The organism is Larkinella sp. (assembly GCF_965227735.1).
Taxonomy (GTDB): domain Bacteria; phylum Bacteroidota; class Bacteroidia; order Cytophagales; family Spirosomataceae; genus Larkinella.
In genome coordinates, this window is the sequence record NZ_OZ245776.1 from 5066101 (window position 1) to 5527473 (window position 461373).

The window sequence follows — 461373 nt, forward strand, 5'->3', positions numbered from 1 at the left end:
GCGGAGCGGCCTGTCCGGCGGTAGCCACGGTTAGTGTGACGGTACAACCGTCGGAGAATTGCACCCTGGCGTTCGATGGCGAACCACGTGCGGATTGCGACTTTTCGGCGGCTGACACCACGCGCCGGGGCCGGATTACGGTGAAGACGAAAAACGCCTATGCCAGCGGGCAGCTACAGATTGCGCTGTACCAACCCGTGGCAAACGGGGGCTACCAGCTAACGTCGATTCTGCCCAACAGTCCGGCGGTTTTTACCGGTTTGAAAGAGGGCACGTACCGGATCGATGCGTACGAAGTAACGGGCAGCGACACCTGCCGGGCGGGAAGCCGACTGGTGACGGTGGCTTGCGACACGACGGTTTCGGGCTGCAACATCCGCATCAAGGCTGTCGACAGTCAGGAGACGGAAACCGATGTGTTACCGCGAGTGGGCGGGGTTTTGCAACCGCTGACACTGTCGGTGGAGCACCTGGACGGAGCTTCGCTGGTGGGGTATAGTTATCAGTGGACGCGCACGACGGGAACCGGAGCGGCTGTTAGCCTAGGCACCTCACCAACCTTGTCTGCGACGGCGATTGGGGAATACGCCGTAAAGCTGATGAGTGGGACGGACACGTGTGTGGCTTACCTGACGGTACGCAGCAAACCATGTACGCCCCGCACGCACACGTACGCCTGTGGGAATACTCCCGCCATTCCGCTGCCCGACACTGGCAGCCGGTTGAGCAACCTGGCACCGGGCGACACGATCCGGGCGGCTGATTTCGACATCATCGTGACGGAGGTGACGGGTGGCGGTTCGGAAGGTTGGCGCGGGGTGGGCTACACCGAGATTCCGTATTTGCAGGGTTCCCGGATTGCCATTGAGTTGACCGGGGTGGTGGTCAATGATTGCTATGAGTTGGTGGGCGGAACGGCAGTGTCGGTTTATGATCCGAGTTCGTTTGGCACTGTAGACGCTGGCAGCTTAGTAAACGTTTTTGATGCGCTTGAGCAAACGTACCAGGAAGTGCAGGAGTTTCTGAGGGTTTATAATGGCTCGTCGGAAGATAAAGCAAAGCTTTCAGCCTATATAGATCAATTAGAATCGCTAAAGCAAACGATCACACAAAGCGAGAACCTGCAATCCGATACGAAGTCGTTCTACGAAAATTTGATTGACAACGGTCGGGAATTGCTGCAATGCCCCCTGTCAGCCACTTCCTCGGCAGGAGGCAGACTTTCGGCTACCCAAATGACCAACACTTGTTCTTTTGATGATCTACAGGCCCAATTTGATCAACAAAAAGAACAGCTTGCCCAAAATGCCTGGGTTAATTTGCCAGATGGTGTGCCCGTCAATGAACTTTCGTTTGAAGAATGTATCTCGCGAATTAGTTACAAAGAACTGACCAATACACTACCTGGGGGAGATGAGAAAATCAAAATTCATGTACTGAGTCAAGATGGCTCAGAGGTTACAGCCATAATTGCGACGATCAGAGGAAGTTTTTATCGGTTTACCTACAACAATGTTGAATATTATTACGCTAAAACCTTACCCGAATGCACCAATAAAAAGATTGTCTTAGTCCATCAATATGGCGACAATAGTGTAATGGATGGTATTTTCTCCTACTATGACTATGCTGGTAAGAAATATGTTCCGTTCTTTCCCAAAGGGTATCCCGATCAGACCATTGGGCAAATGGTCCATCACTACAGCCGTGGATTTAATGCATTTGCGGATGTAACGGAGCAGGTTTTTGTCAACACCTTGATCTTCATTGGTGGTGGTGGACCGGTTGGAGGACGTATTGCACAGGCCGTCGAATGGCTGGCATTTTCCGCCGAGCAATATGCGGCCTTACAAGCACCAAATTGGAAAAACACACCGGAAGGTGAATATTACGAAAAAGCCAATGTCGCTTTATTATTCTTCCAGCTTGGAACGAGTATCAATGAGATTAGGGAGCTTAAAAACCTACCGGATGAAGTAAAAGAAGCCGCAGAAGAAGCTAAGAAGCTACTTGATGAAGGGGAAGTTGACCGGATACTCCAAGAATCGCTAGAATACTCCAATACCCTACCAGCCGATAATCAATTTCGGCTTTATATGGAGCGGTTGATGTTGCGGATTGAGTTTACTGGTGGGAAAATATTACGCGCAAACAATTGGTACTGGACAAATCGCACAGGTACCAAAATGTTCTGGCGAAAAATGAGCAATGGAGAGATCAATAGTAATATTGTACAAAAACTAAATGGTAGCAGTCCAGGCGCTAAATTTGAGGCTCAACTAGCAAATAAGATTAAGGAATTAGGATTCGAAGACCTTACTGATTTTGCAAATATTGTTAAGACGCAAGATAAGTCAAAAACACTAGGCGATATGGATGTCGCAACACCAAATAGGATATTTGAAGCCAAATCCAGCTTAACACATTATGACGATATAGTCGAATTGGGTGAACAGATGGATAAATATATTAACCCACTCAATGTCAACTATTTTAATCAAGGCCAAAAACAGCTTGTTGTTGTCATCGGAGATTTAGGAAATTATAATTTGTCTCACCCGACTTTGGTAGATCTTCAGAACAAGGGAGTGAAAATAGTGATCGGTTTAGACAACTTAATTAGTATTTATTAGATATGAAAGCAGCGTACATTTTCTCAAAAGAGTTTGTCCCTCCATCAAAATTAGCGCATATGCTAGAGTTGATTGCGGATAAAATTAATGCAAGGATAGTAGAGCCGAGTGGAACAGATGGATGGCAAATTCTTCGTGATGAACCCCGTTTACCAATACAATATGGAGAAGTACAGACTGAATACTTCTCGCTTAAATTTAAAATAGAGACTGGTTTTTGGCAGGCGCCTAAGATTACCTACAAAGATAATGTTTATCGAATTTTGATCGGTATAATCCGAGGAGTTGAGTGTGATTATTTACAATATGATTTTTTAAATGAATTCTTTGAAAGGTATCCTGATATGATCTTACAAGATTCAGACAGTAAGATGATATTTTCTCCGGATTTAACCCGGAAATTAAAAGAATCTGGAGATATTTATTGGCTTTACAAAGGAGGAGATATTTTTGTTGATCGATTTGATTGAGAAGATCGTCTTTAGATGACGTAGAATATCAACTGATTATTAAACAAGCAAAAATCCGATATTCGCTACGAAGATTTTGGTGAACGGTTTTATCTGGATGTGTTTTAAAGGCGTTATATCAACTCATAATCACAAGTAACCAGGAAGAAAAAAAGAAAATTTTAACTCATTTAATGTGTTTGCTCAAGCAATGAATTATACAAAGTCCATCACTTTACGCTTTCAATTTCTACCGGTTCTGTTCATTCTGTTGATCATTGGACTTGCCGGATGCAACAAGAACAGCGACGATCCCGAACCCATCACCACTTCCAGCATTGGCAAATACGCCGGGAAGATGGTTACGACGGGCGGCTTGACGAATCAGGGGTCTGCCATTGTCCAGACTATGGCCATCACCGTTGAAATGACGTCCGGAAGCAAAGAAAATGAAGTCAGGTGGAAAATTATCGGCCCTTTCGGCGATTACAATGATCCGCTGACGGCAACCATCGACGGCACCAAATTCACGACACAAAGCCAGAAACTTACGTATGGCCCGGGAGATGAGGTAGTTTTCGAAGGAACAGGCACCCTCATCGGACAGCAACTCACGGTTACGCTCCGGGAGGACGATGGCCAGGGACAATACACGCACGAGATTACAGCAACCCGAAAATAAGTCAATTTTATTCAATCCATACACCAATCAAATGCACATGAAAACGTCTGCACCATTTTTCCTCTTCTGCCTGAAAACAATTGTACCGGTTTTGATTCTGCTCAGTTTTTCGGCTTGTAAAAACGACAGCGATGAGCCCCAGACCAACACCGCAACTTTTGTCGGAACGTATAATGGTAAGATGGTTTCCAAAGGCCAGTTGGCCGGTTCGTCTTCCACCGTCGATTTTGAGTTTGACCCCATGAAGGTTCTTATCAAAGCTGGTAGCAAGTCCAATGAAGTCCAGATGCAGGTCGATACCGATCTGGGAGCTTTCGACTACTGGCCCGCTACCGTGAGCGGCAATACACTCACCCTGTCGAAGCAAACGATGAAAGATGACTTCGGAACGATGACTTTCGAGGGGAACGGCACCTTATCGGGCAAAGCCCTAACCTTCACGCTGAAACAGGTGGACGAAACCGGTACCTACACCCACCAGATTACGGCCACAAAGCAATAACCGTTGGGACGACGAACTGACCAGTCTGTTTTTTATTCTTCTTTCGTATGAAAAAATGTGTATCGGCTGCTTACAGGGCCGTTCCTGGGCTTCTTTTGCTGTTGGGAGCGCTCCTGAGTGTTCTGACCGCTCAGGCCAATACCAGTTCTGAGCGGACGGGGACTGACCCTGCTCAACCTACGAAGGCTTCGGTACCTCGTCTTCCGGTAGGAAATGGGGCACCGGCCGTTACGACAGCGGCTGGGCTGGAACATGCGTTACAGCGGGCACTGACCCACTCGCCGGAAAAAACGGGTATCCGGGTTTTATCGGACCAGAATGCCTTGATGGAACCGAAATTGGCAGCCGCCACCTCGGCAGAGCGCGATTCGGCGGCTTCGCTGTTTCGCTATTTAGACAGCCGCAATGGCTACGTGGAGGAGTTGAAAATGCAGGATTTAACGGTATTACCGGTCGGTCTTAAAAAACAGATCGGTAACCGCACCGTTGAACTGGGTATTCTGAAAGTAACGTTTTTCCCCCAACACGCGGAACTGACGGTTTTTGCCCGCATCAAAGCTTCGATGCCCGATCCGTATTCGGGTGTCAATGAGCGCGAATTGTTTTTCGGAGCCGATCAGGTGCATTTTACCCGCGACGGTGGATTGACGGGTGATTTTAAGCTGGTGCTGCTGGGTGATTACATTGTCCCGATGGGCAATATGACCTTACGGCTGCGCGGTGGATTGAACCGTTTCACGGGAGCTACGGAGGACTTGACGTATGCAACGTTTAATTGTGGCGGTTTGGTCGGTTTGGGCGTCGCCGGTGATGTCCTGTTTCCCCGCAGCATGCTCGTGCCGATTGAACCGGTTACCGGCGGGGTTATCGGTTCCGGGCAGGTGATGGGCACTTTCCAGGTCAGTGCGCCGGATTTCAGCGACCTGATCACGAAGGTCGACATTACGCCCTTTGCCGTGACGGGCTACGAACAATTCGGCTTCCAGTTGACGCAGGCCGTCCTGGATCTCAGTGAAAAACGAAACGACAATGCGGTTTTCTTCCCGCCCGATTATTTCAACGATCCGCAAAATAGCTTGCCGGATGGCTCAAATTCCAGCACCTGGAAGGGGGTTTATATCCAGCAGTTTCGGATCATCTTACCGCCTGAGTTTAAAACCCGGAGCGGTGGCTCGGAGCGTATTTCCATCGAAGCGACCAATCTGCTGTATGATCGGCAAGGTTTAACCGCCCGGGTCGCCGTCAATAACCCCCTGAATGGTGAGCCGCTGTCGGCTTCGGGCTGGGCCATGACGCTGGATCGGTTTGAACTGGCGTTTGAAAAACATAAACTCGTTGGCGGGGCTTTTCAAGGACAACTGACCTTGCCCATTGCACCCACCACACCCGTAGGCTACCGGGGTGAAATTACGAAGAATGCCAACTATAGGCTTGAAGTTTTTGCGGTCGAATCCCTCAAATTCCCACTCTGGCGGGCCACGGCGACCCTTCAGCCGTCATCACGGATTGAATTGAAAGTCGTCAACGGCACTTTTAAACCCCAGGCGACCCTCCACGGTCGCCTGGGGATTTATGCCATGAAGAATGGCTCCGAAGCCACCACAGAGGGCGCTGCAACGCTCCAGTTCAAGGGGATCACGTTCGAGAATCTGGTGCTGCAAACCGATGCACCCCGGCTGACAGTCGGTGCTTTGGGTTATCAAAATGAGCAAAAAATGGCCGGTTTTTCGATCACCGTCAGTGAATTGCGGGTGGCGGCTGCACCGGCCGACAGCGGAGACGCCACGCTCTATTTGCAAGTTCGGGTCAACCTGATGAAGGAATCCTTTGGTGCCACGGCGGGTGTGATGGCTTATGGCAAATTTGTGGAAAATAACGGCATCCACGAATGGAACAACAACGGAATCACCCTGTCAGATTTCTGTATCAACGGAACGGTCAGCAACCTTACCCTGGCGGGTTGCGTCAGTATTTTCGAGAACGATGCGGTGTATGGTAAGGGATTTCGGGGATCGGTTAGCCTGGGCGTGGGCAAACTCGCTCAGGATGGAAGCTCCAGCAAAACGAAATTCACCGCCGAAGCCCTGTTTGGAGCCAAAGACGACTACCGGTATTGGTATGCAATGGGGGGCGCAACATTCAGCCCCGCCATCCCGTTGGCGGGGCCGCTGGAAATGAACGCCATGTATGCCGGAGCGTATCACCACATGCGTCCACGGGTACTGGGGGCATTGGGTGGCGCACTCAGTTACGAACCGACCGAAAGTGTTCAACTGGGTTTTAAAGCCGTGATGGGCCTGGTGGCGGCCAAAAAAGCCTTTACCGGCCAGGCTGGCGTGGAGATGATCTTCAACCCAAATTGGGGGCTTAACTCGGTTGGGCTCTTTGGAGAAGGGGTCTTCACCGGAACCATATCCGCCAGTATTCCGGGCGTCAACAAACTGAAAACGATGGTGCTCAATACCGGAAAGGGATTAACTGGCGATGTATTTACCCAGGAAATGCTGGAAAAGAAAGCCAAACAGGAATTTGGCGTCACCGAGGGGAACGCTCTGGGCAGTGTTCAGGGCCGGGTCGCTTTGCTGATGGATTTCGAGCACCATACCTTCCACGGCGATGCGGAGGTCTTTGTCAATGCAGCCGGGGTATTGCGCGGAATGGGTGCGAACAACCGGGCGGGCTGGATGGTCATGCACTTTGATGAAAAAGAATGGTATTGCCACCTGGGTCATCCGGATAAAAGCCGGCGAATTGGACTTCTGATGCACCTGGGGCCGCAAATCCGGATCGATGGCTACCTGATGATCGGGCACCGGATTCCGAGGATGCCCCCTCCACCGGCGGAAGTGCTTCAGAAGCTCCGGTATGACCCAGCCCTCCAAACCGACCGACCGGCCAGTGTGGAAGCGGATGCGGTGCTGGGGAAAGGGTTTGTCTTTGGAGCCAGTCTATCGCTGGATTGGCGCATTCGCTTGTGGATACCGTATCTGAATCTCACCGCCCGAGCCGGATTTGATATGCTGTTGAAAGAGTTCACTGCGCCGTTCTGCGGGGGGCGAACCACCATCGGCAGCCACAACTGGTATGGCCGGGGACAAATCTATGCCTTTCTGCAGGGCGAAGCCGGGGTTTACATTTTCGGAAAACGTCCCTTGATCACCGTTTCGGCAGCAGCCCTGCTGGAAGCGGGCTTGCCGAATCCGGCCTGGCTGGACGGGCGACTGGCACTGGGGTTGAAACTGGGCCGGAAATTTAACCAAACCGTACGCTTTAATCTGGAAATGGGCAGTCAATGCCGCCAGTAAGTTCGCCATTGTAATCCTATGAAACGCATTCTATTTGGTTTTCTCCTAAGCTTTGGGCTGGGTTGTTTTTTTACCCCTGCTCAGAGTCAGGTAGTTAATGTGGTAGCACGGGCTAAACCGGCCGGACAAATTCTGCTGCGGTGGGTGCCGGGCGATGAAACCGTCTGGCAACAGGGGAATCAGTCGGGTTACCTCATCGAGCGGACGACGCTGAAACGCAATGGCGTTTTGCTGGCAACACCCGAGACGGTCAACCTGACACCCCAACCGCTGAAACCGGCGGTCACGGCCCAGTGGCAACCCTACCTGCTGCCCGATAGCCTCGCTCACCAGGCTTTGTACGAATCCCTGTATTCACCTGATCCCACAATTGTACCTGATACGACCAACAAACTGGAGATTACGCAGGATAGCACAACCGCTTCCGAACAACGCTATTTCTTCGCGATGGTCGCGGCCGATCAGAGCTATTCGGCTGCTCGTCTGGCTGCGCTGGGTTTTACCGATCAAACCGCCCAGACGGGGGAGCAATACCGCTACCGGATTCGGGTGGCGGCTCAGCCGGGAATTACGCCGGGTGACGTGATCATAGGTCTGTCGGATGCCTTGCCTTTGCTGCCGATTGCCAGACCCATCCTACGTTTTGACCCGCAACAGGCTGTACTGCAATGGCCCGCGGATACGACCGTACGGGGTTTTAACAGTTACTGGGTCGAACGGTCGACCGACGGCCAGACCTTTGCGGGGCGCAATGCCTTGCCGCTGTTGAGCGACGGAGCGGAACAGGACACCATCAGCTACCAGGATAGTTTGCCTAAAAAACGACAAGTCTTCTATTACCGGCTCCGCGGGAAAACCATCTTCGATGAGTGGGGCTATTCGCCCGTGGTCTTTGGGCAATCGAAGTCGCCGGTTTCGTTCAGTCCCCGAATCACGCAGGCCACCATTCCGTCGGCGGGAACCCTGGAAGTCCACTGGCAGTTTCCGGCGGATACGGTATTGCTGCGCATCGACACCCTGATTCAGAACTTTTGGATTGGAGCGTCTCCGACGGCCGATGGTGCCCCTGTGCGGCTGAAAGTCAATCTAGCCCCGACGGATACCAGCACAATCATCAGCCAGTATGGTCAAAAAATAGCGGTCAATGGTCCGCAATATATTACGGTGGTTGCGATGAGTCTGGATGGCGATACCTTGCGGTCGTATCCGGTTTTGGTCCAACCCGCCGATTCGTTACCCCCCGCCATTCCGACCGGTTTGCGGGGTACCATCGATCTGACGGGCCGGGTCCAGATCCAATGGGATCCCAATACGGAGTCTGATTTACTCGGTTATAAAATCTTTAGCTCCGAGCGGGAAGGTGATGAGCCGTCCTCCCGCAACGGCGAACCGGTTCCGATGGCAACCTGGGCCGACACCGTCGCGCTGAATCAATTAAACCGGGACTTGCTTTATTATGTGCAGGCCGTCGATCAGCAATTCAACCAGTCGGCCTTGTCACTCCCGCTCAAGCTGGCCCGGCCCGACACCTTGCGACCGGCTTCTCCCTGGATAAAAAGCTACAAACGAACCGATGCCGGGGTCGATCTTCGCTGGGCCAATAGCGCCAGTACCGATGTGGTCCGCCATACCTTATACCGAAAGGCCCTGACGGGTGCCGACACCACCTGGCAGGTCGTCCGTGTTTTCACGGCGGGCGATACGACCTATCGGGATGAACCGCTGGTCGCACCGGGCGATTACGCCTACAATATCGTAGCGGAAGATGCCGGGAAATTGCAATCCCTTCCACTGGAACCGCTGCTGGTGAGTCTGGCGGTCCGTAGCTCCGTTCACCCACCGATGACGGTCTTGAACGCAACCGGCGAAGCGAGCCGGAACGCTGTTCGGCTGGACTGGCGTTATACCGATCCAACCGTGGTAAAATATGAACTGTATCGCGCCGAAGGAACATCCGCTCTGGCTCCCTGGCAATTTATCTCAGCCCCCCAAACCACCACCTGGGACGAGCGGGTAAAAGCGGATTCGACCTATCGGTATGCCATTCGGGCAATTTTTCGGGATGGTTCGGTCACCGGCTGGCAATCCCAAACCTTGGTTTACCATGCTACCGATACGCTGGCCAATGAAGCCCCTATCGTGGCGTCGTCGCTGCCGGATCAACGGGTGAATCAGGGCGAAACGGTAAGCTGGAGCGTTCCGTCCGGCACCTTTACCGATCCGGACGGGACGATTGTCCAGGTTCGGATTGTTGCCGCTGGATTGCCAAGCGGATTGATCGCCAGCGGCACGACACTCAGCGGACAGCCGACCCAAAGCGGAACGTATACCATTACGGTTCGAGCCGAAGACAACGCTGGTCTGGCAACCTCAACGACCTTTCAACTCCGGGTCAATGCCCGGCCTCTTCTGCGCCTGGATTCATTGGTTCAGGTGGTGACGGTAGGAAAACCGTTCTCCTATTCGTTAGCAACGGATGTTATGACAGACACCGATGGACAGGTTACCGAATTAGGTTGGGAGTCGGGTAATTTTCCGGCCGGTGTGCAAGGGAATGGATTAACATTGACCGGTACGCTGGCATCCTCCGGCCGGTTTCCGATCCGAATCCGGGCGTTGGATAATGATGGAGCGCTAACGATCGATACCCTGGTATTGGTGGCTAATCACCCCCCCAGTGTGGTAACGACTCCGGCCAGTCAAACGGCACTTTGGAAAGAACCGTATCGCTACGTCGTTCCCGGTACCGTATTCCGGGATGACGATGGATCGATTGTATCGGTCGTTGTGCTCGCTGATAGCCTGCCCCCCGGACTGGCCGCTTCGGGGCCACGGCTGGAGGGCGTTCCTACACAACCGGGTCAGTATCCGATTCGTTTGGTGGCCACGGACAATCGGGGTGCCAGCACGGAAGTGCAGTGGACACTGACCATCGGTGACGCTCCGAATCAGCCTCCGGTGGTGGACACACCGCTGCAAGTTTTGTTGGTAGCTGCTGGCGAAACCCTGAACTACACCGTTCCGGCTACAACCTTCTACGATCCCGACGGCCCGATTGCCTCCATCACGATCACCGGTACATTGCCAGCCGGTCTTTCGGCATTGGGCGGTCAACTCAGCGGTATTCCAACGGTTTCCGGCAGTACGACACTGACCGTGACGGCTACGGACGCGGCTGGCAGTGTTGTCTCTACGAGTTGGGTTATTACGGTCATTAACACGACGCAAACGCCCATCATTACCGGCAATACAACCATTTGTTCAGGCCAATCAACGGTTCTGACGGCCACGAACTGCGGAGGCACCATCAACTGGTCGACGGGAGCCGCTGGTACTTCTATTCCGGTTAGCCCGGCCGTTACCACTACCTATACGGCAACCTGCACGGCAGGTGGCGTGGCCGGATCGTCTTCTGGTCCGGTGGTGGTTACGGTACAGGCTGCATTCACGGTCACGACGGCCAGCAACAGCCCGGTCACGGTGGGGCAACCGCTGAATTTATCCGCGATAGCCCCAGCCGGAGCCCTTCTGCAATGGAGTGGTCCCAACGGCTTTACGGCTACCGGCGCATCCGTAAGCATTCCGGTTGCCGGTACGATTCACGGGGGAAACTATAGCGTGACAGCCACCACCGGCGTTTGTTCAACCACCGCGATGGCAACGGTTGTTGTTTCTGGCAGTACCTCATTCAGCGTATGCATTGAAGCAGAGGATGCTATCCTGACCACCGGCACAGGAACTATGACAACGGACGCAGCGGCATCGCAGAGCAAGTTTATCGGGAATTACAGCAACAGCAGCACCAACCGGCGGTTTACCTTTTCGAACCTTCCGCTGGCGGGCTCTTACCAGCTTCAAATCCGGTACCTGACACCGGAAGCCGCCCCGCAAGCCACCTTATTGATTAACGAAGGAATCGCCACCATTACGTTACCACAGAGTAGTACAACCTGGTCCGGGAGTTTCCGAACGCATACTTCAGCGAGAACATTCAAACTGGGTGACAACAGCATTCGTATTCAGGGGAATGGCACCGGTAGTTTTGCGCTGGATCAGGTCTGTCTGGTGCGTTGCAACACACCGTCGGCACCAACGCTGACCAGCGCCACGGTTTGTGCAGGCCAATCGGCTACCCTGGTCGCGAGTGGTTGTGAGGGTTCGGTGGTCTGGAATACCGGTGCAACCACAACTTCTTTCGTGATCAGTCCCGCAGCTACGACTTCCTACACTGCGACTTGTCAGGTTGGTGGTGGATGCGTTAGTTTACCCGCAATCGCAACGGTTACTGTCAATCCAGCGGTTCTGTTGAATGCCGGAAGCAACAGTCCCGTTGTGACAGGGCAGACGTTGTCACTGACGGCAACGGCTTCTGCGGGAGCTACGTATGGCTGGACTGGCCCCGGCGGTTTTACGTCTGCTGCTCAGAACCCTACCATTCCAGTGGCAACTTCAGTCCATTCCGGTACGTATCAGGTAACGGCTTCCGTCGGTAACTGTACCGCGGGAGTAAGTGTATCGGTGATGATTTCAGCCAGCAGTTCATACAGTGTGTGCATGGAAGCCGAAGACGCAACGTTGACGACCGGAACAGGCACCGTCACGACTGATGCGGCTGCGTCGGGAGGTCAGCGGATTGGTAATTATAGTAACTCAAGCACGAACCGACGGTTTACACTCAATACCGTTCCGCTGGCCGGAAGCTATCAGATTCAGATTCGGTATTATACAACGGCAACAGGAGCCCAGGCGGCTGTGCTGGTCAATGAACAGGCCGCCAGCGTCACCACCCTCAGCAATGCAGGAGCGAACGGGTATTCTTCGTATACCTTGACGAAGAATTTGAATCAGGGAACCAATTCGATCCGGATTCAGGGCAACGGAACCGGTTCATTTGCTTTGGATCGGGTCTGTGTGGTCAAACTTTAGGCGGGTGTTTGAGTTAACCGGGGAGAGCCCTGGAAGGGCGGTCTGTTAGTAGTCAATAGGATCCATCAGCTCGTGGTAGCTCCGGAGGAGCGGCCTGAAGATGTTTTTAGACCGCTCCTCCGGAGCTACCACGAGCTGATGGATCCTATTGACTATTGACAGGGCAGGCCTCCGGCCTTAATTCAAACAGCTTCTTAACGGTTTTCCGAATGACATTATTCCGGTCCTTAGTCTGGGCGGGTGTTTGTAGCCTATCCATTCATTCCTAAAACAAAAGTCACGGTGCCGGTGTGTGCCGTGATTTTTGTTTACTTCAGATCAAACTGTCTGTTTTTGAGTCTTTTAGGATGTGAATTTAATTAAATTTCACTCAAAAGTTGACAATCCTGCGCTTTTTACTTTGATTTACAAAGTACTTTTAAAAATAAAATAATGGACACACCTATAACGCCCGTTACGAGCGAACCGGCCCAAACCGCCCCCGCATTCCAGCCAACGGAACAACCCGAAGTGGTTCCTCCTTTAACCGATCAAACGCCCTGGTGGTGGCTGGTTTTCCGGCAGCCGACCTTCCGCTGGGGACTCGGGTTTGTGGCGGTTTCGGCCACCCTGTTTGCATTGTACGAATATTATGTGGCTCGAAACGGATCACCCGCCCACATGACGGTTTTCGTGTTTCATTACGGGCTTGCCATTGCCTATACCGCCTGGCTGCTGATGAAGAAGGAGTTGAGCGTGTATACGCAGCCACCCAAGGGTCACCCGGCCCGTCTGCTTGTGCTGGTATTGTGGCTGATTAGTGCCTATGCGCTGAACCGGGACATACCGGTTTTTCAGGAATCGGTTCCGTGGCTGAAAGTGATGGTGGTTTTTGCAGGTTTTCTGATGATAGGGGCCGCCTGGCTGGATGGCCTTTCGGTTCGGGGGCAGCAGGCGTTGGTGTTTGGCCTGGCCGTGGTCTGGTGCCTGTTTCTTTACCAGACGCTTTATGTCGCTCCGTATTACCACCTAGGACTTTTCGGAATCATCCTGCTGGGCATCGGCGGGCATATTCTCGTCCCCTTATTCATCACCATCGCGTTGAGCCGGGTTCTTCAACGAAGCTGGAACGAGCACGAACACCGGCGTCCGGCCATCATCGCCGGTTTTTTCGTGCCGCTCGTCGTTATCGCCTGGTTTTTATACCGATGGACACAAGTCGATACCCAAATTCGGTATGCCTCGAACGCCATTACGGCCCGCAAAGACGACGAACTGCCGTCCTGGGTGTTGCTGGCGCAGCACCTTCCGAACGATTGGATTACGGAGCGGTATCTGAAAACCGGGTCGATCTACAGCCAGCAGGGGAGCCGGATGAACAGCGTGTTCGGTCGGCAGGACGAACTGAGACGGCACGACCCTCTGGTGTTGATCGCGTCGGCGTACCGAAAACCGGCCAAAGCCTGGAATCAGGACGTGCAGAAACTCATCGGAACGTTGTATACTTCCCGGCACCAAACCGAAGAGCGGCTCTGGTCGGGCACCCACCTGCGAACGACCAATGTGCTGACCCAGGCCCGGATCTACCCGGAATACCGGCTGGCGTATACCGAGAAAATCCTGCATGTTCACAACGGTGGCCCGATGCAGCAGGAAGCGGTTTATACCTTTCATTTGCCCGAAGGCTCGGTCGTCACCTCGCTGTCGTTGTGGATCAACGGCCGGGAGGAAAAAGGCATTCTAACCACCAAAGCAAAAGCCGACACCGCCTACCGGACCATCGTGGGCGTGGAACGGCGCGATCCGTCGGTGGTTCACTGGCGCGAGGGAAACCGGATCAGCGTACGGGTTTTTCCCTGTCTGCCCCACGACGCGCGACAGGTTAAAATCGGCATCACCTCGCCCCTGCGGCTGGAAAACCGGCTGACCGGGCCACCCCAACTGGTGTATGAAAACGCCTGGTTTGAAGGGCCTGATGAACAGGGCGCGACCGAAACCGTAAAACTGGAGTTTTCGCAGCAACCGCAGCATCCGGCGTGGCCGGACTTTCTCGAACCCGGCTTTTTTGAAAAACCGGTCGAAAAACAACGGATCAGCGAGTCAGATTACCAGCGGTATTGGGAATTTCGCTTTGATGCGCCCAAGCTGGCAACGGACGGTTTTCGGTTCGATGGGCATACGTATCACCTGCAATCCGCGCGGACGATCACCGAACGATTCAACCCGCAGGCCGTTTTTCTGGATCTGAATCAGGACTGGACGGAAACCGACCTCGATGAAGTCCTGAAAATCGCCGAAAACCGCCCGGTCTGGGTGTATGACGAAGGCCTGATTCAACTGACCACTGCCAACCGTGACGAACTGGTCGAACGGCTTCTGCGACAGCGGTTTAGTGTCTTTCCGATCCATCAAATTCCCAATCCGTCTACGGCCTTGCTGGTGACGAAAGGCGCTGAAATCGGGCCACAACTGAGCGATCTGGCCGGGAGTCACTACGCCGAAACGCTGAAGACGCAGGCCAGAAACCGCCCGGCCTTGCGAACGTTTTGTCTCTCAAAACCGTCGGATCTGGTGAAAACGCTGAGCGAACTGGGTGTTCTTCAAACGGATTACGGTACGGTTTCGGAGCTACAAACGCTGGTGAAAAACAGGCAGTTTATCCGGCAAATGACGTCTGATCAGTCAGTTTCGTTGCCGCAGTCGGGTGTCCGAATTGCCCGAACAACTGAGGTAACTGCAAAACCGTCAGCCGCTCAGGCACCCGATCATTTGTTCCGTTTGTATGCCTATAACCACCTGCTGAACCAGTTGGGGACGCGGTATTTCGAGCCGGATTACGCGACGGACTCGCTCGTTACCGAAGCGCAGCAAGCCAACATCGTTTCCCCGGTTTCGAGCCTGATTGTGCTGGAAACGCAGCAGGATTACGACCGGTTTGGAATCAAAAAATCAAAAGCCGGGCTGGACAATGCCACCCTGAAAAATACCGGCGCGGTTCCCGAACCGCACGAATGGGTTTTGCTAATCCTGGCCGTGGTGTGGGTTTTCTATCTCTGGCAAAAAGGCAGTTATGTGGGTCTTTGATCTGACTTTCCTCATCGGGCTGGCGTTGGCGGTTTATGTACTGTTGACGCCAGCCCGTCGCCGGTGGATGGCGGTGCTGGGCGGTCTGGCACTGGCGTCGCCCGGTCTGCGCTGGCTGACGACGGTTTTTGGTTTTCCGATCCGTCTGCAACTGAGTGCGTGGGTCGTCGCGATTTTGCAGACGCTGGGTGCCGATGCCACCGTCAGCGGCAATCTGATCCGGCTGAACGGCGTCGATTTTGCCGTCGATCCGGCCTGCATGGGGCTACAAATGACGGGTTTGTCGATGCTGGCGGGCTTATTTCTGGTCATTCACCTGGAAAACCGCACGCGCACGCAGCTTTCGTTCGGATGGCTGGTTCTGGTGGCGGGAGGAACGGTTTCGCTACTGATTCTGACCAACCTGCTGCGGATTCTGACCCTGGTCGTTTTCCGGATTGCGCCCGAAGACCCGTTGCACGATCTGGTCGGTCTGGCGTGTCTGGCTCTGTATCTGCTCGTTCCGCTGACCTGGGGCTTGCAGCGTTTTTATGAGCGGGTCGGAAAACCGTTGCCCACAAATTCGAGTCTGGTCTGGGTGCGGTTGGCAGCGGTTTACGGCGTCGTGGGGCTGGCTGGTTTTGGGGTCATTCAGCGGGGTCAGCCTGTTGCACCGGTGGCGATTTCCGTTCCATCGGGTTATGTTTCCCGCCAACTCGATCATGGCTTTACTCAATACAGCAAAACCGGGGTACTGGTGTACATCAAACCGGTTCGGACGGCCTACAGTGCTGAACACAGCCCGGTGGTGTGCTGGAAAGGAAGCGGGTATGCGTTCGGGGCCGTCGCGGAAAAAGTGATCGACGGCCACCGGGTTTACGTTGGGTCGTTGCAGCGGGGGCGCGAACGGCTGTATACCGCCTGGTGGTTCACAAACGGCGTTCAGCAAACCATCGGTCAGTTTGATTTTCGCTGGCGGATGCTTCGGGGCGAACCGGCTTTTGCATTGGTAAATGTCACCGTAGCCCGGCCCGACGACCTGGCGAAAACCGTCCGGGAGTGGTATTGAATGATCTTTATCAGGAGTGGAATTTGATTCAGCGAAGTATGGTGCGAAAACAGGATAACAGGCATATAATTGAATGTTTCTATGTTATAATTATTAGTAACTTTCTGATTTTAAGATAAAAAGCTGTAGCAGAATTTTTAAATTTTTGCATTATTACACCAAATAATAAGGACGTTTATCGAACCATTTTATTGCAAAGACGTTAATGAGAAAGTAATTTAGAGTAGGTTAGGGTTTAGAAGATGAGGAGTTTTGAGATTCCTGGGTCTGTTAGCGTATGAAACTTTTTAAATGCACACACTGCGGAGAACCGATTTATTTTGAGAACAGCCGGTGTACGCAGTGTGAATATCCGCTTGGTTTTGTCGCCGGGCAACTGGAACTGTTGCCGTTGGAGGCAGCAGGCACCGATACGTTTCGGATTTATAACCAGGGCCAAACGCTTTACCGGTACTGTGCTAATCATCAATACGGTGTTTGCAATTGGTTGGTAGAAGATGGGCATTCGCGCTATTGCGAAGCCTGCACGCTGAACCGAACCATTCCCAACCTGAGTAAACCAGAGTATCTGCAACGCTGGAAAGTGATCGAAACCGCCAAACACCGGCTGATTTATTCGCTCCGGCGCATGAAACTTCCCATAATTGGCCGGTCGGCTGATCCGGAACGGGGGCTCTCCTTCGATTTTCTGGCCGACGGCACCCAGAAACGCATCCGAACCGGCCACATGCGGGGCCTGATTACCATCAACATTGTGGAAGCCGATGACATCGAGCGGGAGATGACCCGCCAGAAAATGGACGAACCCTACCGCACGGTTTTGGGTCATTTTCGACACGAAATCGGGCATTATTACTGGGATCGTCTGATCCGCAACACCGACCGGATCGACCAGTTCCGGGAGCTGTTTGGCGACGAACGGGAGAGCTACAAAGATGCCTTGCGAAACCATTACCAGCAGGGGCCTCCGGCGGGCTGGAACCTGAACTACATCAGCGCTTACGCCAGTTCTCATCCCTGGGAAGACTGGGCCGAAACCTGGGCGCATTACCTGCACATTCTGAATACGCTCGAAACGGCTTATGCTTTCGGGCTAAGCGTTCAATTTCAGCCAGTTATAGATTCGGTGAACATGGCGCAGAAAGAAAAAATCGATCCTTATGACCCGGAAGACTTCAAGACGCTGATGGATCTTTGGGGGCCATTGTCGTTTGCCATGAACAATCTCAACCGCAGCATGGGCCACCAGGATCTTTATCCGTTTATCATTCCGCCGGGTGTTTTGGAAAAACTGCGTTTTATCCATCAGATTTGTTACCAGGCCCGCCAGTAAGATTGCCCCCGGCCTTTAGGGGGTTGGGGGCAGAAACCCTAAACCGTGAGCCGCCGGTAAAATCCTTCTTCCAGTGCCAGCAAATCCTGGTGTGTGCCGCGTTCGACAATTTCCCCGTTTTGCACCACCAGAATCTCGTCCGCGTGCTGAATCGTGCTGAGCCGGTGGGCAATCACCAGCGTCGTGCGGTTGGCCATCAGGCGCGTGAGGGCTTCCTGAACCAGTTTTTCCGATTCGGTATCCAGCGCCGAGGTTGCTTCATCCAAGATCAGAATCGGCGGATTTTTCAACACCGCCCGGGCAATGCTGATGCGCTGCCGCTGTCCGCCCGACAACCGACCACCCCGGTCGCCGATCACCGTTTGGTAGCCATCAGGTTGGGCCATGATGAAATCGTGGGCATTGGCAATTTCGGCCGCCCGCATCACGTCGGTTTCCGTGGCCTCGCTGCCAAACGCAATGTTATTGAAAATGGTGTCATTGAACAAAATGCTCTCCTGAGTTACAATGCCCATCAGGTTGCGCAGGGAGTGCATCGTGCAATCGCGCAGGTCCACGCCGTCGATCAGAATCCGGCCTTCGGTGGGGTCGTAGAAACGCGGAATGAGGTCGGCGATGGTCGATTTTCCGCCCCCCGACGACCCGACGAGGGCGATGGTTTTGCCTTTTTCGAGCGTAAAACTGATTTCTTTCAAAACCGGCCGGTCGGGCTGATAGGCAAAAGATACGTTCCGGACTTCGATGTTCTGCCGAAAACCGGGCAGCGCCATCGCGTTGGGTTTGTCCTGGATAAGCGGCACGGTATCAATGAGTTCCAGCACCCGTTCGCCCGACGCAATCCCGCGTTGCGAACCGCTGAACGCGTTGGAAATCTCCTTGGCCGGGCGCGTTACCTGCGAAAAAATCAGGATGAACGTGATAAAATCCGAAGCCGACAATTCCGACTGCTGGGTCAGAATCAGCGAACCGCCGTAGAGCAGAATGATGGCGACGACCAGAATGCCCATGAATTCGGAGAAGGGCGACGCCAGCTCGCGCCGGTTGGCCAGCGAGCGGACGGCCCGGCGGTAGCCATCGTTTTCGGTTTGAAATTTCTCCGTCACGAAGCCCTCGGCGTTGAACCCTTTCACGACGCGCATCCCGCCGAAGGTTTCATCGAGCAAACTCAGAATACCGCTCAGCCGTTGTTGCCCGGCCTGGGCATCCTGCTTCATCCGCCGGACGAGCATGGCGATAAAACCGCCCGAAACCGGGATGACCAGCAACGCAAAAAACGTTAGATTGGCCGAAATGTTGAACAGGGCGATGATGTAGGCGATGAGCAGAAAAAACTCTTTGGAAGCCGCCGAAAGGCTGTTGGCGATGGAGTTTTCGACTTCCTGAACGTCGGTGATGGTGCGGGCGATGAGGTTGCCCTTGCGTTCGTTGGAGAAGAAACCGAGGTGCAACTGAATGGCTTTGGTAAAAACCGTCTCGCGTAGCCGGGCCACCATCCGGGCTTTGAAGCTCTCCAGTTGCCGGACCGACAGATACTTGAATAAATTATTGAGCAGGACCGTCGTCACCACAATGCCGCAGACGAACTGCAAGGCCCCGAGTTTGCCGTATTGCCGGAAAAAAAGCGCGAAATAATACTGGAAAACGTCAGTCGGCGAGGTTTCGAACGACAGCCTCGGAGCGGGTTGGCTCAGCAGGGCCTGCAACTTGGCCGGGTCGACTTTATCGAAAAGAACATCCAGCAGCGGAATCAGCAGCGTAAAGTTCAGCACACCGAATACGCTGGCTAACATGGAGGTTAGCAAAAAGGGCATCAGAAAACGCCCCAGCGGTCTGGCGTAAGAAAGTAAGCGAAAATAGGTTTTCATTGTCTGCAAAGATAGCGGCTGAAACCGGGATTACCCAGTTTGAAAAAAGATACCTAAGATTTGTAGGTATGTCGAAAATTTTTGTATACTTGCCGCTATGAACAGCAATCAGCAGTTACTTAAAGGCAGTTTGTCCGTCATAATCCTGAAACTACTGGAAGAGCAGGAACGCATGTACGGTTATGAAATTACGCAGAAGGTGAAAGCGTTGACGGCGGGTCAGATGGCGATTACGGAGGGCGCACTCTACCCGGCTTTGCACAAACTCGAAGCCGAGGGCTTGCTGACGACCGAAACGCAGGTGGTGGAAGGGCGCGCGCGAAAATACTATTCACTGACGAAAGACGGCCACACCGAAGCCGTCAGCCGCATTTCGGAACTGGGCATCATGCTGGAGAACCTGCAACGGCTTTTGACATTAAAACCGGCTATTTGATATGGCATTATCTGAAAAGCAACTCACTATTCTCCGCCACGATCTCCGCACGCTGGCCCACATCGAGTACGAAGAGGTCGAAAATGAGCTTCTGGATCACTATGCGACACTGACGGAGCAGAAAATGGAGGTAGGGCAAGTTTTCGAGTATGCCAGCGCGAATGCCTGGGCAGAGCTGGGAGCCGGACCCAGTTTGAATGCCATTCAGCGGAATTATGAAAAGAATATTCGTAAACAGATTTCAAGTCGGCATCTGGAAATTCTGAAGAGTTATTTCCGCTGGCCAACGGTTTTGACGACCTTGTTGATTGCACTTTTAATTTACAAAATAACTCCTACGATATCGACACGGTCTATTTTTGTTGGTATCCACATTACAGTCTTGATTCCATTTGGTATCATGGGAGTTTGTTATCTGAAAAGCCGCAAATTAGGTAGCGATAGCCGGAAGATTACCTGGACACATTTGAACGCACGGGTGGCTTTTTTTGTGAATATTCTTCAATCTTCGCTTAGCCTTCCATTCCAGGGTGAAGGCTCATTAAAGATTCATTTTTTTCAAACCCATACAGCCGTTTTAAGTATAGTAGAATGTATTGTAATTATTTATTTGCTAAGCTTCATTCAACTTTACCGCGAAAACTTTAGTTACAAAACCGCTCACTAACGTACTCTCCAGCATAATTGACTTGCAAGAATGAAGCATTTGGGCATTTGATCGTTCATCCCTTCGGGATTTGGCCGCCTTCGATGTTTCCTTGATTCGGCGGGTTAAAACCCCTGCTACCAAATGATTCATCCCTCCGGGAACCCGGTTTTGCCATCCGTCCCGTAGGGATGGTCCATTTTGTAGAAACCGCAGGCATTGATAGGGGTATGAATCCCGTAGGGATGGTTCATTTTGTCCCTGCCCGATCGTCATCCCTCCGGAATTTTTGGGTTTTCTTCGGCGGGGTCGTTCTACAGAATGGATCCTCCCCACGGGATTATTTTCCGTTTTTGGTGGGGTTATTCTACAAAATGGATCATCCCTACGGGATTATTTTTCGTTTCTGGCGGGGTCGTTCTACAAAATGAATCATCCCTACGGGATTGTTTTTTCGTTTTGATGGGGTTATTCTACAAAATGAATCATCCCTACGGGATTGTTTTTTCGGTTTTGGTGGGGTTATTCTACAAAATGAATCATCCCTACGGGATTGTTTTTTCGTTTTGATGGGGTTATTCTACAAAATGAATCATCCCTACGGGATTGTTTTTTCGCTTTCCAAGTGGGAATCCGGTTTTGCCATCCGTCCCGTAGGGATGGTTCATTTTGTAGAAAGCACGGGATGGATAAGAGTATGAGTCCCGTAGGGATGATTCATTTTGTACCTGCCCAATCATTTACCTATGTGATTTTTGGTTTTCTGCGGACGTGGTTGCTACAAAATGGATCATCCCTGCGGGATTGGTTGGGAATGATTGATCAAAGGCAAATGAACGCTTCTGGATTGATTTTTAATTATTCCGGCGACACGCTTACTCAAAATTCTCGGGGTTCTACAACTATATGCGTCCGATTTCGCGTTATTTGTGGCATACAACCTTGTAAAAAACGCATGTACCTTCGTTATCTGGCCGTTAGCCTGCTTTTGACTCTTTGCTCCTGCGGGATTATTTCGCCCAACTCGTCCAGTTCCGACCGGTTTTCGACCAGTCCGGAGAAATTTGCCGTTCAGCCGGGGCAGGTCGACGAAGCATCGGGTATGGTTGCCAGTCGTTCGATGGACGGTCGGTTGTGGGTGCAGGAAGACAGCGGCAATCCCGCCGAAATCAATTTGTTGACCACCGATGGAAAGCTGGAAAAGCGGTTCCCGATACCGGGAGCCTCCAACCGTGACTGGGAAGACCTGGCCATCGGACCGGGGCCGCAGGACGGCGTTTCGTATCTTTATCTGGCCGACATCGGCGATAACCTCAAGCAAAACGACCTCAATTACATCTATCGGTTTCCGGAACCGAAAAACACCAATGAATCCGTTAACGGCGTCGAACGAATCAGCTTTCGGTATGCCGACGGTGCCCGCGATGCCGAAGCCATCCTGCTCGACCCCCAAACCCGCGACCTCTGGATTGTGAGCAAAGCCGAAGAAAAAGTGCGCATCTACCGGCTGCCATATCCCCAAAGCACGAGCGTTGAAATGCGGGCGGACTATTACGGCGAACTGCCCCTGACGCTGATTACGGGCGGCAGCGTGTCGGCGGATGGCAACGAAATCGCGTTGATCTCCTATCTGGGCGCCTATCACTGGCGTCGCAAAAGCGGCCAGTCTCTGGCGGATGCGATGCAAAAAAACAGCTTTAAAACCCTGGCGACCGATCCGCTTGGTATCCAGAGCGAAACCATCTGTTTCGATAAAAACAGCAACGGCTATTACACCCTGCCCGAAAAAGGAAACCAGGCGTCTGTAACCTTAAACTACTACAAACGGTTGTAAGACGTTGAAGCAGGGAAGGATAGTCGCCCCGTTCGAAACGCTTAAAATTCATCGTCTTGTCTAAAACCGCTGCCATCGTTGGAGCCGGTATTGCCGGTATTGCTGCTGCGATTCGGCTGGCCGTCAAAGGCTACCGCGTCGATGCATTCGAAGCCAATGCCTATCCCGGCGGTAAATTGTCCGGTTTTTCGCTCGACGGTTTTCGGTTCGATGCCGGGCCGTCGCTCTTCACCATGCCGCAGTTGGTCGAGGATTTGTTCCGGCTGGCGGACCGAAATCCCAACGATTATTTTGAATACCGTCGGCTGAACGAGACCTGCCGGTATTTCTGGGACGACCACACATACCTGACCGCCTGGGCTGATCGCGACGCTTTTGCCCGCGAAGTAGAAAGCCAACTGGGCGAACCCGCCGATCACCTGCTGGCCCATCTGGCCGACAGTGCCGCCAAATACCACATCACCGAAAAATTGTTTCTGCACCGCTCGCTGCACAAACTAGCGACCTGGTTCAACCGCGACGCGCTGTATGGCTACCTGAATTTGCCGAAGCTGGAGGTGTTCAAAACCATGAACCGCGCCAACGAGCAGCGGTTTCAGAACCCGAAACTGGTGCAACTTTTCAACCGCTACGCGACCTATAACGGCTCCGACCCGTATCAGACGCCGGCCACGATGAACATCATTCCGCACCTGGAATACAACATCGGGGCCTTTTTCCCGAAAGAAGGCATGATCGGCATCACCAACAACCTGGTCCGGCTGGCCGAAGAACTGGGCGTCCGGTTTCATTTCAACACGCGGGTGACGGAGTTGGTGACGGAGGGCGAACGGATCGTGGGCGTCAGAACGGAGAATGAAAGCAAACCGAAACCCTACGATGTCGTCATTTCGAACATGGACGTCGTCAACACGTTCCGGCGGCTGTTGCCAAACGCCCGGCAGCCGGAGCGAATATTACGCCAGCCGAAGTCCAGCTCCGGGTTGATTTTTTACTGGGGAATCAGGCGGGAATTTCCAGAACTGGGTTTGCATAACATCTTTTTCAGTTCTGATTACCGCGCCGAGTTCGACCACATTTTCAATCGGAAAACACTGTCGGACGACCCCACGGTTTACCTCAACATCACGTCCAAACACAAACCGGACGATGCGCCACCGGGTTGCGAAAACTGGTTTATTCTGATCAATGCACCGAATAATACGGGGCAGGATTGGGACGCTCTGATTGCCAAAACCCGGCAGAATGTCATTCAAAAATTGAGTCAAAACCTCGGCGTCGACATCGCGCCCCTGATTGCCTGCGAAGCCATTCTGGACCCCATTCAGATCGAAAACCGCACCTCAAGTTCCCAGGGTGCGTTGTACGGCAACAGTTCCAACAACCGATTTGCGGCTTTTCTGCGCCACGCCAACTTCTCGCACCAGTTTCGGAATCTGTATTTTGTCGGCGGTAGTGTGCATCCGGGGGGCGGTATTCCGCTCTGTTTGCTGTCGGCTAAAATTGCGACGGACCTGCTATAAGTTGTCTGGTAACTCCTCGGACTATCCTCCGAAAGGCTGAAAGCCGTATATTGCAAGCTTTGCACTGAAACTCGACGGCATGGATACCTCGTACCTGATTATCATTTTCAGTTTATCGGTTCTCCTTTCGTACGTGTTCGATTTGCTCAGCAGCCGTTACAAAACGCCGTCGGTGATTTTGCTGCTGGCGTCGGGCATGCTGATGCGGCAGGTGACGAATTATTTTGCGTTTCAACTGCCATATGTCGACACCATTTTGCCGACTTTGGGCACGCTGGGGCTGATTCTAATCGTATTGGAAGGCGCACTGGAACTGGAGTTGACGGGGGAGAAGCTGGGCATGATCCGCCGGGCGTTCTGGGCGTCGCTGTCGTCCATCCTGGTCACGTCGCTGCTCATGGCTTCGCTGTTTTACGTGCTGATGGAAGCGTCGTTTTTCAAGTGTCTGGTTGCCGCCACGCCGTTTGCTGTCATCAGCAGTGCCGTGGCCGTTCCGGGCAGCAACAACCTGAACCCAACGAGCCGGGAATTTATCGTCTACGAATCGTCGCTGTCCGATATTCTGGGCGTCATGATTTTTAACTTTCTGGTATACAACGCTTCCGGTGGTATTCTGTCAATTTTGTCGTTTGCCAAAGACACCCTCATCATGGTGATCATCTCCCTGATCTGCTGCTTTTTTCTGCTGTATTTGATCAGTAAAATCAGCCACCGGATCAAATTCCTGCCGATTATTTCCGTTCTGTTTCTCGTCTACGCCGTCAGCCGGATTTACCAGCTTTCCCCGCTTTTGCTGATTCTGGTTTTCGGGTTATTCCTGAACAATACCGAACTGTTTATCCGGGGTCGGCTCGACCGGATCTTTAAAAACGAGCTGTTCGAAAAAGAACTGGATCAGTTCAAAAACCTGACGGCCGAAGGAGCTTTTATTGTCCGGACATTTTTTTTCCTGCTGTTTGGCTATGCCTCCGATTTCTACACTCTGATCGAGCCTGACGCGCTGATTGTGAGTTTTTTACTCCTCCTGATTCTCTATTCCGTTCGGGCGGGCGTGTTGCGGTTGTCCTTGCCGGGCAGCATCAATCCGGTGGTTTTTATCGCCCCACGCGGGCTGATTACGGTTTTACTATACCTCAGCATTCCGGATAACCTTAAACTGGTGGGATTCCGCGACGGTATTCTGATGGCCGTGGTGTTGTTGACGGCATTGGTGATGATGGTGGGCGTCATCAGTTACCGGGACAACACACCGGCGGACTAAATGGCACCACCCGGCGGTTTATCAGTCCGATAGGCCAGAAAACCGTACCACTTTCGCGTTTTCCAGTACGTCAGATCGTGCTCATTGTCAAACGCTTCGCGCTCGAAGCTGATGTTGCGGTACGCGTCATAATGCTCGCGGTATTGCCAGCGCCGGATCAGGTATTCCAGCAAATACCAGACATAAAAGGGGAGGATGCCGAGTTCAAGTTGCTGGCGAAGGTGTATGCGTTCGTGGTGGAGCAAGACCGCATCCGGGCGTTTCGTCCGTACCAACACAAACGGGAATAACGCCATTCCGCTGACCCACAAAAACGGTACGCGAACAATGATCATAAGGCGATTTTAAAAAGGAAGCAGAAAGGTTTTCTTTACGGCCCATTCGCTGTCTGCTAATGGGCAAGGTAAGTCGTTCAGGTAACAAAATAAAACCGCTCACCATTCTTTTTCAGCCTTTTGACAAACTTTATTCCCCGGCTATTTCCGATCTGTTTACCTCCGAAAAAAACATTGTATATTTGAGAAAGCCCGGGTTGCCGGCGTTGTCATAACCTACATTTTAGTGTTCTTACTCTATGAAAAAAACCGTGCTTTACGTTGCGTTAAGCCAGTGTCTGCTCTGGTCGGCGGTGGCGCAAACGCCTAAAAAATCGACCCCAAACCGGCCTGCTCCCAAACCAGCCGCCACGGTTTCGACCGCTCCGAAAAGTTCATCGACCGAGTCGGCGGCACGCATCAAATTTACTGAATACGATTTGCCGAACGGGTTGCATGTCATTCTGCATCAGGACAATACAACGCCCTTGGTGGCCGTCACGATGATGTATCATGTCGGCTCGAAAAACGAGCAGCCGGGTCGTTCAGGGTTTGCCCACTTTTTCGAACACCTGATGTTTGAAGGCTCCGATAACATCAAGCGCGGTGAATACATGAAAATCGTGAAAGGCGCGGGGGGCCAGTTGAACGCCAACACCTCTACCGACCGGACTTTCTACTACGAAATCCTGCCTTCCAACAAACTGGAACTGGGCTTGTACATGGAGTCGGAGCGGCTTTTGCACGCTAAAGTCGACGAAAAAGGCGTGGAAACCCAGCGCGAAGTGGTGAAGGAAGAACGGCGGCAGCGGTATGAAAACCAGCCCTACGGCACGTTCTTTCCGCAGGTTTTGAGCCATGCGTTCAAAGTTCACCCCTACAAATGGGCGCCCATCGGGTCGATGGAAGACCTGAACGCGGCCAAAATCGATGAGTTCCGGGATTTCTACAAGGAGTTTTACATCCCGGGCAATGCCATTCTGTCCATCGCCGGTGACATCAATCCCGAGGATACGAAAAAGCTGATTGAAAAGTATTTCGCCGAAATTCCGAAAGGTACAAAAACGCCGTATCGCCCAACCGTAAAAGAGCCGGTTCAAAAAGCCGAGGTGCGCGACATCGTATACGACAACGTATCGCTGCCCGGCGTCTTCCAGGCCTATCACATGCCCGCCCAGGGTGATCCGGATTATTACGCACTGGACGTGTTGCAGACCCTGCTTGCCGCCGGTGAAAGCTCGCGGATGAATAAAGAACTCGTTGACAAACAACAGAAAGCCGTTCAAACCGGTGTGTTTCCACTTTCGACCGAGGATCCCGGTTTGTTTATTTCCATCGGGATTGCCAACATGGGCGTCAAAGCCGAAGACCTGGAAGTCGGCATGAACGCCGAGATCGAGAAATTGAAGAAAACCCTGGTTTCCGATGCCGAATTTCAGAAAGTGAAAAACCAGATCGAAACCAATTTCGTGAACCAGAACGCGGGTGTCGCCGGTATTGCCGAAAGCCTGGCGAACTACAAAATGTATCTGGGTGATGCCAACCTGATCAACACGGAACTGGAACGGTATAACAAGGTGACGAAGGAAGACCTGCGCCGGGTGGCCAACAAATACCTCACGAAAGAAAACCGCGTGGTGTTGTATTATCTGCCCAAGGCAATGGAGCCGAAAAAGGAAAGTAAAGGGGAATAAGTAGATAACGAATATTGAACACTGAATATCGAATTTTGAATATCGATGATGAAAGCAAACTATATGCTGGCTGCGGGCTTGATGGCTCTCGGTCTGTCGGTTCAGGCGCAAACGCTTGACCGGTCAAAACTGCCCGCCGATGCCCCGGCACCGGTTATTAAAGTGGGCAAACCCGTGTCGTTTACGCTCGCCAACGGCCTGAAAGTGTTCGTGGTACAAAATAATAAACTGCCGCGCGTCGGTTTCAGCCTGCTGTTCGACTACCTGCCCATCCGCGAAGGCGATAAGGCGGGCTACGTCAGCATTGCGAGCCAGTTGATCAAAACCGGGACAAAAACCCGCACCAAAGACCAGATCGACGAAGCCGTTGATTTCATCGGCGGCAGTCTGAACACTTCGCCAACCGGCGTTTATGCGATGTCGCTGAAAAAGCACACGCCCAAAATGCTGGAGGTGATGTCGGATGTGGTGCTGAATCCGAAGTTTACGCAGGAAGAACTGGACAAACTGAAAAAGCAGACCAAATCGGGGCTGGCGTCGCAGAAAGACAATCCGGCGGCCATTGCCACGCGGGTAAGCAGCATGTTGGTTTACGGCAAAGACCACCCGTACGGTGAGCCGGATTCGGAAGAAACCGTCGACCGGATTACGCTCGACGATTGCCGCAAATTCTACGAAACGTACTACCGGCCTAACATCGGGTATCTGGCGGTTGTAGGGGATATTACGCCCGAAGAAGCGCGTCCGATGGTGGAGAAATACTTTGGCAAATGGCAGCCGGGCGAGGTTCCGAAACCGAGCTATGAAACGCCAAAACCGCCCGCCAAAACGACCATCGCGCTCATCGACCGGCCGAGCTCGGTGCAATCGGTGGTTTACATCACGCATCCGGTTCTGTTGAAACCGTATACGCCCGAGTCGATTCAGGCCAGCCTGACCAACGACATACTGGGCGGTGGCGGTGGCAACGCCCGTTTGTATAACAACCTGCGCGAAAAACACGGGTATACCTACGGCGCGTATTCGTCGCTGACGAGCGACCGGCTGGTGGGTCGTTTCCGGGCCAACGCCAACGTGCGGAATGCGGTGACAGACAGTGCCGTAGCGGAATTTATGACGGAATTGAAAGCAATCCGGAGTTCGAAGCCGACGGCTGAAGAACTGAAAAGTACGAAAAACACGTTTGCCGGGAATTTCATTTTTACGCTGGAAGACCCCGAGACGATTGCCAATTTTGCGATCAATACCGCCCGATATAATCTGCCGGAAGACTTTTTTGCCAACTACCTGAAAAACGTTGATGCGGTCACGGAAGACCAGGTTGAAGCCTCTGCCGCTAAATTGATCGATCCGGAACACGCCTATGTGGTAGTGGTGGGAAAAGCCTCCGAAGTGGCCGATAAACTGAAACGGTTTGGCGACATTGTTTACTACGATGTCAACGGCACGAAAGTGGAAGCGCCCGCGCCCGGCAAACTGACGACCACGCCGGTGGGTGTGACGGCGGATCAGGTGATCGAAAAATATGTGACTGCGATCGGCGGGAAAGACGCCATTGCAAAAATTAAGGATGTCACCCAAAAGCTGACGACCGAGATTCAAGGCACGAAAATAGACATTGAAAGCAAGCAGAAAGGGATGAACAAGTTCTCGCTGGCCGTAACGGCACAGGGGCAGGTGGTGCAGAAAGTGACTTCCGACGGCACGAAAGTGAAAATGGAAGGCGGTGGTCAGTCGAAAAACGTGACGGACGAAGAAGCCAAGATGGAAATTCTGAAGAATGCCGCTTTCGCTGAATTGCTGTATCCAACGTTGGGAGCCAAAACCGCCCTCGTCGGCACGGAGAAAATCAATGGAAAAGATGCCTTCAAAATTGACGTGACGCTGGGTAAAAAGACCATTTCGGAGTTTTATGATACCGAAACCGGCCTGAAAGTGCAGCACACGGCCATTGAGCAGACCCCGCAGGGTGAAATGGCCATCAATACCGGCCTGAGCAATTACAAGGAAGTAAATGGTGTGAAGTTCCCGCACACCCTGACCCAGAATCTGGGCCCAATGACGATGAAAATGGAAACCCAGTCGCTGGTGGTAAACACCGGGCTGGATGACAAGGAGTTTGCGGTGCAGTAAGTACGGTTTACGGTTTTCGGTGGCTGGCGCGTGCTTTTTGGGCGTTAGTCACCGAAAATTTTTACAATACACTTCCCTTTCTTGACTGGTAAGAGGAAGTAGCACGCTTCTATTGGTTGACAATAAACGCGGCATTCCCGACGCAGAACCGTACCGTAGCGATGGGTAACCGAAAACCCTATTCCTGTTCGCAGAAAATTAGGTTTTTCGAGCAGGTAAGCGGATTCATTTATGGGTAAAAGGAAAGTGTATTTATTTGTACAATATAATACAAATAAAATGGCCACTTTAAATACTATTTCAATAGGACCGGAAAAAGAAATAATCCTGCTTGATTTTAACTATGACACCGATTCTATACTGGAAATAAATGAACGTTTGGGCCCATTTTCTAGTGACATTACTTTTAAATATAGCAATGTTAGAGATCCTTTGAGTGAATTCTGGAATAAGACAGAAATAGATTGTATAGCTGGCTGCTGTGGCATCAATGCTTTTGTACTTTGGCCGGAGGAGATTGTTGAGGTAGTGAAAAGCCTTGATATAGAGACGCTTGTCAACCAGCTAGAAAGAGTAAAAGAGCAGGTACTGGTTAGTGACGCCCAAATCATTAGCTATCGTCGGCTCAATTATAATTTCGCAAGAAGTTCTTTTTTAGAGTTGATGGATTATCTAATTACAGAAATCAAACAGTGGGTTTAGAATTAAATAATAATAAGGTTTCTCCTCACCAGACCATTAATTCGGCTACAACAATCCCAAATTCGGCTACGTTTGCTCATTGGAAATGGCGGACCTTTGCCCTACGCAAAACAAACGAACGCCATGATCTTAGTAACCGGAGCCACGGGCCAACTTGGCACTGCCGTCATCGACCAACTCCTTCAAAAAATACCAGCCAGTCAGATTGCCGCTTTCGTGCGGGACGATACCAAAGCCGCCCATATGCTTAAACAGGGCGTGACGATACGCGTTGGCACCTATGACGACACCAACGCGCTCGACAGCGCCATGCAGGGTGTCGAAACGGTGTTGTTGATTGCGGGTACGGATGAGGAAAACCGGGTTCGCCAACACCAGAACGTCGTGGATGCGGCCCGAAAAGCGGGTGTTCGACGGATGGCCTACACCAGTCGGGCAATGAAAAACCCGGCGACGCTGGTCAACCGGTTGATGGCAGGCCACTTTCAGACCGAGGAGTATATTAAAGCCAGTGAAATGCCCTACACGCTGTTTCAGAACATCCTGTATCTGGATGCGATCCCGCAGTTTGTGGGTGGCGACGCCGTTTTCGAGCGTGGTATCAATGTAGCGGCCGGTCAGGGCCGGGTGGCCTTTGCTCTCCGCAGCGAGATGGGCGAAGCGATCGCGAATGAGCTGGTCGGCAACGAGGAGGGCAACCGAACGTACCAGCTGACGGGCCGTGAGTCGTACTCGTTTTATGACGTAGCCGCAGCCCTGACCGATCTCTCAGGCAAGTCTGTCACCTACACGCCAGCGGAGCCAGCCACCTTTGAAGCCCAACTGATCGGACGCGGTTTGCCTCAAGTCGTGGCCCGGCGAATCACCGGGTTTATCACCGACATCGCCAATGGCCAGGAAGACATCATCAGTTCTGACCTGGAAAAGTTGCTGGGTCGAAAACCGACTGGACTCAAAGAAGGATTAATGGTGTTGTATAAGCTGAAACAGGCGTAATCTAACTTTTACCCGGTGCAAACCAGGCCATAAACTCATCGAACGATGTCAACCGAACCGCTTCACCGAATCGATACGATCTCCGCGTATCACCAGTTTGCCGGTCTTCCCAAACCGGGCCATCCGCTCATTAGTGTAGTCCGGTTTGACGACATTAGACCACAGAAGATTGACCGACCGAAAAGCTTTGTGAACAACTTCTATTCGATTGCGCTCAAACGGAATTTCAACGGCCGGATGAAATACGGGCAACAGCCGTATGATTTCGACGATGGGCTGATGGTTTTTTTAGCGCCCGGTCAGGTGCTGGCGGTTACGGCTGAAGAAACCCTTGAACACAGTGGCTGGCTGTTGATGATCCACCCTGATTTTTTGTGGCATACACCCCTGGCCAAAACGATTCGGCAGTATGCCTATTTCGACTATTCCATTCGGGAGGCCCTGTTTTTGTCCGAAAAGGAGGAGTCTGTGATCGTCGGCATCATCCGGCAGATTCAGCAGGAATACCAGGCTCCCATCGACAAATTCAGCCAGAACATCATCGTGGCTCAGCTCGACGTATTGCTCAATTATGCCGACCGGTTTTACCAGCGACAGTTCATCACCCGGAAAATCACCAACCACGAACTACTGGACCGGTTTGAAACCGTACTTGCGGCTTATTTTGCCAGCGATGAGCGACTGAAAACCGGCCTGCCAACGGTCGGGTATATGGCCGAACAACTTCATCTGTCGCCTACGTATCTGAGCAGTCTGCTGAAAACGCTGACCGGGCAAAACGCCCAGCAGCATATTCACGGCAAACTCATTGAAAAGGCCAAAGAAAGGCTGTCGACAACGACTTTGTCGGTTGGTGAGATCGCTTATGGGCTCGGTTTCGAGCACCCCCAGTCGTTCAGTAAGTTATTCAGGAGCAAGACGAATGTCTCTCCACAGGAGTTTCGCCATTCGTTCCAGTAAAGCGGTGGAGATTACCGCCCAATCGGCCGGATGCCTGATTTCCGAACATCGGCGACGACGATAAACCGGTAACGGGGGTCTTTATCGAACGCGTCTTTGGAGGATCGGTAATGCCGCTGGGCGCGTTGACGGGCTTCGGTGAAGAGTTTTCGGGAGGCTTTCCGACGGCGGACCGACATGATTTTCCGTAAATCGACATCGCCGATCATCGAGGTTTCCAGACAGGCCAGATCCTTGTGTTCGGCGTCGCGGTAGTAACCCAGCACGCAGTGGTCGGCCAGCAACACCAGAACCGGGTCGATGTGAATGGAACGCAGCACCGACGCCATCAACACCATGCCATCGACGCAGTTGGCCTGGCGGTTGTTCCAGGTCTGGTCGATTGTCCGAATGCGCTGGCTGTAGAGGTTTTGCGAAATGCCGGTACTTGAATTGGTTGAGATCGAACTGTAGCGAATGCCCCGTTTCTGTAGCGCATACCAGATGGAAAAAACCTGATCGTCGACCCGCTTTTTATCGCCGGTCTGGTAGCCATCGAAGCCATCCACAATGTCGGTTTGCAAGGCCTGACTCAACACTTCGTCCACCACCGGATCATCTTCGTTGATGTAAGCCACGTACATGTAGTTCAGATCCAGATCGCCCGTACCGGTTTCGTCGTCTTCCCAGTAATACGGGCAATCGTTGACGGAACGCATCGTGGCCACCACCGTCCGATGGCCAACTTTTTCGTTGTTGATGTAGGTCGTAACCGTAAAATTAACCGGCGTAGGTTGCAGCAATCCGCGCAGTTTTTCAAAATTCCAGGGGATGCGGGGCGTTATTTCGTAGTTTTTGTCGGGTTCCTGCAAAATGCCTTCATAAACAGCCGCTTCGCTAAAGGGCGTTGCGCCGACTTCCACCCGCACAGAGGTGTTCAGGCCGGGGTTATGAAACGAAACCGACACATTGCCGTCGCCATCGCCCAATCGGTAATTCTTGCTTTTTTCGGAAAGGGTCGCCCGCGCCAGCAGATAGGAGGGAAAAAGCTGGTGCTCCATGCCCACCACCACCGCGATACGCTGCCGGTTTTCTCGAACCGTGCTGGTCGAAGCAGAAACATGCGCCAATGCGTCTCCGCTGGTTTCAACAGGTGCCAACTGCGAATAACCAGGAAACAATGACAAATAAAATACACTAAAAATTAGTGCATTGCACAATAATCTCATTTCGGTTAAAACAGTTACGATAGAATCTACGGGTGGCTATGCGAATTAACAAAATAGTATCAATTTAGTCAAGAGGTAACCCCGGGGTAGATTCAACATTTTTTCGTACTATTGTGCGGATATTAAAACCGTATGCGCGCTGCACTGGCTTACATCCTGCTGATTGCGATTCTGCTGCCTCTGTTCAGCCAGTGGGGTACTATTGCGTATTACCATGCCAACAAAGCGTATATTGCCAAAGTCCTGTGTGAAAATCGTGCCAAACCGGAGCTGCATTGCGACGGGCAATGTTTCCTCGCCAAAAAACTGACCGCTCAACAGGAGCAGCAGGATAAAGCAACCACGGAACAGGTGCAGAAAACGCCTGATTTCCAATTGTTCTACCAGTCGAATTTGCCGTTTTTATTTCAGCCGGTTGTCATTGCTCAGACGACGGTTTTGCCGGCTTATCTGCCGGGATCGTATTCTTCCCCACGGTATTCGTTGTTTCAGCCACCGCAGGTTTGATGGTTTATTGTCAGACCTGTCAGGTTTCAAAAACCTGACAGGTTCCCGGTTTAACCACTGGAAAGTTTCCAGCGGTTTGCTCGTCAATTCCATCAAATCGAACTCGCTTCATGACTTTTTTATACCGGCTCGTGGTCACGGTTTTCGTGATCCTGGCGCCATTCGGGCTATACGCCCAATCCCTGATTCAGGGAACCATTTTCGATGCCCAAACCAAAGAACCGCTGGCAGGCGTCGCCATTGCGTCGGAAGACCGCAAATCCGGCACGCTGACGAATGCCAACGGTCAGTTTTCGTTGAATTCTGCCACCGAAAAACTGCTTATTTCGGCGGTGGGTTTTCAATCGCAGGAGGTAACGCCCTCCGAAAAACCGCTGCGCATCGCCCTGGCAGCAGCCGTCGAAAACCTGCAAACGATTGTGGTGACGGCCAACCGCGAAGCGCAAAAACGGACCGAAGCGCCCGTCGCCATTTCCCGGCTTTCGCCCACGCTGATCGATGAAACCAAGCCGACTTTGCTGGCCGAACTCATCAACAAAACGCCGGGTGTGGTGATGCTCAATTACAACAACGAGCAACATGGTATGGGCATTCGCCAGCCATTTGGCACCAATGGCTACTTTTTGTACCTCGAAGACGGGGTGCCGATTCGGCCGATGGGCGTTTTCAACCACAATGCGTTGATTGAAATGAACGTCTTCACCGTCAGCTCGGTAGAAATTGTGAAAGGCCCGGCGTCGTCGCTTTACGGACCGGAAGCCGTGGGGGGTGCCATCAATTTTATCACGCAGCGACCCACCGCCGTCCCGACGTTTCGGGTGGGTATTCAGGGCGATCAGTGGGGCTATGGCCGGGTGCAATACGGCGGGGGCGGAATGCTCACCAAAAAGCTGGGTGTCTACGCGGGCGGTTTTGTTGCCCGGCAGCGCAATAGCTGGCAATCCCGGTCCGACTACGACAAAGTTTCGTTCAATGGCCGCGCCGAATACGCATTCACGGGCCGTACCAAACTGACCGGCACGTTTTCGTACAACGACTACAATTCGCAAACCGGCGGCAGCGTCGACAGCATCGCGTTTTACAACCGGCAGTATACCTCGACCTCGGATTTTACATACCGGAAAGTGAAAGCAATCCGCGCGCGGCTGACGCTCGATCACCAGTGGAAAAACGGTTCCGACAGCTACCTGACGGCTTTTTACCGCGACAATTCGATTGGCCAAAACCCTAGTTACGGCATTCGCTGGACGAGCGGAGCCACCAAAGCAACGGGCCAGATCAACGTCAACGCTTTCAGCAGTTACGGTTTCATTGCCCAGCACAGCCAGAAGTTGCCCTTCTGGAATGGGCGGATGATGGCCGGGTTGACCTATGACGCGTCGCCAACGACCTACAATGCCTACCAGATTGAACTGGAAGCGCAGCTTCGGCCTGATAAAAAATCGGTGGAACAGTACAAACTGGTGAAAGAACGGCCCGATTTGCTGCTGGCCGATTACGCAGCCGACATTCACAACTCGGCCGTTTACGCTCAACTCGACCTGAATCCTTTGCCAGCCCTGCGGATTTCGCTCGGTGGACGGTTTGATCAGATGGCGTTCGATTACGACAATTACCTGGACAAGAGTACCGGACGAAAAGCGTACCGCCAGTTTACGCCCAAAGTGGGGCTGACCTACGATCTGGGCCGCGACCGGGGTTTGTATGCCAACTACAGCAAAGGCTTTTCTCCGCCGGGGCTGACGTCGATTTTTACCAAACGCGTCAACGCCCAAACGGGGGAATCACCCTTTTATTACAATCTGCAACCGGCGTATTTTAATAACTACGAAGTCGGCGGCTGGGCGTCGCTGCTGAACCGGAAAATGTACATCGATGTGGCGGTTTACCAGATGGAGGGCCGCAACGAATTGCTCAACATTCGCCAGCCCGACAACAGCACCGATTACCAGTCGGCGGGAAAAACGCTGCACCGGGGCATCGAATACAGCCTTACCTACCGACCGTCGGGCGAGTGGTTTTTCCGGTTTGGCGGCACCAATGCCGTCCACCGGTTTGTCGATTTTGCGCTGAGTACGAGGGCTTCTGATGCCGTAAAAAACGTGAACGGTTTCGATATGCCACAGGCTCCGCGCTGGGTAGCCAATACCGAAGTGACGTATAAGCCACGCTGGGCCAAAGGATTACGGATGTCGGCGGAATGGCAACGCATCAGTTCCTGGTACCAGAATCAGATCAACACGGTTTCGTACGACGACCGGGGCGCGTTTGGCGGGCGGGGTGTCAGCGTCATCAACCTGCGGGCGGGGTATGCCTTCCGGCGGTTTGAGGTATTTGCCAACCTGATGAATGCCACCGATGAACTCTACGCGACCTCGGCCACGCGTGGCAACAACGCCACCGACCGAACCACGTATACGCCCGCAGCGCCCCGGACGCTGGTGGGCGGGATTCAGTATAATTTTTCAAAATAATACCCAAACGAAGCGTCGGCCCGGCCCCCACCCCCCTGAAGAGGGCTTAAAAATTCCGAATGCCTAAAAGCCCCCTTCAGGGGGGTGGGGGCTAAACCGAAAACCGTTTTACTATGAAAAATACCATCTTAATTGCCGCAATTCTGTTGTTTGGCTTCGCCGAGCGACCCGCCAGAGAAATCCAGCTTTCGAATCCGCAGTTTGTGGGCGCGACGCCCCGGCTGACCACCGACCACCGGAATCACCCGGTGTTGAGCTGGACGGAAAAAGAAGGCGAAAAAGTCGCTTTTTACTATGCCGTGTCGGAAGACGGCGGGCGGACGTTCGGTGAAAAAATCCGGATCAAGTCACCAACGGTTTTCTCGACCCACGCCGAAGGCATGCCGAAAGTGGCTTTTAAAAAAGACGGAACCGTGCTGGCGACCTTCGAAGTGTCCCGACCAACGGCGGAGGCTCCGCGTGCCGGTGATGTGTTGTACGTCACTTCGGCCGACGGCGGGCAAACTTGGACCGAACCCAAAGCCGTTCACCGCGACATCACACCGGGCAAGGGCCACTCGTTCAGCAACCTGAACCGCCTGCCCAACGGCGAAATCGGGATTGCCTGGCTCGACGAAAAAACCGCCAATAAGGAAGGCCGAACCGTGAAATTTGCCCAAACGATGCCGGGGGGCGGTTTTTCCAACGAAGTGCTGGTGGATGATAACGCCTGTCAGTGCTGCCGCACCAACGTCTTTGTCGACGCGAAAAACCATGTTCATATTGCGTACCGGGATTTGCTGGACAACGGCGCGCGCGACATCAGCCACGCGGTTTCGACCGATGGCGGCCGCACATTTACCAGTCCGAAAGTGGTGTATGATGATCAGTGGAAAGTCAACGCCTGCCCGCATACCGGCCCCGACGTGGCGCAGGTTGGCAACGACCTTTTTGTGACCTGGTTTTCGGGAGGGGAGAAAACGCCGGGGATCAAACTGGCCCGGCTGGGAGCAGCGCAACTGGTTGCGGGCATCACATCCGAGCGAATGAAACATCCGCAGATCGCGTCGCTCAACGGGCAACTGGTCTGGGTGTGGGACGAATCGATGGAGGTGAAAAATGCCGCTGGCGAAAGCCGGTTTATCTCCCGAATCGGGATGCGGAAGGTGTCTGGCGGCACGGTTTCGTCCGTTACGTACCTCACACCAACCGATGTCAATGCGGCTTTTCCGGTGGTTCTGGCTACGAAAAAAGGACTTTTAGTGGCTTATGAACAGAAGAAAGACCAGCAAAACAGCGTTATCGTAAGTAGATGGATTGAATCAATGTAATGCAACGTTCGGTATGAAAAACACCTTCTTCTCTTCCGGTATGAGTCTTTTTTTCTTTTTGATCGTTCTGGTCGCCTGCCACAACGACCCCCTGGAACCCGACTTCGGAACGGTTCAACTAAGGTTTGATAACGTGGTCGGCACGCAGGAATTGAAACTGGATTCAACGACCTACACCAACGGCAGCGGAGAACCGTTTACCGTCTCCCGGTTTACGTATTTTATCAGCAACATCAAGCTGAAAAAAGCCGATGGGTCGGAATACGTCGTTCCGCAGGACAGCAGTTATTTTCTGACGTCGCAGAGCAACCCGGCCTCCCGGACGGTTTTGCTCCGCAACGTTCCGGTGGGCGACTACACGAGCATCAACTTTATGGTGGGCGTGGATAGTCTGCGAAATACGATGGATATCGGAAAACGAACCGGCGCACTCGACCCCGGTGGTGCGGCTGCCGGGATGTATTGGGACTGGAATTCGGGCTATATTTTCCTGAAACTGGAAGGAACCTCAGCCAAAGCGCCGGTCGATGCGACGGGAAAACGGAATTTCGTCTACCACGTCGGTCTGTTTGGCGGGTATCAAACTAAAACCATCAATAATTTGAGAACCATTCAATTGGCACTGGGGACGCAGCCCGCCCACGTGATTTTGAATGGAAAAACCGGTATTCAGGTGAAGGCCGATGTGTTGAAGGTGTTCGACGGCGTCAAACCGCTCAGCATTGCGGCAGCACCGACGATTATGGTATCGGATTCTTCGAAAAACGTTGCCAACAATTACGCGACGATGTTTAGCATCGGTACGGTTCAGGTTGATTGAACGTACCTGAAGGCTTAAATAACGGATCTGTTTGCCCCGTAAGGGGCTCCACAGCGTAGCGTCGGTAGCCGTAAATGAGTTGCCTTCCACAGCGTGCCGATAGGTACGCAACGATTATTTAATGAAAGTCAATTAGTCCGTGTAATTATACACCAACTCAAACATACGGACTTTAGTCCGTGGGTATGGAATGATCCGAAAACTCCTTCTCTATAGCTGGTTATGCGCCGTTCTGCTACCGACATTCAGTCAGTGGGGGACGATTGCGTATTTCCAGCTCAATAAGGAGTATATCGCCCGGGTGCTGTGTGAAAACCGCGATCGGCCGGAACTTCATTGCGACGGACACTGCTACCTGGCCCGTCGGTTGAAAGCACAACAGGAAAAGCAGGATCAGCAAACCACCGAACGGGTGCAGAATACCCCTGTTCTCCAGTTATATACACCCCCTGTCCTCCGGTTCGATTTCCTGCCGGAATTGGTGGTTTTGCCCACAAAAGCTACGTTTCGTTATCAATTATCCGCCTATTCGGCTCCCCTCGCTGATTTACTACAGCCGCCCCGTCTGTAACGCTCCGAAGCAAACCGGCCTGTTTCCATAAACCGGGTAATCGTTTTTTTCGATTACTCAGGACAAGTCTGTCTGGTCTTTCAGCAACATTTTTCCGTTGCCGTGAAGGTGATGGCCAGCCGGTTTTGCTTCAATTCCTTCCATTTACTCCAAATCAGCACTTTTTACTCCTTATTCGAATTTCGTATGAACTTCCGTTTTTTATCTCTGCTAGTCAGTGTGGCGCTATTTTTTATGGCCTGCACCAATGATTCGTCCACCACGACCCCGGAACCGGCTGGCTCCGGAGCTGTCGATTTGAAAATCGAAGCCCTGTATGGCACCGCTGCGTTTGAATTGGGCAAAGCCTACACCACGGCCGGAAACGAAAAAGTAACCTTCGATCAGCTCCGGTTCTGGGTTAGCAAAGTGGAACTGACCAAAAAAGACGGTTCCGTGTATGAAGTCCCGAATTCCTATTACCTCATGCAGTATCTGGGGAAGGATGAAGCCATTCAGGATGGTACGTTTACCCTGACAGCAGGCAAACGCGAGGTGGTGAACCTGGCGGGCGTTCCGGCGGGGGAATATACCGGTGTCAAATTTGGCATCGGCGTCGATGCCAAATACAACGACAACCTGACCCTGGCGGCTGGCGAACTGAATATCCTGCAAAACATGACGAATGTGAGCTGGATGTGGCACACCAGCTACATCTTCACCAAACTGGGTGGAACCGTTGACGTGGCCGGAGCCGCCAGCCCTTTTCTGTTGGAAACCGGTACGAACGCCAATTACAAAACCATCTCGCAGACGTTTGCCACGCCCCTGGTTGTCGATGGCAGCATGAAAGGGCAGATGACGTTACAGGCGGATGTCGCCAAGATTCTGGACGGTATTGTGATTGCGCGGGATGCCAAACTGAACACGACCGACAAAACGTACCACATCAATGCCGGAACCGCCAGCATGATGAGCAAACTCGCCGGAAATTACCCGGTTTCGTTCGTGAACGCCAAAACCGCCCGCATCAGTCAGTAATGAATCGACGGGGAATTTTTGCGGGATTGATAACGCTGGGAATGGTCGCCTGTTCTCCGCCGGACGATCCTGTGCCGACACCCGAGGCTCCATTGCTGGTGCGGGAACCCGCCAATTTTCCACCCTTGCCGTTGTCGTCGGATAATCCAGCGACGACGGCGGGGGTGAAACTGGGTCGGCAACTGTTCTACGATCCGCAGCTTTCCGGCAACGGAAAAGTGTCCTGTGCTTCCTGCCATGATCCGGCCAAAGCCTTTTCCGACGGCGTTCGGGTTTCGGCGCTGGGCGTATCGGGTCGGGCTTTGCTGCGGCACAGCCCGGTTTTGATGAATCTGGCCTGGGCAACCAATGGCCTGTTCTGGGATGGCGGTTCTAAAAACCTGGAGTCGCAGGTGTTGGGGCCGCTGACCAACCGGGACGAAATGGGCCACGATCTGGTCGTTTTAGCCAATTACCTGAAAACCGTCCCGGTCTATAGAACCCAGTTCGGGCAGGCTTTTCCCGGCGAAGTCATCCATTACGCGACGATTGCGAAGGCACTGGCGCAGTTTCAACGGTCGCTGGTTTCGGCCGATTCCCGGTATGATCAATGGGTACGCAAGGAGGGCGGTGTCCTCAGCGACGAGGAACAACGGGGGCATCGGCTGTATCAGCAACACTGCGCGGGCTGTCATGCGACGGACTTGTTTACGGATAATCAGTACCATAACAACGGTTTGGATATTGTTTTTTCGGACGAGGGCGACGGTGAAGGACTGGGCCGGGAGCGGGTGACGTTTGATCCGGCTGACCGGGGAAAATACCGCACGCCCACGCTGCGCAATGTGGTCCTGACGGCTCCGTATATGCACGACGGGCGCATGGACACGCTGGAGGATGTGCTGAATCATTATTCAGACCGAATTAAAACATCGCCGACCCTCGATGCCCGCTTACCGGCGGGCGGTTTCAGGTTGGCAGCCACTGATAAAAAAGCGCTTCTGGCGTTTCTGAACACGTTGACAGACCCGCAATTTGTCACCAACCGGGCTTACCGGCCGTAACGGAAACGCAGCGGATTTGCTTTCGCAAGATGATAGAAAACCGATATTTTGGAATAGTCAGCAGTGTACTTTTTTTGGGAATCGTCATGGCTTGTCAATCGGGCAAAGATCCCGGGCCGGAAGCCACCGGCGTGTATGACCCAAGCCCGTATGTCTGGAAAAAACCGGCGAATTTTCCGGAACCGGTTTACGATTTCTCGAAAAATCCGATGACGCAAAAAGGCGTGGCATTGGGGAAGATGCTGTTTTTCGATGGAGCGCTCTCGCGCGATGGCCGGATTGCCTGCGGTTTTTGCCACCAGCAGTATTCGGCTTTTGCCCATGCCGACCATTCGCTCAGCCACGGCATCGACGACAAAATTGGCACCCGCAACGTGCGGAATCTGCAGAACGTGGCCTGGAGCACGGCTTTTTTCTGGGATGGGAGCATCACGGATCTGGATACGTTACCCATCAGCCCGATTCAGAACCCGTTGGAAATGGGCGAGCATCTGGGCAATGTGCTGGACAAGGTGCGCCGGAGTCCGGGCTATCCGGCGCGTTTTAAAGAAGCGTTCGGTACGGATCAGGTTACGCAGGAAAACTTTCTCAAAGCCTTGTCGCAGTTTATGCTGACGATGGTTTCGGCCAATTCGCGCTACGACAAATACGTCCGGAATGAACCCGGCGGGGATTTGTCGGCAGATGAACGGGCGGGGCTTTCTCTGTTCAAACAGAAGTGCGCGGGTTGTCATCAGGGCGAGTTGTTCACGGATCAGAATTACCACAACAACGGTTTGCCGGTCAGTGAAATTAACGATCAGGGGCGGTTTGAGGTGACTAATAAAGAAACCGACCGGCTGAAGTTTCTGGTACCGAGTCTGCGCAACATCGAACGCTCCCTGCCCTACATGCACGACGGACGGTTCTGGTCGCTGGAACAGGTGCTGGATCACTACAGCCAGGGTGTGAAAGATAGCCCAACGCTCGACTCGCGCCTGAAAACCGGTGGAGTCCTGGGAATTGCCCTCACCGAACCGGAGAAAAAGCAGATCATTGCTTTCCTCAAAACGCTTACCGATCCGCAGTTTATCACCGACCGACAGTTTATTCCGAATTGATTACTAATCAGGGTTTTGATTCTAACAATCCACTTTATGAAAAAGCTTTTTTTACTGGTTTTCCTGCTCAGTCCGGTTCTGGCTTCGGCCTGTGAAGTGTGCGGGTGTTCCGGCTCCAGCTTTTACCTGGGCGTATTGCCCCAGTTTCAAAAGCACTTCGTGGGTCTGCGCTACCGGACCCAAAGTTACGACACCCGGCTGACGCTTCACCACGCCGGAACGATCTACGATTCGCGGGAGGAATTCCGGGCCATCGACCTCTGGGGGCGGTTTTATCCCCATCCGCGGATTCAGGTGCTGGCGATGTTGCCCTACCAGATCAATAAGCAAACCCAGGGGCCGGACGTTCGGCGACACCAGGGAATCGGCGACGCGACGGTTTTGGTCAATTACAAACTGCTGGACAGAACCCGGATGAGCGACAGTGGCCGGGTGGTCAAGCAAACGCTGCTGGTGGGGGGCGGCACGAAGCTCGCGACGGGCGAATACCGCTACAACCAGTACGATGGCGCACAGGTGGCGAACCCGAATTTTCAGGCAGGTACGGGTGCTTACGACGCGGTTCTCAACGCCATCTACACCCTGCGCATCGACAAATGGGGGATGAATGCGGATGCAACGGGCCGTTTGACCGGCACGAATGCCAACGACTACCGGTTTGGCAACCGCCTGAATAGCTCCCTCACCAGTTTTTACGTGCAGCAATGGGAAAAGCTGAATGTCGCGGTGATGCCGAGCGCGGGCTTCTACGGTGAGCTGGCGCACAAAGACCGGGATTACGCCGGCATCGTAGCCGAAACGGGCGGGTATATGCTGGCCGGAACCGTTGGCTTGGACATTTATCGTGGTAGCTGGATGCTGGGGGCGAATGCCCAGATTCCCATTCGCCAGCGAATTTCTGAGGGATTGGTGCAGGCCCACAGCCGGGTTGGGATTCACCTGGCCCGGACGTTTTAATGATGGTTCTATTATCTAAAATCTGATCACCAATGACTTGTAAAATCAAACTTTCAATTGTGTGTTTTCTGCTCGGGCTGTTCTGGTCCTGTCAATCCAAAAAGCAACCCGACGATCATCACCACCATGCGGTTTCAGATTCAGGACAGACGACAGGCCCCGTTGCGGAACTGGAGAAAGAGGTTCTGGCCGTACACGACAGCCTGATGCTCCAAATGACTGATTTAATGCGTATGCAGGAAGACGTATCCGTTAAAGTGGAAAAGAGCGATAGGCCATCCCGGGAAAAAGGGGAGCAGGTGCTCCGGCAGCTTAAAGAGGCTGATGAGGTGATGATGGACTGGATGCATCAGTACAAGGGCGATACGCTCAAACAACTGGATCAGGAAAAGGCGCTCGACTACCTGAAAATCCAGCAGGGGAAAGTAAACGCCCTGAGCCGCCTGATGCGCCAGCGTCTCACCGATGCCCAAAACTACCTGAAAGAATGAAAAAAATCCGAAAAATCACGCTGACAGCCGTTAGCTGGCTAGGTCTGTTTACCGGCATTTTCTGGTCCTGCCGTCACGACAACCCGGACCCTCAGCCGGGACCGACGGGATCGCTCGAAATCGCCTTCGACAATGTGGTGGGAAACGCTGATTTACAACTCAATACGGGAAACTACACCAACGCCGGTGGCGAATCGTTCAAGGTAACAACCCTGAATTATTACGTTACGAACATCCGGCTGAAACGGGCGGATGGGTCGGCGTATGTGGTTCCGCAGGACAGTAGTTATTTTCTGGTGAAAGAGGCCGAACCGGCTTCGCAGCGCATTATCCTCAAAAACATTCCGGTGGGCGAGTATACGGAAGTGTCATATCTGATTGGGGTGGATAGCCTTCGCAACACGATGGACGTCAGCAAACGAACGGGGGTTCTGGACCCCTCCGGCGGCATGACCGGCGGCATGTACTGGGACTGGAATTCCGGGTATATTCATTTCAAAATGGAAGGGACTTCGCCACAGGCGCCGGTGACGGCCAGTGGCAAGGTTTTCCTGTATCACATCGGTCTTTTCGGCGGTTATCGGACTAAAACCATCAATAATTTAAGGACAATCACTTTACCTTTTGGAACAACGACCGTCCGGGTGACCGAAAACGGTGTCGTTCCGCAGGTAACGATTCAGGCGGATGTGCTTAAGGTGTTCGATGGGCCGATGAAGCTGAGTATTGCCGTGAATGCGGATATTATGGTGTCTTCGCTGTCGTCCGGTGTGGCCGACAACTACGCCCGGATGTTCCGGATTGTGACCATAAAAACCAATTAGGACTGCCGGTTTCCGATCGTAAATGGATGGCGGGTTAATCATCGCCCGCCATACGTTTACATTCTTCCGTACGTTTTATTGTAGTAAATTTGTATTCAGATTAGCAAGTAAAGCTGAAGTAGATAGAAATGACGCGTTGGCAACATGTTGCAATCCTGGCGGCAATCGTTTTTTACGGTTTCGCGGTGGGCTGTCAGAACGACTCGGGGAAGGATGGCCCGGTTGAGCCGGAACCCAAACCCGTTGAGTTCAAGGCGACGCCGTACAACTGGAAAAAACCGGCCAATTTCGACGATCCGCACTACGATTTCACCAAAAATCCGCTGACGGTTGAAGGCGTTGCGTTAGGGAAAACGCTGTTCTACGACGGTATTCTGTCGCGCGACGGGGCCATTACCTGTGCGTTTTGTCACCAGTCATTTTCGGGTTTCGCGCACAATGACCACGCCCTGAGCCACGGCATCGGCGATAAAATTGGCACCCGGAACGTGCCCGGTATTCAGAACGTGGCCTGGACGCGGGCTTTTTTCTGGGATGGCGGGATTGTCGATCTGGATTTGTTACCCATTGCCCCCATTCAGAACCCGGTCGAAATGGGGGATTCACTCGCCAATGTGCTGAAGAAAATCCGGACCAGCGGGCAGTATCCGGCCCTGTTCAAGGCGGCTTTTGGAACGGAGGAGGTAACGACGGAGCGGTTTTTGAAAGCCCTGTCGCAGTTTATGCTGACGATGGTTTCGGCCAACTCTAAATACGATAAATATTCCCGCAAAGAAACCGGTGCTTCACTGACCGAATCGGAGTTGCGTGGCTTGACCTTGTTCAAAGCCAATTGCTCGGGTTGCCACACCGGCGAATTGTTTACCGACCAGAGTTTCCGCAACAACGGTTTGCGGATGCAACTTGCCAACAGCAAAGACTTCGATCTGGGCCGCTACCAGATTACACTAAATCTGGACGACTACAACAAATTTCGGGTGCCGAGCCTGCGGAATGTCGAGCGAACTTCGCCCTACATGCACGATGGCCGTTTTCAGACGCTGGAGCAAGTTATGGAACACTACATCAACGATGTGCAGGATACGCCCCAGCTCGATCCGTTGCTGAAGAAAACCGGTAAACCAGGGATTGCCCTGACCACCACCGACAAAGCGGATCTGCTGGCGTTCCTGCGAACGCTGACCGATGACGAATACATCCGCGACCGCCGTTTTCAGCCGGACTGAAAGAATAGTCAGTTTCGGTAAAACGCCTGATTTTCCCGCATCACAATGTCGATCGGCATGTATTGCTCCTTTTCGATGGACTTTGAAAAAATCAGAAGCTGATACAGCGTCATGATGCTCCGGTAGCCCTGGTCTTCGGGTTGGTGGCAGATCAGGAAATCGATCAGGCCGTTGTCGAGGTATTTGGCGTTTTCTTTGATCAGGTCGTAGCCGATCAGCAGCGGTTTTTGCGCCAGCTTTACTTTTTCCAGAAAACGGGCCACCAGAAACGACCGGGAGTTGGTCACGAACAGGACGTCGATGGCCGGATTGGCCTCAAACAGCGGCTGGAGGTTCCGGAAAACGGATTGCTCGTCGGTCTGGTGACTATCGACCCGCAGGATGGGATACGACTTGTGGTGTTCGGCAAAATACGCCCTGAACCCTTCTTCCGTCTCTTTGTAGGTGTAACTATCGATGGCCGTAGCAATGTTGACCACCAGCAACTGACTGTTTTCCCGAAGCGCGTACGTGCTTAATTTGCCGGCCAGATAACCGCTCTGAAAAAGCGGGGGGCCAATGTACGAAAGGTTTTTCTGGTCAGGAATGGTGGAGTCGATAAAGACGTACGGAATGCTTTTTGCATCGCAGGCCGCCGTAAACTCCCGGGCTTCGTTGATAAACATCGGTGCCAGCACAATGCCGTCGGCCGAAGATTCCAGAATGGCACTGGCCTGTTTGACGAACGATTGCTGGTCGCTGAGGTCAAAAAAGAACAAATCGACTTGCAGCCCGTACTGGTTGATTTCGGTATTGGCCCGCTGAATGCCCCGCAAAGGCGCATCCCAGAATTCGGTTTCTTCGGTGGCCGAAGGAATCAAAACCGCCAGCTTGATGATTTTGCCGGACGCCAGACGGCGGGCCAGCATGTTGGGCTGGTAGTTGAGTTCTTCGATGATTTTGTTGATTTTCTCGCGTGTTTTGTCCGAAACACCGGTTCGGTTGTGAATCACGCGGTCTACCGTAGCAATGGTGACGTTGGCCCGGCGGGCAATTTCCTTAACACCCTGAAGTTCTTTCTTTTTCATGTATTGGCTCTCCGAACAGGCAAAAAGTCGCAAACCGCCAGCGGGCCGGGATGCGTTTCTCTTTCCTTTCTCTCACTCTTTCACCGAAAGATACTTTTTTTGCTGTATGCCACAACCAATAGGATCATAAGTCAGGGGAAATAAGCGGTTTTTTCTGGCAAGCAGAAAGAGCATTCGCGTAGATGTTGTCGCCCGCATCCCGTGAGACAGGGGCGACAACGATCAAATTCATTGCGGTAAGCGGGAGGCACTGTCGGTGTCGACAAACAAAATCGCGTCTTCGTGCAGCCGCAGAATGGTAGAAGGGTATTGCTCGCTGACCGGCGAATGCAGCGTGTGGTAAATGGCCTGCGCCTTGTTGATCCCGGGAACCATGCAAAAAACGTGGGGGGCCTGCATCAGGGCTGGAACCGTCAGCGTCAGCGCGTGTGTTGGCACGTCTTCAAAAACCGTAAAGCAGTCATCATTCACCTGTTGCTGGCGGCAGGCCTGGTCCAGATCGACAACTTTGACCAAAACCGGGTCGTTGAAATCGGCGACGTGGGGGTCGTTGAACGCGATGTGGCAGTTTTCGCCAATGCCCATGCAAACCACATCGACGGCCTGCTGTTTCAGGAGATCGCTGTACCGCTGGCATTCGGCCGCCAGATCCGGGGCGTTGCCATTCAGGTAGTTGACGGTTTGGAAAGGCACCCGGTCGAAAATGCGTTCTTTCAGAAAGTTGCCAAACCGCTGCGGAGCCTCATCGGCCAACTGAACGTATTCGTCCATGTGAAAAGCATGAATCCGGCTCCAGTCGATGGCTTCCTCCTGGCACAAAGCCGCCAGAAATTCTTCCTGCGACGGGGCTGCGGCAAAAATCACGGAAACCGTAGCCTGTTCGGCCAGCAGGGTTCGCAGGCAGTTGCCCACGGCTTGTGCGGCATTGTTGCCCAATACATTACGGTTCTCGAACCGGCGAAAATCAAGTTGGTTGGTATTCGATTGACTAATCATTCGGATGGTGGTATTTTCTTCGTATAGGTTTTAAAAGACGGGGATGCTTTCACGCTGGTAGACAATCCGTCCTTCAACCATCGTCAGTTGCACAGAAATATCGGCATCAAAAAACACCAGATCCGCGTCTTTGCCCGGTGCCAGAATGCCTTTCCGGTCGGCGACGCCCATAATCCGGGCCGGGGTGCTGCTGATCATGCGGATGGTATCGAGCAGCGGAATGTCGGCCAGGTTGATCATCGTGCGCACCAGCCGGTCGGCCGTGGCGACGCTTCCCGCAAAGGCCTGACGATCCGGCATTTTGGCAACGCCGTCTTCTACAAGTACTTCGATGCCGTTGTGCAGGCTGCCCAGAATGCTGTTGCCCGGTGGCATTCCGGCGGCCCGCATGGCGTCCGTGATCAGGGTGGTTCGTTCGGCCCCTTTGATTTTGTAGGCCAGTTTGAGCAGCGGTGCCGGTAAATGCACGCCATCGGCAATGAGTTCCACGTCCATCTGATCGAGCAAATACGCACTTTCGATCACCCCGGCATACCGAAAACTGTTCCGTCGGGTAACGCCTGACATCGCGCTGTACAGGTGTGTGGCTAAGGAATAACCGTTTTCGACAGCCGCCAGCACTTCTTCATACACCGCGTCGGTGTGCGCCACAGCCGCCAGCACGCCCTTTGAACGCAGAAACTGCCCGAACTTGAGCGCCCCCTTCAGTTCGGGCGCGGCACTCCAGCGGGCGACGGACGACGAACGCGCCAGCACTTCCTGGTATTCATCCGGGTCGGGATCACGAATGTAGCGCGGGTCCTGAGCACCCCGCTGGCTCATGGCAAAATAGGGGCCTTCGAGGTGCATCCCCAGAAACCGGGCACCCGACGTGTTGCGGGCGTTCGCTTTTTCGTAAATTTCCAGCGTGTTGAACAACTCCTGGCGCGTACTGGTCAGGGTCGTCGGCACCATTGCGGTGGTGCCGTATTGGGCGTGGAGTTCGGCGATGCGCAGAAAGGCTTCCTCGCTGCCGTCCATAAAGTCGTGCCCGCCCCCGCCGTGGACGTGCAGGTCGATAAAACCGGGCGACACATATGCTCCCCCGGCGTCCAGTTCCAGCGCGTCGGGGACGTCGATGTCACGCTCGCTGACTTCCGTGATCGTTTTTCCCGTAATCAGGATCGTTCCGTGGGGAATGATCCGGTAGGGGGTCAGAATCCGGGCGTTGGTAACTTTAATCCGTTGTGGTGCGTTGCCAGTGTTGTTCATGAACAGGTGTTTTAGCCGCCCCCGAAATCCGCCACCGGCGAATGCGGTGACCGTAAAAGGCATAATAAGCCAAATATAAGTAGCAGGGAAACAGAACCCAATAGGCTTCCCGAAGTCCGTATTGATCAGCGAGATACCCGTAAACCAACGGCAGGATGGCGTTGCCGCTCAGGCCCATGATGAGCAACGCGGCTCCCACTTTCGTAAACCGCCCCAAACCATCGAGGGCAAGGGGCCAGATGCTGGCCCAGACCAGCGAGTTAGCCAACCCCAGCAACACGATAAACCAGATGGAAATGTCGGCCTGATGACCCAGAAAAACGACGCTGCTTTTCGCGAAAATAATCAGTAACGTGAACGCTAATCCCAGCAACGTACAGATTCTGAACACGTTGACCTGACTAATGCGTTTGGGGATTAGAATGATGCCCAGCAGATACCCGCAGATGGCGGCAAAGAGCGTATACGACGGAAACGTTTTGGCTTCCAGCAGCGAAATGCCCATCGAACTGGCATAACCAATGATGGTGTCGATGGAAATGACCTGCGTGCCGACGTGCAGAAAAATGGCGATGGCTCCCAGCACCAGGTGCGGAAACTGAAGCACCGACGTTTTCCCGGAATTAGCAGCCGCCACTTCGGTGGTTTCCTGTTCGGTATTGATTTCGGGCAAGGGCGAATAGCGAACCAGAATGCCCAGCCCGATCAGCACGAAGCCCATCACCGTATACGGAACAATGACGCGCCGAACCAGCTCGTCCAACGCCTGGGCTTTTTCGATGGGCGACATGCCTGGCAACTGGCTGAACAGGTCGGTATCGGTGGCCCGCAGAATCACGGCGGCAAACAGAATCGGGGCCAGAATACCGGCACCCTTGTTGCCGATTCCCATGATGCTGATGCGCTGGGCGGCCCGTTCTTTCGGTCCCAAAACCGTGATGTAGGGATTGGCCGCCGTTTGCAAAACCGCCAGCCCAACGCCGATCATGAACAGTCCCAGCAGAAAAATCTCGTAAGTTCGCGTCAGGGCGGCCGGGACGAAAATGAACGCGCCCACCGCCATGATCCAGAAACCGATCATCATGCCCTTCTTAAAACCGGTGGCTTTCAGCAGATACGACGACGGCACCGACATCACGAAATACGAAATGTAAAACGCGAAGGTGACCAGATACGACTGGAAATTAGTCAGTTCGCAGGCAATCTTGAAATACGGAATCAGGATGGCGTTGACCCAGGTCACAAACCCGAAAACAAAAAAAAGCAACCCGATCAGGGCGATGGAAATCCGCGTATCCCGCTGGCTCAGCGATCCTACGTCAACCGTCTTGGTTTGGTTTTTCATGCGATTGTGGTCTAAACGGTGGGTTCCCAGCCCCGCTGGTAGTCGCGTTTCCAGTACTGCTGCGCCTGGCGGTTGTTTTTGATGTGGCCGTTGGTCGGGTCAATTTCCAGCGTCCCGCCCGACCGCAGGGCAATGTTGCCCAACTGACAAAGCAGCGTACTCTGGTGACCACTCAGAATGTCAGCGTTCAGGGCCGTTCCTTTTTTGATACCGTCGAAGAAATTCTGGATGTGAATCGCATCCAGCACCTGCGAGGGGTTCATGCGGTCGCGGGCGTTGATGACGACGTCGTTCTTGACCTCCTTCACCAGCTTGTTTTCCAGGTCGTAAATCCGGTAGGCATTGCCCCCGTCGATCTGCAACGAACCGGTATCGCCGTAGAAAATAACACCGACGCTGCTGCCTTCGATGGTGCGTCCGTTGCAACTCCGGCCTTCCCACGTCATGCCGGTATTGTTGGCAAATTCGAGGTTGATTACCTGCGTGTCTGGCGTTTCCCAGTCGTCTTTGTAGCGATAGCGTCCGCCCGACGAGGTCACCCGGTTGGGGTACTCCACGTTCAGTCCCCAGCGCATCAGGTCCAGCATGTGCGTGCCGTTGTTGAGGGCTTCGCCCGTTCCCCAGTGCCAGAACCAGTGCCAGTTGTAGTGCAACAGATTGTCTTTGAACGCCATGCGGGGCGCGGGTCCCTGCCACAGATCGTAGTTCAGCCACGACGGAACGGCGGTTTCTTTCCCGACGCCGATGGACGGGCGGTTGTTGGTATACCAGCCTTTGGCAAAATACGCCCGGCCGATCACGCCATCCCGAACCGCCCGGACTCCGGCGGCCACATTGGGCCACGACCGGCGCTGGTTGCCCATCTGGATTACGTTCTTGTATTTTTTGGCAGCCGCTACCAGAATTTCGCCTTCGTTCGGGTTATGGCTACACGGTTTTTCCAGGTACACGTGTTTCCCGGCTTTCGACGCCAGAATGGCGGCTGGCGCGTGCCAGTGATCCGGAGCGGCCACCACCAGCGCATCCAGGTCTTTGTCTTCCAGCGCTTTCCGGAAATCGGGGACGGCTTTGGGCTTGGATTTCTGAATGCCTTCCACGGTGGTGATGCACTTGTCGGCCGCGCGGGTGTCGACGTCCGAAACCGACCGGATTTCGCAGTTGGGTTGCAGGGCAAAATTGCTCGCCAGCGCCAGTCCGCGGCTGTTGACGCCCATCATGCCTACCTGAATGCGTTCGTTGGCCCCCAGAATCCGGGCGTAACTTTTGGGACTAAAACCGGGGAGCATACCGCCCAGCGATAAGGCCGCTGTTCCCGCCAGCGTCTGGCCCAGAAAGGACCTCCGCGACTGCGAACCGGCTGCGTCTTCTGTTTTTTGTTTCGATTGGGTCATCGTACTGACTGTTAAATTAAAAAAGGGTTGCCTGTGTTGATTTTAATGCTTGTTGGATTGTACCAGAAACCGCGTCAGGTCTGCCCGCATGGGCGTGGTGATCCGGTTGATTTCTGGCGGGGCTTGAAACTGCAAGTCACTGGTTTTCTGGTATATACCGTAGACGGTTTTGACCTGCTCCAGCGTCGACTGCACCGCCAGCGGGTCGGCATGACGGTTCAGGCTGGGCGCAATCACCAGCAACGGACGCGGAGCAATGCAGGCTATGATTTCGTCAAAATCGACCGGCACCTGTTGCGGGTTTTCGGCAAATAGACCCAGTCGGGGTAAAAAACCGTGTTGGTAAGCGTCATTTTTCAGGCTTTCATATTGCTTCGTACTCGTCCGCCAGGGCGAAAAAGCAGCCACCACGGCGACGCCCGCGATCCGTTGATCGAGCGCAGCCGCCATCAGGGCGACGCTACCGCCGATGGTTTCGCCCACTACATAAATCTGCTGGTTGTCAAGGCCTGCATAGGTTTCGAGCGCATCAACACACGCCCGAACATCGCTCACCATTTTGCCCATTTTGGACCAGGCCGGGAAACGCTCGTAAAAGTAGGTGCCTTCTTCCAGACGGTTTCCGAATCCCAGCAGGTCGATGGCCAAAACCGCAAAGCCCTGATCCAGAACTTCCTGAAACAGCACTTCGTTGCCCCGTCCGCCCTCGGGTTTGTAGCCAACGGCGTAGCCGGTATTGTAAGTGTAGGAATGCAGGTAGATGACAACGGGTCTCTTTTTGCCCGGATTCAATGGGCCATCCGGCTGGTACAGGGTGCCACTCAGGTGATCGCCCATGGCGGTATACGGCCCCAGGTAGGTGATGGTTGCCCGTTTGGGTTTGGGTCGGCCCGTGATGCCGTCGATCCAGTCGACGCGGTCGATGGTGGTGGGCACTACAGGATTGGGTTTCACTCCGGCGGGCTCATCGCCCAGCAACCAATTGAGACGCGCCCGGATGGCCTGCTTCCGGCGACCCAGCGCAAGGGTATCTTTGGCTTCGTTCAGGCGAAGGACGGGCCAGGAGGGAAGTACGGTTTTAGTGGTCCGAAGCCAGTTTGCATAAGAAAAGTCGCAATAACGGACGTTTTCCCAGCGGGCGGTTTTCCGTTTAAACTGGATGTCCAGAAAATCCAGGCACCGTTCCACATCCCGGGTCGTCACGGCATGTTCGCCCATGCGGGGAAGCAGGCCAATTTTGTCGGGCGATTTCAGAAAATCATAGACGGTTTTGGCCGACTGGTAACATTGCTCGTTCGCCCAGGGATTCAACTGCCGTTCCACCGTCGAGTAGGTCAGTAGCAAACTGCGCGGAGCAATCAGGGCCAGAAGCTGGTTCTGGTCGATAGGCAGCCGGTCTTCCCGCCCGAAGAAAAACCGCAGACGCGGGTGAAACCAGTGGGCCGCGTTGGCGCAAATGTCGTCGATGGTCTGGTTGCCGTATTGCGGGTCGCTGAACCGCCAGGGCGTGATGCCGCCCGTTCCACAACTGCTGGAAATGACGGCGGCAAACCGCTCGTCGAACGCAGCCGCCCACAACGCCTGCTTGCCATTGCGCGAATGGCCCGTAATGGCGATCTGGGCCGGATTGACTTCGTTTCGCGTAACCAGATAATCCACTACCCGCGAAGCGCCCCAGGCCCGGCGCATCAAACCGGTGAAATCATAGTCGGGATAAATTGCCTGATAGGCTTGCGTATCATCCTGTGTATCCGCCCCGGCATACACGCAACCGATGTAGCCGCGCTTGACGGCCAGTTGGGCCCAACCCCGGTGCGTCACGGGCGTCATGTAAACCGGTAAGGTTCCTTTTCCCGGTGGAATCATCAGTTCCAGCGTCATCCGGGCGCGGTTTTCGGGACCAAACGACAGTTCGATCCGTTGAATCCGGACGGCCCCCTCGTAACGGTCGGAAAGAATCCGGGGGGTGACGGAGGCTGGTGCCGGGGGAACGGTTCCGCTGATCCAGTGTTGAAATTCCCGTTTGATCCGGTTTCGTTCCTGCGACCAGTCGGCTGTGCTTTGGATGCGTTTGCCGGTCGTGCCCGACATCAGCGGGTCGGGCAGAAACGGCACCGATGGGAGTGTTGAAAAATCGGGGGGTAATTCGCCCGTTCGCCGTTGCCAATCCCGCCAGGTGCTGTCCTGAAGCGTCACCCGCCGACTGATCGGATGCCGGTGATCCTGCTGCACATTCAGCCGCAGGGATTCTTCCAGATACTGTTTCCGTCGGGCCAGATCAGCCTGCGCCCGGAGCGAGGTTACCAGCGAGCCGGTTAACAGAAAGGTCAAAATCAGGCGAAGCAAATACCGCATGGTTGAGAAAGGGTTTGACGAACGGGCTTTACCCAATTAAAACGTATAATGTGGATTTTGCTCCAGGGCCTTGTTCCGGTTCCAGGCATCGCGCGGGATCGGGAACCGAATGGGGACGGTGCTTAGCCACGGTTTTTTGTCAATTTCCAGGTCCTTGATGTTGGGGCGGTTGGCCTTGATGAAATCAATGAAGCGCCCGCGTCGGTTGAGGTCCGAGAACGCACCCGCCGGTTCCCAAATGAATTCCATCCGGCGTTCGTAGAAAATGGCATCCAGCACTTCCGCTTTGTTCAGCGTAGCCGGTTTGGCCGCCAGACCGGCCCGCACCCGGATGCGGTTGATCTGCTGCATGGCGTCCTGCGAGCGACCCACTTCGTTGAGGGCTTCGGCGTAATTGAGCAGGGCTTCGGCAAATCGCAGGATGGGCGGGTTGATGCCTCCGTTGTTCAAAACCGGGCCTTCCCAGTATTTGGTGACGATGTAGCCCGTTCGGGACCAGCCCGCCGGTACGTCTTTCGGCATCACAAACGCGGGCATGTCCTGGTGCGCTTCGCCCGGTCCGATGATGACGCTCCAGTAGCGTTTGTCTTTGATTTTGCCACTGGCTTCTTTTTCAAAGGCATTCACCCATTGCGGTTGCGGAACGAAGTTACTCCAGGCGGCACTTCCGCTGTATTGCGACGGTGATCCGCGCGGGGCCGTCCGCTTCACGAGGTTGTTGCCTTCCGCATCCGGGGAAACCCGAAACTGGGTCGAGAACAGAATCTCCTTGTTGTTTTCGTTGCTTTCGCGAAATACATCCCGGAAGTTGGGAATCAGGTCGTAAGCGCCGGTCGCGATCAGGTCTTCGCTGTATTTGACGGCGTCGGCCCACTTTTGCTGCCACAGGCTGGCTTTCACCAGATAGCCCAGAGCGGCTCCTTTGGTGGCCCGGCCCACATCGGCGGTTCCGGTCCAGACCGTTGGCAGCACTTTGGCGGCTTCCTGCAAATCGGTTTCAATCTGTTTCCAGGTTTCGGCCGCCGTGGCCCGTGGAATGGCGAGGTTGGAGGAAGCATCCAGTTTTTCGGTAATCAGCGGTACCCCGCCGAAGTAATTGGCGAGCCGGTAATAGAACAACGCCCGCAGAAACCGCGCCTGACCCAGAATGAGGGCCTGATTGGCCGGGTTGATACTGCTCATTTTGGTCGCTCCGTCGATCACCAGGTTGGCCCGGCCAATGCCTTGATAAGCTGCCTGATAAACGTCCCGGATGATGGTGTTGCTCGACGGCAGGTTCAGCGAATGCAGTTCGATTCGGTTGGCACTGCCGTCCATCTCGTACATATCACCCGACATCGCCCATTCAATATCGGCGGCATCGCGGACGTTCGTAAACGTTTCCTCGCGTTGCAAAACCGCATAGGTACCGATCAGAGCCGCCTGGGCATCCGATTCGGTCAGGAAGAAATTGGCATCGGTCAAAACATCCTTGGGCGTCAGTGTCAGAAACGAATCACTGCACGCGGTGGCCGTCAGCAGAAAACCAGTAAGAGCCAGGTAGTTGATATACTTGCGCATGAGTTCGGTTGGATTAAAAGTTCAGATTGATACCCGCCATGAACGTCCGTGGTTGCGGATAAACGCCATCGTCGATCCCGGCCTGCAACGGATTCAGGCTGCCGATTTCAGGATCAAAACCCGAATATTTCGTGAACGTGAACAGGTTCTGGGCCGATACGTACACGCGCACACCCTGGAATGCCCGGGTTCTGGACAGCAGCGATGCCGGAATCCGGTAGCCCAGCGTGACGTTCCGAATCCGGAGGTAATCGCCATCTTCGACGTAAAAAGTCGAGCTGTTTCCGAAGTTTCCGTTGGCATCGGTATACTGCAACCGGGGTACATCGTTGCGGCCACTGCCGGGTGTCCAGCGGTTTAGCACATCCTTCACGCCGTTGATGACGCCCGATCCCCCAAAATACTTCAGCGGATAAACCGACCGGCGGTTGGCGTTGTAAATCTGGCTGCCGCCGATGCCCTGCACGATGATGTTCAGGTCAAATCCTTTGTACGACAGATCGGCATTGGCGCCATACATCAGCGTTGGCCACGGGCTTCCGATCCGCACCTGATCCTGATCCGTCAACTGGTTGTCGCCGTTGATATCCCGAAACCGGAAGTCACCCGCTTTGGCATTGGGTTGCAGCACTTTGTTGACCTCCTCATTGGTTTGATAAATGCCATCGACCTGATAGCCACGGTAATACCCGATTGGTTGCCCCACTTCGGTGTAGGTTGCCCGCATGTCGAAGTAGCTGGATACCGTAGCTCCCGTGATCGGCTGGCCGACGCCCAGGCTTTTGACTTCGTTTTTGAGCGTCGAAATGTTCGTGTTGACGTCATAGCGGAACTGGCCGACCTTGCCCCGGTAGCCGAGTAAAAACTCCCAGCCCCGGTTTTGAACCTTGCCGCCGTTGACGGAGGGCGCGTTCTGGAAACCGGCTTCCACCGAAACCGGCAGACTTACCAGCATGTCTTTGGTGTTTTTGACGTAGTAATCCGTCGTCAGATACAGCCGGTCGTTGAAGAACGACGCGTCGATCCCGAAGTTGGTTTGTTCGCTGATTTCCCACTTCAGGTTGGGGTTGCCGGGCCGCGACATGCTCGCTCCGATGACCAGTCCCTGGTTGGTACCCAGCACGTAGTTGTCGTTGACGGTTCCGATCTGAATCGTACTTAAGTAGCCGAAAGAGCCGATGGCGTCGTTGCCCAACTGCCCCCAGCTTCCGCGCAGTTTCAGCGAGTTAATGGCCGGAATGCCTTTCATGAAGGCTTCGTCCGACAGGTTCCAGCCCGCTGAAACCGACGGGAAATTGCCCCATTTGTGCTTCGGCCCGAAGTTGGATGAACCGTCGCGTCGCATGCTGACCGAGAGCAAATACCGCTCTTTGTACGAATAATTGACCCGGCCCAGATAAGACGCCAGCGAATAGAGCGACCCGGTGCCACTCGCCCGGCGCTGGGTGTCGTTGCTGCCGTTGATGACCTGTAATTGCTCATTCTGGAAATCCAGCGCCGTTACGGAAACCCAGTCCGAAACGTTTTTCTGGGCGGTTTGCCCCACGACGGCGCTGATGCGGTGTGCCCCCACATCCGTGGAATAGGAGAGCGTGTTTTCAACCAGCCAGTTGAGTCCCTGCGTAAACGTGTTGCCCAACCGGGCCTGCAGGTTGCGGTAATGGCCGCGTTCGGCTTTCGGTTCCCAGGTCGTCGACCGGTTGTTGCTGGCGTCGATGCCCACGCTGGTGCGCCATTTAAGTCCCTTAATGACCTCGTATTCACCGAACATGTTGCCGTAGATGCGCAGGTTGTAGAGGTAGTTTTCGATGGAATTGGCCCGGAGCAGCGGGTTATCGCCCTGGGTCGTGTAATAGGCAGAAGATCCGTTGACCACGGCGCTGGGGCCGAGGGTCGGGTAAAACTGTTGAGCGAGGTTGAAAATGCCGATCCGCAGATCCTGGTTCTGCTGTCCTTTGGCCTGCGAGTAGGTGAGGGCCATCGTTCCGCCAAATTTCAGTTTGTTCGTCACGATCAGGTCGGCGGTGGCGCGGGCGGTGTAGCGTTTGTACCAGGTTTCGATGAGCGTTCCCTGCTGATCCCGGTAACCGAGGGTCAGGGCGCCTTTCAGTTTCTGACTGCCGCCCGAAATGCTGAGATCCACGTTTTGCACCGGCGCGCTGCTGAAAACTTCGCCGATCCAGTCGGTTCCCTGACCGAAGGAAGCCGGGTTGGCCCATTCGGGGTTGGGCGCCATGCCAGAGTTGGTGTATAGTTCGTTGGCTAAGGTCGCAAATTCCTGTCCGTTCAAAAATTCGGGTTTTTTCCACAGTTGCTGAATCCCGGTATAGGCGTTCAGGCTCACTTTGGCCTGGCCTTCTTTTCCGCGTTTGGTCGTGATCAGAATAACGCCGTTGGCGGCCCGCGCTCCGTAAATGGCCGCAGCCGCAGCATCTTTCAGGATTTCAACGGATTCGATGTCGTTCGGGTTGATGATCGATAAACCGTCGACCTGATCCGAACTGCCGCTGATGCCCATATTACCACCACCGAGCGGAAAACCGTCGACCACATACAGCGGCTGGTTGCCGCCCGTTGTTCCGACACCCCGAATCCGAACGGACGCGCCACCGCCGGGCGCACCGCTGGTTTGGCTGATGAAAACGCCCGGAACGCGCCCTTGCAGCGACGAGGTAACGCTGTTCGTCGCTACTTTTTGCAATTCTTCTGCTTTGACGGACGAAACCGATCCGGTCAGTTCGCGCTTGAGCTGGGTTCCGTAACCCACCACCACCACTTCGTTAAGTGAAGAAGCTGCCTGTTGCAGCAGCACGTCGATGGTGGTCTGCCCTTCGATTTTCACTTCCTGCGTGGTGTAGCCGATGTAGGAAAATACCAGTACGTCGTTCGGTTTGGCATCGATGCTGTACTTGCCGTCACCGTCGGTCGAAACACCCCGGGTTGTGCCTTTGATGGCCACGTTGGCTCCCGGCAGCGGTGATTGAGCGAGGTTATCCCGGATAACGCCTTTAATCGGGGTAGTGGGTTGGGCCATTGCCGACCGGTTGGCCAGCAGAACCAGCAACCAGAGGCAGGTTACCTGCCAGACGAGCCGTCGCAGGCGTTGGAGAGCAGTTGTCATAGTGTAAAGGATTTGAGCATGAGAAAAACTTGAAATAAACCAATTCATGGAGGGGTTAATTGAGCAGAAAATGCGTTCCGGGTACGTACCCGGAACCGGAAATAAAAAAGGTTACTATGCTTTTTGCGCTTTTTTTAGCACGCTGGCGAGGTTCACGGCGACGCCACCCTGGCGTTTGCTTTCGTCGGCGGCTTCCATAAAGGCGAAAATTTCGATGGTTTCTTCGGGCTTAACGGGTGTTTCACCGGTTTCGAAAAAGTGGATGATGTCTTTCAGCAGCGGGTTGTAACCGGCGTAGGGCCCCAGCGTTACGTTGCCATTTTTGGTATATACCGTGCCGCCGTATTCGTGCTTGCCGGTGCGGGTGCCGCGGAAGGTTCCCACGCGTCCGTCGCTCCAGGTGCCGATCACGATGTCGGTGTCGGGCGTATGGACCCGCGTCACGCTCTGACAGCCCGTTCCCATGGCCGTAAACAGCGTTTCGACGCCGTGAATGCCGTACCAGAACAGATCAGGGTGTGTTTTTTCCAGAACCGCCGGGCTGTAGGTGTCGGCACCCACGACCAGGCTTTTGTCGATGCCGTCCATGCCCTTGATGTAGCGGAGCGACGATGCCGAGAAAACCGGGATGTTTTTCTTCTTCGCCAGGTCAAAAATGGCGATGGTGTCGGTGAGCGATGCGGCAATGGGTTTGTCGATGAAAACGCGTTTTCCGGCGGCAAAAACCTTGGCAACCTGTTCCCGGTGCAACCGGCCGTCGTTGGTTTCCAGCATTACGACGTCCACTTTACGCAGCAGATCATCGATCGAATCCGCGATTTCAACCCCAAGTTTTTTGACTTCCTCAATGTAGCCCGGAATTCGTTTGACACTGGTTTCGATGTCGTTGCTGCCTTTGGGGTAAGCCACCACCACCCGATACCCGGCCCAGTCGGGGTTGGGAGTTGGGTTATTGAGTTCTTTGGTGAAGGCAATGCTGTGGGAGGTGTCCAGCCCGATGATGCCCACTTTTTTCCCCTGGAGTGGCCGGGCGGATGCCGATCCGGCGGCTCCGAACGGCAGCAGGTAGGACCCCAAACCAGCGGATGCTGCCAGCATTGAGAATTTTCTACGATTGAGTGTATTTGCCATATAATATTTTACAAGGATATGGGTTTGTAAAAACGTGTACGTACCCGAAAGGTGGTATTCAAAATTTAATAAAACAAATAAATTTTGCTTTTATTGGTTAAATACCATTTATGGTATAAATAATTGTATTAAAATCAGGTTTTGAGAGGGGCCGTTCACCGAATTTCAAGTCATCCGGATTGTTATCAGGCGTATGAGAAAGTATGGAATCCGTTTCCGTGTGGGTACAGGCATTCATGAACCCGGGCGTTTATCCCGTAGGGATGGAACAGCGCAGCGTCGGTAGTAAATCAGATTCGTTCTATCCGCCCGCGTGCCGTGAGGTACGCGACAATTTGATTTGTAGCACCCGGAAGGTCGCGTACCTCACGGCACGCGGAGAGAACGGTTGGTCTTTGGGGCTACCGACGCTGCGCTGTTCAATCCCTACGGGATAAACGCCTGGGTCAACGAATGGAAATCCGCTAATTTTGGGTCAAAAGACCATTAACCGTATGTCAAAAAGGACTCGTTTGCTTAATGCGCGTGGCGCAGGCGGTGAAGCCGGATGTTGGTGAGGTGGGTCAGAACGAGGCCCAAAGAAGCTACATAGCCGAGGTATTCGAAGGTTTCGCTGACATCTTCCAGCACGATGGCCACGGCAAAAACACTGAGGAAAAACCACAGACAGGCTTTGATGGCGGGTGTGGTGAAATGCCGGGTGGCAAAATAAACCGCCACGATGTTGACACCAATGAAGACATAATCGAGACTGAGGTAGCCGACCCGAACCGTGTCGTTGGCCAGGAAAGACGACGATACGAGCAGAATCGGCGTGATCAGGCAGTGAATGATGCACAATACCGATCCGCTAATGCCGATGTAATCCGCCTTGCTGCCTAGCTCTCCTAATTTCATAGTCGTCCGTTTTCTCAGTAATCATTGCAAAATAAACAGATGGTTTTGTACCGATCAAGATTATTTGCAATAAAGTTGCATTTATTTTTGCAACCTTGTTGCGAATGAATACTTTTGCTGCCGGATTGCTGACCGACCGTCGGCTGAAACAAACGAAAGAACATTGAAGAATGAAGGCAAAACGAACACGTCAATGGGGATGGATGCTGTCACTGGCAGCGTCGATGGTGTTATTAGCGGGTTGTAATGACAAAGCCGATGAGCCCGAACCGGCCGATGAGAACGAGTTAATTACAACTGTCAACCTGAAATTTACGGAGTCAGGGACAACAACGACCCAGACGTTTACATACCGGGATACCGACGGCGATGGGGGACAGGCGGCCACGCAATTTGACAAAATCGTGCTGAAACCCAGCAAAACCTACGAACTGGCGGTGGAATTACTGGACGAGAGCAAAACGCCCACGGATGATATTTCAAAAGAAGTAGCCGAAGAAAGCGACGAGCATTTGTTTGTGTTTACGGTTTCGCCGGCGACCCTGGCAACCTACACCTACGGCGACAAGGACGCCAATAACCTGCCCATCGGTTTGAAAGGCACGTTTAAAACGAATGCCGCCGGGGTCGGAAAACTAAAAATACAGCTCCGTCACCAGCCCAATGCGAAGGATGGCACGCCAACACCGGGCAGCGACGATGTGAATCTGGACTTCGATCTGACGGTGCAGTGAAAATGACGATGGACCATTGACCATCGTCCGTCGTTTGTCAATGGTCCATCGTCAATGGTCAACTTTACTCAATACCGTATACCCTTTCAGTTTGCCATTCTTGTTATAGGTCTCGGTTTTGATATCAAACAGCACATCGGCTGCCCGGTAGCTGACGGAGCGGAACGAAACCCGGACGGGAATGCCCATCATCCGATTGACCAGATTAAGGTCGGAACCGATTTTATAAACCTCGAACGTTCCGGCGGGTGTTGTCAGGCTTTCTTTGCTTTCTACTTTCCGGTTGACAACCTTGATGGACATGTCCATCATTTTGGTGTCTTTGCTGTAGGTCTCGGCTTCCAGTTCACCGTCGGCCAGAGTGCTGCCCGCGCTCAATTGTTTGGGATAAACCAGTTTGTTGGTTTTGATCCGCACTTCCATGTCTTTCATTGCGTCGTTGGTGGCCAGCACCACACCCGACAGATCGGCGATGAGTTCATCCCCCGTACAGGTATACTTCACCGCCATTTCGGGGGCCGGTTTGTCTTTGTCGTCAAACGACTGCATGACGATGCTGATCAAGGTGGAACTGCCTTCACTTTTGACATCCTTGATGGTGTATATCATCCGGCCGGTTGGCTTGTCTTTGGCGCTGTAGGACTGCATTTCGTAGCTGGTTCCCGGTTTGAATTTGATTCCCAGGCATTCCTGAGCGTTAGAAAGAGTGGCGATTAAACTGAAGGCGAAAAAGAAGAGCAAAGTTTTCATAGAAAATAGGGTTCGTTACGAAACCGGTAAACTACGGAAAATTTGCCAGACCGGAACAAAGGATTGAGTGAACGGATGTTAGACCCAGGCCATGCTGACGACCCCAATGAGCATGATCAGTTTACAGTGCGAACTGAGGTAGGCGAAATCCCGCTTGGTGTCGGCCCGAACCAGCCGGTAGACGAGCCACGCAATGGGCACCAGCAGAATGACGAACATCCAGAACAATTGCTCGTTTTGCAGTGAATGGGCGATGGTAAACAGCGAAAGAATGAAGGCGGCAATGATACTGTACAGCAACTGCTTGGTTCGGCGAAGACCCCAGACGATCGGCAGCGTCCGGCAACCGAAGCGGGCGTCGCCTTTGACATCTTCCATGTCTTTGATAATTTCCCGAACCAGCGTGATGACGAAGGAGAAGAGCGCGTAAATGAGCAGCAAATCGACCTGTTGCCGGTAAAAAACCGCCAGCACAATCAGCGATAACGCGGTCAGCAGAGCCACGATAAAATTCCCGATAAACGGCTGGCGTTTAAAGTTTGACGAGTAAAACCACAGCAGTGTGACCGACAGGACGTTGACGACGAAAACCCATTTGCTGAGGTAAAAACCGATCACGACCCCCAGAAAATTCATCCCCTGGTGTAATCCCATCGCAATCTGCCGTTTCAAATACCGCCCGATGATGACCCGATCCGGTTTGTTGATCAGATCGATCTTGATGTCGAAATAATCGTTGATGATGTAACCCGCTGCGGCAATCAAAACCGTTGAGAGTGAAAGCAGAAAGAGCTTCGGCTCCAGGAGCAGACCGGTCCAGTCGTCGCGCGGGCCAATGAGGGTGATTCGGGCAAAATACTGCGTACCGACGATGATGAGCAGGTTTTGCACCCGGATCAACCGCAGGAACCCCAGGATGTATACGTAAAATGGCGGAGTACCCGCGCGGGGCGAATGGCTCCGGACTTTTGGGGTCATAACCGAAAGGGAAAATCAGTGAATCAAAGATACGGTTTCCGGGCCGAATCACCGGCTCCGCTAAAATCTTTCTCTGTCCAACCAAATTTGTGAACACAAACGACCGGAATTGATGTTATGGGAACTGATTGGAAGAGCGAAGGTGTGAACGGGTGTCTGTTACTCGGTTACTCCCTCCCTCAGTCCTTCCATCATCTTACGACTATATGAAAATTGGCATAGTGTGTTACCCGACGTTCGGGGGAAGCGGTGTGGTGGCAACGGAACTGGGCAAGGCCCTGGCCAAAGCCGGTCACAAAGTTCACTTCATTACCTACCAGCAACCGCCCCGGTTGGACTTTTTTAACGAAAACGTTTTCTATCACGAAGTAAATATACCGACGTATCCGCTCTTTCAGTTTCCTCCCTACGAAACGGCGCTGGCGAGCGCGATGGTGAACGTCGTCCAATACGAAAAACTGGATTTACTGCACGTTCATTACGCCATTCCGCATGCATCGGCGGCATACATGGCCAAAATGATTCTGCGGGCGCAGGGGCGGCACATTCCTTTCGTCACCACGCTGCACGGAACCGACATCACGCTGGTGGGCAAAGATGCGTCGTACGAACCGGTGGTAACGTTCAGCATCAACGAATCAGATGGCGTAACGGCGGTTTCGGAGCATCTGCGGCAGGAAACGCTCGATCAGTTTGCCATTCGCCGGGACATCGAAGTGATTCCGAATTTCATCGACCTCGACCGGTTTAAGCGGCAGAAGAAAGACCATTTCAAAATGGCGATCTGTCCGAATGGCGAGAAACTGATTGTTCACACCTCGAATTTCCGGCGGGTGAAGCGCATCGACGACGTGGTCGAGATCTTTACTAAAATCAATCAGGAGATACCCAGCAAACTGCTGCTGTCCGGCGATGGTCCGGAGCGGGCGCGGATCGAAAAACTGTGTCGCGACATGGGCATTTACCAGGACGTGCGGTTTTTGGGCAAGCTGGATGCCGTCGAGGAAGTTTTGTCGGTGGCCGATTTGTTTCTGATGCCGTCCGAAAACGAAAGTTTTGGTCTGGCGGCTTTGGAAGCGCTGGCCTGCGAAGTGCCGCTCATTACGTCGAACGCCGGTGGGCTGCCCGAACTGAACGTTCACGGTGTGACCGGTTTTTTAAGCAACGTCGGCGATGTGGACGATATGGTGAAAAATGCGCTGTACATCCTGGATGACAACAACTTGCCGACCTTCAAACACAACGCGCTGGAGCGGGCGAAGGAGTTTGAAATTTCGCGCATTCTGCCGCACTACGAAGCGTATTACGAAAAGGTGGTGATGGAAAGCCGGGCGCTGATCTAATGGCTAAAGGTCAATTTGGGGCAATAAAATCCAAATAATTACCTTGGTGGAGAACTGTGAAAGTTGCGTCAGGGTAGTTTTTTTCGAAAGCTCCGGGGATTTTCACGGTTCGATTGAGTTGCCATTTAAACTCAAAAGCTGCGAGTTGACCGTTTTGCTGTTCGAGCAGATTGATTTCCTGTCCATCATAGGTACGCCAGAAGTAAGATTCTACCGCCCGACGGAAGTAGCTGTTGGCTTTCCGACGTTCGGCGGTCAGGTAGTTTTCCCAAAGCGCCCCGATATCCTGGCGCTGCGGCAACAGTCCAAAATTTGAAATCAAAGCGTTACGAATACCGTTGTCGAAAAAATACCACTTTGAGCTTTTGGTAACCTCTTTTCGCAGGTTGTTGCTGTAACCGCCCAGTCGAAAAATGATAAATACCTTGGCCAGAAGGTCTAAATAGCGTTCAACGGTATTTTTGTTGATGCCCAATTGCCGGGCCAGTTCATCGTAAGATACCTCGCTACCAGCCTGTAAGGCAATGAGTTGCAACAATTGCAGGAGTTTTGCGGAGTTTTTGACCTGCTCATACATTAGAATGTCTTTCAACAGATACGAGTTCACCAACTCCCGTAGATAATCGGTTTTCTGAGCCGATGTGTTCAGGTTGACGACCTCCGGGTAGGAACCAAACACCAGCCGGTCTTCTAACTGCTGGCGGGTTTGGAGACTATTTTCTTTGGCAGCCAGTTCGAGTTGAGCCAGTGGAAACAAATCAAAGTGCAGTCGTCGGCCCGTCAGAGGCTCCCCCGTCTGATTGGTTAAATCGAAAGCGGATGAGCCTGTAACCATAATCGTCAGACTGGTGAAGGCATCAATCATCAATTTCAAAATCCGCCCAATTTCCGGAACAGCTTGAGCTTCGTCGATCAGTAATAACTCGGTATCTCCCAGCAGCCGACCGTAAGCAGCTACACTCCGTTGCGCCAGGAGCGCTTGTACGTCAAAGTCTTCGCCATTGAGCCACAGCGTTCGGAGGGAAGTTTGCTCCTGAATCTGACGCAGCAACACCGTTTTGCCAACCCGGCGGGTACCCGTAATAACAAGAACCTTGTTGCTCCTAAGCTGCTCGAGCAAGGCCGGAAATATCGTACGATGGTAAATCAAAATGATAATTCAGTTAGTTAAAAGACTAAATTAGTAATAATTCAGATAGTTGACAAAATTAGTTTGATAAAATTAGGCTTTAATTCTGCGTATATTGACAAAAACCAGGGACGTGGATTTGTGGTACAATGTGATTATGTATTCAGAAGTAGCGGTTATTGACAACTTTTTGCCCGACAAGTGTTAACTTTGCCCCAAACCAAGAACGTATGAAATTCGGTGTAGTAGTATTCCCCGGCTCCAATTGCGACGACGACGCCGTCGACGCGCTGCGTGATCAACTGAAACAGGATGTCGTCAAACTCTGGCACAAAGACCACGATTTGCAGGGCTGTGATTTCATCATTCTGCCCGGCGGTTTTTCCTACGGCGACTACCTCCGCACGGGGGCTGTCGCCCGGTTTTCGCCCATCATGAACGAGGTGATCAAACACGCCGAGCGGGGTGGTTACCTGATGGGCATCTGCAACGGTTTCCAGATTCTGGCCGAAGCACGGCTTGTTCCGGGCGTTCTGTTGCGGAATACCAACCAGAAATACGTTTGCAAAAATATCTACCTCCGTCCGCAGTCGAAAAGTGTTCTGCTGACCGCCGGTCTGGACGATCGGGCCTATAAAATTCCCATTGCCCACGGTGAAGGCCGGTATTTCATCGATGCCGATTCGTTGAATGAACTGAACGACAACGATCAGATCATTTTCCGGTATTGCGACGAAGCGGGAAACATCACCGACGAAGCCAATCCGAACGGCAGTCTGGACAACATCGCGGGCGTCGCCAACGAACGCAAAAACGTGTTCGGCCTGATGCCCCACCCCGAACGGGCGGCCGATTCGCTGTTGGGCAATACCGACGGGCGGCTGATTCTGGAGCAGTTGCTGAATACGGTTCTGGTGTAACGATCCGGAAGTTTATAAACGCGAAAAGTCGGCCACAGGAGCCGACTTTTCGCGTTTATAAACTTCCGGATACCGGTTTTTGAATTCGGGTTACTAAATCGACCGTTTACTTAAGCGGTTGGTAAGCGAGGGTCGATTGGATAGGATTCAATCCGAATAATCTGACATTCAGCACGCAAGGGGTGAAGTGGATCGATCAATACATTCCGCGAAGGGGACAGCGGTACTACGTCCGATGGCAAAGCCAGACACAATGTACCATGTTGCCGGAATTGAGCGTCGGTAAATTGCGCTAAACCCGCTGGTGTAACCTCCGGATCGTTCCAGCCGACCGGTAGCTGATCTGTTCTCAGAAATGTAATCGCATTGTCCGGAATTTTGATTTCGCACAGGATTAGGGGTGGCAAATCGGCTAAAGGTGTCCCCTCGAGGTGTACGATGTATTCCAGAAAACAGAGTTCGGGTGTTGTGGCCGTATAAATCATCGGTCGGCCTTTCCGGTTCCAACGGCCTCCCCGCAGTTGAGCGCCAATCCCGTCCAGAATGGTGTCACGATGCGAATCCGACTGGATGCGGTATAACCGGTTTACGGATGGTTGCATTAGCTGAAAACGCCGTATTCGATTCTTCCCAAGATATCTTCAACCAACTGAACGCCGGTTGTGCTGTCGAGTAAATCTAAAGGGGAGCGTTCAGCCAGGAGTCGCAGCGGTCGTCGCAGCCAGCGTGTAAACTTTCCCTGATCTTGAAAAACGGTTGCTCCGTAGGTGGCTAATTGAGTCAATAACAACAGTCGTTCTGACGTAGCCGCATCGAGTCGGCTGATTTTAGCCTGTCTGTGAAAGGTTGCCACGGATTGATTCAGGAGCCGGGCCATTTCTTTGTCCGAAACCCCCAATAAACCAGCAACCCGCCCGGCTTCAGTGCCCGACAGCCCTTGGCGTGAGCGATCAATGAGTTGAAGTGCCGTGAGTGAAGTGTTTACCGGCGTTTCTATCAATGGGTTTGGCTCTGTCGACGTTGGCATGTCAATGTAGAATCATTTGATTGCAATATAAGAATCATTTGAGATTGCTCGTAAATTGATCCCGTATTTTATTTTGCATTAAGCCGTCCGGTTATTGACTGCAATAAGTCGGCTCATGTGGCTGGTTTTTCGCGTTTATAACTTTCTGGATACCGGTCCGTGGGTTGGAGTTACTTTATTAACTATTTGCTCAAACGGTTATCAAATTAAAGGGAATGAGATGTGACTTTTTTGGACAAAATACGTCTGATAACTAAGCCCAACTTTGTCAAACCCCGCCGTTGACCCACACAACTACTTTCTTTCACGATGGAACTGGTCATTAAAGAACTCCGTAAATCCTATTCGGGAAAAACCGTGCTCGACGCTCTCAATCTGACCTTTCGGGGTGGCGATGTGATTGGGTTGCTGGGCAAAAACGGATCGGGAAAAACCACCTTTCTGAATTGCCTGATCGACCTGATTGCGCCCGATAGCGGACAGTTTTACTTCAATCAGGAAGAGTTAACGGGCGACCGCTTGCCGTTGAAACGGGTGCTGGGCATTGTGTCCGACGTCATTCCGCCCGTGCCTGAATTTACCGGTGCGGACTACCTGCGATTCATGGGGTTGATCCACAAGCTCGATGACGCGACGTTTCAAAAACGCTCGACCGACTTGACCAATTTCTTTTTTGACGAACCCGGCGTCCTTAAAAAGAAGATTAGCCAGTATTCGACGGGGATGATCAAAAAGATTAGTTTCTGTGGAGCGATTCTTCACATCCCATCGGTGGTGATCCTGGACGAACCGTTTGCCGGTCTCGACCCCATAGCCGTCCGGCAGTTGATTTCCTTCCTGCAAACCTACCGGCGGGCCGACCGCATCATCCTGGTTGCGTCCCACGACCTGAGTTACCTGGAAGAAATCGCCACGCGCATCCTGGTGCTGGATGAGACCCGTATCAAATTTGACGGCGAGCTGGCAAACTTTACCGAACAAGGTACCAAAGTCATCAGTGAAGCTCTGTTCGACATTTTAGTACCGAAGACCAAGCAAACCACTTTCGACTGGCTCTAACCTCCCCGAATGATGCTTCCCATCCTCTTTTTCGCCTTGCGTCGGCGGTTCGTTGGCTCCTTCCGGAATGCCGGGTCGATTACCGGACTGATTTTGCAAATTGTTTTCATGGCTGCTCTGGCGTTGAGCGCGGGTGCGACGGGCTGGTTGATTGATTGGGCCGCCACTTCTGACAAAATGGGCGCTAATCCCAACAATCTCATTCTGATCAGTAACGGTGTCGTCTGTGGACAGTGGATGTGGGTGGAATTTTTTCCGACCTACACACAACGGTCAACACTGTTTTCAAAAACCTTTCCGATTCCATATCGCTCTCAGTGGATCGCAACGCTGTTTTATGATGCGTTTACGGTTTCGGTGGTTGGTTCGGGCCTGCTTTTCTTTATCCTGAACGCGTTTTCGAAAACGTATACCAACGCGCATCTGGTGTCTTCACTTTTGCTGCTGGGCAACGCCGTGGTTTTTGTTCAACAGTTAAAAGCGTTCCTTGAAGTGACGCACCGTCGGCAAGCGGTATTCCTTTTGAGTTGGGGACTACTGAGTGTACTGATCGGTTTTTCGGCCTGGCATTGGCGATTCGATCCGACCGGATTGCTTCTTATTTTGAGTGTTGCTTTAGCCAGCCAAAGTATACTCTTGTATGTAGTGGATCGGGCTGCTTTGGCAAGAACGGAGTCGGCGGTATTAAACATCAAGACAAACTATCTGTCGCCGGTTTACACGGCCTTCATCAACAATGCCCAGGCGCGGAAAGCCTTCGCGTTTGGAATCTTGATGAAAGCCCTATTTCTGTTGTTTTCATCAAAGATGTCGGCGAGTGATTTTTCAATGGCCAACTTTGTGCTTCTCTTATACGTTTCTCCAATCATCGTATTCAATTATGTGGCCAATAATAGCTGGGGTTTCTTCCCCGCTTTGTGGATCAACGGTTCGTTAGGGAGTCGCTCGGAGGTGTATTTGATTTATTTTCAGCTTTTTATCGTTCCTGTTCTGATCGATCTGATCGTAACCGTCAGTGTTCTTGCTTTCTTAAACCTGCTCAGTGGGGAGCTACTCTCTTTTTACCTCATCAGTACGGCTTGTTTCAGCTTGAATGGCCTTCTTTTTTCGCAGTATAAAGCGTTCCGGGTGCACAACAGCCTGAGTTTTGGTCAGACAAAAAGTAATGTAAGCGGGTGGAGTATTTTTATCAATTTTCTTTTACTAATCGCAACCGGTCTGGCGCTGAAAACCGCAGTGACGACCTTCGTCCTCTGCCTGGGTCTGGTGCTTGCTGTTGGGTATGTATTCCGTTCTATTTTGCCCCGGGATCGCAATGCGATTCACAGAATTTACAAAAGTGTGTTCGTAGACCGGGAATAAAGATAAAGAAGAAATATATAAGCCATTCATTCGGATTTATTAAGTGTACAAATTGCGCATATTAGTAACTTGGCCTGGAAAATGCTGTTAATTACGGTAATTTTATACACTGCCATTGTACGCATTGAATGCCATGCCAATTCCAATTAATGAGCCTGAAAGAGTAAAAGCCTTGCACCGTTACCAGATTCTGGACACGGTTCCCGAGAAGGAATTTGACCGGCTGACCGAACTGGCATCCCTGATCTGCCAGGTTCCGATTTCGTTGGTATCACTCATCGACGACCACCGGCAATGGTTTAAATCGAGGGTTGGCCTTGACCTGAAAGAAACCAGCCGGGATATTGCTTTTTGCCGGTATGCCATTCTGAATAGTGAAATCTTCGAAGTGGAAGATGCCACGCGTGATACGCGCTTTAAAGAAAATCCGCTGGTCACTTCGGATCCCCACATCCGGTTTTACGCCGGTTACCCGTTGACTGATTCCGATGGCTATGCGCTGGGGACGCTCTGTGTACTGGATCGAATTCCCCGACAACTCACCGAAAGCCAGCAAAAATCGTTGCGGTTGTTGGGTGACGCGGTTATTGAACTGATTATTAAACATCGCCAGAACCAGGAACTGAAATACCTGGGCAACCTCTTTGCGCTGTCAAATGACCTGATCTGTGTGGCGGGTACCGACGGTTATTTTAAAAAACTCAACCCGGCTTTTCATGATGTGTTGGGATGGGATGAATCCTATCTGCTGCAGACTTCTTTTTTTGATTTGGTTCACCCGGATGACTTGCAGGCTACGCAGAAAGAAATCGCCCAACTGGCATCGGGCAAGTCGACCATTAATTTTGCCCACCGGTTTCTTTGCCAAAACGGCACCTACCGGAACCTGCAATGGGTGGCCACGCCCGAACCCGACACCGGGTATCTGTTTGCCATTGCCCGCGACATTACCGAAGAGAAGGAGAAAGAGCGTCTGTTATTTCAGTCGGAAAGCAAATTCCGCTCGTTTTTTGAAAACTCCCAGGGCCTCATGTGTATTCATGACCTGGAGGGAAAACTGCTCACCGTCAACAGTGCCGGTGCTCACGCTCTGGGGTACGAACCGGCCGAGTTAGTTGGCCTGCGCTTGTCCGATATTGTTCCCGAAGTTCACCAGGCGGCACTTTCCGCGTACCTGCAAACCATCAGCAAAACCGGTCGGGCCAGCGGGCTGATGCACACGCTCACCAAAGACGGGTCGTTGCTGATCTGGTTGTTCAACAATATCCTGGAAAAAGAGCTGAACGGCCATACGTATGTGATCGGTAATGCCATCGACATTACCCGCAGACACCAGTTGGAAGCGGATTTGAACCGGACCAAAAAAATACTGGAACAAACGAATGAGGTGGCCCGGATCGGAACCTGGGAAGTGAATGTTGTTCAGGAAACTGTATACTGGTCAGCGGTAACCAAAGCCATTCATGAGGTGCCAAAAGACTATGTCCCGGATTTTCATGCGGCCGTATCTTTCTTCAAAGGGAAAAATTACGAGCAGATTATGGAAGCCGTAAACCGTTCTGTTCAGGAAGGGATAGCCTATGATGTAGAATTACAGATCGTTACAGCGAAAGGACGGACCGTATGGATTCGGGCGCTGGGTACGCCCGAATACCGGGACGGAAAGTGCGTACGCTTATATGGCACGTTTCAGGACATTGATGAACGAAAGAAAGCGGAACAGGCACTGCTCAACGAAAAGCTACGACTGGCGGCTTTTGTCGAACATGCCCCGGCGGCTGTGGCGATGCTTGACCGGGAAATTCGGTACATCGCCGTCAGCAACCGCTGGATGGAGGAATATCATTTATCAGGCAGTGTCCTCGGCCGATCCCATTATGACGTTTTCCCTAATTTATCGGCCGAATGGAAGGCAATCCATTCCCGCTGTGTCAACGGTGCTATTGAAAAAAATGAGGAGGATATCTGGCGCCCCGAGGGATGGGATCACGACCAGTATCTGCGCTGGGAAGTCCGGCCGTGGTACCAGTTCGATGGCTCCATTGGGGGAATCATGATGTTTACCCAGGACATTACCGAAATTTGTCTGCAGCGCGATGAACTGAAAAAAGCGAAGGGTATGGCCGAACAGGCCAGCCTGGCAAAGTCAGAATTTCTGGCCAACATGAGTCATGAAATCAGAACCCCGCTCAACGGAGTCATCGGTTTTACGGATCTGGTGCTGAAAACCGCCCTGAATACCACGCAGCAGCAGTATTTGTCCATCGTCAACCAATCGGCCAATACCTTGTTGAGCATCATCAACGACATCCTGGATTTCTCGAAAATCGAAGCCGGAAAACTGGAACTGGCGATTGAAAAAACGGATGTTTACGAGATCAGCAGCCAGGTGGCCGACACCATCACCTATCAGGCCCAGAACAAAGGATTGGAAGTATTATTAAATCTTTCCGTTGACCTCCCCCGGTTTGTCTTTGTCGATTCGGTGCGGTTGAAACAGGTGCTGGTCAATTTGCTGGGGAATGCTGTGAAATTTACTGAGAAGGGTGAAATTGAACTGAAAATCACGGCCTTAAGCGATGTTGCAGAAGACCACGTTACATTTCGGTTTGAAGTACGGGATACCGGTATTGGCATCAAACCGGAAATGCAGGAGCGGATATTTGATGCCTTTTCCCAGGAAGACCCTTCCACGACGAAAAAATACGGTGGAACCGGCCTGGGGCTGACCATCTCCAATAAACTGCTGGGCCTGATGGGAAGCCAGCTTCAGTTGACAAGTAAACCCGGCGAAGGAAGTTGCTTTTTCTTCGAAATCAGGCTTAAGGCGGAACCGGGGGAGGCAATCGTCTGGCGCGATAACCTCCCGATCAATTCTGTGCTGATCGTGGATGACAATGCGCACAACCGCCTTATTTTGCGGCAAATGTTTCTATTGAAAGACATTGAAGTAGAGGAAGTTAGTAACGGTTTCGAAGCGCTTCAATTGCTGGGCCGTCATAAAAAATACGATGTCATTCTGATGGATTACCACATGCCTTACATGGATGGGCTGGAAACGATTCAGAAAATACGGACTACCTTTTCGCCGTCGCCCGGCGAGCAGCCCATTATCTTTCTGCATAGTTCGTCGGATGACGAAAAAATCATCAAAGCCTGTGAGTCGCTGGATGTGAACCAACGGCTGGTGAAACCCATCAAAATGCAGGAACTGTACCAGGCACTGTACCGGCTGGTTCAGCAGGAAGAAAAGCCCGTGCCGACATCGCCCGCCCGCTCGACCGAGGTTGATAGCCAAGCTGTGAAGGTGTTGATCGTGGAGGATAATAAGATTAACCTGTTGCTGGCGAAAGTCATCATTGGGCGAATTGCCCCGAACGCGCGCATTTTCGAAGCGGCTAACGGCGTGGAAGCGGTTCAGTCCTACATCCAGGAAGCGCCCGACCTGATTCTGATGGATGTTCAGATGCCGTTGATGAACGGGTACGAAGCCACGCAGCGGATTCGGGAACTGGAGAAAGACCGGCGCATTCCGATTATTGCCCTTACGGCTGGAACCGTGAAAGGGGAGCGGGAGAAGTGTCTGGTGGCCGGGATGGACGATTTCCTTACCAAACCCATCGTGGAAGAATCCCTGGCTTCTCTGTTTAGGGTATGGCTTGCAGCCGAATCGAAGACCGCGAACGCACCTGAGCATCCCGGTGAGCGTAATCCGGATGCTGACCCGGAACCGTAAACCAACTGCCCGCCCAGGCCGGTGGAGTCGTCCTTACCGCAAATCCACCACTTCAACGCCGGGATACTTAGACTTGTCAAAAACGAAGTACGTATCGGCTACGGCCACGTTCGGGGTGAATTTATCAATTGTATAACTGGTGACTTTACCGGTTTTGTCGGTTAGTTTCCAGCCTTTCACCTGCTTGTCTTTCTTGTTGACGGAGATTTGTACTTTAACAATCTGGGTGCTTTTCTTTTCGGGGGTCAGTTCCACCACTTCAACGGGTTGGCCGCCCTGTTTCTGCTCGCCGATGTATTTGTAGTTGTACCCCTGCTTGTAGATGGAATAGATCTTCGTCGGATTGAAGTCTCCGGCAGCACCGGCGTCGTAATCCTGGACGTTCACTTCGTTGGTTTCCTTGATGTAGGTAGACATCGTTTTGCCGTCGGTGAAGACTTCCTGGCCCGCCAGTTTCAACCGAAACGCGTTCTTTTTTACCGTTAAATCACCTTTGTAATTACTTCCTTCACCCGTGTAGGTAAAGGCGGCTTTGTAAGAATTCAGTGCTTTGTATTTGGCACTCATGGCATCCAAAACGTCCGATGCTTTTTTATCTTTTTGCGCCACCGAAGGCAGCGAAAATCCAATAACCAATGCCCACAACAAGGCTAATTTTTTCATGTGTATCGTCTTTTACGTAATTTCGGGTAATTCTTCAAAACCGCCCGCAAAGTTGCTGACCGTTTTGTAGGTAGACAAGATTTATGGGAAAAAGTTTAATAAATAGAAGAAAGACCCAACAGAAAGGCGGAGAAGTAAATAGAAAGAAATGACCTCGTCACGACCTCTCCATTCACTTATCCGCCTGCATGACTGCCTAATTCATATTTTTCAGAACTTCCTCCAGCGTATGGATATCCTGAATCAGCACCTCGCGGGCTTTGCTGCCTTCAAAGGCTCCCACAATACCGGCGGCTTCCAACTGATCGATGAGCCGACCGGCCCGGTTGTAGCCCAACTTTAACCGGCGTTGAATAAGCGACGTGCTGCCTTGCTGGTGATTGACCACCAGACGGGCCGCTTCGTCGAACATCGGATCGCGGTTTTCGAGGTCAATTTCTTTTTCTTCGCTGCTTCCCGAATCATCACCGGCAAATTCGGGCAAGTTATACGCCGAATCATACCCGCGCTGGCTGCCCACAAATTCGCAGATGTCTTCAATTTCGTTGGTATCGACAAACGGACATTGCAGCCGGACAATGTCGGAATTGGAGGAGAACAGCATGTCACCCATGCCGACCAGTTGCTCGGCACCGCCCGTATCCAGAATGGTCCGGGAGTCGATTTTAGACGTCACCTTGAACGACAGACGTGCCGGGAAGTTGGCCTTGATCAAGCCCGTAATGACGTTTACGGAAGGCCGTTGGGTGGCCACCACCAGGTGAATCCCGATGGCCCGCGCCAACTGCGCCAGCCGGGCAATGGGCTGTTCGACCTCCTTGCCCGCCGTCATCATCAGGTCGGCCAACTCGTCAATCACCAGCACGATGTACGGCAGGAACTTGTGTCCTTTTTCCGGGTTCAACCGGCGCTGGATGAACTTGGCATTGTATTCTTTCAAGTTCCGGCACTGCGCGTCTTTGAGCAGGTTATACCGGTTGTCCATCTCGATACAAAGCGAGTTGAGCGTATTGACCACCTTTTTCGTATCGGTAATAATCGGCTCGTCGCTGTCGGGCAACTGGGCCAGAAAATGCCGTTCGAGCTTATTGAACAGCGTCAATTCCACCTTTTTCGGATCAACCAGAATGAGTTTGAGCTGCGACGGGTGTTTCTTGTAAATCAGCGACGTCAGCAACACATTCAACCCGACGGATTTTCCCTGTCCCGTGGCACCGGCCATGAGCAGGTGGGGCATTTTGGCCAGATCGGCCACGTAAATCTCGTTGGAAATGGTTTTACCCATCACAACCGGCAGCTCGAAATTGCTTTTCGTAAACTTTTCGGTGGTCATCACAGACCGCATCGCCACCATTTCCCGGTTTTTGTTCGGCACCTCGATCCCGATCGTTCCCTGGCCGGGCATCGGCGCAATGATCCGAATACCGAGTGCCGCCAAACTCAGGGCGATGTCATCCTCCAGGCTTTTAATCTTCGAGATCCGTACCCCGGCCGCCGGAATGATCTCGTACAGCGTAACGGTTGGTCCGATGGTCGCCTTGATGCTGTCGATCGTGATGCCATAATTCTGGAGGGTATCCACAATCCGGTCTTTGTTGGCTTCCAGTTCTTCCGCCGAAACCTGGGCCTTTTTATTTTCCGGATATTCGGTCAGTAATTCGATGGTCGGAAACTGATACCGGGGCAGATCGAGCGTCGGGTCATACAGACCGTGCAGTTTTAACGCATCCTCGTCCACCTCGTCTGTTGGTCCGGCAAATGCTTCCGCAACGGGTTGGGGCGACTCGGAAGCCGGTTCGACCGGCGTTGTATCGGCAATGGTAAACGTCAGCGGTTTTTTAGCGGGTGGTCCCGATCCATTCACCTTTTCGGGTTTCAGTTCGGTCGCGTGTCCATTCAGAAGCTCGGGTTGGGGTTCCGCCGGAACTTCGGCAATCGGGGCTGGCATTGGGGTGGCTACCGGTTTCGGAACGCCGTTGGTAGCCGGTTTGACGTCGATAAAGTCCTTTACATCATCTTCGTCCTCCTCTTCCGGATCGTCGTCATCGCTATCATAAGCTGATTTGGCGGCCGAAACCGGTCTTTGGGGCAGCGAGATCGACGGTAATTTGGTGATTCCGTAGAAAAAAACGAGAAAGACGAATAACGCAAACCCGATGATGGCAAGACCGCCCCAGCCAATGAGGTTATAGAGCCAGACGTTTACTTCGTAGCCAATGCCGCCACACCAGACGCTGCCCTGCCCGACGGAGTCGGTGGCCAGAACGATGTAACCAGCCAGCGCGCTGATCCAGGTCATGTAAAACAGCACGGCTTTGGTTGTGCGGCTCAATGGCAGCAGTTCGAAATTGAAAGCCAGCTTACACCCCGCTAGAAACAGGATGATGGGAATGCCGAGGGCGGCAATTCCGAACCAGCGGAAAATGAACACGTGGGCGATGTAGGCCCCCAGAATTCCCAGAAAATTCCGCATTTCGGTGCCCGATTCCCGCAGGGGCGCATCAGACACTTTGCTCAGCACGCTCTGGTCGGCCTGACCGGTGAGCAAGTAGGAGCAGAAGGCTACGGTTAGCCCAAGGGCCAGCAGCATCAGCAACCCGCCAAAGGCTAATTGCGACCGGCGGTCGGCTTGCCAGGCCGGCCATTTCATCGAAACCGACGATGGCCGCGGTTTCGGCCGCTCGTTCCGAACGGAGTTTTGTCGGTTAATGGGTTGACTCATCTTTTTGTAAATGGCTATAATCTACCTCTTCTGCCAATACTTTGCAAATCTCTTTAGCCAACGTAGGTCCCTCGTAAATGAACCCCGTGTATACCTGCACCAAACTGGCCCCAGCCCGCAGTTTTTCGAGCGCGTCTTCCGCCGTGGCAATACCGCCTACCCCGATAACCGGAAAGGCATGACCCGATTGTTGACAAAGATAACGAATCACCTCCGTCGAACGTTGTTTTAACGGCGCTCCGCTGACGCCACCCATGCCTATTTTTTCAACGGTCTGGGCATCGGTTTGTAAACCGTCGCGGCTGATGGTGGTGTTGGTTGCAATAATACCGGCAATGCGGGTGGTGGTAACAATTTCGATAATATCATCCAACTGACTGTCGGTCAGGTCGGGGGCAATTTTAAGCAGAATGGGCTTCGCAACCGGTTTCCGGCGGTTTTCGTCCTGCAGGCGCTGCAGCAGGGCCATGAGCGGTTCTTTTTCCTGCAAGGCCCGCAGCCCCGGCGTGTTGGGCGAACTGACGTTGACAACGAAATAATCGACGGTATCGAACAGGTCGTGGAAGCAGGCCAGGTAATCGTCCAGCGCGTTTTCGTTCGGCGTCATTTTATTCTTGCCGATGTTTCCGCCGATGATCAGTTGCTGGCCCGAACGCCGTTTGCGTAGCCGACTGGCAGCCGCTTTGGCACCTTCGTTGTTGAAACCCATGCGGTTGATCAGCCCTTTGTCAGCTTTCAGACGAAAAAGCCGGGGGCGGTCGTTGCCGGCCTGGGGGCGGGGCGTTACGGTACCGATTTCAATAAAGCCAAAACCCAGACAGGCGAGTTCATCGACCCATTCCGCATTTTTGTCGAAACCAGCCGCCAGACCAACGGGATTGGTAAACCGAATGCCGAAAACTTCCCGTTTCAGACGCGGATCGTCGACGGTAAACAACTGACGGGCCAGCCAGCGAAAACCGGGGATGGCCAGCGAGAATTTCAGGAAAGAAGTAACAAAATGGTGAATTTGTTCAGCATCAAAACGAAAGAGGAGAGGCAGGACGACGCGCTTGTACATAACACAAATGTACAGAACTGTCGGGATGTGGTGCAAGCCGCCAGATGGATAATTGACTGCCGGAAAAATTTATTTCCCGGCAGTCAATTCCCGGCCGCTGCTTGTCCGGTGCGTTGTTCGGTTAACTGCCAAACAGATCGGACGACAAATAGCGGTCGCCCCGGTCGCAGATGATGCAGACCACGACGCCTTCTTCCAGTTCCTCGATGAGCTTGAGAGCGGCAAAAACGGCCCCTCCGCTGCTCATCCCGGCAAAGATTCCCTCTTCGCGGGCCAACCGGCGGGTCATCCGGGTGGCGTCGTCCTGCGACATTTCTATGACACGATCGACGCGGCTGGGTTCAAAAATTTTAGGCAGGTATTCCTCAGGCCATTTCCGGATTCCCGGAATCTGTGATCCTTCGGAAGGCTGGCAGCCCACCACCTGAACCGCCGGATTCTGTTCCTTCAGGTACCGGGACGTTCCCATGATGGTGCCGGTGGTGCCCATGGCTGAAACAAAATGAGTAATTTTACTCTGAGTATCTTTCCAGATTTCGGGGCCGGTGGTGCGGTAATGGGCTAAGTAGTTGTCAGGATTGGCAAATTGGTTGAGGAGAAAATAATGGCCTTTGGTGGCCTGTTCCTCGGCATAATCGCGGGCACTCTCCATCGTTTCCAGCAATGTCACTTTTGCGCCGAATGCCTGCATGGTCAGAATCCGTTCACGGGTCGAATTCTGGGGCAAAACCAGCTCGATCTCAACGTTGTAGAGCCGGGCAATCATAGCCAGTGCAATGCCGGTGTTCCCGCTCGTGGCTTCGATCAGTTTCATACCCGGCTTAAGATCACCGCGATCAATGGCTCCTTTAATCATGCTGTAGGCCGGACGATCCTTGACGCTGCCGCCCGGATTGTGTCCTTCCATCTTTCCGTACAGCTTAACGCCTGACTTTGAGTTAATATGCTTTAATTCAACCAATGGGGTGTTCCCAACAAAATCTAATAAAGTAGCCATGAAGAGTTTACGAAGAATGAAATTCTATCTGAAACAAACACGAAGCCGGTTTTCAAAGTTGCAAACTGCCCAAAGGTTACTAAAAAAGGCGTTGGCGTGCAGCAAAAGGGCATTCCGGTAAATAAGTTGAAAATATTTTTGCTGTTTGGGGTGAAATGTTGAAAAAAGATTGCATTTATCAAATAATAAGAGCCATTTTTGTAGAAGATCAATATACAACGGCTACGTATATGAAATTACAAATCCATTCCACCCCCAGAAATAGTTACTCCGAGTACCAGTTGCAAGCCGTCACCCGTCATCTGAACCTATCAGACATTGTCCTGCCTTTCTGGGGTCAGCGCCGGAAAATCCCGGCGTACCGAATCACCTGGCTTGAAGGACAGGGCAACTACACGGTGGTGCATTTTAACGACGGTTCCGAGATGATCGTATCGCTTACGCTGAAAAAACTGGAAGGCCGTTTGCCGACGGAAATCTTTGTGAGACCCCACAAAAAAAGCATCATCAACCTGTTGTACCTACAGGAAATTCGGCCAGGAAAAAGTACAACTATCTGTCTGACAAATGGCTGCGAAATTGAAGTTTCGCGTCGGAAAACTACGCATTTCATGCGGCTGGTGGTTGCCTTTCAGCAGGAGTTTCTTCCGCTTACGACGCAGTATGCCAGGGCCTGAAGCACAAAAAAAGCGGTTTTTCAACCGCCTGTCTTTTACTTTTTGGGGAGTTTAGCGAGTTCTTCGTCGCGCAGTGGCCGTCGCAGGATCTTGCCGACATTGCTTTTCGGTAACTCGGCCCGGAACTCGATGTGACGCGGTCGTTTATAATTGGTCAGTTGGTCTTTGCTGTACTTGAGAATGTCTTCCGCCGTGAGGTTGGGGTCTTTTTTGACCACAAAAATTTTGACGGCTTCCGTCGATTTGTCGTCAGGCACACCGATGCAGGCCACTTCCAGAACGCCCGGACACTGGGCAATCACATCCTCGATTTCGTTGGGGTATACGTTAAAGCCCGAAACCAGAATCATATCTTTCTTGCGGTCGACAATCCGGAAAAAACCGTCTTCGTCCATCACCCCGATGTCGCCGGTTTTGAACCAGTCTCCCGCCATCACTTTGGCGGTTTCGTCGGGGCGGTTGTAATAACCCGGAAAAACCTGCGGTCCTTTCGCCCACACTTCTCCCGGCATTCCCATCGGCGCTTCGGTGCCGTCTTCCTGCATGATTTTCAGCTCCGTACTTGGCAGTGGCAGACCGATCGTTCCCAGCCGGGCGGTGCCGTCGCAGGGGTTTGACGATAGAATCGGCGAGGTTTCCGATAAACCGTATCCTTCCGAAATCACATTCCCGCTCAGGCTTTTCCAGCGTTCGGCCACGGCTGTTTGCAGCGCCATGCCGCCCGCCGACGAAATCTTAAGGTGGCTGAAATCGACTTCATTGATCCGGGGGTGATTGACCAATCCGTTGTAGAGCGTATTCAATCCGACAAACATGTTGAATTTGTATTTCTTCATCTCATCGATGAACGCATTCATGTCGCGCGGATTGGTAATGAGCACATTCAGACAACCGCTCTTGAGCGCCAGCATGGCGTTCACGGTGAGGGCATAAATGTGGTAGAGGGGCAAGGGCGTAATGATCACGCACTGGTCCGTTTTCATGCGGTCGATCTGCATCCAGTAACAACCGGCTTCTGTGTTGGCAATGATGTTGCGGTGCGTCAAGATGGCGCCTTTAGAAACCCCCGTGGTGCCACCCGTATATTGGACAAAGGCCATGTCGGAACCCACTACCTGAACTTTCTGCAACGGCTGACGGCTCCCGCGGCTCAGCGCATCGGCCAGCGAAACCGCCTGGGGCAGGTGATAGGGCGGAATCAGTTTCTTGACGTATTTCACGACGGCATTGACAATGAGCTTCTTCGGAAAGCCGAGCAAATCACCCACATTGGTAATGATGACGTGTTTGATGTCCGTTTGGTCGATGATTTTCTCCAGATTCGCGGCAAAATTGGCCAGGATAACGATGGCCTTTGCACCCGAATCCTTGAACTGATGCTGCATTTCCCGGGGCGTATACAGCGGGTTTGTGTTGACAACCACCAGACCGGCCCGCAAAATGCCGAAAATAGCTACCGGATACTGCAGCAGGTTCGGCATTTGAATGGCAACACGATCTCCTTTTTGCAGCTTCAGGTTGTTTTGCAGATACGAAGCAAAGTGTCCGGAAAGCGTATAAATTTCCCGGAACGTCAGTTGCTTATCCATGTTCGCGTAAGCCGGTAGACTGGCAAACCGCTGGCAGCCTTCATCGATCAGGTCGATCAGGGATGAGTAGGCATCGGGATTTATGTCGGCAGGAATACCCTCCGGATAATGCTTTAGCCAGGGGTACGGTTTCGCCGTTAACGGTTTTTCCATGGGATTAGAATGTTTTTTGTAAAAATAAGACAAAACTTCAAACCACCTACGTACCCACGGACTTTCGTCCGCGTTTAAATGAAGATCAACGACGGTCAGGGTTCTTTGTTGCGTCGGCTACGTATGAACACAAAGATACGGACTTCGAAACCGTCGGCCAGCGGGAGTCGATAACTGGCGGTGTAGAGCCGATAACTCACAAAAAAGGGCCGGATTTTTGTGGTCCGGCCCCCTGAGAATGTTAAAAGGCAACGGCTTTCAGTCGCAGTCCCGTATCTTCCGGCAACCCGAACAGGAGATTCATATTCTGTACAGCGTGGCCCGATGCGCCTTTGGTCAGGTTATCGATCACGCTGCTGATGAGCAACTGACCGTCGTGTTTTTCCAGGTGAATCAGGCATTTATTGGTATTGACAACCTGCTTCACATCCACCGGCGTGTTGCTGATGTGCGTAAACGGATGGGCGTGGTAGTAGGTGTCGAAAAGCTGACGGGCTTCGTCGAGGCTCCCGGCAAAGGGCGTATAGACGTTGGCCATGATGCCGCGGGTGAAGTCGCCCCGGTACGGAACAAAATGGATCGGTTGATCAAAACCGGGTTGCAACGCATTCAGACTCTGGCGGATTTCTGTCAGGTGCTGGTGCGTAAAGGCTTTATAGATCGAAACATTGTTGTTCCGCCAGGTGAAATGGGTGGTTGGGCTTAGCGATTGCCCCGCGCCGGTTGAGCCGGTAATGGCACTCACCTGAACGGCTTCCGTGAGCAGCCCGGCCTGCGCCAGGGGGAGCAAAGCGAGTTGAATGCTGGTGGCAAAACAACCGGGGTTGGCGATTTTGGTTGCGGATTGGATGCGTTCGCGCTGCAGTTCAGGCAAACCGTATACAAAACCGTTCGACTGATCCCGGAAATCGGTGCTCAAATCAATTACTTTCAGCGTTTCCGGGATCGGATTTTCCGCCAGAAACTTTGCGGATTCCCCGTGGCCGGAGCAGAGAAAAATCACCGAGAGGCCATCCTGTTTGACCAGGTCGCGGGTGTCGTCTCCGGAAAAAGTCAAATCCGTGTCGCCCAGCAAATCCGTGTGCGTATTGTAAACCGGTTTTCCTGCCTGGCTTTTGCTGTGGACGAAAGCAATTTCTGCATTGGGGTGGTTGATGAGAATACGCAGCAATTCGCCACCCGTGTAGCCCGCTCCGCCGATGATCCCGATTCGTAGTTTAGTCATAATGTTTGATAGAGCCTGATGTGCTCACTGGTGAAACGTTCCCACGAGAACAATTGTGCCCGCCGGAGCGCTTTGGTTGCTAATTCGTTGCGTAAATCTGCCGATCGGACGACCGTCAGCATGGCCTGGGCGAGGGCGTCGGCGTCGGTGGGTGACACCTGAATGGCTGCATCGCCCACCACTTCAGGCAAGGACGAAACGTTCGAGGTAATGACTGGTAAACCGCATTGCAGGGCTTCTAAAGGCGGTAACCCAAAGCCTTCGAACAGGGATGGATACACGAACGCCAGCGCACCGGAATACATAGCGGCCAGGTCTTCGTCTGGCACAAAACCGGTGAAAACCAGCCGCGACCGAATGCTTTCGTTTTTCGCGATTTCGCTCAAAACCTGATCCATTTTCCAGCCTTTCGTGCCGACTAAGACCAGTTTTACTTCCGTCGGCAGTTCCCCGCTTTCGGCCAGTTGAACGAAACATCGGATGAGGTGATCGAGGTTTTTGCGCGGTTCGAGGGTGGCCAGGCTGAGCAGATAAGGTTCGTCGCCCAGGCCAAAGCGTTGCTGTGTGGCTTTGATTCGCGCAGCATCCGTTACCGGATAAAACAAGGCCGGTGAAGCCGCCAGGTGAATGGCGGTTACGCGGACCGGATCGAAACCGGTAAACTGGCAAAAATCCACTTTCGTCGCTTCCGAAACCGTGATGACGTGCGCGTCTTTGGGCAGGGTTTGGATGGCTTCTTTGACCGCCCTCTCACCCGCCGGAAACCATTCAGGGTGGTGAATGGGAATCAAATCATGCACCGTCAGCACCTTGCGAACGTGCGGCATTTGCCCAATGTCGTCTGGAATGGCAAAAAACGGCGAGTGATAAATGGCACCGCTCGGCAGCCGTTCCGCCGAAAACCAGGCCTGTTCGCCCTTCAACGCTTTTCGGGACCGGTAAAAAACCTGCCGAATCACCTTCGAGGGCAGGCTTTGGGGGGCAAAAGGACCGAGCAGGGCGTTTTCCAGCTTCGCCCACCGTTGTTCGGCTGGGCGGTTGATCAAGGGCGGAGCCTGTGTTCCGAAGGTTTCCCGCGCATACCGCAACGTTTCGGCCTGGTTGGTCGGTGCAGCCAGTGAAAGCTGCACCTGCTCCGAGGCAAGCAGTCCCTTCACCAATTGCTCGGCGACGCGACTCACACCCGTTTTGGCCTGACGGTGGTAAAAGCCAATACCCGGAAGGCTGGCGTCGATGATTACGTTCAATCGCAGAGTGAATATCGAATAATGAATACTGAATAACGAATAACGAAAGGGTAAGATGATGCTTTCGTTATTCAATATTCATTATTCATTATTAAGAATTGCTTTCCTTCACTTTCCCATAAATCATCAACTGATTCGACATCACTTTCGAGAAGCCGCGGACATCCTCGCCGGTCCAGGCGTTGTTCATTTCGCCGTAGCTGCCGAACGCGGATGACATCAGATCGAAGGGCGATTCGATACCCAGCACCTGGAAGCGATACGGAGCCAGCAGAACGTGAACTTTGCCCGTTACATGGGTTTGGGTGTCGGTCAGGAAAGTCTCGATGTTTCGCATCACCGGGTCCAGAAACTGGCCTTCGTGCAGCATCGTGCCATACCAGTTTGCCAGTTGATCTTTCCAGTATTGCTGCCATTTGGTCAGCACGTGCTTTTCGATGGCGTGGTGCGCTTTCAGGATAATCAGCGGAGCCGGAGCTTCAAAACCGACCCGGCCTTTGATGCCGATGATGGTATCGCCCACGTGAATATCGCGGCCAATGCCAAACGGCCCGGCCAATGCGGTCAGTTGCTGAATGGCCTGAACGGGATCACCGACCGGTTCGTCACCGATGCCTTTCAGTTCACCCGCTTCAAAATGCAGCGTGATTTGCTCCGGTTCGGTTTTGGTCACCTGCGTTGGCCAGGCCGATTCGGGTAGAAAACCGTTGGATGTCAGCGTTTCGCGGCCGCCCACCGACGTTCCCCACAAGCCTTTGTTGATGGAGTAAGCGGCTTTGTGCCATTCCTGCTCCACGCCTTTCGCTTTCAGGTAGTCGATTTCTGCTTCGCGCGACAACCGCAGGTCGCGGATGGGCGTGATGATTTCGGCGTCGGGCGCAATGATCCGGAACGCCATATCGAACCGTACCTGATCATTGCCTGCGCCCGTGCTGCCGTGTGCAATGGCGTTGGCACCAATCGATTTGGCGTATTCGGCGACGGCGATGGCCTGAAAAATCCGCTCGGCACTGACACTCAGAGGATAAGTGTTGTTTTTCAGTACGTTACCATACACCAGATACTTTAAACATTGCTGGTAGTAATCGTCAGTTTTGGCAATGGCAGTATGGTGCTTTACGCCTAGCGAATAGGCCCGGTCTTCGATGGTTTTCAAATCGGCCTCCGAAAAACCGCCGGTATCGACCAGCACGGAGTAGATTTCATACCCCAGATCTTCGGATAAGTATTTAACACAAAACGAGGTGTCGAGACCTCCGCTAAACGCAAGAACTACTTTTTTCTGTTGAGACATCACGGTGAACTGTGGGACGTATGGAACGAAAAGAATTGATCTGACCGGATTGGGGGCAGCTCAGATTGTATTTAAGACACAAAACTAAAAAATCCCTTCCAGCCAACCGCCGAAAGGGACTTAAAATCACTTGAATACCTTTACAATGACTTTATTATCCGACGGTTTCCAACTCACGTTCGGGTTTCCTCGCCCGGGGGCGATCCTGAAAACGCATCAGAATGCGTTGCTTGATGCGCATCCAGCGTTCATACAGCTTCGATTCCTTCAGAAAATTCCACTTCTCGGTTTTCTCTTCCGTCTTTTTGTGCTGCTCGGGATCATATAACATGCCCGTGCAAAGGCAGTGTTTCCGGTTGGTTCGGGTCAGAATATCGTAGTTAACGCAACTGGAACAGCCTTTCCAGAACGCATCGTCCGCCGGTAATTCGCTGAACGTCACGGGTTCGTAGCCCAGGTCTGAATTGATTTTCATCACCGCCAGACTCGTCGTTAAGCCGATGATTTTGGCGTCGGGATATTTTTTGCGCGAAAGCTTGAAGGCTTCGTTTTTGATGCGGGTGGCAATGCCGCTCTTTCGAAAAGCGGAATGGACGATCAGACCCGAGTTGGCGACAAACTTGCCGTGTTGCCAGGTCTCGATGTAGCAAAAACCCACCCATTCGCCGGTTTTCGTTGTCGCCACAATTGCCTTGCCCTCCAGCATTTTCTCCATCAGGTACAAAGGCGAACGTTTGGCAATGCCCGTTCCCCGTGCCTTGGCGCTCTCCTCCATTTCCAGGCAGATTGCTTCGGCTAGTTGAAGGTGGTTTTCATCGGCCACCTGCACTACATACGTATCGTTGTTTACTTCTGAAATCATCGTCGTTTGATCGAATGAATGCACCCTCGTCCGGTGGATAACCGGTTGGATCGTGTGATCAAAAAGTTGGTTGATAAATGAAAATAAGAAAGGGCTGAACCGCAGGAGCGGATGCTCACCGCATAGGCAAGCAATTAGGTCGGGTCCTTTCGGACCTGAACCGAAATGGCGTTGTGTGGTAGAATGTCGGTAGATAAACGCGTGTTGCCATTTTTGTGTTTGCCAAAAAGCGGGACAATGATAAAGGAATTGTTCCGCTTGTGCAATAAAATAACGATAATTTTGAGGAAACGTTCAGTAATCGTGCCATTTTTTACAAACCAATATTTTTATATATTTGTTGGAGAACCTTAGCGAATCTCCATGTATCGTCTGTCTTCTGATGACCTGATTTATGGCTACATCAATGGTATCTTTCCGATGGCCGACACGGACAATACGCTGTATTGGTACTCCCCCGACCCCCGTGCCATCATTCCCCTGGACACGTATCAACCCGCCAAATCACTGCGGCCTATCCTGAATAAAAAGGTGTTTGAGATTCGTATTAATGCTGATTTCGAACAGGTTATGCGAAAATGTGCATTGCCGCGCTCCGAGAATGACGGCACCTGGATTTCCGAAGAAATTATCGAAGCTTACATGGATTTGCACCAGATGGGAATGGCCCACAGTGTGGAAACGTATATCGATAACTGTCTGGTCGGCGGGCTCTACGGTGTTGCGCTGGGAGCGGTTTTTTTTGGTGAATCGATGTTTTATCAGGTGCCCAATGCCTCAAAAGTAGCGTTCCATTACCTGATTGAAATCTTGAGAAAACAACAATTTGAGCTACTGGACACGCAATTTATCAATGATAATGTCCGGCGGTTTGGTGCCATTGAAATTCCGCGCCCGGAATACATGAAACGACTAAAGCAAACGCTGCAAAAAAAAGCCACTTTTACGGAGCCGGTGTTGGCACATCTTTTCAACAATCAGCCGGATTAATTCGACCCTCTTCCAACCCTGCGGTTTTCTGATGCTGGATTTCCGCCGATTCGCGCGGTCTGGCAGAATCTTTCGTATTTTTGCACCTTCTTTCGCTTCATAGCCCGTAACGTCACTTTAGTTTAGTCTTTTAATCCAGTTCAAGCGTGTCAGTTTTAGTTATTAAATTCGGTACGGCATCGATCACCCAGCCGGACGGTTCGCTCCATGAAGCCGTGATTGCCGACATTGCCCGGCAGGTGGCCGAATTGCGGCAGTCGTATTCCATTGTTCTGGTATCGTCGGGCGCGGTGGGTGCCGGAAAAGGGTTGATCGAAGGCTACCGGGGCGAGATGGCCCAGCGGAAAGCCGCTGCCGCCGTGGGTAATCTGCTGTTGCTCAATGTATATAACCGCTATTTTTCCGAATACAACATTCCCATCGCCCAAACCCTTTGCGAACGCCATCATTTTGCCGACCGCCAGCAGTTTCTGCAACTGAAAGAAACCGTGCAGGAATTGTGGAAAAACGGCATCATTCCCATTGCGAACGAAAACGACGTCGTCAGCGACCGCGAACTGAAGTTTTCGGACAACGACGAACTGGCCACGCTCATGGCCGTCGGGTTTGGCGCTTCCACGCTCATGCTCTGCACCTCGGTCGGCGGTTTGCTGGACAACGACAACCACATCATTCAGGCGGTCGATCGGGTCGATGAATCCGTTTTTGGAATTGTCCGGGATGAGAAATCGGCGCTGGGCCTGGGCGGAATGGCGTCCAAGCTGACGTTTGCCAAGCTGGCGACCCGCATGGGCATCCGGGTTACGATTTTTGGTCTGAAACAACCCGACGGTATTCTGCGCGCGTTGCGGGGCGAAACCGGTACGACGTTTAAACCACAGGTGAGCACGCCCTCGGCGCGGCAACGCTGGCTCGGCAGTGGCAGCCTGACGGCGGGCATTCTGCGGGTCGATGCTGGCGCGGTGGCGGCTTTGGGTCGGCGGAACAGTTTGCTGGCCGTCGGTGTTCGAACGGTAGAAGGTGAATTTGCAGCCGGCGAAGTCGTTGAGATTTGCGACGAAGCAGGCACCACGGTGGCCGTAGCGCGCGCCCGTTTGTCGTCGGCGGACTTACTGCCGCAGTTGAACCAGCAAAATGTGGAGGTGGCAAATGCCAATGATATTGTACTTTTGTGAAAATACCGGATTGTATGAATACAGTAACTCCCCTGCTTCAGGAAACGAAGTTTGCTTCGGCTGCGGTTCGGCGCCTGTCCGACGAGCAGAAAACCGCCTTGCTCAACCGGCTGGCGGACGTGGTTTTTGAAAACAAAGCGGTCATTCTGGCTGAAAATCAGAAAGATCTGGACGCCATGCCGGATTCTGATCCGAAGAAAGACCGGTTGTTGCTGAACGAAAAGCGCATCTGCGATCTGGCCGAGAGTCTTCGGGTGGTGGCGGTTTTGCCCGATCCGAGCGGCAAGGTTTTGCTGGAAAAAACCATTGAACAGGGGCTTCAGCTCCGGAAGCTGGCCGTTCCGCTGGGCGTGGTGGGCGTTATTTATGAGTCGCGGCCCAACGTAACGCTGGATGTGGCTTCGCTCTGCCTGCGGTCGGGCAATGCCTGCGTTTTGAAAGGCGGGAAGGAAGCGCATCATTCCAACCTGTGCATTGTAGGGTTGATTCACCAGGTGCTGACGGAATTTGGCGTGCCGGAAGCCGCCGTTTCGCTGATGCCCCCCGACCGGGCGGTGGTGAACGAATTGCTGACGGCCACGCGGTACGTCGACATTATTATTCCGCGCGGTTCGGATTCGCTGATTCAGTACGTCCGGCAAAATTCGCTGGTGCCCACCATCGAAACCGGCGCGGGGGTTTGTCATACCTACGTGGAAGGGACGGCTGATCTGGAAAAAGCGCGTGATATGGTCGTGAATGCCAAGGTGTCGCGTCCGTCGGTTTGCAACTCACTGGATTGCGTGCTGGTCGATCAGGCCATTGCCGGGGCATTTTTGCCGATGCTGGTGGCGGATTTTACGAAATGGAACGTGGAGATTTTTGCGGATGAGGAGGCTTATCGGATCTTAGCGTCAGCCGGTTATCCACAGCTTCAGCCAGCTCAACTGACCGATTTTGGACGGGAGTTTCTGGATTATAAGTGCGCCATTAAAGTGGTCGGCGGTTTGGAAGAGGCTTTGTCGCACATTCAGACCTATTCGTCGCGCCATTCCGAAGCGATTGTGTCCCGCGATCCGGCGGCTGTCGACCGGTTTCTGAATGAAGTGGACGCGGCTGCCGTATATGCCAATGCATCGACTCGTTTCACTGACGGTGGTGTGTTTGGTCTGGGAGCCGAAATTGGCATTTCGACGCAGAAACTGCACGCCCGGGGGCCGTTCGCCCTCGAAAAACTCGTGACGGAAAAGTGGGTGGTGGTTGGCGATGGTCAGGTGCGCTGGTAGAAAAAAACGCCTTTTTAGTTCGAAATGAGGAGGTTCATTTTTAATGAATTTCTAATCAGAGTACAATTATAAATGTAGTTCAATGCCGTAACTTGCGACGTATTCGTCGTAACGCTGAAAAATGATTGGATTTCGGGAGTCGTTGCTATTCATGCTCTCCACACCACTGTATGTGCTCATCATTGGCGCAGAGATGGTGTTGAGCTATTGCCAGCATCGGCCTTATTATTCCATCAAGGGTGTCCTGCAGAATTGCTATCTGACCCTGCTCAATATGGGCCTCGATTTGCTGGTTCGGGGTTTCTATGTGGGCGTTCTGGTTTGGGTGTATCAATACCGCATCACCGAGATAACGACGCCCTGGCTGTATTGGCTAACACTCCTGATTCTGGAAGATTTTGCCTTCTATTGGCTGCATCGCGTCGATCATTTCTGCCGCCTGTTTTGGGCCATTCATGTCACACACCACTCTTCGGAGGAGTTTAACCTCACCGTTGGTTTCCGGTCTTCCGTGCTGCAACCGCTTTACCGGTTCGTCTATTTTGTTCCGATTGCGTTGCTGGGGTTCCGGGCCGAGGACATTGTGTTTATGTATTCTGCAACGCAGATTTACGGCATTGTTGTTCATACTCAGTACGTTGGCCGTCTCGGTTTTCTGGAATGGTTTCTGGTTACGCCCGCACACCACCGCGTTCACCACGCTTCGAATGTCCGCTACCTGGATCGGAACATGGGCATGATGCTCATCATCTGGGATCGCCTGTTTGGCACCTTTGCCGAAGAAGCCCCGGAAGATCCCGTTCGGTATGGCCTCACGACCAACCTCACCGATCATTCACCGGGAAATCTGGTTTTTCACGAGTGGAAGAAGTTGATTTCGGATCTTCGTATACCGGGGCCGTTCGGCCAGAAGATCAGATATTTGCTGGCTCCTCCCGGCTGGAGCCACGATGGCCGGAGCCAAACCGCCGACGAGATGCGTCAGGAATTGGGCATCGGGACGGAGTCGGAAATGGAACTACAGATGATCGGCGAGTTGCCGGAACGGCCGGGTGTTGGGAATCACCCTTCAGTTTCTGCGGAATCGCCAATGAAGTGACAAAATAGCTTGGTTGTCGTCTACGTATTGAACGATAACCTCTATCTCCGCGATGTCACATTCCAAAACCAAGATCTGGATTCACGCCGTTTTCTCGACTAAAAACTGCCAGCCGCTCATTCGGAAAACCGTCCGGGATTTCTTATACCGTCATATTCGTCAGGAATTAACCAACGCCGGTTGCATAGCCGACAGCATCAACGGCATCGAAGACCATGTTCACATCCTGTTTCTATTACAACCGCAACTAGCGGTTTCGGATGTTATGAAGCAGATCAAGGGCAGCAGTTCGCATTACATCAACGGACTGGATGTCATTCCGGACAAATTTGCCTGGCAAACGGGATATGGTGCTTTTTCGGTGATTGAATCCCAGGTTGAACGGGTTCGGCAGTACATTGCCAATCAGGAGCAGCATCACCAGAAAATGACGTTTGCCGAAGAATACCGGCGGTTTACGAAACAATATGGGTTTTTGATTGACGAAGAGGGGAGGGTTTGAAACCGTTAAAACGGTTTTTAGAATCGAGGGAAACCGGTTCGTGGACCCACGGTTGAAACCGTGGGCTGGTGTTAACGTGCTATTCAATCAGCCTGCGTTTTTATTCAGGGTTTGAATACTTTTGACATTCCAACAAACTGGTTTGCTGCACTGATATTTTTACCAGCCCACGGTTTTAACCGTGGGTCCACGAACCGGTTTCTCTCAATTCCAAAAACCGTTTCAACGGTTTGAAAACGCAGCCAACTCTATGGCCAAAAACTTCCCGGTATAGCTCCCTTTCGTTTTGGCAACTTTCTCCGGCGTTCCTTCGGCGATGATGTAACCGCCTTTGTTGCCCCCTTCCGGCCCCAAATCGATGACGTGGTCGGAGACTTTGATCACGTCCAGGTTGTGTTCAATGATCAAAACCGTATTGCCTTTGTCGGCCAGCTTGTTCAGCACGTCGAGCAGGTGGGAAATGTCCTGAAAATGAAGGCCGGTGGTGGGTTCATCCAGAATATACATGGTTTTGCCGGTATCCTTCTTGGAGAGTTCTTCCGCCAGTTTCACCCGTTGCGCTTCCCCGCCCGAGAGCGTCGTGGCGTGTTGGCCGAGGGTGATATAACCCAATCCGACATCGTTCAATGTTTGTACTTTTCGCAGAATCTTCGGTTGGCTGGCAAAAAACTCCAGCGACTGCTCTACGGTCATGTCGAGCACGTCGGCGATGGATTTGCCCTTGAACCGTACCTCCAGCGTTTCGCGGTTGAAGCGTTTGCCCTTGCAGGTTTCGCACATGACGTGGACATCCGGCAAAAACTCCATTTCGATTTTCTTCATCCCGGCTCCTTCACACTCTTCACACCGACCGCCTTTGACGTTGAACGAAAACCGCCCCGGTTTATAGCCCCGGATTTTGGCTTCGGGCAGTTCGGCAAACAGACTGCGGATGTCGGAAAACATGCCGGTATACGTCGCCGGGTTCGAACGGGGTGTCCGTCCAATCGGGGACTGGTCCACCTCGATTACCTTATCCAACTGCTCCAGTCCTTCGACCGATTTGAACGGCAGAGCCTCGCGTTTCGACTTGTAAAAATGCTTGTTCAAGACTGGAAACAGCGTTTCGTGAATCAGCGACGATTTGCCACTGCCCGACACGCCCGTGATGCAAACCATCTGGCCCAAAGGCAGCTTCATGGTCACATTCTTCAGGTTATGGCCCGTGGCTCCTTTAATCACCAATTGATTCCCATTGCCTTTCCGACGCTCCTTCGGCACATCAATGGCCCGGCGACCGCTCAGATAAGCCGCCGTTGTGCTGCCGTTTTGCAGGAACTGTTCCGGTGTTCCGGCACCGACGACCTGACCGCCGTGCCGACCGGCTCCCGGACCAATGTCCAGAATGAAGTCCGACTCCAGCATCATGTCCTTGTCGTGTTCCACCACCAAAACCGTATTGCCCAAATCGCGCAGGTTTTTCAGCGAGTCGATCAATTTAACGTTATCACGCTGGTGCAAACCGATGCTCGGTTCGTCCATAATATACAGAACACCAACCAATTGAGTGCCAATCTGCGTGGCCAGCCGGATTCGCTGGGCTTCACCGCCGGAGAGCGTGCGCAGCGGCCGGTCGAGCATTAGGTAATCCAGACCGATGTCCAGCAAAAAGCCGATCCGTTTGCGGATTTCTTTCAGAATCTCTTTGGCAATCACATTCTGGCGATTCGACAGGCGGCTTTCCACATCCGTCATCCAGACGGCCAGTTCCGAAATATCCATCCGGGCCAGTTCGGAAATGTTTTTGGTATCCAGCCGAAAATACAGCGATTCTTTTTTCAAGCGCGCGCCCTCGCATTCCGGGCAGGTTTTGATCACCGTAAAATCCTTCAGCCACTCCTGAATTTTGTCGGAACGACCCGCCGAATCAGCGGTTTCCTGCTGGCGTTTCAGGAAGGTAATGACGCCCTCAAATTTAAAATTATAGTAGTCTTCCCCCGGATGTTTTTTCGACGGCATGGTCGATTCGTCCTCCGTTCCGTAGAGCAGCGCATGCAGCAAGTCGGCCGGGTATTTTTCAACCGGTGTCGTCAGACTGAGTTTGTATTTTTTCAGGATCACCTCAATCTCCCGGAAAAACCAGAGTTCGCGGTATTCGCCCAGGGGAGCAATGGCGCCCCGGCTGATGCTGAGCGATTTATTCGGAATCACCGACTCTTCCGTAATTTCTTCGATAATCCCCAATCCGTTACAAACCGGGCAGGCTCCGTAGGGCGAATTGAACGAAAACGTATTGGGCGATGGCTCATCATAGCTAATGCCCGATTCGGGGTCCATCAGGTTTTGCGAAAAATACGTCAGCTGGTTTTTCTCATCCAGAATCTGCATGGCCCCCTTGCCCTGTTTCAAAGCCGTTTGCACCGACTGGCTGAGCCGATAGCGGTCTTCCGGCTTCGGAACAATCCGGTCGATCACAATTTCGACATCGTGAACTTTATACCGGTCGAGCTGCATTTTCGGAACGATGTCCTGCACCTCGCCATCGACGCGCACTTTGGCGTAACCCAGCTTGGCAATCTGCACGAACAGTTCGCGGTAATGCCCTTTCCGGCCCCGAACGATGGGAGCCAACAGGGTCAGTTTTTTATTGGCGTAATGGGTCAGAATGGTGTCGATGATCTGATCCTGCGATTGGCGCTCCATTTTCCGGCCCGTTACGTACGAAAAGGCTTCACCGGCGCGGGCATACAGCAGCCGCAGAAAGTCGTAGATTTCGGTGGTCGTGCCGACGGTGGAACGGGGGTTTTTGGAGGTCGTTTTCTGCTCGATGGAAATAACCGGGCTCAAACCGTTGATTTTGTCAACGTCGGGCCGTTCCATATTGCCGATAAACGAGCGGGCGTAGGCCGAGAAACTCTCCATGTACCGGCGCTGTCCCTCGGCATAAATGGTGTCAAACGCCAGCGATGATTTGCCGCTGCCGCTGATGCCGGTTACCACCACCAGTTTGTTGCGGGGAATGGTAACATCAATGTTCTTCAGGTTGTGTTCGCGGGCGCCTAATACCTCAATCTGTTCGTAGCCCGTCAGGTCAATGTCTGTAAGCCCGGTGTTGGGGGCGGAAGCGTTGTTTTCTGTCACGTTGTGATAGCCTTATTCTTAAATCTAACAGAAAATTCAGGGATGAAGTTTCTAACCGGTAAAAGTAAAAGGAGTGGGTTAGGCATCCAGCACCAAACCTTCCGACGCCGGATAACCCGTGCAGGTCAGCACCCAGCCGTTGGCCAGATCGCGTTCCGTCAGCACATCGTTGATGGTCATGTGAACTTCACCCGCTTTCAGCCGGGCCGCGCAACTCGAACACCGCCCACCTTTGCAGCTATACGGTAACGGAATGCCATGATCCAGAGCGGCTTGCAGAATGGATTTGTAAGCCGGTACGTCGATGTCGTATTCCGTTCCGCGATACCGCAGCAACATCCGGTGGTCGCGCGCCAGTTCGGGCGGGGGCGTTCTCGTGACAGGTTCGATCACGAAATTTTCTTTCTTGATATGATCGAGCCGAATGCCCGCATACACCAGCGTAAACTGCACCATCCGCATGAACGCAAACGGGCCACAAACGTACCAGTGCGCCTTGTCGCGCTGAAAACGAACCAAATCGGGTAGCATGGTTTCCAGCAGCCAGTTGTTCAACCGACCCCGCCGGATGTTGCCCGCTTTCCGCCAGTCGCCCTCCGGCTGGCTGAGCAGGTGAAGCAACTGAAACCGGTCCGGGTGCTGTTTCCGCAACGCTTCCAGTTGGTGGTAGAAAATGATACTCCGTTCGCTGGTGTTGCAATACAGCAGCGTAATGTGGCTTTTCGGTTCATCACGCAGGGCTTGTTTCAAAATACCGTACAGGGGCGAAATGCCGCTTCCGGCCCCAATCAGCACGATGTCCCGTTGCTGATTGGGATCGGTTTCGAGCGTAAACCGGCCCGTTGGCGGCAAACTGGTGAGTATATCGCCTACGCGCAAATGATCGAGCAGATACCGGGATATTTCGCCGTTTTCTACCCTTTTGATCGTCAGGCTCAGTGGTTCTGCCGGATCACCGCCCGGCGTCGAACTCAGCGAATACGACCGCCGGACTTCGTGGCCGGGCGACGCTTCGCCGAGGTGGTTGAAGAGAAGCGTCAGAAACTGCCCCGCCCGATACGGAACGGGTTGCCCGTCGGTGGGGTGTAAAAGAAGCGTTTTCGTGTCGGGCGTTTCCGGAATTATTTCGGATACCTGAAGATGAATCAATTCCTCGTTCATGCGAGCGTGTTAACTTTGTACCAGGGTCTGCAAACTTTCCGTTATAGTTAGCGAACTTTGCATTTCAAAAACGGTTAACGTTTTACCTTTAAGATTACTTTCAAAAAATGGCGTAACCATGCAAAGTTCGTCAACCCAATCGGAAAGAACACCAAGTTTTGAAGCTGAACCACACATGCATGAATAAATTTACGTTGCTGAGTACCGTTTTGGGGGTCGTTGGGTTTTTGACCCTTGGCGCGTCGGGAGTGGAACAACGAACCCGTCAATCCCGTGCCGTTGCCGATACCCTGATTGAAATCCGGAAGGACACGCTGATTGAAAAATACCTGAAAGACAGTCTCTACAAAGCCATTTTCCAGCGCGATACCACCATGCGCATCGACTCGGCGGCTATGCGCGCCCAGGCCGACAGCCATAAAGTGGCGCTGCCGGAGGTGATGACGGGTGACCTGAACGGCCTGGCGGTTTGCGCCGGATCGCCGGTTTCGGTGCCGTATACCTCGTCGGGCGGTCGGTTTTCGCCGGATAATCAATTTGTTCTCCAACTGGTCGATGCAACCGGAAAAGTGACCAACCTGAGCGAACCCGCCAAAGCCGGGCCGTTTGGCAACGGAACGCTGGCGGGTGTGATTCCGGTCACGACGGAGGCCGGAAGCCGGTATACGCTGCGGGTCGCTTCCACCAATCCAGTCGTTAATGGCACGGCGCAGGCACTCCGGGTGCTGCCCGCGCCGGGTGCGCGCATTGAACTCGCCGATGGCAGCAACGCTGTGACGGTTTTGCCGGGCCAAGCCGCCACGTTCCGCATCGCGCTGAGCGGCCATGGGCCGTGGTCGTTTATGCTGTCGGACGGAACCAAAGTGCAAAATACCACCACGACGCCTTACGAAGTGACGGTAACACCAGATAAACCAACGATTTATAAAGTGGTGAACGTCAGCGGACCTTGCGGGAGCGGAACGGTTTCGGGGGAAATTATCGTCAATGTAAATGAGAATCCGAACCCGGAAATTGCAATCAAAGCACCAAACGGCGGTTTTCGGATTTGTACCGGAACACCTTTTCAGGTTGCTTTTACGGCCACCGGGAAATACCAAGCCGGGAACGGTTTTGTAGCCCAACTCGCCGATTCCACCAACAACTGGACAACGATTTCCGCTTCCGGTACCGCCAGTCCGCTGATGGCGCGGCTACCCTACGGTATTTCGCCCCGGGGAGCCTACAAAATTCGGGTGATGGCCACACAACCCGCCATCAGCAGTAATGCCGAAAATCTGATCGTGGCGGCTCAGGCCGTGGCGGTTTTGCGGAATGATACCGTGAAGATCGAAGAAGGAAAAACCGCTGAACTGACCGTGGATTTTGGCGGGGGTGGGCCGTGGTTCGTTCTGTTGACAGATGGCACCTACGAAAACAACATTGCCAAAAGCCCGCATACCATCCGGGTAACGCCCAATAATCCGACGCCCTACGCCATTACGTCGGCGGGGGGCGCCTGCGGGGTGGGTGAGTACAGCGGACGGGCGTTCGTGAAAGTCAATATCCCGCCCTCGACTATTACCACCGGCAACCTGTCGGCCCGGACGATCTGCCACGGTGCTGAAATTACGGTGCCGTTCACGACGGCGGGGCGGTTTTACGCCAACAACAAGTACATCGTGCAGGTGGCCGACACCAGCGGGCGGTTTGTCAATCTGGCGACCACCTATAAAGACGGGGTATTGAAAGCGGCCATCAGTCCGGCTTATCTGAAAGATACGCTCAACACCGTTCGGCTGCGGGTGGCGTCGACGAGCCCGGCGGTGGCGGGTTCCGAAACCACTATAAAAGTACTGGCACCAAACGTCAGTCAGGCTATGGTAGCGGGCGAGGGAACGATCCGCCCCGGCCAGACGTCCAAAGTTCGCGTGGCCTTCAAAAACGGATTGCCGCCCTGGTCCTTCGTGCTTTCCGATGGCACGCAGGTGAATGGTACGTTTCTCAATCCTTATGTGCTGACGGTGGCTCCCACAGCTTCGACGGAGTACACCATCACCTCCTTGAAAAGCTCCTGCGGGGCGGGGATTCCGGCGGGAAGCGCCCGGGTAACGGTGGAGCGGAATTAATAAAACAGCCGGATTCATATTTGGCTTATCAGCCCACAGCTAAAGCAGTGGGCTGATAAACATTTACTTCGGCGGTTAGTTGATTTAAACCAATGAACCCGGGGCTATTTTTATTTTTCAAATTCACTTGCACGTAATTACGAAATATTCGTAGATTTACGAAAAAATCGTAGAGATGACTAAGCTGACCGTACAGGAAGAAGAAGCTATGCTGGTAATCTGGAAAAGCCAGGGCGGTTTTGTCAAAGATTTTCTGGAACAACTGCCCGAACCCCGCCCGCCCTACACCACCCTGGCGTCCACGATTCGGAATCTGGAGCGAAAGGGATTTCTGGAGAGTAAAAAATGGGGCAATACGTATCGCTACGAACCGCTGATCAGCGAAGAAGAGTACAAGAAACGCTTCATGAGCGGTTTTGTGAGTGATTATTTCAGGAATTCCTTCAAAGAACTGGTGGCGTTTTTTGCTGAAGATCAGAAAATCAGTGCCGATGAGCTGAAGGAGGTTATCGAGATGATTGAAAAACGTAAATCCGACTGACATGCCCCCGGTTTTGACCTACCTGCTGCAGGCCAACACGGCTTTACTGCTGTTCGTTCTGGCCTATTTCCTGGGACTTCGTCGGCTGACCTTTTATGGTCTGAATCGTCTGTTTCTGCTGTTCGGGATGGTTTTTTCCGTTGTCTATCCATTGATCGACTTTGCCGAACTCGCCCGGAGAAATGAGACGCTTTTTAGACCGATTCAGCGGACGATTGATTGGGAAATACTGGAAGCCATTCCGCAACAAACCGACGGCGGAAGTATCTGGATCTGGCTGGTGGCCGTGTTCTGGTCCGGCGTTGGCATAATGACAGTCCGGCTGGTGGTTCAGTTGCTGTCGCTCTACCGCATTCAACGGCGTTCACACCCGGCAACGTACAAGGGTTTCCGTTTTCGGGCGGTTCATGAAAATTTCAATCCGTTTTCGTTCGGGCAAACCATTTACCTGAATCCATCCAGACATCCGGTGGACGAACTCGGGCCGATTCTGCAACACGAGCGGCTTCACGTTCGGGAATGGCACACGTTGGATGTCCTGCTGGCGGAATTGAGTACAATATTTTTCTGGTTTAACCCCGTAAGCTGGTTGCTAAAACGGGCCGTCAGAGAAAATCTGGAATTCAGGGTCGATCAGCACATGTTGCAAAGCGGTCTGGACGCTAAAAACTATCAATACATGCTGGTGCGCATTGGTGGTTTGAGGGTGACGTTAGCCACCAATTTCACCGAACTGACCATCAAAAAACGTATCGGGATGATGAACCGTAAACCGTCTTCGCGACGATTGATGGCCAGTTATAGCCTTTTGTTGATGATTTTGATCACGCTGATTCTGCCAAAAATGCCGGTAGCATCAGCGAACCGGAAGCGAGGAATACTATCGGTTGCCGGAAACTTCTCAATCGATCCGAAAAACGCATTTGCGGTGATTGATACGCCCAATGGAACGCTGAATCTGATCAGAACCATCCAGCTTAAACACCGAAAAGCCGGGACGAAACCGCCAACTGAACTGATTCTTTTTTCGAAAAACAGCGAAGGCCGAGGCATGGATGTCTACGTGAAAATAAAGGACGATCAGATTGAACAGATAAAAATTCTGGCGCTGGCTTCTCCCCATTTTTCCGCAAACAACTCCTCCAAAAAACCGCTGGCTAGCTTGAAGTAACCTTTTCCATCATTTCTACATTTCTCCACAATCTTCCTCTCTACTCCGATGAAATCATTGATTTTCACTGGCATTCTTATGCCCTTTTTTCTGGCAATGGCAACCCAAACGCCCGGTTTTGCACAGTCCGAAACCGTTTCGGCGGAGGATGTACTTCGTAAAACTTCACAAGAGCTGAACAGCCGCAAAACGTTTCATTACCAATATCAGCGGGAGTTGAATTACGTTTCGGAGGGCATTCATCACGAATTGAGCGGGGCGTGTTACCTGGATTTCAGCAACGCAGACCCGGTTTTGGGGTTTCGCTACCAGTTCAGCAACCCGGATATGCTGGCGGTTTTTAATGGCACCGAGAAGTTCGAATGCGACCGAAAAAGCAAGACGTTGCGGGTTGCCGATCAACCGGCCCGCCGGAATTTTGAATCACTTTCCTTCTTTTACAACGCTCCAATTACGTTCAGAACCGCATTGCCGATGCTTCTTTCGGATGCGTCGGTACCTAAAACTGTGTTGGATACTGTGGTCGGTACGACGCCATTTTATGCAGTAACGTTCACCCTGAAACAAAAAGTGTTGGATTATTTGGGAACGTACCGCCCGATCACGGCGGACCGATCGATCCGGTACCGTTTGCTGATCGACAAGGCGACGCATTTACCCATTCAGGTGATTGAATCCAATAACCGCAATCAGGATTTTACGAAGGTTAGCTTTGAGTACCTCGACGCACCGGCTCCACCGGCTGATTCCTCCTGGTATTATTCCAGCTACCAGAACGATTACAAGCTGGTAAACCCGGAAGACGCAAAGCTCCGGCTGATTTCAAGTGGTCAAACCGCCCCGGATTGGACATTGCCGGTTTTTGATCGCACGACCGGAATTACGTTGAATCAGATGAAAGGGAAGGTCGTCTTGCTGGAATTCTGGATCCGGAACTGTGGCTATTGTGTGGCGTCTGTCCCCGAATTAAATGCCCTTTATAACCAGTACAAAGCCAAGGGTTTCGAACTTTTGGGCATCAATCCGCACGATTCGAAAGGTGTGATAGCGGTTTTTAAACAGAAAATTCAGCCGGCGTACCCGCTGCTATACGATGCGCAGGAGGTGGCAAAACGCTACGGCATTGGCCTGTTTCCGATGGTCGTCTTGCTCGATAAAACCGGAAAAGTGCTCTATTCCGGCGAGTTCAAGCGGGAAAACGTGGCGAAACTGATTGAGGAGAATTTATAATGGGTTGATTTCTTCGTAATTTTATTTGGCATGTTATTCGCCAACACTCTTCAAAACTTGTTGAATCAGAGAGTCTGACAAACGAAATTTAAGACGCCCTCGCAAGTGTTCAATAGCTGGTTTTAATTCAGAGATCAAACCTTTCAATTTAGCCTGTCTTAAAATACCCAAAGTGCCAATGGCTTCAATTTCCATTTCTTTAGCGACTAATCTACCCGCCCGCTCATCGATTAGCAGTAAATCGGCATTTACTTGTCGATATAAAATAATGGCTTCTGCTTCACCGGCATCAATGGATTCGCATAACCGCTCAACCTGATTTTTATCAATTACCGGAATAATGCGGAGCCATGTAGCTTCTGTAATTGGGGCTAACGTTTCATAATACGGAGCAAGTGTTAACAACTCCTGGTAAACTGCCTCGGGTACGGTTACTTCCTTAAATAAAGTAGGAAGTAACTCCAGTAATTGCAATTCAAAGAAAGCCACAATCGGTGAAGCATCACTAACGACAATCATGATTGAGGAAAAAGCCGATTCATGGTTTCGATGTCTTTAGCAAACTCGGTCTCATCGTACCCATAATCAACCACAATGTCCCGCGAGCGGAGTATGAGCGCAAATTCTGTCAGTGAAACACCTGCCACTTTCGTTGCCTGCAAAAGCGTCACTTTTTGTTGCTGATACAGTCCAATTGCCAATTCCGTGCGGAGTTCCTGTTCCGTAAATCCCTGAACCAGATTGTCTTCGATCGCTAGCAGCATAATTTTGCTTTTTTACGAAGATAACAATTTCTACCCATATTACTTCCCAGCCGCGTCCCGATCCACCCAAACATACCCCTTCGGATGCGTTTGCATGATGCTGGCCGGAAATTCTTCCGTTACAGGGCCTTCCAGGGCGGTTTTGATCACCGGCGCTTTTTTGCTGCCGCTGGCAATCAGAATGGCTTCCCGGGCGTCCATCAATTGTTGCAGGCCGGTGGTGACGCCCAGCGTCAGGGGTGTGGGAGTAGAGAAGTATTTTTGCCCGACGCTAATGGTCGTTTCGGCCAGTTCGGAGACGTGGGCTTTCAGCGTAAAGGGTGTTCCGGGTTCGTTCAGCGCAATGTGACCGTTCAGACCAACGCCTACCAGAATCAGGTCAAAACCGCCCCGATCATCGACAAATTGCGTCATCGACGCACACTCGGCTTCCAGATCTGCGGCTTTGGCGTCGAACAGGCGGTATTGATTAGAAGGAATGTTGAGCGGGCCGAAGAGTTCGCGCTGGAGGTAATTCGCGCAACTTCCTTCACTTTCCGGTCCTAAACCAACCCATTCATCCAGGCCTACAAACGTGCAGCGGTCGACGCTGGTTTTTCCTTCTTTCACCAGTTGAACCAGCGCCCGGTAGGTGCCCACGGGCGTGTCGCCGGAAGCGGCACAAATCAGGGCATCGGGTTTGCGGTTCAGTAAGTCGGCAATGTGTTGGGCAGTATGACGGGAAAGCGTTTCGTAGTCGGCGAAAATCTGGAAGTTCATGAGCGGGGTTTAGCAGTTTGGCCGCTAAAATACGGCGAAGCGGTCTATTTCCCTGCAAAGGACTCAAAATCTATTTCCGAAAAGCATCCATTCTGGCACCCAACCCGCCTTTTTTCATTCACTAAACCGCCAGCATCGTCCGCAAATCGGCCACCTGATTCCGGTGCCGGTCGATATGAAACCGCAGAAATTCAAACCGCTGCCCGATATCCAGCGGTCCTGAAATCGGGTGCGGGTGAATAATCGCTTCAAAATCTTCGTTGGCCAACTCCTGACTCAGCTTCGTTAACGGCAGTTGCAGACTTTCCAGTGCCGCCAGCCAGAAGGCCACGGAACCACCCATGCGGGGCGCAGCAATGGGCGGCACTTTCTCTTTCGGCTGCCAGGTTCGCGCGATGATCTCTTCGATCGACAGCCCCCGGTGGATGAGTTCTCCTGCGTAAACGGGCGGTTTTCCATCTCGTTTGGCCTGCAAAATTTTCCACATGCCCCAGATGCCGCCGTGCTCGGCCCAATACAAATGCTCGGTGTTTTCCACCACGCTCCACGTTTCCGGGTCGGGTTTCCACTGCGTCTGTTCCTCCGTCAGTTGCTGTACATACTGGATGTAGCGGTTTCGGGCGGTTCCGACCGACTGGAGAAGTTCTTCGAGAGCCATGCGGTTTCGGGTTTACGATTAAGGGTCAGTGAAAGGAACAAAAACGCCGTGGTTCTCGACCGTTACTTCAGGTCGTGCAGGTACAAATAAATCGCCTTCAGTTCGTCGTCGGTATACACGGTGGCGAAATACTTCCAGGGCATAAAATCGTTGAGCACGCGCCCATCCGGTGTTTTACCCGTCCGGATGGCGGTAACAAAATTGTCCGATGTCCATTTTCCGACTTTGCCCGTTTGGGTCAGGTCGGCGATATGCGGTTCGCCGGGACCGTGGCCGGGGCCACCTTTGAAACCGGGGCCGTGGCATCCGGAGCAGGTAGCGGCCAGGTATTTTCCGTAGACGGCATCCACCGCGGCCGGTACATTTTCGGCTGGTTGGGCCGCGTGGTCAATCACTTCAGCCGGAAAAAGCGGCAGATCGCCGGTAAAAGCTAAAAACCTCCCCAATGGTTTCACTTCTTTGGCCGGATGGGTTTTATCGACGGGTGGCTGGCTTTTCAGGAAATAAATCAACGCCCCCATATCCCGGTTCGACAGCGGGGCACTGACTTCCGGTGCCGGCATAAACCACAACGTTTTGTTGTCTTTTCCCAACCCATGCCGCAAGGCACGAACCCAATCCTGATCGGTGTAAGAAATTCCGCCCTTGCCGCTGGTTAGGTTAGACGAATACAAAATAGCGATGGGCGTGCTGGCATCGAAAAAAGCCTGGCCACTAAAATCGGCACCATGGCATTCCGCGCAACCCCGAATACCGGCAATGTGCTTGCCCAGCGCGTACGAAGCCGTGTCGTTCGGAAGCGTGAGCGACTGCAAGTTGACATCATACACCTTGTTGGCGCGCGACTCAGTCTGGAAATAGACGACCGCGTAAAAAACCAGCAGTAAAACCACCACAGCACCAAGGACGATGCCGAGCCATTTGAATACTTTCCTGACCATGATACTTGTGCGTTAAAAGGGCGTGAGTAGCGTAATCCATAACCCCGGTTTTCGAAAAACCGGCCTTTCTGTACTGACCGAAAAGCGTTATCTGACAATAAGTTAGAATCGAATGGGTTTTAGTACCCACAAGTATTGAGCAAGTGGTAGAAAGAGGCTTTTTAATTGATTATTCGGTTACAGTTTACGTTAAACCTATTTGTGCTGCAGGTCAATCAATTCCAAAAACATCCGGGCGGCTGGTTCGATCAGGTCGTCGTTGAAATCGTAGTCGTCGTTGTGCAGAGCCGGGGTGTTTTCGCCCGCGCCGATCCCGAACATGGCGCCCTGGTAATGCTGTGTAAACAGGCCAAAATCTTCGCCCCATTTAAACGGTTCCTGTTTTTCCACGAACGAATACCCCAATGTCAATGCGCTGGTTTTGACCTGCTCAAACGCATCGGGATCGTTTTGGCTGGCATAAAACACTTCCGTGATGGCGGTTTCTATGTCAACACCGGTTCCGACGCTGAGGATCGACAGGACGCTGAGCAATTGCTTGGTCAGCCGTTCCATGTTCTGGCTCGTCCGGGTGCGAAGCGTCAGATGCACTTCGCCGTAGCCCGCCGAGATACCGTACGATTTTTCGCCCAGTGTGGTATAAACCGGTGTGATCAGCGCAAAGTCTTCGGATCGGCTGTCGGGGTGGGTCAACTGCCTGGTTTTCAGAATAAAATCCGCCATCAGATACGCCGGATTGATGCCTTTTTCGGGTTCTGCCGAATGCGATACTTTGCCGGTAAACGTCACGATCAGGCTTTGAACGGCGGACGTAAACGGGCCGGATTTGCACACGATGGTGCCCAAACTAAAACCGGGCAAATTGTGGAGGGCAAACACCCGGTCGGGGCGAATTGCGGCAAAGGCGGGATCGTGCAGAACGGCTTTGGCACCTTCACCGGTTTCTTCAGCGGGTTGAAAAAGTAAATAAACCCGGCCTTTCAGCGACGGTTTTTCGGCCAGATGAGCCGCCAGCCGGGTCAGAATGGCCGCGTGTCCGTCGTGGCCACACTTGTGGGAAACCCCTTCGGTGCGGGATTGGTGGTCAAACTCGTTGACTTCCTGAATCGGCAGCGCGTCGATGTCTGCCCGGATCAGGGTGACCGGCCCGGTCGAATCCGTTCCGTACTGCAGCAGAAGCCCGGTTTTTCCGACGTCGACCAGGCTAATCGGGTTGAACTGGCTGACAAATTCCTGAATTCGTCGCCGGGTTTCAAATTCCCGCCCGGAAAGCTCCGGAAAACGGTGCAGTTCCTGTCTGAATTCAACAAAAGCAGCAGACTTTTCTGAAGGCATGGGCGCAGGGATGGATTTTTACAACCAAATTGGGAACCAATAAAAGTAAGCGAAATTTGCAGTAGGTTGCACCCCAATCCTTAAAAATACGATGATTCATTTCAAGCGGTTAGATCACATCCTGATTTCCATTCCGGAAGGAAAAAAAGAAGAAGCGAGAACATTTTATGGCGATGTGCTGGGCCTGAAAGAAGTTCCGGGGGAACACCCCGGTGGTGCGCTCTGGTTTTCGATTGCCGGTATTGAACTGCATTTTCGCGAAGAAGCCGCCGGGCCCTATTCCAAACGGCATCCGGCTTTTGAAATTGCGAATCTGGACGAAGCCAAACAGCAGTTGGAAAACCACGGCATCGCGATCACTTATTCGTCGGAGATCGACGGTCGGCAGCGGTTTTTCTTCCACGATCCGTTTGATAACCGCATCGAGCTGTTGCAATTTGCGGATGAGTAGCTACCTGTAAAATCCCTACCTTTGCTATCGAAAAGATACCGGTTTTTCTGAACAGTCCCGGATGTGGTTATGGTCAAGCAGAAAGAAGTCATTCATACCAAAAGTGCCTGCACCCGCAGTTTAGCCGGGGTGCGGGATGCGCTTTACGTGCTCAATGGCAAATGGAAATTACCCATCATCATTGCCTTGTCCGAAGGCCCGTCGCGGTTCAAGGACCTGCAACGGCGGGTGGAAGGCATCACGCCCAAATTGCTCTCGAAAGAGCTGAAGGAACTGGAGCAAAACGAGTTTGTCGTGCGCCATGTTTACCCCCAGACCCCGGTTTTGGTCGAATACGAATTGACGGAATACAGCAATTCATTAGACGGCGTCATCCAGGCGATGGCGGAATGGGGTATCCAACACCGGGCGCGTATTCAGTCCCGGTGAAGAAAGCCCCATTTTGCCCCGTTCGCCAAAAGGCCAGGCTGTTAGGTTCTTCGGCTTTTGCCCCCCAGCCCCCTAAAGGGGAGTTTTCTCGCGCTCCAGGCTCCCCCTTTAGGGGGCTGGGGGGCAAAATCAACAGCCCTGCCCTTTAAGGACAAGTCATTAGAATTGAAAGTATATAAACGAGTTGCTGCTTTTCTGAGTCAGAATCAGTAAAATCAGCATGATTGCCCAGACGAGGCTGAGCAGCCACCACGGGAGTCGCGCCCCGAGTTTCACCAGCGACGAATTGCGCATAAACCAGTGGCAACCGATCAATATAACCGTTACCGAACTGACTTTCAGGATGTCGAGCGAAGTGAGCAGGGCCGGGCCGTCGGGAATCACGCCGAACATACACAGCAGAATCTTCATCGCGCTGCCAAAGTCGGGCGCCCGGAAAAACACCCAGGTGATGTCGACCAGAAAAAGCGTTAGCAACGCCAGCCCAAAATTGCCGACCTTTCCGCCCAGCGAAACTGGCAGCATCGATGCCTGCGCAACGGTTCCGGTCAGCACCTGGTCGGAATGGTTTTGTCCGGCAAAATTCCGCTGCCGCTTGCCGGACCAATCCCGAATCAGTCGTTCGGCACACAGAAAAACACCGTGCAAACCGCCCCAGATCACAAAGTTCCAGGATGCTCCGTGCCACAAGCCACCCAGCAACATCGTGATCATTAGGTTGATATAGGTCCGGGCAGCGCCTTTGCGGTTTCCACCCAGCGGAATGTACAGGTAGTCGCGCAGCCAGGTTGAGAGCGTGATGTGCCACCGACGCCAGAAATCCGAAAAACCGATGGATGCGTAGGGATACCGGAAATTGTCGGGCAGCACGAATCCCAGACACAGCGAAATGCCGATGGCGCAGGTCGAATAACCCGCAAAATCACAGAAAATCTGCCCCGAAAACGCCATCACACCCATCCAGGCATCGAGTGGCTGCACCGGAAAAGGGACGCCAAAAATGGTATCGGCCGAATCGGCCAGCAGCGTATCGGCAACGACCACTTTCATGAACAGGCCGAGCGACAGCAGAAAAAGTCCCCACGTCATCTGTTGACTCGTGGCGCGGTGGGGTTCCTTGAACTGCGGAATCAGGTCTTCGGGCCGGACAATCGGCCCCGCAACCAGGTGCGGAAAAAACGTAACAAACAGCGCAAAATTCAGAAAAGACGGTTCGGGTTCAGCTTTCCGGCGGTACACGTCCAGTGTATAGGAAAGCGTCACGAAGGTGTAGAAGGAAATGCCGACGGGTAGGATTATATCGGGTTTGGCCGCCTGGAAGGCAATGCCCATCGCCGACAGCAAAGCCGTGAAGTTTTCCAGCAAAAAACCGCCGTATTTGAAGTAGCTCAACATGCCCAGATTCAGCAATAGGCTGACGGTCAGGAGAAGTTTACGGGGCGCAGACCGTTGTTCGCGGGCAATCAGCCGGGCCATGTAAAAATCCACCACCGTCGAAAGCCAGAGCAGCAGAATGAACGGGGGATTCCAGAGGGCGTAAAATAAGTAACTGGCCAGCAGTAAGTTGATCTTTTTTGCCTTCCAGGGCAGAGGTAGGTTGTGCAGCACCAGCAGCAGAACGAAGAAGAGGGCGAAACTGTAGGAGTTAAAAACCATGATCGTTTTGAGCTATGGGTGGGGAGGAAGGGAAGCCGTAAGGGTGGGCTTATGGGTAGAACGGATTGTGATGGGCCAGCCGGTTTTCTGCTTCAGAATCGGGATGAAATCCTGCGTGAACGTGGCCGCATCTTTCGGGGCCAGGTGCGACCATTCCGGGCATCGGTATTTGGACAATGCCGGGTAATCCGCAAAATAGATACCGGGCGTTTGGGTATGCGCCAGCAGCCGATCCCAGTATTTTTCCCGTGGGTGGCTCATCTTTTCGATTTCGTAGAACGGGCCGTCCGAAGGCATCCGGACAAAAACCACCTGACCACCCCGCGCCCAGATCTGGTCTACCGACTTCTTGACGGAGTTCATAATGCCCGTAACCATCGCATCCGGCATGGTTTGTTTCGGGCTGTGGGCACCAATGTCCAGCCAAACTGCTTTCACTTTGTTCTGAATGGCGGTATCGGCCACCATCGCATCCGTCATGACATCCTGCCGGTCGAACTGGATGATCGAAAATTCTTTTGGGAATTTTGGCCCACCCCAGGTGCCGGGCCGGGGCGGAACCGGTAGGTCGGTCAGCAGGGGGCGCAGGGCCAGCCGTTCTTCATCCAGAAAATACAGCCAGGGTTCCAGCACCCGGTTGATGTGGAAACTGATCTGCTGGGAAAGCGACCACCGGGGGTAAAAGTTAACCCGTTTTGTGGCCTCCCGTTCGGGAAAAGAACCGTCGGGTGCGAAAAAAAGGCCTTCGGTAACGCCAATGATGAGTGTTCCTTTGAAGTTTGGATCATTGGCCAGATCCGTCAGCAAAGGCCGGGGTGCCGTACCAACCAACGCGAGTTGGATCGGTTTTTCGCCGGTTGTGGCTTCCCAGGTTGCCAGATCGAGGTCGAACTTGACGCGCGACGAGCCAATGATCACCGGCCTCGATGGACTGCTCCGGTAAATCTCTTTCCGGGTGTGCGCCCACAGACTTTCGTCGTCGTTGTAGGAAAGTCCGAGGTTCTGACTGCGCCAGTACCATTCCCAGCCAACGACAAACGTCAGAACCAGCGCCAGCGTCAATAGGCTCGATTTCAGAAGTGGGGTCATTTGTGTGAAGGTTATCGTGTTGTGTATCAGTTTGTTCGGTATAATTTACAAAAAGAGGAATTTGAAACCGGTGGGTTATTTATTAATTGGTCGAACATCGAAGAATCTCACCAGATTTTGTCCTAAAAATGATGTTTTTGAGGATAATAAGGCCTTTTTACGGTTTTTTGCCTCCGCCAATAGTCCATCTGATTTTCTTTTCGTAGTTATCTGGAACAAATCGACTGATGATGAAAAAGACGACGGGGTATGCGGGCGAAATACGGACGGGCGGGCTGTTGACAGCGGCCTTATTTGTGCTTTTCCTTTTTTTCAATGGGCAACTTCCACCCGCCGAACTCCTGCTGGCGAGTCCGTATTTCATTGTCTTGTATTTCCTGACTTTCACCCTGGGCCAACCGGGCATTTCTGAGCGACTTGAACGGAGCGTAGACACCGGCCTGGAGCGGGCGGTGGTTTTTCCGGTGCTGCTGATTATTGTTCTGTATTCCTATCTGGGATTTCACGGACATTCGCCGTTCAAGGGGTCGGCTGCGCTCTTTCCTTTTTATCTGCTGTTTCCGGTCCTCGGGTTTTTCGCCTACCTGAAAAAGTCCCAATCGATCAAATGGACGGATTTTGCGGTTTATTTTCTCTTTCTGATTCCGGCCACGTCCATTTCTTTCGGCGTGAAAACCAACCTGCCTTTCAACGGTGCGGGCTTCAGCAATGTGTTGCGGTTTGTGCTGATTCTGACGGCGGTCTACGGTTTCGGCACCGTCCGAAAGCTGCCCGACATCGGGTTTTTCCCGACGTTCAACTGGCGTTATCTTAAAACCGCCCTCGGGGTTTGGCTGGCTTTCATTGCTTTAACCGCCTTGATTGCGACTGTCAGCGGTTTTCTGAAAACCGACGGCTACGAACCACTTTCGATGGCGTTGATTCCACTGGCCGTTGGCGAAATGGTGCGGATTTTTTTTGGTACGGCTTTGTTCGAAGAACTCTTTCTACGGGGCATTTTGCAGAATATGCTGGCCCGGAAAATAACGGAATCCGGAGTCTGGAAGACGTATTGGACGTGGGGATTTGCGGTTTTTCTGCTGCTCTCGCTGCTCACCGGCTATCTGATGCACGCGGCCCTGCTGTGGGTTCCGGTTCTGATCACGGTTCTTTTATTTCTGGCCGCTTACTGGATTGAGAAGAAATCGATCGGGTTGAATGGCCCGTATACGGCCCTGGCCATCACGAGTATCTTTTTCGGCCTGGTTCATTTTCACGCGGGTTCGCTGGTCTTTGTGGGCCTGGCCAGCATCGCCGGTTGGGGCTACGGCTACACGTATATGAAAACGAAAAATGTCTTTTACGCGGCCCTGGTTCACACGCTCGTCAATTCGTCGGAGTTTTTGTTCAGTCTGGAAACGCTGAAGTGAGGAGCGATTTAGACAAGAGAGTAAAGACTGTTTTCTCAGCACTAGTCTTTACTCTCTTGTCTATCCTCTCTTGTCTCTGAAAAAAAACTATACACCCAATTGCTGCTGGAAGCTGGCGTGATCCCAGTCGATGGCCACCGCAACGATCTTATCGTCTTCGTTGAAGCGGAAAATGAAAATATGGTCGCTGTTGAAATGCAGTCCTTTGTTCGTAATACCGGCAAAATCAGCGGTTTGGGTTCCGAACAGCGTCACGTTGCAAATGATTCTGTCGCCGTCGGCCGTCACTTTATCGACGGTGTTATCGATGTCCGGGAAAGCGCCGATGACGCCCGTCCAGAAATTCCGGCCTAAGTCGCCGATGGTTCCCTGCGGATCGGGGCCGAGCGGCATGAGCCAGAATTCGCCGGCGGGGTCGAAGAGGGCCATCATCCGTTCAATATCCCGTTCCTGATAGGCCGAGAAAAATTCAATACTGGTGCCTTTGCGAGTCAGGTCGGTCAGGGAGTCCGTTTGTGTCGTTTTCATGAAAAATCGTGGTTATATGATACACCAAAAGTACCTGACCCCCGGGCGGCTTTATTGTATAAATGCGACATTTTGCAAAAGGCGCACAAACCGGCGCTCACGATTTGAGAAAATTCGCCAGCTCGACGTTATCCCGTACGTAAAGTGATGGAATCCGGCCCGTAAAGCCGGTAAACTCACGGATGAAATGCGACTGGTCGTAATACCCCGCACGGTAAATGACGTCGTGCCAGTCGTCCACGTTCCAGTGTTTGCTGGCCAGTTGAGCACATAAGTAACTGATGCGCCGGATGCGGGCGTAATATTTCGGACTCACCCCGACTTTGGTCAGGAATTTTCGTTCAAACTGTCGTCGGCAAACATACAGCTCGTTCATTAACTCATTGATATTGATGATGCCCCGCTGGTCTACGATCAGGTTGGCAACATAATCCGTACGGTCGGTTACGGCATTGGTGCGGGTCATCTGGTTGCTCAGGAAGGCTTCCAGCAGCCGAATCCGACCCACGGCACTGTTGGACTCGACTATGCGTTCCTGAACGGTTCGGATGCCGTCGCCCAGAACGGCGGTCAGATCGATGCGTTCATCGGCAAATTCATACATCGGCAACCCAAACAGACTGTTCAGGCCCGCCGGACGAAAAACCGCCCCGATCATGCCGATCTGCCCCTGCAACTGCAATTGGTAGCTACGGGTCGACTGCCCGCTCAGGAAGGAAGCCGGCACCACTTTCGTTCCGTTTTTCTGCGTTTGAAGCCGGTACGGATCGCCGTAATTGAACACCAGCGAGCCGTAGCCGTTCGGGGGCGACTCGACCGTCATGGGCTGGGCCAGCGATAGCCCGTTTTCCCAAACGTAGTAGCACTCGACAAACGGGCGCAGATGGGGAGCCGGTTGATACTTCTGATACAGCATGAGACGTGCAGGGAGGTAAAGCAAGTTATGCTTTTTTTCCGGCAAAGCGGCCCAACGATTTAGCGAAAGGTAGGTCGGGCCCTACTTTCGCTCCGGCAACAGCAACAGCTTGATGAAATTCTTGCCAAAATACTGATTGGCAGCCTGTTTCGTGCTTTCGGGGGTCACCTGTTTCAGAAATTCCGCTTCCCGCAGGATTTCGTTCGGGTCGTCCTGGTTGAAATACTGGTTGGACAGATAGCCCAGCCAGAAATTGTTCTGCTTCAACTGAACTTCCGTTTCGCGCCGGGTTTCGGCTTTGAATTTGTCGATGTCTTTGGAATCAGCACCGTTCTGCTTCAGTTTTTCGATTTCGGCCAGGGTTCGCGCAATCAGTTTATCGACGTTTTCGGGGGCGCAACTGAAACCGACGCGGAACGTATACCGTTGGGCCGGGATTTTGGCATAGGCTCCGTTGACGCCCACGCCATAGACTCCGCTTTCTTCTTCCCGCAGCGTTTCGGTCAGTTTGATCTCCAGTACTTCAGCCAGCGCATCGACCTGGGTGGTGTTATCGGCATTCCAGACAAAATCACCGCTGAAAATCAACTGCACGGTGCTTCGCGGCTCCAGCCCCTTGGTAACGGATTTTTCGATCTTTCCGGCCGGAATCCGGATGCCCAGATCGCGGTAGGTTTCCTTGCGGTTGGTAGACGGTAAACCGCCTAAATATTTCTCAATCAGCGGTTTAATGTCTTTTTCTTTGAAATTACCGACGAAGAAGAACGTGAAGTCGCTGGCGTCGGCAAACCGTTCTTTGTAAATCGCACCGGCCCGGTTGACGTCCACTTTGTCCAGCCGGTCGGGGGTCAGTGGCAACCGGCGGTAGTTGTAGGCTCCCAGCAACGACTGAACCGTATCCTGAAAAACCTTCTGGGGCGTGGGAGTGGCCAACTGGTTTTGCAGAAAGCTCCGCTGGTTCGACAAAAAGCCCTTGATCACGTCGGGATCCTGGCGCGAGGCCGTAAAGTAGGCATAAACCAGTTGCAGGGCGGTTTCCATGTCGTCGGGCGTGGTGCTGCCGCTGATGCCTTCGGTCGTTTCACCGATGTAGGGCGACACGCTAACGGTTTTTCCGGTCAGGTATTTGCCCAACTGAATCTGGTTATACTCGCCAATACCGCTCATGTGCGTCAGCGTGGAGGCAAACCGCGCCGATTCAAAATCCTTGTCGGGGTAGAGAGACGTTCCGCCTGGACTGTTGGCCGAAAAAATGATCTGATCGTTTTTGAAATCCGTCGGTTTCAACACCACTTTTACGCCATTGCGGAGCGTCCACTCGGTCACATTGATGTCCTTGATTTCCTTCTCGCTCGTCACCGGACCGCCTACGGGCAGCGTTGGCAACAGCGGTTTGTCCATCGTTTTGTCGACATACGCCGTCAGGTTTTTACCGGCATTGTCGATCAGGGCCAACACCTGTTTTTCGGTCGGGAGTTTGGCTTTGTCTTTTTCGGGCGCCATGATAACCACGGCCCGGTTTTCGGTCGTAATGAACTGTTTCGCCAGGTTGTTGACGTCGCCAACGGTGATTCCACCGAGGTATTTTTTCAGAAAATCGTTGTAGAACGAGATGCTGACCGGAATGTCGCCTTTCAGGAAGTTCTCGACATATTCGCTGACGTAGCTCGTCGAGCGGGTTTTGTCGCGTTCCCGGTAAATGCGGTCGACGGCTTTCAGATACTGTTTTTTGGCGCGATCCAGTTCCGTTTCCGTAAATCCGAAGCGATCGACGCGGGCGTTTTCGTCCAGAATGGCCGTAACGGCCCGCGCCACGTTTCCGTCTTTGGCAATCACGTATGAACTGAAGGCGTCCTGATCGCCCAGAAAACCGCCGTAGTTGCTATAACCGCCCAGAAACGGCGGGTCGGCCTGTTGCGTCAGTTCATTGATGCGGTTTCCGATCATGGAGTTGAACAACACCCGCTTCACCGCTTCGCGGATGTCATACAGGGTTTTCTCCTTGATTTCGGGTCGTTTATACATAATCTGCACCATCGTGTTCGGTTGTTCAGGATCGGTCACGATGGCGATTTTGGTGTCTTTATGGGGCGGAACCGGGTACTGCGGACGCGGTTTCGGGTTCGTTGCCGCCGGAATCCGTCCAAATTTTTCCTTGATCATTCCTTCAACCTGATCCACATCGAAGTCGCCCACGGCCACAACAGCCATCAAATCCGGGCGGTACCAGTCTTTGTAAAACCGTTGCAGCACTTCGGGTTTGAAGGTTTTGATGATGTCGTCTTTGCCGATAGGTAACCGGCTGGCGTAGCGGGAGTTGTTGAGAATCAGCGGGAAATACTTCTCGCGCATCCGCTGACCGGCCCCGCGCCCCGACCGGGCTTCTTCCAGAATCACCCCCCGTTCTTTTTCAATTTCGGCCGGGTCCATCGTCACGTTGTGCGCCCAGTCTTCCAGAATCTGAAACGCGCGCTCAAAAAGCCGTACCGAGTCGGTCGGAACGGGCAGTTGATACACCGTCTCGTCAAAACCGGTCGACGCATTCAGATCGGCCCCAAACCGGACGCCCGACGATTGCAGGAAGCTCACCAGCTCGTTTTTGGGAAAATTCTTGGTGCCGTTGAACGCCATGTGTTCCATGAAGTGAGCGAGTCCCTGCTGGTCGTCCGTTTCCAGAATCGATCCGGCATTGATCGCTAACCGCAGTTCGGCCCGGTTTTTGGGCTCGGCATTTTTGCGGATGTAATACGTAATTCCATTCGGCAATTTCCCCACTTTAACGTCCGGATCGAACGGAATGGGCTGTTTGAGTTCAGCAGGGATTCCCGCCGAGACGGCTGATTTGGAAGGAACGGCGGCTTTTTTGGCATTGGTTTTGGCGGGTTGCTGGGCAGTCGCACCGGTTACCAACAGAGAAATGGCAAGGCCGGTTGCAAGAATCTTGTTCATTAGGTCGGTTTTGAAAACACGGCGGATCACGTGTCTGCTGTGTTAACTCAAAATTAGCGGCATTATTTATACTTTAATAATGATTTTTTGTTGATACATCCAGCCCAGAATCCCGAACCAGATCAACACAAAGGTTAGCGCCCCGGCCAGCGACGCATTGTAGGGACTTTCGAAATACGGCACAAAAAACGTCTGGTACAGCCACTCCTTCGCGCCGATTTCCGAGCCATCGGGTTGCTGAACTTTGATCATGTTCAAAATGCGCGGAATCAGGCCGGAGAGAAAGAAAACCGTGATGGCATTGACGCCAAAGGCCACGAACGGTTTGGTCCATTTTTTATAGCCCTGCACGTCGATCAGCCAGTAGCACAAGGCCAGTCCCTGCAACGCCAAACCGGAGGTGAGCAACACGAACGAGCTGGTCCAGAGGGATTTGTTGATCGGAAAAAAACCGTTCCAGATGTAGGCACCCAGCAAGGAAAAACAACCCGCCACGAACAGCCAGACGGCTTTTTCTGCTTCCGGGCGGCTGGATTTCAGGAGCGTTCCGGCCAGAATTCCGGACAGGCCGGTGGCCACGGCAGGCAGGGTGCTGAGCAGTCCTTCGGGGTCCCAGATTTTGGCGGTTTTCCAGAGGTGTCCGCCCAGCAAAGTCCGGTCGAGCCACGCGCCGAGGTTGGTTTCGGCGTCCAGATTGGCCGGGCCAAAGTCCGGCACGGGAACGAACGACATCAATAGCCAGTAGCCGACGAGCAAAATCCCGACCAGCCAGCCCTGCGTTCGGGTGTCGGTTTTGATGTAAATCAGCGAACAGGCCAGATACACCAGCGCAATTCGCTGCAAAACGCCCGGAATTCGAACGGTCGTGAAATCAAATTTCGGAAACAGGTTCAGAAACAGGCCCAGGCTAAACAGGATCAGACTTCGTTTCACAATTTTGCCTGCCAGCCCGGCCCGGTCTTTCTGCTGCAACGCATACGAAATCGATACGCCGACAATGAAGAGGAAAAACGGGAAAATCAGGTCGGTGGGCGTCCAGCCGTGCCAGTGGGCATGGCCCAGCGGAGCGTAGATGTGGCCCCAGTCGCCGGGATTGTTGACCAAAATCATGGCCGCAACGGTGATGCCCCGGAAGGTGTCGAGGGACAGCCGCCGCGAGGTGCTCACGGACCGGAGCGTGTCCCGGTTCGGGTGGTTTGTGGGTGAAGTAGTCGTTTGTTGCATGAGTCGCTACGGGAGCTGGAATGGATGGATACGACGATTTTTTAACGGGATAAAAATATAGGAATTATGTCTGATAATTCCGTTACACTTTCGCTTTCTGCCCCTAAATCCCCTGAAGGGGACTTTCAGCATCCGGATTAAGCTGCGTCCAAGTCCCCTTCAGGGGATTTAGGGGCAGAAAGCGAAAGTTTTAAAATCATCAAATACCGTATTTATACCGGTTGATCATCTGCCGCAGCAAACTCGGTTTGAAATGTCGTTTGAGGTTTTGAACCACCTCCGGGTCAACCTGAACATCCGCTGTTAGCCTGATGTTGCCTTCGTGAAGCGCCGTGTTCTGAAACCGGCTGAACCGGCCAAAGTTGGTGCCGGCGTCGTAGCCAATGTGTTCGACTTTCGACCGGATCGGATACAGACAATACCGCTTTTGCCTGAAATGCGTGTAACTCCAGCGGATGGCCCAGGAACTGATCAAGCCTTTCTGCTGCTTGGCAAACATCGGAATCAGGTCGCTGCCACTGGCCGAAAAAGCCTGCCGGGCTTTCGAATCCTGGACGAAATGGGCGTAGTCGGCCACCGACCAATCGGCCAGTTCCCAGCGGTCTTTCCAGGTCGACCAGCCGAGCGACGACGCGCGCGGCAACAGCAGAACATCGTCGGAATAACCGGGTGGAATCGTAAACGGATATAAATAACCGGAAATCGAAAAAACCAGCGGGTGATGTTCATAAAAATCCAGCGCTGCATTCTGAAAATCGAGGAAATCGGTCGTGCAAATAATGTCATCTTCCATGACAATCACGCGGCCATGTTGCTCAATCACCTCCGAAACGCCCCGGATTACGGAGTTCGCCAGGCCCTGATTCGTGGGCGCTTCCTTGATGCGAACATCCGCAAAGCCTTCAATCGTCGGCAAATAGGAACGGACTTTTTCAACCCGCTCTGCGTCCTCTTTCTCAACCGCCGGATTCGTTTTTGGCCCGTCTGAAAAAATATAAAGGATACTTTCTCTGGCTAATGGGTTTTTAGCCAGATAGGTAATCGTTTCCCGCAGATGATCGACACGGTTATAACAAAATAAAACGATGGGGGCGAGGGGCATTACGGTTTACGGTTTACGGTATTCGGTTTACGGTATTCGGTAGTCAGTTTACGGTGGCTGACGCATGCTTTTAAACGCACGATCAAGTATGTGTAGCTATCTTGCGCCAGCCACCGTAAACAGAAAACCGAATACCGTAAACTAATTACAAGATTACTTAATTATTTGCATCGTCTCTGCTTTCTTTGTGTTTACAATGCCAATACGCACCACAAATCGTATGCGTGTCAGGGCTGATTTGTTGGGTATTTCTGAAAATCAGCCGATTTCCGTTCAAACCGGGCCGCACCACGACGTTTCTATTTCATTATGACAACAATCCGCGCTGAAGCGATGCCGGACGATCCGTCTGAGCATTACCGGATTAAACCTCCACTGACCAATCCCCGGCGGTATTATCTGATCAAACTCAGGGAGTTGGTGCAGTATGCCAGAACCACGTTCATCGATCCGCTGACGAAAACCGGTCGCATCAAACTGGCCGATTACGGCTGCGGAACCAAACCTTACGTGTCGCTTTTTCCGCCCGAACAGGTGCAGTACATCGGTATCGACCTTGACTGGAACCCGCACGCCGATGTCTACATCGGTTCCGACAGCCGCATCGGCATGGACGACGCGCAGGTGGATGTGGTGTTGTCGACACAGGTGCTCGAACACGTCGAAGATCCCGAAGGCTATTTGCAGGAAGCGTGCCGGATTCTGAAACCGGGCGGTTTGCTGCTGCTGACCACACACGGTTACTGGATGTATCATCCCGACCCCACGGATTACTGGCGCTGGACTTCCGCCGGATTGCAGAAAATTGTGGCCCGCAACGGTTTTGAAATCGTCTCATTTCGGGGCATTATCGGACGCTCGGCAATGGGTTTGCAACTGTTTCAGGACGGTTTTCTGTTCAAAATACCGCGCTGGCTGTGGCCACCGTTTGCGCTCATCATGCAGGCATCGATCAGCCTGTTTGACAAAACGACATCCCAGGAAACGAAGGACAAGGACGCGTGTACGTATTTGGTCGTCGGCCGGAAGCTATGAAAATCTGCATTGCCTATCCGAACAAAAACAGCTATTCGGAGACTTTTATTCACAACCATATCGCGTATTTAAAGCCCGAACTGACGCTCTCCGGCGGCTGGCGACCGTATCGCACGCAGGACGGCGACACGATTATCCGGATGCCGCTGGCCGAGCCGATTCGGGTGGGTGTAAAACGAGCTTTGTCTGCATTCTACCCGGCGTTTTACACCCATTTTCTAACCCGGTTTTTAAAGGAAAACCGCCCGGATGTGTTGCTGGCAGAATACGGCCCGACGGCTTGCAACGTGATGGTCGCTTGTAAACGGGCAAATGTGCCGCTGGTCGTGCATTTTCACGGCTTCGATGCGGTCGAGAAAGAGACGCTCAGAAAGCTTGAAACGCCATACCGCCAGCTCTTTGCGCAGGCCAAGGCGATTGTGGCGGTTTCCAACGATATGGTGGAACAACTCGTCCGGCTAGGGGCTGACTCTCAGAAAGTTCACCGAAATCCGTATGGCGTTGAAACGAACTTATTCGCCGGTGCCGAGCCGGAAAAAGCAGAAAAACTGCTGGTAACCGTCGGACGGTTTACGGCCAAAAAAGCGCCACAACTCACCATTCGGGCGTTTGATAAAGTACTGGACCGGCATCCGGATGCCAAGCTGGTGATGATCGGCGGGGGTGAATTGTTCGAAGCCTGTAAGAAGCTGGTCGACGAGTTGCAGTTGAAATACGCCGTTCAGTTGGTCGGTGTCAAAACCGCTGCGGAAATTGCGGAATGGCACAAAAAGGCCCGGCTTTTCGCCCAGCATTCGATGGTCAATCCGGTGAACGGTGATTCGGAAGGAACGCCTAATACCGTTCTGGAAGCCTCGGCGGCCGGTTTGCCGATTGTCAGCACCCGCCACGCTGGCATCAAAGAAGCCGTTGAGCACGGCGTGACTGGTTTTCTGGTCGAAGAAGGCGATTATCAGACTATGGCAAAGTACATGGTTCAGTTGCTGGAGGAGCCGAAACTGGCCGGTGAACTGGGGCGGAATGCCCGGCAGAAAATGATCAATGAATACGAAATGCGTGACCGCATTCAGGAATTAAACCGCTTATTGGAACTATGACCGTACGCTCACCGCTCACCAACTCGCCCGCGGTTTCGCCCGTTCGGAGCCTGAACGCCCGCACCATCGAACAACGGTATCGCGATCAGTTCGGGATGGACGTCAGCCGGTATTTTTCCGGGATGGATGAGGTGATGATTTATGAATGCAATCAGTCGAAACTGCGGTTTTATTACCCGTTTTCGCTGGCGGGCGACGCGGATTTTTACGCCGATCTGGGTAAACATTACAAAGGCTATTACAGTCCGTGGAAGTGGGAGCATGAGCTGGTGTTTCAACACCTGAAGTCGGGCGACCGGGTGCTGGAAATTGGCAGCGGCAACGGCTACTTTCTGAAACGACTGCCCGAAAAAGGAGCGAACGGTTTGGGGCTGGAACTGAACGATGACGCGATTGCGTACGGCCAGAAAATCGGGGTCAACATCATCAACGAAGATTTGAAGATTCATGCGCAACAGCATGAAAAACAGTACGATGTCGTCTGCGCATTTCAGGTTTTCGAGCACGTCAACAACGTCGGTGATTTCTTTCGGCAGGCGGCTCAGTGCGTCAAACCGGGCGGTTTGCTGGCCATTGGCGTTCCGAATAATGCCTCGTATTATTTCCGGGAAGATCCGTATCACACGCTGAATCTGCCGCCCCACCACACCCTGCTCTGGGACCCGGTTTCGTTGAAATATGCCGGTGAGTTGATGGGGCTAAAAGTTGTTGAAATCCGAAATGAACCCGCATCCATCACGCACCGGAGTCTCGGCTACCGCCTGTGGCTGGAAAAACACCTGGGCCGGAATCTGTTTGCATCAATATTGTATAAATCGACCCGGTTTGTGGCCAAACGCCTGCCGATCATGTCCGACGGGGCCACGGTGGTGGCCATTTATCGAAAGGGAGCGTAACCAAAACACATGGGAATTGTCATTCGTCAAAGCCTGAAAGCCAGCATCGGTTCCTACATCGGAGTCGGCATCGGGATTATTAACCAGTTGTACGTTTCGCTGCATTTTCTGTCGACCGACCAACTGGCGATTTCGCGTTTGTTACTGGAAAATAGCCTGCTTTTTGCCGCGTTTGCCCACCTCGGCGCACCGTTTATCACTGACCGGTTTTTTGGCTATTTCCGCGATGACAAAACGCAGAACAACGGCTTTCTGGGTTTCCTGCTGGCTTTTCCCCTGATTGGCATCAGCCTGTTTACGGCGGCTTATTTTCTGTTCGAGCAACCCATTCAGGATTACTTTGCCGAAAAATCGGCGGGGCTGATTCCGTATCATGTGCTGGTGGTGCCGCTCACGATTTTCTGGATTTACATCGCCGTGCTGGAAGCCTATTGCCGCAACAACGCCCGCATTGCCATCCCGACCTTTGTTCGCGAAGTGTATCTGAAACTGGCAAATGTGCTGGTGATTCTGCTGTTCGGGCTGGGCTGGTATAACTTCGACTGGATGCTCTACCTGATGATTACGTCCTACGGTCTGGCGGTGGTCATTTTGCTGGTCTATATTTATCAGTTGGGTAAATTTTCGTTGCGGTTCGATGTGACGCGGTTGAAAGACGGCATGTTTCGCCAGATGATTTATTTTGGTCTGTTTGTCGTCATGGGGGGCGTCGGCACGCAGGTGGTGTATTTCATCGACCGAACGATGCTTTCTGGTGGCGAAGGGCTGACCAATGCCGCTATTTTTATCATCGCGACCTACATTGCCGGGATTATTGAAATTCCGCGAAAAACCATCACGCAGATTTCGACGCCACTGGTTTCCAATTCCTTACGGCAGAACGATATGGCGCACGTTCAGGAGTTATACCACAAGTCGTCGCTGAATCAGTTGCTGGCAGGTGGTCTGGTTTTTCTGCTGATCTGGACCAACATCGACGGCATTTTCAGCCTGTTGCCGAAAGCCGACATCTACCGACAGGGCAAACACGTAGTGTTGCTGCTGGCTTCGGCGAAGCTGTTTGAAATGGCTACGGGTGTGAACGGCGAAATCATCAACTACTCCAAATACTACCGCTACGCCACATTGCTGATGATTGTGATGGCCTGCCTGGCCATTGGCGCCAATGCCTACCTGATTCCGCGCTACGGCATCGATGGAGCAGCTTTTGCCACTACCATTACTACACTTGTTTTTGCGCTGAGCAAAGTCGGTCTGGTCTGGGTGTTTTTCCGAATCCTGCCGTTCACGTTTTCGGGTGTCAAGGCCCTTGCAGTTTTGGGACTGGTCTATGGCGTGTCGCTCCTTCTCCCCGCGTGGAACGGTTCGTTGTGGCTGGTATTGCTCAGCATTATCGGACGCTCGCTGGTGCTGGCGGCCCTGTTTGCCGGGCTGATTCTGTGGTTCCGGGTGTCGGAAGATATGAATGGGTTGATGGGGTCCGTGCTGGGGCGTGTGCGGGGCTTTCGACGGCGGTGATCAGAATGATCAGAGCATCCACAGATTCTTTAATTAGGTAACCCTTAGTTGGCCCGACGGTAAACAGGTCGCGTTAGCGACTGGATGTTTTCTACAAACATTTGATGCCTAACGGCATCTCAGAAAATGCTAAAAATACAGGCTTACGGAGTGAGAATGGGAAACTGAATTATTTCAAAACCGCATCTCAAATACCCGCTTCGCCGACTCCACTGCGCCCAGTTGGCTTTTGAACCGGATCAATCCTTCGTTCCGAATACCCTGGCTGGTCGAAATGCCCAGATCAAGCAACGGAATCTGGTGTTGCTGGCAATAGGTGTACAGGCTTTCGATTAATAGCACCGACGGACTAAAATGCTGATAATCTTCGTGATCGGCGGGTAGAAAGTAATAGAGAACGCCGGGCGCAACCCGAATTCCCAGACAGGCGGCAATGAGCTGGTCGCCATCACGCACCGTAAAAACCGGGCTGACCTCCCCGAAATTCGTGAGAAGATTGGCAAGCTCTTTGCTGCTCATTGATAAAGGCAGGTTTTTTCGCAACCTCGCTTTCCGGATGAACGCAAACAAAGTTTCCGCATCCGGTTTTTCCCGGATTTGAGTTGTAAAACCGGCCTGCTGGCATTTCCGAAGCCGTCGCCGTTCGGTAGCATGCAGGTGTTCGGTAAAGGAACGTGCGCTGACCGGCAAATGTTGATTGAGTTCTTGGTATTTCACCACAAAACCGGCGTCCAGCAATAGGCCACGAAGTCGCTGGGAATGAACAGGCAAATAACAATCCGGGTAATTGACTATTCGAATCCCCTGGACTAGTAATTTTTTACTAGTTGTTACTACGGCATCCACCAGCCGGACTAGTTCTTCGTCCGGCAAATCATCCGAAAACTCGATGGAACCAAATGATGCAGCAGACGGGCTTATGGCCCAGTTGTCGCGGATAAAAACCGCACAACGGGCGTCGGCCCGGCCGGTTTTGGGGTTGAGAAGGGCAAAATAGTAGAACGGCCGATCCGGCTGATTGAGCAGGTGACGGGCCTGAAGGAACAGAAAACCGTCCTGATAGAACGGCGGAATCTGTTCCGGAAGCGGATTTTCTACCTGAAGAAGTTCGTACACAGCTTGTTCACTCCGTGAAGCGTCCCGTGACTAAGGCTTTTTTTTCGGCTGCTTTTTGCCCCAGCGTTCATACACCAACTGAAGAATGCCGTCTTTCAGGCCCAGGTCAGGTACCACAATGGTGTCGGCTCCGGCCCATTTCATAACCGAAATGTAGATGTCTGCCGCCGGAATGATGACGTCGGCCCGGTCGGCATTCAGCCGCAGTTTGTTGATCCGGTCTTCCAGGCTATAGCCCGAAATGTAATTCCGCATCCGTTCAATTTCCGCCAGCGTGGTCGTGTCACCGACTTTCGCCACGAGGTTGAAGATCTTGTTGATGTTTCCGCCTGTTCCTACGGCGACCATATCCTGCGTTTTCAACACGTTTTCGTCCACCCAGTCTTTCATCTTGTTCCAGGCCCCCTTGGTTTCTTTTCCTTCCAAAGAGCGCACGGAGCCGATTTTGAACGACTTCGAGTTGACCTTTTTCCGGTCCAGATACAGGTTCAGTTCGGTGCTGCCACCGCCCACGTCGATGTGCAGAAACTGCCGTTCGTCGAGGGCCTGCACCACCACGTTGTTGATCAGTTCGGCTTCTTTCTGACCGTCGATGATGTTGATTTCGATGCCGGTCAACTCCTTGATGCGGGTCGCCACTTTGTGGCCGTTGACGGCTTCCCGCATGGCCGAGGTGGCGCAGGCCATGTAGTCTTCCACTTCGTGGAGTTCCATCAACAGCTTGTAAACCTGCATCAGTTTGTTGGTACGGACTTCGCTTTCCGGCGTAATTTCGCCAAAATTAAACACATCGTGACCCAGCCGCAGCGGAAACCGGACGTATTCAACCTTCTTGAAACTAATCACGTCGTCCACGTGCAGAACCGTAGAAATCTGGAGACGGGCCGCGTTGGAGCCGATATCGATGGCAGCAATTTTCAAAATGAAGTTGGGAAAAGTGGTACTGAAACGCCCAAATATAGTCAATTTACATCCCCAGACGAAATACGGCGGCTTTTCTATAGAACGGTCGGGTGGATGAGGCTACCCGCTAAAATTCGGGTGACTTTTGAATGAACAGGCGTACCTTTGACACCCATTGACCCTGACCGGTTTTACCGGGCTGCCCGACACAGACATGACGATTCTCGGAATCTCCGCTTTTTACCACGATTCGGCTGCGGCTTTGGTCGAAGACGGGCGAATTGTGGCGGCTGCGCAGGAGGAACGGTTTACGCGCAAAAAACACGATGCCGGTTTTCCGGCCAACGCCGTTCGTTTCTGTCTGGAATACGGCGGAACGAGCCTGAATGAGCTGGATGCCATTGTGTTTTACGACAAACCGCTGCTGAAATTCGAGCGGTTGCTGGAAACGTATTACGCCTTTGCTCCACGCGGTTTGCGGTCGTTTCTGATGGCTATGCCGGTCTGGATGAAAGATAAATTATTCCTGAAACGACTGCTGCGGGACGAGCTGAAAAAGCTGGGCTACGATTCTAAAAAGCCGGTCAAACTGTTGTTTCCCGAGCATCATTTGTCACATGCTGCCAGCGTGTTTTATCCTTCTGCCTTTGAAAAAGCCGCCATTCTGACCATCGACGGCGTGGGCGAGTGGGCGACGGCTTCCATCGGCTTGGGCGACGGAAAGGCGATTACGGTGTTGAAAGAACTGCATTTTCCGCATTCACTGGGCTTGTTGTATTCTGCTTTTACGTATTTTCTGGGTTTTCGGGTCAATTCCGGGGAGTATAAATTGATGGGCCTGGCACCGTACGGAAATCCGAATTCGCCGGAGGTGGACCGGTATGTCGAGCTGATCAAAACGAAGCTGGTGGAGATCAACGGGGACGGTTCCATCTGGCTCGATCAGACCTACTTCGACTACGCAACCGGTTTGCGGATGGTTCACGAAAAAAAGTGGGAAGCACTGTTCGGTATGGCCAAACGGCAGCCTGATGAGGAGCTAAAACCGGAACATGGTAATCTGGGTCTGGCGATTCAGCGCGTGACGGAGGAGGTAGTCGTCAACATGGCGCGTGAGGCCCGGCGGTTGACTGATACGGATAATCTGGTGCTGGCGGGGGGCGTTGCGCTCAACTGTGTCGCTAACGGAAAACTCCAAAAATCTGGTATTTTTAAAAATCTGTTTATTCAACCCGCAGCGGGCGATGCGGGTGGTGCCTTGGGCGCGGCTCTGGCGGCTTACCATATTTATTTCGGCAAAGAACGGCTCATTGAGTACAAAGGCGACGCCCTGCGAGGGTCGTTTCTGGGTCCGACGTTTTCGGATCTGGACGTGGAGTTGATGGCAAAAAAGTACAAAGCGGTTTATAAACGGTACGACGATTTTGAAGCCTTGTGCAACGAAACCGCCCGGTTGCTGGCGAACGAAAATGTGGTGGGCTGGGTGCAGGGGCGGATGGAATTCGGGCCACGGGCGTTGGGTGGTCGCAGTATTCTGGGCGATCCGCGGAGTGCCGACATGCAGAAAAAACTGAACCTGACCATCAAATACCGCGAGTCTTTCCGGCCCTTTGCGCCTTCGGTGCTGGCCGAAGATTGTTCTAAGTATTTCGATTACGACGGCTCCTCGCCCTACATGTTGCTGGTGCACCCGGTTCTGGAAAACCGCCGAAAACCGCTGCCCGCTGAGTATGACAGCCTTCCGATGCGGGAAAAACTGTATGTTCAACGCTCGGATTTACCGGCCATTACGCACATCGACTTCTCCGCCCGGATTCAAACCGTTCACCGGGAAACCAATCGGCGTTACTGGCAATTGATCGATGCATTCAAAAAGCAAACGGGTTTTGCGGTTTTGGTCAACACGAGTTTCAACGTGCGGGGCGAACCCATCGTCAACACGCCGGATGACGCGTATCGCTGTTTCATGCGAACGGAAATGGATTATCTGGTGGTGGGAAATTATATATTCAATAAAAAACAGCAACCGGCGTGGCCGGAAAAAGGCGAGTGGAAGGAGGAGTTTGGGTTGGATTGACGCTTTTGCCCCGGAGGGCCTTTCGCCCCAGACCCCTAAAGGGGCACGGACGCAGCTTAATCCGGATGGTTCGACGTCCGTGCCCCTTTAGGGGTCTGGGGCGAAAGCGGGAAAACATGTATAATTTCTTTATAGACATCTGCTTATGAATCCCTTGGATCGCGTCAAGGCCCAGTTGGTAATCGTAACCGGCCTGGTCGTTTTGTACTTCGTTTTCAACTCCGTCTACTGGCTCTATGCTGCTATGGCGGTTGGTTTGCTCAGCATCTTCATTCCGGCGGCTGGCAACAGCATTGCCTGGCTGTGGTTTAAACTGGCCGAAATCCTGGGGATGATCAACAGCAAGATCATTCTGACGGTTTTATTTTGGGCAGTTTTAGTCCCGATCGCGTTTCTCTACCGGCTCGGGGCGAAAAACCCGTTGACGATCAAACGAACGCAGGACACATCGCTTTACCACGAGCGTAACCATCTGTATACCAAAGAAGACCTGGAACATACCTGGTAACGGAATCTTTTGGGAAAACCGCCTGTTTCTCCCCGGAGGGAATCGGTTTGGCGAAGACCGGCTCTTTTTCTATTTTTGTAAACCGCTTATCGAGAAAGACGGAGGGATTGGACCCGATGATGTCTTGGCAACCATTCATACTCCCTGAAAAAGGTGCCAAATTCCGCCCCGGCAACGGGGACAGATAAGTTGAAAGCTTGCGCCCTGCTTCCTTTCTTCGATAAGCCGTGTAACCCTATTTGCACCGTTCTGCTACAGACGGTGGTTGGCATGGTAGGTAGTCCTAATCAATACAAGAACTTGGAAAAAATAACTGACCTTCTTCAACAGCGTATCCTGATTCTCGATGGAGCGATGGGTACCATGATTCAGCGGTATAAACTGGAAGAAGAAGATTATCGCGGAACGCGTTTTGCCGACTGGCCGCACGATTTGAAGGGCAACAACGATTTGCTGTCGCTCACAAAACCGGACATCATCAAGGAAATCCACCGCCAGTATCTCGAAGCGGGATCGGACATCATCGAAACCAACACCTTCAGCGGAACGTGGGTGGCGATGGCCGATTACCACATGGAGGAACTGGTGTATGAACTCAATTACGAGTCGGCGAGAATTGCGAAGGAAGTGGCGGTGGAAGTAACCCGCCAGAATCCCGACAAACCCCGGTTTGTGGCCGGCGCGATGGGTCCAACCACCCGGCTGGCCTCCATGTCGCCCGATGTGAACAATCCCGGCTACCGCGCCATTACGTTCGATCAACTGGTCGAAGCGTTTTACACCCAGGTTTCCGGGTTGGTCGAGGGCGGATCGGATTTGCTGTTGATTGAAACCATCACGGATACGCTCAACGCCAAAGCCGCGTTGTTTGCCGTGGATAAATATTTTGCGGATAAAGGCCTGGAACCGTTGCCGATCATGGTTTCGGGAACGATTACCGATGCTTCGGGCCGGACGCTGTCGGGTCAGACGACGGAAGCGTTTCTGTACTCAGTATCGCACCTGCCGCTGCTCAGTATTGGGTTGAACTGCGCGATGGGCGCGGAACTGCTGCGGCCGTATGTGCAGACGCTGGCGAAAGAAGCCCCATTTTTTACGTCGGCTTATCCGAATGCCGGATTGCCCAACGAAATGGGGGAATACGATCAGTCACCTGACGAAATGGCGGCCCAGATCGAAGGCTTCGTGCAGGACGGTTTTGTCAACATCGTCGGCGGTTGCTGCGGTTCGACGCCGGATCACATTCGGGCTATTGCGCAGGCGATTGCGAAATACCCGCCCCGTCCGAAACCACAGGCGGAGTCATATCAGAAATTGAGCGGTCTGGAACCGTTGAAAATCACGGAGTTGACCAACTTTGTCAACGTCGGGGAACGGACGAACGTGACGGGTTCCAAGGCATTTGCGCGTTTGATCAAAGCCGGGGATTACGATGCGGCCTTGTCCGTGGCGCGTCAGCAGGTGGAAAACGGGGCGCAGGTGATCGACGTAAACATGGATGAAGGCATGCTGGATTCGGTGGAAGTCATGACGACCTTCCTGAACCTCATTGCCGCCGAGCCCGACATTGCCCGCGTGCCGATCATGATCGATTCCTCGAAATGGGAAGTGATCGAAGCCGGTTTGAAGTGCGTCCAGGGGAAAGCCATTGTGAACTCGATTTCGCTGAAAGAAGGTGAAGAAGCATTTATTGAACGCGCCAATCTGGTGAAACGCTACGGTGCTGCGGCCGTGGTGATGGCATTCGACGAAACCGGTCAGGCGGATAATTTCGAACGGCGGATTGAAATCTGCGAACGCGCGTACCGGATTCTGGTGGATAAAGTCGGTTTTTCGGCGCAGGACATCATTTTTGACCCGAACATCCTGACCGTTGCCACGGGAATTGAAGAACACAACAATTACGCCGTCGATTTCATCAATGCGACGCGCTGGATCAAGGAAAATCTGCCGTTGGCCAAAGTCAGTGGCGGGGTGTCCAATATTTCGTTCTCCTTCCGGGGCAACGAGGTGGTGCGGGAAGCGATGCACTCGGTTTTTCTGTACTACGCCATCAAAGCCGGGATGGACATGGGGATTGTCAACGCCGGTAATCTGGGTGTTTATGACGATATTCCGAAAGACCTCCTCGAACGCTGCGAAGATGTGCTGCTCAACCGCCGTCCGGATGCGACGGAGCGGCTGGTCGATTTTGCCGAAACCGTCAAAGCGAAAGGAAAAGTCGTTGTTCAGGATGAAAGCTGGCGGCTGGAACCGGTTCAGGCACGTTTGAAACACGCCCTGGTGCGCGGTATCACGGATTACATCGACCAGGACACGGAAGAAGCCCGGCTGCAATACGAACGGCCCATCGAGGTGATCGAAGGGCCGCTGATGGATGGCATGAACGTGGTGGGCGACCTGTTTGGTGAGGGGAAAATGTTTCTGCCGCAGGTGGTGAAGTCGGCGCGGGTGATGAAAAAAGCGGTTGCGTACCTGCTCCCGTTCATCGAAGCCAGCAAAGCAGTGGGCGCGCGGGCGGCCGGAAAAATCCTTATGGCGACCGTCAAAGGCGACGTTCACGATATTGGAAAAAACATCGTGGGTGTGGTTCTGGGCTGTAACAACTACGAAATTATTGATCTGGGCGTGATGGTGCCGACCCAGAAAATTCTGGAAGAAGCCAAAAAACACCAGGTCGATATCATCGGCCTGAGCGGTTTGATTACGCCCTCGCTCGATGAAATGGTGGGCGTGGCCAAAGAAATGGAGCGCCAGGGCTTCACGATGCCGCTGCTGATCGGCGGAGCCACCACCTCGCGTATTCATACCGCCGTCAAGATCGATCCCCATTATTCGGGGCCGGTGGTTCACGTGCTGGACGCCAGCCGGAGTGTGCCGGTGGCCGGTCGGCTCATCAGCGAGCAGGAAAGCACGCGCGATCTGGTTTTCCACGAATTCAAAGATGAGTATACCAAACTCCGTGCCGATCACGCCAAGCGGAAACAGGACAAAAAGACCCTGACGATCGACGTAGCCCGGAAAAACAAAACCGTCATCGACTGGGCCGAATTTGAACCGACCAAACCGCAGTTTCTCGGAAACCGCTATTTTCAGGACTATTCCTTGAAAGAAATTGCGGAGTTTATCGACTGGACGCCGTTTTTCCAAACCTGGGAATTGCACGGAAAATACCCCGCGATTCTGACCGATGAGGTGGTCGGCGTTGAAGCGAAGAAGGTTTTTGAAGATGCCAAACGGCTTTTGCAGAAAGTGATCGATGAAAAACTGCTGACGGCCAAAGCCGTGGTCGGTTTTTATCCGGCCAACGCCACCGAAGACGATGTGTTGCTGCACGACTTTGAGGAGATCGTTCGCGAGATTCCCTGTGAACGGCACGGTTCGCATACGCACCTTGAATACAAACTCAGCCACATCGCCGATCTTAGCGAGCGCAAATCGGCGGGTGAACTGATCTACGATACCAAAACCGTGCTGCACTTCCTGCGTCAGCAGAATCAGAAAGCCCCCGGTTTGCCGAACTTCTGTCTGGCAGATTTCGTGGCCCCGATGGAGACGGGTCATACCGATTACATCGGCGGTTTTGCCGTTACGGCGGGCATTGGCATTGAAAAACTGGTGGAGGAATTCGAGCGTGATCACGACGACTACAACAGCATCATGATCAAGGCCATCGCCGACCGGTTAGCCGAAGCTTTCGCTGAATTGATGCACAAACGCGTTCGGACGGAATTCTGGCCGTATGCAACCAACGAAAAGCTGTCGAACGAAGATTTAATCAAGGAAGAGTATCAGGGCATTCGGCCGGCACCGGGCTACCCCGCCTGCCCCGACCACACCGAAAAAGCGACGCTGTTTGAACTGCTGGATGCCGGACAGATCGACATCCAGTTAACCGAAAGTTTTGCCATGTACCCGGCGTCGTCGGTGAGCGGTTTTTACTTCTCGCACCCGTCGTCGCGGTATTTTGCAGTCGGTAAAATCAACAAGGATCAGGTACTCGATTATGCACAGCGGAAGAATATGCCCCTCGATGAGGTCGAACGCTGGCTGTCTCCGGTTCTGTCGTACGACGCGTAGGTAACCGCCCCCACGCCCCGTCACCCTCGCCCCGAAGGGGCCTCATCATCAACCCCGGACATCGTCCGGGGAATACGGGGAGGTCGCCCATCCCCCCGCCCCGAAGGGGCATCATCATTAACCCCGGACACCGTCCGGGGCTGATAATCATATCCGCGTCCCCGCAACCCTGAAAGGGTTGACTATCGATTTAATTATCCAACCCTTTCAGGGTTATGACCGATTGGCCTCTTCCCGTATTCCCCATTCCCCGGACGGTGTCCGGGGCTAATGATGATGCCCCTTTGGGGCGGGGTGATCTACCCGTATTCCCCGGACGGTGTCCGGGGTTAATGATGATGCCCCTTTGGGGCGGGGTGATCTACCCGTATTCCCCGGACGATGTCCGGGGTTAATGATGGTGCCCCGTTGGGGCGGGGGGGCGGGGTGTGAAAAAAATTCGGGAAAGGATTTGTATATATTGGTTTCTTGTATATATTTACTTCGTACAAATAAATTAACATTCTATTTCTGCACAGCATGGAACCATCAGGCAATGAATTTTTGCGGGGAACCCTGAAGACAATCGTGTTGAAACTGCTGACCGAACGGGGCCGGATGTACGGATACGAAATCACGCAGTCCGTTAAAGAGCGGACGCAGGGAGAAGTTATTCTGACGTTCGGGGCGTTATACCCGGTTTTACACAAATTGCAACAGGAAGGTTTACTGATTACAGAGTCGGTGGAAGTGGACGGGCGGTTGCGCAAATATTACACACTCACCCCCAGTGGCAACGAAATGGCCCACCAGAAAGTCTCTGATTTCGAGCGATTTGTTGAAGTAATGAAAGCCCTTTTACAACCGGTGCCAGCCTTGTCGCTGGGCCACTAAAATCCGAACCGATCAGCCGCTAAACCCGATAGTCCTATGGAAAAGCTCAACCCGCAACAAGTAGAAATCCTATACCGCCATCTGGTCTGGAACGGCACTGACGAAGCGCTGTTTGAAGAACTCCTCGATCACCTGGCTTGTGAGGTCGAGCATTACATGTGGATTGGTCTGCCATTTGAAACGGCCCTGGAAAAAGTGCAGCTCGAAGCAAACGCCAAAGCCGTAAAACACCTGCGTAAAACCTACCAGATCGAGCTGACCATGAACGAGGAGCAGCTTCGGAAGGCGGATCTGGACGATATTGTGTTTCAGTTTCGCAACAAAGCATACGGCGCGTATGATTTGCGTCAGGAATACCGGAATTCCCTGCGCACGGCCCTGTTGATGACCGTCGGAATGGTCCTGATGATGATGGCTTTACTCACCACCGTGAGTACCGGAAAATGGGCGTATCTGAGCGTTTGGGGGCTGGTTTGGACCGTTGGGCTGCTCAGCTTCTCGTATGCCGTCGGCACCTGTATTCGCCAGCGAATCCAGCAGCGATACCGGATCGTCCGATAAAAGATTGTCTGGAGCGATGGTTGAAGAAATTGGAAGTGGCCGGGAAACGAGAACGTTTCACACGGTTTCCACTCCCAATCGGCATTGATTCAACGCTAGGATTAAATAAGTCGGTAATGCGTTGCCAGGTCCTTCATAACCAGGATATTGTCGACCTTGAGCTTGTCAAAAATCCGGGCTTTATGTGTGCCAACGGTCGACGTGTGAATGTTGAGTGTATCGGCAATGTGGCTGACGGATTTGCCCCTCACCAAGTGGAACGCAATTTCCAGTTCCCGGTTCGACAAGGCATCGAACGGGTCCAGTTCTTTCCTGAAGTGGTTATCATCCTGCATTTTTTCCAATAAGTCGGGGCACACACACGGTTTTCCGCACAGGATGGCGTGAACGGCTTTCCGGATTTCCGGGTCCTCGGCCTGCTTGCTGATGTATCCCTTAACGCCCAGTTGCAGATACCGCTTGGCGAATGCATATTCGGTCATGATGGTAAAGATCATAATCGGCAAGTCCGGTGCCATCGCCCGAATATTCTGGAGCAAACTGAACGTATCCGTGTTGGGCATGTTGATGTCCATAATCACCAGATGATAGGTGGTATCCATAATCTTGCCGAAAGCCGAACTGCCGTTTTTGGCTTCGTCAATCTGGATGGTGCCATACTGTTCTTTCAACAACAAACGGATGCCTGAACGGACAATGGAGTGGTCGTCTACTAATAAGATCCTGTACATAACTTTCCTGGTTTTAGCGTTAGTATTTCATCATTGACAAGCGCCCGGATTTCAATAATCCAGGGCGGTAAAAACGGAGTTGTTACTGATGTATTCGGGAATCAGACGTTTCAGGGTTCCCACCAACTGGTGATCGCTGCCGTTGAGCATCAGGTGCCGCAGTTGGCCGAGCGTCGCTTTCATTTCGTCCGCGTCAGGAATGACCACCTGCGCAATCATAATTTTTGGGTGATGGGTCGGCAGCGTGCTTTCGTTGTCATTGAGGAGTTCTTCAAACAACTTTTCGCCCGGCCGCAAACCCGTGAAGACGATTTTGATGTCTTTGTCTACGGTATAACCGGACAGGTGAATCATCTTGCGGGCCAGTTCCACGATCTTCACCGGATCGCCCATGTCGAAAACGAATACTTCCCCGCCCTTGCCCATGCCACCCGCTTCGAGCACCAACTGGCAGGCTTCCGGAATGGTCATGAAATAGCGGATGATGTCGGGATGGGTAACCGTTACGGGGCCACCCGACTGGATTTGCTGTTGAAAAACCGTTACGACTGAACCGTTGGAGCCCAGCACGTTACCAAACCGGGTGGCAATAAACCGGGTGCGACGCAGGGCTTTGTCGGGATGGTTCAGGCTCTGGACATACATTTCGGCCAGCCGTTTGGTGGCTCCCATGACGTTCGTAGGATTGACAGCCTTGTCGGTCGAAATCATGACGAACGTGCGGACGCCGAATTTCAGCGACAGATCCGCGACAATCTGCGTTCCCAGCACATTCACCCGCACGGCTTCGTACGGATGTTCTTCCATGAGCGGAACGTGCTTGTAGGCTGCCGCATGAAAGACAATTGTCGGGCGGGTTTCCCGGAAAATATGGCGCATCCGAAACTCGTCGGAAATGTCCGCAATTTTCACGATCACATTGACCTCGCTCGCCATCGCCTGGTATTCCCGGCGCAGTTTGAATTCCAGATCGAACAGGGCCGATTCCGCCTGATCGACCAGCACGACGGTGTGGGGGCGGTGGCGCAACACCTGCCGGATGAGTTCGGCACCAATCGAACCGGCGGCTCCCGTCACCATCACGACCTGGTCGCTGAGTTGTTCGCGGATGGCCCTGTTTTCCAGTTGGATGGGTGAGCGGCCGAGGAGATCCTCGATGCGGATGTCGCGGATCTGGAACGAATTCAGCCGGCCGTCGATCCATTGTTCAACCGTGGGAATGGTTTTGACCGGGACGTGGTATTGCAGGAAGAAATCGGTGATTTCCGTTTTTTTCTTCGGACTGATCGCGCCCATTGCCAGCAGAATCTGGGGCGGAATCGTTTGTTTCCGAATATAGCGTTTGTAAGCTTCCTGCCGCGAAACGACCGGCAAGCCCTGAATGACTTTGTTGATTTTGTACGGATTGTCATCAATGAAAGCCAGAACCGTATACCGTTGCGTGGGGTCCTGCGCCAGCGCGTTGCGGGTGAGCAAACCGGTTTTTCCGGCTCCGTAGATCAAAATCGGTTGCAACGGCGTGCCCCGCGTAATCGACCGCAGGTGCCAGTAAAACGCTTTGACCAGAAACCGGCTCAGCGACAGGGCTACGAGGCAGCAGCAATAATCGATCATCAGAATCGATACCGGTACGTAATATACGAGGTAACCGGCTTGCCAGCCGAAATAGGTTCCGAAGGCCGTGAGTGTGCTCCCGGCGGTAACCGCATACAACAGCAACAGGATGTCTTCCAGGCTGGTGTGGCGGATAATGCCCTGGTGGGAGCGGAACAGCACAAAAAACAGAGACCGGATGCCGACCGTGAAACCCAGGCAGTACAGGAAGTAATCGGCATAAATGGCCGTTACTTCAAAATTAAACCGCAGCAAAAAGGCAATCGCGAACGAACCGATGGAAATACAAACATCGGCCAGCAGTACGAAATAGCTGGAGACAATGCGGTTTGAATGGATTTTTAAATAGTGCTCTATCATCACTTTATAATCTAGGATGAGGGATTATCGACTCAGATGATTGGCAATACAGAGCCAGGTACCGCCGTTTTCAGGACGGCGGTAACGAATAAGTCCGTGTTTTCAGATCAGTTTGTTCAGCCGGTTACTGAACCGCCACTTTGACGAACTTCGGCTGCACCAGCGACGGGTTTTGCAACGAGATCACGTACAGACCACTGTGCAGCGACACGCCCTGAAATTGCACGGTATTCCGCCCTTTTTCCAGCAAAATCGATTGTTTGCCGACGGTTCGGCCCATGTTGTCGACCAGAACCAGCTTCGCTTCCCGGGAGAGATTTTCGTCGCCGTAATCGACATACGCTTTGATGGTGCCGTTGGTAACCGGGTTAGTCGACAGTTTCAATTCGATGCCCACGTAACCCTCAAACGTCAGTGCGCGCAGGAAGCTGAATTCGTATTTTCCGTCCGTATCCACCTGCCGCAAGCGGTAATAATGAACCACCGAGGGGTCGGGATATTCCTGCGTGAAGCGGTAATTCTGGGTTTGATACGTTGTTCCGTGGCCGTTTACCTTTCCCAGCACCTCAAAATCGCGGGCATTGGTCGAATGCTGCACTTCAAAAAAAGCGTTGTTTTTCTCGGAAGAGGTGGACCATTCCAGAACCGCGTGTTGGTTGACGGCTTTCACGTTGAACGACGAAAGCGTAACGGGCAGCGCCGAGGTACCGACGGACGTCACCCGATTGCTGGTGTTGTTGTTCGTAATGTTTTCGGAGAGATCCGTCGGTTCTACCAGTGAAGCCGTAGACGTAATGGTCGTTTCATTAATGGTTTGAACCGCTATTACGTTGATATCCAGAATGATGGGTGAGCCTGCTTCCGTAATGGGAATATTGTTGATCAAATACACGCTGGTTGTACTGGTATTTTCGGGGACCACTGTAAAACCGGGAATAGATGAAGCCGACACGTAGTTGACATACTGGTTGAGCGTGATCACAACCGACATTTGCCCCGCCGGGATCGGAGCGGGGTTGTTGTTGCCGACCGTCACCCGCACCACCCCGGGATGGTTGGGGCCGGCAAAAGTTGACGTATTGTCGTCCGAAATAACATCGGTGGGAGTTGCATAAACGTCAATCACCTGCGCCTGGCTCTGATGCGAAAGCTGGATGATGGACAGAAAGATGAACATGATAAGTAGTTGCTTTTTCATGGAATATGTGTTGGTTTCGTGGAAGAGATGAAAGTCTGGGGAGCCAGGCTCCCCAGACGGTTGATTTAGAAGGTAATGTTGACGGCCGTAACCGCGGTATTGTTTTCGTTGTTGACCTCACCGCCCGACCCGCTCTGGATGCGGGTATTGACCAGGCTGGCGCCCGAGTTGGCTCCTGCGGTCAGGGTCAGCGTCAACCCGATGCTTTTCGCATTGGCGGCCAATCCCGCGATGGTGACGCCCGGTTTCGAAACCAGTCTGAAGAAGCTTCCCGAATCGGTGAGGGTCCAGTCGTCACCGGCAGAGCCCGAAAACGCAACCGTCATATACTGGGTCGGTTTGGTCACCGTCACCGTAATCGTTCCGTTGGAAACTGAGTTGGCCGGAATGTTCCGTACTGTGATGGTCAGACTGCGCGACTGGCCGACGGCCGTGAAGCCCGCATTCGGCATCAGATTCGTCGGGGTCAAATCCACGTTCGGATCGGTATAATCCGGATTGTTGTCTGTATCACCGTCGGGCAGCGTCGGGCTGTTGGCATCGCCGTACGCATTCTGCGCCCCATCGACCGACTGCGGAATACCGTCGTTATCCGGTTCATCGGCATTGTCGATAATGCCATCGCCGTTGGTATCTAATGTGGCCGGGTTCGGAATCCCGCTTTCGTAGAGATCCTTGATGCCGTCATTGTCACTGTCCAGATCCAGGTAGTTCGGGGTGCCGTCGTTATCGGCGTCGGGCGGTGTCAGACCACTGCCTGCCGAAGCCGGAATGCCCGTTGAACCCGGAGTGCCATCGGCAATGCCGTTGTTGTCGGCGTCGGTGCCACCGCCTTCAATCACATCGTTGATGCCGTCGTTGTCACTGTCGAGGTCGATGTAATTCGGTTTGCCATCGCTGGTGCCGCCCGAGTTGGTGTCGCTGTTGGTGGGGTTCGTTCCGTCCGCTCCGCGTTCCACCGAATCCAGAATGCCGTCGTTATCACTGTCAAGGTCGCGGTAATTGGGATTGGAATCACCGTCCGTGTTCGGTAGGGTTGGGCTGTTGGCGTCGCCATAGCTACCGGTTGCTCCGTCGACCGGGGTTGGAATGCCGTCGTTATCGGTTTCGGAAGCATCGTCGATGATGCCATCTTTGTTGGTATCGAGCGTACCCGGACTCGGAATGCCGCTTTCGTAGAGGTCCGGTATTCCATCCCCATCGCTGTCGACATCCTGGAAGTCCGGTTTGGCATCACCGTCGGTATTCGGTGGTGTCAGGCCACTGCCTGCCGAAGCCGGAATGCCCGTTGCCCCTGGCGCGCCGTCGGCAATGCCATTGTTGTCGGCATCGGTGCCGTTGCCTTCCACCACGTCGTTGATGCCGTCGTTATCAGCGTCCAGGTCGATGTAATCCGGGCGGCCGTCGGGGTTACTGCCGGTATTGGTATCGCTGTTGGTTGGGTTGTTGCCGTCTGAACCCTTCTCCGTCGTGTCCAGAATACCGTCGTTGTCACTGTCCAGGTCAAGGTAGTCGGGCAGCGCATCGCCGTCCGTGTTACGGGGCGTATCGCCGTTGGGTCCCGCTTCCACGGAATCCGGAATCCCGTCGTTATCGCTGTCGGGATCGCGGTAGTCGGGAACATCCGTACCGTCCGTATTGGAGGGATTGTTGCCATCCGGCCCTTTTTCTACGGAATCCGGGATCGTATCGTTATCGCTGTCCAGATCGTGGTAATCTTCAGACCCGTCCCCGTCCGTATCGCGTGGTGTTCCGGGTGTCGGATTTTCGACCGTGTCGGGAATGCCGTCGTTGTCGTCATCGGGATCGCAGGTGTCGGGAATGCCGTCGCCGTCGAAATCGAGGAGATCATTGCCGGTTCCGGTGCCGCAGACATCGTTGCAATCGGGGATGCCGTCCCCGTCGGCATCTTCGATGACAAAAGCATCGTAAATCCGGTATTCACCGAGCAAACCGACTACGCTGCCAATGTCGATCTGTACCATGTCAAAAGCGACACTGGGCGTAAACCCTACGACGGATTGCTTGGAGCCGCCGGAGAGAAGCGCAGCCCCCAGTAAGTTGGCCGAGGTCGAGGTCTCCACGGGGGTTGCATTGCCGTCTTTGTAAACCCGGATTGTAATGCCGTTGAGTAAGCCTAAATCGACCAGGCCGGTTTCGGTGGAAATGTGAAATCCGACGAACGTCTTGCCCGCCGTAAAGTCCGTGCCGTCATTCTTGACGGTGATTCGGGCGCCAGCTCCTACCGAAATGCCGGTATTATAGGTTGCATAATCACCCAGGGTCGTGTTGGTAACCCGGCCGGTGTTTGTCAGACTTGAACCCAAAGAAAGGATTCCGTAGAGTTCCGTAAATGAATTGGTACATAAAAATCCGCAACTCGTGTTTTCCTGAATGGTACCGCTGTATTTACCGGTGCTGTTTGCATCCAGCGCCTTCTCACAATTGGTACAACCGGATGCCTCCACAAAAGCACCATACAGCCGGATAGGCCCGATGACGGTTGCCAGTGAATTAACTTTGATTCGCACTTCGTTGAATGGTAACGAGGTAACAAACCCCAGTTTCTGTTTGGGAATGGTCGTGTTAACGCCCAGTAGTGACAAATTAAGCACATTGGTAGGATCGCCCGGTGATTTGGCTTCCTGTAAGGTTCCAAATAAATACGTCTCAATCGTAATGGTATTGAGCGCATCGGCAGACAGAAGCGCATTGGCCGCTTCTTTGGAAATGACAAAACCCGCCCGTTGACCGCTGGCGTACACTTTTTTGGTGTCGATGACGCCTACGGATGCCGTTGGCGCGGCTCCGGCCACAACGGAAAGGGTCGCGTAGTCGGCGTTATTGCCGTTAATCAGGTTGGTCCGGTCGGTCAGCGAACAGCCTACGCAGGTTACCGAACCGTAGTAGGTAGCATCCGTGCCCAGGCCACTGATGTAATCACCACAGACAGTAGTAGACACCGGCGATGAGCAGGTGGTCGGGAAGGCTACGGCGGCAAAAATTCGCAGGTTGCTGAATACTTCGGCACTTAACAAACTGGTATTCAGACGCACTTCGTCAAATTCCTGGTTCGTTGTGAATGTCGCGTACATTTTCTCCGTACTCCCCAGCGCGGAGCCTGACACCAGCGCACTGAGCGGTTGTGCCGTCGAAACGGGATTGCCGTTCAGGTAGGTTCGGATGGTTACGCTGCTCAGAACCGACACATCGACCAGCGCACTGCGCGACAGGATAAAACCGACCACATTGCTCCCGGTATAGGAACCGTTGGTTTTTTTCACCGAAATCCCCTGCGCAATCTGAGCCGCAATGGTCGTGTTGATATTGGCAAAGGTTTCGAGGCTGTTATCGGTTATTTTTTGCAGTTCATTGTAGGTGCCCGTTCCCAGGCAGAGCGGGCCGGCGCAAACCGTTGCACTGATCACCCCGCCCACCTGCACCGCCGTCCCGGAAATGGGGGCATAGCACGACTGCGCATGTGCGGGATGTATACTGACCAGCATACCCATTATGGCCAGCAAACACACCAGACGATACCGCTGTCGGGAAAGCCGGTTTTTAATTCGCCCGGTTAAACAGTAATGTGGAGTCATAGCGAATTGGTTTTTAAATGGATGGATTGTTAGTTAAAAATTTTATTTTAGGCATAAATGGATCACCAACAGCTATTTTTTATAAAAATTAGCTGTTCAGTTCTGTAGCTTAACGGGCATACTTTTCCCCAGTAGAAATTCATGTTTTTTGAATTTCATGGCGAGAAGCTACGGTAAGTACATGTTACTTAAAACCGTTATTACCTGTCCCTGATGATTGATTGTATAGAAAATCAATTCTGGTTATCGTGTCGAAAACCAGACAAGAATAGCGCATAAGCCTGGAGGTTGCTCGCGTTTGTATTCTTGACAGCAGGATGATTGAAGATTAAATGCGAGTTACAGAATTAAGCACACGAAGGCAAAGGTCGCTTAATCCGGCCGTTTCCAACTCTGACATCTAAGTGGGTAACTCTTTGTTTTTTGCAATCACAACAGCATTTGGAGGTGAATGCTGGTTTACTTCACAGTTAATTTGCCCATCCTGGAGGGAGTGGAGCAAAGGAATTGTTTGAGAATACCTGGCTATGGAGGTTTGGGCCAGGACTAGTTGCTTGTTTTAAAAAAGCTATTTTTTTTCATAGTATGTTTCACAACAAGGAAAGACAGAGAATTTGTATGCGCAACTTTAAACTGTTTTTTTACAAATGTCAAATTTTAAATACGATTTTATCTGTCTATTTATTATACGGTATATTGTAAAATTTTAAATTAATAGATTCAAAATTTTAAATAAATTGACAGTTAATCGTATTTAATAAATAGCAAAAATTTTGCCATTTTAATCTATTTTTTTAATTTTTTTGTCTGATAAATCATTTAACAATTCAATTTAACAAGATAGGCTGCTGCCTCATTTACGCAACCAATGTACTTGTAAACAAGACATTCCATATTATTTTCCGGAGCCACTCGCAGGTAAATTGTATTTTCTGAATTTATCATCTTATGAATAGCCGCGCTATGGGTTTATTCTGCCCGTTATTCTGCCATCCATAGCTTAAAGATAGCTTGAGCCGTGACTTTCTTTGGGGACCCGCCTGTAGAGATAGATAGAACTATTTTGAGATACAATTTGGGCTTTTTTACGATAGCCAATCTGCAAAATAGATTGAGAACCACTCGGTTCAAAGTGCCGCCCCTGACTACATCCCGCCCCTGGCGACGGAACCTGCGCCGAAAAAAAGTTTTTTTCGGCGCAGGTTGCAAAAAATGGCATGGGTTTATGGGACCGGGTTTTGTCAAAAAAATGGATGGGAAGGCGCTAACGTCCGGGGTGTACGTAAAATGGTTTACTTCCCAATACAAAACTTACTGAAAATCGTCGCCAGCAGGTCGTCCGTCGTGATTTCCCCCGTCAACTCGCCCAGGTGGTGCAGGGCATCGCGGAGTTCGATGGCGATCCAGTCCTGCGTCGTTCCGGCATCCAGGCCGTCGAGGACGCGGATGAGGGCTGCGTCGGTTTGGGTCAGGTGTTCGTAGTGGCGCACATTCGTGACGACGGTGCTGCCGGGAATGGCATTCGTTTTTACAAAACCGACCAATCGCTGCGCCATTTCGTCCAGGTTCTTGCCGGTATTGGCCTGAATCGGCACCAGCTCCGGCCCGAACGAATCCCGCCAGTGGCTGATTTCAGCGTCCGCCAGCTTATCCATCTTGTTGGCGACGAGCAGATACGGCACCGTCCGGTTTTTCAACTCCGCTTCAATGCCAGCAATTTGGGCCAGCGTGGTTTCGGCCGCGTCGAAGAGGTAAATGATGATGGCGGCTTTGTCTAACTGTTGCCGGGTGCGTTCCACGCCAATGGCCTCGATGGTGTCGGTGGCTTCGCGGAGTCCGGCGGTGTCGATGAGCCGGAAGCGAATGCCGTCGAGAAATAACTCATCCTCGATTACATCGCGCGTGGTGCCGGGAATGTCCGAAACAATGGCTTTTTCCTCGTTCAAAAGCGCATTCAGCAGGGTCGATTTGCCAGCATTCGGCTTGCCGGCAATCACCGTCGCCACGCCGTTTTTGATGGCATTGCCGACCGAAAACGAGTCGATCAGTGGCCGCAGCACGCGCTGAATCGCCAACACGAGCTTTCGCAGATCGTCGCGTTGGGCAAACTCCACATCCTCTTCGCCAAAATCCAGTTCGAGTTCAATCAGGGCCGCAAATTCGATCAGTTGCTGGCGGAGTGCCTTGAGTTGTTTCGAAAAACCGCCCCGGAGTTGGGTCAGGGCCGCCCGGTGGGTGGCTTCGGAGTCGGCGGCAATGAGGTCGGCGACGGCTTCGGCCTGCACCAGGTCAAACTGGCCGTTCAGAAAAGCCCGTTGCGTAAATTCGCCCGGCTGCGCCATCCGAACGCCTTCTTTCAGCAACAGCCGCAGAATTTGCCGGATCACATACTCCGAACCGTGGCACGAAATTTCGACCACATCTTCCTTCGTAAACGAGGACGGACTGCGGAAAATAGTGACCAGCACCTCGTCGATGATCGCGTTTTGCTGATCCCGGATGGTGCCGAAATGAACGGTATGGGAAGCTTGCTGATTCAGGTCTTTGCCGCGAAAAATCCGGTTGGTCACCGCAATGGCGTTGTCGCCCGACACCCGAATAACGGCAATGGCACCTATGCCCGGCGCCGTCGCCAGAGCCGCAATCGGTTCCTGTTGTAAAATATCCATCAAAAGCTTGATAACACTGATCAACTCCGATTTTTCTCTGATCAACTCTGATTAACAGTTGCGCTATTACACAGAGAGAATCAGAGTTGATCAGAGGGTATTGCGTAATAAATTTGGAAAAATGGGCAGCGAAGTTGCCAGCCCGACCAGCCGTTTCTCCAGCGGCACCGCCGGAAGATTCAGCAAATCGGCCAGTTCGTCGCCGAGGAAGAAACGCATTTGGGCCGCCGGGAGGTTCCGCAGGGCGGGTGGTGCCAGGTTTTCGAGAGCCTGAAGCAGCGACCGCGTCAGGCCGGTTCCCTGCTCCGAAGTCCGAAACTGCCGCCGGGCAATTGTGCGTTCGAGGTGAAAGGCTTCGCGCAGGTTCCGGGGTAACAGCTCGTCCGCAACGCCCAGCAGCGAACCGGCCACATTGATCTGGTGCAGGTAAGCGTCTTCTTCTTCGGGCGTCATCGGAATTCCGGCTTTTCGCAGCCCCCGAATCACAATGTATGAGAAGGCCAGGTTGGTAGCCGCCATGTCTTCCTGATTAATCGGATAGCCCCAGGCCAGATCCCATTGCCCGCCGTGCAGCGTAAACCAGCGGATCGATGCGTGCAGCAGGCGGATTTTCAGGGTTCGGCGAAGGGCCTTCCCGCTCTCCCAGTCGCGGGGCTTCATGATCCCGAACACCCATTCGCCGGTTTCTTCCAGCCGCTTCCGGGTGTCGTTGTGAATCCGCTGCGAGAGCCAGAGCACCCGTGCGCCATCGGCTCCGGCGTAGCAATACGGCAGGGAATAACACCCCAGGGTCAAACCCACGGCGACTTCGTTTTTTTTGAAAAACCGCATGGCAAGGTCCATCTTCCGGCGGTCGGCCCAATCGGGGAGGTGGGCCTGGGTCGTCATAAAGGCCTGAACGACTGAGGGCTGATCAAGGCCGTCGAAGTCGGCGGTATTGCCGAGCCAGCGCATTAGTAAACCGACACTTTCGCGGCCACTTTGAGCCGCCACCGAGGCAATAACGGCATCAGCCGCCGGATCACCCTGTTGCCGGTATTGGTCCAGCATTTCGTCCGGAAAAATGCGTTGAAGCGTGACGGTTTTCAGCATGGTTAGCAGGTACCCACGTTAAAGTGTATCCCTCCGGGCGGTATCGACCGGTGCGGGCAACGCTTGTGGTGTGGGCGGTGTCGACGGAGCCGGTTGATTCGGATACGCCGGTTGGCCCGGCACGCCGTAGCGGTATTGGGGTTCCACGATTTCAACACCGGTTACAAAGTATTTGGTTTCGCCGTTCCAGGGAAGTTTGACCAGCTTTTCTTCATAGTGCAACGTCACACGCTCACCGGTTTTAACGGCCTGGTTGATTTTCTGGGCCACGGAATCGTCTTTCACCGAGAAATCGAAGTATTGTGGAGTCAGTGAACCGGTTTCGCCCGAAAAACCGCCGACGTTCAAAACGCCTTCCCAGGTCTTGAAAACATACCCCCGGCGACTGTATTTGGAAATGGTTCCGGCCCGTTCGCCGTCGCTGTAACTCCAGGCGGTCAGGTAATAAAATATGCCAAATACAAGAAGTAGAAAAACCAGGGGAATCAGAATGCGTCTCATTGGATAATGCTCAGGTTTGATACGTTATGCATACAAATGAATGGGTTTTGGGCGGTAATTGCAATCCGGTTATTTGGACCGGATGGCAATGACGGGGTCCATTCGGGCGGCCACCAAAGCCGGCAAAATACCGGAAAGCGTACCAATGATGCTCGATACGCCCAGCCCCAGCATGATGTTGGCCGGCGACAGGATGATGACCAGACTGCCCAGCTTCATAAATGACAACAAATAAACGAGCAAAATGCCGACGCTGCCGCCAATTAAACTTAAAAAAACGGCTTCAAACATGAATTGAAACAAAATAAAGTAGTTTTTTGCCCCCAGCGATTTCTGGATACCAATGAGATTGGTGCGTTCCTTGACCGACACGAACATGATGTTGGCGATGCCGAACCCGCCCACCAGAATCGAAAAACTGCCGATGACCCACCCGGCTACCGTCAGAACGGCAAAAAGGCTGGAAATGGCTTTGGCGGCTGCATCGGGCCGGTTGAGCGAAAAGTTATCTTCCTGCAACGGTTTCAGTCCGCGCCGGGCGCGCATCAGCCCCCGAATTTCGCTTTCCAGTTCGAGGAGTCCTTCATCCTGATCGAACCCCTTCACGGCAATGTCGATGCTCGGATTGATGGAATGGTACATCTTGGCAAAAGCGCCAATCGGAATGATGCACTTGTTGTCGGGATTGCCACCGAAGTTGACCAGGCTTTCGCCTTTCCGTTCCTGAACGCCAATGACGACGTATTTCAATCCGTTCAGTTTGAATTCTTTGCCGACGGGAATCTGGCTCGGAAACAGGGTTTCGGCCACGTCGGCACCCACAATGGCCACGTTGCGGGCGGCATCGATTTCCTGCTGGGAAAAATACCGTCCCTGTTCAACCGGCACTTCCGAAATCTTGTTGTAATCCATCGTTGTTCCCTGAATCAGCGCCTGGATGCTGTTGTTGCCATTTTTAACCGTCACCTGGCCTTTGAAATCCATCGCCACCACGGCCTGGGCGTTTTCCAGCCGGTCAGACAAAAATTTGAATTCGTTGATCGATGGCTCGGGGCGTTGGAAATACTTCCACCACTGAAAATTGCCGTCGAAAACCCAGGGCCATTTCTGGACGTACAGCACCTTGTCGCCAATGCCCGACAGGCTTTCCTTGATGTTCCGTTCGAGCGAGTCCACAATGGTGAAAACCGCAATGATGGCAAAAATGCCGATGGTCACGCCCAGCAGCGAGAGCGTGGTCCTGAGGAGGTTCGAGCGCAGGGCCTGCCACGCGAACCGGAAGCTTTCGTACGTCTGACGGATGAATTTCAAGGGATTGACGGTTTACAGGAGATTAAAGGTATCAGACCATTCGGAATCTACCAAACGATTTGAATGCGAAGGTCGTATCGGCGGATGTTTGGTTAGATTTTGTAGTTTAGTGGTTTACGAATTCCCGAATTATGAAAAATAAAATTCTATCTATCAATAATACCATAATCCTGGCTTTGGTTGTTCTGAGTGCCTGCCGAACGGGTTCAAAGACGCCAGGCGTTCGTCAGAGTTCCGGTGTCTATCAGTACGATAACGAAAAAAAAACAACCGTTCAGCGCAAATCCGGACCGTATTATTCGGACCGACAAGCGGTTACCGGCAGGAATGGAATGGTCGCATCGGCACACCCGGTAGCCTCGCGGGTGGGTGTCGACATCCTGAAAGCGGGTGGCAATGCGGTCGACGCGGCCGTGGCGGTCCAGTTTGCGCTGGCGGTTGTTTATCCCGGAGCAGGGAACATTGGCGGGGGCGGTTTTATGGTTTTTCGGGACAAAGCCGGACTGGCCTACACGCTTGATTTCCGTGAAAAAGGCCCCGAAAAAGCCCACAAGGACATGTACCTGGATTCGGCGCAAAACGTCATTCCCCGGCTTAGCATCACGGGCCACCTGGCCAGCGGAGTGCCGGGCTCGGTTGCGGGCATGGTGGAAGCACACCGGCGGTTTGGCAAACTGACGTGGGCGCAGGTGCTGCAACCCGCCATCGAACTGGCCGAAAAAGGCGTGACCCTGACCGAGCGCGAAGCCCTGGGCCTGAACCGCACCAAAAAGTCGTTTTTGCAGGTGAACCCGGACAAACGGTATTTTATGAAAGCCGACACGACGGACTGGAAAACCGGTGAGTTGCTGATTCAGAAGGATCTGGCGCAAACGCTGCGACGGATTCAGCAGGAAAGACGTGCCGGTTTTTATGAAGGCGAAACCGCCCGGTTGCTGGTGGCCGAAATGCAGCGGGGGGGCGGCATCATCACAGAAAACGATCTGAAAAGTTACCAGGCCGTCTGGCGCGATCCGCTGGTTGGCACCTTCCGAAACTACAAAATCATTACCATGCCGCCAACCTCGAGCGGGGGCGTGGCTTTGTTGCAATTGCTGCGGCTGGTAGAACCGTATCCGCTGCGTCGCTGGGGTTGGAACAGCGACTCGACGGTGCAGGTGATGATCGAAGCCGAGCGTCGGGTGTATGCCGACCGGGCCAAGTTTCTGGGCGATCCGGATTTTGTGAAAGTGCCGGTAAATCAACTCGTTGATCAAGACTATTTGAAAACCCGCTGGTCCGATTTTACCTTTGCCAAAGCAACGGATAGCAAAAACGTAAAAGGGGGCATATTGCCGGGCTACGAAAGTCTGGAAACTACCCACTTTTCGGTCGTCGATCAGGAAGGCAGTGCGGTTTCGATCACGACCACCCTCAACGGGGGCTATGGCAGCCGCGTGGTGGTGGGCGGTGCCGGTTTTCTGATGAACAACGAAATGGACGATTTCAGCGTGAAACCGGGCGTTCCTAATATGTTCGGCCTAATTGGGAACCAGGCCAATGCCATTGCGCCGGGCAAGCGAATGCTGTCGTCGATGACGCCGACGATTGTGGAACAGGACGGAAAATTGTATATGGTGGTAGGGACGCCGGGTGGCTCGACCATCATCACCTCGGTATATCAAACAATCCTGAATGTGCTGGAACACGGCATGACGATGCAGCAGTCGGTCAACGCCCTGAAGTTTCACCACCAGTGGTTGCCCGATAACACCATTTTTGAAAATGGCGCTTTTTCGGAGGAAACGATTCAGAAACTGCAAGCGTGGGGGTATAAGCTCGAACAACTGACCAATTCGCTGGGTCGCATGGATTGCATTCTGCTCCGGCCCGACGGCACGCTCGAAGGTGCTTCGGACCCCCGGGCAGATAATACGTCGGTGGGGTATTAAAAAAAATAAACCTTGTGAGCCGAAAAGCGGTTTTCACCAAATCACCTTTAGTAAGCGACTGATTGACAATTATGAAAACGAAATTCCTTTCTCTCATTCTCCTGTGCCTTTTCACTACCAACTTGTGGGCGCAGGCTACTAAAAATGCCGCAGCGATGGCCGACGTTCGCAAGCGGCTGACGCAGATTTACGAAAAGGACCAGAAAGAGCGCGCGGCCTACGACGCCATTGAGCGGCAATACGGCTGGGGCGCGAAAGAATCGCAGGACGCCCGGCAGAAAATCAAGGACATGGACAAGGAACACCTGACCGAAGTGGAAAAAATCATTGCGCAGGTGGGCGGCTATCCCGGCAAGAGCGTGGTGGGCCAACCGCTGGACCAGGTCGCTTTTTTGATCATTCAGCACAGCGTTGACCGGGCGGTTCACGAAAAATATTTGCCGATGGTCACGGAAGCTGCGCAGAAGAATGAACTGGACAAAGCCGGGGTGGCTTTCCTGACCGACCAGGTGAAGGTTCAAAAGAAAGAAAAACAGGTGTACGGCACCCAGATTCACATCAACAATCAGGGGCAGAAAGATGTCTATCCCATTGAAGATGAAGCCAATGTTGATCAGCGCCGGAAGCAGATGGAACTGGAACCCATGGCGGCTTATCTGGCGCGGATGGGAGTGAAAAAGCAATAAAATAGAATGTAAAATATCAAATGATGAATGCTAAATGTAAAAGTCTGGCTACGCTGACTCAACACTTTTACATTTAGTATTCGTCATTTATTATTTTACATTAACAAGCTGTTTGAGTTAACCGGGGAGGGCCCTGGAAGGGCGGTCTGTCAATAGTCAATAGCAGACATCAACTCGTGGTAGCTCCGGAGGAGCGGCCTGAAGATGTTTTTAGACCGCTCCTCCGGAGCTACCACGAGTTGATGTCTGCTATTGACTATTGACAGGACAGGCCTCCGGCCTTCATTCAAACAACTTCTAAAGTCAAAACGCTAGAATTTTCCGTGGTTTTTGGCCATTTCCAGTAGCTCGGTCAGGCCGGGGGATGCAACTTCGTCGGGGGATTCAAATTTGATGTGCCGCAGGAGCTTTCCGGTTCCTTTCAGCAAACCGTTCGGGTCGGGCAGTTGGGTGCCATAATTGAAGCCCAGATTGACGCTCGAAGAGAGTGGCGCAATGTAGCAGATTTCGTCCGACATCCGGGGGCCGGTTCCGTAGGTAATCGTTTTGTAGCCGGTATGAACGGACTCATGCGCTTCGGGCAGCACGCTCCGAACCAACTCCCGAACCTTCAGCGCTAGGTCGCGAACTTCCGGTTTATAGTCGGCTAAAAAGTCTTCTACTGGTTTTTTCATGGGCGGGTTTAGTTGGCCAAAACTATAGTTTGTCCATGAAAAGTGCAATAATCGAGCCGATTATAATTATATACTACCAAAAAACCGCTCTGCTGTCGTTTTGAAGCCGTATTGGCCAGTCATGGATGGGTTTGGCAATCTAAAAGTGATTTTGTGGTTTTACCAAAAAAACCGGGAGTAAAACCAATCAGCTGGCGTTAGGTTGAAGCAACGATATTGCCGCGAACCTCACCGAAATCGACGCGTTTGTCGTCGGCCCAGCCGCGCAGAATCAGCGTATCGCCATCTTGCAGGAACGTCCGGGTGGAGCCATCGGGCAGGGTCAGCGGGCGGGTTCCGTTCCAGCTTAGTTCGAGCAGAGAACCGTAACTGCCGGGCGTTGAGCCGGATATGGTTCCGGTCGCCAACAGATCGCCGACATTCAGGTTGCAACCGTTGACGGTATGGTGGGCAATGAGTTGGGCCACATCCCAGTAAAGATGCCGCGCGTTTGTTCGACTGATGATGACATCATCCGGGCTATCGGGCGTCTGCAAGGCCACCTCCAGCGTCATGTCGAAATGCCTTCGTCCGCCCGATTGCAGGTAAGGCAGGGGAGTGGGTTCCTGCTTCGGCCCCTCGATGCGAGCGGAATCGAGGGCTTCCAGCGGCACGACCCAGGGAGACATTGAGGAGGCAAAATTTTTCCCCAGAAACGGCCCCAGCGGCTGGTATTCCCAGCGTTGAATATCGCGCGCCGACCAGTCATTGAACAACACCAGTCCAAACACGTAGTCTTCGGCGTCGTTGACCGAAACCGGTACACCCAGAACCGACGGTTTTCCGATGACAATGCCCAGTTCCAGTTCAAAATCCAGCGCCCTGGTAGGACCGAAAACCGGCTGCTGATCCGGGCCTAAAAACGGGCCATTCGGACGTTTGATGGGCGTTCCGGAAACCACAATGGACGACGCCCGCCCGTGATAGGCCACCGGCAAATGCTTCCAGTTCGGCAGCAGGGGTTCAGCCTGCGGACGAAACATGCGTCCCACATTGCTGGCGTGTTCTTCGCTGGCGTAAAAATCCGTGTAATCTCCAATGTGAATCGGCAGGTGGAGCGTCGCGGTTGCGGCATCGATCAGCACAAAGTCGGCAAACGTTTCGAGCGGTTTTTCCGGATCGGTCAGCAAGTCGATTAGGCGCTGGCGAACGGCCCGACAAAGCGGTTTTCCCAACGCCATGAAATCATTCAAAACCGGTTTTTTGAATACCGCCAGATTAAAAGCCAGGTCGTCGAAAAAACTAAGACGACCCACCATTTCCAGGTCAAGAATCTGGTTGTCAAGCCGAACGCCCACGCGGGAACTGGAACCGTCGGTGCTAAAAATGCCGTAGGGAAGGGTCATTCACTGATGTTGCTATAAATCGAATCCATAATCCGGACGAAATGCTGGTAATCCTCTTCGCTCAGATCGCCCCAGCCTTTCCGGCGGATATCGACCACGGTCGGCAACACTTCGTCGTATTTGGCTTGACCGTCTGTTGTCAGAAAAATCAGGAATTTCCGGCGATCGTCTTCGGCCATGCGACGTTCGGTCAATCCTTTTTTGCAGAGCAGATCGATCATCCGGGTCACGGTCGGTGCGTCCTTCGTGGTCAGATCGGCGAGCACATTCTGGCTGATGCCGGGGTTGCGGTAGAGGTGATCGATGAGCACCCATTGATCGACTGTCAAGTCAAAACCGGTTTCGTTGAACTGCTTCTGGAGCGCATTCCGAATTTTCTTGATGGTCGTATCAATCTTAAAAAAATAAGCCCGGTGATCGGAGGGATGCGTCATTCGTCTGATAGCGGTTTTCAATGGTTCATTCGCCGGAGCGACAGGCTGTGCCATCCCGCAAAGCAGCATGACAAAACCCGACCACAAAAGTAGTCCAAACTAAGTGACTAACAATTCTTCCAGTTTCGCTTCAATTTCCGGAATGGATTGATACAGTTGCTCATACGATTCGATGACAAAATACCGGTCCTGAAACCGGTCGATGACGTAGGGTGTTTGCAGCAGTGTCCCGACCTCATACGGAATGCGATTCGGTCGTGGATCTGATAAGCTGTAGGCGGTTTCGCCCGTCGAGGACAGAATGCCTCCGCCGTAGATCCGCAATTCCGATTCCTGAATCAAGCCAAACTCAACCGTATACCAATACAACCGCGAAATCATCTCAATGGCTTCGGGATGATCGACGTGCGCCAGTGCAATCCGGCTCAGAGCCGCCAGAAAATCGCAGAACGCCTGGTTCGACAACATCGGCACATGCCCGAACGTATCGTGAAATAAATCCGGTTCCTGCAAATAATCCAGTTGTTCGTGCCGACGTAACCAGGTGGTTGCCGGGAAGTTGCGGGACGACATCAGCTCAAAAAACGCGCGGTTGGAAATCAAACCCGGCACCGCCGAAACCCGCCAGTTGGTGAGCTTTAGCAAGCGGGGATTCAGCTCGCGTTCAAAGTCCGGAATGTGATCCGCCACAAAACCGACCTGGTCGATGCCGTCCAGATAAGCCTGACTGGCCTTGCCCGGCAAAAGCGTCATCTGCCGTTCGAAGAGCAACCGCCAGACGACCTGGTCGTCGGCGGTGTAAGTGTCGTATGACTGAGTCATGGTTCCATTGAGTGATTGTGTTATTGAGCGATTGAGTGAATAGCTCCGCCATTTTTTGCCTCCGGTGAAGCTATTCACTCAATCGCTCAATAACACAATCACAATTGTTAAAGCGTTCCCCGCAATGCCTGTTCGTGTTCAATGGCTTCGAAGAGGGCTTTGAAGTTGCCTTTTCCGAATGATTTAGCGCCTTTCCGCTGGATGATTTCGAAAAACAGGGTCGGGCGGGGGCCTACCGGTTTGGTGAAAATCTGGAGCAGATAGCCTTCGTCGTCGCGGTCGACCAAAATGCCGAGCGCGCGTAACGCATTGATTTCTTCGTCAATATGCCCCACCCGGTCGAGCAGATCGGCGTAATAGGCATCCGGCACTTTCAGAAACGCCACGCTGCGGTCGCGCAAAGCGGTGACGGTTTTTACGATGTCGTCCGTGGCCACGGCAATGTGCTGAATACCGGGTCCGCCGTAGAAATCCAGGTACTCTTCCACCTGCGACTTCTTCTTGCCTTCGGCGGGTTCGTTGATCGGGAATTTGATGCGCCCGTTGCCGTTGCTCATTACCTTGCTCATCAGGGCCGTGTAATCGGTCGAAATATCCTTGTCGTCGAAGGATACCAACTGGTTAAATCCCATTACGTTGGCGTAGAAGTTGACCCAGGTGTTCATCTCGTTCCAGCCCACATTGCCGACCATATGATCCACGTACTTCAGGCCCACGTCGTCGGGATGGTGTTCCGGCTCCCAGGTTTTGTAACCGGGCAGAAAAAGACCGCCATATTGACTCCGTTCCACAAAAATGTGGACCGTGTCGCCGTAGGTGTGAATGCCTGACCGAACCACAAAACCGTCCGCATCGTCCTCACGCGTGGGCGCCATAAACGGAATGGCGCCCCGCTGCGTGGTTTCTTCGTAGGCTTTGGTCGCATCGTCGACCCACAAGGCCACCACCCGAACGCCATCGCCGTGTTTGTCGATGTGTTGACCGATGTCCGTGCCACCGTGCAGGGGCGAGGTGAGCACCAGCCGGATTTTGCCCTGAACGACAACGTACGATTCGCGGTCGCGCCAGCCGGTTTCCAGCCCGGCATGGGCTAGCGGCTGAAAGCCAAACGCCGTCTGGAAATAATGCGCCGACTGTAGGGCGTTGGCGACGTATAATTCAACGTAATCGGTACCATTCAGCGGCAGAAAGTCTTTTGCCGCATCGGTAGCCGGTTTTGTTTGTGTCAATTCTGCGGTTTCCATTGGTTGTTGATGATTTCAGGACTTTCGCTTTTTGCCCCGTTCCCCTGAAGGGAACTTGGACGCAGCTTAAGTTGGATGCTTAAAGTCCCCTTCAGGGGAACGGGGCAAAAGTTATTCAATCCAGGATTTATAATAGGTTCCATCGTCCAGTTGCAGGGCCGCGTCCGTCAGCATCAGCGGCCGGAACGTGTCGACCATCACGGCGTATTCGTGCGTTTCTTTCTTGCCAATGCTCCGTTCCATCGCACCAGGATGCGGGCCGTGCGGAATACCGCCCGGGTGCAGTGTGATGTGGCCCGGCGCGATGTCGTTGCGACTCATAAAATCGCCGTCGACGTAATAAATTACCTCGTCGGAGTCGATGTTGGAGTGGTTATACGGAGCCGGAATCGCTTTGGGATGATAGTCGTAGAGCCTGGGACAGAACGAGCAAACCACAAACGCGTCGGTCTGAAACGTTTGATGCACCGGCGGGGGCTGGTGAACGCGTCCGGTGATCGGTTCGAAATTGAAAATCGAAAAACCGTACGGATAATTGTAGCCATCCCACCCCACGACGTCGAACGGGTGCGTGGCATACACCAGCGAATGCAGCGCGCCCTGTTTCTTGATTTTGATCAGAAAGTCGCCGGTTTCGTCGTGGGTTTCTAGATTTTGCGGCCTTTTGATGTCGCGTTCACAAAACGGCGAATGCTCAAGCAACTGGCCAAACTGGTTGCGATACCGTTTGGGTGTATAGATCGGTGAATGCGATTCCAGATACAACAGACGCGGTTGCGTGTCCGGGTCAAACTCGATCTGGTAAATCATGCCACGCGGAATGATCAGGTAATCCCCGTATTGGAACGGGATGGTGCCCAGCAGGGTGCGCAGCCGTCCGGAACCCCGGTGAACGAAGATCAACTCATCCGCGTCGGCATTCTTATAAAAAGAATCCGTCATCGACCGGGTTGGGGCCGCCAGTCCTACGATTAGATCTTTATTGACCAACAGGGGAACACGGCTTTCCACAAAATCCGCGTTGGTGGGTTCCAGATTGAAACCGAGCAGCTTGCGCGAAAGAATGTTCTTCTCAATGGCCACAACCGGCGTTTTTTCCACACTTTCCAGCACCGCTTTAACCATCGTGGGCCGGTGGACATGATACAGCAGCGACGACATGCCCTCGAAACCGATGGTGCCGAACAACTGCTCGTAGTAAAACCCGGCAGCACCGTCGCGGCCCGGCGGTTTTTCGAATTGGGTGTGTCGCTTGGGCGGAATCTGACCCAGAGTATGGTAGAAAGGCATGGGCGTTGCTGAATCTGCGAAATAATACTTGTTTTACTAACTATTGTTTTGCTTACAATTATAACGTTATTCTTGAAATATATTGAACAATTTCAGGAAATATTTTTCTTATAAATTGATTTTATGGATTTACAGGCCGTAAAGTGCATTTAATACAAACCCGCGTAGAGAGCAATCAGCATTTCCTTATTTTTGCCCGCGATTACCCCCCCCTAAAGGGGATTATTTAAATCCGAATTATATAGTGCCCTTTAGGGGGGTGGGGGCTTAACTTTCAACTCCATAAACCTGATGCAACCCACACTCCTGATTTTGGCCGCTGGTATTGGCAGCCGCTACGGTGGAATCAAACAACTGGATCAATTTGGTCCGAACGGTGAGACGATCATCGATTATTCCTTGTATGATGCCATCCGGGCCGGTTTTGGCAAAGTCGTTTTCATCATCCGTGAAGAATTGCGGAAGGATTTTGAAGAGATTTTTCTGCCGAAACTAGCCGGTAAAATTGAGATCGACTTTGCGATCCAGGCGCTGGACTCCTACGTACCGGAAGAACTGGGCACCATTCAGCGAACCAAACCCTGGGGAACGGGCCATGCCATGCTCTGCGCCTGGGAGCAAACCGACACGCCCTTTGCGGTCATCAACGCCGACGATTTCTACGGGCAGGAAGCATTTCAAATTCTGGCCGATTTTCTGGTGAACAATACCGACGATGAAATGCACGCCCTCGTGGGCTACGAAGTTCAGAATACACTGTCGGAATACGGCTCGGTTTCGCGGGGCGTTTGCGACCTCAATGCCGATGAAACCCTGGCGTCGGTAATCGAACGAACCAAAATCTACCGGCAAAGTGCCGGTGACGATGCGGGTCAGATTGTTTTTGAAGAAGCGGACGGCCTGACAGCGCTGGCACCCGACACCCCGGTTTCGATGAATTTCTGGGGTTTCAAACCGGCGGTTTTTCCCCTCGTCGAGGAGCAGTTTGCCGATTATGCCCACGCGAACTATAACGCACCCAAAGCCGAGTTTTACATTCCGACCATTATGACCAATCTCATCCAGCGTAACCAGGGTCAGTGTCAGGTCTTTCGGAGCCAGTCGGAATGGTTTGGCGTCACCTACCCGGATGACAAACCGTTGGTACAGGCGTCGTTCAAGCGACTGCACGAGGAAGGAAAGTACCCTGAAAGATTATGGTAGTTTTTGAAGATAGGATATTCGGTCGACATTTCTACCTTTATTTTACCACTGATTTTGGTGGAATTGGCTTTGTTTATGATAAAATAAGATAATTTTCGGCCTGAAACTGAAAAACTGAAAAAAGCTCCGAACAACGCGTTTGGGGCTTTTTTCATTACCACGGGAATGAATTGTACTATTTTATAAAAGCTGGTATTTATCCGGGAAAATGGACATTTCACTATTTAAAGTATTTGTAGTAAACAACCGTAAAGTATTGAATTTTTTTAAGTTTAACCTTTAAATAATAAACAACTTTTCGATTATTAACAATTAGGTAATTGACTTGTATTCAATGTTGTATAAATTTGTATCAACAAAGGAGTTGACAAGGGTTCAGTAGGGTAAGCATTTAGTTTATTGTACTATATCAAGTCTGAATACAACCTAGTTCGAATACAACCTGTAGAAAATTATGAAAACGAATTTTGTCAATAATAGCGTAACGTTGGGCTTAGCGATGCTGGCCGCAACGACTCTGGTAGCCATTGCTCCTTCATCAGCAGAGGCTCGTGTTTTGGACGGCCCGAAAGCCGAAACGAAAGCCGCTTCGGTTTCGATCCGGGAAGTTGGTAACCTGAAATTCAAAGTATCGGTCAATCAACCGGTTAATGATAAAATCGTCGTGTCGATTGCTGATGACTCTAACAACAAGCTGTACAGCGGCACGTTGACCAAAAAAGAACAACTGGGTCGGGTTTTCGACTTCTCGCAATTGGCGGACGGTAAATATGTGATCGAAGTAGCCTATGGCAAAGAGAAAGTTTCTCAGTCATTCGCTATTCAAACGCAAGTGAGCCGTGTGGTTCTGGCGCGGAACTAAGCCCTCGGGCCTTTCCGCTTTGACTCACTAATTCTCGTCCACCTTTGTCAGTTCAAAAAAGGGACCGGTCAGGTTTTGAAAACCTGACCGGTCCCTTTTTTGATGATTGACTGCTGACGATTGACGATCGACCATCGACGATTGACCATCGTCAATCGTCAGCGTCAATCATCAAAACTCCCTCAACACTCCCATATCACCGTCTCCTCCCGTTCAAACCAGGGTTGGAGGTGGGGTTCATACCGGGATTCGATCATTTTCCGCTTTATTTTCAGGGAAGGCGTCATCAGGTCGTTGTCAACCGTCCACGGCTCTTTCACGATCACGGCTTTTTTGACGCGCTGATAGGTGTGCAGATTGGGATTCAAGGCGTTGAGCGTCTCCTCCAGACTTTGTGAAACCTGCATCTTGTCCGCTTTGAGGCCCGTTTCCGACAACACAATCAGCGCAATCGGTTGCGGTAGTTGCTGAACGGCCACGCAGATTTGGTCTACAAAATTGTTCTCCGCAAAACCGGTTTCAATCTGTGCCGGTGCCACATATTCGCCTTTGGTGGTTTTGTATATCTCCTTCACCCGGCCCGTAATGGCTAAAAAACCGTCGTCGTCCAGCGCACCCACATCGCCGGTATGGAGCCATCCGTCGGCATCCAGGGCCGCTGCGGTCATCTCCGGTTCCCGGAAATAGCCGCGCATCGTCCAGTCGGAGCGGGTCATGAGTTCGCCCGTGATGGGGTCGAATTTGACCTGAATACCACTATAGAGCATTCCAACGGTGCCGTCTTTGATCGAGTCAGGTGGCATCACCGACACCACGCCCAGATTCTCCGTCATGCCGTAGGCTTCCTGGATGGTAATGCCCAGTTCCCGGAACCACCGGATGATGGCAACGGGCGTGGGGGCCGCGCCGGTCAGAATCAGCCGGACATCATTGAGGCCGAGGGCCATGCGGAGTTTGCGTTTGATCAATCCGGAAATCACCGGAATTTTGAGCAGCCGATCGAGTTTTTGCTGCGGAAGCGTAGCGAGGATCGTCTGCTGGAACTTGAGCCAGATGCGGGGAACACCCAGAAAATGCGTCGGACGCGCAGCCGCCAGATTGTTGGCAAACGTCGCCATCGACTCCACAAAATAAACCGTGCCGCCCGTAATGAGGCTGAGGGCTTCGACGAGGTTGCGTTCAGCCACGTGACAAAGGGGCAAATAGGAAAAGAAACGGGAATCCGGCACGTCGACGCACATCAACGGTTTGGTTGCGTCGATGGCGCTGATCATCGCCTGATAGGGCATCATGACGCCTTTGGGGTTCCCCGTTGTTCCGGACGTGTAAATGATCGTGAATAAATCCTCGGAATGCGGCTGCGGATTGTCCGTCATGGGCTCGTAACGGGTCAGAATCGCATCCCACTGCGCGTGGTCGGGATCGGTCACGTAACCCGGAAAATTGATGCAGTGTACGGTTTCGGGGACACCCGGTTTCATGGCAGGCCATTGATCCAGTTTTCCGACAAACAAGACCGCGCAACCGCTGTGTTCCAGCACCTGATGCAACTGGCTGGCCGTCAGAGTCGGATAGAAAGGAACGGACACGTGGCCGCTGAGCAGAATCGCCAGGTCGGCCATAATCCAGTGGGCACAATTTTTAGATACGAGACCAATGTTGCTCTTCGGGGGTAAACCCAGCGAATTCAGGTACGTCGCCAGCGTCCGCGCCTGTTTTCCAACATCGCGCCAGGTGTAGTCGCGGTATCGGTCGCCTTCGGGTTGCCGCAGGTAGACTTTTTTGGGTTGTTGTTTCTCCCAATAATAAAAATAGTCAAGCAGCGTCTGCCCTTTCTGAAAATCAGAGCGTAACGTGTTCATATCAGTAAAGATTGGCTGGGTAGTAAAACTGTAAAATAGTATTTGTTTTTGAAATAATTGTAGTTAATATGGAAAATCTTAGCAAAAAAGCCGCAGAATTCCAGAAATGGGTTTTGAAAGATCAGAAAAACGGGGTAAAGGCTCGAAGGAAGACGCCAAGGCAGGCCAAGTAAAAATTTTCGCTGGAATTTGTTACTAAACTTCGTCCTAACCGTCTCAATAAAAGGAACATCCGGAAGCCAGACATTTCTTCGGTGTTCGCCGAAATCCCGACTTTTATGACGACAATCTTACCAGCTCTGAATCGCCTTTGTGTTATCCTCCTTTTTTCGCTTTTCTTCCTGAACGGGAACGCCCAATCGCCGACGAACCTGACCACCAACATCGCGTTGACCGCGCCGACCGAAACGGATTTTGCTCCCTCAGCTTTTTTTTCGAGCACGGCCCAGATTATTGCGGCTTTCAATACGGCGCGACGGGCCGAAGAAACCCAGCTGGGATTGCCCGTCAATAGCCTGGGTAACTTAACGTTACCAGCTAATTATGCCACTTTTTCGCCCAATGACCGGGCATTGTATCTCATCAATCAGGAACGGATCGCCCGGAGTGGTATCACGTATCCCGGGACAACGGCGGTTTTGGGCTTACCGATGGAAGCAACCGAGAGTGCGCTGATCAATACAGCTCAGAGCCACGCGAGTTATCTGGTTTCCAGCAATACGTTTTCCCACACGGGGGTAGGGGGTTCGTCTTCATTTGATCGGGTAAATGGCACCTATGCTTCTGGCTGTCAGACCAGTATGGGCTATTCAGAGAATATTTACGTTGCCTGTACTGGTAGCGCGTCCACGCCAACTTTTTTGGTAGAACAAGCCATTTTTAACTGGCTTTACCGGGATTCGTCAGCAAATTGGGGACATCGGAAAGCCATGCTGATTCAAAATGATGATATTTATCTGGCACCTCCACCAAATACGCTTCGTGGTTATGTAAATGATCATGGTAGCGCTTCCAGCGAAGGCTTTCTCGGTATTGGAATTGCTTCGACAGCCGTTGGCGCCTATTCGGCATCTTGCTCGGGTAGCTTCGCCGGGCATGTTGTGGTGATGAACATTGCCGACCCGACAGCCGGTGCAAGCTGTACATTCAACACGACGGATGCCCTTCCCGTCCATCTGCTCTACTTTTCGGGTGCTTCCCGCCAGGGAAAAGCCGTGATGGGCTGGTCGACCGGTTGGGAGCAGGGGAGCCTGGGGTTCGATGTCCTGAAAAGCCGGGATGCCCAGTCATTTGAGAAAATCGGATTTGTTCGTGGAAACGGGACGAGTTCGGAAACCAGCACGTATGGCTGGACGGATGAGGAAGTGACACCGGGCCAGACGTATTATTACCGGTTGCGGCAAATCGACGCCAATGGTCGCACGGAACTCTCGAAAATAGTAGCTATAAACATTGAATCGACAGACCGGGATATTTACCTTTTCCCCAATCCCAGTGCCGACGGGCGGTTTACGCTGGTAGCAGCAGGGAGTGATGAACTAAATCTTCAATTGATCAACACGGCAGGGATCGAACTACCGGTTCGAACAATGGCAGCGCCCGCTTCGACAGACGTTGTTCCGCGTCAGGTGCTGGCACCCGGCCTGTATTGGGTGAGGGTGCGGGATGCAAAGGGCCGGGTGCAGAATGTATTGCGGCTGCTGGTGGGCCACTAAAAACCGGATCTTTCGAAATCGCAACGGCAAATTATTGGGTTGTTTGTGTTCGTTCCGTATTTTTCGCAACGGTGCAGGTGACCCGGGTTGGCAACTAACGCCCTTTTGATGCGACAACTTACCAGTGCCCTTCTGTTGCTTTCCGGTTTAGCGTTCGGTCAGGCACCGAAAAACCTGAAGGCGGATGTGAAATTACCGAAGGAGCCGACGTATACCAGTGCGCCCAACGGTTTTCCGGTTTTCGACACACCGGCTCAAGTCGTGAATGCGTTCAACTATGCCCGTCGGCAGGAAGAGAAGCAGATGAAACTGCCCCCCAATAGCCTGGGAACCCTGTCGTTACCGGAAAATTATACCAAACTATCCCCGGCAGAACGGGCGTTGTGGCTAACGAACGGCGAGCGAAAAGCGCGGGCGGATGTGCAGTATGGTACCGAAAAAGCACTCGGCCTGCCGCTCGAAGCCCTGGAAACCCACCTGAACGCCGTGGCCCAGGCCCACGCTGCGGACATGACCACACACAACTTTTTTGGGCACACCAGCCGGGATGGCCGGACGGCCCTGCAACGCATCAACGCCCAGACGGTGTTTAGCGGAAAATGCTACGAGTTTATGTCGCGGGCCGAGAATATCTACATGTTTTGTTACTATTCCAGTGACAAACCGGTTCTGGACCTACCGGCTTTCATCGTGGAGCAAGCCATTTTCTCCTGGCTCTACCAGGATGCCGTCGTGGCCTGGGGACATCGGGAAACGTTGCTGATTCAGGACAAAGATGCGTCCGGCGGAAAAGGGTTTCAGAATAACCGGGGGGGCGTTGGCAGCGAAGGTTTTCTGGGCGTCGGACTGGCAACACGGGCGGACTATGGCCCTTGCTCCAAAATGCCGGGCTACCAGCGGGTTGGCCACGTCGTGGTCATGAATCTGGTTGATCCAGCCGCCGATTGCGCGTATTCTATTCCGTAAATTTTCGCCCCAAATCGCCCGTTTAGCGGTTTGTTTATTTTACGTTTCCGGGAAATGTACTTGAGTATATTTCCCGGAAACCGCTTTGCTATGCCGTTTTAAGCCGCTGATGGGGCGGGGTGTGGTGAAAGCAGGCTTGTGAAAAAGTCTTGTCGTCAAATTTCAAAGTAGGGCAAGTAGAACGTTTGAATGGGCTTCTTTTATGGCATAGTAAACTTTATCTACAAAAAATACTAAATGAAACACTTCTCCGCCTATACTGCCGAGGAGTTAGCCGCTGACGAATTATTCATTCGGTGGGTTCAACATCCTGATGACGCTGAGGTTTCGGCGTACTGGGAGGGTTGGCTGGCTCACCATCCTTATAAAACGGAAGTTGTCGATTTCGCCCGCGAACTGGTTCGCATGGCTTCAAGCCCGGCGTCGCGGCCGATGGAAGGAGAGGAGGTGATGTCGTTGTGGGGGCGAATCCGGTCATCGATTCAGGAAATGCCGGAGTTGCAACCCCTGCAACCCGAAATCCAGAGTTGGGTAACCAACTGGTATATTTTTCGGTGGGTGAGTGCTGCGGCTGGCATCGTGCTCTTTATCGGCTGGGTTCTCTGGACGCAGTGGTCACATGCGATGGAAACCGTCCGGACACCGGTTGGCGTGGCTAAAACAGTGAAGCTGCCCGATGGAACGCTGGTAAAACTGATCGGCAACAGCCAGATCCGGTACGCCCGCGTCTGGTCGGAAGAAGTGCCAAGGGCGGTTTGGCTCGAAGGTGAAGCCTTTTTTACCGTCGCCCAACGCTATGGTTCCGGTGAAGACAGCAAGTTTCGGGTTCACACGACCACCCTGACCGTGGAAGCGCAGGGAACCCTCTTCACGGTTTCTCAACGAAAGAAAGGAACGCGGGTTGATCTTTCGGCCGGTAAAATAAAGCTGATGCGCAACGACGATCCGCAGATCATCGAAATGAAACCCGGTGAGTCCGTTGAAATTCCGGCCCCGACACCGGTTACCGTTCAGAACAAAACATCTTATATCCTTAGCGATACCGATCTGCAACCGTCGTCGGTCATCCATTCGATCTAATTCAATCTCTATTATTTCTACACGTTTAACCAACCAATCTCTATTATGAAGTGCATCATTACTTCCTTTCTCTCTGCTAAAGCAGGGCAGGTTGCTGCTGCAACTCGCCTGGGAGCTTGCGGGTTGGCGGGTCTGCTGGCCGGTAGCCTGCCCGTCGAGGCCGCTATTGGCCCACACCGCCACCCCGCAGACATACACGCTGCCAACCTGAAAGGCCTGCCAATGGCCAATCTGAAGCCCGGTGAAATTACGGACCCTGCTCTTCAGGAACGGACGGTTTCGGGCCAGATTTTGACGGCCGAAGACAGCACCCCCCTGCCGGGCGTCAACGTGGCCGTAAAAGGATCGACGCGCGGAACCACCACCGACGCCGAAGGTAATTATAAGCTGGCGATTCCGGACAATAATGCCGTGCTGGTTTTTTCGTCGGTCGGTTTTCTTTCCCAGGAAGTTACCGTGGGTGCCCAGTCGAGCATCAACATCAAACTGGCCGTTGATCAGCGCACGCTGAACGAAGTGGTCGTAGTCGGATACGGTACGCAGAAAAAGAGCCAGTTAACCGGAGCAATCTCCTCCGTTGGCGCAAAAGAAATTGCCGAACTGCCCATTACCAATGCCCGCCAGGCACTCCAGGGCCGGGCTGCCGGGGTCGATGTGGTGCAGAGCAGCAGCAAGCCGGGCGCCGGCCCGGTCGTCCGGATTCGCGGTCGCCGGTCGATCAATGCGTCGAATGATCCGCTGTATGTCGTCGACGGGATTCCGTTGGCGGGTGGAATTGACGATATTAACCCGTACGATATTGCCTCGATGGAAGTGTTGAAGGATGCGTCGGCGACGGCCATCTACGGGTCGCGCGGTTCTAATGGCGTTGTGTTGATCACCACGAAGCGGGGTAAGCCGGGCAAAACCGTCGTCAGTTATGATGGCTATTACGGTTTTACCGACCGGCTTGGCCAGATCGATGTTTTTAATGGAGCCGAATTTGCGGAATACAAGCGCGAATCCCGCCGGGCGGTCAATGCCTACACCACCGATGACAAACTCTTTGAGCCGATCGAATTGGATGGGATCCAAAATAATCGTACAACGGATTATCAGTCCTACCTGATGCAACAGGGGCAAATTCAGAGCCACCAGGTTGGCGTACAAGGTGGTAATGAAAAAACGCAGTTTTCAATTTCCGGTAACTACTTCAAGGACGTGGGTGTCGTGAAGAACCAGGATTTTACCCGGTATACGTTCCGGATTAACCTGGATCACCAGATTAGCAAGAAAATCAAAGTCGGTATTTCGACCCTGGGCGTTTACAGCACCCGCAACGGCGAAAACTTCAATCCGCTGGGTGGAGCTTATGCTGAAAACCCATTGGGAAAACCGTATGACGACAATGGCAACCTGATTTTTCTGCCGACCTCGGATGGTCTGCGGACCAACCCGATTGCCGAAGTGATTCCGGGTGCGCAGATCGATCTGACCAAGCGGATGCGGATTTTTAACAGCATCTACGGCGAATGGAACATCATCGATGGCTTGAAATACCGCGTCAATTTCGGGCCTGACCTGACCAACCGTCGCATTGGGCGGTTTGTGGGTAGCCAGACCAACGCCCGCCGGGGTGCCGATCCGACCGCTTTCTCGTTCAATGAATACCAGTTTAACTGGACACTGGAGAACATCCTGACCTACAACAAAAGGTTCAATGATATTCATAACCTGAACGTTACGGCACTCCACTCGATTCAGAAAGACGATTACGAAACCAATCAAATCTCGGTGACGGGCGTACCGGCTGAAACGCAGCAGTTCTATAATCTGGGGCAGGCTTCGCTGATCAACTCGGTAGGCTCTAACGTACGCCGTTGGGTCCTGAACTCCTACATGGCCCGGGTGAACTACGACTACAAAGAGAAATACCTGCTGACATTGACAGCCCGCTACGACGGTTCATCGCGGTTTGGTGAAAACACGAAATACGGTTTTTTTCCCTCGGCGGCTGTCGGCTGGAATTTGAGCAACGAAGGGTTTCTGAAGTCCGTTCGCTGGATCGATAACCTGAAACTACGGGCCAGCTATGGTTCAATCGGTAGCACGGCCATCGATCCCTATCAAACCCAGGCTCAGTTGGCCCGTTCGTCGTATGCATTTGGTTCGACTGGCGCATTCGGCTACTGGCCCTTCACCATCGGCAATCCGGATTTGAAGTGGGAATCGACCACCAACAGCAACGTCGGGTTGGATTTCAGTCTGTTCAGCGGACGGATTTCCGGCTCGCTCGAATACTACCGCGCCGACACGCGCGACCTGCTGCTGTTTGACCAGTTGCCGTTGACAAGCGGTTTCGACCGTGTACTGCGGAACGTGGGAAAAACCCGGAACCAGGGGGTTGAGCTGACCCTGTCGACGGTCAACGTCGATGCGCCCGGTGGATTCCGCTGGACGACCGACTTCCAGTTTACCCGCAACCGGGAATCGATTCTGGAGTTGTTCAACGGCAAAGTCGACGATGTCGGAAACTCGCGTTTCATCGGTCAGCCGCTGACGGCCTACTTCGATTACAAGAAAATTGGCATCTGGCAGACCAACGAAGCTGAAGAGGCTAAAAAATACCAGAGTGCCGTAGGCCAGATCAAAATTCAGGATACGAACAACGACGGAAAAATTGATCCGGTCGACCGCGTTATTCTGGGTTCGCAAGTGCCAAAATACAGCCTGGGGCTCACCAACCGCTTCGAATACAAAGGCTTCGATCTGTCGTTCTTTGTGTTTGCCCGCGTGGGGTACATGTTCCGCAGCATTTTCCACCAGGACTTCCTGACGCTGGCGGGCCGGTATAATAGCCTTGATGTCGACTACTGGACGCCCAACAATCCGACCAATGAATTTCCACGCCCGAATCAGAATCAGGAGTTTCCGCCCTACCGATCTACCTTGCTGTATTTTGACGGTACGTTCGTAAAAATCCGGAACATCAACTTCGGGTACAATGTCCCGGCGAGTCTGACGGAAAAACTGGGCATCGGTTCCCTGCGGTTTTTTGCCAGCATTCAACAGCCCTTTATTTTCTCGGAATACCGGACCAAATACAAAGGGATCGATAGCGAAACCGATGGCGATGTCAACGCAGACCAATCACCAGCCGTACGCCAAACCACCTTTGGCTTGAACCTGAAATTCTAACCTGAAGTAAACGGATTAAAAAAGATCTTCAAGATGAAAACATATCAATCATTCATTCGCCGTGCGACGGCGCGGTCATTCACGCATTCATTATTGGTGGTGAGCGCGTTGCTGCTCAGTACGACCGGTTGTAAAGACTTACTGGAAGAGGTGCCCATTTCGCAGGTTGGTAGCCAGTATGCCAATACGCCGAACGGTTTCGAAGCGGTTGTTAAAGCGGCCTATTCGTCTCTGCGGGAATATTATGGCCGGGAAGATGCGATGACGCTGACGGTTTTTGGAACCGATACGTATACGATGGGATCGGATGGCAGCTTTAAATTCGTGAACCAGTATACGTCCCAGATCGACGGTCGGTTGGGCGTTACCAACAACATCTGGAACGCGTTTTATAAGGCCATCAACACCATCAATGTTGCGCTGGAAGCGGCTCCAACGATTACGGGATTGGACGAAACCATTAAAAAACGCCGGATTTCGGAACTGAAATTCCTGCGGGCGCATCACTATTTTATTCTGGTGCAGATGTTTGGCCCTATCTCTTTGCTAACGAAAGGAAACCTGGTGCCGACCAAGGAGTTTACCCGCGCTCCAGTGAAAGAGGTATATGCACAGATCATTACGGATCTGGAAAGCTCACTAACCGACCTCACTCCGCCGACCACGGATTATGGCCGGGTAACGAAGGGAGCCGCTGAACATTTGCTGGCAAAAGTGTATCTGACGAAAGCAACGGACAAAGATGCCATGGCGGCTGATGATTTTGCCAAAGCCGCCACCTACGCCCAGAATGTAATTAAAAACTACACCTACAGTCTGTTGCCCGACTTTGCCAGTGTGTTTGTGCAGGGCGGAGGGGAAGTAAATAACGAAGTGATTTTCGCTACGCAGTATACCTCCGAGCCCATCACGAACATTGGTTCAGGCTTCAACAGTACCACGACCAGCACCGTCACCATCAACGGTAACCAGACGCACCTATACTTTGTGATGGAGTATGACAATCAGGCTGGTATGCAGCGCGATATCGTGAATGGGCGTCCTTTCCGGCGGTTTATGCCTACGCCTTATTTACTGAATGTCGTGTTTGCTGAAAAGGACCGCGTCATCGATTCGCGCTATAAGAAGACCTTCAAGGACACCTGGTACTCTAATAATCCATCCAAGACAACGCCGATTTTCGACAACTCGAAAACGTCGCTGAAGTTTGTTGCCGGTGACACGGCCATCTTCATTCCGGGCTACGAAATGCCGCTGGCAGAACGGGCGAAACGACGGTATCAGGTGTTGGTGCCGAGTTTATACAAACCCAATTTGTTCCCCAATTTGCAGAAGTTTATGGATGCCCTGCGCCCTGACCGAACCTACGAAGCCGGTAGCCGTGATTTTATCATGTTCCGGTTGGCGGACACGTACCTGATAGCGGCAGAAGCACTCATCAAACAGGGAAAAGCGGCTGATGCGGTGCCGTTCATCAATGCCGTTCGTCGGCGGGCAGCCTGGCCCGGTAAAGAGAAAGACATGGAAATCACGGCGTCTCAGGCCACGATGGACTTTATTATGGAAGAACGGGAACGGGAACTGGCCGGCGAAATGCACCGGTGGTTTGACCTGAAGCGGTGGGGAAATCTGGTGGAACGCGTCAAAGCGTATAACCCCGATGGTGCTCCGAACGTGAAAGATTTCCATTTATTACGTCCCATTCCGCAGGATCAGATTGACCGTACGGCGGGTGGAGCGGCCAAATATCCGCAAAATCCGGGGTATTAATTTGCCTTGTTGAAAACAGACTGACAGGCCCCGAACCGGAATTCCGGTTCGGGGCCTGTTGTTTAGGGCAGGACTGAGTAGATTTTACGGCGAAATCTCTTCCTTCCTTTAGAATTCTTTACAACAAAAACCGCAACTCCTATTCAGGGTTGCCGACTATACTACCCTATTATGCAGGCTATTGTAAACAGACGCCAGTTTCTTACCACCGCCGGATTGTCGGCGCTCGTTCTGGCAACCAGAACCGATCTGCTGGCCGATGCCGCTAAAAAATCGGGACTGAAAATCGGGTACTCCGGAATTACCTGGGGTGGCAAAGACGAGCAGGCCATCAAAGACCTCTCTTCTCTGGGCTATAAAGGAATCCAACTCCGGGCCAACACCTTTGCACCGTATAAAACCAAACCGTCGGAACTGAAAGCCCTGCTCGGCCAGCACCAGTTGAAGCTGGCGATGTTTTCGAGTGGCAATGTGGAGGTCGATCCGGCGAAGTTCGACAGCACCGTGGATATGCACGTGGCCCACGCCAGCTTTGTGAAGGCCCTGGGCGGATCGGCCTTTCAGATGACCAACAGCCTTCGGAAAAACGGGCAGGCTCCAACCACCGAAGAACTGAAAAAGCTGGCGAAAGTGATGAACGAGATTGGCAAACAAACCGCCGACATGGGCGTTCAGGCCACGTATCACAACCACATGAAACAGTGGGGCGAAACGCCGGAAGAAGTGGATATTCTGGTGCAGGAAATGAATCCGAAGTACGTCAAACTGCTGCTCGATATTGCCCACTACAAACAGGGCGGGGGCGACCCGGCCAAAGCCGTTGTGCAATACAAGGATGTTCTGCACACGCTGCACCTGAAAGACACCAAAAGCCCGGTACCTGAAAAACCGGATGATCCGAAAGCTTACAAATTTGTCGAACTGGGGCAGGGTAATGTCGACGTTCCGGCGGTTTTTGCGGCTTTGGAGAAAATCAAGTTCAAAGGCTGGGGCGTGGTCGAACTGGACGGTGTTCCAGACCCGAACAAAACCCCTTTGCAATGCGCTCAAATCAACAAAGATTACATTACTAAAACACTCAATTTTCCACTTTAACCAATTGTGAATGAGCGAATGAGTGAATAACCTGCCGGATTCTTGTCACACTATTCACTCATTCGCTCATTCACTCATTCACTCATATTTTATGAAAACATTCTTTATTTCGGCCATAATACTAATTGGTTTTATGGCTGCTGAAAAACCGCAGGCACCCAACACGCTGACGGCCAAGGAGAAAAAAGAAGGCTGGCAACTGCTTTTCGACGGTAAAACCACCAAAGGCTGGCGGGGTGCCTACAAAGACAAGTTCCCGGAAAAAGGCTGGCTTGTTCAGGATGGTTTGCTGACCATCTCGAAAACCGACGGTTCGGAATCGACGCACTACGGAGACATTGTAACGGAGGGCGAATACGGCGACTTCGATCTGATGTTCGACTTTAAACTGACCGAAGGGGCCAACAGCGGTTTGAAGTATTTTGTGGTGGAAGAAACCCCCAAGCCGAAAGGATCAGCCTACGGGCTGGAATTTCAGGTGCTGGATGATGACAAACACCCGGATGCCAAAATGGGTCGCGATGGCAACAGAACCGTGGGGTCGCTCTATGACCTGATTCCGGCCAAAGACAAGAAAGCCAATCCGATTGGTGAATGGAACACGGGGCGGGTGGTTTCAAAAGGCAGCCATGTTGAGCATTGGCTGAACGGCAAAAAAGTTGTCGAATATGAACGGGGTGGTGAAGAATTTCGGAAGCTGGTTGCGCAAAGCAAGTACAAAGCCCCTTCGTATAACGCCCACGGACGTTTCGGAGAAGCTCCCAAAGGCCACATTCTGCTCCAGGATCACGGCGACCGCGTTTCGTTCCGGAGTATGAAGATTAAAGCGTTGTAGGTGCCCTTCCCTTCGTTATTCGATATTCGTTATTCATCATTCGATATTGAATAGAAGTAAAAAAGGTAATATCGAATAACGAACACTGAACACTGAATAACGAGCACCGAATAGCGAAGAGAATAAACCAAAAACTAGTAGACTTTTCACAAATAAGTCTTTCACTAATAGTCTTTTGTCAGTAACCAGACGTATTCTATTTATCATTTAAACGACCAGCCGCATGGAAAATCGTCGCGACTTTATAAAGAAATCTGCACTGGCGGGGCTCGGAATGAGCTTCTCTGCCGCTAGTTATGCCCGAATCCTGGGTTCCGCCGACCGCGTTCGGGTTGGCATTGTCGGGTTCTCAGACCGGTTCCGGGGTGCTTTGGCCCCCAGTTTTGCCAGCCATGCCAAAGAGCTCAACTTCGAGTTTGTGGCGGTTTCCGACCTCTGGAGCCGTCGGCGCGACGAAGCGGAGGCTTATCTGAAGGGAAAAGGATTCATTGGCAATGACAATTTTGCCAAATGCCGTAACAACGACGAACTCTACGATCGCAAGGATGTGGATGCGGTCATCATCAGTACCGCTGACTTTCAACACGCGCTGCACTGTGCGGAAGCCGTGGATGCCGGACGCGATGTGTACGTCGAAAAACCGTTTGCAGAATCGCTGGAGGATGCCCGCAAGGCGTTGAAAGCCGTCGAAAAAAGCAAGAAAATTGTACAGGTAGGCTCGCAACGCCGGAGTACACCGAATTATTGGGCCGCCAATGAATACATCAAATCCGGGAAGTTTGGTGACATCACAATGGTTGAAATGACCTGGAATGTCAACCAGCCGGGACGGTGGCGCCGGGCAAAACTCGTTTCCGAAATCAAGAAAGAAGAAACTGACTGGAAGCGGTATTTGATGAACCGCCCGATGGTGGAATGGGATCCGCGCAAGTATTTGGAATTCCGACTGTTCTATCCGTATTCTTCGGGTATCCCGGGTCAGTGGATGTCGCACCAAATCGATACCGTTCACTGGTTTAGTGGCTATGATCACCCGCGCAGCGTGGTTGCCAACGGGGGAATTTATGTCTGGAAAGATGGGCGTGTGAACCCCGATACATTCACGGCGGTTTTCGATTACGGCCCGGACGACGACAAAAGCAAAGGTTTTCAGGTGCTGTATAGCTCACGAATGAACAACGAAGCGGGCGGAACGAAAGAATTATACTACTCGAACGGCGGTATGATCAATCTGGATACGAACAAGATTAGCTCAGAAGGTGGTCTGGAAGCCAAGGCTGCGGCTGAAATGGGCATGAAACCCAATTTGCTGGCTGCCCAGTCACTGGCCACAACCGGTGAAAAACAGGTGACTTCGGCCAACACCGGCGCTGACCCGATGACTTCGGCGCACATGCGGAACTGGATGGAGTGCGTTCGCAGTCGGAAAGAACCGAATGCACCGGCTAAAGTCGGCTATAATCACTCCGTGGCCAGCATCATGTCGACCATCGCATACCAAACCGGCGAGCGGGTTACTTTCGATAACGCCAAGCAGGAAATCATGGCAAGTGGAAAAACCGTAAAAGTTTAATTGATTAGATAGGAGCGTGGCCGGGCCACGTTCCTATAAATAGCCACCTGAAAATGAAAAAACTAACCTTTGCTTTCTGCGTGTTGGCGCTCGGCGCAATGGCCCAGAAACAAGCTGTGCAACTGACGAATAACCAGGCGCAGAAACGCGTGGATGTTACGGTTGATGGCAAACCGTTTACCTCTTACATCTACCCGGGGCCGGATGTCCTGAAAAAACCGGTGCTGTATCCGATCCGGACGGCAGGAGGCAATTTCATCACGCGCGGCTGGCCGATGGACCCCCGGCCCGGCGAGCGCGTCGATCACCCGCACCATGTGGGCATGTGGCTCAATTATGGCGATGTGAATGGCCACGATTTCTGGAACAATTCCAACGATGTAAAAGGGCATGGCGGCCCGTTTGGCACCATCGTTCACACGGGGATTAAATCGCTGAAAAGTGGAAAAGACGTGGGCGAACTGGTCGTGACCGCCGATTGGCTCGATAAAGACGGCAAGCCCTTATTGCAGGAGACGACGACGTTTGTTTTTCGCGGCACGCCAAAAGAACGCATCATCGACCGGACAACGACGCTGAAAGCCCTGGGCAAAGACGTGACGTTTAAAGACAACAAAGAAGGCATGGTAGCGATCCGGCTCGCCCGGCAACTGGAACACCCGTCGAACAAGCCGGAAGTGTTCACGGATGCGAGCGGTGTGGCAACCAAAGTATCCCAGATGGATAATACGGGTGTCACCGGAAAATACAAAAGCAGCGAAGGGGTAGAAGGCGAAAAAGTATGGGGAACGCGCGCCAAATGGATGAACCTGACGGGTGTGATCAACGGCGAAAACGTTTCAGTCGCACTCCTGGATAATCCGAAAAACATCGGCTACCCGACCTACTGGCACTCGCGTGGCTACGGTTTGTATGCTGCTAATCCATTGGCTCCCAGTGTGATGAGCGAAGGTAAAGACAAGCCGATGAATTATGTGCTGCCTGCGGGCAAGTCCGTAACCTTCCGGTATGAAGTACTGATTACAAGCGGTTCGGTTTCCGATGATGCGCTGAGCCAGAAAGTCAATCAATTTGCGAATTAGTTAAATTTTTGAGCAACAAGGCATAGTAATTGCCTGCGGGCTTTTGTTGTGACCAATGCAGGCTTCATACGCTACTGCAAATTTGCTTATTTCTATGATCGGTTACTTCTAACCATCAAGTAAGTGCTAAAAGTCAATTTGTGCCATCTGATCGCTCGGATGGCTTTTTTTTTGATTCAGTGTCTGGTATTAACCCAAATCACATTAAAGACACCAGCATGGAACCATTGCAACAGCTCATCGACTCTTACATGAACACATACCGGGCCATTATGTGGCGGATGAAAGACCGTGCTGTCGACAGCCGGGGATTGAGCGAAACCGTTCGGTTAACCGAGAATACGATTCGCCTACGGCGCCAGAAACCGGGTCTATGGCGGGTTAGTGAAGTTCGGTTGCTGGCCGAATACTTCGGTTTGCCCGACAATGCCTGTGTGCGCCTGGAGCAGGAGTTAGCGCCCTTCATGAGCCAGGCATTGAAAATGCCGCCTTCCAAACGCCGTCTTCTGGAGCAGGCTACGCAATTGCACCTTCGGCGGATGTCGGCCAATAAACGGCTGGACTGGCCCGTTGAAGACATCGAAAAGCTACGGAAGGGATTACAGCAATTTGAGGCCAACGCTTGTGTTGGCTGAAAAGGGATGCGTTGAAATGGCCGACCGGTTTCTAATTCAGGGAGAGACCGGTCGGCGCTTTATACGAAAACCGGTTTAATTTCGCGCTCATCCACGACCGAAAAACCGGGCTGTTGAAGCCCATTTTACTCAGCTCATCATCAATCTGTCGCAACAGAAAATTCAGTTGATGAACCATCAGCCACTGTCGTTTAATTTGCTGCTTGAGGGAAGCCGGGGAACGGGTGGCTGATGTTTCCTCCATCAATCGCCGGACTGTGGCGCGTAAGTGGTATTGAATGACGACCAGCCGACCGGCCAGAACGTGGTCGGCAGGGTGTTTTTCCAGAAAAGTGATGCCGTCGGAGATGAGCTGGTTTCGGCGTTGAAGGTGTTGTGTTACGGTGATCCAGGCCTGATCTGCTTTGATCGACTCGTAGGATGCAGTTTTCATGATAATAGGTTATTTGCAAGTTTTCAGTACGGTTAAGTCAAAAATAATGAAATAATCCAAATAATATAGCGGTAATAAAGAAGAAATGAAGAATTTTAGTTGGCGGTAGTTTTTTGAAAGCCGGGCCTTTCTTGTCGGTGATTTTGCGGATATTTGTAACCCCATTCACTTTGCCGAAACCCACTATGAATTCTTCCATCCGGGCTCTCATTGTTTGCACCAACCACACGGATTATAAAACCAAACCGGAGAAAACGGGGCTTTGGTTGAGTGAACTGACCCACTTTTATGATGAATTATCAGACAAAGAAATTTTGTATGACATCGTGAGTCCGAAGGGCGGGAGCGTGCCCATTGATGCACGGAGTTTGAAGCGGAAAGACAATACGAACGACAAATGGTATCCCAATCCGGTACTGAAAGCGAAGCTGGAGAATTCACTCAAACCGGAGGAAGTGAATGCCGCGCATTACCAATTGATTTACTTTACCGGGGGGCACGGAACGCTCTGGGACTTTCCGGAGAACGAACCCCTTCAACAGATCACCCGGCAGATCTACGAAGGCGGTGGCATGGTTGCGGCTGTGTGTCACGGCGTGAGCGGGCTGTTGAATGTGCGCTTGTCGGATGGCAGCCTGCTGATTCAGGACCGGCAGATTACGGGTTTTGCCAACGTGGAGGAGCGGCTTTTGGGACTAACCCAGGAAGTACCCTTTTTATTGGAAGACGAGCTTCGGAAGCGAAACGCGCTTTACCGGAAAAGTATAATTCCGTTCATGCCCTTTATCGAGGTAGACGACCGGTTGGTAACGGGGCAAAATCTGCTGTCGGCCCGAAAAGTCGGCAAGAAAGTGATGGAAGAAATGATTGAAAAATAAGAAAAGCCGGCAGAAATGGATCGGCTTCTTTTTCGTTAAATCAGGTTGTTATTCAACAATCCGCTCTCCAGAACCTTCTGATAATACGGAAGTTTACGGGCCTGTTTGATGGCGGGTAGCTGGGTTTCATGGTAGATATCCGTTCCAACGAAAGACACCAGCCGTTGGTCGATCATCCATTCTGCCAGATTTCGGGCCTCCCGCGATGGCTGACCCGAGAGGGAAAGGAGGTTTAATTGGAACTTAACACCCTGATAGTGAAGATTCCGCATCGTTTCTGGATTTTTTTGCAGGTAAATGTATTGTTCGGGATGAGCCATGACCGGCACCAGGTTCCGCTGTTGGAGAGCCGTAATTACCTTATCCAGTTCGTAGGGCCGTTTAACCAGGCTGGTATCGAAAAGCAGATAGCGTTCGGTCGTACTTTGGCCAAACGTCAACAACTCGGCTTTGGAGTAAAGCATCCTGAGTAAATTGATGTCTACAAAATACTCGGCGGCTACTTCCACTTCGATGTTAATCTTTAATTTTTGCAATTCGTACTTTAGAATCGACGCGGCTGCAAAAATGCTGTCGGTGGTATTTTGGTAGAAACCGTCCATGATGTGGAGGGTTGCAACGACCTTCCGAAAGCCTAAGGCGGAGAGTTCACGAAGCAGACTGATGCTGTGTTCGACCGAATCGGTTCCGTCCTGACTGCCCGGCAGCAGTTGGGCATGGACATCGACACGAAGCTCGGAAGCCGAAGCCAATGCGTCAGGCTTAGCGGTTTTTGCACGGGCACGAGTCAGAAATCCGAATGGCATTGGGGTATGTAACTAGAAAGTTAGGCGATTCATCTGCCGGACAAAAGTTTGGCACGGCACCCTCAATCTGCTTCTTTAATGGACATGAATCGTGCCAAAACTAACAATCTGGGTAGTACTCGTTTATTAAACGGATACAAAAAAAACCGCTCCGGTGAGCGGTTCGGTACGAATCAGTAAGCGTCGGAAATTTAAGACACCGATTGCGGAAATAATTCACGAAAACGAGCCAACTGTTGGTCTTTATCAGACACGTTCGGGTTTTCGATGCCCCAGTCGATGTTCAGATCAGGATCGTTCCAGATGATGCCCGACTCGCAGGCCTTGTTGTAGACATTGGTGCATTTGTAACTGAAAATGCTGTCTTCGAGGGCTACAAAACCGTGGGCAAAACCCTCCGGGATGTAGGCCATGTTGCTGGTTTCCGAATCCAGGATAAAAGCTTCGTATTTCCCGAAGGTTGGCGAACCTTCGCGCAGGTCCACGGCAATGTCCATCACTTTCCCGGTAATGACCCGGACCAGTTTGCCCTGCGCAAACGGGGCGTTTTGAAAATGCAACCCCCGCAGAACTCCTTTGGTTGAAAAGGATTGATTGTCCTGCACAAAATGAGCGGTGATGCCTAATTCGTGGAAAACCGGTTGGTTGTATGTCTCCAGAAAACTACCACGGGAATCTTTAAATGTCTTCGGGCGTAATTCGACCAACCCTTCAATCGACGTTTTGATGACCTGCATGAAATACTAATTGAGCATAAAGAACCGGTTTGTCCGGCATCAGCGGACAAATTTAGGAAACTCTGTCTACTTCCAGTAATTTTGAGCCTCACCTTTTTTACGGGCACCCAACTAATTTAACTTTAGCAGACCATCAACCTATGACGGCTAATGAGTTGTATACGACTATTTTAACTAAAAAATCTTATTTGTGTGTGGGTTTGGACACCGACATTCGCCGGATACCGACGCATCTTCAGCGTGAACCAGATCCGGTGGCGGCCTTTAACCGACAGATCATTGAAGCCACGGCGGAGTATGCCGTGGCCTATAAACCCAATATTGCTTTCTACGAAGCCCAGGGTCCCCGCGGTTGGGAAAGCCTGCAACGAACCCTCGAATTTATTCCTAAAGACTGTTTTACCATTGCCGATGCCAAACGCGGTGACATTGGCAACACCTCCGGTTTATACGCCCGTACGTTTTTCGACCCGGCTTCGTCGGGGCTGGACTTTGATGCCGTTACGGTGGCACCCTACATGGGCCGGGATTCTGTCGAACCGTTCCTCGAATTTGAAAATAAATGGGTGATTCTGCTGGCCCTGACCTCCAACGCCGGGAGTGCGGATTTCCAGCAATTGCCCGTTGGGGATGAAAAACTCTACGAAAACGTGATCCGGACGTCGCAGACCTGGGCCGGAGCCGACCGGATGATGTACGTGGTTGGGGCCACGCGGGTCGACGAACTGGCGCACATCCGGACGCTCATCCCCAATCATTTCCTGCTCGTTCCGGGCGTGGGCGCACAGGGCGGTAGCCTGGCCGAGGTGTCGCGTTATGGCATGAATCAGCAGTGTGGCTTGTTGGTCAATGCCTCCCGCAGCATTTTGTACGCGTCTGGCGGCACGGATTTTGCCCAGAGAGCCGCCGATGAAGCCCGGGCGTTGCAGCAGGAAATGGCGGGATATCTTTGAGTTAAAAGTGATGAGTTAAGCTGAGATAGTGTTATGAATTTCAGAGTAAGTCCTAACAAGCTGTTTGAGTTAACCGGGGAGAGCCCTGGAAGGGCGTTCTGTCAATAGTCAATAAGATCCATCAGCTAGTGGTAGCTCCGGAGGAGCGGTCTAAAAACATCTTCAGGCCGCTCCTCCGGAGCTACCACTAGCTGATGGATCTTATTGACTATTGACAGAACAGGCCTCTGGCCTTAATTCAAACAACTTCTAAGGATATTTAGGAAAGATTTTTGGCTGAAAGTGTGACTTTTTGCCTTTTTCTCCTTCCAATACGTAGCTGCACGAACGATGCGTGTTACTCTTCATTCTTAACTCATCATTCCTAACTCTTTATGTCCGAAGAGTTTATTTATTTTCTCTGGCAATTTCATTATTTCCGGCATTCTGATCTGCGAACGGAGGAGGGGGAGAGCCTGCGGGTGATTCATCCGGGGTATCGCAATCCGGATGCCGGGCCGGATTTTACGCACGCCCGCCTTTTCGTGGGAGAGGTCGAGTGGGTCGGAACGGTGGAAGCGCACGTTCGGGCCGGAGACTGGCTGCTCCACCGTCACCAGCATGACCGGGCCTACGACAACGTGATTCTGCATATTGTCTGGGAAAAAGAGGCTCTTGAGTTAAAGCGGTCGGACGGTTCGGTTATTCCGACCTTGTGCCTGAGCGAGCGGGCGGACCTGACTTTGCTGCAGCGGTATGAGACGTTATTGGCTGAATCGGGCGCCATACCCTGTGCTGCTCAGATCGCCGGCGTGGAACCCCTGCGCCGGACGGCCATGCTGGATAAAGCCCTGCTGCAACGTCTGGAACGAAAAGCCGCCGGGGTGATGGCCCTGTTTCAGAGCACCGATCTGGACTGGGAGGAGACGACGTATCAGCTCCTGGCCGCAGCCTTTGGTTTTCAGGTAAATACCGAACCTTTTGGGCAACTCAGTCGGCAGGTCTCATTGAAGATTTTGCAAAAACACCGTGATACGCTTCTGCAACTGGAAGCGGTGTTGTTTGGGACGGCCGGTTTACTGAACAGCGAAAAACCGGATGCCTATGAAGCCGAATTGCAGCGGGAATACCGTTTTCTGGCGGCCAAATATCAGCTTACTGCCAAAAAACTACCGGCCTATGCCTGGAAATGGGCGAAGCTTCGTCCGGCCAACTTTCCAACGCTCCGGCTGGCCCAGTTTGCCCAACTTCTGACTTTCCGGAACAGCCTGTTTTCAGTCCTGATCGAAACGGATGACAGTCGGGTTTTGCTGCGGCATTTGCAGGTTACACCATCTACCTATTGGCAAACGCATTACCGGTTTGGGAAAGCCTCCGGTCATGTTCTGGCTATATTGGGGCAGAAAGCCGCTGAAAATCTGATCATTAACGCCGTTGTTCCGTTGCTGGTAGCCTATTCCCATCATAAAGATCAGCCCGAATACCGGGAGCGCGCCATTCGCTTGCTGGAACAACTTCCGGCAGAAGATAACCGTGTGACCCGGGTCTGGCAGGATTTAAACATCCCGGTTCGTACGGCATTCGATTCGCAGGCATCCATTGAGTTGTACAAAAATTTTTGCCAGCCCAAAAAGTGTCTGTCGTGCCAGATTGGGGTGAGTTTGTTGTGGGGGAAATGAGGCTTGAAAAATTAACCGCAAAATGTAAAATGTTGAATGCCCAATGTAAAAGTGTTTCAAGAGCGCTAAGCCTCTTCACTTTTACATTGGGCATTCAGCATTCTACGGTTATAACCCCTTAAAATCGGTTACAAAACCTTAAAAACCGCTCGAGCCGCCGGTTAATGGATCAGTATCGCGCCGGTAGTTTGTGCTGCCTGAATTGGATCGGGTATCATTATCCGAGTTCCAGGTACGGTTTTCTTGATTGGCCTGATCCCGCTGCCAGGTTGCAGCATCCGCATTCTCCTCGGTGCCACTACCGGTTACACCTGAATAGCTACTGCCACCCGGATACGTGCCCGTTGTCTGGCCATAATCGCCATCGCGAACAGTGTCCCGCATCCGGTCGCGAATGCCATCCCGGTCGGTATCATCGTCGTTATCGGACTCCATTTTAGCGCGTTCGTTGATGAACGATTCCGCAATTTCAGTCAGTTTCCGATCCGTATTTTTTTCTTCCTCCAGACTTTCCCCGATGAGTTGAGCAGCATCATGATAGCCTAACAACCGGGCCAGCGAATGGAGTGAACCGTAAGCGGCAATTTCGTGGTGTTCTACTTTTTGACCGGCAATGATCAAACCGGCATCGCGGGTCAATGAACCGGAATCCGTATCGGCAATAACCACATCGCCGTCGTCGATCAGACCGTCGATGGCGTTGCAGTTTTTCTCGTCGGCATCGATCCCCAGTTGCTGGAATATCTGCTCAATCCGGCGGATTTGATTTTCTGTTTCAGCCAGATGCTGATGAAAACCCTCGCGTACTACATCCGTAGTAGCCGCTTCGGCCATGTTTGGCAGGGCATCGGCGATTTGCTTTTCGGCATAATACATGCCTTTCAATTCGCTGATGAATAATTCACGCAGTGATGTGTCCGTGTCCCTCGTGCCAAAAAAATTCGCTAACTGTTCCGTGAAAGAAGCCATACAGGTAATTGATTAACAGGTTTAACATTGAGTTTCCATCCTATGCTCAAATGCTATACCAGTAATCAACTGCCTGAAAAGTAGCAAGTTAATAGAAAGGTGTTGTGGACGTATTACCCCGTTCCGCGGATGAGGTTCCTCGTAGAACCGGAGAGACCGTACGAAACCGCTATGAATTGTTGATAAGACTAACCCCCGAACCCAGAAATACCAGACCCACGATAAACGGTGCCAGAGATTCCCATTTCGTGATGCTCATGCCCAACACCGGTTTGGCATCCGACAGGAAAGCCACGCAGGCAAACAGGACGACGATGATGCCCAGAATGGTCAGTGTTGCGCCGAAAAAGCGCCGGAAGTTGTTCTTATCCATAGTATTTTGTGCGTTTGTGGTGGTTTCGTGTCGAATCTATTGCGGGCTTTCCGGGGAAGAGGAATTGTGAGATGCGGACTGGTCAGCCTGAATAGTCTGAATGGACAGCTCTTTGACGGGTTCGAGGCCCATTTTTCGACCTTCTTCGATCATGAACGGAATGGCGGCTTCGAGTGTGTTAACGACGGTTCCCTCCAGAATGGCTTCCCGAATGGCTACCTTGATCAGTCCGACTTCTTTCGACGGTTTCAGACCAAAGGCTTCCATAATGAGTTCTCCCGTGACAACCGGCTGAAAATTACGCAGTTTATCCCGTTCGTCCAGTTCGCGGAGTTTGCGTTCCACCTTGTCGAAATTGGCGAGGTGTTTCTTGACACGATCGTAGTTTTTCGACGTAATATCGGCCCGGCAGAGGTTCATCAGCGCTTCCAGATCGTCGCCCGCTTCGATCAGCAGCCGCCGGAGTGCCGAGTCGGTAATCTGTTCTTTCACCAGCGCAATGGGCCGCAGGTGCAACCGGACGAGTTTTTTGACAAACCGCATTTTTTCGTTGAGCGGCAACTTCATCTGGCGGAAAATACCCGGAACCTGTTTGGCTCCCAGATCCTCGTGACCGTGAAACGTCCAGCCCACTTTCGGATCGAAGCGTTTGGTGGCCGGTTTGGCAATGTCGTGGAGCAAAGCCGCCCAGCGCAGCCAGAGGTCGTCGGAGCGTTCGGCCACGTTGTCCAGCACTTGCAGCGTATGGTAAAAATTATCTTTGTGTCCCTTGCCCTCGATGGTTTCAACGCCTTTCAACGCCAGCAGTTCCGGGAAAATAAGATCCAGCAAACCGGCGTGATACAGCAGTTTAAAACCGTATGACGGCTTGGCCGACAGAATAATCTTGTTCAGTTCGTCCGTAATCCGTTCCCGCGAAACAATCGCCAGGCGGTCTTTCATTTCAATAATCGCGTCGAACGTGTCCGGCTCGATGTCGAAACCCAATTGCGACGCAAACCGGATGGCCCGCATCATGCGCAGGGGATCGTCGGAAAACGTGATTTTGGGTTCGAGCGGGGTGCGAATGGTTTTCCGGCGCAGATCGTCCAGACCGCCAAATGGGTCGAGCAACTGGCCGAAATCGCTCTCGTTCAGGCTGATGCTCATTGCGTTGATGGTGAAATCCCGGCGGTTCTGGTCGTCTTCGAGGGTGCCGTTTTCAACCAGCGGTTTTCGCGAATCGGAGCGGTAGGATTCTTTTCGGGCACCGACAAACTCCACTTCCCAGCCCAGCGAACGATGGCCCGGAACGGTTTCGGTTGCTTCGGTATACGTGGTTTGGTCGGGATGAGCCGGTAACATGGCCGTTCCGAAATTTTTAAACACAATCACCGGCACTTTCAACTCCCGGCCTACGGCTTCGGCCAGGTCGATTCCACTGCCGATGCATACAATATCGATGTCTTTCGACGGACGCTTCAGAATCAGATCCCGCACAAAACCGCCGATGACATATGCACGAACGTCCAGCGCAGCCGCCTGACGGGCGATGACTTCAAAAATGGGATTGCTATGTAGGGTCTCCGTAAAGTTCATAGAACACAGGAATAACGAATCGTTCCGATCCTGGTCGGCAGTGGCGGTACGGCTCATTATTTTCGTAAAAAGGCTACTTCCCCTTTTGGACCTAACTCCATAATACGCGGCAACTGAATTTTGGCGGGCAGTTCGCCCCACGAAACGGGCGGTTTTGCCAGACCGACCGGCCATTCCGCGTCTTCAAACGGCAAGGTCAACAGCCCCCGGCCAAACGCGCCGATCAGGTTTCGCACCGATTCGCTGAGGGTTTTTCGCACCGGCACCTGCAACCGGAAGGCGTCGGGCAGGTTGATGCCGTTGTACAGTAAAACCGTCAGGGGCATTTCGGCGAACTCGATCAGATCCCAGGCCACATCCGGCACGGGCCGGACATAGAGGTTGAGCTGACTATTGTCGGAAATGAGAATGGTGGGAAGCGGGGCCGGAACCAGGTCTTTGCGGACGTCCAGCAAATGTTCGACGGCTTCCGCGTGGCCGGGATCGCAGGCTAGTGAAACCCCGGTTTCGTCGGCCAGCCGGATGAGTCGTCCCTGCCGGAGTTCGGCAACAATATCGCGTGGCGTTGGTGTCATAGTTGTAACAATCCGCAAAAGTACGGCAAGTTTTTGGAAAGGTGTTTGAATTATAAGCAAACCGTCTTAGATTTCATTCAAATGTCGGTTTTTACAGACCCTTATTCCTGACCCATGAATTTAGTAGTCGGTTCGCTTGCTGCCCCTAAATCCCTTAAAGGGGACTTTTTGCATCTGGAAAAATTCGCGTCCAAGTCTCCTTCAGGGCCGAGGTCGCGCACGACTTTAGGGGTGAAAAAGACGTTTGTTTTTGGAATTATCTACCTGTTCCTGTCCGCTTCAGGATACGCCCAGAAACCTGCTGCGGCTTCGAAAGAAACCGTTGCCTTATCCAAACTCTACATCATTCCCGACAAACGCTACATCATGCGGGGCGATGGAAAACCGTTTTTCTGGTTGGGCGACACGGCCTGGGAGTTGTTCCACCGGCTGACGAAGGAAGAAGCCGATCTCTACCTGAAAAACCGGGCAGCCAAAGGATTTACCGTGATTCAGGCCGTGGTGCTGGCTGAACTTGACGGACTAACACAGCCCAATCAATATGGCCAATTGCCGCTGGTGGGCAACGACCCCACCAAGCCGAATGAAGCGTATTTTCAACATGTCGACTGGGTGGTCAACCGGGCTACCGAACTGGGCTTGGTCGTTGGGCTGCTGCCGACCTGGGGGGATAAATTCAATCAGAAGTGGGGAAAAGGCCCCGAAATTTTCAACACCGCCAATGCCCGGACCTACGGTGAATTCATTGGCAAACGCTACCGGGGCAAACCGGTGATCTGGATTTTGGGCGGTGACCGCAATCCGGAGGGCGAGCAACGGCTGGCCATCGTCCGGGCAATGGCGGAAGGCATCAAGAAAGGCGACGGTGGCACCAAGCTAATGACCTACCACCCGCAGGGCGACAGCAACTCGTCGGGTTTCTTCCACAGTGACAAATGGTTGAACATCAACCTGTTTCAGTCAGGTCACAGCGCAAAGAACAAGAAGAATTACGTGATGCAGCGGCAGAATTACGCCATGTTTCCGCCCAAACCGACCCTCGATGGCGAACCGCGCTACGAAGACCATCCGATTGCGCACAAACCGGAGCAGGGCTATTTTGACGATTTCGATGTGCGGCAGGCGGCCTGGTGGGCGGTTTTGTCGGGCGGATGCGGGCATACCTACGGCAACCACAACATCTGGCAGTTTTTCGATAACGACCGAAATCCGCCGGTTTCGGCCGCCCGAACGCACTGGAAACGGGCACTCGACCATGCCGGGGCGTTTCAGATGGGAATTCTGCGCCGGTTGTATGAGTCGCATCCGTGGACGCGGCTGATGCCCGATGAGCGGCTGATTCAGAACGCCAATCCCGACGACGGCAATCACCAGGTGGCGGCCATTTCGGAAGACGACAATTTCCTGTTTGCCTACACGCCCAACGGCAGTCCGCTGAAAATTGACCTCGCCCGGCTGACGGCTTCACCAAACGTGCTGGCCTACTGGTATAATCCCCGCGATGGGAAGAGCCAGAAAATCGGGGTATTTCCGAATACCGGACCGCAGGAATTCAAGGCCCCGATTGTCGGCCCAACCACGGACTGGGTGCTGGTGCTGGACGATGCAAAGGCCCCCTTTGCCGGTTTTGGCCTGAAGAAGTAAGGAGAAGGTGGCTTAAACCGTATGGCCAAAAACCGCCATTTTTTCCGCGCCGATGTCATGCCCCAACGTCCGGATGATGTGGGAGATCAGCCGGTTTTGCCCGCAACAGTCTCCGGTAAAATCCGCACGGTATTTTTTAGCGATGTAGCGGTCGTGCGGGCAGCCGCCGTTGCAGATTCCGTAGTTTTGACAGGCCGACAGTCGTTGGAGATTGTCCCGTTCCTGTCGACGCAACTCCCGCATTTGGGGTGATTTAAACAGTGCATCAAAATCCGATTCCAGGATGTTGCCAAGGTTATACATCGGATCGCCGACGTATTTATCGCAGTGATAGACATCGCCTTCGGGTTCGATGTGGTAATAACCGCCGAGGCAATTCCCGGCCAAGGTGCAGACCTGCGGATTACCCCGCATCACCGAACGCACAATGCCGTCGATTTCGCGCACCCGGATGTCGGGATTGTCGAGGGCGTACCAGTGGTCGAAAATCCGGATCATGAATTCTTCGTAGTCTTCGAGCGACAGGTAATCGGTGGTCGCGCGTTCGCCGGAGTTCTGGCCGATGAGGTTGTCGGGAACGGCGGGCAGAAACGAGAAGTTGTCGACCTTCAGATCCCGGGTGATGAAATCAAAAATTTCGGGAGCCGGTAACCGCTTGGTGTTGTCGTTGAGCACCAGCAGAACGCCGTGGCCAATTCCGTATTCTTTGAGCAGGTCGATGCTTTTGATCACCTGTTGAAAACTCCCTTTTCCGGAAGCAAAAGACCGGTTGCGGTTGTGAATCTCTTCGGGGCCATCCACGCTGACGCCCACCTGAAAGTGGTTTTTTCTGAAAAATTCACACCATTCCTCCGTGAGCAGCGTGCCGTTGATCTGGACGCTGTTGAGGACGTATTGCCCTTCCTGAATAAAAGCCTGCTGCAAGCTGAGCGCCCGGCGAAAGAAATCGATGCCCAGCAGCAGCGGTTCGCCCCCGTGCCAGATAAAATTGATGACCTTATAACGTTTGGCGCGAAAGGCCTTCGCGACGATATTGGCCAGAATCTCGAAGGAAATAACCGTTCCGCGCGAGCGCCAGTCGTGGCAGTAGGAGCAGCGCAGGTTGCACTTGCGGGTCGATTTGATGATCAGGCTGAGGGAATTGTCCATGGTAGAGGTTGTTGTAATACAGTTCAGAAGGCGAGTGAGAAACCGAAGAATCCCTTTGGGGCGGGACTCTTCGGCGGGGTTGGCAAGCGGTTTCAGGACATGCCTTTGAGCCGGTCTACGAGTTTGATCTCTTCTTCCGAAAAGCCGATGGCATCGGCGAAATCCTTGAACGAATTCAGCGGGCTGGTTTCAAACCGGGGAATGTCGACGATGATCCGGAACCAGAAACGAACCCAGATTCGGAACCAGATGCGGAGATTGAGGTTCTGTACCAGCGCATCCTGGAGGGCCAGACCCGCTTCGTCGGTTTTGATCTGGTTCCGTAATTCCAGGGGCACCATCTCGCCTTTCCGAATCGGAATCTCGGCGTCGGGGGCCGATATTTCGAGCCCTTTCCGTTCTTCATACATCGCTTTCGCTACTTCCTGAATCAGCCTTTTCCCGATTTCCTGCTGGCTTCTCGGGTCTTTGGCCAATTTTTCCAATGCGTCGATTTGCTCTTTCAGCGGTCTCTTCTCCATGGTGTTTAGATTTAGTTTTACATCGATATAACTAGCTGACCAATAGTATTTTATTGGCCGATGTAAAGTTTGTTAATCCCGGAGAATTTCGCTTTTACGGATGTTCCTAACCTTTCAACGCATGTTCCAAAAACTTCAACGGATGTTCCGAAAGTGGTTTGAGTTCATGGGTTTCCTGATACCGCCGGGGGCAAACGCCGAATACTTCCGTAAACCGTTTGGTGAAGTAGCTCAGGCTGTTGAAGCCAACGGCGAAGGCAATCTCGGAAATGGTCAGATCCGTTTGGTCGAGCAGCAGATCGCGGGCTTTCGTCAGCCGGACGTAGCGGATAAAGGCGGTGGCCGACATGCCGGTCTTGGCGGTGAGTCGGCGGTAGAGGTTGGTGCGGCTCATCGCGGCCGATTCGAGCAGATCCGTCACGCTTAAGTCGGGATTGTCGATGTTTTGCTCGATCTGACCCCACAGCTTCAGCACGGTATGGTCTCGGACGGCAACAGATTGAAAGGGATTCATGGCTTTCTGGATGAACGGTGTGAATGTGGATAGTCGGGCGCTGGCAAACCCGGCTTCTCCTTGATGTTCTAACCAGTCTACTTTGGGAGGTGCAATGATGAAGTAAATAAATACAATAATTTCCTGGAAAGTGATCCAGTTTGAGTATTCGGTTTGGCAAAAACCGGCAAGTGTGCCGGTTTTCGACACCATTGACATTCCTTATTTTGAGTTACCGGTAACCCATTCGATCGTCGGAAAATTGCCTTTCTGAGGTGGGTAGTCTATACTTGCAAAGAAAGATTCGAACACGGACAGGGTACGGGTATGAACGCAGGCATTGGTAAATATCTGATCGGAATTGGGGTGGTGATCGTCCTGATCGGGCTGATCGTCTATTTCTTTGGCGACAAACTAAACTGGCTCGGCCGGTTGCCGGGCGACATTCGCATCGAAGGCAAAAACGGCGGTTTTTATTTCCCGATTGTCACCTGCATCGTCGTCAGCGTTCTGCTGAACCTCATTTTTGTTTTGATCCGGAAGTTTTTCGGGTAGCGTTGGTATCGTCCGGGCTAGCCGATCGGCTCGACGGGCGGGTGTCCGGATCGTCGGGAATACGGGTTACTTTATTGATGTAGAATACCTCCCGCGGAGGAGCGAGGGAACGTTCGGTCGAAATTTTCTGAAATCCGCAGGCCAGAAAATGGCCATCATACCAGGCTTCCAGTTGTTCGTTTTCGGAATAAACCACTTTTTCGTTTTCCCGCAGTTTCTTCAGCGAATACTTCTCCTGCTCCCGCACCACCTTGCCGCCCTGAATCACCTCGGCGTGGATTTCGCCGTCGTGCGGATAGGCCAGAATGGTTGTGTTGCCTTGGCGGGAAACCTGCACCATCTGATTCAAATCATAGCTGCTCAGATCGGGAATGGGCAGGGAGTTGTCCCACAGCAGTTTGCCTTTTTTGTCAAAACCGCACAGAAACGCGTGCGTATACCGGTAGCCCTCCTGGTAGCGATCAAAGGAACGCCCGGCACCCAGATACGGATAGGAACTGCCCCGGTATTGGGGGTAGTAAACTTCCGCAATCAGCATCAGCCCTTCGTCGGTCGGTACCAGATCGTGCACCAGCAGCCGATACCGGAACTTGGTGTCTTTGCCCTGGTCTTTCCGGCGCGCCAGCCGCTCGATCATCTTTTGCTGGCGCTTGGGTTTCATGTAGTTGAAGAAATTCTGAAGCTCCGAAAAGTCGATGTACCGGGTGTCTTCGGTCGGAGTAATCACCGTGCTTTCGCCCACCGGCGACGCGGCATTGCGGATTCGCGTGATGTAAACCCCCTGCGAATAGGGTGTGCAGTCGTTGGAATAATTGCCGACGAGCAGCGATTCGTCGTCGTTGAGGGGAAGCAGTTTGCCCGAAATCAGGCTGTGTTTGTTGCCGTCCAGATTTACCGTCCGGATCAGTTTTCCTTCGTATGAATACGTCCGAACCGTAAACTCGCAGTTTCGCTGGTGCGTCGCATCGGTCATGACGTGAACCAGCCGCCGTTGTTCATCGACTTCGATGTTGTTGAGCTGAATGTGGTTGGTATACAAACCGGGTAACACTTTGGAAGTCAGGTCGAAAAATGAGAACGACACCACCACCGGCCGGGAGCGGTAGTAGCCACCGAGGTAAGCGATGTTATCCAGGACCTTGAAATGAAAAATATCCATGGGCGTCACCAGATCGCCCCGGTAGGTTTCCATCGCTCCGTCGGTGAGGTTCACCCGCAGGATGGCAATTTTCTCGTTGGCGGTTTCTTTCAGCAGCCAGTAGAGGTAATGTTCCGTGCGGGCCGACCGAACCGGTTCGTAGAAGGCATCAATCTTATAATCCGTCGACCAGAGCAGTTTGAGGTCGGTATCGTAGCGTTTGAAAGAGAACTTGGTGGGGGCTGATGAGTAGTAATCGCCATGCCGGACGTTCACCAGAACGCCCTGATCCCCGAGCGTCGTCACGTCGAAAAACTCCTCTGAATTCTGACTAATGGGCAATTCCAGGCGGATGGAAGGCTCAAATTGGGCCATCGCGGGAATACATGCCACCAGCATCCAGCACCACAGCCCTCTCGTGAGACGATTGATCATCAGCATTTTGATTAAGTACTGATTAAAGGTACGTATTCCGCCCCTTTTGTCAAATCAAACAGCGGGTTTTTGCGTGAATGGAAATTCTTAATTCTGTACTATTAAATAGGCAGAAAGTGACTTGTGGCACGCCCGTCCGTCAAATCTGGGACACTTCTCTTCAACTCCTCAGTTATGGTTTTAATACGAATGCCTATAAAGTTAGGGGCGTATTTAGGTTTTAGCCTCTTTATGGTTGCTGGAGCTTTAGCTCAAACCAACGTTTACCTGAAGCCAACCGTTGGTTTGCAAACTCTATTTTCAGATTTCACTCAACGTCCAAGTTATGGGCACCTTCGGAAATCTTTTGGGAATTACGATTTTTGGAGTTTGTTAGTCCAATGTGATATTAACTCTAAGTTGAGAATTTCAACCGGAGTTAGTGAGAGTGATATTGGTTGGGGGTATAAAATTAAAGCCCCCACAGCACGAGCAGCACAGAGAACAGCAGCTCCAATCATTCAATTTCCACTAAAAGCCGATTTTTTGTTAAAAGAAAATGTCAGATTAGGACGACTTGATAAGGCAAATTATCGGTACGCCATGATTTTCGATTTGTATGGAACCACTGGTTTAACCTATGATTGGTTTAGGTTTGATAATTATGAAGGGGAAATTCTCGGGCTAAGTGTTACAGACCCAAAACTGGATAAAATCGAAATCGACGAAAAACTCCCCAACGTCCTCCACCGGCGCGGGGCCTCGATTCAGGCCGGGATCGGTTTTCAGTTCAAAAGCCACGACAAAGACCGGCTCGATATTCAGTTCGTTTATTCGCAAGGTCTGAGAAAATTGGTAACCGCCGATGTGGATTATACCATCAACCAAACCGCCTACTTCCTGCAAATGGCAGCTAGAGGCTCCGCGTTTCGGATCACCGCTTCGTATCCCATTCGGCTCAGCAAGCGGAAGAACCGGGAGGGATGAGCGGTTTTTAATGCAGTTCCTGCACGTCAACACGGATGGAAACTAATTTTTGGCGTAGTTTTGTGCTTTGAATCTTACCTGGTCGAATGGACATTCAAGCACAACTCAAACTAGCCATTGCCGAAGCGATCAATTCGCTGTTCAATGTGCCCGTTGAAACCGTTATTCTGCAACCTACCAAAAAAGAATTTGAAGGGCTCTATACCTTCGTGACCTTCCCATTGACCAAAACGACCCGAAAACCGCCGGTGGAAATCGGTCAGGCCATCGGAACGTACCTGAAAGAAAACACGACGATCATCAGCCAATTCAATGTCGTTCAGGGCTTTCTGAATCTCACCATCGCCGATTCGGTCTGGGTTGAGGAGTTGAGCGCGATGCTGGCGAATCCGGACTGGGGGCAGTTGCCATCCCGAAACGAGTCGGTGATGGTGGAGTTTTCGTCGCCCAATACCAATAAACCGCTGCACCTCGGCCACCTGCGCAACAACTTTCTGGGCGATTCGGTCAGCCGGATTCTGAAAGCCAACGGCTACGAGGTCGTGAAAGCCTGTCTGGTGAACGACCGGGGCATTCACATCTGCAAGTCGATGCTGGCCTATCAGGAGTTTGGCAATGGCGAGACCCCCGAATCGACGGGCATGAAAGGCGATCACCTGATCGGGAAATACTACGTCTGGTTCGACAAAGCCCACAAGCAGCAAATCGAGGAACTGATCGAGGAGGGAATGCCGCGGGAAGAAGCCGAGAAAAAGACGCCCCTGCTGCTGAAAGTGCAGGAAATGCTGCGGAAGTGGGAGCAGGGCGACCCCGAAACCGTGGCACTCTGGAAGCAGATGAACGAATGGGTGTATGCCGGTTTTGCCGAAACCTACCACGAAATTGGCGTGAGTTTCGATAAAACCTACTACGAATCGGAGACCTATCTGCTCGGAAAAGACGTCATTGAAGACGGTTTGGAGAAAAATGTTTTCTACCGTAAACCGGATGGTTCGGTCTGGATCGACCTTGCCGACGAAGGACTCGACCAGAAGCTGGTGCTGCGGTCGGATGGCACCTCGGTGTACATCACGCAGGATTTGGGAACCACCGACCTGAAATTTCAGGACTACCCGGTTCAGCGCGGCATCTGGGTGGTGGGCAACGAGCAGGACTACCATTTTGCGGTATTATTTGCGATTCTGCGCCGGTTGGGCCGCCCGTATGCCGACGGCTTGTTCCACCTTTCCTACGGCATGGTCGACTTGCCAAGCGGTAAAATGAAGTCGCGCGAAGGCACGGTGGTCGATGCCGATGACCTGATCGAAGAGATGGTTGAAACCGCCCGGAACCGTACCCGGGAACTGGGTAAAATCGATGATTTTGAGAGTGAAGAAGCCAACAACCTGTATCATATGCTGGCGATGGGGGCGTTAAAATATTATTTATTGAAGGTCGATCCGAAAAAAAGAATGACCTTTAATCCGGAGGAGTCGATTGACTTTCAGGGACATACCGGGCCGTTTATTCAGTACACCCACGCCCGGATTTGCTCGGTTTTGCGGAAAGCAGCCCAGTTGGGAGTCGATTCTGCGGGGGCCTTGCAAACGGTCGAACTCGCTGATAGTGAGCAACAACTGGTCTATTTGTTGACGCAGTTTTACCAGCGGATTACCGAAGCCGGAACCGATTACGCTCCCTCGTATCTGGGACAGTATGCCTTCGAACTGGCTAAGGCCTACAACCAGTTTTACGGGGAGTTGTCGATTCTGTCGGAGCCGGATGCCGACAAACTCAAATTTCGGGTGGCCTTATCGAAAGCCGTTGTCGAAACTATCTGTAAAACAATGGAGTTATTAGGAATTGAAGTGCCTACAAAAATGTAAACCTTTCCCAACTCAAATGAAAAAGCTGCTTCTTCTAGTATCTGTTGGTGTTCTGGCTGTAACCTTGTCCAGCTTTATGTCTGTAAAAACTGTTTTAAATTTCCTGCTGAGCGACAAGAGCGCAGTCGCTGTACGTCCGGCGAACGCAGTTGCTCCAACCAAATCATTGTACGATTTTACCGTCAACTCGATTGAAGGCAAAACTGTCCCCCTGAAACAATACCGGGGCAAAAAGGTGGTGATTCTGAACACGGCCTCCAAGTGCGGTTTTACGCCACAGTTTGAAAAATGGGAAGCGTTCTACAAAGAACACGGTGACAAAGTGGTCGTTTTAGGGTTCCCGTCCAACAACTTCAAGAGCCAGGATCCCGGTACCAATTCTGAAATTGCCGAGTTCTGCAAAAAGAATTATGGCGTATCGTTCCCCATGTTCGAGAAAACCGAAGTGCTGGGCGAAAATCAGGCCCCGCTCTACAAGTGGCTGTCGGACAAGTCTTTGAACGGCTGGAATGACAAGGTGCCAACCTGGAACTTCTGCAAATACGTCATCAACGAAAAAGGCGAACTGACGCACTTCTTCGCATCCAAAGTATTACCAACCGATCCGGAATTCAAGTCGGCTGTTGGCATTTGAGTTAAAATTTAATGATAAATGTAAAGTGTAGAATGATGAATGTAAAAGTGATGGAGTTTATACCAGCCATCACTTTTACATTCATCATTCTACACTTTACATTTATCATTTATTGTTAAAACTATGAAATCCTGGCTTGCGGCTGCCCGGCCGCGTACTTTACCGCTGGCGTTGGCCAGCATCATTCTGGGAAGTTTTCTGGCGGCTTCGGCCGGCCGGTTTAGCTGGACCATCTGCGTTCTGGCGTCGCTCACCACCATTTTTCTGCAAATCCTCTCCAATTTTGCCAACGATTACGGCGATGCGGTTTCGGGCAAGGATACCGCCGAGCGTGTAGGACCCCGCCGGGCGGTGGCAACCGGCCTGATTACCAAAGAATCCATGCTGCGCGCGATGATCGTCACGTCCATTCTGGCGTTGATTTCCGGTATCTGGCTGCTGGTCGAGTCGCTGAAAAATGCGCCGACGGAAGTTTTCTGGATTTTTGTAGGACTGGGTTTGCTCTGCATCGGAGCCGCTATCGCGTATACCAATGGCAAACGCCCCTACGGCTACAGCGGTTTTGGCGACATTGCCGTCCTGCTTTTCTTCGGTTGGGTGGGCGTTCTGGGAACCTACTTTCTGCACACTTTGTCCTTCGAACCCATTCTTCTGTTACCTGCCACCAGTGTTGGCTTACTGGCTACCGGCGTTCTGAATATCAACAACATCCGGGATATTGAAACCGACGCCAAAACCGGCAAATACTCCATTCCGGTGCGGCTGGGGCGGGAGCGGGCCGTTCGCTACCACTGGCTGCTGCTGCTGGGCGGTATGCTTTGTGCCGTAATATACACGTTCTTCATCGGGCACAATGTATTTAGCTGGCTGTATTTGCTGGCTTTTCCGCTGTTTGTGCTGAATGGTCGGGCGGTGGCAAATCACCAAAAACCAGGGGAGTTGAACCCGCGCCTGGGGCAACTTGCCTTGTCGACCTTGCTGTTTGTCGTGTTGTGGGGTGTCGCGTTGGTAGGGTAATCACCGTAACCGATCTTGAAAAATGAAAACCATCGGAATCATCGGCGGCATGTCGTGGGAAAGCTCGGCGGTTTATTATCGCCTGATCAATCAGGAGATTGGGAAACGATTGGGCGGTCATTATTCGGCGAAACTCGTGCTGTCGAGTGCCAATTTTGAAGAGTTCAGCCAGTGGCAGAAAGCCGACGACTGGAAGGCCATCGAAATCGCCGTCGACGACATGGCGCAGGGACTCGTCCGGGCCGGAGCCGACTTTGTGGTCATTGCCTGCAACACCCAGCACGAAGTCGCCGAGGGCGTGACCGAGCGTTTGCCGGTTCCGCTGTTGCACATTACCGATGTAACCGCCGAAGCCATTCAGAAAGCCGGTTTTCAAACCGTCGGTTTATTAGGAACCCGCTTCACAATGGAACGCCAATTTTTTCGCGGGCGATTAAAAGAGCGTTTCGGCATCGACGTGATTTTGCCCGACGACGAGGATCAGAAATATGTCCACGACAAGATTTACCACGAATTTAGTAAAGGTATTTTTAGCGAAAGTACCCGTGTTCGCTTTGTCGAAATCATCGAAAAACTCGCCGGGCAGGGCGCGGAAGGGGTTATTTTAGGCTGTACTGAAATCCCGATTTTGGTTCAGGCAGAACATACCAACGTGCCGCTTTTCGATACCACGACGCTTCACGCCCTGGCAGCGGTCGAATTTAGTCTTATTTAAAACAATACGATTTCTTTGATGTTTCTACACATAGATGGTGGATCATGTGTAGAGAGGAATGTGCCGAAGGATTCACCATCTTTTTTACAAAAAATACCCACGAACCTGAATCCGTGGGTATTCTTCGTTACGCGACTGCCACTTTCACGCGCAGCAAAAACTCATCCATTTCAATCTCCGTCGCATTGCCGTTCAGGTCATTAACCAACTCCAGCGACAGCGCCTGCACTTCCTGACAAATGTAGTCTTTATGGGTTTCGATGGCACTGGTCAGCACCTCGGTTGTGCTGTTCTCCAACTCAATCCGAATCTTATCCGTCACATCAAAATTCTGGTCTTTCCGCAGATTCTGGATGCGGTTGATAAAGTCACGGGCGATGCCTTCCTGGCGCAATTCGGGCGTAACCGTCACGTCCAGCGCAACCGTTAAACCGCCTTGTGTCGCCACAATCCAGCCCGGAACATCTTCCGTCCGGATCTCGACATCCGCCATCGTAATCTCACCAATCGCCAGTTGCATGCTGCCGGCGGCTTCCAGTTTGCGGATGTCGTCTTCGGTCATCGTGTTGATGGTCGTTGCCACGTCCTTCATCATCGGTCCGAATTTCGGCCCCAGCGTTTTGAAGTTAGGCTTGATTTTCTTCTTCAGAATACCCGACGCATCGTCGATAAACTCAACGGCTTTCACATTTACTTCCGACTGAATGATCGGCGATACGTGCTCGATCTGCCGCCGGGTTGTTTCGTTCAAAACCGGGATCAACACCTTCGTCAGCGGCTGGCGCACCTTGATTTTATGCCCTTTCCGCAGCGAGTGAACCAATGAGCAGATGTCCTGCCCGAGTTGCATGGATGTTTCCAGATCGCTGTCGATCAACGCCTGTTCCGCTTTCGGGAAATTGGTGAGGTGAACCGATAAATCCGTTTCTTTCGTCAGGTTGCGGTAGAGCCAGTCGGCAAAGAAGGGCGCAATCGGCGACATCAGTTTGGAAACCGTTGTCAGACATTCGTGCAGCGTTTCGTAAGCCGCGCGGGTGTCGGCCCCTAAAGTCGCCCGCGACCCCGGCCCTAAAGGGGACTTGGACACGGGATCTGCAGGACTTAAAAAGTCCCCTTTAGGGCCGGGGTCGCGGGCGACTTTAGGGGCATTCCAGAAACGCCGGCGCGACAGCCGTACGTACCAGTTTGAAAGCTGGTCGTTCACAAAATCCTGCACCGCCCGGCCCGCTTTGGTCGGGTTATAATTCTCGAATTGCTGCTCTACTTCCAGTACCAGCGACTGCAATTTCGACAAGATCCAGCGGTCCAGCTCCGGGCGTTGGTCAACCGGAATGGTCCGAACGCCATCGAAATCGAACTGGTCGAGGTTGGCATACAGGGCAAAGAACGAATACGTATTGTAGAGCGTCCCGAAAAACCGGCGCTGCACTTCGGCAATGCCGTCTATGTTGAATTTCAGATTATCCCAGGGCTCGGCGTTGGTAATCATATACCAGCGGGTGGCATCGGCACCGTAGGTCGCCAACGTCGTGAACGGATCGACGGCGTTGCCCAGCCGCTTCGACATTTTGTTGCCATTTTTGTCCAGCACCAGACCGGTCGACACCACGTTTTTGAACGCTACCGACGAATCGGCTTTTTCATCCAGCGTGCCGAGCATGCCGGAAATGGCGTGGAGCGTAAAGAACCAGCCGCGCGTTTGATCGACGCCCTCGGAGATAAAATCGGCAGGATACGCCTTCTCAAAAACGTCCTTATTCTCGAACGGATAATGCCACTGGGCGTAGGGCATCGCACCCGAATCGAACCAGACATCGATCAGATCCGACTCGCGTTGCAGCACATTGCCGGATTCGGAAACCAGGTACAATTCATCGACAAAAGGCCGGTGAAGGTCGTAATCACCGGATTCGATTTTTTGCAAATAGACTTCGTTTTTGCTCTTTTGTTCGTCCGACAATAAGCCCGATGCAACGGCTTTTTCAACACCCGCTTTCAGTTCGGCGACCGAACCGATGCAGATTTCGTCGCCAAGCTCATTACGCCAGATCGGTAATGGCGTTCCCCAGAACCGGCTGCGGCTGAGGTTCCAGTCTACCAGGTTTTCGAGCCAGTTGCCAAACCGCCCGGTTCCGGTGCTTTCGGGGTTCCAGTTGATGGTTTTGTTCAGCGCGACCAGCCTGTCTTTTACCGCTGTCGTTTTGATAAACCAGCTATCGAGCGGGTAATACAGAATGGGTTTGTCGGTCCGCCAGCAGTGCGGATAGGGGTGTTCGTATTTTTCGACGTGAAATGCCTTTCCTTCCGTCTTTAACTTGATGGCAATCAGCACGTCCGTCGGTTTGAACTCCGGTGCTTCCTGCTCCTCGTCGGAATAATATTGTTCCTTTACATACCGACCGGCAAACTCTCCGATTTCCGGCACAAATTGCCCGTGCTTATCGACAATCGGCACCTCTTTGCCGTTTTCATCCTTCACCATGATGGGCGGAATGCCGTTTTGCTGGGCAACCCGGAAGTCATCGGCCCCGAACGTCGGAGAGGTATGCACCACCCCCGTACCGTCTTCGGTCGTCACGAAATCGCCCAGAATAACGCGGAAAGCGGGCTTTTCGGGCTGAACATACGGCATGAGTTGCTCGTATTCGATCCCGGCCAGTTCCGAGCCTTTGAATTCTTTCAAAATGGTCCACGGGACCAGCTTTTTGTCCGAAGCTGCGTAGCCGTCAAAATCGCCGTCGCGCGGGTCCGACCGTTCGGCTTTCTCGTTGAACCAGCGACCAACCAGCGCTTTAGCCAGCACCACATTCACCGGTTCGTAGGTGTATGGATTGAAGGTTTTGATCAAAACGTAATCGATGTCTTTTCCAACGGTCAGCGCGGAGTTGCCCGGCAGGGTCCAGGGCGTGGTGGTCCAGGCCAGGATGTAGGCATTTAAACCGTGCAGATCGCCAAAGGCCTGTGCGGTTTTCGCACTTTCTTTCACCTTGAACATCGCCACAATCGTGGTGTCTTTCACGTCTTTGTACGTGCCGGGCATGTTCAGCTCGTGCGACGACAAACCCGTTCCGGCCTTCGGCGAATACGGCTGAATGGTGTAGCCTTTATATAATAATCCCTTGTCATACAGTCGTTTGAGTAACTGCCAGACGGATTCGATGTATTCACTCTGGTAGGTGACATACGGATTGTCGAGATCGACCCAGTAGCCCATTTTTTCGGTCAGGTCGTTCCACAAGTCCGTGAATTTCATCACGGCTTCCCGGCACTTCTGGTTGTAGTCCTCAATGCTGATGCCGCCTTCGGATTCGGGCTTGCCGATATGGTCTTTCGTAATGCCCAGTTCTTTTTCGACCTGCAACTCGATGGGCAAACCGTGGGTATCCCAACCCCCTTTGCGTTTGACCTGAAAGCCCTGCAAGGTTTTATACCGGCAAAAAATATCTTTAATCGCCCGGGCCATCACGTGGTGAATGCCCGGTTTTCCGTTTGCCGAGGGCGGCCCTTCGTAAAACGTGAACGTAGGCTGGCCTTCGCGCGTGTCGATGGATTGTTCAAAAACGCGATTGGCTTTCCAGAATGCTAATATATCATCGCCAACCTGCGCGTAATTCAGGTTCTTATATTCTTTGTAACTCACGATCGTACTGGGATTTGGAATTGACCGCAAAGATACGGAAAATTGGGCGGAACGCATGGCCGTGCAGGGAAACGCTAAATTTGGCATTAACTTTGTGCGAATTAGGCTGGAAACGAGACACAAAGATTACATCGCATGCGAAGTAGGTTAACGGCAAACGTGTCTAACCCAATCTGGAGAACCTTCGAATATGTTTCACTATGGGGTATGGCATGAATGAACTGGAACGATCAGCAGGAAATGGAGCCTTTCGACAGCATCGCAAGCCGGTTGATCAACGGGCGCTCTACGATCGGTTTGGTGCACTGGCCTATGGGATTATCTTGCAGATTCTTCCGCAATCGGCCCTGGCCCAGAAGGCGCTGATGGAAGTTTTTTCCGCCGACAACTTACCTGCTTTCGCCAATTCGCCGGTTAATCCGGCAATAGCGGTGATTCGGATTGCACGCGCTAAAGCGCTTGAGTTGAAAGACAAATCGAAAGAACGGGAGGCCGCCCGCCCGGAACCATTTTCGGTAAACAACAGTTATTCACCGGAGTATATTTTTGACTTGTCTTTTCGTCAGGGCTACTCCTTTGAAACGATTTCCGAGCAGTCTGGCCTTTCCAGACCGGAATTAGTAAAAGCCATTCGGGATTTTATTCACGTGTTTCGTCGATCGTAATTACGCAGGAAATTGGAAATTCGTCAATACATAGATAGTGGGGTTTTAGAGGCCTATCTGCTGGGGTTAGCGTCCGAAGAGGAGCAACACGAAGTTCAGCAGATGAAGGTTCTTTATCCGGAAGTATCTTCGGCTTTGAACGAGCTTGAGGTGGTGATTGAAACGTATTGTGTTGAAAATTCGGTTCCCCCGCCACCCGGCACCTGGGAACTCATCCAGGCGCGCATCCCCGGCCAGGAAATCAGGAAACGGGAGCCCGAAACGGATAATAAAAAAGACGCGGAACCCAAAACCGCTAAATCCGATTACGTGGAAGTGGAGGTGAGCGATTCGTTCATCCGCGTCCATAAACTCTGGCGAGTCGCTTTCCTGGCTGTGTTTATCTTATCCAAGATCTTTCTGATCGCCGGGCTGTATTATTACTTCAAAGCCGATAGCCAGCAGCAGGAAATCGAGCGACTCAAAAGCACCATTCAGCAACAGCAAGTCATTCGCTGATTCTGGTTTTTAACAACCTTTCGGAGCCAAAGACTACGGTTTTGGCCACTGTCCTTCCTTGATATCGGTCAACGTCAGTTTAGCCGGGTCCAGCACTACGTAGCGTATTTTCTTGCGATGGTGCGTGTAGGTGATGTGAACAAGACCGTCGCGGGATTGAATCACGGCCGGATACGAAAATTCCCCACCGGGTTCGTTTTCGAGCACCACCGCAGCCTGCCAGCGTTTGCCATCGGGCGACAAGGCCACATTGAGCGGTGAGCGGCCTTTGGGCGTGTGGTTATACACCAGCAGTTGTCGGCCATCCTGGAGCGTTACGGCATCCGTTCCGGAATTCGGGTTGGGTAATTCAGTCGCTTTCAACTCCGTCCATGTCGTCCCGCCATCTTCCGACCAGGCTTCCAGAACCCGGCCGTTTTTGCTGCGGCACAGCAATTGCAACCGCCCATTCGGGTGAAACAGCACGCTGGGCTGAATGGCGCTGAATTGCTTGCCATCGTTGAGCGCCGGGGTTTTCTGCCAGGTTTTTCCGCCGTCCGGGCTGCTTTCCATGTGTAACCGCCAGCCGTTGTCTTCGCTGCTCGACGGACTCAGCAAGTTGCCGGAAGCCAGCAAAACCGGCTTATTTTTGATCGGTCCGACAATCCCGTCGGGCATTCGGGTGGGTTTCGACCAGGTTTTGCCACCATCGGCCGAACTCATCTGCATACCCCACCAGGTCGACGGACTCGGCCCCACTTTATAAAACAGCAGCAAAGGTCCGTTGGGCATTTGGAACAGAACCGGATTCCAGGTGGGTTGCCGTTTCCCCTGGGCTTGAACGCCATTCGCCAGTTCGACGGGGGCCGTCCAGCCCGCAGCGGTTTTCCGGCTAAACCAGATGCCCACATCAGGGTCGCGCTCATCGGTTCCGCCAAACCAGGCGGCTACGATGCCATCCGGGGTTTCGGCCAGCGTGGACGCGTGGCAGGAAGGAAACGGGGCGGTTTCGTAAATAAATTCAGATTTGACAATACCGGCGGTTTGGGCCGCTAAAAAATCGGGGAGAAGACTGAGAAGGAAAAGGATAAATCGGGTTTTCATTGGGAAAGCAAACGGTTTTTTCAGGGTAGGAATTTGAACCCAAAGGTATTGGTTTCGATTGGAAATCAATCGCAAATTTTAGCAGGATTTGGACCAGCCCACGGTTTCAACCGTGGGGTAACAGCGATTCAATTGCGGCCGGAAAAACCGTTTTAACGGTTTAGAATCTACCAAAACCGTTAAAACGGTTGCCATGAATTTGATCGGTTTTTTGAAATCCCACGGTTAAAACCGGGGGCTGGTATTTTTTGCCGCAGACAGTCTATTTTACGACTCATTGTACCATAAACAAACCGCCGGACCGCAAAGGAATTCCTCCCTTACGGCCCGGCGGTTTTTAATCAGCAACGCTCAAATACCCTTGTTCAGCACCCGGACTTTGACGTGCGAGGGATTTTTGTTCGAGAAATAAACCCGTTGGGTGGTTTTTTGGAAATCAGCCTCTGTGGCGTCGTAGATGTTCATGAACTTGCCCGGATTGCGGTCCACCAGCGGGAACCACGAACTCTGCACCTGCACCATCATTTTGTGGCCTTTTTTGAACGTGTGAGCCGCATCCTGCATGTCGAATTTCACTTCGGCCACTTCGCCCGGTTTCAGCGGTTCCGGTTTGGAGAAGCTGTTGCGGAATTTCGCCCGCATCACTTCACCCCGCACCATCAACTGAAAACCGGCCATTTTCGTCGTCGGAATCGGGCTGCTGGCCGTCGTCGTGTCGGGATAGACATCGATCAGTTTCACCACAAAATCCGCATCCGTTCCCGTTGATGTCACAAACAGATTCGCCATCACGTTTCCGGCAATCGTCAGGTCTTCCGTCAACGCTTCCGACTCATATACCATCACATCGGGGCGGGCAGCCGCAAACCGCTGGTCTTCATACATGAAATCAGCCCCCCGGATGATCTGGACGTTGTTCGTGTAGGGAACCGGTTTTTTCGGATCATTCACGTATTCGTCAAAAACCGCTTCGGTTTCCTTTGGGGGTTCGAACGACAGCTTGCCGTTGGCATGTAAATAAATGCTGCGTTCTTCCGACTCTTTGGGGGGCCACTGGCTATACTGTTTCCACTCGTTGGAGCCCGTCAGGAAGATCGACGCATCGGGCAGTTGCGGGTTAGGGCCGTCTTTCAGGTAGTGATTGAAAAACGGCAACTCGATTTTTTCCCGGTAATACAGCGACGTTTTGGCGCCAAAACGAATATTTCCCAGCGACTCGCCGGTGCTGCGCGCCCAGCCGCCATGAATCCACGGCCCCATCACCAACTTGTTAGTCGTCTTCGGATTCTTGCTTTCGATGCCCGCGTAGGTCTTGAGCGGACCGTACAAATCTTCCTGGTCGAACCAGCCGCCCACGGTCATAATGGCCGGTTTGATGTTTTTCAGGTGCGGAACAACCGCCCGGCTTTGCCAGTACTCATCGTAGGTATCGTGTACCATCATCTCCTGCCAGAGCGCATTTTCGCCTTTGAAATACTTTTCGTTGACCTTCGACAGCGGCCCGACATTCATATAAAATTTATACGAATCCGGGGTGTAGTAGCCGTTGAAACGCGGCCCCCCTTTGGTAGTCGGAACCGGGCGGGGCTGGCCATACGACGAGAGAAAGGCAAATGTACCCATCAGGAAAAACGCACCGTTGTGGTGCCGGTCGTCGCCCATATACCAGTCCGTCACCGGGGCCTGGGGCGAAACCGCCTTGAGAGCCGGGTGGGCGTCGATGGCGGTCATGGTGGTGTAAAAACCGGGTGCCGAAATGCCCCAGGTGCCCACCTTCCCGTTGTTGTTCGGAATGTTTTTGACCAGCCAGTCGATGGCGTCGTAGGTGTCCGAACTTTCGTCCACATCGGTTTTTTTCTTCTTGTCGGGAATGTGCGGCCGAACCGCTACAAAGTTACCTTCCGACATCCAGCGTCCCCGAACATCCTGATACACAAAAATGTAGCCATCTTTGGCGAACGCCATTGAAGGTCCCAGCGACGTTTTATACGCATCTGCTCCGTAGGGGGCCACGCTGTAGGGTGTCCGGTCGAACATGATCGGGTATTTCTGCGAGGTGTTTTTCGGCGTATAAATCGATGTGAACAGTTTCACCCCGTCGCGCATCGGCACCACCACTTCCGTCTTGACGTAATTTTCCCGGATATACAGCGAATCCGCCTTGTTGGCCCCCGGCATCTGCGCCAGCAGTGGATTACTTAGAGCAACGACCACCGCCAGCAGCAGAAGCAGGCGAACCGACGGTATTTTCAGACTGATTTTCATACAATTGCGTTGATTAGACTAATTGGCTTTCGTCGTTGCACCCTTGGCCGGAGCCATCTTTTTGATGTGCGCATCCATGATCTTGAGCAACTCGCCGTTGGAATAGGGCCGCCAGCTATGACCACCGCGGTCGCCGTACGTAACTGAACCGCCGTAAGCCGGATTGGTGGTTTTGCTCAAAAACTCGTCGACTTTATACACCCCAAAGTTAAGGAAGAAATCGTCCATCCGCCCAACGATAATGTTCAGCTTGCCCACCAGCTTCGGTCCAACGGTGGCCCAGTTTTTCTCCAGATAATGGCGCAGGTCGTAATGTTCCTTCCAGTAAGCAGCCACGCTGGGGTCGATCACCCCGGTTTTTTTGTCGAACAGCGGTTTGAAATACCCGTCGGCACCGACCGGCCCGAAAACCGAACTCCAGACGTCGAGCTGACCGCCCGAACGCCCTTTCGTGCCATTGACCAGCTCCATCATGTTGCGTTGTTCGGAGGTCAGGCGGGGTTCGCCGGTTGCCGGAATACGCGTGTTCGTCGTAGGTACTTTATACCATTCGTATTCTTTGTAGAACGCATTTTTGTCTTTGTAAATATCGATGCCTTCCACGTTCCAGAAATCAAGCGGATCAGGGGCAAACGACCAGGTTCCGCCGTAAAACTCCGGATACCAGACCTGGAGCGCAAACGATTCCCAGCCGCCGGTCGAACCGCCGGTCAGCAAACGGGCGTAGCCTTCGCGGATGCAACGGAATTTGGTTTCAATTTCCGGGATCAATTCTTCGTGGATGGCGTCGCCAAATGGGCCATTGTTGGCCGAATTGACCGCGTACGAATCATCAAAATACGGCGACGGATGTTGCAGCGTGATGGCAATAAACTTGGGACCGTTATCCGCTGTCCAGTCTTTGTAAAACTCGTTGTTCGGATTTTCGGCAAACCGGAACGGGGGCGCGGTCGAAAAGTGGCCTTGCTGATACACCGTCGGATAAAGCCGGGTGGGTTCATCGTCGTAACCCTTCGGTAACAAAATAGTCGCGCCGATGAAAATGGGATGGCCCCAGAATTTCGTCAGTTTCGCGCTCTGAATTTTGATGTGCTTCACCCATTTGGTATCCGCAGGCACCGAAATCGGCGGAATCACCTTCGTCACTTCCAGCTTGATGGTCTCGCTTTTCGCCGGATCGATCGTGATTTTCTGAACCGCACTGTAGACATTCCCCGGCGAGCGCGTCCATTGCTGGCCTTCCCACTGATCCATGTGCATCCAGACCGTATGGCCGTCCGACCGTTTGAATTCGGTGTATTTGTTCAAAACCGCCTGCACAAAATACTCGCCTTTCGGAACATCCTTCAGCGCGTTGATGGGATAACCCAGCGTAGAACCGTCGATGGTGACGGCTTTGCCCGCAGCCAGTTTTTCGAAATCCGCTCCCCAGAACTGCGTGCCGTAGCGGCCCACCTGCTGGCGGGGTTCGGTGCTGTCTTTGCGCGTAATGATCAGAAACATCCGGCCCGTCAGGGGCGTAGAACTGATGGCGGCCGGAAACGAAAGTTCAAATTTGAGCTTGGTTTGGGCAAACCCGGTAAGCGAGGTCAGAACAGCCAGAACGATGATCAATCGCCGGGCGATCTTACTGTGAAAATGATTCATAAAACGGGGGTTAGGGGTTAGGTCACTGCGGATTTTTAGCATCCCACTGAATTTCAGCAAACGGACGGATCAGTTGATCGTATACTTTATGATTCGGCTGATCGTTCGGAAGCTGGGCCAGACGGCCGTAGCGACGCATGTCGAACCAGCGGTGGCCTTCGTAAAACAACGAATACCGGCGTTGATTCAGCAACTCGTCGATCAGGGCGTTTTTGTCGTTCAGAATCGCCGGTTTGGCGGTGGCCAGTTCCTTTAATCCGGCACCAACCCGAACCTTGTTCAGGGCTGTCACGGCATCCGTCAGTTTACCGGTTTGAATCATCGCTTCGGCATACATCAGAATCAGTTCTTCGTTCCGGATGATCGAGATCGGATTGGTACTGAGCGGATACATCGACACGTCATACTCACCAATAATTCCGTTCAGGGCGCGGGCGGAGGTGCGTTTCGTCACTTTTTTCGTCACCCGCGTATCACCGGCTTCGGCCTGGGAGATAAACAACGCCTGGGCGACTACGGGCGACGCCGTCGTGTTCAGTTGCTGAAACTGCGGATTTGTGATGTCCCCCGAGGTGGTTGAATACGTGAAGTTGGGGCCAGTCGTCAGCGCACCATTCAGGTCGAAAAACGATTCGCCCAGCGTGGACAGCAACCCCGTCCAGTCCTGCTGGTACATTGCCGTCCGCGCGGCCAGCGCCCGGTTGAATTTCCGGAAATTGGCGGGCGTATTGAACCCGGCATAACCGCTCGTCATCGTAAAGCCGAAAGCCGTTCCGCCCGCAGCCAGTTGCGTAGCCCCTTCGTCCAGCAGTCGCCGGATTTCCTTCAGCGCTTCTTCGTACGAGACAAACGGCCCCGGTTTCAGCATATCACCCGGGCTGTACAAGTCCGTGTACTTGATCCGGATGCCATTTTTATACTGCATGTTCAGCATATACAGCATTGTGTAAGCCGATACGGTATTGGCAAAACCCCGGATACCCTGCTTTTCGGCGTCGGTCAGCGCACTGGGAGCGGAGTTCTCGGCGGCCAGTTTAAAGTATTCAGCCCGGCGACGGGTCTGGGCGTAATCGCTGTAATAACCGTTGAATAAGGTGGTTGCGCTAAAACCGCCGTTGGTCGTTCCCAGCAATTCGGTGGTCCAGGTTAGTTCTGTAGACGCCAGGTTGTAAACTTCCCGGCCAATGGATCCGGCAACCCGAACCAGGTTCGACTGGCCGTTGCGGAAAGACGACTGGATGCCGATGCCCATCTGGTTGATCTGAATCCGTGACGCGTTGGTCAGGATGGACTCCAGGGCGGGGTTGTTGGGGTCGATGGTGTCTTCGACCTCGAAAAAGCTGCAGGACGGCATCGCCAGGGCAAGTCCGGCCAGGAGAATGGTATGTTTTAGAGAAAATTTCATAGAGGAATCATTTGAGTGTTTGGCCCCCCACCCCCTGAAGGGGGCTTAAACAAACCGAGTGCAAAAGCCCCCTTCAGGGGGTGGGGGGCAATTCTTAAAAATCAACCGCAATGTGGAAGAAAATCCGTTTGCTGTTCGGGAAAGCGGCATTGTCGACGCTGGCACCCACCGACTGGTTTCCAAAGTTCGACGCTTCGGGATCGTAGCCTTCGTATTTGGTAAAAGTCAGCAGGTTTTGGGCCGACGTACCGATCCGGATGTTGGACACCACATTGGCGAACGCTTTGCCCAGAATGGTTCGGGGAACCGTGTAATACAGCGAAACCTCGCGCAACCGCACATAACTCGCATCCTGGATGAATTCGCGGGCCGTTACGTTGGGGTTGGCTGGTAGCCGGGCGCGTCCGTTGGGCAGACCCACGTTGCCATACAAATTGTCGACCTTGCTCCAGTCTTTCGTCGTTCCGCCCGTATCTTTCTGTTTGGTCGTCAGGTTGGAGTTATGATTTCCCTGGCTGGTGTGCAGCAGAAATCCGAAGTCGAAGCTCTGGAAAATTTTGAACTGGTTGGAAAACGAAACCTGGTATTTAGGCTGTGCATCTTCGTAGCGGGTCGCCTGGGCAACGCCCTGCGCATCCGGCACGTTCGGGGAGCCATACCAGCGGGTTGGCGATTCGCCCAACCGCAACTGGTTGCGTCCGTAGATACTGAAACCGGAACCCACCGTCGTATTCGGAATTTCCAGCCGCGTAATCTTGCTGCGGTTGAACCAGTATTGCACCGAGGAGGTCCAGGTGAAATTCGACATCTCGACCGGAGTAACGTTCAGGCCCAGTTCAACCCCCCGGTTTTGCAAATCACCCACCGGATAGGCGTTGAACTGCGTAACCCCGGTTCCGGATGATAAGGTGTAGGGATTCAGCAGGTTGAAGATTTTCTTGTCGTAATAGGTCGCTTCCAGACTAACCCGGTTTTTGAACAAGCCCAGATCGACACCCCATTCCATTTCCTGCGCCGTTTCGGGCTCGATGGTCGGGTTTCCAACGCTGGTAGGTGTAACGGAACCCAGTTGGCCGTCGATGATGGTGGTTCCGAGCGAGGTGAAGAGGTTTCCGTAAGCCGGTACGCCCCCGGTCCGGCCAAAAGCGCCCCGGAGTTTGAACTGGCTGATGGGGTCGTAGGACCAGAATCCGAATTTCGTCAGGTTAACGGCCAGTGACGCCCGTGGAAAACCGTACCATTTCGCATTGTCGCCGTTCAGGCTCGATTTGTCGAAGCGAATCCCCAGCGTACCAATGATTTTATCCTGGTAATTGGCTTCCTGCTGGGCAATCAGACCCACATCCTGCCAGGCCTGCCAGGTTTCGCTGAACGTACGAACGCTTCCGGTGTTGGGGTTTTTCTGTTTGGGTAACAAACCGTCACCCTGAATCCAGCTAAAGTCGTTGTCGGTCGAGAGCCGCACTGTTCCCACCTGCGACGTCAGGTCGAGTTTACCACCCAGCAACTGCCAGTTATAAATCAGGAAAGCCTGCAAGTTGGTGTTGAAACTCCGGTTTTTCGAGTACCGGGAAGCACCGGGCGTGGCCCGGGTGAGCTGCGATTGCAAATCTTCCGGGAAATACACTTCCGCTTCCGTATTGACATAATCCAGACCGCCCTGGAGGGCCAGTTTCAGCGTGCTGTTCGGTTTTTGCAGGAAGTATATGTTGCTGGTAAACGACTGAATAAACCGGTTGGTCATCTCGTCGTTGATCGTACGCTCGGCAATGGCAACCGGGCTGTCGCCGGTGTAGCGGGACTGCGGGTAAACGCCGTTGACGGGCATCAACTGGGCATAATCAGGGGTATAGGCCAGGGTGTAGCCAATCGAAACGCCCCGGTTGTCGTTCCCGCTGAAACTCCGCTGGGCGCCCGTCTGCATGTAGCTGGAACCAATCGAAAAATCGACCCATTTCGCCAGTTTGTGATCCACGTTCAGGCGGATCGACTTGCGTTGAAAACCGGTTCCTTTTTGGATGCCGGTTTCGTCGTTCAAACCAGCCGCCATGTAAAATTTGGTTTTGTCGTTCCCGCCGGAAACGCTCAGCCGGGTGTTCGTAATTTTGCCGGTATTGCCGTAAATGTATTTTTCGTAATCATACAGCTTGCCTTCGGCGGTGGCTTTCTGCCACAGGTCGATTTCTGTTTTGCTGCCACTGCCCACGGTTCCGTTCCCAAAAACGTAGTCGAATTTGGTCTGTCCTTCCGGGCCAATGGGGTCCAGGCTAAAGCCTTCGTAACCCAGCAGTTTGGTGGCCGACGAAAAGCCGACATCCTGACCGAAACTCACTTTGGTTTTACCCGCTTTCCCCTTTTTCGTGGTAATGATAATCACCCCGGCATTGGCGCGGGTTCCGTAGATCGCGGCCGCACTGGGGCCTTTCAGGATTTCCATCGACTCAATGTCGGCGGGGTTGATGTCGGAAATCCGGTTGGGAGCCTGATCCTGGTTAGCGCCCGCCCCGCTGAACGAGCCGGAACCGGCCCCGGTGGCAAACTGGGAGTTGTTGACGAAAACGCCATCGATGACATACAGGGGTTCGGAACTCCCGTTGATGGATGAAACTCCGCGCAATTTTACGGAAATCCCACCGCCGGGCGCACCGCTGTTCTGCACAATGTTGGCCCCGACAATTTTACCGCTCATGGCGGCATCGAGGGTTACCGGGCGGGTTTTCCCGACCAGTTCGTCTGACGAAATCCGGGTGACGGCGTTGGCGGCATTGCTTCGTTTAACGCTCGTGGCCAGACCCGAAACAATGACCTCGTCGAGGCTCTGGCTGGCTTCCGTCATCGTTACGTTGATGACATTGGAGGAGGCCGAAACGGGTGCTTCCTGGGTTAGAAAGCCAATGTAAGAAAAGACCAGCGTTTTGGTGCCGGCCGGTGCCAGCAGGGAATAATTTCCGTTGACGTCCGAAACGCTGCCTTTTGAAGAACCTTTGGCCACCACGTTGACACCAGGCAGGGGAGTGCCATCAGATGAACTGGTGATTTTTCCGGAAAGCGTTCGGTCTTGCGCCCAGGCTTTTCCGAGGCCGCTGACGACGATCCAGACCAGTAACAGAGAATAGATTTGCTTCATTATTGAATAGTTTGGGTTATAAAAAATGGAAGAAAGTAAGAATGGGTGTGTTGAGTACAGGCAATAGCAGTTCTGCGCTCCTCACGACAAGGAGACCGCACGACTGTTCAGAATGGGAAGAAAAAGGGCAGCAAACCGGGAAGTTTGCCGGAGATGGTTTTGGCCTGTTGGTTTTGTAAGGCGTCAGAAAAACTGACGATGCAATTATAGGTACTTATTCTTAAAGTGCAAATATTATTTTGATAATATTAAAATTGTCAAAATATTTTGAAGATTATTGATGCAATTGTAAAATTAAATATTGTATATTTTCTATCTTTTTTATAATGTTTTGTCGAAAATAGGTGCTGGGTAATAAAATACTGCTATTGGGTACTTATTCAATCGATCGTATTACAAAATTCTTGATCGGGTTCTTTTTGATGATCTTTACCAACTTTCCCTTTACGTAAAAGTACTCGTCTTCCCGGTCATCGATCCGAATGCGGTAACTTCCTTTTTTCGTGGGTTCGATGGTGGCGTAATCGCCGAAGTATTCCGCAAAAACCCGGGTGCGGCCCACCGGTTCTTCAAAATAAAGCCGCATGGTGGTAAAATCAATCGGGTTCGGTTCAATCGCTTTTCGTTCGTATTTATACTGCCTGACGTTGATGTCGTAGTGGTCTTTTTTCCAGATAATGTCGGACTGGTAATTCCCGTGATTGGATAGCGCGTCGATGTCGGAATGCAGGAGCTGGCGGGAGGTCGGGTCGTGACGGGAAACGGTTTTGTAATACACTTTGATTTTTCCGAAAAACCAGAATTCAACGTCGCTGACCTGATCGTAGACCACGGAGCCGGGGCTGGTAATCTGGGCGACCGTCATTGTCCCGACGCGAAAACCGGCGATATCGATTTCGTATTTTTGATTTACCGTCTGGCAGAAACTTCGCGTGCAGGTCAGTATCAATAAGCCGGTAATGAAAAAAAACTGTAGCACGTTCGAACTGGTTTTGTGTACTTTTAACCGATTAAAAACTCAACTGCTTGTGTGTATGCCTCGAATTGTTGGTCTGTGGCTGGGTTTGTTGCTGTCTTTTTCCGGCTTTACCCAGCCAGATCAAGCCCTTCAGATCATTCCCAAACCGGCCCAAACGGAACTACGGGATGGCCGGTTTGTTTTTAGCAACGAAACCACTGTCCGGTTTCCTCCGAACAACGCCGAACTGAAAACGCTGGCCGAAAATTTTATCCGGCAATTCCAGGCCGCTGCCGGGTTTTCACTGCGAACAGAAAACCGCCCCGCAGTGACGTCAACCGGCACTTTTCTGGCTTTTGTGCCGGTTCCTGACGCGAATCTGGGCGACGAAGGCTACCGGATTGACGTTACCGCCACTACTATAACGATTGAAGCGACCAAACCGGCTGGTTTTTTTTACGCCGTCCAATCCCTGTATCAACTTTTGCCGTCCGAAATCTTTGCTACAAAGCTAGTAAAACCATCGGTTAACTGGTCAATTCCGGCCTGTCGTATCGAGGACAAACCCCGCTACCGCTACCGGGGGCTGCACCTGGATGTCGCCCGGCATTTCTTCCCGGTTTCGTTCATCAAAAAATACATCGACCTGCTGGCTCTGCATAAATTCAACACGTTTCACTGGCACCTGACCGACGATCAGGGCTGGCGGATCGAGATAAAAAAATACCCCAAATTAACTCAGGTCGGTAGTCGGCGGAAGGAAACCCTGATTGGCCACTATTATGAATCAGATCCACAACAGTTTGACGGGCAATCGTACGGCGGTTTCTATACGCAGGATGAAGTGCGTGAAGTGGTGCGGTATGCGAAATCCAAATATGTAACTATTATTCCTGAAATAGAAATGCCGGGTCACGCCCTGGCCATTTTAGCGGCTTATCCGGAGTTCGGTTGTTCTGGCGGGCCCTACGAAACCGCCACCAAATGGGGCATTTTCACGGACGTTCTGTGTCCCTACGACCGGACGTTTACTTTTCTGCAAGACGTTCTGACGGAAGTAATGACGCTATTTCCCGGCCCCTATATTCACATCGGTGGTGATGAATGCCCTAAAATTTCCTGGCAAAAAAGCCCGTTTTGCCAGAATCTGATGAAGAAGCTCAAGCTGAAAAATGAGAACCAGTTGCAGAGTTATTTTATTTCCAGAATCGATAAGTGGGTGACATCCAAAGGCTGGAAAACCATTGGCTGGGATGAGATTCTGGAAGGGAACAGTCCAGCCATTCGGGTGTCGCCGGGTGCAACCGTCATGAGCTGGCGCGGCATCGAGGGCGGTTTAAGAGCCGCCCGGCAGAACCACGATGTGATCATGACACCCGGTAACTTTCTGTATCTGGATCATTACCAGGCCGATCGGTCGCAGGAACCGCTGGCTTTTGGCCGGTTCACGCCCCTCGAAAAAACGTATTCCTATGACCCGACGCCGGTAGATTTGCCCGTAGCGGCTCAAAAACACCTCATTGGCGCACAGGCCAACGTCTGGACTGAATACCTCAAAACCGCCGATCAGGTCGAGTATATGGTCTGGCCGCGGGCGGCTGCCGTGGCTGAAGTGGTATGGACGCCCCTCGATCAGAAGAACTGGCCGGACTTCACCCGCCGATTGCCGGCTCTCTTCAAGCGACTGGATGCGCTGGGCGTTTCGTATTCCCGCGCCTATTACGATGTGGTAGCCGAAGCCCATCCGCAGCCGGATGGAACGTTGCAGGTTTCGCTTACTACCCAGGAAGAAACCGCCGAAATCCGGTATTCGACCGATGGCTCGACGCCCACAGCCCAATCCGTCCGGTATGATCACCCGTTGAACCTGACAAAACCCACGACGGTGAAAACCGTTGCGGTAAAAAAAGGTGTGGTCATTGGCGACGTACAAGCGTGGGATTTTGCGGTTTCAAAAGCGACCGGCAAATCGATCCAATTCGCTGCGGTTCCAACAAGACCTAAAAACGTAGACCCGGCATTATTGATCGACGGACGCTACGGAACCACCATTGGGTATCTGGAGGAAATGCAAAACGTGGCCGGTGTGAAAACCGCCGACCTGACCGCCACCCTGGATCTGGCCGAACCGCAGTCGATTCAACTGGTAACGATTGGATTGGTGAAAGCTACTGCCGGGGCCATTCTGCTGCCCAAACAGGTCGATGTGGCGGTTTCGGACGATGGCCGAACGTTCCAGACGGTCAAAACCGTTTCGATGGATCCAATGGAACGCGGCAAAAAGGCCATCATCCGCCAGACTCTCACCTTCGAACCGGTGAGGTGTCGGTATGTGCGGATTATAGCCCGAAATGTAGGAAAAGTACCATCCACCATGACCCAGGCGGGCAAAGATGCCTGGGTCATGGTGGATGAAATAACGGTGGAGTAAGCCCGGGTTTAGTTGCTGGCGAGGGCTTCTTTCTCTTTGCCGGCAACGTCGTTTTTGATTTTAGGAACCGTTTTCAGGTACTCATAAATCGCTCCCACTTCGTAGTCGGTCATCTGGTGCGGAAACATTGGCGACCGAATCAGGCTGCCATCCGGCCGCACACAGGCTTTGACCGCCCGAATGAACTGCTCTTTCGTGTATTTTTTGCCAATCCCGGTTTCTTCATCAAAGGTTAAATTGGCCGTAAAGATGGGTTTGCCATCGGGGGTTTTCATCTCGTTTCCACCGCCGTAATACCCCGCTGACAACTCGGGATTCAGGGGATTTTGTTTGGTGAAATCGGCCGAATGGCAGGCATAGCAGGTTCCCAAACCGTCGGCTACGTAACGCCCAAATGCCACTTCGTCGGTGCTATCCGGAATCACAATGGTCGTTTCAGGGTAGGGGAGCGGTTTGATGACGGTGTTGGCCAGCAGCTTGGTGAATAGCGAAAAGTCCGATGGAGGAGCTTCCTGGCCGGAGGCTTGAACCGGAGCGGCATCGGACCGCAGCCAGACCACGACCGATTGCAGGTCTTCGTCGGCCATTGTCGCAAATTTCGGCATAATTCCGGCGAAGGTGCCGTTTTTACGAACGCCTGTTCGCAAAAAATAGAGCAGTTCTCCATCGGTCCAGTTGCCAATTCCGACGGTTTTGTCCTGCGTAATGTTCATGGAGTAAATGGTCCCGAACAGCCCGGGAAGGTCGTTCATGTGTCGGCCTGTGAGTCGGTTATCGGCGCCGGAATGGCAGGCAATGCAGTGCATCTGGGCAATTTTGGCGCCCCGTTCCAGCCGGGCCGGGGTAGCTTCGATGTTCATTTCCTGAACAACGGGTGGATCGTAGGTGGGAATGCCACGGACGGCAACGAAACTGACGAAGCCCAGCAAGCCAACGACGACAAAACCGACTATAATCAATACGATGCGCAGTACTTTTTTCATACAAAGCGGAATTAACGAGAAGTATTTGAGTTTACAGACACAAATTAAGCGGGTGCAAGTGGGTTTGGTGGTGTCGGAATGCGTCAAAAAAGCAACATTTGCCGACAGAAACCGACCGTTCAATCGAAAGGTAAAAACCGCATTTTAACGCGTTGAAGCAAGCGGATCGGTCGTTTTGATGACCTGAAACTTGTTTTTCAGACCGGTTTTGCCGAATCGCAGTTTTTTTCTTTATCTTCCGATTCCAACCTTTTCAAGCTCAAAACCCCTGTATGTCTGATTACGCAAACCCGTTAACCGAAGAGAAAACCGAATTAAAACGCTCGCTGGGGTTCGTCGATGCCACCCTGCTCGTATCGGGGTCGATGATTGGTTCCGGTATTTTTATCGTTAGCGCCGACATGTCCCGCAACGTCGGATCGGCGGGTTGGTTGCTGTTACTCTGGGTGTTGACGGGCGTCATTACCGTGACGGCGGCTTTGAGTTACGGCGAACTGGCCGGTATGATGCCTAAAGCGGGCGGACAGTTCGTGTACATCCAGCGGGCGTATGGCTCACTGCTTGGATTTGTGTATGGCTGGACGGTTTTTGCCGTGATTCAAACGGGAACCATTGCCGCCGTTGCGGTGGCCTTTACCAAGTTTACGGCGGTTTTTATTCCGGCCTTGAATCCGGAAAATATCCTGTTCAATGTCGGCAGCTTTCCCATCAAGGCGTCGGCGCTCTTTGCCATTGGCAGTGTGGTGTTGCTAACCTGGATCAACAGCCAGGGTATTCAAAGTGGGAAGCTGATTCAGAACGTCTTCACATCAGCCAAACTGCTGGCTCTCCTGGGTTTGATTGTGGTGGGCATCGGCGTTGGATCAAAAACCGGAACGCTCTCGGCGAACTTCCAGAATGCCTGGGCGGCCACCCAAACGACAGCCGATGGCTCCGTAGTGTCGCTCGGCGGCATGGCGTTGCTGCTGGCGCTGGGCGTGTCGATGATCGGGTCGCTTTTCTCGGCCGATTCGTGGAATAACGTGACGTTCATTGCCGGCGAAATCCGGAATCCGCGCCGGAATATTCCCCTGAGTTTGTTCGTGGGAACGCTGATGGTAACCACCATTTATGTGCTGGCCAATATTGCCTATCTCTCGCTGCTGCCCTTGCAGGGATCGCCCAATGCCGCCGATGTGGTGGGCCGGGGCATTCAGTTTGCTTCCTACGACCGCGTGGCCACGGCTTCGGTTTCGCTGATTTTCGGGGATGTGGCCGTGGCCATTATGGCGGTTTTAATCATGGTATCAACCTTCGGCTGCAACAACGGCCTGATTCTGTCGGGTGCGCGGCTCTATTACGCCATGGCGAAAGAAGGTCTCTTTCTAAAAACCGCATCCCAACTCAACAAGAATTCCGTCCCCGGTATCGCGCTTTGGTTACAGTGTGGCTGGGCATCAATCCTTTGTCTGTCAGGTACGTACGGTGATTTACTGGACTACTGCACCTTCACCTCGCTGGTGTTCTACATCATTACCATCGGCGGCCTTTTTCTGCTCCGTCGCAAAGAACCCAATGCCGAGCGACCCTACAAAGCCTTTGGGTATCCGCTGGTTCCGGCGCTCTACATCGTGGCCGGGGTGACCATCTGCCTGATTCTGCTGAAAGAAAAAACATTCAATACCGGTATGGGACTGTTAATTGCCGGTCTGGGCGTCCCGATTTATTTCATGACCTCACGCGGGCGGAAGAATTAAGGCTGCGGCACAATTCCTGCACCGGTTTTCGCAATACACCCATCAGAAAAAGCATTTCGGTCAGGATTCTTTTTAGAAATTGGCCGAAATGCCATTACTTGCTGTTGTTTCCTGAAAAATGACTCTGATGAAGGTATTGATTGTTGAAGATGAGGATCTGGCAGTGCGCAAGTTGCGGAAACTGGTGCAGGAAGTCGATCCGACGCTCGAGGTGGCGGGTATAACGGCCAGCATTGAAGATACCGTTGGCTGGCTCAAAACAAACCCGGCACCCGACCTGATTTTTATGGATATTGAACTGGCCGATGGGCAGAGCTTCGAGATATTCGAGCAGGTGGAGGTGAACAGCACGGTTATTTTTACGACCTCCTACGACGAATATGCCCTTCAGGCTTTCAAAGTCAACAGCATCGACTATCTGCTGAAACCAATTCAAAAGGATGATTTACAGCGCAGTCTGAAAAAATTCCGGGATTTGAAAGTTCGGCGGCAGGAAGCGAATGCCCAATCCGCCCCGGCTTTTAATTTGGATAAACTTCTGCGTGAACTGCAATTGCAACAGCCGAAAGAATACCGGCGACGGTTTCTGGTGCGGCTCGGGCAGCGGCTGCTTTCGATTGAGGTGCAGGACATCGCTTTTTTCTTTACCGACGAACGGTTCAGCTTTTTCAAAACCTGGAATAATCAGAAATACCTGATCGACTACACCCTCGACGAACTGGAGGATGCGCTGGATCCCGGCATGTTTTTCCGCATCAACCGGGGCGTCATCGTTACCCACAGCACGGTTGAACAGATTCAGCCGTATTTCGGAAACCGCCTGTCTCTTACGCTAAAACCAGTATTCGAAAAAGAAGCCATCGTCAGCCGCGAGAAGGTAAGTGATTTCAAGGTCTGGATGGGCAAATAATAAACCTTGCAGCCAGAGTAGCCGTTTACTAATCAAACGACTGCTCATCAATGAACGTTTCTTTCATCAACCGACTTCTCTCTTTTGCCTTACTGAGTCTGCTGGGAGCCTGCACGAGTGTCGGGCCGGGCAAATTGTTTCGGTCGGCATCGCCCCATGATCAATACGCCCAGTCGCTGCGGGATGCCCGGCTGGAACGTACGGCTTTAGGTACTGACTGGCTGACGACGGCCGACCGGGCTTTGAAAGATTCGGTGCTGATCACGGTGCCGTACCGCGAAAGCGGTTATTTCTCGTCTTCCCGCCCTTTTGCGCTCGGTTACCGCCTGAACGGGCAGCGGGGCGACAAATTCATCATCAAAGTCGATGTGCAGGGGCAGGAGCCGGTGCAAGTCTTCATCGACGTTTTTGAACTGAATGAAACCAACCGGGACCCCGACCGGCTATCGTCCGCCAAAGCCGATACCAATCTGCTGGAACTCGAAATCCGCCGAACGCGCACCCACCTCGTTCGGATTCAGCCCGAATTATTGCGCAGTGGACGCTACACGCTGTCCATCACCCGCGAACCGATCCTGAGTTTTCCGGTAGTCGGGCGCGATAGCCGCCAGATCAGCAGTTACTTCGGTGTTCCGCGCGATGCGGGTCGTCGGCGGCACGAGGGCATCGACATTTTTGCCCCCCGTGGCACACCCGCCATTGCTGCATCCGACGGCTATATTTCCCGGGTAGGAACCAATAATCTGGGGGGCAATGTCGTCTACGTATCGGACTCCCGGCGGAATCAGACGTTGTATTATGCACACCTGGATTCGCAGGCCGTTCAGCAGGGGCAGAAGGTTGCAGTGGGCGACACGGTGGGTTTTGTGGGCAATACAGGTAACGCCCGAACAACCGGCCCACACCTGCATTTTGGCATTTACAGTTCCAATACGGGCGCCCTCGATCCGCTGCCTTTTGTCCGGCGCGGAACCGGCCCGGCGCGTCAGGCCCTCCTTGCCGCCGAAACCCTGGGCGACTCCGTTCGCATTTCGTCCCCGCGCGCCGTGGTCCGCCAGTCACCCAATGGCGATGCGCCCGTTCTGCGCACCCTGCCGCGTTCTTCCGCGTTTACCGTTGTGGGCGGAACAGCAACGTGGCTGCGGATTGAATTGCCGGATGGCGTAACGGGCTATGTTGCCAGCAGCGTCGTTGAACCGGCCCGCCGGGTGTTGCGCCGGGCGTCCCTGCCCGTTGGAACCGATTTATTGGAATCGGCCAGTTCGCAAGCTGCGGTCATTGAAAGACTGCCCTCCGGATCGGCTGTCGATGTTTTGGGCGTCTTTGGATCGTTCCAACTGGTGCGGCACACCACCGGGCTAACGGGTTGGCTGTCGCAAGCGCCCTAAAAGCAAAAACCGCTCACTTCGTTGGAAGCAAGCGGTTTTGATAACTTACACCTGCAAGGTCTTTAAGACGCGGTCGCCCAGACCTCACAGGTATCGGGTTGATTATTTCTCTTTTATGGAGCCGTAATCAGAACCGGCACTTTCGGGAAGCTGTTTCATGATGCTTTGAACCGTTGTCCGGTAAGCCACATCACGATTGCTTTCCTTTTTGCTCTGGTTTAACTGACCCGAAGCCCAACCCTGCCAGATGATGTCATTCGTGCGGGTATCATATACGTTGACTACGACCCGGTTTTCTTCATATTGACGGGTGTATACATTGTTGAAACCCGGGTTGTACCACATCCAGTAAGGCGACCAGTTGTTGTTGGACTGCACTTGCTGACGGTCTTTCGAGTCGGAGAAAAACCGGATCACGAGGTCGGCTTCTCCACCCACGACCGGTTTGTAACCTTTGGCGCGCATCGTTTTCTCGATCTCGTCGGCAATCCGGCGTTGGTTCAGGTTACTGCCCGCAATCGGGTCAGCATTACGGCGTTGGTCAGCTTCAACCCGGAAGGTGCTGAACTGGCGAACATTGACTTTTGGGTCATAGTCAAATTTGACGTTCACTGATGGCGAACAACTTGCCAACAGACCCAGCATGAACAGACTGGCAATTATGCTCCTGATATTCATCGGTTGATTTGCGTTATTAGGGTTAATGTAATCGACTTCTAAATTTAAGCGAACTACTTGTTAACGCTTATTGATTTCTCATTAGTATTTAGTCCCTTAAATAACTAAATTTCGTAAAATTTAGTTCGCTGAATCAGCCTTGCTTTTTGAGGATATATGTTTAATGTTTTATTTTTTAAGTATCTGATTGGCAGTAAATTATATTTTTCGATAATGCTTATTAGAGCATTAAAAAACCATCCGCCTACTGGAGACGGATGGTTAAAAATAGTTAAATGAAGTCTTACTGATGCGACACCTGAACGTCGAGCAGCAGTTTCACATCGTCGCTAACGACCACGCCACCGGCTTCGGTAACGGCATCCCACGACAAACCGTATTCTTTCCGCTTGATGGTGCCGGTAATTTCGAAACCAGCTTTGGTGTTTCCGTAAAAATCACCCATTTGTCCGCCGTGTTCCGCTTTCAGGGTAATGGATTTTGTGGTTCCCCGGATGGTCAGGTCGCCCGTGATGTCGTACGTATCGTCGCCGGTTTTTGTGACGGCGGTCGATACAAAGGTTAGTTGCGGATGGTTTTCGGCATCGAAAAAGTCGGCTGATTTCAAGTGACCGTCGCGTTGGTCGTTGCCCGTGGTGATGCTATCGATATCGGCCGAGAATGAAACCGACGCGTTTTCAAAATCGTCGCCAACGGTTTCAACTTTTCCATCGAAGGAGTTAAATTTACCGGTTACGTTCGAGACCATCAGGTGACGTACTTTAAACTGGATGACGGAGTGAGATGGATCAATGGTCCATACGATGGTTTCGGGAGCAGCAGTTGCCATGATTGAATTGTATGTTTTGGTTAATAATGTAATGACATTTAATGTTAATACATTTAATCTCGTAAAAATGTTTCAAGATTTCAGATTTTTTTTAAAAAAGAATGATTTCCTGGAAGATCAATCCGTGAAGTGGCTGAAAGGTTTTATATAAATGATTGGTTATCAACCAAATAATAAATCAAGGGCGGCCCCTAGATTATCTTTTCCCTCAAGAATTTCCGGATTATAAAACTCGGTATAACTGCATCTTGTACAGGAGCAGGCTATAAACACATTGTGCTCGATGTCGAAAATACGGGACAGGCCCGTACCGGTAGCCGCAATTCGCTTCATATACACTTCACGGTTTTGGCATTTTGCACAGGAATACCGGTTGGCAATTTCATGTTCGATGGTCACGGAGAATACGGTTTGTGGGGTGAAAAAGTCAAACTCAAAGATAGAGTTTCGAGGAAAACCGTATGGATTTATGGGCAGAAAGGCAATTAGTCGCCGTGAGTGGATTAATAAAGTTACTTTTGCAGAGAAAATGATCCTTTAATTGATTTAAACGAAAGAACCGCATGATTCATTTTTTGGTTTATCAGCCCACCGCTTCAGCGGTAGGTAAAGCGAAAAGTGACCGCATGCTAACAAAACCGTTTTAACGGTTTAATCCTCCAGCAAACCGTTAAAACGGTTCCGTAATCATTCGGTTTCGTTACAATTTACCCACAGCTAAAGCAGTGGGCTGATAAACAATCAGGGCGGTCAATTAAAGGGGCGGATCATTTGGTGAAATCCTTAAAAAAAGAAACCCCCGATGCGAATTCGCAACGGGGGCTCGGTATAGGTATCTTGTTCGTTATTGCTGGGCCAGTGCTTCGGCTCCACCAACGATTTCGAGAATTTCCTTCGTAATGGCTGCCTGACGGGTCCGGTTGTAAACCAGTTTGAGTTCTTTCAACAATTCCCCGGCATTTTCCGTGGCTTTGTCCATCGCCGTCATCCGTGCACCGTGTTCCGAGGCATTGGATTCCAGAACGGCTTTGTACAACTGAATTTTCAGCGTTTTCGGAATCAGTTCCGTGATGATTTCTTCTTCCGAAGGCTCAAACAGATAGTTGACGTTGTTCGCCTTCGTGGCGGAATGCGTTGCTGCCGAAACGATGGGCAGAAACTGCTCAGAGCGGATCACCTGCGTCGCCACGTTTTTGAACTCGTTGAAGACGACGTCCACGCGGTCATACTGACCGGCGGTGAAAGCCGCCATGACCTCTTCGGCCGCTGTCCGGACTTTGGCAAAACTCAGCGACAGAAACGTATCGACAAAATTGGTATTGACTTTATACCCCCGGCGTTGAAAGGCTTCAGCACCTTTTTTACCAATGGCCAGAATTTCAACATTACCCCGGCGGTTTTGCTCGGCGTAGCGTTCATTGATCAGAACCAGCGCTTCCTTAACAACGTTGGTGTTGAAGGCACCCGCCAGACCCCGATCCGAGGTTACCACGATCAGCAACACCCGTTCGATCGGACGAACCTGGTTGTACGGACTTTCGCCCGCCAGTTCGGCTCCAGCCGCAACGGTGCTGAGCATTTCACTCAGTTTTCGGGCATACGGCCGCATCTGGATGATGTTGTCCTGTGCCCGGCGCAGTTTGGCCGCAGCCACCATTTTCATGGCTTTGGTGATCTGCTGCGTCGAGATGATAGAGGTAATCCGGCTTCGTACTTCTTTTAGTGAGGCCATTGTCTTTGGTTGTGGAGAGATGATCGTTGAAAGCCGGAAAATGGGTCAGCCGGGGTCTCCCGGGCGATTATTTCCGCACTCTCAACGATCGGAACTCCTGAGTATCTAAACGTTATGCGTAACGAACTGCTAATTCAGTGGCAACTTTTTTGATGACGCCGATGATGCTGTCGTCCAGTTTCCCGGCGCGGAGCAGATCCAGCGTATCCTGGTGTTGCGTTGTCAATAGCATCGTGAATTCAGATTCAAATTCTTTGACCCGGTTTACCGGCACTTTATCGAGGAAACCGTTGGTCGAGGCCAGGATGATGGCCACCTGATGTTCCACCAAAACCGGCGAGTATTGCGGTTGTTTCAGGATTTCCTGGTTCCGCCGACCCCGTTCGATGGTCAGTTTCGTCGATGCATCAAGGTCAGAACCGAACTTGGCAAAGGCTTCCAGTTCGCGGAACTGCGCCTGATCCAGTTTCAGTGTACCGGCCACTTTCTTCATCGACTTGATCTGGGCATTACCACCCACCCGCGATACCGAGATACCGACGTTGATGGCGGGGCGGATACCGGAGTTGAAGAGGTTGGTTTCCAGGAAGATCTGTCCGTCGGTAATCGAAATTACGTTCGTCGGAATGTAGGCAGAAACGTCACCGGCCTGGGTTTCGATGATCGGCAGAGCCGTCAGCGAACCACCTCCTTTAACCTTGCCCGTCAAAGACGGCGGCAGGTCGTTCATGGTGGCGGCAATAGCGTCGTTATTGATAATCTTGGCGGCCCGTTCCAGCAGACGGCTGTGCAGGTAGAAAACGTCACCCGGATAGGCTTCCCGTCCCGGAGGACGACGCAGCAGCAGCGACACCTCGCGGTAGGCCACGGCTTGTTTCGACAAATCGTCATACACCACCAGGGCCGGACGACCCGTATCCCGGAAGTATTCACCGATGGCAGCACCGGTAAAAGGTGCAAAGAACTGCATCGGCGACGGATCAGCAGCGGGAGCCGCCACGATCACCGTATAGTCCATGGCACCGGCCCGGCGCAGCGTAGCTTCCACCTGCTTAACGGTAGAGGCTTTCTGACCGCAGGCTACGTAGATACAGAATACCGGCTGGCCTTTGTCGTAAAATTCTTTCTGATTGATGATGGTGTCGATGGCCACGGCGGTTTTACCCGTCTGGCGGTCACCAATAATCAACTCGCGCTGTCCCCGACCGATGGGGATCATGGCGTCGATGGATTTAATACCGGTTTGCAGCGGTTCGGTTACGGGCTGGCGGAAGATAACCCCCGGAGCTTTGCGCTCCAGCGGCATAGCAAACGTTTCGCCAACAATGGGACCTAAACCGTCGATGGGAATACCAAGCGTGTTGACAACCCGACCCAGAATCCCTTCGCCAACGTTGACATAGGCAATCTGATTCGTACGCTTCACCGTGGCACCTTCTTTGATTTCGCTGTAGTCACCCAGCAATACGGTTCCGACGTTGTCTTCTTCGAGGTTCAGGGCTAATGCCTGCAATCCGTTTTCAAACACCAGCAATTCACCGGCCTGGACTTTTGACAGTCCGTAAATGCGGGCTACTCCGTCACCAATTTGCAACACCGTACCGATTTCCTCGAGTTCGGCGGTGGTTCTGGAGTTCGATAGCTGTTCCCGGAGAATGGCCGAAACCTCGTCGGGTCTAACTGATACCATATGAGTGGAAGAATCGTTTTATGATGGTTCTAAGAATTCGGGTGCAAAGTTACGTACTAAATTTCACTAAAACAGACGTTATCAAGAAAATTCGTTGGCAAAGTTTATACTTTTCTAAGAATCGGTCGTTCATGATTTAATAAAGTGGACTGAGCCGGTTTTTATCGCATTTTAACCGGAAAGCAGGTGTTGTCAAAAAAAAGTACACGATTTGAGCGCCCCTCGTTGAGAAACTAACATTTGTTTTTTACTTTAGTGAGTTGTGAGTAATTCACCGTCAGGAACCCCTGTCCGGTATCGACCGAATTACCCCATCCTGGTGGTCTCCACTGACCCCTGCCTGTCACCATTCATCAATAATTTGTTTCATTAAATCCCGCTATTGCCAAACTTTTGACCTACATCTTTACGTTTTCAGCTTAAGCACTTTTTGAATACAACTTTTGTATCTTACACATGACGATTAAACAATGGACTTTAGCCGGCCTGCTGTCGGCTGTATTGGTAACGGGTCAGGTAATGGCTCAAACGAAAAAACCGGCCGTTAAGCCCAAACCCAAAGCACCGGCGGCTGCCGCTGTGGGAGCCGCTGCCCCGCTCAAATTAAACAATGCCATCGATTCCGTTAGTTATAGCATTGGCGTCAATGTGGGATTAGGGCTGAAACAGCAGAATCTCGGCAATGCCAACATCAAAGCCATTACCAAAGCGTTGCAGGATGCACTCCAGTCGCAGAACATGCAGATTGCACCGGAACAGGCCAACCAGATTATTGGCGCGTTTTTCCAGAAAGAACGGTCGGCCAAAGCGGATGCCAACAAAAAGATCGGAGAACAGTTTTTAACGGAGAATAAAAAGAAACCGGGTGTGCAGACCACCGCCAGCGGGTTACAATACGAAATCGTCAAGGAGGGAACCGGTCCCAAACCGATGACCACCGACACCGTTAAAGCACATTATACGGGCCGATTGATCGACGGAACGGTTTTTGACAGCTCCGTTGAACGGGGGCAGCCTCTCGAAATACCGGTCAATCAGGTCATTCAGGGGTGGAGCGAAGCCCTTCAGTTGATGCCGGTGGGCTCGAAATGGAAATTGTTTATTCCTTCGTCGCTGGCCTATGGCCCACAGGGAACCGGCCCCCAGATCGGGCCCAACTCGACGCTCGTTTTTGACATTGAATTGCTGGAAATTGTGAAGAAGTGACGAATCAATGAATGGCTGAATGGTTAAAAATTGTTAAATGGTTAAAATTTTCGGTTTATTTTTAACCATTTAACCGTCGAACCATTGTTAACCATTGAGTTAGTTAACAGTAAAGAGTGGTGCTACATTAATCATAAAAGGGGAACATGAGAAAGTATCTCATTACGTTAGTACCGGTGCTGATGCTGAGTCTTCAGCCGGGTCCACAAGCAGGGATGTCAGCCGTACCGCTGCCCCCCCCAAGCGCTGATGATTTAAAACCGTCGGTATCGCAGGAACATGTTGAACAACTGGTCGCGCGTTTGCTGACGACCCACCACTACCGCAAGGTGCGGCTGAACGACTCCCTGTCGTCGGTCGTTTTTGATAATTATCTCAAGGAACTGGACGGAAACAAAGCCTATTTTCTGGCTTCCGACGTCAATTCGTTCGAGAAATACCGCAACAACATTGATGATCAGTTGATCAATGGCGAATTAACGGCCGCCTACGATATCTATAATGTGTTCCGGAAACGCTACCAGGAGCGTAATAAATTTGTTCAGGAGAATTTCGTAAAACCGTTCGATTTCACGGTCGATGAAACCTTCAATACCGATCGCGAAAAAGCCAACTGGCCCAAAAGCATCGAAGAGCAAAACGACCTGTGGCGCAAACTGCTGAAAAACCAGTCGCTGGAACTGAAGCTGACCGGGAAAGCCGATACGTCGGTGGTCAACAGCATGAAGTCGCGGTATAAAAACCTCGATCGCTACATGAGCCGCATCAAGGCCGAAGACGTGTTTCAGATCTACATGAACTCGTTTGCCGAGTCGCTCGATCCGCACACCAACTACATGTCGCCCCGCTCGGCCGACCGTTTCAATCAGGAGATGAGTGCATCGCTGGAAGGCATTGGCGCTCTCCTGCAGGAAGATGGCGATTACATCAAGATTTCGGACATCGTTCCCGGTGGCCCGGCATTCAAAAGCAAACTGTTGACGAAAGGCGACAAGATCGTGGGCGTGGCCCAGGGCGAAGGCCAGGTCGTCAATATCGTCGGTTATCAGGTCGACGACGCCGTCAAACTGATCAAAGGCCCCAAAGGCACGACGGTTCGGCTGCAAATTCAGTCGAATGATGCCATCGCCGGTGCTCCCCCGAAAGAGATTCGGCTGGTGCGGGAAAAAATCAAGCTGGAAGAGCAACGGGCGAAGAAAGAAGTGATCGAGGTCACGCAGAACCAGAAGAAATACAAGCTGGGTGTTATTACCATCCCGGTTTTCTACCGCGATTTTGAAGGTGCCCGCAAACGCGAAGAAGGCTTTGCCAGCACAACCGGCGATGTTCAGAAGTTTTTGAATGAGCTGAAAGCTGAAAAAGTAGACGGCGTTGTGGTGGATTTGCGCGACAATGGCGGAGGCTCGCTGACCGAGGCCATTACCTTGACCGGTTTGTTCATTTCGCGTGGACCGGTGGTGCAGGTGAAAGAAGCACAGGGCGATATTGAAGTACAGACCGATCCCGACCCGTCGATCATCTACGATGGTCCGCTGGCGGTGATGGTAAACCGCTTCAGTGCGTCGGCGTCGGAAATTTTTGCGGCTGCCATTCAGGATTACAAACGCGGGCTGATCGTTGGCAGCCAGACTTACGGGAAAGGCACCGTTCAGACGATGGTGGATTTGAACACCTGGCTGAAAGAATCGGAGAAAGTGGGACAGGTTAAAATGACCATTGCCAAGTTCTACCGCATCAACGGCAGCAGCACCCAGCACAAAGGCGTAACGCCGGACATTGAACTGCCATCGGCGTTCAGCGCGGAAGAATACGGTGAAAGCTCACAACCCAGCGCGTTGCCCTGGGATCAGATTGCTTCGGCCCGTTTTGACGTCACCCGCAGCCTGGACGACAAGATCATTGCCAAAATTCGTGAACGCTACGAACAGCGTTTGAAGTCGGATACGGACATGAAGCAGTTGATGGCTGATTTTGCCGAACTGAAACGCGCCAAAGAGAAAACCGTCGTCTCTCTCCAGGAGTCGAAACGCAAAAAGGAACGCGACGACGCGGAAAAACGCCGGAAGTCGATCAGTGCTTCAGCGGGTGAACCGGTGGCCACCAACGACTCGACTACACCGGCCAAAGATCCGAAAGATGCCAAGGCACCGAAGAAGGATTTGTACCTGGACGAGTGTGGCAAGTTACTGGCCGACTACATTGCCTTTACGAAGAATCCGCAGTAAGGGCGTCTTCTCATTCTAGTAAAAAACCGTATGGATCAACTCCATACGGTTTTTTAATGCTGAAAGACGGCAGACCAGTTGCTATGAACGCCTATGACCCCGGATTGCTCCGGAGCCGTCGGCGTTTTTGGTGGAGGACAGGTAGTGCGTTAGATCAGGCGAATGCGAACCTTGGCCAGGTATTCCTGATTTTCGTTCGAGTTTGGCTCGGTCAAAAATACTTTTTTGCCCATCAACTGCTTAATCAGCGTGGCATTCAGGCCTTTGTTGTCACCGCTGGAGATCCGCAAATCGGCCAGCCGTTGTTCGCCATCGACCCGGAACTTGATGACGACGAAATCTTCGTTATCGAGCTGTTGCAAAATTTCCGGATACAAAACATAGGAGGCAATCTGCTGTTCCAGTGTTTGTTTGAGCGTAATTTTTTTCTGACCCGAAGCCCGTAAAGTGATTGCCAGGGCAAGGCAGAGTGTACTGATTATCAAGACCGTTTTCATTAGTTTGTTGCGACTAGAATTGTATCAATGGTGTGGATATGTCAGATTCGACTTTACAAAGGTATTGTGGCCGGGGTAGCTCTTTTAGCGCACAACTACGCAATTTAAAAATCGCGTAGTTTCCACGTACCCCTCTGCCGGAAGTGCGTAGTTACCCTTTCATCATTCATTGTATACTATTTGATCGATAAATGCGGAAGAAAAGTAGATGTTTTGGTGATTTAGTTTGATATTCTTTGGTATAAGTACGGAAATGGCAATTTTATTTATACCTTGTTGTACGAACGCCATATTCCCTCCTGAATAGAATGTCTACCCGCCGTACTTTTTTCCGCCAACTGGGCGCAGCAGCCGCGACGCCCCTCGTTTTGCCTGATTTTCTGACTGAATCGACCCGCACGGCTTTTCAGCGACTTCAGAAACCGGGAAGCCCGCAGCAGATTGCGCAGGACGAAGACTACTGGTCGTGGATCAAAGCCGAGTATACGGTTTCGCCCAACATTCTGAACCTGAACAATGGCGGGGTCAGTCCGCAGCCGAAAACGGTTCAGGACGCCCACATCCGGTTTTATCAGTATTGCAACGAAGCCCCCAGCTATTACATGTGGCGGATTCTGGATCAGGGCCGGGAGTCGCTGCGGGCCAAACTGGCCGATCTGGCGGGATGCTCACCGGACGAACTAGCCATCAACCGCAATGCGACGGAAGGCCTGAACACCATTATTTTCGGGCTGACGCTGAAACCGGGCGACGAAGTCGTGCTGGCGAAGCAGGATTATCCGAATATGATGAATGCCTGGAAACAGCGGGAAAAACGCGATGGCATCAAACTCGTCTGGCTCGACCTGAAACTGCCTTCCGAAAATGACGATGAACTGGTGAGGCAGTACGCCAGCGCCATTACCAGCAAAACCAAAGTGGTTCATGTCACCCACGTCGTCAATTGGACCGGGCAGATCATGCCGGTTCGGAAGATTGCCGATCTGGCGCACAAGCAGGGCATTGAAGTCATCTGCGACGGCGCCCACAGCTTTGCCCACCTCGACTACAAAATCCCGGAACTGGGTTGCGATTATTACGCGACCAGCCTGCACAAATGGCTCTCTGCGCCCTTCGGCAGCGGCATGATGTATATTCGGAAGGAGAAAATCAAAAACGTCTGGGCGTTGTTGTCCAGTCCTGAGCCCGACGGCCCGGACATCCGGAAATTCGAGTCGCTCGGAACGCGTTCGTTTGCCGCCGAAATGGCCATTGGTACGGCGGTCGATTTTCAACTGGGTATCGGAGCGGCCCGGAAGTTTGCGCGTCTGCATTACCTGAAAAACTATTGGGCCGAGAAAGTAAAAGATATTTCGGGCGTTAAACTATTCACCTCGCTCAAGCCGGAATTTGCCGGTGCCCTGGCCGTTGTAGGCATCAGCGGAATGGCTAGCCCCGAACTGGAGAAACAGCTTCTGGAAACGTATAAAATCCATACGGTACCCATTGTCCTCGGACCCGTCGACGGGGTTCGCGTGACGCCCCACGTCTACACGACGCCCAAAGACCTCGACCGGCTGGTGGTGGCCATTACGGAACTGGCGGGAAAACAAAATCTGGCAACGAAACAAAAGAAGAGTTGATCCTTTATCTTTGCTGGCGGTATTGCTTTGGTGTAACAAGTAACTAAACCGCCATGATGAAGATAGTAAGCACACTGTTCTTTTTGTTTGTACTCACGACGAATGCAACGGCCCAACTGATGGTTAACCGGGTCGATGTCAATAGCCTGGATATTCAGTATTGCCAACTGGTAGGTGAATACCGTAATTGGGGAGGTAAAGCCACCATTTATCTCGACTACGGACAAGACAATTTCCAGCGGGTTGCCTATTGGGAATTACGCCGGATCGATTCGTTGGGGAAATACACCGAGCGTTTCAATACGGTTATGCAGGCTGTCAACTACGTCGAAAAAGCGGGCTGGGAGGTGGTTTCATTCCAGGTAACACACGCTACGAGCGGTTCATACGACCAGTTCATTTACTTAATGCGGAAAAAACAGCGGCCGTAAGCACGTATCCTCCTGACTTTTCCCTCTTCGGCCCATTTTTGCATCCGTTCACCCCAATTCTCCCACGCATTGCCATTCCCGGCCTAGTTTTGTTGAAAAAACAAATCAGTTATGCGGGAATTAGCGGGTATCCGACGTTTTGAGTTGTGGTTCGCCGGGGGAGCGATCTTCATTTACGTCGTCCGAAGACTTTTGGAAGAAGCGAACCGAATTGACTGGATGATTGAGGTGGTTGAACAAAACCGGGTTTCTTCGGCTACCATCTGGCGCGATCTGGCAGGGTATAACCACATCCTCAACAACAATTTTCCGCTAATTGCCGGTGCTACGCTTTTTGGGGCGGCCTGGTATGTTTTCCATTACCTCACCCTCCCGAACTGGAACAGCAAAGAAGATGATGAAAAAATCCGGTTGTATGCCGGTCTGAGTGTTTTGTTGGTTGTGAGCAGCGTGGCTATTTATTACGTTGCCAAACTTCAGGTTCATTACCGGCAGAACGACGCCGGGACCACGATTGGCCTGAAAGTCTATTCGTTATACCGGAAACGGAATGTGCTGGCCGATGCCATCGGAATGGGGATTTTCATCGTTGGGTATGAATTGCTCTGCCAGTTGGGATACTACCTAAATCGAAAAGCCCGCCAGGATTTCCGGTTTATCAGTTATCTGATCTGGGTGCCGTTATACACTTTCCTGACGGTTTTTGTGCTGGGCGGAAACCTGCCCGAAAAACTCTGGCAAAGTCCCGTGTTCGAAATACTGCTTACGCTGGCCATCCCGATTCAGGTGTATATTCTGCAGGCTTATATCTATACGTCACTGCTGCCGTATATCCGAAGCTATCGCACGACCGAGTTTCTGGGTCGTTTGTTGGCCGGTTTGCTGATCTGGTTTCTGCTCAGTGCGATGCTCTGGGGCGCCCGCACCTATTTCAGGTTTCCCAATTCAGGGCTGAACAACACGCTATCGATACTGACGCTTTTTTGCGCGGTTATCATTGCCCTGCTGCGCCGGACCTCGGTCAAAGAGAAGGTCGCACTCCAAACGCAGGTTTCCCACACCTCCGCCGAACTGGCGGGCCTGCAATCCCAGATCAATCCGCATTTTTTGTTCAACGCCCTTAACAGTTTGTATGCCACGGCTTTGAAAGAAAACAGCGAAAAAACCGCCGACGGGATCCAGAAGCTGGGCGACATGATGCGGTTTATGTTGCAGGAGAACAACCGGGATCGGATTTCGCTGGAAAAAGAAGTGGAATATTTGCGTAATTACATCGAACTCCAGCGGATGCGGCTGGACGAATCGCACGGAATCGAAATCAGGGTAACGATTCAGGAACCGGAGCGGGATGTGTCCATTGCGCCGATGATGCTGATTCCGTTCGTTGAAAATGCCTTCAAACACGGGATTAGTCTGCGTAAACCGTCCTGGATTTTTGTTACCTTGACCCTCGATCCCGCAACGATTTACTTTAAAGTCCACAATTCACGCCATCCCGGACTGGTTAATGACCCGGAAAGGGAGCATACCGGCATTGGTCTGGAAAACGTCAGCAAACGGCTGGAGTTGATTTATCCCGGACGGCATACGCTGGCCATTCAGGCGTCGGAGCAGGACTATTTTGTCGCTTTAACGATTCGCTATTGAATGTTAACCGCCATTGCCATCGACGACGAACCGCAGGCTTTAGAAGTCGTCCGGCTACATGCCGCCAAAGTGCCGTTTCTCGATTTAAAAGCGAGTTTTACGGATGCGTTTGAAGCAATTCCGTATCTCCAAAAGAACAAAATCGACCTGATCTTTCTGGATATAAAAATGCCCGATATTTCGGGGATCGAGTTTGTTCGCTGCCTGCAAACCGTGCCGATGGTGGTTTTTACAACGGCTTATTCCGACTACGCCGTTCAGGGGTTTGAACTGGATGCGATCGACTATCTGCTGAAACCGTTTCCGTTGGCCCGTTTTCTGAAAGCGTGTAACAAAGCGCTGGATTACAAGAATTTGCGGGATAGCGAGGTCGAAGCGTTTATTTTTGTCAAAACCGGCTACGAGGAAGAAAAGGTCTGGCTGGATGATATTTTATACCTGGAATCCGACGGGAATTATGTCACGTTCGTCCTGAAAAACCGCAAGGTCCTGAGTCGGCAGACTTTGTCGGATATTCCCCGAATTTTGCCGGAAAGTCAATTTGTTCGCGTACACCGATCCTACAGTGTTTCGCTCCGGAAAATCGAGAAAATTGCCAGGAACGAAATCACCATCGCCGGTTTTAAAATTCCCGTTGGTGCTTCGTATGAAGATAAACTAACCGAAATTAAAGCCCGGCTTTTGAAATAGAATCACTCATTCCTTCCAGTCAAACCGGATCACCTGCTCCAGATCCGGGTGCAGGCTGAGGGCTACGGGGCAGGTGTGGGCGGTATGCTCCATTTTGGCCCGAAATGCTTCCGTATGCGCTTCCGACGGTGGCATCATGATGTCGACTTCAATGCGGACAATCCGCCGGGGGGCGTCTTTTGACATCACTTTCGTAATCGACAATTCGCCGTTGGTCAGTTCGATGCCGTCGCGCCGGGCCACAATTCCCATCGTGGTGATGATGCAACTTCCCAGTGAGGTTGCCGTCAGATCGGTCGGTGAAAAGGCCTCGCCTTTGCCGGTATTGTCGGTGGGGGCGTCGGTCAGAATTCGGGTGCCGGACTGGAGGTGAACCGCTTCCGTCCGCAAGTCTCCTAAGTAGGTTGTTTGTACCGTGGGCATAATCCAAAAACTAAAATCCTGTTTGTGTACAACTATAAATGCGAATCAAGAGTTGAATTAGACTAAAATGGACAAACGCAGTCTGAGATGTAAGTTTGTAGAATGCTACAACTACAACTTATTGCTCTCTACGACTACGTTTGCCGGTGCTATGATAGGCACTTGTGCTTACATTTCCAACGGCAAAGTAATAATCGACAACCCGATTTTACTGACCAGGAACTGATAACGATTTATCTGTTTGGGCTGCTTAAACAACGCTACACCATGCGACAGAGTTATGATTACATCGTGGATCACTGGCTGGATTGGTTTCCTAAACTACCCTCTTATCAAGCCTTCAACTACCGACTCAATCAAGTGAGCTGGCAATTCGAGGTATTGATCGATGAGCTAGTTCATCAGTTGCAGACCCGACCTTGTCATCACCACATTAGCCTGGTCGATTCCCTGCCGATCATTGTCTCCAAACGGCCTTATCAAGCTAAAGTAGCTCGGGACTGGGCCGATAAAGGATTCTGCGCGACTAAAAAGCTGTACTACCACGGCCTTAAACTGCACTTTGTGGGCTTTGATCGCCGGGAGACGATTCCTTTGCCGGAGCATTTTTACTTTACTCCCGCATCGGCCAATGACCTGACGGTTCTCAAACAGACCACGTTGCCCTATGTAGAGCAACGGATCCTGGTCGGAGACAAAATCTATGCTTCGGCCCCTTTGCAAGCGCAGCTTTGTCAGCAGCAGGTCGAAATGGTGACGCCCATTAAACTTAAAAAGGGTCAAAAACGGCTGGATGCCGCCGACCAGCTTTATTCGAGTTATGTCAGTTCGATCCGTCAGCCGGTGGAATCGTTCTTTAATTGGCTAATTGAAAAAACTCACATCCAAACGGCTTCCAAAGTTCGTTCTCAGAAAGGGTTGCTACTGCACTGTCTGGGTAGGCTGGCCGCAGGGCTGTACATGATGGCTTTCATCTCTTGATTCGCATTATAAATTGAAAAATATAAATTACTTCACGCAACCATCCAATGACTCAGACCGTTACTCAATAGAACGAGGGAGTTACAAGAGACGCGCAGTTTGATGTCGGCGATAATTTCGTAGTGTCAAAGTAAACTGTTATTTTTATCCTTACAAAAGTTTTCCATTACGACCGTGTCACGAGTTTTACCGATAGTGTCCATCTTAGGCCTGTTGCTAAGCGTTTGCCGCGCGCAGGCTCAGACTGCCGATACCGACGAGGATAAGTATACGACCGTTACCACCTACGGTGTAACGACCAATACGAACTCCGGCATTTTAGGCGGTTTTGTTTTCCGGCATTCCAAAGCGTTGCCGAACCTGTTTCAGGGAAAACGGCAGTTTCGGTATATGGCCCTGGAAATTGTCAATGTGAAGCATCCGAAAGAAGTGCAGTCGCAGACGCCGTATTCGGGAGCGCGGTATGTATATAACAAGCAAAACTACCTGTTCGTCGTTCGGCCGCAGTATGGTCGCGAAATATCGCTCTTCACCCGGACTGCCGACGAAGGCATTGCGATCAACGGCATTATTGCCGTTGGGCCTTCCATTGGCGTCATCAAGCCCTATTACGTGCAGTATACGACCCGTCCGGGGCAGGTCGATACCCGTCCGTTCGACCCCAGTTTGCAACCCGAGCTGATCGTCGGTGCCGGGAGCTTTTTTCAGGGATTTGACAAGTCGAAACTAACCCTGGGTCTGAATTTCAAAGCCGCCGTAGCTTTTGAACTGAGTGCATTTCGGAACAACATGACGGGGCTGGAAATTGGTTTTCTGGCTGAGGCATTCCCCAAAGAAGTGGTGATTATGAATGCTACCAACAACCGCAGCGTGTATACTTCCGGCTTTGTAACGCTGTTTTTTGGGAACAAGAAATAGAATTTACAGAATATCGAATGTAAAATGAGTAACGCCAAATGTAAAAGTGCTCCGGTAGCATTTACTTTTACATTTGGCGTTACTCATTTTACATTCGATATTCTATTTTGAGAGCACTGTTCGGGAAATCTTAAAATCATTCAGTTATCTTCTGGCCTTCGTTCTTTCCTCCTTTTTTCCGAACTTTACTGCCCGAAAATTCCTTGTGTAACAAACAGGATTGAGGTTTGCCATGATTGAACTTCCCGTAATTCCCTCCGAAACACAACGTAAGAAACGCCCCGACTGGCTGCGGGTAAAACTGCCCATTGGTCCGGAATATGCGAAAGTCCGCAAATTAGTCGATACGTATAAACTGCATACCATTTGTGAAAGTGGCAATTGTCCGAACATGGGCGAGTGTTGGGGAGCCGGCACGGCCACGTTCATGATTCTGGGCAACGTCTGCACGCGGAGCTGTACGTTCTGCGCCGTCGCAACGGGCCGCCCGAACGAATACGATACCGACGAACCCCGCCGGGTGGCTGAGGCCATTCTGCTGATGAAAGTCAAACACGCCGTTCTGACGTCAGTGAACCGCGACGAACTGAAAGACCGGGGTGCCGAAATCTGGTACCAGACCGTGCGGGCTGTGAAAGACGTGTCACCCACCACCACCATCGAAACGCTTATTCCCGATACCAAGGGCAACTGGGATGCGCTGATCCGAATGATTGAAGCCGGGCAGGAAGTGGTGTCGCACAACATGGAAACCGTTGAGCGGCTGTATCGTCGCGTGCGGCCGCAGGCCCGGTATGAACGCAGCCTGGAACAAATCCGCCGGACGAAAGACTTTGGTCAGCGGACCAAATCGGGCATTATGCTGGGGCTGGGCGAAACCGTCGACGAAGTGCTGAAGGCGATGGATGATCTGGTGGAACACGGTCTGGACATTCTGACGCTGGGCCAGTATCTGCAACCCACCAAAATGCACCACGAAGTGATTGAGTGGATTCACCCCGATACGTTTGCGATGTATAAGGAGGAAGGCCTGAAACGCGGGCTGAAATACGTCGAATCCGGGCCGCTGGTCCGTTCGTCCTACCATGCCGAGCGGCATGTGAACGTCTAATTCCGTAGAATCGGATTCAAAAGAAGGGGAGGAGTGGAGAATAGGTTTTTAGACCTTTTTCCGCTTCTCCCTTTTTCCTTTCCTCCTTTTTTCCTTTCTTGTTATGAATGAAAAAATACGACTTCATCATCGCGGGGGGCGGAATGGCCGGGTTAAGCCTGGCGTATTACCTGAGCCTGTCGTCCCTGCGCGACCGTTCCATTCTGATTCTCGACAAAGAAACCAAAAGCCGGAACGACCGGACGTGGTGTTTCTGGGAAGACCAGGAGGGGCCGTTTGAGTCGATTTTATTTCGAAAATGGGACACCGTCGAGTTTGTCGGGACCACCTTCAACGGGATGCTCGACATGGGAGCTTACCAGTATAAAATGCTGCGCGGCATTGATTTCTACACGTTTATGAAGAATCACCTCGCGCAATTTCCCTCCATCGAGTTTCGGCAGGTGACCGTCAACCGCGTTAAGGACACGCCCCAGGGCGGTTTTGTGATCGCCGACGACGAACCCTACATTGCCGACTACGTGTTCGACAGCACCCACTTGCTGAAACTGAACCGCTCCGAAAATCACAACCTGTGGCAACATTTCAAAGGCTGGACGATTACCGCCGAAAAACCGTGTTTCGATGTCGATAAGCCCTGCATGATGGATTTTCGGGTAGATCAGCAAGGCGATTGCCGGTTTTTGTACGTGTTGCCCTTCGATGACCGGACGGCTTTGGTCGAATACACGATTTTCAACGACAAGCTGTTGTCGGATGAACAGTACGAAAATGCCCTTCTCGGTTACATCGACCAGTTTATCGATACGGGAAGCTATGTGGTTCAGGAAACGGAATTTGGCATCATCCCGATGTCCGACGAGCCGACTACCGAACGCCCGGGCAAGCACGTCATCCGGATCGGTACGGCTGGTGGCTACACAAAACCCTCGACGGGGTATACTTTTCAGCGAACGCAGCGGTATTTGCGCGAAATCGTTCAGAACCTGGCGGCAAACGGCAAACCTAAACGCCGTAAGCCGTGGCTACGGCGTGTTTTCAAGCGGTTTCTGGACAGTGTGCTGCTGAACGTGCTGCAGTACCACCGTCATCCGGCCGACGATGTGTTCACCCGCCTGTACCAGCGCAACCCGCCCGCGCAGATTTTCCGGTTTCTGGACGAAGACACGACCTTTGCCGAAGACCTCAGAATCATGACGACCGTCCCGTTGGGAGCCTTCACGCTGGCAGCCTTCGATGTAATTCGCAAGCGCGTTTTCCGGGTTTGATAATGTTAATACTTCCCGTTTTGGTAAAGTACAGTGCCGTTTTGCCCCGTAAGGGGCAGCACAGCGCAGCGTCGGTAGCTACGGCAGTTCCCGCCCTCTCCCGTGTGCCGTTAGGTACACAACCGGCTGTTTGATGGGCATCGTTGCGTACCTGATGGCACGCTGGAGCGTTGGGAAATCGACATAGCTACCGACGCTACGCTGTTAGATCCCTAATGGGATCAATGGCGTTGTTAGGGATGAGAAGCAGTCCAGATTATCGCGGGTACTTCAATACCATTGTCTCTTCAGGATCAAACCGTAAAACCGGCTTTTACTTCTACACCTGAGCCGGTAAGGCACATAATCCCAAATGAACGGGTAATCCTGCCAACGATCTTCCCGGAAAACGGATAAAAGGCGCTGATTGTACCAGAACAGATGAGTAGTATTTTACTAAAAATTCTTTATTATGTAATAATGACAAAAAGCGTCTCATGGTTAAGTGCGTCTATTACTTCTATCTGATCGGTGCCGGGCTTCTGGGTCTGTTGGGTTTCATCACGACCCGGGAAGACGCTCCGTCGCCGGTTCGAACGCCCGCCGAAGAGCTGGCGACCTTTCAGATTGAGCCGGGGTTAAAAGTTCAACTGGTCGCGTCGGAGCCGATGGTTCAGGACCCGGTTGTGATTACGTTTGATGAAGACGGTCGGCTCTGGGTGGTCGAAATGCGGGGATTCATGCCCAACATGGACGGTACCGGTGAAGAAAAACCGGTGGGTCGGATTTCGGTACTGGAAGATACGAACGGCGACGGGCAGATGGACGTCAGCAAAGTCTACCTCGACAGTCTGGTGATGCCCCGGGCGCTGGCACTGGTTCCGGGAGGGGCTTTGGTGGTTGAAAGTGGCGCTCTGTGGATGACCAAAGACATCAATGGCGACCTGAAAGCCGATACCAAAACCCTGATCGACCCGACCTATGCCGCCAACGGTTTGCCCGAACACGCCGGAAATGGCCTCTGGCGCAGCATGGACAACTGGTATTACAACGCCAAATCGCGCCTTCGCTACCGGCTGAACGACGGAAAATGGCAGCGCGACAGCACTGAATTTCGGGGGCAGTGGGGCATTAGCCACGACGATGAAGGCCGACTCTATTACAACTACAACTGGTCGCAGCTCCACGCCGATCTGGTGCCGCCGAATTACCTTTCCCGCAACAAAAATCATACGCCAACCACCGGCATCGACCACGGCCTGACCATCGACCGCCGGGTTTATCCGATCCGGCCGACACCGGCGGTGAACCGGGGCTACATTCCCGGAACCTTGAACAAAGAAGGTCGACTGCTGGAATTTACGGCGGCCTGTTCACCCCTGGTCTACCGGGGAACGGCCCTGCCAGCCGCTTATTACGGCAATGTTTTTGTCTGCGAACCTGCTGGTAACCTGGTCAAACGCAATGTCGCTGAAGACAGTGGGCTGCTGATAACGGCGCAGGACCCCAATCCGGGCCGGGAGTTTCTGGCTTCGACCGACGAACGGTTTCGGCCGGTTCATCAGGCAACGGGTCCAGACGGTGCGCTTTACGTGGCGGATATGTATCGGGGGCTGGTGCAGCACAAAGCCTATGTAACTCCCTATTTGCGGGAACAAACCATCAGCCGCGGGCTGGTCATGCCGATTAACCGGGGGCGGATCTGGCGGATTGTACCGGAAAACTGGAAACCGGCCAAACCCGCTAAACTCTCAAAGGCAGCGTCCAAAGACCTGATTCGGGAACTGTCGAGCCCCGATGGCTGGCACCGGGATATGGCGCAGCGGTTGCTCGTGGAGCGCAATGCCAAAACCGTGCGGCAGCCACTCACCGAACTGGCACTAAAAGGCAAAAGCCAACTGGGGCGGTTTCATGCGTTATGGACGCTGGACGGCCTGAAACTGAGCAGCCCGGAGCTGCTTTTGGGTCTGCTGGCCGACCCCAACACGCTGGTCAAAACCACGGCGCTGCGGTTGCTGGAACCAATGGCCCAAACGAACCCGGCGGTTCGGGCGAAACTGGAACAACAACTACTGAGAGCCTGGGAAAAAGCCCCCATCGAGCAGGTGCTTCAAATGACCTTTACGGCGGGCGTTCTCTCACCAAACGCATCCCATCAATTGCTGGGCGGGATTGTAAACCGGTATGGCCAGACCGCCCTGATTCGGGATGCTGCCCTCAGCAGTCTTCAGAATCAGGAGTTTGCGTTTTTGCAGAGCCTGATGAAATCGCCCCAGTGGCAGGCGCATGAACCCGCGAAGGAGATTTTTGTGGAAATGCTAACCACATCGATTGTTCGAAAACGGAACCCGACCGAACTCGCCGATCTGCTGAACCAACTGGACAAAGAATCGCTGGGATGGCAGGAAAAAGCGGTTCTCACCAGCCTGTCGATTCAGGGCAATACCACCAAAAAACCGATCCGGCTTGAAACCGCGCCCACACTGCTGACCCATTCCAACACGAAAATCGAGCCATTCCGTCTGGACGGGTTGAACCTGCTTTTTGAATGGCCCGGACACACCGCCGTCAAAAGCAGCGTAGTCAAAAAGAACCCCTTGAGCGACGAGGAGCAGAAATTGTTTGCGTCGGGACGACAACTGTATCTGAGCACCTGCTCGGGTTGTCACGGCACGGATGGGGCTGGCCTGAACCGGTTCGGCCCTCCGCTCGTGGGCTCGGATTGGGTGCTGGGCGATGAAAAACGCCTGGCATTAATTCTGTTGCACGGCATGGAAGGGCCGGTGGAAGTGGGTAAAAAGGTGTATAACGCGCCGGAGATTCTGCCGGTGATGCCCGCCCACTCCACGATGGATGATGCCTCGATCACGTCCATTTTGATGTACATCCGCAACGAATGGGGAAACAACGCCGGGCCAATTGGCCGGAGAACCGTCGGGATGACCCGGATCACGTCGCAGGGACGCGTTATGCCGTGGACCGCCAAAGAGTTGAACAGCTATATGCTGGAAGCCAAAGCCGCCGACGGGAAGTAAATCCGACCGGAAGTGAGACCGAATACAGACTATTCCAAACCCGCAATCCGCATGGACAGACGTGACTTTATACAAAAGGCGACCCTGGGTGCCCTGGCGCTCTCGTTGCCTAAAATTCCCGCTTTTCTGAAAAACGTGCCGATGGGCGTAGTGGTGCATTCCTACGGAAGTCGCTGGAATTCGAAGGTTGAAAGCAAAAAATACCCCGGTTTTACGAATGCGATTGAATTGATCGACCACTGCAAGGAAATCGGCGCGGGCGGGGTTCAGACGGTAGTCAAAGACTGGTCGGCCGACTTTGCTAAAAAAGTGCGTTCGGAACGGGAGAAAACGGGCCTGTATCTGGAAGGCTCTATCGGGCTACCCAAAAAAGCGGAACAGGTAGCGGCTTTTGAGCAGGAGGTAATCAACGCGAAAGAAGCGGGCGCGACGGTTTTGCGGACGGTTTGTTCGAGCGGTCGGCGGTATGAAACCTACCATTCCAACGAAGACTGGCAGGCGGTGAAGAAAAATGCGCTGGTTTCGCTGCAACTGTCGGAACCCGTTCTGCGCAAACACAAAGTCAAACTGGCGGTCGAAAACCACAAAGACTGGCGGGCCGACGAACTGGTGGGGATTTTGAAACAGATTGACAGTGAGTGGGTTGGGGTGACGCTGGACTTTGGCAACAGCATTGCCCTGCTGGAAGAACCGATGACCGTGGTGCAAACGCTGGCTCCGTATGTGTTTACAACCCACGTCAAGGACATGGGCGTGGCCGAATACGCGGACGGTTTTCTGTTGTCGGAAGTGCCGCTCGGTAGCGGCATCCTGGATCTGCAAAAAATGGTGGCCATCTGTAAAAAACACAACCCGGCGGTTACCTTCAACCTGGAAATGATCACCCGCGATCCGCTGGAAATACCGTGTCGAAAAGAAGCGTATTGGGAAACCTTTGCAGGCATACCCCGAACGGATATGGACCGGACGCTGCGCATGGTCAAACAGCATACCTACAAACCGACGCTGCCGAAGGTCTCCCAACTTTCTGCCGAAGAACGACTGGCGGTTGAGGAGAAAAACATCGTCTCCTGCCTTTCCTACAGTAGCAACAAGCTGGGGCTTAAATAGAGTTTACGGATGACAAGCAAAGAAACACTACCTGGAATTAAGCAGTTCGATTTGAGCGGAAAAGCCGCCATCATTACCGGAGGCTCCAAAGGGCTGGGATTCGCGATGGCGGCCGGGCTCGCGTCGGCGGGGGCGAACGTAATGCTGGTGAACCGGAACGCGGAGGAAGGGGCCAGAGCCGCCGAAGAACTGAGTCAGGATTTTGGGATAAAAGCCCTTGCATTCAGCGCTGATATTACGAGTCAGGAACAAACCGAAGCGATGGCCCAGGCCGCCATCGACGCCTTTGGCCGGATCGATATTTTGATCAACAGCGCCGGAATCAACATCCGCGGCCCCATCGATGAGGTGACACTGGAGGATTTCAACAAGGTCATGACGGCGAATGTCACCGGCACCTGGCTCTGCTGCCGGGCCGTGACGCCCTATATGAAAAAAGCCGGGCGGGGCAGCATCATCAACCTGGCGAGTACGCTGGGCGTGGTGGGTCTGGCCAACCGGACCCCGTATACATCGAGCAAAGGGGCCGTGGTGCAGATGACCCGCGCGCTCGCCTTGGAACTGGCGTCGCATAGCATCACCGTCAATGCCATTTGCCCCGGACCGTTTCTGACCGATATGAATGTGCCGATTGCCGACACGGAAGAAGGCAAAAAGTTCGTCGTGGGTGCCACGGCACTGGGTCGCTGGGGGCACCTGCGCGAAATTCAGGGAGCCGCGATTTTCCTCGCCAGCGATGCCGCCACCTACATGGTCGGCTCCCTGCTCACCGTCGATGGCGGCTGGACGGCGAAATAGTTTAACGGTATACGGTTTTCGGTATACCAAAAACCGTATACCGAAAACGGAAAACCCCTAAACCCAAAACCGTAAATGGAACAAGTCATTGGCAAGGCCCCCAAAACCCGGGTACGATACGGGATGCTGGCACTTGTATTCATCAATGTCGTTATCAACTACTTAGACCGCAGTAATCTCTCGGTGGCTGCGGCTTCGCTGAGCAAAGACCTGGCCTTGTCGCCGGTCGAAATGGGGTACATTTTTTCGGCTTTCGGCTGGACCTACGCGGTTTTGCAAATTCCCGGTGGGCTGGTCGCTGACCGCTTCGGCCCCCGGATCCTGTATGCATTCTGTCTCATTACCTGGTCGATCTCCACGGTGTTTCAGGGATTTGCGAGGGGCTTTGCCAGCCTGTTTGCGTTGCGACTGGCCACCGGGGCTTTCGAAGCACCGTCGTATCCGATCAACAACCGGATCGTAACCAGTTGGTTTCCTGACAACGAGCGGGCGGCTGCGACGGCCATGTACGTTTCGGGCCAGTTCATCGGGCTGGCGTTTCTGACGCCGGTTTTGGTAACGATTCAGTATTACGCGGGCTGGAAAGGCTTGTTTATCATCACCGGTTTGGTCGGTTTGGTCTGGGGTGTTGTCTGGTATCTTTTCTACCGCGATCCACTGGATCATAAGGGCGTCAACGAGGCTGAACTGGCCTATATCGAAGAGGGGGGCGGTTTGTTCCGGGGAAAAAAAACGGGAACGAAGCACACCAGCGTGTGGAGTTGGGAAAATATTAAACTGGTGTTCCGGGGCCGCACCTTGTGGGGCGTCTACATCGCCCAGTTTGCCGTGAACGCAACGCTCTGGTTTTTTCTGACCTGGTTTCCCACCTATCTGGTGAAATACCGGGGCCTGGATTTTATCAAATCCGGCTACCTGGCTTCCATCCCATTTCTGGCGGCCTGTGCGGGAGTGCTTTTGTCCGGCTTCCTGTCCGATAATCTGGTCAAAAAAGGCTGGTCGGTGAGCGCGGCTCGCAAAACGCCGATCATCGTCGGGCTCATTTTATCGACCAGCATTGTGGGGGCCAACTACAGCACCGACACGGCCTACATCATTTTCTTCATGGCCTTCTCGTTTTTCGGGGCCGGTATGGCGCTGATTTCCTGGGTTTTCGTCTCCTTGTTGTCACCGAAACACCTGATTGGGTTAACGGGTGGCGTCTTCAATTTTATGGGCAATCTGGCGTCGATCATCGTTCCGATTGTCATCGGCTATCTGGCCAAAGACGGCGATTTCAAACCGGCTCTGGTTTTCATCGGTGCCCTGGGCCTGATCGGTGCCTGTTCGTATATTTTTCTGGTGGGGAAAATTGAGCGGAGAGGGTAATTTAAAGAGGAATAATAAATGTAAAATGATGAATATTAAATGTAAAAGTGACAAGGTGCTATTTACCTTTTACATTTATCATTCCTAAAAAATTATGGCCGCTGTCAGAGTCTTTGACCGCTGACAGGGCCGACCAAACCCTGTCAGCGGTCAAAGACTCTGACAGCGGTTTCAAAAAAACATCGTTCGTTTTCAGGCGATTATACTAAAAATAGAATGGATAGAGTAATTTTCCCCGACCGCTACAAAGGGCAGGTTGCTATCGTTACCGGTGGAGCAGACGGTTTAGGAAAAGCCATTGCCCGGCGGCTGGGTGCGGAAGGTGCTTCGGTGGCGCTCTTCGACCGAAATGCGGTTTTGCTGGAGCAAACAGCGCAGGAGTTTGCCGCTTCAGGCGTTGTTGTTCGGACGTATACCGTGGATATTTCGCAGGAAGAACAGGTCAAACAAGCCGTGGAGCAAACCGTTTCGGATTTCGGGCAGCTCGATGTCGTGGTGCATTCGGCGGGGATTGTTGGGCCTACCAGCACCAACATTACGGCCTACGCGACGGCTGATTTTGAAAAGTTGCTCGCCGTCAACCTGTTCGGGAGTTTTCTGATTACCAAATACACCGTCGGGCACATGGCCAGCCGGCAGTATGGCCGGATTTTGCTCATTGCGTCCATCGCCGGAAAAGAAGGCAACCCCGGCATGGTGGGCTATTCGGTCAGCAAGGCGGGCGTCATCGGGTTGGTGAAAGCCATTGCCAAGGAATACGCCACTGCCGGAATCACCGTCAATGGGCTAGCCCCGGCCGTGATCAGAACCGCCATGAACGCCGACACCGCCCCGGAACAACTGGCCTACATGACCGCCAAAATCCCGATGGGCCGCCTGGGCGAAACGGACGAAGTAGCCGCGATGGCCTGTTTCATCGTTTCCCCCGAAAACAGTTTTTCAACCGGTTTTATTTACGATATTTCGGGCGGCAGGGCAACGTATTGAGCAGGAAAGATCAAATCGGAGGAGTTCGTAAATCAAAAGGGTTGATCAATCCGTTACTGTCTTAACCAAATACGCTCCGTATGAAAACACGATTTCTTCCGCTTTTGATTGCATCGGTCGGCTTGTTCTTCGGTCGCGTTTCGGCGCAATCGAACCAACTGAAACCCGGTTTTGAAAAAGCCGAATACCTGGAAATGCTGCGCGTGGGTGCCGGACACATCGACTCGGCGACGATTGATCCTCCACAAGGCTACAAAAAAGTGTATCGCTCGCCGGTTGTGGGACTCGATAATCGCTGGGAATTGTGGCAGGGTGACAACGGCGTTGCGGTGATCAGCATTCGGGGCACCACCCTCGACCCGCTGGGCTGGATTGAAAACTTTTATGCCGCGATGGTGCCAGCCACGGGCCAGATTCAGTTGGGCCCCAACGAGCCGTTTGCTTACAAACTGGCTAAAAATCCCCGCGCGGCTGTCCACGCGGGCTGGTTAATTGGCATGGCGTATCTCGCCAGAGATATTCTGCCGAAAATGGATTCCTGCATTCAGAAAGGAACCAAAGAATTCATGATTACCGGCATCAGTCAGGGGGGCGCCATCACCTTTTTAATGACGTCGTACCTCTCCAACTTGCGGGGAAACCGGCTCCCCGCCGACCTGCGCTTTAAAACCTATAGCATTGCTGCGCCCAAGCCGGGAAATCTTTCCTTTGCGTATGATTACGAGGTTCTTACGCAGAGCGGCTGGGCGTTTAATGTGGTCAATTCCGCCGACTGGGTTCCCGAATTTCCGTTGACGGTGCAGACCACCGACGATTTCAACCTGACCAATCCCGTTACGACGATTCGCAAAGCCATCCGGAATCAGACGTTTCTCAATCGGGTGATGTTCAATTACGTTTTCAACAAAATGGACAAGCCCTCCCGAAAAGCGCAGAAACAGTACCAGCGGTTTCTGGGGAACTACATCAGCAAGGCTGTCGGGAAAAATTTGCCGGACTACCAGAAACCGACGTATTTCCCAAGCAGTCATTTTATGCGGGCCGGGCAGACCATCGTGTTGGACGCCGACGAAGAGTATTACCAGCAGTTCCCGGTTGATCCGAAGCAACTTTTCCAAAACCACCTGCTAAAACCGTATTTGTTTTTAGGAAACCGGCTGAAGTAAAGCCGGGGTTTCCTCCTGAAAACCGATGGTCGGACGTTACTCGCCTGACGGACCTTTCAGGATGATCTCCCGGTGCAGAACGCCCCATTTTCGCAGGGCTTCAATGACTTCATCCAGCGATTTGCTGTGGGGTGTCAGGGCGTAGGTAACCTTCACCGGGAAGGTGTCTTCCACCGTCCGTTTCACCAGCCCGTTCATCGTCAGATCCTGTAATTCCTTGGATAACACGCGGTCGGTAATGCCGTGAACCTCCCGGGCTATTTCACTGAACCGTTTCTCTCCGAACGTCAATGCCACAATGATGGGTAATTTCCACTTGCCATTCAGCACATCCAGCGCGTCGCGAATGGGTCGTAAAATTCCCATGCATTCCGAGTGATTCAATTCGACGGGCTTTTCCATAGTTTCCGGTTTGCTATCCAAAAGGATAGTGCTATTAAAAAGTATAGTGCTTACAAATAGATAGTAAATATAGGTAAATTTGTTTACGAAATAAAAAGATTAAAATCATGGAAACGCAACAAGATGTGACGATCCGGCGCAAGCTGGTCAACGTATATACGCCACCCGCCCAGCCGGGATTTCTGGGACCCGATCACACGGCCCGCGCGGTCATCCATAGGAGTTTTTCGGAAAGTGATCCGTTTATACTGTTGATGGACGACGTGCTCGACAAAAAAGGGGGTGAGCCGGTGGGCGGTCCGCATCCCCACGCTGGTTTTGAAACGGTTACACTGATCCTGGAAGGCGAACTGGGCGATGATGACCACCGGATGAAAGCGGGTGATTTCCAGATGATGACCGCCGGAAGCGGGATCGTTCATACGGAAACCATCGACCGGAAAACGAGGATGCGGCTTTTGCAATTATGGCTCAACCTGCCTAAAAAAGACCGCTGGACGACACCCCGCGTTCAGGATTTGACGGCAGAGACGGTTCCCAGCGTGTCGGAATCCGGGCTGGAAATCCGGCTCTACAGCGGTTCGTTTGCCGGGATTACCTCGCCGGTTCAGAATCATGTGCCGGTTATTATTGCCGACATACAGTTACAATCCGGCGTCAGCACCACCCAGCACCTTCCGGCTTCTTTTAACACCTTTTTGTACGTAGTTGGCGGAAGTGTTGAAATTGGGGAAGAGAGAACGCTGCTGAAAGAAAACCAGGTAGGCTGGCTCGATACCTTTTCCGGGGATGCGCTCAGCGACCTTCAACTAACCGCCGGGGAAACGGGAGGACGGGTGATTTTGTATGCCGGACAGCCGCAGCACGATCCGATTGTGTCTTACGGTCCTTTCATTGGCGACACCGAAAGCGACATCAAAGGATTGTACCAGGCGTTTCGGCAGGGCAAAATGGGGCATGTGTCGGTTTTGCCGGAAAAGCAGAAGTTTCGGTATTGAGTTACGTACGCGTCTCTGATTCAGAAAGAAAAGAGGGCTGGATGGGTAGTTCGTCATTCCGAATTCGTTTCGGGAATTGGAAGGACGAACTGCCCCTTTTAAACCGGACTTCAACAATCGGTGTTAAGCAGGTGGATTGTCCCGTAAACCACCGCGCCTATGTCTTTGTCTACCCCCAAACCGCCTTCCACACACTGGCGGCTTCGTCTGCACGAGATCATTTTCGAAGCCGATACGCCCGCCGGAAAGGCGTTCGATATGATCCTGATCGGGAGCATTCTGGTGAGTGTCATCATCGTCATGCTGGAGAGCATCGGCCGGGTCAGGGCGGTGTATGGGGATGAACTGCACCTGGCAGAGTTGTTTTTTACGGTGCTGTTTACCATCGAATACGTCCTCCGGCTCATCAGCGTGAAGCGACCGCTGCGGTATGCGGGGAGCTTCTTCGGCATCGTTGATATTCTGGCCATTTTGCCAACCTACCTGAGTTTGTTCGTTCCCGGCACCCAGTATCTGTTCACGATCCGTATTCTGCGGCTGCTCCGGATTTTCCGTATTCTGAAGTTATCGGCATACCTCTCGGAAGCCACCATTCTGACCAGTGCGTTGCGGGCCAGCCGTCGCAAAATCAGCGTGTTCATCCTGACGGTTCTTTCGCTGGTGGTTGTGCTGGGGTCGCTGATGTACATCATCGAGGGGGAAGAAAACGGCTTCGACAGCATTCCAACGAGCATTTACTGGGCCATTGTGACCCTGACGACCGTAGGCTACGGCGACCTCTCGCCCCAGACACCTCTCGGCAAGGCACTGGCATCACTCGTCATGATCATGGGCTATGGCATCATTGCTGTTCCCACCGGCATCGTCACCGTCGAACTTTCGCAGGCAGCCCTGAAGCTAAAGCAAGCCGTTTCATCCCAATCGTGTCCGTCGTGTGGGGCGGAAGGGCACGACACCGATGCGGTTTTCTGCAAATACTGCGGAACGCACTTGTAATGAGTTTCGCATTACCGGCTCCTGTTGAGGCTGAAATGGATCGGCAGGTTATATCGACAAGCCACCACCTGTCCCCCTTGTTTCGCCGGTATCCAGGCAGGCATATTTTCGATGAGTCGAATGGCCTCCGCGTCCAGCTCTGACCCCAGACCTTTTAAAATTTCCGCCTTCTCGATCCGGCCCTGCTCGCTGACGATAAAGGTAACGAATACCTTACCTTCCTGTCCGGCTTTCCGGGCGGTTTCGGGGTAGTGAAGATTCTTCCCAATATACTCGCCTAACTTGCTCATTCCTCCCGGAAAAGTGGGCGAATCTTCGACGACCAAATAAACCGGTCGGTCGGCTGTGGACGTCGAATCGAGGTTTTTGGGCTGGCATTGGGCCAGAAAGCAGAGCGTCCCCAGTAGTGAAAGTGTGGTAAGGAAGGATTGCCGGATCATGGAGTTTCTGTTGTGTGGCCAACCGAATAACCTGAATAGGCAAACGTACGGATTTCTGCCGTTACTTGCTCCCCAATTCGCTTAAATACCGGATCAAATCCCGCACATCTTCCTCCGAATACGCATCCATCAGTCCCGTCGGCATCAGCGAACCACTTTCGGTCTGGCTCGCCAGTTCCTTTTTGCCGATGACCCGGTTTTTGGTGGAACCCGTCGTTTTGATGTGAATCACCTCAGGGGTTTCGAACACCTTGATGCCCTGAATGATTTCGCCTTTTTTCGTTTCCACCTGCACCTGGTTATAGCCTTCCTTGATGTTCTGGTTGGGCCACAGCACTTCCGTGATGATTTCGCGGGAGGAAAGTCCGCGGCCAATGGCCGACAGGTTCGGGCCAATGGTGCCGCCTTTGCCGTTTAAAGAATGACAGGCCGAACAGCTTGGGTTGGCCTGATAAATCAACTCACCCCGTTTGGCATTGCCCTGTTCCTGAACGGCTTTTGCTAGTTTTTCTACGTAATCTGGACGGTATTTTCGGGCTACAATGGTCCGTTCTTCGGCCAGGGCATTCAGCCGGGCGCTGAGTTCGGGCGCGTTGACGCCTTTGGTGGCCAGGGCTTCCAGCGCCAGCCGGGCCTGCGGTTTTGGCAGGGCGGTTTTTCCCAGTTCCGCCGTGAGGGCCTTGATGCCGGAACGCTGGTCGATCAGAGGGGCGATGGCTTCCCGCATGGCGTCGACCGAAACCCCGGAACGCTGCATTTCGGCCACGGTTGCCCGGGCCGCCAGCGCAACATCCAGTTCGCTGAGGCCCTTTAACGACGCCAGCCGGATCACGCGGGGCGTTTCGGCAGAACCCACCAGCTTTTGCAGCAACGGCAAAGCTGCCCGCCCGCGCAGTTCGACCAATGCTTTCAAGCCTTCGGCCCGGACTCGCTGATCGATCTGGTTGTTCATCGCCAGGGTGTTGATGGTTGCCGCGGTTGAACTGATTTTCCAGGACCGCGCCAGATGAATCGCGGCCATGTTCACTTCGGCGGTTTTTGATGGCAAAAGGCTGTTCTTGAGAGAAGTAGCCGCAATAGGAGAGACCGGCCGGACGTCCAGTTTGCTCAGGTTTTCGAGCAAAACCGCATCGGTTTGCGCCGACGGCTGACTCAACACGAACTCGATGTCGGCGGCTTTTCCGGTTTTCGCCAGACTGAGCAGCAGATTCCGCCGGACCTCCGGCGACAGGTTTTCAGAACCAATCAGCTTCCGGTATTGATCCGGTGTATACCACGACGGTGGTAAAACGCTCACGAGCCAGGCCAGATGAGCCGGTTTTTTGAAGGTCAGCTTCCCGCTTTGCAACGCCGGTTCCCACGAATCCTGCAAGGCATAGGCGGTTTTGTTCAGGGCATACGTCAGAAATTTGTCCATCGGCTGGTTCAGCACCTGCGTCGCCAGCACCATCGCTCCGGGCGTATGAACGGAACTGACCGCCACCAGGGCTTCGAGCCGAACCCGCGCATTTTTGTCATTGATCAACGGTTCCAGCAGCGCCAGTGGATCAGCCAGGCGGTCGGACCAACGCCCGGCCACGTGCGCGGCATAGGCCCGCGCACCCGATTCTTTTCCGTTGACGAGTTGCCGAAGCAGGTCTTCATAGACCAGTTCGTGGCTTTCAAACACGCCGAGGGCCTCCATCCGGTGGTGTTCGTCATTCGGATCTTTTGGGTCTAGTTTTGCCACCCATTCCGTCAACGCCGGTCTGACTTCGGGCATCGGTTTTTCAGCCAATAACCGTTTCACCTGATACCGCACCCAGTGTTCATCGGATTTCAGATAATCCAGCAAAACCGGGACCGGCTGCCCGGCCAGCTTCGGCGGCTGAACGAGTGGCCGGTCGGTGGCCATAATCCGCCAGATTCGTCCGTGGGTTTTGTCACGATCCGGGTGCCGCATGGAAGCCTGATAATGTCCGATAATCGGGTTGTACCAATCCATAATGTACAATGCGCCGTCGGGGCCAACTTTCACGTCGATGGGCCGGAAACTGCGGCTGCTCGAACTCAAAATCGGATCGAGCAGCCGGGCTGAATACCCGGACGAATCGTTGGCGACCCGCATCCGCTCGATTTTGTTGTTGTAATACCCGGCAATCACAAAATCACCCTTCAGATCGTCCGGCAAGTGTTTGGTTCGAATGATTTCGATGATGGAACCTTTGATGACCAGCTTGCCAATGGGCGGGAGCAGGGCGCGTTGGGCGGTTTTGACCAGACCGGGAACCGTGTAAAACAATTCGGGGTCGTTGGCTTTGTGAAACATTTCCCCCCACTCGCCGAAGTTCATGCCCCACGGATTGACGCTGGCCATCGAACCATCCAGAAAATTGTCGAGCTGACGACGCAGGGGCCGATACCGCCAGATGGCAGCCCGGTCGGCTTTTTCGATGCCCCAGGCGGTTTCGACGCGGCTGTAAATGCTGTGTCCCTGCGAAAAAAACAACTCACCTCCCGGACTCCAGATAAACGAGTTGAGCGTCTGGTGCGAATCGTGCGTGCCAAAACCCGACATCAGCACCTGCCGGGTATCGGCTTTTCCGTCGCCGTTGGTATCTTTCAGAAACACCAGCTCGGTTTGTTCGCCCAGATAGACCCCGCCGTGGCCGAGCTCAAAACCGAGCGGCATCATGAGTCCGTCGGCAAAAACCCAGGATGTGTCAGCTTTCCCGTCGCCGTTGCGATCTTCCAGAACGGTGAGTTTATCGACCGGTTTTTTGCCGGGTTCCAGTTGCGGATACGACGGAATGGTCAGCACCCAAAGCCGCCCTTTTTCGTCCCACCGCATGGCGCAGGGGTCGGCAATGCCGAGGTCTTCGGAAGCGAACAACTCGATTTTGTAGCCTTTGGCCAACTGAAACGATTTGAGTTCGGCGGCCACCGAATTGTCGGTTTCGGCCGGCGAAACCGACATCGGATTGATTTGACCCAGACACCTATTTGGTTGACTGAAAAGGCCCAGAGTCAGGGCAATGAGGAGCGGTATTTTATACGTAGTGGGGTTGTTGACAGCAGTCATAAGAAAGGCGTTTGCCGATTCATACAGCCCACGGTTTCATCGCAACGGCGAACCGTCCGTGGGTTTGGAGAAAGACCATAATTTTAAATAACCGTTTTAACGGTTTAACGCGGTTTCCAAAACCGTTAAAACGGTTGCCTGGCCCGTGTTTCATTTCCGACGGATTTCCACGGTTCAAACCGTGGGCTGGTTTTTTGCGACTGGGACGGGGTTTGGGAAAACAGCTCATCGCACCGGAGCCAGCTTGCGTTGTTCGTCCGCAATCCGCTGTTCGGCTTCCCGGATTAGCGGCTCGAAAGCTTTCATTTCTTCCGGAAAAATCCGCCGGTTTTTGTCTTTCCAGTCGTGGCTGAACGGTTGCGTAATCCGGTCGCCGTTCAGGAACGCCCAGTTGCTTGGTCGCCAGTAGTTGAACCACAGGACGTTTTTCGTCAGAACTTCTTTTCGAAGCGGGGCAAACTGATTGGAAAATTCCTGCGGTTGATGCAAGGCTTTCATGATCAATTCCGCCACCAACTGTTGGCCGTCCGTGTTGAGGTGCATCCCGTTGGTCGTCAAAGTCCCGAACGAAGCTGACGACTGAACCGGATGAAACAGATCGACAAAACTGTACCCTTCGGATTCCGCCAGCTTTTTGATCTCATTCGTGTAGTGTTCAACGGGCGCGGTCGTCAAGCGATTATTCGATTTCCCTTCCGGGGTCAGGTGCGAACGGGCGGGTTCGAATGGAATCGGCGAAAGCAGCACAATGCGCCGGTCAGTTTTCCGGATTTCATTCAGCAGTTTTTGGTACGCAGCTATGAATTTGGGAAGGGCTTTTTCGCCCTCCAGCGACTCCAGTTGCCCGAACTGCACGAACACCACGTCAACGCCCAGGCTGTCCAGATTCTTGCTCCAACTCCCGAAACCGACATCCCGAAATTGCTCATACACCGTGTCGCCGTCCCAGCCCAGGTTCCAGAGGTGGAGTTTTGTGGTGGGGTGCGCGGCCATGAGCAGCGTTTCCAGAATACCGTCTTTACGCATCGTGGCGATGTTGGTTCCCCCGGCAAACGCAATGACATCGTCCGGGTTAAATTTCAGCGGCAAACTGCTCTGGCGTTTGTCCTCCGGGCGTTTCAGGTGGTCGTTCAATTGCGCTTCGTTCATCCCCGCCAGTTCGACTTTCGGATTGTGGACTAGCCTGTTGATTTTGTAGGTAACGGTTTGCGGATCACCGCTGTGAATCTGGAGGGCAATCTGCCCCGATGCATCCCCACCGGGGTCTTTGATCGCCACCGCTAATTTTCCATTAATGGTCGTCCAGATCCGGTCACCCACGGCCAGAATTTCGTAATGATTCCACTGTCCGCGTTTGACGGCTTTCTCGCCCCGGTCGCCCCAATCCAGCTTCTGCCGACCGTGTTCGTGGTAGAGTCGCCCCCAAACGTCTTTTCCCATATCCGCCTGATAGCCCAGGGCCTGCCCCGTCGCGTCGGCGGGTTTGGAGCGAAACTGAATCCCGGCATTGCGGTCGTCCGGTTCGAGTTTGACATCAATGCTCAAATAAAAATCACTCACCTTGACCGACGACCAGAGGAAGCGGTTTTTGGGAACCGGCTGGTTGGCCCGGCCCACGATAGTGCCGTTTTTCACCGACCAGTACTTCATGTCCGTCGCCGACCAGCCGGACAAATCCTTGCCGTTGAAGAACGTTTTATCCAGGCGGGGTTGCGCGAAACCGGTTGTGTCTACAATCGAGAGTAGTATCGCCAGAAAGGCAAACCGGTGGCAGTTTGTAGATCGAAAAGCGTCTTTAAAGAATTTTGGTGACAACATACGTTTTCTGTTGGTTTAGGAATTTTTACCCCAAATTTGGTTCCGGGAAATAACTGTTCATTGGCATTTTATCGTCATTCGAACGGCGGGTTAAAACCCACGGCTACAAAATGAGCCATCCCTACGGGATTTATGGTATTCGATTATCACCTGATTTGGCGGGTTAAAACCCACCGCTACAAGATGCTTCATCCCTACGGGATTTATCTTCGATTATTACCTGATTTGGGGCGGGTTAAAACCCACGGCTACAAAATGAGTCATCCCTACGGGATTTATCTTCGATTATTACCTGATTTGGCGGGTTAAAACCCACGGCTACAAGATGCTTCATCCCTACGGGATTTATCTTCGATTATTACCTGATTTGGCGGGTCAAAACCCACGGCTACGAAATGGGACATCCCTACGAGATGCTCAAATTCAAAAATCCCGTAGGGATGAATCATCTTGTAGCCCCCGGTTTGAACCGGGGGTAAAGATGAACGAGGTGGGTCTAAAATCCCGTAGGGATGAACGATAAAATGACAATGAACGGTTATTTCCTGAAAGTCAAAAAGGGAGCTTTATACATCTGGATGTAAAAGCCCCTTTAGGGGTTGGGGCAAGCTTTTCAATACCCCGGATTCTGTTTCATATCCGGATTGATAATGATCTCCCCGATGGGAATCGGGTACAGCAAATCCCGCTCGGTAACGTTAAAAGCAGCGGCTGCGGGCGCACTACCCAGCGGGTAATAATATTTCTGCGGATTGGCCTTCATTCGCGCACCGTAGTCACTCATGGTCTTGACAGCCAGGGCACTGCGGACCAGGTCATGCCAGCGTTTGTTCTCAAAAGCCAGCTCGATCCGGCGTTCGCGCAGGATGGCATCGCGCAACGCCGTTTGGTTGCTAGCGGTGGCGTTGGGCAACCCCGCCCGGCTCCGAACCTGATTCAGAAAACCGCCCGCATCCGCCGAACGCCCTTGTTCATTGGCGGCTTCGGCCAGCATCAACAGCACTTCCGCATACCGGTAGACGGGCCAGTTGACACCGGTTTCGCCGTAGCGGGCGTGCGGAAACTGGTATTTTTTGATGTACGGCGTGTTGTTATACGTAACCCCCACCAACGGCGAGGTGCCGGAATAAAACCCGATCGACGCCTTATACCGCTTGTCTCGGAGCGTATCCTCGTAAGCCGCCAGCAAATCGGGCGTTGGCGTATTGTAGCAGCCATCCGTATTCGACGACGACGGTTTTACGCCGGTAATCACCGATGGATCAGCCAGTACCGGCAAAAACTTATACGGCATGTAATTGCTGACGGCCTGCGACGTCCCTTCGGCGTACTGCACATCGAAAATGATTTCGCTATTGCCTTCATTCGTTGGTTTGAACACGTCGCCGTATTCCGCCACCAGCGCGTAACCCTGGGCCGTCACCTGTTTTAGAGCCGCTTCGGCTTCGGGCCAGCGTTTCTGGTTGATGTAGACATCGGCCAGCAGGGTGTAAGCCGCGCCCGATGCGACGCGCCCGGCCGCCTGGGCGGTTTTGGCGGGCAGCAGTTTGGCCGCCTGATCAGCGTCGGCAATGATCTGTTTATACACCTCGGCAATGTCGGCGCGCGGCTTGAAGGTGTCTTTGTAGGAACCGGCCGGTTCCAGAAAAACCGGGACGCCCCCGAAATTTTTCAGCAAATCGAAGTAGGCAAAAGCGCGCAGGAAATACGCCTGACCTTTCAGGTTGTCTTTGGAAGCCTGATCGAAATCGACCCCGTCGATCGTACTCAGCACCTGGTTGGCGCGGGCGATGATCAGGTAGTCGTTCGTCCATTTTCCGGCCGTATTGCGGTTGTTGTTTTCAATGGTGAATGTCGAAGGGTCTTCTTCCGGTTTGGGACCGCGCTGGGCGATGTTGAACACAAAATGCGTGTTGTCGGAACGCATCTCGTTCAGAATCCAGTCCTGGTTATACAGTGGTTGCAGCGGGGCGTAAATTCCGCCGACGGCCTGTTCAAAATCCGCTTTTGACTGGTAGAAACTGGCCGGTGTCAGCACGGTTTCGGGAACAACATCTAAAAAATCCTTGCAGGCGCTGATCGTAAAAAGCAGGAGTCCCGCGAGTAAAAATCTATTTTTCATGGTGAGTCGAATTGGAGGGTTTAGAAACCGACGTTGACGCCGAAACTGACCGTGCGGGGCACCGGATACGAATTTTCATCGATGCCCGGCGAACTGCCGCTGGCCGAATTGCGCGTGTTTACCTCGGGATTCGGCCCCGGATACCTGGTGATCACAAACGCATTCTGAACGCTGCCGTAAACCCGCAGTCGGCGGACGACGCTCCCGGCTTTCAGTGGAAGCGTGTAGCCCAGCGTGATGTTTTTGAACGACAGGAAACTGCCATCCTTGATGTAGCGGGTGTGCCAGCGGTCGCGCTCCAGATACGTCGTTCCCTGTTTCACACTGCCGTATTTGCCCGCTCCCGGATTTTCCGGCGATTTCCAGCGGTCTTTCACTTCGGCCAGGACGTTGAAAACGCCGTCGAGATTGGTTGTCCAGTTTTCGTAATGCGTCAGAATCTGGTTGCCGTAGGTGCCGGTGAGGGTCAGCGAACCGTCGAAATTTCCGTAGGTAAACGTGTTGGTCATCCCGAAAATGAAATCCGGCCAGGGGTTGCCAATGTCGGTGTAGTCTTCGGGAAATGTGATTTTTCCGTCGCCGTTCAAATCCCGGAACTTGATGGTTCCCACCTGTGAGTCAGCATACTTGGGCGACCTGTCGAAGTCGGCCTGATCCACATAGACGCCATCCTGAACCGCCCCGTAGAACATCCCGACGGGTCGGCCTACCTGCGAACGGTGGCTGTAAAAACCGTAGCTGCTGATGCCGTGGAACAAGGCCGTGGTTGATTGGGTCGATAGGCTGACGGTTTTGTTGCGGTCGAACGAAATATTGAAGTTGGTATTCCACGAAAACCGGCTGGTGTTGATGTTGTAGGTATTGATCCCGATTTCGTGCCCCCACAGTTTCAGCTCACCGATGTTGGTTTGGATGTTACTGAAACCGGACGATTGGGGAACCGCAACGTTAAACAGCAGATCGCTGGATTTGGTCGAATAGTAATTATATGTCAACTGAATGCGGTCGTTCAGGAAGTAGATGTCGGCGCCCACGTTCAGTTGCTTCTTGCGTTCCCAGCCTAACGCATTGTCGCCCAGGTTGGTTGTGGCCCGGCCCTGAAACAGCCCGTTGTTAAACCCGTAATACACCGGGCTGATGGTCGAACGAAATGTGTAATTCCCGATGTCGAAATTGCCGGTAGTGCCGTAGCTGGCGCGGAGTTTCAGGAACGAAACCGGTTTGAATTTCCAGAAATCTTCCTTCGACACAATCCAGCCCACGGAAGCCGAGGGGAAATTTCCCCAGCGGTTGTCCGGCCCAAACCGCGAGGAACCGTCGCGCCGAACCGAAGCCGTGAAGAGGTATTTGCTTTTGTAATTGTAATTCAGCCGCGCCAGATACGACAGCAAGGCCCACTCCTGCACCCCGCTGGTGACCACCACCCGACCGGCGGCACTGACGGCCTGAATCTTGTCGTCGGCGTAGTTACTGGCCGTAACGAGCGTGTTTTCACCCCGAAACCGCTGCGCCGTAAAATCGACCAGCGCGTCGATGTTATGCCCGTTGACGTCGGTTTGGTACATCAACGAGTTCTCGTTCACCCAGTTATACGACCGGCTGGAGTTGTCGGAACCGAACGGAATCCGGGGCGGGGGCGTAAACATGACGCCAATGGTCGACGGATTGAACTGGAACACGTTGGAATTGCTCGTCTGAACGTTCACCGTCGTTTTGGCCGTCAGCCCCTTCAAAATTTTGTATTCGACAAAGGCATTCGCCAACAGTTGTAGGTTTTTTCCCTCATACACTTTCTCTTTGGCCACCCGCAGCCAGTTCGGATTGCCAAACGTCGCCGGGTCCGAAGCGGTCAGCGTCAGGCTGCCGTCCGGGTTGTAGGGACTCGCCAGCGGGGTGGTCGCCAGAGCCGCCGAAACGATGTTCTCGGAACCGTACGGTCCGCCGTCGGTGGCAAAATTGGTGTTGGTGGCGTAATTCGGGGCGATGTTGAAACCGATTCGCACCTTCGGGCCGGGCGTAAAAATCGAGTTGACCCTCAGCGAAAGCCGCTTGTACCCCGTTCCGACAATGACGCCTTCCTGGCTGAAATACCCGCCCGTGACCGAGGTGCTGAAATTTTTCATGCCCGCGTTGACGGTCAGGTTGTAGCTCTGGATGGGCGCGGTTCGGGTGATGGCGTCATACCAGTCGGTGCCTTTTCCGGCGTATTGTTCGGGATTCTGAAAGGCCGCGTTCACCGGACGACCGTTCAATTCGGCGATTTCTTTCTGAAACTGCGCGTATTCCTGCGCGTTCATCATCGTCAGCCGACGCGATTTCGGGATCTGTTCGAAACCGTAATAGGCGTCGAAGTCGATTTGCGTTTTGCCGGGAATCGCCGATTTGGTCTGGATCAGCACCACGCCGTTGGCCGCCCGCGAACCGTAGAGCGAGGAGGCTGCGGCATCTTTCAGAACCGTAATGCTTTCAATTTCAGCGGGATTGATGGTGTTGATATTGCCGGAAATGGGCATGCCGTCCACCACATACAGCGGATCGGCCCCGGCGGTGATCGAAACCGCCCCCCGGATTTTGATGTTCATGCCTTCGCCAGGCCGTCCCGACACCTGATCGATGCGCACCCCGCTCAGTTTTCCCTGCAACAACTGTCCCACCTGCGCCACGGGCGCGTCTTTCATCTGCCGTTCGGAAATCGTGGAAATCGCGCCGGTAATGTCTTCCTTTTGCTGCGTTCCGTAGCCCACCACAACCACCTCGGCCAGGGCTTTCGTGTCGGTTTTGAGCAGAACATCGACGGTGGACCGGTTGCCAACGACCATTTCCTCCGGCAAATAGCCCACAAACGAGAAAACCAGCGTCGCATTTTCATTCGGAACGGCGAGCGTATACCGACCCTCGGCATTGGTGGTGGTTCCGCGCTGCGAGCCTTTCAGAACGACACTGACGCCCGGCAGGGCTTCGTTTTTTTCGTCGGTCACTTTCCCCGAAACCGTGATGTCGGCTTTGGGCTGGATCGGCAGGGGCGTAATGTCCCGCAGAATTTCCGGGGTGCTCAGAAAGGACGTTTTTCGCCGGTTGCGCTTGAGGATGATCTGCTCGTTGGTGGATTTGTATTCGATTTGCAGGGGTGACAACAGCCGGTCGAGGACCGTCGAAAGCGGTTCATTGAGGGCCGAGATGCTCACTTTTTCGTCGACCGGAATCATGCTCCGGCTGTAGGCAAACCGCACGTTGGCCCGGCTTTCGATCTCCGAAAGGGCTTTTTGCAGCGATACATTTTCAGCCTTCAGGCTAATATTTCGTTTGAGAAGGTCCTGCGCGTCGGATTCCCGGGCGTAAGCAACCGCCGTGAGGAGTCCAATGAGCAGAATTTGAAGCACCGATAACCGCATAAGGGCATATACAGTCTTGTTTTTTAGAAAAAAATGCATAGGTTTGGGTGGTTAAATTGAACAATAGAAAGCCGATCATCACCTTCCGAGTGATGGGATTCAGGAATGCTTGTTCAGAGTCAGGAGTGCCGCAATCACTCCTGATTTCCTTTACAAGCCCGGCAAAAAGAGGGGTTGTCGTTGTCGCATAGGAGGGGGTTTAGAGGTTACCATTAACATTTCATCTTCCGGTTTTTTGCGTTCATTCTACGGTACCACAGCCTTCTCCGTCGATCACGATGCTGTCGCCCCGCATTTCATAAGTAGCTTCCACCATTTGGGTCGTTATTTCCAGAATTTCCGCCAGCCGGTTGTGGTCAAAAGTGGCTTTCAGGCGGCAATTGGCCAGATTGGGGTTGGCGAGTTTGATTTTGATCCCGTATTTCTTCTGTAGCCGCATTGCAACTTCCGACAGTTTTTCATCCTCGAACGTGAGTGAAATGGGCTGCCAGGTATCAACTTTTTCCCGAAATTTCGAAAGTTCCGTAGACGTCAGCAGACCCGAAGCGACTTCGAAAACCGCCTGTTGACGGGGCAATAGCAGCACCGATTTCTCCTTCCCCTGGCGGTCCGGAACCGATACCGACACCTTGCCCGTTACGACCGATACCTCATACCACGACCGATCGGAGTTGGACTTTACGTTGAAACTGGTTCCCAATACTTTCACCAGCAGTGAATTACTCTTGACGTAAAAGGGCCGCGCCGGGTCTTTGGTGACTTCGAAAAACGCTTCCCCTTCGACGCTCACCGTCCGCGACGTTTCGGAAAACGCCCGGGCCGTATACTGAATCTTAGCCTCCGGATTCAGCCAGACTTTGCTGCCATCCGGCAACTGGTGACGAACCACCTGCTTTTGCGCGTTGACAATGGAAACCGCATCGGCGACCGGGTTTGCAACCGGTTGGGCGGTATTGAGATAGAAGTAGACCCCCAGACTGGCGATGAGCAGCACCACGGCAGCCGCAGCATACCGCCAGAAAGCCGGTACCAGCGGACGAACTTTGACGGGCTGTTCCGGCTGGGTTTCGTCGTCGGTTTGGTGACGGATGATGTCCTGAATTTTTTTCAAGTGCCGGGGCTGGTTCAATTCCCGGCTTTCGGCGGTTTCATTGTTCAGGCTGGCGTACCATTGCTCTACCTGTTCAACTTCGTCCGGGTTGCACCTTCCCTCCAGGTATTTCTTCAGCAGGTCGGGCGAAATGGCTTTTGGGTTCATAGGTTTGTTTGGTCAGCTCCCACTTGTTTGGCCGCTCTATTGACAAGACGCACAAAAAACCGCTGACCCTGGTGGGATTTGAAGAAAGTTTATAACAAATACTATCTGAAACCTTAGTAGTATTGCATCGGGCCTGTTTTGTAGTATTGCATCGGGCCTGTTTTTTAGAATCGATGCACAACCCGTACCGTGAGATGGACGCCCAGGCGCTGTGGCAACTGGTGAAGACGAAAGCCGATTCGGCGGCTTTTGCGGAACTGCACGCCCGGTTTTCCGGAAAACTCTACGCATTGGCCTACCGGAAAACCGGCGATTCGGATGCTTCCGAAGACCTGGTACAAGATTTATTTGTGACGCTCTGGGTGCAGCGGGAAGCCCTTTCCATCGACAAAACCGTTCAGGTCTATCTGTTTTCGGCGCTCAAAAACCGGATCATTTCCCACCTCCGGAAGCAAATTCTGCACAAATCGGTTTCGTTGGATGAGGTGTATTCGGAAGTTCAGGTTTCGCACTCGGCCAACGTCGTGCAGGACTGGATTCAGTTGCGGGAAGTTCAGGAAGTCTACCTGCGGGAATTGAAAAATCTGCCCGAAAAAAGCCGGGAAGTGTTCGAACTCAGCCGCAGTGGTCTCGCCAACAAGGAAATTGCAGAGCAACTCGGGCTGGCCGAAAAAACCATTGAATTTCACATCAGCAAGTGCCTGCGGGTGCTGCGGGTTAAGCTGTTGTATGTGGCCGGGGTTTTATCGACGTTGTTGCTCCTGCATTGATTTCGGTACGAATTAAAAAACAGCCCATGGTTTGAACCGTGGGAATCCGGCAAAAACGAATCCGGAATGGAAAACCGTTTCAACGGTTTTGAGATTCCTAAACCGTTAAAACGGTTTCAGCGTGCGCGATGCATTTATCGTAAACCCACGGTTTAAACCGTGGGCTGGATTTGGCAACATCCTCTTTTCACACGGAACGTTCTCCTGAGAACTGGCTTGCCGGAACGTCCTGATTTTCCGATTGAACCGGTAACCCACTAACGGTTTTTTCTCCCGTTGGTCGTTTCCGAAACCAGTTCGCCAGCGCCGAGCCGGTCACGTTCTGCAACGGCCCGAAGATGGCGGATGCCAGCCCCAACGTCGCCACTTTTCCCATTTGCAGGGCCAGGCCGGTGGCCACTCCGCCGTTCTGCATCCCAACTTCAAACGCAATCGTCCGGCGATCCCGCTCGGGCAGTCCAAACAGCAAGGCTGTGAAATAACCGACACTCAAGCCAATCACATTGTGCAGCAGGCAGGTAATGATCAGCAAACCACCAACTTGCAGCAGATTGTCGCGCCCCGACGCCGTGATGATGACGGTATTGATGACAATGCCGAGCATGGCGACAAACGAAAGGCTGCTTTCAATCATGGGCCGGTCGATGGTCTTCGCATTTTTCAGCAGCATCGCGCTGACCATCGGCAGCAGGTAAAACCAGAACGTCGAGGTCAGGAGAGCCATCAGAAAACCCCTGCCATCGGCCTTCGTAACCACCATCATCACCAGATTCGTCACCAGAATAATACCGGCAAAAGCCAGCAACTGAACGGTTTTGGCACGTCTGGTTTCGTTGCCGAAATAAAACAGGTTGAAAATAAAACCGGCGACAATTGGGATGATGATCATGTTGGTGATGTCGATCATCATGTGGGCGATGTCGATTTCGACGTACTGCCCACCCAGCCACTTCATCAGAAAAGGCGTAATGAACGGCGACAGAATGGTGGAACAGGCCCCGATCGTGACGGCCAGTGCCAGGTTGGCCCCCGACAGATACGACATCACATTGGACGCCATCGCGCTGGAAACGCAGCCGATCAGGATGACGCCCCCGGCAATTTCGGGTTCAAAATCGAACAGATGGGATAATGAAAAACCGACCAGCGGCATCACCATAAAGTGGCAGCCAATCCCGATCAGAACGCCTTTCGGCATTTTGACGACACCCTTAAAATCGTCGAAACTCATGTGTGACCCCATGCCGAACATAGTGAGCTGTACGAAAGGAACGATGAGCTTTTTCAACTGAAAACCGCCGACGGTGAAGAAATACGTGGGGTAGAACATCGCGACCGTGACAGCCGCCAGAATCCAGACGGTGTAGGAAAACCCTTTGAGTTGGGCGAAACCCCGGAACGCCAGCGCCAGCAAAACCAGCGCCAGCATCAACACCGGGCCGGTTGCTGTGAGGTTATCAGACGCGTACAGAAAAGCGGAACCGGCAAAGGCCAGGCCGGATAAAACCAGCAGGGCAATCGAAAAGCGACGTGGCATCATCAGGTTTAGGGTTATTCGCTAATAAGTTCAATACCCGCTCTGGGATACTCATGGCAGAGGAAATACCGGCGGGCTTCGTCCTCTTCGATTTCGGGAAACCGGACACCGTAATCGACCAGGAAAACGTTGTCGTTCAGATCGTCGCAGACGCTCGAAATCTCGGCACTGAGCGTGTAGCCAACGCCGTCGATCGGCCAACCGGTGCCTTCTTCACCCCAGAACTGGTGAATCGTGCGCGGGTGAATGGTCAGGCTTTCGCCGGGTCGCAGCCGCACGATCTCGCCCGGCCCCAGTCGCCGGGTGCAACCGTCTACCTGCGTCAGAAACGTCTCCTTTGACGGATGGCCTTCCGCGTCGGCTTTGGTGAGTTGCACCAGTACGTTGCCGCCCGCGCGGCAGATGATGTCTTCGCGTTTTGAGAGGTGGAAGTGGGCCGGGGCGCGTTGGTTTTCCGGGTCGATCAACCATTTTTCGGCGTATTGTTTGGGGTAGTTCGGTTGGTTGGGCCGGCCATTGCGGACGGTAAACAACGTCCGCCCGATATTATGAAAATCCTGGCTGCCAAAGTCGGTGACGTCCCAGCCCAGCATGCAATCGCGGATTTCGTTGTATTCCGGTCCGGCGTCGAGCCACTGGTCAAGCGTCCAGTTGGCGAAAGGGGGGAGGTGCATTCCAAAATGGGCAATAACTTCTTTCGCCGTTTCGATGCTGGCGTTCACAATGGAGCGTTTCAAGTTCATGAGAATCAGGGTGATGTGTTTGGTTCTGGGAATGTGAAACCGTTAAAACGGTTTCGGAAAATGCACAATGGTTTCGCGACCCCCGGTTTAAACCGGGGGCTACAAGATGATTCATCCCTACGGGATTGGTGATTTTTACGGCGTCTTCTTCTGTGCGTTGTAATTGCCGATGGCTTCCGACACCGTCAACGCCCGGTTGTAGACCGAAAGCTGGCTGATCCGCCCGTTGAACTGCGTTCCGAGGGTGATCTGAGTGGCTCCGGCCACCGATTTCAGGTACGGATTGAACCGGCCCCAGCCGAACTGCCGCGTGTCGCCCCCGTCGTTGAAATTGCCATCGACCACGAAGGAAATGAGGTGCGGACCACCATCGACAATGATGCTGACATGATGGTTCTGATTGGCTTTCAGCAAGCCTTCGTCGCAGGTCCAGGCGGATTCGGTTCGGCCGTCGTTCATCGCAAACGCAACCGTTTTTTTGTCCGTCGTCCGTACAACCCAGCCTTTGCCGGTAGCGTCGCGGGCGTCGAGCAGAATCTGGTTGTCAGACAGATTGTTGAGGGTGAAGCTGAGGTCGACGGTAAAACCGTTCGGTACATTCATACCGGGCTGTTCCAGTTTTTTCGTATCGCGTTTGTAAAATTCGGGTAGCGTTGGGGCGGCCACGGTTTGCGGGAATTTTCCTGATTGATACGACCAGTTGGTCACCAAACCATCCTGCGCTTTTTTCGGATTGTCGAACTGGTTCCATACCAGATTCAGCAGCTTTTCGTCAATTTTGTGGACGCGGGCGATGTCTTTCTGCGTTTCCGTGATGAAATACGAGCCTTTGTCTTCGACCAGATCGGGGTAGCTCATCCGGATCAGTGGGTCTTCGTCGTACAGCAAAACCTCGGGCTGCGTCCACTTGATGACTTTTCCTTTCGGCGAATCGACTTCCACACCGCCCGACACCCAGGCCGGATTGCGGTCTTCATAGGCCATGCTGCGCCGGTTTTTGTGTTCCCGAATAAACCGCCCGCCGTGGTTGTGAAACCAGTAGAGGTATTTCCCATTCTCGCATTTCCAGACAAAATTAGCCGCTCGCGGGTGCTTCATCAACTGGCCGTTTCCATACCGCATGTACTGGGGCGGTTCCCAGGTATGACCCGCATCCCGGCTGTAGGTGTAGGCCGGATGGCCGTCGATGGTTCGGTAAACGCAGAAGAAGGAACCGTCGCTCAGCACTACGAAATTCTGTTCTTCGGCAATGGGACCGCCGTCTTTGGCCGGGGTTCGCAGGCCGATTTCGCCGTCGGGCAGGGTGTTCCATTTGGCTTTGGCGGGATCGGTGGCCGTGAACAAATCGGGACTTTGCAGCAACGCGCCTTCGCTCGTCGTGAAAAAACCTTCGCCAAAACCGCCGACTTTATGGACCGGAACATACGCCGATTCCTTGTAAGCAAACGCCCGGCCCACGTTCCAGAAGTACTGAATTTTGCCCTGATACGGGTTCTTCTTGTCGATTTCGAAATTCCGCATCGAGATCGCCACCCGGTTGGCCGACCAGCTTTTGCCGTTGTCGTCCGAGTATTTGAAGACAAAATACCCCTGGCTATCCACCCGTTTGACCAGCCCATCGGCATACGGCGGATTGTCGCCTTTCACCGCCCGGATGTTGTCGGTATTATGGTTGTAGAAAACAAAAATCCGGCCCGACGGGGCTTTCAACAACACGGCATACGAGGCTTCCGGCCCGTCGCCCGGTTCAACATCGCGTTTGTCGATCCAGGTTTTCCCCTGATCCAGACTCCGCTGCGAAATCAGATGCTGGCCCGACGCGCCCTCGTGACCGGTTCCGGTGGTCAGCACGCAGAGCCACGCGCCGTCGTTGGTTTTGACAATGTAAGGCTGATCACTGTACGTTTCGTCGGGAATCACCATCCCGGTTTTGATATCGCGGGCGTCCTGCGCCACCAGCACACCGGTCAGGGCGAAACCGAGACTCAGCGACAGGACGATTTTTTTCAAGTTGACTTGCATGGTTTCAACGGTTTTACCTAAAAGCCAGCCGCTCCGCCGGACTACCGATGAGCGGCTGGACGAAAGATCAATACCCCGGATTTTGGGGCAATAGATTGGGATTGAGCATAATTTCGGTAATTGGAACAGGCAACAGCGGGTTTTTATCGACGCCCAGAACCGCTTTGGCGCGCCCGGTTCGGAGCAGATCATACCAGCGGTGGCCTTCGAAACACAGCTCGACGAAGCGTTCCTGTTCAATAGCCAGCAGAATCGCGTCTTTGGCTGTGGCTGTCGTGTTAGCCAAACCCGCCCGGCTGCGGATGCGGTTAAGCAGCGCGACAGCTTCGGTGGTTTTGCCCAACTGCGTTAGGGCTTCGGCCTGCATCAAGATGACGTCGGCCAGCCGCAGAAAAATGTAGTTGCTGTCGCCGAAGCGGGCGTTGCCGACCACCGTTCCGAGGTATTTTCCCACCGTGGGTAAGTTCGCAAACTGATCGGTTTGCGGGTTGCTAAGGAAGAAACTGGCGGCTTTCCGCAAATCGCCCGGTTCGAACGCGTCCACCAGTTTCGGGGTTGGAATGAGCGTCTGATTTCCACCGGTTTGCACCTTGCTGCTGCGGGGCAGGAAGTAGGCCGAAAGGCCGTTGGTTTCCTGATTGGCATTGCTATACTGCAGCTCGAAAATGGATTCGGTCGTGTTTTTGGCCGTGAAAAGCGTGCCGTAATTGGCTCCGGAAACCAGCGAATAGGTGGGGTTGGTGATCACTTTGGCGGCATAATCGGCGGCCAATTGCCATTCATTCGTCTGGTTATAGGAACTCCGCCAGAGGTAAACCTTACTCAGCAACGCCTGCGCGGCTCCCTGCGTGGCCCGGCCCCGGGTTTCGATGTTCGATGCGTAGGTAACCGGCAGCAGTTTTTCCGCTTCGATCAGGTCCGTAATAATTTGCTCCTGAATTTTGTCGGCGGGCGTTCGGGGTACCTGCAAGTCCCTGTCTAGCGAATTGGTCGGTTCCAGCACCAGCGGCACGGCACCCCAGAGCCGCAGCATGAAGAAATAGTTGAACGCCCGCAAAAAATACGCTTCGCCCATAATTCGGTTGCGAACGCTGCCGATGGTCGGGCTTTGAATGGTGGGAACCTGCGCCAGTACGTTGTTGACGCGGTTGATTCCCACATAAAACGGTGCCCAGGTTGCAAAACCGCTGCTGTTGCTGATGTTGTCGTTCTGAAAATCCAGCACACCCGGATCGGTGACACCAATCGTTTCGACCGGTATTTTCAGGTTGTCGGCGCGGGCATCACCCCAGACCACCCGGCGTGTGTCGTCGCCCTGCAAGGCGTCATAAGCCGCAATGATGGCAGCTTCAGCATCGGCGGCATTCTGGAAAAAGGAACCCTGCGTCAGGGCGCTCACCGGCACCTGATCGAGGACATCGGTGCAACCGCTGGCCAGACTGAACAATGCGGTGGCTAGAAGTATAGAGCTAATTTTTTTCATGGTCGAGGTCAGGTTAGAAGCCCAGATTTAAGCCAAAGGTGAAGGTGCGAACCTGCGGATACGTGCCTAAGTCGATACCCTGGAGCAAAGGCAGGCTGTTCCGAAAATTCACTTCGGGGTCCAGGCCCAGGTAGTTCGTGAACGTGAACAGGTTCTGGCCGGAAGCATATACCCGCAGGCTTTCGACTTTGATTCGTTTGAGCAGGGCCGACGGAAAGGTGTAACCCAGCGTAGCAGTTTTGACGCGGAGATAAGACCCATCTTCAACCCAGCGGGACGACGGAAAACCGTTGCGACCGATGGTGCTGGGAGCGCCCCGTGGCACGTCGGTCACATCGCCTTCTTTCCGCCAGCTCCGCAGCACTTCGGTCGTGGCTGCGTTGTAGACAAAACTCCGGTTGGACGACTGGCGGGTCTGGTTGAAAATCTGGTTGCCGTAGGACCATTGCATGAAAACCGACAGGTCGAACCCTTTGTAGGAGAAGGTGTTGGTTAAACCACCGGTGTGTTTGGCGTTGGAGTTGCCGATAATTCGCCGGTCGTCGGCATTGATCACGCCATCGCCGTTGAGGTCTTCGTAAATCATGTCACCGGCCTGATAGAGCGGCCCGGTTTTGCTGCCATCCCGCAGGTTAGCCGCCAGGGCTTCTTCTGAAGTCGCGTAAACGCGGCCTGTATACACATAGCCGAAGAACACGCCGATGGGTTCGCCCACCCGCCCGATGCCGACGGGGCGGTCGCTGAAGAAAACCGCATCGGCACTGGCCTGAATGATGTCGGCGTTGTTGTTGGAAAGCCGGACAATCTTGTTGCGGTTAAAGGAAATATTGAAATTTGTGCTCCATTTGAAAGCACCCACCAGATTCTGGCTGGAGACACTGAATTCCAGTCCTTTGTTCTGCGTGTCGCCCACGTTTTGCAAGGCCGAACTAAAGCCCGAACTCGTCGGCAGATTCACGGACAGCAGCAGATCGTCCGTCTTTTTCAGGTAGGCATCGGCGGTAAATGCAATGCGGTCGTTCAAAAATGACACGTCGATGCCGACGTCCGACTGCGTGGTCGATTCCCAGCTAAGTGATGGATTGGGAACCGCCGACAGCGCAATGCCGGATTTGCCGATGTAGTTACGTCCGGTGCTGTAGAGACCCTGCGCCCCGTAATCGCTGATGGACTGGTTGCCAACCACGCCGATGCTAGCCCGCAATTTCAGGTCATTGATAAAAGGCAGGCTCTGCATGAACGGTTCCTGCGAAATCCGCCAACCGGCTGATACAGAAGGAAATGTGCCGTATTGATTGTCTCTCCCAAACCGGGAGGAACCGTCCCGGCGCAGCGTGGCCGCCAGCAAATACTTGTCGTTGAAACTGTAATTGAGCCGGGCATAATACGAAACCAGCCCCCAGGCGGATTTGCTGCTCGAAGCCCCCGTTGCCGTGGCAGCCGCATTCAGCGTCGGAATGTTGTCCGTCGCTCCCTGATTGGCCGCGGCCGACAGGTTGAACGTCCGGGTTTCCTGCACGCTATAGCCGAGCAGGCCCGAAACCGCATGTTGACCGAAGGATCGGCTGTAGTTCAGGGTGTTTTCGCTGATCCAGCTAAAACCGTCGCCGTACGATGCGGTGGCCGGTCGGGCGGCTCCACCCTGGATGGTGCTCGGAATGAAGTTTTCGTTCCGGTTGCCGGCATAGTCGATGTTCAGAGTCGAGCGCAGCGTCAGGTCTTTCAGAATCATATAGTCGGCGTAAATATTACCGAGCAGGCGGTTGGAAACGGAAAAGATGCTGCTCTGGGTGGCCAGGGCGACCGGGTTGGGCCGCTGGATCTGATCGACGAAGGTGTAGGAACCGTCGCGGTTGTATACCGGCGAAAACGGCAGCATCCGCAGGGCGTTGGTCAGCACGGCATTGTTGTCGTCGCCCTCGGGAATCATATCGCGTTTGGCGGTCGACAGCAGAATGTTGGCCCCGGTTTTAAAGCGTGAAGAAGCCTGGTGATCGATGCTGAACCGGCCGCGGTAGGTTTTGTAGCCCGAACTGATCACGACCCCTTTCTGATCGAACAGCCCCAGACTGGCCGCATAGGTCGTTTTATCGTTGCCGCCCCGCAGCGATATTTCATAATTGGAAACCGGAGCGTTCCGAAACAGCTCGTTTTGCCAATTGGTGTCGTATACCGGCGTATTGCCGTTGAACAGCGTATCGAGCCCCAGCCGTACTTCCGGAACGCCCGCATTCTGGACGGCGTTCAGGATGTAATCGCGTTCCTGCACGGCATTCAGCATCGGAATCTGCTTTCTGACTTCCGAAAAACCGGTGTAGGTGCTGACATTGATGGCCGTTTTGCCCGACTTGCCGCGTTTGGTCGTGATGATGATCACCCCGTTGGCTCCCCTTGCACCGTAAATAGCCGAGGCCGAGGCATCTTTCAACACTTCCATGGATTGAATGTCATTCGGATTGACCACGTTGATGTTGCCCGTAATCGGCACGCCGTCAACGATATAGAGCGGACTGTTGCCCGCGTTGAGCGACGTAATACCCCGGATTTTAACCGTCGGGCTACCTCCCGGTGACCCGCTGCTCTGCACAATTTCGACCCCGGCGGCCCGGCCCTGCAAGGCTTCCAGTGCCCCCTGAACGGGCAGATTTTCCAGGTCTTTGCCTTTGATGGATGCCACCGAACCCGTCAGGTCCCGGCGTTGCTGGGTGCCGTAACCAATTACGACGACTTCGCCCAGGGCTTTGGTGTCGGCTTTCAAAACCGCATTGATCGTACTGCGGTTGCCGACCGGTATTTCCTGTTTTTCGTAGCCCACCGAACTGAAAACCAGCACGGCCTTGTCGTCGGGAACACTGATGCTGTACTGACCCGCTTCGTTGGTGGTGGTGCCGATCGTGGTGCCTTTTACGGCGATGGTAACGCCCGGCAGCGTCTCGCCGGTTTCGGACGCGACCAGCCCCCGGATCTGCAACACCGCCGTTGGGGCCGACGGGCTAGTCGTGGATAAAGCCGGGTGATGTGCCAGGACTTGCAGCCGGATGGTGGGGGCCAGCAGCAGCAGTGCCAGCCAGCCAACCTTTCTTAGATTTATTTTCATACAGGTACATGGATTGGAATAGTTCAAATAGTCAATTCGTTTTCTTTTGAGAACCCGACGACGGGAATTTAGGCAAACGGTAATGTGTAGGCCTTTTTTATTGAATTATTTCGGAATTTAACAGAAGTAAAAAGAGAACGGCAACCGGAAAGGAGTCAAGTTTTAGAGGGAATCAAAAAAAACGTTTCCGGTAACGTTGCCGGAGTGGAAACTGGCGGGCCTGATTTCAAAAGCGTTGAGACGGACGGGAAAGTCCGGATTGGTTCGGAATCCATAAAAAATCATATTGACGTTTTGGCTTCCCGGCGAGAGCGGTAGTAGAAAAACAACAGAAAGCGTCTTGTGTAACGTAGCGGAGATTTTATCTTTAGTATGTGAATCCGACCCTGTCCGTATGAGAAGTAAACAACCAACCATCTGGGATATTGCCATTAAATTAAATGTCTCCATATCAACCGTCTCACGGGCGTTGCGGAATGCGCCGGATATCAACCCGGACACCAAAAAAGCCATTCTGGATCTGGCCCACGAGCTGGATTACCAACCCAACACGATTGCGACGAGTTTGCGGAAAAACAAAACCGACATCATTGGCGTGCTGGTCCCGGAGTTTGTTCATGCCTATTTTCCCAATGTGATTCTGGGGGTGCAGGAAGTGGCCAATGCGGCCGGTTACAAGGTGATGATCGGGCAGTCGAACGAGTCGCTGGAGATTGAAAAGCATAATTTGCAGGCCATGCTGTCGAGCCGGGTGGAGGGACTGATTATGGCGATTACGCGGGAAACGAATGAATACGAGCATATTCAATCGGCCCAGCGCAAGGGGTTGCCGGTGGTTTTTTTCAACCGGATTGTGGATGAACTGCAGGGATCGAAGGTGCTGGTAGACGATTACCGGGGCGCATTCCGGGCGGTCGAACACCTGATCCAGACGGGTTGTCGGCGGATTGCCCACCTGGCCGGTCCCGAAAACCTGACCATGAGCCGAAACCGCCTGAACGGCTACATCGACGCGCTGAAAGCCCACTCCTTTCCCATCGACGAAACGATCATTATGCCCTGCGATTTTGTGGAAGGAAAAGCCCGGTTTTACACTCAGCAATTATTGAATTTACCCGACCGCCCCGATGCGCTGTTTGCCGTCAACGATCCGACGGCCATCGAAGCCCTGGTTTGCATTCAGGAGAATGGCTTGTCGATCCCGGATGAAATTTCGCTGGTCGGTTTTTCCAACGCGCCCCACAGTGCGTTCGTCACTCCGCCCCTCACGTCGGTTGTCCAGCCGACCAATGAGATCGGCCGGGTGGCCGCCCGGCTTCTGTTGCGGCAACTGGCGGAGGGTTCCGATTTTGTTCCGGAAACCCAGACGCTGGACACCACGCTGGTGATTCGCAAATCGACGCAGCCGGTTTTGAAGGCGGTTTGAGGAAGTTACCAGGGACAGGTTCGACTGTCTAAAAACCACTTCATGGCTCCGTAAATGAGCAAATCGGCGACCGGTTTTAGCGTGAAATCGCTCACGGCGGGCGCGGAAGGATTACCTCCCCCCCAATTGTAGACACTCGACCAGGCGAAGCTCCCGTTGTTGCTGACAAAACCGTACTTCATTCCCGGATTGCCATCATTAACCAACTGCTGCGTCCAATGCTGATGTGCCTGACCAGTATACGATTGGAGAACCAGATCGGTATCCAGCGTTTGATTCCCGCCAGCCGCACTGATAACCAGTCCCGTGCCGGACATGGTCGTGAGCTTAGTGGAAGAACCTACGGGGTCAATTTTCCAGATTTGTCCGTTCTGGCTATCGTCCGGATCCTGTATTTTCAGGGTGCCATTCGCGTTGGTTAATCGTTTCCCGTTAGCGACCAACCGAAGGGAGTAGCAGTTCGGAGAGGTAGGACAGCCCACCGAAGTGAGCCTGAAAATTCGATACGTACCTGCATAGTCCGGATCGGAGGTGTTCTGAACACTTCCCCATAATTGAAGTTCCGGGTCGACGCCACGGCTTCTTAAATCCCAGGTATTTCCGGCGGCCTGATGCACCCGGTACTGCCCGCTGCCCGCAGCGGTTTGGGAAAAGCTCCAGAATTGAAGGGTCGTATTGGTAAAAGCAGCCAGACGAACCAACTCTCCGTTGCCCGCTGCGTTGACGGACGCCACCTGCCCGCTCCCGTTTTGCGAGGTGAGTTTATACTGACCGTTTCCCTGTTGCTCGAATTTCCAGATTTGGTTGGCCTGTCCCACAACCCGCGTTTGCTGTTGAATGGTGTTGTCGCTCATCACCTGCATAGCTTTGCCGGAATAAACACTCGAAATGACAAAACACCCATTTCCTACGGCATCGCCCCCCGCGCAATTGGCGTTGGTTTGCACCGTTACCTGCCCGGCCGCACTGGTGCAGCCGTTGAGCGTGCAAGTTGCTAAATATGTACCGCTGTTGTTGACCAGCAGCGTGTTGCCGATGGCCCCCGTTGACCAGGTGATGGTTCCGCCCGTGCAGCCGTTGGCGGTTAGGGTGGCGGTCTGCCCCGGACAAATAGACGCGGGGTTGGCCGACAGGGCAGGAATTGGGGCTGAACAGCCCGGACAGGATACGGATAAAAGCTGGAAAAAACGGTACGGCTGGTTATAATGAAAATCGCCGGGATTGGTCATGCTGCCGTACAGTTGAGCTTTAGGACCGGCTCCTGCGCCTTCGATGTCCCAGGTTAGGCCCGCCGACAGACTGACCCGGTACTGCCGGGAGTTGGCAGCGGTTTCGTTAAAATTCCACAGTTGAAGGTTGGTGCCGGTATAGTTCCCAATCCGCAGAAACTCGCCCTGATTGGCCGAATTCGTTTGGAGGGCCTGACCACTGCCATTCTGGGTCGTCAACTTAAAAGTATTATTGGGTTGCTGATCGAATCGCCAGATCTGGTTGGTTTGCCCGCCGACCGGCGTTTGCTGCTGAACGGTATTGTCGTTCATCGTCTGTAATACTTTGCCGGACAAGGCGTTGTAAATCAAGAAACATCCGCTTCCAACCGAACTGTTGACCGTTGAAAACGGAGCGAGCTTCTTGGGGTTTTGTTCGCCGTTTGCATAATTGTAGTCGAAGGTTTTGAGCAAATTCAGGTCGTGGTCGCGAATGGCATCCAGTCGCCCAAAATTGTCGTATTCATATTGGGTTGCAAAGCCATTCGGATCGGTTGTGGTTTTTACACCCAGGAGCGGAACATCATAGGCATAGCGGGTCGTTAAACTGGCCGCGGTATTGTAATTGGATGTTTCACTGGTGAAAACCGAAAAAGGAACGATTCCAGGATTGTAGACATTCCATTCCAGGCGTGTGCGCAAACCATTCCGCAGCACGTATTCCAGCGGATTGGCCCGGCTATCGTAGGCTGTGTAAGTCAACTCCAGCCCGTATCGGGGGTCTTTGTTCGTCGTGCTGTTTGTCAGCGATAAGGGAACGTAGCTACTCAGCAGACAGCAGCGATCCATCACCTGCAGCCGGTGTGTTTCTTTCGGCAACGCATACCCCGGAACGAGGCTGTTTTCTTCGAAAAGATTCAATTGACCCCCGATTAAATACGGATTGGGATCGGCAGAATAGCTTTTTCGGTATGCATATTCTTCAATAATGCTGTTCCGCTGTCCCCGATTCCGCAGGAGTTGAATGCCGCGTGTTGGCCCCGAAGCTGGCGTCGGAAAACTGAGGTCAAACGCGTACCGCATCTGCCGCACGGTGATGCTGCCATCAGCGGCCGTAACGGTTTGCTGAGCCGGTTGGTAATCGGCGTTGTACACGGTTTCGGTACTGGTTGCGACGGCATTGCCATTGCCCGCAGGGTACTGGTAGGCCTCGGTTCGGAATAGCCGGATGTTTCCTTTGGGCCAGGGATAGTAGGTGGGCGGTGTATACTGGTTGCGTAGATAGTCGCAGGGCGGTGGGGTTCTGGGATTGGAATAGTAGGTGGCCCATTCGGTTGTGTAGGTCAGGTTTTTCAGAATCAGAACCCCGACTTTTGCCACTTCAGTTTTTATCGGGTTCATATACGTGTTGACCTGCCGGTGAAGCATCTGGTTGGCCTGATTATAAACCGTTCTGGTGAGCAGTTGGCCCCGATCCCAATGATAACTGGCGACATAGGTTCGTCCGGAATTACCCCCGCCTACTCCAAACGTTACGTCACCACTGGTTCGGAAGGTATAGACGGTTTTTCCGTTTTCATTCGAACCGTTGTAAGTGCCTTCATACTCGGCCACTTCCGGATACGTAACCGGGCTGCCGTCGAACGGGCTGATGCTGGAGGTGGGATTGGAGCCGAATACGCGGGTTTGTTGCCGACAGTCGGGAGGAAGCTGTTCGGAGTATACGTTGGACCAACTGCTTTTATTCAGGGTCACATTAAGGGCTCCGTATCCATTTTCACCGGAGCCGTAGCGGTATGTTTTGACTTTAAGCGGGTCATTGGCCGATGCCTGGGTCTCGATTCGGTTCACCCGAAGTCCGCCCGCTAACTGGATGGCATTTGTACCTGCGTCAAAATACCGGTTGGATTCGTAGAAAAAACGGGAATAGCCGCCCGTCGGGTAGGTTATTTTGTTCAGAATCCAGGCCTGCATGTGGGGATCGCTACACGAGCGATTGGCTCCACCGACCGTTGTCGAACCCATGTAGCCAGCGGTGCCGTACAGGTTGACGGTTTGGACTGGTATAAGCGTGGTCGGGTTGCTGGCTCCGTTATAATAGCCCCAGACATCCCGGCTGCGCGATTGGGTTCCCGGCAGGTTCTGAGTCATGTTGTATTCGAACAGATATTTACTGATAATCCCGTTGTTGATATCCTGCATCAACACGGCGTTGAGTTTCAATGGCGCACTGAGATAACTGTAATTCTGCGGTTGAATAGTTGGAAAGTACCCCTGCTGGAGGTCAATCCGTTTGATTCGCTGGAAGGTGTTGGAACTAATGTTGAATCCATACACATCGATGTAATCCAACGCTTTTAGACCGGGTATGTCGGCTCGGTTTGCAGCTTCCGGCGTAAACGTTAGTTTCCCGCCCGGAAAAACGATTTCCTGCAACTGGCGGGTGGTATGATACGTACTGACCGCAGCAGAAGTGAAATTCTGATTGCCCAGAAAAGCAAAACTGCAATCACCAGAGGTCTGATCTACAATGGTTTGCGTATCGACGATGTCGGTGGTACTGGTATGACTGACGGATGTATAATAAAACTGAACCAGATCATCCGGTCGGTTTCCCTGAATTTTGCTGAGCTGCCAGGCACTGGTGTAGCTGAGTTGTCCGCTGCCATTGTTAAAAGCGACGGATTCGGTCTGGTCGAACGTATAAACGATGCCGTCTTCGTCGGTGACCGTAAAGCCGGTGATGGTTCCCGTTTGGGCTTGTATGAGACTGATTTTAACCCGCTCGAAAGGCATGGTGGTGGCAACGCTGCCCGTACCGTCCGGAATGAGCACAAACTTAAGGGTCCGTCCACCTGGAAAAGTCAGGTTAAACACATCATACCCGGAATCGTAGACCCGGTTATTATATTGTTCAAAGTAAAAGAATATGTTGTCGCAGTCCGTATTTCCACTCACATTGGGATCCAGGTTGGGATGAACGCCGGGCCAGTACAAAATATCCGACTGTTCATCCGGCCGACCCGTCACGCTGCGTGAAATGACCCCGCCCGTATTTAAAGCCCAGCCCAAGCCAACCCAACTCGCCTGATCCGTCACTTTATGCCCTCCGGCATGGTAATCGAAACTGACCGGAACCCGCACCTGACCCGCCGAGATGTTGAAAACCGGAACGGTGATCGACGGTATTCCCGTATTCAAACTGACCGGATGCTCACCGAACCGGCCCAGCGATGCTACATTGGGTGATTGGGGCGACAAAGAAGGCCGTAAATTAGGAACCTGACCTTGTGCCTTTGCTGCATTGACCGAAGCAAACAGCAGCAATGCAACGAGAAGAAACCGTTTCATAGGAGGGAGGATTAACGGCGCACAAAATACGTACTGCCCTGGTAAAGCGTATTGTTCAGAAAACCGTCGGTAAACACCAGCGTATCCTTGCGACAGTCGTAACGAAACGTATCCCGAAAATTGAAAGCGGCTTTGTAGGTTTCAATCTCATCCGGTTTTCCCTCCCAGTAGAAGCGAATGACGTCATTCGCTACTTCGTAATGAAAGGAGATGGACAGGTCACTTCGTTTGGTATTCCGGCAATCATAAAAACTGAGTTCCCCTTTGTCTTTCCCCTTAAACTGGAGGACCAGTTCTTCTTCCAGCCGATTCTTTTGATTGGCTTTCCCCTTTTTTCCACTCCGTTCCTTATCGCAAAGCACGAAGTCGTTGCCCCATTTTCCCGAAAAACAATCTTTTACCAACGGAGCGGGGTACGCGGGGAAAGCACCGGGGCGGTATCGGCTCGTGTTGCCGACCAAAGCCAGAAAAATAACCAGCCCCATGTATTTGGCCTTCCTGAAAAGCAGTTCCATACCCATAAAAATTAGTGTTTCACGAAACGAACGGTCGTTGTCTGATCGCCCTCGCTGACGGTTACGAAGTAATGACCACTGGTCAGCCTGGTCAGGTTGAGGGTCTGTGTATACTGATGATCGGTTAAATTGCCGGCAGTCGTCATCAGGGGCTTGCCCTGTAAGTCCAACACGGTGAGCATCAATGCACCGGTTTGCTGATACCCGCGATAGCGCACGGCCGTCTGCACACCTGCCGGATTAGGCGTGAGCGTCAGACGTTCCGGCTCGGCAGTCTGGCTGGTGGGGGCACAGGAGCCACACTCTAGCCCGATGTCTAACCCCGTCATCGACCCGCCCCCTGCCGGGGTAGTCAACCGGATCAGCGCCGTCTGGTCGGCCAGAATGGCGTCATTGTCAATTTGGTCAGCCTGGCTGGTGGCTACTGCTTTGCGCCGATCCGGCGCGGGCAAGCTCAGGCCCAAATGAACGGTTTGTTGCAGGGGTACGCGGATTTCGTAGTCCGTCAGGGGCTGTAAACCACCGGCTACCGATTGGTTATCAAAAGCATAATACCCCTCCTGATCGGTTTGGGTTTGTCCTGCCAATTTCCCTGCGCGATAGAGTGTTACCTGAATGGCTGGCAGCCCCGGTTCGTCGGCATCCTGTTGGCCATTGGCGTTGCGATCGTGCCAGACCCGGTTGCCGAGGGTCAGCGGAGGAGGGTCAGCGATGACTTCGACATCGCCCACATTGTTGGTTTTCCAGAAATAACCGGCCTTCTCCCCACCCGGGAATACTGCCAGCCCCCGAACAAAATTTCCGGTCTGATTGGCAAACCAGCGAAAACCGCCCGTCACATACTGACCCGGCACCGGTTCGCGGGCGGCTACGACCAGTTGCCCTTGCTCCGGCAGAAGGGCGAGTCCCCCCATAGCGGTTTCCTGGTGCCAAACGATGCCATCGGCCTGAAAGTGATCGTCGTGGTAAAATTCACCCCCGGTGGGTCCTTGCCGGTTATTCCGGCCAGCCGACTGTTGGTCACCCACACCGCCGTTTCGTTCGAGTTCGTAACGGCCATCCCGGAAAGCGACCCGCAACACATCCCCTCCCGACAAACCCCGGTAGGGCATCAAGGGCATGGAAGAATTCGGGCGAAAGAGTTGTCCATCCCCGGTTTGGTGTCCGAGTCGATCCATCAGGCCGAGAATCATCGATCCGTCGGTATCAAATTCAATGTCAGCCAGGATAGGCTGTGGATAGATGAGCCAGTCGGGAGCCGACGAAACCCTGGCTTGCCGGTAATCATCCGTCCAGGGTTGCCACCCGGATACGCCGTAGTCGAGTATGCCCCGTGGATAATTCAAGGCCGTACTAAAAACCTCGGAAAAAGCAGGTGTGTCGGCATTCGGATCGAATCGGTATACAATGGCTCTTAGCTCCGAAACGCGTTTCGAATGACTGGCATCCTCAACAACACCCACGTAGACCTGGTCGTTGTGTATTTTAACGGCAAAAGGCCGGGCGTCGCCCGATTGGCCCGCCGTCAGAGGCAGTGTAAACTTTTTTACATCCGCGGGCTGGGGTAATGCGCCGTCAGCAGGCAGACGAATGGTATACAGAGCGCGGTCGTAAAGGTTCATGACGAACAGCATCTGCCCGTCGTCGGTTACATCCAGGCCCCCTAAGCTGCACTTGCCCACCAGGGAAAACATCAGCGAATCGTGGCTGACACGCGTAATGGTACTGCCCAAATCGCGTTTCAGATTAGCCGGGGCTGTAGCAAAGCCCAATGCATCGAGATTGATGAAGGGCAAAACCGTTCCGTCGTCGGGCGACAGGCGGTAGATACCACCCGACCCTAATGGACCGAAACCGGCGTGCCGTTTCGCGAGAGCGGCCGCATAGAGCCGTTGGGAAGTTCGGTCATACGCCAGCCCCCAGAGCGAACCCACCTGCCGGGGAGTGGCGATTCGTTTCAGCGTGGATGGGTCGCTGGAGGCCGCAGTGATAGCCACCGCCGTGAGCGAATCAGCACCCGCATCGCCGTAGTCGCCGTTCACATAAACCGTCTGAACCAGCCGAGGATTGGCCCCCAACTGGTTGGCAGGGTGCTGCACAACCAGATTGACCTCGGCGGGTGTTGTGGCAAACCGCACCAGGGGTGTGTTTGCCACCGGTTGCCAGCCTTTTTCCAGATTGCCAAATTCCAACCGGACTGGCTGTTGTGGAGGAACCACCAATTGGTAAGTTCCATCGGCCCCCGTCGTCGTTTGGGCGATTAATCGCCCGTCTGTCCCATAAGCCATCACCGCCACCGAGCTTACCGGGCGTTCTGTGCCCTTGGTCCCGTTACGGGTATTGGCATCCTGCCAAACCCGCCCCGAAATCTGGGCGGATAGGGCCGACGAGTACAGGAACAAAACCAGTGTTGATAGATAGTTCATCATGGTTCATCTGATTTCTATGTTGTTTTTTGGTCTTGCGGATTGAAACGCTTTTTAAAGAATGGTATATGGGCTTTTAATTTGCGAGCAGTATAATTTGTTTGCAAAAGCAAGTCAAATTTGGCAATTATACTCATGCTATAAGTGGTTTCTCGGTGTACGTATTGACAAATATGATAAGTTGATATACTTGCTCTTTATTCAATTGAATCATCTCCTATTCGGCTTAATTTCATTTATTCCACCAGATAATATAGATCAATGTCTATTTCTCCATTTATTTTTACTACTAAATCCAGGAAATGGTTGCTAAAGGATAATGACGGTTTTTCATCGTTTACGATTTCTACTACTATATCTACTTTAGTCTCTAAATTATTGATTTTTATGTAATCGGAAAGTTTAGATAGATTTGGTCTGAATTTTTGAAAGAAATTTTCCAGGAGTTCTTCTAAATATAAGGTCTCGATATACGAGTATGTCCAACAGGTTTCTTTTCTAAATAAATTGATTCGATTGGAAATAGTATCGCCTTTCAACCAAGTAGAAGATGGATTTATCCCTGTTAACTCACTAAATAAAAGAGGGTTAAGTAGATCTCCAAAGATCGAAAAAACAAGTTTTATTTTAGTCGAAGTTCTCATTTTAAAAATTCACCAGTTTGAATAGGAACTCTTTTACCACCTTTTTGAAGAATGAGAATTTCATTAGTCTTCGTATCCTTATACAAATTATATTAAGATATTTGAATGAATTTTATTGTTTTTAAAAATCTATTTGTTCAATTTATCTAAAAATGATTTGTATAGTGGGTGTATAATTATGTCTTGCTCTATCAATTCTGCTATAGGGCTAAGAATCTTTAAAGTATCATTTAACAATACACAGCCATACTTCTGGGAAAAGTCACAAAGTGCCAATACGAATTCCTTATAATTATTTCTTACATCTATTCTTATGGAAATTTCAACAATTATATTATTATCCATTAAAAGCTCAATGCAGTTTGAGCTTTCATCTCCAAATAAGATGATATCACTTGACCAAGATTGTTTTAATGGTAGAAAAGACTTAAAGATGTTAAAATTATTAATGGTTAATTGGCGATACTTCCACCAATTAATTTCATTTAATGCATTGTTATCGATAAATAAATTATCTCCAAAATAAGAATTGATCTCTTCTCCTGGGATAACAAATAGTTGATATTGCCAAATAGCCATTAGTAAGGTGAATAGATTAGGTCTTCAACTGTTTTGTATCCTGCATAAGGCAATTTTACTTGTTGAACCGGAACATCTTGAATTCCTAATTCTTTTGCTGCCCTTAAACGATGATGGCCATCTACTACAAATCTTTTTCCATTATGTTCAACAAATTTTATCGACTCCTGCACACCGTTAAGTTTTATATCCTCTTTAAGCTTTGCAAAAGCATTTTTAGACTTGGTTATCCCGTGAGTTATTTCTAATTCAAAAGGGCTTAATTTAGTTACTACCTTAGCGGCCAATTGTTTAGCCGCAACAATCTTGCTCCCCGGATTCGATTTACTCAACAAACCCAATCCCCCTAACAATTTGGTCGGGCTAAATATGGTGATTAAGTTATCAATAATCCGGGTCGGATCATCTTCGTCCCGTTTATCGGCAGCGAACAGCCAGGCATTGGTACGATCACTGGGATCAAAATACGCACTTCCGTCGGGATTAATCGTTTGCCCGGATTCACTCAGAAGAGGTCCAGATACTTTATCTTTTTTCTTGCTGCTCGCGGGGTTATCTCTCTTGCCTGGTCCATCGCCAGCATCCTGATAAGTCCCATTGAACTCCATCGACCCCGTCGAATACCGACTGTCCTGTTTGCTGTACCCATCAGAATACTCAAACATCCCATCCGGATCCGTCACCAAAACCGGGTTATTATACGCATACCGATACGGCGTTAAGCCTGGTTCCACATCCGCCAGCGGATCGACCACACTCCAGCGCCCAATCGTGGGATCATACATCCGGGCCCCGTAATCCAGCCAGGGCGTTTGCAACTGTTGCTCCTTGCCGTTGTAGAGGTACTTGTTGGTGTTGACATCGCCTTGCCGCAGCACCGCCAGACCAAAACTGTAGTACTCCGTTTGCTATAATTATGTTAGCTTGTTGCCTATATCAAAGAACAATTCGCCAGCCCCGAATCTCTACCGATTTTATAGTTTTATTCGAGTCTCAGAATTCAAAAAAACGTAGATGTCGAATTGGTCGTTTAAAGTCAGAAAAGTTGTAAACTACCGGATAAAATAATACACTTTAAAACGCCATTGATCGGCACCAACAGCATGTTACTCATACACCTTTGCGGCAATAAGTATGTTGGCAAAAACTCTCCAATTAACATCTTTAGGAACTGATATGTTCTTATTATAATAATAGCCGTCCATATCCTCAGTCCAACTTTGAAGGGCTTCGAGGTAGTTGAAAAGAGTCCTATTTCCCCATGTATCAGGATTGTTTTTTAAATCATTGATTAAAGCGGCAACAAAAGATATAAAATCCTCTTTAGTATCTATTGATTCAACCAATTCTTCTAAGTTCATGTCTTAAATTATTTAATTTAGAGTTATTTAATTATTATATTGTCTCCATCACCCAACTTAAGTTTCACGGAGGTGCCACCATTTTTTGTTGTCATTTTCCACATTTGGTTCTGAACTTGTGCTGGAGAAGCCCACTGAACTGGTGCTTTTTCCAAGCCCGAGAGCCTAAATGCTCCTAAACGTCGATGGTCAAGTGTCCAGATCTTTCCATTGGCGTCTTTCCACACATTCATTTTTAATACGTTGGGGTTTAAGGCTCCTGTTTTCAGTGCTTCAGCATTACCCAAAACAGTAAATTCCCCTGTAACGTTTTTTATACTACTTTGCATAAAATGGATTTCTTTTGGACTTAGAACAAGAATGTCATCCGCTCCTGCCCTAAGAAAAGATTTTAACCACTTAACCCCTTTTCCTAACAGATTGATCCCCTTGCCAATTGGTAATAAGGCGGCCTCTAGGTCAAACGAAGGTTCAATCCCATCAACGGCTTCAAACGCCTGGAACCGCTCCCCAATCGAAGCTTTTTGCCAGGCAGCCTGCTCATTAACCGTCAGGTCTGAAAACTTCGACTTATTTTCGCTGCCCTTTCCTTTCCCGGGTCCATCCCCTTTATTGGCTCCATCCCCATCCTGATAAGTCCCATTGAACTCCATCGACCCCGTCGAATACCGACTGTCCTGTTTGCTGTACCCATCAGAATACTCAAACATCCCATCCGGATCCGTCACCAAAACCGGGTTATTATACGCATACCGATACGGCGTTAAGCCTGGTTCCACATCCGCCAGCGGATCGACCACACTCCACCGCCCAATCGTGGGATCGTACATCCGGGCCCCATAATCCAACCAGGGCGTTTGCAATTGCTGCTCCTTGCCGTTGTAGAGGTACTTGTTGGTGTTGACGTCGCCTTGCCGCAGCACCGCCAGACCAAAGCTGTAGTAACCGACCCGTTGTTGCTTACTAAAGGCAAAAACAGAGGTAATATTACATTATTTCAGCATGTCAAAGAACTGTCTGATGGTTTCGTTTTTTTTTATTCACCTATTTTGACTTAACTCTTAATTTAATTGGTTGACTTCAATTAAAAGATTAAAGTAAAATAAATTAATCATAAATTCCTTCCCAATTCTCATTTTCAGGAAATTTTATTTTATATACTTCTTGATCAGCAATACTCAAATAATACTGAGACCATCTTGTTAAATATTCTTCACCTAAGCCCATTCTCCAAAAAATATCATATTGGCTTAATTCTGGAAAAGCCATCCAAGGAGGAAAGACTATGTTTGTATCATTAGAAATAGTTATTATGATTTCTCGAACATCCATCAATAATTTACCTAACCTATTCTTTCCTTTTCCATCTCCTCCATTAGCCCAATAACTATCATTAAAAGAATCTTCAATCAAGATCGCATCTTCAGTTTTTAATAATTCTACTTTTAATTCTTGGTGCTGTAAAAATTTAGCTATCAATCCATTAAGCATTATGCTATCTTTTACCGACTCCCAGTCGGCTCTAATAACATAGTTTCTACTTCTGCCTTCTTGAGCTGCTTTCATTGGCGAATTAAAAGATTTGATCTTTTTTCGGACCTCGTTATTTTCAAATTTACTCGCTTGGAAATAATGTTCGACTGTTGCCCACATTTCTCTTTCGACATAAATTGGGTGCGGTGAAAAGTTGGACAAAAAGCCATATGGTCCACTTACTCTATAAAATTTTATCTCGTTCATGTCATTTATATAGACGAGCATTAGTCTGTAAGGATTGATTTTATATATAAATTCTTCGCTGTAGGGAGTCTATTGCACTCCTCTATTAGTTTTACTATATTTTCTTTATATCTTTCTTGGTCAAATAAGTATAGAAAAAAATAAGGAATTAGGCTGTTATCTTCCTTGTATTTTTTTAGCAAACTTTCACAATCTTTTTGAGAGAATTTGCTGTTGAACAATCTGTGAGGAAAATATCTCTCCCAAAAATGTAGTTCTGCACTTAATGGATATTTTTCTAGTCCCATTTTAATAATTATTGGAAATCTTTCCCCGCCAATTAAGCTCCATTTTTCAGGAATTTGCTGCGGAATATTAAACTCATAATACTCCGCAGCAAATTCCCAATATAAAAAAGCTAAATTTGTGTAACTAACAAGGTCTGGAAGTGAACTGCTAGTTATTTCAGCTTCATAAAGTGCAACTGCTTCTAAATATTTCATATTTAAATCACTTATCAATCCTTCATTCATCTTTTAATCATTTAGGTACGTTATTCACACCTGCGTTAATTATTTTTCCTCCAAACGTTTGGACCCAAACTTGTTTTCCATTTCTAAATATTTGTGAAAACCCTTGGAAACCATCTGTTGATCGCTGATAATTAGTTAAAACAAAAGGGTTTAAATTTTTAGAATTATTAGCGACCCCTTCAAACATTCGAATATATCTATTTTGAGAGGCTATCGTACTAGGGTTAACATGGCCGGTAGCATCTCTAAAAATATGCCCTAATATGTCTTTAGACTTAGGAAGAACGTTCTTCGATCCACCAAAAGCTGGACTTGATGCGTAAACCAATCCTCCATTTACTTCAGTTAAGCCAGATTTAGTGCCAGAGAAATTAGTCCCTAAAACAAAATCTAAGAGTGCTACAGTTGGATCAACAAATTCATTATTGGGAACTGTATTCGCAGCATCTGTATTAAAAGCTTCTAAATCTCCCGATCCATTTTTTCGAATACCGTGGCCCGGCAAATTAATTGCTGTCAGCGATTTTCCCGAGATTGCGACTTTCCCTTTCTCCGGATTTTTGTCTCCTGCTTTCCCGTTTTCAGTACCTTCTCCATTTTGGTAGGTACCGCTGTACTGAATAGACCCCGTCGAATACCGGCTGTTCTGCGTACTGTACCCATCCGCATACTCGAACATCCCATCCGGATCTGTTACCCCGATGGGATTATTGAAGCCATACCGATAGGGCGTTAAACCGGGTTCCACATCAGCCAGCGGATCGACCACACTCCACCGCCCAATCGTCGGGTCATACATCCGGGCCCCATAATCCAGCCAAGGCGTTTGCAATTGCTGCTCCTTGCCGTTGTAGAGGTACTTGTTGGTGTTGACATCGCCCTGCCGGATGACCGCCAGACCAAAACCGTAGTACTCCGTTTGCTGGACTACTGCCCCGTTGTCACTCACGACCTGCCGCACGTTGCCTAAGTGGTCGCGGTAGTAATAGTGCACGGAATAGACTCCCGAACTGTTGCGGACCAGTTGCCCTTCTTCCAGCCCAATCCGCAGCAGCGTTCCGTTGGCATTGTACTCAAAATCACCCTCGTAGGTGGTGGCCACCCCGCCCGGCCCGGTCATGCGCCGTTTCCGGCCCAGGGCGTCGTAGTCGTATTGCACCCAATTGGCACCGACATTCACCTGCCGGGGCAGGTTCAGAACGTTGTAACCAATGGCGTTCATGGCCCGGTTGGCATCGCTGGTCAGGTTGCCATTGGCATCGTACTGGAGCTCGTTGTCGTAATCCGTGGCGTTGGCAAATCCCTTTTCGGCCAGCGCGTTGTTGCCTCCGTCGCCAATGCGGTGGACCTGATTCCCGGTGTAAAAGTAACTCAATTGATCGATCAACTGACCGTTCCAGGTTCGGTTCAGCGTTTTTATATTGCCGTTGCGGTCGTAGGCGATGTTGTTTTCGTCGAAACCGCCCAGACTCCCGCTGCCACTGGTGGCCGTCAGTCGGTTGGCCAGATCGTAGGTGAAGCTCCGTGAGCCGCTGTACTGGCCGTTGGTACTGACACTCATCGACTGGACGTTGCCGTTGGGCTGGTATTGCAGCGTGTGGCTAAAACCGGGTCCTTTGATACTTTGCTGCTCGCAGAACCAGCCCCGGGCGGTGTACTTGTAGAGCTGTCCCAGGTTGCCCGTGTTCCATTCCTCACTGGCCAGCAGCCCCACCTGGTTGTAGGTCTGGCGGCTGTGTTCGTAGCTCTTCACCGGAACGCCGTTTTTCGTAAACCGTATGCTGCACCTGGGTCAACCGGTCGGCCTGATCGTAACTGAAGGTCTTGTCGATGCGGTAGGTGCTGCTGCCGGTATACTGCGTCGTTCGCTCCAGCACCCGCTTGCCCGCAAAATCGTACTGGTACGAAATGCGTTCATAGGCCGAACCCGACAGGCCGAATAATTGCCGGTTTTGTTGAATGAGCCGGTTGCGGTTATCGTAGTAAAAAACGGTTTGGTACCAGTTATCGTAGCCACCACTGGCATTCAGGAGCCGCACCGATTGGCCCGTCATCAGACCCTTGCGCGAATCGGACTGGGGATTACTGACAAAGTGATCGGCCGCAGTCAGCCCCAATTCGTTGACAAATCCCCCGTTGGCAAACAGGCTAAAACCGTAATTGTCGTAATAGGTGTACTGAATCGGGATGTTGTTGTTAACCAACACCTGGGTAGGGCGATTCAACTCATCGTACTGGTGGGTAAAAATTATGCCCCGGGCATCGGTCACACTGCTGAGCCGGTCGCGGCTGTCATACAGCATGGTTTGTTCACCGGCTCCGGGCACCTTTTTACGGATCACCAGCCCCCGGTTGTTGTACTGGTACATGAAAGCAAACCGATCGAGGTTACCTTCCAACTGAAATTGTGGCTGCAACACAAACCGGAGCTGGCCGGGTTCGTCGTAGATGTAATAGGTATCCAGATTTTCCGTTGCCAGCACCACCCGCCGGAGCACCACGCGCTTTTCGGAGTCGTGAAACGTCTGTGTCGTCGTGTTGTTTTCGTCTTTAACCTCCGTCAGCGTCAGGGTGTTGGCTGCGTAATAACCGCTGACGGCCAGGTCCCGTAAATTGGCCCCCCATACCTGATAGCGAATCACGGAATTGGCGGTGTTGGTCTGGTAAGTCGTCCGGACGCCGGTTGCTACACCGATGGCCCGCTGCTCGGTGGGGCGGTTGAGGGGCGAGGACTCATAGACCGACTGGTCATAATAATTGGCTGTGGGCGAGCAGACCTCCGACGAGTTGTAATAGGTTCCGATCGGGTTGCTAACCCAGCCGCCGTTGTTGCCGGGAGCGGCCACGGGTGCGAACGTTTGCGAGGGGCGTCCGTAGGCATCGTGCACAGTGCGGGTCATCAGGTCCTGGCCAATGTTGCCGGCAAAAGCCGCGACCTGCTGGGCTGGTTGCCCCAGGCCATCGGCATACGTCACCTGCGTCGCTACCTGATGGGGCGTACCGTTGTATGAAATACCGGTCGCTTCGGTAGCCGCCCGAACTTTATAGGTTCGGGTCAGGACATAGTTCTGATCGTTGGACTGCGCTGTCGTCCAGTGCGACAAGGCAAGTAAGCCGCCAATGAGGTAAAGTTGACGCATCATACACGAGGCAACTGCTGGGTTTCATAGGACGCAAATCTATTTCGTATTTTTGTATATACAAATAAAATGTAATTTTTTAGATCAACCCGATAGACAGACAGACCGTGGTGGCGATATTCGTAAGCCCGCATAAAACGAGCGTACGGTCAACGTTTATGCCCGTTTTGTAACCGACTTGGCACTGCTTTTGCACTAATTACACTACCCACACCCCGGCGGTCAATGTCCGCAATCAAGCTGCCACACCGGATTTTCGAGAACGTAACTTCATTTCAATGCTATGGGAATTGCCGTTAAACGGACTAAACCCAGTGAGAATAGGGTAAGAAAAAGCTTCGTGATGCTCTGGCTGCTGGTGCTGATGTCAGCCGTGGGGGCTTTATTCTGGTACAATGACTGGCTCTATCAATTACCAACTCCGCTCCCCAAAGCATATAAACCGGTGAAGACCGGAAAGTTGATTGCCCTGGATGGACTGCTGGCCAGGCAGGCTGACAAACCGGTGTTTCTTCATTTCTATAATCCGGATTGCCCGTGTTCACGGTTTAACAAGACCCATTTTAAAACCCTGGTTCGGCAGTATGGCCAGGCTGTTAACTTCGTCGTGGTGGTCATGAGCAGGAAAGTCTACGCCACCCAGGAAATTCAGGAAAAATTAGATCTGGATCTCCCGGTTTTAGTCGATCCGTCGGTTGCTACCCGGTGTGGCGTCTATTCCACCCCTCAGGCCGTGATTCTGGATGCAAATCACCGGTTGTATTACCGGGGAAATTACAACCGGAGCCGGTATTGTACGGACAAGAATACCAACTATGCCGAACTGGCCCTGACCGCCCTGCTGCGGAATGATTTCCCAAAAGCGTTCGACCCTTTGGCCTTAACCGCCTACGGCTGTAGTCTGCCTTATTGCAAAACCGATGATGGATTATAACCAGCACACACCGGTCGCAACCGGGCGTTCTGCTCCTGATTTCCTGTATGGCGTGCAGGAGCGATCCGACCGCCTGATGAATTACTTTTTAGGCGGTTATTTTTTGATTGGTCTGGCATTCGCGGGTTTTTACGATACCTGGCTGATCGCTTTCGGGGTTGGCGGTCTGTCTTTGGTGGCGTATTATTCCGTAAAACTAGCTCTGCCTTCGTCGGATCTTTACCAGTACGTTTTAAGCACGGTGCTCGGGATTTTTATGGCCCAGTTTATTTACCAGATGCACGGGCTGTTTGAAATGCATTTTTTTGCCTTTATAGGCAGTGCGCTGTTGATTACGTACCAGAAATGGAAATTGCAGATTCCGTTTCTGATCGTTGTACTGTTTCACCATGCGGTTTTTGGCTACTTACAGAACAGCGGGGTCGAGGAGATTTATTTTACCCGGCTGGATTACTTCGACCTGTCTACCTTTGTCATTCACATTCTGCTGGCTGCCGTGATCTTTTTTATTTGCGGCCTGTGGTCCCATCTGCTCCGCAAATACAGTGAACTGCAATTTAGCCAGGCAATGGAAATGGTGGAACTGCAAAAGGAAGCCCAGCTTTCGCTGGAGCGAAAACGCAATGAAGAAATTCAGAAAAAAACCAACGAACAACTTCGGGCATCGAACCTCGAACTGGAAAGAGCCCGCAACGAGGCCGAAAAAGCAAACCGCGCAAAGAGCATTTTCCTGGCCACGATGAGCCACGAAATCCGTACGCCGATGAATGGGGTGATCGGCATGGTGAGCTTGCTGCAGGAAACCGCCCTGTCTGAAGAACAGCAGATGTTTACCGAGACGATTGCCAGTTGCGGGGATACGCTGCTCAACGTGATCAACGACATTCTTGATTTTTCAAAAATCGAATCGGGCAATCTGGAGCTTGAAAACGAGGATTTTAACCTGCGTCAGTGCATCGAGGATGTGCTGGATATGTTCGGAACCCGGGCCACCAAACTCGGGCTTGACCTGGTTTATGAAATTGATGAGAACGTGCCGGGGCAAATCGTGGGCGACCCGCTGCGGCTGCGGCAGGTGCTGATCAACCTGATCGGGAATGCAATAAAGTTTACCGAACAGGGCGAAGTCTGCATTTTTGTGAAGCTGGAAAAAGGCGACGCGGATGGGCAACTGTCCGTAATGTTCGACGTGCAGGACACGGGAATCGGTATTCCGGCGGATAAAGTAAGCCGACTTTTCAAAGCCTTCTCCCAGGTGGATTCGTCCACGACGCGGCAGTACGGGGGCACGGGTCTGGGTCTGGTGATCGCCCGGAAACTGGTGCAACTGATGGGGGGCGATATTCTGGTTCGTAGTGAACCGGGGCGGGGCTCTACCTTTTCCTTTACGATGAAGACCCGCACCGGAACGAAAAATCTGGTACCCTACGCCAGTTACAACATGGCAAACCAGGAGGGCAAACGAATCCTGGTGGTGGACGACAATGCCACAAATCGAACCATCCTGAAACGCCAGTTCGAGTCCTGGAAGATGCTGCCCGTGTTAACCTCTTCCGGAGAGGAAGCGCTGGAGTTGCTGGCTACGGACTCCGCCATCGATCTGGTCATTACCGACATGCAGATGCCGGGCATGGACGGGTTGATGCTGGCCGGTCAAATCCGGGCGCGGTCGGCTCAACTGCCGATCATTCTGCTCAGTTCCATTGGAGAAGAAGTGAAGGATGACCAGCGGCAGCTCTTCGTTTCGATTCTAACGAAGCCCATCAGGCAGCATTTTCTCAGCAAACACATCCAGAACGCGTTTCAACAGCAACAGCCAACGGTTCTGCCGACGCTTGCCCCGAAAAAGCTGTCGACTGATTTTTGTGAAAAATACCCCTTCGATGTCCTCGTCGCGGAGGATAATCAAATCAACCGGCAGGTGATTCTGCACATCCTGCAAAAACTGGGCTACCAGCCCGACCTGGCCAACAATGGGCAGGAAGCCCTTGAAGCCGCCCACCAGAAAGAATATGGGATGATCCTGATGGATATGCAGATGCCGGTTATGGATGGTCTGGAGGCCACCCGCCTGATTCGGCAAACGCTTGTCAAACAGCCGGTTATTATTGCCCTGACGGCCAATGCCCTGGAGGGAAACGAGCAGGAATGCCTCGATGCCGGAATGAATGACTTTCTCGGTAAGCCGATCAAACTGGAAGAGTTGATGACGAAACTGGAAAAATGGTACCAACGCCAGACCAGTCTGCTTGCCTGAACTCTCCGGCAGCATTTCCAGCGTACCGATAACCGCCCTGGCATCGTCCCGGTGTAAGGAGTTCCCGCAAACCCTCCGCGCCTGTGGGTGAGAAGCGGTTTTAAACTACTTATACGTGTAGCGCCTGACCCACGGCGTATGCGTAAGCCAACCGGGCTGTTTGCCGATTTTGCTGCTAACAACCCCTGTTTACAATCTCCACGAAAGCCCAACAGAGCCTGAAATCGCTATTTTTTACCAAAATAGTTGCGATCGCTTGTGATCCATCGTATGTTTGTTCAATTATTTTTAATAAGTCTAAATAAGTATAAAGATTGCCAGAAAGAGTTGAATCGGTCTTTTACTTATTGCTAATTCATAAAAACCCCGGTGCACTGTCGCCAAACCTTACACCGGGTATCCGTCAAATCATCCGCTAAAACGATTAACAGAGTAAACAAAAGTATGAAACATTTTACACACCCTGTGCTTATCGTCCGGATAAGCATTTGCCTCCTTTTTGTCCAAATTTTCTTCTCCACGTCCTACGCAGAAAACCGATCGGTAGAAGCCGGAAAAGGAACCATCAAAGGCTTCGTTCAAACCGCCGACGGTAAACCCGCCGGGTTTGTGAACGTTTCTCTGAAGGGATTGGCCAAAGGGTCGATTACGAATGAAAAAGGTGAATACCTGATCAAAAACGTACCGGAAGGCGCACAAACGGTGATTGTTCAACTACTCGGCTATTCACCAATTGAACTGAATGTGACCGTTGCACCGAATGAAACGACCACGATTCCGGCCATCAGTCTCAATGAAGATTCGAACACCTTGCAGGAAGTCTGGGTGCGGGGCAATGTGAACAAATTTGCCCATAAAGAATCGGATTACGTGGCCCGTCTGCCCCTCAAAAATCTGGAAAACCCGCAAGTCTACACCGCCGTCAATAAAGCGTTGATCAGCGACCAGGTAATCACCGATTTCAAAGAGACGCTGCGGAACGTGCCGGGTGTTGCCCCGCTTAATAATCCGGCGGGCGGAACGGGTGCCACCATCCGGGGATTTACGGCGAACACAACCATCCGCAACGGCATGGCTGTTCAGATTTACCAGTCGGATGTTATCAATCTGGAACGCGTGGAAGTCATCAAAGGCCCTTCCGGCACCTTGTTTGGTTCCAGTCTGGTGGGTTTCGGCGGATTGATCAACCAAGTCACGAAAAAACCGTTCGAAACGTTCAAAGGCGAGGTTGCCTACACAGCAGGGAGTTACGAACTGAGCCGATTTACGGCCGACATCAATACGCCGTTGAACGCCGACAAAACAGTTTTGTTTCGAATCAATGCGGCTGCTCACTCGGAAGGGTCGTTCCAGCATTATGGTCACAACCGTCGCTATACGGTTACGCCCAGTCTGTCGTACAAAGTGGATGACCGGTTGTCTTTTTTATTCGACGCGGAGCTTAATTCGACGAATCGCTCGACGGTGGCATATTATCAAAACTTACCGAAAACGTCTTATCGTAACTTTAAGGATATTCCCATTCCCATCAAAACATCGTTGGGTGGAGAAAACATCGACGCCAGTATTACCGCACTGAATTATTCGGCGGGTGCCCGGTACGTGATCAATCCGCAGTGGACCTCACAAACGAACGTGGCCATTGGCAATAACCGCATCGAGCACAGCAACCAGATTTACCCCAACTGGACCAGCGATACGACCTTTAATCGCAACATCTCGAACTACGGCCCCCGGATTTTTACCTCCATTAACGCCCAGCAGAATTTTGTGGGCAATTTTCAGTTGGGGGGCTTCCGAAACCGGCTGTTGGTAGGTGTGGATCTTTACACCTTTACAAGTCAGCTCCGGTTCACGGACGTCGGCACCTACGATGTTGTCAATACGAAGCGGCCGATTCCCGGCATCAATCTGGAAAAAGTGAACGCCATTGTAGCGACCAAAACCAATTCCAATAATGAGACGAAGCTGAGTACCTACAGTGCCTACGCTTCGGATGTGATCAATCTGACCCAGAAACTGGTCGTGATGCTGAGTGTGCGGGTGGACCGTTTTGTGAACAATCCGACCATCACCAACGGCGTTGCCGCTAAAAATGACTACGAACAGACGGCGGTTTCGCCCAAATTCGGGTTTGTTTACCAACTCATGCCGGATCAGGTGTCGGTATTTGGGAATTACATGAACGGTTTTCAGAATGTGGCGCCCGTGGTTCAGCCCGATGGAACGACTTCAGTCTTTAAGCCCCTGAATGCCAACCAGTGGGAGGTGGGCGTGAAGGCCGAAGCATTCAACCGGAAACTCAGCGGAAGTGTCAGTTACTACGACATTGCCATTCGCAACGCAACCCGCGTCGAAAATAGCTTCACGCTTCAGGATGGCTCCCAGAAAAGCAAAGGATACGAAATTGAGTTGATCGGTAACCCGGTAGCGGGTTTGAATATCGTTGCCGGTTATTCAAAGAATGAAAATAAAGTGGTGAAAGCCGCTGATTTTGTCGGCAATTACGTCGCCCAAGCCCCCACGGATTTTGCCAATCTCTGGGTGACGTACAAGTTTTCAGGAAAAACGCTGCGCAACCTGGGTCTGGGATTTGGCGGTAATTTCGTTTCGGATTGCTATTTCGACGCGGCCAATCGGATCACCATTCCGGGGTATACCGTCCTCAATGCGTCGGTATTTTTCGACCAGCCCAAATGGCGGTTTACGCTCAAAGGCAATAACCTGACCGACGTGGCCTATTTCTCCAACTGGGGTTTGCCCCAGCCACTGCGGCAGGTAACGGGTTCACTGACCTTCAAGTTCTAACCGACCGGGCGTTGCTGAAAGGCAACTCCCGGCTCCTTTCCATTGTCCGACAACCATGAAGAAATCGAACCGTTCTCTTTTCCGACGCGTCAACGAATGGCTCCACTTATGGCTGGGCCTGTTTTCGGGCATCGTCGTATTTGTGGTGTGTATAACTGCCTGTTTTTGGGTGTTTCGGTATGAGGTTTGGTATTTTACGGAACCTTATCAACGGGTTATTCCTCAAAATCAGCCCTTTCTGTCACCCTCCGCGCTGTTGGAAAAAGCCGATGTGTTCGTTTTTCAACAGGAGAAAAAGCACGTTGCGTTCACGGCGATTACCTACGGCGCGTCGAATAAATCCGTTTTTACGACCTATCAGCTTTCGGAAGGCAAGTACCGGCAGGTTTTTCTGAACCCGTATACGGGAGCGATTATATACCATAAAAAAGGCCCTTCCACCGCCGAATCGTTTTTCATTTTCGTCCGAAGCGGGCACCGGTTTTTCTTTCTTCCTCCCAAAATCGGCAGCCCCGTTGTCGGAACCGCCTGCCTGATTTTTGTGATTACCATGATTACGGGACTGATCTGGTGGTACCCGAAAAAATGGACCTCAGCGACCCGCCAGAAGAGTTTCGCCATCAAATGGAAGGCAAACTGGAAGCGGGTGAACCTGGATCTGCACAATGTGCTGGGCTTTTATTCCCTGTTGGTGGCCTTGGCCTTGACAATTTCAGGGATCGTCTACAGTTTTCGGTGGTTCGACAAAGCCTATTTCTGGGCATTGACCGGGAAACCGTATGCGGGCATTTACGGAAGTGAAGAGGGTCACCCGGTATCCGATACCACCCAGACCATCCGTTTGTATTCGAAACCCGAAGATCGACTCTGGCAGTTGGTTCGCCGGGAGCAGCCGGGTGAGCTGGCGCGACTCAGTATAGCGTTTCCCAAAGAAGCAAAAGACCCGTTTGAGGTGGCCATCAATCCGAAAGAAGGAACCATTTATAAAACCTACGAGCGGTTTTTTGATCGGAACACGTTGAAAGAATTGCCGTCTGAAGAGTCGCGAAAGTATGAAGAGCTATCGGCGGGAGAGAAGCTTTACCGGATGAATTTCGACATTCACGTCGGACAGATTGGGGGGCTGCCCACGAAAATTCTGGCCTTCTTCGTCAGTCTGATCGGGGCCAGTTTACCCGTAACCGGTTTTCTGATCTGGTGGTTTCGGGGGAAAAAAGGAGGGAAGAACTCCCGGATTTCGACCCCCCAGGCCAGCGACATTAATGCGAAGGAAGTGGCCCGCGTAGGGAAGCCGACCTAATCGTGAACCCGGGAGGATAGCCCGATTCAGCCGCAATTCGCTAAAATTAGCGGGTGTTCCCTTCTTTTCTGTTCCGGGACAAATATCTTTGGCCGACGCGTACGAAATGGCTAAAGTAGATATGAAATCCAACCAGACCCGCAGAACGTTTATCAAGGCATCGGTACTGACCGGGACCGTTCCCTTTTTGCCTCCCGGCATTGGTTTTGATGCGGTCGGAGAACATCAAACCAATCCCATGACCCCCGAAATGGTGCCGGAAACGAAGAGTATAATCGGCTTGTATGGCTCCTGGGCGGCTTCTCTTCAAACGCAGCCTTCTCTTTCGTTCCGAAATGCCCGGTGGAAGCCGGAGCAGTTGACCCGCTGGAAAAAAGAAGCTCTGGAAAAAACGCGGGAATTGGTGGCAGCTCCCCCGCAACCGGCCACGCCCGAGGTCCGCATCGACCGGACCTTCGAGTATGACGGCCTGATGATCGAAGAAATTAGCTGGCAGCTTCCCTACGGCCGACCCACGAGGGCGGTTGTTCTGAAGCCTAAAGGAGCCAAAGAGCCGTTGCCTGCCATTCTGGCCCTTCATGACCATGCCGGGAAGAAGTATTTCGGGTATCGAAAAATCGTCAAAACCGGGGATGATCAGCACCCGTTACTCACCGAACACCAGCGTGAGGATTACAGCGGAAGGGCCTGGGCCAATGATGTGGCCAGGCGGGGGTATGTGGTGCTGGTGCACGATGCGTTTGCGTTTGGCAGCCGGCGGGTGTTGTACGAAGATGTGGTCGATTTGAAATACGAAGGACTCGATACGAGGGGGAGGACCGATGCCGATCCGGAAAAAACGGAACACATCGAAGCCTATAATAAATGGTCCGCCGAGCATGAACACGTCATGTCGAAGTCCTTGTTTTGTGCGGGAACGACCTGGCCGGGCGTTTTTCTAAGCGAAGATCAGGTTGCACTGTCCATTTTGTGCGGCCGGAAAGATGTTGACGCCCAGCGGGTTGGTTGCGGTGGTTTGTCGGGTGGAGGACTGCGAACCGTGTATCTGGCCGGAATGGATTCCCGAATCAAATGTTGCGTCTGCGTCGGGTTTATGACCACCTGGGACGATCTGACGCTTCACAAAACGTATACGCATACGTGGATGACCTATACGCCTTTGTTGCCCCGCTACCTTGATTTTCCGGAGATTCTGGGCCTGCGGGTGCCGCTTCCCACGATGATTCAATGCAACAACCAGGATGAACTGTATACGCTCCCCGAAATGAAGACTGCTGATAAAATTCTGGGCGAAGTTTTTAAAAAAGCCGGGGCTGAGGATCGCTACGCGGGGCGGTTTTACGACGGCGAGCACAAGTTTGACCAGGCCATGCAGACCGATGCTTTCGACTGGTTTGACCGGTGGCTGAAAAAAGCATAATGAACCCGACTGTCGCACCACCTTTTGGGTTTGCCGTTTACACACTAGTAAAATGCGGCTGCGACCGGCTTTTGAAGGGAGTCTATTTCCTAAACCATGCGCAAAACCGTTCCTCTTTTCCTGCTTTTCAGCCTTGTTCTGCTGGCGATTGAATCCGTTGCCCAAACGATCTACGTGGCTCCTTCGGGCAGCGACAAAAATCCCGGAACGATCCAGAAACCGCTGGCAACCCTCACGGCTGCCCGTAATCGTGCCCGGCTGCTGCGCCGACAAAAGCCGCCCACCAAACCCCTCGAAATTGTGGTTCGGAAAGGGGAATACCTGCTGAATGAACCCTTGATGCTAACCGCCGAAGATTCCGGCACAGAAACCGCTCCGCTGGTGATCAAAGGCGAAGCGGGCAGCACCCCGGTTTTTTATGGCGGTATGCGCCTGAACCGGTTTGAGAAAGTGTCGGACGACCTCTGGAAAACCGACGTTCCCGAAGTACGCCGGTATGGCTGGTCGTTCGAGCAATTGTACGTCAACGGCCAGCGGGTGGTTCGCGCCCAAACGCCCAATACCGGTTTTTTTCAGCCGAAAGCCGTCACCGAAACCGTCCTGAGCAAAGGAACCGGGCTGTTCGCTGATTTTGCCGCGCAGAAAATCACGGTTTCGCCGGAGAGCCTGGACTGGCTGGCCCGGCTCCCGGAAGCTGAGTTGAGTCAGGCGGTTTTGACGTTCTACCACCACTGGGACAACACCCGAAAACCGGTGCTGGCCGTTAGCAAGGCCGATACGGCTCTCTATATCGCGGGCGAAGGCATGAAGCCCTGGAACAAAATTACCAACCATTCTCTGTTTGTCATCGAAAACCTGAAAGCGGCCCTGGATGCACCCGGCGAGTGGTTTCTCGAAAAAACCGGCACCCTGTATTACCGCCCCCGGCCCGGCGAAACCATCGACAAGCTTATGGTTTTTGCGCCGGTCAACGAGAAGTTCGTCGTTGTCAAAGGCGATGAAACCGGTGGCAAGCGGGTGAAAAACATCCGGTTTGAAAACCTGTCGTTTCAGGTGGCGGGCTACCGAATGCCGCCGTTTGGTGTGGAACCGGAGCAGGCAGCCGCGCGGGTGGAAGCCACCATTCAACTCGATTTTGCCGACCAGATCAGCTTCATCGATTGTGAAATTGCGCATACGGGCGGCAGCGGCATCTGGTTCCGGCGGGGCTGCGCCAACGGGCGGGTGGAGCGGTGTTATTTGCACGATCTGGGCGCGAGTGGCGTCAAAATCGGTGAAACCGTCATCCGGCCCGACTCGTCGGAATTGACCCACCACATCACCGTCGACAACAACATCCTGCGGTCGGGCGGCCACGTTTTTCCCTGCGCCGTGGCTCTGACGATCTTTCATGGTCGGGATAATGTGCTGTCTCACAACGAAGTGGCGGATTTTCGGTATTCCGGCGTGTCGGTGGGTTGGGTGTGGGGCTATGCCTTCAGTCCGTCCAAGCGAAACCGGGTCGAGTTCAACCACATTCACCACCTCGGCTGGGGCGTTCTGAGCGACATGGGCGGGGTCTATACGCTCGGTGTTTCGGAGGGAACTGTGGTGTCGAACAACGTGATCCACCACATTTACGCCTTCGACTACGGCGGCTGGGGTTTATACACCGACGAAGGTTCGACGGATATTGTGATGGAAAACAACCTGGTGTATGCCTGTAAAAGCTCCGGTTTTCACCAGCATTACGGCAAGGACAACCTCATCCGCAACAACATTTTTGCCGACAACATCAAGGCGCAACTTCAGGGCACCCGCGTCGAACCGCACCGGTCGTTTTTGTTTACCAACAACATCGTTTATTACAACAGTGGTACCTTGCTGAGCAGCAACTGGGCAAAATTCAACCTGCTGGCCGACCAGAATTGCTATTGGGATGCCCGCTCGAAAGAGCCGGTTTTTGGCAAACAATCCGTGAAAGAGTGGCAGGAGGGAGGAAAAGACCCACATTCCATTGTGGCCGATCCGGGTTTTATCGATCCCAAAGCCTTCGATTTTCGGTTAAAGAATACCGATGTGGTCAGCCGGATTGGTTTCAAACCGTTCGATTACAGCCAGGCGGGTGTTTATGGAACGATGGCCTGGCGCAACAAAGCCCGGCTGGATTCGGCGGTTGCGCAGGAATTTGACCAGATGGTCGCCCAACACGAACAGAACTAATCATTGATCAACCATGCGACGTTTTTTGAGCAGTCTTTTTTCGATTATCATTCTCAGTCATTCCGGTTTTGCGCAGGTGCAGACCGACACCTTATCCGAAAGCCGGGAGTTTCTGGGCCGGGCCGGTTTGCCCAATTTTTTTCAGAAGGCGCAGAAAGGCGGCCCGGTTTCCATCGCCTATTTTGGCGGCAGCATCACCGAAGCCGGCAACGGCTGGCGGGAACAATCGCTCAACTGGTTGCAACAGCAATACCCGAAAGCCAACCTGACGCACATCAATGCAGCCATTGGCGGAACCGGCTCCGATTTGGGCGTTTTCCGGCTGAAAGAGCATGTGCTGGTGCATAAACCGGATCTGGTATTCGTCGAGTTTGCGGTCAATGATGGCGGTCAGCAACCGGCCAAAATCCACAAAGCGATGGAAGGCATTGTTCGGCAAATCTGGCGGCAAAACCGGCGCACCGACATTTGTTTCGTTTACACCCTGAATGCCCCGATGGCCCCGGCTTTGCTGGCACACCGGATGCCGAACTCCGTGCGGGCGATGGAAGACATTGCGAATCATTACGGGATTGCGTCGGTGCATATGGGTCTGGAAGTGATTCGGTTAGATCGTCAGGGGAAGTTAATTTGGGGTGGTAAGAAAGAAGACTTTCCCGACAAGACGGTTTTTGCCCCCGACAAAACGCACCCGTATTCGGATACCGGTCACCGGCTGTACGTGGAAGCATTGAGCAAGGCGTTACAACAGATTGCCACCGTGGGCAAACCCGGCTCCCATGCCGTTCCGAAACCGTTTGTGTCCGACAACTGGGAAAATGCGCAGATGATTTCGGTGCAAACGCTGACCCGCCAGGGAGACTGGAAAGAGCTGACCCCGACAACCGACACGGTGGCCCGCCAACTCCGCAACCGGTTTCCCTACCTCCTGAAATCGAACCAGCCGGGGGCGTCGATTCAGTTCAAAATCAAAGGGACAATGGCGGGGATTTACGATGTCATCGGCCCCGGTTGCGGGCAATATGCCGTGACGGTCGATGGCACGCCCGGTGCGCTGTATCCCCGTTTCGACAGTTATGCCACCTATTACCGTTCGCATTATTTCTTTTTGCCGACCCTGAACGAAGGCACGCACACCATTACACTGACGGTTTCGCCGGAACCGCTCGACAAAGCCGCCATTCTCAAAAACCGCAACCAGACCATCACCGATCCGCGCAAGTATGCCGAGAACGCCGTCTACGCGAGTCAGCTTTTGATCATCGGAAAGCTGGAAAAGTAGAAAAAAAGCTACCATTAAAAATACACAGTCTTTTGCCCTTTTGGCTATTTTTAACCATTTTCGTGCTCTGTTTTCTCACCATCGGGTAGCCACATCTCTATTTTCTCTGAAAATTACACGTTAAATCAATAGTCAGTTTCGATTTTTTCGTATTCCATAACTCCATCAACAATCCATGAGAAGAAGGGATTTTATCCAACTCTCCGGTTTGGGAATGAGCGCTCTGCTGGGCGGTTCTGTTCCTGTGCTGGGTAATACGGTTTCGGTGCATCAACTGCTTGAACCCCGCGCTGATGCCGCTTTAAAGAAAAAGCTGGCCGACGTGGCCCTGAACGCGGCCAAAAGCAAAGGCGCGACCTACGCCGACGTTCGAATCGGGCGGTATTTGCAGCAGTTTGTGTTCACCCGCGAAATGAAGGTGCAGAACATCACCAACGCTGAGTCGTATGGCGTCGGCATCCGGGTGATCGCCAACGGAACCTGGGGGTTTTCGGCCACGAGTGACGTGCGACCCGAAGCCATTGCCAAATGCGCCGAAACCGCCGTTGCCATCGCTAAAGCCAACTCCAGAATCCAGAAAGAACCCGTCGATCTGGCTCCGCAAAAGGGCGTAGGCGAGGTGGCCTGGAAAACGCCCCTGAAGAAAAATGCCTTCGAGGTGCCGGTTCAGGAGAAAATCGATTTGTTGATGAAAGTGAACGGCGAAGCGATGAAAAACGGAGCCGGTTTTGTGACGTCCAACCTGTTTTTCATCAACGAACAAAAATATTTTGCCTCCACGGATGGTTCTTACATTGATCAGGACATCCACCGGATTTGGCCAACGTTTACCGTAACCGCTGTTGATCGTCAGGCCGGTAAGTTCAAAACCCGGGATGCGCTTAGCTCGCCGATGGGCATGGGCTATGAGTATCTGGACGGTTTGGCGGGCGATAAAATCCCCGGCCCAAACGGCCTGATTAGTTACCGCAACTCCTATGACATGGTCGAAGATGCGACGGTGGCAGCCAAACAGGCGAAAGAGAAATTATCGGCCAAGTCGATCCAACCCGGTAAATATGACCTCGTGCTGGACCCCAACCACCTCGGCCTGACCATCCACGAATCGGTCGGCCACGCGACGGAACTCGACCGGGTGCTGGGCTACGAAGCCAATTATGCCGGAACCAGCTTTGCGACGCTCGACAAGTGGAAATCCAAAAACTTCAATTACGGCAGTAAGCTGGTCAATATTGTGGCCGACAAAACCCAGCCGCTAACGCTCGGGACGGTGGCCTACGACGATGAAGGGGTGCCGGGCAAAGAATGGGACCTCATCAAAGACGGTATTCTGGTGAATTACCAGGCAACCCGCGATCAGGTGAAAATTCTGGGCGGCACCGAATCGAACGGATGTAGTTACGCCGACAACTGGGATTCGATTCAGTTTCAGCGAATGCCGAATGTCTCGCTGAAACCCAGCCCCGAAAAGCGCTCCGTATCCGACATGATCAAAGGCGTCGATAAAGGCATTTACATCCTGGGACGTGGTTCGTATTCCATTGATCAGCAGCGGTATAACTTCCAGTTTGGCGGTCAGGTATATTACGAAATCAAAAACGGTCAGATTGTCGGCATGTTGGATGATGTCGCCTACCAGTCGAACACGCAGGAGTTCTGGAATTCGTGTGCGCAGCTTTGCGACAAAGATGATTACCGGACATTCGGTTCGTTTTTTGACGGAAAAGGCCAGCCTTCGCAAGTCAGTGCCGTCTCGCACGGCTGCCCCACCACCCGCTTCAACGGCGTGAATGTCATCAACACGGGTCGGAAGATATAAGAGTCGGTTTACGGTATTCGGTTTTCAGTTTACGGTGGCTGACGCAAGTGTTGGAAGCGCGCGTCAGCCACCGTAAACCGTAAACCGAATACCGTAAACCCAAAACCAACAAACTGAGTCATGGCTATCTTAACGAAGGACGAAGCAAAAAAAATAGTGGATAAGGTTTTGGGGTATTCCAAAGCCGATGAAATGAGTGTCACGCTGAATGGCAACCGAACCGGCAACATTCGCTACGCCCGCAACAACGTGTCGACGAGTGGCGAAACCGATAACCTGTCGCTGGCGGTGACGGCGGTTTTTGGGAAAAAAGTCGGATCGGCTACCATCAACGAATTCGACGATGCTTCCCTGGAAAAAACCGTCCGGAGAGCCGAAGAAACCGCCCGGCTGGCCCCCGAAAACCCGGAGTACGTGCCGATGCTCGGGCCACAGAAATACATGGAAACTGGTGCCTACGCCGAAAGCACGGCTAAAATCAATCCGGAGTTCCGCGCTCAGGCGGCTTTCGACAGCATTGAGCCGTGCAGCAAGAAGAACCTGACGGCGGCCGGGTATATGGAAGATAGCGCCGGTTTTACGGCCATTGCCAACAGCAAAGGTCTGTTTGGCTACAATCCGGTTACGTCGGTCGAATTTTCGGTAACCACCCGTACCGCCGACGGCACCGGTTCCGGCTACGCATCCCGCGATTACAACGACGTATCGAAACTGAGCACGAAAGAAGCCACGGAAGTGGCCATGAACAAGGCCCTGGCGTCTACCAATGCCAAAGCGCTGGAACCGGGGAAGTACACAGTCATTCTGGAACCCACCGCAGCCGGTGATCTCATCGGACTGATGATGAACAGCCTGGATGCCCGGAATGCCGAAGAGGGCCGGAGTTTTCTGAGCCGGAAAGGGGGCGGAACCCGACTGGGTGAGAAATTCTTCGACGAGCGGATTACGATTTATTCCGATCCGGCCAATGCCGAAATTCCGGGTTCGCCCTTCGCCGGTGGGGGTGGAGGTGGCCGCTTTGGGGGCGGTGGCGTCGACGGTCGTCCGCAGGAGAAAACGCTCTGGGTCGAAAACGGGATTATCAAAAACATGAGCTATTCGCAGTACTGGGCCCAGAAAAGCGGGGTGAAAGGCACTCCGCCCGCCCGGGGGTTCATCATGCAGGGTGGGAATCAGTCGCTGCTCGATTTGATCAAAAGTACCCAGAAAGGCATACTGGTGACCCGGTTCTGGTACATCCGCGCCGTCGATCCGCAAACGCTGCTCTACACCGGTCTGACCCGCGACGGGACGTTTCTGATCGAAAACGGGCAGATCAAATACCCCGTCAAAAACTTCCGGTTCAACGAAAGTCCGGTTATTATGCTGAATAACGTCGAGGCCCTGGGGAAACCCGTTCGCTCCGATGGCGTTTTGATTCCGCCCATGAAAATCCGGGATTTTACGTTCAGCTCGCTGTCGGATGCAGTGTAAATGAGAACGCACCATTGCGATCTGCCCCCCAGCCCCCTAAAGAGGGAGTTTGGAGCGCTAGAAAACTCTCCCTTTAGGGAGCTGGGGGGCAGATCGCAATAGGAGAGCAGGCTAAATAACCCAATATCCTTCATACTGGGGGATGGTTTTATCGACATATCTTTCGCATTTTTAATACGTCCCATCAATCCAAAATTCCTGGGATTATAAGCAGAAAGACTGGTACTTATTACTTTTTCGGGCCAAAAGCCACGGAAACGAGACCAGATTTCGTTAAAATTAGACCGTATCACTTTATCACCAACAAACTTTGAACCGTCGAGATTTTCTTCAATGGACCGGCCTGAGCGCCGGGGCTTTCCTTTTGCCTGACCACACGGTTTTCGGTCGCTCGGTTGCGCCGGAAGCGTTGCTGGAACCCGGCGTGGATGTGGCCGTCAAAAAACGACTGGCCGATGCCGCCCTGAATGCCGCCAAAGCCAAAGGCGCCAGCTACACCGATGTTCGGATTGGCCGGTATTTGCGGCAGTTTGTCATTACGCGCGAAGACAAGGTGCAGAACATTGTCAACACCGAATCCTACGGGGTGGGCGTGCGCGTGATTGTCGATGGCTGCTGGGGTTTTGCGTCGGTGGTGGAAGCCAAAAGCGAAGCCCAAACCGCCAGAGCCGCCGAAGAAGCCGTGGCCATTGCCAAAGCCAACGCCCGGTTGATGAAACAGCCGGTGCAACTGGCTCCGCAAAAAGGCTTCGGGGAAGTGAGCTGGAAAGCGCCCATCCGGAAAAATGCCTTCGAAGTTCCCATCAAGGAAAAGGTGGATTTACTGTTGACGGTCAACGATGCGGCTTTGAAAAATGGTGCCAATTACGTCAACTCGGTGTTGTTCATGGTCAACGAGCAGAAGTATTTTGCATCGTCGGACGGTTCCTACATCGATCAGGACATTCACCGCCTGTGGCCCACGTTTACCGTGACGGCCATCGACCCGAAGAGTGGCAAGTTTGAAACCCGGAGCGAACTGAGTGCGCCGATGGGCATGGGATACGATTATCTGCAAGCCAATCCGAGCGATAAAATAACCGGCATCACGACCCGCTACAACAAAGGGTACGACATGCTGGAAGATGTAACGTCGGCGGCCAAACACGCGAAACAAAAGCTGACGGCCAAGTCGGTCGAAGCCGGGAAATACGACCTTGTCCTCGATCCTTCGCACCTCTGGCTGACCATCCACGAGTCGGTGGGTCACCCGCTGGAACTGGATCGCGTATTGGGCTACGAAGCTAATTTTGCCGGAACAAGCTTCGCGACACTCGACAAATGGAAATCCAAAAACTTCAACTACGGCAGCAAGCAGGTCAATCTGTTTGCCGACAAAACGCAGGTCGGTTCGCTGGGTGCCGTAGGCTGGGACGATGAGGGAGTGGCCTGTAAAAAGTGGGATCTGGTGAAAGACGGCACGCTGGTAAATTATCAGGCCATTCGGGATCAGGTTCACATCATCGGCGAAAACGAGTCGCAGGGGTGCTGCTACGCCGACAACTGGAGTTCGGTGCAGTTTCAGCGGATGGCGAACGTGTCGCTGGCGGCTGGCAAAACGCCCCTGTCGGTGGAGCAGATGATCAAAGATGTCAAAAAAGGCATTTACATCATCGGCGACGGCTCGTTTTCGATCGACCAGCAGCGGTATAACTTCCAATTTGGCGGCCAGTTGTTCTACGAAATCAAGGACGGACAGATTGCGGGCATGCTGAAAGATGTGGCCTATCAGTCGAATACGCAGGAATTCTGGAACTCCTGCGTTCAGATTTGCGACGAAAAAGACTACCGGCTGGGCGGCTCATTCTTCGATGGCAAAGGCCAGCCGATGCAGGTCAGCGCCGTCTCCCACGGCAGCTCCACCACCCGTTTCAACGGCGTCAATGTGATCAATACAGCGAGAAAAATCTAGTTTACGGTTTCCAGTTTTCAGTTTACGGTTGGCTGACGCACGCCAGGTCGCGTGATGCATAGAACGGGCAAAAAGAATGCGCCAGCCAACCGTAAACCGTAAACTGAAAACCGTAAACCGTAAACAATTCAAAAATATGGCTTTACTAACCGAAGCTGAGGCTAAGACATTGCTTCAGAAGGTATTAAGTTATTCAAAAGCAGACGCGTGCGAGGTGAATGTGGTGGGTGGAGAGCGGGGAAACATCCGCTATGCCCGGAACGAAGTCTCGACCAGCGGCACCATGATTACGCAGACGATCCAGGTGCAATCGTCGTTTGGCAAGAAAAACGGGGTTGCCGCCATCGACGAATTTGATGAGGCTTCGCTGGAAAAAGTGGTTCGGCGGGCGGAGGAACTGGCCCAACTGGCTCCCGAAAACCCGGAATACATGGGCGTTCTGGAACCGCAGCAATACCTGAAATCGACGGGCTATTTTGAATCGACCGCCAAAGTAACCCCCGCCATCCGGGCGGAGGCTGTTGCGAAAAGCTTGCAGGAATCGGGTCAGCAAAAACTGGCTGCGGCCGGTTTTCTGGAGGATTTCCGGGGCTATTCGGCCATGATGAATTCCAAAGGACTGTTTGCGTATTACCCCAGCACGAACGTGAATTTTTCGCTGACGGTTCGTACCGACGACGGAACGGGCTCGGGCTATGTGACGCGGGGTTACAGTGATTTTTCCAAACTGGATACGGTTTCGGCCACTAAGATTGCCGTTCAAAAATGCCTCGGTTCGGTGGGGGCGCGGGCCCTGGAGCCGGGGAAATACACGGTTATTCTGGAACCGACAGCGGCCGCCGTGTTGCTCGAAAACATCTTTTTCAACATGGATGCCCGCAGTGCCGACGAAGGCCGGTCGTTCCTGAGCAAACCCGGTGGCAAGACCAAACTGGGCGAGAAGATTGTGGATGAGCGCGTTACGATCTATTCCGATCCGACAAACCCTGAATTGCCAGCTTCGCCCTGGTCGGGCGATGGCCGGGCGCAGGAAAAGGTCAACTGGATTGAAAAAGGGGTTGTGAAAAACGTCGCCTATTCCCGGTTCTGGGCGCAGAAGAAAGGCGTGAAAGCCGTTCCGTCGCCCACGAACGTGATCATGGCGGGCGGTACGGCTTCGCTGGAAGACATGATCAAGAGCATCCAGCGCGGTATTCTGGTGACGAAGCTCTGGTACATCCGCTCCGTCGATCCGCAAACGCTGCTGCTGACGGGCCTGACCCGCGACGGGACGTTTTACATCGAAAATGGAAAAATCAAGCACCCGGTCAAGAACTTCCGGTTCAACGAAAGCCCGATCATCATGCTGAACAACCTCGAAGCCCTGGGCAAACCGGAGCGGGTGGTCAGCACGGAGTCGAATTCCAACTACCTGATTCCGCCGATGAAAATCCGGGAGTTTACGTTTAGTTCGCTGTCGGACGCGGTTTAAGTTATTTCACAGATTTAATCAGAGAACATCAGAGTTACGCAGAGAAAACTTTGATAACCTCTGATGTTCTCTGATTAACTCTGTGAAACAACCTATATTATGAAATAAATAATGGCAGTAAGAAACGGAAGAGCATCTGGTTTGTTTATTAAAAAAGGCCAATAAAATCATGAGCAGAGCAGAAGCAATCATTCAGGAAATAAATACGCTGAATTCGGACGAATTGGAGCTGGTATACCATGAACTGCTTAAACGTCTGGATCGCCTTGGCCGAATTAAAAATACACTAACGAAGTTTCGCGGGAAAGGCGGGCAGGTGTGGTCTCAGGATGCTCAGGAGTATGTAAATAAACTGCGGGAAGATGACCGTTTCTAAACTTTTTATTGATACGGCTCCATTGATTTATTTGTTGGAAAACCATCCGGAGTTTTATCAGAAAGTTGCTGATTTTCTGCTTCATGCGGTTGAAAACAATGCCGAATTTGAAACGAGCGTTCTGACTGTTTGTGAATTTTGTGTCAAACCTGAACAACTAGGCCGGTATGATTTACTAAATGATTTCGATTCAATTTTAAAAGAACTCGATATTCGGGTAGTTGATGTCACGCTGCCAATAGCGAAAATGGCTTCAAAACTACGGGCTAAATACGCCTTCCTGAAAGCAATGGATTCCTTGCAAATCTCAACAGCGATCCAAAATCAGTGTGATCAGTTTCTGACGAATGATAAAAAATTAAAGGGTGTGCAGGAAATTGAAGTTATCGTTATCGCCGAACTTTAAATACGCATCACACTCAAAAGCATCAACTTCATCAACTTGAAACCATTCATTTTCACCCGCATCCAGTATACTTCCGGCGATTGGGATACGGACCAGCGAATGCCTTCCAACCTGCTGCATTCCCTGGTCGAGTATACCACCATACCCGTGGATGAGAAGGAAAAAGTGGTGCAGTTGACGAGTAACGAAATTTTCAGGAGTCCGTTCTGCTACCTCAGCGGTCATAAACTGGTGGAGTTTTCGACCCAGGAACGGGATCACTTCAAGCGCTACGTCCAGAACGGCGGTTTTGTGTTTGTGGACGATTGCAACCACGACATCGACGGGCTTTTTGCCAAGTCGTTCGAGCAGGAAATGGCCCGCACCTTCGGCCCGAAAGCCTTACAGAAAATCCCGAATTCCCACCCGATTTACACCTGCTTTTTCAAGTTTGAAGAAGGGCCGCCCACCACGACGTTCGAACTGAACGGCTGGGGCGACGACTTGGTGCATGACTACCTGAAAGCCGTGCTGGTCAACGGGCGCATTGGCGTTTTGTATAGTAACAAGGATTATGGTTGCGAGTGGGATTACGACTTCCGCAACAAACGATTTCTGGCCGAGGATAATACCAAATTTGGCGTCAACATTGTCACGTACGCATTAACCGCATAAGCATTGGAAACAAAGGAACTGACCCATTACAAAACCGTAGTCGCCAAGCTTCCGCGCCTGAAAAAAGAAATCGGCAAAGTGATTGTCGGACAGCAGGAAGCCATTGATGAAATCCTGATTGCCCTGTTGGCGGGTGGACATTGTTTGCTGGAAGGCGTTCCGGGACTGGCCAAAACGCTGATGGTGAAAACGATGGCGGAGGCTCTGGAGATGAATTTTAAACGGATTCAGTTTACGCCGGATCTCATGCCGGGCGACATTATCGGAACGGAAATTCTGGAAGAGGACCATAATACCGGCAAGAAATTCTTCAAATTCAACCGGGGACCGATCTTCGCCCATGTGGTGCTGGCCGACGAAATTAACCGCACACCGCCCAAAACGCAGGCGGCTTTGCTGGAAGCCATGCAGGAAGGCAAGGTGACCTACGCCGGAACGGACTACGAACTGCCCCGGCCGTTTTTGATCATTGCCACCCAAAACCCGATCGAACAGGCCGGAACCTATCCGCTGCCGGAAGCCCAGCTAGACCGGTTTTTACTGTACATCAAGTTGAGTTACCCGTCGGAGCAGGAAGAACTGAGTGTGTTGAAAACCACCACCGGAACGGCCCGCCCGGAACTGCAAACCGTGCTGACCGATCAGGAAATCGTGGATTTGCAACGCCTGACGAGACAGGTCCACATCAGCGATGAACTGATCGGTTTCATCAACCAACTCGTCCGGTCGACGCGCCCTGAAAGCAGTCCGTCGGCGTTTGTCAGGCAGTGGTGCGACTGGGGGGCGGGGCCACGCGCGGGGCAGGCGCTGGTGCTGTGTTCCAAAGCCCGGGCGGTTTTGAACGAACGGTTTTCGGTGATTCCAGAGGACATTCAAACGCTGGCCTACCCGATCCTGCGCCACCGCATCGCCCTCAACTTCCGGGCTGAGGCTGAGAATATTACGACTGATCAGGTGATTGGTGAGTTACTTAAAAAATAGTTATTACGCAGAGTTAATCAGAGAATATCAGAGTTACGCAGAGTTCTCTCTGATAATCCCTGATTAACTCTGATCAACTCTGTGTAATAACCCAAATTATGCTAGCCACAGATCTCATCAAGCTCAACAACCTGCAACTCGCCGGCAAACTCGTCAGCGATGAGCTGCTGCTGGGGATTCACGCCAGCAAACGATCGGGGTCGGGGACGGAGTTTGAGCAATACCGCCATTATGAACCCGGCGATGATCCCCGGCGCATCGACTGGAAATTATACGCCCGAACCGACAAACACCTCGTGCGGGAATCGGCGACGGAAAGCAACCTGCAAATCCGCTTTTTGCTGGATTTATCCGGTTCCATGAATTACACCGAGCAGGGCGTCAGCCGATTGGAGTATGCGAAATTGTTGATGGCTTCGCTGGCCTACCTGGGCTACCGGCAAAGCGACCAGATGAGTTTGTATGCCTTGCAAAACGAAGCCTTGCAGACGTTGGTCCCGACCGGCAAGCAGGCTTTTCAGCGGATTTTGTTCGCCCTGCAAAAGGCCACGGCTTCCGGGACCTGGCTACCCAAGCAGGCCCGGTTTCCGGAGTTTCAGCAGAAGCAAAAGGAGTTGCTGGTGATGGTTTCGGACTTCCTGCAAGTGGACGATGAGTGGTTACAACTGATTAAAACCGTAGCCAGTCCGCGCCGGGAAATTGCCATTTTTCAACTGCTCGGCGATCAGGAAACGGATTTTAACCTAAGCGGTTTTTACCGGTTTAAGGACCTGGAAACCGACCGGGAAATTGAAGTGCAGGCCGAAACGATTAAAGAGACGTTTCAACAGGCGGTTTCGGCCTATTTCAAAAAATTACAGGAAGAATTGTTGCTGCCGCACGTTCATCTGATTCGCGTAAAACTGAGTGAGCCCATCGCCGGGGCACTAAAAGATTTTCTGACCAGGAGGAGCGTTTAATGGAGTTTCTACAACCGTTGTTTTTGTGGGGAATTGGGGCCGTGGTGATTCCGGTGGTCATCCATTTCTGGCACCAGAAAAGGGGCAAAACCCTGGCTTGGGCCGCCACGCGCTGGCTTCAGGAAAAGAACCAGCAACAGCAGCGGGGTATCAAGCTCGATAATATCCTGTTACTGATTCTGCGTTGTCTGGTCGTGATTCTGCTGGCGCTTTTACTGAGCCAACCGATCCTGACCGGATTGACAAAACCGGTGGTAGTCGGGAAAATCCACCTGGTGCAGCCGGAGAAGATGGTGGTCGATAATTACCGGTTTGAACTGGCGGAAGCGATCAAAAAAGGAGAAGCGGTTTACTGGATCGATGCCGCGACCGAAGCAACGGACGATCCGATGCAATTGCCTGATCAACGGTTATTTAATCCGGATGTATTGCAATCGAGCATCAATGCCGTATCGGCAAAACCGTCGGAATTACACCTGTATGTCCTGAATAACCAGCAACTGGCGGATGTCCCGTTTATTCGGGTTCCGGCGAAGTTTAAATTGCACACAATGGTTGATTCGGCGAGTCGCCCGCTTCGGCCATATCTGGAATTACCGGGCAGCGGCAACGTATATGTGAATGCTTCCAATCAGCTAGTCAACAGTTCGGGCCTGAGCAAAGGCATTCGTTTTCAGGATGCTCCGGCGCATTCGGGGCGGTTGACGGCCTTGGTCGATTTCAATGATAAAACCGAACGGCAAACCGTACTGGCGGCTTTGAATGCTTTGTCGGACGTGTATGCGCTGGGGATTCAGATCGACGTGCAAAAGAGACTGAAAACCGGGTATGACTGGGTTTTAACGGATCGGGAGGTGGTTGCTCCCGCGCCCCAAACGCTTTACGTAGTTTCGGGGAAACTCAACGCTCCGAGGGTTCCGAATGTGGTATACCGGGAAGAAAAACTGACCCCAAAAACCGCCGAACTGGTGCGAACCGGGCAATTGCCGGAATGGTTGGGCGAACTGCTGATCCGGCATTTTAACCTCAAACCGAATCCGTTTCCACTGAGTCAGGAGCAGTTAAACACGCTGTTTGTTTCGACGGAGGAACGACGGGCGCAGCAGCCGGAAAACATTCGAAATTGGCTTTTGCTGGTGTTCGTCGGTTTGATCGGCCTGGAACGTTGGATGGCTTTAAGACAGAACGCATGAACGAACTGAAAAACACCCTGTCGACGATCATCTACCAGCTTGTCGCCAACGCGCTGCTGAAGAGCAGTTTGCTTGGCATTGCGGTGGGGATAATGGCCCGGCTCTGCGGTTTTTCGCTGGAAACGGCGGCTATCCTCGGGGTGCTGGGCTTTGGATTCGGAGCCTGGTTTACCGGTCTGTTTCAGAACAAAAAACCGCAGGCCATCGGGATCATGCACCGACTGGTGGGCGATGCGGAATACAGCTTGCCGTTGCTGGAGAAAGACGAACTGAACATTGCAGAACAGCTCCAACTGGCGCGGTTGAACGAACGAGTACAGACGGTCCGGATTCCCGCGAGCCGGTATCTGTCGGTAATTTTTTCAAAAACCGGTTTTTATGGATTGCTCGTGTTGCTTTCCGTGTCGGTTTATTACGGCTATCCACTGCTGCAATCGAACCCGGTTGTTCAGAAACAGTTGACGAAATACATGCCGGTTCTTGTCAAAGAAAATCGCCCCGTTGCGCCCGCTTTTCAGTCGGCTTCGTTGCAGATCCAACCGCCTACCTATACCGGTTTGACGGTCAAAGAATCATCAGATCTGAACGCATCAGCTGTAAGCGGTTCGCTGCTAAAATGGAAGTTAACGTTCAGTGAATCCAAAACCGTTTCGGTTCGCCTGGTGAATAACCGGGGTGAAGAAGTGGCTTTTAAAAAAGCTGGGAATGTTTTTGAATACCGCGATAAGTTGGTTAGTTCCGGAATTTATGCCCTCAAAGGCTACTGGAAAACGCCGACTGGAAAAGACTCACTGATTTACCAATCGGATTATTACCGGCTGGAAGCACAACCCGATCTGGCACCGAAAATTCAGCCGGATTCCAAGGAAGTATACCGGTTTCATTTTCTGAAAGATGACAAAAACCTACGGATTTCGGCGCGGATTTCCGACGATTTTAAAATTCGGCAAGCCTTCATTGTAGCCACGGTAGCGCGTGGTTCCGGTGAAAGTGTGAAGTTCCGGGAAGTGAAATTTTCGTTGCCTCAAACCAATTTCAAAGAGGCCCAATTGACAAAAAACATCGATCTGAAAGCCCTCAATTTTGCGCCGGGCGACGAACTTTATTATTACTGGGCGGCCATCGATAACAAAGAACCGGAACCAAATTTTGCCAAATCCGACACCTATTTTGTCGTCTATAAAGATACCGCCCGGGTGGAAGAAGCCGAACTGGCAACGATGGCCGTAAACATCATGCCGGAGTATTTTCGCAGCCAGCGGCAAATTATTATCGACACGGAAAAGCTGATTGCCAAACGCAAAAAACTCGCGGCCAAAGATTTTAAAAGTACGTCCAACGAAATCGGTTTTGACCAGAAAGTGCTGCGGTTGCGGTATGGGCAATATTTGGGCGAGGAGTTTGAAAATTCGATTGGTGGGCATGATTTAGTAGCTGAGGGCAATGTGCTGGAAGGATTTATTCACAAGCACGACACCGAAGAAGAAAAAAATGCGCCCAAACCGTTTGCGTTCAAGCTGGCCGAAAAAGCTGAAGAACAGCAGAAAAAGGATTTGCCCGCTCCGGATCAACACGGCCACGACCACGCGGATCAGGCTAAAAGCGACAATGAAGACCCGGTGGCAGCTTTGATGGAGCAGTATATCCACGCCCACGACGACGCCGAAACCAACACATTTTACGAACAATCGACCCGTAGTTTGTTGAAAATGGCGCTGGAGCAGATGTGGCAATCGGAGTTGCACCTGCGGTTATACGAACCGGAAAAAGCGTTGCCGTTCGAGAATAAAGCCCTGATTTATCTGAAAGCCGCCCAGCACAAAGCCCGGACGTTTGTGAAGAAAAGCGGCTACGATCCGCCCCCCATCAAAGAAAAAGAAACCCGCCTGACCGGCGAATTAAAAAAGGTCAATACCAACCTGAATCAGGAACGGATGTACGATCTGGTACGGACCGGGCAGTTGGTTGGGGAAGTATTGGGCTATCTGGAATTGAAAACCTTGGATCAAAACCAGAAAAAAAACGTACAGCAACTAAGTTCATCCCTGACGAATGACATCCTGAACAGCGGATTGTCAAACTGGTCGGTGATCAGTGGATTACAGAAACTGGGAAGCGGTAAAAAACTGTCTGATAAAGAGCGAATGGATTTGAAAACAAAATTGTATCGTCTGGCGGCTGGTTCATCCCAAAACCGGAAACGAACCGAAATGGGCTCGTATTCCAGCGAAAAGAAATTAGAACAGTCGTTCTGGCGGCATTTAAAATGAGCGTATTGAACCGGTTTACGATTTCATTTAACCCGGCTGATTTCGTTAGCTGGTTGATCCTGTTGCTTCTGGCGGTTTTGCTCGTGGTGCAGGTGGGGCTGGTCGTCAGAAACGGCACCCTTTCGGTTCGGAGAAAATGGATTCGGGGAGCTTTGAACGTCTTGCTTTGGAGCTTTCTGCTGGCGTATTTTCTTCAGATTGAATGGGAAATAAAGCCCGATTCAACGTCGGTCTGGATCGTGGATTCGAACGTGCCTGCTTCGGCGATCAGTCAACTGAAAGACAGTCTGAAAAACCCGGAAGTCGTTCGCGTCAGTGCGTTTAGGGAAACTTCGTTCCGGTCGCGACTGGCCGACGGAATGATCGATACCGTTACCTTGATCGGTACCGGTTTTTCGCCCGATATGCTGGGGCAGTTGAGTCGGCAAACTGTTCAGTGGATTCCGTATGCCCAACCCGATCAGGTGCAGTTGCTGCGCTGGAAAGCCATCCTTCGCAAAGGCGAAATGCAGTCGGTGCGGGGGCGTCTTCAATCGTCGCAGGAGCAGGTGCTGAAGCTCCGGTATGGCAACCAGACGCTGGATAGTTTATCCGTAAAAAACGGTACGACGGATTTTAATTTTCAGTTTCCGGCCTTCTCGCAGGGACGCACCGAAGTGGCATTGGTGCTGGATCAGAAACCGCTGGACACGCTCCGGTATTTCAGCCGAAGTTCGGAACCCATTGCTTACCAGTTTATTCTCGACAGCCCGGATTTTGAAAGCAGAACACTCGCCGATTGGCTGGGTAAAAAAGGTTTTTCCGTCCAGGTAACGTCCACGATTTCCAAAGACATGAACAGCCGTCTGAGCATTAACCGGGCGGTTCCGCCCGACGTGATCATCACCGATCCGGCCAACGCGACAAATCCTGTTGTTAAGAAGGCTGTAGCGCAGGGAAAACCGGTGCTGTTTATTAATTTGTCGGACGCCGAAACCGACACGAAAACCATCAACCGGGCTTTGGGGACGGGCTGGAAATTGAAGCGGTTATCGAATGAAGCGACCATTATGATCGGGAACGGGCTGCAGGCGTTGCCTTTTCAGCTTACGGAGGCCCTGAATCAGTTTCCGGTGGCCGATTATCCGGTAGCGGTTCAGAAAACCAGCGCCAAAATCGGGCTCAGTCTGGTTAGCGAGACGTTTCCTCTGAAACTGAGTGGCGACAGCGTTGCGTACGACCGGATCTGGACGGCCATTCTGACGCCCTTACAACCTACCTTTACAGACAACATCCAGCTCGACGCACCGGTTTTTAAAGGCCTCCGATCCGTCATTCACTTTAATAATCTGACCCGGAAACCGGCTGAAATCCGACTGGGAAACGACACGGTCAGGCTCGATTATTCGGCCATCAATCCCCTGTCGGCTGAGGTTTCGTATGGGTTTGGCCGGGCTGGCTGGGTGGCATTGCAGGACAGTCTGGCGGTTTACGTCGACCAGCCGGGCGAAAAACCGGTATTCGGAAACCGGTTGGCGAGTGATTACCTCCGCGCCCGGTCGACTGCTGCGGTTAATACAGCCGCCGGTTCTGAAGGCGGTTTTCCGGCGAAAATTCCGGATTGGGTCTGGATCCTGCTATTCCTCAGTGGGTTGACCGCGCTTTGGGTCGAACCTAAATTTAGCATTTGACCTGTCGTAAAATTCCAGTAGCTTTGCGGCTGTTTTTAGTCTTAAATCTTACGTACAATGCCCTATCTATTTACCTCAGAGTCAGTCTCTGAAGGACATCCCGACAAAGTCGCGGATCAGATTTCCGATGCATTGATCGATCATTTTCTGGCCTACGATCCTTCCAGCAAGGTCGCCTGCGAAACCCTGGTGACCACCGGACAGGTGGTGCTGGCAGGTGAGGTAAAAACGAGCACCTACCTCGATGTTCAGAAAATTGCCCGGGAGGTTATCAGGCGTATTGGATATACCAAGAGTGAATACATGTTTGAGGCCGATTCGTGCGGTATTTTATCTGCCATCCACGACCAGTCGGCCGACATCAACCAGGGCGTTGAGCGCACCAATCCGGAGGATCAGGGCGCGGGCGATCAGGGCATGATGTTTGGGTATGCGACCAACGAAACGGACAATTTCATGCCGTTGCCGCTGGATCTGGCCCACAAGATTTTGCAGGAAATGTCGTATATCCGCAACAACGATCCGGCCATTTTACCGTATCTCCGGCCGGATGCCAAATCGCAGGTGACGATTGAATACAGCGACGACGACAAGCCCATTCGGATTGATACGATTGTGGTTTCGACGCAACACGATGATTTTGATGAAGACGCCGTGATGCTGGCACGCATCCGTGAAGACATCATCAACATCGTTATTCCCCGCGTGAAAGCTGGCTTAAAGCCGGAATTGCAGGCTTTATTTTCCGATAACATTACCTATCACATCAACCCGACGGGCAAGTTTGTCATTGGCGGACCACACGGTGATACGGGTTTGACGGGTCGCAAGATCATCGTCGATACCTACGGCGGCAAGGGTGCGCACGGCGGTGGTGCTTTCTCGGGCAAAGATCCCTCGAAAGTAGACCGTTCGGCAGCTTATGCCACGCGGCACATTGCCAAAAACCTGGTAGCGGCTGGTCTTTGCGATCAGATTCTGGTTCAGGTTTCCTACGCCATCGGGGTGGCCAAACCCTGCGGTTTGTACGTCAATACGTATAATTCGGCCAAGGTCGATCTGACCGACGGTGAAATTGCAACCAAAATCGAAGAACTGTTCGACATGCGTCCGTATGCCATCGAGCAACGGCTGAAACTCCGGAACCCGATTTATTCGGAAACGGCCGCTTACGGACACATGGGCCGGGAAAACCAGGTTGTGACAAAGGTGTTCGGGATGAACGGCAGCACGAAAGAAGTTGAAGTAGAGCTATTTACGTGGGAAAAACTCGACTACGTCGATAAAGTGAAAGAAGCGTTCGGGTTGTAGTCGATGAACTAAAATAGGGTCTCATTGAAAATAGGGTTCTGCCAAACAAAATTTGGCAGAACCCTATTGTGTTTTGAGGGTACCTGATTGGTAATTGACTCCATCGGGAGCAGAAAAGGCATGCTTCTCCTATCCCTTTCTTGTCGAGGGTATATACGTTTCGGCCTTAGTTGTAACCCTTAGACAAAGAGTTGATTTTTGACTTTACTGGCGTTAGCCGTGTGAACAGCTAGGTAAATCCACAATTCTTCATTGGGCTGATTTCTAGCCCGGATTTTTGCCGCCAGATAGTGATTCTTCTGATTGCCAAAACTTCCTTCCAGGCGCGTACCGCGTTCTTTAGTCAGGACCTGACGAAGTTGTCGAGCCTGTTTTCGCTTTAAAGGATCTTGAGATGGGCGTCCTTTCGGGTCGAAGCAGGTATGAATCTGGTGTTGGTGGCAAAAGCTGCGATTGGCATTCGTCGCATAAATGCGGTCAGCCGCTACTTGCTTGACAGCAGTATGTAAGTGCTCCTGATGGTGACGGATCGTGGACTGAAAACGAGTGGATTCGTTGAAAGCCTCAAAGCTCAAGTGTTCGATGAAGTCCAAATTGCCCACCTGATAGATCTGTACTTTCGCTCCAAACTCACAGGGCTTGTTTTCTTTGCCCCGTACAATCGGCCGCAGGTACGGTTTATGCAGTGAGACAATCCGATGATTGATCTTTGATTCGGGGAGTTGCAGCTGCTGCCGTTGTTGAAATAGCAGCGTTTTGATGGTTGTTAAGCGCTGCTGATCGGTAGTCTTCAACGAATCTGAACCCTGTTCTTTGAGCTGTGTAATGAGCTTATCCAGTAGATAGACCAACGTCTTCCGGCGTTTCACTTGCTGACGATGAGAGGGCTTTTTCGACAACTGATAAGCCCGTTGCTTGTGCCGTTGTTGCCGAAATTGACTGCGGGGCATGGTTCGCTTGCCGGCTTTACAGCGTAGTTTAAGTTGGCGATAGACCCAGATGCATCCCTGCCAGAGCAACTTGACACTGGTGGGATAGGTAATGTAGGACCGCGGTGGCGGACCACTCGTAACAAGTCGCATCTTGTTTGTGGACATGCGGGTGAGATAGCGATGGTTTCCACTCCCGCTGTAGACAACTCTGAAACAGGTCTTTATCCAGATAGTGGGCCAGCTTACTGCGCCAGCGGCTCACCAGCGATAAGTCACGGATCTGCTCGTGGTTCTGTAGTACTAAGCCACAGAATAGTTGATAATTGCTGTTGACCGATAAGTTTTCAACCAACTTGGCATCGCTCAGGTTTTCATAGTGCTTCAAAAACAACAAAGCAATACCACCTTGCACATCCAGCCAGGGCTTAGCACCGGCTTTGTTTTTAGGAGGAGGCAACCGAACGGTGGTGACTAATTCCGCCCATGGCAGTACGCTCCAGAGCTTGCCTAACGAGCCGTTGCAAAACCTGCTTACGGCAGGGAAAGGGAATTTTTGGGCCAGTTTTTTTGGCGATCCAGAAGATTCTTTGGAATTTGATTCATAATTATGTTTCTATAAAATGGAAAACTACCTCGTTTTTGCCAGAAATGACATTATTACGAGGTGGTTTTTTTGTCTGTAGAAACGGTAATTACCTGAAAGTAATAGTATTACCTATTTTCAATGAGACCCTAAAATCGAGAGATGCAAAAAAGCCGCCTTTTCGGGGCGGCTTTTTTGTTGAAAAATTATCGGCTAATATTCGATGTCTTCGTTGACGGTGTCCGCTTCGACGAGGTCGGTCGACTCCTTGATCTGCTGGGCGGAAATACTTCGCTGTTTATCTTTATGGCGTTTTAACTTGTTTTTGAGCGTATCGATCACCACGTCGGTTGCTTCCTCAAACGTGGTACCTTGCTGGCGGACAAAAATGGAGTCGCCGGGCAAAAACAGTTTAACCTCGAAAATTTTCTGTTTGACTTTGTTGGTATCGCTTCCTTCTAACCTCAAATACACTTCACCGCTGATAATCCGGTCGTTGAAGGTTTCTAATTTGTCAAGCTTCTTCTGAATGAAGTCCAGCAATTTTTGATCTGCTGTAAAATGGACGCAATGAATTTGAATTCTCATACGTGTCACATGGTTTAAAAGTTAAACAAAGAACCCACGGACTACCTAAGTTTGGAAAACCATTTGACAGAGTCAATAGGCTGAAAGAAATATCCAACTCAGTATATTGTCCAAAACTGTACGAATGCTACTTCAAGACTCACAACCAACACTTATCGTACCAACCCCCCGTCAGACCAATACAAAGATTCTTTCTATTGTCTAATTATGTCGTCTGGAAAATCGGGATAGAATGCCCTTTTTGCCTTATTTTTTAGGGGCTTTCAGGAATTGACTATCTCTCCGCCGTTGACGTGCATGACCTGCCCGGTGATGTAAGACGCATCTTCGGAAGCCAAAAAAACGAAGGCGGGGGCCACCTCAGCCGGTTGCCCGACCCGTTCCAGGGGCGTGTCTTTGCCAAACTCGGCGACTTCCTCTTCCGTTTTGGTCGACACGATCAGGGGTGTCCAGATGGGGCCGGGAGCTACGGCATTAAGCCGGATGTTGCGTTCCACCAAATGTTGCGATAACGAGCGCGTAAACGCCGTTACGGCCCCTTTCGTAGAGGCATAATCAATCAGTGCCTTGCTGCCCCGGTACGACACCACGGAGGTGGTATTGATGATGCAGTCGTAGGCATTCATGTAGGGTAGCACTAGTTTGGTGAGCCGGAAAATGGCCAGAATGTTGAGTTCAAAGGTTTCGGTCAACTGCTGGTCCGTAATGTCGGTAAATTCGTGTTGTTCGACGTGGTTGGCCGCGTTGTTCACCAGGATGTTAATGTGGTGATATTCACCGATGACCCGATCCACTAATTGTCTGATAAAAGATGAATTTCGAAGATCACCGGCGATTAACAAACAGCGTTGGCCTTCGGCTTCGACCAGCGATTTGGTCTTTTGGGCGTCTTCCTGTTCGCGCGGATGATGAACGATAGCCAGATCGGCGCCTTCCCGCGCAAAATGAACTGCAACAGCCCGGCCAATTCCGCTGTCTCCCCCCGTTATGAGGGCAATTTTATTCTCCAGCTTTCCCGTGCCGACATACGAATCCTGAATGTAAATTGGCTGCGGATGCATCTCATTTTCCAGACCCGGCTGCGCTTCCTGGTGCTGAGGTGGTGTTTCAAGTTCCAGATTCATGGCTGTAAAGAGTTTTGGGTCAGGCATTGATAATCGTTCCGCCGTTGGGGTGAATGGTTTGACCGGTGACATAACTGGAATCCATAGATGCCAGATAGACATACGCTGGTGCCACTTCACTGGGCTGGCCGGGGCGTTTCATCGGTACGTCCTTACCAAACTGGGCAACTTCCTCCGCCGGAACCGACGCCGGATTCAGGGGCGTCCAGATGGGGCCGGGAGCCACACCGTTCACCCGGATTTTCTTCTTCGCCAGGTTGGACGACAACGCGCGGGTAAAACTCATGATGGCCCCTTTCGTGGCCGAATATTCCGGCAAATCGGCGCGGCCCTGAAAAGCCGTTACGGATGTCGTATTGATGATGCTGTCGCCTTCGTGCAAGTGTTTCACGGCCGCCCGGGTGACCCGAAAGAACGAATAGATGTTGATTTCGAAGGTATTGACCAGATCGTCGTCGGTCATGTCTTCAAACCGCTGGTGCTGGAGTTGCAGGGCAGCATTGTTCACCAGGATGTTGAGCTTGCCAAACCGCCGGACGGTATCTTCGACCAGTTGTTCACAATAGGACGGATCGCGCAGATCGCCGGGTATAAGCAGACACTGCCGCCCCTCGGCTTTCACCAGATCCCGGGTTTTTTGGGCATCATTTTCTTCGCGCTGGGTGTAGGCAATGGCTACATCGGCTCCTTCGCGGGCAAAATGGACGGCGACGGCCCGGCCAATACCGCTGTCCCCACCCGTAATCAACGCCACTTTGTCTTGCAATTTTCCCGACCCGACGTAGGTGTACCGAATCACTTTCGGCTGCGGATTAAGTTCACTTTCCAGACCGGGCTGGACAGCCTGGTGCTGGGGTGGAATTTTAGTTTCCATACCGTTTCTTTCGTTGTTGAGTAAATCAGAAAGCGTGGGTAGATGATAGAGGTGAGATGAGAGAAGAAAGACAACACTTGATGAGTTCATCGGAATTCCCCACGTCACTACTCTCACACCTCACCTCTTTTGTCTACTAAATCAACAACAGAATCGCCGGGCTTTTGACTGGATTCTGTTATCGAACGGACTATAAAAAAAGCCGACAGTTTGGAAACAGTCGGCTTCGGGTTTGGGTAAGGAGTTCTATATCAGATCGTCTTCTGAGGGATTTCCGCTGTCAGGGCTTCCCAGATTTTATCGTAAACGTCAATGGCCGGTATCGGTTTTGCACTCGCCTGACCCTGGCGCGTCGACACAAAAACCGGGTGGTCGGCAGGTTGGGTGCCCACCCGCCCGTGTGACCCTTTGATCAGCGTGGCGTCCAGCGGAATGATGTTCATCAGATACCGGAAGCCGAGCTTTTTGCGCATCAGTTTGTACCCGGCTTTGAGTTTGATCATTGGATTGGCCGGGTCCATAAACATCTCGACCGGATCGTACCCCGGTTTTCGATGAATGTCGACCAGCCGGGCGTAATCCGGGGCTTTGGCGTCGTCCGTCCAGTAGTAATACGTAAACCAGCTTTTGGCGTCCGCCATGACGACGAAATCGCCCGCCCGTTCGTGATCGATGTGATAGTTCTTTTTCCCGGCTTCATCTAGCACCAGCTCGACACCCGGCGTTTTTTCCAGAATCGAACGCACCTGCGCCGTGCAGGAGGGGTCGTTGATGTAGACGTGGGCAATCTGATGGTCGGCCACGGCAAAGGCCCGTGACGCGCCCGCATCGAGCAATTCCAGCCCCTGTTCGACCCGAACCTGAATCAGTCCGGCTTCCCGCAACAGGCGGTTCAGGTGGATTGGCTGGCTGACGTTCGTAATGCCGTATTCCGACAGAAGAATGATCTCGGCGTTTTGTCGTTCGTAATGCTGAATCAAGTCCTTGCAGACGTCATCGATTTCGTGCAGCTCCTTCGAGATTTTGCTGAAATCCTGTCCGAATTTTTGCAGGCAGTAATCCAGGTGCGGCAAATAAATCAGCGTCAGCGTCGGGTTGTGCCAGCGGTCTACGAGCAGCGACGCGTCGGCAATCCAGCGGGTCGATTTGATGTTGGCATTAGGGCCCCAGAAACTGAACAGCGGGAACGTGCCGAGGGCTTCCTGAAGCCGGTCGCGCAGGTCGGCGGGCTGGCTGTAACAATCGGGTGCTTTAACACCGTCGGCGTGGTATTGCGGGCGGGGTGTTACCGAAAAGTCGGCGGACGAATACATGTTGTACCACCAGAACATCTTGGAAACCGTAAACGACGGATCAAGTTGCCGGGCACGTTCCCAGATTTTTTCGCCACCCACCAGTTTATTCGACTGCTTCCAGAATTTGACTTCGCATTCCGTCCGGTCATACCAGCCGTTGCCGACGATCCCGGTTTCGGTGGGCCATTTTCCCGTAACGTAGGTCGATTGCACTGAGGTCGTGACGGCGGGCAACATCGGCTCGATGCTGGAAAGCTGCTTTTCGGCCACCCACTGTTTCAGGAAAGGCGTATGGTCGCCAATCAAAGCGGCTGATAAGCCCACCACGTCGATTACTACGGTTTTTTTCATAAGATCGGGGAATATCGAATAATGAATATTGAATAACGAATATCGAAGTAACTCCGCTGGCTTCTAAACTTCGATATTGGTTATTCAACATTCATTATTCGATATTATTTATTTTATTCAACACCCAAAAGAGTTCCCGCCCAATCGAGTCATTCAGCCGCAGCTTCATATCTTCCGGTAACACTTCCCAGGTATAGGTTTCGACTTCCAACTGCTGTGTAAACGGATTCTCTTTCTGTAATCGCAGGACTTCCGAAATGTCATCCTGCGTCGATTGCAGCAAACCGTAATCCGCGACAAAAAGCGGAACGTGGAAATGCGACCGCCATTCGACGTGACTTTCGTCGAAGGCCAGCAGCGCTTCGGGCAAATCCGGAAACCGCAGCAAATCGCCATTCGAATCCCGCGCAACGACCTGGTGCAGATACGTGGGCTCGTTGAACTGCCGGAATTGATCCAGAACCGCTTCCCGGCTGTTTTCTTCCACCGGAAAAGTCGCTTTCAAAGCCGCGCTGATCTGGATTTTGCCGACATTCAAGTCATTCTCTTTCAGCTTTTTCAGCACCTCGTCCGGGCGTTCGTAGCCGACCGCAAAATGGCAGACGTCGTAGCACAACTGCACGTGTTCGCGCAGAGCGGCTTCGGCTTCCCCCGCCGATAGGCCAAACTCATCGTTGAGCCGTTCGAGGCCAATGGGTAGCAGATACAGATTGAACCATTCGATAAACTCGTCGCCGGTTTCCAGCAAACCGTCGGGTTCGGGTTCGAGGTCAAGGTGGAGACTGATGCCTTCGGCCTGTTTGATCCGAACCAGTTCTTCCACGACCGTCATCAGCCGTTGCGTAGTGGCTTCGAACGCCAGATCGCGCTCGTCCCGGTTGTTCCATTGAAACCAGTAGCGGTAGGAGAGGGGCGACGTAGAAATCCCGGCTTCTATAATACTGCCCGCCATATGGATCGGTAGCAGTGCCGTCAGCAAATGAAAAAGCCGGATGGTATAATCGACCCGTTCGGGGGTTCGCCAGTCGGGGGCGTGAACCTGGTCTTTAACGCGGGTGTTGTGAAAACCGCCATACGGAAAACCGTTCATCGTAAAGACATAGCAGTCGTTGGCGGTCAGCCAGTTTTGAAACTCCTTCAGCCGCTCGGGCTGCGTGAGTTCCACGCTGGCGATGTTGGAGAGCCGCAGGCCGATGCCAAAAGGTGCATCGGGCGAAAGCTTTTGTTTGATCGTCGGAATGGCGTGTTGCAGCGCGATAAAATGTTCCGCCCAGTGTTCACCGGCGTGAATATTCGTGCAATAACCGAGATGTCCCAGCGGGGTTTTCATGCGGGCTGAATTTCGTTTTCTTTTAAAATACCGATTGCTTCACGAATCAGCTCCGTATCCATTTCGTGTACTTCTACGCCTTTGCCAATGGCTTTCAGCAACATGATCGTCAGTTGACCGCCGAGGTGTTCCCGGAACTCATTCAGCCCTTTCAGTAAACCGTCGCCGTCGAGAGCGGGATGGAATAACGAAAAACCGAGGGTACGTTCCAGGTTCAGAATGCGGTGGGTATCGGCTTCGCTGAGCCAGCCCAATCGTTGGGAATACAGGCTGTCGAGGGCGATGCCGATGGCGACGGCTTCGCCATGACGAACTTCAAAATCAGTGAGTTGTTCGAGTTTGTGCGCACTCCAGTGCCCAAAATCCAGCGGACGAGACGAACCCATTTCGAACGGATCGCCACTGGCAATGTGGTCGAGGTGCAACTCGGCGCAGCGGTGAATCAGGTATTGCATGGTGTCCAGATCGCGGGCGGCCAGTTTTTCAGCGTTCGTTTCCAGCCACTCAAAAAACGGTTGGTCCTTGATCAAAGCGACTTTAATGGCTTCGGAAATGCCCGCCCGCCAGTCGCGGTCGTCGAGGGTTTTCAGAAACTCAGCGTCGTTGAAAACCGCAACCGGTGGGGCAAACGAACCCAGGAAGTTCTTTTTCCCCCGGTAATTAACGCCGTTCTTGACACCGATGCCCGAATCGTTTTGCGACAAAACCGTCGTCGGAATCCGGATGTGACGGATGCCCCGGTGCGAAATCGCGGCTACATAGCCCACCAGATCAAGCACCGAGCCGCCCCCGATGGCAATGACGTAGGAATGCCGGTCGATGCCGTAGCGATCCACGGCCTCGATGAGCTGGTCGACCAGTGCCGGATCGTTTTTGGCTCCTTCACCACCGGGAATTATGTGTAAATCGGGGATAAGATCAACCATCGAAATCGGGGCAAAATAGGCTTTGATTTGCTCCGGTAAACCGGGATGGCTATCGGTAACGCCTTCGTCCAGAATGAAGAACAGTTTTTTGCGAAACCCTTCCGAATGTCGTTTTTTGAGGAACTCGAGTAAGGTAAGATTGGTACTTTCGAACAAACGATCGGAAAAGTAAACGTCGTAGGTAAACTGAACGCTGAATGACTGGTGAAGGGTATTCATTCCTTGGGATACTAAGTTAATAGAATGTATGGTTACTAATTGGTCTACCCCCAACCCCCTAAAGGGGGCTTTTGCCATATGCTTAAAGCCCCCTTTAGGGGGTTGGGGGCAATAGCGTATAAACAACCAAACCGGCGGTTTGTCTTCTAAAACAAGAGTTTGGCCGGAACCGTTCGGTTACGTCACCGCAAATACTTTGGCCAGCAGCCGCGACAACGGCAGCAGGCAAACCACAAGCATTGCCAGCGGAAACGAGGCAAAAGCGGCCACCCACGCGGCATTCATCACAATCAGTGATAACACCCCCGATTTAACCGCCATACCGATGTTGCGGCCCGTTGGTTCGCGAATCGCTTGCCAGAGGGGCGGAAAAATGAAGAAGCCAAACAGTAAAAGAAACGGAATGGCCGTTCCTAATTGCTGTTGTTGCTGGGCAATCGCGCCGATGCAACCAATCACGAGTCCATAGAGCAAACCGGCCACCCGCAGAACCATGGGCTTCCCACCATGCACCTCGCCCCGGCTGATCATCGTAATAGCGGCAATATAGACAATCGGAATCACACCCAGCGACGCCCACAGCGGCACCTGATCGGGCAAAATACTGATGCCCAGCACCAGGTTCAGGCCCCGGCACAGGCCCATGTTCAGCGGCCCGATGATGGCATTATGCTTTCCAAATTTATCGTAAACCAGCGACGCAACACTAATCGCAATGGCCAGCCACCCCGCCGTTGGGTTGACCATCCAGGCGGCCACAATACCGATCAGCAATAATACACTTCCCAGTAAAGTTGCCTGTCCCAGACTCACCTGCCCGCTCGGAATGGGCCGTTCCGGGCGCTCGACGGCATCGAGTTCGGCATCAAAAACATCATTGAACACCACGCCCCCGCCATACAACCCGACCGTCGACAGGCAAAGCCAGCCCACCGGCACCGGATCGGCATTCGGAATCAGGTAATAACCGGCAATGGCCATTCCCGCCATGACATCGGCAATGGAGGTGATGAGGTTGGCAGGGCGGGTTAGGCGAAGAAGCGGGAGGATGTTCAAGGGAATATCGAATAATGAATATTGAATAGCGAATACTGAAAGTCGACGGATCGTTAAACTTCGTTATTCGCTATTCTACATTCAATATTCATTATTTTTTTACTTAATAATCGTTGATGATTTATCCACCCGTGGCGCTTGTCCTCCGCGCAGCACCGAGCTGCCATTGTAGCGCTGGCTCTGGTCGATGTCGATGGGTTGTTCGAAGTCGGCAAGGCTGATCTGGCCACTTTGGGCGAAAGCCGTCACGGCGTTTTCGAAGGTAACCAGGCGAATGGTTTCGTCGGAAATACCGCGTTCTTTCATCAGGGCAGCGGTTTTCGGCAACGCCAGCGGGTCGCTGATGCCCCAGTCGGCCGCCGAGTTGATCATGATGCGTTCCGGGCCATACTGCTTCACCACTTCCACCATGCGCTCATTGCCCATCTTGGTGAACGGATAAATCGTAAAACCAGCCCAGAAACCGCGATCCAGGACTTCCTTGACGGTTTCTTCGTTGTTGTGATCGACAATCACCAGGCCGGGGTCCAGACCGTGTTCGAGGGCAATGTCCATGCTGCGGCTGGTGCCCTGCTTTTTATCGCGGTGGGGCGTGTGAATCTGCACCGGCAAACCGGCCTCTTTGGCCAGATCCAGTTGGGCGCGGTAGTATTTTTCTTCGGCGGGTGTCTGGTCGTCGAAACCGATTTCGCCCACACCCACCACGCCTTCCTTGTAGATAAACAGCGGTAGAATTTCCATCACCTGCTCGGCCAGAGCCTCGTTGTTGGCTTCTTTGGAGTTCAGCCCGATGGTGCAGTAATGCCGGATGCCAAACTGCGACGCCCGAAACCGTTCCCAGCCCACGAGGCTGGCAAAATAATCGCGGAACGAATCGACGCCCGTGCGCGGCTGCCCGAGCCAGAAGGCCGGTTCGATCACGGCCACAATCCCGGCGTCGGCCATCGCCTGGTAGTCGTCCGTGGTGCGGGAGGTCATGTGGACGTGCATGTCAAAAAACTTCATCCCGCGTACTGTATCTAAAAAACTCATGCGTGTGTCGGCTTTAAAAAGCAAAGTTAGTTGGGTAGTCATCCAGTTGCAAGCGACGGAGAGAACGATTGTGATTCCGATGCTCTGAAAACCGGTTTTGAGCCATTAGAATATTATTAAAAACCGATGCCTTCTCCATTTCGTTAAATAGATGCGGTGCGTTTATCGTTAATTATGTAAAAGGTAAATTCAGTAACTTATGAAAACTATCGTTCGGATTCTGCTGTGGGTGGGCGTTTGTGGAGGCATAGGAAGTGGAATCAGTTCCTGCCGACCCGACCCACTCGACAACCTGTCGCCCGAAGAGAGCCAGGTTTTTATTACCAATCATGATCGTTCGGTCAATTTTGCCAATTATAGAACATTTAGTCTGCCGGATTCGGTGGTGGAAGTCAGCAACGATCAGCAGCAACTTTCCATGACGGGAATTGAGCAGCCGTTTCTGGATCGGTTGGCCCAAACGCTCACCAGCCGTGGTTATCAGCGGGTGAACCGGAGCACCAACTCCGATCTGGGAGTTTCCGTGATGCGGGTCAACAACAGTTATGTAGGGGTTAACTCCATGCCCTTTTCGCCCTATTACCTCGATTACTGGGGCTATGGCGGTTTGGGCGGTTTTGGGGGCTACAACCCGTATTACCCCAACTATTATTCGTTTTACGAGGTGAGCGAGACCTACTGGCTGATCCAACTGATCGATTTGAAAAATGCCAATACCGCCAGTCAGGAGTTGAACGTAATCTGGCAGGCCCAGATTCGCGGCACCGGTATTTTCGATGCCGCTTCGGTGGATTCAATCATTACCAAAGTGTTTGATCAATCGGCTTACCTGCGGGCTAATCAGTAGAGAATAAAGAGAATAGACAAGAGAGAAAAGACAATCAGGACGATCCCGTCTTTCATCTCTTGTCTATCATCTTTCATCAAAAAAAACAGTCATGAATACGAAAATCATATTGAGTCTTATGGGCATCCTCTGGGCCCTGGGAGCAGTGGCGCAGACAGATCAGGAACAAAAAGAGCGGGACATCGAGTTTAACAAAACCCTCTTCGAGCGGTTTGTCTCGGGCCGCGCTACGGTTTTTTACGGCGTTGGACTGCCGCAGGGCAGCCAGCAGAACTTCATCGACAAGGTGGGAAACCGCAATTTTGCGGTAGCCGTTGAGGCCATGTTTCCGGGGCGGTTTTCGGTTGGGGCGCGCATCGGTCAGCAGTACGTTTCGGAGCGGTTACCGCGTCAGGTGTTTTCGTTTGAAGACGGAACCGACATCTCGGCGGTACAAACCCGGGTGCTGACGACCATCCCTTTACTGGCGATTGGTTCGGTATACCTGAACGACATCAACTCGGTTTTCCGTCCGTATGTGCAACTGGGCGCGGGTGGTGCTTACGTCGATTATGCCCGGTATTACGGCACACTGGTGGATCAGAAAACCGGTGTTCGGGGGGCGGTGGCTCCGGCCATTGGTGCCAAGTTTCAGTTTGGAAAAAATAATAACCTCGGCGGAGAGATTCAGGCGCAGTACCAGCACGTCTTTTTCAAGTATAACGAATTGAAAAACAGTACAAATTTGCTGTTTTCGGTTGGGTTATCGTATCGCTGGTTATAAGTTAAACCCGGATTTCGGGAATCACCCGTTTATTGGTTTTTAATCGGTCATTCCTACAAAATGGGTCATCCCTACGGGATTGCTGGTTTGCCGTGTTGCATTCCTACAAAATGGGTCATCCCTACGGGATTGCTGGCTTGCCGTGTTCAGCCTACAACATGGGTCATCACTACGGGATTGCTGGCTTGCCGTGTTGCATCCCTACAAAATGGGTCATCCCTACGGGATTGTTGGCTTGCCGTGTTGCATTCCTACAAAATGGGTCATCCCTACGGGATTGCTGGCTTGCCGTGTTGCATCCCTACAAAATGGGTCATCCCTACGGGATTGTTGGCTTGCCGTGTTGCATTCCTACAAAATGGGTCATCCCTACGGGATTGCTGGCTTGCCGTGTTGCATCCCTACAAAATGGGTCATCCCTACGGGATTGTTGGCTTGCCGTGTTGCATTCCTACAAAATGGGTCATCCCTACGGGATTGCTGGCTTGCCGTGTTGCATTCCTACAAAATGGGTCATCCCTACGGGATTGTTGGCTTGCCGTGTTGCATTCCTACAAAATGGGTCATCCCTACGGGATTGCTGGCTTGCCGTGTTGCATCCCTACAAAATGGGTCATCCCTACGGGATTGTTGGCTTGCCGTGTTGCATTCCTACAAAATGGGTCATCCCTACGGGATTGCTGGCTTGCCGTGTTGCATTCCTACAAAATGGGTCATCCCTACGGGATTGCTGGCTTGCCGTGTTGCATTCCTACAAAATGGGTCATCCCTACGGGATTGCTGGTTTACCCTGTTGCATTCCTACAAAATGGGTCATCCCTACGGGATTGCTGGTTTGCCGTGTTGCATCCCTACAAAATGGGTCATCCCTACGGGATTGCTGGCTTGCCGTGTTGCATCCCTACAAAATGGGTCATCCCTACGGGATTGTTTAGGCCAACAATCCCGTAGGGATGATTCATTTTGTAGCGGTGGGTTTTAACCCACTGAAATAGACGTGATTGGGTGAAAAAATCCCGTAGGGATGATTCATTTTGTAGGCTGAACAGGGTCGCCAGCCACTCCGTGGGTTCGTAGCAAACCCTCCAGTTCGGCCCGGTTTGCGTCGGTTACAAACGGTTTTACCAGTGTCCAGAGTTGCGGGGGAATGGTGCGTCCGGCGGCCCGACGCTCCTGGGCGTAGTCGACGGCAATGCGCGCCAGCGTTTCATTGGTGCGTTCTTCAAAACCGAGGATTTCTTCTACCGGTTTGTCGCAGAAGAAAGCCTTCATAATCAATTGATTCCAGGCCGGTTCGTCCAGTTGTTCAGCCGGATACGGATTCTGAAGCATGAGCGCATCCTGCACCGGACCCATGTTACTGCGAACACCTTCGGTTGCCTGAAACCGCCAGTGTTCGGGAAACTGTAGAGCGGGTATGGCAGAATATAAAGCCATCAATTCATTCATTTCAGCGGCTTTGAACAGGTTTTCGATGGTGCTGACATACACCGCCGGATCGTCGGCAGGCAATTGTAGCAGCCACCAAACGCGCGCCAGCCGGTCGAGCGACCAGTCTTCGACAGTAAAACCGTTCCGCAACGTATGTATTTGCTGCGCCTGGTCGGGCGAAACAGAAACGGGCTGTTTGCCGACAAACCGCGGGATGGCAGTAAATACGCGGTAGAAAACCGCAGTGGTCGGTTGGTTCCGGTAGGCGTCGGCTTGTTGGGTCAGGTAGGCAACGGCTTTTTCAGCGCCGGGCTGCTGCCGGATCAGGTCGAGGAGGGTGTCGGAAAGTGCTGGCGAATTCATGCCGTAAAAGTAGTAAGCAGATTGACGACTGCCAACTTACCCGGCCTTTGGATGAGCCTGATTATACGCTTTCTTCAATTTGTCGATCGTCGTGTGCGTATAGACCTGCGTCGCGGCCAGGCTGCTGTGCCCCAGTAAATCCTTGATGGCGTTCAGATCGGCACCCCGGTTGAGCAAATGGGTGGCGTAAGTATGGCGCAGCACGTGCGGACTTTTCTTTTCCAGGGTCGTTACCAACCCCAGATACCGCTTTACAATCCGCTGAACCAGAACCGGGTACGATTTAACGCCCTGGTCGCTCAGGATCAGAAAAACCGGGTCGGCGTTTGCGCCAAACTCCATTTCCTTCGTTTGCTGGTACTGTTGAATCAACGTGAACAAAGGCGTCGGCACCGGAATGATCCGGTGTTTATTGCGCTTGCCCAACACCGTAATGGTTTTTTCGTACAGATTGACATCGGCGGTTTTCAGCCCCACCAGTTCGGCAAGCCGGATGCCGGTACCGTAGAGTAGTTCGAGCACCAGTTTATCGCGCAATCCCTTGAAATCATCCGGGAAATCGACATCGTCCAGCAGCGTTTCCATCGGTTTTTCTTCCACAAAAACCGGAATTTTTTTGCTGGTTTTCAGCGCCGAAACTTTCAGCATGGGGTCGGCGGCAATGACTTTCCGGCGGAGCATAAACCCGAAAAAACTCCGAAGCGTGGCAATTTTTCGGTTGACGGACGTCTTATCCAAACCGGTTTCGACCAGGCTCACAATCCAGGAGCGAATCATGTGAAAGGTCGCCTGTTCGGGTTGTTCCAGTTCGTACTGGCTTTTCAGATAGGCCTGAAACTGGTCGATGTCAATGCGATACGCCGTCAGGGTATGGTGGCTCAGGCGTTTCTCGTAGCGGATGTGTTCAAGGAAAGTCGAAACCATAGGGCGTTGAGAGTCGGAATGCACAACAAGATACCATAAAAAAAGCAGTAAGCGAATGCTTACTGCCAACCCATGCTGTTGTCGGTGCTATACTACAGACTATACTTCACTATTGCTGCCGTACATTTTTTCACGGTAAACCGCTTTCAGAATTTCCTGACGACGTTTGATCGACGGTTTCTGGAAAGCAGTCCGGGAACGCAGAGCGCGCAATACGCCGGTTTTTTCAAATTTTTTCTTAAAGCGCTTGAGGGCTTTGTCAATTGACTCGTTTTCTTTGACGTTTATGATAAGCATATCCTGCAATTCGTTAATTTTCTGATACCAAACGGATTGCAAAGGTATGTTTCCAGAAGGAAAAAACCAATAGTTTTGTACGAAATGATTAACAACGAAATGGTCGAATGGTTAAATGGTTATTGATGGTTAAAAATGGTTAAATGGACACCAGCCATTATACTCATTTAACCATTTTTAGCCATCAACAACCATTCAATCCATCCATTCATGAAACAAGCCGTTATTGACCTCGGAACCAATACCTTCCATTTGATGATTACGGACGCGGGGCGGACGCTTTTTCGGGAAAGCCGACCAACGAAGATTGGGAAATCCGGTATCAATCAGGGACTTATCACCAACGAAGCCATCGAACGGGCATTAATGGTTTTGCGGTATTTTCGCGAAGTACTCGATGGGCATCAGGTGTCGCCCGAAGCTGTCGTTGCCATCGGTACCAGCGCCATTCGCAGCGCGGGAAATCAAGTCGAGTTTACTGAGCGGATTCGGCAGGAAACCGGGATTGTCATCCGCACCATCTCGGGCGACGAAGAAGCCGGGTATATTTATGCCGGTGTTCGGGCTGCGGGTGCTCTGGACGAAAAAATGGCGCTGGTGATCGATATTGGTGGCGGCAGCGTCGAATTTATTTTATGCACGGAGCGACGGGTTTACTGGAAACAAAGTTTTGAAATCGGTGGGCAGCGGCTGCTGGAGCGGTTTATGGATACCGACCCGATCAGTCCGTCGGCGGTCAATCGGCTGAACCGGTATTTTCAGGAGCAACTCCTGCCGTTGACGAACGCGGTTCATCAATACGCACCCGTCGTGCTGGTGGGTTCGTCGGGTTCGTTCGATACGCTGATCGATCTGCAGTTTATGCACGAAAAAGGCCATTTGCCGGACGAAAACCAGACAGCTTTCGAGTTGCCAATCCGCGAATTTTACCGGGCATATGAATTGTTACTAACCCGCAACCACGCAGAACGGATGCAATTGCCGGGCATGATCGAGTTGCGCGTCGATATGATTGTGGTGGGCGTTTGCCTGATCGATTATGTGCTGCGGGCCTATGGGATTCAGCAGATTCGGGTATCGACCTATTCGCTGAAAGAAGGCGTTATGGCCGGTGTTTCTCAATCCTGAAACGGCCGTTTTTGACGCAGAAATATCTTGAAAACAACTAATTAACTATACTTTTTGACGTACCCAATGGCAGCAGACGAAAGAGAACGATCGTATAACTGGGAGGATCCCATGCAGGGCGCACAGGCCGCCAAAACCATGTCCGGACTGGAATATTTACAAAGTATTCAGGACGGCATCAATCCGCTTCCGCCCATTTGCCAGACGCTGGATTTTGACCCGGTTTCGATGGAAGACGGCAAAGCGGTTTTTTCCGTGATCCCATCCGAATTTCATTACAACCCGATCGGCGTAGTACACGGCGGTTTGTTGAGCACCCTCTGTGATTCGGCCATGGGTTGCGCCATTCACACCAAACTGGCGGCTGGCGTTGGCTACACCACCCTCGAATTGAAAGTGAATCTGGTGCGACCCGTGACGGCCAAAACCGGTAAGCTCATCTGCACTGGAACCGTTATCCACGTCGGTCGCAGCGTCGCCACCGCCGAAGCGCGGGTGGAAGACGCCCAGGGCAAACTCTACGCCCACGCAACTTCGACGTGCATGATTTTGAAGTAAGGTTGAAGAATGGTTTTGATGGTTGAATTGTTGAGAGATGGTTTTGATAGTTAAAAAAGGGTGGATGGCTAGCGGTATTTCAACCATTCTTAACCATCAAACCATTTTTCAACCATCAAAACCATACAATCATTACTTCCGATGAATCGTTGTTGCTGCGGACTGGGCAGAAGCGAGGATGGTCATATCGGCGATGGTGACGTGGGGCGGGGCAGTGACGGCGTATACGACGGCGTCGGCGATGTCGGTGGCGGTGAGCGGGGAGAAACCTTCGTAAATTTTAGCGGCCCGCGCTTCGTCGCCTTTGAAACGAACCAGCGAAAACTCGGTTTCGACGGCACCGGGAGCCACATTCGTTACTTTAATGCCGTGTTGGGTCAAATCCAGCCGCATGCCTTCGCTCAGGGCTTCGACGGCGGCTTTTGAGGCACAGTAAACCCCGCCGTTTGCGTAGGTCTGTTTCCCGGCAATAGAGCTGATGTTGACGATGTGACCGCGCCCGGTGGCCACCATGCCCGGCGAAACCGCCCGCGTAACGTACAGCAAGCCCTTCACATTGCCGTCGATCATCGCATCCCAGTCGTCCACATCACCTTCGTGAATTGGCCCCATGCCGTGCGCGTTACCAGCGTTGTTGATCAGAATATCGATGGTTTTCCAGTCGGCGGGCAGGGAAGCGATGGCGGTTTCAACGGCGGCCCGGTCGCGGACGTCGAAGTTGAGCGTATAACACGCTGAATCCGGGCTGAGGGTCTGTTGCAGTTCGTCCAGCCGTTCCTGGCGTCGGCCACACAAAATAAGCCGGTAGTTGAGTTTGGAAAAAGCGGTTGCAATGGCAAGACCGATGCCGGAAGTGGCGCCGGTGATCAGGGCAGTTGGGGTCATTTTTTGAATCGTTAATTTGGAAAAGCAGCTTGTAAAGAAAGCAGATGTTCCGGATAAATCAGAATCGAACGGGCTTACCAGCCGTTTAACGGACGAGTATAGTACGAATTTGGCGATTCTTTTCTACCTTGGGATTTAGACCCCTCATCAATGAACCCCATTCTTTCCCTGTTTCTACTTCTTGCCGTTTTTTTTCTGCCTTCCGACCGACTCACCCGGAAAGCCCATAAAATTCACCAGCGTATATTGACGCTCGACACCCACGCCGATGCGCCGATCAACATGGTAAAAGACGGTTTTGACGTGGGTGAGCGGCACGATCGGGTGCGCGACAAGTCGCAGATCGACTTCCCCCGCATGAAAGAAGGCGGGATGGATGCCATGTTTTTTGCGGTTTACCTGGCGCAGGGACCCCGCACGCCCGAAGGCCACGCGGAGGCCAAAGCCCGGGCCCTCGCCATTTTTAAAAGCATCGATGCGGCTTTAAAAAAACACCCCGATCAGGCCGAACTGGCCACCACACCCGCCGATGCCTACCGGATTGAAAAAGCCGGGAAGCGGGCGGTTTTTATCGGAATGGAAAATGGCTACCCGGTGGGCGAAGATCTGGCGATGCTAAAAACGTACTATGACCTGGGGTGCCGGTACATTACACTCGCCCATTTTGCCAACAACGCCATTTGCGACTCCGCAACCGATCCCGACGGGCCGCTTTACAACGGATTGAGTGATTTTGGGAAGAAAGTGGTACCGGAAATGAACCGACTCGGCATTCTGATCGACGTGTCCCATATTTCCGATAAATCATTTTACGACGTGCTGGCCTTATCGAAAGCACCAGTGATTGCCTCGCACTCGAACGTTCGGGCACTTTGCAATTTTCCGCGGAACATGACCGACGAAATGATCCAGGCACTAGCGGCCAAAGGTGGCGTGATTCAGGTGAATTTCGTAACCGATTACCTCCGAAAACCGTCGGACGAACACCGTCAGGCGCTGAATTCCATCCGGATGGCGGGTGTAGGGCGGGTAGTAACGCCGGAAATGCGGGCGCGTCTCGATGCGAAGGAAGATTCGATTCAGAAACGGTATGCCTATGAACGGGCGAGTGTGGCCGACATTGTCAAACACATCGACTACATTGTCCGGCTGGTGGGCATCGACCATGTCGGCATTGGCAGCGATTTTGATGGGGGCGGGGGCGTCAACGGGCTGGAGGATGTCAGCGAAATCGAAGCCCTGACCCTGGAACTGGTGCGAAAAGGCTATTCCGAGCAGGACATTGCCAAAATCTGGGGCGGTAATTTGCTGCGGGTACTGGGGCAGGCCAAAGTGCCGCAATAGTTTTTTGAGAATAAAGAAAAGCGACAAGAGAATAGAGACGTGGAACCTGGTTACACCAGATTTTTGTCTCTACTCTCTTGTCGCTTTTCTTTATTCTAAGACTTACGCTTTTTCGCAGAATTCTTCGAACGCCATTTCCAGGTGCTGGGCGATCATTTGCGCAGAGCGTCCTTCGATGTGGTGCCGCTCGATAAAGTGTACCAGCTCGCCATCTTTGAAAATGCCGATGGCCGGTGATGACGGCGGATAAGGCAGCAGATACTCGCGCATCCGGGCCGTGGCTTCAAAATCGACACCGGCAAAAACCGTCACCAGTTTGTCGGGTTTGATACCGCTCAGGTTCAAAGCCGCCTTAACGCCAGGACGGGCCGCACCAGCCGCGCAACCGCAGACCGAGTTGACGACCACCAGCATGGTGCCTTCGGCATTGTCCATGGCCTCATCGACTTTTTCGGCGGTGCTCAGGTCCTCGAAACCGACGCTTAGCAGGTCGTCTTTCATCGGGGCAACTAAATGTGGAGGATACATTGTATTGAGTTTTTAAAGTGTAAAGTAAATGGTTGTAATGGTTACATAAAGCCCAGTTCCAGCTTGGCCACTTCCGACATCATTTCGGTGGAATAGGTCGGCTCGAATGTCAGCTCGACGCTCACGTCGTTGACGCCTTCGATGCTCCGGACTTTCGCTTCGATCTCGCCCGGAATGGTTCCCGCCGATGGGCAGGAAGGGGAGGTCAGCGTCATCAGAATGTAGACGTTGTTGATCGGGAATATTTTGATTTCGTAAATCAACCCCAGTTCGTAGACGTCTACCGGAATCTCCGGATCATAGACTTCTTTCAGGGCTTTTACGACTTGTTCTTTGAGTTCTTCGTCATTCATGACTTTCTACTTTATAGCGTTGACTGCTCGGTCGTGCGGTTTTTCACAGCTTGTGCCGCCGAAAACTGCTTCATCTGCTGAATCATGGAAGCCAGCCCTCCGGCGCGCCGGGAGGTTACTAAGTTACTCAATCCAATCCGGTCGATGAAATACAAATCGGCGTTGGCAATGTCTTCGGCTTTTTCGTTCGACAAAATCCGGATCAATAAACTCACCAGCCCTTTGCTAATTTGGGCGGTCGGTTCGCTATCGGCTTCGAAATGGACGGTATCGCCCCGCATTTCGGAATGCAGCCACACTTTCGACTGACAGCCCCGAATCAGGTTCTCATCCGTCTGGAACTGTACCGGCATAGGTGGCAGTTTCTTTCCGATGTCGATGATGTATTGCGTCTTATCGAGCTGATCGTCAAAGAGATCAAAGTCTTCGATAATTTCGTCCTGTTTCTCGTTGATGGTCATTATATCCGATCCACGTCGCTGGCAGAATGCCGAATGGCTACGATTGTAATGTTTTTTTGCAAATAGATATACAAAACGCGGTACTTCCCGACTAAGATTTCCCGAAAGAAACTGGTATTCTTTTCCGGTACGATTCGGCCCATCTCAGGAAATGTAGCTAACAGCGTCAATTTACGGTTTAACTCATCTACCCATTGTTCGGTATAGCGCAAAGAAGATCGAGATAAATACTGCAAGGCATCCCGGAAATCTTCTTTCGCTTCATCCCGCCAAATTATTTCCGTTGCTGAATCCATTGACGAGCTTCTTGCATCACATCTTCATGCTTGTGACCTTTATTTTCTTCAATTTCTTCCATTGCCTTCTCATAACGCTCGAGAATAATCAGCTTCTCTACGGCTTCATCGAGAGAAATTTTTGGTGGAAGGTTTTGAAAAGCTTCAATAATAGTCGCTGTAGTAAGCATGATCGTTAAAATTATAAGATTACAACATCATCTTTTTGACCCGCAGCAAAGCCTGAACCAGCCGGTCGATCTCCTCTTTCGTGTTGTAAACCGCAAAGGAGGCCCGGGTGGTTCCCGTAAGGTTAAACCGGCGCATCAACGGCTGTGTGCAGTGGTGTCCCGTCCGGACGGCAATGCCCTGCTGATCCAGAATGACGCCCGTATCCTGGTGGTGAATCCCGTCCAGAACAAAGGAAACGACGCTGATCTTTTCGGCACTTTGGCCAATAATCCGCAATCCGTCGATGCTTTCGAGTGCTTCGGTCGCATATTCGAGCAGGCTGTGTTCGTAATCCGCTATCTTTTTCTTGCCAAGCGTTTCGATGTATTCCAGTGCCGCATACACCGCGATGACATCGGCGATGTTGGGCGTTCCGGCTTCGAACTTGTACGGCAGATCGTTGTAAGTAGTTTTCTCGAAGGTAACTTCCTTGATCATTTCGCCACCTCCCCGCCAGGGCGGCATGGCATTCAGAATATCCCGTTTGCCGTAAAGCACACCCATCCCGGTCGGGCCGTAGAGTTTATGCGCCGAGAAGACGTAAAAATCCGCATCCAGTGCCTGCACATCGATGTCGATGTGTGAACTGGCCTGAGCGCCATCGATCAGTACTTTGGCCCCCACGGCGTGTGCTTTTTCAATGAGAAACTTCACCGGATTGATGGTGCCCATCGCGTTCGAAACGTGAACGGCGGAGACGAATTTGGTCCGTTCCGAAAGGAGTTTTTCGTATTCTTCCAGAATCAGATCGCCCTTGCCGTCAATGGGAATGACTTTCAGTACGCAGCCCTTTTCTTCGCACAGCATTTGCCAGGGAACGATGTTGGAGTGGTGCTCCATCGTGGTGATGATGATTTCATCCCCTTCTTTCAAAAACCGCCGTCCGTAGGTCTGCGCCACGAGGTTGATCCCGTCGGTGGTGCCGTAGGTAAAGATGATTTCCTCGACATGGGCCGCATTCAGAAACTGTTGAATAGCCCGGCGTGAAGCTTCAAAGGCCGATGTTGCTTTTTCGGCCAGCGTATGAATCCCCCGGTGAATGTTGGCGTTGTAGCCTTCGTAATACCGGGTCAGGGCGCGGAGAACCGGAAGCGGTTTCTGGGTTGTTGCTGCGTTGTCAAAATACACCAGTTGCCGACCGTTCACGACCTGATCGAGAATCGGAAAATCCCGGCGAATGGCTTCAATATCAAGGATTTCGTGTGTCGCAATTTGCATAGAAATCAGAGTAATCTGTCAGGAAATAACACGAAGCGACAGAGAATGGTGCGAAGGATTAAGGTAATAATGAATATCGAATATCGAATATTGAATAACGAAATGAAGAGAACTTCGGCGTTCGTTATTCGACATTCGTTATTCAATAGTAATCCTTTTTTATCGTGCAAGTTTGGCCTGAATCCGGCGTTCCAGTTGCTCGCGGAGGGGATCGATTTTGATCTTCTTAATCACATCTTCCGCAAAGGCGAACATCAGCAGCGATTGGGCTTCCGTTTTCGGAATACCGCGTGACTGGAGATAAAATAAGGCTTCTTCGTTCAGTTTGCCGGTGGTCGTTCCGTGCGAACACTTCACGTCGTCGGCAAAAATTTCCAACTGCGGTTTGGTGTTCATGGTGGCATCGTTCGAGAGCACCACGTTTTTGCACGACTGGTAGGCGTTGGTTTTCTGGGCATCCTGACGAACAAAAATCTTGCCGTTGAAGACGCCCGTCGACCGGTCTTCCAGAATGCCTTTATACAGTTCGTTGCTGTGTGAATTCGGTTTGCGGTGATCCACCAACGTGTGGTTGTCGATGTGCTGGCGGCCGTTCGGGAAATACAAACCGTACATGTGCGCTTCGCAGTCGGAACCGTCGAGGGCGATGTTCAGGTTGTTGCGGATAAAACCGCCGTCGAGGGTGACGGTCGCCGAATAAAAATGGCTGCGGTCTTGCTGATATACCTGCGTGGTGCCGATGTGGTAGGCCATATCCGATTCGTTCTGGATTTTGTAATACTCCATCCGGGCGTCTTCGGCCACCACGATCTCGGTGACGACGTTGGTAAAGCTGGCCTGATCGCCCAGGGTTCGGAACGATTCGGCGACTTTAACTTCCGCGTTTTGATCGACAATAAACAGGTTGCGCGGCTGCGAAGCCACGTTCATCTGCCGGGCATCGGAAATGAAGCGCAGAATGGTCGGCGCTTCCACCGTCGTGTGGGCCGGAACATGAATCACCACGCCTTCGCTGGCAAAAGCCGTGTTCAGCGCCGTGAAAGCATTGTCTTGAAAATCAGCGTATTTGGCAAAATACCGGTTCAGCAAATCCGGCGTATTTTTGACCGCTTCGGACAGCGTCGTGATCGAAAGCTGATCGGCGGGGCTCACAATCTTCGACAACTGGGGCTGATACTGGCCGTTGACAAAGTAGAGAACGTTTCCGTTGAGCTGCGACGACTCCAACTGGGCCAGATCTTCCAGCATAATTGCCGACGGGGCGTTGAATTCGAATACCTCCTTGATTAAGCTATTGACGTTGGTATATTTCCATTCTTCGTGTTTGACGGTAGGAAACCCCAGGCGATCGAACTGGTTGAGGGCTTCGCGCCGGATTTGATGCAAAGCCGACTTGCTGGCCCCGTTCATCCGCTCTTCCGAGGTCCGAAAATCCGCCAGTAGCCTGGATTTGAGATCGTTATTTGACTGATTGGGAGTCATTCTTGATGAGTTATGAACGATGGATGATGAACGATGAAGTATCTTATATAATCAATTCATCATTCATTATCCATCATTTATTTATACCGTTTCCACTTCTGCCTTGATCCAGTCGTAGCCTTTTTCTTCCAGCTCGAAAGCCAGTTCTTTCGGGCCAGACTTCACGATCCGGCCTTTGTACAGGACGTGAACGTAATCCGGCACAATGTAGTCGAGCAGCCGCTGGTAGTGGGTGACGACGATCGTAGCCCGTTCCGGTGAGCGGAGTTGGTTGACACCTTCGGCCACAATCCGGAGGGCGTCGATGTCCAGTCCGGAATCAGTTTCGTCCAGAATCGCCAGTTTGGGTTCCAGCATCGCCATCTGGAAAATCTCGTTCCGTTTCTTTTCACCGCCCGAGAATCCTTCGTTCAACGACCGGCTCAGCAGCGATTGGTCGATGTTGACCAGTTTCATCTTTTCCTTCATCAGTTTCAGAAACTGAACGGCATCCAGCGGATCCTGACCCCGGTATTTCCGAATCTCGTTCATGGCGGTTTTCAGAAAGTTGGTCGTGCTGACCCCCGGAATTTCCACCGGATACTGAAACGCCAGGAAAATTCCTTCGGCGGCCCGGTTTTCCGGTGCCATTTCCAGCAGATCTTTGCCGTCGAACAGCACGCTGCCACCGGTCACGTCGTAATCTTCACGACCCGCCAGCACCGATGCCAGGGTGCTTTTTCCGGAACCGTTCGGCCCCATGATCGCGTGTACTTCCCCGGGCTTGACTTCCAGATTAATACCCTTTAATATCTCTTTACTGCCAATAGATGCTTGTAAATTGCTAATAGTTAGCATAACAGGAGGTTGATTTCGACTCAATTAAACTGCAAAGGTAATGCATGAAGCGATAGCTACACGATTTGATAACAATTTAGACCCGTTAAAAGTTGACGCTCACCGCATTTCGTTGGCAGACACGGCCCGGCTTTTTTTTTCACTACCCAATGCCTTACCTTGCGACTTGAAGAAGTATTCCCTTTTTTGGTCATTGGAAGTATGCAAAATGGTAATCATCAGGTGCGCACGCAGGAAATCAGGGTGAGTTCGGAAGTTGGTTCGCTGAAACGGTTGCTGATTCACAGCCCCGACCGTGGCCTGGGAAAAGTGGTCCCTTCCAAGGCGCAGGACTGGCTTTTCGAAGACATCGTTCACCTGGAAACGATGCGGAAAGATGAGTATGACTATTACGTAAAAATTCTGCTGTATTTTCTGGATCCGGATAAAATTCGGGGCAAACTGGCCACAATCAATGCCGATTCCGAGCGTAATTTTTTCAAACCCGACCATCCGGACTATTTTCGGTCCGACGCCGTTATCGATATTCAGCACCTGCTGACCGAAATTTTAGCCGATGAAGTCATCCGCACCCGGCTGATTTCGGGAATTTGCGCCGTTGAACGGTGTAGTTTCTCGATTCAGAGTCAGTTGTATGCCTATGATCCGGTTGAATTGTCGAAAATTCTGATCTCCGGATCACTGCCCGACCGGACGATGCTGTTCGCTCCCTTGCCGAATTTTATCTTCACGCGCGACATTGGCATAGTTATTAATAGCCATATTTTATTGAACAAGCCCGCCAAGCTGGCCCGTACCCGCGAAGCTTTTCTGGCCCAGTACATTTTCTTTTACCACCCGTTGTTCAGCAAATACCGGGATAAAATTATCGAAATACCGGACAATGAGCATCATTTTCTGCTGCCCGACAACGAGGTGAGCAACGACTATTCGCGGTCGACGCTCGAAGGGGGCGATGTGATGATGGTGGCTAAAAACCACCTCTTGATCGGCTGTAGTGAACGAACGACTTTGTATGCCGCCCAGCAGGTTATTCGTTTGTTGTTTGATAAAAATGTGGTCGACAAGGTGACGATTGTCAAGATTCCGAAAAAGCGGGATTACATGCACATCGACACCATTTTTACGCAGGTAAAACGCAACGTCTGGGTGTTGCTGGGGTCGTTGGGGCGAATAGGAGACGAAGCCCGGAAGCGTGATTTGCTGCATTTCCTGGCCCCGAAAGACATTCCGGACGATTTGCGGATCATCCAGTTCAAAAAAGGGGAGGAGCAAAAACCGGTGGAGATCGAAAACCTGGAAGACCTGCTGACATCCATTAGCCGGGATGATCTGGGTTGCACGGAACCAGTCCGGTTTATTTATTCCGGGAACAACGAATTTCCGTTCGGAGCCCGCGAACAATGGACGGATTCCTGTAATCTGCTGGCGCTGAAAGACGGCGTCGTGATCGGCTACGACCGGAACGACAAGACCCTGGAAGCTTTTCGCCAGGCGGGCTTCGAAACCGTGCGGGCGGCCGACCTGCTGGACCGGTTTGAGCGGGGTGACGCCGACCCGGAAACCCTGGAAAATACGTTTATCCTGTTGCCGTCGGCTGAACTGTCGAGGGCGCGCGGTGGTTCCCATTGCATGAGTTTACCTTTGTTACGTGCCGAGTTATAACCCTAAACCTTAACCCAATGCAATCGCAGACGACCTCAAACCTCCTCATGATCAGGCCCGTACGGTTTGGATTCAATGAGCAAACTGCCGGGAGCAACGCGTTTCAGAACACGGATCTGGCGATTCAGTCCCGGAATGTGGCGCAGGAAAATGCCCTGCGTGAATTTGACGACATGACGCATCAGTTGATGGCCGCCGGAGTGAACGTTATTATTTATGAAGATTTGCCGGAGCCGTATACGCCTGATTCTATTTTTCCGAACAACTGGGTGTCGTTTCACTTCAGCGGTACGGTTGTGCTGTATCCCATGCAGGCACCCAACCGCCGGCTCGAACGACGGCTGGACATCATCGATGACCTGGCAAAAAAATACCACGTTGCCAAAATTGTTGACCTGACGCATTTTGAGCAGGAAGGAAAATACCTCGAAGGAACCGGTAGTCTGGTACTTGACCGGATGAAGAAGATTGCCTACGCCTGTCTGTCATCCCGAACCGATGCCGACGTTCTGGCCGAGTTCAGTCGCCAAACCGGGTACAGTACCGTCGCCTTTTCAGCCGTCGATGCGGCAGGCATACCTATTTACCATACCAATGTGATGATGTGCATTGGCGACGTTTTTGCTATAGTGTGCCTGGCGGCTATTGCCGATCCCGACGAGCGGCTGATGGTGCGGCAGTCACTGGTGAACAGCGGGAAGCACGTGATCGATATTACGATGGAGCAAATGGCCCATTTTGCGGGAAACATGTTGCTGGTAACGGCGCGGAAAGGGCAGAAACTGCTGATTATGTCGACGCAGGCCTTTGATTCGCTTTCGGCCCGGCAACGTGACGAATTGGACGATTTCGCTACGCTGTTCCATTTCAACCTATCGACGATCGAAGGAAATGGTGGCGGCTCGGCGCGCTGTATGATGGCCGAAATCCATTTGCCTTTCCGGTAGAAAATGGTTAACGGGGAGATAATCAGTATTCCAGGGCCGTAGATCGGTTGTTAGAACGGGATTTGGCCGGAGAAAATGATAAAAACTTTTTTAATAGAAAGTTCGTAAGTGAATTTTTCGGATTGTATTTATTTGCTATTTTCTTGCATCTTTAGTACCGTTTAATAACTTAATTGTAGCAACACGCATTTTTACTTTTTCAATTCTTTAAAACTGTAGTCATTTGTGTTAACAAATTAATAATAAACGCAATTAACTATTTGAAAAAACAATTGCTTTGACAAACTAATTCTAATTAAGTTCGTTATATTTACAAATCGGTAACATAATTCAGGTGATTGAATTTTAAAACCCTAGCAATCATGATCGCAGAGAAAAAACGGATTTCAAAGTACAGCAGTTGCCTGAATTTTACGGCAAATGCTTTAGCGAGAGTAATGACTAACATTTCAGACGACGAATTTGGTCGTCTGGGCCTAACGGCTTCCCATGCCTTTGTCTTGAAAGAAGCCATCGAAAATCCCGGTATTCAACCAAAGGAATTGAGTGGAGAATTGCATTTGACGCCCTCGACCATTACCCGACTGATTGAAAAATTGGAACTGAAAAAGCTGGTAGAGCGGAAAATCGAAGGGAAACACACGCTGGTTTATGCCACCGAGAAAGGAATTACCATGTTACCGGACATCAAAAAAGCGTGGGACAACCTGATGCGCCGTTACGCTGATATTCTGGGTGATGAAAGTTCCCGCCGGATGACCGATATGTTGTATGGAGCCGTGAAAGCATTGGGAAAAGATTCATAATTTCCCATTTTAACACGAGATGGAGTAATGATTGTGCAATCATGTGTGAACCTAAAATGCCTGAAAAAGGCCGCTTTTTAAACAATTTCTGTGATTGAATAGTAGAGTTGGAGAGGTTACGTCCGGGCTCAAAAGAGTTGACGTGCTTCAACTCTACCATTCAATCATAGAAATCATGAACACCAGTCACGAAAAGGTTGCCTTAGTAACCGGTGCAAACCGGGGATTGGGCAAAGAGATTTCTCAGGAGCTGTGCAAAAAAGGCTATGCGGTTTTCATGGCCTCCCGCGATATAGAAAAAGGCCGTGAAGCTGTTCATGAGCTCTGTGGGCAGGGGTACGAAGCCATCTTTCTTCAGTTAGACGTTACCGATCCGGTCAGTGTCAAAAATGCCTACGGGGCCTTCTCTCAAAAGGCCAGTCATTTGGATGTGCTGGTCAACAATGCCGCTATTCTGGAAGAGACCGACCGGCATGTATCCATCTGCAAGCTCAATATCGAATCGCTGGAGCGTACTCTGAAAACCAATCTGATTGGGCCGATCATGGTGATTCAGGATTTTCTGCCGTTTCTGGAGAAAAGCCGGAACGGAGCCCGTATCATCAACATCACCAGTGACCTGGGCTCGCTGTCCCACATGCAGGACAGCTATCCGGCCTACAGTCTTTCCAAAACCGCCCTGCATGCCATGACCCGTCAGTTTTCGGCTGCTTTAGTGGGCAAAAACATTGCGGTCAACTGCGTCAATCCGGGCTGGGTGCAAACCGGTATGGGCGGAACCGGTGCCAACCGAACACCCGAAAAAGGTGCCGAAACCACCCTCTGGTTAGCCACAGAAGCTCCCCAGGGCGAAACCGGAAAATTCTGGAAAGACAAGCGGGAAGTGCCGTGGTAAGCGGAATATGCTATCTTTGCTTATTCCTGAACCTTAACCCGATTCCCATGCATTTTACCGGAAAAGCCGGGCTTCTTTCCGCCGGCCTGTTGCTACACGCATTCCTCGGTTTTAGCGGTGGCGGTGCCGATTCCGTCAAAGTAACCGCAGCGGGTGCCGTTCCGAAGCAGATTTCCAACCAGTTCAAGTTCACGGAAGGCCCCGCCGTCAATAAAAAAGGAGACATTTATTTTACCGACCAGCCCAACGATAAAATCTGGAAGTACGACACCGACGGCAATTTGTCATTGTATAGGGACAAAACCGGGCGTTCCAACGGGCTGTATTTCGACAAAAAAGGCAACCTGATTGCCTGTGCCGACGAGAAAAATGAGTTGTGGTCAATTAGCCCCAAAGGAAAAGTGACGGTTTTGCTGACGGATTTCGAAGGCAAACGGCTCAACGGCCCCAACGACCTGTGGATTGACGCGAAAGGCGGTATTTATTTTACGGACCCCTATTATCAGCGCGATTACTGGGAGCGGAAAAAACCGGATCTGGAAGGCCAGAAAGTCTATTATCTGCCCAAAGGGAAAAAACAACCGGTCGTCGTCGACGGCGATCTGATGCAACCCAACGGAATTGTGGGTACACCCGACGGGAAAGCGCTGTATGTGGCCGACATTCGTGCCAATAAAACGTATAAATACCAGATCAACGACGACGGCACGCTGACCAATCGCCAGCTTTTTGTTTCGCAGGGTTCAGATGGCATGACGATCGATAATCAGGGTAATGTTTACCTGAGTGGCAGAGGGGTAACGGTTTACAATCCGGCGGGTGAAAAACTTCAGGTTATTCCGGTTCCGTCGCGTTGGGTTGGTAACCTTTGTTTTGGCGGAAAAGACCGCCGTACGCTGTTTATTACGGCTTCGGAGTCGGTTTATACCCTGGAAATGCAGGTGAAAGGTGTGGAGTAAAGTCTTATGTAATTGTAAATCAGAAGTCTATAAACAGGAAAGCCGTTCCAGTATTAGAACGGCTTTCCTGTTTATAGACATTAACGGCTTACGCCAGAATCCGAATCCGTACGGGTTGAGCAACGATCTGGGAGCCATCATCCAGCGTTACCAGAAACATGAACGCAATTTCCCGAACACCGGTCGGTGGGGTCGTTGGCGTGGATGGAACTGTTGGACGTTTCGTAGCAAAATCCTTGATCGTGGTCGTAAAATCAACTGTTGTCCCACTTCCCGCGATCGGAGCTGCGATGTAATTGGTTGCAACTGTGTTCAGCGTGGCGACGTTGATGCTGGTTGCACCAGCCGCTACCCGCGTAATCTCCTTGATCGTCCGTCCGCTGGAAGCCGGAATTGAGATAGAGATTTTGATGTTACCACCAGCCGCCGTGGAGACTTCGTAGTACGGATCAAAACCGTACGTTGTGGCACCGGTGTACGTCACAGGAACGGCCGGGCGGTTATCCTTGACCAGATCGCTGTAGACGTAATCGTCTTTGCAGGAAATACCGGCAAACGCCACGATTGAAAGGATAAGAAATTGAAAAGCTATTTTTTTCATGATATAATTCCGTTAACGAATGACCGATTAATCAACATCCCACCACACCTTGACATTGGACTGCGGCCCGGGATTCGGGAAGGCCGGATTCCGCTCGATTTCCTGGGTGATGTAAGCCGCCCGCACCGGACGCGTTCCATCGATCCCAACCGCATTCTGCGAAGCGGTCAAACGGGGGTAACCCGTTCTCCGCCAGTCGTTCCACGACTCCAGGCCGTTTCCGGTCCAGGCAATCCACTTCTGGGTAATAATCTGCTCCAGTTGTTGCTCTTTGGTTCCAGTCAGAGTTGCCACCGCCGGATTGGCGGCCAGATAGGCTGCAATGTCGGCATCAGCGACACCGGCCAGTTTCATCGAAGCCGTAATGCCTTCGGTATACAGCGTCTGCGGATTGCCCGGCGTTCCCAGAATCAAGGCTGATTCGGCCAGAATGAACGCCCGTTGGAAGTTGGTCAACAGCCGGACCGGGCCTTCCCCACTTGTTCCCGTTACGTACGGGCTGTAGCGTGACCAGTTGGCTGGCGGACTGGGCAAGGTACCCCGAAAACCGTTGTCGATGGTGACGTAATCAGCCGCCGGTTTGGTGAAGAACTTGGCCAGGCGCGGGTCGGTTTTGGTTGGATCCGTTGCACTGGGCCGCAGCACGTTCAGAAACCGGGTGCTCATGATCAGCTCGTTGCTGAAGGACGCGAAGATGGCCAGGTTCCACATAGGACTTGTGCTGCCCACGTTACTGCCAAATTTTACGTTCAAATCGAGCGCGTTGCTGTTGATATACAGGTTTTTGGTCAACACTTCGTTGATGACCTGTGTCGCCAGTTGCGGTTCTTTCCGGCTGATGGTATTGGCAAGTTTCAGCATCAGGGTGTAGCCCGCCCGTTTCCAGCTATCCATGTTGCCACCGTAAACCATGTCTTCGGCAGTAGGCTTGGAAGTCGAAACCGCTTCCAGATCGGCCAGTCCTTCACGCACCAGATCGAAGAGGCTTTGAATCCCCAGCGATTGATTGCCCTTGTAGATATCCTCCTGCTTGTCGATGCGCGGCTGAATGAACTCTTCACCCTTCAGGGCTTGTGAATAGGGTACATCCCCCCACACATCCGTCGCGATGCTGAACGTATAGGCTTTCATGATCTTGGCAATACCGGTATAGGCTTTGGCATTGGTCTGGTCAGCGGCTTCGATCAATTTCTGATAGTTGACGAGCGCACCACCGTAGATGTCAAAGCGCCACTGGTTTCCGAAATCGGCACCGTTCGTATTGAAGATGTCGTAGGCCGCCGGGCTGCCACCGGCACCCGCCAGGTAGTTCATCACCACCGAGCCAAACCGGTTGAGTTCACCGTTGTTGGCAAAGGCGGAACCCGCTAAGGCCGTGGGTAATAAAACCGGTGGCGTTACGGCCGTAGGTTTATTGGGATCGAGGTTAATATCGTCCACAAAATTGCTGCAGGCCCCGATTGACAGCATCAACGGAACCAGAAGGAATTTTTTATAATTCGAGACTTTCATTGTCGGAAGAATGATGAAGGTTGATTAAAAGGTAAACCGCAGGTTAACGCCATAATTCCGGGTGTTGGGCGCGCCATTCAAATCAAGCCCCTGAATATTACCGGCTCCCTGTGTGTTTACTTCCGGATCCATGAAGAAGTTGGGCGCGTAGAAGAACAGGTTCCGTCCACTAACTCCCACGGTAATGGCTCCGAAAGGCGTTTTGCCAATCAGGCTGCCCGGCAGGCTGTAGTTCAGGGCTACTTCACGCAGCCGGTAAACCGTGGCATCGAACACAGCCGCTTCGGAAGCCAGACCGCCCAGACCGGCCCAGTAGGTTTGAGCACTGATCTGAATGTTATTGGGGGTGTAGGACTTCGAACCATCCGTATTGGTTACCTCGATAACGCCCGGCAAAATACGGGGTTGATCCCGATCAATGCCCGTGACTTTCAGGTGACCCTGGCTTCTCAAATCGGCCGCACTGAACGAGTAGAGGTCTCCACCCTGGCGGGTATCGAACAAAACCGACAACGTCAGGCCTTTGTAACTGAAATTATTCGTCAGACCCGCCGTCCAGTCCGGATTTGGATTGGCAATCACCTGACCGGCAAGACCCGGTACAAACTGGCCGGTGTTGGGGTTGATCAGATACTCACCCTGCGGACTGCGGACGTTGGCCGTTCCAACAATAACGCCATAGGGTTGCCCCAGCACGATGGACGGGTTGATTCCGATGAACGCATTGCCGGTAATTGGCGATTGGGTAACGCCCGGGGCAATTTCTTCTACTTTATTCCGGATGCGGGTAAAGTTCAGGATCAGATCCCACTTGAAGCCGTTAGCCAACCGAACCGGGGTCGTGTTCAGCACCAGTTCGATCCCCCGGTTTCGCATGGAACCCACGTTGGTGGTACGGGTGTCGTAACCGGTTGAGTTGGATACCGAAACGTTGAAAATCTGGTTGGTACTGCGCGTATCGAAATACGCCAGATCGATGCTGGCCCGGTTGCGGAACAGCCCCAGGTTCAACCCGAATTCATAGGACCGCACGAATTCTGGCGTCAGATTTGAATTGCCAATCCGGTCGTCGATCCGAAAACCGGGTAAGCTGGCGGTTCCTACTGAAATCGGGAAGGTAATGCTGGCAGCATTGTTTCCGTAAGACGCCGGTTCAAACACGGAGTTCAGCAGATACGGATCAGCATCCCGGCCCACCCGGGCAATGCTGGCCCGTACTTTGGCATAAGAAAGCACGTTCGAATTCAGCTTGAACGCATCCGTCGGGACAAAACTGACCGCTGCCGATGGGTAAAAGTAGGTATTGTTGGCTTTGGGCAAGGTCGACGATTTATCGACCCGACCGGTCAGTTCCAGAAACAGGTAGTTCTGGTAGCCCAGCGATAGCTGTCCGTAATACCCCATCAGCCGACGCATGGTGCTGCTCTCGGTGCTGGCGGAGAAAACCGACCCGTTGCTGACGTTTTCAAATCCCGGAATGGTCAATTGCTGACTGATAATCGTTGGATTCTGAGTCTTCCGCTGGTTGATGTTGTTTCCCAGTAACAGGCTGGCATTCAGTCCTTCGAGAAACAGATTGTCTTTCTGGGCGGTGATGATCAAATCGCCGTTTAACTCCGACCGGAAGAAGATATCTTCCCGGAGTTCACCCGCCGGGGTACGCGCTGCGCCAATGGCGGCAACGAATTTCCGGCGATCGGTGTAGGTATCGGCCGTGGCCCGGTACGATACGTTCAGCCATTTGGTGATGTCATATCCAATCTGGATATTTCCAAAAACCCGGTCGACCTGGCCTTGCAGCGTTTCGTTGTAAGCACTCCACAGGGGGTGGTTTTGGGTAGGATTGTAATAAATGCTCCGGCCCAGCGCGTTCTGGTAGGGGCGACCAATCAGATCATAGCTGCGTGGAATCCGGGTTAACTGACCGAAGGCACTACCGCCGTTTCCGCCCGGAACACCCTGCTGAACGGTTTGGACGTAGGTTACCGTACCGTTCACTTTAATGCCATTATTCAGTCGCGATTCCCCACCGACCTGAACGTTGGTCCGGTTGAATTTGGTGTTGGGAATAACCCCGTTCTGGAGCGTGTTACCAATCGCCAGAATGAAATTGCGCCGTTCGTCGCCGGAAGCAATATTGAAAGAGTTTTGCAGAATGCTCCCCTGACGATAGAAGTCCTTTACGTTGTTGGGGTAGGCCTGGTAAGGAACGGTTTCGTTCTGCAAAGTCACCACCTGCGTGAGTGGTCCACCGAATTTCGGGCCCCAGGAGTTCGCAGACGTGTTGACGAAGTTGTTCTGGGTTCCCTGCCCGTAGTCATTTTGCAGTTCGGCCAGGCCGGAGACATTCTGGATGTTGTAGGACGAGTTAACCGTCACTTCCGTTTTCCCTTTCATGTTCCGACCGGTTTTGGTCGTGATGACAATGGCCCCTGCCGATGCTCTCGAACCGTACAGTACCGCAGCCGCCGGTCCTTTCAGGACGTTGATCGACTCGATGCTTTCGGGGTTGACGTCGGCCAGGCGGTTGGCGGGCTGCGAACCGAACAGCGTGTTTTCGGTCTGGTTCAGGTCGTTGCTGAAAATGATGCCATCGACCACAATCAGTGGCTGGTTGCTGCCGTTGAACGACGTAACCCCCCGGATGTTGATGTTGGTGGAAGCACCCGGCGCACCACTGGCTCCGGTGATGTTCACCCCGGCCAGTTTTCCCTGAAGCGCATTCAGCACGTTGGGTTCCGAGCGTTGCGCCAGCACATCACCCCGAACATCCTGAGTCGAATACCCCAGCGAACGCCGGTCGCGCTCGATCCCCTGAGCCGTTACGACCACTTCCGACAATTGACTGGCATCGGATTTTAATTGCACATTGAGGGTAGATTGGTTGCCGACCACGATCTCCTGGGTGGCGGTTCCGATGAAGCTGAACACCAAACGGGCGTCGGCCGGAACATTGGTCAGACTGTAGTTTCCGTCTGAATCGGTGGTGGTACCACGGCTGGTACCTTTCAATTGGATGCTCACACCCGGCAGGGTGGAGCCGTCGTCGGATGAAGTGACTTTACCGGTCACTGTCCGATCCTGGGCTAGCGCGGGCAGGGCAAAAAGCACGCACATTAGCCAGAATCCAGCTAAACGTTTTCTCATAGATAGGTTATTGTTTGGATGAACGTAAAAAAATGGTTACAAAACTACTTTTATATCAGCAATAAGTAAACCAAATAGTGCGTTAAGTAACATTTTTTTCCAACACACCACGAAAGCCGCTTCAACTACGACCACTGTCTTTCTAACTACTGCTATAATAGTAGGATCAATATAATGATAAATTGAACAATATTGTGTTAAAGTCAAAAGAAAACCTTCCGGAGAAGGATTCTAACCCGTTAGTACCGAGTTTCGACCCTTTCCGGAAGGCTTTGAGATAATCCGTCGTGCGGTTTTCCAGGCTACTGCATACTATCCTTACGGATTCGGCACGGCCAGTTTGTTTACGTTCAGCTCGCCCTGTGGAATCGGCCAGATGTAGACCGAGGCCGCTACCGTTACCGCCTGAATATTGGCTTTGGCGGGAAGCGGAAGATTCTGCCGCAGCAAATCGTTGGAGCGGAATCCTTCTCCCAGCAACTCGATCCGGCGTTCCAGCAGGATGGCGTCGACCAGCGCGGCTTTGTCGGCCATCGTGGCATAAACCGCCGTGGGTGTCGACCGGCCCCGGACAGCATTCAGCAACGCCAGCGCATCGGCATCGACCCCCGCAGCCAGCCGTGCTTTGGCTTCGGCCAGGTTCAGCAGCACTTCGGCGTAGCGGATCACCGGCACATAGTCGGTATGCTGAGGCCCCGTCGGGAACTTGGTGAGCCGGATCCGGCCCGCATCCCCCGTAAAATCATTCTTGACAAAACTGGTTCGGCGGGCGTCGGTGGCCGTGAAAGCCGCATTACCGATGATGCCATTCGGATTCAGGCTGTAGTCACCAATCCCGACAATCGGCATGTAGTAGCTCGCCAGTCCGTTTTGCGTACCAGGCAGGTCGTTGCTGCTCATCGGCATGGAAAGAATGGACTCCGTCGTGGTGTAGTTGGTGAAAACCGTCGTAACCGATGCCTGCAACTGGTGGGCTACACCGGTTGCCGCCCGGTAAGGGGCCGTTGCCGAAACAATCTTGGCCGCTTCGGTCACCACATCGGCATAGCGACCCATCGCCAGATAGGCCCGGGTTTTCAGCGCAATGGCGGTATTTTTGTGCGCCCGTGTCGTATTCAGCGCAGCGGAGGCATTGGTGGCCGCCAGGTTTTGCTCGGCAAAATTCAAGTCTTCCAGAATCTGGGCATACACTTGCGCTACCGTACTGCGAACCAGGTCATTGTTGCCCGTTCCGACCTCACCTTGCAAGCGAAGCGGCAGGCCCAGACTGGCTCCGTTGTCCTTCGTGTAGGGCTGGGCGTAGAGCTGCACCATCGACAGGTACGTGAGTGCCCGCAGAAACCGGGCTTCCCCTTTGTACTGACTGGCCAGTGCTGCATCGATAACAGTCGGGTTGGCATCCAGTCCTTCCAGAAACAAATTGATCCGGTTGATGGCCAGATAGGCCTGGTTCCAGAGGTTGGTGGGTTCGTTGGAGCCGGAGTTGTTGGTGTGGTTCCAGGTCTGGAGGGCCGTTACCCCGTTGTTGCTCACATTCAGAAACTCTTCCCCCCGAACGTCGACGTAAATGAAATACCGGCCACCCAGAAACTGGCCGTTTTTCACACTCGAATACAGACCGTTCACCTGTGCCAGCACCCGGTCGGGATTGGAAAAGGCCTCTACATCGGCCAGGCTGGTCAGGGGTTTGGGCTCCAGGAGTTCTTCCTCACTGCACGAGGTCACGACGGGCAGCAGACACACCGAAAGCACAGCGGCTTTCAGGAACATCCGTCGGTTGGTGGATAAATATGAAGTATGGTTTTTCATGGAAAATCGTGTTAACCGTTTAAAGGGCTGTTGAATCAGGACGTCAAACGATCGATTAGAAATTAAGGCTCAAACCGGCCGTGAACGTACGGGCCTGCGGAACCGAGTTCCGGTCGACACCCGGTGCCGTGTTGGAGTTCCGGTTGGTCGAGATTTCAGGGTCAGATCCCGTGTAGTTCGTAATGATAAAGGCATTCTGCACCTGTGCATATACCCGGATCGACGACAGATTGGCTTTCCGCAACAGATCGTTCTTGATCGTGTAGGCGAGCATGATGTTCCGGCCCCGCAGGAAGTCGCCTTTTTCCACATTTTCAGAAATCGGGTTGGCCGAACCGTTCGAGATGTTGTCGTTCAGAACCGGGCGCGGAACGTCGGTGACATCACCCGCCTGTTTCCAGTGGTTCAGCACGCCAACGTCGTTGTTCCAGGGCCGCTGATCGCGCAAACCGGCTTTTGTTCCGTTGTAAATCACGTTGCCGCCCGAAAACTGAAGAAAAACCCCCAATTCCAGATTGCCATACTTGAAGGTGTTGTCCAAACCGCCGAACCATTTCGGGATGGCTGCGCCCACCACAACCCGGTCGGTACCGGAAATCGCCGGGGCGTTGCCGTCTTTGTCAACGTAGGTCCAGCGACTGGCGGCCGGGGCCGAGTGGTCATACTGAACCCGGTCGTTGTTGGCGTTGATAAAAATCCGGCGACCGTTGGCCGGGTTTACGCCATCAGTCCGGATGACATAAATACTCCCGATCGATTCATTGACCCGCACGATGTTGGAACTTTCCAGACCGCCGGTATTGGCCAGAATGTCGGCGTTGTTGTTGGCCAGCGCTGTCACTTCGTTTTTCAGCGTCGACAGATTGAAGCTGGTGGTCCAGTTGAATTTGCCTTTGGTAATGTTCGAAGACGTCAGCGCCAGCTCAATTCCGGTATTGGCCATCGAACCAATGTTCGTCAGAATGAAGTTGTTCGGAATCCCGCGCGAAGGAGCCTGGGGCTCGGGCAAAACGAGGTCGGTTACGTCTTTCTTGTAATACGTCAGTTCACCCGTAATTCGGTCGCCGAACAGGCCAAACGCAATACCGATGTCGGTGCTCGTGCTGCTTTCCCACCGCAGCGACGGGTTCCCGGCCTGCGCGAAGAAGAACGTAGGCACGGTGCCATATAACCCGGAGTTAAACAAACTCAACGAGCCGAAATCGCTGATGCCGGCGTTTCCAACACGGCCCAGACTGGCCCGAATTTTGAATTCGTTGACCACTTTGCCGAGTGAATTTTTCCAGAAATCTTCTTCCGAAACCCGCCAGCCGATCGATCCTCCGGGGAAGTTACCGTATTTACGGCCAGCCGCATAAGCCGAATAACCGTCCCGACGGAAGTTGAAGGTTAACAGATACTTCTGGTCGAAGTTGTAATCAAAGCGGGCAAAATACGAGATCAGACCATTCTGGCTTTGGAAGTTACCGGACGGCGGCTGGTTGCTCGTAAAGTTCCCCTGATAAGACGTGAAGAATGGGTCCGACAGCCCTTGTCGCGCACCACCCCAGCGGTTGATCGTGTATTTCTGAACTTCGTTACCACCGACAACCGAAAAATTGTTTTTTCCCACCTGAAGATCGTAGGTCAGGTAGTTCTGCCAGTTCCACTGTTTGATGTTGGTGAAGATGTTAAACGCCTGTCCACCAGCCGTCCCGCCTTCGCCGTGGACGCTGTTCCGGAAGTCGATGTCTTCCACGGTCGTGTTGTCGATCCCGTAGGAAGTCCGGAACGTGAGTCCTTTGAGCAGGGTGAAATCGGCAAAAATATTGCCGAGTATGTGGTTGTTTTCCGACGTAAACCGGCTGAGTTCGAGGTCAGGCAGCGGGTTGTAATACCCACCGGCGCCGACCAGGTTTTTGCCAAGTCCCATGTTGTTACCGGCCCGGTTAATGTTGTACGATCCGTCGGGGTTGCGGGGGGCCAGGTTGGGAGCCAGCACCAGCGGCAAGCGACCCAGACCGCCGGTGCTGAACGCGCCCGTCGTACCGGTGTTGGGAGCCTGGTTCTTGCTGTTGGCCAGCGCAATGTTGGCACCGAGTCGAATGGCTTTGTTCAACTGGTGCGAGATGTTCATCCGGCCCGTCATCCGACTGAAGGAATTCTGTTTCAACATCCCTTCCTGATCGGTGTAGCCCACCGAGAAGGCGTACTTCGTGTCTTTCGTCCCGCCGTTGACCCCCAGGTTGTGGTTGTGGGCGGTTCCGGTGCGGTAAATCACGTCGTACCAGTCGGTATTCACCACGCTGCCATCGGCATTGAGAGTGGGGAAAAACTGGTCGGGCAGGTTGGCGTTGCGGGCGGCCAGGTTTTTGTAATCCATGTACTGCTGGGCATCCAGGATGTCGAACAGCTTGAACGGTTTGGTAACACCCACCCAGCCGTCGTAGGTCACCTGCACCCGGCCTTCCTTGCCTTTTTTGGTGGTGATCAGAATAACCCCGGCGGCCGCGCGAGAACCGTAAATGGCCGTTGCCGACGCATCTTTCAGGATCTCAAGCGATTCGATGTCGGACGGGTTGATGTCGCCCAATGGGTTGTTCACCGTAAAACCGCCCGCCGAAACGTTGTCGTTGGAGTTGATGGGCAGGCCGTCAATAACGATCAGTGGTGACGAGCTGCCGTTGATGGACGAAACCCCGCGAATCCGGATCACCGGCGCGTTGTTCAGAACCCCGTTCGGCGTGATGATGTTCACCCCGGCGGCCCGGCCCTGCAAAGCCTGATCGAAACTCTGAACGGGTTTGTTGGCAATGGTCTCGCCACTGACCGAAGAAACCGCACCCGTAATGGTTTTTTTGCTTTGCGTACCGTACCCCACCACCACCACTTCGCTGAGGCTGGTGGCATCGACCTGGAGGGTGACGTTGATCGTGGAGCGGTTGCCGGTTTCGATTTCCTGGGAAGCAAAACCGATGAAACTGAAGACGAGCCGGGCATTTTCCGGAACATTGGCCAGGCGATACGTACCGTCGCTGTTGCTGTTGGCACCGCGGGTGGTGCCTTTGATTTGAACACTAACTCCCGGGAGTGGGGAGCCGTCGTCTGATGAAGTGATTTTCCCGGTAACGGTGCGGTCCTGTGCCAGTGCCGGTAGACACAACAAGGCAAACCACACCCATAGGGATGGTAATAGTTTTTTCATAAATCTGTATATTTGTTTAGGTTATTCGCAAAAATGGTTCAAAAAATGATTGCTTAATACTATTTTGATAAAATTTTTCTAAATATTACTTTGAAAAACAACTTAGCTTGCATTTTCGGCAAAACAGGAAATAAACCAGAATGAGTGTATGAGAATTTCTACAAAAGCAGTTTATGTGGCCGTTTATGCCCTGTCATTGGTCCCGTTTACGTTACCGGCCCAGTCGCCCCTGAAGAATCAGATGAATAAACTGGCCGATGGTCTGGAGAAAAAAGTGGTCACCTGGCGCCGGGAAATTCATCAGAACCCGGAGCTGGGCAACCGCGAACTGCAAACCTCCGCCAAGATTGCCGCTCACCTCCATTCGCTGGGCATCGAGGTAAAAACCAATGTGGCCAAAACCGGGGTCGTCGGCATTTTGAAAGGCGGAAAACCGGGGCCGGTCGTGGCGTTGCGGGCCGATATGGACGGTTTGCCGGTGACCGAACGGGGCGATCTGCCGTTCAAATCCACGGTAACGACGGAATTTAACGGTCAGAAAACCGGCGTCATGCACGCTTGCGGTCATGATTCACACGTCGCCATCATGATGGGCGTGGCCGAAGTGCTGGCCAGCGTTAAAAACGATCTGAAAGGAACCGTCAAGTTTATTTTCCAACCCGCCGAAGAAGGGCCACCGGCCGGCGAAGAAGGGGGCGCACAGTTGATGGTGAAAGAAGGCGTTCTGGAGAATCCAAAAGTCGACGCCATTTTTGGTCTGCACATCAACTCCCAGACCGAAGTTGGAACGATCAAATACCGTCCGGGGGCGACGATGGCGGCCGTCGATTTTTACAGCATCAAAGTCAAAGGCAAACAGACGCACGGCGCGGCACCGTGGTCGGGCGTCGATCCGATTGTTACCTCGTCGCAAATTGTGATGGGCCTGCAAACCATTGTCAGCCGGAATCTGGCCATTACGGAATACCCGGCGGTGGTGACGGTGGGCGCGGTTCACGGCGGGATTCGGCAAAACATCATTCCGGAAGAGGTGAACATGATCGGCACCATCCGGTCGTTTACGCCCGACATGCAGAAAACCATCCATCGCCGGATCAGCGAAATTGCCACCAACATTTCGGAAAGTGCCGGGGCCAAAGCCGATGTAAAAATCGACGTGATGTATCCCGTGACCTACAACGACCCGGCGCTAACCGATCAGATGGTGCCGACACTGGAAGCCGTAGCCGGAAAAGATAACGTGATCATCCGTCCGCTCGATACCGGTGCGGAAGACTTCTCCTTTTTCCAGCAAAAAGTACCCGGTTTTTTCTATTTTCTGGGTGGCATGCCGAAAGGCCGCAAACTGGAAGATGCCGCCCCGCACCACACCCCGGATTTTTTCATCGACGAAAGCGGCTTTGGCCTGGGCGTCAAATCCCTCTGCCACCTGACCGTCGATTACATGGACCAGTGGAAAGGAGTCGCAACGGCGGGTGGGAAGAAGAAGTGAGAAAGGGAAAAGAATGAATAATGAATAGCGAACATTGAATAACGAATAACGAACATTGAATAACGAATGGTGGCGGGGAGAATAATAAAGTGAATGGCTAACTATTTGTTTAGGTTACGCTCTGCGGTTTCAATGCTTTTCTTAAAGATTCGAATCAATTCGGTACATTCTGCTAGCGTGGGTACGCCAGTTGGACCCAACTGGCGTACTCTTTCAAGAATGCGAAGGTTAATGCGGGACTCCCGGAGTTCTTTGAGAGCTCCTTTCATTTTGTGGATAAAATCCTTCTGGGATTCGGCACTTTGTGCTTCTCCATAATGCAGGGCGGGAGCGGTACCAGATCGCAGAAGTTGTCCGCCAAGATGGCTGGAGGCTTTAGTTGGGGGGAGTTCATCAACGACAGCAATTATTTCTGCCGAAAAATTGATCAGCCGATCTTCCAGATCAAACCTTCGCTCAGTCATCCTTTCGTTATTCGTTATTCAAAATTCATTATTCGATATTTATCCTTAGACGTTTTCCTCCCTCATCAGTCACTTTTACTTTCGATAATCATTGTTCGACATTCATTATTTGATATTCTTCAAAATGGTCCTTCCAGGCTTCCAGCCCCTTTAAAACCGCAACTGTCCGCCTTCCTCATTCACCACCAACTCGGCGGTTTTTCCAACCGGCATGGCCAGATTGCGGGCGACATGGCCGACCGGAAAATCGAAGCAAACCGGGTAGTGATACCCGGCCACCTGCTCGGTAATGATTTCGTTGGCGGTTTTGCCGAAGGGTGACGAGTCGTTGATGCGCATGTCCGTAAACTGCCCCACCAGCAAACCGGCCAGATCGGCCAGCCGGCCGGAGCGCCGGAGTTGGATCATCATGCGGTCGGTGGAGAACAGCGTCTCGTCGATGTCTTCGATGAACAGGAGTTTGCCGGTCAGGTTGATGTCGGACGGTGTTCCCAGAATGTGCATGAGCAGCGTCAGGTTGCCGCCAACCAGCGGGCCTGTGGCCATTCCGGGGCGGTTAAGAACGTGCGACGGACTGGTATAAGGCGCAGGAGATTCCCCAAAAAGACATTGCCGCAGGGTTTCGATGGAATCCGTAACGCCTTCACCGCCAAATAATTTGGGCATAATGGCGTGTAAACTCTGGATGCCCATCCGGTGCAGGTGGCAGTGTACAACCGTGATGTCACTGAAGCCAATGATCCATTTCGGATTTTTCAGAAACTGCGTGAAGTCAAGGCGGTCGAGGATGCGGTAGCTGCCGTAGCCTCCGCGCGCGGAGAAAATCGCCCGGATGCCGGGGTCGTCGAGCATCTGTTGCAGGTCGCGGGTGCGCAGGGCGTCGTCGCCCGCAAACTGAAAATAGCTACTTCGGAGCGATTCGCCTTCTACCACCTCCAACTGCCACTGATCGCGCAGAATGTGGAAGGCCGGTTCGAGCGTTTCATAGTCCAGACGGCTGGCCATAGCCAACACGCCCACCCGCTGACCGGGTTCTAAAAAAGGGGGCTGTATCAAATTGTCTTTCTGTTTACTTCAAAAACGAGTATGATGAGAATCGAACCGGTTTTGGGTGATAATCCGATCGGTAAGCCTTGCTTTTCGGGAGAAATCTACTCAAAAGAATTTAGGGTTTATCTCCGTCCATTTTATTTCTAATAAAAATTTAATCTTCTGTAAAATATTGAAAATCTGTCAGTTATATATTGGGGTAGAAGTGCATGCAGCTATTCCACTGGAACTGGCGGCAAAAATATTTAATATTGTTTAAATACTATTCCCTGGAATAGAACTACCATCGCAAGGTCACAAAGATAAGATGCCGAATGTATTTATGAACCCACACACTGGCAAAATCAGTGTTGTAGTTCCGGCCCACAACGAAGAAGAAAACCTGCCTGTTTTGATAAACCGGCTGGAAAGTGTGTTAGCCCCTTATGAGGATTTCGAAATCCTCATAATTGACGACGGCAGTATGGATAATACGCTGTATGTTTTGCAGCAACTGAGTCATCTGTACCAATCGGTTCGTTACCTGTCATTTTCCCGGAATTTTGGTCACCAGGCCGCCTTGCGCGCCGGTTTCGATCATGCCACGGGTAGTTGTGTGATTTGCCTCGATGCGGATTTGCAACATCCTCCCGAGCTACTCCCCACGCTGATCGCCCAGTGGCAGGAGGGCTACGATGTCGTTTGCGCCATTCGGAAACCCGACCCCTCGCTGCCTTTGATGAAAAGAAAAACGTCGCACTGGTTCTACCGGTTTATCCGGACCGTTTCTGACGTGAACCTGGAAGAAGGTGCGGCTGATTTCCGGTTACTCGACCGCAAAGTGGTTGAAAGCCTGAACCAGTTTAAAGAAACCGATCTGTTCATGCGCGGTATGATTAGCTGGATGGGCTTTCGGCAGAGCCGCGTCGAATACCAGGCCGCCGAACGCTATGCGGGCAAAAGCAAGTATTCATTCCGCAAGATGTTTAATCTGGCCACAATGGGTATTACATCGTTTACCACCAAACCGCTGTACCTATCGGTGGTGCTGGGATTCGGCATGTTTCTGTTCGCCTTGCTGTTTGGGGCTGAAGTATTGTATGAAAAATATTTTACGGCCAATACCGTTTCCGGCTGGACCACCATCGTGCTGCTGATCGTTTTGATTGGCGGAATTCAATTTATTATGATGGGAATCATTGGCATCTATCTGGGCAAGGCTTTTCAGGAAGTTAAAAAGCGGCCTTCTTACCTGATTCAGGAATCGAATATCGTAGATAAAGTCGTTAGCGTGGAGGGATGGAACCGCTAATGCGTCAGATTATGTTCACGGTCGATGTGGAGGAGTTTGATACGGCTCTGGAATACGGACATCCTCTCTCCATCAACGAACAACTGGCCGTATCGACACGAGGGCTTCGGTTGCTGGCCGATCGGCTGGCAACCCTGCCCGTGCGGGCCACCTTGTTTACAACTGCCAATTATGCCTTCCATGAGCCGGACCTGATCCGCAGACTGTCGGCTACGCACGAGATTGCATCACACGGATTTTACCACACGACGTTCGAACCCGCCGATTTGCTGAAATCGCGCCGGATGCTGGAATCGATCACCGGCAAGTCGGTGGTGGGCTTCCGGCGGGCACGGATGGGAGCCGTCGATGAAGTGGATTTGCAGGAGGCCGGTTATCGCTACAATTCGTCGTTGCATCCGACTTTCCTGCCGGGGCGCTACAATCATCTGAATGAACCCCGAAAACCGTTTATGAGCGGATCGATTCTGCACATTCCTGCTTCGGTAACGCCCCGGCTGCGGTTGCCGCTGTTCTGGCTGAGTCTGAAGAATTTCCCTTTCGCTATCTATAAAAACCTGTGTCTGAATACGCTGCGAACAGATGGGTTTCTGAATCTCTACGTGCACCCCTGGGAGTTCACGGATTTATCAGAATACACCAAAATTCCGGCTTACGTCCGGCGGTATTCGCACCAGCGCTTGCTCGACCGGGTCGAGACCTTATTGCGCTACCTCGGTTCGCACGGCAGCTTCCATACCATGCAGGAGTTTTCAGAAACCTTTCAACGTACGTTAAAAGCATGAGATTGCGCTGGCTGACGTTGCCACGACTGGTCGCGTTGTTCATCATCATTCTGACGGGAGCCGGTTTTCAAAAATACCTGATGGGTAGCATCAACAATTACCTGATGTTTTCGAAACCGTTTCATAATCTGTTGCTCGACCAAAGCATTTATGGCCTGCATCCCGATTTATACGAAGACAATTACAAATACAGCCCGACCTTTGCGTGGCTGATGGGGCCGTTTTATTACGCCCCGATTGGTGTTGGGGTGTTTTTCTGGAATCTGATCAATTCCGTCGTGCTGGCGCTTGGCGTCTGGTTTTACCTGGACGGGGAAGAAGAAGCCGACCGGAAACGATGGATGGCTCTGCTGATTATCCTCCCGGAAGCCCTTGTAACGGCCCAGAACATGCAGAGTAATAACCTCATTGTCGGGGCCATCTTGCTGGGATTATACCTGTTGCGTAACGAGCGGGTCTGGCAGGCGGCTTTTTTCTTCGTATTGTGCGGTTTTATAAAATTTTATGGCATCACGGCCGCATTGTTCTTCGTTTTTTATCCAAAAAAAATACAGTTTCTGCTGGCAATGACGGTCTGGACGGTTCTGTTTGCGCTGGCTCCAACCACCCTCATCCCGTTTAGTAGTCTGCTGAGTGAATACCAGGAATGGTTCAGGGTGGTAATGGTCAGTACGTTAGGGCGGCTGGTTTCGGTAATGGGGATTCTGGAAGCCTGGTTTGGAATGGCAAAAACCGATGCCAATCTGCGGATTGTAGAAGCCGTTGGCATTGTTCTTTTTCTGCTGCCGTTCCTGCGTTTCCGGCTGTGGAACAATGCATTATTTCAGCGCCGGATGATTGCCTACTTCCTGCTGTTTATTATTATTTTTAACAAAATGGCCGAGTCGCCTACCTATGTGCTGGCTGTAACCGGTGTAGCACTCTGGTGGCTGACGCTCGAATCGCCGAGCCGGCTTGACTGGGTTCTGTTGCTGACGGTAGTTGTGTTTACCTCACTTTCGCCGACGGACCTGTTTCCCAAGTTTATTCGGAGCGAGTTTTTTGTGCCGTATCGCATCAAAGCCGTTGGGTGTATGCTGGTCTGGGTGAAATTGCAATGGGAATTGTGGACGCAACCGGCTGCGAATCAGATAAAAATAACATCCTCCAGCACATCGGCACCCATTTCGCGGTTGATGAGCTGAATCATTTTCTGCTTGGCAATCACCAGTTCGCTGCGGAGCGGAGCGGAATTGATTTCGATGTGTAGCTTGCGATCTTTGACGTAGAGCCGGTTGGTGCGGGAAGCGATGGCTTTGCCCATCATCTTCTCCCAAAAAGCTTCCAGATACGTTTCGTTGAACCGGGTTTGCAGTTGATAGGACTTCAGCATCTGCCCGATCGCATCCTTCAGGGCAACCGTTCCGGCACGCCGGGAAGCATTGTCTTTGTCAAAACGATAATATTGGGCCATACGAAACGGTGTCTTAATACAAAGGTAACGAACCACCCGAAGGAATGGCCCGGCAATCCCGGAAAAATTTCGAATGGTTTGAATGGCTGGATGGTTAAGGATGGTTAAAAATGGTTTGAATGGTTAATTGCCCTTCAACCATTTTAACCATCCAACCCATTTTAACCATCCTTAACCATCCAACCCTTTTTAACCATTTCAACCATATTTTCGCCAAAAATTGGTATATCTTCCCTACTTTTGACTTTATTAGTATTGATTTACCTATAGTCCTTATCTGATTTATGCAATCTTCTGAAAAACCGTCGCAGACATCGCGTCGCAAGTTCATTCAGGCCGGGGCGTTAGCTGCTGGTAGTTTCTTTATCGTGCCGCGCCACGTTCTGGGCGGGCCGGGCTTCATCGCGCCCAGCGATAAACTCAACCTGGCCGCTGTCGGCTTTGGTGGGAAAGGGTCCAGTGACATCAACAACTCGTTCAACAACGGAGCCAACAACGTCGTGGCCCTGTGCGATGTGGACTGGGGTCTTCCCCGTGTGAAAGAGAACTTTACGAAGCACGCGAACGCCAAGCGTTACAAGGACTTCCGTGAAATGCTCGAGAAAGAAGGAAAGAACATTGATGCCGTTACGGTTTCGACCGCCGACCATACGCACGCCGTTGTGGCCATGGCCGCCATGCAGCGGGGCAAGCACGTGTACGTGCAGAAACCGCTGACCCACAACATTTACGAAGCCCGGATGCTGACCGAAGCTGCCCGTAAATACAAGGTGGTGACGCAGATGGGAAACCAGGGATCCTCGAATCCGCAGCAGAAACAGATGGTGGACTGGTTCGACAAAGGCCTGATCGGAAAAGTACACACCATTCAGATCTGGACCAACCGCCCCGTGTGGCCGCAGGGCATTCCGGTGCCGCAGGCGGCCGAAAACACGCCGGTCGATCTGGACTGGGATCTGTGGCTGGGACCTGCCCAGAAAGTGGGCTACACCCCGGCCTACCACCCGTTCAAATGGCGCGGCTGGTGGAACTTCGGCGCGGGCGCACTCGGCGACATCGGTTGCCACATCATGGATATTCCGTTCCGCGTATTGGGACTGGGCTACCCCACCGAAGTGGAAACCAGCATCAGCTCGGTATTCCTGAAAGACTGGACGCCGGAATACAACCCCGAAGGCTGTCCGCCAGCGTCGCACGTTGAACTGAAATTCCCGGCTTCGGCTAAAAACAAATCCGATGTGAAACTGATATGGGCTGATGGCGGTATCCGTCCGTTCCGCCCCGACTTTTTACCCGCGGGGGAAGCCTATCCGGAGGGGGGCGAAAACGGGATGTTTATGGTGGGTGACAAAGGTCTGATTGCCTGCGGCATGTACGGCGATGATCCGAAACTGTATACCAAAGACGGACAGAAAATGGAAGCTGCTCCGAAGCCCAAACCGGTCGACGGAAAACCGTGGCCCGAAAACGGCCACCAGATTCTGTGGACCGAAGCCTGTAAAGCCGGTTTTAACAGCAAGGAACACAAAGCGTTGACGTCTTCGTTCGACTTCTCCGGTCCGCTGACCGAGTCCGTTCTGATGGGCAACCTGGCCATTCGCAGCTACATGCTCCGGACGCCAAAAGCCGACGGCAAGGGCTTCAACTACCCCGGTCGCCAACGCCTGATGTGGGACGGTAAAAACATGAAAATTACCAACTTCGACGATGCCAACCAGTTTGTTTCGCGGCAATACCGCGATGGCTGGAAGCTGACGACGTAGTCAATCAGGCCCGGCGATGTTCCGGAATTTTCGGGCAGCGCCAGACACCTGAAACCTCTCATTTTGTGGTCGAAAGACCCTGAAATGAGAGGTTTTTTATTGAGAATACCTGCTGCGTCAAAGTCCTGTTCGACCGGTTTCCTGCCAAAAAATTTGCAGCAACGGGCTTCGTTCGCTATACTTGCGGCTCAAATCAAGTTTCCACACGGTTCGAACACCACCGAATCGTTGCAGCAGACTTCCTGCTGCGCTTGATTTATAAAGAAGAGGCAAGAGACCGGGCTCGGTGAACCTCTGGCAACCTGCCGCGCGGCAAGGTGCTACATCCCGCCTACGGATCGCTTCGGCCATCCGATAGGAGATATAAATCGAAAAGACACATGACCAACATCCGATGCTGTATGCCCCCGGCGGGCTACTAATTTCACACACACCGACGATACCGACAACCGGGAGAGGCTATCGGCTACGGGTTGAATCAATTCGCCGTGAATGCCTCACGCCATTCAACCACTTCAACACACCGGCGACCCGGCGTTTCAGCCGACGCGTCTATTCAGAACCTGACTCTTGTTTTACCAATCCTCAACTCCATAACCAGCAGCACGTATGGCAACCCCATTGCATTTTGAAACCCTGCAACTGCACGCAGGGCAGGAGCCTGACCCCACCACCAAATCCCGGGCGGTTCCCATTTACCAAACGTCTTCCTACGTTTTCGACAATGCCGAACACGGCGCTCAACTGTTTGCTTTGCAGCAGTTTGGGAATATTTATACCCGCATCATGAACCCCACGACTGATGTTTTCGAGAAGCGCATCGCGGCTCTGGAAGGCGGGGTGGCGGCTCTGGCTGTGGCATCGGGTCAGGCGTCGCAGTTTATTGCGCTGAACAACATTCTGGGTGTGGGAGATAATTTCGTGACGACTTCCTACCTCTACGGCGGCACCTACAACCAGTTCAAGGTGTCGTTTAAACGACTCGGGATCGATGCTCGCTTTGCCGAGGGCGACAAAGTGGAAAGCTTCGAAAAGCTGATCGACGATAAGACGAAGGCGATTTATCTGGAAACCATTGGAAATCCCCAGTTCAACATTCCGGATTTTGAAGCCTTCGCGGCTTTGGCCCAGAAATACGATTTGCCGCTGATTGTCGACAACACCTTCGGTGCGGGCGGTTATTTGTTCCGGCCTATCGAACACGGTGCGGCTGTCGTGGTTGAGTCGGCCACGAAATGGATCGGTGGCCACGGAACGAGCATCGGGGGCGTTATTGTCGACAGTGGGAATTACAACTGGGGCAACGGCAAATTTCCGCAGTTTACTGAACCGTCTGAAGGCTACCACGGGCTGGTGTTCAACGACGTATTCGGCATTGGCGGACCCTTTGGCAACATTCAGTTCATCATTCGCGCCCGGGTCGAAGGCCTGCGTGACTGGGGTCCTTCGCTGAGTCCGTTCAATTCGTTTTTGCTTTTGCAGGGCATCGAAACGCTGTCGTTGCGCGTTGATCGTACGGTGCAGAACGCCCTCGCCCTGGCTCAGTGGCTGGAGCAACACGAGCAGGTGGAAAAGGTTTTATACCCAGGTCTGGAAAGCAGCCCCTACCACGAATTAGCCAAGAAATACCTCAAACGCGGTTTTGGGGGCGTGTTGAACTTCAAGCTGAAAGCGGGAAAAGAACTGGCCGACAAGTTTATCGACAACCTGACGATGATCAGCCACCTGGCCAATGTCGGCGACTTAAAAACGCTGATAATTCACCCGGCCGCCACCACCCACCAGCAATTGAACGAGGCAGAGCAAACCAGTGCAGGCGTCGTGCCGGGTCAGTTGCGGTTGTCGGTCGGTACCGAACACCTCGACGACATCAAAGCCGACCTTGAACGGGCCTTTGCCGCCATTGGGGCTTAATCTTTTAGTTTATGGTTTTCAGTTTACGGTTTTCAGTTTACGGTGGCTGACGCACACAGCCTAAGGCGTCAGCCACCGTAAACTGAAAACCGTAAACTGAAAACTGATAATTCTTTTTTCGATTGGAAACCCGGTTTTTTGATTACAAATACACCTTCGCTTTAGAGTCGGGTGCGGCTCTGCCGGGCTTCCGGCTGGCGTATACGACGCGTGGAACGCTGAATAGTGACCGTTCAAATGTTGTCTGGATTTGCCATGCCCTCACGGGCAGTGCCGATCCCGGCGAGTGGTGGGATGGCATGATCGGGCCGGGTAAATTCTACGATCCGGCGCATCAGTTCATCGTCTGTGCCAACGTGCTGGGCTCCTGTTACGGCTCTACCGGGCCGCTGTCGGTCAACCCGCAAACCGGAAAACCGTTTTACCACGCGTTTCCGCTGATCACGATCCACGACATTGTCAAAGCGCTGGATCTGCTCCGGCAGGAACTGGGCATTGAGCAGATTCATACCTGTATTGGCGGGTCGCTCGGAGGGCAACAGGCCCTGGAATGGTCCATTCAACAGCCGGAAGTGATTCAAAACCTGATTCTGATTGCTTCCAACGCCGTGATGTCGCCCTGGGGCATTGCGTTCAACGAAGCGCAGCGGATGGCCATCAGCACCGACCCCACCTGGCGCGAAAGCCACGACGATGCCGGCCGGACGGGTCTGAAAGCCGCCCGGGCCGTGGCCATGTTGTCGTACCGCAATTATGACACCTACGGTTTTACGCAGGCACTCGACAACAACGAGCAACTCGACCACTACAAAGCTTCGACCTACCAGCAATACCAGGGCGAAAAATTAGCCAACCGCTTCAATGCGTTCACCTACTGGATTTTGTCGAAAATCATGGATTCGCACAATGTCGGACGAAACCGGGGCAGCATCAGCCTGGCACTCGAGCAGGTCGTTTCGCGAACGCTGGCCGTCGGCATTAAATCCGATATTCTTTTTCCACCCATCGAACAAAAAATTCTGGCCCGCCATATTCCGGATGCCCGCTACGAAGAAATCGACTCGCTGTATGGTCACGACGGTTTTCTGATCGAAACCAAACCGCTTACCCAGATTATCCGGACCTGGATGGACGAACGGAAAACGGTGCTCAAGACGGCGGAAAAGTAGTTTTGCCCCGATGCACTAACCCATAAGTAAATTTTGCGTTTGCTTTCGCTTTTGTATCAATCAAGCCTGATTTGATGGAATTGTAGGATTGTTTTAAGTGAATTCTTGCTGTTTTGTAAATAATTTAATAAAATCGTTCTATTAATAAATTATTTTAAAAATATCATTCTTATATTTCATCGCTTTTCATCTCGTAGATTTTTTAATAGCGTATTGTATTTATGGAGGCAAACTATACGGTATCCATTGTCGATAAGAAAAAGAGTCGTTTAAAGCGCGGTATTCTGAAAGAGATGTACCGGCTGGGTTCCCGGACACTGGCCCAGTTGGCCAAGGCGTTGCACGCCAGTGTTCCTTCGGTCACGATGCTGATCGACGAACTGGCAACTGAAAATTGGGTTCAGGAAATCGGTACCGGCGCGGCTCAATATGGTCGAAAACCGGCACTGTTTGGATTACGACCCGGAAATCAGGCAATTGTTGTCGTGGATATCAGTGTCCACGATGTCAAACTGGTGATTTTCGATCTGACCAATCGTGTACTCGACCGCCTGGATGTCAACCTGCGTTTAGAGGACTCCGTGGCTTTTCTGGAATCGCTGAAAGGCCCGCTGGAGGAAATCTCGCACCGGATTCTGGAACACAATCTGAACATCATCGGCGTCGGTTGCGCCCTGCCCGGCCTGGTGGACCCCCGAACCGGGATCAATTACACCTACAAGAAACTGAACCGGCCCGAACAGTCGTTGCAGCAGTTGCTGGCCCATTATTTCGACTCGCCGGTCTACCTCATCAACGACACCAAGGCGACCATTCTGGGCGAACACCGGTTTGGGCTGGCGAAGGGGAAAAACCACGTCTTGTCCATCAACATCGATTGGGGTGTGGGCCTGGGCGTGATCAACAACGGCGAAATTTTGCAGGGCCTGGCCGGTTTTGCGGGCGAATTGGGGCATATTCAACTCCAGGCCGACGGCGAATTGTGCTCGTGCGGCAAAGTGGGTTGTCTGGACACGCTGACCTCGGCCTCTTCGCTGGTGCGTCGGGTAAAAGCCGGTTTGCGGGAAGGACGGGTTTCGAAACTGGCCGAGGAAAACTTTGAAGACATCGACGTTGAACTGGTAATCGACAAAGCCAAAGCGGGCGACGAACTGGCCATCGACCTGCTCAACGAAGTGGGCGGTGAACTGGGTAAAGGACTCTCCATTGCCGTTCATTTATTCAATCCCGAACTCATCATTGTCAACGGGGTCGTAGCCAAAGCCGAACGACTCATTACCCGCCCCATCGAACAGGCCATCGACAAGTATTGTCTGGCGGATTTTCGCAACAAATTAGTGATTACGGTGTCCCGACTGGGTGAAATGGCAAAACTCTACGGTACGCAGGCCTACGTTGTGCAGAGTTTACTGGAACACGAAGAAATCCCTTGATAAATCCGCGTATTGAATGAAAAAATTGTTTTTCTGTGTAGTAATTTTTTGTCTGATAATTCAGGTTTCCGAAGCGCAGACAACCCGGTATGCCCTGGTTCCCCAACCCGTTCGGCTCGATGAGCAGAAGGGAAATTTCAAACTCCCGAATGACATCGTCATCAGCCTCAGTACCGACAACGCGGAGGTGCGCCGGGTGGCCGGGATGTTAGCCGGTCAGCTTGCCAAAACCACCGGCCGGACGCCGAAGATTAAAACCGGCCAAGGCGGGACGATCGTTTTTGCAACCGAACAAAACCCCAAACTGGGCAGCGAAGGGTATTTCCTGACCGTATCGCCCAAACGCATTACGCTGACTGCTCAGCAACCCAACGGTTTTTTCTACGGGATGCAGTCGCTGCTGCAACTGATGCCCGCCGAGGTGTTTGGCACCACGGTGGCTTCGGGCGTCGATTGGTCGGTGCCGTGCTGTCGCATCGAAGACCAGCCGCGTTTTGGCTATCGGGGCGTGATGCTGGACGTGGGTCGTCATTTTTACCCGGTTCCGGCGGTGAAGAAATTCATTGATGAAATTGCGCTTCACAAGCTCAATACGTTCCATTGGCACCTGACCGAAGACCAGGGGTGGCGGATTGAAATCAAAAAATACCCCAAACTGACCGAAATCGGCTCGGTTCGGAAAGAAACCATGCTGGGGCATTACCGAAACAACAAATTTGACAAAACACCCTACGGCGGTTTTTACACGCAGGACGAAATCCGGGACGTCATCAAATACGCGCAGGAACGGTTTATTACGGTAATCCCGGAAATCGAAATGCCCGGCCACTCGATGGCGGTGCTGGCGGCTTATCCGCAATTGGGGAGCAATCCCGACAAAATTGTACCGGTAACGGGTCGCTGGGGTGTCCACGACGATGTGCTGTTTCCCCGGGAGGAAACCTTTCAGTTTCTGGAGGATGTTTTGACCGAAGTGATCGCCTTGTTTCCAAGTCAGTATATCCACATTGGCGGGGATGAATGTCCGAAAAAACAGTGGATCGAAAGCCGGTTTTGCCAGGATCTGATCAAAAAACTGGGGCTGAAAGACGAGCACGAACTGCAAAGTTACTTCATCGGACGCATCGACAAATTCATTACGTCGAAAGGCCGCAAGATGATTGGCTGGGACGAAATTCTGGAAGGTGGTTTGTCACCCAATGCGACGGTGATGAGCTGGCGGGGTGTCGATGGCGGTATTGCGGCCGCCCGGCAGGGGCACGACGCGATCATGACGCCTACCACGTTTTTCTACCTGGATTATTACCAGGCCGACCCCAAAACGGTGTCGCAACCGGTGTCGATTGGCGGGTTGCTGCCCCTGGAAAAAACGTATTCCTACGAACCCATGCCCGACAGTTTGTCGGCAGAGCAGCAAAAACACATCATCGGCGTGCAGGCCAACCTCTGGACGGAATACATCAAGACCCCGGAACACCTCGAATACATGCTGTTTCCCCGCGGAATTGCGATGGCCGAAATTGGCTGGACGCCCAAAGAACGCAGGAACATCGACAGCTTCAGGCAGCGGCTGGACGTTCACAAAAAACGCCTGGATGTGTTGAAAATCAATTATTTCGGTGCGCCGATCAACGGTGACTTCATCTACGTCAAACCGGATGGTTCGACCGGGAAATTGTAGGCTTTTCAAGACATCGCCGTTCCTGGGCGTTAGATCGGTCATCCCTACGGGATTTTAGACCCACCTTGTTCATCTATACCCCCGGTTTAACCGGGGGCTACAAAATGATTCATCCCTACGGGATTATCAAATTACCAATCCCGTAGGGATGAATCATTTTTTTCAGTGGTTTCAACCCGCCGAAAAAGATGAAAAACCCATGTCATAAATCCCGTAGGGATGAATCATTTTGTAGCGGTGGGTTTTAACCCGCCGAAAAAGATGAAACCTCTGCTACAAATCCCGTAGGGATGAATCATTTTGTAGCGATGGGTTTTAACCCGTCGAAAAAGATGAAAAACCCATGTCATAAATCCCGTAGGGATGAATCATTTTGTAGCGGTGGGTTTTAACCCGCCGAAAGAGATGAAGATCATTTACCACAAATCCCGGAGGGATGAAACATGTTCTTTCCCCCGGTTTAACCGGGGGAAAGAACACAAATAAAGTTTGGTTTAACAGGTAGAGAACAGCCCTTTTTTGCTTACCAACAAAAACTGCTGAATAAAATTTCAACACCTGAGCCTTATGAAAAAATGCTTCCTGCTGGTCTGTCTGTACCTGCTTGTAACGGTTTGTGCCCTGGCCCAACCCGCCGAACGTCCTATTAAAATTGTCGTGGCCCCCGATCATACCGATTGGTTATACCGCCCCGGCGAGTCCGTTAAATTTACCATTTCCGTTTTACAGTACGGCAATCCCGTCAAAGGGGCCAAAATCCGGTATGAAATCGGGCCGGAAAAAATGGAGCCCACGAAACAGGAAACCGTGACGCTGGCCAACGGCACGACGACCGTCGACGGCGGCACGATGAAAACACCCGGTTTTCTGCGTTGCATCGCCACCGCCGAAATCAATGGCAAGACCTACCGCAACCTGGCCACGGCCGGTTTCAATCCGTTGCAGGTAGTGCCGACCGTTGAAAACCCCGCCGATTTCAAGATGTTCTGGGACAGCGCCAAGGCCGAACTCAGCCGGATTCCGCTCGATGCCCGCATGACGCTGCTGCCCGAACGCTGCACCGAAAAAGTGAACGTGTATCAGGTCAACATTCAGAACTACGCCAACTCCCGGCTGTATGGCATACTGTGTGTTCCGAAACAGGAAGGGAAATATCCGGCCTTGCTGCGGGTTCCGGGGGCGGGAATTCGGCCATACAACGGCAATATCGCCGATGCGGAAAAAGGTATTATTACGCTGGAAATCGGGATTCACGGCATTCCGGTGAACCTGGACCCGGCGGTTTATCTCAATCTGAGTGCCGGTGGACTGGGAGGTTACCAGAATTTTAACCTCGACGACCGCGACCGGTATTACTACAAACGGGTGTATCTGGGCTGCGTGCGGGCCAACGACTTTCTGGTGAGTTTGCCGCAGTACGACGGCAGCAACCTGGCCGTAACGGGCGGTAGTCAGGGGGGCGCGTTGTCCATCACCACCGCCGGGCTCGACAGCCGCGTGAAATGGCTGGGGGCCTATTATCCGGCTTTGTCGGATGTAACGGGGTATCTGAAAGGCCGGGCTGGCGGGTGGCCGCATTTGTTCTACGGCAAATCACTGGCTTTCAACAACACGCCCGCCAAGATCAAAACCGTTGGGTATTACGACGTCGTCAATTTTGCCCGCCTGATCAAAGTGCCGGGGTATTATTCCTGGGGTTTTAACGACGAAACCTGCCCGCCGACGTCCATGTATGCCTCTTACAACGTAATTTCGGCCCCGAAACAGTTGAAATTATACGAAGACACCGGCCACTGGACCTACCCCGAACAAACGGAACTGATGACCACCTGGCTGGTTCAGCAGTTGAAGGGAGCAGGCAAATAGAGAAAACTTCGCTATTCGTTATTCAGTGTTCGATATTCATTATTCCGGTTGTTGAAGTAAAATAATGAATATCGAACACTGAATAACGAACACTGAATACTAAGAAACATGAACCGCAAAACCGTCTTGTTGTTGATCCACGGCTGGCTGATGGCGACTGCGCTTTTCGCCCAGAATGGGGTGTTGGTTTTTCAGTCGGATTTTGGGTTGAAAGACGGGGCGGTTTCGGCGATGAAAGGTGTGGCGGTGGGCGTGTCGCCCACGCTGAAGATTTTTGATTTGACCCACGACATTCCGGCCTACGACATCTGGGAAGCGGCTTATCGGTTGTTGCAAACGGCTCCCTATTATCCCGAAGGCACGGTTTTCGTTTCGGTTTGCGACCCCGGCGTGGGAACGGATCGGAAATCGGTGGTGCTGCTCACCCAATCCGGCCATTATTTTGTAACGCCCGACAACGGAACGCTCACGCTCATTGCCGAAAAGCTGGGCATTCAGGAAGTGCGCGAAATTGACGAAGCCCTCAACCGCCTGCGCAATTCGACAGAATCCTATACTTTTCACGGCCGCGACGTGTATGCCTATACGGGAGCCAGGTTGGCGGCTAAGGTCATTTCGTTGGCGCAGGTTGGCAAAAAGCTGCCTGCTGAGGTTTGGAAAATACCGTACCAGAAACCGGCTTTTGAAAATGGCGTTCTGAAAGGGACGGTTCCGGTGCTGGATGTGCAGTATGGCAACGTCTGGACCAACATTCCCAAACCGCTTTTTGAACAATTGGGTGCTAAAACCGGTGAAAACCTACGCATTCGGATTTTTAATAAAAATAAGAGCGTTTTTAAGGGTAATGTGTTGTTTGTGAATACGTTCGGTGAGTCGAAAGAAGGTGGGAATGTGGCCTATTTCAATAGCCTGCTCAATTTTTCAGTAGCGGTGAATAGGGGAGATTTCGCCCGAAAATATAAAATCAGCAGCGGGCCGGATTGGCGGGTTGAAATCTCCAGATAGTAAACCGCATCCTGTTCGCCCTTTGCAGACTACCTGATCTCTTCATCCTGTTCCCAGGAACTGTAACAGGTGGTTTTAACGTAATTTCAAATTAACAGTAAAGCAAAAGTTGCTGGAGAAGTGAAAAGAAAGGCAGCAAAAAAACAATCATAGCGGCTTCAGACCGGGTTTTGACGAATCTCCTGAAAATTGCCTGGGAACTTTTTGTTACTTTTTGGTTTAGTATACGACTAAAGTAAAAACCTTTCACTCCCTCACATCATGCGTTCGCGAGCCGGTCGTTTAATTTTTGGTTTGATTGCGGCCCTCATTGCCGTTTTTACCTACTTCAGTAACACCCAGGAAAATCCGGTGACGGGCGAAAAGCAGCACATCAGCCTCACGCCCGAACAGGAAGTTCAGTTGGGGCTGGAAAGCGCGCCCCAGATGGCCCAGCAGTTCGGTGGTCTTTATCCGGACGAAAAAGTGCAGCAGTCGGTGAAACGCGTTGGCCAGAAAATCGTCAATTCCACTGATGTGAAAAACAGCCCGTATCAATTTGATTTTCACGTTCTGGCCGACAACAAAACGGTTAATGCCTTTGCCGTGCCGGGCGGGCAGATTTTCATCACGGCGGCTTTGCTCGACAAACTGAAAAATGAGGATCAACTGGCGGGGGTGCTGGGCCACGAAATTACGCACGTGGTGGGCCGCCATTCGGCCGAGCAAATCGCCAAGCAACAGCTTACCCAGGGATTGGCCGGAGCTGCCGCCATTGCCACGGAAGACCCCAACTCGCCGGGCCGCAATTCGGCCATTGCGGCTTATGTCGCCAACCTGATTGGTTTGAAATACGGTCGTGACGACGAAATCGAATCCGACCAACTCGGCGTTCGGTGGATGGTCGAGAGCGGGTATAATCCAGAAGCGATGATCGATGTCATGGAAGTGCTGAAAGCCGCCGGTGGCCCCAACCGTCCTTCCGAATTCATGAGCAGTCACCCCGATCCCGATAACCGCATCGAACGTATTCAGGAAGCGATTGCGAAGTATAAAGCGAAGTAAAAAAAGAATGATAAATGTAAAATGATGAACGCCAAATGTAAAAGTAAAAACCGGAGTCGGAGCACACTTTTACATTTAGCGTTCATCATTTTACATTTATCATTTACATTTCAAAGTTCCTTCCCACAGTGCGGACAGTGTCGCTTCTGACCGGTTTTTTGGGTGCGAATGTGTTCGGCAAAACCCGAGGCCAGAATACCGGTTGGGAGGGCGAAGAGGCCAATTCCCATGACCGCCGTAACACCGGCCAGCACTTTTCCCAGGGGTGTCATGGGGTGAATATCGCCGTAACCAACGGTGGCCATCGCGTTGATTCCCCACCACAAAGTGGCCGGAATGCTCGAAAACTGGTCGGGCTGGGTGGGGTGTTCGAGGTAGTACATGACACTTGAAATGATAACGAGCATGAACATCAGGAAGGATACGCTCAGCACCAGTTCTTCCTTTTTGTCTTCCACCACGCTTTGAATGACCTGAAATGCCTTGGAATAGCGCGTGATGCGGAATAGCCGGAAAATCCGGAAAATCCGTAATATCCGGATCAGGGCCAGATCGGTGTGAAAAAGCGTTACATAAAACGGCAGAATCGCCAATAGGTGGACAATGGCCGTCGTGGATAGCATATACCGGAGTCGGCCGAAAACCGGGTGGCGGTACTTCTCATTCTCGACGCAGATCCAGACCCGAACGACGTATTCAACCGTAAAAAAAATAACGGAAAAGATCTCAAAATCAACGAATAAATGGTCGTAGCGGAGCTTGAGCGACGGCACGGTATTCAGAATGATGGCAACGGCATTGAGCGTAATGACGACGATCAGGGTCAGGTTGAATACCAGACTCAAACCCCGTTTTTTTCCGGTAGACGTTTCCAGTACCCGGTAAACCGTCCGGCGCAACGGATTGGCAGCAGGCTCGCGAACGTGAGCAGAAGGTTGCATTTCGTTATTCAGCGTTCAATATTCGTTATTCAACTTATAGATATCAAAACAATCGTTCACCACCGATCCAGGTTTGCAGTACCTTCACCCCTCGGAGTTGCGGGGCCGGGATCTTCATAATGTCCTGTTGCAGCACCACAAAGTCGGCTTGTTTGCCGGGCTCGATGCTGCCGCGCAGGTGGTCTTCAAAATTGGCGTAAGCGGCCCAACTCGTCATCGCTTTCAGGGCCGATGCGCGGTCCACGGCATTTTCCATCTGGTAGCCCCCGGCCGGAAACCCTTTGGCATCGACCCGGGCCACGGCGGCATGAAAACCGTAGAGCGGGTTGGGGGCTTCGACCGGAAAGTCACTTCCAAAGGCAATGATACCGTTTTGTTTCATCAAGTCTTTGAAAGCGTAGGCTCCCTTCACCCGGATCGGCCCCAGACGGTCGGCGGCCCAGTACATGTCGGAGGTTGCGTGGGTGGGTTGCACCGACGGAATGACCGAATATCGGTTGAATTTCCAGAAATCGTCTGGTGAAACCACCTGCGCATGTTCGATCCGCCACCGGCGTGGGTTGGGGCTTTTCAGCAGTTTGCCGTACAGATCCAGAATCAGGTGATTGGCCGAGTCGCCGATGCAGTGCGTATTGGCTTGAAATTTACTGGCTTCCAGCAAGGTCAAAATCCGTTCCAGTTCGGCAGGATTCAACAGCAGAAAACCGGCGGTTTCGGGGCGGTCGTGATACGGTTTTCGCAGACAGGCTCCCCGCGACCCCAGCGCCCCGTCGGCATAGAGTTTGAAGGAGCGAACCGTCAGCCGGTCGGTCTGGAACGGCCCCCGTTTGAGGTAGTAGTCCAGATTGGGTTCGCCGAGTTTGATCATCACATAATCCCGGATCTTCAGCTTGTTTTCCCGGTGCAGTTGTTCCACCAGTTCGATGTCTTTCCGATCCAGGCCGGCGTCTGAAACCGTCGTCAGGCCCAGCGACAGACAGACCTTTTGAGCCGCCAGAAACATGCGTTCTTTTTCCCGGGCATCCGGTTGCGGAATCAGGCGTCGAACCGCATTTTTCGCATTGTCGATCAAGACGCCCGTTGGTTCGTTGTTGGCCAGAATCACTTCTCCACCCGGAACTTTGGTGGCTTTGGTAATGCCGGCCAATCGGAGTGCTTTCGAGTTGATCAATGCCGCGTGTCCATCGATGCGGGCAATGTAAACCGGGATCGTGGGGAAGGCCGCATCCAGTTTTTCCCGGGTCGGAAACTGCTTGTCGGGCCACAGGTTCTGATCCCAGCCCCGGCCCAGAACCCAAAGGTTGTCGGGGTGTTTCTCGGCGAACGTTTTGAGTCGTTGAATCACTTCGTCGAAGGAGCGCGTGCCTGCTAAATCAGCCTGTTCCAGCATCTGCCCCAGCCCCAGGAAATGGGCGTGCGGATCGTAGAAACCGGGATATACCGGCTGGCCTTTCAAATCGACAATGCTATTCGCCTGGTAGTCGTTCAGAATGCTTTCAGAGGAACCGACAGCCAGGAATTTTCCATCTTTGACGGCAAAAGCCTGAGCGCTGGTAAAGACGGAATCAGCCGTATAAACAACCGCATGATGAACCAGCAAATCGGCCTTTTTTTTGGATGAACAAGCCGTTAAAAGGGCCATGGAAAGACCGAAGAGCAGGTAGCGATGGTTCATGCCGGAAATTTACGCTTTTGGTGGAAGATTGTTTCGAAAATGTTCGGTAGAGAAGAAATACCTCCAAATCTAATTCCGGTATACAAAGAATGACAGAATATCTTTTAATTTTGAAGGTCAGATACTTAAAAATAATACCAGAATGCGCTTCTTTCTAAGCTTGCTCCTTTTCTTTTCGTTCTTTACTTCCTGGTCTCAACCCGTTCAACCGCTCGCTCCGCGCACCCGGCGCAATTCCGTTATTACGCAGGAAGGCGAAACACTTACCTTGCAGGAAGCGATTTCGGCGGCTCTTGAGAAGAGTTACCAGGTTCGCATCTTCCGGTCGCAGGAACAGATTGCCCGCACCGATTTCAAGACGGCCAAAGCCAGTTTTTTTCCCAATGTAACGGGTAACTTGACCAACAACAGCAACTTACAAAATTTACGTCAGGAATTTCTCGATGGCTTACGTCCTCCGCAAAATCTCTACGGAATCACCAACCGGAACACCCAGGTTGGGGTGGGCGTAAACTGGACGGTTTTTAACGGTTTTGGTAATTTCATTACTTACGACCGCCTGGGCGAAGTCGTGAAGATCAGTGAAGTCAACACGCGTGCCAACATCGAAGCCACAGTGGCTGATGTGGCCACGGGCTATTACGATGTAATCCGGCAATTGCAGCAACTGGTTTCGCTCCGGCAGGCGCTGGATATCTCCCGCGACCGCCTGGAACTGGCGCGCGCCAATTATGAAGTTGGAACGCGCTCACGGGTCGATTTCCTGAGTGCGCAGGTCGATTACAACGCCGATAGCTCCGCGCTGGTGACGCAGCAGCAGAATGTTCGGAATGCCAAGGTATTGTTGAATACGCTCATCGTTCGGGACCCCACCACGGAATTTGCCGTTCGGGATACGATCATTGTGCGGACGGATATTTCGCTCGACCAGCTTCGGGAGTCGCTGACCAACAACAACCCGCTGTTGATTGCCGCGTCGCTGAACCGGCGGGTTGCCGACCTGAACCTGCGGCTGGCACGGTCGCAGCGGTTGCCGGTCGTCAATCTGGTGGGCGGATATAATTTTACGGCCATCGATAACCAGGGCGGTTTTGGGGTTCGGAGCGCCCGCAACGATGCCCTTCAGTATGGGATTCAGGCCAGCATTCCGATTTTTACCGGTTTCAACCAGCGTCGGCTGGTTGCCAATGCCCAGACCAATGCGCTCATCACCGAGTACCAGGAGTCGGACCAGCGTTTGCAACTGCAGCAGGCCCTCGAACAGACGTACTCCCAATACCGCAACAGCCTGATCCTGGTCAATCTGGAACTGGAAAGCTTCAAAATCGCCAACGAAAACGTCGAGATTGCCTTTGAACGCTACCGGGTTGGCAACTCGACGGCGGTCGAATTTCGGGATGTGCAGCGCAACGCCGTTGCTGCCGAAACCCGCCTGATCAATGCCGAATACAACACCAAACTTGCCGAAATGGAACTCCTGCGGCTCAGCAGCCAGATTCTGCAACAAACCAAATGAACTTGGAATGATGAATTATGAACGATGAATTGTGTTCTGCGGATATGAAAACAAACTGGCAAGGATACGGGTTTAATTTATCGTTCATCATTCATAACTCATCATTCAAAAGTATGCCCTGGACGAAGCAGGATTATCCGGTGTCGTTGAAAAATTTTATGGCACCGGTGCGAAACAAGGCGATTTCGATTGCCAATGCGTTGTTGAAAGAAGGAATGGAGGAGGAACGGGCGATTCCGATTGCCACCTCCAAAGCCGAAGAATGGGCGGCAAACCGGCACCTGAAAATTCGGAAAGACAAAGCCCCTGAACGATCGAAAGCGCAGTAGATGAACAACGAAGAGCCGATTCAGGCTTTTGACTGGCAACGGATGTTGCTGCATGATTTTCCCCTGAGTTACCTCGGTGAGGTGGCTTTGCGGACGTTTGTCATGTTTTTGATTCTACTGACTGCCCTCAAAATATCGGGCAAGCGGGAGGTGAAACAACTCTCGGTTTTTGAACTGGTGCTGGTCATCGGTCTGGGGTCGGCCGCGGGTGATCCCATGTTCTACCACGATGTGCCGTTGCTGGCGGCTGCGGTGGTGTTCGTGGTGATGATGGGCAGTTATAAATTCTTCACCCGGCTGAGTGACAAGAGCACACCCGTCCGCGAATTTCTGGAAGGAAAACCGGTTTACGTCATCGAAAACGGTTGCATTCTGGTTCAAAATTTCGACGATGAAGACCTGGGTCTGGATGAGCTGTTTGCTGAATTGCGAATGGCAGGCATTGAGCATCTGGGGCAGGTCCGGACGGCGATTCTGGAGCACAACGGCGAAGTCAGCATTTTTCAGTTCAAAGACGAAGACATAAAACCGGGTCTCCCCATTCTTCCTCATCAGTTAAAAGACCCCATTGATACCCTTTCCGAAGCCGGGCATTACGCCTGTTGTCGCTGCGGCCAGGTGGTGGAATACGGCCAGTCGCCGGTTTCAGCCTGCCAGCGTTGCGACCATCACCGCTGGGTGCGGGCGGAGGGATGAAGCGGTGCTATTTTACCGCTTCACTTTATCTTTCAAAAACGTCAGCAACAACTTCTCAATCGGATCAAGCCCATAGGGCGACGTTTGGCGGAACTGGTTTTTGCGCTTTAGATACGGGTTTAAATCCCGGCATTCATAGGCTTCCAGAATCTGCGGATGCACGTAGTATTTCCGGCTAACGGTCCGCGTATTGCCCAACCGATGCGCCACCTGTTCCAGAATCGTGTTGATGTTTTTCTTCGCTTCCTTTTCCGTCGAACACGGTTCCAGTTCGGCCAGCAGGCGCAGCGCGTTGACGGTTCCGGCCCAGGTGCGGAAGTCCTTGGCCGAGAATTCTTCTCCTGTCACTTCCTGTAAATAGCCGTTCACCATGCCGGAGTCGATGCTGCGGTGTTCGCCGGTTTCGTCGTAATACTGGAACAGCTCTTTACCGGGAATATCGCGGCAGGCTTTCACGAGTCGGGCCAGCCGCCGGTCGCGAACGGTTATATCGTGGTAAATGCCTTTTTTGCCCTTGAACCGAAACTGGAGTTCGGAGGTCGCTACGTTGACGTGTTTGTCTTTCAAAGTCGTCAAACCATAGTGGCCGTATTCTTTCTCGTACGATGCGTTACCGATTCGAATCAGCGTCTGTTCCATCACACTGAGGGCAATCGCAATCACCTTTTCTTTGGTCAGCTCCCGGTTTTTCAAATCCTGCTCGATGCGGGCGCGGAGGTCGGGGAGCTGTTGCCCGAAGGCAATCATCCGGAAAAACTTGGTTTCGCTGCGGATGGCATTCCAGTTGGCATGATAACGGTATTGCTTCCGGCCTTTGGTGTCGATGCCGGTGGCCTGCAGGTGTCCGTTGGGTTTGGCACAGATCCAGACGTTTTCCCAGGCTGGTGGCAAGGCCATTTTTTTGATACGGCACAGGGTTTCGTCATCGTCGATGAGGTGGTCTTTCGGGTCTTTGTAGACAAACTGATCGCCCGACCGATGGCGGTAAATGCCGGGTGTCGAATCGTTGACGTAAACTAATTTGACCGCTTTGGCGGCTTTGACGGGGTCGTGAACCAGTTCGGCTAAATTCATGGATGCGGTTAAATGTATTGCATAAACCCAAAGAGCTGGCAAATGTTAAACTGCCAGGAAGATATTTATCACTGGTTATATGAACGAAATCAGATTCATCGTTTACCAGACAAGCAATTCCTAAATTCAATGAAAAAACTCTTCTTTTTTACCTTCATCCTTGCAATTATTTCGCTAAAAGTGCATGCTCAGGTACAGATTGGCGTCCGGGCAGGAACTCACTGGTCGACGGTTCACACCCGGAATTCTTTCGCCGACGGTTCCCTGGCGAGAGGCTTTGCTGTTGCGGTTCCTGTTGAGATGGTTCTGAAAAATAGCTGGTCAATTCGGGCAGAACCGTCGGTCATTCAAAAGGGCTGGCGGTCAGGTGTAGATTATACCGATGAAATCGGTGTACCTGCCGGAACCGGGAAGCTCGTTTTGCACTATGAAGTTGCCGAGCTTCCTGTATTGATTTCGTATCGCCGGAAGGTGACGAATCGCTGGGCCTATTACGGATTGTTTGGACCCAGTCTGGGATATGCATTGGGCGGCAGGCTCACAATTACGGATAAGGGCTCTGAGATTTTTCGAGATCAGGTTCTTTTCAGGCGTCGGCTCGAAACGGCTGTCTGGGGTGGCGGAGGAGTTGAGATGGGGATCGGGCGACTCACCACCTTTTTGGACGCCCGGTTTCAATACGGGTTGAGCCAATATCCCTCGACCCTGGCGTCGTCTAAACCGAAAGAAAACACCTACGGTTTTACCGTCTCGCTGGGTTGCTGGCTACCAACCAAAAAATGACCCTGACTGCAGGGCGGTCAGGGTCATCGGTCTTCTATCACACAAAGATAGGACTACGCTAATTATTGAGGGGAAAGCCCGGAAAACCGGTGCTAGTTCATTTCTTCGATTTCCCGCAGGTGCCGGTTGCGCATGGCAATGACCGATTCCGGGACGGGTTTATAATCAGCCGGTTCACGCAGGAAAATCAGACGGATGTTGCGTTTATGGGCGGTTTCTTTAAAATTCTGAATCGTGTTCATTACATCGCTGTCGATGTACGACGAATGGCTGCTGTCGATTTCCACAATGGCGTTTTCGGGCACGTTCATCAGCACTTTCACCATGCTGGCCTTGCTCAGGAACGAAACATAATCGCCGAGACTGATGCGAATGTGTTCCTGCCCGTTGTCCTGAAAGGTTTCCAGTTTATGGGCATTGAGGTAATTTTCCCGCAGGATGAAAAACAGGGCGACCAGCATACCGATGCCGATGCCAGTCAGCAAATCCGTCATCAAAATGGCAACGACGGTGACCACGAAAGGCAAAAACTTGGCGATACCTTCCTCAAAAAGCTGCTTGAAAATCCGGACGCGGGTCAGTTTGTAGCCGGTGATGAGTAAAATCGACGCGAGTGCCGCCCACGGAATCCGGTTGAGCACTGTCGGTAGGGCAATCACACACACCAGCAGCAACGTTCCGTGTACCAGGGCCGCGAGCTTTGTTCGGGCACCGGCATTGATGCTAACCGAACTCCGGACAATCACGGACGTCAGCGGAATGCCTCCAATCAGTCCACTCACCATGTTGCCGATTCCCTGCGCCTTCAGTTCGGCGTTGGTGGACGTTTTGCGTTTCAGCGGGTCCAGCTCATCCGTTGCTTCAATCGACAGCAGGGCTTCCAGGCTGGCTACCAAGGCAATGGAAATGGCCGCTGTGTAGACTTGCGGATTGGTCCATTGTTCAAAATCCGGCATCGTGAACAGATTGACGAAAGCCGCCGGACTATCGGGTACCGGTAATTGCACCAAATGGTTACCTTGCAAGGCCCAATCACTCTGAAAAATTCCGATCAGTCCGTTGATGGTAATCCCCGATACCACCACCACCAGGGCTGCCGGTACATTTTTCAGAATCTTGTTTTCTTTGAAAAATGGGCGTTCCCACAGCAGCAGAATCGCCAGCGACACGACGGCAATCAAAAAAGCAACACCGTTGAGCTGGCCGATGGCGGCCTGAAACTGACTAACGATGTTGAATCCATCGGGCTGAAAGAGTGAAATCTCTTCGGCCGAATCCGTATCGTAGCCGACCAAATGCGGTATCTGCTTGATAATCAGAATAACACCAATACCGGCTAACATGCCTTTGATAACCGATGAAGGAAAGAAGTTGCTGACAATCCCGGCCCGCATGTACCCCAGCCCAATCTGGAGAACACCGGCCAGGAAGGTTGCCAGCAGAAAAGCCGGAAACGAACCCAGCGACTCGATGGCGGCCAGTACAACGACAATCAGACCTGCCTCAGGCCCCGAAATACTCAGTGCTGAACGACTGAACAGACCGACCACCAGGCCGCCGACAATCCCGGCAATGATTCCTGAAAAAAGAGGGGCTCCGGAAGCCAGGGCAATTCCCAGACAAAGCGGGACGGCTACCAGAAATGAAACAACACCTCCTTTGATATCTCCTTCCACGTTGCTCAAATCAACGATTTGAAAGTTTTTTTGTGTTGTTTTCATGATGATGAATGGTTGGATAAGGTCACAATAGGATAATCGCAACGCGGTCAAACCGGTCCGGTCAGTTGGCAGAACTGACCTCGATTGCGGTGGTTTCGCGCTGGTTTAGCTCCAGTAAACGCTTTTCCAACTCAACTTTTACGGCCCGCAGCGAGTCCGCTTCCGATGCCTTGACTTCATATTTCGTGCGATAAATTTCCTTATCCTGGCTATTTTCGCGGTAGTTGATGTATAAATCGAGGGCAATGGTGGCAAAAATTAATCCCCAAACCGTTCCCCAATTAACGAGTTTACTCGATTTTTTTTCGGTGTTGTTCGTATCGACTATCATAACTCTCCATAGTTTGTGTGACTCAGTCGGACGATTTTCCACGATACAAACTCAATCCCAGGTCTTTAAATGCCCCAACCCATTGACGGGCAATGGGTCGAACCGGACAGGACTGATGATACTTTTTATCGTAGTGAAAACCTTTCCTTGTGATGATACAAATCTACAACCGTATGGAAAGCAGGTAATTAAGAGGTAATTAGAAGTCGATGAGAAGTCGATTAGAAGTCAATTAGGAAACGATTAGAACGTTTTGGGTAGCTTCAATGTAAAGGTCGTGCCTTCGTTGATTTTGGACGCAACCGAGATCTGTCCACGGTGAAGCTGAATGATGCGGTAGGTCAGCGGCAGGCCGATGCCGTAGCCGAGGATTCGTTTGGCGTTTTCGGCCCGGAAGAAGGGTTCGTAGATGTGCTTGATGTCGGCCGGGTCAATTCCGATCCCTTCGTCTTTGAACTGAATCGTCGCCCACTGCTCATCCGCCCCCAGGATTACTTCAACCCGGTTGTTGGCCGAAAATTTACACCCGTTCTCCATCAGGTTTACGAAAGCTGAAATCAGCAACGCCAGGCTGCCCTGAACCGTAAGCGAAGACTGGATGGTTTCGCTTTCGAAGGAAAAAATGACCTGATAATCCGGTCGGCGGGTTGTCAACATCTTGGTTGCCTGATAGATGGCTTCGTCCAGGGCCACCTCGTGGAATTTGATGGGCGCATCGTCGAGGCTCACCTGCGTCAGTTCCAGCAAATTGTTCGACAACACGTTTAACCGTTTGATCACGTCCAGAACGGCCACCCATTTGGCTTCGTGTTCTTCAACGGTACGCTTCTTGATGAGCGTCACTTCGATCTGGCCGGTGATGATCGTGAGGGGCGTCCGGAGTTCGTGGGAGGCATTGGCCACAAAATTCCGTTGAACTTCAAACGCTTCCTGCACCCGGTCGAGCATCGAGTTGAAGGTTTTGGCCAGTTGCGCAATCTCATCGCTGTTATCGCTGGCATCCACCCGCATGTTCAGGTTCGACGCCCTGATGCGGTCCACCTGCCGGATCACATTGGAAATCGGTTGCAAAAAACGACCCGCAAACATCCAGCCCGAAATACCCACCAGCGAAAGGCTGAAAACCAGCCCGAAACCGAGGATATTCCGCAAATGAGCAATTTCCGTCAGCCCAGATTCGTCGTAGGCGGTGGCAATGATTACGTATTCCTGTTGCTGATAGGTGTAGGCCAACCCGACGATCTCCCGGGTTTTGCGACGCATGTAGAGTTGCTTCTGTTTACGAACGCGATCAAGCAGGTCGCGTTGGCTCGCAATACCGTGTGCGGTGTCGGCACTGGCGTAAATCTGTTTATTCTGCTGGTCGTAAATAACGATGTGTTCTTCGGGCAAAGATGTCAGGTTGTTGCGTTCAATTAAACGAAGAATAGCCGGATCGACTTCGTCTTCTTCAATTAGTAAACGGGCGGTAATGCGGGCTTTGTCGGTCAGCCGGTAATAGAAATCGCGTTGCCGGAAATATTCAGAAATAAAATAGATCGCCAGCGAAAAAAGCACCAGATTGGTGGCGACAATAATCAGGAAAGTAACCGAAATGCGCGCTCTTATTTTCATCTGTTATTCTTCAGATTCCTGCATGATGTAGCCAATACCGGTGATGGTATGGATCAATTTGGGGGAGAAATCCTTATCGATTTTTTTTCGTAAGTAATTCACATACACATCGACCACATTGGTACCGGTATCGAAGTTGACATCCCACACTTTTTCGGTAATCTCATTGCGGGACAGGGCTTTATTCTGGTTTTTCATAAAAAACTCCAGCAGCGCCAGTTCGCGGGCGGTCAGAATGATTTTCTGGGTGCCGCGTTTGACGGTTTTACTTTGCTGGTTCAATTCCAGATCCGCAATTCTAAGCACCGTGGCATCCGACGGATTGGTGCTTCTTCGGCGATTCAAAGCCCGCAGCCGGGCCACCAGTTCCCGAAATTCGAACGGTTTGATCAGGTAATCGTCGGCCCCGGCATCGAAACCGCTCAGTTTGCTTTCCGTACTTCCCAGGGCCGTCAGCATCAGAATCGACACGTCTTCGTAGCGGCTGCGGATGAGTTTGCACAGCTCGAAACCGTTGATCACCGGAAGGTTTACATCCAGGATGATCGTGGGATAGTCGTTGTTGGCCAGCATCACCTGAGCCTGCAAAGCATCGCCGGCTACGTCGGCTTCGAAGCCATAGTCTTCCAGTCCGCTTTTAATAAATGAAGCTACTTCCTGTTCGTCTTCAACAAGTAAAATTCGCATACCAATTAACGTTACAGGAGTTGAATCGTTTAGGTTTGAAAATAATATCTACTGGAAAATAAAGCAATCAACTCCTTTTTTTGCTATAAATCGCGCAATAATTTGGCCATAGCCTGGTATAATTTGGGAGCGGTTTCGGATCCGGTGGAGTTGACTTCACCATACGGTTTGTTCTCCTGGTTGTAAATATGCGGAGCCTCTGTATCCCATTCACTTTTCGGAATAATGTAGCCCAGTTCATCATTCGCCAGCCCGATCACAAACTTGTATTTTCCCGGCATCAAACTTCTCAGCGGAGGAGTTTCGATCGGTTTGATACGAAAGTCGGCACCCACCGGATTTTCAACCCCACCGTTGACGATTTCGGGATATATTTCCCCCGGAACACACAGAAACGACGCTTCGCCTAAACGGAAAGCCGCAATTTCGCTCCGGAAGTTCCCCCAACTGCTAAAACCGGCATCCAGAACGCCCAATCCGACTGCCAGCCGGAACAATTTATTGTCCAGTGGGATTTCGATCGTGTGCGCTCTCAACCGGATGTCGGCCGGTTGGGTTGTCGTGGTATCCTGCTGCAACGACTTGTAAATCAGCATGGCCAGGTGCTTTCCCTGCGCATCGGCTTTTTCAAACGTCGGCTCTTTAAACCGCTCGCCCGTCAGCGGGTCCTGAATGGTCACTTTCGGCGAGGTGGTCATCAATCCGCCTACGCAGCCGGACGCATACACCACCGTGCCACCCAATCCCTTCTGCACCACCGAATCGCCCTGCACGATTCCTTTTTCCAGATACGCCCGAACGTAATGCGGGAAATCGGAAGTCAGCAGGGTGTTTTTGCTCCACAAGGTTTCAGGGTGATTTCCCCAGACGACGAGCGTTCCCAGGGTGCTGTCTTTCACCGCATCCAGCACCTGCATACTATACAAACCGGCGTCTTTTACCAGCGGTTTTCGGGTATCCATCAGCAGCGAATCCGCACCGGCCAAATCCTGCGCAAAACGCAGCCGCGCCGGGCGCAGCTTTTCGACGGCCTGCACAATGGCCCGCGTCACCTGCTGCTCAACAAAGAGTTCATAGGCTTTGTTTACGCCACTTTTCAGAATACTGCCGCCCCACATGCCCAGAAAATCCGGTGCTTCGTGGGTGTGGGTGCTGCACACGATAGAATAGGTAACGCCCGCGCTGGCGGGGATGGATTTCCGGACATTGATGACGTTTTTGTGCGTGAAGCCGAGCAGGTCGACGGCCACGATGGCCAGCCGGGTTTTCCCATCGTCGATCACCATCGCCCGCGCCCACAAATCGTCGTGAACGCCGTTGGCCGCGCGTTTCTGGCTGAATCCCGCCATCCAGTAGGCATCGAATTCGCCGTTGTGGTTGCCGTCGGTAAAGGTGTCGCCATCCTCCGGTTTATAAGCCGCATCCTGGTTTTTGTCCGTCCAGCGGTCGGGGAGGTAGGGGGTGATTTTCAGCGCCGAAAAACCGACTTTAAGCGACTGGGGCTTGGCAGGAGCCGGAATGTTCAGGTCGAGCGAATAGCCGGGATGCCGGTCGCGGCTGTTGTAGTAACCATAGCCCGCACCTAATACGACGAGCGCAACCAGAAAGAGCAGGAAACCGATGAAAAATTTACGCACGGAGGAAGGAGTTAAGGAGTTCGTGTAAAAGTAAAGATTTACCGGTTACGGTACTTCGGTTTACGGTTTACGACGGGACAGACGCAGTCATTTTCTTATGCTGATCAAGAGTTATAATTGCGTATGCCGATTTGACTAAGTGACTTCAGTTTTAAAAAAATGTCTAATAGAAGTCATTAAACGCATTCTGGTTATGGCGGATACGTACACGCAGCTTTACGTACAGATTGTATTTGCCGTTAAAGGCCGTCACAGTCTTATTCCACGGGAGCACAAAGAAGAATTGCATCGCTATGTAACGGGGATCGTACAAAACAGGGGCGCTAAGTTACTGGCCATCCATTGCATGCCCGATCATGTCCATTTATTGGTTGGATTTTCTCCCACATTAACCATTGCCAGTTTGGTTAAGGATATAAAAACGGCGACTTCTGCTTTTATTAAAGATAAACGCTGGACACGAATTCCATTTTACTGGCAGGAAGGGTATGGGGCTTTTACCTATTCTCATTCTCAGGTTGGTGCGGTTGTCCGCTATATTTTAAATCAGGAAGAACATCACCGCAAGCACACGTTTCGGGAGGAATACCTTACACTGCTGGAAAAATTTGAAGTGCCGTTTGAAACGAAATACCTGTTTGAATGGATTGATGACGGAAACAGTCAGTAAAAACCGTAAACAATGGATGATGGTACGCTCCTCCGGAGCTTGATGACATCTACTGAACTCCGTCTGCTATTAACAGAAAACCCCTCCGGGGTAATGCACATCCTATCCCCATCGGCACCCTCAATCCCGGTGGGAATCCCTGTTAACAACAAACAAGCCGACTTTTGACAGAAAACCCCGCCGGAGTAATGCCAATACGACACCAGGCGGCACCCTCAATCCCGGAGGGATTTCCTGTTAACAGCAAACAAGCCGACTTTTGACAGATAACTCCTCCGAGGGAATGCACATCACATCCTATCCCAGGCGGTACCCTCAATCCCGGAGGGATTTCCTGTCAATAGCAAACAATCCCTGCTACGACGGCCCTAAGCTCCGGAGGAGCGCCCCAGCCCAGCGGGTTTGATCACAATCACAACCATTTTTGACTTAATTCGAGAAATTTTAAAATCACCTTAGTGATTTTGGTAAAAAGCCGACTACAGACAGAAGATCCCTCTAGGGTAATGCCAATACGACCCTAAGCGGTACATTCAATCCCGGAGGGATTCCCTGTTAATAGCAAACAAACCTTGCCATGGCGACCCCCAGCTCCGGAGGAGCGCCCCAGCCCGGCGGTTTGATCACAATCACAATCATTTTTGACTTTATTTGAGAAATTTTTAAAACCAACTAAGGTGATTTTGGTGAAAAGTTGTCTTTCTTACTAAAGCATTGTCTCTTTCAAAGACCCGTTCGTTTTAATCAAAGATCATGCAAACCCGTCAACGGTTCGATTCTGCCGACCCGCACGTTCCGACAATTACCACAACCGGGAATGACCCTGGTCTGGAAATCGAGCCAGCGGATGAAAAGCCGGGTCGCCAGGATGCGGAATGGTTTATCCGGCGGACGTTCAGTGAGAACCCGCAAAAAGGGTGCGAACTGCTTTTTCGGCGGTATCACCAGGTGCTGTGCAGCCATGCCGTTCGGTTTGTCTACTCCAAAGAGACGGCAGAAGACCTCGTTAGCGATGTGTTTTGTAAATTCTGGAAAACAAAGGCCTACGAATCCGTCACGGATTCGTACCGGTATTACCTGTTCCGCAGTGTCCGGAACGAAGCCTACAATTACCTGCGCCTGGAATTCAAAAAGCTGGAAGACCTGGAAACCGCCGACGCCCAGGAAAGCGCCCCCAGCCAGCGCCCCGACCAGATTATTCAGTTTGAAGAAGTCTTTCACCGGGTCGAAGATCTGGTCGAATCGATGCCTCCGCAATGCCGGAAAGTATTTCTGCTGAGCCGTTTCGAAGGAAAAAAATACCAGACCATCGCGACCGAGTTGGGCCTTTCGATCAAAACCGTCGAAGTGCATATGGTGAAAGCCCTGAGCATTATTCGGAAAGGGTTGAAAGAGCACTGGCTGATTTTGCTGGCCCTGTGGATGAATAATTCCTGAAGCCACTAAGGTGCTTTTGCCGAAAAGTTGTCTTATGAATAAACAGCAGGTTGCAGGAAATGGAATCGGAAGTCAACAAAAGTTTGCTATTTAACCACTTCGCCCGGAAGACGTCTCCGCTGCAGCGGGAGTTGATTGCGCAGTGGCTTCAGGAAAAAGCAAACGAAGAGCGCTACTACGAATGGCTGGAAGAGTGGGAAAATTTGCATCCGCAGTATTTGACCCAAACCGACGGCGCGCTTCAGCGTTACACGGCTTTCTTGAAAGACAATCCGCAAACCGACGCCGTCGATACCGCCCAGACGGTTCTTGCGCCCGTGCAAAACCGCTGGTCGATCAGGCCCTGGCTGGTGGCGGCATCCTTTCTGCTGCTGGTCAGCATTGGCGCTTTTTTGTTCCGCACTTCGATCCGCTATCAAACTTACGAAACAGGATTTGGCGAAACCCGTTCGCTGCAACTGGCCGACGGAAGTGCCGTGCTCCTGAATGCGAATTCGACGTTGCGCGTACCCCGCTGGGGATTTGGGACGCGCATCCGGGAAGTGCTGCTCACCGGCGAAGCCAATTTTTCGGTGACCCACACGGCCGACGATCAGAAATTTGTCGTCAAAACCGTCAAGAATTTTGAGGTGGTGGTTCTGGGAACGGAATTCACCGTTTTTGCCCGAAAACGCGGAGCCAAAGTAACCTTGAACAAGGGTAAAGTTCAGGTGCAGGTGCAAACCGGGCAAACCGTGAAGCAGGTGATGATGAAACCCGGCGAACTGGTGACGCTCGACCCACACAACCACATTGCCCTGAAAACCATGAAGCAAACCCGACTGCACCCAGCCTGGGGCGAAAAACGTTTCGTTTTTGAGGAAACGCCTTTGCAGGAAGTGGCCTATCTCCTCGAAGAAAACTACGGTTTACAGGTCGATATCAAAGATCAGAAACTGGCCGGGCGGGTGCTGATGGGGTCATTTCGGGCCGATAATGTCGATCAATTGTTGCAGTCCATCTCGGAATTGCTGGATATTAACGTGGTCCGGCAGGGCAATCATGTCCAGTTAATGGACAATTAAACAAGACTTTCTAAACCCTTACTTTCAATGGTAAATTCTTTACGAAAGGCTCCGCAAGCGGGGCTTATGCTTCTCCTATTGCTTTTTGGGCTCCGACCGGGCTGGTCACAGCCCCTGGCGCTGGCCAGTACGATGCGGCAAAAACCGGTTGAAATCCCACGGGGAACTGTCCGGCAACTCAAAGACGTACTGAACGATCTGAAGAACACCTACGGGGTCGATATTATGTTCGAACTGCGTGCCGTAGAAGGGTTTACGGTTACGTCGGAAGCCATTAATCCGAAAGCTACGCTCGAAAAAAACCTCGGCAATGTGTTGCGGCCGCTGGGTTTGCGGTACAAAAAAGTAAACAGCAGTTCGTATCTGGTCATCGGCGACAAAAAAGCGCGGAAAGTGGCCGATGCCGAAACCCGGCTTCCGGATCCTGTGCTCTCCCAGCCAACGTCGGCGAATGGCACTACGGAAAGGACGGCGGCCACCGCTGAACTTCCGCTGGCGGCCCCGGCGAAAGCGCCCGTAGCGGACCGGATTCTGACGGGAAGTGTGAAAAGCGAAACCGGCGAGCGTCTGCCGGGGGTCAGTGTGGTGGTGAAAAAAACCACGCGGGGAACCACGACCGACGGAAACGGCGAATTTCGGCTCAACGTTCCCGAAGATGCCGCCACATCGGCACTGGTGCTGGTCTTTTCGTTCGTCGGGTATTTGAATCAGGAAGTGGCGATTGGCAACCGGAACACCATTGATGTGCAACTGGCACCCGACCAGAAAACCCTGAATGAGGTCGTGGTGGTGGGCTATGGAACGCAGAAAAAGAAGGATTTAACGGGTTCAATTGTCAACCTGAGCGGCAAAGACCTGTTGCCGGTTCCGGCCGCCAGCTTCGATCAGATGATGCAGGGCAAGGTGGCAGGAGCGCAGATCACCCAGACCACGGGGGCGCCGGGCGGCAACGTCAACGTCGTCATTCGGGGCATCAGTTCCATTACTGGCGGCAATCAGCCCTTGTATGTCATCGACGGATACGCCATCGGTTCGATGGGCGGAGGGTCGGATTTGAGCAGCTTCACCGGAAATTCCTACTCGGCCAGCGGCATGGCCACAAATGCTTCGACGACGAAAATTAATCCGCTGAGCACCATTAATCCGTCTGATATTGAGTCAGTTGAAATCTTGAAAGATGCCTCGGCAACGGCGATTTATGGTTCACGCGGTGCCAATGGCGTGGTGATCATCACGACCAAACGGGGCAAACAGGGCAAAACCAGCATCAATCTGGAGTCGTCGGTGGGCGTTCAGACGCTGGCGAAGAAACTGGATATGCTCAATCCGCAGCAGTTTGCGCAGATGGTGGCCGAAGGTCGCGACAACGCCTGGGTGTATCTGGGCGGTAAAGCCACCGATCCCAACAGCGTGCGCGGTCAGCCCCAGTGGGTACGACCGGACTACCGAAACCCGCAGTTGCTGCCCACCACAGGAACCGATTGGCAGGATGTGATTTTCCGACCAGCAACGCTTCAGAATTACCAGCTATCGGCCAGCGGTGGCACCAACGACATCAATTACTACGTTTCGGGCGGTTATTTCGATCAGGAAGGGATCATCATCGGCTCCAATCTGAAAAAATTTACCCTCCGCACCAACATCGACGCGCAACTCACCAAACGCCTGAAACTGGGCGCTTCCTTTGCCGGATCGTATTCCTACGGCAATTTTGCCCGCGCCGAGGGAACCGTCGGGCAGCGTGGACTGCTGGCGGCCACCCTGTCCAGCTCGCCACTGGCACCGGTTTACGATCAGAACGGCAATCCGTATTCCGAACTGGTTGATCCAATGGGTGTTCCGGTCGAGAATCCGCTGGTGATTGTGCGGGAATTCACCGACAAACGCAATGCGGCTAACATCTTCACCAACAACTATTTAGAGTATGAATTGATGAGCGGGTTGCGGCTTAAATCGTCGGTGGGCGTCAACTACACCACCAACAACAACCGCATCTGGAAGTCGTCGCGGATTGGTGACGGTTTCAACCTGACGGGACCACCCACCGCCGGGGCCTACGTCAGTAAAAGCCTGAACTGGCTGAACGAAAACACGCTCAGTTTTCAGCGGATGCTGGGTGAAAAACACAATTTCAACAGTGTGATCGGGTTCACAGTTCAGAAGAATTCGGACGATATTCTGCAGGCTGGCGCGTCCGATTTCCCGACGGATTACATACCGTTTCTGTCGGGCGGCAACGTCAATGCGGGGACGAATTTCGTCTCGGAATGGTCGATGCTGTCGATGCTGGCGCGGGTCAATTACACCTTCAACGGGCGGTATTTGCTGACGGCCACCGTGCGTCGCGATGGCAGTTCGCGGTTTGGAGCCAACCACAAGTGGGGAACCTTTCCGTCGTTTTCGCTGGGCTATCGCCTGTCCGATGAACCGTTCATGGCAGGCTTTACTTTTGTCAATGACCTGAAAATCAGAGCCAGTTATGGCACCTCCGGGAATAATCTGATCGGCAATTACGCCCACATCGGTCTGCTCGGAACGTCGCGCTACGTCACCACCAGCGGTATTGTGCTGGGCATTACACCCCAAAGCCTGGCCAACGACGACCTTACCTGGGAAAAATCGCTTCAGGCCGACATTGGACTGGACGTTTCTCTGTTCAAAAACCGCCTGTCATTCACCGTCGATGCCTACCGAAATGTCAAGAAAGGGCTGCTGCTAAACACCTTGCTACCGGCAGCTTCCGGCTTCGACTCGTCCATTCAGAACATCGGCGAAGTGGAGAACAAAGGGCTGGAATTGACGGTGAGTTCGGAAAACGTCCGGGGAAAAAACTTTTCCTGGACCACCAATCTGAACCTGAGCACCAACCGGAACAAGGTGCTGGCACTCAGCACGTCCAGCTCCCGGATTGTTAACTCGCCCTACCAGGTCAGTCAGGTCGGTTCACCCATTTCGAGTTTCTTCATGCTCAATGCGCTGGGCGTTTTCAGGACGCCGGAAGAGATCAAAGCCAGCCCGCTGGTGCATCCGGCCACCCAACCCGGCGACCTGCGGTTTGAAGATGTCAACAAGGATGGACGGATTACGGATGCGGACAAGAAAATCGTCGGAAATCCGTGGCCCAAATACACCTGGGGCTTCAACAACAAGTTTACATTTCGAAATATCTCCCTGAATGTCAGCGTGATCGGTACGGAGGGGAACCTGGTTTATCTTCAGGCTGGTGAAACCCAGTTGAACGTTGCGGGCGTTCAGAACCAGCTTGTCATTGCCGATCGTCGCTGGAAATCGGCCGAAGATCCCGGTGACGGCCTACTTCCGCGAGCGATCCGGAATGATTATGCACGGGGAAACAGCATGTCGTCGCGGTATTTGTTCGACGGTTCGTACGTGCGCATCCGGAACATCAATCTTTCGTATTCATTCCCAACCGCGCTCGCCGGTCGGCTTGGCCTTCAAAACTTTACCCTTTTTGCAGATGTGACCAATGCTTACACCTTCACAAAGTATCCCAGTTTTGATCCGGAAGCCAGCATCGGCGGGGACAACATTGCCAAATCCGGGATCGATTTCTATTCGTATCCGGTTCCACGCATTGCCACATTGGGGTTACGGGTCGCTTTTAAATAACGATACCGGTTTTTTATAATAACATTATCGAATACGATTATGAAACCGAAAATACTACATAAACCAAGCACGATACTGGCCGTTTTTCTGGTCATGATTTCAAGTATGTCGTGTAAAGAATTTCTGGAATTGCAGCCACAGAACCAGATTAACGACGAGAGTTTCTACCGCACAGCGGCCGATTTTGAAAGCTCACTTTTGGGTGTTTACAGCTCATTCAAAGGATTTCATACCGGTAATCTGCATTATATCAATGAACTGGCAACGGACAATGCCGAACTTCAGTGGCTGGCGCCAACAGCCGCCGAAGTGGAGTTTGACGACAATAGCGTTACGGCCGCCAACGCCACGGTTCTGGCGACCTGGAACGTGGGCTTATACACCATCGCCCGCTGTAATACCATTCTAAACCGCATCAAAGGCGCTTCTTTCGACCCGGTTGTGAGGGATCGGATTACGGGAGAAACCCGGTTTTTCCGGGCCTGGAGTTACTTTTACCTGGTGCAGTTGTTTGGGCGGGTGCCGGTTACCGACGTGGAATTCCGAAGTCCCGGCAACATTGCGGCCACCGATTTATCGCTAAAACCGCAGGAGGAAGTTTATAAACTTATCATTGACGACCTGACCACCGCCGAGTCGATGATGTCGGCAACCTTGAACGCCGATAAAGGGCGGGTTTCCAGAGGAACCGTCAAAACGCTGCTGGGAAAAGTGTATCTGACCAAAAAAGACTATGCGTTGGCGGCTGCGAAACTGAAAGAGGTTATCGACGAAAAACAGTATTCCTTAGTACCCGATTATAAATCGCTGGTGGTCAAAGGAAATAACAATGTAGCCGAATCTATTTTCGAAATTAAGTTTGTCTCCGGGGCCAATCTGGGCAATTTGTATTCGGTACAGTTTACGCCAGCTCTGTCTAATATGCTGCTGTTTCCTAACAACCAAAGTGGCGGTGGGCGAATGGTGCCGGCATTGAATTCCTTCAACGCATTTGAAAAAGCGGATCGGCGAAAAGCGGCTTCGGTTAACGACACGATCACCTTGCTGGGCGGCACGAAGGTCTATAGCCGGTATGGGTTAAAGTTTGTGGATTTCAGCGCAATCAACGTGTCCGACGGCAGTGTTACCTATCCGGTTTCGCGGTTTTCCGATGTGCTGCTGATGTACGCCGAAGCCCTGAACGAGCAGGACAAAACCGCCGATGCGCTGCCGTACATTAACCAGGTGCGCAAACGCGCCGGTTTGTCGGATCTGGCCGGACTGGATAGACCGGCGCTCCGGCTGGCGCTGGAGAAAGAACGGAAAGTGGAGTTTTTGTTCGAAGGGCAACGCTGGTTTGATCTGGTTCGCACGGGCCGCGCCATCGAGGTCATGAATGCGCATTTCGCCAGCAAAGGCATCAGTTTCAGAATGACTGAAAACGAGTTGCTCATGCCGATTCCGCTGCGGGAAATTGACCTGAATCCGGCGTTAACCCAAAATCCGGGCTATTGACCACACCAACCTTTTTGTTCTTTAATTCGATGAAAATACATTCGTCTCATATCCGACGGTTCCTTGTCCTGTTGCTCCTTTTGGGCTCCGTTTTTCAACTGAAAGCCCAGTATAGCGAGGTAAAACTCAACGGCCTGGTATTTGCCTATCCGCCGGTTTTGATCAATGATTTTAAGAAAAATGGCGATGGCTGGTCGCGAGAGCCGGTTTTGCGACGGATGCCCGACGGCTCGCTTCTCTGTCTGCATTACACGGGTGGCCCCTGGGAACCTGACAATGGCAATTTTGTGGTTGCCACCCGCAGCACCGACGAAGGAAAAACCTGGTCGTCGCCGGAACCGTTTCTGAAACACCCAACCCGGGCGGTTTGGTCGCCGGAACTGTTTGTGTCCGATAAAACCGTGTTCGTGCCCATCAATACCTTCGACGCGCCGACCTGGTATAACAACCTGAAAACCTTTACGACCGTCAGCACCGACGCCGGAAAAACCTGGACGGAGCCGGTGAGTTTGCCGGGTTTTGCCAGCAGTTTTACGCTGCGACGCGGCTTTGTGATGTCCAATGGCGAATGGTTTTTCTCCGCTTTTTGCCAGGAACAGGCCGATGGTTTTACCCAGAAATTCAGCCGTCAGAAGCTGATTGAGGGCAAAAACTGGCCGTTCTGCGTTTCGGCGCTGGTGTGTAAACCGGGTTGGAAAGACATCGAAATGCACGGCTATCACAAGCGCGAAGATCTGGGCATGCTCTGGGAACCCAACACGGTTGAAGTGGCACCCGGACATCTGGTGATGCTGATGCGGGCTTCCGGAACCGGCGTTTTGTACCGAACCGAAAGCCGGGATTTTGGTCGTACGTGGGCGAAAGTTGCGCCGAGCGACATTCCCAATGGAAATTCAAAAATTACCTTGTTGAAGGTCGGGCAGGACGTTTTGCTGATCGGAAATCAATGTAAAGATCGCAGCGAAGTGTCGCTTTGGGTTTCCAAAGACGGATGCAAAACGTGGACGAAAAAAATCCGGCTGGCAACCATTGAAAATACCACCACGATGGAGAAAATTGAACACAATCCGGCCATGATCTGCTACCCTGACGGTTTTGCTGACGATGCCCGGAAAGTGCTTTATCTCGCGATGGAAGACGGTATTCGTCACTATTTCATGAAAATACCGTATGCGGATTTTAGGTAACAATGGTATGAATCACCTTCTCAGAATACAGTTGTATTGTCTGACAACCTGCTTGTCGATAGCGGTTTTAACGGTTCCGGCGCAGCCGAAAAAACCGGTCGATCCGGCTTTGGTGCCACCGGTTGTCAATACCGCTCCGTCGGCGGAATATGATCCGGATCGGCTTGATTTTAACATGACCATCGGCCTTGAGCGAACGCCGAAAGGACGGCTTTGGGCCTGTTGGGTGGGCGGGGGCGACAACGAAGAAGCATTTTTTGCGCTGACCACCAGCGACGACAACGGCAAAACCTGGTCGAAACCGCGCGTTGTGATCGACCCACACGATGCGTCGCTGGGTGAAAGCCGCCGGGCCATTGTCGGAACCTTGTGGACCGATCCGCGCGGTCGGCTGTGGCTTTTCTTCGACCAGTCGATGACGTTTTTCGACGGCCGCGCCGGTAACTGGTACACCATGTGCGACAACCCGGACAGTGACAAACCTACCTGGTCGAAACCGCAACGAATCTGGCACGGCTGCTCCCTGAATAAACCCACCGTCCTGGCCAACGGCGACTGGCTGCTGGTGATTTCGCTCTGGAACCGGGAGAAAATCGTCGCGATGGACCCGGCTTCTCCGTATCGGGAAGCGCACCACGAACTGGATTCGCTCCGGATGGCTAATGTCTTCGTTTCCAGCGATCAAGGTCGCACCTGGAAGCGTCGGGGCGGAGTACGTTTTCCGCAGCCAGACTACGACGAATCGCACATCATCGAACGGCGCGACGGCACGCTTTGGCTGACCACCCGCACGGGCAAAGGACTTTGGGAAAGCTACTCGAACGACAAGGGGAAAACCTGGTCGGAACCGCAGAAGTCGGTGATTGAAAACACCAACGCCCGTCATTTTATCCGCCGTTTGCAGTCGGGTCGTCTGCTGCTGGTCAAGCACGCCAAGGTGGATGGCAAAATCGCCCGGTCGCACCTGACGGCGTACCTTTCAGACGACGACGGGCAGACCTGGCAGGGCGGTTTGTTGCTGGATGAACGGAATATGGTAACGTATCCCGATGGTGTTCAGGCATCCGACGGTACGATTTATATTTCCTACGACCGGGGCCGGAAACGCAGTACGGGTGGGGAAATTCTGCTGGCCCGGTTTAGGGAAGAAGATGTTCTGAAAGGCGGTTTTGTAACACCGAATGCCACAGCCAGACAGGTGATTAGCCAATCGCTGGAAGCCAAAGCAGAGGCTAAGAAAGAGAACTAGGATGGCGAATCGGCAACAGATTTATTACTGGAAATGCGACCGTCCTTCTGCCTTTTACAGTCTGACAAATCCGCATCCTGTCATGCCCGATCGGGGCGTAGAAGAGGCATTGCGAACGGTTTTACAGACCCATTTTAGGGATTCTTCCTTTGCATTGCAACCGGCGGGTGGTCAGGGCAATCACCTGACGTATTTGGCGACGCATCGCGGAGAGACGTATTTTCTGCGGCTGGAAAATGGGCCGGAGAAAGACGATTACATGGAAGTGGAAGCCGCCATTCTGGATCAGGTTCGCCAAACCGGGGTGCCGACGCCCCCGGTTTTTGCCGTCGATGCGTCGCGGTCGAAGGTTCCCTTTGCCTACCAGATTCTGGCGTTCATCGATGCGCCGGATTTGAATGCGTTACACAAAAAAGGGAAGTTAAACGAACATGCTATTGCGCATGAAATTGGAGCCAATCTGGCGCGCTGGCAGCAAATTTCACCTGAAAATTTCGGCCCTTTTGATCCGGCGCTGCTTCGAAAAACCGGTCGGCTAATCGGTTTACACGAAACGTACCGCGCTTACTTCCGGCTGAATTGGGAACGGCATCTGGATTTTCTGACGAATGCCCGGTTTCTGACCGACGAAGAAAGCCTTGACGTACAGGATCTTGTCGACAAAAACGATGCTTTGCTGGCGTTGAAAACCGGTTATCTGGTTCATAAAGATCTCGCGTTGTGGAACATGCTGGGAACGCCGGACGAACTAAAAGCCGTCATCGACTGGGACGACACCATCTCGGGCGACCCCACGGACGACCTGGCTTTGCTGGCCTGTTTTCATTCCGGCGACTTCATGAAGGCGGTTTTGACGGGTTATCAGACGATCCGGGAATTGCCGGAACAATTTCTGCCGCGTTTCTGGCTGCATTTGCTCCGCAACATGATTGTCAAAGCCGTCATTCGGGTGGGAGCGGGGTACTTCGACCGGCAGGACGATTTTTTCCTGATCGGAGCCGGATCGTCGGGACAATCCCTGAAAAGCTTCACCAAAGCGCGGATTCGAACGGCGATGCTGGGTTTGCAAGGCCATAAAGCGATCGCTGATTTATGAATTCCTTCGAAAAGAAAAATACTCGTCGACTGGGTTTGGGGACCTGGTTATCAACGGGTTCGCCGGTTATTGCCGAGCTGGCCGGGGCGTGTTCGCTCGACTGGCTGCTGTTCGATCTGGAGCACGGCTGTCTGACGGAAAGCGGGTTGCTGGCGAATTTGCAGGCCGTCCGAAATCCGGAGGTTACGCTCATGGTCCGGGTGGGCAGCCTCGACCCGACGCTGATCGCCCGGGCGCTGGACTGGGGTGCGTCGGGGATAATGCTGCCCCACGTTTCGACTCCGGCGCAGGCTTCCGCTTGCGTGGCCGCCATGCGTTATCCGCCCCACGGAACCCGCGGGTATTCCGGTTCGGTGCGGGCGTATGCCTACGGACTGCGTGCGTCCAAAGCCATTCAGGAACTGCCCGCGCCGGTTTTCATGGCTCAACTGGAAGATTATGAAGGTATTATGAATGCCGAAGCGATTGCTCAAGTTGAAGGGGTCGATGTGCTTTTTGTGGGACCAGCGGATCTGAAACTGGATTTAGCCGTGCGTTGCCCATCAAAACCGTCCCTAACATTTACCGACGCCCTGGCGCGGGTGAGTCAGGCGGCTAAAAAGAACGGGAAGCAGGCTGGCATTCTGGTGCGAAATCCGGCCGATGTACCGGAACTGCGAAAAACCGGTTTTTCCTGTTTGGCCATTGGCTCGGATCTGGGAATTTTGCGAGACGGTTTCCAGGCCATTCTTCGCTTGTAATTTCATCCCCGCGAATTCCGGCTATTCGTTTTTTTACCCCTAACCAATCTACAACTTTCCTACAATCGTCATCACCAGATTGGCCGAATTTCGGGCGGCAATCTTGAAAAACGTGAGCATATCCTGCCGGGCGTTGGAGTTGGCTTTGTCGCTCAAACTCCGGATTACCAGACAGGGAACCTGTTGCTGGTAGCAAACCTGCGCCACGGCGGCTCCCTCCATTTCGGTGGCGTCAGCCTTGAATTCCAACCACAAACTGGCGACTTTTTCGTCGGACGAAACGAAGACATCGCCCGTTACCACCGTGCCTACCACAACTGACGGTGGGCGCGAGGTAGAGGGAATGCTCTCAAACGGAACGGTTTTCGCGGCTTCCTGTGCCGCCAGCATCATGAGTGAATCGGCGGGAAAATACGTTGGGTTCAGGTCTTTCGTGATGGCGTTGCGGGTTTGATTCGTTTTCTGCTGTTGAAACGTGATGTAGCCGTAATCGTGGTGGGCGGTTTGCCGGGCAATCACGATGTCGCCGGGTTGAAGGTCGGGATTGGTGCCACCCGCGATTCCCGTAAAAAGCACCCGTTCCGGTTTGAAATAGGCCAGTACAAATGCCGTCGTCATGGCAGCATTGACCTTTCCAATTCCGGTTTCGGCGATCACGACTTTGTGGCCATTGATCCGGCCGGTCATAAAGTGAATTCCGTTGAGCGTCCGGCTTTTTGGTTTCCTGAGGGATTTTTGGACCAGCTTCACCTCTTCGTCGAAAGCGCCGAGCAAGGCCGTAATCGGACGGGGTTTATACCGTTGGGCCTGAATAGGCGAAGGGCCACCGACAAGCCCGATTACGAACAATCCCAAAATCAAAAATTTGTTTAAACGAATCATTTTGTATAGTTTATGCTGCATACATTTCGGTGTTAAACAACTAAAATACGATGAAAAAATTTGCCATTTCTATTCTTGTGATGCTTTTAACCGTTGTTTTTAATGGAGTGAATGCACAATCCAGCCAGAATGCAATTGAAAAACAGAAATTTCATTTCGGGAAGTCAGGTGAAGACGGAGCGGGCTATGCGCAGGCCGTCCGGGTCGGCAAAACCATTTACATTTCGGGAACCGTTGGCGGGGGCGAAGCGGCTTCTGCACTGACAAACGTGTACAATGGTCTTCAGAAAACACTGGCTTTTTACGGGGCTACTTTTCAGAACGTGGTGAAAGAGAATTTATACACGACCAACATCGAGGAAATAAAAAAGCACAACGACGTTCGGAAGAAGTTTTATAACAACGATTTTCCGGCGGCAACCTGGGTGCAGATTCAGCGGCTGTACGAAGAAACGGCGCTGGTGGAAGTGGAGTTGGTGGCCGTGCTTCCCTGAATATCAGTGTCCAGAAAAGAGTGCCAGAATGCAGAATAAATCGACAAGCAATAAACCGACCGGCACCTCTTTCGATTGGCCAATGGCCAGTTTCACGACCGTCCACGTCAGAAACCCCCAGATGATGCCCTGCGTAATCGAGTAGCTGAACGGAATCAGCACCAGCGCCAGAAACGCCGGTAAGGCATCGTCCAGCCGACCCCAGTTGATTTTGGTAACCGGTTTCATCATGAAAGCACCGACCAGCACCAGCGCCGGGGCAGTGGCAATGGCCGGAATGACCGACAGCAAGGGCGACAGAAACAGGAACGGCAGAAACAGGCAACCCGCCACGATGGCCGTCAGGCCCGTACGCCCGCCCTGCGCAATGCCCACCGCCGACTCGATGTAAGCTGTTCCGGGGCTGGTGCCGAGCAAACCCGCCATTGTCGTGGCCACGGCATCGACCGTCAGTGAGCGGTTGAGGTTGCGCGGGTTGCCGTCGTCGTCGTACAGGTCGGCAGCTTCGGCCACGCCCACGAAAGTGGACAGGCTGTCGAACAAATCCGTAAAAACGAAGGCAAAGATTACCGGCCAGAGCGACCATTGCAGGGAGTTGACCAGATCCAGTTTGCCGATCAGACTGAAATCCGGGGCGGCAAAAATGCCCTGAAAATTGACGAGTGTTTTTTGCCCGAAATTGACCGCCGACGCATCGCCCCACCACCGGCCAACGGGCAGCGCGGCCAGGGTCGTGAGCAGAATACCGATGATGATGGCACCCGGAACCTGCCGGATGACCAGAATGCTGGTGATGAAAAGTCCGAAAATAAACGTCACAATAATCGGGTCTTTCAGGCTGGCGATGCTGACCAGCGTAGCCGGATTGGCTACAATAAATTTCGCATTTTCAAAGCCAATCAGGGTGATAAACAGGCCAATACCGGCCGAAACCGAATACCGCAGCGGCCTGGGTATGATCCTGACAATGGCCGAACGGACGTTGAAAAGCGATAGGATCAGAAACAGAACGCCCGCCCAAAAAACCGCCCCCAGCGCCACTTCGGGCCGGATGCCCATGCCTTTGACGGCCGTAAAGGTGAAAAACGCGTTCAGCCCCATACCGGGCGCCACCACCATCGGATTCCGGGCATAGAGACCCATCATCAGACTACACCCGAACGACAGCAAAACCGTTGCCGTCAGAACCCCGCTGAACGGCAGACCAGCCTGACTGAGAATGGCCGGATTGACCACGATGATGTACATGGTTGCCAGGAACGTGGAAACGCCCGCCAGAATTTCGGTGCGGGTTGCGGGAACGGAGAGGCCGGTTTGCATGAAGGACAAATGGATCGAAGTCCGAAAATACGGATTACGAACACCAATGCAACTTCCAGTCTGGCAATTCGGTGATTATTTCGCACAAAAAAGCCCCCGGCCCGGAGCAAACTGCCCATGCCGGGGGACTCGAACCAATTTAACCAAATTAAAGGAGAGTGACGATTGATCATCGACCATTGACCATCGACGATTGACAATGGTCAATGGTCGGTGGTCAATCCTCAATTTCTAATCTCCGTTGCAAACCATTGCTGATCGGCGGGCATGGCCGCGCCACCCGGTTGTTGCGAAACGGCCCATTGTTGCAAAGCCTGTTCCAGTACGGCATTCAGACTCTCCCGGGTTTTGGCCTGTTTGAGATTGAGTCGTTTTTTCGCCAGCGTCTCTTTGTAAACGAGCTGGTTGTCATCGTTGTAGAAAAAAACGACGCAGTTCTGCTTCGGTTGGGATTCCACGACCCAGAAGCCCTGGCGGGGTGAAGTTGACTGACGGATTTGCCGTCCCTGACCAAAGCTAAAAGCCGACAAAGACAGGAATAAGGCCGTGGCGAATAGCGCCAGACGGTAATGTGGATTGATTTTCATGGTGGTAGCGCCGAAGCGGTTCGTTCGTAGTTGTTGTTTTAGTCAGAATGGACGCTTCAAAAGTAAACATGGGAAAAACCGCCTGCCTGCATTTTCGCCCAATGCGCCGGTTCCCGGCTGATACGGCAAGGGACTGGCGACGAGTGTAGTTAGGGCGCTGAAAAGAGCCATTTGGCGACGATTCGCTACCGTTCGTCTACAATTCGCGCAATTCGTGGCAGGAAAGGTGTCGTTTATCTATATTCGGTCGGTAATCGGGTACTTGTATGCAACTCTCTAACACCAACTTCATCTTTTCCAATCAGCCGCGTTACCGCCTGGCCCGGCACGGGCTTTTCTGGGGCGTCGTTCAGCTCTACTTTACGGTTTTGTATGGTGTTTTTCCGATCTCCTATTTTCTGCATCGCGGTTACGGAAAACCCGAAGCGTTCTTTCTGGGCTTTTTTTCCTCCGGGGTCAGTTCGCTGGTGTTTATGCCGGCCCATATGGTGCTGTCGTACGGTATTATTTACGTTTTATTCCCCCGCTATCTGGACAAAGGGCCCTATTGGAAAATGGTGGTTGGCGTTATTCTTTTTTCATTTCTGAGTGCGTCGGCATCGGCCCTTCTTTCGACCTCGGTTGTTGCGCCCTTGCATGCGTGGCTGGGTACGTCGCGGGCTCGCGGGGGGGGCTTAACCTATTTGTTGATGGCGGGATTACGGGGCGGCATTACGGTGGGCGGTTTTGCGGCTGCCATTAAACTCGTCAAAATCTGGTATTTGAAAGAGCAGGCCTATCGGCAGATAGAAAAGGAAAAGTTTAACGCGGAGTTACAGTTGTTGAAGTCCCAGATTCATCCGCATTTTCTGTTCAATACCCTCAACAACCTGTATGCCTTGACGTTACGAAAATCGGAGCAATCGCCGGCGGTGGTGCTGAAACTGTCGCAATTACTGAGTTATATGCTCTACGACTGCAATGCGTCGGAGGTGCCGTTGGAAAAAGAGATTGCATTCATAAGGAATTACATCGGACTGGAGCAGTTGCGGTATGGCTCGCGACTGGACGTTTCGATGAATTTCCACGGCGATTTGAAGGGAATACAAATGGCGCCCCTGTTGCTGATTCCGTTTCTGGAAAATGCCTTCAAACACGGAACCAGTGAACAACTGGAGCAGGCCTGGATTTTTCTGGACCTGTCCGTCGATGATCATGTGCTGACGTTCAAGCTGGTCAACAGCCGCGATGCCGATACGGCGGCTTCAACGGAGGGTGGGGTAACATCTGTTGAAGCCACCTCCGTTGAAGCCACCGTTGGGGGAATCGGATTGCAAAACGTCCGGAAGCGGCTGGAATTGCTGTATCCGGGTCGATATGAATTGAAAATTCAGCCGGAAGAAGAAACGTTTCTGGTTGATTTGACCCTGCGGTTACCCCGGGAATTGGCGGTTTTGAAACCGAATAAGATGCCGGTAGCTGAAATGCCGGTGTAAAATAGAAATTAGCCCCTAAATCCCCTAAAGGGGACTTTAAAATCCGGGTTATGCGGTGTCCAAGTCCCCTTTAGGGGATTTAGGGGCTTAAAAAATAACAACAACAAATACACATCCCTATGAACGTACGTTGTCTGCTGATTGATGACGAACCACACGCTGTGGAGATTATCGAATCGTACATCGAACTGGTCGATGGGCTTGAGATTGTCGGCAAGTGCCACAATGCCGTTCAGGCATTCAGCCTGCTCCAGTCGATGCCGGTCGATCTGCTATTTTTAGACATTAAAATGCCCAAACTTTCCGGCACCGATTTTCTGCGGAGTTTGCGGAATCCTCCCAAAGTGATTTTCACGACGGCGTATCGCGAATACGCACTGGACGGTTTTGATCTGGATGTGGTCGATTACCTGCTCAAACCCATTCCGTTCGAGCGGTTTTTGCGGGCGGTTTCCAAAGTCATGCGGCTCGAACCCCAGAATGTGGCGAACGGTATTTCGGAGCCCGATCAGCCACCCGTTGAAAAGGAACTGGTGCCGTCGGAGCGTGATGCGTTTCTCTATTTTCGGGCCGACCGCAAAATGGTGAAGGTCTATACCAAAGACATTCTCTACGTCGAAAGCCTGAAAGATTACATCAAAATCATCACGGCCAATGCCAAACCGCTGGTGGTGAAACAGGCCATTAGTTCGGTGGAAGCCATGCTGCCGGGCCGGGATTTTCTGCGGATACACCGGTCGTTCATTGTGGCCATCGACAAGATTTCGGCCTGGTCGCCCAGCCACATCGAGGTCGCCGGGCAGGAACTTCCGATTGGGCGGCTGCACCAGAAGGATGTCGGCCGGGCGTTGAAAATGGAAGTGTAGTTTTCTCCTAAACAGCTTACGGACATGTTTACCGAACGAAATGTGTTTTACCTCAAATTTGGATCCAGCCGGGCCGCTATCCAACTCTGGAAAGAGTATCTGAGTTCTGCTCACGAAGTTGACAACCAGATCCGTGCCCGGCTGCTGACGGATCTGAGCGGTTCTGGCTATGTTTTGGTGCTGGAGCTGACGTATCCGACTTATGCCGAACTGGAACCGTCGCGTTGCCGGTTAACGCAACTCCCATCCTGGAAAGAGTTTTACCAGAAATTTATTCCATTGTGTGAACGCTCGGAGCGAACCTTATACAAGATGGAGGCTGCGTATTGAGGCATCTTTGCCGGAAAAACCGTATTTTGCATCAAACGAAAAAGGTATGCAGACGCTTGAGAAGAAAGAAGTTTCTGGAAAGTCCCGTAAACCGTAGGGTGTCAAATCGCCGGTAAAGACGTCAAACAAAAAGTAGCCATGGAATCGCTGGTGTATGAGGTGCTGGATGGGCGACCGCTGTATTACCGCGGTTATGAAGACGTTTTGGCAGGGGAAAAAACACTCGAAGAAATTAGGGGTTCGAGTACATTGCAGTGGATACTCGTTTCTTTGTTTATGGAAATCATGATTCGATTTCTGGACGAGAAAAAATATTGGTTTGCATCAGATCCTGGTGTTCAACTTGATCACCGGAATAATTTGTCCCACGATGTGGCGATTTACGAACGCAGTCTTTTAACACCCGATAAAATTAACACCCACTATGCTGATATACCCGCTAGAGTGGCCGTTGAAATTGATGTAAAAGCCGATCTATCAAAGATTGAAGACTTCAATTACGTCAATAAAAAGACCCGAAAACTCCTCGATTTTGGTACGGACAAGGTAATCTGGATTTTTACGGACACGCAGCAAGTGATGATTGCCGAACAAACCGCCGATGCCTGGCTGACCATGAGTTGGCACCGGGATCTGGAATTGCTCGACGGTCAGACGTTTAACATTGGCCGGTATTTGGAAGAGGAAGGGATTAAGGTGGAAAACTGATTTTAAAAAAAGAAGCCAACCGTAGGGGTACGCTTGCGTTGAGGGGTCATGGTTTCGATTTGAACATAACCTCAACTAAAACGTATGAAAACAGTACGCTTCGTTCTCTCGGGTTTATTGATGTGGGGCCTTACGGCTTGTGACCAGGAAAAAAATGTGACCCCCGAAGCCTTGCCGCAAAACGCCAGGAATTTTATCAGCACGCATTTCCCGCAGGAAACCATCCTGCAAGTGGTGAAAGAGCGTGACGGTTTGACCACCGGTTTCGATGTCATCCTGAGCAACGGTTTTGATCTGGACTTTACCAAATCCGGCGAGTGCACGCAGGTAGACGGGAAAGACCAGGCGATTCCGGATGCGGTGATCAATCCGGAAAAAATCCGCACCTACGTGCAAACGAATTTCTCCCAACAAACCATTGTCAGTTGGGAGAAAAACGAAAACGACCGCGACCGTTACAGTGTTGAGTTGTCGAATGGGCTGGATCTGAATTTTGATAAAAACGGCGATTTCCTGCGCATTGACGACTGATTAGTTGACAGCCCCATTTTTCAAATGCTTCTCCAGATACTCCGTATACTGCTGATACAGAAGCAGTGTACTGGTGCTGTTGTAGGCCACGCCGTGCGCACCCGGAGGATAAATGCGCAGGTCGGCGTCTTTCCCGGCGTCTTCCAGCGCATTCATCAACTGCATGGTGTTCCGGACGTGGACGTTTTCATCCATCGTCGAATGCGCGATGAACATCTTGCCCTGGAGGTTTTTGGCGTTCGGCGAAACCGCACTTTTCTGGTACTGCGCGTCGTTTTCGGGCAGCAGACCCATGTAGCGTTCGGTGTAAATGCTGTCGTAGAGCCGCCAGTCGGTGACGGGGGCACCCACGAGCGCGACTTTGAAAATACCGGGGTGAGCCAGCATCGTGTAGCTGCTCATATACCCGCCGTAACTATGTCCCCGGATGGCCATGCGCCCGCCATCGATCCACGGCAGCGTGCCCAGGTACTTGGCGGTTTCAACAAAATCCCGGCTTTCATACTGGCCGAGTTTTTCGTAGACTACTTTTTCAAAATCAGAACCGTAACCGCCACTGCCCCGGTTGTTCACGCTCACAATGACGTAACCCTGTTGCGCCAGAAACTGGTGCCAGCCGGACGTATTGAACTCGTTATAAACCGATTGCGCACCCGGTCCGCCGTAAATATCCACCACCACCGGATACTTTTTGGTGGCGTCGAAGTCGAGCGGTTTCAGGATCGAGATGTCGATTTTCTGTCCGTCGGAGGTCGTGAAGCTGGTCAGTTCCTTCGTCGCATAGGCGTAGTTGCTAATGAATTTCGTCACGCTGGCGTTGGTTTCCAGCGGTTTGACAAGCTTGCCTTTGGTGTCCCAGAGTTCCACGCGGGTGGGGGTGGTGGTGTTCGAAAACCGGTCGATGTAATACTGGCTGTTGGGCGCAAAATCGATCTTGTGCCGACCCGCCAACTGAGTCAGTTTTCGCTTGTTTTTTCCGTCGAAATCAACCGCATACAGTTGCCGGTCCAGCGGGGATTGTTCGGTCGAGGTGTAGTAAATCGTTTTGTTTTTGGCGTCGATGTTGTGCACAAAAACCACCTCCCAATTGCCTTTTGTGACCTGGTTCAGCAGTTTTCCGGTGTAGTCGTAGCGGTATAGATGCGCCCAACCGTCCCGCTCCGAAACCCAGAAAAACTCCTGCGAATTGGCCGGGAAATAGAAATAGTGCATGATACCGGCGAAGAAATCGAACACGTCGACCCAGGTTTTCGACATTTCTTCCATAATCTGCTTCGCGTCGCCGGTGCGGGCGTTGGTCAAAAACAGTTTCAGGTGGTTTTGCTTGCGGTTCAGGTGCACCACCGCCAGTTGGCCTTCCTGCGACGTCCAGTAAATGCGGGGAATATAGCCATCGCCCAAATCGACTTTCATCCACTGCTGTTTCGTATTGGACAGTTCGACGACGCCGATTCGGGCGGTCGGATTTTTGTCGCCCACACGCGGGTAGGGGAGTTTCGTGAAATTTTCGTCAAAGCCCTTGTAATCCGTCATGGCGTAAATCGGCACTTCGCGCTCGTCAATCTGCCAGTAGGCGATGAACTTGCTGTCGGGCGACCATTCCCAGGCCTGCGCCAGACCAAACTCTTCTTCATAAGCCCAGCCAAACCGGCCGTTGTAGAGCGATGGCGCGGCATCGTTGGTGAACTGCGTTTCTTTCTGCGTGGCAAAGTCGAATACGAACAGATTGCCGTCCCGCTCGTAGCCAATCTTCAACCCATCCGGCGAGAGTTCTGCGGTTTGGGCGTCTTTCGCAACCCGCTTCAGGCTTTTGTCGGCGACGCTATACACATAATAATCCGAAATGCCCGAGCGACGCCAGACGGGCCGGAAGTTGGTTTGAAACAACAGATTTTTGGAGTCTTTCGACCATTGAAATGATTCGTAGGTAAACGGCTGACCGGTTTCGGGAAACTTGAGCGCACTGCCGTCAAAAACCACCTCTTCGCGCTGGTCTTTGGGCGAAAACGATTTGATCACGCCCTGGTCGATAAACGAAAAACGGGTGCCACCATCGATCCAATTAACGCTCGAAGGGCCTTGTGAACCAGCGAGTTGTCCGGACGCGGCCAGGGCCTGTTGCAGATTTTGAAACCGTTGCTTTTGTTGGGAAAAAGCAGGGAACTGAATGAAAAGAACGAAAAGAAACTGGAACGAAAATAAGGTACGGAACATAAGGCCAGTCAGTGTGAAGTGTGTTCAAAAGTAGTGAAAAAATGAATTCGTTGGCGTACCCGTATGCCGACCAATTTCTAGCGTACGATAGACACATTTTAAGAAGTAATTGTACCTTTGGGTTGCCGGTTGGCGATCTGACCAGGCAGGACGGGAAAGCAAACCGGCTGATTTTGGGATCAAAACCGTTGGGTTAGCGCAACTTTTTACTTCAACACGTTGATGTCTTTTTCGGAAACTACGGACGATAAGACCTTGTGGCAGGCCTTCAAACGGGGTGACGAAACCGCCTTTGGCGTGCTCTACCAGCGGTATGTCCGGGTGTTGTTCAGTTACGGCAAAAAGCTGTCCCGCGACGAACAGGCGGTGGAAGATGCGGTTCAGGATCTGTTTGTGGATTTGTGGCAAAGCCGTAGCCGCCTGAGTGACGTCGAATCGGCCCGGTTTTATTTGTTTCGCTCCCTGCGCCGGAAAATTCATAAGGCTCTCCGACCCGATCAGCTTGCCTCCGAAAGCTGGGAAATGACCGATGAGTGGCGGCTTCCGACCAGCCCGGCGCAGGAAACAGAAGTGATCAATGCCGAAAGACTGCGAACGCAAACCGCTGATTTGCAGGTCAAACTGAAAAAACTGCCGCTTCGACAATACGAAGTTCTGATGCTCTACTATTACCAGGATTTCAGTTATGCCCAAATCGCGGACATTCTGGCGATCAACGAACAATCCGTCCGGAATTTGCTGCAACGCGGGCTTCATAAACTCCGCCAGTTTGCCATTCTCTCCAGCACTATTCTGCTGTTTATACTTTTTTTTCTTTGCAAGTGAGTTAAACTGCGGCTCCCTTTTCTCTTTCTTTTTAAAGGCATAATCTAATTACGTAGCCAAAAAGTGATAGGATGGAGTACGCGGATTTTGATTTGGAGGACTTCTTAAAGGATGCGTCTTTCAGACAATGGGTGTATGCGCCGACGCCGGAAACCGATGCTTTCTGGCGGCAGTTTCTGGATCGGTATCCTGAAAAACAGCCGGTTGTCGACCATGCCCGGACGGTTTTGCTTGCAATCGATGAGGCTGTTATTCAGGAATATCCAGATGAAGAACAGGTTGAGCGGATGTTCACGAACGTCCGCGAACGCATTCAACCTGCCCCCGTGCGTCGACTCCCGGTCCCGTGGCGCTGGCTGGCGGCTGCCTCCATTCTACTTAGTCTGGGACTTTGGGTTTACCAGAAAAACCGCCTTCCGACGCAGTATGAGCAATTAATCGATCAATCGTCTACGGCTTTGCTGGAAAAAGTCAACCAGTCGGAGCAACCAATGACGGTTCGTCTGCCCGACCAGAGTACGGTTTTGTTGCAACCGAATAGCCGGATCAGTTTTGCCCAAGATTTTGGTCGGCAATCCAAGCGGGAAGTGTATTTGACTGGCGAAGCCTTCTTTCAGGTGACCAAAAATCCGGCAAAACCGTTTTTTGTGTACGCCGATGAACTGGTCACCAAAGTGCTGGGCACCAGTTTTTGGATCAAAGCCGCCGAAGCGGGCAAGCAGGTGGTGGTGCAGGTGAAAACCGGCAAAGTCTCGGTTTTTGCCCGAACCGACAGCCGCGCCAATGCAATGCAGGCCAATCGCGAACTGGAAGGCGTGGTGTTGACCCCCAACCAGCAACTGGCTTTCTCCCGCGACGAGGTTCGGATGAAGAAATCGCTGGTCAGTGAGCCAGAACCCGTTCATCCACAGACTTTTGAGTTTAAAGATGCGCCTGTCTCCCGGATCTTTTCGGAACTGGAGCAGGCCTACGGGATCGACATTGTGTATGATGAAGAACTGCTGGGAAATTGTCTGTTAACGGCCTCTTTAGCCGAAGAACCCCTTTTTGAAAAGCTGACACTCCTGTGCAAAGGCATTGAAGGACATTACGAAGTCGTTGATGCCCAGATTGTTATTTCGGCAAAAGGGTGTCAATAAAGGAAGCGGTTTGGCGCTTAAAACCGGGGTTACTTATAAATTGTATATTTAGTCTAGTGATTTAATTTACTAATTTCGTTCTGATTACTTAAAAATGAAATACTTTCGCCCTTCGAAAGCGGCAGAGGAATCAAATGCCCCTTACCCTAATACACCTAATAAACTGAATACATGAAGAAAAATCTCCCTACCCTGATCTCCTGGCGAATGGCCCTGAAGCTGAGTTTTCTGCAACTGCTCTTTTCGGGACTGGTAACCAGCATCGCTCTGGCGACCGGCATTCGGGCGCAGGCAATTTTGAACACCAAGGTGACCATTCAGATGCAGAATCAGGACGTGAAAACGGTTCTGGCACTGATCGAAGAGCAGACCAAGGTGAAGTTTCTCTACAGCACAAGCCTGATTCAGGCCGACCGAAAAATCTCCCTGAACGTGCAGCGTGAAAAGTTGGGGACGGTTTTGGAAGACATGCTGAAACCGTTGAATCTGGGTTATGAGGTTTCCGGTAAACAGATCATTCTGAACCGCTTGCCCAGTGTAAATCCAGCGGTTAAACCCAATTCGTCACCGGAAGCCTCCCTGCTGACGCAGCCGGTTGAAGAGGTAATTTCGGGAACGGTTTCGGACGAAAAAGGCGGAGGACTGCCCGGCGTTTCCATTGTGATCAAAGGCACCCAGCGCGGCACGACAACCGACGGCAATGGCCAGTTTCGCATCAATGTGCCGGATAAATCGGTGACGCTCGTGTTCAGCTTTGTCGGTTTTCTGACGCAGGAAATCCCCGTTGGTTCCAAAACCACGCTAAATGTTGTTCTGAAAACGGACGAAAAAACCTTGAGCGAGATCGTGGTAGTGGGCTACGGGACGCAGAAAAAACGGGACTTGACCGGCGCGATTTCCTCCATTTCCAGCAAGGACATTTCCGAAACCCCGGCAGCCAACTTTCTGTCGAACGCCCAGGGTCGGCTCGCCGGGGTCGACATCGTCCGGGCCAACGGCGCACCCGGTTCCAACCCCACCATCCGGATTCGCGGAAACCGGTCGATCAACGCCAGCAACAACCCGTTGTATGTCATCGACGGGATTCCGACGGATGTGAATATCAACGACTTCAATCCGAACGACATCGAGTCGATGGAGGTGCTGAAAGATGCCAGCGCCGTGGCGATTTATGGGTCGCGGGGCGCCAACGGCGTCATTCTGATCACGACCAAACGCGGAAAACAAGGGAAAGCCGTGTTGAGCTACGATGGGTACTACGGGATCAAAAAGGCGAAAAAAGACCTGAATCTGATGAACGGGAACGAGTTTGCCCGATATGCCCGGATTTCGCGGGGACTCGCTCCCGACAATGCCAGCCAGGATGTGGCTTTGATGAGCAGCCTGGAAATCGACAACCTGAGCAAAGGCATTTCGACTGATTGGCTGGATCTGATTTTGCGCGACGGCGTTCAGCAAAGCCACCAGCTTTCGGCCAGCGGAGGATCTGAGAATACGACGTATTATCTGTCCGGTTCGTTTTTCGACGAAAAAGGCGTACTACAAAAAAGCGATTACCGCCGGTATTCGTTCCGGGCCAACATCGACACCAAATTGACCGAGCGGCTGAAGATCGGCGTGAGCGCGACGGTGTCGACCGACCTGCAAAACGTGATGTCGAACGCGCCCTACAACAACGCCCTGCTTTTCTCGCCTTTGATCGAGCCTTACAATGCCGACGGTGCTTTTGTGGCCTATCCGAACCCGCGCGAAGGCAATACGACCAGTCCGTTGCTCGAATTTCAGCCGAATCAGTACGTCGATGAAACGAAAAAATACCGGGTTTTTGCCACGCTTTTCGGGGAATACCAACTCGCCGAAGGACTCACGTACCGCCTGAACTACGGCCCGGATTTCAGCACCTATCGCCGGGGAAATTACTCCGGAACGCTGGCGGGCGGCACCAGCCGGGCCACCGTCGAAAACCAGCAAAACTTTGCTTACACACTGGAGAACCTCCTGAGTTACAACAAAAAATTCGGGCCGCATTCGCTGAATGTGGTGGGGCTGTTCAGTACGCAGAAAAACCGCTTTGAATCTTCGAGTGCCAGCGGTCAGAATATTCCGATTGAAACCTCCTCGTTCTACAACCTGGGGAGTTCAGGAACCGTCACCGGCATTACCAGCGCGCTGACCCAGTGGGGGTTGCTGTCGTATATGGGCCGGGTCAACTACGGTTTTAAAGACCGGTATCTGCTCACCCTGACCGGACGCGCCGACGGTTCGTCACGCTTGTCGAAGGGCAACAACTGGGCCTTTTTTCCGTCGGTATCGGCGGGCTGGGTGATTTCGGATGAAGCCTTTCTGACGGGCAATACGGTATTGTCTTTCCTGAAACTGCGCGTGGGCTATGGCGAAGTGGGCAACACTTCCATTGCCCCTTACCAGACGCTCGGTGGACTGAGCCGCTCCATCTATGCCTTTGGCTCGGAACCGGGTTACGGGTATGGCCTGAGCATCATTCCGAATCCCGATCTGAAATGGGAAATATCCAAGACACTCAATATAGGGGTTGATTTCAGTTTTCTGCGCGACCGGATTTCGGGTTCGCTGGAACGTTATGATACCAAAACCAGCGATTTGCTCCTGAGTCGGCTGATTCCGATCTCGTCTGGCTATGCGTCGGTTTTGCAAAACATCGGTGCCACCCGCAACCGGGGCTGGGAGTTGACTTTGAATGGGAACGTCGTCAATAGTCCTTCCGGTTTTAAGTGGGATGCCAGCCTGAATCTGTTCTCGAACAAGGAGCAGATTGTCGATCTGTTCAATGGCCGGGATGATGTCGGGAATCAGTGGTTTATCGGACAACCCATTTCGGTTTTCTACAATTTCAAGCAACTCGGCATCTGGCAAACCAGTGAAGCCGCTCAGGCAGCCGCCGAAGCCAAACAACGCCCCGGTGACATCAAGATTGCGGATGTCAATGGCCGGGATGCCAATGGAAATTTGACCAATCAGCCCGATGGCGTCATCAATGCCGATGACCGGACGATTTTGGGTTCGGTGGTGCCAAAATGGAGTGGCGGGATTACCAACCGGTTTAGCTTCAAGGGGATCGACTTTTCGTTCCTCGTCTATGCCCGTCAGGGGCAAATGCTGCGGAGCGATTTTCACAATCTGGGCGGCAATCAGTGGCAGGGACGGTATAACAGCCTGAACTTCGATTACTGGACGCCCGACAATCCGACCAATAAAATTCCGATGCCGTATGCCGCATCGGCTCCCTTGTATGCCGATGCGGTTCGTTTTTTCGACGGCTCGTTTGTCAAAATCCGCAACATCACGCTGGGGTATTCGCTGCCGAAAAGCCTGCTGGCCAAAGCGCACATTTCGAGCTTGCGGCTGTATGCCACTGCCGACAATGCCTTCATCTTTTCGCCCTACAAACTGGTCGATCCCGAGACGTCGACCGGCATTGTGGGCGGCAGCACCCCGATGACCTCGGCTACTTATGTATTCGGCATGAATCTTAAATTCTAAGCGACCCGTACAAGTCATGAAAAATAGCAATACCATTCTCAGCCTGACCCTTTTGCTGGTCGGCCTTTTCTCCTGCCAGAGCGTTCTGGAAGAAACCCCCGTTGGTCTCGCCACCGCCGATAGCTATTATTCGACACCCAGCGGTCTGGAAGACGGCCTGAAAGCGGTTTATACACCATTGCGCCGGTTTTACGGTCGCGAAGAAGCCTTCTTCCTGACCGTCACCGGAACCGACATGTTCACCAACGGTTTTGGCGGGGTTACCAATTATCCCGATATCAACAATTATTCCGCCAACTTTCTGGGTTCCAATGCGTTCGTAACGGCGGTTTGGGATAATTTTTACGTCGGAATCAACCAGGCCAACGCCGTTATCAATCGCGCTCCGGGCGTGGCGGGGGTGACGGAAGCCAATCGGGCGCGTATCATCGGGGAGGCCCGTTTTCTGCGGGCGTTGTATTATTTTCATCTGGTTCAGCAGTTTGGCGATGTCCATTTTTCGCTGGAAGAAACCATCGGCGTGCAGACTACGGCGAAAAAAACGCCCGCGAAGACAATTTACGAACAGGGCATCGTGCCGGATTTGCAATATGCCATTGAACACCTGCCTGCCAAAGCTGCTCTGTACGGACGAATTACCAAACCGGCTTCGGAAGCGCTTCTGGCCCGCGTTCAACTGACGCTGGGAAACTGGGCCGAGGCCGAGCGGCTGGCGAGTCAGGTGACAAAATCGTATGACTTTCAGATGATTAAGCCGTACGGCAGCCTTTGGGATATTGCTAATGATGCCAATGCGGAGGTGGTCTGGTCGGTGCAATACACGGCTGATCCCTTGACGAACGGGGCCGGTAATGAAAGCCATTTGTTCTTTTTATTCGATTATACCCAGAATCCGACCATCATCCGGGACCTGCCCAATGGCCGGGCGTATCAGCGGTTTATGCCGACTAACTACCTGATCAAGCTGTTTGATCCGTCGAAAGACAGCCGCTGGGAAGGCTCATTCAAAACCGTCTGGTTTGCCAACAACCGGGGTACGATTAACGGAAAAACCGTGATGCCGGGCGATACGGCCATTAAAATTGTCCCGTATTCGGTGCCGGATGCTGCTCAGACCACGGCTCCTTACTGGTACATCGACTTCAAGGATACGTGGGTGGGCGCGTCGACCATCACCAACAACGAGATTGGCGGGGGGCAGCGCCGACGGTTTCCGGTGATCAAAAAGTACATCGATCCGCTGCGGACGAGCATCAATGCCACCGACGGTCGCCGGGATTTTATCGTGATTCGACTCGCCGAGATGTACCTGATTGCCGGGGAAGCGGCCTGGCGTCAGAACAAACTGACCGAAGCGGCTGCTTATTTCAACGTGGTGAGAACCCGGGCGGCTCTGGCTGGCAAAGAAAAGGACATGCAGATCACGGCCAGCGACCTCAGCCTGGATTTTGTGCTGGACGAACGGGCGCGCGAGCTGGCGGGTGAAATGCACCGCTGGTATGATCTGAAACGCACCGGACAACTGCTGGCGCGGGTCAAAAAATACAACCTCGATGCGGCTCCCAACATCAAGGAAATGCACCTGGTTCGGCCCATTCCGCAAACCCAGATAGACCGGGTGACCAATCCGGGGGAGTTTACCCAGAATCCGGGTTATTGAAGAAAGATAACCGGGGTTTAAGGTTATTAGCCCACGGTTTTAACCGTGGGGCCAAAAAAATGACCCGGTAATTTAATGGAAACCGTTTAACGGTTTTGGGGGCCTAAATAAACCGTTAAAACGGTTCCAATGGATTCGATTGTTTTGCCTTCACGCCCCACGGTTAAAACCGTGGGCTGTAAAAACGGGTGTAATTTGTATACAGGATGAAATGGATTTTGGTTTGCTCGATTGCCATTGGCGCGTTGGTCGTGCTGGCTTTTACCCGAAACGGAGAACGCCAGCCGCAGCGTCCGAATGTGCTTTTTATCTGCATCGACGACCTGCGTCCTGACCTGAAATGCTACGGCAATCCGGTGATCCATTCCCCGAATCTGGATCGGCTGGCGCAGCAATCGGTGCTTTTTACACGGCAGTACGTCACGCAGCCGACCTGCGGGGCGTCGCGCTACAGCCTGCTCACCGGGCGGCTGCCGCGTAATCCGGTGGACATTACGAACGAAGCCCTCGAAAAACAGGTGTCCGGCAAACCCCGGACGGACGAGCCGGAAACGTTTATCGATCAGTTGCGCCGGACTGGCTACTACACCGTCGGGATGGGTAAGATCAGTCACTCGCCCGATGGCTACGTGTATGGCTACAACGACCCGAAAAGCAGTCAGTTGGAATTACCACATAGCTGGGACGAAATGCGGTTTGATCCGGGAAAATGGAAGACGGGCTGGAATGCGTTTTTTGGCTACGCCGACGGTTCGAACCGGCAGGGCCAGAAATCGAAAGTCAAGCCGTATGAAGCCGCAAACGTAGCCGACGAAGACTATCCCGACGGATTGACGGCCAATCTGGCTGTATCGAAACTAAAGGAACTGGCGGGCAAGAAACAACCATTTTTTCTGGGCATCGGCTTTTTTAAACCGCATCTGCCGTTCAACGCGCCCCAAAAATACTGGGACCTGTATGACGAAGCGAAAATTCCGCTGACGCCATCACCTACGGTTCCCGAGCATGTTAATCCGGCCAGTTTGCACGAGAGCGCCGAGTTCAATCAGTATGCGCTGGGCGACGAACAGGCTTCGCTGGAAAAACCGGTTTCGGATGCCTACGCCCGCAAATTGCGTCATGCCTATTACGCCAGTGTGAGTTACACGGATGCGCAGGTGGGCAAGGTTCTGGAGACCCTGAAGCAGTTGGGTATGGCTGAAAATACGATTGTGGTGGTCTGGAGTGATCACGGCTGGCACCTGGGCGATTACCGGGTTTGGGGCAAACACACGATTTTCGAGCAAGCCGTCCGCAGTGTGCTGATCGTCAAAACGCCCGGCATGAAAACCGGCATGGTTCGGAACGAAATCCTGAGTTCGATTGATCTATACCCCACCCTGATGGAGTTATGCGGGATAAATGCACCGGCCACGCTCGACGGAAAAAGCTTCAGCAGTCTCCTGAAAAAAGGAAAACCAGCGGACTGGGGTGAGCATGTCGCCTACAGTTATTTCAAGAAGGGTATCACCGTCCGCACCGATCGATACCGTCTTACCCGGTATTTCCGGGCGCAGGAACCCACCGTGGAATTGTATGATCACCGCACCGATCCGAACGAAAACCGCAATGTGGCCGAGACCCACCCGGACGTTGTGAAACAGCTTATGCCGATTTGGGAAAAAGGCAATACGGGCGTGTTTAAATGAAACCAGCCGGGGCCTGAAACCGGTACGAAATTTTTAAAGATAAACGCTAACGACCTGAAAAAATGACACTTAAACTTCTGATCGCTTTTCTGGCTTTGACGTTCGCTTTTTGCCCTGCCCTGCAACCGCCGGAGAAAAAACCGAACATTATCCTGATTCTGGCCGACGACATGGGCTATTCCGACATTGGTTGCTTCGGCTCCGAAATCCAGACGCCCAACCTGAACGAGATGGCGAAAAACGGCCTTCGGATGCCGCAGTTCTACAACGCGTCGCGCTGCTGCCCAACCCGCGCGTCGTTGCTGACGGGCTTATTCCAGCATCAGGCGGGCGTGGGCGACATGGTCAATACCAGACAGCAACCCGCCTACCAGGGCTACCTCAACCAGCATTGTGTCACGATTGCGGAAGCTCTAAAACCGGCGGGGTATAAAACCTACATGGCCGGAAAATGGCACGTTGGCACCAAACCGGAAGGCTGGCCTGTGAAACGCGGTTTCGACCGGTATTTCGGCTTGATCGACGGCGCGAGCAGTTATTTTGGCAAGGACCCCTACCGCCCCAACCAGAAGCTCACCATTGCGCTGGACGACCAGGAATACACGCCGGAGAAAGGCTATTACGCGACCAATGCCTTCGCCGATCATGCCGTTGAGTTCATTGGTCAGACTCCCAAAGACCAGCCATTTTTTCTGTACATGGCCTTTACGGCTCCCCACTGGCCCTTACACGCCCTGCCCGAAGACATTGCCAAATACCGGGGTGCTTATCAGAAAGGGTGGGACAAACTGCGGGAAGAGCGGTTTCAGCGCATGAAGGCAATGGGAATTCTGGCGAAAAACAGTTCGCTTTCACCCCGCGATGCGTCCATTCCGGCCTGGGATTCACTGAGTGAGGCCGAGAAAAAAGATTGGGAAGACAAGATGGCGGTTTACGCGGCCATGATCGACCGCATGGACCAGAACATTGGCCGAATCCGGCAGAAACTGAAAGAAATGGGTCAGGATCAGAACACGGTGATTCTGTTTTTGTCGGACAACGGAGCTAGCCACGAAAACATCGGAACCGGCAATTTTCTGCCGACCATCTACGAAAGCAGCAAGAAACCGTCGAGCGATCCAACGTCCTTTACGGCATACGGAAAGCGAGGAGCTAACCTGAGCAATACGCCCTTTCGGCAGTACAAACACTGGGAATATGAAGGCGGAACGGCCACGCCCTTTGTGGCTTACGGTCCTTCGATTGTGAAACCGGGCAAGATCGACCAGCGCCCCGCCCACATCGTTGACGTCATGACGACCTGCCTGGATCTGGCGGGAGCCACGTACCCAAAAACGCACAAAGGCAACACCATCACCCCGGCGGAGGGCGTGAGTCTGGTGCCGGTTTTTCGGGGAACTACCTGGAAAGGCCACGACGCGCTCTATTTCGAACATGAAGGCAACCGGGCCGTTCGGCAGGGCGACTGGAAACTGGTGTCGGAATTTCCATCCAATCAATGGGAACTCTACAACCTGAAAACCGACCGGACCGAGCTACAGGATTTGAGCGCGAAAGAGCCGCAACGCGTGAAAGCGATGGCGACACTGTATGACGTCTGGGCCAAACGCGCCGGTGTCATTCCGTTCGCGGAACTCACGAGGGCCAAAGGCGAGTAACTACGGGTTCAAAGAACCGGGTGTTTTTTGTGAAACGCCGTCGCGTCCTGATAGGCCTTGGCTACTGCCAGCAAACGCCCTTCATCGAACAATTGCCCCATAAAGGTGATGCTGGTGGGCAAGCCCTTCGCAGTGAATCCGTTGGGAAGAGCCACGCACGGATGACCGGTCAGGTTGGTCAGGGTCAGGTTGGCGTTGCCGTAGGTCGGCGTGATGTAGACGTCAAAACCCTTCATGGTTTGCGCCATTTCGTTGATGAGTTTGGTCCGAATGCGGTTGGCCTGAATGTATTCGACCGCCGGAATAAACCGGGCGGAACGGAAGGAGTTCGGCCAGGCGTTTTTGACCTGACGTACCAACTGATCATCCTTGCCCGAACGCGTTAGTTCGTCAAACGAAGCAGCGGCTTCGGCACTCAGGATGTGCGACATTTTTCCCACCGGAATGTCCGGTAATTCAAACGCCACCAGTTCCGCACCGAGTTTCCGGAGTGTTTCCAGTGTGGCCTGATCATTGGCTTTGGTGGGGTAATCAGCATCGAAGGCTTTTTTCAGGTAGCCGATCTTGAGGCCTTTCAACGAAGCCAGCGGAGCATACCGGAATGGAGCCGCGATCACCGTCGGATCGTGTCCATCGGGGCCGTAGATCGCGTTGAAAACCAGCGCGCAATCTTCCACAGAGCGGCACATCGGCCCGATTTTGTCCATCGACCAGCTTAAAGCCATCGCGCCGTAGCGACTGACGCGCCCGTAGGTGGGACGAAGGCCGGTTACGCCGTTGACGTTCGACGGCGACACAATGGAACCGAGCGTCTCGGTGCCAATCGCAAAGGGCAACAATCCCGCCGAAACGCTGGAACCCGAACCGGCGGAGGAACCGCTGGAGCCGGTGGTCGGGTCCCACGGATTGCGGGTTTTTCCGCCAAACCAGACGTCGCCCATCGCCAGCTCGCCCATCGTCAGTTTGGCGCACAAAACCGCCCCGGCTTTTTCCAGCCGCTGAATGATCGTAGCGTCATAATCCAGCGTCTGATTTTGGTACGGAACAGAACCCCAGGTGGTTTTGTAGCCTTTTTTGGCGAATAAATCTTTGGCTCCGTAGGGAATGCCGTGCAGCGGTCCCCGGTATTTTCCGCCCTTGATTTCTGCATCGGCCTGCCGGGCCTGTTTCAGCGCCAGTTCGTCGGTAAACGTAACGACGCAGAAGAGTTTGGCGTTGTGGGTTTTCAGCCGGTCGAGGAAAAATTGGGTTAGTTTTTCGGAAGTGATCTGCCGGGTTCTGAGCAATTCGCCCAGTTGAGCGACGGAATAATAGGCAAGATCGTCGCGGTTAGCAGGTAAAGCGGTTTTACCAACCGGGCTGGCCTTGAACGATGCGGCACCCTGCGGGAGCTTAAAACCGTCGGGTAACGGGTTGAAATACAGGGCCGGAGCCACGTCGTTACTCACGTCAATTTTCCGTAAGGCTTCGTAATTGCTGCGGTAATTGGTGAGGTTTCCCAGCATGGAATCCCGCTCGGTTTGGGTGAAGGTCAGGCCGAACACCCGGGACGCGGCATCGACCAGCTCGGCCGTGAGCGGTTTGGCCGGATCGTCGTCGGTGACGAAAGCCCCCGCCAGAAAGCTGAATGCGCAGGCGGCAAGAAAGTAGCGTTTTTTCATAATTATGTACCCACCAGTGTAATCTCGTACAGCCAAATTACAAAATAGCTTCGAGGAAATACGGACTAATTGATGTAAACAAAATAACCGCTGAGCTGATGCGGCTATTAATTTAACGCGAACTATGGGATTATTGGCCGCGTAGCGGACTGATGTTTGTAGCAAAACGGATCACCCGGTTCCTCCGGCGTGCCTTTGGGTACGCAATCTGATGCACTTGTTGCGTACCCAAGGGCACGCCGGAGGAACCGGGTGATCCGTTTTGCTACAAACATGTCGTGCCTATGGCACTTGATCAGCTCATAATCAATTAATAAATCTCATAGTTCGCGTTAATTTAACATGAACTGTGAGATTATTAACTCCGGAGGGGTCGAATACCGATTTGCTAGTAACATTACGTGCCGCTGGCACTTAAACAACTAGTAGGAAAGGAAATAATCGCATAGTCCACAGGTACGTAAAAAAGGCGGATTACAAACCGGTCTGGCAGAAGGTTTCGTGGAGCCGCAGAACCTGCGGAATCAGCAGTTGGGTCTCGTTGTTGTAGACCACATAATCCGCCATTTCAATCCGCTCTTCGTCGCTGATCTGCCGACTGATGATGTTTTTGATTTCCTGCTCGGAGCGGTGCGGATCACGCTGGTGAATACGTTGAATGCGGAGATCCAACGGCGACTGTACCACAATCAATTTGTCAAGATTGTTGCCATCTTCACCCGCAGCCCGCAGCAAAGCCGCTTCCTTGATCAGATACGGTTTATCGGCATAACCACGCGCCCAAAGCTCCGTATCGGCATACACCCGCGGGTGAATCAGGGCGTTGAGTTGCAGCAACACGTCGGGTTTGCCGAACACCTGAGCAGCCACCCAACTCCGGTTGTAACGCCCGGCCTCGTCATATGCTTCTGGTCCCAGCAGGCGTGTCACGTCCGATTGGAGAATGGCATCGTGATCGACCAGCCATTTGGCACGATCGTCTGCCGAATAAACGGGAATCCCGAGGGCTTCGAAGATGCGGCAAACCGTGGTTTTTCCGGAACCAATTCCGCCCGTAACCCCAATTAACAAGGGTTTTTTCACTGATTGACTCATTTTTTACGGACCGATTTGGCTTTGGCAGATCTCCCGGTTTTTTCCGATTTGGTCGATTTGGCCGGTTTTACGGGTTGGGGAGGAGGGGGTGGAGGAAGAGGCTGTAGGAGTTCGGCTACTTCAAAACTAACCGAAACCTGATCGGCACTGGCCCGAATGAGTGGATGACGGGGAATGGGCAGTCGCAACTCCTCATCATAGCTTTGGGTCAGCCGACGGGCCGGAATCTTCACTTTGATGGTGTCCGGCATTGCCCGAAGCAGCCGGGCCGGGCCTTCAAACCGGATCACGCGGGGATTGACGTTGATCAGACTGGAAACCACCATGCTTTCGGCCAGATCGATGCCCGTGCTGTCGACCACGATCGGCACTTCCTGGGCCGCCAGCCGGTCGAAATTCAGTGTCAGCGTATCACCGGCCACAAAATTGACCCGGACGTCGTTGGCGTGATCGGTCATCGAGGCCGCCAGCGAAGCGGTATTGATGTATTTGGTTTCGAGCGGGCGGGGAACAGAATAGCGGATGGGTTGCGACCGAAACGGCAGCCACGACTTCCGGAACAGCTTCCAGCCATTGCCGGTGATGCTGACGGAAATGGTTTTGGGAAGGGGCGTCGTGGGAACATACAATTTCTGGTCGTAAACAAACTCAATCGGATACTGAACGCTGACTGTGTAATTGTTCTTGTTGAGCGCATTCAGCAACCAAATCACGGCAGCCGCCAGCAGACACAAAACGAGTGTCGGCAGTTGAACCGGGCGGGGTTGGGTGTTGGTTAGCGGCACAAAGGGATTTTTTAATGTTAAATGTAAAATGAGTAATGATGAATGTAAAAGTCTCTTAGCACGCGTTAAACACTTTTACATTCATCATTACTCATTTTACATTCATCATTCGTTAGCATTACGCCGGTAATTTGACCGTTGCTTCGCGGGAGATGGCGGTTTTTTCGAACGTCAGTTTCACGCCTTTGTCCACTTCCACTACCACCGTCGTGCCTTCTACGGCGTATACTTTGCCGTGTAAACCGCCAATGGTGACCACGCCGTCGCCTTTTTTCAGGTTCTCAATAAAATTCTTCTGATCCTTCTGCTTTTTCTGCTGCGGACGAATCATGAAAAAGTAGAACACCACAAAAATACCGACCCACAGGACGATGTTCCAGACCATGGAATTGGACGAGCCGCCCGGTACTTGTGCTAGAATAGAAGGGAAATTCATGGGAACGAATAATGGTTTAAAATGAATGGGTTTGATGGGATGCGTGGATCAGTTACTGAACAGCCGATGGCTTACTGGGCGGTTTTGACGGTGCTGGAATCCCGGGGATTCACCATCACGCGGAAAGCGAGTTCGCTGTAGGCCGGGTCCGTGTTGGCGTAAACGGTGACGGTTTTGTTCTGAACGCCCCGTTTCCCCTGGCTGTTGAACAGCACTTTGATGGATGATTCCTGGCCGGGCTCGATCGGTTTTTTAGGCCATTCGGGCGTCGTACAGCCGCAGGAAGCCTGAATGTTGTTGATAATCAACGGAAATTCACCTTCGTTTTTGAACTTGAAATTCCGCGATACGGTGTCACCTTCGGTAATGTCGCCAAAGTCGTAAACACCCGTGTCGGTGAACACCATTTTAGGCATTTTGCCCGACAGCTCTTTCGTTGAGTCTTTCTGGGTCTGGTTGCAGGCCGTAACACCGGCGAGAAGAACCAGGCTGAGGAGGAAGTTTTTCATTACTTTTTTAAACGAAATGAAGGGTCAGGAAGGGGTTCGATTCTCAGTCGAAACCGACTTCCTGACCGGTAAATAGGCTTGTTATGCGCCCTGCTGCTTGATCTGCGCCATCAGACGATCGACGTCTTCCAGCAATTTTTCCGCTTTCTCGCGGGCGTCGCTCACGACCCGCTCGCCCTCGGTTTTGGCCAGGCTTTCGGGGAGTTTATCGGTTCTTAACACATCATCCAGCAGGTAGCGAAGTTGTTCGCGGTATTTTGACAAACGATAGGTTAACCGGTCACGGGTAACGGCTCCTTTCTCGGGCGCATAGAGTAGACCCAGTGCGGCACCGGTTACGCATCCCGTTACAAAGGCAATCAGGGTTTGACTTGTTCTGCTCATAATCGTATTTGAATTAAATTACCCCCAACCCCTGAAGGGGCTTTTCAATCCTGATGCATAAAGCCTCCTTCAGGGGTTGGGGGCACACGGGTAAACTTATTTATTATCCATCAACCCACGGCCGCTTTTGCGAAGCTGGCCGGAGGTTTTTAATTTTTCGGATAAACTGTCCAGAATACCGTTGACAAATTTGCCACTTTTGGGCGTACTGTACAGCTTTGCCAGTTCGATGTATTCGTTGATGGTCACTTTTACCGGAATATTCGGAAAATTCAGCAACTCGGCGAGTGCCAGTTTCAGAATAATTTTGTCCAGTTGTGCCACCCGTTCCACATCCCAGTTGGTCAGTTGCTCGGCCAGCAGGCTCTCATATTCGGCGTCGTTTTCCAGGGCTTTCTTGTACAGTGTTTCCAGAAAATCCCGGTCTTCCATCCAATCTTCGGTCAGCGCCACGAGTTTCAATCCTTCCGGCCCCTGCACGGATTTCAGCGTTTTGATGGCCATACTCCGCACAATTTCGCTGTTTTCGGACCAGCTCAGGTCCATTTCCTCGAAAAAGCTCCGGGCCGGTTCTTGCTTTAACAACACATTCCGCAAAACGTGCTGCACCAGTTGCTGGTCTTCGTCGGCCGTATGCTGTTCGGATTCGCAGTAGGTGCGGTACACGTCGTCTTCTTTCAGCACATCGTTGTAGATGGTCCGCACCATCTGACGGTCGTCGCCCCACTCGATTTTCCGGCGAATCTGCTCGACCTCCAGCGGTTTGTGTTCGCGCAGGGCCTTGATGATCCGGTTGCTGTCCAGCCCCGACTCTTTGGCAATCTGGCGGGTGTCCAGGTTTTTATAGGTCCGTTCCCGGTCGATCTGTGCCACGTGGGCCAGCTCCAGGAGCAGGCTCAGCAGGCGGATGAGGGAGTTATCGAGCGTCCGAACGTCATCGACCAGCGCCTGCAAGACCCGGGTCCGTTCTTTAGTCAGGCTGTTCCGGTAATCCACCAGGGCCTGGTTGGCGGCTACCTGCACTTTCCGCGGTATTTCCTCCTCTTCGGGCGGTTTACCTTCTTTTAGTCCTTCTTCAAACAAAACCGTAGCCAGTCGGCGGTAGCCTTCCAATTGCTGGAGGTTCTGCACCTCCATCGAATTCAGGTCACGCTGAAAAGTTTCGGTAATGGTATCGACAGCAGCCTGCCGATTGGATAATTCGGATTGGCGCAGGGCGTAAAAAGCCTGCATGACCTTAATCCGCAATAAACGTCTGTTTAGCATTCTGGTCCGGCAAGAAACAAAGAACTCGGTTCGATATTTCGAAGATTGGTAATTGGCTACAAAAGTACGGAAAATGTCTTGAACTATACTTGTCTTGAACCGGGATTACACAGATTAAAGGATTAAGAGGATTCAGTAGAGCGGATTCCAATAATCCTAGATAATCCTTTAATCTGTGTAATCCCAGTTCAGGGCAATTTCATGATAAACTATTCCGGCCCGATTTCTGTTACCCAGCCATTACCCGTATTTGTTTCATTGAAAGACGCCTGCTGATTTGTGAAAGCACTTTCCCACCTCAATAAATACCTGCTGAAATACAAGTGGTACCTCATTTGGGGCACCGCTTTCACCATCATCTCCAACCTGTTCGGGATTATCCCGGCGCAGCTGGTGCGGTATTCGCTCGATCTGGTGAAAGAAACGCTCGACATTTATTTTCTCTACAACGGCAGCCGTCTGCAAAGCAATCTCTACGACGTGTTTGCTTTCAGCATTCTGTTCTACGGGTTGCTGATTCTGGCGATGGCGCTCCTGAAAGGCTTCTTTCTGTTTCTGGTGCGGCAAACGCTGATCGTCATGTCGCGGCACATCGAATACGACCTGAAGAATGAAATTTACGCGCATTACCAGACGTTGCCCCTCAGTTTTTTCCGTCAGCACAACACCGGCGATTTGATGGCCAGGATTTCCGAAGATGTCAGCAAAGTGCGGATGTACGTTGGACCCTCGATCATGTACGGGCTGAACCTGATCACGCTGTTTATTCTGGTAATCAGCTACATGGTTTCGATTAACGTCCGGCTGAGCCTCTACGTGCTGTTGCCGTTGCCGGTTCTTTCCATTGCGATTTATGTCGTCAATACCATCATCATCAAACGCTCGGAAGAAATTCAACGGAGCCTTTCTCGGCTTTCGACCTTTGTTCAGGAAGCATTTTCCGGCATTCGGGTGCTCAAGGCTTTTGTTCGCGAAGACAACTCGGCGGCCAATTTTACAACCGAAAGTGATGTCTATAAACAGAAATCCCTGCAACTGACCCGCGTCGATTCGCTGTTTTTTCCGCTGATCATGCTGCTCGTCGGATTCAGCAACGTGCTGGTGGTGTATGTCGGTGGGCAGGAAATTCTGACCGGGCGACTGACGCCGGGCAATATCATGGAATTTATCCTGTACGTCAACATGCTGACCTGGCCGGTGATGGCCCTCGGCTGGACGACGAGCCAGACCCAGCGGGCGGCCGCATCCCAGCAACGGATCAACGAGTTTCTGGCCGTGAAAACCGATCTGGTTTCCGAAAAATCGCTGGAACGGGAGATTGTGGGCGAGATAGAATTCCGGAAGGTACGGTTTGTGTACCCGGATTCGGGCATTGTCGCGCTGAAGGATTTTAACCTGAACGTCAAAGCGGGCGAAACCGTGGCCATTCTGGGGACAACGGGTTCGGGCAAGAGTTCGCTGGCGAATCTGCTCACGCGGATGTATGACCCCACCGAAGGCGAAATCCTGATCGACGGGATTCCGCTGAAGGATTACAGCCTGATGAGCATTCGGAGGCAAATGGGCTACGTGCCGCAGGAGGTGTTTCTGTTTTCTGAATCCATCAGCAACAACGTCAAATTCGGGATGCCCGACATGCCGCAGGAAAAAGTAGAGCAAGCCATCAAAGACGCGGATTTATACCAGAACATCATCGCTTTTCCCGAGCAGTTCGACACCCGGATTGGCGAGCGGGGCGTTACCTTGTCAGGTGGTCAGAAACAGCGGCTTTCCATTGCCCGTGCCATTGCCCGCGACCCCAAAATCCTGATTCTGGACGACTGTTTATCGGCAGTGGATACCAACACCGAAAACATCATTCTGAACAACCTCCACCGGATCATGGAAAACCGTACCTCCGTCGTGATTTCCCACCGGGTTTCGTCGGCTAAGCTGGCGGATAAAATTCTGGTGCTCGACGAAGGCGAAGTCGTTGAACACGGCACCCACGAGGAGTTGCTGGCGGCCAACGGCGTTTACCGGGAACTGTACGAGAAGCAGTTGCAGGCGGAGGAAGTGTAAGGCGATTTAAAAAATCCCCAAAGTCTGTACGAAGATCGTTTTTTTACCAGCCCACGGTTTTAACCGTGGGTTTTTGTTCACGATACCTGCGTTTCCGGTTGCATTCCATTCCAATTGTATTCTTCGTTGTTCCACGGTTTGAACCGTGGGCTGGTCAAAAATTAAACGGTGTGATGATCACTATCCTATTCAACTAGCGAATCTTAACGCTCTCCAAACCAGCCAGAAAGGTTTCGTCGATAGTGGCCCCGATTCCCGGCCCGGTTGGCAAATCAATTTCGTAACCCCGGTACGTAACCCCTCCCAAAACCGGGTCGTCGGCGTGTTCGAACGGCGCATCCAGATCGTAGAATGAAACGTTCCGGCGGGCGGAAGCAAAGTGCGCTTTGGCCGTGATGGCCAGCCGGGATTCCGACATGCAGCCGATCATGCACGGGATGCTGGCTGCTTCAGCAATGGTATTGATTTTCAGGGCGTTAAAGATTCCCCCGCTTTTCGACAACTTGATGTTGAAGTAATCGACGGCTTCTTCCTGCACCAGCCGCAGGGCATCGCGGGGACTGAACAGCGATTCGTCGGCCATGATGGGAACAGTCGTTTTGGTTCGAAGGCGCTTCAGGTCGGCAATGGCCCAATGCTTGACGGGTTGTTCGCAGTATTCGATGTTCCAATCCTGAATGGTTCTGAGCACATTGACCGCCGTGACGTAATTCCAGCCCTGGTTGGCATCCGTCCGAATCGGAATGCCGTCGCCCACCGCTTCCCGAATCACTTCCACGCGCCGGATGTCGTCGCGCTGGTTGGTGCCGAGCTTCACTTTGATCGCTAAACCGCCTTTTTCTTTGATCCGAATGGCGTCATCAGCCATGCGTTCCGGCGCATTGAGGTAGATCGTTTCGTCGGTAACCAGTGTAAACCGTTCCCCACCGAGAAAAGCATACAATGGCATTCTGGCGGCCTGGGCCGCCAGATCGTACAGCGCCATATCGAACGCACTTTTCACCGTTGGGTTGTTGGGCAGGTAAGCGTCCAGCCGGTTCAGATTACCTTCAATATCCAATGCATTCTGGCCGATCAGCAGTTTAGCAAAATCGCGGGCGGCTGCAAAACCGGTTTCCTGCGTTTCGCCGACAATCATCCAGAACGGCGAGCCTTCACCCCAACCCACCAACCCATCGGCGTGAATCCGGACGAGCAGATTCCGGGCGTTTTCAATCGTTCCCAACGAAATGGCGATCGGAGCCTTCAGGGGAATATTAAGCTTAAAAACGTCGATGTGGGTGATTTTTAGCATGCTAATCAGTTCGGAAACTGCGATTTGTCCAAGCCCGGAATAATCCGCAGGGCATTTTTGTAATAGACTTTTTTCAGCACCTCGTCGGGCAACGCCATGCCGTACATGCGCCAGAAGGCGTGGTATTTTTTGTGGTACGGGAAATATTCGTCGTCGGTTTCCAGCACGCGGAAATACGTCGCGTATTCAGACGGCACCCAACTGTCTTTCCCAAACAGAATCCGGTCCTGGTATTTTTCAAAGAATTTCCGCGACGCCCGGGGCTGGCGACCGAGTTCGGCAATGACTGCACCGATTTCGACGAGCATGTTCGGAAACACCTTCATCAGACTGTCGAGTTTCACCAGATCGTTCGGATACCAGCCCATGTGAGCGTTGATGAATGTCGTTTTCGGGTGTTTGCGAAATACGTTGTGTTGTTCGGCAATCAGTTGTTCCCAGGAAACCGGGTTGTTTTCCGACCGTTTCCGGCCAGGATGCGTTTTCAGTTCCAGCCAGCGTTCGTTGAAACGGTCCATTGGGTCCCAGAACGGTTTTGGGTCGGCCGTATGGATCAGAACCGGAACGCCCAACTGACCGCATTTGGCCCAGATCGCGTCCAGACGCGGATCGTCTACCCGAACGCGTTTCCCTTCCGTATCCTTCACGTTGAAGCCCAGGCTTTTATAGATTTTCAGGCCCTTTGCGCCGTTTTTGATGTCGTCTTCCAGCAGTTTGACGGCCTTTTCCGTCCAGCCGGGTTCGCCCAGATTGGCGAAGTTGATGTTGGTGAAAATCGCCAGCCGCTTCGGATACGACTTCTGCACATTCGCCAGCGCATTACTGAGGAACGTGCTGCTTTCGGCTACGTTCGACGTAAAACCGCGTCCGCTGAGATTGACCATGATGCCCATGTTCAGACTGTCCATCTGGGTCACCAGTTTCCGTAAATCCGTCCGGTCCATGTCATACTGGTGGTTGTGAACGTCGATAAACGGGTATTTGGCGCGGGTGATTTTATGTTCCGGGGTCTTCAGGGTCGAAACCGGTTCATACTCTTCAAAATCGATCGGGCCGTTGGCGGTTGCTACTTTCGGCTGCGCGCGGGCCGACAGGATGAGGAGAGAAAACGCAGAAAGCGCGGTGAGGTAGCGCAGATTTCGCAGAGGTAAAAGCATCGTTTATCGGGTCAATGAGTGTAAATGAAACGGTTTCAGTACCAACTCAGGAATAAATCAACGCGACGCAAAAAGCCGCAATGCCTTCTTTTCGCCCCACAAAGCCCATGTGTTCGGAAGTGGTGGCCTTGATGGAAATATCATCTTCCGGGATTTGCATAACGCCCGACAGGCAGGTTTTCATCGCCGGAATGTACGGATTTAACTTCGGTTCCTGCAACACCACCGTCACATCGACGTTCGAAACTTCATACTCTTTTTCGCGAATCATCCGCATCACCTCGGCCAGCAGCAGCTTGCTGTCAACGCCTTTCCAGCGCGGATCTTTGTCTGAAAAATGGTAGCCGATGTTCCGCAGATTGGCGGCCCCCAGCAAGGCATCACAGAGCACGTGACAAATCACATCGGCATCGGAATGCCCCTGCGCACCGTGTGTGTGCGGAATTAAAATGCCGCCGAGCCAGAATTCCCGGCCTTCGGCTAACTGGTGTACATCGTATCCTTGCCCTACGCGGATTTTCATACTGAATGGCCTAGGCGGCCCGATAATACAAAGTCGAGCGGTTTTCTTTCCGGAGCAGTTTTTGCGCAGTCGACTGGATGTCGTCGGGCGTAATGGCCTGAATCCGTTCCGTTTCCTGATTCACCCAGTCCGCATTGCCGGCATTGGCCGCATACGCCAGATTCATGGCGCGGTTCAGCAGTTCTACCTCCGAAAATACCAGCGTCGCTTCCGCCTGATTCTTCACTTTGGTCAGTTCGTCTTCCGGAACGGTTTGGCTAACAATTTCATTCACAACGCTTTCGATAGCGGCATCGGCTTCTTCCAGTGAAACACCCTGATTCAGTGAACCACTGATAACGAGCAAACCGGGGTCCAGCGAGCCGGTGGAATGCGCCGAAATACCGGTAAAAAGCGCCTGTTCTTTCAACAGTTTCTGGTAAAGCCGCGACGATTTTCCCCGGCCCAGCACGTCGCTCAGCAGGTCGGCGCAGTAGTAATTATCCGCGAAACGACCCGGCATGTGGTATACTTTGTAGAGCGCATTGAGGGGAACTTCGGCCACGGTTTCCAGAAACCGGGCTTCGGTCTGCACCGGTTCCTGCGGCAGATTGCGCGCGTGAACCTTGCCCGCCGGAATGGGCTCAAACCATTTTTTCGACAGTTGCTTGACCTGTTCGAGCGTGACGTTTCCGCCCACCACCATCGTGGCATTGTTCGGCAGGTAATGCGTATAAAAAAAGTGTTTTACGTCGTCCAGGGTCGCTGTTTCGATGTGACTAATGTCTTTACCAATCGTGGCCCACTGATACGGATGCACCTGATAGGCCAGTGGGCGGAGTTTCAGCCAGACGTCGCCGTAGGGCTGGTTGAGGTAACGTTGCTTGAATTCTTCGATCACCACTTTCTGCTGCACGTCCAAAACCGTCGGGTCGAACGACAGACCCAGCATCCGGTCGGATTCGAGCCAGAAGGCGGTTTCGAGGTTGGCCGATGGGAGCGTGATGTAATAGTTGGTGATGTCGGGCGAGGTGAATGCGTTGTTTTCGCCCCCCACTTTTTGCAGTGGTTCGTCGTAGCTCGGAATGTTGCGGGAGCCGCCAAACATCAGGTGTTCGAACAAATGCGCAAACCCGGTTTTCCCCGCATCTTCATCGCGCGACCCGACATTGTACAAAATATTGACTGTCGCCATCGGACTGGTCGGGTCCTCGTGAACGTAGACTTTTAAACCGTTATCTAACACAAAATGCGCGAATCGAATCATGGCAAACTTTTTCGGTGGGGGTGTCGTTAGGCGTTTTGAGAACTAACAAAAGTAAGGGTCTAATTGTATTCTTCAAAAAAGAACATTCCCGTAACTCGTGAACACACCTTCCCATGAAAAAATTCTGGCTCCTGCTTTTCTTATCGGGCCCTTTGCCGGCTCTCGCCCAGATACTCGACGACGCTGGTATTCAGCAGATTATTTTGAAGGCTACCGATAAAATTTACAACTACGAATTCGATGAAGCGGATGACTACATCCGGCAGGTGAAAGCCAAATATCCCCAGCATCCGGTGGTGCCGGTGATGAAAGCCATCCAGCTTTACTGGCAATATCTGCCGCTCAAAGAAAACAAAAATGCTACCGCACAGTATGTCAACTACCTGAATCAGGGCATTGCGCTGTCAAAAAAAATGCTGGATCGCAATGAAAACGATCCGGAAGGCGTCTTTTTTTCGCTGGCTTCACACGGCTATCTGGCGATGAAAAACCATTACGACAACGAGACGATGAAAGCCGTGGGTGAAGCGCAGAAGGCGTATAGCTATTTGCGGAAGGGATTTAAACTGATGGACAAAAATCCGGAATTTTATTTCTCGACCGGGCTTTATAATTACTACATTGAGCGGTATCCGCTGGATCATCCGGTGTCGAAACCGCTGCTGCTTTTTTTTCAGAATGGCGATATGGCACTGGGTATGAAGCAGATGGAAACGGCTGTGCGCCGGGGTGTTTTTACCCGGACCGAAACCGCGCTCTACCTGGGTCATATTTACCTGAAACACGAGAGCCAACCGGCCCGCGCGGCCCTGCTTCTGAAACCGCTGGCGGATAAATACCCGCAAAACCCGATCTTTACGCTGGGATGTGCCGAAGCGCTGGTGCAGTCGGGTCGCTACCGCGATGCCCAGGCCTACATCGAACGGCTGCGGAACCTTCCCCAGAAATTTCTGGCTATGCCGGTAAAAGTATTGGAAGGCATCACCGAAGAAAAAATGAACGGCAATCCCAAACTGGCTGCCGAGAACTATCAGAGTGCCCTGAAATTACCGGTGGACGAGGTCTTTGCCAAGGAGTTTACGGCCCATGCCTACAGCGGTTTAGCCCGGATCTCGGCCCAGTCCGGCGACCGGAACCGGGCGAAGTCCATGTACAAAAAGGTGTTGAGCATGGCCGAATACAAGTCGACTATTCAGGAAGCCCGGAAGTTTTTAAAATCCTAACCGCCCATTCGACTCTGATGAAACGTCGGACCTTTTTGAAAGCATCACTTGCCGCCGGGCTTTGGCCGGTTTTTCAAAAAAAAACGACGATCAACACCGTAACCGGTGCGGTTCGGGCGTCGGAACTGGGGTTGACGCTCATTCACGAACACATTTTAGTCGATTTTATCGGGGCTGACCAGATCAGTCCGGAGCGCTGGAAACGGCCCGATGTGGTGGCAAAAATGCTGCCGTATTTGCAAACGCTGCGGAAGCTGGGCGTCCAGACGCTGATCGACTGTACGCCCGCCTACCTGGGTCGGGACCCTCTGTTGCTGAAAGAATTATCGGAGAAATCAGGAGTCAGAATCCTGACCAACACCGGTTATTACGGAGCCTCGAATGACAAATACCTGCCCGCCCACGCCCGGACCGAAACCGCCGACCAACTGGCGGACCGCTGGGTGGCGGAGTTTGAGAATGGCATTGAAGGAACCGGCATCCGACCCGCTTTCCTAAAAATCGGCGTCAACCCCGGTCCCTTGTCGGAACTGCACCGCAAACTCATTACGGCAGCCGCCCGGACACACAAACGCACCGGTCTGACCATTTGTTCGCATACCGGGCCGTATGTCCCGGCTTTTGAACAGATTGAGATTTTGAAACAGGAAGGAGTCGATCCATCGGCGTTCGTGTGGGTACATGCGCAGGGCCAAAACATGGTGCATTACGCCCGCGCCGTTCGGGAAGGCGCCTGGGTGAGTCTGGACGGTTTGGACGGGAAAAATGTGAGTCAGTACGCCGATACCCTGCTCCTGATGAAAGAAAACCGGTTTTTACACCGAACGCTGCTCTCCCACGACGCCGGTTGGTACGATCCCGCGCAACCCGACGGTGGCTCCATCGGTCGGGATTATACGGTTTTGTTCAACCAGTTGATGCCGGTTCTAAACCGAAAGGGATTTACGAAGAAAGACTGGAAGCAAATTCTGGTGGAAAATCCGAAGGAAGCGTTTTAATAGTCAACATCCAGGCCCAGCGTCCGTTTCAACTCCAGGAGGGCCGGGTTTTTTTCGGCCAGATAATTGAATTTGTCCTGTGGCGTATAAATCATTTTTCGGGTTTCCTGGAGCGCAATGGTATCGGTCAGCTGAATCTGGCTGTTTTGCAGTTCCCGCCGGAGATACGTCAGCAAATCCTGACGCAAGTCGTTTAACAGGTTGGCTTGCAGGGAATTGTCGAGCGCAATGTGGATCATGGTGCCTTCCAGGCGAAACTCGCGGTTCAGCATCACCTGCTCCGTTCGCGAACCGTCCTGATGATCGCGCATCCGGGCGTACGTTTGCCAGACGGTTTGTAACTCCTCAAAAGTGAACGGTTTGTCCACCTTTGGCATTTCGGGAGCTTCGGCCAAAGCCGTTGCGACGGCATCCGCAATCGTGGCCACCGGCCGTTCGACGGAGACCAGATTAGACGTGGTTCGGAGCTTACTGCTCACCGGTTTTGGAATCTCAGCGATCACCGGACTCCTTTCCGGGAGCGGTTTGGCGGTTCCGTTGCCATTCGGCTGGGGATGATAGCCGTTTGTAGGTTCGCTGGTGTGCGACGGCAGGGCGACGGGTTCCCGGTTTGTGGCTAAAGGGCTACTGTCGGCTGAGCTGTCCTTTTTTTTTTCAGCCTGTTCCGGGTTCCGGGTTTCGCCGGGTTCCGAATGGCTGGTTAAAACCGGTACGGCATGGATGTCCAGCACATTGGGCAGATTCGCCAGTTTCATCAGGCACACTTCCACGTGCAGCCGCTGGTTTTTAGCCGACTTGTAATTCAGGTCACACTGCGCACCGACGCTCAGGGCCGAAAGCAGAAAACTCAGGGGCGATTCGGCGGCCTGTTGCAAATACTTTTGCTGAATGCTTTCCGTCACCTGTAACAACTGGATGGTCGCTACATCCTTGCAAACCAGCAGGTTCCGGAAGTGTTCGCTTAGTCCGACAATGAACTGGTGACCATCGAACCCTTTCCGCAGAATTTCGTCGAACAACAGCATACTTTGCGGCAGATTTCCCGCCAGCAGCAGGTCCGTTAGCCGGAAATAATAGTCGTAGTCGAGGATGTGGAGGTTTTCCAGCACCTCTTTGTAGCGCAGAATCCGGTCTTCCGAGAAGGTAACGTTCAGGTCGAACATCGAAAGCGCATCCCGCAAACCGCCGTCGGCTTTCTGGGCGATGAGTTCCAGGGCTTCGTATTCGGTCTGAATGCCTTCTTTCTGAGCGATGCTGGCCAGATGGTCGGCGATGTCGCGCGGCTGAATCCGGTTGAAGTCGAAAAGCTGGCAACGCGACAGAATCGTCGGCAGAATTTTGTGCTTTTCGGTGGTCGCCAGAATGAAAATGGCGTAGGAGGGAGGCTCTTCCAGTGTTTTCAGGAACGCGTTGAAAGCGGCCTGCGACAGCATGTGAACCTCATCGATGATGTAAATTTTATACTGACCCGACTGGGGCGGATAGCGCACCTGATCGATCAGGTTCCGGATATCTTCCACCGAGTTGTTAGAAGCCGCATCGAGTTCATGGATGTTGAACGACGCATTCTGATTAAAACTCACACACGAGTCACAGTGGTCACACGGTTCGACGGCTTCGCTTTTTCCGAGGTTCTGGCAGTTGATGGTTTTGGCCAGAATCCGGGCGCAGGTCGTTTTTCCAACCCCCCGTGGTCCGCAAAACAGAAATGCCTGCGCCAGGTGATTGGTTAAAATCGCGTTCTTGAGTGTAGTCGTAATATGTGCCTGTCCGACGACGGTATCGAAGGTAGCCGGACGGTATTTCCGGGCCGAGACAACGAAGTTATCCATGTCGGCAAGTTAGCCAAAAAAAACGGTCCGCCGTAGGATTCGGAACCCCGCTCTCTAAAATTACTTTCTTCCCGACCGGTTCTCCGCGTCCGTCTTTTGAACCGATTTTCCAAAGCAAAGCAATGATAATGAGAGCGTATAGTGGTAAAAATCGATGGGATGAATGGGTAAATTTTTTGATTGACCCACGCGGGTCGCCAGGGCCAGAATCATCACGGCCAGCACCACCCAGGTGGCGCGGGAGTCCCGGCGCACAACGCCCAGAAACGCGATCAGCAGCACGATCACCATGCCCATCGACGGTATCACCGGCTCAAAGGCCCGGATGGTGGGACTCAGCAGCAACAGCAGAAATAAAGCGATGCCGAGCGTGACGGTGACGAAAAAACCGGATCTCGTAATTTTCTGCTTGAGAATCAGGCCCCATACCCCGACAATGACACAAACAACCCCCAAACTGGCCGCCAGCGTTTCCAGTGAGCGGTGCAGCGGCACCACGCCCTGGATACCCGCAAACACGAATATGCCGATCAGGGCCGTCACGGAAATGGTAATCAGAAAGAGTCCCCACAATATCCGGTTATACCAGCTTAATTCCATAAAATACCGCCAAAAAACCCAGATACCCGTGAAAGCCAGGACGGCATCTGACACCATGTTTGAAAGGTTCATGCTGGAAATAACAATTTTTCGGGGAAAAAGGCAAAAGACTAGAATGATGAATGATGGATGATGAACGATGAATGAGGGGTAAGCCACTCATCATTCATCATTCATAACTCATAACTTTGTTCTTTAGCCATTTCCCTCTACTTTTGCGCCGGTTCCAAGGGCTTATACCTTCACACGCATAGCACAGCTTTTCATTCATCATGAGCGTATTAGTTAACAAAAATTCCAAGGTTATCGTCCAGGGCTTTACGGGCTCTGAAGGTTCATTTCATGCTCAACAGATGATCGAGTATGGTACAAACGTCATTGGCGGAGTGACTCCGGGCAAAGGCGGGCAGACCCATCTCGACCGACCTGTATTCAACACCGTGAAGGAAGCTGTTGAAAAGGGCGGGGCCGATGTCTCGATTATTTTTGTACCACCGGCTTTTGCCGCTGACGCCATCATGGAAGCTGCTGATGCCGGTATCAAGGTGATTATCTGCATTACGGAAGGAATTCCGACAAAAGATATGATGGTGGCCAAGGACTATCTGACCGGAAAAGACGTCCGGCTGATTGGGCCGAACTGCCCCGGTGTGATGACCGCCGAGGAGTGTAAAGTGGGTATCATGCCCGGTTTTATCTTCAAAAAAGGCACCATCGGCATTGTTTCCAAATCCGGTACCCTGACCTACGAAGCCGTTGATCAGCTTTCGAAAGTCGGACTTGGCCAGACCACGGCCATCGGAATTGGCGGTGATCCGATTATCGGAACAACGACCAAAGAAGCGGTTGAACTGCTGATGAACGACCCCGAAACCGAAGGCATCGTGATGATCGGCGAAATTGGCGGAGGCATGGAAGCCGAAGCCGCACGCTGGATCAAAGCCGACGGAAACCGTAAACCGGTCGTTGGGTTCATTGCCGGACAAACTGCCCCGAAAGGCCGCCGGATGGGCCACGCGGGCGCCATCATCGGTGGAGCGGACGACACGGCAGCCGCCAAAATGCGTATTATGTCCGAATGCGGTATTCACGTCGTCGAATCACCAGCCCTGATTGGTGAAACGATGCTGAAAGCCATCGGGAAGAACTAAAAGAGAATGATGACGGGGCCGCCCGCGCGGTGATGGATTATGAATGCATTAGCCAACCGCATCGGCGACTCCGTCATCGTTCCTCATTCTTTTTTTGTGCGGATTCGTTTCATTTTGTCCACCCTGGCCCTCGTTTTGTGGGCGTTGGGAAGTATTGCACAGGGAGTCGGGCCGAATCAACAGTTTTTTCCCGTCCACGACTTCCGCAACGACTGGTTGGTCTATGACCAGTCCTACAAATCCTACGTGCCTTTCATCGACGAACAGCACGCCCTGGTTTCCTCCGTTAGTTTTTTTCTGGATATTGAAAGCAACCGCCGGTACAGTCTACTGATTTCGACCCGGCAGGATGGTTATCTTTTCATTGACGCAGCTCTCAAACACAAACTGGTGGCCAATGACTGGCTGGTGTTGAACCTGGACAGTTTGTACCGCGCCTACCGCAAACCGGAACTGTTTCTGACGCTCCACGGGAGCCCCGGGGTCGAAGACAAGCTGGTGTTTATTGGTCATCAGAAATCGGCCACTCAGAAAGACGTGGTCGTGACCGATACCCGGCTCAGTATTTTGCCCCGTCGGCTGTCGATGTACACCAATTTTTTCACGCTCTGCCTGCTGTTCATTGTGGCTGTCAATGCGTATTTATTCAATTTTCACCACCGGGCTTTCCTCCGGTTTTTCAATCTGGCTGATTTGCTGTCGGTAACGGTTCGGGATGAATTGTTTCTGGTCAACCGGCCGCTGAGCCGAACGAATCTTCTTTTTTTGATGAATCTGGGGTTCATCACGGCGTATTTATACCTGATTATTCAGAGCAAAAACATTGATCTTTTCCTGTCGAGGGCCCTGTTGCTGCGGGGGCAGGGGCTGCTGGATCTAACCCTCACTTTTTTTGAATTGAGTTTTCTGGCCTTTTTTCTGTTGCTGGCGAAATATCTTTTTATCGTGACCATTGGGGGCTTATACCGGCTGGAAGAGGTGGTGAATTTGCACTTCTTCAAGGTTATGCAGTCTTCCCTGATTTTTTTTACGGGCGGCACCATTTGTGTAGCCGCCATTGCCGCCAACACCGCTGCTACCAATACATGGCCCAGCCTCTGGCTGATTGTGCCGTTTGTCGGCTTCTACGTCATCCGGCTGGCCCTGTTATATGTTGTCATTGCAAACAAAGCCGTTATCAAAAATCTGTATTTATTTTCGTACCTTTGCATCGTTGAATTGATCCCGCTAACCATTGGGGTACGGTTCGCACTGTAGCCAGTGGGCAAGCTTTAAACACAAAACGCGAGGTATTCGATGAGTGAGATTTCTGCTAAGTACGACCAGGAAAGGCTGACCAAAGTAGCCAGTATTTTAGTTACCCAAGCCCGACCTGCCGACGCTAATTCGCCCTATTTTGAAATTGCAGGGAAATACAACCTGCAAATTGATTTTCGTCCGTTTATTCAGATTCAGGGCGTTTCTTACAAAGACTTTCGCAAGCAGAAAATCAATATCCTCGACCATACGGCCATCATTTTTACGAGCCGTAACGCTGTCGATCACTTCTTCCGAATCTGTCAGGAAGCGAAACTGGAAATGCCGGCCGATATGAAGTATTTCTGCGTGACGGAGCAAACCGCCAATTACCTGCAGAAGTACATCGTGATTCGGAAGCGGAAGATTTTTACCGGCAATAAAACTGCGGCCGATCTGTTCGACCTGATTCGGAAACACAAGAATGAGAAGTTTCTGTTTCCGTGTTCCAACATCCGGGGCAACGATATTCCGGATTTTATGGACACCAGCGGCTTGCACCTGGCCGAAGCCGTGATGTACGAAACCGTTCCGGCCGACCTGTCGGATCTGGACATTCATTCGTTCGATATCATTGCGTTTTTCAGCCCGTCCGGTGTCAATTCGCTGCTGCATAATTTCCCCGATTTTACCCAAAACGGCATCCGTATGGCGGCCTTTGGCCCCACCACGGCGCGGGCCGTTACGGAGGCCGGTTTTATTCTGGACATTGAAGCTCCCCTGCCCAATGCCCCGTCGATGGCGGGTGCCCTGGAACTGTATATGAAGAAGGCCAACAGCCACTAGATGGCAACGACTCTGCAAAGCGATTGCGCTGTCGGAATGAACCAGGACCGTGATTTTTTTCGCATCCGGCAGGTCATTCAGACCGCGCAATCGGAGTTTAATGGAGTCTCTTTTTTTATACCAATATTTTTGGAAAATCTCCGTTTAATAGGTAACATGCGCTTAAGCAGGTCTGACGACTGAATGGGTGGTTGATCCGTTCGACAGCTTTCTGAAATTAGTCTGGTGATTGTTCTGATAGTATATGAATCGTAAGTTTTACGTTGTCCTGCTTGGTTTGACCTGTTTCATGATGGCCTTGGACGTTCAGGCTCAGGATCAGGATCCGCAGTTTAGCTTGTATATGTTCAATCCGGTCTACTACAATCCAGCCGCAGTCGGTTCGGAAGGGGTGACCCGGTTTCAGTTGGTACACCGGACGCAATATCTTGGTTATCAGGGTACTTTTGACGAAGGAGGTGCCCCCAGCACCCAGTTGTTTTCGTTTAATATGCCCCTGAATAAAATCCGGGGAGGGATCGGCTTAAACGCAGTGAACGAAACATTTGGCCCGCAGGGATTTCAGAAGGTCCAGGTTGCGTACGCTTTCCGGGTGCCTCTGAAAAAGGGGACGCTTTCGTTTGGGGCAGAGGGCGGTATTCACAATCGGTCGATCAATTATGACCGGTTTCGGCCCAATGATCCCGGCGATCCGCTGATTCAGAACGGACGCGTCAACCAGACACAGCCGGATCTGGGCGCGGGGGTTTATTACAATGCCGACACCTATTATATTGGTGCCAGCATGAAACACCTGACCCAGCCCGATTTCAAGCTGGGCAACGACACGGGCCTCAATCCGCTTTACCGAACGGCGTACCTGACGGCGGGGTATCGGTATGCGTGGAATGAACTCATCGACATCATGCCATCAGCCATTTACAAATTCAACACCAACTCTACGTATTCGTCGATCGAAGTCAGCGCGTTGGCCATGTACGACAAGCGACACTGGGTCGGTTTTGGCTACCGCCAGGGCGATGCGTTCACCGCGACGGCCGGCCTTAGTTTACTCCGGAATAATGCCCTGCGCTTCGGGTATGCGTTCGATTTTGTGGTGAGTAACCGCGACGCGAAAAGCCCGACCTCGCACGAAATATTATTGTCTTATTCGCTTCCCGAACCCCGCTCAGGCCGTAAACCGATCATCAGAACGCCCCGATTCCGCTATTGAGAGAACAACTACACAAACTGACGTCGTTTCATTGCTCCGTTGCCATTTCTACGATTGGCGTAATTATTGTTAGGCTGTTAAAGGCCAAAGTGATAATTTTGAGAAAATTAGTAGGCTACGTGATGGAACTGATCGCAGGTTAGTTTGTACTTTTTTTGAATAATAGATGCATTTAATCAATTCAAATGTACGTATACAATAAAATGCTTTATTTTCGTTCTAAGACTGGTTTGCACGCGAAACAGATTTTAACGTACCCTACAACTATGAGTAACAAGTGGTTTACCGGCAACGCAGCCCGAGGGGTGATGGTGGTGGCAACGATTCTGCTGATGCAGGGTTGCGGGTTTATCAAATCCAAATTTGGTGGTGGAAAAGGCAAGGGCGAAGATGTCGGCGTTGTCAATGGAGAAGTCACTGCCAATGGACGAAAAGGCTGGAAACAAACCACTCCTTATGGTATGGTGCTGGTTCCGTCGGGTTCGTTTATGATGGGACAGGCCGATGAAGATTTAGCAGCGACCCAGACGAACATGAACCGGCGGGTAACGATCAGTTCATTCTATATGGATGATACGGAAATTACCAACCACGAATACCGTCAGTTTGTCAATGCCCTACTGACCGATTCGGTTTCGGTGCTGGGCGAAGAAGAAATCATGACGAAATTCTACCCGGATACGACCGTTTGGAAAAACGACTTTACGTACCACAACGGGGATCCTATGCTGGAGTACTATTTTTCACACCCGGCATTCGACACCTATCCGGTGGTTGGGGTAAGCTGGCAGGCAGCCCAGTATTTCTGCACCTGGCGCACGAACCTCTACAACGATTACCGCACGAAAGAAGGCCAGTTTGTTTCTCCCCGGTATCGCCTGCCTTCCGAAGCAGAGTGGGAATGGGCGGCCCGTGGTGGTCACAACTCCGCTAAGTATCCCTGGGGTGGGCCGTATGTCGCCAATGGAAAAGGCTGTTATCTGGCCAACTTCAAACCGCAACGCGGAAATTTCGACGCCGACGGCTATCCGTACACGGCCCCGGCCAATGCCTACAATCCGAACGATTACGGTCTCTACAACATGGCCGGCAACGTGGCCGAGTGGACCCGCGATGCCTACGCCGAAAACGCATCGGCCATCGTTTGGGACATGAACCCCGACAACCAGAACGCCGACGAGCCCCGGAAAGTGGTGCGGGGTGGCTCCTGGAAAGATATCGCGTATTATCTGGAAACAGGAACGCGGTATTACGAACTCGAAAATAACAAACGGTCGTACATCGGCTTCCGGTGTGTGATGGACAACCTGCAGGGGAGAACAGCTTCCCGGGGAGCCCGCCGTTAGTCCGGTTCGTTTTCGGAATGGAATTGACTCAACCCCTATTTAATACCTATACACAACACATAATACCCATTTAATTTTTGCTTTAATCATGGCTAAAAAGAACGGTAACGGTTCGAGTGTTTTCTTTGACAAAATCCTTCCGACAATGTATAGTCTGGGTGCTGCCGTCGTTATTCTCGGCGCACTGGGTAAAATTCAGCACTGGGAGGGTGGAGGCACCATCTTAACCATTGGTCTGCTGACCGAAGTGGCGATCTTTGTTTTGTTTGCTTTTCAAACCTTTGCTCAAAAAACGCAGAAAGAGCCTGATTGGGAGCGGGTTTATCCCGAACTGTCCGACGATTACGATGGTGAATTGCCCCAACGTCGCCCGGCTTTGCAAAGCAACGGTTTGACTGCCAATATGGATAAAATGCTGGCAGATGCGAAAGTGTCGCCGGAGATTTTTGAAAAACTGGGAACGGGTTTGCGCAGCTTTACGGATACGGTTGGCAAAATGCGTGACGTGTCGGATGCCACGATTGCCACCAGCGAATACACCCAGAACGTCCGGCAGGCGGCTAGCTCTATCAACGAAATGAACAAATCGTACGGCGTTGCGGTCACTTCGATGAACGCGATGGCTGATGCAACGCAGGATGCCAAAGAATATCGTACGCAATTCCAGAAAATCACCCAAAGCATGGGCGCCCTGAATGCCGTGTACGAACTGGAATTACAGGACACCAACAAGCACCTGAAAGCCATGAATGCGTTTTATGGCAATCTGACCAGCGCGATGGAAAATATGTCGGAAGCCAGCCGTGACACGCAGCAGTTCAAAAGCGAAATGTCAAAATTGACCAACAACCTGTCGTCACTCAACAACGTATACGGCAGTATGTTGACGGCCATGCGCGGAAATGGTGCCAAATAATCGTTAAAAGGAAAGAAGTTGGTATTTAACGACTTACAATCGGATCGTTAAATACCAACTATAGACTTTAAGCGACACTTTTTTATCTACATTACAAGTTACTCTACCATAAACTAATGGCAGGCGCAAAAGAAACACCCCGTCAGAAAATGATCGGGATGATGTATCTGGTATTGACCGCGATGCTGGCCTTACAAGTCAGTTCGGCTTTACTGGAGAAATTTATCTTATTGAATAGCAGTCTGGAAACGTCGACGGGTTCTGCAAACCGCATCAACCAATCCACGTTAGACAATATCAAGGCCACCGTTGATAAATCAGGAAACCGGGCCGCCGATGTGGCCGTCGTGAAACAGGCGGAAGAAGTCCGGACCATGACCTCCAAAATTGTGGACGAACTGGAAACGGTGAAACAGCAGTTAATCACAGAAGCGGGTGGCGGACTCGATGAAGAAGGTCGGCTGAAAAACCCGAACGAAGAAGACAAGGTTGGGATTATCATGGTGGGTGGCCGCAAAAACGGGAAAGCCTATGAACTGAAAGAAAGACTGAACCAGTTCACCCAGCAACTTCAGAAATACAATCCCAACGCCAAATTCACGCCATTGGCGGCTGATGCCAAAGACGATCCAATCGCCAGTCGTTCTAAAGAACAACGCAACAAGGATTTTGCCGAGCTGAACTTTGAACAAACGCCGGTTCCGGCAGCTTTGGCTGTGTTAAGTCAGCGTCAGTCGGACATCCGGCGGATGGAAGGTGAAATCCTGGACTATCTGGCGAGTAAAGTAGGCGCGCAGGACATCAAATTTGACAAGATTCTGGCCCGGGTCAGCATGGAGTCAAAAGTGGTTGTGGCCGGTACCAAGTTCAAGGGTGAAATGTTCCTGGCGGCTTCGTCGAGCGGAATTTCTCCCCGTATGAGCCTGAATGGTGGTGCGGTTCGGGTGGAAGATGGCGTTGGTAAAATTGAATTTACGGCGCAGGGCGGAACCTACGATAAAAACGGGCTGGCCAAACGGAGTTTAGTTGGAGCTATCAGTTACCAGGCACCGGACGGCATGAAAACCGTTAATTTCAACCAGGAATACTTTGTAGCGAAACCCTCTTACGAAATCGAAACGGCTTCCATGCCTCCGCTGTATCTGGGTTGCGCCAACAAACTGAGCATTCAGAGTCCGCAGTTGGGTGCTTTGTGGAACCCGTCGTTTACGGCCAATGGCGCAGCGGTTTTAACCAGCGGAGAGCGGGGCAAAATTACAGTTATTCCAACTTCGGCTCAGGTGAGCCTGAACGTCAACAACGGCGGTAGCCTGTTGGGAACCAATCAGTTCAAGGTGAACCGGGTGCCTCGCCCGACCTTGCGGGTCTATGCCGGTGGGGCCGAAATCGACGAGCGCCGGGGGATGCCGGTATCCAGCGTACGGAGTATTCAGGTTCGGGCGATTCCGGATGAAAGCTTTAAAAACTTTATGCCGGACGATGCTAATTTCCGGGTAAAAGGCTTCACGGTTCGTTTGGCGCAGGGGGGCCGTCCCATCGGGGCTCCGGTTTCGTTAGGGCCAAACGGGGGTTCGGTTGGCGCCCTGGCGGCTGATGCCCAACCAGGTATGCGGTATGTTATCGAGGTTGAAGGCGTCGAACGCCGTAACTTTCGGGGAGAGATCAGTGATGTTCCCGTCATTCAGAAGGTATATCAAATTAATTTGAATTAATCAGTACGATAGCTGACAATCAGTTCGTTATTGTGAAGAATAAACGCAAAAAGCACAAGGTCATGAAACAGGCGGGAAGCGTAGCAGTAGCTGCTGTATTGGCAGTAATGGCAGGAGGGGTGGCACAGGCGCAGGAAAGAGACAATACGAAAACCAATCCATTGTCGGTTCGGGAGATCAACGAGAATGATGTCATGATGAAGAAAACATTATGGCGTCGGGTCGATCTGAACGAAAAGCAGAATCAGGCCATGTTTTCAAAGAACAATCAGATTACCAAATACCTGATTGATGCCGTGAAAGCCGGGGTTCTGGTTGCCTATCCCAATGATTCGGTCAATACGCCGATGCAAGTTGAAAAATTTGCTGAAAAACTGGCTGCACCCGAACAAGGCGCTACCCTGACGGCAGAGGAGAGAGCCGCCGGTTTTGGCAACGAAGACAAGACAAACGATGGCTGGGGCGATGCTTCCAAAGATAAAAAAGGTGCAGCTAAAAAGCCGGCCGACGATGGTTGGGGAACGCCCGCTCCGCAAACCGCTAAGGCTAAGCCGGTAGATGACGGCTGGGGAACACCTGCTCCCAAGAAAAAAACAACGGCCAAAAATACCAAAGGTAAAAAGGCGGTAAAACCCGCACCGGTAGTTCCGGAAGTGCCAAAAGTGGATTCAAGCGCGATGGCAAAGGCGAATCCGTTTACCGGTATCGAACGGCTGAGCGACGAATACAGTGTTCTGGATATCAAGGAAGACTGGGTTTTCGATCGCAAACGCTCCCGCTTGTATTACGATATCCAAACCGTTGGCATTGTGATTCCGGCCGATAAAAGTCCATCGGGTCTGGAAACGCAGGTGGCCTATTTCAAATACAAAGATTTGGACAAACTGTTCCGCAGTGATCCGAAGAAATTCATCTGGTATAACTCACAGAATCAGGCCCAGCATAAGAACCTGGCTGATGCCTTTGACCTGCGGTTGTTCTACGGACGGATTTACAAAGTGTCGAACCCGAAAGACCGTGACCTGATCGGTCAGTACGGTAGCGAACGGGAAGGCTTGCTGAAGTCTTATCAACTCGAACAGCAGTTGATGGAGCAGGAGCACGGTTTGTGGGAATATTAATCCCAATCCAGCCATAACAAAAAAGGGAGCCCAGGCTTCCTTTTTTGTTATGGCTGAAAGTCAGCGCTCCTGCTTTATTCTCTTGTCTTTATTCTCCTGTCTACTGATCACACCTGATCGATCGTCTCGAAGTATTGCTTGACTTTCTGCGCTTTGTCGGCTCCCACGACGGTTACAATGTCATCGATCGGTGCTTCCCGGATCTTTTTCACGCCTTTGAAATATTTCAGGAGTTTAGCCGCCGTTTTTTTGCCAATGCCTTCAATGTTTTCCAGTTCACTGATCAAACTGTTTCGGCTGCGTTTGTCGCGGTGGTAGGTAATGGCAAACCGGTGCGCTTCGTCGCGAATACGCTGGATCAACTTCAACGATTCGGACTTTTTATCGATATACAGCGGAAGACTATCTTCCGGGAAGTAAATCTCCTCCAGTCGCTTGGCAATACCAATGATCGGTACCTGACCATACAGATTCAACTCCTTCAGCGCTTCGCAGGCGGCACTCAACTGGCCTTTCCCTCCGTCGATCACAATGAGGTCAGGCAGACCGCTTTGTTCGTCCAGCACGCGGATATACCGCCGGGAAACGACCTCGTGCATCGACGCAAAGTCGTTGGGACCGACCACGGTTTTGATCGAAAAATGGCGGTAGTTCTTGGGTGACGGTTTTCCATCGATGAAGCAAACCATCGCCGAAACCGGGTTGGTTCCCTGAATGTTGGAGTTATCGAAGCATTCGATGCGGTTGGGTAAGGTTTTGAGCTGCAAATCCTGCTTCAGCCGAATCAGCACCCGGTCTTTTTTGCTGGCATTGCCGGTGGCTTCGGCGGCTGCACGCTCGGCCCGTTCGCGCCGGAAATACAGCACGTTTTTCATCGACATATCGAGCAGCTTCTTCTTATCTCCAATCTGAGGCACTGTAATTTCGGCTTTCAGATCGGCCTCCAGCGGAATGTTGGTGATAATTTCCTTAGCCTCGCTGCCGTATTGCGTCCGAAATTCGACAATCAACATGGTCAGCAGATCCACATCGGTTTCGTCCAGTTTCTTTTTGACCTCCACCGTATTCGTCTGCGTGATGGTCCCATTCACCACCTTCATGAAATTGATGTAAGCTGCCGACTCATCCGAGGCAATCGTATATACATCCGCATCCGAGATCTTGGGGTTGACAACCGTCGATTTGCTTTGGAAATTTTGCAGAACGTTCAGTTTTTCCTTGTACTGCTGTGCCTGTTCAAACGCCAGTTGATTGGCCGATTCCAACATGCGTTCTTTGAAATACTGCTGGGCTGGTGCCACATTTCCCTTCAAAATGGAATGGATTTGGTCAATGTCTTTCAGGTAGTCGGCCTCGCTGACGAGTCCTTCGCAGGGTCCTTTGCAATTCCCGATGTGGTATTCGAGACACACCTTGAATTTTTTGGCTTCGATGTTTTCCGGTGTCAGATTGAGGTTACACGTCCGGAGCGTAAACAATTGGCTAAACATCTCTAGCAGCGTATACATGGGCCGGAGTTGGGCGTAAGGCCCGTAAAACGTACCCATCTTCCGATCGATGCGACGGGTGGTGATCACACTCGGAAACCGCTCATTGGTCACGCAGATGAACGGATACGTTTTATCATCGCGCAACAGAATATTGTAGCGGGGCTGGAACCGCTTGATCAACTGGTTTTCGAGCAACAGCGCGTCGAACTCCGTATGGACAATGGTGAATTCGATCTTGCGAATCTGGCTGACCAACCTGAGGGTCTTGCGGTCATGCTGGTTGGATTTGGCAAAATAGCTGCTGACCCGGTTTTTCAGATCTTTGGCTTTGCCGACATAAATGACTTCTCCTGATGCATCAAAATACCGGTATACGCCCGGTTCGTGAGGAACCTTCGCCAGTTCTGGTTTATAATCGAATTCGGCCATGTTCGTTTAGAGTGGTGATTGGAACGCGGATGGGACAGATTGGCACGGATAACTAAAAATCCGTTTGAATCCGTTCAATCGCCCGGCGATCCGACCGCGTTCCCATTAAACAAACGAAGAACATTAAAAGTTGTCTGTCGGACGGCATCGTAGGCACCGGATAACGCTTCGTCGAGCGTTTGGGGATGGGTCAAAACCGAGAAGGCGGCTGTTAGTCCTAATACCATCAACTCCTGCGGTTTGGCTTCCAGCGTTCCGCAGAGGGCAACAGTCGGTACGGCGAATTTTTTGGCTTCCTGCGCAATGCCGTTGATGAGCTTTCCCTGCAAGGTCTGGTTGTCGATCTTGCCTTCGCCGGTCAGCACCAGATCCGTACCCGGCAGGTGTTCCGTAAAGCGGGTCTGCTCCATGACCACTTTCACACCCTCTTTCAGTGTAGCCTTTAGAAAAAACAATGCCCCGGCCCCCAGTCCACCCGCGGCTCCGGCCCCCGGGGTGTCGGCTAAATCGACGCCAAATTGCGCCTGAATCCGACGTGCCAGATGCCGTAATCCCTGATCCAGTTTCTCCACATCCTCAGCCGACGCACCTTTTTGGGGGCCGTACACATAAGCCGCTCCGTTGGGTCCAAACAGCGGATTCGTCACGTCGCAGGCGACTTCTACGGAAAGATTCAAGGGCAAAACCGGCGGAACAAGCTGGGCAATATGCTCCAGATTACCACCGCAGGGAGAAATGGGTTCGCCCTGCGCATCCAGGAACTGCCACCCCAGAGCGGCTGCCATACCGATACCGGCGTCGTTGGTAGCACTGCCACCGATGCCGAGCACCAGGTGCGTAACGCCCCGGCTAATGGCATCCAGAATGAGCTGCCCAGTGCCGAATGTGCTTGCTTTCAGCGGATTCAGTTCATTTCGGTGGAGCAGCCGCAAACCCGAAGCCTGGGACATTTCAATGAAAGCCGTTTGCTGGTCGGAGGAAATCCCGTAAGAAGCCTGAATGGGTCGGTCGACCGGATCAAGAGCCGGAACCGTAATCCACTGCCCTCCGGTGGCCTGTGTCAGCACTTCGGCGGTTCCTTCTCCGCCATCGGCCATCGGCAACGCCACGATTTCAGCGTCGGGATGAGCGAGCCGAATGCCTTCCGTCATGGCGTCACACACTTGGCGGGCGGTTAGCGAACCTTTAAATTTATCAGGAGCCAGCAGGATTTTCATGACTAGATAAAAGAGGCTAGAGGTGAGACAATAGACTAAATTAGGAGCGGATTGAGCAGTCTATGGTCTTTCCTCTCACCTCTTTTGTCTCACACATTAATTCAGAATTTCTTCCTCTTCCGACTCGACGACTTTGGGCGCAATGTACCGCTGGCTGGAGTCGATGGCGTAACCGCCACAATCCAGCGACAGGTTGAAACCGTCGGGCTTTCGGAACGGCACCTTGGGATAGGAACGTCGCAACGTGGGGTCTGCGTAGACCTTCTGCATGTACATGCCCCAGGCCGGCATAGCCACCCGCGCGCCCTGTCCCAATGCCATGTCGCGGAAGTGAATGCTGCGGTCATCACCACCCACCCACAAGCCCGACACCAGATTCTGCGTCATGCCCATGAACCAGCCATCGGAATAGCTGGAAGTCGTACCGGTTTTGGCCGCAATTTCGTTGCCGCCTTCCAGTAGTTTGTACTGTGTCCGGAGCCGTTGTGACGTTCCATCGCCATCTTCCACCGCACCGCGCATCAGGTAAAGCATCTGGTAGGCCGTATTGGCGTTGATCACCAGTTTATTCTCGGCAAAAAAGCTCTTTAGCAGATTGCCATTTTTATCGCGGATCTCCAGAACCGTCAGCGGTTTCACCCGATATCCGGCATTGGCAAAGGTGCAATACGCAGCCACCATTTCGTAGACCGATACATCGCTCGTTCCCAGACACAACGTTGGGTTTTCGGTCAGTTTGCTTTCAATACCCAGTTTGTGGGCATACTCAACCACCGACGCCGATTTCGCCTGTTTGATCAGGTATGCACTGACCGAGTTCACCGAACGACCCAGCGCCTGCCGCAGCGACAGTTGCTGATAGCTCCATTTGCCGTTTGAATTGTGGGGTACCCAGGCTCGGGGACCGTTGTTGTCTTCCTGCGGTTCAAAGCGAACGGGCTGATCAGTTACGCGGTCGCAGGGCGTCAGGAAGTTTTTATCGATGGCCGTCAGGTACACAAACGGTTTGAAGGTTGAACCCGGCTGCCGTTTGGCCTGTTTAACGTGGTCGAATTTGAAATATTTGAAGTTGATCCCGCCGACCCAGGCTTTCACGTGGCCGTTGCGCGGGTCCATCGACATGAAACCGACGTTCAGAAACCGCTTGTAGTATTTGATCGAATCGAGCGGGCTCATCACGGTGTCTTTTTCGTTCCGCCGACCGCCATACACGAATACTTTCATCTTCACCGGTTTCCGCATTTCGGCCCAGATCGCTTTTTCGTCATCGCCGTATTCGCGTTTCAGTGCAATATACCGGGGCGTTCGCTTGGCGACCTGCTCGATGAAACCCGGTATTTCGCGGTATTTCCCGCCGATTTTCTGAGTCCACGGATTCCGGCCCCGCCAGTGTTCGTAGAACTTCCGCTGCTGTTCGCGCATGTGTTCGTAAACCGATTCCTCGGCGGCTTTTTGCAAGCGGGAGTCGATGGTCGTCCGGATTTTCAGACCGCTGGTTTCCAGATCCAGTTCATCGTCCGGGTGGGCTTCGTTGTATTCATCCAGCCACTTCTGAATATCACTTTTAATAACGGATCGGAAATAAGCCGCCCGCCCGGTATTCTGATTTTCGATGTTGAAATCGAGCTTGATCGGTTTCTGTTTGTAAAGTGCAAACTGGTCGTCGGACAGAAAACCGTATTTCCGCATCTGAAAAAGCACTACGTTGCGCCGTAAGAGCGAACGGTCTTCATACAGCCGGGGGTTAAACCGCGATGGATTCTGGAGCATCCCGACCAGCATGGCTGCCTCCTCGACGTTCAGTTGCCAGGGTTCCTTGTTAAAATACGTCTTGGCGGCTGTTTTAATACCAAACGTGTTATTCCCAAACGATACCGTGTTGAGGTACATCATCAGAATTTCCTGTTTGGTATAGTTGCGTTCGAGCCGCACCGCCAGAATCCACTCCTTGGTTTTGTCGATGATGACGCGCACGTAGGGAATGCTGCCGAAGACGCCCCGGAATTTTTCAGTCCGGGTTTCAAACAGGTTTTTGGCCACCTGCTGGGTAAGCGTACTACCCCCACCCGAACTGCTCCGGCCCGTCAGAACGCCGTTGATCGCCCGGAAAATACTGCGGGCGTCGATTCCGGAATGCTTCACAAACCGCGCATCTTCCGTTGCCAGAAGGGCCGAAATGACGTTGGGCGAAACCTGGGAAATTTCGATGGGCGTCCGGTTTTCGAGGTAATATTTGCTGAGCAGAACACCGTCTTCGGTATAAATTTCCGATGCCAGGTAACTCTGCGGGTTTTCGAGTGCTTTCAGACTGGGCATTCCGCCAAACAGCCACAGGAAATTGAAACTAACCGCAACGATATACAGAATAAGCAGGACAACGCCGGCCAGGGTCAATTTCCAGAGTCTTGCAATCAGGCGTCGATACAAACCCGGTTGTAACTCAAACATAGGGGAATCAGGGATTAAACTTGATACTGGGATATACTTCCGCTTTTGTCAAATGTACACATTTTAACCAAAAACGTTACTTTCGCTTGGCCGTCTGCTGCTCGGCAGCTACCTGCATTTCTCGCACTTTCGGAAGCAATGAACTGGTTGGATAATCGCGGATGAACTCAATCAAAGCCTGGCGGTAAGGCTCCACACCACGCACTTTACCAATCAGAATGACGCGCAAAACGGCCATCTTGTCTTCAATCAAACTGCCGGTCAACGCACCCAGGGCGGTTTCGGCCCGGCTGAGGGCTTCACTCAAATTGTTGGCTTTATACAGTCCGTAGATTTCCGTATAAACGCGCTGGGCTTCGGTTTCGCCGGTCGCCGTGGGGGCACCATTCGCGCCGGTTTTTCCGACCTGCCGGGCATACGATGACGTCGGGAATTCGGTCAGCAGTTTGTCTTTCCAGGCCGAAGGTCGGTTCAACTGGTCGTTCGAAACCATCAGCAGGTAATAAACTTCCGGTTTCACGGACGTGTTCGGATAACGGGTCAATAGGGTTTCGAAGGTCGGAATGGCTTTGTCCGGCTGATTGAACTGAAATTTATACAATTTTCCCAGTCGGTAATACGCGTCTTCGAGCCGCTGGTTCGATTGGGCCAGAGCTTCCGGACTAAACGGGATGGTGGCATACAGCGCGTCCTTCTGGGCTTTCCGCTCTTCCGCCGTCAGGGTAGCCGGAGCAGAACCGTCGGAACCCGTTGCATTCAGAGCCGAACCGCTTTGGGGAGCCGAGTCAGTCGTGGCCAGTTGGGCCGTCGATTCTTTCTGGCTCCGGCGCCAGTTGTCTTCCAGTTGCCGGGTTCCCCATTTCTGCGTGAACTCGGTTTTTCCCTGCGTAATCATGATGGGATTGTACAGAAGCCACCGCTGGTCGGCCGGAATGTCGGACGAGGTGGCGGGGCGATTCGACGCCTGAGCGGCAATTTCCTGCGCCTGCTTGAGCAACGCCTGCTGCTGTTTCAGCTTGCGGTCGATGGCTTCGTCCAAATGACGGTCGAGGGCCGCCGGGTTCATCTGCGCCAGTTTTTGCAGGCTATCTTCCGTCAGAATGGTTTGCTGCTGGGCCACGAATTCATCGAGAAACACTTTTCGTCCGGCCAGCAGTTTGTAGTCGGCCGATTGCTGAGGCAGCAGCGCCAGCGCACTGTCGTAATAAGCCTTGGCGGTGGGAAAATCCAGTAATTTTTCAAAATACAGTTTCCCCATTTCCTGGTAGGTATACGGAATCTGGAGGGTGTTGGTCGTGGTCTCCCTGATGGATTTTTTCCAGTATTCGATGGCTTTCGGATACCGTTCGTTCCGGGCTTCCAGCAAACCCATCGTGTAATAAATCTTATCTTTCAGGTCGGTATTTTTCCGGTCGTTCAGCATCCGGCTAAACCGTTCGCTGCTGGTTCGGCCGCCCTGAATGGAATAAATCGTGGCATAAAACGACTGCTCGTAGGTGGGGCGGTTTCGCAACACCGAGCGATAATGGGCAACGGCTTTGTCTGATTTGCCGGTTAAATCATAGAGCTGACCCGCAATGAGGTGCAAGCGGGCCGTGGTTTCGCCCTTTTTCAGGAACGGAAACGTGGCATCCAGCAAAGCCGCTGACACGGCATATTCCTGTTTTTTCTGGTGCAGATACGCTTTCGTTAAATAATAATTCCGCGTATTGACTTTGTTAAGCGGCTGAACACGAAGGTATTCCGCCACACTTAAACCGTTAGCATAATCCGCAATTTCGACGTAAGTCCGCATCAGGAGAATCAACGCTTCGTGCTTTTCATCCTCGCTTTCGCCTTTCGTATTCACGTATTTAAAAACCTCCATCGCATTGCCGTAATCCTGGCGATACAGACGGGCGGTTCCCAACAAAATATAGCTGTTATCCAGCCACTTGCTGTTTTGGTGGCGTTCGGCCACCAGCGACGCTTTCTTGATGGCGTCGTCCAGTTGCGCCTTCACGGGTTCCAGTTTGGTGGAATCGAGCGGCAACAGAATGGGAAGCGGCTGGTTGTAATTTTCCTGGTAGGTTTTCTGTTGATAGCGTTCCACTTCCCGAAGCCGGTCGCGCGCGATGAGGTACGCATTGTAGCGTGCGTTCAGGTTGTGGTAGGCCACCGGAAGCTTTTTCTGGCTGTATTGCGAACAGCCACTGACCCAAACCGCCAGGACAACCCACAGCAAAGAAGGCCGGAACCCGTCAGCTACAGAAGGATAAATGGAATATCGGTTGAAAAACCCGCCTTGCATGGAAAATGGTGAGATACTTGGTAACCGGCGGAAGGCTTTCTACCTTCGCAGAACCAACACTACTGAGTAACGACGTCGACGCAAAATCCGTATCGAAAAGTGTGCCACGCCTACAAAAATACGAAATAACTGACACCAAATCCGAAGACCTGACGTATGGAACCCGATAAATCCCATTCCGACGATCCGGAAAAGCCATTCCGGAAGGTTACCCGCAAGACCAGCTCGTTCGTGCAATACTCCGCGATCGGTTTTCAGATGCTGGCCACGATTGGTCTGGGCGTTTGGGGCGGCCTCAAACTGGACGAGTGGCAGGGCAACCAGAAACCCATCTGGACGCTGGTGCTGTCGCTGGTTGCCATTGGCTCATCGTTGTACCTGTTTATCCGCAGTTTACCCAAACAACCCTGAATATGCTCCCAAGTCTTGGGGCCACCGCCCTGCTTGCAATTGTATTTTTTGTAGCCGAACAGTACGGAGCCAAAGGCTGGTTACATCCGTACTGGAAGTTCATGCTGATTTTTTTTCTAAGCATCTCCTTCCTGATTCATCGGTTGATGGAGGTTGGTTTTCAGAATAATCGCGAAAAATTCATCCCGTTTTACATGGCGACCATCGTGGCCCGGCTGATTCTGTGCCTTGTTTTTGTCGGGTTCTTTTTGTGGCGCGGTGTCGATGGTGTGAAACTGTTCATCCTGGACTTTCTTGCACTATATATATTTTATACAGCCTTTGAAATCTACATTTTGAGTCGTAACTTGCGACGCGGTTTGTGATATATACCATTTACTTCATATGTCTCGTTTCCTGATTCGTAAAGCATTTTTAAGTATTGTATTGTTTTTGAGCACGTTGGCCGCCGTTACGGCACAGCACGACGAGCATAACGACCACGGCGCAACCGGGGAAAAGAAAAAATTTAATGTGGGCGATATGATCATGCACCACATTAAAGACGACCACGGTTGGGAATTTGCGCACGGGCTGACGCTGCCTTTGCCGGTTATTCTGTATACGCAGGACAAGGGTCTGGACGTGTTTTCGTCATCGCATTTCGCCCACGAATCCAACTACAACGGCTACGTAAAAGAACACAACAAGATTTACCGCGCCGGAGCCAATGGCGAGGCTGACAAGACGATTAAGGTCTACGATTTTTCCATCACGAAAAACGTGGCGTCTCTTTTGTTGAGTGCGGCTCTGCTTTTACTTGTATTTTTCTCCGTTCGGAAAGGCTATGAGAAAAACCGGGGAAAAGCGCCCAAAGGCTTGCAGTCATTTCTGGAACCGGTTATTCTGTTTGTTCGCGACGAGATTGCCAAACCGAACATCGGCCCAAAATACGCCAAATACCTGCCCTTCCTGCTGACGCTGTTTTTCTTTATTCTGTTCAATAACCTGCTTGGCCTGTTACCGGGTGGTGCCAACCTGACCGGCAACATCGCCATTACGATGACGCTGGCCGTAATCACCTTCCTGATCGTCAACCTGAGCGGAAACAAGCATTACTGGGCTCACCTTTTCAAGCCGACCGGCGTGCCGGTGGCGCTGTTGCCGATCATGATTCCGGTCGAAATTGTGGGTGTTTTCATGAAACCGTTCTCGTTGATGGTGCGGTTGTTTGCCAACATCACGGCGGGTCACATCATCATTCTGAGTCTGTTAGGTCTGATTTTCATTGCCAATGACCTCGGCGGTTCCGGCATGGGCTGGGGGGTTAGCCCGCTAATTATCGTTTTCTCGCTCTTCATGAACCTGATCGAATTACTGGTTGCGTTCCTGCAAGCGTTCATTTTTACCCTGCTCACGTCGATGTACATTGGTAGCGCGATTGAAGACCATCACGAAGCCGATCACGGGCATTGAGTTTTTAGTTTGTATTTTTTTGTTTAACCATAAATCAATTTATCGAGCATGTTTGCAATGTTGCTCTCTATTCTTCTGGAAGCTACGGGTAGCTTCGCAGTAATGGGTGCCGCCATTGGCGCAGGTCTGGCCGCTATCGGTGCAGGTCTGGGTATTGGCCGTATTGGTGGTTCGGCGATGGAAGGGATCGCCCGCCAACCGGAAGCTGCCGGTCGGATTCAGACCGCGATGTTGATCATCGCTGCCTTGATCGAGGCCGTGGCTCTGTTCGCAGCCGTTATCTGTCTGCTGATCTCACTGGGCTAACCAGGAAGACGCATTTCGAGTTGCTGATTGCATTAGGCGTTGGCATACGACTCACAAAACTGGAAAAAGCCCGTCGGTATGAATTAGTCAGCCGACGGGCTGATTTCAATCAAAAAAGAAATTTAACGTAGTTATATATCCTAATTTCGTACGTCAATGGATCTGCTCATTCCCGATATTGGGTTGCTATTCTGGATGGTGGTCGTTTTTGGACTGCTGTACTTCATTTTATCAAAATTTGCCTGGGCACCGATCACGGAGAGCCTGAAAGAACGGGAAGACGATATTCAGAAAGCCCTGGATATGGCCGAAAAAACCCGGATCGAAATGGCGAAACTGCAGGCCGACAACCAGAAGCTGCTGGCCGAAGCCCGCGCCGAACGGGATGCTATTCTGCGGGGAGCCAAAGAAACCGCCGACCGCGTTATTGCTGAATCACGCGACAAGGCAACGGAAGAAGGCAATCGCATCATTCTGAAAGCCCGCGAAGAGTTGCAGACCGAACGTCAGACGATGGTTGCCGAAGTGAAACGCGAAGTGATCAATTTGTCACTCGATATCGCCGAAAAAATTCTGAAAAAGGAATTGAGCGATAAAAAATCACAGGAAGAACTCGTTAAAAGTCTGGTTGCCGAAGCACGACTAAATTAAAATGGCAGAGTCTACAGTAGCATTCCGATACGCTAAATCGCTGATCGACCTCGCGAAAGAGAAGCAGAAGGTCGAAGAGGTTTACAAAGATATGTTGTTTTTCAGCGACGTGGTTCGTAAAAACCGCGACCTGATGCTGGCCTTGAAAAGCCCGATTTTGCGTCATGAGAAGAAACTAAACGTTTTGCGGGCGATCTTTGAAAACCGCGTCGATCCCCTGTCATTTACCATTTTCAACATCATTTCGAAGAAAAACCGGGAAGGAATTATGGATAGCATCGCTTCCGAATTCGTCCGGCAGTACAACGAGTTGAAAGGCATCCAGAAGATTCAGGTGACAACGACGATACCGCTGACGGAGGAAATTCGGAAGCAGTTTATCGATGTCGTTGCCAAGGAAACCGGAAAGCAAATCGAACTCGAAGAAGCCATTGATCCGAAACTGATCGGCGGGTATATTCTCCGGATTGGCGACCGCCAGATCGATGCCTCGATCCGTAACCAACTGGCTGAACTGCGGTTGAGTTTTCTGAATTGATTTTTTGAGATAAGACCTGACAGGTGTCAGCTTTTAGTACCCTATAAAAAAACCGGACATCGAAGCACCTGCTTCGATGTCCGGTTTTTTTGTTAACATGCAGAGCCAAACGGTTACTAAATGGATCTGCTTACGCAAACCCGAACCATCGACATCGTCCGTGTTGTAACGGATTTGGGGTATGAACTGCACGAAAACCGCAAGATCGTGTGTCCGTTTCATGCCGAAAAAACGCCGTCGCTGGTCATCTATCCTCAGACCAACTCGTACCACTGCTTCGGATGCGGCAAACACGGTGACGTCATCAACTTCTACGCCGGAGTCGCCAACCTGGAATATACGGCGGCCATGCACGAACTGGCGTTCAATTACCTGCCCGATTACCGGCCGGAGCTTTACAGGAAAGGCCATCTGAATAAAATACAGGCACCGGTTTCCGCAAAACCGACGAAAATGACCTTACCGGCTGATACGAATGCCTACGTTTACCAACCGCTGCACAGCACGATTTATGAGGATTTCCAACGGATTTGTGCGTCGCAACCGGCCAATGCGGTGCGTGAGGAAGCCTGGCAGTATTTAATCAGTCGCGGGTTTTCAGAAACCACCTTGCGGAAATTTCGCCTGTTTGTTGTCAATGATTATCAGGCGGCTCAGGCACATTTACGGAGAACGTATCATTTGCCGGATTTGCAGGAATGCGGGTTATTCAACGAGAAAGGCAACCTGATTTTTTACCGGCATCCCATCATCATTCCCTATTACCGGAAGAACCGCATCGTTTATTTGCAGGGTCGGGTGATTGGAAATCCGTCCGAAACCGTATCCCGGTATCAGTTTTTGAGTGGTGTTCCGGTCGAGTTGTTCAGTGCAGATGTTACCGACCTGATCAAAACCGGGCAGACATTGTACGTCACCGAAGGCGCGCTGGACTGCATGACGCTGATGCAGGAAGGCATGCCCGCCGTTAGTCTGGGCAGCGCGACGATGTTCAAACGGGAATGGATGAAACTCTTCCGGCGGTTCGAGGTCTGTTTTTACTTCGACAATGATGCTGCCGGGCAAAAAGCCGCCCGGGAATACGGCGACTTGTTCAGCCAATACCGCATTTCGACCCGCACCAAAACGGTGAAAGAAGGCTACAAAGACGTGAATGACTATTTTTCGAAGCGCGGGTAATTGCTACTGAAACTCCTTCACAAACTTGAAATGCGAGGGCTGGAACGTCAGTTGCTGGTAAAACCGGTGCGTATGCGTCCGTTTCTGGTTGGCCGTCACTTCGAGATTGACAAAACCGTGAGCCTCAGCGAGTTGTTCCATCGCGGCAACGAGTTGGCGGCCAATCTGCTGGTTTCGGTATTCCGGCATCACGTACAACTCCTGAATTTCGCCCACTTTACCGGTATGATGCAGCAGGTATTGCACGTGGCAGCTAATGAACCCAACAATATCTTCGTTGACTTCCGCGACTAAATAATGCACCCGTTTGTCGGTCAGGTTCCGTTGAAATACCGCCCGAAACGCCACCGCATTGAGTTGGGTTTCTTCCAGTTCGCAAATGAAACGGTAAAGCGTTCCAACATCCTGATAATCAGCCGGGCGAATGGTTGCCTCGAAGGTCATGTTCGGAGAAAGATTAAATGAGGTTTTCGGGAAGTGAATAAGAAGTGGTTAATTTCGGAAAATTCTGACAAATCCTAAGCCAAATAATGAAAAAAGTGAGTCTTTGGGTAGTTTTGCCCTGCCTGGCGGGCGCGCTGTCCTGCCAATCCACCTCTTCCAGCGAAGAAAAAACGTCCCCAACCGATACCACCCAAACCCGTATGTTTGCTTCCGACGCAGCCTTTCTCCGGCAATACCACCCCGATTTAGTGACCTTGCAAGACGGTAAATCCCAGGTTCTCATCTGTCCGGCGTATCAGGGCCGGATCATGACCAGCACCGCCGATGGCGAAACGAGCTACGGCTGGATCAATCGCGAGCTGATTCAGTCGGGGAAATTACTGCCGCACATGAATGCGTTCGGTGGAGAAGACCGTTTTTGGCTGGGGCCGGAGGGTGGACAATTTGCCATTTACTTCAAACCGGGTGCAAAATTTACCGGCGACGACTGGCAAACGCCCGCAGCCATCGACTCTGAACCGTTCGTGCTGGCGTCGAAAGATGCGCGTTCGGCCCGGTTTACGAAAGCCTTTGAACTGACGAATTATTCCGGGACAAAGTTTAGTGTCGGCGTAGAACGTGAAGTCCGGCTGTTGCGCGCGGAGCAGATCAGCCAGGTTTTGGGGGCGACGGATGCGTATTTAAACGACTCGCTGAAGATCGTGGGGGTCGAATCCGTCAACACTCTGACCAATACCGGCAAAGAGCCGTGGACGAAAGAAAAAGGGCTGTTGTCGATCTGGATTCTGGGCATGTTCAACGCATCGCCGGAAGCCACGATTGTGGTGCCGTTTCAACCCGGCCCGGGGCAGGCCATCAACGACAGTTATTTTGGTAAAATACCGGCATCGCGGCTGGTGGTGAACGACAGCGTGGCTTTCTTCAAGGCGGATGCCAATGCGCGCGGTAAAATCGGGGTGCCGCCCGCCCGCGTCAAAAACCGGCTGGGCAGCTACGATCCCGGTTCCCAAACCCTCACGCTGGTCACGTTTACCTACGATCCGTCTCATCGTGATTACGTCAATTCGGCCTGGGAAATTCAGAAAGAGCCGTTTGCGGGCGATGTGGCCAACGCCTACAACGACGGGCCGATGAAACCGGGTCAGCCGCAGATGGGAAAATTCTACGAACTGGAAAGCTCTTCACCCGCTGCCGCCCTCGCGCCCGGTGGCCGCCTGACGCACACGCACACGACGCTGCACATCCAGGGTGATGAGCCGCAGCTGGACAAAATGGCCCGGCAATGGCTGGGCGTTTCGCTGGCGGAAATTGTAAATGCGTTTTGATAAACCGTTAAAACGGTTGCCAAAACATCTTCATTTTCTCCAAACCCACGGTTCAAACCGTGGGCTGAACATTATACTGCCCTGGTTTCCCATTCCGCGAAAACCGTTGCGTACGGTTTTAATTCAATCCGCAATAATTCATGATCAGGACTGAGACTCTCGCCCGATTCCTCCCAAAAGGCTTCCGGCGAAAAACAGGCTTTCCCGAATGAGGATTCGTCCAGCGTCCGCATCCTGACTGTCCGGGGAATCGGCGCAGAAACCATTTGCGGTTCATCGGTCAGATTGGCCAGGATCAAAACCGCTTTGTCGTCCTTTTGCAGACACAGGGCTTCGACCTTGAACGGCTGGCTGCTGGTGGTCGGCAGCACCCTGCCTGCCCGAAAACCGTTCACGAATCGAAAGATCCAGTACAGCGGAAAAACCATACCGGCTTCGGCAGCGAACTGGTTGGGATAAGCCGATGCAAAATCGCCCTGCACAATTCCCTCTTCACCCACGGTTTCGTAATAGGTAACGGAATGGGCGCCGGCCTGAATCAAACCCTTCAAACTAGCCAGCGTCCAGGCGGCCCCGAACAGCGACATTTGCCGGGCATCGGTCGAAAAAGGCATCTGATTGTTTGCCGGATCGGTGTCGTTGCCCGTTGCGTCGGGATTAAAACGCGGTCGCAGCGTGACGGGCGAAACGTGAACGTTCGGCGTCCAGTGCCGGGCATCCCGGACGGTGTCGGGTTGGGCTGTGGTATTTTCCATCAGCGTCAGATTATCGACCGCGTGGGCCTGCGGACTGATGGCGTAGCTGAGAAAATCGACGGTTTCGAGCGGTGGCGTTTGCCGGTTGATGGCCACAAAAAAAGCATTCGTTCCGGCTCCGATCTGCGCATTGGGAAAAGCCTGACGAATCGGCGACGTTACTTCATGCAGCAGCGTCGCCGGGGTTGATTTGGCAAAGTTACTGAGAATCGTTACGGAATAAACCAGCGCCGGATCGACCGGTTCTTTCAGAAAACTGTACAGTTCATAATTTGCCAGCTGGTTGAAAATCAAAACCAATTCGAGCTTTACATTCAGCAAAACCGCATCGTCGACGGCTTTCCGGAAGGTTCCCTGCCAATCGGAGTGCTGGAAGTTAACCTCGACGCGCAGGTGATGGAAGCAGGCTTCTTTGAGCAGATGCACCACCGAATCCGTCAGCACTTCGAGGTTGGCACCCAGCCCGATGGTGGGCAGCGGAAGCGTTTCGGAATCAAATGTAATAGCGGTTTCTGAGGGATCGGATTTCACATTCAACGGGCTGGCAAATGAACCGACCAGACGGAGTTCAACCGACTGCTGGATGGTGTCACCAGTTTGAAGCAGCACCGGAAACGCACGCGAAAGGGGCGTACAGTACGTTTTGTAAGAAGCATCGGTCCAGTTGCGCTGGTCTTCGGTTTCGAAAACATCGCCCACGAACCACAAAACCGCCGAGCTGTTGTCGGAAACCGGCCACTGCATTTCCCGGATGTTCAGAAAAGGCTGGTGGGGGCTGATGCCTTCCGGGAACGGAGCGACGGTCTGGCTGCCGTCGGGGTGCGTGAGGGTACAGGGCTGGCCGGCACATTCCGGAATGGGATGTAAAATGCAGAAACCGGCGCGATTGCGCTGGAAGTCGGCGAGGGCTTCGCCATCGATGTTGAATTGGATCGTTCCGTCCGGTTCGCCGATGATTTCGCATTGCCAGCGCAGGTGGACGGTTTCGTTCCGGCACACGCTGGTATACCGAATGCGAAACGAATCGGCCTCTTGGTCAATGGTTTCACTTTCAATCACCATCGGGGCCGTGGCCCAGTTGGGGTCGCGGATGGCGTGGTAAATCAGACGGAGAACTTCGTGGTTGCCCAGGCGAATGTACCGCAGAAAACCGTGTTCATACTGCATCGTCAGCGGTCCGGCGCGGAGTATACGGGGTTCCGGCAGCGGCTTGGGCTGGCCGTACTGGATCAGGGAAGGAGCATACATAGGTTAGAAATTCTGCAACTGATCCGATTCGATGATGTGCTTCCCGGTCAGTCCTTCCTGGGCTTTTTGAAACATGGCGTTGGCCACGCTTTCCACCCGGATGCCTTTGTATTTGGCGGGAATCAGCGGATTGAGCAACTTCATCAATCCTTCCCCAATGCGTTCGCCCAACCGGAATTCATGGCGGTCGCCGAGCAGGAGGGAAGGCCGGAAAATAAACAGGGCCGGATAGTTCAGGGCGGTCAGGTCACGTTCCAGTTCGCCTTTAACACGGTTGTAGAAAATCGACGAATCAGGATTGGCTCCCATCGAAGAAACTAAAAAAAATTGCTTCGCCCGGTTGACCAAAGCGCGTTGTGCAACGTCTAATGGATATTTGCAATCAATTTTTCGAAAGGCATCTTTGGACCCCGCTTTTTTCATGGTGGTGCCGAGGCAGCAAAAAACGTCGTCGGCCTGCACCAGTAAACCGTTCGGATGGTCAAAATCATACTGGATTTCCTGTAAACGGGGGTGTTGCCACCCTAACGAATGCCGGACCAGCACTTTAACTTTTTCGTAGGCTGAAGAATCCAGCAGGCGATGGGTCAATGCATTTCCAACCAGGCCGGTCGCTCCAACAACAAGCGCGGTTTTAAGAATGGGCTGTGTCATTATTTAGGGTTAGTGGCCGTTAAGATTGCTAATTTATGAGCGAGTATTTGTTTTTTTACCACATTATTTCGAAAAACTACTAAATGAATCTACTAAGTGCTTCGTTTCGACGTTTCGGATGGTTTGTAGCCGCATCGGTTTTACTGGCATTCAGTTTGGCCGATGACACCTTTCCGGTCTACCTGGTCGAACGGTTACAGGCGTTCAATACGGCCTACCCGAAAGAAAAAGTTTACGTTCAGACCGACAAACCGTATTATACCGTTGGCGAAACGATCTGGCTGAAAGGCTATTTGTTCGATGGGCCGTCGCACCTGGCCGATTCCGTCAGCAAGGTTCTGTATGTGGATCTGCTGCAAATCGAGAGCCAGAAAGTGGTGGTTCACCGAATTTTAAAAGCAGAAAACGGATATGCCACCGGTGATATTGTCCTGGGCGACTCCCTGGCGTCGGGCGCGTACCTGTTGCGGGCCTACACGGGCTGGATGCGGAATTTTCCGGAAGAGTATTTTTTCAGCAAACCGCTGACACTGCTGCGAACCGACGTCGGACCCGTTCAGGCCATGACCACTTCGCCGGGTGCGCGGCAACCGGATGTGCAGTTTTTTCCGGAAGGTGGGCAACTGGTGAACGGAATCGAGGGACGCGTAGCTTTCAAAACGGTGAGCCCGGCGGGAAAAGGGCTGGAAACGTCCGGTTTTGTGCTGAGTTCGGCGGGTGATACCGTCACCGGTTTTTTGACGAAACACCTGGGCATGGGCTATTTTTCGATCAAACCGGAAACCGGCCAGACCTATACGGCTTTTGTTAAACTCGGCGATGGCAGTACGCATCAGTATCCATTGCCAGCCGCCCGGCCGGAAGGCTACATGATGGTGGTCGATAACATCACCAACCGCGAAAATGTGCGCATCTACGTCCGAAACAACAAACCGGCCAGCGTTCAGGGGCGATTTACCGTGATTGCACAATCGCGGGGGAAAGCCGTTCAGGCAGCGCAGGGGGAGGTCACGAAAAAAGCCGTCGTGGTCCAAATTCCCCGGCAGTTGTTTCCGGAAGGCATTTCGCAGTTGACCTTGTTCGACGAAGCCAACCAGCCGGTTTGTGAACGACTCATTTTTATCGAAAAAAATAACCGCCTGACCATTCAGGTGAAACCGTCTAAACCCACGTTCAGTCCGCGCGAGAAAGTGGAGTTGAATGTTTCCGTAACGGACGAGTCGGGAAAACCGGCCCGAGCCAACCTTTCGCTGGCGGCCACCGATGCCGGTCAGGTGCTGGACAAAGAGCCGTATGCCGCCGATCTGGTGTCGCACCTGCTGCTCAACTCCGACCTGAAAGGCAGCGTGGAGCAACCCGGTTATTATTTCGATCCCGCGAACAAAGAGCGTTTGCCGGATCTGGATGTGCTGATGATGACGCAGGGCTGGCGTCGGTTTGTCTGGAAAGAGGTGTTGCAGGAAACCTATCCGGCTCCGCAGTATCCGATTGAACAGGGGCTGTCGCTGTCGGGCCGGGTGGTTCGGCCCAATCAGAAAACGCCCGGCAAAGTCACGTTGACCGTGCTGGTGATGCAGCCCGATAGTACGCGCGACATTCTGTCGGGCGAAGCGGACGAAAACGGTCGTTTCGGCGTACACGGCCTGTCGTTTCAGGATTCGACGCGGGTGATGATTCAGGCGGTGATGGGCAAGAACAACCGAAATCTGGAAATTCAGCTCGACAACCTCATCAAGCCGACGGTAAAGCTGACGAAAATACCGTACAATCCCCTCGTTTTCCAGCGGGATGAGCTGGCCGATTATCTGAAACACGTCAAGCAATACCAGGAAATTGAAGCCCAAATCCGGCGAAATCGGGAGATTTTACTGAAAGAAGTAACGGTTCGTAAAAAACGGGAAGCCCCCACGGACTCCCGGAAAATTTACGGCCAGGCCAGCAATACCATCAAAGTGGATCAAACCATGACGGGTGGAGCCATGACGGTTTTGGATATGCTGCGGGGGCGGGTTGCGGGCGTCAACGTGTCGGGCAGTGCCATGAATCCAACCGTTCAGATTCGCGGTGCCGCCAATTTTGCGGGGGTGGTCGAACCGCTGTTTCTCATCGACGGCATGCCGGTTTCCAAAGAAAGCATCCTGACGGTGTCGGTATATGATGTGGAGTCTATCGACGTGCTGAAAGGTGCTTCGGCCACGATCTTCGGCAGTCGGGCGAGTGGTGGCGCGATTGCGGTGTATACCAAACGCGGATCACCGGATTATGATTATACCAAGGACAAGTCGCCCGGAACGCTGGTGGCGGTGGTGCCGGGCTATCGGGCCGTTCGGGCGTTTTATGCCCCGCGCTACGACGAAGCCAAACCCGAGCATGTCCGGCCGGATTTCCGGTCGACCCTGCACTGGGCTCCGATGATTCAAACCGGGGACGACGGAAAAGCGCAGATTACTTTCTTTGCTTCCGACGCCCGCACTCCGGTTCGGGTGGTGGCCGAAGGCGCGTCGACCGATGGCCGACCGGGGGTAGGAAAGGCGGTTTTTGAGGTTAAATAAGCGGTTTTATCCCGTCCGTTACACTTCTTTTTCCACGGCAATGTAATGGGTCAGTTCCCCTCGTTTGTTCCAGATCGGGTCAATTTCAATGTCGCAGAGATACGTTGACCCGCCTTTCCGGTAATTGACAAGCTGTTGGAAAATGGGTTGCGTACGCTGACCGTTTTGGGCCAGCTCCAGGTCTAATGATAACTGGCGGATTCGGGCGGGGTCCGTATTCGGTCCCTGCAAAAACCGGGGTGAACGCCCAATGACTTCCGCGGGGGTGTAACCCGTCATGGCTAAAAACCGGTGGCTAACCCACAAAATCGACCGGGCCGCATTTGAAACGATGAGCGTATAGCCGTCGTTGAGCGCTTTCCCGTAGTCGCGGGTCAGTTTCCAGTCAAAAACCTCGGCGAATTCGTTTAGCCTGTCTACTTCACGCCGGTGTTGACGATCCTGAGCCTGGTCGAGCAAAAACACTTCCAGACTGGCAGCCGGAAAAGGCCGGGCCGAAGCCGACGTGTGCTGCAGGTAGTCCGTGTAGGATTGGTTCATAGTCATGCAAATGGGCCTGTGGGGGCTGTTACGTATAGTGTGGGTGAGTTCACGAAAGTGGAAAAGATAATCGGTTTGCGGCTGGTTACCAACAATACCGGTCATTTTACCTCCAGAACCAGGCCCGTTGTCCACCGGAAATCGTTGTTTTTTCGACCTGCGGCTACGACACTTTCATACGAATTCTGAATCGCTGTTCGCACGCCAATGAGTGAGGTCAGCCGAATCTGGAAAGCCAGACTGCCGTTCCAGCGGAGGTTGGGCTGGTTGAGGGCCGGTTGCATGAAAACCGTGTGCGTAATCGAATACCGGCCCTGATCCCACTGGTATTCCCCAAAGATCCGCGTAGAATTTCGCAAGACGTTGACATCCTGCACCTCGGCGGAGTTGGTGATGAAATCTGTGTATTCGTACAACAGCACATTGGTAACCGACAGGTAAGCATTCTTGCGACTGAGCAATTTGTAGCCAACGCCCGCTCCGCCGGTGAGCCGCTGGTGGATTTTGCGGAGGTTACTGATTTCGACGGCCCCAAAACCGAGGTAATAAAACTTGCGTTCGTGGAGGTAAGTCGTGCGGAAATCAGCCAGAATTTCCCGTTCATTCAACTGCTGGTTCTGGCGTCCGTAGGCAAAAGACGGGTTGCTGGCAAACCGGAAAAGCTGACTCACCGCCCAGTCGAACGCGCCACCAACCTGAATCAACGCCCGGTTGACGTTCCCGGCGGTCACGGTGCCGTCGGCCGTAATTTTGTAGTGAAAACCCGTGGGGTCGCTGGCTGCGACGGGGGCGGCCTTGGCTTCTTCCTCTTTTTTCAGGCGGGCGGTAGAATCCGAAGCGACCGAGTCGACGGGCGCGGCCGTTTTCAGGGTGTCTGGCGTAACCACTTGAGTGTGGCCCGTTAGGGGTAAAAACAGGCCGAATAGAAGGCTGATTTTAAAGAAAGTCATAGGCAAAAATACGATGGCTTCTTGTCTATAACCCCTGATGCCGTACATTTGGTCTACAGTTGTTCCCAAAATGTTTCAATTGCCCTGCATATGGCCGTGATTCGTTGGGGCGTTCTCGGC

At 52.3% G+C, this 461373-nt stretch carries 371 protein-coding genes, 1 pseudogene and 2 riboswitches (2 of these 374 cut by a window edge); of the genes and pseudogenes, 198 read left to right on the top strand and 174 right to left on the bottom strand.

Going from position 1 to position 461373, the window contains the following annotated elements; all coding sequences use genetic code 11:
• From ACO064_RS19785 to ACO064_RS19825, 9 genes are all read left to right on the top strand, one after another.
• A protein-coding gene (locus ACO064_RS19785; protein WP_421828950.1) for a hypothetical protein crosses the window boundary here: on the top strand, positions 1–2633 show its 3' end. 4309 nt of this gene lie to the left of the window's left edge; the window shows 2633 of its 6942 coding nt (coding positions 4310–6942); the start codon falls outside the window, past its left edge; its stop codon occupies positions 2631–2633.
• 2 nt (positions 2634–2635) lie between these two features.
• Positions 2636–3103 carry a hypothetical protein gene (locus ACO064_RS19790; protein WP_421828951.1) on the top strand — a complete coding sequence of 156 codons (468 nt, stop codon included), beginning with the start codon at positions 2636–2638 and terminating at the stop codon, positions 3101–3103.
• A 190-nt stretch (positions 3104–3293) separates the two neighbouring features.
• A complete protein-coding gene (locus tag ACO064_RS19795) occupies positions 3294–3764 on the top strand; it encodes a hypothetical protein (protein ID WP_421828952.1) in 471 nt (156 codons plus the stop codon).
• Between the two features lie 37 nt (positions 3765–3801).
• On the top strand, positions 3802–4266 hold the full coding sequence (locus tag ACO064_RS19800) for a hypothetical protein (protein ID WP_421828953.1): 465 nt from the start codon (positions 3802–3804) through the stop codon (positions 4264–4266).
• Between the two features lie 47 nt (positions 4267–4313).
• Entirely contained in the window at positions 4314–7571 is a 3258-nt protein-coding gene (locus tag ACO064_RS19805) for a hypothetical protein (protein ID WP_421828954.1), read from the top strand.
• 18 nt (positions 7572–7589) lie between these two features.
• The gene (locus tag ACO064_RS19810; protein WP_421828955.1) at positions 7590–12497 is read left to right on the top strand and encodes a putative Ig domain-containing protein; all 4908 of its coding nucleotides are present in this window, start codon (positions 7590–7592) and stop codon (positions 12495–12497) included.
• Positions 12498–12929: 432 nt separating this feature from the next.
• A complete protein-coding gene (locus ACO064_RS19815) occupies positions 12930–15560 on the top strand; it encodes an XrtN system VIT domain-containing protein (protein ID WP_421828956.1) in 2631 nt (876 codons plus the stop codon).
• Positions 15547–16608, top strand: coding sequence for an exosortase N (xrtN, locus tag ACO064_RS19820; RefSeq protein ID WP_421828957.1), 1062 nt, complete (start codon positions 15547–15549; stop codon positions 16606–16608). Before ACO064_RS19815 ends, xrtN begins: the two co-directional genes overlap by 14 nt.
• A 277-nt stretch (positions 16609–16885) precedes the next feature.
• A complete protein-coding gene (locus ACO064_RS19825; RefSeq protein ID WP_421828958.1) occupies positions 16886–17941 on the top strand; it encodes a zinc-binding metallopeptidase family protein in 1056 nt (351 codons plus the stop codon).
• 38 nt (positions 17942–17979) lie between these two features.
• Here the strand turns inward: ACO064_RS19825 and ACO064_RS19830 are convergent, their stop codons facing one another.
• Entirely contained in the window at positions 17980–19806 is a 1827-nt protein-coding gene (locus ACO064_RS19830) for an ABC transporter ATP-binding protein (RefSeq protein WP_421828959.1), read from the bottom strand.
• 97 nt (positions 19807–19903) lie between these two features.
• Between ACO064_RS19830 and ACO064_RS19835 the strand changes: the two genes are divergently transcribed.
• From ACO064_RS19835 to ACO064_RS19855, 5 genes are all read left to right on the top strand, one after another.
• Complete coding sequence (locus ACO064_RS19835; RefSeq protein WP_114405403.1) at positions 19904–20242, top strand: PadR family transcriptional regulator; 339 nt, start codon at positions 19904–19906, stop codon at positions 20240–20242.
• A 1-nt stretch (position 20243) separates the two neighbouring features.
• Complete coding sequence (locus ACO064_RS19840; protein WP_421828960.1) at positions 20244–20909, top strand: hypothetical protein; 666 nt, start codon at positions 20244–20246, stop codon at positions 20907–20909.
• Positions 20910–21843: 934 nt separating this feature from the next.
• Entirely contained in the window at positions 21844–22722 is an 879-nt protein-coding gene (locus ACO064_RS19845; RefSeq protein WP_421828961.1) for a PE-PGRS family protein, read from the top strand.
• A 56-nt stretch (positions 22723–22778) separates the two neighbouring features.
• Positions 22779–24245, top strand: a complete 1467-nt coding sequence (gene crtD, locus ACO064_RS19850) for a 1-hydroxycarotenoid 3,4-desaturase CrtD (RefSeq protein WP_421828962.1) — start codon at positions 22779–22781, stop codon at positions 24243–24245.
• Between the two features lie 79 nt (positions 24246–24324).
• Entirely contained in the window at positions 24325–25506 is a 1182-nt protein-coding gene (locus tag ACO064_RS19855) for a sodium:proton exchanger (RefSeq protein ID WP_421828963.1), read from the top strand.
• Here ACO064_RS19855 and ACO064_RS19860 read toward each other — a convergent pair.
• Positions 25503–25841 (bottom strand): hypothetical protein, encoded by a 339-nt coding sequence (locus tag ACO064_RS19860; protein WP_421828964.1) that lies wholly within the window; start codon positions 25839–25841, stop codon positions 25503–25505. The two genes, ACO064_RS19855 and ACO064_RS19860, sit on opposite strands and share 4 nt — an antisense overlap.
• 239 nt (positions 25842–26080) lie before the next feature.
• Here ACO064_RS19860 and ACO064_RS19865 point away from each other — a divergent pair, with 239 nt between their 5' ends.
• From ACO064_RS19865 to ACO064_RS19885, 5 genes are all read left to right on the top strand, one after another.
• Entirely contained in the window at positions 26081–27514 is a 1434-nt protein-coding gene (locus tag ACO064_RS19865) for a M16 family metallopeptidase (RefSeq protein WP_421828965.1), read from the top strand.
• Between the two features lie 45 nt (positions 27515–27559).
• Positions 27560–29647, top strand: a complete 2088-nt coding sequence (locus tag ACO064_RS19870) for a M16 family metallopeptidase (protein ID WP_421828966.1) — start codon at positions 27560–27562, stop codon at positions 29645–29647.
• A 279-nt stretch (positions 29648–29926) separates the two neighbouring features.
• A complete protein-coding gene (locus ACO064_RS19875; protein ID WP_421828967.1) occupies positions 29927–30349 on the top strand; it encodes a DUF6331 family protein in 423 nt (140 codons plus the stop codon).
• 123 nt (positions 30350–30472) lie between these two features.
• Positions 30473–31345, top strand: coding sequence for an SDR family oxidoreductase (locus ACO064_RS19880; protein WP_421828968.1), 873 nt, complete (start codon positions 30473–30475; stop codon positions 31343–31345).
• A gap of 45 nt (positions 31346–31390) precedes the next feature.
• On the top strand, positions 31391–32305 hold the full coding sequence (locus ACO064_RS19885) for a helix-turn-helix domain-containing protein (RefSeq protein ID WP_421828969.1): 915 nt from the start codon (positions 31391–31393) through the stop codon (positions 32303–32305).
• An 11-nt stretch (positions 32306–32316) separates the two neighbouring features.
• On the opposite strand, the gene ACO064_RS19890 is transcribed toward ACO064_RS19885, so the two are convergent.
• Positions 32317–33444, bottom strand: coding sequence for a hypothetical protein (locus ACO064_RS19890; RefSeq protein ID WP_421828970.1), 1128 nt, complete (start codon positions 33442–33444; stop codon positions 32317–32319).
• Positions 33445–33645: 201 nt separating this feature from the next.
• Between ACO064_RS19890 and ACO064_RS19895 the strand changes: the two genes are divergently transcribed.
• The 12 genes from ACO064_RS19895 (at position 33646) to ACO064_RS19950 (ending at position 45856) form a co-directional block, all read left to right on the top strand.
• A complete protein-coding gene (locus tag ACO064_RS19895) occupies positions 33646–34020 on the top strand; it encodes a hypothetical protein (RefSeq protein ID WP_421828971.1) in 375 nt (124 codons plus the stop codon).
• 110 nt (positions 34021–34130) lie between these two features.
• Positions 34131–36494: a TonB-dependent receptor gene (locus tag ACO064_RS19900; protein ID WP_421828972.1), complete on the top strand. Its 2364-nt coding sequence runs from the start codon at positions 34131–34133 to the stop codon at positions 36492–36494.
• A 113-nt stretch (positions 36495–36607) separates the two neighbouring features.
• Entirely contained in the window at positions 36608–37804 is a 1197-nt protein-coding gene (locus ACO064_RS19905; protein ID WP_421828974.1) for a sialidase family protein, read from the top strand.
• Positions 37805–37817: 13 nt separating this feature from the next.
• On the top strand, positions 37818–38624 hold the full coding sequence (locus ACO064_RS19910) for an MbnP family protein (protein WP_421828975.1): 807 nt from the start codon (positions 37818–37820) through the stop codon (positions 38622–38624).
• A 190-nt stretch (positions 38625–38814) separates the two neighbouring features.
• On the top strand, positions 38815–39195 hold the full coding sequence (locus ACO064_RS19915; RefSeq protein ID WP_421828976.1) for a hypothetical protein: 381 nt from the start codon (positions 38815–38817) through the stop codon (positions 39193–39195).
• 186 nt (positions 39196–39381) lie between these two features.
• The gene (locus ACO064_RS19920) at positions 39382–40215 is read left to right on the top strand and encodes an MbnP family protein (RefSeq protein WP_421828977.1); all 834 of its coding nucleotides are present in this window, start codon (positions 39382–39384) and stop codon (positions 40213–40215) included.
• Positions 40215–41258: a cytochrome-c peroxidase gene (locus ACO064_RS19925; protein ID WP_421828978.1), complete on the top strand. Its 1044-nt coding sequence runs from the start codon at positions 40215–40217 to the stop codon at positions 41256–41258. The genes ACO064_RS19920 and ACO064_RS19925 overlap by 1 nt, the downstream gene beginning before the upstream one ends.
• A gap of 86 nt (positions 41259–41344) precedes the next feature.
• Positions 41345–42358 (top strand): cytochrome-c peroxidase, encoded by a 1014-nt coding sequence (locus ACO064_RS19930; protein WP_421828979.1) that lies wholly within the window; start codon positions 41345–41347, stop codon positions 42356–42358.
• A gap of 36 nt (positions 42359–42394) precedes the next feature.
• Positions 42395–43315, top strand: a complete 921-nt coding sequence (locus tag ACO064_RS19935) for a hypothetical protein (protein ID WP_421828980.1) — start codon at positions 42395–42397, stop codon at positions 43313–43315.
• A gap of 32 nt (positions 43316–43347) precedes the next feature.
• Positions 43348–43806, top strand: coding sequence for a hypothetical protein (locus tag ACO064_RS19940; RefSeq protein ID WP_421828981.1), 459 nt, complete (start codon positions 43348–43350; stop codon positions 43804–43806).
• Positions 43803–44630 (top strand): MbnP family protein, encoded by an 828-nt coding sequence (locus tag ACO064_RS19945; RefSeq protein WP_421828982.1) that lies wholly within the window; start codon positions 43803–43805, stop codon positions 44628–44630. Before ACO064_RS19940 ends, ACO064_RS19945 begins: the two co-directional genes overlap by 4 nt.
• 128 nt (positions 44631–44758) lie before the next feature.
• A complete protein-coding gene (locus ACO064_RS19950) occupies positions 44759–45856 on the top strand; it encodes a cytochrome-c peroxidase (protein ID WP_421828983.1) in 1098 nt (365 codons plus the stop codon).
• A gap of 8 nt (positions 45857–45864) precedes the next feature.
• On the opposite strand, the gene ACO064_RS19955 is transcribed toward ACO064_RS19950, so the two are convergent.
• The 10 genes from ACO064_RS19955 to ACO064_RS20000 form a co-directional block, all read right to left on the bottom strand.
• Positions 45865–46923, bottom strand: coding sequence for a substrate-binding domain-containing protein (locus tag ACO064_RS19955; RefSeq protein WP_421828984.1), 1059 nt, complete (start codon positions 46921–46923; stop codon positions 45865–45867).
• A gap of 228 nt (positions 46924–47151) precedes the next feature.
• Positions 47152–47919, bottom strand: a complete 768-nt coding sequence (locus ACO064_RS19960; RefSeq protein WP_421828986.1) for a glucosamine-6-phosphate deaminase — start codon at positions 47917–47919, stop codon at positions 47152–47154.
• 30 nt (positions 47920–47949) lie between these two features.
• Positions 47950–49170: an N-acetylglucosamine-6-phosphate deacetylase gene (gene nagA / locus ACO064_RS19965; RefSeq protein ID WP_421828987.1), complete on the bottom strand. Its 1221-nt coding sequence runs from the start codon at positions 49168–49170 to the stop codon at positions 47950–47952.
• Positions 49136–50515, bottom strand: a complete 1380-nt coding sequence (locus tag ACO064_RS19970) for a sugar MFS transporter (RefSeq protein ID WP_421828988.1) — start codon at positions 50513–50515, stop codon at positions 49136–49138. Before ACO064_RS19970 ends, nagA begins: the two co-directional genes overlap by 35 nt.
• 11 nt (positions 50516–50526) lie before the next feature.
• Positions 50527–51906, bottom strand: coding sequence for a Gfo/Idh/MocA family protein (locus ACO064_RS19975; RefSeq protein WP_421828989.1), 1380 nt, complete (start codon positions 51904–51906; stop codon positions 50527–50529).
• A 42-nt stretch (positions 51907–51948) separates the two neighbouring features.
• On the bottom strand, positions 51949–54261 hold the full coding sequence (locus ACO064_RS19980) for an alpha/beta fold hydrolase (RefSeq protein WP_421828990.1): 2313 nt from the start codon (positions 54259–54261) through the stop codon (positions 51949–51951).
• Between the two features lie 36 nt (positions 54262–54297).
• Positions 54298–55821 (bottom strand): RagB/SusD family nutrient uptake outer membrane protein, encoded by a 1524-nt coding sequence (locus ACO064_RS19985; protein ID WP_421828991.1) that lies wholly within the window; start codon positions 55819–55821, stop codon positions 54298–54300.
• Between the two features lie 13 nt (positions 55822–55834).
• Positions 55835–58942 carry a SusC/RagA family TonB-linked outer membrane protein gene (locus ACO064_RS19990; RefSeq protein ID WP_421828992.1) on the bottom strand — a complete coding sequence of 1036 codons (3108 nt, stop codon included), beginning with the start codon at positions 58940–58942 and terminating at the stop codon, positions 55835–55837.
• 114 nt (positions 58943–59056) lie between these two features.
• Positions 59057–60040 (bottom strand): Gfo/Idh/MocA family protein, encoded by a 984-nt coding sequence (locus ACO064_RS19995; RefSeq protein ID WP_421828994.1) that lies wholly within the window; start codon positions 60038–60040, stop codon positions 59057–59059.
• Positions 60041–60589: 549 nt separating this feature from the next.
• Complete coding sequence (locus ACO064_RS20000) at positions 60590–60970, bottom strand: MerC domain-containing protein (RefSeq protein WP_421828995.1); 381 nt, start codon at positions 60968–60970, stop codon at positions 60590–60592.
• Between the two features lie 203 nt (positions 60971–61173).
• Here ACO064_RS20000 and ACO064_RS20005 point away from each other — a divergent pair, with 203 nt between their 5' ends.
• Positions 61174–61704 (top strand): hypothetical protein, encoded by a 531-nt coding sequence (locus ACO064_RS20005; protein WP_421828996.1) that lies wholly within the window; start codon positions 61174–61176, stop codon positions 61702–61704.
• Between the two features lie 51 nt (positions 61705–61755).
• Here the strand turns inward: ACO064_RS20005 and ACO064_RS20010 are convergent, their stop codons facing one another.
• Positions 61756–62454 (bottom strand): hypothetical protein, encoded by a 699-nt coding sequence (locus ACO064_RS20010; RefSeq protein ID WP_421828997.1) that lies wholly within the window; start codon positions 62452–62454, stop codon positions 61756–61758.
• 78 nt (positions 62455–62532) lie between these two features.
• On the bottom strand, positions 62533–63432 hold the full coding sequence (locus ACO064_RS20015) for a geranylgeranylglycerol-phosphate geranylgeranyltransferase (RefSeq protein WP_421828998.1): 900 nt from the start codon (positions 63430–63432) through the stop codon (positions 62533–62535).
• Positions 63433–63638: 206 nt separating this feature from the next.
• Between ACO064_RS20015 and bshA the strand changes: the two genes are divergently transcribed.
• Positions 63639–64775 (top strand): N-acetyl-alpha-D-glucosaminyl L-malate synthase BshA, encoded by a 1137-nt coding sequence (bshA, locus tag ACO064_RS20020; RefSeq protein ID WP_421828999.1) that lies wholly within the window; start codon positions 63639–63641, stop codon positions 64773–64775.
• Between the two features lie 10 nt (positions 64776–64785).
• Here bshA and ACO064_RS20025 read toward each other — a convergent pair whose 3' ends face one another.
• On the bottom strand, positions 64786–65925 hold the full coding sequence (locus ACO064_RS20025; protein WP_421829000.1) for an ATP-binding protein: 1140 nt from the start codon (positions 65923–65925) through the stop codon (positions 64786–64788).
• A 209-nt stretch (positions 65926–66134) separates the two neighbouring features.
• Between ACO064_RS20025 and purQ the strand changes: the two genes are divergently transcribed.
• Positions 66135–66824 carry a phosphoribosylformylglycinamidine synthase subunit PurQ gene (purQ, locus tag ACO064_RS20030; RefSeq protein WP_138990006.1) on the top strand — a complete coding sequence of 230 codons (690 nt, stop codon included), beginning with the start codon at positions 66135–66137 and terminating at the stop codon, positions 66822–66824.
• Positions 66825–66934: 110 nt separating this feature from the next.
• Here the strand turns inward: purQ and ACO064_RS20035 are convergent, their stop codons facing one another.
• Both ACO064_RS20035 and parS read right to left on the bottom strand, forming a co-directional pair.
• Positions 66935–67426, bottom strand: a complete 492-nt coding sequence (locus ACO064_RS20035) for an RES family NAD+ phosphorylase (RefSeq protein WP_421829001.1) — start codon at positions 67424–67426, stop codon at positions 66935–66937.
• On the bottom strand, positions 67426–67851 hold the full coding sequence (parS, locus tag ACO064_RS20040; RefSeq protein WP_421829002.1) for a type II toxin-antitoxin system Xre/ParS family antitoxin: 426 nt from the start codon (positions 67849–67851) through the stop codon (positions 67426–67428). The genes ACO064_RS20035 and parS overlap by 1 nt, the downstream gene beginning before the upstream one ends.
• Positions 67852–68160: 309 nt before the next feature.
• Here parS and ACO064_RS20045 point away from each other — a divergent pair, with 309 nt between their 5' ends.
• From ACO064_RS20045 to ACO064_RS20055, 3 genes are all read left to right on the top strand, one after another.
• Positions 68161–68910: an ABC transporter ATP-binding protein gene (locus tag ACO064_RS20045; protein WP_421829003.1), complete on the top strand. Its 750-nt coding sequence runs from the start codon at positions 68161–68163 to the stop codon at positions 68908–68910.
• 9 nt (positions 68911–68919) lie between these two features.
• A complete protein-coding gene (locus ACO064_RS20050; RefSeq protein WP_421829004.1) occupies positions 68920–70272 on the top strand; it encodes a hypothetical protein in 1353 nt (450 codons plus the stop codon).
• Between the two features lie 133 nt (positions 70273–70405).
• Entirely contained in the window at positions 70406–74008 is a 3603-nt protein-coding gene (locus ACO064_RS20055; protein WP_421829005.1) for a PAS domain S-box protein, read from the top strand.
• 33 nt (positions 74009–74041) lie between these two features.
• On the opposite strand, the gene ACO064_RS20060 is transcribed toward ACO064_RS20055, so the two are convergent.
• The 4 genes from ACO064_RS20060 to cysM form a co-directional block, all read right to left on the bottom strand.
• Positions 74042–74671, bottom strand: coding sequence for a LolA family protein (locus ACO064_RS20060; RefSeq protein ID WP_421829006.1), 630 nt, complete (start codon positions 74669–74671; stop codon positions 74042–74044).
• Positions 74672–74867: 196 nt separating this feature from the next.
• Positions 74868–77393, bottom strand: coding sequence for a DNA translocase FtsK 4TM domain-containing protein (locus ACO064_RS20065; protein WP_421829007.1), 2526 nt, complete (start codon positions 77391–77393; stop codon positions 74868–74870).
• Entirely contained in the window at positions 77377–78453 is a 1077-nt protein-coding gene (locus ACO064_RS20070; protein WP_421829008.1) for a quinone-dependent dihydroorotate dehydrogenase, read from the bottom strand. Before ACO064_RS20070 ends, ACO064_RS20065 begins: the two co-directional genes overlap by 17 nt.
• Before the next feature lie 121 nt (positions 78454–78574).
• Positions 78575–79450 carry a cysteine synthase CysM gene (cysM, locus tag ACO064_RS20075; protein ID WP_421829009.1) on the bottom strand — a complete coding sequence of 292 codons (876 nt, stop codon included), beginning with the start codon at positions 79448–79450 and terminating at the stop codon, positions 78575–78577.
• Between the two features lie 230 nt (positions 79451–79680).
• Between cysM and ACO064_RS20080 the strand changes: the two genes are divergently transcribed.
• Positions 79681–80127 (top strand): LytR/AlgR family response regulator transcription factor, encoded by a 447-nt coding sequence (locus tag ACO064_RS20080; protein ID WP_421829010.1) that lies wholly within the window; start codon positions 79681–79683, stop codon positions 80125–80127.
• Positions 80128–80162: 35 nt separating this feature from the next.
• On the opposite strand, the gene ACO064_RS20085 is transcribed toward ACO064_RS20080, so the two are convergent.
• The 5 genes from ACO064_RS20085 to ACO064_RS20105 all read right to left on the bottom strand — a co-directional run bounded on the left by ACO064_RS20085 (position 80163) and on the right by ACO064_RS20105 (position 86497).
• On the bottom strand, positions 80163–81869 hold the full coding sequence (locus ACO064_RS20085; RefSeq protein ID WP_421829011.1) for an AMP-binding protein: 1707 nt from the start codon (positions 81867–81869) through the stop codon (positions 80163–80165).
• 241 nt (positions 81870–82110) lie between these two features.
• Positions 82111–83094, bottom strand: a complete 984-nt coding sequence (gene argC / locus ACO064_RS20090; RefSeq protein WP_421829012.1) for an N-acetyl-gamma-glutamyl-phosphate reductase — start codon at positions 83092–83094, stop codon at positions 82111–82113.
• Complete coding sequence (locus ACO064_RS20095) at positions 83091–84341, bottom strand: glycosyltransferase family 4 protein (RefSeq protein WP_421829013.1); 1251 nt, start codon at positions 84339–84341, stop codon at positions 83091–83093. Before ACO064_RS20095 ends, argC begins: the two co-directional genes overlap by 4 nt.
• Positions 84342–84432: 91 nt before the next feature.
• Positions 84433–85635, bottom strand: coding sequence for an argininosuccinate synthase (locus ACO064_RS20100; protein ID WP_421829014.1), 1203 nt, complete (start codon positions 85633–85635; stop codon positions 84433–84435).
• Positions 85636–85789: 154 nt separating this feature from the next.
• A complete protein-coding gene (locus tag ACO064_RS20105) occupies positions 85790–86497 on the bottom strand; it encodes a GNAT family N-acetyltransferase (RefSeq protein WP_421829015.1) in 708 nt (235 codons plus the stop codon).
• A 363-nt stretch (positions 86498–86860) separates the two neighbouring features.
• Here ACO064_RS20105 and aat point away from each other — a divergent pair, with 363 nt between their 5' ends.
• The 5 genes from aat (at position 86861) to tnpA (ACO064_RS20130) (ending at position 91528) form a co-directional block, all read left to right on the top strand.
• Positions 86861–87487 carry a leucyl/phenylalanyl-tRNA--protein transferase gene (gene aat / locus ACO064_RS20110; RefSeq protein ID WP_421829016.1) on the top strand — a complete coding sequence of 209 codons (627 nt, stop codon included), beginning with the start codon at positions 86861–86863 and terminating at the stop codon, positions 87485–87487.
• A 146-nt stretch (positions 87488–87633) separates the two neighbouring features.
• Complete coding sequence (gene proB / locus ACO064_RS20115) at positions 87634–88662, top strand: glutamate 5-kinase (RefSeq protein WP_421829017.1); 1029 nt, start codon at positions 87634–87636, stop codon at positions 88660–88662.
• A gap of 14 nt (positions 88663–88676) precedes the next feature.
• Positions 88677–89927 (top strand): glutamate-5-semialdehyde dehydrogenase, encoded by a 1251-nt coding sequence (locus ACO064_RS20120; protein ID WP_421829018.1) that lies wholly within the window; start codon positions 88677–88679, stop codon positions 89925–89927.
• 121 nt (positions 89928–90048) lie between these two features.
• Positions 90049–91026: a sterol desaturase family protein gene (locus ACO064_RS20125; RefSeq protein ID WP_421829019.1), complete on the top strand. Its 978-nt coding sequence runs from the start codon at positions 90049–90051 to the stop codon at positions 91024–91026.
• Between the two features lie 52 nt (positions 91027–91078).
• Complete coding sequence (gene tnpA / locus ACO064_RS20130) at positions 91079–91528, top strand: IS200/IS605 family transposase (protein ID WP_421829020.1); 450 nt, start codon at positions 91079–91081, stop codon at positions 91526–91528.
• 222 nt (positions 91529–91750) lie between these two features.
• On the opposite strand, the gene uvrA is transcribed toward tnpA (ACO064_RS20130), so the two are convergent.
• Together uvrA and ACO064_RS20140 are read right to left on the bottom strand one after the other, a co-directional pair.
• Positions 91751–94648 carry an excinuclease ABC subunit UvrA gene (uvrA, locus tag ACO064_RS20135; protein WP_421829021.1) on the bottom strand — a complete coding sequence of 966 codons (2898 nt, stop codon included), beginning with the start codon at positions 94646–94648 and terminating at the stop codon, positions 91751–91753.
• A gap of 78 nt (positions 94649–94726) precedes the next feature.
• Entirely contained in the window at positions 94727–95809 is a 1083-nt protein-coding gene (locus ACO064_RS20140; RefSeq protein WP_421829022.1) for a 2Fe-2S iron-sulfur cluster-binding protein, read from the bottom strand.
• Positions 95810–95988: 179 nt separating this feature from the next.
• On the opposite strand from ACO064_RS20140, the gene ACO064_RS20145 reads away from it, so the two are divergent.
• From ACO064_RS20145 to ACO064_RS20160, 4 genes are all read left to right on the top strand, one after another.
• Positions 95989–97917, top strand: coding sequence for a hypothetical protein (locus ACO064_RS20145; protein ID WP_421829023.1), 1929 nt, complete (start codon positions 95989–95991; stop codon positions 97915–97917).
• Positions 97918–98092: 175 nt separating this feature from the next.
• A complete protein-coding gene (locus ACO064_RS20150; RefSeq protein ID WP_421829024.1) occupies positions 98093–98458 on the top strand; it encodes a BlaI/MecI/CopY family transcriptional regulator in 366 nt (121 codons plus the stop codon).
• Position 98459: 1 nt separating this feature from the next.
• Positions 98460–99629, top strand: a complete 1170-nt coding sequence (locus ACO064_RS20155; RefSeq protein ID WP_421829025.1) for a M56 family metallopeptidase — start codon at positions 98460–98462, stop codon at positions 99627–99629.
• A 78-nt stretch (positions 99630–99707) separates the two neighbouring features.
• Positions 99708–100859: a peroxiredoxin family protein gene (locus tag ACO064_RS20160; protein ID WP_421829026.1), complete on the top strand. Its 1152-nt coding sequence runs from the start codon at positions 99708–99710 to the stop codon at positions 100857–100859.
• A 33-nt stretch (positions 100860–100892) separates the two neighbouring features.
• Here the strand turns inward: ACO064_RS20160 and ACO064_RS20165 are convergent, their stop codons facing one another.
• From ACO064_RS20165 to ACO064_RS20190, 6 genes are all read right to left on the bottom strand, one after another.
• Entirely contained in the window at positions 100893–101378 is a 486-nt protein-coding gene (locus ACO064_RS20165) for a DUF3368 domain-containing protein (RefSeq protein WP_421829027.1), read from the bottom strand.
• Positions 101375–101623, bottom strand: a complete 249-nt coding sequence (locus tag ACO064_RS20170; RefSeq protein WP_421829028.1) for a UPF0175 family protein — start codon at positions 101621–101623, stop codon at positions 101375–101377. Before ACO064_RS20170 ends, ACO064_RS20165 begins: the two co-directional genes overlap by 4 nt.
• A 39-nt stretch (positions 101624–101662) precedes the next feature.
• On the bottom strand, positions 101663–102382 hold the full coding sequence (locus ACO064_RS20175) for a glucosamine-6-phosphate deaminase (protein ID WP_421829030.1): 720 nt from the start codon (positions 102380–102382) through the stop codon (positions 101663–101665).
• A 121-nt stretch (positions 102383–102503) separates the two neighbouring features.
• Entirely contained in the window at positions 102504–103040 is a 537-nt protein-coding gene (locus ACO064_RS20180; RefSeq protein WP_421829031.1) for a DinB family protein, read from the bottom strand.
• Between the two features lie 62 nt (positions 103041–103102).
• Positions 103103–103981: a c-type cytochrome gene (locus ACO064_RS20185; RefSeq protein ID WP_421829032.1), complete on the bottom strand. Its 879-nt coding sequence runs from the start codon at positions 103979–103981 to the stop codon at positions 103103–103105.
• A 195-nt stretch (positions 103982–104176) separates the two neighbouring features.
• A complete protein-coding gene (locus tag ACO064_RS20190) occupies positions 104177–105316 on the bottom strand; it encodes an amidohydrolase (protein WP_421829033.1) in 1140 nt (379 codons plus the stop codon).
• A gap of 91 nt (positions 105317–105407) precedes the next feature.
• Between ACO064_RS20190 and ACO064_RS20195 the strand changes: the two genes are divergently transcribed.
• Together ACO064_RS20195 and ACO064_RS20200 are read left to right on the top strand one after the other, a co-directional pair.
• Positions 105408–105767: a VOC family protein gene (locus ACO064_RS20195; protein ID WP_421829034.1), complete on the top strand. Its 360-nt coding sequence runs from the start codon at positions 105408–105410 to the stop codon at positions 105765–105767.
• Positions 105768–105836: 69 nt separating this feature from the next.
• Positions 105837–106196 (top strand): winged helix-turn-helix transcriptional regulator, encoded by a 360-nt coding sequence (locus ACO064_RS20200; protein WP_421829035.1) that lies wholly within the window; start codon positions 105837–105839, stop codon positions 106194–106196.
• A 159-nt stretch (positions 106197–106355) separates the two neighbouring features.
• On the opposite strand, the gene ACO064_RS20205 is transcribed toward ACO064_RS20200, so the two are convergent.
• Together ACO064_RS20205 and ACO064_RS20210 are read right to left on the bottom strand one after the other, a co-directional pair.
• Positions 106356–107852, bottom strand: a complete 1497-nt coding sequence (locus tag ACO064_RS20205) for an MBOAT family O-acyltransferase (protein WP_421829036.1) — start codon at positions 107850–107852, stop codon at positions 106356–106358.
• 12 nt (positions 107853–107864) lie between these two features.
• Positions 107865–108941: a hypothetical protein gene (locus tag ACO064_RS20210; protein ID WP_421829037.1), complete on the bottom strand. Its 1077-nt coding sequence runs from the start codon at positions 108939–108941 to the stop codon at positions 107865–107867.
• Positions 108942–109171: 230 nt separating this feature from the next.
• On the opposite strand from ACO064_RS20210, the gene ACO064_RS20215 reads away from it, so the two are divergent.
• The gene (locus tag ACO064_RS20215) at positions 109172–110350 is read left to right on the top strand and encodes a CPBP family intramembrane glutamic endopeptidase (RefSeq protein ID WP_421829038.1); all 1179 of its coding nucleotides are present in this window, start codon (positions 109172–109174) and stop codon (positions 110348–110350) included.
• A gap of 87 nt (positions 110351–110437) precedes the next feature.
• Here the strand turns inward: ACO064_RS20215 and ACO064_RS20220 are convergent, their stop codons facing one another.
• The 5 genes from ACO064_RS20220 to ACO064_RS20240 all read right to left on the bottom strand — a co-directional run bounded on the left by ACO064_RS20220 (position 110438) and on the right by ACO064_RS20240 (position 117069).
• Positions 110438–110878: an ester cyclase gene (locus tag ACO064_RS20220; RefSeq protein WP_421829039.1), complete on the bottom strand. Its 441-nt coding sequence runs from the start codon at positions 110876–110878 to the stop codon at positions 110438–110440.
• A 97-nt stretch (positions 110879–110975) separates the two neighbouring features.
• Positions 110976–111794 carry a DUF6597 domain-containing transcriptional factor gene (locus ACO064_RS20225; RefSeq protein ID WP_421829040.1) on the bottom strand — a complete coding sequence of 273 codons (819 nt, stop codon included), beginning with the start codon at positions 111792–111794 and terminating at the stop codon, positions 110976–110978.
• A gap of 81 nt (positions 111795–111875) precedes the next feature.
• Positions 111876–114743 (bottom strand): M16 family metallopeptidase, encoded by a 2868-nt coding sequence (locus ACO064_RS20230; protein WP_421829041.1) that lies wholly within the window; start codon positions 114741–114743, stop codon positions 111876–111878.
• Positions 114744–114809: 66 nt separating this feature from the next.
• The gene (locus tag ACO064_RS20235) at positions 114810–115910 is read right to left on the bottom strand and encodes an acyltransferase family protein (RefSeq protein ID WP_421829042.1); all 1101 of its coding nucleotides are present in this window, start codon (positions 115908–115910) and stop codon (positions 114810–114812) included.
• Positions 115911–116166: 256 nt separating this feature from the next.
• The gene (locus tag ACO064_RS20240) at positions 116167–117069 is read right to left on the bottom strand and encodes a sugar transferase (protein WP_421829043.1); all 903 of its coding nucleotides are present in this window, start codon (positions 117067–117069) and stop codon (positions 116167–116169) included.
• Positions 117070–117378: 309 nt separating this feature from the next.
• Between ACO064_RS20240 and ACO064_RS20245 the strand changes: the two genes are divergently transcribed.
• The 4 genes from ACO064_RS20245 to ACO064_RS20260 are packed head-to-tail and all read left to right on the top strand — an operon-like array spanning position 117379 to position 121615.
• Positions 117379–118104, top strand: coding sequence for a class I SAM-dependent methyltransferase (locus tag ACO064_RS20245; protein ID WP_114405314.1), 726 nt, complete (start codon positions 117379–117381; stop codon positions 118102–118104).
• Positions 118101–119201 carry a glycosyltransferase gene (locus ACO064_RS20250; RefSeq protein WP_421829044.1) on the top strand — a complete coding sequence of 367 codons (1101 nt, stop codon included), beginning with the start codon at positions 118101–118103 and terminating at the stop codon, positions 119199–119201. Before ACO064_RS20245 ends, ACO064_RS20250 begins: the two co-directional genes overlap by 4 nt.
• On the top strand, positions 119198–120097 hold the full coding sequence (locus tag ACO064_RS20255; RefSeq protein ID WP_421829045.1) for a class I SAM-dependent methyltransferase: 900 nt from the start codon (positions 119198–119200) through the stop codon (positions 120095–120097). Before ACO064_RS20250 ends, ACO064_RS20255 begins: the two co-directional genes overlap by 4 nt.
• 9 nt (positions 120098–120106) lie before the next feature.
• Positions 120107–121615: a lipopolysaccharide biosynthesis protein gene (locus ACO064_RS20260; protein WP_421829046.1), complete on the top strand. Its 1509-nt coding sequence runs from the start codon at positions 120107–120109 to the stop codon at positions 121613–121615.
• 174 nt (positions 121616–121789) lie between these two features.
• On the opposite strand, the gene ACO064_RS20265 is transcribed toward ACO064_RS20260, so the two are convergent.
• Both ACO064_RS20265 and ACO064_RS20270 read right to left on the bottom strand, forming a co-directional pair.
• Positions 121790–122731: a GNAT family N-acetyltransferase gene (locus ACO064_RS20265; protein WP_421829047.1), complete on the bottom strand. Its 942-nt coding sequence runs from the start codon at positions 122729–122731 to the stop codon at positions 121790–121792.
• Between the two features lie 30 nt (positions 122732–122761).
• Complete coding sequence (locus tag ACO064_RS20270; protein ID WP_421829048.1) at positions 122762–123652, bottom strand: Ppx/GppA phosphatase family protein; 891 nt, start codon at positions 123650–123652, stop codon at positions 122762–122764.
• A gap of 196 nt (positions 123653–123848) precedes the next feature.
• Between ACO064_RS20270 and ACO064_RS20275 the strand changes: the two genes are divergently transcribed.
• From ACO064_RS20275 to ACO064_RS20295, 5 genes are all read left to right on the top strand, one after another.
• A complete protein-coding gene (locus tag ACO064_RS20275; RefSeq protein WP_421829049.1) occupies positions 123849–125711 on the top strand; it encodes a carbamoyltransferase in 1863 nt (620 codons plus the stop codon).
• Between the two features lie 145 nt (positions 125712–125856).
• Positions 125857–126219: an SxtJ family membrane protein gene (locus ACO064_RS20280; protein ID WP_421829050.1), complete on the top strand. Its 363-nt coding sequence runs from the start codon at positions 125857–125859 to the stop codon at positions 126217–126219.
• 83 nt (positions 126220–126302) lie between these two features.
• Positions 126303–126410: riboswitch (SAM riboswitch) on the top strand.
• Between the two features lie 109 nt (positions 126411–126519).
• Positions 126520–130299, top strand: a complete 3780-nt coding sequence (metH, locus tag ACO064_RS20285) for a methionine synthase (RefSeq protein WP_421829051.1) — start codon at positions 126520–126522, stop codon at positions 130297–130299.
• A 519-nt stretch (positions 130300–130818) separates the two neighbouring features.
• Positions 130819–131172 carry a PadR family transcriptional regulator gene (locus ACO064_RS20290; protein ID WP_114405302.1) on the top strand — a complete coding sequence of 118 codons (354 nt, stop codon included), beginning with the start codon at positions 130819–130821 and terminating at the stop codon, positions 131170–131172.
• Between the two features lie 36 nt (positions 131173–131208).
• Positions 131209–131733 (top strand): hypothetical protein, encoded by a 525-nt coding sequence (locus tag ACO064_RS20295; protein ID WP_114405301.1) that lies wholly within the window; start codon positions 131209–131211, stop codon positions 131731–131733.
• A gap of 101 nt (positions 131734–131834) precedes the next feature.
• Here the strand turns inward: ACO064_RS20295 and ACO064_RS20300 are convergent, their stop codons facing one another.
• From ACO064_RS20300 to ACO064_RS20335, 8 genes are all read right to left on the bottom strand, one after another.
• Complete coding sequence (locus tag ACO064_RS20300; protein ID WP_421829052.1) at positions 131835–132464, bottom strand: response regulator; 630 nt, start codon at positions 132462–132464, stop codon at positions 131835–131837.
• A 51-nt stretch (positions 132465–132515) separates the two neighbouring features.
• A complete protein-coding gene (locus tag ACO064_RS20305) occupies positions 132516–134438 on the bottom strand; it encodes a polysaccharide biosynthesis protein (RefSeq protein WP_421829053.1) in 1923 nt (640 codons plus the stop codon).
• A 124-nt stretch (positions 134439–134562) separates the two neighbouring features.
• Entirely contained in the window at positions 134563–135636 is a 1074-nt protein-coding gene (locus tag ACO064_RS20310) for a hypothetical protein (RefSeq protein WP_421829054.1), read from the bottom strand.
• Positions 135637–135701: 65 nt separating this feature from the next.
• Positions 135702–139232 (bottom strand): hypothetical protein, encoded by a 3531-nt coding sequence (locus ACO064_RS20315; protein WP_421829055.1) that lies wholly within the window; start codon positions 139230–139232, stop codon positions 135702–135704.
• 1292 nt (positions 139233–140524) lie between these two features.
• Entirely contained in the window at positions 140525–141901 is a 1377-nt protein-coding gene (mnmE, locus tag ACO064_RS20320; RefSeq protein WP_421829056.1) for a tRNA uridine-5-carboxymethylaminomethyl(34) synthesis GTPase MnmE, read from the bottom strand.
• 90 nt (positions 141902–141991) lie between these two features.
• Positions 141992–142993, bottom strand: a complete 1002-nt coding sequence (locus tag ACO064_RS20325) for an oxygenase MpaB family protein (RefSeq protein WP_421829057.1) — start codon at positions 142991–142993, stop codon at positions 141992–141994.
• A gap of 18 nt (positions 142994–143011) precedes the next feature.
• Positions 143012–143494 carry a hypothetical protein gene (locus ACO064_RS20330; RefSeq protein ID WP_421829058.1) on the bottom strand — a complete coding sequence of 161 codons (483 nt, stop codon included), beginning with the start codon at positions 143492–143494 and terminating at the stop codon, positions 143012–143014.
• A 69-nt stretch (positions 143495–143563) separates the two neighbouring features.
• Positions 143564–144805, bottom strand: a complete 1242-nt coding sequence (locus ACO064_RS20335; protein WP_421829059.1) for an ABC transporter permease — start codon at positions 144803–144805, stop codon at positions 143564–143566.
• A 131-nt stretch (positions 144806–144936) separates the two neighbouring features.
• Here ACO064_RS20335 and ggt point away from each other — a divergent pair, with 131 nt between their 5' ends.
• The gene (gene ggt, locus ACO064_RS20340; protein ID WP_421829060.1) at positions 144937–146736 is read left to right on the top strand and encodes a gamma-glutamyltransferase; all 1800 of its coding nucleotides are present in this window, start codon (positions 144937–144939) and stop codon (positions 146734–146736) included.
• A gap of 71 nt (positions 146737–146807) precedes the next feature.
• Positions 146808–147422 carry a DUF6624 domain-containing protein gene (locus ACO064_RS20345; RefSeq protein WP_421829061.1) on the top strand — a complete coding sequence of 205 codons (615 nt, stop codon included), beginning with the start codon at positions 146808–146810 and terminating at the stop codon, positions 147420–147422.
• 311 nt (positions 147423–147733) lie between these two features.
• Here the strand turns inward: ACO064_RS20345 and ACO064_RS20350 are convergent, their stop codons facing one another.
• The 6 genes from ACO064_RS20350 to ACO064_RS20375 form a co-directional block, all read right to left on the bottom strand.
• Entirely contained in the window at positions 147734–148096 is a 363-nt protein-coding gene (locus ACO064_RS20350) for a DUF1801 domain-containing protein (protein WP_421829062.1), read from the bottom strand.
• A gap of 197 nt (positions 148097–148293) precedes the next feature.
• Positions 148294–149481 (bottom strand): fumarylacetoacetase, encoded by a 1188-nt coding sequence (gene fahA / locus ACO064_RS20355; protein ID WP_421829063.1) that lies wholly within the window; start codon positions 149479–149481, stop codon positions 148294–148296.
• Positions 149478–149915, bottom strand: coding sequence for a MarR family winged helix-turn-helix transcriptional regulator (locus ACO064_RS20360; protein ID WP_421829064.1), 438 nt, complete (start codon positions 149913–149915; stop codon positions 149478–149480). The genes fahA and ACO064_RS20360 overlap by 4 nt, the downstream gene beginning before the upstream one ends.
• A gap of 99 nt (positions 149916–150014) precedes the next feature.
• Positions 150015–150737: a phenylalanine 4-monooxygenase gene (phhA, locus tag ACO064_RS20365; protein WP_421829065.1), complete on the bottom strand. Its 723-nt coding sequence runs from the start codon at positions 150735–150737 to the stop codon at positions 150015–150017.
• A gap of 107 nt (positions 150738–150844) precedes the next feature.
• Complete coding sequence (gene hppD / locus ACO064_RS20370; RefSeq protein WP_421829066.1) at positions 150845–151981, bottom strand: 4-hydroxyphenylpyruvate dioxygenase; 1137 nt, start codon at positions 151979–151981, stop codon at positions 150845–150847.
• A 111-nt stretch (positions 151982–152092) separates the two neighbouring features.
• Positions 152093–153271 carry a homogentisate 1,2-dioxygenase gene (locus ACO064_RS20375; RefSeq protein WP_421829067.1) on the bottom strand — a complete coding sequence of 393 codons (1179 nt, stop codon included), beginning with the start codon at positions 153269–153271 and terminating at the stop codon, positions 152093–152095.
• Positions 153272–153562: 291 nt separating this feature from the next.
• Here ACO064_RS20375 and ACO064_RS20380 point away from each other — a divergent pair, with 291 nt between their 5' ends.
• Entirely contained in the window at positions 153563–154474 is a 912-nt protein-coding gene (locus tag ACO064_RS20380) for a nucleotidyltransferase family protein (RefSeq protein WP_421829068.1), read from the top strand.
• A 454-nt stretch (positions 154475–154928) separates the two neighbouring features.
• Complete coding sequence (locus ACO064_RS20385) at positions 154929–155336, top strand: hypothetical protein (RefSeq protein ID WP_421829069.1); 408 nt, start codon at positions 154929–154931, stop codon at positions 155334–155336.
• 182 nt (positions 155337–155518) lie between these two features.
• Here the strand turns inward: ACO064_RS20385 and ACO064_RS20390 are convergent, their stop codons facing one another.
• Positions 155519–157198 carry an AMP-binding protein gene (locus tag ACO064_RS20390; RefSeq protein ID WP_421829070.1) on the bottom strand — a complete coding sequence of 560 codons (1680 nt, stop codon included), beginning with the start codon at positions 157196–157198 and terminating at the stop codon, positions 155519–155521.
• Positions 157199–157476: 278 nt separating this feature from the next.
• On the opposite strand from ACO064_RS20390, the gene ACO064_RS20395 reads away from it, so the two are divergent.
• The 10 genes from ACO064_RS20395 to ACO064_RS20440 all read left to right on the top strand — a co-directional run bounded on the left by ACO064_RS20395 (position 157477) and on the right by ACO064_RS20440 (position 171126).
• The gene (locus tag ACO064_RS20395; protein ID WP_421829071.1) at positions 157477–158913 is read left to right on the top strand and encodes a T9SS type A sorting domain-containing protein; all 1437 of its coding nucleotides are present in this window, start codon (positions 157477–157479) and stop codon (positions 158911–158913) included.
• A 108-nt stretch (positions 158914–159021) separates the two neighbouring features.
• Complete coding sequence (locus ACO064_RS20400) at positions 159022–159879, top strand: CAP domain-containing protein (protein WP_421829072.1); 858 nt, start codon at positions 159022–159024, stop codon at positions 159877–159879.
• 237 nt (positions 159880–160116) lie between these two features.
• The gene (locus ACO064_RS20405; RefSeq protein WP_421829073.1) at positions 160117–160959 is read left to right on the top strand and encodes a FecR family protein; all 843 of its coding nucleotides are present in this window, start codon (positions 160117–160119) and stop codon (positions 160957–160959) included.
• 222 nt (positions 160960–161181) lie between these two features.
• Positions 161182–164136 carry a SusC/RagA family TonB-linked outer membrane protein gene (locus tag ACO064_RS20410; protein WP_421831044.1) on the top strand — a complete coding sequence of 985 codons (2955 nt, stop codon included), beginning with the start codon at positions 161182–161184 and terminating at the stop codon, positions 164134–164136.
• A gap of 33 nt (positions 164137–164169) precedes the next feature.
• Entirely contained in the window at positions 164170–165906 is a 1737-nt protein-coding gene (locus ACO064_RS20415) for a RagB/SusD family nutrient uptake outer membrane protein (RefSeq protein ID WP_421829074.1), read from the top strand.
• Positions 165907–166077: 171 nt separating this feature from the next.
• Positions 166078–167001, top strand: a complete 924-nt coding sequence (locus ACO064_RS20420; protein ID WP_421829075.1) for a sugar phosphate isomerase/epimerase family protein — start codon at positions 166078–166080, stop codon at positions 166999–167001.
• A 133-nt stretch (positions 167002–167134) separates the two neighbouring features.
• A complete protein-coding gene (locus tag ACO064_RS20425) occupies positions 167135–167836 on the top strand; it encodes a 3-keto-disaccharide hydrolase (RefSeq protein ID WP_421829076.1) in 702 nt (233 codons plus the stop codon).
• Positions 167837–168059: 223 nt separating this feature from the next.
• On the top strand, positions 168060–169409 hold the full coding sequence (locus ACO064_RS20430) for a Gfo/Idh/MocA family protein (protein ID WP_421829077.1): 1350 nt from the start codon (positions 168060–168062) through the stop codon (positions 169407–169409).
• A gap of 53 nt (positions 169410–169462) precedes the next feature.
• On the top strand, positions 169463–170491 hold the full coding sequence (locus ACO064_RS20435; RefSeq protein ID WP_421829078.1) for a PmoA family protein: 1029 nt from the start codon (positions 169463–169465) through the stop codon (positions 170489–170491).
• A 218-nt stretch (positions 170492–170709) separates the two neighbouring features.
• Positions 170710–171126 carry a hypothetical protein gene (locus ACO064_RS20440; protein WP_421829079.1) on the top strand — a complete coding sequence of 139 codons (417 nt, stop codon included), beginning with the start codon at positions 170710–170712 and terminating at the stop codon, positions 171124–171126.
• A gap of 31 nt (positions 171127–171157) precedes the next feature.
• Here the strand turns inward: ACO064_RS20440 and ACO064_RS20445 are convergent, their stop codons facing one another.
• Positions 171158–171559 (bottom strand): hypothetical protein, encoded by a 402-nt coding sequence (locus ACO064_RS20445; RefSeq protein WP_421829080.1) that lies wholly within the window; start codon positions 171557–171559, stop codon positions 171158–171160.
• A 185-nt stretch (positions 171560–171744) separates the two neighbouring features.
• On the opposite strand from ACO064_RS20445, the gene ACO064_RS20450 reads away from it, so the two are divergent.
• Positions 171745–172437: a type 1 glutamine amidotransferase domain-containing protein gene (locus tag ACO064_RS20450; RefSeq protein ID WP_421829081.1), complete on the top strand. Its 693-nt coding sequence runs from the start codon at positions 171745–171747 to the stop codon at positions 172435–172437.
• A 35-nt stretch (positions 172438–172472) separates the two neighbouring features.
• On the opposite strand, the gene ACO064_RS20455 is transcribed toward ACO064_RS20450, so the two are convergent.
• Positions 172473–173243 carry a tyrosine-protein phosphatase gene (locus ACO064_RS20455; protein ID WP_421829082.1) on the bottom strand — a complete coding sequence of 257 codons (771 nt, stop codon included), beginning with the start codon at positions 173241–173243 and terminating at the stop codon, positions 172473–172475.
• A 191-nt stretch (positions 173244–173434) separates the two neighbouring features.
• Positions 173435–173980 carry a dTDP-4-dehydrorhamnose 3,5-epimerase gene (gene rfbC, locus ACO064_RS20460; RefSeq protein ID WP_421829083.1) on the bottom strand — a complete coding sequence of 182 codons (546 nt, stop codon included), beginning with the start codon at positions 173978–173980 and terminating at the stop codon, positions 173435–173437.
• A gap of 140 nt (positions 173981–174120) precedes the next feature.
• Here rfbC and pyrF point away from each other — a divergent pair, with 140 nt between their 5' ends.
• Positions 174121–174933 carry an orotidine-5'-phosphate decarboxylase gene (pyrF, locus tag ACO064_RS20465; protein WP_421829084.1) on the top strand — a complete coding sequence of 271 codons (813 nt, stop codon included), beginning with the start codon at positions 174121–174123 and terminating at the stop codon, positions 174931–174933.
• Between the two features lie 374 nt (positions 174934–175307).
• Positions 175308–176591, top strand: coding sequence for a DUF2851 family protein (locus ACO064_RS20470; RefSeq protein ID WP_421829085.1), 1284 nt, complete (start codon positions 175308–175310; stop codon positions 176589–176591).
• A gap of 138 nt (positions 176592–176729) precedes the next feature.
• Here the strand turns inward: ACO064_RS20470 and ACO064_RS20475 are convergent, their stop codons facing one another.
• The 4 genes from ACO064_RS20475 to ACO064_RS20490 form a co-directional block, all read right to left on the bottom strand.
• Entirely contained in the window at positions 176730–177560 is an 831-nt protein-coding gene (locus ACO064_RS20475; protein WP_421829086.1) for a ferritin-like domain-containing protein, read from the bottom strand.
• 169 nt (positions 177561–177729) lie between these two features.
• The gene (locus ACO064_RS20480; protein WP_114405262.1) at positions 177730–177933 is read right to left on the bottom strand and encodes a hypothetical protein; all 204 of its coding nucleotides are present in this window, start codon (positions 177931–177933) and stop codon (positions 177730–177732) included.
• A 36-nt stretch (positions 177934–177969) separates the two neighbouring features.
• Positions 177970–179511: a CCA tRNA nucleotidyltransferase gene (locus ACO064_RS20485; protein WP_421829087.1), complete on the bottom strand. Its 1542-nt coding sequence runs from the start codon at positions 179509–179511 to the stop codon at positions 177970–177972.
• A 56-nt stretch (positions 179512–179567) separates the two neighbouring features.
• Positions 179568–180086, bottom strand: a complete 519-nt coding sequence (locus tag ACO064_RS20490) for an L-threonylcarbamoyladenylate synthase (RefSeq protein WP_421829088.1) — start codon at positions 180084–180086, stop codon at positions 179568–179570.
• Between the two features lie 114 nt (positions 180087–180200).
• Between ACO064_RS20490 and ACO064_RS20495 the strand changes: the two genes are divergently transcribed.
• Positions 180201–181730 (top strand): glycoside hydrolase family 140 protein, encoded by a 1530-nt coding sequence (locus ACO064_RS20495; RefSeq protein ID WP_421829089.1) that lies wholly within the window; start codon positions 180201–180203, stop codon positions 181728–181730.
• Between the two features lie 12 nt (positions 181731–181742).
• Here ACO064_RS20495 and ACO064_RS20500 read toward each other — a convergent pair whose 3' ends face one another.
• The 3 genes from ACO064_RS20500 to ACO064_RS20510 all read right to left on the bottom strand — a co-directional run bounded on the left by ACO064_RS20500 (position 181743) and on the right by ACO064_RS20510 (position 183914).
• The gene (locus ACO064_RS20500) at positions 181743–182879 is read right to left on the bottom strand and encodes a radical SAM protein (protein ID WP_421829090.1); all 1137 of its coding nucleotides are present in this window, start codon (positions 182877–182879) and stop codon (positions 181743–181745) included.
• Between the two features lie 92 nt (positions 182880–182971).
• The gene (locus ACO064_RS20505; protein ID WP_421829091.1) at positions 182972–183400 is read right to left on the bottom strand and encodes a hypothetical protein; all 429 of its coding nucleotides are present in this window, start codon (positions 183398–183400) and stop codon (positions 182972–182974) included.
• A gap of 106 nt (positions 183401–183506) precedes the next feature.
• On the bottom strand, positions 183507–183914 hold the full coding sequence (locus ACO064_RS20510; RefSeq protein WP_421829092.1) for a helix-turn-helix transcriptional regulator: 408 nt from the start codon (positions 183912–183914) through the stop codon (positions 183507–183509).
• 306 nt (positions 183915–184220) lie between these two features.
• Between ACO064_RS20510 and ACO064_RS20515 the strand changes: the two genes are divergently transcribed.
• Positions 184221–184448, top strand: coding sequence for a DUF2905 domain-containing protein (locus ACO064_RS20515; RefSeq protein WP_421829093.1), 228 nt, complete (start codon positions 184221–184223; stop codon positions 184446–184448).
• On the opposite strand, the gene ACO064_RS20520 is transcribed toward ACO064_RS20515, so the two are convergent.
• Positions 184414–186021: a hypothetical protein gene (locus ACO064_RS20520; protein ID WP_421829094.1), complete on the bottom strand. Its 1608-nt coding sequence runs from the start codon at positions 186019–186021 to the stop codon at positions 184414–184416. The two genes, ACO064_RS20515 and ACO064_RS20520, sit on opposite strands and share 35 nt — an antisense overlap.
• Before the next feature lie 174 nt (positions 186022–186195).
• Here ACO064_RS20520 and ACO064_RS20525 point away from each other — a divergent pair, with 174 nt between their 5' ends.
• The 5 genes from ACO064_RS20525 to ACO064_RS20545 all read left to right on the top strand — a co-directional run bounded on the left by ACO064_RS20525 (position 186196) and on the right by ACO064_RS20545 (position 191218).
• Positions 186196–186987, top strand: a complete 792-nt coding sequence (locus ACO064_RS20525) for a hypothetical protein (RefSeq protein ID WP_421829095.1) — start codon at positions 186196–186198, stop codon at positions 186985–186987.
• 86 nt (positions 186988–187073) lie between these two features.
• Positions 187074–188852, top strand: a complete 1779-nt coding sequence (argS, locus tag ACO064_RS20530) for an arginine--tRNA ligase (protein WP_421829096.1) — start codon at positions 187074–187076, stop codon at positions 188850–188852.
• Positions 188853–188928: 76 nt separating this feature from the next.
• Positions 188929–189486 (top strand): glutathione peroxidase, encoded by a 558-nt coding sequence (locus tag ACO064_RS20535; RefSeq protein WP_421829097.1) that lies wholly within the window; start codon positions 188929–188931, stop codon positions 189484–189486.
• A gap of 123 nt (positions 189487–189609) precedes the next feature.
• Positions 189610–190503 (top strand): 1,4-dihydroxy-2-naphthoate polyprenyltransferase, encoded by an 894-nt coding sequence (locus ACO064_RS20540; protein WP_421829098.1) that lies wholly within the window; start codon positions 189610–189612, stop codon positions 190501–190503.
• 22 nt (positions 190504–190525) lie between these two features.
• On the top strand, positions 190526–191218 hold the full coding sequence (locus ACO064_RS20545) for an aspartate/glutamate racemase family protein (protein ID WP_421829099.1): 693 nt from the start codon (positions 190526–190528) through the stop codon (positions 191216–191218).
• A 127-nt stretch (positions 191219–191345) separates the two neighbouring features.
• On the opposite strand, the gene ileS is transcribed toward ACO064_RS20545, so the two are convergent.
• On the bottom strand, positions 191346–194915 hold the full coding sequence (ileS, locus tag ACO064_RS20550) for an isoleucine--tRNA ligase (protein ID WP_421829100.1): 3570 nt from the start codon (positions 194913–194915) through the stop codon (positions 191346–191348).
• Between the two features lie 155 nt (positions 194916–195070).
• On the opposite strand from ileS, the gene ACO064_RS20555 reads away from it, so the two are divergent.
• Positions 195071–195523: a hypothetical protein gene (locus ACO064_RS20555; protein WP_421829101.1), complete on the top strand. Its 453-nt coding sequence runs from the start codon at positions 195071–195073 to the stop codon at positions 195521–195523.
• A 12-nt stretch (positions 195524–195535) separates the two neighbouring features.
• Positions 195536–196021 carry a hypothetical protein gene (locus ACO064_RS20560; RefSeq protein WP_421829102.1) on the top strand — a complete coding sequence of 162 codons (486 nt, stop codon included), beginning with the start codon at positions 195536–195538 and terminating at the stop codon, positions 196019–196021.
• Between the two features lie 33 nt (positions 196022–196054).
• Here ACO064_RS20560 and ACO064_RS20565 read toward each other — a convergent pair whose 3' ends face one another.
• The 6 genes from ACO064_RS20565 to ACO064_RS20590 form a co-directional block, all read right to left on the bottom strand.
• On the bottom strand, positions 196055–197104 hold the full coding sequence (locus ACO064_RS20565) for a sialidase family protein (protein ID WP_421829103.1): 1050 nt from the start codon (positions 197102–197104) through the stop codon (positions 196055–196057).
• Between the two features lie 351 nt (positions 197105–197455).
• Complete coding sequence (locus ACO064_RS20570) at positions 197456–199369, bottom strand: CocE/NonD family hydrolase (protein WP_421829104.1); 1914 nt, start codon at positions 199367–199369, stop codon at positions 197456–197458.
• An 18-nt stretch (positions 199370–199387) separates the two neighbouring features.
• A complete protein-coding gene (locus tag ACO064_RS20575; protein WP_421829105.1) occupies positions 199388–201016 on the bottom strand; it encodes an alpha/beta hydrolase-fold protein in 1629 nt (542 codons plus the stop codon).
• 22 nt (positions 201017–201038) lie between these two features.
• On the bottom strand, positions 201039–202421 hold the full coding sequence (locus ACO064_RS20580; RefSeq protein WP_421829106.1) for a RagB/SusD family nutrient uptake outer membrane protein: 1383 nt from the start codon (positions 202419–202421) through the stop codon (positions 201039–201041).
• A 94-nt stretch (positions 202422–202515) separates the two neighbouring features.
• Complete coding sequence (locus ACO064_RS20585) at positions 202516–205548, bottom strand: SusC/RagA family TonB-linked outer membrane protein (protein ID WP_421829107.1); 3033 nt, start codon at positions 205546–205548, stop codon at positions 202516–202518.
• Between the two features lie 376 nt (positions 205549–205924).
• Entirely contained in the window at positions 205925–206527 is a 603-nt protein-coding gene (locus ACO064_RS20590) for a DUF6134 family protein (protein WP_421829108.1), read from the bottom strand.
• 55 nt (positions 206528–206582) lie between these two features.
• On the opposite strand from ACO064_RS20590, the gene ACO064_RS20595 reads away from it, so the two are divergent.
• Entirely contained in the window at positions 206583–208937 is a 2355-nt protein-coding gene (locus ACO064_RS20595; RefSeq protein WP_421829109.1) for a family 20 glycosylhydrolase, read from the top strand.
• An 8-nt stretch (positions 208938–208945) separates the two neighbouring features.
• Here ACO064_RS20595 and ACO064_RS20600 read toward each other — a convergent pair whose 3' ends face one another.
• Positions 208946–209920, bottom strand: a complete 975-nt coding sequence (locus tag ACO064_RS20600; protein WP_421829110.1) for a c-type cytochrome — start codon at positions 209918–209920, stop codon at positions 208946–208948.
• A 272-nt stretch (positions 209921–210192) separates the two neighbouring features.
• Between ACO064_RS20600 and ACO064_RS20605 the strand changes: the two genes are divergently transcribed.
• The 3 genes from ACO064_RS20605 (at position 210193) to ACO064_RS20615 (ending at position 213954) form a co-directional block, all read left to right on the top strand.
• A complete protein-coding gene (locus tag ACO064_RS20605; RefSeq protein WP_421829111.1) occupies positions 210193–211656 on the top strand; it encodes an APC family permease in 1464 nt (487 codons plus the stop codon).
• A gap of 127 nt (positions 211657–211783) precedes the next feature.
• Complete coding sequence (locus tag ACO064_RS20610) at positions 211784–212566, top strand: LytR/AlgR family response regulator transcription factor (protein ID WP_421829112.1); 783 nt, start codon at positions 211784–211786, stop codon at positions 212564–212566.
• A 50-nt stretch (positions 212567–212616) separates the two neighbouring features.
• On the top strand, positions 212617–213954 hold the full coding sequence (locus tag ACO064_RS20615; RefSeq protein ID WP_421829113.1) for a peptidoglycan DD-metalloendopeptidase family protein: 1338 nt from the start codon (positions 212617–212619) through the stop codon (positions 213952–213954).
• A gap of 102 nt (positions 213955–214056) precedes the next feature.
• Here the strand turns inward: ACO064_RS20615 and ACO064_RS20620 are convergent, their stop codons facing one another.
• The 5 genes from ACO064_RS20620 to atpA all read right to left on the bottom strand — a co-directional run bounded on the left by ACO064_RS20620 (position 214057) and on the right by atpA (position 218883).
• Positions 214057–214632, bottom strand: a complete 576-nt coding sequence (locus ACO064_RS20620) for a DUF4136 domain-containing protein (RefSeq protein WP_138989898.1) — start codon at positions 214630–214632, stop codon at positions 214057–214059.
• Positions 214633–214915: 283 nt separating this feature from the next.
• Positions 214916–215461, bottom strand: a complete 546-nt coding sequence (locus ACO064_RS20625; RefSeq protein WP_421829114.1) for a YceI family protein — start codon at positions 215459–215461, stop codon at positions 214916–214918.
• Between the two features lie 162 nt (positions 215462–215623).
• The gene (locus ACO064_RS20630; RefSeq protein WP_421829115.1) at positions 215624–215860 is read right to left on the bottom strand and encodes a zinc ribbon domain-containing protein; all 237 of its coding nucleotides are present in this window, start codon (positions 215858–215860) and stop codon (positions 215624–215626) included.
• Between the two features lie 445 nt (positions 215861–216305).
• On the bottom strand, positions 216306–217193 hold the full coding sequence (atpG, locus tag ACO064_RS20635) for an ATP synthase F1 subunit gamma (RefSeq protein ID WP_421829116.1): 888 nt from the start codon (positions 217191–217193) through the stop codon (positions 216306–216308).
• Between the two features lie 112 nt (positions 217194–217305).
• Positions 217306–218883: a F0F1 ATP synthase subunit alpha gene (atpA, locus tag ACO064_RS20640; protein ID WP_421829117.1), complete on the bottom strand. Its 1578-nt coding sequence runs from the start codon at positions 218881–218883 to the stop codon at positions 217306–217308.
• 456 nt (positions 218884–219339) lie between these two features.
• On the opposite strand from atpA, the gene ACO064_RS20645 reads away from it, so the two are divergent.
• Together ACO064_RS20645 and ACO064_RS20650 are read left to right on the top strand one after the other, a co-directional pair.
• A complete protein-coding gene (locus tag ACO064_RS20645; protein ID WP_421829119.1) occupies positions 219340–220089 on the top strand; it encodes an FKBP-type peptidyl-prolyl cis-trans isomerase in 750 nt (249 codons plus the stop codon).
• A 146-nt stretch (positions 220090–220235) separates the two neighbouring features.
• Complete coding sequence (locus tag ACO064_RS20650; RefSeq protein ID WP_421829121.1) at positions 220236–222314, top strand: carboxy terminal-processing peptidase; 2079 nt, start codon at positions 220236–220238, stop codon at positions 222312–222314.
• A gap of 149 nt (positions 222315–222463) precedes the next feature.
• On the opposite strand, the gene ACO064_RS20655 is transcribed toward ACO064_RS20650, so the two are convergent.
• A complete protein-coding gene (locus tag ACO064_RS20655; RefSeq protein WP_421829123.1) occupies positions 222464–222811 on the bottom strand; it encodes a hypothetical protein in 348 nt (115 codons plus the stop codon).
• A 308-nt stretch (positions 222812–223119) separates the two neighbouring features.
• Between ACO064_RS20655 and ACO064_RS20660 the strand changes: the two genes are divergently transcribed.
• From ACO064_RS20660 to ACO064_RS20675, 4 genes are all read left to right on the top strand, one after another.
• A complete protein-coding gene (locus ACO064_RS20660; RefSeq protein ID WP_421829124.1) occupies positions 223120–224433 on the top strand; it encodes an aminotransferase class V-fold PLP-dependent enzyme in 1314 nt (437 codons plus the stop codon).
• 53 nt (positions 224434–224486) lie between these two features.
• Positions 224487–224864 carry a hypothetical protein gene (locus ACO064_RS20665; protein ID WP_421829125.1) on the top strand — a complete coding sequence of 126 codons (378 nt, stop codon included), beginning with the start codon at positions 224487–224489 and terminating at the stop codon, positions 224862–224864.
• A 111-nt stretch (positions 224865–224975) separates the two neighbouring features.
• Positions 224976–226511: a sensor histidine kinase gene (locus tag ACO064_RS20670; protein ID WP_421829127.1), complete on the top strand. Its 1536-nt coding sequence runs from the start codon at positions 224976–224978 to the stop codon at positions 226509–226511.
• Positions 226512–227201: a LytR/AlgR family response regulator transcription factor gene (locus tag ACO064_RS20675; RefSeq protein ID WP_421829128.1), complete on the top strand. Its 690-nt coding sequence runs from the start codon at positions 226512–226514 to the stop codon at positions 227199–227201.
• Between the two features lie 6 nt (positions 227202–227207).
• Here the strand turns inward: ACO064_RS20675 and ACO064_RS20680 are convergent, their stop codons facing one another.
• Positions 227208–227624, bottom strand: a complete 417-nt coding sequence (locus ACO064_RS20680; RefSeq protein WP_150876326.1) for an OsmC family protein — start codon at positions 227622–227624, stop codon at positions 227208–227210.
• A gap of 102 nt (positions 227625–227726) precedes the next feature.
• Between ACO064_RS20680 and ACO064_RS20685 the strand changes: the two genes are divergently transcribed.
• The 10 genes from ACO064_RS20685 (at position 227727) to ACO064_RS20730 (ending at position 240345) form a co-directional block, all read left to right on the top strand.
• On the top strand, positions 227727–228605 hold the full coding sequence (locus ACO064_RS20685) for an IS982 family transposase (protein ID WP_421826662.1): 879 nt from the start codon (positions 227727–227729) through the stop codon (positions 228603–228605).
• 195 nt (positions 228606–228800) lie between these two features.
• Positions 228801–229523, top strand: coding sequence for a hypothetical protein (locus tag ACO064_RS20690; protein WP_421829129.1), 723 nt, complete (start codon positions 228801–228803; stop codon positions 229521–229523).
• 232 nt (positions 229524–229755) lie between these two features.
• Complete coding sequence (gene lipA / locus ACO064_RS20695; RefSeq protein ID WP_421829130.1) at positions 229756–230634, top strand: lipoyl synthase; 879 nt, start codon at positions 229756–229758, stop codon at positions 230632–230634.
• Positions 230635–230741: 107 nt separating this feature from the next.
• On the top strand, positions 230742–231902 hold the full coding sequence (locus ACO064_RS20700) for a lycopene cyclase family protein (protein WP_421829132.1): 1161 nt from the start codon (positions 230742–230744) through the stop codon (positions 231900–231902).
• A 476-nt stretch (positions 231903–232378) separates the two neighbouring features.
• On the top strand, positions 232379–234916 hold the full coding sequence (locus tag ACO064_RS20705; protein ID WP_421829133.1) for a DUF7133 domain-containing protein: 2538 nt from the start codon (positions 232379–232381) through the stop codon (positions 234914–234916).
• Between the two features lie 51 nt (positions 234917–234967).
• The gene (locus tag ACO064_RS20710; RefSeq protein ID WP_421829134.1) at positions 234968–236026 is read left to right on the top strand and encodes a sugar phosphate isomerase/epimerase family protein; all 1059 of its coding nucleotides are present in this window, start codon (positions 234968–234970) and stop codon (positions 236024–236026) included.
• A 9-nt stretch (positions 236027–236035) separates the two neighbouring features.
• Complete coding sequence (locus ACO064_RS20715; RefSeq protein WP_421829136.1) at positions 236036–236824, top strand: SDR family NAD(P)-dependent oxidoreductase; 789 nt, start codon at positions 236036–236038, stop codon at positions 236822–236824.
• Between the two features lie 75 nt (positions 236825–236899).
• Positions 236900–238192, top strand: coding sequence for an MFS transporter (locus ACO064_RS20720; RefSeq protein WP_421829137.1), 1293 nt, complete (start codon positions 236900–236902; stop codon positions 238190–238192).
• Positions 238193–238408: 216 nt separating this feature from the next.
• Entirely contained in the window at positions 238409–239179 is a 771-nt protein-coding gene (locus tag ACO064_RS20725; RefSeq protein WP_421829139.1) for an SDR family NAD(P)-dependent oxidoreductase, read from the top strand.
• 80 nt (positions 239180–239259) lie between these two features.
• A complete protein-coding gene (locus tag ACO064_RS20730) occupies positions 239260–240345 on the top strand; it encodes a lipase family protein (protein ID WP_421829140.1) in 1086 nt (361 codons plus the stop codon).
• A 36-nt stretch (positions 240346–240381) separates the two neighbouring features.
• Here ACO064_RS20730 and ACO064_RS20735 read toward each other — a convergent pair whose 3' ends face one another.
• Positions 240382–240747 (bottom strand): winged helix-turn-helix transcriptional regulator, encoded by a 366-nt coding sequence (locus ACO064_RS20735; protein ID WP_421829141.1) that lies wholly within the window; start codon positions 240745–240747, stop codon positions 240382–240384.
• A gap of 107 nt (positions 240748–240854) precedes the next feature.
• On the opposite strand from ACO064_RS20735, the gene ACO064_RS20740 reads away from it, so the two are divergent.
• Both ACO064_RS20740 and ACO064_RS20745 read left to right on the top strand, forming a co-directional pair.
• Positions 240855–241745, top strand: coding sequence for a pirin family protein (locus ACO064_RS20740; RefSeq protein ID WP_421829143.1), 891 nt, complete (start codon positions 240855–240857; stop codon positions 241743–241745).
• Positions 241746–241904: 159 nt separating this feature from the next.
• Positions 241905–242741, top strand: a complete 837-nt coding sequence (locus tag ACO064_RS20745; RefSeq protein ID WP_421829144.1) for an ion transporter — start codon at positions 241905–241907, stop codon at positions 242739–242741.
• 11 nt (positions 242742–242752) lie between these two features.
• Here the strand turns inward: ACO064_RS20745 and ACO064_RS20750 are convergent, their stop codons facing one another.
• From ACO064_RS20750 to ACO064_RS20775, 6 genes are all read right to left on the bottom strand, one after another.
• Positions 242753–243181 (bottom strand): energy transducer TonB, encoded by a 429-nt coding sequence (locus ACO064_RS20750; protein WP_421829145.1) that lies wholly within the window; start codon positions 243179–243181, stop codon positions 242753–242755.
• A 61-nt stretch (positions 243182–243242) separates the two neighbouring features.
• The gene (locus ACO064_RS20755) at positions 243243–246242 is read right to left on the bottom strand and encodes a PVC-type heme-binding CxxCH protein (protein WP_421829146.1); all 3000 of its coding nucleotides are present in this window, start codon (positions 246240–246242) and stop codon (positions 243243–243245) included.
• Positions 246243–246467: 225 nt separating this feature from the next.
• On the bottom strand, positions 246468–248060 hold the full coding sequence (locus ACO064_RS20760) for a family 16 glycoside hydrolase (protein WP_421829147.1): 1593 nt from the start codon (positions 248058–248060) through the stop codon (positions 246468–246470).
• Positions 248061–248673: 613 nt separating this feature from the next.
• Positions 248674–250182 carry a RagB/SusD family nutrient uptake outer membrane protein gene (locus tag ACO064_RS20765; RefSeq protein WP_421829148.1) on the bottom strand — a complete coding sequence of 503 codons (1509 nt, stop codon included), beginning with the start codon at positions 250180–250182 and terminating at the stop codon, positions 248674–248676.
• A 20-nt stretch (positions 250183–250202) separates the two neighbouring features.
• Entirely contained in the window at positions 250203–253613 is a 3411-nt protein-coding gene (locus ACO064_RS20770) for a TonB-dependent receptor (protein ID WP_421829149.1), read from the bottom strand.
• A 202-nt stretch (positions 253614–253815) separates the two neighbouring features.
• Positions 253816–254832: a FecR family protein gene (locus ACO064_RS20775; protein WP_421829150.1), complete on the bottom strand. Its 1017-nt coding sequence runs from the start codon at positions 254830–254832 to the stop codon at positions 253816–253818.
• 173 nt (positions 254833–255005) lie between these two features.
• Here ACO064_RS20775 and ACO064_RS20780 point away from each other — a divergent pair, with 173 nt between their 5' ends.
• Positions 255006–255602 (top strand): RNA polymerase sigma-70 factor, encoded by a 597-nt coding sequence (locus tag ACO064_RS20780; RefSeq protein WP_421829151.1) that lies wholly within the window; start codon positions 255006–255008, stop codon positions 255600–255602.
• A 187-nt stretch (positions 255603–255789) separates the two neighbouring features.
• On the opposite strand, the gene ACO064_RS20785 is transcribed toward ACO064_RS20780, so the two are convergent.
• From ACO064_RS20785 to ACO064_RS20805, 5 genes are all read right to left on the bottom strand, one after another.
• Positions 255790–257142, bottom strand: coding sequence for a bile acid:sodium symporter family protein (locus ACO064_RS20785; protein WP_421829152.1), 1353 nt, complete (start codon positions 257140–257142; stop codon positions 255790–255792).
• Positions 257143–257153: 11 nt separating this feature from the next.
• Entirely contained in the window at positions 257154–257882 is a 729-nt protein-coding gene (locus ACO064_RS20790) for a D-lyxose/D-mannose family sugar isomerase (RefSeq protein ID WP_421829153.1), read from the bottom strand.
• Between the two features lie 135 nt (positions 257883–258017).
• Positions 258018–259904, bottom strand: a complete 1887-nt coding sequence (locus tag ACO064_RS20795) for a LamG-like jellyroll fold domain-containing protein (protein ID WP_421829154.1) — start codon at positions 259902–259904, stop codon at positions 258018–258020.
• Positions 259905–259971: 67 nt separating this feature from the next.
• Positions 259972–261387, bottom strand: coding sequence for a RagB/SusD family nutrient uptake outer membrane protein (locus tag ACO064_RS20800; RefSeq protein WP_421829155.1), 1416 nt, complete (start codon positions 261385–261387; stop codon positions 259972–259974).
• Between the two features lie 13 nt (positions 261388–261400).
• On the bottom strand, positions 261401–264484 hold the full coding sequence (locus tag ACO064_RS20805) for a SusC/RagA family TonB-linked outer membrane protein (RefSeq protein WP_421829156.1): 3084 nt from the start codon (positions 264482–264484) through the stop codon (positions 261401–261403).
• Between the two features lie 394 nt (positions 264485–264878).
• Here ACO064_RS20805 and ACO064_RS20810 point away from each other — a divergent pair, with 394 nt between their 5' ends.
• Positions 264879–265910 carry a LacI family DNA-binding transcriptional regulator gene (locus ACO064_RS20810; protein WP_421829157.1) on the top strand — a complete coding sequence of 344 codons (1032 nt, stop codon included), beginning with the start codon at positions 264879–264881 and terminating at the stop codon, positions 265908–265910.
• A gap of 5 nt (positions 265911–265915) precedes the next feature.
• Here the strand turns inward: ACO064_RS20810 and ACO064_RS20815 are convergent, their stop codons facing one another.
• From ACO064_RS20815 to ACO064_RS20855, 9 genes and pseudogenes are all read right to left on the bottom strand, one after another.
• On the bottom strand, positions 265916–270469 hold the full coding sequence (locus tag ACO064_RS20815) for an RICIN domain-containing protein (protein ID WP_421829158.1): 4554 nt from the start codon (positions 270467–270469) through the stop codon (positions 265916–265918).
• Positions 270470–270480: 11 nt separating this feature from the next.
• Entirely contained in the window at positions 270481–270984 is a 504-nt protein-coding gene (locus ACO064_RS20820) for a hypothetical protein (protein WP_421829159.1), read from the bottom strand.
• 11 nt (positions 270985–270995) lie between these two features.
• Positions 270996–273413, bottom strand: a complete 2418-nt coding sequence (locus tag ACO064_RS20825) for an SdrD B-like domain-containing protein (protein ID WP_421829160.1) — start codon at positions 273411–273413, stop codon at positions 270996–270998.
• A gap of 233 nt (positions 273414–273646) precedes the next feature.
• On the bottom strand, positions 273647–274054 hold the full coding sequence (locus tag ACO064_RS20830; RefSeq protein ID WP_421829161.1) for a DUF4279 domain-containing protein: 408 nt from the start codon (positions 274052–274054) through the stop codon (positions 273647–273649).
• Positions 274055–274183: 129 nt separating this feature from the next.
• Positions 274184–274633: a hypothetical protein gene (locus ACO064_RS20835; RefSeq protein ID WP_421829162.1), complete on the bottom strand. Its 450-nt coding sequence runs from the start codon at positions 274631–274633 to the stop codon at positions 274184–274186.
• On the bottom strand, positions 274633–275298 hold the full coding sequence (locus ACO064_RS20840) for a ParB N-terminal domain-containing protein (protein ID WP_421831045.1): 666 nt from the start codon (positions 275296–275298) through the stop codon (positions 274633–274635). The genes ACO064_RS20835 and ACO064_RS20840 overlap by 1 nt, the downstream gene beginning before the upstream one ends.
• A 9-nt stretch (positions 275299–275307) precedes the next feature.
• Positions 275308–275520: pseudogene (locus ACO064_RS20845) on the bottom strand (RHS repeat-associated core domain-containing protein); the annotation flags it as partial.
• A gap of 219 nt (positions 275521–275739) precedes the next feature.
• Positions 275740–275994 (bottom strand): DUF7660 family protein, encoded by a 255-nt coding sequence (locus ACO064_RS20850; RefSeq protein WP_421829163.1) that lies wholly within the window; start codon positions 275992–275994, stop codon positions 275740–275742.
• A gap of 23 nt (positions 275995–276017) precedes the next feature.
• Positions 276018–276917, bottom strand: a complete 900-nt coding sequence (locus tag ACO064_RS20855) for an RHS repeat domain-containing protein (protein ID WP_421829164.1) — start codon at positions 276915–276917, stop codon at positions 276018–276020.
• On the opposite strand from ACO064_RS20855, the gene ACO064_RS20860 reads away from it, so the two are divergent.
• Positions 276852–277052, top strand: coding sequence for a hypothetical protein (locus ACO064_RS20860; protein WP_421831089.1), 201 nt, complete (start codon positions 276852–276854; stop codon positions 277050–277052). The two genes, ACO064_RS20855 and ACO064_RS20860, sit on opposite strands and share 66 nt — an antisense overlap.
• A gap of 49 nt (positions 277053–277101) precedes the next feature.
• Here the strand turns inward: ACO064_RS20860 and ACO064_RS20865 are convergent, their stop codons facing one another.
• The 4 genes from ACO064_RS20865 to ACO064_RS20880 are packed head-to-tail and all read right to left on the bottom strand — an operon-like array spanning position 277102 to position 281389.
• Entirely contained in the window at positions 277102–277734 is a 633-nt protein-coding gene (locus tag ACO064_RS20865; RefSeq protein WP_421829165.1) for an NADAR family protein, read from the bottom strand.
• 20 nt (positions 277735–277754) lie between these two features.
• Complete coding sequence (locus ACO064_RS20870) at positions 277755–278246, bottom strand: hypothetical protein (RefSeq protein WP_421829166.1); 492 nt, start codon at positions 278244–278246, stop codon at positions 277755–277757.
• 7 nt (positions 278247–278253) lie between these two features.
• Positions 278254–279999, bottom strand: a complete 1746-nt coding sequence (locus tag ACO064_RS20875) for an RHS repeat domain-containing protein (RefSeq protein WP_421829167.1) — start codon at positions 279997–279999, stop codon at positions 278254–278256.
• A complete protein-coding gene (locus ACO064_RS20880) occupies positions 279941–281389 on the bottom strand; it encodes a DUF6443 domain-containing protein (protein ID WP_421829168.1) in 1449 nt (482 codons plus the stop codon). Before ACO064_RS20880 ends, ACO064_RS20875 begins: the two co-directional genes overlap by 59 nt.
• A gap of 340 nt (positions 281390–281729) precedes the next feature.
• On the opposite strand from ACO064_RS20880, the gene ACO064_RS20885 reads away from it, so the two are divergent.
• The 20 genes from ACO064_RS20885 to metK all read left to right on the top strand — a co-directional run bounded on the left by ACO064_RS20885 (position 281730) and on the right by metK (position 310123).
• Positions 281730–282320 (top strand): TlpA family protein disulfide reductase, encoded by a 591-nt coding sequence (locus ACO064_RS20885; protein WP_421831046.1) that lies wholly within the window; start codon positions 281730–281732, stop codon positions 282318–282320.
• The gene (locus tag ACO064_RS20890) at positions 282307–284577 is read left to right on the top strand and encodes a response regulator (RefSeq protein ID WP_421829169.1); all 2271 of its coding nucleotides are present in this window, start codon (positions 282307–282309) and stop codon (positions 284575–284577) included. The genes ACO064_RS20885 and ACO064_RS20890 overlap by 14 nt, the downstream gene beginning before the upstream one ends.
• Positions 284578–285021: 444 nt before the next feature.
• Positions 285022–287385 carry a TonB-dependent siderophore receptor gene (locus ACO064_RS20895; protein WP_421829170.1) on the top strand — a complete coding sequence of 788 codons (2364 nt, stop codon included), beginning with the start codon at positions 285022–285024 and terminating at the stop codon, positions 287383–287385.
• Positions 287386–287440: 55 nt separating this feature from the next.
• Positions 287441–288685: a PepSY-associated TM helix domain-containing protein gene (locus ACO064_RS20900; protein WP_421829171.1), complete on the top strand. Its 1245-nt coding sequence runs from the start codon at positions 287441–287443 to the stop codon at positions 288683–288685.
• A 106-nt stretch (positions 288686–288791) separates the two neighbouring features.
• Complete coding sequence (locus ACO064_RS20905) at positions 288792–290105, top strand: alpha/beta hydrolase family protein (RefSeq protein ID WP_421829172.1); 1314 nt, start codon at positions 288792–288794, stop codon at positions 290103–290105.
• A 96-nt stretch (positions 290106–290201) separates the two neighbouring features.
• Positions 290202–292307, top strand: a complete 2106-nt coding sequence (locus ACO064_RS20910) for a right-handed parallel beta-helix repeat-containing protein (RefSeq protein WP_421829173.1) — start codon at positions 290202–290204, stop codon at positions 292305–292307.
• A gap of 13 nt (positions 292308–292320) precedes the next feature.
• On the top strand, positions 292321–293589 hold the full coding sequence (locus ACO064_RS20915; RefSeq protein ID WP_421829174.1) for an SGNH/GDSL hydrolase family protein: 1269 nt from the start codon (positions 292321–292323) through the stop codon (positions 293587–293589).
• A gap of 175 nt (positions 293590–293764) precedes the next feature.
• Positions 293765–295408: a TldD/PmbA family protein gene (locus ACO064_RS20920; RefSeq protein ID WP_421829175.1), complete on the top strand. Its 1644-nt coding sequence runs from the start codon at positions 293765–293767 to the stop codon at positions 295406–295408.
• Between the two features lie 120 nt (positions 295409–295528).
• On the top strand, positions 295529–296881 hold the full coding sequence (locus tag ACO064_RS20925; RefSeq protein WP_421829176.1) for a TldD/PmbA family protein: 1353 nt from the start codon (positions 295529–295531) through the stop codon (positions 296879–296881).
• 310 nt (positions 296882–297191) lie between these two features.
• Positions 297192–298832, top strand: a complete 1641-nt coding sequence (locus ACO064_RS20930; protein ID WP_421829177.1) for a TldD/PmbA family protein — start codon at positions 297192–297194, stop codon at positions 298830–298832.
• Positions 298833–298968: 136 nt separating this feature from the next.
• The gene (locus ACO064_RS20935; protein ID WP_421829178.1) at positions 298969–300303 is read left to right on the top strand and encodes a TldD/PmbA family protein; all 1335 of its coding nucleotides are present in this window, start codon (positions 298969–298971) and stop codon (positions 300301–300303) included.
• Between the two features lie 169 nt (positions 300304–300472).
• Entirely contained in the window at positions 300473–300679 is a 207-nt protein-coding gene (locus ACO064_RS20940) for a hypothetical protein (protein WP_421829179.1), read from the top strand.
• On the top strand, positions 300666–301085 hold the full coding sequence (locus ACO064_RS20945; protein ID WP_421829180.1) for a type II toxin-antitoxin system VapC family toxin: 420 nt from the start codon (positions 300666–300668) through the stop codon (positions 301083–301085). The genes ACO064_RS20940 and ACO064_RS20945 overlap by 14 nt, the downstream gene beginning before the upstream one ends.
• A 36-nt stretch (positions 301086–301121) precedes the next feature.
• Positions 301122–301739, top strand: a complete 618-nt coding sequence (locus ACO064_RS20950; protein ID WP_421829181.1) for a DUF4159 domain-containing protein — start codon at positions 301122–301124, stop codon at positions 301737–301739.
• Positions 301740–301742: 3 nt separating this feature from the next.
• Positions 301743–302720, top strand: a complete 978-nt coding sequence (locus ACO064_RS20955; RefSeq protein ID WP_421829182.1) for an AAA family ATPase — start codon at positions 301743–301745, stop codon at positions 302718–302720.
• 98 nt (positions 302721–302818) lie between these two features.
• Positions 302819–303679, top strand: coding sequence for a DUF58 domain-containing protein (locus ACO064_RS20960; RefSeq protein WP_421829183.1), 861 nt, complete (start codon positions 302819–302821; stop codon positions 303677–303679).
• The gene (locus tag ACO064_RS20965; RefSeq protein ID WP_421829184.1) at positions 303679–304872 is read left to right on the top strand and encodes a BatA domain-containing protein; all 1194 of its coding nucleotides are present in this window, start codon (positions 303679–303681) and stop codon (positions 304870–304872) included. Before ACO064_RS20960 ends, ACO064_RS20965 begins: the two co-directional genes overlap by 1 nt.
• The gene (locus ACO064_RS20970; RefSeq protein ID WP_421829186.1) at positions 304869–307142 is read left to right on the top strand and encodes a hypothetical protein; all 2274 of its coding nucleotides are present in this window, start codon (positions 304869–304871) and stop codon (positions 307140–307142) included. Before ACO064_RS20965 ends, ACO064_RS20970 begins: the two co-directional genes overlap by 4 nt.
• Positions 307139–308812 carry a hypothetical protein gene (locus ACO064_RS20975; RefSeq protein WP_421829187.1) on the top strand — a complete coding sequence of 558 codons (1674 nt, stop codon included), beginning with the start codon at positions 307139–307141 and terminating at the stop codon, positions 308810–308812. Before ACO064_RS20970 ends, ACO064_RS20975 begins: the two co-directional genes overlap by 4 nt.
• 57 nt (positions 308813–308869) lie before the next feature.
• Positions 308870–310123, top strand: a complete 1254-nt coding sequence (gene metK, locus ACO064_RS20980) for a methionine adenosyltransferase (protein ID WP_421829188.1) — start codon at positions 308870–308872, stop codon at positions 310121–310123.
• Positions 310124–310302: 179 nt separating this feature from the next.
• On the opposite strand, the gene ACO064_RS20985 is transcribed toward metK, so the two are convergent.
• From ACO064_RS20985 to ACO064_RS21030, 10 genes are all read right to left on the bottom strand, one after another.
• Positions 310303–311073, bottom strand: coding sequence for a transposase (locus tag ACO064_RS20985; protein WP_421829189.1), 771 nt, complete (start codon positions 311071–311073; stop codon positions 310303–310305).
• Positions 311074–311101: 28 nt separating this feature from the next.
• Positions 311102–311467: a transposase gene (locus tag ACO064_RS20990; protein WP_421831047.1), complete on the bottom strand. Its 366-nt coding sequence runs from the start codon at positions 311465–311467 to the stop codon at positions 311102–311104.
• 384 nt (positions 311468–311851) lie between these two features.
• Positions 311852–312226 carry an HPF/RaiA family ribosome-associated protein gene (locus tag ACO064_RS20995; protein WP_421829190.1) on the bottom strand — a complete coding sequence of 125 codons (375 nt, stop codon included), beginning with the start codon at positions 312224–312226 and terminating at the stop codon, positions 311852–311854.
• A 263-nt stretch (positions 312227–312489) separates the two neighbouring features.
• Positions 312490–313350, bottom strand: a complete 861-nt coding sequence (locus ACO064_RS21000) for an SDR family oxidoreductase (protein ID WP_421829191.1) — start codon at positions 313348–313350, stop codon at positions 312490–312492.
• 19 nt (positions 313351–313369) lie between these two features.
• Positions 313370–314224: an SDR family oxidoreductase gene (locus tag ACO064_RS21005; RefSeq protein WP_421829192.1), complete on the bottom strand. Its 855-nt coding sequence runs from the start codon at positions 314222–314224 to the stop codon at positions 313370–313372.
• A gap of 251 nt (positions 314225–314475) precedes the next feature.
• Entirely contained in the window at positions 314476–315870 is a 1395-nt protein-coding gene (locus ACO064_RS21010) for an alkaline phosphatase family protein (protein WP_421829193.1), read from the bottom strand.
• A gap of 94 nt (positions 315871–315964) precedes the next feature.
• A complete protein-coding gene (gene eboE / locus ACO064_RS21015) occupies positions 315965–317200 on the bottom strand; it encodes a metabolite traffic protein EboE (protein ID WP_421829194.1) in 1236 nt (411 codons plus the stop codon).
• The gene (locus ACO064_RS21020) at positions 317197–318345 is read right to left on the bottom strand and encodes a 3-dehydroquinate synthase (protein ID WP_421829195.1); all 1149 of its coding nucleotides are present in this window, start codon (positions 318343–318345) and stop codon (positions 317197–317199) included. Before ACO064_RS21020 ends, eboE begins: the two co-directional genes overlap by 4 nt.
• Before the next feature lie 177 nt (positions 318346–318522).
• Positions 318523–319395: a UbiA-like protein EboC gene (gene eboC / locus ACO064_RS21025; protein WP_421831048.1), complete on the bottom strand. Its 873-nt coding sequence runs from the start codon at positions 319393–319395 to the stop codon at positions 318523–318525.
• A gap of 105 nt (positions 319396–319500) precedes the next feature.
• Positions 319501–320433, bottom strand: coding sequence for a TatD family hydrolase (locus ACO064_RS21030; RefSeq protein WP_421829196.1), 933 nt, complete (start codon positions 320431–320433; stop codon positions 319501–319503).
• A gap of 199 nt (positions 320434–320632) precedes the next feature.
• Between ACO064_RS21030 and ACO064_RS21035 the strand changes: the two genes are divergently transcribed.
• Entirely contained in the window at positions 320633–321280 is a 648-nt protein-coding gene (locus ACO064_RS21035; protein WP_421829197.1) for a DUF4136 domain-containing protein, read from the top strand.
• A 118-nt stretch (positions 321281–321398) separates the two neighbouring features.
• Positions 321399–322043: a hypothetical protein gene (locus tag ACO064_RS21040; protein ID WP_421829198.1), complete on the top strand. Its 645-nt coding sequence runs from the start codon at positions 321399–321401 to the stop codon at positions 322041–322043.
• A 1029-nt stretch (positions 322044–323072) separates the two neighbouring features.
• Here the strand turns inward: ACO064_RS21040 and ACO064_RS21045 are convergent.
• The 3 genes from ACO064_RS21045 to rpsU all read right to left on the bottom strand — a co-directional run bounded on the left by ACO064_RS21045 (position 323073) and on the right by rpsU (position 325058).
• Positions 323073–323837 carry an EboA domain-containing protein gene (locus ACO064_RS21045; RefSeq protein WP_421829199.1) on the bottom strand — a complete coding sequence of 255 codons (765 nt, stop codon included), beginning with the start codon at positions 323835–323837 and terminating at the stop codon, positions 323073–323075.
• Positions 323838–323873: 36 nt separating this feature from the next.
• Positions 323874–324761, bottom strand: a complete 888-nt coding sequence (locus ACO064_RS21050; protein WP_421829200.1) for a tyrosine-type recombinase/integrase — start codon at positions 324759–324761, stop codon at positions 323874–323876.
• A gap of 99 nt (positions 324762–324860) precedes the next feature.
• Positions 324861–325058 carry a 30S ribosomal protein S21 gene (rpsU, locus tag ACO064_RS21055; RefSeq protein ID WP_114404259.1) on the bottom strand — a complete coding sequence of 66 codons (198 nt, stop codon included), beginning with the start codon at positions 325056–325058 and terminating at the stop codon, positions 324861–324863.
• Between the two features lie 210 nt (positions 325059–325268).
• Between rpsU and ACO064_RS21060 the strand changes: the two genes are divergently transcribed.
• Together ACO064_RS21060 and ACO064_RS21065 are read left to right on the top strand one after the other, a co-directional pair.
• Positions 325269–326186, top strand: a complete 918-nt coding sequence (locus ACO064_RS21060) for a phosphatase (RefSeq protein ID WP_421829201.1) — start codon at positions 325269–325271, stop codon at positions 326184–326186.
• Between the two features lie 66 nt (positions 326187–326252).
• A complete protein-coding gene (locus ACO064_RS21065; protein ID WP_150876271.1) occupies positions 326253–326744 on the top strand; it encodes a PaaI family thioesterase in 492 nt (163 codons plus the stop codon).
• A 132-nt stretch (positions 326745–326876) separates the two neighbouring features.
• On the opposite strand, the gene ACO064_RS21070 is transcribed toward ACO064_RS21065, so the two are convergent.
• Positions 326877–327629, bottom strand: coding sequence for an SDR family NAD(P)-dependent oxidoreductase (locus tag ACO064_RS21070; protein WP_421829202.1), 753 nt, complete (start codon positions 327627–327629; stop codon positions 326877–326879).
• Between the two features lie 150 nt (positions 327630–327779).
• Between ACO064_RS21070 and ACO064_RS21075 the strand changes: the two genes are divergently transcribed.
• The gene (locus ACO064_RS21075) at positions 327780–328973 is read left to right on the top strand and encodes a dipeptidase (RefSeq protein WP_421829203.1); all 1194 of its coding nucleotides are present in this window, start codon (positions 327780–327782) and stop codon (positions 328971–328973) included.
• A 102-nt stretch (positions 328974–329075) separates the two neighbouring features.
• On the opposite strand, the gene ACO064_RS21080 is transcribed toward ACO064_RS21075, so the two are convergent.
• The 8 genes from ACO064_RS21080 to sufC all read right to left on the bottom strand — a co-directional run bounded on the left by ACO064_RS21080 (position 329076) and on the right by sufC (position 334358).
• Positions 329076–329501: a BrxA/BrxB family bacilliredoxin gene (locus ACO064_RS21080; protein ID WP_114404197.1), complete on the bottom strand. Its 426-nt coding sequence runs from the start codon at positions 329499–329501 to the stop codon at positions 329076–329078.
• Between the two features lie 41 nt (positions 329502–329542).
• Positions 329543–329854, bottom strand: coding sequence for a DUF59 domain-containing protein (locus tag ACO064_RS21085; protein WP_138989839.1), 312 nt, complete (start codon positions 329852–329854; stop codon positions 329543–329545).
• Between the two features lie 11 nt (positions 329855–329865).
• Positions 329866–330315, bottom strand: a complete 450-nt coding sequence (locus ACO064_RS21090; RefSeq protein WP_421829204.1) for a SufE family protein — start codon at positions 330313–330315, stop codon at positions 329866–329868.
• Positions 330315–330611 (bottom strand): type II toxin-antitoxin system RelE/ParE family toxin, encoded by a 297-nt coding sequence (locus ACO064_RS21095; protein ID WP_421829205.1) that lies wholly within the window; start codon positions 330609–330611, stop codon positions 330315–330317. The genes ACO064_RS21090 and ACO064_RS21095 overlap by 1 nt, the downstream gene beginning before the upstream one ends.
• Positions 330590–330781 (bottom strand): hypothetical protein, encoded by a 192-nt coding sequence (locus ACO064_RS21100; protein WP_421829206.1) that lies wholly within the window; start codon positions 330779–330781, stop codon positions 330590–330592. The genes ACO064_RS21095 and ACO064_RS21100 overlap by 22 nt, the downstream gene beginning before the upstream one ends.
• Positions 330782–330800: 19 nt before the next feature.
• On the bottom strand, positions 330801–332039 hold the full coding sequence (locus ACO064_RS21105) for a SufS family cysteine desulfurase (protein WP_421829207.1): 1239 nt from the start codon (positions 332037–332039) through the stop codon (positions 330801–330803).
• A gap of 159 nt (positions 332040–332198) precedes the next feature.
• On the bottom strand, positions 332199–333521 hold the full coding sequence (gene sufD / locus ACO064_RS21110) for a Fe-S cluster assembly protein SufD (RefSeq protein WP_421829208.1): 1323 nt from the start codon (positions 333519–333521) through the stop codon (positions 332199–332201).
• 81 nt (positions 333522–333602) lie between these two features.
• The gene (sufC, locus tag ACO064_RS21115) at positions 333603–334358 is read right to left on the bottom strand and encodes a Fe-S cluster assembly ATPase SufC (RefSeq protein WP_421829209.1); all 756 of its coding nucleotides are present in this window, start codon (positions 334356–334358) and stop codon (positions 333603–333605) included.
• 201 nt (positions 334359–334559) lie between these two features.
• Here sufC and ACO064_RS21120 point away from each other — a divergent pair, with 201 nt between their 5' ends.
• From ACO064_RS21120 to ACO064_RS21140, 5 genes are all read left to right on the top strand, one after another.
• The gene (locus ACO064_RS21120) at positions 334560–336023 is read left to right on the top strand and encodes an arginine deiminase family protein (RefSeq protein WP_421829210.1); all 1464 of its coding nucleotides are present in this window, start codon (positions 334560–334562) and stop codon (positions 336021–336023) included.
• A gap of 17 nt (positions 336024–336040) precedes the next feature.
• Positions 336041–336970 (top strand): citrulline utilization hydrolase CtlX, encoded by a 930-nt coding sequence (gene ctlX, locus ACO064_RS21125; RefSeq protein ID WP_421829211.1) that lies wholly within the window; start codon positions 336041–336043, stop codon positions 336968–336970.
• Between the two features lie 437 nt (positions 336971–337407).
• Complete coding sequence (locus ACO064_RS21130; RefSeq protein WP_229312029.1) at positions 337408–337776, top strand: MarR family winged helix-turn-helix transcriptional regulator; 369 nt, start codon at positions 337408–337410, stop codon at positions 337774–337776.
• A 175-nt stretch (positions 337777–337951) separates the two neighbouring features.
• On the top strand, positions 337952–338671 hold the full coding sequence (locus ACO064_RS21135; protein ID WP_421829213.1) for an SDR family NAD(P)-dependent oxidoreductase: 720 nt from the start codon (positions 337952–337954) through the stop codon (positions 338669–338671).
• A gap of 47 nt (positions 338672–338718) precedes the next feature.
• Positions 338719–339630, top strand: coding sequence for an SMP-30/gluconolactonase/LRE family protein (locus tag ACO064_RS21140; protein ID WP_421829214.1), 912 nt, complete (start codon positions 338719–338721; stop codon positions 339628–339630).
• A gap of 88 nt (positions 339631–339718) precedes the next feature.
• Here ACO064_RS21140 and ACO064_RS21145 read toward each other — a convergent pair whose 3' ends face one another.
• The 5 genes from ACO064_RS21145 to ACO064_RS21165 all read right to left on the bottom strand — a co-directional run bounded on the left by ACO064_RS21145 (position 339719) and on the right by ACO064_RS21165 (position 349883).
• Complete coding sequence (locus ACO064_RS21145; protein ID WP_421829215.1) at positions 339719–340231, bottom strand: hypothetical protein; 513 nt, start codon at positions 340229–340231, stop codon at positions 339719–339721.
• Between the two features lie 27 nt (positions 340232–340258).
• Positions 340259–341743: a SusD/RagB family nutrient-binding outer membrane lipoprotein gene (locus tag ACO064_RS21150; protein ID WP_421829216.1), complete on the bottom strand. Its 1485-nt coding sequence runs from the start codon at positions 341741–341743 to the stop codon at positions 340259–340261.
• Between the two features lie 24 nt (positions 341744–341767).
• Positions 341768–344890 (bottom strand): SusC/RagA family TonB-linked outer membrane protein, encoded by a 3123-nt coding sequence (locus ACO064_RS21155; RefSeq protein WP_421829217.1) that lies wholly within the window; start codon positions 344888–344890, stop codon positions 341768–341770.
• Positions 344891–345208: 318 nt separating this feature from the next.
• Positions 345209–346699, bottom strand: coding sequence for a RagB/SusD family nutrient uptake outer membrane protein (locus tag ACO064_RS21160; protein WP_421829218.1), 1491 nt, complete (start codon positions 346697–346699; stop codon positions 345209–345211).
• A gap of 55 nt (positions 346700–346754) precedes the next feature.
• Entirely contained in the window at positions 346755–349883 is a 3129-nt protein-coding gene (locus tag ACO064_RS21165; RefSeq protein WP_421829220.1) for a SusC/RagA family TonB-linked outer membrane protein, read from the bottom strand.
• 148 nt (positions 349884–350031) lie between these two features.
• Between ACO064_RS21165 and ACO064_RS21170 the strand changes: the two genes are divergently transcribed.
• Entirely contained in the window at positions 350032–351375 is a 1344-nt protein-coding gene (locus ACO064_RS21170) for an amidohydrolase (RefSeq protein ID WP_421829221.1), read from the top strand.
• Between the two features lie 101 nt (positions 351376–351476).
• Here the strand turns inward: ACO064_RS21170 and ACO064_RS21175 are convergent, their stop codons facing one another.
• A complete protein-coding gene (locus ACO064_RS21175) occupies positions 351477–351839 on the bottom strand; it encodes a four helix bundle protein (RefSeq protein WP_421829222.1) in 363 nt (120 codons plus the stop codon).
• A 150-nt stretch (positions 351840–351989) separates the two neighbouring features.
• Positions 351990–352895 carry a S66 peptidase family protein gene (locus ACO064_RS21180; RefSeq protein WP_421829223.1) on the bottom strand — a complete coding sequence of 302 codons (906 nt, stop codon included), beginning with the start codon at positions 352893–352895 and terminating at the stop codon, positions 351990–351992.
• A gap of 316 nt (positions 352896–353211) precedes the next feature.
• Between ACO064_RS21180 and ACO064_RS21185 the strand changes: the two genes are divergently transcribed.
• The 3 genes from ACO064_RS21185 to ACO064_RS21195 are packed head-to-tail and all read left to right on the top strand — an operon-like array spanning position 353212 to position 356149.
• Positions 353212–354180, top strand: a complete 969-nt coding sequence (locus ACO064_RS21185; RefSeq protein WP_421829224.1) for a glycosyltransferase family 2 protein — start codon at positions 353212–353214, stop codon at positions 354178–354180.
• The gene (locus ACO064_RS21190; RefSeq protein WP_421829225.1) at positions 354180–354965 is read left to right on the top strand and encodes a polysaccharide deacetylase family protein; all 786 of its coding nucleotides are present in this window, start codon (positions 354180–354182) and stop codon (positions 354963–354965) included. The genes ACO064_RS21185 and ACO064_RS21190 overlap by 1 nt, the downstream gene beginning before the upstream one ends.
• Positions 354962–356149: a glycosyltransferase family 87 protein gene (locus ACO064_RS21195; RefSeq protein ID WP_421829226.1), complete on the top strand. Its 1188-nt coding sequence runs from the start codon at positions 354962–354964 to the stop codon at positions 356147–356149. Before ACO064_RS21190 ends, ACO064_RS21195 begins: the two co-directional genes overlap by 4 nt.
• On the opposite strand, the gene ACO064_RS21200 is transcribed toward ACO064_RS21195, so the two are convergent.
• Positions 356092–356418, bottom strand: coding sequence for a DUF721 domain-containing protein (locus tag ACO064_RS21200; RefSeq protein WP_114404177.1), 327 nt, complete (start codon positions 356416–356418; stop codon positions 356092–356094). The genes ACO064_RS21195 and ACO064_RS21200 overlap by 58 nt on opposite strands.
• A 284-nt stretch (positions 356419–356702) precedes the next feature.
• Between ACO064_RS21200 and ACO064_RS21205 the strand changes: the two genes are divergently transcribed.
• From ACO064_RS21205 to ACO064_RS21240, 8 genes are all read left to right on the top strand, one after another.
• On the top strand, positions 356703–358181 hold the full coding sequence (locus ACO064_RS21205; protein ID WP_138989824.1) for a Gfo/Idh/MocA family protein: 1479 nt from the start codon (positions 356703–356705) through the stop codon (positions 358179–358181).
• Positions 358182–358434: 253 nt separating this feature from the next.
• Positions 358435–358551, top strand: a riboswitch (SAM riboswitch).
• A gap of 239 nt (positions 358552–358790) precedes the next feature.
• Positions 358791–360095: an O-acetylhomoserine aminocarboxypropyltransferase/cysteine synthase family protein gene (locus ACO064_RS21210; protein ID WP_421829227.1), complete on the top strand. Its 1305-nt coding sequence runs from the start codon at positions 358791–358793 to the stop codon at positions 360093–360095.
• Positions 360096–360217: 122 nt separating this feature from the next.
• Positions 360218–361264 carry a homoserine O-acetyltransferase family protein gene (locus ACO064_RS21215; RefSeq protein WP_421829228.1) on the top strand — a complete coding sequence of 349 codons (1047 nt, stop codon included), beginning with the start codon at positions 360218–360220 and terminating at the stop codon, positions 361262–361264.
• 221 nt (positions 361265–361485) lie between these two features.
• Positions 361486–362697, top strand: coding sequence for an ROK family transcriptional regulator (locus tag ACO064_RS21220; RefSeq protein WP_421829229.1), 1212 nt, complete (start codon positions 361486–361488; stop codon positions 362695–362697).
• 16 nt (positions 362698–362713) lie between these two features.
• Positions 362714–364378, top strand: coding sequence for a beta-N-acetylhexosaminidase (locus tag ACO064_RS21225; protein ID WP_421829230.1), 1665 nt, complete (start codon positions 362714–362716; stop codon positions 364376–364378).
• A 567-nt stretch (positions 364379–364945) separates the two neighbouring features.
• On the top strand, positions 364946–366244 hold the full coding sequence (locus tag ACO064_RS21230) for an acetylxylan esterase (RefSeq protein ID WP_421829231.1): 1299 nt from the start codon (positions 364946–364948) through the stop codon (positions 366242–366244).
• A 108-nt stretch (positions 366245–366352) separates the two neighbouring features.
• On the top strand, positions 366353–367249 hold the full coding sequence (locus ACO064_RS21235) for an SAM hydrolase/SAM-dependent halogenase family protein (protein WP_421829232.1): 897 nt from the start codon (positions 366353–366355) through the stop codon (positions 367247–367249).
• Between the two features lie 261 nt (positions 367250–367510).
• On the top strand, positions 367511–368293 hold the full coding sequence (locus tag ACO064_RS21240; RefSeq protein ID WP_138989816.1) for a M48 family metallopeptidase: 783 nt from the start codon (positions 367511–367513) through the stop codon (positions 368291–368293).
• A 110-nt stretch (positions 368294–368403) separates the two neighbouring features.
• Here the strand turns inward: ACO064_RS21240 and ACO064_RS21245 are convergent, their stop codons facing one another.
• The gene (locus tag ACO064_RS21245; RefSeq protein ID WP_421829233.1) at positions 368404–369234 is read right to left on the bottom strand and encodes an ion transporter; all 831 of its coding nucleotides are present in this window, start codon (positions 369232–369234) and stop codon (positions 368404–368406) included.
• Positions 369235–369277: 43 nt separating this feature from the next.
• Positions 369278–370909: an amidohydrolase gene (locus tag ACO064_RS21250; RefSeq protein ID WP_421829234.1), complete on the bottom strand. Its 1632-nt coding sequence runs from the start codon at positions 370907–370909 to the stop codon at positions 369278–369280.
• 142 nt (positions 370910–371051) lie between these two features.
• Here ACO064_RS21250 and ACO064_RS21255 point away from each other — a divergent pair, with 142 nt between their 5' ends.
• The 3 genes from ACO064_RS21255 (at position 371052) to ACO064_RS21265 (ending at position 373450) form a co-directional block, all read left to right on the top strand.
• Positions 371052–372425, top strand: a complete 1374-nt coding sequence (locus ACO064_RS21255) for a TolC family protein (RefSeq protein WP_421829235.1) — start codon at positions 371052–371054, stop codon at positions 372423–372425.
• Between the two features lie 113 nt (positions 372426–372538).
• A complete protein-coding gene (locus tag ACO064_RS21260; RefSeq protein WP_421829236.1) occupies positions 372539–372754 on the top strand; it encodes a DUF2188 domain-containing protein in 216 nt (71 codons plus the stop codon).
• On the top strand, positions 372755–373450 hold the full coding sequence (locus ACO064_RS21265) for a DUF421 domain-containing protein (RefSeq protein ID WP_421829237.1): 696 nt from the start codon (positions 372755–372757) through the stop codon (positions 373448–373450).
• A 12-nt stretch (positions 373451–373462) separates the two neighbouring features.
• Here ACO064_RS21265 and ACO064_RS21270 read toward each other — a convergent pair whose 3' ends face one another.
• Positions 373463–374524 (bottom strand): DNA topoisomerase IB, encoded by a 1062-nt coding sequence (locus ACO064_RS21270; protein ID WP_421829238.1) that lies wholly within the window; start codon positions 374522–374524, stop codon positions 373463–373465.
• Positions 374525–374653: 129 nt separating this feature from the next.
• Between ACO064_RS21270 and ACO064_RS21275 the strand changes: the two genes are divergently transcribed.
• Positions 374654–375307, top strand: a complete 654-nt coding sequence (locus tag ACO064_RS21275; RefSeq protein WP_421829239.1) for a porin family protein — start codon at positions 374654–374656, stop codon at positions 375305–375307.
• A gap of 92 nt (positions 375308–375399) precedes the next feature.
• Here the strand turns inward: ACO064_RS21275 and ACO064_RS21280 are convergent, their stop codons facing one another.
• The 5 genes from ACO064_RS21280 to ACO064_RS21300 form a co-directional block, all read right to left on the bottom strand.
• The gene (locus ACO064_RS21280) at positions 375400–377028 is read right to left on the bottom strand and encodes a SulP family inorganic anion transporter (RefSeq protein WP_421829240.1); all 1629 of its coding nucleotides are present in this window, start codon (positions 377026–377028) and stop codon (positions 375400–375402) included.
• A gap of 61 nt (positions 377029–377089) precedes the next feature.
• Positions 377090–377359 (bottom strand): hypothetical protein, encoded by a 270-nt coding sequence (locus ACO064_RS21285; protein WP_114404158.1) that lies wholly within the window; start codon positions 377357–377359, stop codon positions 377090–377092.
• Between the two features lie 243 nt (positions 377360–377602).
• Positions 377603–378973: a sensor histidine kinase gene (locus tag ACO064_RS21290; RefSeq protein WP_138989806.1), complete on the bottom strand. Its 1371-nt coding sequence runs from the start codon at positions 378971–378973 to the stop codon at positions 377603–377605.
• Between the two features lie 3 nt (positions 378974–378976).
• Positions 378977–379660 carry a response regulator transcription factor gene (locus tag ACO064_RS21295; protein ID WP_421829241.1) on the bottom strand — a complete coding sequence of 228 codons (684 nt, stop codon included), beginning with the start codon at positions 379658–379660 and terminating at the stop codon, positions 378977–378979.
• 83 nt (positions 379661–379743) lie between these two features.
• On the bottom strand, positions 379744–381297 hold the full coding sequence (locus ACO064_RS21300; RefSeq protein ID WP_421829242.1) for a neutral/alkaline non-lysosomal ceramidase N-terminal domain-containing protein: 1554 nt from the start codon (positions 381295–381297) through the stop codon (positions 379744–379746).
• A gap of 193 nt (positions 381298–381490) precedes the next feature.
• On the opposite strand from ACO064_RS21300, the gene tnpA (ACO064_RS21305) reads away from it, so the two are divergent.
• The 9 genes from tnpA (ACO064_RS21305) to ACO064_RS21345 all read left to right on the top strand — a co-directional run bounded on the left by tnpA (ACO064_RS21305) (position 381491) and on the right by ACO064_RS21345 (position 393864).
• Complete coding sequence (gene tnpA, locus ACO064_RS21305; RefSeq protein WP_421829243.1) at positions 381491–381967, top strand: IS200/IS605 family transposase; 477 nt, start codon at positions 381491–381493, stop codon at positions 381965–381967.
• 753 nt (positions 381968–382720) lie between these two features.
• Complete coding sequence (locus ACO064_RS21310; RefSeq protein ID WP_421829244.1) at positions 382721–383404, top strand: RNA polymerase sigma-70 factor; 684 nt, start codon at positions 382721–382723, stop codon at positions 383402–383404.
• 59 nt (positions 383405–383463) lie between these two features.
• Positions 383464–384468 carry a FecR family protein gene (locus ACO064_RS21315; protein ID WP_421829245.1) on the top strand — a complete coding sequence of 335 codons (1005 nt, stop codon included), beginning with the start codon at positions 383464–383466 and terminating at the stop codon, positions 384466–384468.
• 66 nt (positions 384469–384534) lie between these two features.
• A complete protein-coding gene (locus tag ACO064_RS21320; RefSeq protein ID WP_421829246.1) occupies positions 384535–388098 on the top strand; it encodes a SusC/RagA family TonB-linked outer membrane protein in 3564 nt (1187 codons plus the stop codon).
• 105 nt (positions 388099–388203) lie between these two features.
• Positions 388204–389592, top strand: coding sequence for a RagB/SusD family nutrient uptake outer membrane protein (locus ACO064_RS21325; protein ID WP_421829247.1), 1389 nt, complete (start codon positions 388204–388206; stop codon positions 389590–389592).
• An 80-nt stretch (positions 389593–389672) separates the two neighbouring features.
• Positions 389673–390779, top strand: a complete 1107-nt coding sequence (locus ACO064_RS21330) for a sialidase family protein (RefSeq protein WP_421829248.1) — start codon at positions 389673–389675, stop codon at positions 390777–390779.
• A 7-nt stretch (positions 390780–390786) separates the two neighbouring features.
• Complete coding sequence (locus tag ACO064_RS21335; RefSeq protein ID WP_421829249.1) at positions 390787–392028, top strand: sialidase family protein; 1242 nt, start codon at positions 390787–390789, stop codon at positions 392026–392028.
• Position 392029: 1 nt separating this feature from the next.
• Entirely contained in the window at positions 392030–393124 is a 1095-nt protein-coding gene (locus tag ACO064_RS21340) for a phosphotransferase family protein (RefSeq protein ID WP_421829250.1), read from the top strand.
• Positions 393121–393864: an HpcH/HpaI aldolase family protein gene (locus ACO064_RS21345; protein WP_421829251.1), complete on the top strand. Its 744-nt coding sequence runs from the start codon at positions 393121–393123 to the stop codon at positions 393862–393864. The genes ACO064_RS21340 and ACO064_RS21345 overlap by 4 nt, the downstream gene beginning before the upstream one ends.
• Before the next feature lie 48 nt (positions 393865–393912).
• Here ACO064_RS21345 and ACO064_RS21350 read toward each other — a convergent pair whose 3' ends face one another.
• A complete protein-coding gene (locus ACO064_RS21350; protein WP_421829252.1) occupies positions 393913–394746 on the bottom strand; it encodes a 5'-methylthioadenosine/adenosylhomocysteine nucleosidase in 834 nt (277 codons plus the stop codon).
• A 107-nt stretch (positions 394747–394853) separates the two neighbouring features.
• Here ACO064_RS21350 and ACO064_RS21355 point away from each other — a divergent pair, with 107 nt between their 5' ends.
• Complete coding sequence (locus ACO064_RS21355) at positions 394854–395240, top strand: RidA family protein (protein WP_421829253.1); 387 nt, start codon at positions 394854–394856, stop codon at positions 395238–395240.
• A gap of 3 nt (positions 395241–395243) precedes the next feature.
• On the opposite strand, the gene ACO064_RS21360 is transcribed toward ACO064_RS21355, so the two are convergent.
• Both ACO064_RS21360 and ACO064_RS21365 read right to left on the bottom strand, forming a co-directional pair.
• A complete protein-coding gene (locus ACO064_RS21360) occupies positions 395244–396560 on the bottom strand; it encodes an NCS2 family permease (RefSeq protein WP_421829254.1) in 1317 nt (438 codons plus the stop codon).
• Positions 396561–396784: 224 nt separating this feature from the next.
• Positions 396785–397147, bottom strand: coding sequence for a hypothetical protein (locus ACO064_RS21365; protein WP_421829255.1), 363 nt, complete (start codon positions 397145–397147; stop codon positions 396785–396787).
• 266 nt (positions 397148–397413) lie between these two features.
• Between ACO064_RS21365 and ACO064_RS21370 the strand changes: the two genes are divergently transcribed.
• The 5 genes from ACO064_RS21370 (at position 397414) to ACO064_RS21390 (ending at position 401057) form a co-directional block, all read left to right on the top strand.
• Positions 397414–398622: a sensor histidine kinase gene (locus tag ACO064_RS21370; protein ID WP_421829256.1), complete on the top strand. Its 1209-nt coding sequence runs from the start codon at positions 397414–397416 to the stop codon at positions 398620–398622.
• Between the two features lie 119 nt (positions 398623–398741).
• Positions 398742–399488 (top strand): LytR/AlgR family response regulator transcription factor, encoded by a 747-nt coding sequence (locus ACO064_RS21375; RefSeq protein ID WP_421829257.1) that lies wholly within the window; start codon positions 398742–398744, stop codon positions 399486–399488.
• 24 nt (positions 399489–399512) lie between these two features.
• Positions 399513–399818 (top strand): hypothetical protein, encoded by a 306-nt coding sequence (locus ACO064_RS21380; RefSeq protein WP_421829258.1) that lies wholly within the window; start codon positions 399513–399515, stop codon positions 399816–399818.
• Positions 399819–399956: 138 nt separating this feature from the next.
• Positions 399957–400526 carry a Uma2 family endonuclease gene (locus ACO064_RS21385; protein ID WP_421829259.1) on the top strand — a complete coding sequence of 190 codons (570 nt, stop codon included), beginning with the start codon at positions 399957–399959 and terminating at the stop codon, positions 400524–400526.
• An 84-nt stretch (positions 400527–400610) separates the two neighbouring features.
• Positions 400611–401057 (top strand): PepSY-like domain-containing protein, encoded by a 447-nt coding sequence (locus ACO064_RS21390; protein WP_421829260.1) that lies wholly within the window; start codon positions 400611–400613, stop codon positions 401055–401057.
• Here the strand turns inward: ACO064_RS21390 and ACO064_RS21395 are convergent, their stop codons facing one another.
• Entirely contained in the window at positions 401058–403271 is a 2214-nt protein-coding gene (locus tag ACO064_RS21395) for a S9 family peptidase (RefSeq protein ID WP_421829261.1), read from the bottom strand.
• A gap of 222 nt (positions 403272–403493) precedes the next feature.
• On the opposite strand from ACO064_RS21395, the gene ACO064_RS21400 reads away from it, so the two are divergent.
• The 6 genes from ACO064_RS21400 (at position 403494) to ACO064_RS21425 (ending at position 413760) form a co-directional block, all read left to right on the top strand.
• Complete coding sequence (locus ACO064_RS21400) at positions 403494–404096, top strand: RNA polymerase sigma factor (protein WP_421829262.1); 603 nt, start codon at positions 403494–403496, stop codon at positions 404094–404096.
• Between the two features lie 71 nt (positions 404097–404167).
• Positions 404168–405235: a FecR family protein gene (locus tag ACO064_RS21405; RefSeq protein WP_421829263.1), complete on the top strand. Its 1068-nt coding sequence runs from the start codon at positions 404168–404170 to the stop codon at positions 405233–405235.
• A 171-nt stretch (positions 405236–405406) separates the two neighbouring features.
• A complete protein-coding gene (locus ACO064_RS21410; protein ID WP_421829264.1) occupies positions 405407–408754 on the top strand; it encodes a TonB-dependent receptor in 3348 nt (1115 codons plus the stop codon).
• A gap of 16 nt (positions 408755–408770) precedes the next feature.
• Entirely contained in the window at positions 408771–410414 is a 1644-nt protein-coding gene (locus ACO064_RS21415) for a RagB/SusD family nutrient uptake outer membrane protein (RefSeq protein ID WP_421829265.1), read from the top strand.
• 206 nt (positions 410415–410620) lie between these two features.
• Positions 410621–412102, top strand: a complete 1482-nt coding sequence (locus ACO064_RS21420) for a sulfatase (protein WP_421829266.1) — start codon at positions 410621–410623, stop codon at positions 412100–412102.
• Positions 412103–412164: 62 nt separating this feature from the next.
• Positions 412165–413760 carry an arylsulfatase gene (locus ACO064_RS21425; RefSeq protein ID WP_421829267.1) on the top strand — a complete coding sequence of 532 codons (1596 nt, stop codon included), beginning with the start codon at positions 412165–412167 and terminating at the stop codon, positions 413758–413760.
• A gap of 8 nt (positions 413761–413768) precedes the next feature.
• Here ACO064_RS21425 and ACO064_RS21430 read toward each other — a convergent pair whose 3' ends face one another.
• From ACO064_RS21430 to nusB, 7 genes are all read right to left on the bottom strand, one after another.
• Positions 413769–415421, bottom strand: a complete 1653-nt coding sequence (locus tag ACO064_RS21430) for an amidase (protein WP_421829268.1) — start codon at positions 415419–415421, stop codon at positions 413769–413771.
• 474 nt (positions 415422–415895) lie between these two features.
• On the bottom strand, positions 415896–416516 hold the full coding sequence (coaE, locus tag ACO064_RS21435) for a dephospho-CoA kinase (protein ID WP_421829269.1): 621 nt from the start codon (positions 416514–416516) through the stop codon (positions 415896–415898).
• The gene (locus ACO064_RS21440; RefSeq protein WP_421829270.1) at positions 416513–417301 is read right to left on the bottom strand and encodes a hypothetical protein; all 789 of its coding nucleotides are present in this window, start codon (positions 417299–417301) and stop codon (positions 416513–416515) included. Before ACO064_RS21440 ends, coaE begins: the two co-directional genes overlap by 4 nt.
• Positions 417302–417419: 118 nt before the next feature.
• Complete coding sequence (yajC, locus tag ACO064_RS21445; protein ID WP_114404134.1) at positions 417420–417737, bottom strand: preprotein translocase subunit YajC; 318 nt, start codon at positions 417735–417737, stop codon at positions 417420–417422.
• 71 nt (positions 417738–417808) lie between these two features.
• The gene (locus ACO064_RS21450) at positions 417809–418246 is read right to left on the bottom strand and encodes a DUF1573 domain-containing protein (protein ID WP_421829271.1); all 438 of its coding nucleotides are present in this window, start codon (positions 418244–418246) and stop codon (positions 417809–417811) included.
• Between the two features lie 81 nt (positions 418247–418327).
• A complete protein-coding gene (locus tag ACO064_RS21455) occupies positions 418328–418630 on the bottom strand; it encodes a YtxH domain-containing protein (protein ID WP_114404132.1) in 303 nt (100 codons plus the stop codon).
• 96 nt (positions 418631–418726) lie between these two features.
• Complete coding sequence (gene nusB, locus ACO064_RS21460) at positions 418727–419896, bottom strand: transcription antitermination factor NusB (protein WP_421829272.1); 1170 nt, start codon at positions 419894–419896, stop codon at positions 418727–418729.
• Positions 419897–420175: 279 nt separating this feature from the next.
• Between nusB and ACO064_RS21465 the strand changes: the two genes are divergently transcribed.
• Positions 420176–421957: an ABC transporter ATP-binding protein gene (locus ACO064_RS21465; protein ID WP_421829273.1), complete on the top strand. Its 1782-nt coding sequence runs from the start codon at positions 420176–420178 to the stop codon at positions 421955–421957.
• 193 nt (positions 421958–422150) lie between these two features.
• Here the strand turns inward: ACO064_RS21465 and ACO064_RS21470 are convergent, their stop codons facing one another.
• Genes ACO064_RS21470 through ACO064_RS21485 form a run of 4 tightly spaced genes read right to left on the bottom strand, consistent with a single transcriptional unit; the run spans position 422151 to position 426177 of the window.
• Positions 422151–423251: a mandelate racemase/muconate lactonizing enzyme family protein gene (locus ACO064_RS21470; RefSeq protein WP_421829274.1), complete on the bottom strand. Its 1101-nt coding sequence runs from the start codon at positions 423249–423251 to the stop codon at positions 422151–422153.
• A 5-nt stretch (positions 423252–423256) separates the two neighbouring features.
• Positions 423257–424408, bottom strand: a complete 1152-nt coding sequence (locus ACO064_RS21475; RefSeq protein ID WP_421829275.1) for an amidohydrolase family protein — start codon at positions 424406–424408, stop codon at positions 423257–423259.
• A 46-nt stretch (positions 424409–424454) separates the two neighbouring features.
• The gene (gene ispF / locus ACO064_RS21480; RefSeq protein ID WP_421829276.1) at positions 424455–424931 is read right to left on the bottom strand and encodes a 2-C-methyl-D-erythritol 2,4-cyclodiphosphate synthase; all 477 of its coding nucleotides are present in this window, start codon (positions 424929–424931) and stop codon (positions 424455–424457) included.
• 10 nt (positions 424932–424941) lie between these two features.
• Complete coding sequence (locus tag ACO064_RS21485) at positions 424942–426177, bottom strand: M16 family metallopeptidase (RefSeq protein WP_421829277.1); 1236 nt, start codon at positions 426175–426177, stop codon at positions 424942–424944.
• Between the two features lie 113 nt (positions 426178–426290).
• On the opposite strand from ACO064_RS21485, the gene ACO064_RS21490 reads away from it, so the two are divergent.
• Together ACO064_RS21490 and ACO064_RS21495 are read left to right on the top strand one after the other, a co-directional pair.
• Positions 426291–427400 carry a tetratricopeptide repeat protein gene (locus ACO064_RS21490; protein ID WP_421829278.1) on the top strand — a complete coding sequence of 370 codons (1110 nt, stop codon included), beginning with the start codon at positions 426291–426293 and terminating at the stop codon, positions 427398–427400.
• A 17-nt stretch (positions 427401–427417) separates the two neighbouring features.
• Complete coding sequence (locus tag ACO064_RS21495; protein WP_421829279.1) at positions 427418–428398, top strand: phosphotriesterase family protein; 981 nt, start codon at positions 427418–427420, stop codon at positions 428396–428398.
• Here the strand turns inward: ACO064_RS21495 and ACO064_RS21500 are convergent.
• Together ACO064_RS21500 and ACO064_RS21505 are read right to left on the bottom strand one after the other, a co-directional pair.
• A complete protein-coding gene (locus tag ACO064_RS21500) occupies positions 428395–430230 on the bottom strand; it encodes a DNA polymerase III subunit gamma/tau (RefSeq protein WP_421829280.1) in 1836 nt (611 codons plus the stop codon). The two genes, ACO064_RS21495 and ACO064_RS21500, sit on opposite strands and share 4 nt — an antisense overlap.
• 60 nt (positions 430231–430290) lie before the next feature.
• Complete coding sequence (locus ACO064_RS21505; protein ID WP_421829281.1) at positions 430291–430902, bottom strand: DUF6962 family protein; 612 nt, start codon at positions 430900–430902, stop codon at positions 430291–430293.
• Between the two features lie 200 nt (positions 430903–431102).
• On the opposite strand from ACO064_RS21505, the gene sucD reads away from it, so the two are divergent.
• The 8 genes from sucD (at position 431103) to gldN (ending at position 440371) form a co-directional block, all read left to right on the top strand.
• Positions 431103–431981: a succinate--CoA ligase subunit alpha gene (gene sucD / locus ACO064_RS21510; protein WP_114404122.1), complete on the top strand. Its 879-nt coding sequence runs from the start codon at positions 431103–431105 to the stop codon at positions 431979–431981.
• Between the two features lie 39 nt (positions 431982–432020).
• Entirely contained in the window at positions 432021–433238 is a 1218-nt protein-coding gene (locus ACO064_RS21515) for a DUF4271 domain-containing protein (protein ID WP_421829282.1), read from the top strand.
• Between the two features lie 39 nt (positions 433239–433277).
• Positions 433278–434063 carry a uroporphyrinogen-III synthase gene (locus tag ACO064_RS21520; protein ID WP_114404121.1) on the top strand — a complete coding sequence of 262 codons (786 nt, stop codon included), beginning with the start codon at positions 433278–433280 and terminating at the stop codon, positions 434061–434063.
• Positions 434064–434307: 244 nt separating this feature from the next.
• Positions 434308–435276, top strand: a complete 969-nt coding sequence (locus tag ACO064_RS21525; RefSeq protein WP_421829283.1) for a type IX secretion system membrane protein PorP/SprF — start codon at positions 434308–434310, stop codon at positions 435274–435276.
• A 266-nt stretch (positions 435277–435542) separates the two neighbouring features.
• Positions 435543–436622 carry an SUMF1/EgtB/PvdO family nonheme iron enzyme gene (locus ACO064_RS21530; RefSeq protein WP_114404119.1) on the top strand — a complete coding sequence of 360 codons (1080 nt, stop codon included), beginning with the start codon at positions 435543–435545 and terminating at the stop codon, positions 436620–436622.
• A gap of 88 nt (positions 436623–436710) precedes the next feature.
• Positions 436711–437538 carry a gliding motility protein GldL gene (gldL, locus tag ACO064_RS21535; RefSeq protein ID WP_421829284.1) on the top strand — a complete coding sequence of 276 codons (828 nt, stop codon included), beginning with the start codon at positions 436711–436713 and terminating at the stop codon, positions 437536–437538.
• A gap of 116 nt (positions 437539–437654) precedes the next feature.
• A complete protein-coding gene (gldM, locus tag ACO064_RS21540; RefSeq protein ID WP_421829285.1) occupies positions 437655–439250 on the top strand; it encodes a gliding motility protein GldM in 1596 nt (531 codons plus the stop codon).
• 62 nt (positions 439251–439312) lie between these two features.
• The gene (gene gldN, locus ACO064_RS21545) at positions 439313–440371 is read left to right on the top strand and encodes a gliding motility protein GldN (protein ID WP_421829286.1); all 1059 of its coding nucleotides are present in this window, start codon (positions 439313–439315) and stop codon (positions 440369–440371) included.
• Between the two features lie 107 nt (positions 440372–440478).
• Here gldN and uvrC read toward each other — a convergent pair whose 3' ends face one another.
• The 4 genes from uvrC to ACO064_RS21565 form a co-directional block, all read right to left on the bottom strand.
• Positions 440479–442290: an excinuclease ABC subunit UvrC gene (uvrC, locus tag ACO064_RS21550; protein WP_421829287.1), complete on the bottom strand. Its 1812-nt coding sequence runs from the start codon at positions 442288–442290 to the stop codon at positions 440479–440481.
• A 74-nt stretch (positions 442291–442364) separates the two neighbouring features.
• Complete coding sequence (locus ACO064_RS21555; protein ID WP_421829288.1) at positions 442365–443507, bottom strand: glycerate kinase; 1143 nt, start codon at positions 443505–443507, stop codon at positions 442365–442367.
• Between the two features lie 96 nt (positions 443508–443603).
• A complete protein-coding gene (locus ACO064_RS21560; RefSeq protein WP_421829289.1) occupies positions 443604–445955 on the bottom strand; it encodes a penicillin-binding protein 1A in 2352 nt (783 codons plus the stop codon).
• 76 nt (positions 445956–446031) lie between these two features.
• Positions 446032–448179 (bottom strand): tetratricopeptide repeat protein, encoded by a 2148-nt coding sequence (locus ACO064_RS21565; RefSeq protein ID WP_421829290.1) that lies wholly within the window; start codon positions 448177–448179, stop codon positions 446032–446034.
• 222 nt (positions 448180–448401) lie between these two features.
• On the opposite strand from ACO064_RS21565, the gene ACO064_RS21570 reads away from it, so the two are divergent.
• From ACO064_RS21570 to ACO064_RS21600, 7 genes are all read left to right on the top strand, one after another.
• The gene (locus ACO064_RS21570) at positions 448402–448656 is read left to right on the top strand and encodes an AtpZ/AtpI family protein (protein ID WP_421829291.1); all 255 of its coding nucleotides are present in this window, start codon (positions 448402–448404) and stop codon (positions 448654–448656) included.
• A 2-nt stretch (positions 448657–448658) separates the two neighbouring features.
• Positions 448659–449021 carry a hypothetical protein gene (locus ACO064_RS21575; protein WP_421829292.1) on the top strand — a complete coding sequence of 121 codons (363 nt, stop codon included), beginning with the start codon at positions 448659–448661 and terminating at the stop codon, positions 449019–449021.
• 19 nt (positions 449022–449040) lie between these two features.
• Positions 449041–450111, top strand: a complete 1071-nt coding sequence (atpB, locus tag ACO064_RS21580) for a F0F1 ATP synthase subunit A (RefSeq protein ID WP_421829293.1) — start codon at positions 449041–449043, stop codon at positions 450109–450111.
• 48 nt (positions 450112–450159) lie between these two features.
• Positions 450160–450417 (top strand): ATP synthase F0 subunit C, encoded by a 258-nt coding sequence (atpE, locus tag ACO064_RS21585; protein WP_114404108.1) that lies wholly within the window; start codon positions 450160–450162, stop codon positions 450415–450417.
• 156 nt (positions 450418–450573) lie between these two features.
• On the top strand, positions 450574–451068 hold the full coding sequence (atpF, locus tag ACO064_RS21590) for a F0F1 ATP synthase subunit B (RefSeq protein ID WP_421829294.1): 495 nt from the start codon (positions 450574–450576) through the stop codon (positions 451066–451068).
• Position 451069: 1 nt separating this feature from the next.
• Positions 451070–451606 (top strand): ATP synthase F1 subunit delta, encoded by a 537-nt coding sequence (gene atpH, locus ACO064_RS21595; RefSeq protein WP_421829295.1) that lies wholly within the window; start codon positions 451070–451072, stop codon positions 451604–451606.
• 120 nt (positions 451607–451726) lie between these two features.
• The gene (locus ACO064_RS21600; protein ID WP_421829296.1) at positions 451727–452785 is read left to right on the top strand and encodes a CHC2 zinc finger domain-containing protein; all 1059 of its coding nucleotides are present in this window, start codon (positions 451727–451729) and stop codon (positions 452783–452785) included.
• A gap of 3 nt (positions 452786–452788) precedes the next feature.
• Here the strand turns inward: ACO064_RS21600 and ACO064_RS21605 are convergent, their stop codons facing one another.
• A complete protein-coding gene (locus ACO064_RS21605; RefSeq protein WP_421829297.1) occupies positions 452789–453229 on the bottom strand; it encodes a GNAT family N-acetyltransferase in 441 nt (146 codons plus the stop codon).
• An 86-nt stretch (positions 453230–453315) separates the two neighbouring features.
• Here ACO064_RS21605 and ACO064_RS21610 point away from each other — a divergent pair, with 86 nt between their 5' ends.
• Positions 453316–454554: a DUF6786 family protein gene (locus tag ACO064_RS21610; protein WP_421829298.1), complete on the top strand. Its 1239-nt coding sequence runs from the start codon at positions 453316–453318 to the stop codon at positions 454552–454554.
• 71 nt (positions 454555–454625) lie between these two features.
• Here ACO064_RS21610 and ACO064_RS21615 read toward each other — a convergent pair whose 3' ends face one another.
• Positions 454626–456557, bottom strand: coding sequence for a hypothetical protein (locus ACO064_RS21615; protein ID WP_421829299.1), 1932 nt, complete (start codon positions 456555–456557; stop codon positions 454626–454628).
• 3 nt (positions 456558–456560) lie between these two features.
• Positions 456561–457211: an oxidoreductase gene (locus tag ACO064_RS21620; protein WP_421829300.1), complete on the bottom strand. Its 651-nt coding sequence runs from the start codon at positions 457209–457211 to the stop codon at positions 456561–456563.
• Between the two features lie 83 nt (positions 457212–457294).
• Here ACO064_RS21620 and ACO064_RS21625 point away from each other — a divergent pair, with 83 nt between their 5' ends.
• Positions 457295–459763: a TonB-dependent receptor plug domain-containing protein gene (locus ACO064_RS21625; protein WP_421829301.1), complete on the top strand. Its 2469-nt coding sequence runs from the start codon at positions 457295–457297 to the stop codon at positions 459761–459763.
• A gap of 18 nt (positions 459764–459781) precedes the next feature.
• On the opposite strand, the gene ACO064_RS21630 is transcribed toward ACO064_RS21625, so the two are convergent.
• Both ACO064_RS21630 and ACO064_RS21635 read right to left on the bottom strand, forming a co-directional pair.
• On the bottom strand, positions 459782–460303 hold the full coding sequence (locus tag ACO064_RS21630; protein ID WP_421829302.1) for a PAS domain-containing protein: 522 nt from the start codon (positions 460301–460303) through the stop codon (positions 459782–459784).
• Between the two features lie 101 nt (positions 460304–460404).
• On the bottom strand, positions 460405–461253 hold the full coding sequence (locus ACO064_RS21635) for a DUF481 domain-containing protein (RefSeq protein ID WP_421829303.1): 849 nt from the start codon (positions 461251–461253) through the stop codon (positions 460405–460407).
• 90 nt (positions 461254–461343) lie between these two features.
• Here ACO064_RS21635 and ACO064_RS21640 point away from each other — a divergent pair, with 90 nt between their 5' ends.
• A protein-coding gene (locus ACO064_RS21640) for a Gfo/Idh/MocA family protein (protein ID WP_421829304.1) crosses the window boundary here: on the top strand, positions 461344–461373 show its 5' portion. 954 nt of this gene lie beyond the right edge of the window; the window shows 30 of its 984 coding nt (coding positions 1–30); the start codon lies at positions 461344–461346; its stop codon lies beyond the right edge, outside the window.

Coding starts and splice junctions, on each gene's coding strand:
- ACO064_RS19790 (WP_421828951.1), top strand. CDS start 2,636: ATGAAAGCAGCGTACATTTTCTCAAAAGAGTTTGTCCCTCCATCAAAA.
- ACO064_RS19795 (WP_421828952.1), top strand. CDS start 3,294: ATGAATTATACAAAGTCCATCACTTTACGCTTTCAATTTCTACCGGTT.
- ACO064_RS19800 (WP_421828953.1), top strand. CDS start 3,802: ATGAAAACGTCTGCACCATTTTTCCTCTTCTGCCTGAAAACAATTGTA.
- ACO064_RS19805 (WP_421828954.1), top strand. CDS start 4,314: ATGAAAAAATGTGTATCGGCTGCTTACAGGGCCGTTCCTGGGCTTCTT.
- ACO064_RS19810 (WP_421828955.1), top strand. CDS start 7,590: ATGAAACGCATTCTATTTGGTTTTCTCCTAAGCTTTGGGCTGGGTTGT.
- ACO064_RS19815 (WP_421828956.1), top strand. CDS start 12,930: ATGGACACACCTATAACGCCCGTTACGAGCGAACCGGCCCAAACCGCC.
- xrtN (WP_421828957.1), top strand. CDS start 15,547: ATGTGGGTCTTTGATCTGACTTTCCTCATCGGGCTGGCGTTGGCGGTT.
- ACO064_RS19825 (WP_421828958.1), top strand. CDS start 16,886: ATGAAACTTTTTAAATGCACACACTGCGGAGAACCGATTTATTTTGAG.
- ACO064_RS19830 (WP_421828959.1), bottom strand. CDS start 19,806: ATGAAAACCTATTTTCGCTTACTTTCTTACGCCAGACCGCTGGGGCGT.
- ACO064_RS19835 (WP_114405403.1), top strand. CDS start 19,904: ATGAACAGCAATCAGCAGTTACTTAAAGGCAGTTTGTCCGTCATAATC.
- ACO064_RS19840 (WP_421828960.1), top strand. CDS start 20,244: ATGGCATTATCTGAAAAGCAACTCACTATTCTCCGCCACGATCTCCGC.
- ACO064_RS19845 (WP_421828961.1), top strand. CDS start 21,844: ATGTACCTTCGTTATCTGGCCGTTAGCCTGCTTTTGACTCTTTGCTCC.
- ACO064_RS19855 (WP_421828963.1), top strand. CDS start 24,325: ATGGATACCTCGTACCTGATTATCATTTTCAGTTTATCGGTTCTCCTT.
- ACO064_RS19860 (WP_421828964.1), bottom strand. CDS start 25,841: ATGATCATTGTTCGCGTACCGTTTTTGTGGGTCAGCGGAATGGCGTTA.
- ACO064_RS19865 (WP_421828965.1), top strand. CDS start 26,081: ATGAAAAAAACCGTGCTTTACGTTGCGTTAAGCCAGTGTCTGCTCTGG.
- ACO064_RS19870 (WP_421828966.1), top strand. CDS start 27,560: ATGATGAAAGCAAACTATATGCTGGCTGCGGGCTTGATGGCTCTCGGT.
- ACO064_RS19875 (WP_421828967.1), top strand. CDS start 29,927: ATGGCCACTTTAAATACTATTTCAATAGGACCGGAAAAAGAAATAATC.
- ACO064_RS19880 (WP_421828968.1), top strand. CDS start 30,473: ATGATCTTAGTAACCGGAGCCACGGGCCAACTTGGCACTGCCGTCATC.
- ACO064_RS19885 (WP_421828969.1), top strand. CDS start 31,391: ATGTCAACCGAACCGCTTCACCGAATCGATACGATCTCCGCGTATCAC.
- ACO064_RS19895 (WP_421828971.1), top strand. CDS start 33,646: ATGCGCGCTGCACTGGCTTACATCCTGCTGATTGCGATTCTGCTGCCT.
- ACO064_RS19900 (WP_421828972.1), top strand. CDS start 34,131: ATGACTTTTTTATACCGGCTCGTGGTCACGGTTTTCGTGATCCTGGCG.
- ACO064_RS19905 (WP_421828974.1), top strand. CDS start 36,608: ATGAAAAATACCATCTTAATTGCCGCAATTCTGTTGTTTGGCTTCGCC.
- ACO064_RS19910 (WP_421828975.1), top strand. CDS start 37,818: ATGAAAAACACCTTCTTCTCTTCCGGTATGAGTCTTTTTTTCTTTTTG.
- ACO064_RS19915 (WP_421828976.1), top strand. CDS start 38,815: ATGATCCGAAAACTCCTTCTCTATAGCTGGTTATGCGCCGTTCTGCTA.
- ACO064_RS19920 (WP_421828977.1), top strand. CDS start 39,382: ATGAACTTCCGTTTTTTATCTCTGCTAGTCAGTGTGGCGCTATTTTTT.
- ACO064_RS19925 (WP_421828978.1), top strand. CDS start 40,215: ATGAATCGACGGGGAATTTTTGCGGGATTGATAACGCTGGGAATGGTC.
- ACO064_RS19930 (WP_421828979.1), top strand. CDS start 41,345: ATGGCTTGTCAATCGGGCAAAGATCCCGGGCCGGAAGCCACCGGCGTG.
- ACO064_RS19935 (WP_421828980.1), top strand. CDS start 42,395: ATGAAAAAGCTTTTTTTACTGGTTTTCCTGCTCAGTCCGGTTCTGGCT.
- ACO064_RS19940 (WP_421828981.1), top strand. CDS start 43,348: ATGACTTGTAAAATCAAACTTTCAATTGTGTGTTTTCTGCTCGGGCTG.
- ACO064_RS19945 (WP_421828982.1), top strand. CDS start 43,803: ATGAAAAAAATCCGAAAAATCACGCTGACAGCCGTTAGCTGGCTAGGT.
- ACO064_RS19950 (WP_421828983.1), top strand. CDS start 44,759: ATGACGCGTTGGCAACATGTTGCAATCCTGGCGGCAATCGTTTTTTAC.
- ACO064_RS19955 (WP_421828984.1), bottom strand. CDS start 46,923: ATGAAAAAGAAAGAACTTCAGGGTGTTAAGGAAATTGCCCGCCGGGCC.
- ACO064_RS19960 (WP_421828986.1), bottom strand. CDS start 47,919: ATGATTAGTCAATCGAATACCAACCAACTTGATTTTCGCCGGTTCGAG.
- nagA (WP_421828987.1), bottom strand. CDS start 49,170: ATGAACAACACTGGCAACGCACCACAACGGATTAAAGTTACCAACGCC.
- ACO064_RS19970 (WP_421828988.1), bottom strand. CDS start 50,515: ATGAAAAACCAAACCAAGACGGTTGACGTAGGATCGCTGAGCCAGCGG.
- ACO064_RS19975 (WP_421828989.1), bottom strand. CDS start 51,906: ATGACCCAATCGAAACAAAAAACAGAAGACGCAGCCGGTTCGCAGTCG.
- ACO064_RS19980 (WP_421828990.1), bottom strand. CDS start 54,261: ATGCGGTATTTGCTTCGCCTGATTTTGACCTTTCTGTTAACCGGCTCG.
- ACO064_RS19985 (WP_421828991.1), bottom strand. CDS start 55,821: ATGCGCAAGTATATCAACTACCTGGCTCTTACTGGTTTTCTGCTGACG.
- ACO064_RS19990 (WP_421828992.1), bottom strand. CDS start 58,942: ATGACAACTGCTCTCCAACGCCTGCGACGGCTCGTCTGGCAGGTAACC.
- ACO064_RS19995 (WP_421828994.1), bottom strand. CDS start 60,040: ATGCTGGCAGCATCCGCTGGTTTGGGGTCCTACCTGCTGCCGTTCGGA.
- ACO064_RS20000 (WP_421828995.1), bottom strand. CDS start 60,970: ATGAAATTAGGAGAGCTAGGCAGCAAGGCGGATTACATCGGCATTAGC.
- ACO064_RS20005 (WP_421828996.1), top strand. CDS start 61,174: ATGCTGTCACTGGCAGCGTCGATGGTGTTATTAGCGGGTTGTAATGAC.
- ACO064_RS20010 (WP_421828997.1), bottom strand. CDS start 62,454: ATGAAAACTTTGCTCTTCTTTTTCGCCTTCAGTTTAATCGCCACTCTT.
- ACO064_RS20015 (WP_421828998.1), bottom strand. CDS start 63,432: ATGACCCCAAAAGTCCGGAGCCATTCGCCCCGCGCGGGTACTCCGCCA.
- bshA (WP_421828999.1), top strand. CDS start 63,639: ATGAAAATTGGCATAGTGTGTTACCCGACGTTCGGGGGAAGCGGTGTG.
- purQ (WP_138990006.1), top strand. CDS start 66,135: ATGAAATTCGGTGTAGTAGTATTCCCCGGCTCCAATTGCGACGACGAC.
- ACO064_RS20035 (WP_421829001.1), bottom strand. CDS start 67,426: ATGCAACCATCCGTAAACCGGTTATACCGCATCCAGTCGGATTCGCAT.
- parS (WP_421829002.1), bottom strand. CDS start 67,851: ATGCCAACGTCGACAGAGCCAAACCCATTGATAGAAACGCCGGTAAAC.
- ACO064_RS20045 (WP_421829003.1), top strand. CDS start 68,161: ATGGAACTGGTCATTAAAGAACTCCGTAAATCCTATTCGGGAAAAACC.
- ACO064_RS20050 (WP_421829004.1), top strand. CDS start 68,920: ATGATGCTTCCCATCCTCTTTTTCGCCTTGCGTCGGCGGTTCGTTGGC.
- ACO064_RS20055 (WP_421829005.1), top strand. CDS start 70,406: ATGCCAATTCCAATTAATGAGCCTGAAAGAGTAAAAGCCTTGCACCGT.
- ACO064_RS20060 (WP_421829006.1), bottom strand. CDS start 74,671: ATGAAAAAATTAGCCTTGTTGTGGGCATTGGTTATTGGATTTTCGCTG.
- ACO064_RS20065 (WP_421829007.1), bottom strand. CDS start 77,393: ATGAGTCAACCCATTAACCGACAAAACTCCGTTCGGAACGAGCGGCCG.
- ACO064_RS20070 (WP_421829008.1), bottom strand. CDS start 78,453: ATGTACAAGCGCGTCGTCCTGCCTCTCCTCTTTCGTTTTGATGCTGAA.
- cysM (WP_421829009.1), bottom strand. CDS start 79,450: ATGGCTACTTTATTAGATTTTGTTGGGAACACCCCATTGGTTGAATTA.
- ACO064_RS20080 (WP_421829010.1), top strand. CDS start 79,681: ATGAAATTACAAATCCATTCCACCCCCAGAAATAGTTACTCCGAGTAC.
- ACO064_RS20085 (WP_421829011.1), bottom strand. CDS start 81,869: ATGGAAAAACCGTTAACGGCGAAACCGTACCCCTGGCTAAAGCATTAT.
- argC (WP_421829012.1), bottom strand. CDS start 83,094: ATGACTAAACTACGAATCGGGATCATCGGCGGAGCGGGCTACACGGGT.
- ACO064_RS20100 (WP_421829014.1), bottom strand. CDS start 85,635: ATGTCTCAACAGAAAAAAGTAGTTCTTGCGTTTAGCGGAGGTCTCGAC.
- ACO064_RS20105 (WP_421829015.1), bottom strand. CDS start 86,497: ATGATTTCAGAAGTAAACAACGATACGTATGTAGTGCAGGTGGCCGAT.
- aat (WP_421829016.1), top strand. CDS start 86,861: ATGTATCGTCTGTCTTCTGATGACCTGATTTATGGCTACATCAATGGT.
- ACO064_RS20120 (WP_421829018.1), top strand. CDS start 88,677: ATGAATACAGTAACTCCCCTGCTTCAGGAAACGAAGTTTGCTTCGGCT.
- ACO064_RS20125 (WP_421829019.1), top strand. CDS start 90,049: ATGATTGGATTTCGGGAGTCGTTGCTATTCATGCTCTCCACACCACTG.
- tnpA (WP_421829020.1), top strand. CDS start 91,079: ATGTCACATTCCAAAACCAAGATCTGGATTCACGCCGTTTTCTCGACT.
- ACO064_RS20140 (WP_421829022.1), bottom strand. CDS start 95,809: ATGAACGAGGAATTGATTCATCTTCAGGTATCCGAAATAATTCCGGAA.
- ACO064_RS20145 (WP_421829023.1), top strand. CDS start 95,989: ATGAATAAATTTACGTTGCTGAGTACCGTTTTGGGGGTCGTTGGGTTT.
- ACO064_RS20150 (WP_421829024.1), top strand. CDS start 98,093: ATGACTAAGCTGACCGTACAGGAAGAAGAAGCTATGCTGGTAATCTGG.
- ACO064_RS20155 (WP_421829025.1), top strand. CDS start 98,460: ATGCCCCCGGTTTTGACCTACCTGCTGCAGGCCAACACGGCTTTACTG.
- ACO064_RS20160 (WP_421829026.1), top strand. CDS start 99,708: ATGCCCTTTTTTCTGGCAATGGCAACCCAAACGCCCGGTTTTGCACAG.
- ACO064_RS20165 (WP_421829027.1), bottom strand. CDS start 101,378: ATGATTGTCGTTAGTGATGCTTCACCGATTGTGGCTTTCTTTGAATTG.
- ACO064_RS20170 (WP_421829028.1), bottom strand. CDS start 101,623: ATGCTGCTAGCGATCGAAGACAATCTGGTTCAGGGATTTACGGAACAG.
- ACO064_RS20175 (WP_421829030.1), bottom strand. CDS start 102,382: ATGAACTTCCAGATTTTCGCCGACTACGAAACGCTTTCCCGTCATACT.
- ACO064_RS20180 (WP_421829031.1), bottom strand. CDS start 103,040: ATGGCTCTCGAAGAACTTCTCCAGTCGGTCGGAACCGCCCGAAACCGC.
- ACO064_RS20185 (WP_421829032.1), bottom strand. CDS start 103,981: ATGGTCAGGAAAGTATTCAAATGGCTCGGCATCGTCCTTGGTGCTGTG.
- ACO064_RS20190 (WP_421829033.1), bottom strand. CDS start 105,316: ATGCCTTCAGAAAAGTCTGCTGCTTTTGTTGAATTCAGACAGGAACTG.
- ACO064_RS20195 (WP_421829034.1), top strand. CDS start 105,408: ATGATTCATTTCAAGCGGTTAGATCACATCCTGATTTCCATTCCGGAA.
- ACO064_RS20200 (WP_421829035.1), top strand. CDS start 105,837: ATGGTCAAGCAGAAAGAAGTCATTCATACCAAAAGTGCCTGCACCCGC.
- ACO064_RS20205 (WP_421829036.1), bottom strand. CDS start 107,852: ATGGTTTTTAACTCCTACAGTTTCGCCCTCTTCTTCGTTCTGCTGCTG.
- ACO064_RS20210 (WP_421829037.1), bottom strand. CDS start 108,941: ATGACCCCACTTCTGAAATCGAGCCTATTGACGCTGGCGCTGGTTCTG.
- ACO064_RS20215 (WP_421829038.1), top strand. CDS start 109,172: ATGAAAAAGACGACGGGGTATGCGGGCGAAATACGGACGGGCGGGCTG.
- ACO064_RS20220 (WP_421829039.1), bottom strand. CDS start 110,878: ATGAAAACGACACAAACGGACTCCCTGACCGACCTGACTCGCAAAGGC.
- ACO064_RS20225 (WP_421829040.1), bottom strand. CDS start 111,794: ATGCTGTATCAGAAGTATCAACCGGCTCCCCATCTGCGCCCGTTTGTC.
- ACO064_RS20230 (WP_421829041.1), bottom strand. CDS start 114,743: ATGAACAAGATTCTTGCAACCGGCCTTGCCATTTCTCTGTTGGTAACC.
- ACO064_RS20240 (WP_421829043.1), bottom strand. CDS start 117,069: ATGCCCCTCGCCCCCATCGTTTTATTTTGTTATAACCGTGTCGATCAT.
- ACO064_RS20245 (WP_114405314.1), top strand. CDS start 117,379: ATGACAACAATCCGCGCTGAAGCGATGCCGGACGATCCGTCTGAGCAT.
- ACO064_RS20250 (WP_421829044.1), top strand. CDS start 118,101: ATGAAAATCTGCATTGCCTATCCGAACAAAAACAGCTATTCGGAGACT.
- ACO064_RS20255 (WP_421829045.1), top strand. CDS start 119,198: ATGACCGTACGCTCACCGCTCACCAACTCGCCCGCGGTTTCGCCCGTT.
- ACO064_RS20260 (WP_421829046.1), top strand. CDS start 120,107: ATGGGAATTGTCATTCGTCAAAGCCTGAAAGCCAGCATCGGTTCCTAC.
- ACO064_RS20275 (WP_421829049.1), top strand. CDS start 123,849: ATGACGATTCTCGGAATCTCCGCTTTTTACCACGATTCGGCTGCGGCT.
- ACO064_RS20280 (WP_421829050.1), top strand. CDS start 125,857: ATGAATCCCTTGGATCGCGTCAAGGCCCAGTTGGTAATCGTAACCGGC.
- ACO064_RS20290 (WP_114405302.1), top strand. CDS start 130,819: ATGGAACCATCAGGCAATGAATTTTTGCGGGGAACCCTGAAGACAATC.
- ACO064_RS20295 (WP_114405301.1), top strand. CDS start 131,209: ATGGAAAAGCTCAACCCGCAACAAGTAGAAATCCTATACCGCCATCTG.
- ACO064_RS20300 (WP_421829052.1), bottom strand. CDS start 132,464: ATGTACAGGATCTTATTAGTAGACGACCACTCCATTGTCCGTTCAGGC.
- ACO064_RS20305 (WP_421829053.1), bottom strand. CDS start 134,438: ATGATAGAGCACTATTTAAAAATCCATTCAAACCGCATTGTCTCCAGC.
- ACO064_RS20310 (WP_421829054.1), bottom strand. CDS start 135,636: ATGAAAAAGCAACTACTTATCATGTTCATCTTTCTGTCCATCATCCAG.
- ACO064_RS20315 (WP_421829055.1), bottom strand. CDS start 139,232: ATGACTCCACATTACTGTTTAACCGGGCGAATTAAAAACCGGCTTTCC.
- mnmE (WP_421829056.1), bottom strand. CDS start 141,901: ATGGATATTTTACAACAGGAACCGATTGCGGCTCTGGCGACGGCGCCG.
- ACO064_RS20325 (WP_421829057.1), bottom strand. CDS start 142,993: ATGCTGAAAACCGTCACGCTTCAACGCATTTTTCCGGACGAAATGCTG.
- ACO064_RS20330 (WP_421829058.1), bottom strand. CDS start 143,494: ATGAGACGCATTCTGATTCCCCTGGTTTTTCTACTTCTTGTATTTGGC.
- ggt (WP_421829060.1), top strand. CDS start 144,937: ATGAAAAATAAAATTCTATCTATCAATAATACCATAATCCTGGCTTTG.
- ACO064_RS20345 (WP_421829061.1), top strand. CDS start 146,808: ATGAAAACGAAATTCCTTTCTCTCATTCTCCTGTGCCTTTTCACTACC.
- ACO064_RS20350 (WP_421829062.1), bottom strand. CDS start 148,096: ATGAAAAAACCAGTAGAAGACTTTTTAGCCGACTATAAACCGGAAGTT.
- fahA (WP_421829063.1), bottom strand. CDS start 149,481: ATGACCCTTCCCTACGGCATTTTTAGCACCGACGGTTCCAGTTCCCGC.
- ACO064_RS20360 (WP_421829064.1), bottom strand. CDS start 149,915: ATGACGCATCCCTCCGATCACCGGGCTTATTTTTTTAAGATTGATACG.
- phhA (WP_421829065.1), bottom strand. CDS start 150,737: ATGACTCAGTCATACGACACTTACACCGCCGACGACCAGGTCGTCTGG.
- hppD (WP_421829066.1), bottom strand. CDS start 151,981: ATGGAAACCGCAGAATTGACACAAACAAAACCGGCTACCGATGCGGCA.
- ACO064_RS20375 (WP_421829067.1), bottom strand. CDS start 153,271: ATGCCTTTCTACCATACTCTGGGTCAGATTCCGCCCAAGCGACACACC.
- ACO064_RS20380 (WP_421829068.1), top strand. CDS start 153,563: ATGCAACCCACACTCCTGATTTTGGCCGCTGGTATTGGCAGCCGCTAC.
- ACO064_RS20385 (WP_421829069.1), top strand. CDS start 154,929: ATGAAAACGAATTTTGTCAATAATAGCGTAACGTTGGGCTTAGCGATG.
- ACO064_RS20390 (WP_421829070.1), bottom strand. CDS start 157,198: ATGAACACGTTACGCTCTGATTTTCAGAAAGGGCAGACGCTGCTTGAC.
- ACO064_RS20395 (WP_421829071.1), top strand. CDS start 157,477: ATGACGACAATCTTACCAGCTCTGAATCGCCTTTGTGTTATCCTCCTT.
- ACO064_RS20400 (WP_421829072.1), top strand. CDS start 159,022: ATGCGACAACTTACCAGTGCCCTTCTGTTGCTTTCCGGTTTAGCGTTC.
- ACO064_RS20405 (WP_421829073.1), top strand. CDS start 160,117: ATGAAACACTTCTCCGCCTATACTGCCGAGGAGTTAGCCGCTGACGAA.
- ACO064_RS20410 (WP_421831044.1), top strand. CDS start 161,182: ATGGCCAATCTGAAGCCCGGTGAAATTACGGACCCTGCTCTTCAGGAA.
- ACO064_RS20415 (WP_421829074.1), top strand. CDS start 164,170: ATGAAAACATATCAATCATTCATTCGCCGTGCGACGGCGCGGTCATTC.
- ACO064_RS20420 (WP_421829075.1), top strand. CDS start 166,078: ATGCAGGCTATTGTAAACAGACGCCAGTTTCTTACCACCGCCGGATTG.
- ACO064_RS20425 (WP_421829076.1), top strand. CDS start 167,135: ATGGCTGCTGAAAAACCGCAGGCACCCAACACGCTGACGGCCAAGGAG.
- ACO064_RS20430 (WP_421829077.1), top strand. CDS start 168,060: ATGGAAAATCGTCGCGACTTTATAAAGAAATCTGCACTGGCGGGGCTC.
- ACO064_RS20435 (WP_421829078.1), top strand. CDS start 169,463: ATGAAAAAACTAACCTTTGCTTTCTGCGTGTTGGCGCTCGGCGCAATG.
- ACO064_RS20440 (WP_421829079.1), top strand. CDS start 170,710: ATGGAACCATTGCAACAGCTCATCGACTCTTACATGAACACATACCGG.
- ACO064_RS20445 (WP_421829080.1), bottom strand. CDS start 171,559: ATGAAAACTGCATCCTACGAGTCGATCAAAGCAGATCAGGCCTGGATC.
- ACO064_RS20450 (WP_421829081.1), top strand. CDS start 171,745: ATGAATTCTTCCATCCGGGCTCTCATTGTTTGCACCAACCACACGGAT.
- ACO064_RS20455 (WP_421829082.1), bottom strand. CDS start 173,243: ATGCCATTCGGATTTCTGACTCGTGCCCGTGCAAAAACCGCTAAGCCT.
- rfbC (WP_421829083.1), bottom strand. CDS start 173,980: ATGCAGGTCATCAAAACGTCGATTGAAGGGTTGGTCGAATTACGCCCG.
- pyrF (WP_421829084.1), top strand. CDS start 174,121: ATGACGGCTAATGAGTTGTATACGACTATTTTAACTAAAAAATCTTAT.
- ACO064_RS20470 (WP_421829085.1), top strand. CDS start 175,308: ATGTCCGAAGAGTTTATTTATTTTCTCTGGCAATTTCATTATTTCCGG.
- ACO064_RS20475 (WP_421829086.1), bottom strand. CDS start 177,560: ATGGCTTCTTTCACGGAACAGTTAGCGAATTTTTTTGGCACGAGGGAC.
- ACO064_RS20480 (WP_114405262.1), bottom strand. CDS start 177,933: ATGGATAAGAACAACTTCCGGCGCTTTTTCGGCGCAACACTGACCATT.
- ACO064_RS20485 (WP_421829087.1), bottom strand. CDS start 179,511: ATGAACTTTACGGAGACCCTACATAGCAATCCCATTTTTGAAGTCATC.
- ACO064_RS20490 (WP_421829088.1), bottom strand. CDS start 180,086: ATGACACCAACGCCACGCGATATTGTTGCCGAACTCCGGCAGGGACGA.
- ACO064_RS20495 (WP_421829089.1), top strand. CDS start 180,201: ATGAATTTAGTAGTCGGTTCGCTTGCTGCCCCTAAATCCCTTAAAGGG.
- ACO064_RS20500 (WP_421829090.1), bottom strand. CDS start 182,879: ATGGACAATTCCCTCAGCCTGATCATCAAATCGACCCGCAAGTGCAAC.
- ACO064_RS20505 (WP_421829091.1), bottom strand. CDS start 183,400: ATGGAGAAGAGACCGCTGAAAGAGCAAATCGACGCATTGGAAAAATTG.
- ACO064_RS20510 (WP_421829092.1), bottom strand. CDS start 183,914: ATGAATCCCTTTCAATCTGTTGCCGTCCGAGACCATACCGTGCTGAAG.
- ACO064_RS20515 (WP_421829093.1), top strand. CDS start 184,221: ATGAACGCAGGCATTGGTAAATATCTGATCGGAATTGGGGTGGTGATC.
- ACO064_RS20520 (WP_421829094.1), bottom strand. CDS start 186,021: ATGATCAATCGTCTCACGAGAGGGCTGTGGTGCTGGATGCTGGTGGCA.
- ACO064_RS20525 (WP_421829095.1), top strand. CDS start 186,196: ATGGTTTTAATACGAATGCCTATAAAGTTAGGGGCGTATTTAGGTTTT.
- argS (WP_421829096.1), top strand. CDS start 187,074: ATGGACATTCAAGCACAACTCAAACTAGCCATTGCCGAAGCGATCAAT.
- ACO064_RS20535 (WP_421829097.1), top strand. CDS start 188,929: ATGTCTGTAAAAACTGTTTTAAATTTCCTGCTGAGCGACAAGAGCGCA.
- ACO064_RS20540 (WP_421829098.1), top strand. CDS start 189,610: ATGAAATCCTGGCTTGCGGCTGCCCGGCCGCGTACTTTACCGCTGGCG.
- ACO064_RS20545 (WP_421829099.1), top strand. CDS start 190,526: ATGAAAACCATCGGAATCATCGGCGGCATGTCGTGGGAAAGCTCGGCG.
- ileS (WP_421829100.1), bottom strand. CDS start 194,915: ATGCGTTCCGCCCAATTTTCCGTATCTTTGCGGTCAATTCCAAATCCC.
- ACO064_RS20555 (WP_421829101.1), top strand. CDS start 195,071: ATGAATGAACTGGAACGATCAGCAGGAAATGGAGCCTTTCGACAGCAT.
- ACO064_RS20565 (WP_421829103.1), bottom strand. CDS start 197,104: ATGAAAACCCGATTTATCCTTTTCCTTCTCAGTCTTCTCCCCGATTTT.
- ACO064_RS20570 (WP_421829104.1), bottom strand. CDS start 199,369: ATGAAAATCAGTCTGAAAATACCGTCGGTTCGCCTGCTTCTGCTGCTG.
- ACO064_RS20575 (WP_421829105.1), bottom strand. CDS start 201,016: ATGAATCATTTTCACAGTAAGATCGCCCGGCGATTGATCATCGTTCTG.
- ACO064_RS20580 (WP_421829106.1), bottom strand. CDS start 202,421: ATGAAATTTTCTCTAAAACATACCATTCTCCTGGCCGGACTTGCCCTG.
- ACO064_RS20585 (WP_421829107.1), bottom strand. CDS start 205,548: ATGAAGCAAATCTATTCTCTGTTACTGGTCTGGATCGTCGTCAGCGGC.
- ACO064_RS20595 (WP_421829109.1), top strand. CDS start 206,583: ATGCCTCGAATTGTTGGTCTGTGGCTGGGTTTGTTGCTGTCTTTTTCC.
- ACO064_RS20600 (WP_421829110.1), bottom strand. CDS start 209,920: ATGAAAAAAGTACTGCGCATCGTATTGATTATAGTCGGTTTTGTCGTC.
- ACO064_RS20605 (WP_421829111.1), top strand. CDS start 210,193: ATGTCTGATTACGCAAACCCGTTAACCGAAGAGAAAACCGAATTAAAA.
- ACO064_RS20610 (WP_421829112.1), top strand. CDS start 211,784: ATGAAGGTATTGATTGTTGAAGATGAGGATCTGGCAGTGCGCAAGTTG.
- ACO064_RS20615 (WP_421829113.1), top strand. CDS start 212,617: ATGAACGTTTCTTTCATCAACCGACTTCTCTCTTTTGCCTTACTGAGT.
- ACO064_RS20620 (WP_138989898.1), bottom strand. CDS start 214,632: ATGAATATCAGGAGCATAATTGCCAGTCTGTTCATGCTGGGTCTGTTG.
- ACO064_RS20625 (WP_421829114.1), bottom strand. CDS start 215,461: ATGGCAACTGCTGCTCCCGAAACCATCGTATGGACCATTGATCCATCT.
- atpG (WP_421829116.1), bottom strand. CDS start 217,193: ATGGCCTCACTAAAAGAAGTACGAAGCCGGATTACCTCTATCATCTCG.
- atpA (WP_421829117.1), bottom strand. CDS start 218,883: ATGGTATCAGTTAGACCCGACGAGGTTTCGGCCATTCTCCGGGAACAG.
- ACO064_RS20645 (WP_421829119.1), top strand. CDS start 219,340: ATGACGATTAAACAATGGACTTTAGCCGGCCTGCTGTCGGCTGTATTG.
- ACO064_RS20650 (WP_421829121.1), top strand. CDS start 220,236: ATGAGAAAGTATCTCATTACGTTAGTACCGGTGCTGATGCTGAGTCTT.
- ACO064_RS20655 (WP_421829123.1), bottom strand. CDS start 222,811: ATGAAAACGGTCTTGATAATCAGTACACTCTGCCTTGCCCTGGCAATC.
- ACO064_RS20660 (WP_421829124.1), top strand. CDS start 223,120: ATGTCTACCCGCCGTACTTTTTTCCGCCAACTGGGCGCAGCAGCCGCG.
- ACO064_RS20665 (WP_421829125.1), top strand. CDS start 224,487: ATGATGAAGATAGTAAGCACACTGTTCTTTTTGTTTGTACTCACGACG.
- ACO064_RS20670 (WP_421829127.1), top strand. CDS start 224,976: ATGCGGGAATTAGCGGGTATCCGACGTTTTGAGTTGTGGTTCGCCGGG.
- ACO064_RS20675 (WP_421829128.1), top strand. CDS start 226,512: ATGTTAACCGCCATTGCCATCGACGACGAACCGCAGGCTTTAGAAGTC.
- ACO064_RS20680 (WP_150876326.1), bottom strand. CDS start 227,624: ATGCCCACGGTACAAACAACCTACTTAGGAGACTTGCGGACGGAAGCG.
- ACO064_RS20685 (WP_421826662.1), top strand. CDS start 227,727: ATGCTACAACTACAACTTATTGCTCTCTACGACTACGTTTGCCGGTGC.
- lipA (WP_421829130.1), top strand. CDS start 229,756: ATGATTGAACTTCCCGTAATTCCCTCCGAAACACAACGTAAGAAACGC.
- ACO064_RS20700 (WP_421829132.1), top strand. CDS start 230,742: ATGAAAAAATACGACTTCATCATCGCGGGGGGCGGAATGGCCGGGTTA.
- ACO064_RS20705 (WP_421829133.1), top strand. CDS start 232,379: ATGGTTAAGTGCGTCTATTACTTCTATCTGATCGGTGCCGGGCTTCTG.
- ACO064_RS20710 (WP_421829134.1), top strand. CDS start 234,968: ATGGACAGACGTGACTTTATACAAAAGGCGACCCTGGGTGCCCTGGCG.
- ACO064_RS20715 (WP_421829136.1), top strand. CDS start 236,036: ATGACAAGCAAAGAAACACTACCTGGAATTAAGCAGTTCGATTTGAGC.
- ACO064_RS20720 (WP_421829137.1), top strand. CDS start 236,900: ATGGAACAAGTCATTGGCAAGGCCCCCAAAACCCGGGTACGATACGGG.
- ACO064_RS20725 (WP_421829139.1), top strand. CDS start 238,409: ATGGATAGAGTAATTTTCCCCGACCGCTACAAAGGGCAGGTTGCTATC.
- ACO064_RS20730 (WP_421829140.1), top strand. CDS start 239,260: ATGAAAACACGATTTCTTCCGCTTTTGATTGCATCGGTCGGCTTGTTC.
- ACO064_RS20735 (WP_421829141.1), bottom strand. CDS start 240,747: ATGGAAAAGCCCGTCGAATTGAATCACTCGGAATGCATGGGAATTTTA.
- ACO064_RS20740 (WP_421829143.1), top strand. CDS start 240,855: ATGGAAACGCAACAAGATGTGACGATCCGGCGCAAGCTGGTCAACGTA.
- ACO064_RS20745 (WP_421829144.1), top strand. CDS start 241,905: ATGTCTTTGTCTACCCCCAAACCGCCTTCCACACACTGGCGGCTTCGT.
- ACO064_RS20750 (WP_421829145.1), bottom strand. CDS start 243,181: ATGATCCGGCAATCCTTCCTTACCACACTTTCACTACTGGGGACGCTC.
- ACO064_RS20755 (WP_421829146.1), bottom strand. CDS start 246,242: ATGACTGCTGTCAACAACCCCACTACGTATAAAATACCGCTCCTCATT.
- ACO064_RS20760 (WP_421829147.1), bottom strand. CDS start 248,060: ATGTTGTCACCAAAATTCTTTAAAGACGCTTTTCGATCTACAAACTGC.
- ACO064_RS20765 (WP_421829148.1), bottom strand. CDS start 250,182: ATGAAAAATAGATTTTTACTCGCGGGACTCCTGCTTTTTACGATCAGC.
- ACO064_RS20770 (WP_421829149.1), bottom strand. CDS start 253,613: ATGCATTTTTTTCTAAAAAACAAGACTGTATATGCCCTTATGCGGTTA.
- ACO064_RS20775 (WP_421829150.1), bottom strand. CDS start 254,832: ATGAACCCAAAAGCCATTTCGCCCGACCTGCTGAAGAAATACCTGGAG.
- ACO064_RS20780 (WP_421829151.1), top strand. CDS start 255,006: ATGCACAACCCGTACCGTGAGATGGACGCCCAGGCGCTGTGGCAACTG.
- ACO064_RS20785 (WP_421829152.1), bottom strand. CDS start 257,142: ATGATGCCACGTCGCTTTTCGATTGCCCTGCTGGTTTTATCCGGCCTG.
- ACO064_RS20790 (WP_421829153.1), bottom strand. CDS start 257,882: ATGAACTTGAAACGCTCCATTGTGAACGCCAGCATCGAAACGGCGAAA.
- ACO064_RS20795 (WP_421829154.1), bottom strand. CDS start 259,904: ATGCAAGTCAACTTGAAAAAAATCGTCCTGTCGCTGAGTCTCGGTTTC.
- ACO064_RS20800 (WP_421829155.1), bottom strand. CDS start 261,387: ATGAAAAAAATTAGCTCTATACTTCTAGCCACCGCATTGTTCAGTCTG.
- ACO064_RS20805 (WP_421829156.1), bottom strand. CDS start 264,484: ATGAAAATAAATCTAAGAAAGGTTGGCTGGCTGGCACTGCTGCTGCTG.
- ACO064_RS20810 (WP_421829157.1), top strand. CDS start 264,879: ATGAGAAGTAAACAACCAACCATCTGGGATATTGCCATTAAATTAAAT.
- ACO064_RS20815 (WP_421829158.1), bottom strand. CDS start 270,469: ATGAAACGGTTTCTTCTCGTTGCATTGCTGCTGTTTGCTTCGGTCAAT.
- ACO064_RS20820 (WP_421829159.1), bottom strand. CDS start 270,984: ATGGAACTGCTTTTCAGGAAGGCCAAATACATGGGGCTGGTTATTTTT.
- ACO064_RS20825 (WP_421829160.1), bottom strand. CDS start 273,413: ATGATGAACTATCTATCAACACTGGTTTTGTTCCTGTACTCGTCGGCC.
- ACO064_RS20830 (WP_421829161.1), bottom strand. CDS start 274,054: ATGAGAACTTCGACTAAAATAAAACTTGTTTTTTCGATCTTTGGAGAT.
- ACO064_RS20835 (WP_421829162.1), bottom strand. CDS start 274,633: ATGGCTATTTGGCAATATCAACTATTTGTTATCCCAGGAGAAGAGATC.
- ACO064_RS20840 (WP_421831045.1), bottom strand. CDS start 275,298: ATGTTTGAGTATTCTGATGGGTACAGCAAACAGGACAGTCGGTATTCG.
- ACO064_RS20850 (WP_421829163.1), bottom strand. CDS start 275,994: ATGAACTTAGAAGAATTGGTTGAATCAATAGATACTAAAGAGGATTTT.
- ACO064_RS20865 (WP_421829165.1), bottom strand. CDS start 277,734: ATGAACGAGATAAAATTTTATAGAGTAAGTGGACCATATGGCTTTTTG.
- ACO064_RS20870 (WP_421829166.1), bottom strand. CDS start 278,246: ATGAATGAAGGATTGATAAGTGATTTAAATATGAAATATTTAGAAGCA.
- ACO064_RS20880 (WP_421829168.1), bottom strand. CDS start 281,389: ATGATGCGTCAACTTTACCTCATTGGCGGCTTACTTGCCTTGTCGCAC.
- ACO064_RS20885 (WP_421831046.1), top strand. CDS start 281,730: ATGCTCTGGCTGCTGGTGCTGATGTCAGCCGTGGGGGCTTTATTCTGG.
- ACO064_RS20890 (WP_421829169.1), top strand. CDS start 282,307: ATGATGGATTATAACCAGCACACACCGGTCGCAACCGGGCGTTCTGCT.
- ACO064_RS20895 (WP_421829170.1), top strand. CDS start 285,022: ATGAAACATTTTACACACCCTGTGCTTATCGTCCGGATAAGCATTTGC.
- ACO064_RS20900 (WP_421829171.1), top strand. CDS start 287,441: ATGAAGAAATCGAACCGTTCTCTTTTCCGACGCGTCAACGAATGGCTC.
- ACO064_RS20905 (WP_421829172.1), top strand. CDS start 288,792: ATGGCTAAAGTAGATATGAAATCCAACCAGACCCGCAGAACGTTTATC.
- ACO064_RS20910 (WP_421829173.1), top strand. CDS start 290,202: ATGCGCAAAACCGTTCCTCTTTTCCTGCTTTTCAGCCTTGTTCTGCTG.
- ACO064_RS20915 (WP_421829174.1), top strand. CDS start 292,321: ATGCGACGTTTTTTGAGCAGTCTTTTTTCGATTATCATTCTCAGTCAT.
- ACO064_RS20920 (WP_421829175.1), top strand. CDS start 293,765: ATGAGAAGAAGGGATTTTATCCAACTCTCCGGTTTGGGAATGAGCGCT.
- ACO064_RS20925 (WP_421829176.1), top strand. CDS start 295,529: ATGGCTATCTTAACGAAGGACGAAGCAAAAAAAATAGTGGATAAGGTT.
- ACO064_RS20935 (WP_421829178.1), top strand. CDS start 298,969: ATGGCTTTACTAACCGAAGCTGAGGCTAAGACATTGCTTCAGAAGGTA.
- ACO064_RS20940 (WP_421829179.1), top strand. CDS start 300,473: ATGAGCAGAGCAGAAGCAATCATTCAGGAAATAAATACGCTGAATTCG.
- ACO064_RS20945 (WP_421829180.1), top strand. CDS start 300,666: ATGACCGTTTCTAAACTTTTTATTGATACGGCTCCATTGATTTATTTG.
- ACO064_RS20960 (WP_421829183.1), top strand. CDS start 302,819: ATGCTAGCCACAGATCTCATCAAGCTCAACAACCTGCAACTCGCCGGC.
- ACO064_RS20965 (WP_421829184.1), top strand. CDS start 303,679: ATGGAGTTTCTACAACCGTTGTTTTTGTGGGGAATTGGGGCCGTGGTG.
- ACO064_RS20970 (WP_421829186.1), top strand. CDS start 304,869: ATGAACGAACTGAAAAACACCCTGTCGACGATCATCTACCAGCTTGTC.
- ACO064_RS20975 (WP_421829187.1), top strand. CDS start 307,139: ATGAGCGTATTGAACCGGTTTACGATTTCATTTAACCCGGCTGATTTC.
- metK (WP_421829188.1), top strand. CDS start 308,870: ATGCCCTATCTATTTACCTCAGAGTCAGTCTCTGAAGGACATCCCGAC.
- ACO064_RS20985 (WP_421829189.1), bottom strand. CDS start 311,073: ATGCCCCGCAGTCAATTTCGGCAACAACGGCACAAGCAACGGGCTTAT.
- ACO064_RS20995 (WP_421829190.1), bottom strand. CDS start 312,226: ATGAGAATTCAAATTCATTGCGTCCATTTTACAGCAGATCAAAAATTG.
- ACO064_RS21000 (WP_421829191.1), bottom strand. CDS start 313,350: ATGAATCTGGAACTTGAAACACCACCTCAGCACCAGGAAGCGCAGCCG.
- ACO064_RS21005 (WP_421829192.1), bottom strand. CDS start 314,224: ATGGAAACTAAAATTCCACCCCAGCACCAGGCTGTCCAGCCCGGTCTG.
- ACO064_RS21010 (WP_421829193.1), bottom strand. CDS start 315,870: ATGAAAAAAACCGTAGTAATCGACGTGGTGGGCTTATCAGCCGCTTTG.
- eboE (WP_421829194.1), bottom strand. CDS start 317,200: ATGAAAACCCCGCTGGGACATCTCGGTTATTGCACGAATATTCACGCC.
- ACO064_RS21020 (WP_421829195.1), bottom strand. CDS start 318,345: ATGAATACCCTTCACCAGTCATTCAGCGTTCAGTTTACCTACGACGTT.
- ACO064_RS21030 (WP_421829196.1), bottom strand. CDS start 320,433: ATGAGTTTTTTAGATACAGTACGCGGGATGAAGTTTTTTGACATGCAC.
- ACO064_RS21035 (WP_421829197.1), top strand. CDS start 320,633: ATGAAAACTATCGTTCGGATTCTGCTGTGGGTGGGCGTTTGTGGAGGC.
- ACO064_RS21040 (WP_421829198.1), top strand. CDS start 321,399: ATGGGCATCCTCTGGGCCCTGGGAGCAGTGGCGCAGACAGATCAGGAA.
- ACO064_RS21045 (WP_421829199.1), bottom strand. CDS start 323,837: ATGAATTCGCCAGCACTTTCCGACACCCTCCTCGACCTGATCCGGCAG.
- ACO064_RS21050 (WP_421829200.1), bottom strand. CDS start 324,761: ATGGTTTCGACTTTCCTTGAACACATCCGCTACGAGAAACGCCTGAGC.
- rpsU (WP_114404259.1), bottom strand. CDS start 325,058: ATGCTTATCATAAACGTCAAAGAAAACGAGTCAATTGACAAAGCCCTC.
- ACO064_RS21060 (WP_421829201.1), top strand. CDS start 325,269: ATGAAACAAGCCGTTATTGACCTCGGAACCAATACCTTCCATTTGATG.
- ACO064_RS21065 (WP_150876271.1), top strand. CDS start 326,253: ATGGCAGCAGACGAAAGAGAACGATCGTATAACTGGGAGGATCCCATG.
- ACO064_RS21070 (WP_421829202.1), bottom strand. CDS start 327,629: ATGACCCCAACTGCCCTGATCACCGGCGCCACTTCCGGCATCGGTCTT.
- ACO064_RS21075 (WP_421829203.1), top strand. CDS start 327,780: ATGAACCCCATTCTTTCCCTGTTTCTACTTCTTGCCGTTTTTTTTCTG.
- ACO064_RS21080 (WP_114404197.1), bottom strand. CDS start 329,501: ATGTATCCTCCACATTTAGTTGCCCCGATGAAAGACGACCTGCTAAGC.
- ACO064_RS21085 (WP_138989839.1), bottom strand. CDS start 329,854: ATGAATGACGAAGAACTCAAAGAACAAGTCGTAAAAGCCCTGAAAGAA.
- ACO064_RS21090 (WP_421829204.1), bottom strand. CDS start 330,315: ATGACCATCAACGAGAAACAGGACGAAATTATCGAAGACTTTGATCTC.
- ACO064_RS21095 (WP_421829205.1), bottom strand. CDS start 330,611: ATGGATTCAGCAACGGAAATAATTTGGCGGGATGAAGCGAAAGAAGAT.
- ACO064_RS21100 (WP_421829206.1), bottom strand. CDS start 330,781: ATGCTTACTACAGCGACTATTATTGAAGCTTTTCAAAACCTTCCACCA.
- ACO064_RS21105 (WP_421829207.1), bottom strand. CDS start 332,039: ATGCAAATTGCGACACACGAAATCCTTGATATTGAAGCCATTCGCCGG.
- sufD (WP_421829208.1), bottom strand. CDS start 333,521: ATGACTCCCAATCAGTCAAATAACGATCTCAAATCCAGGCTACTGGCG.
- sufC (WP_421829209.1), bottom strand. CDS start 334,358: ATGCTAACTATTAGCAATTTACAAGCATCTATTGGCAGTAAAGAGATA.
- ACO064_RS21120 (WP_421829210.1), top strand. CDS start 334,560: ATGCAAAATGGTAATCATCAGGTGCGCACGCAGGAAATCAGGGTGAGT.
- ctlX (WP_421829211.1), top strand. CDS start 336,041: ATGCAATCGCAGACGACCTCAAACCTCCTCATGATCAGGCCCGTACGG.
- ACO064_RS21130 (WP_229312029.1), top strand. CDS start 337,408: ATGACTAACATTTCAGACGACGAATTTGGTCGTCTGGGCCTAACGGCT.
- ACO064_RS21135 (WP_421829213.1), top strand. CDS start 337,952: ATGAACACCAGTCACGAAAAGGTTGCCTTAGTAACCGGTGCAAACCGG.
- ACO064_RS21140 (WP_421829214.1), top strand. CDS start 338,719: ATGCATTTTACCGGAAAAGCCGGGCTTCTTTCCGCCGGCCTGTTGCTA.
- ACO064_RS21145 (WP_421829215.1), bottom strand. CDS start 340,231: ATGAAAAAAATAGCTTTTCAATTTCTTATCCTTTCAATCGTGGCGTTT.
- ACO064_RS21150 (WP_421829216.1), bottom strand. CDS start 341,743: ATGAAAGTCTCGAATTATAAAAAATTCCTTCTGGTTCCGTTGATGCTG.
- ACO064_RS21155 (WP_421829217.1), bottom strand. CDS start 344,890: ATGAGAAAACGTTTAGCTGGATTCTGGCTAATGTGCGTGCTTTTTGCC.
- ACO064_RS21160 (WP_421829218.1), bottom strand. CDS start 346,699: ATGAAAAACCATACTTCATATTTATCCACCAACCGACGGATGTTCCTG.
- ACO064_RS21165 (WP_421829220.1), bottom strand. CDS start 349,883: ATGAAAAAACTATTACCATCCCTATGGGTGTGGTTTGCCTTGTTGTGT.
- ACO064_RS21170 (WP_421829221.1), top strand. CDS start 350,032: ATGAGAATTTCTACAAAAGCAGTTTATGTGGCCGTTTATGCCCTGTCA.
- ACO064_RS21175 (WP_421829222.1), bottom strand. CDS start 351,839: ATGACTGAGCGAAGGTTTGATCTGGAAGATCGGCTGATCAATTTTTCG.
- ACO064_RS21185 (WP_421829224.1), top strand. CDS start 353,212: ATGAACCCACACACTGGCAAAATCAGTGTTGTAGTTCCGGCCCACAAC.
- ACO064_RS21190 (WP_421829225.1), top strand. CDS start 354,180: ATGCGTCAGATTATGTTCACGGTCGATGTGGAGGAGTTTGATACGGCT.
- ACO064_RS21195 (WP_421829226.1), top strand. CDS start 354,962: ATGAGATTGCGCTGGCTGACGTTGCCACGACTGGTCGCGTTGTTCATC.
- ACO064_RS21200 (WP_114404177.1), bottom strand. CDS start 356,418: ATGGCCCAATATTATCGTTTTGACAAAGACAATGCTTCCCGGCGTGCC.
- ACO064_RS21205 (WP_138989824.1), top strand. CDS start 356,703: ATGCAATCTTCTGAAAAACCGTCGCAGACATCGCGTCGCAAGTTCATT.
- ACO064_RS21210 (WP_421829227.1), top strand. CDS start 358,791: ATGGCAACCCCATTGCATTTTGAAACCCTGCAACTGCACGCAGGGCAG.
- ACO064_RS21220 (WP_421829229.1), top strand. CDS start 361,486: ATGGAGGCAAACTATACGGTATCCATTGTCGATAAGAAAAAGAGTCGT.
- ACO064_RS21225 (WP_421829230.1), top strand. CDS start 362,714: ATGAAAAAATTGTTTTTCTGTGTAGTAATTTTTTGTCTGATAATTCAG.
- ACO064_RS21230 (WP_421829231.1), top strand. CDS start 364,946: ATGAAAAAATGCTTCCTGCTGGTCTGTCTGTACCTGCTTGTAACGGTT.
- ACO064_RS21235 (WP_421829232.1), top strand. CDS start 366,353: ATGAACCGCAAAACCGTCTTGTTGTTGATCCACGGCTGGCTGATGGCG.
- ACO064_RS21240 (WP_138989816.1), top strand. CDS start 367,511: ATGCGTTCGCGAGCCGGTCGTTTAATTTTTGGTTTGATTGCGGCCCTC.
- ACO064_RS21245 (WP_421829233.1), bottom strand. CDS start 369,234: ATGCAACCTTCTGCTCACGTTCGCGAGCCTGCTGCCAATCCGTTGCGC.
- ACO064_RS21250 (WP_421829234.1), bottom strand. CDS start 370,909: ATGAACCATCGCTACCTGCTCTTCGGTCTTTCCATGGCCCTTTTAACG.
- ACO064_RS21255 (WP_421829235.1), top strand. CDS start 371,052: ATGCGCTTCTTTCTAAGCTTGCTCCTTTTCTTTTCGTTCTTTACTTCC.
- ACO064_RS21260 (WP_421829236.1), top strand. CDS start 372,539: ATGCCCTGGACGAAGCAGGATTATCCGGTGTCGTTGAAAAATTTTATG.
- ACO064_RS21265 (WP_421829237.1), top strand. CDS start 372,755: ATGAACAACGAAGAGCCGATTCAGGCTTTTGACTGGCAACGGATGTTG.
- ACO064_RS21270 (WP_421829238.1), bottom strand. CDS start 374,524: ATGAATTTAGCCGAACTGGTTCACGACCCCGTCAAAGCCGCCAAAGCG.
- ACO064_RS21275 (WP_421829239.1), top strand. CDS start 374,654: ATGAAAAAACTCTTCTTTTTTACCTTCATCCTTGCAATTATTTCGCTA.
- ACO064_RS21280 (WP_421829240.1), bottom strand. CDS start 377,028: ATGAAAACAACACAAAAAAACTTTCAAATCGTTGATTTGAGCAACGTG.
- ACO064_RS21285 (WP_114404158.1), bottom strand. CDS start 377,359: ATGATAGTCGATACGAACAACACCGAAAAAAAATCGAGTAAACTCGTT.
- ACO064_RS21290 (WP_138989806.1), bottom strand. CDS start 378,973: ATGAAAATAAGAGCGCGCATTTCGGTTACTTTCCTGATTATTGTCGCC.
- ACO064_RS21295 (WP_421829241.1), bottom strand. CDS start 379,660: ATGCGAATTTTACTTGTTGAAGACGAACAGGAAGTAGCTTCATTTATT.
- tnpA (WP_421829243.1), top strand. CDS start 381,491: ATGGCGGATACGTACACGCAGCTTTACGTACAGATTGTATTTGCCGTT.
- ACO064_RS21310 (WP_421829244.1), top strand. CDS start 382,721: ATGCAAACCCGTCAACGGTTCGATTCTGCCGACCCGCACGTTCCGACA.
- ACO064_RS21315 (WP_421829245.1), top strand. CDS start 383,464: ATGGAATCGGAAGTCAACAAAAGTTTGCTATTTAACCACTTCGCCCGG.
- ACO064_RS21320 (WP_421829246.1), top strand. CDS start 384,535: ATGCTTCTCCTATTGCTTTTTGGGCTCCGACCGGGCTGGTCACAGCCC.
- ACO064_RS21325 (WP_421829247.1), top strand. CDS start 388,204: ATGTCGTGTAAAGAATTTCTGGAATTGCAGCCACAGAACCAGATTAAC.
- ACO064_RS21335 (WP_421829249.1), top strand. CDS start 390,787: ATGAATCACCTTCTCAGAATACAGTTGTATTGTCTGACAACCTGCTTG.
- ACO064_RS21340 (WP_421829250.1), top strand. CDS start 392,030: ATGGCGAATCGGCAACAGATTTATTACTGGAAATGCGACCGTCCTTCT.
- ACO064_RS21345 (WP_421829251.1), top strand. CDS start 393,121: ATGAATTCCTTCGAAAAGAAAAATACTCGTCGACTGGGTTTGGGGACC.
- ACO064_RS21350 (WP_421829252.1), bottom strand. CDS start 394,746: ATGATTCGTTTAAACAAATTTTTGATTTTGGGATTGTTCGTAATCGGG.
- ACO064_RS21360 (WP_421829254.1), bottom strand. CDS start 396,560: ATGCAAACCGGCCTCTCCGTTCCCGCAACCCGCACCGAAATTCTGGCG.
- ACO064_RS21365 (WP_421829255.1), bottom strand. CDS start 397,147: ATGAAAATCAATCCACATTACCGTCTGGCGCTATTCGCCACGGCCTTA.
- ACO064_RS21370 (WP_421829256.1), top strand. CDS start 397,414: ATGCAACTCTCTAACACCAACTTCATCTTTTCCAATCAGCCGCGTTAC.
- ACO064_RS21375 (WP_421829257.1), top strand. CDS start 398,742: ATGAACGTACGTTGTCTGCTGATTGATGACGAACCACACGCTGTGGAG.
- ACO064_RS21380 (WP_421829258.1), top strand. CDS start 399,513: ATGTTTACCGAACGAAATGTGTTTTACCTCAAATTTGGATCCAGCCGG.
- ACO064_RS21385 (WP_421829259.1), top strand. CDS start 399,957: ATGGAATCGCTGGTGTATGAGGTGCTGGATGGGCGACCGCTGTATTAC.
- ACO064_RS21390 (WP_421829260.1), top strand. CDS start 400,611: ATGAAAACAGTACGCTTCGTTCTCTCGGGTTTATTGATGTGGGGCCTT.
- ACO064_RS21395 (WP_421829261.1), bottom strand. CDS start 403,271: ATGTTCCGTACCTTATTTTCGTTCCAGTTTCTTTTCGTTCTTTTCATT.
- ACO064_RS21400 (WP_421829262.1), top strand. CDS start 403,494: ATGTCTTTTTCGGAAACTACGGACGATAAGACCTTGTGGCAGGCCTTC.
- ACO064_RS21405 (WP_421829263.1), top strand. CDS start 404,168: ATGGAGTACGCGGATTTTGATTTGGAGGACTTCTTAAAGGATGCGTCT.
- ACO064_RS21410 (WP_421829264.1), top strand. CDS start 405,407: ATGAAGAAAAATCTCCCTACCCTGATCTCCTGGCGAATGGCCCTGAAG.
- ACO064_RS21415 (WP_421829265.1), top strand. CDS start 408,771: ATGAAAAATAGCAATACCATTCTCAGCCTGACCCTTTTGCTGGTCGGC.
- ACO064_RS21420 (WP_421829266.1), top strand. CDS start 410,621: ATGAAATGGATTTTGGTTTGCTCGATTGCCATTGGCGCGTTGGTCGTG.
- ACO064_RS21425 (WP_421829267.1), top strand. CDS start 412,165: ATGACACTTAAACTTCTGATCGCTTTTCTGGCTTTGACGTTCGCTTTT.
- ACO064_RS21430 (WP_421829268.1), bottom strand. CDS start 415,421: ATGAAAAAACGCTACTTTCTTGCCGCCTGCGCATTCAGCTTTCTGGCG.
- coaE (WP_421829269.1), bottom strand. CDS start 416,516: ATGAGTCAATCAGTGAAAAAACCCTTGTTAATTGGGGTTACGGGCGGA.
- yajC (WP_114404134.1), bottom strand. CDS start 417,737: ATGAATTTCCCTTCTATTCTAGCACAAGTACCGGGCGGCTCGTCCAAT.
- ACO064_RS21450 (WP_421829271.1), bottom strand. CDS start 418,246: ATGAAAAACTTCCTCCTCAGCCTGGTTCTTCTCGCCGGTGTTACGGCC.
- ACO064_RS21455 (WP_114404132.1), bottom strand. CDS start 418,630: ATGAGCAGAACAAGTCAAACCCTGATTGCCTTTGTAACGGGATGCGTA.
- nusB (WP_421829272.1), bottom strand. CDS start 419,896: ATGCTAAACAGACGTTTATTGCGGATTAAGGTCATGCAGGCTTTTTAC.
- ACO064_RS21470 (WP_421829274.1), bottom strand. CDS start 423,251: ATGCTAAAAATCACCCACATCGACGTTTTTAAGCTTAATATTCCCCTG.
- ACO064_RS21475 (WP_421829275.1), bottom strand. CDS start 424,408: ATGCTTTTACCTCTGCGAAATCTGCGCTACCTCACCGCGCTTTCTGCG.
- ispF (WP_421829276.1), bottom strand. CDS start 424,931: ATGAAAATCCGCGTAGGGCAAGGATACGATGTACACCAGTTAGCCGAA.
- ACO064_RS21485 (WP_421829277.1), bottom strand. CDS start 426,177: ATGATTCGATTCGCGCATTTTGTGTTAGATAACGGTTTAAAAGTCTAC.
- ACO064_RS21490 (WP_421829278.1), top strand. CDS start 426,291: ATGAAAAAATTCTGGCTCCTGCTTTTCTTATCGGGCCCTTTGCCGGCT.
- ACO064_RS21495 (WP_421829279.1), top strand. CDS start 427,418: ATGAAACGTCGGACCTTTTTGAAAGCATCACTTGCCGCCGGGCTTTGG.
- ACO064_RS21500 (WP_421829280.1), bottom strand. CDS start 430,230: ATGGATAACTTCGTTGTCTCGGCCCGGAAATACCGTCCGGCTACCTTC.
- ACO064_RS21505 (WP_421829281.1), bottom strand. CDS start 430,902: ATGAACCTTTCAAACATGGTGTCAGATGCCGTCCTGGCTTTCACGGGT.
- sucD (WP_114404122.1), top strand. CDS start 431,103: ATGAGCGTATTAGTTAACAAAAATTCCAAGGTTATCGTCCAGGGCTTT.
- ACO064_RS21515 (WP_421829282.1), top strand. CDS start 432,021: ATGAATGCATTAGCCAACCGCATCGGCGACTCCGTCATCGTTCCTCAT.
- ACO064_RS21520 (WP_114404121.1), top strand. CDS start 433,278: ATGAGTGAGATTTCTGCTAAGTACGACCAGGAAAGGCTGACCAAAGTA.
- ACO064_RS21525 (WP_421829283.1), top strand. CDS start 434,308: ATGAATCGTAAGTTTTACGTTGTCCTGCTTGGTTTGACCTGTTTCATG.
- ACO064_RS21530 (WP_114404119.1), top strand. CDS start 435,543: ATGAGTAACAAGTGGTTTACCGGCAACGCAGCCCGAGGGGTGATGGTG.
- gldL (WP_421829284.1), top strand. CDS start 436,711: ATGGCTAAAAAGAACGGTAACGGTTCGAGTGTTTTCTTTGACAAAATC.
- gldM (WP_421829285.1), top strand. CDS start 437,655: ATGGCAGGCGCAAAAGAAACACCCCGTCAGAAAATGATCGGGATGATG.
- gldN (WP_421829286.1), top strand. CDS start 439,313: ATGAAACAGGCGGGAAGCGTAGCAGTAGCTGCTGTATTGGCAGTAATG.
- uvrC (WP_421829287.1), bottom strand. CDS start 442,290: ATGGCCGAATTCGATTATAAACCAGAACTGGCGAAGGTTCCTCACGAA.
- ACO064_RS21555 (WP_421829288.1), bottom strand. CDS start 443,507: ATGAAAATCCTGCTGGCTCCTGATAAATTTAAAGGTTCGCTAACCGCC.
- ACO064_RS21560 (WP_421829289.1), bottom strand. CDS start 445,955: ATGTTTGAGTTACAACCGGGTTTGTATCGACGCCTGATTGCAAGACTC.
- ACO064_RS21570 (WP_421829291.1), top strand. CDS start 448,402: ATGGAACCCGATAAATCCCATTCCGACGATCCGGAAAAGCCATTCCGG.
- ACO064_RS21575 (WP_421829292.1), top strand. CDS start 448,659: ATGCTCCCAAGTCTTGGGGCCACCGCCCTGCTTGCAATTGTATTTTTT.
- atpB (WP_421829293.1), top strand. CDS start 449,041: ATGTCTCGTTTCCTGATTCGTAAAGCATTTTTAAGTATTGTATTGTTT.
- atpE (WP_114404108.1), top strand. CDS start 450,160: ATGTTTGCAATGTTGCTCTCTATTCTTCTGGAAGCTACGGGTAGCTTC.
- atpF (WP_421829294.1), top strand. CDS start 450,574: ATGGATCTGCTCATTCCCGATATTGGGTTGCTATTCTGGATGGTGGTC.
- atpH (WP_421829295.1), top strand. CDS start 451,070: ATGGCAGAGTCTACAGTAGCATTCCGATACGCTAAATCGCTGATCGAC.
- ACO064_RS21600 (WP_421829296.1), top strand. CDS start 451,727: ATGGATCTGCTTACGCAAACCCGAACCATCGACATCGTCCGTGTTGTA.
- ACO064_RS21605 (WP_421829297.1), bottom strand. CDS start 453,229: ATGACCTTCGAGGCAACCATTCGCCCGGCTGATTATCAGGATGTTGGA.
- ACO064_RS21610 (WP_421829298.1), top strand. CDS start 453,316: ATGAAAAAAGTGAGTCTTTGGGTAGTTTTGCCCTGCCTGGCGGGCGCG.
- ACO064_RS21615 (WP_421829299.1), bottom strand. CDS start 456,557: ATGTATGCTCCTTCCCTGATCCAGTACGGCCAGCCCAAGCCGCTGCCG.
- ACO064_RS21620 (WP_421829300.1), bottom strand. CDS start 457,211: ATGACACAGCCCATTCTTAAAACCGCGCTTGTTGTTGGAGCGACCGGC.
- ACO064_RS21625 (WP_421829301.1), top strand. CDS start 457,295: ATGAATCTACTAAGTGCTTCGTTTCGACGTTTCGGATGGTTTGTAGCC.
- ACO064_RS21630 (WP_421829302.1), bottom strand. CDS start 460,303: ATGAACCAATCCTACACGGACTACCTGCAGCACACGTCGGCTTCGGCC.
- ACO064_RS21635 (WP_421829303.1), bottom strand. CDS start 461,253: ATGACTTTCTTTAAAATCAGCCTTCTATTCGGCCTGTTTTTACCCCTA.